We start from the raw sequence: 461373 nt of genomic DNA, 5'->3' as shown, positions 1-461373 counted from the left end.
ATTAGGAGATATTTTCTATCTTTTTTATTTTATACAGATATGATATAATTAAAGAAAACGAATGCAAACGGGAGGTAATTTTATGCCGAGAATAGTAGCAAAAGGGATAAAAAAAGATGATTTAAAAAAAATTAGCGGGGAGTTGTTTGATACAATTTCTAATATTATAGAAAGACCGCGTGAAGCTTTCACATTGGATTTAGTTGAAACTGTAGCAATTAGTGATGGTGAAGAATTAAGTCGTGTTAGAATTGAAATAAGTTGGGTAGCACGCCCGATTGAAGTTTGTGAAAAGGTTGCACAAGCTGTTAATAATCTGATTAAACCATTAAATTATGATAGAGTTATGGTTTCCTTTAATGATATTGATTTAAAAAAAGAATTTGATTTTGTTAAATAAATTTTAAAAGACTTTGGAGTCGTAGAATAATCTACGGCTCTTTTGTGTTATACATTGTATAAAAATAATTTAATTAAAAAATAGAATAAAAAATATATTTTCACTTGAAGTGTATGGCTATTTATGGTACACTAAAAATGAAATAAGTGTATGGCTATTTATGGTACACTATGAAAGGTGGGATTTTATGTTTAGTAATGGTAGCTTTTCTAACAAACCGCTTTATAAGCAAATAGTTGACGAAACAAAAGGGTTAATAGCGAAAGGAATGCTTAAGGAAAATGATAAGATGCCTTCGGTTAGAGAGTTTGCAAAAATAAAAAAAGTCAATATAAGTACCATTCAGAAGGCTTATCAACAGTTGGAAAATGAGAAGATAATTACAACAATAGTAGGGAAAGGAACATTTATAACAAATAATTTTGATAATATAAAACCAAACTATAAGTTAATTGACACATTGATTGAAGATTTAGTAAGAGAAGCAAAAGTTTTAGGGATAACTAAAGAAGAATTACTAAAAAAAATTAGCGATATGTTTGAAGAATAAGGCAGGGGATATTATGGATAAAAATGTAAACTTTAATAATGTTTTAAAAATAATTTTAGTAGAGTGGAAATTATTGGAATTATCAAAAGAAAAACTTTTTGAAAGAGTAGAGCAATTTTACGAAGGGGTGAATAAAAATGAAACTGAAAATAAAAAATTTGAGTAAAAATTTTGGTAAAAAGAAAGTGTTATCCAATATTAGCTTTTCGGTTGAAAATTCTGAAGTTGTTGCTGTTATAGGGAGAAATGGCAGTGGCAAAACTACACTTTTCAAGTTGATTGCGGGTATCTATGATTTGAAAGAAGGAGAGATGTTTATAGATGAAACTGATTTGCAGGATATAAAAAATGAAATAATTTATAGTCCTGACAAATTTAACTATTTTGAAAATGAGAAAATAAAAAATATAATACGCTACTATGAACTTTCATATCCGAAATTTTCTAAAGAATATTTTATAGCGGAGATTGAGAAAAACAAGATAGATTTAAGTACAAAGGTTTCTGAATTATCTAAAGGTCAAAGGGCTATTTTATCTGTTATTTTGAGCTTTTCTTGTAAAACTTGTTTTGTATTGTTAGACGAGCCGTTTGACGGTATAGATGTTTTAAATATTAATTTAATTATTGATTATATCATAGAAGCTCAAGAAAATGGTGTGGGGATTTTGATAAGCAGTCATCAGTTGGCATATGTTGAAAATATCAGTAACAAAATTATTTATTTAGATAATAAAGATTATTTAACGAAAGAGGTTAATCCAACCGATTATATAAAATATCAACTGGTTTATAAAGAAGAAATTCCACAAAGTATACTCCAAAATGAGAACATAGCCGTTATAAGTAATATCGGTAGAGTTTATACAGTTATAACTTATGGCGATAATGATAAGCTAATTAAAGACAGTGGAACTTTACAGTACGATAAGTTACCGGCTACGCTTGAGGATATATTTATATTACGAAATAGGGAGGGAAGATAATTATGTTCAATGATATTTTTAAAATAATTCAAATTTATGTAAAAAAATATTTTATTTTTATTTTAATATTGTTAGCGGGATTTGTTATTGTTTCCGGAATAACCACAGCAAACAGAATGAAAGAGTTAAAAGATGATATTGCCGGTTATGAGTTTGAGAAAAATATCGGTAATAATAAAAGAATAGAGAATAGTAAAATTATTAATGTAGATGAGCAAGAAAAAAACAGTTATAAACTAACAACTGAAAAAATAAAGTATATTGAAAATTTCAATGGAAAATTGTCAAAAAAAGAGCTAACGGAAATGCAGAATAGATTTGCTGTTGACGTTTATTTAGGAAGAATTTCAGAACAAAGTGAAAGGAACTTTTATCGTTCCGGCGATATAAATGTTGTTAAACAAAGAGAGCAATATTTTAAATATTTAAGCCAAGAAGAAAAAAATAATTTAAAAAAATACAATGAACTCAAAGCCAAAAGTTCTAATAATGGCAAGAATACAGGTAAAAATATAGAAATGTTAAAAATTTATCCGGAATATTTTGGGGATAATCCGATAAAAATAAAAATGTTTGTATTGGAAAATTTTGAGAAAAGTAAAACAGAAGTAAAAGAAACTTTGCATAACGAAAATACAAATATAATGTACATTATTTTAATGTTAGTTATTGTGGTTACTATTTTCGGATTTGAGTACCATACTAATTTTGGTAAATTTATAGCAAGTTTACCGTTTAAGAAGGAAAAAATATATTTTGCAAAGTTAATTCTTACGATAATCATTGTAGCGGTAGCGTATTTGTTGGTGGGTATTTCGAATGTTTTAGTAGTGAAAAATAGCGTTATATCGGAATTGTATTCTATTACAAATACCTTTACAGCCCATAGCAAGATCTTTATTTTAGGATTAGGTATAGTTATTTTAGGGGCAATAAGTTCCAGCTTTTGCGGAAGTATTATCAGCATTATAGCTATGTATGTTCCATTACTTACCCTGCATATCTATCCTATAATGATATTTTATATAATTTGGCTGGTTGTAGCAGGTAAAAAGTTAATAATCGAACATATAGTGATAAGTCCAAATTCTGTGCCGATAGCTTATTATGTAACTTATGTAGAATGGAAGTATATATTAATATGGCTCGGGGTAATGTTTATAATTTCTTTATTAATGAGTAAAGTTTACAAAAAACACAATATTGAAAGTGAAGGAAAATTTTTCACAATAAATATAATCGATAAATTACTGTACTTGTACGGAGTATTAGGAATAATAGCAGGAATGTATGCTATATTAGGATTAGCATTCTTTGTTAATAAGTATATAATTACAGTAATATCAGTAGTATTAATTCCGATAATTACATGGAAGTTGATGAATATTAAACTGAGAATATAAGAAATAATCAAAAGAAGAAAATCAATTTATATAATTACTTTGGTTTCGGTTTATTATTACGATTTTTGTGATAAGTAGGCTATAACTTTCTATAATAAAGAATATAATATTTTAAAATCAATGATATTTATGTAAATATTGTTGATTTTACTTTGTAGTAAGTGTTTTCTTAACTTTTTTATAGAAAAAGGGATAACAATCAAATTTTCTTAATTAACAATTATAGGTATTATTTGAAAATTCAAATATAATGTCAGTGTTTTTTTATAAGTTAATTTTAAGAAATTTAATTAAAATATAGATAGAACAATAATATTTATTTTAAGATATATTAAATATCTATGTATTGAGTGTAAAATTAGTATAATTATCTTTGTTAATTGCATGAAATAACGTTTTTGATTTAATAAGAAAAACTTTTAATTAAAAGCAGGAATTACAAGATATTTTCAGTAGAAAAATAAGAAATAATTATTCACATCTTAGTAGAAAAACTTTTTCAAGTATGATATAATATAAAAGAAAATTTATGAGAAAGGAATCTTCTATCAATAATGACAAATTTAGATGAAAATAAAGATGTATTAAACGATAATCTAACAGATAAGGGAAGTAAAACGGAAGGTTACTCAGATTTGTTAGAAAAAATAAGACAGCAGGTTGATAGCGAAAACAATTCAACTGTTCAAGAAAAATCTAATTTCACAAAAGACTTTTTAAGTGAATATAAAAAAGAAGATGTACAGGAAAATAAAGATGTACATAGTGAAACAGTTGTTTTAAATCGTGAAGATTTGCAAAAAGCATTTGAGCAGGAAAATGTTTCAAATGTTCCAAATGTTTCTGTAGAGGTAGGGAAAACTACGGAAAAAAAAGAACAAGGTGAAGTTGTTCTTGAAGTGTTGGGATTAAAAAAACGAATTGGTTTAAAAACCATAGTGGATGATATTACTTTTGAAATGAGAAAAGGTGAAATCATAGGGTTGCTTGGACCTAACGGCAGTGGTAAAACTACTATTATGAGAATGATGGTAGGGTTGACCAAAATTTCTAAGGGTGATGTTTACTGTTTTGAAAAACCTCTCGGTTTAGGGAAAACGAGAATGTTAAAAGAAATAGGTTCTATGATTGAAACACCTGAATTTTATAACTATATGTCAGGTTGGTCAAACTTGAAACAAATAGCAAGAACATGTGGAAAAAAAGTTAGCCGTTCAAGAATAAAAGAATTGGCTGAGTTTGTAGGGCTTAAAGATGTAATTCATAAGAAAGTTAAAACCTATTCTCTAGGAATGCGTCAACGTTTAGGCTTGGCGCAGGCTTTATTGAATGATCCTAAAATTTTAATATTGGATGAACCAGTTAACGGATTAGACCCACAAGGAGTTCAAGATTTCCGTAATAAGTTAAAAGAGATTGCAGCGACAGGGGTTTCAATCTTGATTTCTTCGCATTTATTGGATGAAATTGAAAGAGTTAGTGATAGAATTATCGTTATTGAAAAAGGTCACATTATAGCAGATGATAAATTGGCGAATTTGAAAGCTGATAATATCGTCAAAACGTTTGTTTCGACATATGATAACGAAAAAGCGGAAGCATTAATTGAGGAATTAGGTATTCGTTACAAAAAAGAAAATGCCGGATTTGTCTTTGAAAACTTATCAAGAGAGAATAAGGCTCAACTATTAACATACTTAGTAACGAACAATGTGGAATTGGATACTGTTAAGGTGCTAAGTACATCATTAGAGGATCGTTTCTTGGAAATTACCGGAAAGGAGAATAAATAATGAAATTGTTAATTAATGAATTTGTTAAAGATTATAAAAAGAAAACAACATGGTTGTATATATTATTAGTATTTTTAGTAATTATTGCCTATAATTTTTATTTATATAAAGCAGTAGGTGTTGACAGTTTTAATGCTGTTGGTTCTTTAGCAGGAATTACTGAAATTTCCGCCGGACTTGGCAGTATTTTGGTTTTAATTATGTTTGCCAATAATCTATCACAGGAATATTCAAAAGGAACGGTTAAATTTTTATACACAAAACCTAAGTCACGTTCTGCAATTTTAACTGCAAAAATAGTATTGGCTATTTTAAATTATTTTATTTTTGTTATAGTTGGAACAGTTTTTGAGTATATTATTAAAAACTATGTATTTTTTAAAGGTAAAATGGATTTAGGAAAACTTAATGAAACAATCGCAGAAGGTTATTTCGGACGAACAGTCTTGAATCAACTTATTATTTCTAATTTAGCGGGGCTTGCCGTTATGATATTTTATATATCTATGGTACTTTTGGTTTGCGTAGTATTCAAAACACAGATACTATCTCTTGTCCTTGTGATGTTTGCAGTTTTGGGCGGATCGATTATTCAAGGAATAACAGCACTGGCAGTTCAAAAATGGTCTTGGATAAAATATCATATGTTTGATGTGAATTTGTTCGGCAGTTTCTATAACCGTGAATCAAGTCGTAATCTTGTAAAATCAGTATATAAATTTGATGATGCCAATGCACTGGTGATTATGTTAGTAGCTTATACTGCGATATTTTTGATTATTTCGTATATAATTAACGCGCGTCGCGATATTACAATTGATTAATAATTTTAAAACTTTATAGATAACTAGGAGGTAAATATAGTGAGAAGTTCTTTGCAAAAAATAGAGCGAATTAAGGATATATTGGATTTAAACGGAAAAGTTTTGACTTATAAACACAGTGATGAAGAGATTACTTTGAATCTTGGAGAAGAGCAATTAAGTAGTATTTTCAGCAGATTTATAAAAAGAAATCTTTCAACAATTAAAAATGAATTAAATAATGGGAAACTCGTTAAATGTCAAAGTGGGTTGGGTATCTCTTGTCTGTTTATTCCGAGTGATAATGAAGAAGAATTTTACCTGTTAACTCCATTTTTAGAGTATCTTATTCCGACAAAATTATTCCACGAATCATTGACGAAATATGGTGCCAGTATTAGCGAATTGGTTTGTGATGTTTATTTTTCATTGCCAATCACCCCGAGAAAGAAATTTAATTATCTTGTAGAGCTTCTTATGGGTTCAGAAAATGTGGATTATTTAGATTCTATAGTTTTAATAGAAGACACAAGTGTAAAAAATGTAAGACGCAGTGCAGCTAAGAAAAATAATTATTTGAATAGTATTTTAGAAAGTGAAGTTAAATTTAAAAAGGAAATATTAGAAGCTGTAGTTGATGGTAACATTTCTAGGGTTAATATGTTGTTTGATTTAAGACATAAAATTCATGGTGTTGATGAAGAATCTGTAGAGCAAGGAATTAATGTAAGACGTAGAAAATCATATAATATGAACGACTTATTAAGATATGCTTTAGAACAACATAGCAATGATTATCTTGGAGTTGAGGAGTTATGGGTTAAAATAAAAAATAAACTTGATAACTATGATTTATCAGAAGATGTAATAAGAAGTTATTGCTTGTTGGTTGATAGAGAAAAATATAAAGATAAACAAGCTGTTGTAAGAAATTGTATAGCTTATATTAATGATCGTATTTCCGAAAAAATTAGTTTAGATAATGTTAGTGATTATTTAGGGGTAAATAAAAGTTATCTATCTTCAATTTTTAACAAAGATATGGGAATTAGTATTGTAGATTATATTCATGATAAGCGTGTATCAAATGCTTGTTATTTGCTAGAAAATACAGATTTCTCTATTTCGGAAATTGCGGATTATATAGGTTATTTTGATACAAGTTACTTTATTAGAATTTTTAAAACATTAATGAAAGTAACTCCATTAAAATATAGAGAATCCCTTTCAAAAAAATAAAGTATTCCCTATTTTGGAACTGTTCCCAAAACTTGTCTAAGTTTTGGGGACAGTTCCTTTTGTGGGGAATATTTTTGTAGCTAAAAATAAACTTAAATTATTTCAAAATCGTTACAACATTGAATTTATATTACAAATTAGAAATTTTATTGAATAGACTTTTGTAATAAATTATAATATAGTAGACGGTAAAGTTTAGAAATAAAAATGTAAGGAGTAACGAAAGATGAAGAAGAGTGGTTTAAAAGTAACTAGTAAAGTTATTGCCGGATTAGTTTTATTAACAGGAATTACGGTTATCCCGGCAAATGCGAACGAAGTTCAACCTGCTGCGGTAGACGTGAATGTTAAAGATGTAAAAGTAAGTGTTTATGAAAAAAATGGTCATTATTATGCGAAACTGACAACTACTAAAAATGTAACAAATGTAGTGGTGAGAGTAAGTGTAGATGGTAAATCAGAATTTATAATTAAAAAAGATGCGATTAAAGCTGGAGAAAATGTAGAGTATGAATTAAATATTAATGCTCCTGTTCCTGCTAAGGTGCTACCGAAAACAGCTGTGAAAAGAGAAACAATAAAAACTTCAACAACAGTTAAAGGTCATAAGTTTGATGTTACTGTAACTTATGATGTTGAAGCTAAAGAAGAACCTAAAAAACCTGAAGAACCTAAAAAGCCTGAAGATAAACCAAAACAAGAAACAGGTGAAAATAAAGGTAATGAGAAAAAAACTTCTGAAAAACCTAAAGAAGAAAAAACTCAACAAGCAACAAATTCAGCGGTAAAAGAGAAAACTCCGACTCCGAATAATGTAGTACCGGCGGAAAAACCGGCTTCAGAGGCTACTGTTGCTGTAAATAGAGCGGCAGCCGCACCGAGTGTATTACCATTAAATACTAGTAAACATACTAATTTTAAAACAAGTAGTACAGTTTTGAATACCCAAAAATCAAAACAAACTCAAACAACTAAGGCACAAACAACCAATCCGGCGGTAACAAAAACACAAACAACTACTTCAGTAGCTACCAGCCGTGAAGAACAAATTAGACAGGCGTATATCGCTAAAGTAAATCAATTACGTGCGATGAACGGTCTATCACAATTAAAACAAAATGCTGCTTTAAATATTGGAACTAAACAAAGAGCGACTGATGTATTGTCAAATCCTATTACATCTTCTATTCACGGGGTAAGAGGTTCATTAGAAAAATCGGCAGCTGCAGCGGCAGGATATGCTGATCCGCAACATATTTTATATAATGTAGCGGTAAGTTCTAATTATGGAACGCCGGAACAAGTAGCACAACGCTTATTGGATATTTTATATAAAGAAATCGGAAATGTTGTAACTCAATACCCTTATGGACATAGAAATACGTTACTTGACAAATCGGCAACCGAATTAGGTGTCGGTGTAACAATCGCCGGAGGTAGAGTAGCATTAGTTCAACACCAAGATCATCATGGAGCATTCCAAGGTAAAACTCCGATTCCCGGGGTATATCTTGACGGAAGCAGAAACTAGTATCGTATAGAATGTAATTAAAGAGAATACGCAAAGGTAAGGACTTTACTTTTTGGGTATTCTCTTTTTGTGTTTTAATATTAATCTTCAACAAAACTAAATAATTAAATAACTCTTTTAAAATTGCAAGTATGATAGTATAATAATATATATAGAGGAATGGGGGGTAGTGTATGTCTGAGAAGAAAAAATTAGATATGATAGTATGCGGAGGTTGAAACTCAAAAATAGGGCCGGGGGCTTTATCGAGTATATTAAGTGATCTGCCGAAAAAAGAAGATAAGAATTTAATAGTAGGGTATGAATCATCTGATGATGCTGCCGTTTATAAAATTTCAGATGATAAAGCCATTATTCAAACATTAGACTTTTTTACAACAATGATAAATGATCCGTATTTGTATGGACAAATTGCAGCTACAAATGCTTTAAGTGATGTTTATGCTATGGGTGGAGAAGTAATTTCCGCTTTAAATATTGTTGCATTTCCTGAGAGTATGGATTTAGAAATATTACATCAAATATTAAAAGGTGGTGCTGAAAAAGTTCATGAAGCCGGTGGAGTTTTAGCCGGTGGACATTCTATACATGATGCAACACCTAAGTATGGATTATCAGTTACAGGGGTAGTGCATCCGGATAAAATTTTGCAAAATAATAATTGTAAAGCCGGAGATAAGTTAATAATAACCAAGCCGCTTGGAGTAAGTATTATTAACACGGCATATATGATAAAAGGATGTTCTGATGAGGCATTTGCCCAAAGTGTAAAACAAATGACGACATTAAATAAATACTCGGCAGAGATAATGAGAGATTTCCCTGTAAATAGTTGTACTGATATTACAGGTTTCGGATTTTTGGGACATCTTGTAGAAATGTTGGATGGGAAATATTCAGCAGAAATTATTGCAAAGGATATTCCTTATATTGAAGAAGCATATGATTGTGCTAAAGAATTTATAATTACTTCAGGTGGGCAATTAAACAGAACATATGTGGAGCCTAATGTGGAATATAGAATAAAAGATTTTGCGTTAGAAGAAATAATGTATGATCCGCAAACTTCAGGAGGATTGTTAATAAGTGTACCGGCAAATGTAGTGGATGAACTTTTGGAGCGTTTAAATACACTTGATGTAAAAAGTGCGATAGTAGGAACGGTAATAGAAAAACAAGAAAAAGCAGTTATAGTGAAATAACTATAACATTAAAAAATAAATATTAATACTAAGGAGAAATTCAGCATGAAAAAACAACAATTAAATGCTAAAGGATTGGCTTGTCCTTTACCTGTTATTCAAACAAAAAAATTATTAGTGGAAAATGATGTAGTGGAAACAACGGTTGATAATTTTGTTGCAACTCAAAACTTGGAAAAATTAGCTACTCAGTTAGGATACAATTATTCTATGAAAGAAATATCTAATACAGAGTATATTGTAACAATAAAAAAAGATAAAGATTTAGAAGATGGTGTGGTTATTGATACTTTATTGGATAAATGCGTTGTTCCGGTTACCCAAGCAAAAAGAACATTAGAAGAAGAAACTAAAGTAATATTATTAGTAAAAGCACAAGAAAGTGTAGATAGCCTTGAGAAATTTGCTGCAAAAAATAATTATTCTTTTATAGTAAAAGAAGTAGAAAATGGATATAAAGTAATAATAGAGCGAGAAGAAAAAGAAAAACAACCGGAAATACCTGCGTTTAAAGATGATAGTTATATAGTTGTTATTAATAAAAGTATAATGGGGCATGGTAGTGAAGAATTAGGGAAACGACTAATAAAAGCATATCTTTACGGCTTGACAGAACAAGAAGTGTTACCGCAAAAAATAATATTTTACAATGGTGGAGCATTGTTGGTAGATAAAGAACGTAGTCATGTATTAAACGAACTTCGTGAATTAGATAATCGTGGTGTGGAAATAGTTTGCTGCGGGGCGTGTATAGATTATAATAAAATTGATTTAGCGGTCGGTAATCCGACAAATATGTATTTTATTGTAGAGGATATGAGAAAAGCTAATAAAATTATTCATCCGTAGGAGGCTCAATGGTAGAAGAAGGTTTAGTAGTATTTAACAATACTCATGATGCGATAAAGGCTGATGATATTTGTTTAAAAAAAGGAAATGGAGCTTCGCTTATTCCAACTCATCCCAGTATATCAGTAGGTTGTGGTTTTATGCTGAAAATAGCTTGGGAAAAATTTGATGAATTGGTAAAATTACTTCATGGCGAACAAATAGAATACAAGGGGCTGTATTATTCGAAAAAAATAGGAATTAAAAGAATGGTTGTTGAATTGAAAGATTATGAGTTAAAATAAATTTAAAAAGGAGTGGAACAAAGTAATATAGAGTTTTCTTATTAACTTTGTTCTGCTTTTAATAAAAATTGAGGCGGAAAATAGATGGAAAATAATGTAATAATTGGAACGGCAGGGCATATTGACCATGGGAAGACGACGCTTATAAGAGCATTGAGCGGAATAGAAACAGACACTACCATGGAAGAAAAAGAGCGTGGTATGTCAATAAATTTAGGATTTGCTTATTTTGACCTACCTAGCGGAAAACGCTGCGGTGTTGTTGATGTGCCGGGTCATGAAAAATTTATAAAAAATATGTTAGCAGGAGTAAGTGGCATTAACTTGGTATTGCTTTTGATTGATTCAAGAGAAGGTATTATGCCTCAAACAAAAGAACATATTGATATTTTAACGCTACTGAGTATAAAAAATTATATCATCGTTATGACAAAAATTGATCTTGTAGAAGAAGAATATAGAGAATTGGTAAAAGATGATATAGAAGAATTTATAAAAGGAACCGTGTTAGAAAATTCACCGATTGTAGAAGTTGATTCTATAAGTAAAAAAGGGTTGGATACTCTGTTGGAGATTATTGACAAAAAAACAGAAGATATAGAAGCGAAGAATATAGAAAAAAACGCACGCTTAAACGTCGATCGCTCATTTCAGGTAAAAGGATTTGGCACCGTTGTAACCGGAACTTTGACCGAAGGTGTAGTTGCTGTTGGTGATGAACTTACTATTTATCCCGGTGAAATTAAAGCTAAGGTTAGAAATATCCAAGTACATTCAAAAGATGTAGAAAAAGCCTTTGCCGGTCAAAGAACAGCTATAAATTTGGCGAATATAAAATTTGATGAGATAAGTCGTGGAGATACATTAGCAACAACCGGAAGTCTTACTAAAACGTATATGTTAGACAGCGAGATAACATTAATAGATGATTCGCGGGCTAATCTTGAACTTTGGGACAGGGTTCGACTTTATGTCGGAACTGTTGAAGTTATGGCAAGGATTGTGCCGTTAGGACAAGATGAGTTAAAACAAGGGGATAAAGGGTTTGCCCAGCTACGCCTAGAAGAAGAAGTCGCTGTGAAAAATTATGATAGATTTATCATAAGAACTTATTCACCGATGATAACAATCGGTGGTGGTGTAATTTTAGATGCCAACCCTAAAAAACATCGCCGTTTTAATGAAGAAATACTTAGAAAATTAAAAGTTCAATTAGAAGGAAATTCGAAAGAGTTGGTGGATAATTATTTGTTAACCCATATTCAGTACATTATCCCCAAAAAAGAAATTATTCAAGATTTGCAATTACCAAGTAACGAAATAGAGGAAGATTTATCATCATTATTGGAAGATAAAATAATTTATGAGACGAAATTAGGGTTTATTCACAGTAAAAAATATGAAGAATTGCTGGAAAGATTAAAAATCATTTTAAACGATTATCATAAACGCAATAGGTTAAAAGCAGGTATACCTAAAATCGAACTTATGTCCAAATTTAAGTTGGCACAAAAAGAAGTGCTTGAAATAATAAAGTTATTTATAAAAAATAATGAAGTACATTATATTGGTAATTTAGTTTCGGAAAAAGGTTTTGAAGTTAAATTAGACAATAAGCAAATAGCCGAAAAAAATCGTCTTGAAAAAGAATTGCTGAACGGTGGCTTTACACCGCCAACAATAAAAGATTTGACAAAAGGTATTAAATTCAGTTTGGAGATTTTAGAATCACTGGTGGATAATACTATTATTCGTTTAGATAGCGATTTAGTTTTGCATAAGGATATTCTTGAACAAGCGATAAATATGGTGGAAGATCATTTTAAAACAAATGAAAAACTTACATTGGCAGAGTTTCGTGATATGAGCGGATCAAGTAGAAAATACTCGATGGCTATTTTAGAATATATAGATAAACTTGGAATAACACGTCGTGTAGAAAACTATCGTGTTCTTAGCAAAAAAATAAAAAAGGGGGAAGTTTTAGGAAAATAATATAAAAAATTATTTTACCTAAACAAGAGAATATTATGAGTTATTATTTTGATTATGGTGCAACATCTTTAAAAAAACCAAAAGCTGTTGCTGATAAAGTATACGAAGTATTGTCTTCGGCACAATATGCAAATGCCTCTCGTGGTAGCTATCAGGAGGCTAATAATGCTTTTCGTGCCGTATTTGAAGCAAGAAAAGCAATTTCAGAATTTTTCGGTTTAAAAGATGAAAGTAGATTAGTATTTACAGGCAATTCGACAGAAAGTTTAAATATAGCAATTTTAGGATTACTTAATAAAGAAGATCATGTTATTACGACAACTATGGAACACAATTCTGTATTAAGACCGATTTATTTGGCACATGAAACTATCGGCTGTGAATATACAATTATAAAAGGGGATAAGACAGGACTTATATCTTATGAAGACTTGGAAAATGCGATTAAGCCCAATACAAAAATGATTGCCATTACTCACGGTTCTAATGTGACAGGTAATATTATAGATGTGAGAAAAGTATCGGAAATTTGTAAAAAACACAATCTTATTTTAGTGGTAGATGTTTCGCAAACAGCGGGAGTTATTCCTATTAATGTAGAAAAAGACGGCATTGATATCCTTTGCTTTACAGGACATAAAAGTTTATATGGGCCACAGGGAATTGGTGGTTTATGTGTAAATATGGAATCTCCGGAAATACGCCGTTATAAAGTTGGTGGCAGTGGTGTTCGTACCTTTGACAAAGTTCATCCGGGAGAATATCCGCTACGACTTGAAGCGGGAACTTTAAATACAGCAGGAATTTTGGGATTGTATGAAGGAATAAAATATATAAAAGAAAAAGGTATTGAGAATCTATATAAAAAACAAATGAGCTTTGCCAATAAGTTTTACAATTCTTTAAAAGGTTTGGACTGTCTTGAATTTTATGGAGATTTTTCTAAGAAAAAAACAGCGGTAGTATCACTAAACTTTAAAGGTGTACCGGCAGGAGATGTTGCTGATGTACTGGCAGAAGAGTATAATATCGCCATTCGAGCGGGCGCTCATTGTGCTCCGTTGATGCACGAGGTGCTTGGAACACGTGAGCAAGGTATAGTTAGGTTTTCTTTTTCGAGTATGAATACCGAAGAAGAAATTGATTATGCCATAAATGCAATAAAAAAAATAGCTGAAAATATTTAATTATAAATTTTATAAAGGAGAAGTATTATGCCAAATAAGTTGTTGTCGAAAATACCGGCAATAAATAAGATATTATTGTTGGATAGAATTAAAGAGTTAATAAACTCATATTCGGAAGTAGCGGTAAAATCTGCCATAAAAAGTTATATTGAAAATATAAAAAATAAAATTTTAAATGAAGAATTATATGAAGTACCCAGTTTAGAAAAAATAGTAGACGAAGTTAAAAAAATAGTAGAAAAAGAAGATGAAAATTCATTGCGTCGGGTAATAAATGCAACAGGAACTATTTTACATACAAACTTAGGGAGAAGTTTACTAAGTCAAAAAATAAAGGAAAATATTGAAAGTATAGCATTTAATTATTCAAACTTAGAATTTGATATTGATAATAAAAAACGTGGTAGTCGCTATGTTCACCTAATAGATATTATAAAAAAAATAACAGGAGCTGAAGATGTTCTTGTAGTTAACAATAACGCCGCAGCTGTATTGCTTACACTAAATACTTTGGTAAAGGATAAAGAAATAGTTGTATCACGTGGAGAATTGGTAGAGATTGGTGGAGCATTCAGAATACCTGAAATTATTAAACTAAGTGGCGGGATACCGATTGAAGTAGGAACAACCAATAAAACCCACTTAAAAGATTATGAAAATTCAATAAATGAAAACACCGGTGCATTGCTTAAAGTTCACACCAGCAACTATAAAATATTAGGCTTTACAAAAGAAGTTTCAAACGAAGAAATAGCATATTTAGCACGTGAAAATGAGTTGGTATCTATTAATGACCTAGGAAGCGGTCAGCTTGTTGATTTTTCAAAATATGGTTTACCTTATGAACCGACGGTAAAAGAAGTATTGGATAGCGGTATTGATATTGTAACTTTTAGCGGTGATAAACTCCTTGGTGGGCCACAGGCGGGAATTATCGTAGGTAAAAAAGAATATATAGATAAAATGAAAAAAAATCAACTTACTCGAGCATTACGTGTAGATAAGATGACTTTGGCTGCTTTAGAAGCAACGTTAAAACTTTATTTAGATGAAAAAGTTGCGCTAGAGCATATTCCGACACTGCATATGATCTCATTATCAAAAGAACGTTTATTCGGTAAGGCGGATGTATTAAAGACAAAATTAAGTGATTTAGATTTTATGATAACTATTGAGGAAGACAAGGCTGAAGTGGGCGGCGGAAGTTATCCGGCTAGTAGTTTAGAAAGTGTTGTAGTTAAGTTAGAACATAAAAATTTAAGTTCAACTGAAATAGAAAGAAGATTATTAGAAGTTGAAATACCAATAATTACCAGAATAAAAGATAATAGTATTATTTTAGATATGAGAACATTAAGAACAAGAGAATTTGATTTGGTAAAAAACTCATTGGAAAAAATTACAAAATAATATTATAAAAAGATTAATTTTCTAAATGTAAAGTATCGATAGATTAAAAGAAAAAATTTACCGGATAATTTTTGTAAAAAAATATTTTTTTTCTAAATATTCCTGACTAATTTTTCTGAACAATAACGCTAATCATTGACTTTTTTAAGCATTTACTATATAATTAATCAAGAGTTTTTTGTATTTTAAACGATAATACTTAAAAGTATTTTTGGAGGAAGAATAAATGTCACAAATTTTAAATAAAGAAGATGGAAAAGTAGTTATCTCTTTTTCAGCATCAAAAGAAGATTTTTCGAAAGGCTTAGATAGAGCATTTGCCAAAGTTGTTAAACGTGTCAATGCACCCGGCTTTAGAAAAGGTAAATTACCTAGACCGGTATTTAACAAAATGTATGGGGAAGAATCTTTATATCAAGATGCGATTGATGCTATTTTACCGGCTGCATATACTAAAGCGTTAGAAGAATTGGAAGTTACACCGTTAGCAGTGCCTGACATTGATGTTAAAGAAATCAGTAAAGAAAATGGCGTAACATTTGAAGCTGATGTAGTAGTTAAACCTGATGTGAAATTAGGTGTGTATAAAGAATTAAACATTGAAAAAGAAACTATTTCTATAACAGATGAAGATGTAGAAGCAAGAATTAAAACTATTTTAGGTCGTGAGGCTGAATGGCAAATAAAAGAAGGAGAATCTAAAAAAGGTGATATAGTAGTAATCGACTTTAAAGGATTCGTTGGCGATGAAGCATTTGAAGGCGGAGAAGCTAAAGGGTATGAATTGGAATTAGGTTCAGGTTCATTTATCCCGGGATTTGAAGAGCAATTAGAAGGAAAAGTTGCACCGGTAGATACGGAAGTGAATGTAACGTTCCCGGAAAATTATCAAGTAGCAGATTTAGCGGGAAAAGCCGCACGTTTTGAAGTGACTATTCACGATGTAAAAGAAAAAATTCTACCGGAATTAACAGATGAGTTTATAAAAGAATTTTCTAAAGAAGCGGCATCAACGGTTGCAGAATATAAAGATAAATTAAAAGGAGAACTTAAACTTGAAAAAGAAGAATTAACAGAAAAAACTCATTCTGATAAAATTATTACAACAGTTGTTGAAAATGCGACTGTCAATATACCCGGAAAATTAATAGAACAAGAGATTGAATCAATGTTTGAACAATTTACCGGTAATTTATCTCGCCAAGGGTTGTCGTTTGACCTATATGAGCAACTTACCGGAAAAGGTACCGATTCGGTAAAAGAAGAAATGAAATCAGAAGCGGAAAATAAAATTAAAACATCATTTGTTTTAGGTGAAATAGCTGAAACAGAAAATGTTGAAGTATCGGAAGAAGAGATTGATTTAGAAGTAAAACAACTGGCTGAAATGTATTCTATGACTGATGAAGGCATTAGAAGTCGTATTAGTGTAGAAAGTTTAGTTTCAGAACTAACAGCTAAAAAAGTTGTTGATTTCTTAAAAGAGAATAACTAACAATAATTAATACTTAAATTATTTTGTAATAGATCCCTAAAGTTAGATAAGAATATGTCTAGCATTAGGGATTTATTTATAGAGTTATTATATGGAGATAAAATAAAAATTTATAGATTAAACAAGGAGAAAGGCTTGCAAATTTGCAAGCCTATATTATGAAAAAAATATTATTAACTGATTATCATTATATAATATCAACTTAAACTATAATTAAAATAAAAGAGAAAATAAAAGTTTACTAATTATTGATTGCTAAATAGTTATAAATGTTGCTAGAGTGCTTATTCGTAATGATTCCTTAATTTGAAATTCTATTGACTATTAGTACATAAACATATAAAATTAAAGTAGAAACAAAAGTAATTTTTAGGAGGAACATTAAAATGGAAAAATGTCAATGTGAACATCACTGCCATTGCCATGATGCTGTAGAAAATTGTGAGTGTGGTAATTGTAAAGAAGGAACTTGTAATTGTGAAGAAAATTGCAAATGTGGTTGTCATAGTGCAAAAGAAGATTGCGAATGTGGTAACTGCAAAACAGGAGAATGTCACTGTAATGACCATGCGGCATAAGGAAAAAAAGAAGGCTGATTTTTGTCGGTCTTCTTTTTTTAATATATTAAACTATATTAGCATGAATAGGAAAGTGATAACGAATATATTGCTTTTTTCTATTTTTAATTTAATAAATTTTAAAAATGCAATATATTTGCTCAGATATTATCACAATTTTGTCACAATATATTTAGAAGAGCAAACAATATATTATTTTCGCCTAAGTAATAAAAGAAATTCACTAAAATGTAAGCGATTTATTGTAAATAATTTAGATACGAAATGAATTTAATATTAATAATATATATATATTAATATTAAAAAATGGAATATATCTTATAAGAGTAATAATTTATTTCTGTATTAATATGAGTATGCAACAGAGAATTTCTATATTATCACAGATTAAATTGAAAATAAAAGCGAATATAGTAAAATCCTAATAGCTGTTTATAAATGTTGAAAATCAGTGTTAAATAAAGGGGGTTTTTAAGGCAAAGCAAATATTATTATTTTATTTCAGTTTGAAAATTTGACAACCAATTTTAAAAGTTGTATATTAGTGGAGTAATATATGAATACATAATTTATATACATTTAATATATATTAACTTTGGAGGTTATTATGGTAAAAACATCAAAAGACTTAACTAAACAAGAGCATTTAGAAATGTATGAACTAATGCAACTTATAAGAGATTTTGATATGGAGTTAAGTAAACTATACTCACGTGGTTTAGTTCATGGTATGACTCACTATTCTGTAGGAGAGGAGGCAGCAAATGTCGGTGCAATCTACCCGTTAAAAAAAGAAGATTTAATGTATTCTAATCATCGTGGTCATGGACAAACAATCGCAAAAGGTATCGAAATTGATCGTATGATGGCGGAAATTCTTGGTAAAGCGACCGGACAATGTAAAGGACGTGGAGGGAGTATGCACGTTTATGATTTAGAGCATGGGAACATGGGTTGCAACGGTATTGTAGGTGGCGGACACGGATTAAGCACAGGAGCTGCCTTAGCACAAAAAATGAAAAAAACCGATAATATCGTTGTATGTTGTATGGGAGATGGTGCAACAAATGAAGGAAGTTTCCACGAATGTTTGAACATGGCATCTAACTGGGATTTACCACTTATTTTCTATGTAATTAATAATAAATATGGTATTTCAATGGCGCAAGAAAGATGTATGCGTGTTGAAAAAATTACCGAACGTGCTGCCGCTTATAGAATTAAAGGTATCCATGTAGAAGATGGTAACGATGTTCTAGCAGTGTATGATGCAATGCAAGAAGCTATTGAGCATACAAGAAGCGGTAAAGGGCCTGTGTTGGTTGAAGCTGTATCGTATCGTTGGTTCGGTCACTCTGCTTCTGATGCCGGAAAATATCGTAGTCGTGAAGAAGTAGCGGAATGGAAGAAAAAAGATCCTAACGTAAAATATAAAAAATTCTTATTAGAAAATAATATTGCGACAGAAGAAGAATTAAAAGAAATTGAAACTAGAGCAAATGCAACTATCAATGATGCGGTAGAATTTGCAAAAGAATCACCACTATCTGAACCGGAAGTTGCATTCCAAGATAACTACGCTGATTAATTTGCGTAATATTTAATAAATACCAGAATAATATTTATACATAGGAGATTGATAGTTATGACTAAAGAAACAAAAATTATGACAATTCGTGAAGCCATCAAAGAAGCGATGACTCATGAAATGCGTGAAGATGAAAATGTATTTTTAATGGGTGAAGATGTCGGTATCTTCGGAGGAGATTTCGGTACTACTGTCGGTATGCTGGAAGAATTTGGCGAAGAACGTATAATTGATACACCGATTAGTGAAGCGGCTATTAACGGAGCAGCGGCAGGAGCTGCTTCTGTAGGAATGCGTCCAATCGTTGATGTAACATTCATGGATTTCGTAACAATAGCAATGGATGCTATCGTCAACCAAGCGGCTCCGATGCGCTATATGTTAGGTGGAGATGTTCAAGTGCCGGTAGTATACCGTTGTGCTTCCGGTGCGGGAACAGGAGCTGCAGCACAACACACTAAAGCATTAGAAGCGTGGTTTTGTCATATTCCGGGCTTAAAAGTAGTAGCACCGGGAACGGCGGGTGATGTTTACTCTATTTTGAGAGCATCTGTAAGAGATAATAACCCTGTTATCTTTATTGAACCAAAGGCATTATTTGGTCGTAAAGGTGAGGTAGAAGTTGGGAAAATTGGTGTTATCGGCAAAGGGGACATTAAAGCTGAAGGTAGCGATATTACATTAGTTAGTTGGGGACGTATGCTGGAGCGTAGTTTAGAAGCTGCAAAAGAGCTGAAAGAAGAAGGCATTTCGGTAGAAGTAGTAGATCCGATTACTTTAGTACCGCTGGATACTGATATTATTGTGAAATCAGTTAAGAAAACAGGTAAATTAGTAGTATGCCACGATTCATTTAAAACCGGCGGTTTTGGGGGAGAAATTGTTGCGCGTATTGCAGAAAGTGATGCGTTTGATTTCTTGGATAGTCCTATATACCGTGTGGCAGGAGCTGATACAAATATTCCATCAGCTAAAAATTTAGAAAAATTAGTTGTTCCGGATGTAGAAGACATTAAAGAAACAATTAAAAAAGCGATAAATAAAAAATAATAATTTAGTTAGCGAAGGATGTGAAATACAAAATGGCAGTAGAGGTTATTATGCCAAAAGCCGGCAGTGAAATGGAAGAGGGCGAAATCGTACAATGGTTTAAAAAAGAAGGAGATCATGTAGAAGCAGGAGAAGTCCTATTAGAAATCGTCACTGATAAAGTAAATATGGAAGTAGAAGCTGACGCTAGCGGTACACTTTTAAAAATATTGGCACAAGCTGGGGATGTAGTCCCTGTGGTACAAACTATCGCATGGATAGGGGAAAAAGGAGAAGAAATTCCCGGAGCAAGTGCAACAGGAGAGGTAGCACCAGCGGAAACAATAGTAGAGAAAAAAGTTGATGTGACGCCGGTTAAGGAAATAGAAAAAATAGATTATTCAGGATTGCGTGCAACACCTGCGGCAAGAGCGTATGCACGTGAAAAAGGAATTGATTTAGCAAAAGTTAAAGGAACAGGTGCTAAAGGACGTATTCACAAAGAAGATGTACTTGAATATAAACTTAACAGCAAGGTGAAAATTTCTCCGTTAGCAGAACGTATTGCTGAAATTGAGGGAGTTAGTACAACAGGTATTGTCGGTACGGGACCAAACGGTAAGATTATGAAAGCAGATGTGCTTGCAGTGCTTCATGGTACACCGAAAGCGGCACCGGTGAAAAAAGAAGAGGTAGCACCGGCAAAAGCTAAAAAAGCGCCGCTTGCACCTAATGAAAATCAATGGGGCGTTGTTGAAACGGTACCTATGTCGCCGATGCGTAAAGTTATTTCTAAACGTATGAGTGAATCATATTTCAGCGCACCGACTTTTGTAGTTAATGTTGAAGTGGATATGACGGAACTATTAGCATTACGTAAAAAAGTTGTTGATACAATCATAGAAGAAACAGGTAAAAAAGCAACGGTAACTGACTTTATTTCATTAGCAGTTATTAAATCATTGATGAAACATCCGTATGTAAATGCTTCATTATCAAAAGATGAGAAAGAGATGTATCTACATCATTATGTAAACTTATCAATAGCTGTAGGTATGGACAGCGGATTAGTGGTACCGGTAATTAAAGGTGCAGATAAAATGAGTCTTAAAGAGTTAGTGGTAGCTTCTAAAGAAATTACAACAAAAGCTCTTAACGGAAAATTAAAACCGGACGAAATGGCTGATTCAACATTTACAATCAGTAATTTAGGTATGTACGGTGTTAAAAGTTTTGTACCTATTATAAACCAACCTAATACAGCAATTTTAGGTGTTAGTGCAACTGTACCGAAACCGGTTGTAATGAACGGCGAAATAGTTGTAAGACCGATTATGACTCTTACCTTAACAGCAGATCACCGTGTAGTAGACGGATTAGAGGGGGCTAAATTCATGAAGACATTGAAAGAAGCTATTGAAAATCCACTATCATTACTAATCTAATAATGATATAATGTTAAAGAGAAAATATATATAAACTAGTATTTAAGGAGTGAGAAAAACATGGCAGTAGAAGTTATTATGCCAAAAGCCGGTAGTGAAATGGAAGAAGGCGAAATCGTACAATGGTTTAAAAACGAAGGGGACGAAGTTAAAGAGGGTGAAGTCCTACTTGAAATTGTAACTGACAAAGTAAATATGGAAGTGGAAGCCGAAGCGAGCGGAACATTATTAAAAATCTTACATCCGGCAGGATCAACAGTGCCGGTAGTGCAAACAATCGCATGGATCGGACAACCCGGTGAAGAAATACCGAGTGCGGATGGAACGGTAGCGGAAGCTCAAGAAGTAGTAAAAGAAGTTGCAGCTGATGTCAAAGTTCCGGAAACTAAAAAAGAAAAAGTATTACCGAAACGTGAACGTCGTGGAGAATACGATGTTGCCGTTATCGGTGGTGGACCTGCCGGTTATGTTGCAGCTATTAAGGCGGCTCAATTAGGTGGAAAAGTAGCATTAGTTGAAAATCGTGAACTAGGTGGAACTTGCCTAAATCGTGGTTGTATCCCGACAAAAACATTCTTACACAATGCAGAAATTATTAACTATATTCACTCAGCAAAAGATCGTGGTATTAAACTTGTGAATGATGCCTTTACGGTGGATATGGAAAGAACCGTAGCGGTTAAAAATAAAGTTTCTAAAACATTATCAGGTGGAGTGGCAGGACTTCTTAAATCTTATGGTGTTAAAGTATTTAACGGTGTAGGTAGATTAACAGCCGATAAAAAAGTTGTTGTTGATGATAAAGAAACTATTGATGCTGATAACGTAATTTTAGCAGGTGGTTCTAAAGTTAGCAGAATTAATATTCCGGGAATGGATAGCGATAAAGTATTAACAAGTGATGAATTTTTAGATATTACGGAAGTACCGTCACGTTTAGCTGTTATTGGTGGTGGTGTAATCGGTTCTGAATTAGGACAGGCATTTGCAACATTCGGTTCTAAAGTGACTATTGTTGAAATGGCTGACAGATTAATCGCCAATATGGATAAAGATGCTTCTGTAGCATTAGAAAAACAATTTAGAAAACAAGGAATTAACGTTCTTACTTCAACTAAATTACTGGAAATTGTTGATAAAGGGCATGAAGTGGTAGTTAAAGTAGAAGGTAAAGCTGATATTGTAGCAGATAAAGTATTATTATCTATCGGACGTGTACCGGATAACACTTGTCTTGGAGAGCTAGCAGGTAAATTCGAAATGGAACGTGGACGTGTGAAAGTTGACGAGTATATGGAAACATCTGTAAAAGGTATTTATGCACCGGGAGATATTAACGGTACTAAGATGTTAGCACATGCAGCGTTCAAAATGGGAGAAGTTGCTGCTGAAAATGCAATGGGACATAGTAAAAAAGTTGACCTTAAGTCTACTCCGGCAGCAATTTATACACACCCGGAAGTTGCAATGGTAGGTTTAACAGAAGATCAGGCTCGTGAAAAACATGATGTAAAAGTTGGGCGTTTCAACTTTGCTGCTAATGGACGTTCATTAGCCTCTAACCAAGGTGAAGGGTTTGTTAAAGTAATTATGGATACTAAATATAGAGAAATTTTGGGTATTCATATTGTTGGACCTGTAGCGGCTGAAATTATTAACGAAGGATCAACGCTTATCCAAACAGAAATGACAATTGATGATGTGATGGATATTATTCATGGACACCCAACATATTCAGAAGCATTATATGAGGCTATGGCTGACTGTATTGATATGTGTATACATGCTCCTAAAAAGAAAAATAAATAATTAAAGAGAAAATATAAACCAACTCTCTAAAATTTGGATAAAAGTTTTAAGAGTTGGTTTTTTATTTGAGAAAATCTATAAATAAGGTTATCAGTAAAGAAATTTTTAAAAAATTTAGAATAATTAATTAAAAATATTTTCTTTTATTAATTTATATAATAATAATAATGATAGTATCTATAATTATAAGTCATGTTATGGAAATTTTTTTTAAATTTTAATTAATAAATTTTTATTATAGGATATTATTTTCTACCGCAATGCAGTATATCCTAATATTTTCTTTATGATATTATTAGTAAGATATAAAAAAATATGGTACAATCTATAGTGGGAAGTAAAAAAGATGATCTGGGGATTAATATTAAGGATAGGGTTTTAAATAACATATCTTTAAGTAATACAATAGGACATCTTTTTTATTTTTAATTTTTAGTGAGTTGTTATATATATCAAGGAGGAAAAATAATGAAAAAATTTAAAATAGAGAATTGAAATTTTATTAAAAGAATTTACTCACAGCATTATTTTAAAGAAAGGAATGTTATTAACTAATGTCAATACTAAAAAAGAAAAAATTTAAAAATATAGTTAAGTTGCTAGGTATAACTGTTATATTTTTAATAACAACTATAATGAACAGCTTTATAAACAATAAAGCTGCTTACTCGGAGAATATAAAAGGATATCCTAATGTTGCAACCGCAACCTCTCCTGATAATATCTATCACGCTAAGGATAAAGCGAACAGATTACAAATTTATACCTCTGACGGTAAGGTAGCTGAAGATTTTGCATTTTGTATAAATGAGGGTAAAGGAACTCCTACATATGACAATAACAGCGGTCATAGCTACGGTACATTTGAACGACTTAGCGGTTCGGATGCAACTACCCTAGTTAATGAGTATAAACGTAACCACGCTAATAACGGGTATCTTGGAGAAGTTACAATCCCGAATAATTTGAATGAACAACAATTTCATGAGCAAATTACCAAATTAATTTATATTTATCAGAAAGATAGAACTAATATTTTAGGTAGATCAGGGCTTGAGGCCTTAGGAGAAGCTCCTGCACGTAATGGGTTCTGGAATGTTATTCAAGACTGGGTATATTATTATACAGAAGGTGGAGGTAAGCACCCTACAAAATATGACTATCCGGCACAAAATGCTGCTTCTCAGATGGTAGGAGAATTGATAAAAAAACCTATTAAAGAAATAATTCCCGATGAAGATTTATTCGAATTAAGAGTCTATAAATCACAACCTATTGGAGGAATATGGACTAAAGGGGTTCAATCAATAGTTACAGGACGTATTACAACTAAACCTGCGGTATATTTCGGTAAACAAGCCTATAAAGAAGGGATTACCAATGAAGAAATAAAAGATATTTATACAAAAGAACAATGTTTAGCAGGTGCAAAATTTAAAATATTGGATGAAAACGGAAAACCGCTTGTGCTGGGCGATACAACAACAGAATTAAGTTGGGAAACAAACGGAAAACTTCAAGGTGTGCTATTAAATGCCGGAACATATTATTTAGTTGAGGAAAAAGCACCTGACGGTTATGAAAAAGAAGCCAATATTAAATTCCAAGTTGGGACAGACGGTAAAGTTAGCGTTCAGGAAAGTAGTACGGTAAAACTAGTCGATAATAATATTATTGTTTTAGATAAAAAAACAGAAACTAATAACTATAAGGTAAAAATTAAAAAAATTGGTGACGGTAATGTTATGATTTCCGGAGCTAATTTGGAACTGAAAAAAGATGACGGTAGTGTTGTAGGAACATGGACATCAGATAAAAACTTTGAAAAAGAGTTTAGCTTAAAAGAAGGAAAATATGTTTTAACAGAAAAATCTGCACCTAACGGTTACAAAAAAATTGATAAAGATATTGAATTTACAGTTGATAATCAAGGTAAAATTAAAGTTACAAGCGGAAATGAAGATGTTAATTTAACAGAACAGGATAAAACTTTAGAACTTAAAAATAAACAAGTTGAATTTATCGGAACTTATGCAACAACTAAGATAAATGATGTAGAAACCGGTAAAGAAGTAACAGTAAATAATAATACAACAGATAAAATAACTATTTTGGATCGCATTGATTATACAGGATTTTCATCAGGAAAATATGTTGCTTTTGCAAGTTTGATTAAAAATAATGATGAAAATAATGTTGTAGCAACAGCGAAAAAAGACTTTGAAGTCAAAAATAATGAAAGCAAAGGTTCAGTAACTGTTGATTTAAGTTTACAAACAGATAAACTAGATAAAGATAACAGTAATAAATTTACCGTTCTTGAAAAAGTATATAAAGCAGAAGGTGTTCAAAACGGTACTGTGCAGGCAGGGAAAAAACCTGTAGCAGAGCATGTCGTTAAAGACGATCAAAACCAAACGGTTACAATTAAATCTATAGAGCAAAGTTTTGTATTTAACTTCTGGAAAGTTGATGAAAATGATAAACCGTTAAAAGGTGCAAGACTTAGAATTCTTGATGAACAAGGTAATCAAGTTCCATACCAAATTTGGAATTCATTAGAGGATAAATTTACACCGATTACACTTAAAGCAGGTACTTACACTTTAAATGAGGTTGTAACACCGAACGGGTATTACACACTTACAGATAAAAAATTCACTGTTGATACTAAAGGACAACTTAAATTTGAAAATATGGACGGAATAAAAATCAAATCCGAAGCAGGTGTAGGTTTTGAAATTCGTGTTACTAATAAGAAAATTGTGTCAAGTTTACAAACAACAGTAGAAGTAAATGGACAAAGTTCAACTACAGGACAACCGGCAGAAGTAACAGAAAACAAAGACGGGGTGAATGTAGTAGATACAATAAAATATAAAGATTTAATTCCAAAACAAAAATATGAAGTAGTAGGTACTTTATACGAAGTTAAAGATGGGAAACTGGTAGATCCAAGTAAACCTATCACAATAAGTAACGGAGACGGCGAATATACAGTTTCAGATTCAGGTGAAGGTGAATGGAAATTAAACTTCGGAAAAGTGGACGGAGTGGAAGCCGGAAAATCATATGTAGTATATGAAACAGCAACTTCATTAGAAAAACTGGTAGATGAAGATGGTGACGGTAAACTGGATAAAAAACATGAAGTAGAACATAAAGATCCAAAAGATAAAGCACAAACATTTGTAGTAAAACCAAAAACACCTGAACAAAAAGAAGTACAATTCAGTAAAATAAATGTAGGTGGAAAAGAAATAGCCGGAGCAGAAATCCAAATAAAAGATGCTCAAGGAACAGTAGTGGAAAAATGGACTTCAAAAGAGAATGAAACTCATAAAGTAAAATTAACAGAAGGAACATATACATTCCACGAAGAAGCAGCACCAAATGGATATGTTAAAGTAACAGATATAACATTTACAGTAGATAAAGACGGAAATGTAAAAGTAACAAAAGAAAATGGAAATACTGTAAAAGCCGAAGGTAACAAACTAACAGTAACCGACCAAGAGGAACCTGTAACACCACAACCGAAGGAAGTACAAATCAGTAAAGTAGATTTAGGTGGAAAAGAACTGACAGGAGCGAAAATTAAAATCTTTAAAGATGGAAAACCTGTAGAGGAGTGGACATCAACAAATAAAGTACACAAAGTTAATTTAACAGAAGGAACATATACATTCCATGAAGAAGCAGCACCGGAAGGATACTTAGCGGTAACAGATATAACATTTACAGTAGATAAAGACGGAAAAGTCAAAGTAACAAATGTAAATGGAAATATTGTAAATGCACAAGGAAATAAACTAACAGTAACCGATAAAGATAAACCGCAACCGGAACAACCGAAAGAAGTGCAATTCAGTAAAGTAAACTTAGGTGGAAAAGAAATCGCCGGAGCAAAAATTCAAATCAAACAAGGAAATAAAGTAGTAGAAAGCTGGACATCAGCTGAAAACAACACATATAAATTAAAACTGGCAGCAGGAACATATACATTCCATGAAGAAGCAGCGCCGGAAGGATACTTAACGGTAACAGATATAACATTTACAGTAGATAAAAACGGAAACGTAAAAGTAACAAATGTAAATGGAAATATTGTAAATGCACAAGGAAATAAACTAACAGTAACCGATAAAGATAAACCGCAACCGGAACAACCGAAAGAAGTACAATTCAGTAAAGTAAACTTAGGTGGAAAAGAAATCGCCGGAGCAAAAATCCAAATTCTAAAAGATGGAAAAGTAATAGAAAGCTGGACATCAGTTGAAAACAAAACACATAAATTAAAACTGACAGCAGGAACATATACATTCCATGAAGAAGCAGCACCGGAAGGATACTTAGCGGTAACAGATATAACGTTTACAGTGGATAAAGACGGAAACGTAAAAATAACAAATGTAAATGGAAACACTGCAAAAGCAGAAGGAAATAAACTAACAGTTACCGATAAAGATAAACCAAAAGATCCGATACCGCAAAAACCAAAACCGAACTTACCTAAAACAGGATTAACAGGTAACGGTATGGCGGAAGTAATAGGAGGATTGTTACTAGTCGGAGCGGCATTAGCTTACTCAAGAAGAAGAAAAGGTTAATAACTAACCGAATAAAAACTGACCTAAAAAATTCTAATAGAATTTACCTATTAGCAGTCAGATTCAGTGGTTTATTAATTTGGGAATATATTAAAAGAGTTTTTTCCAAATCTAATAAAACTGTAGGGGTGACTTAACAAAATCAATTTTTAACGAAATCAGGATTTTCAAGTCGCTCCTTTTTTGTAGTATATCAATAAAAATTTTAAATATAACTTTATTATTGTCAAAAAAGGTTAAACTATGATACAATGTAGAAAAACACATTTAGGAGCGTAAATAATTATGGTAAATATTTATGATAAAGCAAACGAATTTGAAAGAGCATTAAGAAATAGTGATGAATATCAAGCATCAATAAAAGCTACAGAAGCATTATATGCAGATGAAGAAGCTAAAAAATTATATACTGAATTTGTATCAGTACAAAAAAAAATAATGGAAAAAGCAGATTCTGATAGTGAGCAATCAAAAGAAGAATTAAAAAACCTTGAAGAAATTCAACAAAAATTAATGGCTAATTCAAAATTTTTAGAGTTTATGCAAGTTCAACAAAAATTACAAATTCTTATTGAGGATTTGAATAAAATAATGTATAAACCGTTGGATGAATTATTTGAAAAATATGGAAATCAATAAAAATAATTTTTTATAAAATATGTAAATGAACAATATCCCATAAAACTCATTTGAGTTTTATGGGATATTTTATAATATTTAATTCTATATTGTGGAAAGATTATAGTTCTCCGTCAATATTTGCTTTATCAGTAATTTTAGCTACATCTGATTCAACAGTGGATTTTCCAGATTTTAAGTCTTCTACTGCTGTTTTAACTTTTGAAGCAATATCATCGCTTAAGTTAGGATTTTTCTCAGGAAGTCCAACACCATCTTCTTTGATTGTGAAGACTTTTGCTTTTCCGCCTTCAAATTTACCATCTTTAATTGCGTCTAATACTTGAGTTACAGCAACATCAATACGTTTAACTGCTGATGTTAAGATAACAGATTTTTCTACATCTTTATTATCTTTATCTTTAGCTTTGAAGATACCTTCTGAATATTGGTCTTTATCTACCCCAACGATCCAATGTTTAATTTCTCCGCTTTCTTTAACATCTTTAGTAGCTCTTTCTTGTGCTTCTTTAATAGATCCGCTACCTGTACCGCCGGCTGCTACGAAGATAACGTCTGCTCCTGCATCATACATTGTTGCTGCCAAAGTTTTACCTTTGTTTGTATCGTTGAATGATCCGCTGTAGTTATAAATGATTTTAATATCTTTATTAGCTGCTTTAGCACCTTGAACAAATCCTAAACCGAATTTCACTACTGCCGGAATTTTAGCACCACCGATAAATCCTACTTTACCGGTTTTAGATTGTAAAGCTGCTGCATATCCGGCTAAATATCCTGCTTCATGTTCAGCGAAGTTAATAGATTCTACATTTGGTTTTTCAACTACTCCATCAATAAAGATGAATTTTTTATCTCCAAATGAATCTGCTACTTTTGGTAATTCTTTTTCAAAGTAGAAACCTGCCAATGAAATAACATCAGATGCTTTCGCTGCATTTTGTAAGTTGGCAGCGATGTCACTTTGGTTTTTAGTTTCTATCGGATTAAGTGCTTTACCACCATTTTTTTCAACCCATGCTTTTACAGCTTCTACATTACTTTGGTTGAAACTTTTATCTTTTGCTCCGCCTTCATCAGTAACTACTCCGATTTTTAAATCAGATTTTGAAGATGAACCGCTATTATTAGACGATTTAGAAGAACATCCTACAATAATTAATGCTGCTGATAACACAACTGCAATTAGTGAAAAAACTTTTTTCATAAAAAATAATCTCCTTTATAATTGTATATATTAGTTATATTAAAATAATACCACAAAATAACTTAAATATCAATATTTTATTTATTTTAATACTACATATTTTTATAATGTTCGGGTTATAACGATTAAATACGTTTTCTTTTATATATAAAATCTTAATGTTCATTATTTATTTGTGCAATAGGCTAATACATATGAAAAATAAAGCATTTTCACAACTTTTTTTGACTTTGATTATCACTAAGATATTATTTTAATATATTAGTTTATAATTATCTAAATAATAATATTTATTTTATAAAAAATAAAAAATAAATCTGATTTTAAGTGTTATATTAGAATATTGTATATAAACTAGAAAATTTTTGTATGCAAGTAATTATTGCCTATTAAATCGAACGGATTACCGATAGAGATTTTGAAAAATAATGCTTAAATAAAAAAATCAGGATAAAATTTCATCCTGATTTTTTACTTTTTATAACTCGCCTTCAATATTAGTAGCTGTTCCTTTTTCTTTTAATTCAGAACCGGTACCGACTATTTCCACTTTACCTGATTTTAATTCTTCTACAGCTGCTTTAATTTTTTCCGTTGTAGTTTGATCTAAATTAGGATTTTCTTTCGGAATACCTACACCGTTTTCTTTAATTCCAAAGATATGATCGCCGTTTTTAAATTGATCTGCTTTTATATCGTTTAAAATTTTTGTAACGGCTACTTCAATATTTTTCACCGCTGAAGTTAAAACAGCTGATTTTTGATAGTCTTTTCCATCTTTATCTTTTCCTTTGAAGATTCCTTCTTCGTACTGATCTTTATCCACTCCGATAACCCAGTGTTTTATTTCTCCACTATCTTTCATATCAATAACGCCACGTTCTTTTGCTTCCGAGATGACACCGTTACCTGTGTTTCCTGCAGCTACGAAGATAACGTCCGCTCCTGAGTCGTACATTGTTGCTGCTAAGGTTTTACCTTTGTTTGTATCTGAGAATGTGCCACTATAGTTATACATAATTTTAACATCTTTGTTCGCTGCTTTAGCACCTTGGACAAAACCGATACCAAAACGCTCTACCGGTGGAATTTTTGTTCCCCCGATAAATCCTACTTTACCGGTTTTAGATTGTAAAGCTGCTATATATCCTGCTAGATAACCTGCTTCTTGCTCTTTGAATATAAGAGATGCAATATTCGGTTCATCAACAGAAGTATCTATATATAAGAATTTTTTATCTTTATTTTGTTGAGCAACTTTTGGAATTTCCTTTTCAAATTCATAACCTGCTACCGAAATTATATCAGATGCTTTTGTTGCGTTTTGTAAGTTTGCAGCTATATCTGATTGGTTTTTAGTTTCAATGACAGCCGGATCTTTTGAACCGTTAGCTTTTGTCCATGCTTGTATAGCCTCGACGTTAGCCTGATTAAAACTTTTATCTTTTGCTCCGCCTTCACCTGTTACTATACCGATTTTATAGTTTTTTCCATCGGTAGAGCCGGTTTCTTTTTTATCATTTTTTGATGAACAACCTAAAGTCACCAATGATAATGTTAATAAAATTGTTATAAGAGTGCGTATTTTTTTCATAATATCCTCCTTAGTTCGCTTTCTCTATAATATTTTATAAATACACAATAACACAAAATTTAAACGATTTCAACATGTTTTTTTAATTTTTTTACAGTAAATGAAAATTCTACTTTTTTTATTTGGTTTATGCTATAATATTTGTGATAAAGCATTTTCAGGAGGAATGAGGAATTATATGACTTACTATAATAATATTGTTGAAACGGCTAATTATATTATAAAATATTTTAATGCTAAGATAGATTATGCTGTAGTTCTTGGCAGTGGCATCACACTTGAATTAGAAAATCAACAAGAACTTGGCTATGAGGCTATCCCAAATTTTCCGGGAAATAATCGTGCTAATCATGTAAAAGGTCATGCTAATAAACTTACATTTGGGCAAATTGCCGGGAAAAATGTTCTGGTTCTTAATGGCAGACTTCATTACTATGAGGGACATAGTATGAAAGACGTTGCATTTATGACTTATGTTGTGAAATTTTTACAAGTAAAAGGGTTATTTATCACTAATGCTTGTGGAGCTGTTAATACCGATTTTTCTGAGGGGGAAATTGTTTGTCTTGATGATTTTATCTCATTGGTTAGTGATAATCCGTTAATAGGAGAAAATGATTTGCGTCTTGGAGAACGTTTTGTTGATATGACAACACCGTTCGATCCTTATTTAGTGGAAACACTAAAAAATTCTGCAAGGGAGTTGGATATTAATTTACCACAAGGTACTTACGGTTTTTTCCAAGGACCATACTTTGAAACCCGTGCCGAGATTCAGGCGTTTAAGACAATGGGATGTGACTTAGTCGGTATGTCTACCGTTCCCGAAGTTATTGCAGCAAATCACGCAGGGTTACCGGTGGCGGTTTTAGCTTGTGCTACTAATATGGCAACCGGTATTCAAGAGAAAAAGCATGATCATGAGCATGTTTTAAAAGTTGCAAAACAAATAAGTATTAATTTAAAACAATTACTTGTAAAAACTTTAGAAAATTTAAAATAGAGGTGTGTATTATGGAAAAAACAATTTTCGAAAAAATTATTGATGATGAAATTCCCAGTTACAAAATATATGAAGATGAACATGTGTATAGCTTTTTAGATGTTTTTCCAATTACTAAAGGTCATACTTTAGTAATCCCTAAAAAACATAGCCGTAATATTTTTGATTGTGACCCTGAAGTAGCAGCAAATATCGGTCGTGTTTTACCTAAAATTGCCAATGCGGTAAAAAATGCTTATGGTTGTGACGGTGTTAATATTTTTCAAAATAATGAAGAATACGCCGGGCAAAGTGTATTTCACCTGCATTTCCATATTGTTCCACGTTACAAAAATAAAGACGCTAACTTTGATAATTTGGAGATAAAATGGCCACCACAAAAAATTGAATCTGATGAATTTAAAGAAATTCAACAAACAATTATCAATAATATTAAGTAGTTTATAAGGAAAGTGCAAATAACATAGTAAACTTTTATAATTTATAAGTTTAGTTGTATAAAATTGTTAATTAATTCGGCGAAGTAATGACTTTTTTGGAGATTATTCTATAAAAGTCATTATTTTTTTGTAGTATGGTAATTTTAAAAAAGTTTTTATGCTATCCTTTGTGTATAATTTATTATGTTATTTAGTATTAAATAATAAAAAATTTGTTTTTAAATTATTGTTATAATTTTTAATTATTTCAAGAATAAATAATAACGTATACAATTCAGTTTACGACTGTAAAATAAAAAAGTACAAATAATAACAAATTAATAGTATAAAATTGTTTAAAATACTTTTCTAGTAAGAAAAAATATATTATAATATATAGGTAAGAAAATACAAAAGTGAGGTAAAGATATGTATGCTATAGAAATGCTGAACATTACTAAAAAGTTTGGCGACTTCTACGCTAATAAAGATATTACCATTCAGGTTAAGAAGAATGAAATTCATGCACTTCTTGGAGAAAATGGTGCTGGTAAATCTACGTTGATGTCGGTTCTTTTTGGGATGTATCATCAAGAAGAGGGTGTAATTAAACTTGATGGTAAAGAAGTTGACATCAAAGATCCGAAACATGCTAATAAATTGGGAATAGGAATGGTGCATCAACATTTTAAACTGATTAAAAATTTTACAGTTGCTGAAAACATTATCTTGGGAATGGAAGAAGTAAAAGGCGGTAAAATAGATTTAGAAACAGCTGCTGCGAAAATTTCAGAACTGTCAAAAAAATATGGACTTGAGGTAAATCCTAAAGCCTTGGTAGGAGATATTAGTGTCGGAATGCAGCAAAGGGTAGAAATACTTAAAATGTTGTATCGTGATGCTAACATTTTAATATTTGATGAGCCGACTGCAGTATTAACACCTGCGGAGATTGAAGAGTTTTTGGCAATTTTAAAAAATCTTCAAGCTGAAGGAAAAACAATACTCCTAATTACGCATAAATTAAACGAGATTATGGCAGTAGCCGATCGTTGTAGTATTATTCGTCGTGGGGAATACTTCGGTACTGTTGAGATATCTGAAACAACTAAAGAAAAATTAGCAAGTCTTATGATTGGTAAAGATTTGGAAATAATCAAATATGAGCGTTCACGAGATGGCGTGAAAAATATATTAGAAGTGGCAGGCGTTTATGCTGATACTACTGAAAAACAAAATATTTTACATGATTTCAACCTAGAAGTAAAAGAGAAAGAGATCCTTGGTATTGCCGGGGTTGATGGGAATGGCCAACAGCAATTTGTAGAGGTATTAAATGCTCTTTTAAAACAAACAAAAGGGAAAATTGTTTTTGAAGGGCAAGATATAACTACGCTATCAACATCAAAACGTAAAGAGTTAGGTCTTGAAATTATAGCAGAAGACAGACATAAAGATGGACTGGTTCTTGATTTTAGTATAGAAGAAAATGCGGTGTTGGAAAATTATTATACATCAAAATTTGCCGGTCGCGGTTTTTTGAAAAAACCTGTTATTTCTAAATTTGCAAAAGAATTATGTGAGAAGTATGATGTGCGAAAAGCAGGTGATGAAAAAATCTCTGCCCGTAGTATGAGTGGAGGGAATCAACAAAAACTTATTATCGGTCGTGCGTTAGAGTTAGATCCGAAATTATTAGTTACAACACAACCCACTCGTGGTCTTGATGTGGGAGCAATAAATGGTATTCACAGAATGTTGATAGATTATCGAGATAGAGGAAACAGTGTTCTTCTAATTTCGTTTGATTTAGATGAGATATTAACATTATCGGATAGAATAGCGGTTATTCATAACGGTAATATTATTGATGTTGTAGATAATGATGAAAATGTAACTAAAGAACAATTAGGTCTGCTTATGGCAGGGGTTAAGAAGTAGAGAGGAGAACGTATGTTAAAGAAAATTTTAACTAATGCGGTACTACCGATATTAGCTTCATTTATTATAGGTGCTATACTTATTTCAGCAATAGGAGCAACACCGGGTGATGTATTAAGTGTAGTAGGAGCTATTTTCTCAGATTCAAATAGTATAGCTGAGATTTTTGTATCAACTATTCCGTTAATTTGTACAGGGTTATCGGTAGCGTTCGCATTTAGAACAGGTTTATTCAATATAGGAGCAGAGGGCCAATTTATAATGGGTGGACTTTTTGCGGGGATTGTAGCTATTAAAATGCAGGGTATGAATTTTTACTTAGTATTGGTAGCTGCAATATTGGCTGGTATTATAGTTGGTGGTATTTGGGCAGGAATAGCCGGATATTTAAAAGCAAGATTTAATATTAGTGAAGTAGTTGTAACAATCATGCTTAATTATACGGCATTATATTTCGTTCAGTTTGCAGTTCCTAAGTTTATTCGTGGAACAAATGATATTATTTCTAAACCGATAGCTGATGATACCGGTGTTGGATATCTACATAATTCTCTGATTGAAGGAATTTTTAACAACTATCGTCTTGGTACGGATTTATTTTTAGCAATTATAGGTGTTATTATTTTCTATATCGTTATGGAAAAAACGGTATTTGGATATGAACTTCGTTCAGTAGGATTTAATCCGAATGCTTCTAAGTTTGTCGGTATGAAAGTTAATAGAAATACGGTTCTTTCAATGGCTATTTCCGGAGCTTTTGCAGGTTTGGGAGGAGCATTATACAATATGGGACCGGTAGGGCAGGTAGTAGCAGGTTCAACATTCCAAGGTTTTGGATATATGGGAATTGCGGTAGCCTTAATAGGTGCTAATACTGCATTAGGCTCATTATTAGGTGCGTTATTATTTGGATTCTTAGGTGTATTAACGCCACAACTATCATTTATCGGTATTCCAAAAGATATAGCTAATATTTTAATCGGCTTAATAGTATTATTTGTAGCAGCAAAAGCTATTTTTGATAATAAGTTACTTGATAAACTATTTAACAGTAAGAAACAGAAAGGAGAAAAATAGATGGATACAATATTATCACTATTAGACTCAATGTTACAATATACAGCACCTATTCTAATAGCAGCTATCGGTGGTTTCTATTCGGAAAAAAGTGGTGTTGTTAACATTGCCCTTGATGGTTTCGTAATTTTCGGTTCATTTATAGCTTCATTTATAGCGGTATCAGCATTTGACGGTTCGCCAACAATGACACAATTAATACTTTGCTTATTGATAGCAACACTTTGCGGTGGTTTAATGTCGCTTATTCACGCATTTATCAGTATTAATTTAAAAGCGGATCAGGTAATCTCCGGTACGGCGATAAACTTAATTACGCCGGCTATAGCATTATTTTTGGTCAACCATTTTAACGGAACATATGAATTACTTTTAGCTAACGGTTTTCCAAGATATACAATTGTCGGGAAATTTACGGTATATCCAACGGTTATGGTAGCAATATTGTTGGTAATTATTACCTATTATATTATTTATAAGCGTCCGTTCGGATTAAGACTTCGTTCTGTTGGGGAAAATCCGCAAGCCAGTGATTCATTGGGACTTAATGTTTTTAAATATCGTTATATCGGGGTATTTATATCAGGGTGTTTAGCAGGATTAGCCGGAGCGATTATTGCAACAACATTTAGCCAAGGCTTTAATGCAGCAATTACGGTATATGGATTTGGTTACTTGGCATTAGCAGCTTTAATTTTTGGTAAGTACAATCCAATAACAATAACTTTAGCATCATTATTCTTTGGTGGAACTAAGGTATTTGCGGAAAAAGTTTCAATTTTAGCACCGGATTTACCGATTCCGGTATCGTTTTGGAATATGTTTCCGTTCGTTGCAACGATTATTGCCTTAATTGTCTTTTCTAAGAAAACTTCTACTCCTGAGGCACTTGGAGTACCTTATGATAAGGGTATGAGATAAAATAGAGAGTAGTTAACGATTAAATAGATAAATATAAAAAACTTTATATTATATTGAAAAAAATTAAAGATGACTGTTTTTGGTATGTAAAAGCAGTCATCTTTTTTGGTAAGTAAATACCACACAACACGTGGTTATATATCTTTTCTTTTAAATTTCGTATTTATTGAAGAACATTTTTGGATTAGTAAATTATTTTCTGTGCTTCATTTATTATGCAGTCAAACTTTTAGGATTTTTTGTGTTGGAATATACTTATATTTCAAATTCCAGTTGTTTTTCATTTGAAGACAGTATTTTATACTTGCCATTGGTAATATCAGCAATCCAATTATTAAAATTTTCAATATCTTCCTGTATAACATATATTGTATAAATGATTTTATCAGTGTAATCTAAATGATTTACGATAAAATTAGTTTTTTGAATTTCATATTCTATTTTTCCATTAAGATTATAATCCAACTCTATTTTTATTTCAAAAGCATTTTTTCTTTCGACGAGAGTTGAATTTTTTAAAGCGTTGATAACACCACCACTATAGGCACGTACAAGACCGCCGGTTCCTAATTTTGTACCACCGTAATATCTAATAACAACAGCACAGACATTTTTAATATTATTTTTCACTAAAATATCAAGCATTGGAGTTCCGGCAGTACCGCTGGGTTCACCATCATCATTTGCACGTGTTATTTCGTTATTATCACCAATAACATAACAAGAGCAAACATGAGTTGCATTATAGTGTTTTTTTCTCATTTTTTGAATAAATGGTTTAGCATCTTCTTCGTTATTAATTCGTACTAAATGTGTTATAAAAGTAGATTTTTTTTCGATAAATTCATCATAAGAATTTTCCTTAATTGTAATAAATTGTTTTGACATAGGTTCTCCGATAAATAAGTTTTTTAGTATTAAATCAAGTTTTGTAATCATTATCTTACAATGTTTGAAAAAAGTCAATATTATAGAGTAGCAAAATAGGAGTAGATCTAAGATATTGATTTCAAGAAATCAGTTTTATAGATCCACTCCTGAAAAACTATACCGTTTGTGTGTTTGTAAATGATACAGTTTTATATGAGTAGTTAGCATTTTAAAAGTTTATCTTTAAGATTAGATAAAACTTATTTTTGTTGTTAATTATTTTTATCGATAGTCGGACGATTTTCGTTACTGATAGTAGGATCATTTTTCAAATCCGCTTCCGATAGTCTATCAGGAAGATTAACCAATAAATCTTCAGGTGCTAAAGAAGTAAGACTTATAGGTTGGTATCTTGAAGCGGGAAGTAGATTTTTTGTTCTATATTCCTTGCGTCCGATAGCAATTCTACCTTGGTAGTAGATATTAAGCAAATCTGTAGCATTAGGTAATGATAAATCCAAGTTATTTCTTAATGCCGAAGAAGCGTATAATAGAGAACTTGGTTTTGGATAATAGTAATAAACACCATTATACATTACATCATAGCCGGATATTCTGTGTGATACTATTTCAATATCATCGTTAATGAACATTTTAATTGCTGAAGATATTTGTGTAGTTTCCAAGTTGTGTTCAACATTATTACCGGCAATATTAATTACTTCGTTAATTTTTGTTAAAGCATTTAAACTTTTAGCTTTATCAATTAATGCGTGGATAGCTTGTAGTTGTCGTTGACCACGTTCGATATCACTATCATAGTAACGACTGCGTACAAAAGCGAGTGCTTGCGCGCCACTTAGCGTATGCCAACCTTTTTTAAGTTTTATAGTATTTGCCTCTCCATTAGCGTTTTGTTCATCCATATCAAACGGAACGTATAAATCAATTCCGCCAAAAGCATCAACGGTTTGCTCGAATGCTTTAAAGTTTATTAATACATAAAAGTTAATAGGTGTATTAAGTAAATTTTCTACTGCATTAACTGTACCTTGAACGCCGTTGTACGCATGAGCATGAGTTATTTTATCAAAGAAAAAAGCATTTTCCGTATTATTATCTTTCTTATCTCGCATTAAAGTAAGAGAATCCCTAGGGATACTAACCATATCCATACGTTTTTTATCTTTATTTACAGTAGCTAAAATCATAGAATCGGTTCTACTATCCTCTCTTGTTTGCCCTTGAGCTGCACGAGAGTCATTTTCATCAATTCCTAAAAATAATACCGAGAATTTTTTAAAATTTGGATCCACAGAAGAAAGGTAATCGGCTTTTTTATACCCCTTATTAGCGGAAGAATGGAAGTTAAACAGTGTATATCCTGCAAAAGCAATCGTTCCAAATAATAATAAACCTATAACAGAAAGTATTATTCTTTTTAAACCGAATTTATTTTTTTTCTTATTTTCATAGCGACGTCTAGTTCTATCTCGTCTTGACATATTTTCAGTCATTCTAAATTATCCCCTTTAAAAAACATTTAACTTTTTTATTATACTATATAATTATCTATTTATCTACAAAAAAGAGATAATTGCTCCAAATAATAAGTAGAAATCTTTTGATATTATTGTTCTAATGTTTTAAAATAGATGTATTGAAATAAAAAATTAAGGAGTTTCTTATGCCGGAATTACCAGAAGTTGAAAATATAAAATTTGGTTTAGAAAACAAATTAAAAGAAAAGAAAATTATTGAAGTAACTTTTTCCGAAGTTGTACAAAATGGTCATTCTACCGGTAAGCAAACAATAGTAAAGCAAGATTTATTGGAATTTAGAAAAAATATTGTAAAAAAAACTATTTATAACGTTGTACGCCGAGGGAAATATTTATATTTTATTTTAGATAAAGGGTATCTTATTATCCATTTCGGAATGACGGGAGCTTTTTTTGTAGTAAAGGACGTAAGGGAAATAGATAATAAGAATTATTATAAACATCGACATGTTATTTTTAATCTAAATACCGGAGAAAAGTTGGTGTTTAGTGATATTCGTCGTTTTGGAGAGTTAAGGTATATAGATGATATTACAACATTTAAACCTTTTAACAATCTAGCGCCGGAACCGTTTGATTTAGGAACTGAACAATATTTTATATCTAAATTGAATGAGAAAAAATATAAAGAACAATCGATAAAAGCACTGCTTCTTGACGGGAATGTTTTTTGCGGTTGTGGTAATATTTATGATTGTGAAGTGCTATATAGAAGAAAAATTCATCCGTTAACTACAGCTGATAAACTTAGTTTATCAGATAAGAAAGGATTATTTAGAGAATTAGTTAATATTTTAGCGTTTGCGATTAAAGAAGGTGGCTCAACAATTTCTGATTATGTTCATACTGACGGTGGAGAAGGAAATATGCAAAATTTTCATCAAATATATGGTAAAAAGAATTGTCCTATAGGTCATAATGTTGAGAAGATAGAAATAAAAGGTAGAGCGAGTTATTTTTGTCCGATTTGTCAGAAAAGAAAATAAGAAGGAGATTGGATATTGGAGAATGCAATAGATTTTATAAAAAAGTACATTAGTGTAATAGTAGGTTCGGTTATATTTGCAGCAGGCTTGGAATTTTTCTTAATACCGAATAATATTCTTGATGGTGGTGTTATAGGTATTTCGATTATTTTTAGACATTATTTACCTTTACCGCTCGGAGTGTTTATTTTCATTTTAAATATTCCGTTTTTATATTTGGGATATAAGCAGATTGGTAGAGGTTTTGCAATTGCATCTATATTTGGGATTACGGTTTTATCCGTTGCGACATCGGTGTTTCACCCATATAAACCGTTGGTAACGGATCCGTTTTTAGCATGTATCTTCGGTGGTATTATACTCGGTATAGGAGTTGGACTTGTCATTAGGAATGGCGGGACACTTGACGGTAGTGAAATGTTTTCGATATATGCAACGAAAAAACTGCCTATTTCCGTAGGGGAAATGGTACTTGGTATTAATATAGTTATCTTTATTATATCTGGGTTTGTCTTTACATGGGAAGCGGCACTATATTCAATGATTAGTTATTTTATCGCTTCGAAAGTAATGGATATTGTTATAGAAGGGCTTAATGACTCTAAATCTGTTATGATTATTTCCGCTAATTATCAAACCATCAGTCAAGAAATTCAAGATAGATTAGGGCGAGGGGTAACATTACTTCATGGGGAAGGTGGTTACTCAGGTCATGAAACAAAAATTGTTTTTTGTGTTATTACTCGAATAGAAGAGTCTAAACTTAAAAAAATTGTTTTCAAAAATGATAAAAATGCTTTTCTATCAATAGGAACGGTAAGTGAAGTAAGCGGTGGAAACTTCAAGAAAAAAGATATACATTAATACTAATAAAACCGAAAATTTAGAGGAATTTTGTTGATGTTAAGTTATAAGTATGTAGTTATTTTTTAGAAGAATAAAATTTTAAAATCATGATTAATCTTAAAAATTAATCATGATTTTTTGTTTAATAATGATTACTTAGGACAAAAAAGAGTAACTATGGTATAATAAGATATAAATTTTACTAAGGATAATAATAATGAAAATTAAAGAGATAATAGTAGTTGAGGGTCGTGATGATACCAATCGGGTAAAAGAAGCGGTTGATTGTGATACGTTTGAAACAAACGGCTCGGCACTTACAAAAAAAAAGATTGAGCGTTTAATATATTTAGAAAAAACACGAGGTATTATTGTTTTAACGGATCCGGATTATGCAGGTAAACGCATAAGAAGTATTATTACAAATAATATTCCAACAGCAAAGCACGCTTATATATCAAACAAAAGAGCGGTTGATAGCAAGGGGAAAATCGGTATTGAAGCTGCAAAAAAAGAAGATATTGTAGCGGCGTTGAAAAAACTATATACACCGTTAACCGAACCGATAAATGAAATTACAAATGAATTATTGATTGAATTAGGTCTGGTTGGGGGAATGACATCAAAAATACTGCGTGAACAATTATGTGAATGTTTAAATATTGAATACACAAACGCTAAGCAATTATTAAATAAATTAAATATGTATGGAATAGAAAAAGAACGATTAATAGAAGAAATGAACAGAATAAATAAAGGATAAAAAGATGATAGGTACACCTAAAAAAACATTTGAAATATTAAAAAAACATGGTTTTACTTTTAAAAAAAGTTTAGGGCAGAACTTTTTGGTGGATGCTAATATATTAAATCGTATAGTAGACGGTGCGGGGATAGATAGTAATGTTGGTGTCATTGAGATAGGTCCCGGTATCGGTTCATTAACGGAAGCATTAGCTAAAAAAGCTAAAAAAGTAATTTCGTTTGAAATTGACGCTCGTTTATTGCCAATTCTATCGGAAACGTTGGCTATGTATTCTAATGTTGAAATTATTAATAACGACATATTAAAAGTAGATGTTGATTCAATTATTACTGAAAAAATGGCAAATTGTAAACAGATCATGGTTGTAGCAAATTTACCATACTATATTACTACGCCGATTTTGACACACTTAATAGAAAATACAACTAAAATTGATGGATATGTTGTGATGATGCAACGTGAAGTTGCTAACAGATTAAGTGCCGAAGTAGGAACAAAAGATTATAATTCTTTAACAATTTTATTGAATTACTATACTGATGTAGAATATTTATTTACAGTGCCTAAGAAAGTTTTTGTGCCGGCACCGAATGTTGAAAGTGCCGTTGTAAAAATTATGACGAAAGAGAAAAATGAGTTTGAAATAGAGGATGATTTTTTTAAATTTGTTAGATCTTGTTTTGTTCAACGTCGTAAAACGTTATTGAATAATTTAATATCAGGTTACGGTAAAGACAAAAAATTAGAATTTCAAATCAGTTGTAGTAATATAAATATAGATAGCACAAGACGTAGCGAAACATTAACACTAAAAGAGTTTTATGAGTTGTATACAGAGTTGAAAAATAAAAAATTAATATAAATTAAGGGAGAATTGGCATGGAAGAATTAAAAGACATTATTACATTATTTAGAAAAAAACGTGGCTGGAATGATTACAACAGTGAGGCAAATTTTGCAAAAAGTATTTCAATAGAGGCGGCGGAATTATTAGAACATTTTCAATGGGATGAAAAAAATTTTGATAAAAAGGAAGTTCAGGACGAACTTGCCGATGTCCTTATATATTCATTAGCGATGTGTTATCATATGAAAGTGGAGCCGAAAGAAATAATCAAGGAAAAACTTATTGATGTGGCAAGACGTTATCCGGAGAAAAATTGCTAAAGTTATTAACTAAGGGTAATATTTAGAATGTAATTTTAATATTTATTAACCTTAAAAATAAAAAAACTGGCTCTGTGTCAAATACGGGGCATGAGAAAAAATAAGGATAAAATGCTAAGCAATGCAGTGTTGCTTGGCATTTTTCAAAACGCCCTTAAAAGAAATATTATTTTTATACTCAGAAACAAATAACCTAGAAACAACTAAAATGCGTAATCTAAAGTTATAAAAGCTATTATAACCATAAGAAACTCTCTTTAAAACCTTTATCTTATTATTAATACCCTCCAAAGAACCATTAGAGATAGAATACCTAACACTATTAAGCATATACTCTTTATGTTTTCTCATAGTATTAATAGCCTTACTAACACCATCAGATAAACCGATAGTAGATTTTTCAATTAATTCTTTAAACTCCAACTCATTTCTATACCTTATCGCATATCTAATATCCTGAACTCTCTCATAGCTAGCCTTAAATATACAATCTAATCCTAATAAATAATCTAAAATATCACGTCTAGTAACTAAACTCCTAAAACTCCTATTAAAGAAAAACCTACCATGAGTAACATTACTTTCATCTTCTAATATTAACTTCCAATTATTTTTTAAAAGAGTATAATTAATACCTTTTTGTTTTTTGTAAATATTCATTAGCTTAACTCTAGTTCTATTAAGTTCTCTATTAACATTTTGAATAAAGTTCTCTATTAACATTTTGAATAATATGAAACCTATCTATAACAATTTCAGCATTAGGAAACTTATTTCTAATCAACTTCATATAAGGAGTATAAATATCAATACAAATAGCCTTAACATTACTTCTAGCCTCTTTAGAAAATCTGGAAAAATAATTATTTAAAATATACTCAGTTCTACCATCAACTATATCAATAATCTCATGAGTTAAAGCATCTAAAAAAATAAAACTCATACCATTTTTACTATCTTTAGTAAACTTTAACTCATCAAAGCATAAATACTCAGGTAAGGTATTATAGTTAAGAATGTCTACATGGGATTTACATTTATAAAGAGTTCTTATAACAGTATTAACCGATACATTATTCATTTTGGCTATTTGTTTAAAAGATAAAGTATCAGCTAAATCACTCATTATAGAAAACTTAACATTTTTAGAAATACTACAGTATTTATCTACAAAAGAAGTAGTAGCTACAAATTTTTTATTACAAGTTTTACACTTGAAACGTTGCTTTCTTAGTTCCAAATAAGCAGGGATACCTGATATTTTTAATAGATTAATTCTAGTAAGTTCATTAAAGCCGTTTTTAACTACAGTATAACCTTTATTAAGACAACCACAGCATTCACACTTCTTGGGTTTATATGTTAAGGTACCTTTGAATACAAAGTACTTTTGATTATTTTTTATAGTTTCGTTATGTGTTTTCTCAATAGTTATATTTTTATCTTTTATTTGTAGTAGGTTTTTAATGAATTCTCCCTCTTTTATTTCTTTTGTTTTTGTGTTAAAATTATTGATGACAGATATCCTTTCATAGTTTATTTTTTTGCACTTTAATTATATTGGATATTTGTCTTTTTGTATATTAAAAAACAATACGAGGTATGGATTTTTCCCATGCCCCGTATTTATTATACAACCAAAAAACTCAGCCGATTAAGTTCGACTGAGTTTTCTTAGTTATCTACTTGTTTTAGTTTGTAGAACTTTTATATCTTTTGATTTGTAAAATAAAGCATATAATACTGTTACAAAGATAGTTAAGACGGCACATAAAATATAGATACCTCTATAAGAAAGTAAGCTGTGTACAGTACCTAGTGCGTACGGTCCGAATCCAAGACCGAGGTCAAGACCGATAAAGTAAGTAGAAAGGGCAATACCTACCTTAGTTGAATCAACCAATTTTAGACAAACGGCTTGACCATTTGACATAAATGTACCATATCCAAGTCCGATTAAAGCACCGGATAATAATAACATAAAACTACCATTTGTAAAACTTAGCATAATTAAACCAAGTGCAAGGAAAACAAAGCTGGGATACATTACGGCATTTTCTCCACGTGCATCAAAAATTCTTCCGGCAAAAGGACGAGTAGCTGTAATAATAAGTGCATAGACAACAAAGAAAAATGCACCTGCTGTACTTAGATGTAAATTATCTGCATAAATTGATAAGAAACCAAGTACACTGGAATACGCAAGTCCGATTAAAAATGCTACTAACGAGATAAATAATACTTTGTACTCAATAAATGTATTTAATGACCAACTATTAAGTAAAGATTTTTGCTCAGCAGACAGTTCAATATTTTGAACCGGAAAAAGAAAACAGAAAGCGGCAACGATTACTGATAATGCAATAGCTAATATAATAATTGCATTAAAACCAAGCATTGGTAACAGCAACATGCCTATAAATGGTCCTACAGCGGCAGCTAAACTGGTGCTAAGTCCATAGTAGTTAATACCTTCGCCGTTACGTGATTTTGGGATATATGCGGTAACAATAGCATTAGCGGCGGTAGAAATAGTACCGTAAGCAAACCCGTTTAAAAATCTAACGGTATCAAGTATGATAATATTATATGAAATAAGATAAGCAGCTGTTGTTATTAAGTAAATCAATGCACCGAAGCGCAAAATTTGTTTTCGACCGGCAATTTCCAATTTTTTACCCATATAAAGACGAGCGATAAGAGTACCTATAATATAAATACCGGCAGCGAAGCCTGCTTCAGCAGCACTGGAGTGAAGTTCGCCGGTAGCAAATTTAGCAGTAATAACCACAAAGCAATAGTAAATTAAAAATACAATAAAATTAATTGAAGTTATTGTGATAAAGCCTTTATTAAATAATTTTTCATTTTGAATAGTGTCACTAGAATGAGTGTCCATTAAAATCTCTCCTTGTAAAAAGTAATCTCTAATTTTTTCTTATATTAACTATAATACTCCTATGAAAATTAATTTTCAATAGGGAATTTTTTCATGAAATGATAAATATTCAATTTTCATCGTACAATAAAGGGAATAAGTTTAATATGTAAAAAACCCCTGAATATAACATTTTTTAATGAGTTTTATAAATAGAGAGATTTTTATTTGCTTAAAACAAAATAATGAAAACGAATTATTTCTAAAGTTTTCAAAAACTCTGTTAAAAGATGAAAACGAAATATTAAACGAAAATATATAACTTAAAATGCTCTTAATATATTTTTAATAATTTTTTAAAATAAGGATAGCTGATTATAATATTGTTTGATTCGGCATTCGGTAAAAGTTACAACGAAATAAAGAGTGTTGAAAGAAACGTTTTGGAAAAGCAGTTAAGTTAATTGCCCAAATAATTAATAAAATATTTAAAAGATGAGATTTTAATAAGAAAAAGTGTGATAAGAATATTAATGCTTATGGTGATTGTATTATTGTTATCGGCTGTATTAATTATACTTTATTAAAATTTGAAAGTAGTTTAAATATTAGTGATTTATAGAAGTAATTGTCAGATATTTTTAAAAAGTTTTAAAAAAGATATTGACAATTTTTAAAGTGTTTGTTAAAATAATGGCAAAGATAGAAAGAAGGAGAAAGAAATAAATGAGACTGTATCAAGTTGACGTATTACAACTGAATATTCGTTGGCAAAGCCACTAGATATGGAGTCGATCTTGTTTCTTAATCAAAAAGCATAGATACGACTCTCAACTGAGAAGTGAGTATCTATGTGGATTATTTGTGATACATGAACAAAGACCACATAGGAATATATCCGGGTGGTCTTTTATTATACTTTTGTTCATAGTAAGACTGTCGGGATAATGCCGGTGGTCTTTTTTTCGCATAGATACGCTTCGAAAATATATTAAAAATATTATTAACAAATTTAAAGGAGATATCAAAATGAAAATTAATAAAATTTTTGTAGCGTTCGCAGTATTATTAGCATGCGTATTAGGTTATGGGGTTTATACGCATAATAAGGGTGATGAAACTTCTAAGCAACAGGAAAACAAAGAGGTTAAGGTTGGTGTACTTCAGCTGCTAAGTCATCCGGCTTTAGATCAGATTTATAAAGGCTTGGAGGATGGACTTGCAAAAGAAGGATATATTGTCGGGAAAAATTTGAAAATTGATCTACAAAATGCTCAAGGGGATCAAAGTAATTTGGCGAGTATGGGGCAAAAATTAGTAAGTGATAACAATGATATTTTAGTCGGTATTACTACACCTGCAACCCTGTCATTATCAAATTCAACAAAAGAAAAAACTATTATTATGGCAGGTATTACATATCCGGTAGAGGCGGGATTGATTCAGGCAGAAGATAAACCGGGCAATAATATTACCGGAGTTAGTGACAGAACACCGATTAAACAGCAACTTGAAGTCATGAAAAAAGTTCTACCTAATATGAAAAGAGTCGGTATTCTTTATACAGCGAGTGAAGATAATGCGGTAAAACAAGCTCAGGAGGCGGAAAAATTGGCTAAAGAATTGGGGCTTGAAACAAAAACGGCAACGGTAGCAAATACAAATGATATACAACAAGTAACGGAAAATTTGGCATCACAAACAGATGCAATCTTTGTTCCGATTGATAATACAATAGCAAGTGCAATGGCAACAGTGGTGAAAGTAACGGATGCTAAAAAAAATTCCGGTCTTTCCGTCAGCTGATACTATGGTAGCGGACGGTGGAGTATTGGGACTTGGAGTTGATCAATATAAAATTGGGCTTGAAACTGCTAAAGTAGTTGCCAAAGTCTTGAAAGGTGAAGATACAAAAACAATGCCAATAGTGTTGGCAAATAAAGGAGTTATTTACTTAAATGAAGCAAAAGCTAAACAGTTAGGTATTGAAATTCCAAAAGATATTAAAGATAAAGCAAAAATAGTTGATAAAAAATAATGTATTACAACTAATGTGTATGTTGTTTGTGTAATATTGATAGTAGAGGTAAATTATATATGGATTTAATTATATCGGCAATAGCACAAGGTATGCTATGGGGGTTATTGTCATTAGGTTTATTTATCAGTTTTAGGGTATTAAATATTGCGGATATGACGACAGAAGGTGCATATCCGTTAGGTGCGGGTGTGTGTGTTATTTGTATTCATAACGGAATAAATCCTATTGTCGCAACATTAATAGCGATGTTTGCGGGAATGGTTGCTGGGATTATTACCGGTTTTCTTATTACGATATGCAAAATTCCCAGTTTGTTGGCAGGAATTTTAACTATGACAGCACTTCTTTCTGTAAATCTTCGTATTATGGGAAGACCTAATTTAAGTTTGTTAAATAAAGATACAATTTTCAGTAAATTATCACAGTTGGGTTTACCGACACATTATGATACTGTGTTAGTCGGTTGTTTGTTGTCAATATTAATTATCTTAGCGATGTCATTATTTTTTTCAACAGAATTAGGGCAAGCACTCATTGCTATCGGTGATAACAAAAAAATGGCAACTGCGTTGGGTATTTCAACAAAAAATATGACAATTTTAGGTTTAATGCTCGCTAATGGGATTATATCGTTAGCCGGTGCGATCTTAGCACAAAATAACGGGTATTCAGATGTTAATAGTGGCATTGGAGTGATTGTTGTAGCTTTGGCAGCTATTATTATTGGCGAAGTTATTTTTAAAGATGTAAGTTTTACACAACGTTTAGCCTGTATTATTTTTGGTGCTATTATCTACCGTTTGTTATTGGTTGGTGTTCTTAACCTAAATATTATTGCGGCAAATGATTTTAAATTAATCTCAGCGTTGGTGATTACATTATTCTTAACGTTATCGCAATTAAAGGTAAATAAAAGAGGCGGAAAGTAAAATGTCAAACATCGAAATAAAAAATATTAATAAAACATTTTTCCCTAATACCAATAGAGCACAACACGCTTTAATTGATGTTAATTTAACAATAAATAATGGAGACTTTATTACTATTTTGGGAGAAACGGAGCCGGAAAATCAACGTTTCTTAATGCTATTGCAGGTTCGTTTTTATTGGATAGCGGTGAAATTTTAGTGGACGGGAAAGATATTAGTAAAATTGTTGAATATAAACGTGCGGAGTTCATAAGTAGAGTTTTCCAAAATCCTTTAGATGGGACAGCGCCACGTATGACAGTTGCTCAAAACATGGCATTGGCACTTCGACGTGGTAAAATAAGGGGATTGAAAAAATCAATAACAAAAGAAGATAGGGTATTATTTAAACAGTTATTAAAAACTTTGGAGTTAGGACTGGAGGATAGGCTTGATAGTGAAATGGGACTTTTATCCGGAGGGCAAAGGCAGGCTATTGCACTGCTGATGGCTACGGTAAAGACGCCAAAATTATTACTTCTTGATGAGCATACTGCAGCACTTGATCCTAAAACTCAGAAAAAAATAATGGAATTAACACGAAAAAAAGTCGAAGAAAAAAAATTAACGGCATTGATGATAACGCACAATATTCAAGATGCGGTAAAATATGGAAATCGTATTATTATTTTACATCGTGGACGTTTAATTAAGGATATATGTAATGAAAAAAAAGAAAAGTTAGATTCGAAAGCAATTTTTGAGTTGTTATATAATTTAGAAGATACGGAATAATAAGAGAACCAGCTTAAAAATATTTTTAGGCTGGTTTTTATATTTGATTAGTAAAAATAATTGCAATGATAATAACTATCATCAGTTATTGTAAGTATATTATTTTTATTTTTATTTCCATAATATTAAAAATATATGGGTTGCAATATATAAAATACGAAGATTAGTTTTTAAATTTAATATTAACAACCAAAGAAGCTAAAGTAATTAAATAATAGAGTTTACTAATTATTAAATTATACTTTTTGTTTCAATTAATAAAAAAATATTTAAAACAGTAGAAAGAGAAAAGTTATTATAATTTATTAACAAAAAAATTATATTCAAGCATATAAAATGCTATAAATAGGAGTTTTCAAATGATAATATATATCATTTTCAAAATTAAAATAAATAAAAATATAATTTATAAAAATGAAAATAAAAAAATAGATAAACTGCACAATAAATTAAATAATAAAAAATAGCTGTATAACAAAAATGATAAAAAAATAACATTTCGCTATTTTTTTAAGAATATAAAATGTTGCGTTACTAAAAGAGGCTCTGTGTCAAATACGGGGCATGAGAAAAAATAAGGATAAAATGCTAAGCAATGCAGTGTTGCTTGGCATTTTTCAAAACGCCCTTAAAAGAAATATTATTTTTATACTCAGAAACAAATAACCTAGAAACAACTAAAATGCGTAATCTAAAGTTATAAAAGCTATTATAACCATAAGAAACTCTCTTTAAAACCTTTATCTTATTATTAATACCCTCCAAAGAACCATTAGAAATAGAATACCTAACACTATTAAGCATATACCCTTTATGTTTTCTCATAGTATTAATAGCCTTACTAACACCATCAGATAAATCGATAGTAGATTTTTCAATTAATTCTTTAAACTCCAACTCATTTCTATACCTTATTGCATATCTAATATCCTGAACTCTCTCATAGCTAGCCTTAAATATACAATCTAATCCTAATAAATAATCTAAAATATCACGTCTAGTAACTAAACTCCTAAAACTCCTATTAAAGAAAAACCTACCATGAGTAACATTACTTTCATCTTCTAATATTAACTTCCAATTATTTTTTAAAAGAGTATAATTAATACCTTTTTGTTTTTTGTAAATATTCATTAGCTTAACTCTAGTTCTATTAAGTTCTCTATTAACATTTTGAATAATATGAAACCTATCTATAACAATTTCAGCATTAGGAAACTTATTTCTAATCAACTTCATATAAGGAGTATAAATATCAATACAAATAGCCTTAACATTACTTCTAGCCTCTTTAGAAAATCTGGAAAAATAATTATTTAAAATATACTCAGTTCTACCATCAACTATATCAATAATCTCATGAGTTAAAGCATCTAAAAAAATAAAACTCATACCATTTTTACTATCTTTAGTAAACTTTAACTCATCAAAGCATAAATACTCAGGTAAGGTATTATAGTTAAGAATGTCTACATGGGATTTACATTTATAAAGAGTTCTTATAACAGTATTAACCGATACATTATTCATTTTGGCTATTTGTTTAAAAGATAAAGTATCAGCTAAATCACTCATTATAGAAAACTTAACATTTTTAGAAATACTACAGTATTTATCTACAAAAGAAGTAGTAGCTACAAATTTTTTATTACAAGTTTTACACTTGAAACGTTGCTTTCTTAGTTCCAAATAAGCAGGGATACCTGATATTTTTAATAGATTAATTCTAGTAAGTTCATTAAAGCCGTTTTTAACTACAGTATAACCTTTATTAAGACAACCACAGCATTCACACTTCTTGGGTTTATATGTTAAGGTACCTTTGAATACAAAGTACTTTTGATTATTTTTTATAGTTTCGTTATGTGTTTTCTCAATAGTTATATTTTTATCTTTTATTTGTAGTAGGTTTTTAATGAATTCTCCCTCTTTTATTTCTTTTGTTTTTGTGTTAAAATTATTCATGACAGATATCCTTTCATAGTTTATTTTTTTTTGCACTTTAATTATATTGGATATTTGTCTTTTTGTATATTAAAAAACAATACGGGGTATGGATTTTTTTTCATGCCCCGTATTTATTATACAACCCTAAAAGAACAGCTGTATAATAACAGTGAGAATTATAGAAGGGAGATTTAGAAAATGGAATATATTTTTCCGCTTAAGCAACATGTAGGCGCCCCGTCTGAAGTAATAGTAGAGAAAAACTCTACTGTAGCAAGAGGTGAAATGATAGCAAAAAAACCGGATGCCGCATTGGGTAGTAATATATTTTCAAGTGTCAGTGGAATAGTAACTGATGTAACAGAAGAAAAAATAGTCATTGAAGAAAAAGATACAGATTTCTCTACATACAAACCGTTAACCTCTACTACACCTGAAGATTTAATAGCAGAATCGGGTCTGGTAGGATTAGGCGGCGCAGGGTTTCCGACTGCCGTGAAACTTGGAATACGTTTTGAAAATGGAACCGGAACAGTAATTGTTAATGCAGCAGAATGTGAACCGATATTATCACATAATATCGCACGTATAGAAGATAAGCCGGAAAATCTTCTTAAAGGATTGCGTATCGTAATGAATATAGTTAATGCTAAAAAAGGAATTATAGCGTTAAAAGGTATTCATTCGGAAGCTGTGCAAATATTAAAATCAGCTGTTCAAGATGATGATATTACCATTTTTGAATTGGAAAATATTTATCCGATGGGAGAAGAGCGTGCTATTATTAGAGAAAGTTTAGGAGTGTTGTTAAAACCGGATAAATTACCGTCAGAAGCAGATGCTGTAGTAATTAATGTAGAAACGGTGTTGAAAGTAAGAGAGATAGTAGAAGAGAAAAAACCGTTGATTGATAAAGATTTAACAGTAGCAGGTAAACTGACGGATGCCGGTAGTATCCATGTGTTATTCGATGTTCCTTTAGGGTCATCGGTCGGCTCACTATTTGATAAATGTGGAGGTTTAGATAAAGAGTATGGTGAGTTGATTATGGGAGGACCTTTTACAGGGAAAAGAACATATGTTGAAGCGCCGATTGTAAAAACTACAGGTGGTTTAATTGCCGCAGAAAAATTCTTACCAAGTCCTGAAAAAATAGGAGTATTGGTTTGTGCGTGCGGTGCAAATGAAGAAAGACTTCGTGAACAAGCAGCTAGTATGAATAGTGAAGTAGTAGGTGTGGAGTTCTGTAAAAATGCTATGTTGATGAAAAATGGAACCAGAAAATGTTTAAATCCGGGAATTTGTCCGGGACAAGTACAAAAGGTAATGTCACTAAAAAAAGCAGGTGCGCAGGCTGTTTTAATCAGCAACTGTACAGACTGTACGAATACTGTAATGTCTTGTGCTCCACAATTAAAATTGCCGGTTTACCATTGTACTGACGGTGCATTAAGATCCGTTAACTATAAACTGATAAGAAAATTTAAAAACTAATACGAGAGGAGAAGATATGAATATGGAATTTCGCTGACATATTTAAAATTATAAAGTAATATACATAAAAATAATACATATTGGGAGGTAAAACAATGTCTATTACAGTAGAAACATTAGAAAAACACTTAAAAGATCCAGCGATTTTTTGTTGTAGAAGAGAGAAAGGTCAAGTGATCGGAGCTGCCGATTTAGAAGATCCGGGTCTATTCGAAGACATGATTGATGCGGGATTGCTAACATTAAGTCCTGACGGGCTTACTATAGAAGAAGTGTTAGGAAGTACATTATTGGAAGATGTAGAAGCTTTAACACCGATAAAAAAAGAGTACTTGGATAAAGTAAACGAAGTACAAAAAGATATTACAGAAGAAAAACAAGGAAACGTGGTTGAAGAAGTAAAAGATGCTAAATCATCGGTTTATACACAAACAACTCACGGAGGGAATGGAATGATTCATATAGAAATTGGTAAAGCCGAAAAATTTGAAGGATTGAAATTAGATGTTCCTGTAGTAGTGGGTGCCGGAAATGCTCCGGAAGTGGCAGAAGCACCTGAAAAAGAAGAAAAATCAGGTGAGAAAAAAGTAATCCGCACATTAACTAAAAAACATATCAAAATAACAGATGTAAAATTAGGAGACAAAACTTCTATCAAAGATGGTGTTATTACAATTGATAAAAAATTAGCAAAAGCTGCACTTGGTGAAGATGAATTATGTAAAAAATTAGAGTTAGATGTTATCTATCCTGATAAACGTCACATCTACACTGAAACAATTATGGACGTGTGTCCTATTGCAACAAAAGTAGAAGGAAAACTTGGTGAAGGTGTAACTAAAGTATTAGATGGTGTAGTATTCATGCTAACCGGTGTTGATGAAGACGGAGTTCAAGTGCATGAATTCGGTTCTTCAGAAGGATTCTTAGATGAAAAAATGTTCTATGGACATCCGGGCTGTGCAGATGAAAACGACATTATTATTCGTTGTCATGCAACAATCGAACGATTATCAGGTATGACAAGACCGGGACCTTTTGCAGCACATAAATGTCAAGACTTTATTGTACAAGCAATTCGTGAAGAATTAAAACATTATGACGGTGAAGTAGTAAGAGAAGAAATATGTGAAGATGTAAGAAGAAGCGGTAACCCACGTGTTGTATTGGTTAAAGAAATTATGGGACAAGGTGCTATGCACGATAATGTTATTTGTCCGACAGAACCATGTGGTATCATTGGAGGTCAAAAAAATGTTGACTGCGGTAACGTGCCGATTATTTTAACACCGAACCAAGTACGTGACGGTTCTATTCACGCTTTAACTTGTATCGGACCTGCAACAAAAGAAATGACTCGTCACTACATTCGTGAACCGCTTGTAGAAGGTTTAGCAGAAGATGCAGAACTTGATTTAATCGGGGTTATCTGTGTTGGTTCACCACAAGTAAATGATGAAAAATTATGGGTATCTGAACGTTTAGGATCTTTATTTGAATCATTAGACTTAGACGGTGTAGTTATCACAACAGAAGGATTTGGTAACAACCATATAGACTTTATCGAACATATCGGTCAAGCAGGGGTAAGAGATATTCCGGTAGTAGGGGTTTCATTCTGTGCTTATCAAGGTCAGTTAGTAGTGGGTAACAAATATGCTACTGCTATGGTAGAAGAAAATATCGATAAAGGCGGATTTGAAAATGATATAGCCGGATGTTCTTGTGTAACACCGTCAGTAGCAGCACGTGCAATTCAAATGTTGAAAAACAAAATGGCAGGCGTAGAAGTAAAACCGGCAGAGAAAAAATGGAATAATGACGTTATTAATGCTAATAACAAACTTTTAGGTCTTCCGGAAACAGTATTAGTAGACAGTAAAACATATCACTAATTTAGGAGTAATAATGGATTATATTATAAATCCGGTAATGATGGGCGGCATAATTAAGGAAGTAAAAGATGATAAAGTAAAAATTCATCTTCACGGTCGTTTAGGCGTGATTACTGTACCGACAAAACTAATTAAGACAGATAATATTTTAGAGATGGGACATGTATTAGAATTTTACTTTAGTTATATTCAAGTAATGGAAGACCCTTATGAATATGATAGTTCAGATATACTTTATGAGGAAATGCAACCATGTTTACTGGGAGGAAAAATTACTCAAGTAAATGATACTGCCATAGAAGTAGCAATAATGGACGGATTGGGTACTATAGCTGTACCAAGACGTTGGGCGTTTACAACTGTGGTGTTAGAAGAAAATCAAGATGTAGAATTTTATCTTAGTCACATGAGAGTGATAGGAAAAAAGGAAATTACATTAGCTAGAGCTTAAGGAGAAAATACAATGAAATTAACAACAAAACCAGGGATGCAATCAGAAATTTTCGTGCCTATTACACCTAAAGCAATATTTACAGAACTAAAAAAACCGTTAAGCGAATGTAAAGTTGCATTTATTACAGCAGGTGGAATACATATCAAATCACAAGAACCGTTTAATACATCAGGGGACTTTACATATCGTACAATTCCGTTTGATACACCATCTAGTGAATTAATGGTAACACATGGTGGTTTTGATAACTCTGATATTAATAAAGATCCAAACGCAATGTTACCGATTGATAGATTACATGAATTGGTAGCAGAAGGATTTATCGGATCATTATCAAAAGAAACATATACATTTATGGGTGGAGGCGGTAACGTCGAAAAATTCACCAATGAAACAGGACCGGAAATTGCTAGAAAATTAAAAGAACAAGGTGTAGATATTGTATTATGTACAGGTGGATGTGGTACATGTCACCGTTCAGCAACTATCGTAACACGTTGCTGTGAAGAACAAGGAATGAGTTGCTGTGTAATTGCTGCACTACCACCAATTGCTCGTCAACAAGGGGCACCACGTATTACTGCACCTCACGTACCAATCGGTTCAAATGCAGGGGAACCTAATAATATCCCTATGCAAACAGCAATTGTTAAAGAATCATTAGAATGGGTAAGAGATTGTCCAAGTTTTAATGAAACAAAAATATTACCTTATGAATACCGTCATAACGTGTAATATTGAATGTATATAGAAATGAAGAAGGGGGGTATCCTCCTTCTTTGTTTGGAAAGGAGTTGTAGCTATGGGGTTAGGACCGAGTATAAAAATGACAACGCTTCATCACTATCGATGCCCACTTGTAGAGGTGGCGACAAAAGATAATGATATTGAAATAGTTGGAATTATAGTAAGCGGTGTTTCTGAAAGTTATGATGACAAGGTTTATTCAGCTAAGAGAGTAGGTGATATAGCTAAGGCCTTGCAGGTAGACGGTGCTTTAGTAGCTATCGACGGTTGGGGAAATCACCATATTGATTTTGTTAATATAATTGAAAGTCTCGGGAAAAACGATATTTCAAGTATAGGTCTTAGTTTTATCGGTTTGCAGGGACGATTGGTATGTACAAATCAATATATAGATTGTATCATAGACATAAATAAGGGAACAACAGGCTATGAATCATGTATGGTAGGCGAGAATAACTTGACGGATTATGACGCTAAAAAAGCAGTGGCAATTTTGAAAAATAAGTTAAGTAAACAACAACGATTGAATAATATAAACAGCAATAAAGAGTTAAGAGTAGGGAAGTTAACCAAAAAAGTGTTTACTATTAACGAAGTAACGTTCGGTGAAAAAACGGAGCTGATTGATAATAAGCTAATTATCAGAAAAAATATAGCTAGGACATTTATCTCATTTGATAAGAGAATTAAACAAATAAAAGTAAACATTATAAAACCGCATGAACATAATATTTTTGTCAATTCTAACTTAGATTGCATGCCAATAGCGTGTAAATATTCCGGAGAATTAGGAGAAGGTGTAACGCATGAATTAGCTGGTGTTACAGTTATGGTAACCGGAGTAAAAATAGGAACGGGTTATCAACCGGCGAATATCGGATCATCAGAAGGTGTATTAAAGGATAGAGTATATTTCGATAGAGCAGGGACACCCGGTACATCTGATTATATAATTCATATTGATTTCTCGTTTTTTGACGGAGAAGGTCGAACAGCGGATGGAGTTATCGGTGCACATCGACTGGCGGATTTAATTGTTCAAGAAATTCGTGGTGTATTGGTAAAAGTAGATAATATTCCATATAAAAAGTATGAGTATTATGATGTAAGAAAACCTGATAAAGCTAAAGTGGTTATTGTGAAAATAGTATCCGGTTTGGGAAATATGTATGATACGGTATTATTTCCTTTAGAACCGGGTGGAATACTTGGGGGACGTAATATAAGAGATAGTAGAAATCTGCCTTATGTAATAAGTGTAAATCAATGTCGTGATGGTGTTATTCATTCCTTGTTGTAAAATTATAAAATAATTAAATATTTTTTGAAGAAATAAGTTAGAAAGCAATGATGTAAATTAGAATAAAATATATAGTAGTTTTTGATAAAGGTTTAATAAAAACACTTAATATTTAATTTTAAATAAGTGTTCTACTTGCTTATTTTTAAAAATTATAGTTAGATATGAAGTTTAGATTATTTGATTAAGAAAAATTTATAAGAAAGAGGATTATTGTTTAATTTGATTTAATTACCAAGTTAAATAATAATCCTTTTTTACGTTTAACCTAAATACTGTCCGATTAATATACCTATGTATGTTCCGATAATATAACCAAGGGTGCCGACCAACATTGCCGGAGCAACGAGTGAATTCCAACCTTTTGAAATAGCCATAGCGGCAGCTGTTGTAGGGCCACCTATATTGGCATTTGAGGCGATAATAGCCTCTTCAATAGAAAAACGAAATAATTTAGCCGCTCCAAAGGTTACAAGCATATTAACAATTATCATTATTGCACAAAATAGAAGTAATAATGGTGATTTTTCAACAATTGCTTGAATTGAAGCAGGAATTCCAATGACAACAAAGAAAATATAAATGAGAAAAGTTCCTATTTCATTAGCACCTTTAAATGATGTGAAGTATTTAGGAAAAAGTGATGCTAATAGTACGGTCAGCGTTGTTACTAATAGATATTTGTTAGAAATAAATGCTATCAGAGGCGATTTGCCTAGGGAAGCGAGGTAAGTAGATAAGCTAAAGCTAATAGCTACTATAATAACCGCAGTGGCAAAAGTAAATGCAATATCTCTAACTGCTACAGTCGTTTTGCTGCTATCGCTACTGTGTTGCTGTATATTCGTTTTATTATCGAATGTTGTGATAAAAAATTTTCTAAATATTGGAAGAGTAGGTATAACTATAAGTATGAAAAAGTACAACACCATTAGCAAATTATCACTAACCGTTGCAGCGGAAATCAAATCAGCGGGTACTTCAAAAGCACTCGCAACAGCAACAAAGTTAACTCCTCCACCAATATACGAACCGGTCATCACCCCGGCAATATGATTAAGTGCCGGTACGAGATTATGTAAAGCAAGATAACCGGAAACTGCACCTAATATTGTTCCAAGTGAGCTGATAAGAAAAATAATAACCATTCGTCCGCTTTCACGCCAAATTTTTCTTAAATCACATTGGAAGAGTAACATCGCCACTGCAAGCGGAACAACGTATGTCCAGATTGTATCATATACTGGAGATTCAAGCGGAATAACATGTAGGTTACTTAACGTTGCGGCAATAATAAGACCGATAATCGCCCCGCTAATTTTAGAGGCCCAACGATATTTTTCTTCTAAATAGATACTTAACGTTGCGATAGCTATAATAATTGCCCATAATGCCCATGTGTTTTCTGAATTTATCATGATATGTACACCCTTTCATTAAATAATTAATATTATTATACAATAAAATATTAAATAAAACTATTATAAAAAACTGCTTAAATAATGAGTTTCTTGTAGATATTCATATTATTGTTAAAAATTATTTAAAAGTTTGTAGGAATTATCTGAAAAAATATTTTATAGTTATATGGATTTTAATGTAATTGTTAAGGTTAGTATATGTAATCAATTATAAAAGTTCCCCATATATCCGATAAAAAGTTTTATAGATAATTATGGGGATATAGTTATTAACGGCGTCTATTATAATAAATATAGTAGACGGCAAATAATACTACAATACAGTACAATGTAAAGTTTGGATTATTAAGATAAAATAACATTGCACGATTGGATGAACGCATTAAAACACCTTGAATAATAGACGGTGCAAATAAAATTGCCAGTATATAGACGCTTTTTACACGTTGAGCTACCAGAAGAAGTACAACTAATAAACCAACTAATAAAAAAATTGCTAGATATTTATTGATTATAATATTAAACATTGCAGGGAACGTGAAAGGATTATAATAGACAATAAGTGCCAGTGTCATAATTATAATTGTAATAATGGTATTTTTAGTACGTTCATCTAGTTTTGATTTATTAGTGTATAAAAATATATAACTCAGATAAAAGCCGCCATAAACCAATAAAGCGACGGCAAATGCTTCGGCAATATTGAGAATAGCAAACGGGTTGACTAAGATAGGTCCAAGATAAAACAGCATATAAATGCCTGTAGATATTAGTAAATTTCGTTTTAATGTAGTCATAAAAATCTCCTGAAAATTAATTATTTTAACAAACCGGAAAGTCCATAAGCAAGAAAAGAAAAAATAATAATTATAATTATTAAAACAACGGCACTGGTGTTAAAAGTATATAATAGAGGAACTGCCAAGACTGAAGTAATAATTGGAATTAAAATATTTCTTTCTAAAAAGAACGAAATCATAAGATTAATCGCAAATGATGCAAAGGTAAAAAATAATATCAGTATAAGTCCCATTTTTGATAAGTTATTTTCTTTGGAAAAATGTAAAAATAAAAATGGAACAACATAGTAAAAAATACTCGTAATTAAAAAAGTAAGTAAAACATTTTTAGTTTTCATGACATCTCCTAGGTTTAAATATAAATATATACCTCTCTAATTTTAATAGTTTAATGTAAATAAGTCTAGTAATTTATGTTGAATAGTAGGAAAATATTTTTTGATAACGGTTGAAAATATTTCAGATTTAACTTGTTAAAAAAGTTTAATTAGAGTAAAATAAATATAACAATACTAAAAAGGAGAATTGAAATTATGTCAAAAGTTCATGTATTTGATCATCCATTAATCCAACATAAACTATCTTTTATCAGGGATAAGAGAACGGGTTCAAAAGACTTTAGACAACTTACTAACGAAGTAGGGTCTTTAATGGCTTATGAGATAACTCGTGATCTGCCGTTGGAAGAAGTAGAAGTTGAAACACCGATTCAAGTTACTACTTGTAAACGACTTTCCGGTAAAAAGATAGTTTTTGTTCCTATTTTGAGAGCAGGTTTAGGGATGGTAGACGGTTTAATGAATTTAATACCATCGGCAAGAGTAGGGCATGTCGGGTTATATCGTGACCCTGAAACTCTTCAACCACATGAGTATTTTGTAAAAATACCAAGCAAACCGGAAGAACGTTTATTTATTGTCGTTGATCCGATGTTAGCAACCGGTGGATCGGCCATAGCAGCCATAAATTCATTAAAACAACGTGGAGTAAGTGATATTAAATTTATGTGTTTAATAGCAGCTCCGGAAGGAGTAGAGGCATTACGTTTAGCGCATCCTGATGTGGATATTTTTATAGCAGGTTTAGATGAAAAATTAAATGATCATGGTTACATCGTACCCGGATTAGGCGATGCGGGGGATAGAATTTTCGGAACTAAATAATGAAAAAGTGATTTTTTCATAAAATTTTGTAAAATTTTAGAAATGGCTGGTAAATATTTTAAAATGGTATTATAATATTCAATAGGTATTTCTTGAATTTATCATACAACAGATTTAGAAATATAAGATACATAAGAAAAGAGGTGAGAGAAATATATGGAAGAGCATACATATCTTATTACCAAAATGTTTGGCTATGACATAACGGTCAATATTCCTAGTGTAATCACAACTTTAATTACACTGTTGCTTACTTTTATTTTTGTGATGTTTATTACTAGTAGAATAAAATTAAGACCTGATAGCAAACGACAAAATGCAGCTGAGTTACTTGCAGTTTTTGTTAGCGATAACGTTATCAAAGGTAATGTAAGCTGGAAGAAGTATGGTAAAGGATTGTGGGCAACGGCACTAACACTTATTTCCCTTATTGCTGTAGCTAATACTATTGGTGTTCTGATAGAAGTAAGTTATGATGAAGTAGTTTATGTAAATTCAGTAACAGCGGATCCGACATTTACTTTCTCTCTTGCGTTGTTAGTTATAATCTTTACTCACTATGCAGGAATTAAGTACAAAGGAACAAAACATTACTTTAGCACATATACATCTGCGGGTATAGGTATTACACCGTTTAAGGTATTAGAGGAGTTTACAAATCTTCTAACCTTATCAATGCGTTTATTCGGTAATATTTATGCCGGAGAAGTTTTATTAGCACTTTTAGCATCACTTGCAACAGTTGGTGTTTTCGGTGCAATAGCCGGTATAGCCGGGTTGGTAGTGTGGAAAGGATTCTCACTATTTATTGGTGTTATCCAAGCGTATATCTTTACGATATTAACATTTACATATTTATCACATAAAATTAGTGATGAGCATTAATTTGCATTTTATATAACAAACACAAAAAATGTGTAAAATTAATAATTAATAAAAATTTATTTATTATCCAAGGAGGAAAATATAATTATGGTAGGATTAATTGGAGCAGGATTGGCAGCAGGATTGGCAGCGATTGGTGCCGGTATTGGTAACGGATATTTATTCGGTAAATTTATGGAAGGTGTTTCTCGTCAACCTGAAATCGAACCTAAACTTAAATCTAATGCGTTTGTAATGTTTGCACTTGTTGAAGCGGTGCCTATCTTAGCTATCGTAGTAGCGTTTATTCTTTCATTCAAATAATAAGTATATCCGATTAAAAGAACAACAAGAAGAACAGGAGCAGTCAGCAAATGAAAAATTTAGTATTTTTAGCTACTGAACACTCTTCTCATCAAGGTTTTAACTTGGGGAATATGGCTATTAATATGGTAGCTGTATTAATCTTATTGGTATTACTGAAAAAATTTGCTTGGGATAAATTAATTGATATGTTGGATGAACGTCAGCAGTTGGTAAACAATCAACTGGATGATGCAGCCAAAAATCAAAAAGAAGCATTGGTTTTACTTGAAGAAAATCAAGAAAAATTAAAAAATGCCCAAAAAGAAATAAAGGCAATGATGGAAGACGCACGTGAACAATCTAAGATTGAAAAACAGGCAATTCTTGATGAAGCTCGAAAACAAGCGGAACAATTAAAAGTAAATGCTCAACAAGATATTGAAGATGAGAAGAAAAGGGCACTTGAAGAAATTAACAAACAAGTTGCTGAACTATCTGTATTAGTAGCTTCTAAAATTTTGGAAAAAGAACTTAGTGAGTCACATGGTGATTTCGTAGAAAAAGTTATAAAAGAGGTAGGGGTGAAATAATGAGTAAATCAGTGCTTGCTAATAAAATCGGAGATTCATTATTCGATGTTGCACGTGACAGTAGCTCATTAGAAGAAGTTCTTAATGATTTGAAAGAAGTTGCTTTAGCAATTACTTCAAATGACGATTTTATTACTTTGATGAACAACCCTAATATAGAAAAAAAACAGAAAATAGAATTAATAGATGCTGCATTTACCAATGTAAATCGAAATGTTGTTAATGTAGTCAAAATATTAGCAGGAAACTTGCAAATCAGCTTAATAAATTTTGTTCTGGAAGAATTTGAAGAACGTTTTAATAGATATTCGAAAAATATTCTTGTTAAAGTCGAGTCTGCTAGTCAACTTACACAAGAACAAATTTCAGAATTAAAAGAAAAACTTAAAGCTAAGTTGCAACTAGATAATGTAGAAGTTAGTAATGTAATTGATAAGAGTTTAATCGGTGGTTTGAAAATAACTTATAATAATAAAGTTATTGATGCCAGTATAAAAGCAAGATTAAATAGCATAAAAAAACAAATTTCTAATATCTAGTAGAAATTGAAACAAGGAGGGACATAAATGGCTATTAAAGCTGAAGAGATTAGTGCATTACTAAAATCGCAAATAGAAAATTATCAGTTTGAAGTTAAGTCAACGGATGTCGGAACAGTAATTGAAGTAGGGGACGGTATAGCACGTGTATATGGTCTTAACGAAATAATGAGTGGAGAGCTTGTTGAATTTACAAAAACCGGAGTTATGGGGCTTGCTCAAAACCTTGAAGATACTAATGTCGGGATTGTAATTTTAGGACCAACTACCGATATTAAAGAAGGTGATGAAGTAAGACGTACCGGACGTGTTATGGACGTTCCTGTTGGAGAAGAATTAATTGGACGTGTAGTAGATCCGTTGGGTCAACCGGTAGACGGGCGTGGTCCGGTAAATACAAATAAAAGAAGACCGATAGAATCGCCGGCTGTCGGAGTTATGGGGCGTAAATCTGTATCTGTTCCATTCCAGACAGGTATTAAAGCGATAGACTCATTGGTACCGATTGGGCGAGGACAACGTGAACTTATTATCGGTGATAGACAAACAGGTAAAACAGCTGTTGCAATAGATTCAATTTTGGCTCAAAAAGGTCAGGATGTTATTTGTATCTACGTTGCTATCGGTCAAAAAGAATCAACAGTTCGTAGTGTTGTTGAAACGTTAAAAGAACATGGGGCATTAGAATATACCATTGTTGTAACAGCAGCGGCTTCGCAACCGGCACCGTTACTATATATAGCACCGTATGCAGGGGTAGCTATGGCTGAAGAATTTATGTTTAATGGAAAAGATGTAGTAATAGTATATGATGATTTATCTAAACAAGCAGCAGCTTATCGTGAGTTATCATTACTACTTAAACGTCCACCGGGGCGTGAGGCATATCCGGGGGATGTATTCTATCTGCACAGCCGTTTATTAGAACGTGCGGCACGTGTTAACGAAGATTTTGGTGGTGGAAGTATTACAGCATTACCGTTTGTTGAAACCCAAGCCGGGGATATTTCTGCGTATATTCCAACTAATGTTATTTCTATTACAGACGGGCAAATTTTCTTACAATCAGACCTATTTTTCTCTGGTATCAGACCGGCAATTAATGCAGGATTGTCCGTATCTCGTGTAGGGGGATCTGCACAAATTAAAGCCATGAAAAAAGTATCAGGGACATTACGTCTTGACTTGGCATCATACAGAGAACTGGAAAGTTTTGCACAATTCGGTTCTGATTTAGATCCGGCAACTCGTGAAAAACTTGAACGAGGTAAACGTACGGTAGAGGTATTAAAACAAGATTTACATAAACCTATTCCTGTAGAAAAACAAGTAATGATTTTATATGCTCTAACACATGGTTATTTAGATGATGTTGAAGTGAAAGATATACATAGATTTGAACAAGAATTATATGCTTATCTTGATGCACATCCGACAGAAGCTATAAGATATATACAAGAAACAAAAGATTTACCTGAAGAAAAAGTTATGAATGAAGTTATTGAAACATTCAAAAAAACTTTTGCTTAGTGTAAATTATTCAGTAGAAAAAGGTGGTGAACTAATTGGCGTCACTAAGAGATATAAAAAATAAAATCAACTCGACGAAAAAAACTAGTCATATCACTAAAGCGATGGAGATGGTATCAACATCTAAATTACTAAAAGCACAGACCAATACTCAAAAATTTAATCCCTACATGAAAAAAATGCAGGAAGTAATGGCTACTATTTTTTCAAAAGAGGGTAGTATTAAACACCCAATGTTGGAAAAAAGAGAACTGAAAAAAACTCTTTATGTAGTTATTACCAGTGATAGCGGATTATGTGGAGGGTTTAACTCCAATATTATAAGAAATTTTGTTAATACTACAAAAGAGCGACATACAAGTCATGATGAATATGGTATAGTTGCAATAGGTAATTATGGTGCTGAATTTTTCAGGAAAAATGGTTATAGCATCGTTGAAAGTTACAGAGATATACCGGATGAGCCAAGTTTCACTCAGGTTAAGGAGATTACTAATAAAGTTGTGGGATATTTTACTGATAAAAAATATGATAAAATCTATCTCCACTACAATCACTTTGTTAGTATGATTCAACAAGTTGTAACGGAAGATCAAGTTCTTCCGATAGAAAATACAACACAGTTTAAAAATTCTAATAACCAAGTAACAGGTGCTTATGAATTTGAACCCGGGGAAGAAGCGGTATTAGATGTACTGTTACCACAATATGCAGAGAGTATGATTTATGGAAGTATATTGGACAGTAAGGCTAGTGAACATTCTGCAAGAAAAACAGCTATGAAAAATTCAACTGATAATGCAGGAAATATTATTGATACACTTACGATTAAATATAATCGTGCAAGACAAGCAGCAATCACACAGGAAATTACCGAAATTGTTAGTGGAGCGGCGGCTGCAAAATAGAAAGAAGAAAGGAGAAGCTATTAAGTTAGCAAACAACATATGAATAAAGGTTATATTCTCCAAGTTATGGGACCTGTAGTAGACGTTAAGTTCGAATCAGGGCATATGCCTAATCTATTGAATGCTCTTGAAGTATTTGTAGATAAAGGTGATGGAAATAAAGAAAAATTAGTTCTTGAAGTTTCTCTTGAAATTGGTGATAATGTCGTTAGAACTATAGCGATGTCGTCTACTGATGGATTAAATAGAGGAGCGGAAGTAGTAGATACAGGAGCACCAATTTCAGTGCCGGTTGGAAACTTTACTCTTGGGCGTGTATTTAACGTTTTAGGTGAAGCGGTGGATCATGGGGAAGAAGCTGATAGCAATGTAAGAAAAGATTCTATCCATAAAGAAGCGCCAACCTTTGAAGAATTATCTACTCATGTAGAAGTATTGGAAACAGGTATTAAAGTAATAGACTTACTTGCACCTTATATTAAAGGTGGGAAAATCGGATTATTCGGAGGTGCAGGTGTTGGTAAAACGGTTCTTATCCAAGAACTTATTAACAACGTTGCGCAACAACACGGTGGTCTTTCGGTATTTACCGGAGTAGGAGAACGTACTCGTGAAGGTAATGACTTGTATTATGAGATGAAAGATTCAGGTGTTATTAATAAAACTGCCATGGTATTCGGACAGATGAACGAGCCGCCCGGAGCACGTATGCGTGTTGCATTAACAGGATTGACAATGGCTGAATACTTCCGTGATGAAGAAGGACAGGACGTATTGTTATTTATTGATAATATTTTCCGTTTTACGCAAGCAGGATCTGAGGTGTCTGCATTACTTGGGCGTATGCCGTCTGCCGTTGGTTATCAACCGACACTTGCTACAGAGATGGGGCGTCTTCAAGAGCGTATTACATCGACGAAAAAAGGTTCTGTTACATCTATTCAGGCGATCTATGTTCCTGCCGATGATTATACCGACCCGGCACCGGCTACAACATTTGCTCACTTAGATGCAACAACTAACCTTGAACGTGCATTAACTGAAATGGGTATCTATCCGGCAGTTGATCCGCTGGCTTCTACATCACGTGCTTTAGCACCGGAGATTGTAGGAGAAGAGCACTACCAAGTTGCGACAAGAATTCAAAGAACACTTCAAAAATATCGTGAATTACAAGATATTATTGCTATCTTAGGTATGGACGAACTTAGTGATGAAGATAAGAAAACCGTTGATAGAGCAAGACGTGTTCAATTCTTCTTATCACAAAACTTCCATGTTGCTGAACAGTTTACAGGGCAACCGGGTTCTTATGTTCCGGTAGAAGAATCAGTAGAAGCATTTAAAGGAATTTTAGACGGTAAGTACGATCATATTCCGGAAGATTGCTTCCGTTTAGTAGGCGGTATAGAAGATGTATTAGAAAAAGCACGTAAATTGGGAGTTGAAGTATAATACAATAGGAGGGTAAATTATGAATACTTTAAATGTAAGTATTGTCACTCCTAATGGAGAAGTTTACAGCACAAAAAACGCTTCAATGGTTGTTCTTGGGACTACCAGCGGGCAACTGGGTATTATGGCAAACCATGTTCCAATGGTTGTATCATTAGCGATAGGACCGTTAAAAGTGGCGTTTCCTGACGGGAAAGAAGAACGTATAGCTGTAAGTGAAGGATTTGTGGAAACACATAAAAATGACATAACTGTGATTGTTCAGACGGCAGAGTGTGCTGATGATATTGATGTAGAACGTGCTAAAAGAGCAAAAGAAAGAGCGGAAAAACGTTTATCTGAAAGAAAAAGTACACTTGATGTAAGACGTGCAGAGTTGGCATTGGCTAGAGCATTGGCTCGTCTAAAAGTTACAGAAAAATAATTGATAAAAGAGATGCGATGTGCTTGTCGCATCTCTTTTTTACGTTTATAATAATTTAAGAGAAAATATAAAGAAGTGGTGAAATATGAATTTAGAAAAGTACGTTGGGACATGGAAAAAGCCGAATGATTTTGACGAATTTTGGAATAGAAAACTAGAAGAGATAAGACAAGTTTCCTTGGATTATAAAATAATAAAAAAAGAGTTTTCTAATTTTGAAAATATTGAGTATTATGATTTGTACTTTACAAGTTTTGACGGCGCTGTAATATATGCAAAATATATAAAATCAAAATTAAATAAACCTAGCCCTGTATTATTTTATTTTCACGGATATCCGGCATCCGGTAGAAATTGGTTAGAAAAAACAGCATATACTTCTCTCGGGTATTCGGTATTAGCTATAGATTTTCGTGGACAAGGTGGAAAGAGTGAAGATATAGGTGGAATTTACGGTTCAACCGTCTTCGGTCATATAACAATAGGTTTAGATGATATAATTGATAATTTGCTTTATGTGAAAAATATAATGGATATGTGCCTTTTAGTTAGAATAGCCGGTGAGTTGGATGGAGTGGATAAAAATAATTTTGTAACTTATGGTGCATCACAAGGAGGAGCTTTTTCCATTATGTGTGCAGCTTTAAATAAAAATATTAAAAAATGTATTTCGTTGTATCCGTTTTTATCTGATTATAAAATGGTTTATGATTTAGATAGAGATACCGGCGCTTATGGGGAACTCAGATTATATTCACGCTGGTTTAATAATGATGAAAAGCGAAATAAAGAAATTTTTGATAAACTGGCTTATATTGATACAAAAAATTTCTCCGGCAAAGTTAGAGCAAAGGTATTGTTTGGAATGAGTGGGGTGGATAGTGATTGTCCTTTGGAAACACAATATGCAGTATTCAACAATCTAATTTGTGAGAAAAAATTATGTTTTTATAAAAAATACGATCATGAAGCTATAGTTCCTTATAATAACGAAATATTCAAATTTTTATTGGAGAGATAATATGAAATTAATTAAAAATAGGAAATTTACTTATACAAAAGAAAAGATAAAATTTGAACACCTAAATGCGGATTATTTTAGTATAAAATTTTTAGCGGTGGATAATTCGAATATTTATGCAGATATGCTTGTTCCGAAAGGGAATATAAAAGGAGTTATAATCGAATTTCCGGAGTATGAAACACAAAATAAGGATTATTTAACTCTTAGTCGATATTTAATACTGGGATATGCAGTAGTAAGTATTCACGTTCGGGGACAGGCAGGAAAAAGTGAAAATAAACAACCGGGATCAATCTATTTTCCATATGTAGAAATTTTTAGCAATGAACCTTATTACAAATTTGTTTATCAAGATGCTCTTGATATAATTCAGATAGTAAAAAATGAATTTTCTAATATTGAGTTATTGTTGTTTGGAGTAGGGCAAGGGGCTGCACTTAGTGTAGTTTGTGCAGCTTTTAATAAAGATATTAAAAATTTATTTATCGCCGATATAGCTTTGTGTGATTTTAAAGAAATTTATAAAGAAAATAAAGATGAGGATTATTATTTGGCAATAAGAAAATTCTCAAGAAATTATCCTGAAAAAGAAGATTATTTATTAAAACAATTAGACGAAATAGATATACTGAACTATGCAGTCAGTGTGGGAAGCAAGGTGTATTATTGTTTTTCACAACTTGATGTAAAAACACCTAAAAATTGCCAAGAAAAATTTTTAGCATTATTAAAAAATAAAGAAGTAATTAATTATCGAAAATTGGAATATAAAGAAATTTTTCAGCATGCTTTTGACGATTTTATATTGAAAAAATTGTCAGAACGAAATTAATAACTTAACAGAATCTTTGTTAATAATTAACAACAGAGTAGCAAATATATACTGTTATTTTAAAATAGATTTAATGCTAATAAAATAATAGTTAGATTGCCGTAACATTTGAAAAAATAACATATATATAGTAAAATTATGAATAAGTTATATCAAGAAAGAGGTTAAATTAAACCGTTATGGATCTCAGTATCTTAATAAAAATTTTAATAATAATATTATTACTTATGGCTTCTGCTGTTTTTGTAATGTTTGAGTTTGCGTTGGTGAAACTTCGACCTACTCGTGTTAAAGAAATAGCGGAAGAAGGGAATAAAACAGCGAAGATATTGTTAGTTATGGTGGAACAGTTAGACCACTATTTATCAGCTACACAATTAGGAATTACAATCGTTTCGCTTGGGTTAGGTTGGTTGGGAGAATCAACGTTTCATGCGTTATTTAGACCGTTATTCGATTTGATGCACTTAAATGAGACTTTAACACATACTATTTCATTGGTAGTTTCATTTGCGTTTATGACATTACTGCATGTGGTATTGGGTGAGTTAGTTCCTAAAACAATAGCTATTCAAGCGGCAGAAAAAACTTGTTTTAAAGTCGCATGGCCAATGTATATGTTCGATAAAGTGATGAGACCTTTGGTTTGGTTGCTTAATTCATTAGCAAACATTGTTGCAAAATTATTTGGATTTGAACCTGCGGCAGAACATGATGATATTCACAGTGAACAAGAATTACGTACCATTATGAAATTATCTCGAGCACACGGACAAATTAATGATATAGAATATCGTTATGTGGAACGTGTATTTGAGTTTGATAATAAAATCGCAAAAGAGATTATGACACCGAGAACAGAAGTAGAGGCTATTGATATGAGCGATTCCCTTGCTGTCATAATGCGTCAACTCAAACAAGAAGAGTATACTCGTTATCCCGTTATAGAAGACGGAGACAAAGATCAAATTATCGGGATATTGAATGTTAAAAAATTGTTATTTACTGATAAAAAATTAGAAACTACAGAAGACTTGGAAGAATATATTACTCCTGCTATAAAGGTATTTGAACATACTCCAATTTCACAAGTATTAGCTACAATAAAGCAAAATCGTGAACACATGATTGTCATAACTGATGAATATGGTGGAACAAGCGGAATAGTTACCTTAGAGGATATAGTGGAAGAATTAACCGGTGAAATTCGTGATGAATTTGATGAAGATGAACAAAGTTTAATAAAAAAATTAAAAAATGGTCATTATTTAATCGACGGGTGGGTTCCTATTCAAGATGTGAATGCTTTGTTTCATGCCCAATTACCGCATGAAGAAGTCGATACAATCGGTGCATATGTTTATTTAGAAAAATATGAAGCGAAAGTTGGGGCAGAATACTCAATAGATACCTTAACTTTCATAGTAAGAAAAGTAGAAGAAAATCAAATACGAACCCTTGAGGTATGGAAGGATAATAAATAGGCTTCAGTCAAAGACTGTAGCCTATTTTATAGTGTATTAAAATGTTAAAGCGAATATTACAATAATTGAACACTTTAATTATGCGTTAAATATAAGATTTTACTTTACTAATACGAACAATAATGGTATTATATACATATAATATACGAATTAGGAGTATTACATGAAATTAAAAAGAAGCGAACGAATAGTGGTAATGACGGAATATTTATTGAATAATCCGAATAAATTAATTCCACTTACTTATTTTGTATCAAAATTTAATCAAGCAAAATCTTCGATAAGTGAAGACATTTATATTATAAAAAACGGTTTTAAAGAAGAAAAGATTGGAGAAGTAAAAACATATGCCGGAGTGAGCGGTGGTGTTATTTTTACTCCGACTTTAGTAGAAGAAGATGCGGTAAAAATACTTAATGAGTTTGTAGAAAAAATAAAAGAAGGGGATAGACTTCTTGCCGGCGGTTATATCTTTATGTCGGATATAATCGGTAATCCGAGTTTAATGAATAAGCTGGGACGCGTAATTGCCACAGTTTATAAAAATAAAGAAATTGATGCTGTTGTTACTGTTGCGACAAAAGGGATACCTGTTGCATATGCTATAGCCTCTATTTTAAATAAACCGGTAATTATTATTCGTCGTGATAATAAAGTAACTGAGGGAACGACTGTTGCGATTAATTATGTATCAGGTTCTACAAAAAAAATTGAAACAATGATTTTATCAAAACGCAGTTTAAAATCACAATCAAGAGTATTGTTAGTTGACGATTTTATGCGAGGTGGCGGTGTCCTTACCGGAATGGAAAGTCTTATTAGTGAATTCGATGCTGAGGTCATAGGGAAAGTAATTATTACTCAATGTTTTGACTCAGTAAGGGAACATGAGGAAGATTATTTATATTTATCAAAAATAAATAATATTGATGAATATAACGGAACATTTGATGTTAAATTAGGTAATGTTATAGAAAAATTAAGACAAGCGGAAAATGAGGAATTAAAAAATGAGTAATAGATATGCGGTGATATTAGCGGCAGGTAAAGGTACACGAATGAAGTCAAAACTATATAAAGTTTTGCATAAAGTTTGTGACAGAACTATGGTTGAGCTTGTGTTGGACAGTTTAAATGATTTGAAAATGGACGAGGTAATTACAGTAGTCGGTCACGGTGCCGAAAAAGTAAAAGAGGTACTTGGAGATAGAACGAAATTTGTTTTACAGGCAGAACAATTAGGAACGGCACATGCTGTAAAAGTAGCTAAGGATATGCTAAAGGACAAGAACGGAACAACTATCGTCATGTATGGAGATACACCTCTTATTCGACCGGAAACCATTAATAATATGTTGGATCATCATGAACAAACGAAGGCAAAAGCAACGGTGTTGACAGCATATGCAGATAACCCTTTCGCATACGGAAGAATTATTCGAGATACTAACGGTAAACTGGAAAAAATAGTAGAAGAAAAGGATGCTACCGAACCGGAAAAGCAAGTTAAGGAAATTAACTCAGGGATTTATTGCTTTGATAATAAATTATTGTTTGAAATGTTGGAAGAAGTAAAAAATGATAATAAACAAGGTGAGTATTATTTACCGGATGTCTTATATTTAATAAGAAATCGAGGGGAGATAATTGAAACTTATCTTTGTAATGATTTTGATGAAACATTTGGAGTAAATGACAGAGTAGCGTTGGCATATGCGGAAAATGTTATGAGAAATAGAATTAACACTAAACATATGTTAAATGGAGTTACTTTGGTTGATCCGGCTAATACTTATATCGCTCCAAATGCTATCATAGGAAGAGATACGACAATTTATCCGAATGTGACGATTAAATCAAATACCGTTATAGGAGAAGATTGTCAAATCAAGCCAAATTCATATTTAGAGAATTCTATAATTAAAAATGGTGTTAAGGTGTTATCATCAACTGTTACAGATTCTATTATCGGTGCCAATACGAGAATAGGTCCGTATTCTCATATTAGAAACAACTGTGTTCTTGGAGAAAATGTGAGAATTGGGAATTTTGTAGAACTTAAAAATACAAAATATGGAAACGGTTCTAAAACGGCACATTTAAGTTATTTAGGTGATACAACTGTAGGTAGCAACACCAATATAGGTTGTGGAACAATAACTGTAAACTATGATGGGAAGAATAAATATCGTACTACCATAGGAAGTGATACGTTTATCGGTTGTAATTCTAATTTAATTGCACCGGTAGAAATAGGAGATGGTGCTATTGTTGCGGCGGGAACAACGGTAACCAAAAATGTGCCGGATGATGCGTTGGTAATAGCTAGGGCAAAACAAGAAAATAAAATCGGTTATGCTAAAAAACTTCCTGCGGGAAGAAAATAGAAATATATTATACTTTAATTGAATTTAAAAGTGTTATACAAAAATATAGAAAATAAATTTTGGCAAAATTAGTTGCATTTTTTCAGAAAATAATTTATATTTCTGTATATGTAGGGAAATACTAACTGTATAGAAATTTTAAATAATCTATTTTACCGATTTAACTTATATTACAAGAGTGGAACAGAAGAAAATATATTCTGTTTCACTTTTTAATTTCTTGAAATAAGTACATAAAAAGTATATAATTGATAGTAAGCGGAAATGTATTAAATTTTTAACATTGTATTATAATAAAAAAAATAAGGAGTTATTATATTGAAATCAAAACATCAAAAAATATTAGAATATATAAAAAGTCTACCTATAGGAAGTAAAATTTCTGTAAGACAGGTGGCAAAAGAATTAAAAGTTAGTGAAGGAACAGCATACAGGGCTATAAAAGAGTCTGAAAATAGAGGGTTTGTATCATCTATCGAAAGAGTTGGAACTGTTCGTATTCAGAAAAAAGAACGTGATAATGTAGAAAAATTATCTTATTCAGAAATAGTAAATATTGTAAGTGGACAATTAATTGCCGGTCGCGGAGGTGTTCATGAAATTGTTCAAGATTTTGCGATAGGTGCGATGGATTCCGAACAAGTAGGACAGCATATTAGACAAGGAACACTATTGATTATCGGAAATCGTCCGAAAATCATAGAAATGTCATTAGATAAAGGATGTGCCATTTTAGTAACAGGTGGTTATATTCCTAATGAGAATATAAAAGCAATGGCGGATAAAAAAAATCTACCGCTTATAATTACACCGCATGATACTTTTTCCGTAACGCATTTAATTAACCGTGTTACGAATGACCAAATTATTAAACGTGATATTATTACAGTAGAAAGTATTTATATTAAAGTTGAAAAATTATATACCATTAATATGAATGATACCGTAAAAGATTGGTATGAACTTCAATTACAAGTAGGGCATACTCGTTATCCGGTTGTTAATGAATATGGAAAATTAGTCGGTATAGTTACCGCACGTGATGTATTTTTAAAAGATAAAGATTCTCTTATTAAGGAAGTAATGGAGAGAAAAGTAGAAACAACTACGCTTGATACACCAATATCTTCAGTAGCTAATACAATGCTTTCTGAAGGCTATGAATTGATGCCTGTAATTGATAACAAAAATACTCTTTTAGGTGTTGTAACACGAAAAATAGTTATAAACTCATTATTAACTAATAATCGTTTCCAAGAAGGGCATAATAATGATACCTTTGATGAAATTATGAGAAAAGGTATTGTGCCACGTGCTGACGGTTTGCAGGTAAAAGTAATACCGCAAATGTTAGACCAATTCGGTACTTTTTCCGGTTCAGCGTTACTAAGTATTATAGATGAATCAATTCATATAACCAGCTATAATTACAACAGAAGTGAAGTACTTATGCAAAACACGTCATTGTACTTTTTAAAATCAGTTCCATTAGATAGAACTATAACTACAAAGGTTACTATTTTAAGCATAGGTAGAAAAACTGCGAAGTTTGATGTTGAAGTATTTGATAAAACCGACTTGGTGGCTAAAGCAATGGTAACGTGTCAAGTATTCCAAAGAAATTAGTAGAAAGAAGAATTGTAATGAATAAAGATTATGAAACATTATATGAAGAAATCTTTCTTAAAATAAAAGAGAGTGATAAAATTATTATTCATCGCCATGAAAGACCCGATCCGGATGCTTATGGTTCACAAGGAGCAATGTATCAAATAATTAAAGCCAATTTTCCCGAAAAGAAAGTAATAACAGTAGGAAAAGATTCGCCATCATTATGTTTTTTATTTAAAAATAAAGAAGTAACGGAAGAAGATTACAAAGATGCGTTGGTAATTATAACCGATACTGCAAATTTCCCAAGAGTAGATGGTAAATTATTTACAAAAAATAACTTTCTAATAAAAATAGATCACCATCCGCCGTTGGATAATTATGCTGATATAAATTTGGTTGACACGGAAGTTTCGTCGTGTAGTGAGTTGATTTATAATTTCTACACTTATATAAATAAAAAATATGGTATAGTACTAAATGATGAAGCGGCAAAATTATTGTATTTAGGTATAGTAGGAGATACAGGAAGATTTTTATTCCCAAATACAAGTGCTGATACCTTAAGGGTTGCTTCAGAGCTTATTAAATATAATTTTAATATGAGTAAGTTATTGGATAAAATGGAAATTATTGATGATAATATTATGCGTTTTAGAGCGTTTATCTTTGATAATTATAATGTTTATCACGACGGGGTGGCATATTTAAAAATTACTAAAGAGGATATGGATAAATATAAGGTAGATCCGGGGGAGGTATCAACCGGTGTAAATTTGATTCGTAATCTAAAAGGACTGTATGCTTGGTGTTTCGCTATAGATGAAGGTAATAAGGTTCGCGTGAGATTGCGTTCTAAAGGGCCTATTATAAATACACTTGCAGAAAAATATGCAGGTGGTGGGCATCCTATGGCAAGTGGTGCAACCGTAAAAAACTGGGCTGAATTAGATGATTTACTTGATGATTTAGCAAAATTGGTATCTAACTATAGAAAAGAAAATGAAATTTTAGATTAAAACAAAAATAAGGTTGGGTAGATGATAATTTACTCGACCTTGTTGTTTGATTATAATAAGATATAGGAGGTGTGATATGCAGTTAGATCTATTAATTTCACCGAGCGGTTTTGGGAAGACCGATTTTATACTTAATGACATAGATAAAAATAGAAAAAATAGCAAGATAATAGTTTTAACGCCGGAGCAAAACAGTTATAATTTTGAAAAATTATTATGTGAGAAATTTGGCGGTACTTTTAACATTGATGTTATGAATTTTTCCAGTTTAACAAAAAAATTATATAAAAAACTAGGAATAGATACTTCAAATTCTTTAGGAGATGATATTAAACCATTTTATTTTTATAAAGCTGCCTTGAATTTAAAAAATAGTGATAATTTTTTAGTAAGAAGAATTTTGCAAGATAGCAGTTTTATTGAAGTGGTGCAAGATATTATAAGAGAATTAAAGCAATATAGAATAACTATTAATAGATTGGAAGATTATTTAGAAAATAATAAAAATCCGGAAGAAGCTCATAAAAATAAACTTGAAGCAGTTTTAGAAATTTATCTGGAATATACGAAATTGGTAAAAAAATCTTTCTTAATGGATAAAGAAGACTACATAGATGAGTTTTTACTTTATTCAAAGTATTTAGATTTAAGTAATTATATTTTTTATATAGATGCTTTTTACAATTTTTCTTTGCAAGAGTACAGTTATATAGAAAAACTAATTCAACTTTCTAAAAGAGTAGTATTTAGTGTAATAGCAGATGCAAACAGATATTTTAATGTAGACTTGAAGCAGGTGGCGGAAGGTTATGAAATAGAAAATATTAAATACAATAAATTTTACTTGGCGGATCTTCATGGTGACAATAAATATAAACTTGATATGTTTAGAAAATCTCATGAGGTAGTTGCTAATTTGAATGAAATACTTAGAAAAAATTCTAATATTGATTTTAATATCATTGCCATGGTAAAAAACAAAAATATAAATACGTTGTATTTTAAAATAAAGGAAGATACAGTTATAAATTCTAAAATTATAAACACTCATATCGGACGTTTTAAAGGTGTATCTAATGAATACTTAGCTAATAATTATTATAAAGCATTTAAGTCTTTAAAAGAATCGGACGACAGTATAAAAATAATTCGTGCTAAAAATAAAGAATTAGAAGTAAAGCAAGTAGCGAGAGAAATTTTGAAATTAAAATCGGAGAAAAATATTTTAGAAAATGATATAGCAATTTTGTATCGGGATAATACCTATGAGAATTATATTAATATTTTTAATGATTATGGTTTAGTCATTCACCTTGATAAAGATGAAAATGTAAGTCATCATCGATTAATAAAATTTTTAACATTGTCTTTAAACTTTGACCCCAAAAATTTTAAAGATAGTATAATAAAAATATTAAAAACACGTTTAACAAATATTGAAAAAATTTATAAGCAAAAAATGTTATCAGTTATTTTATTCAATGACAGTAAGCTAAGTAAAAGCGAGTTTGATAAAAGGGTGAAATTATTAGATAAAGAAAAGATAAGCGGTGTAATTATCAAGGATATTTCTATTTATGATATCGACAATATTTTAACAAGAAAATTAATAACAAAACTTGAAGATTTAAAAATAGATTACTTTACAGAACCTGTTTTTGATTTTAGTACAGAACAATTATTTGTGTTGGCAGAAGCCTTAACTGAACTAACAGAAAAAATACAAGCTATAATTAACGAAAAAAATAAAAAGATAACAGCTTATATAAAACAAATAGAACAGCTATTTAGTTATTGTGATATTAAAATGACTTTAGATAAAGAAGATGGTGAGTATGACAATATAGAAGAGTTGAAAATAGATAGTATTGATCGTCAAGTTTACAAAAAAACATTAACCTTATTAGATAATATAAATAATAATTTTAAAAACGAAGTATTAAGTTATAATAAATTTGTTGATTTATTAACTATAGGTTTATCAAAAATAAAATATCGCAGTATCCCCGAAATAAATAATTCGATAATAATGTCAACAATGGATCTTGCGAAAGTTGAAAATAAAAAAGTTGTTTTTGTTATTGGTTTTAATAAAGAAGTTCTTCCGAAATCTAAAAAAAGTGGTTTATTAGATGATAATGATAAAGAATATTTTATTACGAAAGAGTTATATATATCCCCGACCGTAAAAGCTTCATTGATAGATGAAGAGTTTGTTGCTTATATAGCATTAACAAGGGCAAAGGAATGTACATATATTAGTTATAGTAGCATTGATAAGAGTTTTAAAGAAAGTTTCGCCTCTACTTATCTAAATGTAGTAAAATCTATGCTGGTCAATATTTCAGAGAAAGAAACAGATAAAATATTGGAGTTTAATATTAATAATTATAGTTACTATTTGGAGAATATAAATGAAATCTACACAGCGCAGGAGTTTAATTACTTATTCGTAAAAATATACCGTCGTTATCAAGAGGTGAAAGGTAGCGAAACAAAAGAAGTTTCTCTATTATCACAATTAATAACGTTTTTTATAAATAACTATATTGGTTTGAGAGAACAGGAAACTAAGATAGAAACGGAAGTTTATTCAGAGTTGAATGATAGAATATATTTTTCTAATAATAATGTGGTGAGAAACTATCTACCTATGATTATAAAAGATTACAAATTTAAGTTATCGGAAGAAAATATTAGTAAGTTTTTAGAACTTCATGGAGATAAATTTTCAAATTTCAGTATTTCCAAAATTTCTGATTTTGAAAAAAACCCGTATTTATTTTTTATAAAAAGAATGTTGGGAGTTAAGGAAGATAGTAAAGTAGAACTTGACAATTTAGTAACGGGAAGATTTTTCCATGCGGTATTAGCTGATGAAAAAATTATAAATTTTATAAAAAACTCGGCAAATAAAGTAGATTTAGAATATTTGGAAGATATGGAAATTATAGAATTATTTAATATTCAAGAGAAGATAGAAAGTGTAGTTTACAATTCTACTAATAAAGATATACTGGAAACTCTACAATTTATTAAGATTTTAAATACATATAGTTATAATTTAAAAATATTAATTAGACGTTTAGTACTGGCTGTTGCAATAGAAATTAAGTATGTTGCTTTAACAAAATATGAGCCGAAATTTTTAGAGAAAAAATTCGAGTTAGTTATTTCTGAAGATAAAATTAGTTGTAAGGAGTTAGAAACAGGTAATGTTATAACCAAGAAATTAGAAAGAATATATAATGTTCCAACTTTGAAATTTACCGGAACAATAGATAGGATAGATGTTTTAAATAAGAATATTTTGGTTATAGACTATAAAAGTAGTGAAACGAATTTTAAATTGGATATGTTGGAGTTAGGATTTGTTTCACAGGTTTTAACCTATGCTCTGGCGAGTGAAATGCTTCTTAATAAAAAAAGTGATGATATTTTCGGTGTTTTTTACAGGGAAATAGCAAAAATTGGAAAAGAGCTAAGTAAATTTAGATTAAGAGGAATAGCTAACAGTGATTTAGTAAATCTTAGTGAATTTAAAGAAATTACAAGTGATATTATGTATCTTCGTATTACAAAAAAAGGAATACATGGTTCGGATATTCATAAAGCGTACAACAGTAGAGAACTTTCAATAATAACGGCTAAAAATTTAGATAACATAATGGTTGCTTTAGAAAAAATTTATACATTTGAGTATGTATTGGATGATTATGAAGTATCGGATAACTATATGTCAGAAAAACAAACTCTATATAACTATTCATCCAATACTGATACAAGGTTGGAATATAAACATAAAGTAGATATTAGTAAAAAGGAATTAAGAAAGAAAATTTTGGAAAGAAAATAATATTAAATTATCAGAAAATTCCACTCTTTTATCTTGACAATAATTTTTTATAGTGATATACTTTGAGTAATCTTAATAAAAACCAAAACTCAAATAAGTACAAAATGGCTATAATTAATAGAGAGTGTCGGTGGCTGAAAAGACATATTATAAAATTTTGGAAAATGGTTTGAGTGGTTAATGAAGTAAACATTATGTGAACTTTATTCGGGTATCCACGTTATAGGAAAGGCTATGTTGGTAGCTTAGAAAGTAAAAAATAAGGTGGTACCGCGGACGACGCCCTTATTCTGCATTTGCAGAGTAAGGGGGTCTTTTTTATTTATTACAATTTGAAAGGAGAAATATATGATTGAGTTAAAAAATGTTAACAAAATTTATAATAATAAGGTTCACGCCTTAAAAGATATTAATTTAAAAGTGGAAAAAGGTGATATATACGGGATAATAGGCTATTCCGGTGCAGGAAAATCAACGCTTGTCAGATTGTTAAACGGTTTGGAAGTTGCAACGAGCGGTGAAGTTATTATTGATGGTGAAGATTTTAATAAAATTAATGAAGAGCAACGTCGTCTAAAACGTCAAAAAATCGGAATGATTTTCCAACATTTTAACTTGTTGTGGAGTAGAACGGTTGCTGAGAATATTGCTTTTCCATTGGAAATTTTAGGTAAATCAAAATCTGAAATTAAACCAAGAGTAAGAGAACTTGCTAAATTAGTCGGTTTAGAAGATAGATTAAATTCTTACCCATCGCAACTATCAGGAGGTCAAAAGCAGCGTGTCGGTATTGCGCGTGCTTTAGCAGGAAACCCGACAATTCTTTTATGTGATGAGGCAACAAGTGCATTAGATCCCGAAACAACTGCGGAAGTACTTGATTTAATAAAAAAAATTCATGCTGAGACTAATATTACAGTGGTACTTATCACTCATGAAATGAATGTTATTAAAACAATCTGTACAAAAGTAGCTGTTATTGATAATGGAGGAATAGCGGAGAATGGTTTAGTTACTGATGTATTCTATCATCCGAAACAAGAGGTTTCAAAAAAATTCTTAAGTCAAACATCGTTTGCTTCGCAAACTGAGGAACAAGAAAATATTAAAGAATGGAAAGAAACATTTACTGATGGTGTTATAATTAAATTTACATTTAGTAACAGTACTTCGAAAAAACCGATTTTAAGCACATTAGTAAAAGAAATAGATTTCGATTTTACGATTATTAACGGACATCTTGATAAGACAGCAGATGCAAATATTGGAACTTTATTTGTTCAATTAATAGGAACAGACGAAAATATCCAAAAAGCAATTACAAAATTAAATGAATTAGGAATTTTAACGGAGGTGTTATAATGTTTGATTTTTCACGAATTAACTGGGATAAGGTACAAGGAAAGACAGTCGAAACATTAATAATGACTTTTGAGTCATTGATATTAGTTTTTATAATAGGGTTGTTTTTAGGGTTGTTATTGTATGTTACGTCAAATAGCAAAAGTACGTTCGGACGAGGATTTTATACCGTAATAACGGCAATCGTTAATATTTTTAGGGCAATACCTTTTATTATTTTGATTGTATTGTTATTACCGTTTACTAAAATTTTAGTTGGCAGTATTATAGGAGTGCAAGCGGCAATACCGGCGTTAGTTATTTCAGCCTCACCGTTTTATGCCCGTTTAGTAGAAATTGGTCTACGTGAAGTAGATAAAGGTGTTATTGAAGCGGCACGAGCAATGGGAGCAAAAAATTCAACAATTATTTTAAAAGTTCTTATACCGGAAAGTTTACCTGCGATTGTTTCAGGTATAACGGTAACAGCTATTGCCCTTGTCGGTTCGACTGCAATGGCAGGAATTATTGGAGCCGGCGGATTAGGGAATCTTGCTTATCTTGACGGTTTTCAACGTAATAATAATACCTTGACATTTGTAGCTACAATACTAATTTTAATTATAGTTTTCGCTCTACAATTTTTGGGAGATGCGGTTGTTAAGATAATAGATAAACGATAAAGTAGTTGAATAAAAAACAATAATTGGCACAGATGATTTTTAACTTTGAGTTGTTTTAAATAAAAATTTTTAAAGTTTGATAGATTTTGTAAGGTGGGATTGAAAGTAGATTTCTTTGAGATCATAATTTTCATCTCGCCTTTTAATTAATTTTTAATAACCTTTGTTAGAATTTGTAATATAATAGAATGATTATTTTTCAAGAGAGAGTTATTATGAAAAGCTATAAATTTTTAGAAAAAATAAGTGAATACGAAAAAAGCCTAAAGACAGCTTACATTAATAATATTTACAAAAATGCCAATCTTACTTATAAACAACTGCTGGAATATTCAGATAAACTTGCATATTATATACAAGAACGATTAGGTTACGATAAGACGCCAATAGTTGTCTATGGGCATAAACATCCGTTTATGTTGGTGTATTTTTTAGCGTGTGTGAAATCAGGAAGAGCTTTTTGTCCTGTTGACACTAATACTCCTAAAGAGCGAGTGGAAGAAATAGTAGATACAGTTAATACTAAATTGGTTTTAATTACAGAAGACATAAAATTGGAATGTGAAACTTTAAGTGTAGAATATGCAGAAAAAATTATTGCTACCGGTAAAAATAGAATAAATTCTAAATATTATGTTCAGGATGAAGATATATATTATATTATTTTTACATCAGGTAGTACGGGAAAACCTAAGGGTGTTTGTATTACTTACAATAATTTGAATAATTTCCTCAAGTGGTATACAGGGTATTATAAAGATAAAACAGAACTCACTTTTTTAGGACATCCGCCGTTTTCATTTGATTTGTCGGTTATGTCACTATGGCCTGCGTTATTTTTAGGTGCTACTCTTATTCAAATAGACAGAAAACATCAGGAAAATTTTAAAGATATGTTTATAGAACTATCTAGTTCTCAAGCTGATATTTGGATTTCAACACCGTCATTTATTGAAATGTGTTTTATGGATGAAAGGTTTAATTATAATTTACTTCCTAAAATAGAACAATTTATCTTTTGTGGAGAAAAACTTTTCAGTACAACGGTAGAGAAAATTCACAAGAAATTTCCTAATTCACAGGTTATTAATACTTATGGGCCAACCGAATCAACGGTTATGGTTACATGGATAGAAATAACAGAAGAGATAAATAAGAAGTATTCTACTAACCTGCCGGTAGGTGTGATAAAACCGAAAAGTCAGGTAGAAATAGTAAATCCGGATACTAACGGTAAAGGAGAAATTGTCATTATTGGGGATACGGTTGCTAAAGGATACTTTAAAAATGAAAAAATAACGAAAGAAAAATTTTCAACGAAAAAAATTAATAATACGGTACATCGTAGTTATCGAACCGGTGATATGGGTTATTTTGAAGACGGTTTTCTTTTTTGTGAAGGACGGATGGATTTTCAAGTTAAGTTACATGGGCATAGAATAGAGTTGGAGGATATTGATGCTAACCTATTAAAAAATAAGAAAATAAGGCAAGCAGCGACAATACCCAATTATAAAGATGAAAAAGTTCATAGTTTAACTACATATATAGTCTATGGTGAAAATATAGAACAACGCTTTGAAGTTATAAAAAAAATAAAATCGGAATTAAAAAAACTGGTTCCTGATTATATGATTCCTAAAAAAATAATTTTCCTAGATGAAATGCCACTTAATAATAACGGGAAAATAGATAAGAAAAAATTAAAGGGGATGTAAAATGAATTATTTTGAAGGTAATGAATTTTTCTTTTTTCTTATCATAGCGTTATTAGTTGGATTTATACTGAAATTATTTAGAAAAAATATAGAATATTATATATTGTTATTGTCAATTGTGTTTGCGGGTGTTATTTATGGTAAAAGTACATTAATGTTGTGCTATTTGGTAATTTTTATTGTATTTGAATATTTATTAGTATTTATTGCCCAACGTAACACAAATAATAAAAAGTTATTGAAATTATTAATATTTATTTCGATAGCACCGTTAGTATTAAACAAAATATTTACACTTGCAAGTATCCAACTTTTTACTTTTATCGGTATATCGTATATGTCGTTTAAAACAATTCAAATAATAGTTGAAATATACGATGGGGTGATAAAAGAAAAAATATTACCGGTAGAATATTTAAACTTCTTATTGTTTTTCCCAACAATTAGTTCAGGCCCGATAGATAGAAGTAGACGTTTTAAAGAGGATATAAAAAATGATTTATCAAAAAAGGAATATTTTGAGTTGGCAGGAGAAGGTGTATATCGTTTAATACTTGGTCTTTTGTACAAAGTTGTAATATCAACCTATTGTTATCATTACCTGATAACGTTAACAAATCATGGGGTTATTTCTTATTCAGTTAAATATATGTACTTATACACATTATATTTATTTTTTGATTTTGCCGGATACAGTTTAATGGCTGTAGGAAGTAGTAATATACTCGGTATACAGACACCGTTAAATTTTAATAAACCTTTTTTAAGTGTAGATATAAAAGATTTTTGGAATAGGTGGCATATCACATTATCAACATGGCTTAGGGATTTTGTATTTTCAAGAGTATTTATTTCAACCACTAAGAAAAAGATTTTTAAAACACGTCTTAATACAGCAATGTATGCTTATATGGTTAATATGATTTTAATGGGATTATGGCACGGATTGACCTTTAGTTATATTATATATGGTGTTTATCATGGAATATTAATGGCATGTTTTGAATATTATCAGAAAAAAGTAAAATTTTATAAAAGAAATAGGAATAAAAAATGGTATAAGGTAGTAAGTTGGGTTATTACGTTAAATTTAATCACATTCGGTTTATTTATTTTCTCAGGAGAAGCGGAGAAAGTAATACGTGTGATACTAAAAGTATAGGAGTAGAATAATGAGAGAAGAAATATTAGATATGTTGGAAGAAATCTGTGAAGATGAAATTGTAAAAGAAGATTTAAATGTTAATATGAAAGAAGAGGGGTTAATGGATTCATTAGCTTTTGTAGAAATGCTGGCGCATATTGAGGAAAATTTCGGTATTGTGATAGCACCGACAGAAGTAACATATGAAGAAATTGATACGCCGAATAAAGTTATTAGTTACTTGGAAAATAGAGTATAGTAATATGGCGAAATTAAAAGCATTTATTTTAGCTGTTGTATTAGTTGCACTGTCCTTAACGATGTTAAAATGTACTTATATAAAAAAAATAGAAAATTATTATAAAGTGGAGGATAATAGAGTTCGTTATAATATTTCAGCGGAAAAATATAAAAGTTATGATATATTAACAAAAAATATGACAAAAAATACCACCGTTTTATTAGGTTCATCGGAATTAACGGCAACGATTAATGAAAAGTATCATCCCAAAAATATTTTTAATTATAATGATTTTAATATAATGCAAATAGGTGTAGGAAATTCACAAAATATTATTCATGCGGCAACATTGGGTTCAATAGGAAATGCTATACCTAACAATAAGGTTGTTATGATTGAATCTATTCAGTGGTTTGATAATAAAAACGGTATTCAAAAAGATGCTTTTATCTCCAAAATTTCTGAAGAACACGTTTTTAATACTATGAATAATCCAAAAATAATGAAGAAAACAAAAGAAAAATTTATTAACCGTGTTATAGAATTAGCATCAAACAATAAGGAAATGGCTAAAAAATTTGAAAGTTATAAAAAATATTTTATAGATAACAAAGGTAGCGGTATTACTAGAAAATTTTTAGAATTAGATAATTATATTACCGGTTTTAAAACAAAATATAAGTTTTATAAAAATAACAGCATTGAAAATTATTCATTAAACGGAGCTGTAACACCGAAGTATAATTGGGAAGAACTTAAAGAACATTTTACAAATGAGGCTAAAAAACAAACAAGTAATAATGAATACGCTATAGAAAATAGTTATTATGATAAATATATCCGTAATAAGTACGAAAGTTTAAAAGATATTTCAAAAAATACGATGTATAATGATTCACCGGAGTATAAAGATTTAGATATATTTATCTCCATTGCCAAAGATTTAGGTATTGAATTACGTTTTGCACTTTTTCCATCAAATGGTAAATGGAATGATTATACAGGAATTACTAAAGAACGTCGAAAAGTTGCTTATGATAATATAAAAAGAATTGCTAAAGAAAATAATATAGAAATTTTTGATTATAGTAATAAAGAGTACGAAAAATATTTTTTATATGATACTATGCATTTAGGTTGGAGAGGATGGATAGACTTTGAACGAGATTTATACAATTTTGCAAAAAAAACTTAATGGTAAGTATAGCTTTTTATTGTGGACGATATTTTTCTATGCAGTTCTTATGATAATAATTATTTATTGTTTTATGACGGACTTTTCTAATGTAAAGGAGTTTGTTTACAGCAATTTTTAAAATAAAAGAACTAGAAGAAAACAATACATTGCATTGTTTAACTTCTAGTTTTCTTTTGTTTTTTAGTTTTTTTTCTAAGTTGTCCGATTAGAAAACCCACACCTTGACCGCAAAGGCTAAAGAAGATATATCCTAAACCATAAATTAAAATATCAAAATTCAATATAATTGTACATGATATTAAATAAAAAATTCCAATTATAAGTGAAAAGATATAGCTGAAATCAAGTTTGCTATACGCATATAAGAACGATATACAAAAACTTACAATAGGATATATAAAAATAAGTAATAAAATAATCATCCCGGATTTATTTGATATAAAATATGAACACAATGGTAAGATAATAAATAAAAAGAAAGAAAAAATCAAGTATGGTACTTTTTCTAAAAACTTCTGCATAATGCTCCTCCTAAATATAGACTTATTCTATCATATATTGAAATAAAAAACAAATGTAATCGGCTGTTTAATGGGAATAGACTGAGAATATCAATATATAAATTATGGATTATATAAGTTTATAGTATCTCTAATATAGAAATAGATATTTCATTATTAATAATTACAGTATATTAATAAAGTTAAAATTTCAGTTTGATTTTTAAAAGATAAATTTACCAATATAAAAAATAATATAATAATTTTATGATATTATTAAGGATTAGAAATAAAAAATATTATGCACAATAATAAGATTTGAAATAGCTTTCAACGTATGATAAGATATATAAGTAGTACATGAAAGGAGATAAAATAATGAAATTTTTTATAGATACTGCTAATGTAGATGATATTCGTCTGGCAAATGATTTAGGTGTAGTTTGTGGAGTAACTACCAATCCATCATTAATCGCAAAAGAGGGAAGAAACTTTGAAGACGTTATTAAAGAAATTACAGAAATAGTAGACGGTCCAATTAGTGGAGAAGTAAAAGCGACAACTGAACATTGGGAAGATATGGTAAAAGAAGCACGAGAAATTGCTAAAATTCATCCGAATATGGTTGTAAAAATTCCGATGACAGAAGACGGGCTACGTGCTGTAAAGATATTAAAATCAGAAGGTATAAAAACAAATGTAACTCTTATTTTCAGCGCCAATCAAGCATTATTAGCCGCACGAGCAGGGGCGACTTATGTTAGTCCGTTTTTAGGGCGTTTAGATGATATTTCACACAACGGTTTATTGTTAATTGAGGAAATTGTAGAAATTTTCGCCAATAATGACTTAGATACAGAAATTATTGCGGCTAGCGTTCGTAATCCGATTCATGTAGTCGAGTGTGCAAAACTTGGCTGTGATATTGCCACAGTACCATATAAAGTAATAAAACAGATGATTGCTCATCCATTAACAGAAATCGGTATAGAAAAATTCAAACAAGACTATAAAAAAGTATTTGGAGAATAGTGAATATTAGTTAAGTGATAACTAATAAATAAGGCAACTAGTTAAGCTTTATTAGATAGTAAGAAAAAATAAACCTTTAAAAAAACCGGCATATGCCCAGAAATTTGGGCATAGAGTATAAAACAAAAAGCCTTAAACGTTTATACTTTAAGGCTTTTCTAACTTTATTATTTAGTTTCTCTGTGTAAAGTCACTTTTTTTAATCTTGGACAGTATTTTTTAAGTTCAATACGATCCGGATTATTTCTTTTATTCTTTTTAGTAATGTAGTTTCTATCACCACATTCAGTACAAGCTAATGTTACATTTACGCGCATGAATATAACCTCCTATAAAATTTATCTTAACAACTTTTTCATACAACAGAAATTATTATACCACTACTTTAATCATTTTTCCAGCATAAAGTGTAATTTTTTAGAAAAACTTATCGTTTTATTTAAAATCATATTTGATTATTATAGTTATTAATTTATTTATATACCACTTTTAAAACAGTAAAACAAATTCTTTATTGTAATTTATAAATGTACAAACTTCATTTTTCAATATTAAGTTGTGATTATATCGTATTTAGTTTGTTGCTTAGTTGTATTTATGGTATAATATGTTGTGTTGCACAGGAGGTTATATGTTTGAATTTTTAAAGAAAAATAAACCTGAAATTAAAACAGAAAATGAAAAACTAAAAAAAATCCCAACACATGTTGCTATTATTATGGATGGAAATGGTCGTTGGGCTAAAAAAAGAAATATGCCACGTATCAAAGGGCATTATGAGGGTATGCAAACCGTAAAAAAAATTACTAAATATGCTTCAAAATTAGGAATAAAATATTTAACGTTATATGCGTTTTCTACGGAGAATTGGGCGAGGCCGAAAGAAGAAGTAAGTTATTTGATGGATCTACCGGAGAAAATGTTCAGTAGCTTTATGCCTGAATTAATGGAAAATAATGTTAAGATTAAAGTTATCGGTGTAGTTGAACAATTACCAGAAAATACTCAAAAAGCGGTGTTGAATGCTATTGAGCAGACAAAGGATAATACAGGACTGCATTTGATTTTTGCTTTAAATTACGGTTCTAAAGATGAAATAGTTTCGGCAGTAAAAAAAATAGCAAGTGATGTAAAAAATGAAAAGTGTGATATTAGTGATATTAATGCAGATATAATCAGTAATAATCTTTATACAAAAGGGACGCCGGATCCGGATTTATTAATAAGAACATCCGGGGAACAGCGTATTTCAAATTTTTTGTTATGGCAAATAGCGTATAGTGAATTTCTTTTTACCAAAGTTGCATGGCCGGATTTCACTGAAGCGGAGTTTTATAATGCACTATTGGTATATCAGAGTAGAGATAGACGATTTGGAGGTCTTAATGAAAACTAGAGTAAAAACGGCGATAGTTGCCTTAATTATTTTTGTACCATTATTATATCTGGGTAATTGGTATTTCAAATATACGACGTCAATACTTGGGATATTGGCTATGTATGAAATAAATAAAATGACATTTAAAAAAATAAACAATTCAGTATTATTAATTAGTGTGATAGCCGGAGCAATTATTTATACTAATTATCCCTTGCCGGCTGTTTATTTTTATAGTGTATTCTTTTTAATCGGCATAGCTTTTTTAATGACAGTAGTAATAAGTGGACATAAGATAAAACTCACTGAAATTGGTGTTATTATATTTCTAACTGCTTATGTTTTTGTTGGTTTTTATAGTCTATTTATGTTACGTGAGTTAGGCTTATCATATGTACTATATTTGTTGTTTACAATTTGGGTAACTGATAGTTTTGCTTATATAGGCGGAATGAAGTTCGGAAAAAATAAAATTTCACCAAATATTAGCCCGAATAAATCAATAGAAGGTTCTGTAATTGGTAGTCTATCATCAATTGTAGTAGCGTTATTATTTTACTTTATGACAACTATATTTACTAATATAGTTATGGCTGTTATAATCACATTGGTAATTAGCGCCATTGGACAGATAGGTGATTTAATAGAGTCAGCTTACAAACGTGAATGTGGTGTAAAAGATAGTAGTAATTTATTACCGGGGCATGGCGGAATTTTTGATCGTTTTGACTCCGTAATATTGGCAGCACCATGCTTAGCATTGTTGCTTAATTTAATAGCATAGTTTATAGAAGGGAGTATTAGATGCAAGGAATAATCGCATTTATATTAATATTTTTTGTTGTTGTAACAATACATGAGTTCGGTCATTTTATAGTTGCAAAACGTTCCGGTATTTTATGTCAAGAGTTTGCAATAGGAATGGGGCCGAAGATTTTCCATAAAAAAATAGGAGAAACAAACTTTACAATTCGTTTACTACCAATTGGCGGTTATGTTAAGATGCCCGATAATGTTTTTGATTTTAACAATGATGTATCACCATATGATTTAAAAAAAGGTATGCACGTTAGTTTAAAATTAGATAATAATGATAAAGTTGAGAAAATTATTCTTGATAAAACAAATGATGTTGACTTATTACCAATTGAATTAAACGATTTTGAATTAACTGAACAATTATTTATTGAAGGTTTTGTTGGGGAAGCTATTGAAAGATATAGTGTAAGAAAAGATGCTTGTGTAGTTTTTAATGGAATGGAAGAACAAATCGCACCCATTGAGCGTATGTTTTCATCACATTCATGGGGGAAAAAATTCTGGACACTATTTGCAGGCCCGTTAATGAACTTTGTTTTAGCACTGGCGATATTTTTAGGAATATCTTTGTATAGCGGCGTTCCAACTAACAGTACACGTCTGGGAGAATTAGCAACCAATTATCCCGCTGCTTCGGCAGGTTTAAAATCCGGTGATGTAGTTACTGAGGTTAATGGAGAAAAAGTATCAACATGGGCTGAAATGACAAGTAAAGTTATTGCTTCTAACGGTAGTGAATTAACACTAAAAGTAGTGTGTGACGGTCAAACACAAGAAATTAAAGTAACTCCGAAAGAAGATACAACGATAAAAAAAGGCAAAGAAGTAAAAACATACAAGTTAGGTATTAATCCTGCCTATGAGAGAGATTATCTAAGAGCTATCAAAAACGGCTTTTCTCAGACATTGTATTACGGAACGATGATTTTTACAGGTATTGTTAACTTATTTGTTTCAATATTTAGAGGGGGATTTAGTCTAAATCAACTAGGAGGGCCGGTGGCAATTTATGAAATGTCCAGCGCGGCTGCTCAGAGTGGGTTAATTACAACATTGCGTTGGACAGGAATACTAAGTGTAAACTTAGGACTTATGAATTTAATTCCGATACCGGTGTTGGATGGCGGTCGTATTGTTTTCGTTATTTACGAAGCAATATTTAAAAAACCGATTAATAAGAAGGCTCAATATTACATGACTGTTGCATTTGGTTTATTGTTAATGGCATTAATGTTGGCAGTTACATGGAATGATATTCAACGACTGTTTGGAAAATAAAGCAACTCCTCTTAGACAGTTGATTTTCAAAGTTAGATAAATATTTATACAAAGAATTTAGTTCTATACTGAACAGAACTAAATTCTTTTAGTTTTTTGTTATTACACAAAGTTTGGTACTAATTTCTATTATATTTTAGTTATTTGTGATAATATGGTAACTAATCAAATTACTTTATAAAGGATGAGTATTATGAATATTAGAAAAATTGTTAAAGAAAATAACCTTGAGGAATTGTTTAATGCTGTAAAAATTGGCATAGAAAAAGAAGGTCAACGAGTTCTGGAAAGTGGTGATATTTCTAAAACAGGTCATCCTAAAACATTCGGAATAAGACAAAAACATCCATATATTCAAACAGATTTTGCAGAATCTCAGATAGAGCTTATCACTTCACCTGAAAACTCTGAAAAAAATGTACTTCGTTATCTGGCGGCAATACATGAAGTTGTTTTAAAAAATCTTCCTAAAGATGAATTTATATGGCCGCTTAGTATTCCGGTAAAATTACCTAATGAAGAAGATATTAAGGTAGCGCAGTTTGAAGATAAATGGGATGTAGAATATAGAGAGTATTTAGTAAAAAAATACGGGAAATATAAACAAATGGTTTCGGGTATTCATTATAATTTTCAGTTATCTGATAATTTAATGAAGTCTATAGCTGATATTGAAAAAAAAGATATAGTAGATGTAAAAAATAATATTTATATGAAATTGGCTCGTCAATTTATTCGCTATCAGTGGCTACTTGTTTATTTATACGGTGCAAGTCCGTTAGTAGAGGATAAGTATTATTATAATAGTAATGATAAACCGAAAGATTATGTAAGAAGTATAAGAATGAGCCGTTTTGGTTATGTCAATGATGAAGATATTGTTGTATCTTATAACTCTTTAGAAGAGTATATTGATAATATAGTATCTTATGTAGAAACCGGAAAACTCATTGCAGAAAAAGAGTTCTACTCTAGCGTCCGTTTTAGAGGAGAAGATACTGTAAAAAAATTTTTAAATAACGGTATTAAGTATATAGAATTTAGACTATTCGACTTAAATCCGTATGCTCCTTTCGGAATTTTGGAAAAAGATATTCGTTTTATTCATTTATTTATTAAAACTTTAGTATGGTTAGATGAAAAAAATGCTGTTAAATCGGTAGAAATAGGAAAAGAGTACAGTGAGAAGATAGCTTTGGCGCACCCTTTGTCAAAACCTGAGTATTTAGAAGAAGGTTTGGAACTTTTGGATAATATGAAGGAAATGGTTAAAGAGCTAAAATTATCGGAAGCAGACTTAACTCTTATTGAAGAAAAAGAAAATGAATTAATAGATTCAACACTCACAATAGGCGGCAGATTGGTTAGAGATTATAAAAATACTTCACCGCTGGAGGTGGGAATGAAACTTGCAAAAAAATATAAAAAGCAAGCAACGGAAAATTATTATTCACTAAAGGCATTTGAAAATATGGAACTATCTACCCAAGCGTTAATAGAAGACGCAATAAGAAATGGAATTAAAGTTGATATTATTGATGAAAATGACCAATTTATACGTCTGGAGTGGAATAATCAGGTGGAGTATGTTAAAAACGGAAATATGACAAGTAGAGATAGTTATATTTCACCACTTATTATGGAAAATAAGATAGTTACGAAAAAAATTCTCGCTGAGCAAGGCTTTAGAGTACCTAAAGGGTATGAAGTATCAACTTTAGATGATGCTGTTATGGTATTTAATTATATAAAAAATAAACCTGTTGTCATTAAACCTAAAAGTACAAATTTTGGATTAGGAATTACCATTTTTAAGTATGGGATAAATGATATAGAAACCTATTCAGAAGCGATTAATTTAGCGCTAAAAGAAGATAAAGATGTAATAATTGAAGAATTTATCGAAGGAACGGAATATCGCTTTTTTGTAATCGAGGGTAAAACAAAGGCTGTTTTACTTAGAGTTCCGGCTAATGTTGTTGGTGATGGAGTTCATACAATAGAAGAGTTGGTAGAAATAAAAAATAACAGTTCATTACGTGGTGATGCCAAAAAAACACCTCTAAAAAAATTGGAGCTTGGCGAAATAGAACAGTTGCAATTAAAAGAGCAAGGGTTAACGATACATACAGTTTTGAAAAAAGGACAAGTAGCAAACTTAAGAGAAAATTCCAATATTAGTACCGGTGGTGATTCTATAGATATGACAGATGAAGTTCACAGCAGTTATAAAAAGTTAGCTGTAAAAATTTCGGATGCCATGTTAGCAAAAGTGTGTGGCGTGGATTTAATAATACCAGATATAAAATCGGAAGTAGATAACAATAATTATGGAGTGATAGAAGCAAACTTTAATCCTATGATGATGATGCATATTTATCCATATAAAGGTAAATCACGAAGATTATCACTTGATGTTTTGAGAATGCTTTTTCCGGATAAAAATATAATATAAAAATAGGGGTTTATCTAAAGTTAAAAATTTAATAGAATTTACTTATTAGCAGACAGATGCAGTAGTTCGTTAATTTTAAACTATTTAAAAAGTTTTTCAAAACTAACGAATTGTGTGGGAGCGACTTAATAAAATCAATTTCTAATGGAATTATGATTTTTGAGTTGCTCCTATTTCTATATTTTATATTATTATTGTTATGGGTATATATAAAGTAAAAATATATTTTTATCTACATATTGATGTAAAATATAAAAATAGTATATAGTGAAAAAATGAAAATAAAATTTTCTTAATGTATTTCTTATTTTAAATTTTGATAATTATAAACAAGATAATTTAGTTATTAACATGATGAAAAACAAATTATAACTAAGATTATTTAACATTTATAATGTAAAAATATTAATTAGTAAAAAAATAAACATTAGAAATCGTATTCAATGTTTGAAATGACTAAAATACAAACATTTACAAACGTTATGTAAAATGATATAATTTATGTTGTATACAAAGGTGTACACGTCATATTAAATTAATTTATAAATAAAGGAGGTACTAGGATGGTAGGAATTATCATCGCAAGTCACGGTGAATTTGCTGCTGGTATTAAGCAATCGGGAACTATGATTTTCGGAGAACAAGAAAAAGTAGAAACTGTTGTATTTATGCCAAACGAAGGCCCGGAAGACTTGCAAAGAAAACTTCAAGAAGCTACAAAAAAAGTAGATTCTGAAGAAATTCTTTTCCTTGTAGATTTATGGGGTGGAAGTCCATTTAATCAAGCGAATAAACTGTTTGAAGAAGCCCCGGAAAAAAGAGCTATCGTCGCAGGTCTTAACTTGCCAATGTTGATTGAAGCATATGCAAGTAGATTAACAATGACAACTGCACACGAGATAGCCAAAGCTATCGCTCCAACAGCGATTGACGGTGTGAAAGTTCGCCCTGAAGAACTTCAACCGAAACAAGAGCCGGTTAAACAACAATCGGTTGCACAAAGCACTATTCCGGAAGGGACGGTTTTGGGTGACGGCAAAATTAAATTTGTACTGGCACGTATTGATACACGTTTACTACACGGACAAGTAGCGACTAACTGGACAAAATCTACAAATCCTAACAGAATTATTATTGTATCAGATTCAGTATCAAAAGATGAATTGCGTAAAAAACTTATTGAGCAAGCAGCTCCTCCCGGAGTACGTGCTCACGTAATTCCATTAGATAAACTTGTTCAAGTGTATAATGATCCGCGTTTTGGAGATACTAAAGCGTTATTGTTATTTGAAACACCGCAAGACGCATTAACAGTTATTGAAAAAGGTGTAGAAATTCCTGAATTAAATATCGGTTCAATGGCACACTCTGTAGGAAAAGTTCAAATTAATAATGTTTTATCATTAGATCAAGATGATGTAGATGTCTATAAAAAACTTCGTGATTTAGGTGTCAAATTTGATGTTCGTAAAGTATTGAGCGATAGCCCGGTAGATTTATTCAAATTAATTGAAGCAAAATCAAACGAAGGTTTAAAATTATAATTTAATTATGTATTTATATTAGGAGGACACAATGGATTTTAATATTCTTTCAGTGATTTTAGTCCTTGTAGTTGCTTTTTTAGCAGGTATGGAAAGTATCTTAGATCAATTCCAATTCCATCAACCAATTATTGCATGTTCGCTAATCGGTTTGGCTACGGGACATTTAACAGAATGTATCATTTTAGGTGGTGCGTTACAATTACTAGCTTTGGGATGGGCAAATATCGGTGCAGCTGTTGCACCAGATGCAGCATTGGCATCAGTAGCATCAGCGATTATTTTTGTAAAAGCTGCTAATTTTTCTGCTGATGGACGTAACATTGCGATTGCAGCAGCTATCACATTAGCAACAGTAGGATTAGTATTAACAATGGCAGTTCGTACATTGGCGGTGGTAATAGTACACCGTGCTGATAGTGCGGCAGAAAACGGTAATTTTGCGGGAGTTCAATTCTGGCATTATGTAGCATTATGTATGCAAGGATTACGTGTAGCAATTCCGGCAGGTTTACTAATGTTTATTCCGTCAGAAGCGGTTAAAAGTGGTTTAGAGGCACTACCGGAATGGTTCTCAAAAGGTATGACTATCGGTGGTGGTATGGTAGTAGCAGTAGGTTTCGCTATGGTAATTAATCTAATGGCGACAAAAGAAGTATGGCCATTCTTCTTCTTAGGTTTTGCATTAGCACCGTTAAAAGAATTGACACTTATTGCGACAGGTATTATCGGATTATGTATCGCTATTGTTTACCTAAATCTTTCTAATAGAAAAGGTGGTGGCGGTGGATCTGCCTCATCAGGTGATCCATTAGGTGATATATTAAATGATTATTAGTAGGAGGAACGAATAATGGAGAGAAAAGTTACATTAAGTAAAAAAGATCGTCGTAGCGTTATGTTGCGTTCTCAGTTCCTTCAAGGATCATGGAACTATGAACGTATGCAAAATGGTGGTTGGGCATTCGCTCTAATCCCGGCACTTAAAAAATTATATCCGAATAAAGAAGATGCAACTCAAGCATTAAAACGTCATTTAGAATTTTTTAACACACACCCATATATTGCAGCACCTATCCTTGGGGTAACACTTGCTCTTGAGGAAGATCGTGCAAATGGTGCGGAAATTGATGATGCAGCTATCCAAGGTGTTAAGGTCGGAATGATGGGGCCGTTAGCCGGTATTGGAGATCCTGTATTTTGGTTTACAGTTCGACCAATTTTAGGAGCTATTGCAGCGTCACTAGCTTTAGGTGGTTCTATTTTAGGACCTTTGTTATTCTTTATCGCATGGAATGCTATACGTATAGGTTTCCTATGGTATACACAGGAATTTGGTTACAAAAAAGGTTCAGAAATTACTAGTGACCTTTCAGGCGGTATCTTACAAAAAGTTACAAAAGGTGCATCAATTCTTGGTATGTTCGTAATGGGTATTTTAGTTCAACGTTGGACTAATATCAGCTTCCCGTTAGTAGTATCAAAAGTACCGTTAGATGATAAGGCATTTATTCATTTCCCTGGAGAAAAAGAACATATTACAGGTGGTGTACTTCAAGATATTATTACAAAAGTGCAAAGTGGAGAATATTCTTTAACACCGGAAAAAGTAACAACATTGCAAGATAACTTAAACCAACTTATTCCGGGCTTTGCGGCATTACTATTAACATTCGTATGTATGTGGCTATTAAAACGTAAAGTAAGCCCAATCATAATAATCTTCGGATTGTTCGCATTAGGTATTTTAGCACATGTAGCCGGAGTAATGTAGAAATATTAAATATAGACCATTTATAATTAGAATTTCAAGTCTGATTATAAATGGTTTTATAAATTATAGCAGTCTATCATAAGAATAAATTAAAGATTTATAGGATATAAATTTTAAAAATATGACTGTTATCTCTTGCAAATAGTAAGAAAAATTGATATTATAACTAAATGTATATAGCACATATAAAGGCAAGAATACGGCTTGCAAGTTTCTACCATCTGACCTTAAATTAGATGACTATGGGCATTTTTTATATTATATTTTATTTAATAACTTTAAATTGAATATATTAAGAAACTAAAGAAAATTGCCTACTTTTATTTAAAGGGGCGATTTTTTATTTTAATATATTATTATTAAATTTTATAAAAAATTTTCATAAGGTATTATTTGTGTTACAAAAACTATAAGGAGATATTATTTTGAAAACATTTATTTTGAGTTTACAACACGTACTTGCTATGTATGCGGGAGCTGTTATTGTTCCCATTATTGTAGCAGCGGGGCTAGGACTTTCTTCTGAACAGACAACATATTTAGTTTCTGTTGATATATTTATGTGTGGAGTTGCAACTTTTCTACAAGTTTATAAAGGTAAATTTGTCGGTATTGGGTTACCGGTTGTTCTCGGTTGTACTTTTACAGCAGTAGCACCGATGATCTCTATTGGAAAAAATTTCGGGCTTGCTACAATGTATGGAGCAATTTTTATTTCAGGATTGGTTGTTGTTCTTATATCACCGTTTTTTGCTAAAGTGGCTAAGTTGTTTCCACCCGTAGTAACCGGTAGTGTAGTGACAATTATTGGAATTACTTTAGTTCCGGTAGCGATGAATTATATAGCCGGAGGGCAGGGATCAGCTGATTTTGGGAATCCTAAAAATATTCTATTGGCATTTGTAACATTGATTATTATTTTAATAATTTATAAATTTACAACAGGATTTATTCATTCAATAGCTATTTTATTAGGTCTTGTAATAGGGACAGTGTTGGCAAATTTTATGGGAATGGTAAGTTTTGCAGAAGTAGGTCAAGCCGGATGGTTTCAACATCCTACGCCGTTTAAATTTTCGGGATTTGAATTTAAGAGCAGTGCCATTTTAACCTTTGTTATTGTTGGAATAGTAAGCATGATAGAATCTACGGGGGTATATTATGCACTTGGAAATATTTGCGATAAAAAAATTGGAGAGCAAGATTTAAGAAGAGGATATTTAGCAGAAGGATTAGCAGTAATGTTAGGTTCAAGCGTCAACGCCTTTCCATATACTACATACTCTCAAAATGTCGGACTTGTTCAAATTTCCGGAGTAAAGAGCAAAAAAGTAATGTATGTTATGGTATTATTGTTACTAGTGTTTGGTTCAATACCGAAAATTGGGGCATTAGCAACCATAGTACCTCAGCCGGTTCTTGGTGGTGCGATGATTAGTATGTTTGGAATGGTACTCGCTTATGGGGTAAAAATGTTGGGGAGTACAGATTTTGCAAAGCAAGAAAATCTAATGATTATTGCCTGTTCGGTAGGATTAGGATTAGGAGTTACAACAGTACCGACAGCTTTTGCCAAACTACCGGAGTTTATAAGAGTATTTACGGATAGTGGAATAGTATTGGGAACGATTGTCGCAATTGTAATGAATTTAGTATTTAATAGAAAAAGTAAAGTTAAAAATAAATAGGAAAAATTTATAATTGAAGCAGGAATTATAAATTAATTATAGATTAGAAAAAGAAGTTTAGCTATTTTAAAAAAGTTATTTTTTGTATTGATAAATTTTATTTTAGGTTATAAAATATATTTAATAATTTACAGAGGTGGTAATAAAGCTATAAAAATACATATATTACATATCGGGAGAGTAATCGTTGATGAAGCATTGTCATTTTATAAAAAAGGAGAAAATAAAATAGCGTGGACGGGGATATTTCGCTCAAAAAAACAACAAATTTCTATTCTGGTTTCAATTTACTTGATAGAACACCCAAAAGGATTAATTCTAATTGATACAGGATGGCATATTAATAATAGAACACATCAAATAAAAAATTTGTTATTTCAATATCCGGTCATAGTAAGGGATTATGTGCAACAAAAGTTAAAAGTTTGAATGATGAACACTATGTATTATTGGCGTCGAATGCGGGTTATGCAGCACGTTCGTGGGAAGAAAACTTAACACCGGGTGTTGTCGAAAATAGAGAACAAGCACAAAAATCACTTGATTGGGTTAAAACTCATACAATAAATGAAAATTGTATTGAAGTATTAGCAAATCATGATGATAAAGTAGAACCGCATATTATACGGTTATAGAAGTATAATAGCACATAAAGATATTGCAAAATAACTAATTATTAATTATTTAACGAAAAGAGAATACTGTAAGTAAGATAATATTTTGAAGATAAAAAATAATATTGAAGATGAGATAGATTGGATAAAATTTATCTCATCTATTTTTTAATTTAAAATAATTTTTAAAAAAATCGTAGCTAATTTAATCGTTTAACATCCAATTTTCAAAAGAACAGATATTTTCATCATCAGAAATAAATGAAGTTAATTCTTGTTCAAACTCTTCAATCAGCTTTGAATTATTTACATTTGGATATGGGTTTCTAATAATATAGCAAATCCGAGGAGGCGGTGGGGTTGTTAATGTGAAAAAAGTCAGATTAGGATTAGAACGCATGGCGCCGTTGATTACGGACATTGGTGCAACTCCCCAACTGTCATCTTGAATGTATCGTTGAAGCATGGAACCGGTATTAATGCTTAAGGCAGGGTGGCAAGATGGGTTGAAATGAAGGTCGTGCCAACTTTTATAATCTAACCCCCAGTTCAGTAAAACTTCTTTTTCGGTAGGTAACTCACCACAGTCCATATCGTTATGATAAGGGCTGTTTTTGCTACAGATGAGATACATAAGTTCTCGATAAATAGGTTTACTAACAACATCAGGATAGTTAATTCTTGAAAAGACAAAACCTATGTCAGCAATGCGGTCTTCCACCAATGAATATATCTCAGAAGAATGGTGAGTTCTTATATTCAGACGAATATTTGGATGTGTGGACATGAATTTTTTAAAAAATGATACGAAAGTATAGTTGTTCACTGCATCCACACTGGCGATTGTTAAAGTTTGTATATTTTCAATATCTTTTAGATGTTGGGTGTCCTTCCAAAGAGAAGCCCATTGGCTTGCAATTGGAATGAATGAATGTCCATAATTTGTAAGTTCCACTCTCCTATGACCTTTGTTTCGTATTAAAAGTTGTACTCCTAATTCATTTTCAAGTTGTTGAAGTCTTGAAGAAACTGTTGATTGTGATACATACAAATACTTTGCAGCAGCTGAAATACTTCCGTAAGTAACAGTTGTTAAAAAAGTTTCTATTTGTTCATAAAACATTTTTATATTCTCCTTCGTTTTCACATTTATTTTCGTTTTATAAATAACGAATTTATTGATATTTTATATCAAAAATATCTGTTTTACAAGTAATATATTATATGATATATTAAAATCATAGAAAAACAAAACTCAGAATACAGTACTGAACCTTGAAAATTATTATTAAAACAAAGGAGTTACCATTATGGAACAAAAACAATTAATCGCAGCTATAAAAAAAGTGGATACAGCCAGTATTTCAGATGCAATGGATAAACTAGGGATTTCTTGTGGTTTACTAGGAATTCAAGCGGTTGCCGGTGGGAATAAAATCTGTGGAGAAGCATTTACGGTTCATTATATCCCCTGTGGACTAGAAAAAGGCAATGTAGGAGATTTTATTGATGATGTAGAACCTGGGCAGGTTGTGGTCATTGATAATGGCGAACGAACTTATTGCACAGTATGGGGAGATATTATGACCTATACAGCAAAAACAAAGGGAATTGAAGGAACGGTGATTGATGGTGTCTGTCGTGATGTTGACGGTATCAAAGAATTAGATTATGGAGTTTATACAAAGGGTAAATATATGGTTACAGGAAAGGAACGTGTAACGGTCGATGCGGTGAATATTCCGATTGCTATTTCCGGAGTTCAAGTTCGCCCGGGGGATATTATTCTTGGAGATGATTCGGGTGTATTAGTAATTCCAAAAGAACGAGCAGAAGAAGTTCTTGTAATTGCTAAACATATTGAAGAAGTAGAACAAAAGATTATTGCTGAAGTAAAAAATGGTAGTACTTTGAAAGTAGCACGTGAAAGATTCGGCTATCATAATCTACAATCTAAGAATAAATAAAAGGAGGGATTTTTATGGTAGCAACATCTCGTAAAAAAACGGCAGCAATTCTTTCGCTTTCTGCCATCATGTACACTGCATATGTTGGTCCGGGCTTTGCTTCAGGAACACAGACGGTTTCTTATTTTAACAATAAAGGATGGATTGGTATTTTTCTCGGCCCAGCATTAGCAGGTTTGTTATGCTTTGTTTTTAGTATTCTTCTCTTTGAAGTTAATCGAATTTATCAACCGGTGTCTTATAGAGATGCCTATAACACTATTTATCGACCTAAAAGATTGCAACTTTTTTTCGGAACTTTTAAAGAAATTCAGGTTATTTCAGTTGTTCTGATTGCCTTATCAGCACAAATTTCCACAACAGCAATTCTGTTAAATCAGATATTTGGCGTGCCAAGAATTATTGGAACTATTGGTTTTTGTATTCTAGTGTTGCTGTTTGCACTCTTAGGGGCTGGAGTTCTTCGTAAGATGGGAGCTATCTTTGGAATTGCCGTATTATTAGTTTGTGCAGGAGTAGCAATTATCTGTCTTAAAAATGCTATCCCTCTTGCTAATAATTATTTGGAAGAACATATTTCCTATACATCTTATGGGTTTTCAGCATCGCAAGCCTGGTTTTCGATGTTGACTATTGTTGTCTTTTTCATGAATGGTTATGATGCCTGTGTACCGGCATCACGAGGTGTTCTAAAAACGAGAAAAGATATTATCTTACAATCTACTGTAACTGCAGTGCTATGTGCAGGTTCTACTATGATTTTTACATATATCTTTTCTGCAGGAATGCCGGATATTATGAAAGAAGACATTCCAACACTTTGGGCAATTGACACACTTTCAAACTCCGGAAATTTTTCTAAAATTTTATATGCTATATTTGCCATTGGTGCTATGGTTTCAAGCTCGGTTGCCTTTATATTTACAGTTTGTAATCGTTTTGAGCCATTGCTTGCAAAGAAATGGAAAAACAGTAGTATTTCAGTACGAAAATTTTTAATTGCTATAATTTTTGTATTGATTTGTACATTTGGATCAAGCCTAGGTTTGATTAATATTATTAAATACGGTTATGGTGGATTTACAATGATAGTAGGACCTGTTATGTTGATACCATTAATCGTGAGCGTTCCATATAGACTATGGAAAGATAAAAAAGATGGAATTCTTGATGAAAATTACACATTGATTACAAAAACTTCAGAAAGGTAGGGAAAGTATGAATTTAACAGAGGAAGTAAGACAAAAATTATTAAAATTACCAACAGGAAATATTGCAGATAATAATAATTTAGTTCCCAATCAAGGAGTTATGGATACAGCGATTAAACCTGTAGATTTTAGAATGAAGATGGTTGGCAGAGCTTTTACGGCCAGATGTTTTCCAGGAGATAATTTAGCACTTCATCAGGCAATTTATGCCTCAAAACCGGGAGATGTTTTGATATTAGACCTTCATGGATATGTCAATGCAGGTCATTTTGGAGATATTATGGCAACAGCGTGCAAACTCCATGGGCTTGCCGGGATTGTTATTGATGGTAGCTGTCGAGATGCTGAAGATATAAAAAAACTTGGGTTTCCTGTCTTTTCAAGAGGATTTAACCCATCAGGTACGGTAAAAGAAAGTCTAGCTCAGTTGGATATACCGGTTCACTGTGGAGGTATTCAGATCAATCCAGGAGATATTATAGTTGGTGATTGTGACGGTGTTGTCGTCATTCCTAAAGAATATGAAGATAAAGTATTTGAAAAAGCTTTGGCTAAATTCGATCATGAGGTGGAAGTTATTAGGAAGTTGAAACAAGGAAAAACAACTTTGGAAATATATGGATTTGATAAAATTATTAAAGAAAAAAGTATCTTAAAGACTTTATAGTAAAAATTTGAGAAGAAATATTTTTCTCAGAGGTAAGTTCTTTGAAATTTTATTTTAGTAGAAAAAAACTCATCATAAATTTTTAAGAGGAACTTTGGTATATTTTGATTAATTAGGTAGTTGTTAATGGGGTCAAAGTAACAGTTTATTTTAAAATGGAAATGGTGACAAGGGTTTAAACTTAATAAAAACTAAGCAATCATTCAAAACACGAGTGATTGCTTTTTTACTTATATAATATATAATAATTGAGGTATTACACCTAAAAAGGAAAATAGCAAAATTTATGTTATAATAAAAATAATATAATAGAGGAGAACTGGTGATGAATTTAACGCAGTATAAGTATTTATTATTTGATTTAGATGATACATTATTAGATTTTAAAAAAGCGGAAAGAAGAGCATTTAAAAAATTATTGTTAAACCATAATATAGAATATAGTGATGATTTATTTGAAAAATATATTACAATAAATAAATCATTGTGGAGAAAACTTGAATTAGGAGAGCTTAGCAGTAAAGATGTAACTAAGGGGAGGTTTAAACGTTTTTTTAGTTTATTAAATAAAGAAGTTAATGATGAGAAGTATGATAAGGAGTATAGAATTTATCTGGCAGAAGGTAACCAAGTATTTAAAGGAGTACCGGAACTTTTAAAAAAATTAGCACAAACTCATAAACTTTATATCGCTACTAACGGCGTAGCGGCAACTCAACGCACCCGATTTAAAAATAATAAACTAGATGAATATTTTGATTATATATTTATTTCAGAAGAATTAGGGTATAAAAAACCTGATAAAGAATTTTTTGAAAAAGTATTTGAAATAATTGGAAGTAAAAATAAAAGTGAAGTATTGATGATAGGAGATAATCTGGTATCTGACATACTAGGTGGGAATAATTTTGGAATAGATACCTGTTGGATAAACGCAGAAGATATAGAGAACATCACAAATATAATTCCGACTTATAAAATAAGAAGTGTAATGGAGTTAATAAGATAAAAATTATTATTAAAAAATATAATTCAACAGAAAATATGAAAGGTACTTGATTGTACTCCTAATGATGTGTTTAGTTTTGATGATGATTATGAAAAGGAAGAAGATGAGCAAAATTAAGTTAAAAGACGAAAGTGCATTGAATGGACTTTATAATGAAATAAATATTATAGTTGCTTATTCAGGTAATTATATCGTGAGGATATAAATTAGAATTGTAGAGGTTAGGCATGAATAAAAAATTGGAAGAAATGAGTTTAAAAGAACTTTGGCAACTGTTTCCGATATTTCTAGTTGAACATAATAAAGAGTGGATAAAATGGTATGAAGAAGAAAGAAAATTGATATTATCAGCAGTGCCGAGTAAAAGTATAAAAAGAATATCTCATATCGGTAGCACAGCTATATTAGGAATATTGTCAAAAAATATTGTGGATATATTGGTTGAAGTAAACGACAAGGCGGATTTAGATTTTGTTAAAAATATTCTCATAAATAATAGTTGGCTTTGTATGAATATGACTGAAACCCGCATTACATTAAATAAAGGGTACACAGAACAAGGATTTGCAGAAAAAGTATTCCATCTTCATATTAGACTTGTTGGAGATAATGATGAACTGTATTTTAGAGATTATTTGAATGAGCATAAGGAAATAGGCAAAGAATATGAAATTTTAAAACTGTCACTTTGGAAAGAATTTGAACATGATAGGGATGGATATACCAAGGCAAAAACAGATTTTATAAAAAAATATACAAATTTAGCAAAAAGTTTATATGGAAAAAGATACTAACCAAATTAGAAGTTGTGGAGGCGTAAATGGATATAAAAATAAAAGAAGTTGTAGATAAACCGGAAAAGGAAGCAGTATCGAGAGAAGTATTATATGACCTTCCGGAATGGTTCGGCATGCCGGAAAGCACGGAAGATTATATTCGTGATTCACAGGACAAGCCTTTTCTCGCTTGTTATATGAATGATAAGCCCGTTGGTTTTGTTGTATTAAACGCAACCAGCAAGGATTGTGCAGATATTTTTGTAATGGGCATAAAAAAGAAATTCCATCGAATGGGTATCGGATCGGTACTTAATGAAGCATACGAAACTATGGCAAGGAAGTTGGGTTACACATACTCACAGGTAAAAACGGTACAGATGGGACATTACAAAGAATATGATATTACCAATAATTTTTATATAGCGATGGGATATAAAGAATTGGAATGTTTTCCGACTTTATGGGACGAATGGAATCCGTGTCAAATATATATTAAATATCTTGGAGTGTAACAAATCGGCCCTATGTCAAATACGGGGCATGAGAAAATAAGAAAAAAAAGCTAAGCAGTACAAAGTTGCTTAGCTTTTCTCTTTTTCGGCTTTGACAGTTGATATTATTTTAAATCCATCCCTCTTCAGTTGCCTTTTTTACAGCTTCCGTTCTATTTTTACAATTTAGTTTTGCTAAGATATTAGAAATATAATTTCTGGTAGTACCCTCCGATAAAAATAAATTGGTAGCAATTTCCTTATTTGATAAACCTTCTTTAATGTTTTTTAATAAAATAATTTCTTGATTTGATAATGGGTTATGATTTGAAAAAATATTTTCCATAAGTTCAGGAGAGTACTCTTTTTTACCTATTAGAACATTATGGATAGTTTGCATAAGTTCTTCTATAGAGCGATCTTTAAGAACATAGGCATCAACATTATTTTTAACGGCACGTTCAAAATAACCGCTACGTTTGAAGGTGGTTACTATAATAACTTTGGTGGGAATATTATTTTTTTTAATCCATTCCAACACGTCCAAACCTGTCATTTTCGGCATTTCAATATCTAAAATTGCAACATCAATATTGTTATTTTTTAAGTAGCTTAAAGCCTCTTTTCCGTCACCAGCTTGAACAACATTTTCTATGTCTTCTTCCATTAATAATAATTTTGTCATGGCATCTCTTAACATACTCTGATCTTCAGCAATAAGCAATTTCATAAAAAATCCCCCTATTATTTTATAATTTTTTCGGTATAATTACTTGAATTTTTGTTGGATTATTTTTTGATATAATCGTAATAGTTCCATTTACTATTTTAATTCTTTCATAAATAGATTTTAGTTCATTTCCGGTTATTTCTTTAAAACCGACTCCATTATCTGTTGAAATAATGGTTATATCATTTTGTTTTTCATTAAGAATTAATGAGCAGTTGTCAGCATTGCTATGTTTAATAATATTATTTATCAACTCTTTTAAAATCATAGTAGTGGTAGTAGTGGTCCAACTGCTAAGTTCTTTGGTATAAATATTATTTTCTATTTTACATTTAATCTCTGCCAACGAAGTAATATCTTCAATAATTTTTAATTCTTCGTTTATTGTTCGATATTTTAGATTGTTAATAATAGAACGAGTTTCGTGCATAGATTTCGTACTGATTTCTATAATTTCACGAAGTTCATTTTGTGCTTCTTCTAATTTATTTTTTATTAAAAGTTTTTCTGCAAGTTCGGCTTTAAGTTTTAGCATAACAAAAACATGGCCTATACTATCATGTAAATCACGACTTATTCTATTTCTTTCATTTTCTGCTAATAAAATATTAATATGTTCGTTGTGTTTTCTATGTTCTTCCTTAAGTTTTTTATCAAAATATGCTTTGCGTTGGAAAATAAAAGTGGCTAAGCATAAAACGTAAAAACAAGACATAATAAATTTTTCAGGAATGCGGTAGTTCCCAAAAAGAATAGCTATTATTAAAAAGTTCAATATAGTAAAGAAGCTCGTAATTCTATATGAACGAAATGAAATATCTTTAAAATGCCAGACTATCAGATTACTAAGATAAAATGAAAATAGCATATTCATAGGATGAATCCAAATTGTCATGTAGATAATATAACAGGATAGATAAAACCAAAGAATAAAACTAATATACTTGTTATTAGCATAAATCATGGAGATATAACAAATTATAGCTGGTAATGTAAGCAATAACGTATATTTTGGATAACTTCCATCTAATACATATGTAATAGGAAAGGCGAAAAATATTAACGAAATATAAAAAGGGAAATTAGCCAATTTTTTAATTAAGTTTTTCATAGAAAACTCCTTCTACTATATTTTGATGTTGATAAAGTGAATTTAAAAAACTTTATTTACATTTTAGCATAAAATATAAAGTGTGTGAATAAACTAGATAATTATTCACACACTTTAAACAATTATTTAATTTCCATTTTTCTTTTAATAACTAAAGTAAGAATAATAAAACCAACGCCATAGGTTAAGAGAATGCCAAGGGAATTAAAAGAAAAGGTACCTTCTTTTATATATTTATTGACAAAGTTTAATAAATGATAGGTTGGAGTTACTTTTGAAATATTTTGTAACCATTCCGGGAAAAGATAGGTAGGCCACCATAAACCGCCTAGCATTGCTAAACCTAAATATAAAATATTAGACAAAAGACTTAATTTTTCCGTAGATTGAATTAAACTAAGAATAAGACCTATTCCTAAGAAAGTTGTACTACCTATAACCATTAAAATTCCTGCCATTATCCACTCTTTAGCACTCATATTGACATCACGTAAGAAATGACCGACCGTAAAGACAACAATAACTGCTATGATAAAAGTTACTAAAAGACGGGTAAAACGAGCAAAATAGTATTCAACTAATTTAATTGGAGCATTATCAATAATACTTAGGTAACTATTGGTTTCATCTTCTCTAATAGATAGCGGTAAAGAAAATAAAGCGAAACTGATACTGCTAAATGCTGTCATAGAAATAAGCATATCTTTAATGACACGAGTTTGAACACTCGGATCATCGAATTGTTGCATTCCCGAAAACAGTATAAAGAATATAACCGGAAATCCAAGACCCATTGTGAAATTTGATATGTTTCGTTTAGTAAGAATAAATTCCATTTTTAATAATGTTAAAAAATTTTTCATAATAATAACTCCTTAATTTTCTTTAGTAGTAGTAAAAATACTATCTAACAAAGTTCTATTTTGTACTTCCAAATCTTTAAAAGTACAACCGTTTCTTTCTAATAATTTCCAGATGTTATCTGCATCTTTAGTAAGGAAACTGAAACTATCCAGTTTAACTTCTAGACTGTATATATTTTCACAATTTTTTAATAAGTCAAAATATTTAACAGGAAGGGTAAATAGTTTTTCCACATCTTCAGCGCGCATGGCGTGCGGTGTGGTATCACGTATTAGTTCTCCTTTATGAAGAACCAGTATTCTGTCTGCTGTATGTTCGACTTCTTCAATGTAATGGGAAGAGTAGATAATCGTTGCTCCTTGCTTTTTTAAGTCATTAACGATTTCCCAAAAACGAACACGTGTAGAAGTATCCATACCGGCTGTCGGTTCGTCTAGGAAAATTATTTTAGGTTTTCCGATTAAAGTTAATACAAAAGACAATAATCTTCTTTGCCCTCCAGATAATTTTGATGCGAGATTTTCTTTTTGGTTATCATCAAAGCAAAGAATTTTATCTATTTCTTCGATATTAAGATGTTCAGGATAAATACTTTGAACAAAGTTAATTAATTCTTTTACTTTTAATTTATTGGGAATTTTATTCTCTTGTCTTAGCGCATTAACATATCTTTTTAATTCCAAATTTGTAGGCTTTAGACCGTTAATTGTAATATTACCTGAATTGATAAATTTATTACCCAAAAGACAATTCATTAATGTGGTTTTACCCGCTCCGTTAGGTCCTATCAATGCTAGGTAATCACCTTCATAAACATCAAATGAAATATTTTTTAGAATATTATTAGATTTAATGGTTTTAGTTATATTTTTTACTGAAATAATTTTTTTATTATCCATTTTTATTACCTCTTGTTATTTTGTAGTTACATTATATCATAGAAAAAATATAATTTTTCAGTAGGAGAAGTCATATAAAAATATGACAAATGTAATATATCAATAGCTTAACTTTAAAATGTATGCCAAATTTTTATTAATAATCAATTTTTTAAGTTATCTAACGTCAAAAAAGTACAATTTAATTCCAGATTAGAAACGATTTTTCTAGCAATAGTTTCTACAGGGAGAGGATAAACATTTTTGAAGAATTTAATTCCTAAAGTTGAAAAAATTTTGATAGGTATGACATTTAGATAAGAAGATAATCGGTTTTTCCCATACATTAAACCGGGTTTTACGATAAGGTAATCCAATCCTGAATTAATAATAAGTTTTTCTGCTTCCAGTTTACTGTTTAAATAACTTTTAAATCCACCTTGAGCAGATATAAAAACTAATTTTTTAATATTGGATTTTTCACAAAGTTCAATAGATTTTTTAACACTTAATGTATTTATTTTGCTATACTGATTTTTATTTTTTATAGTACCTATAAGATGAATAGCAATATCAAAATTATAGTTTTTGAGATTAAGGGTATTGATGGAAAAAATATTGGCACATATCCAAGGAAGTTGAGTGTTATTTGCGGTACGTGAGAGATAAGAAACAAAATGATCATGTTTTATTAACTCATAACTTAGGGATTTTCCGACAAAACCGCTACCACCGATTAAAAGTATATTCATAAGCAAATACCTCGTGAAAATATTAATTATATTTCAAGTTCATTTTATAAAATAGTAACATAGTAGAAGATAAAAGTAAAAGATTGTGAAAGGTATGGAGGTTGTAGTTATGAAAATAGGATTAGTTTTAGAAGGTGGAGGTATGAGAGGTCTTTACACTGCAGGGGTGTTAGATGTATTTTTAGAGAGTAATATAAAAGTAACTGATGTTATTGGTGTTTCAGCAGGAACGTTGTTCGGTGTCAATTTTGTTTCAAAGCAAAAAGGACGAGCGTGGAGATATAATAAAAAATATGTTAATGATAAAAGATATATGAGTGTATTAAGCCTGCTGAAAACCGGAAATTTGATAAATAAAGATTTTACCTACTATAGAATTCCGTTTCAATTAGATGAATTTGATAATAGAGTTTTTAAAAATTCAGAAATTAATTTTTTTGCAACAGTTACCAATATAGAAACAGGAGAAGCGGAATATATTAAAATCACAGATGTTTTTAAACAAATGGAAATATTAAGGGCTACATCTGCATTACCATTTATTTCGGAGATAATAGAAGAAAATGGGAAAAAATATTTAGACGGAGGGATAGCTGACAGTATTCCGGTAGAATTTTTTAAAAAACAAAACTTTGATAAAATAATAGTTATTTTAACAAGATCAATAGATTATCGTAAGAAACAGAGTAACGGTTTATTGCACAGGTTGTTTTACGGTAAGTATCCAAGATTGGTAGATAAACTAGAAAATAGATATAAAAATTATAATAATACTGTAGAGAAGATAATAGAACTGGAAAAAAACAATGAAATATTTGTCATAAGACCGAGTGAAGCCATTACAATAAAGAGATTGGAAAAAGATATAGATAAACTTCAACATATTTATGAACTGGGTAAAAAAGACGGTCATGATATAATTAAAAAATTGAAAGAATATCTGGCAGAATAAATAGTATACTGCATATGGAAAATCTATAATAAAATTATAAAAATAATAAGAGGGTGAAAAGATGAGTAATATAAAAGAAATATATTTAGCAGGCGGTTGTTTTTGGGGAGTAGAAGAATATTTTTCAAGATTAGACGGTGTGGTAGAAACAACCGTTGGATATGCTAATGGAAATTCAGAAGTAGCAGAATATAAATTGTTAAAACAAACCAATCATGCTGAAACTATTTGTATTAAATATGATATTGATAAAATTAGTTTAAGAGAAATCTTATTACATTATTTTAGAATAATAGATCCGTTAAGTGTTAATAAACAAGGAAACGATGTAGGAACACAGTATCGTACAGGGATTTATTATACCGATGAAGAAGATTTAAAAGAAATAGAGAAGGTATATAAAGAAAAAGAAGACGAATATCATCAAGCATTGGCAGTAGAATTGGAAGTTTTAAAAAATTATATAAAAGCGGAAGAATATCATCAAGACTATTTGAAAAAAAATCCGAACGGTTATTGTCATATAAATCCGAACTTAGCATCTGAACCATTAATAGATAAAACTAAGTATAAGAAAAAAGAAAAAGAACTTTTGAAGAAAGAATTAACACAAGAACAATATGCCGTAACGATGGAAAATTCAACAGAAAGCCCTTATACAGGGGAATATTGTGATAAATTCGAAGAAGGAATTTATGTTGATATTACAACAGGAGAACCGCTTTTTTCTTCGGAAGATAAATTTCATTCCGGTTGTGGATGGCCAAGTTTTTCTAAGCCGTTTAGCGTAGATGTTGCAAAGTATTATAAAGATAATTCTCATCTAATGGAGAGAATAGAGGTTAGAAGCAGAATAGGAGATTCGCATTTGGGACATGTATTTACCGACGGACCGAAAGAATTGGGAGGATTGAGATATTGCATTAATAGTGCAGCATTAAAATTTATTAAAAAAGAAGATATGGAAGAAGAAGGATATGGAGATTTAATACCATATATTAATAGAAGATATTCTAAGTAATAACGATTATCATTTAGTGTAGAAGAGAATTTTATTTTAGATATTTTTCAGCTAAAAAAGGAATTGTTTTCGAGATTTTATCATTTAAAAAGTGAAACAGTATAATAACAGTTATAAAAAAATGATAAATTTTCAAGCAATGATTGTAATATTAATTTTTTACGTTTTCTTTACTATTTCATTTATTTTCTATTAAATTTCATAATATTTAATACAAATATTTTATCATATAACAGGTAAAATATTGTAACAGAGAAGTAGTGTAGTATAACTGGAGTTCACAGTTTATACACAATTTCAAAAAAAATAATGTTGTATTATCCATATAGTTGATGTAAACTAAAAGTGTAACAAATAGTTTAATTATAAATTTATTTATCACACATTTATTATAAAATTTTAAGGAGTGAAATATATATGACAACAATTGCAGAAAAAAAAGCTTTCGTTGGTGGTAAATGGCAAACAGAAATAGATTTAGTGGATTTTATTAAATCTAACTATACAGAATACAGAGGAGATGCTTCATTCTTAGCTGGGCCTACTGAAGCTACTAAAACTTTAGTAGAAAAATTCAATGATTTGATGCGTCAAGAACGTATTGCCGGTGGAACATTGGACATGGATACTAGTATTCCTTCAACAATCCTTTCACATGGACCTGGATATATAGAAAAAGATTTAGAAAAAATAGTAGGATTGCAAACTGATAAACCGTTAAAACGTGCTTTAATGACATTCGGTGGTATTAACATGGCAGTTAACAGCTGTAAAGCATATGGTTATGAAGTAGATAAAGAAGTTATTAAAATCTTTACTGACTACCGTAAAACACACAACCAAGGTGTATTTGATGCATATACTCCGGAAATGCGTTTAGTAAGAAAATCTGGTGTTATTACCGGACTTCCTGATGCTTACGGTCGTGGACGTATCATCGGTGACTATCGTCGTGTTGCTTTATATGGTGTTGATCAATTAATCGAATGGAAAAAAGAAGATTTAACAAAAATCGGTGCTGACGGAGTAATGACTGAACATGTTATCCGTGATCGTGAAGAAGTGAGTGATCAAATTCGTGCTTTAGGCGAATTAAAAGGATTAGCTAACATTTATGGATTTGATATTTCAAAACCGGCAACAAATGCTCAAGAAGCAGTTCAATGGTTATACTTCGGATATTTGGCAGCTATTAAACAACAAAACGGTGCTGCGATGAGTATCGGTAACATTGCTACATTCTTAGATATTTATATTGAAAGAGATTTACAAGACGGAACACTTACTGAAGAAGGTGCTCAAGAGTTAATTGACCACTTAGTTCTTAAATTACGTTGCGTTAAATTCGCTCGTACTCCGGAATACAACCAATTATTCTCTGGAGATCCAATCTGGGCTACTTTAATCGTAGGTGAAATGTTAGATGCTGAAAGATCATTAGTAACAAAAACTGACTTCCGTTTCATCCATACATTAGATAATATGGGTAACTCTCCGGAACCAAACTTGACTATTCTTTGGTCTAGTAAATTACCAACCGGATTTAAAGAATTCTGTGCTGAATCTTCAATCAACCACAGTGCTATTCAATATGAAAGTGATGAATTATTAGCGGACTTCCTAGGAACTTGTGATAAATCTATCGCTTGTTGTGTAAGTGGTATGACTACAGGTAAAGATATGCAATTCTTCGGTGCTCGTGCTAACTTAGCAAAAGCATTATTATACACAATCAACGGTGGTCGTGATGAAAAACTTGGAATCCAAGTAGGGCCAAAAACAGAACCGCTACGTGGTGTATTAAACTACGATGAAGTATGGGAAAAATTCGGTGGATTTATGGATTGGTTATGTAAATTATACATCAACACATTAAACGTAATTCACTACATGCATGATAAATATTCTTATGAAAGTTTAGAAATGGCATTACACGATACTAACGTTAGACGTTTCATGGCAACCGGTATTGCAGGATTCTCAGTAGCGGTAGACAGCTTATCAGCTATTAAATATGCTAAAGTAACTCCAATTGAAGATGAAACAGGATTAGCAGTTGATTACAAAATTGAAGGTGAATTCCCAACATTCGGTAACAACGATGATCGTGCTGATGGCATAGCGGTTGAGTTATTAAAAACATTTATGACTAAATTGAAAAAACACCCAACTTACCGTGCAGATGAAACTACAACATCTATCTTAACAATTACTTCTAACGTAGTTTACGGTAAAAAAACTGGTAACACTCCGGATGGACGTCGTGCAGGAGAACCGTTCTCACCAGGTGCTAACCCAATGAACGGACGTGACCAAAGTGGTGCGTTAGCTTGCTTAAGCTCAGTAGCTAAATTACCATATGAATACAGCCGTGATGGAATCAGCTTAACAGCGGCATTCACTCCAAATTCATTAGGTAAAACAAAACAAGATCAAATCAAAAACTTAACAGCAATGATGGACGGATACTTCAAAAAAGGTGGTTACCACTTAAATACTAACGTATTTAACAAAGAAACTTTACTTAAAGTTATTGAATCACCAGAAGATTATCCAAACTTCACAATTCGTGTATCAGGATACGCTGTACGTTTAATCAGTTTAACTCCGGAACAACAACGTGACGTATTAAGTCGTACAATGCACCAATTCATGTAATAAAAGTAAAAAAGACAGGAAAGGTAGGGGGCTTTTAGCCCCCACTTTTTTATGTTACAAATAAACAAATAGATTTACATATAATTATAAGATAATATATAATGATTATATGAATAAAATATTAGTAAAGGAGGAGGCAAACTATGAAATTGACAAATTTAGCACCAGTAGAAGAAACTAATGAGCTAACTGCTAATATACATTCTGTTGAGTCGTTCGGTAACGTTGATGGGCCGGGGATTAGATATGTAGTATTTTTCCAAGGTTGTATGTTAAGATGTAAATATTGCCATAATCCGGATACTTGGAGAATGCATAATCCAGATGCAAAAGTGGTTACAGTGAGCCAATTAACCAAAGAGATAGTAAAATATCGTGATTTCTTTGAAGCCAGTAATGGGGGCGGAGTAACCGTTAGTGGAGGAGAATCATTATTACAAATAGACTTTATATTGGAGTTATTTAGAAAATTAAAAGAGTTAGGTATTAATACTTGTGTTGATACCTGTGGCGGATTTTATGTAAATGCTCCAAGTATGAACAAAAAAGTCTTGGAACTAATATCTCTTACTGATTTATTTTTATTGGATATAAAGCATATTGATGATGAACATCATATAAAATTAACAAAAAGAACAAACAAAAATATACTTCAATTTGCTGAATTTCTTAGCGATAATGGAGCGAAAATGTGGATAAGACATGTTCTTGTACCTAAATGGACAGATGACGATTATTATTTACAAAAATTACGTGAATATATTGATACATTGCATGGTGTAGAACGTGTTGAGGTATTACCTTATCATGATATGGCGAAGTTTAAATATAAAGAACTTGGAATAAAATATGAATTAGATGATATTAATCCGCCAACCAAAGATAGAATAGAAAATGCTATAAACATTCTCGGAGCAAGAAATGATGTTAGTTAAAATTATTTTTCAATAATGGATATTATTTGACAAACATAATTAATTTTGATATACTGACGGAGCAATATAAATACTTATCAAGAGTGAGTGAGGGATGAGGCCCGATGAACTCCGGCAACCTAGTCGATTGATTAAGGTGCTTTCCTTAGCAAAGTTAACTTTGAACGATGAGATATGAAGACCCCTCGTTTCAAGGCGAGGGGTTATTTTTATTATAAGGATAAATGAGATAGTTTTATATTAGTATCAGAAATAAAATATTTAGGAGATAAAAAAATGAGTAAAACATATTTATTTACATCAGAATCAGTAACAGAGGGGCATCCGGATAAAATTGCAGATCAAATATCTGACGCAATTTTAGATGAGATTTTAAAACAAGATCCATACGGAAGAGTGGCGTGTGAAACTTGTGTTAACACCGGTTTAGCAGTTCTCGTTGGAGAAATATCAACAACGGCTAATATAGATTTTCAACAAATAGTAAGGAATACTATAAATGAAATAGGATATAATGATCCGAGAAATGGCTATTCAGGAGATCATATTTCGGTTCTTATAGGACTTGATAAACAATCACCCGATATTGCACTTGGAGTTGATAATTCTTTAGAAACTAAAGAATCATCTGAAGTAAAAGAGGTAGGTGCAGGAGATCAAGGTTTAATGTTCGGTTTTGCAACTAATGAAACAGATTCTTATATGCCATTACCTATTTATCTAAGTCATAAATTGTCAAAACAATTGGCAGATGTTAGAAAAGATGGAACTTTATCTTATCTAGGACCTGATGGAAAAGTTCAAGTTACAGTAGAATATGACATTAATCATAAAGTAAAAAGAATTGATACTATAGTAGTATCGGCTCAGCACGATAAAGAAATACCTCAAAAACAAATTCATGCTGATATTAAAAAATATGTAGTAGAACCATGTTTAGATAGAGAATTGTTAGATGAGAATACGAAATATTTTATTAATCCAACAGGTCGTTTTGTAATAGGAGGACCGGTAGGAGATGCCGGTTTAACAGGAAGAAAAATAATCGTTGATACATATGGCGGTTTTTCTCGACATGGTGGAGGTGCATTTAGCGGTAAAGATGCAACGAAAGTTGATCGTTCCGGAGCATATATGGCACGTTATATTGCTAAAAATATTGTAGCAAGTGGGGTCTGCGATAAAATTGAAGTTCAATTGGCATACGCTATTGGTGTTGCTAATCCGGTATCAATTTTCGTAGAAACATTCGGAACTTCAAAAGTTGATGAGGGAGAGATTGTTAAAACCATAAAAAAAGAATTCAAGTTGACACCAAACGGTATAATTGAAACATTAGATTTAAGAAGACCAATTTTCAAAAAAACTGCCGCTTATGGCCACTTTGGACGTGATGATGAGGACTTTACTTGGGAAAGATTGGACAGAGTAGAGGAATTTAAAAAATTATTAAAATAGAAATAAAAATTGGAGGCGACTTAAAAATCGATTTTGCAGAGTCGCCTCTGCACAGTTCATTAAATTTTGGAAAAGTATTTAAAGCGGATTGCCAAATTAATTAATACTGCGGACAACTACTAATAAACGAATTCTATTAAAGTTTTTAGCTTTTAAGATAACTCCGGTTCTTAATTTTACTTAAGTAGTTAATATTTGTAATAATATAGTTGCATATTGTTTGAAAAAACGGTTATTATGATGTTTAATATATATAAGGATATATTAAGAAAGTTGGAGATAGGCATGAATTTATACAATCAAATAGGAGAAAGAAATATTGACCTGTTAGTAAGTTATATGTATGATGATATTATTCCAAATGATGATAGAATTAATGTTTTATTTTCTAATGGTTTTGATAGAATAAAGGTAGAGCAAAAAAAATTTTTTAGGTTATTTCTTGGAGAACCGGGACATTCTATTTTTAATACACCAAATTTAAAGAAAAAGCATATAAATTTGCCAATCTCAATAAATGAAGCGAAGTATTGGTTTGAGGATTTTGAAATTGCATTGAATAGATTAGAGATAGATCCGGCAATAAAAAAATTTTTAAGTCAAAAAGTTAATGCACTTACAGTTCAGATGATAAATACTATAAAATAAAAAAACTGAAATTTAGAGGATTATTATGTTATAGATCTAAATTTCAGTTTTTTATTATGCAACATTTTCTTCTTCATCCACCTTAGTGAATATCTCTTTAAGCATTTCAGGACTGGCAGCCGTAATAAATTTAATAGAAGATTTTATATTGTATAAAAATGCTTCATCTTTATGGATTCTATGTGCTGAAATAGCACCTTGAATACTGGTGAAAAGCCATTCGCTAATAGGATTACATAATTCTTCTGCGATATTTTTATCAAAAAGAGCATCGGCAAGAAGCAATCTCCAATTTTCAAGTATGTCACTACATTTTTCAGCAATTACAGGTGAAAGTTCTGCAGTTTCTAATGCTAATAGCGTTAAAGAAAAACCACTTCGTTTACATGCCTTACCTTTTGAAATAAATAAATCAAAAATCGCAGTTAAATATTCTTCCAAAGTTTTCTCTTTTGGAGAAATAGTTTTAAATTCCTTTTTAACATTATAACTTATTTTATCCAAAGCTTCTAAGTAGATTTCATCCTTTCCTTTTGGGAAATAATAATATACGCTTCCTTTAGGGGCTTTTGCTTTTTTAATTATATCCTGAACACTTGTCAGAGAGTAGCCCTTAGTTCAAACGTTTTGGACAGTGGTTAATATAATGTTTTCTTTAACTTTATTATTAAGTGTCATGTCGTTTCCCTCCCTTATACACCAATCTGTATTCTTATTATACAATATTTATATACAAAAAATCAATAATATATAATAATTTATTTTAAAAATATAATTTAAAGAATTGCTAAATTAAAAGTGATGAGAACGGTTTACTTTTTAAAAAAATAAAAAATAAAATATAAAAAATAAAAAATAAATCACCACTAAAAAAGAAAATAGACTTAAATGTAATTTTTGTAAGTTACTAGGTAGATAACAGCCAAAATATTGAATAAATAGCGATTTTATAGTAAAATATAGAGTGATATTTGTAAGGAGATTGCCATGGTAAAAAAGAAGATATTTCAACTGTGTGTAGAGTTGACAAATGGAGAATTAAGCTCAAAGGCTTTAAAAAAATTGACAAAATCGAATTTAAGTAGATTAATGATACAACCTTTTGCGAAGGTATATGATATTGATACTGATGAAATTTTAGATGAATTAGATGATTTTAGAAATTTGAATGAATTTTTCATAAGAAAATTACACCCAAATGCCAGACCTATCGACAAAAAAGAAGATAGTTTCGTTAGTCCGACAGATGGTGTGATTTCAGAAGTAGGTCATATTTCTGAAAATAGTACATTTATTGTTAAAAATCAGGTATATAATGTAAAAACGCTGGTAGGTGATAAAGAATTCGCTGACAAGTATAAAGGTGGAACATATATAATTATTTATCTAAGTCCTAAGAATTATCATAGAATACATTTCCCGCTTAACAGCCAAGTAAAAGAGGCTTATAGTTTAGGAAAGTATTCATATCCGGTCAATAAGCTGGGATTAGAGTTAGGGGATAATATATTAAGTTACAATTATCGTCAGGTTTATAAATTATCAGGAAAAATTAATTATACACTGATACCTGTAGGTGCTCAAAATGTAAACTCAATTATTCCGACTTATGAAAGTATTTATGTTAAAAAAGGAGATGAGTTAGGGTATTTTGAATTTGGTTCTACGGTCGTGTTATTATTTGAAAAAGATAATATTCTATTAGAGGAAAATTTAGAAAACAAAGTAATTAAGATGGGAGAAAAAATAGCTACGGTATTGTAAGCTGTTGAGTGATATTAGTGATTTTAAGAAGATATTTTTTACCGGATGATTTTATAGAAAAATATGAGTTTATTGATGTTGAATATATGAATATGCACAATAAAAAAGTAATTATTTCCGATTTAGATAATACGCTTATTTCGTGGGATAGTAAAAAAGATACAAAAGAGTTGAATCGTTGGTTAAAACGAATGCGTAGAGCCGGATTTGATATTATTGTAGTATCTAATAACACAGAAGAACGTGTTGAAGAATTTTGTAAACAACTTAATTTACAGTACGTTGCAGGAGCTAAAAAGCCATTTACAACCGGTTTTAAAAAAGCTCTTCATAAGTTGAATAGAAAGCCGGAAGAAGCTATTATTTTAGGTGATCAAGTGTTAACGGATATATTGGGTGCTAAGAGTTTTGGCGTAATGAGTGTACTTGTTAAGCCAATTTCAAAAACAGATGCGTTTAAAACAAGAATTAACCGTTTTTTTGAAGGGATAATAATAACAATTCTAAAAAGAAAAAAAGTATTTCCACAGATGAAAGTATTAAAATATAAACTCACCAAAAAAAAGGTAAAGGGCAATAATGGAGGATATATTGGATAATAAATTATATTGTATAGGATGTGGAGCGGAAGTTCAATCAGAGAATCCTAAAAAGCAAGGGTATTTACCTAATAGCGTAATTGAGAAAAATAAAGATAAAGACTTAGTTTGTAAAAGATGCTTTCGTTTGAAAAATTATAATGAAGTATCTGATGTTGAATTGGGTGCGGAAGATTTTTACGCCTTAATAAAGACGTTATCCAAGAAAAAAAATGCTCTTATAGTTAAAGTGGTGGATATTTTTGATTTTTCCGGAAGCTGGATTGAGGATGTAGTAGATATAGTTGGTAATAATAAAGATATAGTTCTTGTTGCTAATAAAATAGATTTGTTGCCAAAATCAGTTAAAGAAAACAAGATAAAACAATGGCTCTTTAAAATGATGAAATCAAAAGGAATAAAAGTGAAAGATATTCTTTTGATTAGTGCTATTAAAAATTATGGAGTTGAAGAATTAGCATATAGACTGGATGAGTTAAGGGAAGATAAAGACATCTATATAATTGGAGCGACTAATGTCGGTAAGTCGACGCTTATCAATAAGTTAATAGAATTGACCAGTGGAGATAAAAATGTAATTACAACTTCACATTTTCCGGGAACAACTTTAGGTATGATAGAAATACCGCTAGATAAGGTAACCAGTATCTATGATACACCGGGGATTATTTTAGACTATGATATTGCACATTATTTGGATTCGAAAAGTTTAAAATTAGTAATGCCGAAAAAAGAAATAAAAGCACGTGTTTTTCAATTAAATTCGAAGCAAACGTTGTTTTTTGGTGGAATGGCAAGAATGGATTTTGTTTCAGGAGAACGCCAAAGTTTTACAATATATGCTTCAAATTTAGTAGAAGTTCATAGAACGAAATTGAGTAATGCCGAAACAATATTTGAAAAACATTTAGGAACAATGTTAAAACCGCCGTTTAAAGAGAATGTATCAATTTTTAGACAGCAGGTTAAGAGAAGTTTTAAAATAGATAATAAGAAGATGGATATAGTGATTTCAGGATTAGGGTGGATTACGGTAAATAGTGATAAAGGGTGTCTTATAGATATTTACACACCGAATGAAATAGAAGTATTTGTAAGAGAATCAATAATATAGAAAGAAACGAGAATATATGTTAAAAGGAAAACAAAAAAGACAATTAAGAGCTTTAGCACATCATCTAACTCCAATTTTTCAAATAGGAAAATCCGGAGTAACAAGCGATATGGTTAAAGGTGTAAGGGATGCTTTAGAGCGAAGAGAGTTGATAAAAGTCAGCATACTCCAAAATTGTGATGAAGATAAAAATGAATTAGCTACTCTGTTAGCGGAAAGAACGACTTCGGAATTGGTACAGTTAATCGGAAATACAATAGTTTTGTATAAACAAAGTTCAAAAGAAAAGTACAGAAAAATTGAGTTGGTGAAGTAGTATGAAAATAGCACTTTATGGGGGAAGTTTTGATCCTATCCATATAGGACATCTTATCACAGCAAGTTGTGCGTTAGATTTTTATAATTTAGAAAAAGTGATTTTTATTCCTTCGCATATAACACCGCTGAAGGAAAGAATTTTAAATGCCAGTGATAAAGATAGAGCTAAAATGGTAAGTTTAAGTATAGAGAGTAATAGAAAATTTGAATTAAGTGATTATGAAATAAGAAATTCTGCAATAAGTTATAGCTTTAATACGGTGAAATATTTTAAAGAATTTTATCCGGACGATAAGCTGTATTTTATAATTGGAACGGATAGGGTAAAAGATTTAAAAAAATGGTATAATATAATAGAGCTTTCAAAAATGGTGACTTTTATTTTTGTTGCAAGAGATGAAGAGAGTTTAAGAAACATTATTGAAAATGATGATTTTTATAAATCTATAAGCTATGAAATAATGCCGTCGCCAATTATTGAAATAAGTTCCAGTTTAATAAGAGATAATATAAAGAATAACAAAAATGTAGATTACATGATTACAAAAGAATGTAAAAATTACATAGAGGAGTTGAGTCTATATGGATTTTCAAGAAATTCAAAATAAAGTAAAAGAAATATTACCGGAAAAACGATATGAACATACATTAAGAGTAGTAGAAGTTGCTAAACATTTGGCACAAGTTTATGGAGTCAGTGAGCAAAGAGCAGCTCTTGCCGCTTTAGTACATGACGTTTGCAAACCGATGGACGAAGTGGAAATGAAAAAATATGTTATCTTACATAATTTAGATGTGAAGTTGCTTGATTATCCTGTAGCTGTATTACATGGGCCGGTGGGAAGTGCTTATATTGGAGAGAAGTTTGGTATTGAAGATGAAGAGGTAAAACTTGCAGTTGCTACCCATACATTCGGTAGAAAACATATGACTCTACTTGAGAAAATAATTTTTATTGCTGATTATATAGAACCGCAAAGAAAACATCCACACCTAAAAGAAGTAACAGAAATAGCCGAGTACGATTTAGATGAGGCGGTAAGACTTGCTGCAAAATATACATTAGTATATTTGATTGATAATGATGAGAGAATTTATCCGTCGTTGTTAGAATGTTATAATTATTATAATATAAAAAATTATCGAGTAGGTTTTAAAGAAAAAAATAAAGATAAAATTTTAGCGGACGAAAAAACGATAACTATAAGAAATAAAAGTGAAGCACACTTCAAAAAAGGAGATTTATTGGAGGCAACTACATATGAAGATCCGGATACAGTGTTTGCCACTTTGGAAGTAGATTTGGTAAAACCGGTAACCAGAGAAACATTGATTGAACGTTATGCTAAGTATTACGGTGTTACATTAGAAGAGCTGATAAATAAATTAGCGGAACGTTATCCGGATGATGATGTATTATATGTAGTGATGTTCCACATTATAAAAAAATAAAGAAAGAGGATACATAATGAAAGTGGAAAATTTATTAAAGATGGTAGTTGATGCTTGTGATGATAAGCATGGATACGACATCGTAGCTTATGATTTAACAGATGCAGGAGTATTGTATGATTATACCGTTATTTGTCATGCTCCAACATCAAGACAAGTAGAAGCTATAGCTAATGAAGTAAGAGAAAAAGTATTAAAAAGCGGTGTTGACATTTACAGTACGGAAGGTTTAAAAGAGGCTAGGTGGGTTCTTATGGATTTAGGTGATGTAATTGTCAATATTTTGACAAGGGATGACAGAGAATATTATGAATTAGATCTGTTATTTGAAAGATATCCACTAAAAGAGGTTTAAAATGTATAAAAATTTAAGTGTTGTTTATGATAAATTAATGGACGTTGATTACGATACTTATAAAGAGATAATACGAGAAGAATTAGGAGATAAAGAAGATCTTCTAATTCTTGATTTAGGTTGTGGGAGTGGTGTATTACTTACAGAACTGAAAAAATATGGCGGTGTTTTTGCAATAGATAATAGTGAGGAAATGCTTGCTTTAGCAAGTCAAAAAGAATCCGGTGTTAATTATTTTGTGATGAACTTGCTAGATATAGAGAAATTAAATCAAAGTTTTAATTTTATTGTAAGCGCATTTGATGTGTTTAATTATCTGGAAGATTTTCAACAATTTAAAACAGGATTAAAAGGTGTATATAATTCACTGGAAAAAGGTGGGAAATTTATTTTTGATATTCATACACCGAATAAAATTAATACTATGATAAAAAATAAAGTGTTTGCATACGATGATGATGAAATTAGCTATATATGGTTTACCTATAAAACGGAAAATAATTTAGAAGTGGAGAATGAGCTTACATTTTTCATTAAAGAAAAAAATAACCTATATAAGAAATTAGAAGAATATCAAAGGCAAAGAACGTATGATATATGTGAAGTGAAAAAAGAAATAAAAAATATAGGATTTAAAATTAAAGATTATTTTTGTGATTTTGACAGGGAAAATAAAAATTATAAAAATTCGGAAAGAATAATATTTGTTTTAGAGAAGTAATTGGCAGTTACTTCTTTTTTATTATTTATCATTGTAGTTATTTTAAGATTTCTTATTTTTGTATTTTTATAATTAAAATACATATTTTTTAAAAATAATTGTTGACGTTTGTAGACAAAGGGAATATAATAATATATAGGTTACAGTTGTAGACGGAAATCAATCAAAGGAGAATTAACGAATGGTGCTTAATATTTCTGAAGCAGAGTGGGAAGTAATGCGAGTAGTTTGGAGTAATATAGATACTACAAGTAAGATTGTTATTAATACGCTGAGTTTTAAGAAAGGGTGGTCAGTTTCTACAATCAAGACATTACTTTCAAGATTAGTTGAAAAAAATATGTTAAATACAAGAAAACAGGGTAATAAATTCATTTATAATGCGGTATATAGTGAAAATGATTGTCTTGAGAGTATTACAAGGGAATTTTTAAGTAAAATTTGTGCAAGGAAAACCGGTTTAATAATGGAAATCATAATAAATGAGGACAGACTAAATGTAGAAGATATAGATAATATTATTTCAAGATTAAAAGAAAAGAAAAAAACGGCTAAAAAAATAATAGAATGTAATTGTGTTAAAGGTCAATGTACCTGTCATAATAATGGTCAATGTATTTGTCATAGATAACAAATTTAGGAGGAGAGAAAAATGAAACAATTTAAAATAGATGGAATGGGTTGTATGCACTGTGTAAGGGTTATAGAGGAGACTGTTTGTGCTTTAGATAATGTGAAAAGTGTGAGTGTTGATTTTGAAAATAAAGTATTGACTGTTGAATATTCTGAAAGAGAAAAGGTTGATGAAGTAATAAAAGCAGTGGAAGAAATTGGTTATGAACTTACTGAAATTTAGGAGATGATAATATGAAAATAGAAGCATTCGATATAGAGGGGATGACTTGTGCGGCATGTGCAATGAGAATAGAAAAGGCTATTTCAAAACTAGATTCGGTAGATGTGGCTAATGTAAATCTTGCTGGTGAGAAATTAACAGTAAGATATAAAGATAATAAAACTACTGATGAAATAATAAATAAAGTTGAAAAGGTAGGATATAAAGCAAAATTGCAAGAGGAAAGTTCCTTTACAGAAAAAGAGAATAAAAAACAATTAGAATTAAGTAAAATAAAAAGTAGATTAATTGTTTCTATCATTTTTGCTTTACCGTTACTGTATATTTCCATGGCAGAAATGATAAATTTACCAAATATAATAGATATGAATACAAATTCAAAAACTTTTGTAATTATCCAATTTATTTTGGTTATTCCTATTTTATATATGGGAAGAAATTTCTTTATAAAAGGTTATCGAACATTATTTACAGGGTATCCTAATATGGATTCTTTAGTTGCTTTGGGAACAAGTGCAGCATTTATTTATAGCCTATATAACAGCATTAGGGTTTTAGATGGAAATATTCATGCTGTTCATCATCTTTATTATGAATCGGCAGGAGTTATATTAACATTAATAACACTTGGTAAATATTTTGAAAGTTTATCAAAAGGAAAAACAATGGAAGCTGTAAATAAATTAATTCAACTAACTCCTGAAAAGGCAACATTGATTAAAAATAATCAAGAGATAATTATTAAAGCTACAGAGTTATTAGTTGGAGATATAGTAGGGGTTAAAGCAGGAGAGAAAATTTCAGCTGATGGTGTTGTAGTTTCCGGAAATGCTGTTATTGATGAGGCTATGTTGACCGGTGAAAGTATGCCGGTAGAAAAAAAGAAGGATGATAAGGTTGTAGCAGGTACTATTAATACAAACGGTTATATTACTTTTAGAGTAACTGATGTAGGAAAAGATACTACTTTGTCAAAAATTATAAACTTAGTAGAAAATACCCAAAATAATAAAGGAGAACTATCTCGTTTGACAGATAAAGTAGCCGGAATTTTTGTTCCAACGATAATAGTGTTGGCATTAATCTCCGGTTTATATTGGTATTTTATTGCCGATAAGAACATAGAATTTTCACTAACTATTGCTATTTCTGTATTGGTAATCGCCTGCCCATGTGCGTTGGGATTAGCCACCCCTACGGCAATAATGGTCGGTGCAGGTAGAGGGGCGGAAAATGGAATTCTTATAAAAAACGGTGAAGTTTTAGAAATTATTTCAAAAGCCACAGCGGTTGTTTTGGATAAAACCGGTACAATAACAAAAGGTGCTCCTGAAGTAACTGATGTAAACGTAAAAAATTATGATAGAGAAAACTTTTTAATATTATTAAAAGCATTAGAAAAAAAATCAGAACACCCGTTAGCAAAAGCGGTTATTGACTATACTGATAATATTTCAGATATTCAAGTGGAAAATTTTGAGACGATAGTAGGAAAGGGAGTTAGAGCAAATTATAATAATAAAAAGCTACTTTTAGGTAATAAAAAACTCATGAATGAAAATAATATTGATATTTCTAAATTTGAAAACGAAATAAATGATTATAACAATGAATCTAAAACAGTAGTTTATTTAGCAGAGAATAATATGTTATTAGGTATTGTTGCTATTCGTGATGAAATTAAAGAAAGTAGCAGACTTGCAATTAAAAAAATGATAGATTCCAACTTGGAGGTTATTATGTTAACCGGTGATAACAGACAAACAGCAGAGAAAATTGCCGGTGAAGTTGGAATAAAAGAAGTAATAAGTGATGTTCTTCCTGATGAGAAATCTGCCGCTATAAAAAAATTACAAAATAAAGATAAAATAGTAATAATGGTTGGGGATGGTATTAACGATGCTCCGGCGTTAGTTCAAGCGGATATAGGTGTTGCAATAGGAACCGGAACAGATATAACATTAGATTCATCTGATATAATTTTATTAAAAAATGATTTGGCAGATGTAGTTAAAGCAATAAATTTAAGTAAAAAAACCGAAAAAAATATAAAAGAAAATTTATTTTGGGCATTTATTTATAACATTATTGGAATACCGATGGCAATGGGCGTATTTTACGCATTTGGCGGTATGCTTCTTAATCCGATGATGGCAAGCTTGGCAATGAGCTTAAGCTCTGTATCTGTTGTATTAAATGCCCTAAGACTAAAAAGAATAAAATTATAAAAAGGCTGTATAAACAGTCTTTTTTAGTATATATTATTTTACAAATATTTAAGCAATGGTTAGTAGTGGTATGGACGCCTACAACTAACCTAGGTTAATTCTAGAATTTTTAGGATATCATAATATAATTATTACAAATCAATAATTATATATAAAAACCTTTTAAAATATGATATACTGGTATTACTAATTATAAAAGAGGGTCAGTACTATGGGGAAAGATAAAAAAACGATTGTGATAACCGGAGCTTCTAGTGGAATAGGTAGGGAACTCGCTTATCAGTTTGCAGAAAAAGGAAATGTTCACTTAATATTAGTATCCAGAAGAAAAGAAGCTCTTGATAAAGTAGCCAAAAAATGCGAAACTTTTGATGATGTAACTACAAATACATATTCAGTTGATATTGGAGATAAGGAACAAGTAGATAAACTGATAGAAAAATTAGATAATATTAATATATTGATTAATGGTGCCGGCTTCGGAATTATGAAAGAGTTCAGTGAATTTAATGATTACGAAGTAGTTAAAATGTTTGATACAAATGTTATAGGAACGATACAACTAACTAATGAAATTGCTAGAAAAATGCGTGAGAAAAAATCAGGAACTATTGTAACTATAGCATCATTATCAGGGAAAATAGCAACTCAATATACATCAATTTATTCAGCAACAAAATTTGCGCTTATGGGTTATTGTAATTCTTTAAGATTAGAATTAAAAGAAGATAATGTTCATGTTATGACCGTAAATCCCGGTCCGGTTGCGACAAATTTCTTTAGTGCTTCGGACGAAAATAAGAAATATTTAAAAAAATTGGGTGATAAAACTATTACGCCAAAAAGTCTTTGTAGAAAAATAATAGTAGGTATAGAAAGAAAAAAACGTGAGGTGAATACACCGGTTAAATTGGCGTTAGGTGCAAAAATTAATATGATATTTCCAAAACTAGGAGATGAACTAATTTATAGTATATTTAAAAAGCGATAAAATATATAAGTTGAATTTTTATGGAATTATATTATAATTGAAGAAGAGAATAAAAAAGGAGATTATTTATAGTGTCTAATAGTATTTTAGAGGAATTAAAAACAAAATTTGAAGATTTTGCGAGCGAGTTGGAGAATATCGAACCTGAAAAGGTAGACTTATCACAAATTGATAGATTAATAGCTTTGGTAGAAGAATTAGATAATGAAATAAAAACTATAAAATAGAATACAAGGGGCTAAATGAAATCAAGTGATTTCTTTATTTAGCTCTTTTTATATGAGGATAAAATGGAAAAGAAAAATAACAGCAAGAAGATAAATATTTTATTAACGATAAAAAAAGTTGGAATTAATGGTGAGGGAATAGGGTATTATAAAAAGAAAATTACTTTTGTCAAAGGGGCATTACCCGATGAAGTGATTATTTGTGAAATAGTTGAAGAAACTCCAAAATATATTATAGGAAAATTAATAAAAATAAAAGAAGTTAGTCCATATCGTGTTGAAGTGAAAAAAGAATATGCAGAAAGCGGAGCATACCAATTACTTCATGTTGAGTACAAAAAACAATTAGAGTACAAGCGTTCGATATTAATAGACGCTTTTGATAAATATTATAAACTCCCTAAAACTGATAAATTAGTTTTGAAAACATTAGCTAGCCCGTTGACAGAACACTATCGTAACAAAAATCAATTTCCTGTTGCTGTACGTAACGGCAAGGTTATAGCCGGATTGTATAAAGAAGGGACAAATGAGTTGGTTGAAATAAAGAAAGACTTAGCCTTACACAATAATGGAAATAAGATTACTCAACTTGCTACAAAATGTTTAGAGAAATATAAAATAGTTATCTCAATGAATAAAAATCATTATGGAGTAAGATATATAGCCACACGAACATCATTTTATAACGGAGACGTTCAGCTTATTTTTGTTGCCAATACTGAGAAAATAAGAAATCTTGATAAAGTTATAAATGAGATTAAACATGAAAAAAATGTTAAAAGTATAGTGTTAAACATCACTAATGATAAAGACCACTTAGTAATGGGTGAAAAAAATATTACACTTTATGGTGATAATTGTATAATTGAAAAAATCGGAGATATTCAATATAAATTATCAGCAAATTCATTTTTCCAATTAACCCCGCTGCAAACAAAGAAACTTTATGATAAGATAGTAGAGTTTGCTGATTTAAAAGAGCATGATATAGTGTTGGATGCTTTTTGCGGTGTTGGGACGATAGGGCAATATGTAATAAAAAAATGTAAAGAAGTGTACGGTGTTGATATAGTAAAAGAAGCGATAGAAGATGCCAATAATAATGTTAAACTTAACAATTTGACAAATTGTACTTATGTAGCAGGTGATGTGAACAAAATAGTACCTAAGTGGATAAAAAAAGGTATTAACTTTGATGTTGTGATAGTTGACCCTCCACGTGCCGGGTTGGGACATCTAACCAGAAATCTTTTAAATATCGGAGCGAAAAAAATTATCTACGTTAGCTGTAATCCATCAACCCTTGCTCGTGATTTAAAGATATTAGCAAGAAAATATAAAATTCATCGTATTCAACCAATAGATATGTTTCCGGGGACACCGGCGATAGAAGCGGTAGTAGAGTTGGTAAGGAAGTAGAATAATAGCGATAATAAATGATAAATAAAATTATCTAAATTGTAGTAAGAAATTATAAATTTCAGTAAGGGGGGAATAATTTTGGATAATAAATTAGAATATCTAAAACAAGAGATTATGGGAGATGATGAAAATAGAAAATATACGGATAAAGGAATAGAACCACTATTTTCAGCTCCTAGTACGGCAAAAATTATGATAATAGGTCAAGCACCGGGGATAAAAGCACAAGAAAGTAAAATATTCTTTAATGATAAAAGTGGTATGAAACTGCGTGAATGGATGGGTATAAATGATGAAATATTTTATAACTCCGGTTTAATAGCCGTTGTACCGATGGATTTTTATTATCCGGGAAAAGGAAAAAGTGGAGATTTACCACCACGAAAAAATTTTGCTTCCAAATGGCATAATAAAGTATTGGAATTATTACCAAATATTAAACTAATTATTTTAGTAGGAAAATATGCTCAAGATTATTATTTATGTGATGTTAAAAAAGAAAATCTAACGGAAACTGTGCATCACTACAAGGAGTATTTACCACAATATTTCCCAATAGTGCATCCATCTCCATTAAATTTTCGTTGGCAAAGTAAAAATCCATGGTTTGAAAAAGATGTTGTACCGGTGTTAAAAGAAAAAGTAAGGGAAGTATTGGACAGTTAACTCAAACAACGTTCGGAAACAATATCGGAGGTAGTATGTTTTAGAATACTTAAAATTTACAGTTAACTCAAACAAGCAGCAGATTGAATTGTGCTAAAAATGGGTTTTAGAATACTCAAAATTTGCAAATAACTCAAAACTGACTATGAGAAGAAAATATTAAATTTTTTCCCATTAGTCAGTTTTTGTAATAAAACTTTTACCATTTTACTAATTTGTAGGACGTTTTATCGCCATAATATAACAACAATGATGAGATAATCCGTTCTATTATGTCTTTATAAGAGGTTTGTATTATAACTTCTGCTTTACCTGAAATAACGTTAAAGGCATTGCCACTTGAAATTGAGAGAATATCAATTTCGGGATATTTTGATATTTTTCTTACAAATTCACTTACTATAACAGTCGCATCTATTGTACTATGAGGTTCAGCACCATGACCGCCTTTTCCGATTATAGTTAGTTTCCATTTATTCATTGCTATTCTCCTTTAAATTTTGTATTACTTCGTCGGCGTTAAAGGCAAGATTTAGGAAAATACTTGCTGTATATTGCATAACACGTTCTTCAAAATCAAAATTCGGATGATGATGTGGATATTGAGCAAAAGTATTATTTCCTGCACCGATTAGGAAAAATGCACCGGGGATATTTTCTAAATAATAGGCAAAATCTTCCCCAATCATTAATGGTTCAACCTTTTGTAAATTCAGTTCGGGTAGAATATCTTTTGCTTTAACAAGAATTTCTTCCGTACCTTTTTTGTGATTAATCAATGGAGGATAACCACCATAATAAATAAATTCTATTGTTGTATCCGGATATTCACTTTCTAATGATTTACATAATCTGTTTAATTTATCTAGCACAGTTTTGTGAAGTTTTTTATTAAAATGACGGATAGTTCCTGTAATACTTGCACATGATTTGGTACTCTCGAATTTTCCCAAGGTAATAACAAGAGTTTCACGAGGTTTAGAAAAACGAGAAACAATTTGTTGTGTAAGACTGACAAACTCAGCACCTATAATATTTGCATACTTTTTAGAAGTAATTTTAACTTCAAATCTATCAGCTGCTGCACAAAGTTCTTTATAATTAAATCCTAGTATACCTAACGGAAGCGGTGTCCACAGGTGTGCACCAAAAATCGCATCTACATCAATAAGGCAACCGTCATCAATCATCGGTTTAGCACCACCCGGTGCTTGCTCTTCCCCATATTGAAAAATTGCGACAACATCACTGGTAAGTTTATCGATATTTTTCATAAGTATTTTGCAGGTAATCAGTAGTGCGGTAGTGTGACCATCATGACCGCAAGCGTGCATTACATTCGGAATAGCAGATTTATATTCAGTATTTTTAGCGTCATTAATAGGAAGAGCGTCAAAATCAGCACGAAAAGCTATAGTATTTTTACTATTTGGTACTTTAATGCGAGCAACGATTCCATTTAGTCCCACATGTGTACGAATATCGGTAATACCGATATTTTTTAAATATTGTTCAATAAATTGAGAAGTTTTTATTTCTTGGAATGATACTTCCGGATATTTATGTAAATACCTACGTAGTTTGATAATTTCAGGGAAATATTTTTTATTTCATTTTTTATTAATGTAGTAATCATAAAATCTCCTTAAAATGTTATATAAATTTTATTATAACATAAATAACAGATGAATATATTAAAAAATAATATTAGTGATAAAATTTTATCTGTGTTATTATTACAAAGAATAGAAATTAATCATCTAATGTGTTATAATTTTTCTATATAATGTTTTGTTATAAGGTGGAATTGTTATGGTAAGAAAAGTAAAAGTAATTGCAACATTAGGAAATAGTACAGAAAAAATTTTAGAAGACATAATAAAAAATGATGTTGATGCAATATTAATAGACAATTACTATGGAGAAGAAGAGGAAAATATTAGAAGAATAGAAGAGGTAAAAAAACTACGAGATAAAAACGATGTTAATACAGCTATTATATACGATTTAGCTCATATATATGCTCAAAGCAAATATAAATTAATTAGAATTGAAGAGAAAAATATAGAGTTTGCATGTAAGCAAGACGTTGATTTTATTTCTTGTCCTTTTGTTAGTAACTTAGATGAAATAAGAAAAGTAAAAGCAATTTTAAAAGAACATAATAAAGAAAATATAGGCTTGATCGTAAAAATAGATTGTAAGGAAGCCTATGAAAATATTGATGAAATAATAAGTTTTGCTGATTCTATTATGATTAATAGAGATGAACTTGGAATGGAAATGCCATACCAAAACCTTCCAAGTGTACAAAAAGAAATAGTTCAAAAAGCTAATAATTCTATGAAATCTGTGATTTTGACAACACAGATGTTGCATTCTATGATTTATAATCCACGTCCGACACGTGCTGAAGTATCAGATGTTGCTAATGCTATTATTGACGGAGTAGATGCTATAATGCTTATAGAAGAAACAGCAATAGGAAGTTATCCGAAAGAAGCGTTAGAAACAGTAGACAGAATTATTAATTATATAGAACAACAGGATATTTTTAAAGAAGATAATGAGTATAAAAATCATACAATGGGAATAGCTCATGCTATCGCAATTTCTATAAAACATCTATTGGATTCTATCGAAGTGAAAAATATTGTAACTTATACAAAATCCGGGCAAACAGCAAAATTTATTGCAAGATATAGACCTAAAGTTCCAATTTTAGCAGTAGTTTCAAATAAACAAAAAGCAAGGCAGTTGGCTTTAACAAGAGGTGTAGTTCCTTTTATAGAAGAAAAAACGCTAACTACAGAGCAAATGCTAAAATATGCAACAAGCTATTCTGAAAAAGCAGATTTGGCGCATAAGGGTGATTTTATTTTAATAACAGCGGGTCAACCGGATCTTGGGAAAAAAGATGTACCACCAACAGATTTTGTTAATATAAGAGAAGTATAAAAATCTAACAATTAAATATGGTGAATTAGCCTACAAAATTCAGGTTGTTATAATAAGTGCAGAGCATAAAAATTCCCCCAAAAGACTTATATAAGTTTTTTGGGGTATTTTGTTCTTTTATACTTATAGTAAATTTTAGTTAAAAACTATTTAATTGCTATTTTTTAAACTAAAATAACTTATAATAGAGCAGATAAGCATAATTATTGAAGTTATGTAAAATGGTGTAATAAACGGCTCTAAATGTAATTTTTCCGGTAGTTTGGTAAGTACTAGCGGTGTTAAAATAACTCCTATATTTCCACCGACTAACAGAACGCTCGTTGAAAAATTAATAAATTTATTTTCCAATTTTTTAGAAATATAAAAGAAATTAAATGACATTGTACCGACAAAACTGATTCCTATTAAAACCGCAGCAGCGTAGAATAGTAAGGTATTATTGGATACAGCAAAAATAAAGCTGCCAACAGTCATAAAACCGAGCATAATGGTTAAAGTTAAATTTTTAAAGTTTTTAACCAGTTTACCAAATAAAAATCCTGAGAAAATTCCGCTAATAGCTAAGACGGTTAGTAAATTTCTTGTTACATCCGGTGAATAAAAATATTTTCCTGCTAAAAGAGTAGGAATTTTTATAGTAGCACCCATATAACAAATTCCAACAAAGAATGTTAACAGAGTTAAAATAACAGTTTCTTTATGAAATTTCACACTTACTTTTTTGCTGATTTCGTTATCGGTATTAGGAACAAATATTAAAAACAAGAAAAATATAGGTAGTGCCAGTGAATATACCAGAAAAATATATTGCGTACCAAATATTAGTAAATACCCGGAAATAAATGTAGTGAGTGCTTTGCCTATATTTAAAAATGCTGTCCTCATACCAATCATTGTTCCTTTAGTTTCACCGTCAAAAAAATCACTGATCATACTTATAGATAGAGAATTGAATAATCCAATACCTGCGCCTAAAAGAAGTCTACTAATAAGAACTATTTTGAAATTTGTGGTAAAAATCGGTGTCAGACCCGCAAAGAAAATAATAATAAGTCCGAGAAGAACCGTATTTTTTTTACCAAGATATTTTATAACAATATTACTTATCAAAACAAAAATAGTAATCATCATCGCAGGAATAGTTGCTAAACTTTCAACGGAAGCTAGTCCAATATTAGAATTTTTTGTATGATATAAATTATACAAATTGGGAATAACCGGAGAAATGGCTAAATGCGACATAAGTAATATAGAAATGCTAAGTAGAGAAAACTTAGCGATATTATTTAATTTCATGTTAATCTCCTAAAGTTTTTTTATATATTTACCAATTATAAAAAAAATAAGAATTAAGGTCAAGAAAAAAGTATTAATTAAAGTTTGCTAATCCAATATCTTAAAGTAGTACGTTCATCTTCTTGTAGTTCATTTTCGAATATTCCATTATTTGCTTCTATAGTTTTCTTAGAGGCAATATTTTTCTTGTCACATGTAACAAGAATTTTTTCTAATCCAATTTCATTAAATAAAAATTCACAACCAAGTTTTAATGCTTCTTTTGCATAGCCTTTTTGACGCTCACTTTTTCTTATGCTATAACCAATATGTCCTCCATGTTTAAATAGATAATCATTTAAACCATGGCGGGTATTAATAATACCTACAAGATGATCGTCGTTCATAATAAGAAAGGTATGAGCTGTAACAAAATTTTTGGGGCAGGTTTCTTTATGTTTATAATTTTTTAAACTTTTAATAAAATCAGTTATATTCTCATATTTTTCAAGGTTTAATCCACCATGAATAATTTCATTATTATCAATAAATTCTTGTTTATATGATAGTATTTCGTCTTTAAGTTCAATAGTCGGTTCAATAAGTTTAATCATATTATCTCCTTTAGTATAGAGTTAAAAATTTAATATTATTATAGCATATATGAAGTTATGATGAAATTTTTAATAATTAACAGTTGTATTTTTATTAAATAAAAATTATAATGTTAAGGATATTGATTTTTAATAGTCTATTTGATAGAATAAATGTAAGTTTTAAAATAAAGATGCTTAAAAGGTGGAGGTAATAATGCGAATTTTATGTATAGGAGATAGTAATACTTGGGGCTTTGTACCCGGAGATGAAAATTTAAGAATGGAAAAACGCTGGACAAAAATTTTATCTGAAATTCGTTCAGAAGATGAAATAATAGAAGAAGGATTATGTGGCAGAACAATTACGGCAAAAGATACTATAGTACCTGTAAGATGTGGAGTGGATACATTACCGATTTTAATGCTTAGTCATGTTCCTGTTGATTTAGTTATTATAATGTTAGGGACTAATGATTTAAAAAAACAATTTAACCCTAGTGCAAAACATTTGGCACGAGGTATGGAAGAATTTATAAAATATATAAGAAATCCACATTTAGTGGAGGGATATAAAATACCGAAAATCTTAGTTGTTTCTCCGGTTTATTTACGTGATGAAATAGTAGAAAGACAAAGTTCTTTTGGAGAATTTGATGAAAATAGCTTAAAACAATCTAAATTTTTACCACAGACATTTAAAGAAATAAGCGATAAATACGAGGTAGATTTTTTAAATGCGGCAAGAGTAGCGGAAGCATCACCAATAGACTGTATTCATTTAGATGAAAAAAAACATGAGCAACTGGGTCGTTATATTGCCAGCAAAGTATCAGAAATATTAGATTATGAAGAAGCAAGATAGTGGGAAAGAACTAATTCTATAACTTAGGATTAGTTCTTTTTATGTTGAAAATAAAATAAGATAATAATATAAAAATAATAGTTAGAAGTATAACGATCAATGAATAATTTAGTATCATGCTCAGTAGTGAGCCAAGTAGAAAAATTAGAAAAATAGTTACAAAAAAATATTTAGAATATTTACAGCCTTTTTTGTTGTATTGATTTTGCAATAGATTACCGACTAAAAAGAAGAAAACTCCCATTATAAATAATAAAAATAATTTATTTTCGGTTAGTTTTGGAAGTGTAAAATTAATAATACATAATCCCAGTATAATAAAATAATTATGATATAGGTAACTGTTTCCTGATTGATTAATCAGGAAAAAATCTATAAAGCGTTCGATATTTATTTGATAAAATAGATACAATAAAGCAATAATAACAAATATAATAAACCAATTTTTTTGTTCGGTAGTAATAAAGTTATTTATAATAATAGAACTAAATAAACCTGTTGTAAAAATAAAGCAACGTTTAACAACATGAGAAAAAATAATGGTTTTAGCATGAAGTGAACGTGAGATAAAACTGGGAAGTAGCCAACTTGTAAAGAAACTAATCATAATAAATAATAATGAATATGGTTGAGGTAAAATAATACCCAAAAATAAACTGAAAGTACGACCGCTAAGAATATAAATAAAAGGCTCAGTTATCTTTTTTTCTATAAGATCGGTAACGATAAAATACTGAACAGTATGCTGAACACTAAGTATAAAAGATAATATAGTTAAATACAATATTAAATTTCTGTATAATATAGTCCAGTGATAAGTATCAATATTATTCAATGTTATTATTAAAATACAAATTTGAATAATCATAAAAACAATATTAAATAAAGAATTTTTTCCGTAACGATTAATATGGATCATCTCAATATTCCAAGTATTTACAAAAATAATAAATATAAAAAGAAAAGAAAGAAAAAAATTAAAACCTAATGAAGAGTTATAACTACCAAGAATTATATTAAAAATATTACAAAAAGCAAAAGAAAAAATAAAATCATATAATAATTCAGTTATACTAATTTCTTTTTTTAAAGTTTTATTCAAAGAATTATTCATAGCCGCTCCTTTAAAGTTTTATAGTTATATTGTATCAAAAATTTTTTAAAAATTGAACCCAAATAATATAGCCAAAAATATGAAAAGTAAAATTAATCAAATATTCAGTACAGTGGAGTAGTAAAGTAATTGAGATATATTTAACGGTGTTTTGTCTAAGATTATGAAATGTAATTTTTGTAATAAAAGGGTCAGAATTATCTACTAAAATTCCTAAAAAATATTTAATAATAAAAAGATTAATTTTAAATTAATTGATCTCAAAAAATTCAATTTTAAAATTAATCTCTTTACAATTATCTATTATTTTTTAAATTTCTTATGTATTTCTGTATAGAAAATCAAACCGACTAATGTTAATGCAACACCGCTTACTGCTAATGTGAATTGAGTTATAATAGCAGCAATGACAATATATGCTCCGCCGACAATAGCAATTATAGGTATAATTGAATATAATGGAACTTTATAAGGTCTTGGTAATTCAGGTTCTTTTTTTCTAAGAACAAATACAGCGAAAAATGTCAAAATAAAGAAAATCCATATTGTAAACAGCAAGAAGTCTGTTAATGTGTCAAACTCTCCTGTAAACATCATTGCAATAGTTAGTACAAGTGTAACAAGAGCAGATATATAAGGAATAGAAAAGCTGTTAAGTTTTATCCATATATTTTTAAACGGTATTTGATCTTTCATAGCCATAGCGTAAGGGACACGAATAGCGGTCATAGTGAAGCCGTTCATAGTACCGTAAACACTAATCATGATACCGATTGTGATTATCTTACCACCATAAGAACCGAATAATTTTGTTGCAACATCATTAGGAACATTACCATTTCCGGCGATTTGTTCCATTGGCATAGTCATTAAATAAGCAACATTGATAAGTAGATATATTGCGGTGATAACCAGTAAACCATATAAAATTGCTCTTGGTAAATCACGTTTTGGATCTTTCATTTCTCCGGCTACGGTACCAACATTAATCCAACCGTCATAACCATACATTGCCGCAAGCAAGGCTGCACCTACAGCTGATAAAGAAGCACCGCCTAGTGAGCTGTTACCGGAACCGGTAGGTAAAAATTCTATCGTTGTCGGATTAGGTTGCAATAAACCGAAAACTATAATTGCTATAATAGGTATTAATTTGCAAATAGTTGCTACCGTTTGAATACGACCGCTAGCCTTACTGCCTAATAAGTTTAAACAAGTAACAGTTGCTGCCCCACAAGCTCCCACAAGGATAGAATATTTTTTATCTATATGAAACAAATTGGTAAATTGTGTAGCAAAAATAGCTGATGCTGCCGCTATACTTGCCGGATAATAGATGACTGCCTGAGCCCAACCAAGCAGATAAGACATAGTTTTTCCATAAGCACGTTCCACCCAAACAATCATTCCGCCGGTTTCAGGAATAGCTGCAGCTAATTCCGCTGTGGTAAGTCCAGCGCAAATACTGATGATACCGGCTAAAATCCAAGCAAGTAAACCAAGGCTGACATTACCGGTGGTTTTATAAATAATTGCTGCCTTAAAAAACACTCCGGAACCAATTACGACTCCAACAACTGTAGAGAAAGCACCGAAGAAACCGATATCTTTTTTTAAATCATTCATAAATAAATCTCCTTCTATAAAAAAATAAAATACATATTCAAAAATTTAATGTGAAATAATTTCCATCATTAGCACAAAAATTTGAAAATGTTTTCTTGCAAGTATATTATATATTATTTTTGAAGACTAAACAATACTTAAAGTCAAATTTGTGTTAATTTATCTAACTTAAATCTGACATTATAACATTAAAAAATAAAATAAGTTAATTAAAAAAATTAATTAACTTATTTTTCAAGTTTAAAAACATGCTTAATAAAACTATATAAAACATATATAACAATAATAGTAGCTAATACTTCACTGAAATATACTCCTATTTTAAGAATGAGAGAATTATTTCCCGTATCATAATAGTAATTATAGGTTTTTTGAAAAGCCATTCCACAGATAACTAGTGGGAAAGTAAAAGCTGAATAACTAGGATAGAATTTTCTATTTAGTAGTAAAGGCAGTTGGATAAGAACAAACATATAAAATATAAAACAGAGAATTAATAAAATTTTTATAATCAGTTCTGATTTATTAGTAATTCCAATCATATAGCTTGCAAGGAGTAGTCCACCCGGTGCAGAAAAAATAGTTAAGGTGGGAAGTGCGGCAACATTTAACTTTTTATACACATATACCCTATACAATACAAAAGGTATTAAAATAATATAGTTAATAAACGAAAACCAAAAAAATATTTTGCCCAGCATTTCAAGATTATAAGAAATAGCTGTAACAGTTACAACTGCAGGCCCTACGAATGTAATAAACCATGTTGGAAAAATAAATTTAATATTTTGTTTTTTAATCAAAAAATTACTAACAACGAAACAAAGAACAAAAATATCCAATGCAATGCCGAATACCCAAATAATACTCATTGAATACCCAAGGTATTTCTTAAAGTATGTACTTAGTAAAATTATTGACATGGGAAAAGTAGAAAATACGGTAGCTATTAAGGGATTAGTAAATTCCGATTTTAATATTTTAGGAGTAATAGAAAATTTAATCGTCAATAATATAACGATAATTAGTGATATTAAACTAAAAAATAATTGTAATAAGGAGCTATATGTTGCTAAAAGATTTCCCAGTGCCACGCTCCCTAAAGCCAGACCGGCTATTGGTATGGGGATTTTATTAATAAATTTCATATTTTTGACCTTTACTTTATAATTTTAATGCCATTATAAACCAGAAAATAAAAAAATTCAATAAATATAATAATAAAGGGTAACAAAAAACGATTAAAATGTGTTATAATAGTGTTTATGTGGAAAAGATTAGATAAAAAAGAGCTAGAAAGGAACACAACATGACAGAAGAAATCAAAGTAAATGATGCACTTGAATTAAATGATCAAATGGTTGTGCGTCGCGAAAAAATGGATGCAATGCGTAAAAACGGTATAGATCCATTTGGTACAAAATTTGAAAGAACTCATTTATCAAGTGAACTTGTGAATGAGTATGATAAATACAGTAAAGAAGAACTTTCTGAAAAAAATATCTCTGTAACAATAGCAGGTCGTGTAATGACAAAACGTGGAAAAGGTAAAGCTGGGTTTGCTCACGTCCAAGATTTAGGAGGGCAAATTCAAATCTATGTACGTCAAGACAGAGTAGGAGATAGTTATGAGTATTTTAAAACATTAGATTTAGGGGATATTGTCGGGGTTAGCGGTGTACTATTTAAAACAAACGTGGGTGAATTATCGGTAAAAGCCGATAAATTTGAAATTTTGACAAAAGCATTACGCCCTTTACCGGACAAATTTCACGGTCTTAAAGATGTTGAAGAACGTTATAGAAGACGCTATGTTGATTTAATTATGAATAGCGAAAGTAAAGAAACTTTTATTCTTCGTTCAAAAATTATTCAAATTATGCGTAGTTATTTAAACGAACGTGGTTATTTAGAAGTTGAAACACCCATGATGCACAGTATCGCCGGAGGGGCTGCGGCAAAACCGTTTGTAACCCACCACAATGCGTTGGATATGCAGTTATTTATGCGTATAGCCTTAGAGTTACCGTTAAAACGACTTATTGTGGGTGGATTGGAGAAAGTATATGAAATAGGACGCGCATTTCGTAATGAAGGTGTATCAACACGACATAATCCGGAATTTACAATGATAGAGTTATACGAAGCATATGCGGACTTTAATGATATTATGGATTTGACAGAATCAATGATTGCCTATATTTGTGAACAAATTCACGGAACAACTAAAATTACCTACGGTGAAGATGAGATTGATTTGACACCAAAATGGCGTCGAGTGCATATGGTTGATATTATTAAAGAAGTAACAGGAATTGATTTCTGGGAAAAAATGACAGACGAAAAAGCTCATGATTTAGCTAAAGAACACAATGTGCCGGTAAGAAAAGATATGAAAGTTGGGCACATTATTAATGAATTTTTTGAAACGTTTGTTGAAGAAACATTAGTTCAGCCAACATTTGTCTATGGTCATCCTGTAGAAGTTTCTCCGTTAGCAAAAACTAATGTAGATGATCCGAGATTTACCGATAGATTTGAACTGTTTATTGTGCGTCGTGAACATGCTAATGCGTTTAGTGAGTTAAATGATCCGATTGATCAAAAACAACGTTTCTTAGATCAAATGGACGAAAAAGATGCAGGTAATGAGGAAGTTTATGAGATGGATGAAGATTTTGTAGAAGCATTAGAATATGGTATGCCACCGACCGGCGGGTTAGGAATCGGTATTGATAGACTTGTGATGTTACTTACAAATTCCACATCAATACGTGACGTATTGATGTTCCCATATATGAAAAATAAATAAGATAATAAATACCTAGAGGTTGATTAACAATCTCTAGGTATTTTTTGAGTAATTATTATTTGGTAACTATAGTAATTTTAATTTAAGTATATATTGTGTCATTTCACTTTGTTGCACTAATATGTGATCTATAGGTTTAGTATTTTGATTTTGTTTTAATTGAATCGACCACATTATTTAGCAAGTCCTTCAGAAATTTTATCTAAATTCCATTTCATCATATCGTAGTAGCTATCTCCTCTTTCACCTTTTTCAGCAACAGAATCTGTAAAGATTTTAGCATAAATAGGTATATTAGTATCTTTAGATACAGTTTTCATTGGGCGATCATCTACACTACTTTCAACAAATAATGACGGAGTTTTAGTTTTACGAAGTTTTTCCACAAGTGCTTTAATTTGCTCAGGTGTTCCTTCTTCTTCAGTGTTAATTTCCCAAATGTAAGCTGATGGTACATTATAAGCTTTAGAGAAATATTTGAAGCAACCTTCACTAGTTACAATCATTTTTTTCTCGGTAGGGATATTATTAAATTTATCTTTTGCTTCATTATCCAATTTTGTTAATTTTTCTAAGTAGTTTTTAAGATTTTGTTCATAAAAATCTTTATTTTTTGGATCTTTTTCTATTAATTGTTTAGCTATATTTTTTGCATATATCATTCCGTTTTCAAGATTTAACCATGCGTGAGGGTCTTCTTTACCTTTTTCATTTTTACCTTCTAAATAAATAACTTCAACACCGTCGCTTACTGCATAGTAATCTTTATTTTCAGTTTTATTAGCATTTTTTACAAGTTTTGTAAACCAAGCATTGCCACCTGTTTCAAGATTTATACCATTGTAAAATATTAAGTTAGCTTCTGAAGTTTTTTTCACATCATCAGGTAAAGGTTCATATTCGTGTGGATCCTGTCCGACCGGAACTATACTGTGTAAATCAATTTTATCACCGGCGATATTTTTAGTAATATCCGCAATAATAGAGTTGGTAGCGACGACTTTAAGTTTAGTAGTTTCGCTGGTATTTGAATTGTTCTTTTGACCTGCGGAACAGGCAAAAAGCCCGACAACTAATGCCAAAAGAAGAGAAATAAAACCTAATTTTTTAATATTTTTCATATTAATAGGTCCTCCTTTATTAAAATAATTTTTTATAAAAACATTAAATAATTTTATTTAATTTTTGAAAAAACGCTGTTTTGGTGCTATGAAGAAGCTGATAACAAATATAACGGCAGATGTTAATACAATACTGGAACCTGCAGCAATATTAAATGAATAACCTATAAATAATCCTAACACAGAAGATACAGCACCTATTGTTGAAGATAAAATTATCATAACTTTTAGGCTGTTTGCGTAAAGATAAGCTGTAGCAGCCGGTGTAATAAGCATAGCAACTATTAAAATAGTACCAACACTTTGCATAGCGGTAACAGAAACCAACGTTAATAAAATCATTAGAAGATAATGATAGAAGTTAACTTTCATACCCATAGCCTGCGCAAGTAATCCATCAAAAGAAGTTATCAGTAACTCTTTGAAAAATAACTTAATAATAAGTAGGACAAACATACCTACGCCGATGGTGATATACATATCAATATCTTGAACGGCAAGGATATTACCGAATAAGATGTGAAATAAATCTGTTGAACTGTTAGCAACTCCTATAAGAATAACCCCAAGTGCAAGAAATGAACTAAAGGTAATTCCAATAGCGGTATCACTTTTAATAATAGAGTTTCCTTTTATATAAGTAATAATAACAGATGCTAAAAGTCCAAAAATAATAGCTCCGATAAAGAAGTTAATACCTAGAATAAAAGATACTGCAACACCCGGTAAGACAGCATGAGAAATAGCATCTCCCATCAAGGACATACCGCGAAGAATAATAAAGCAACCAACTGCACCGGCTACAATACCAATAATAATAGCCGTAATTAGAGCGTTTTGTAAGAAGTGATAATTATATAAACCATCTATAAATTCTTTAATCATATTATTCCCCTCCTGTTACAAAAATATTAGAACCATAGGCTCTTTTAAGATTTTCTTTAGTAAAAGTATCATCAGTATTCCCGAAAGCTATAAGCTGTTTATTAAGAATAAGTATTTTATCAAAATAAGATTTTACCTTGCTCAAATCATGGTGAACGATAAGAATAGTTTTACCTTGTGCTTTTAATTCTCTTAAGGTATTCATTATAATATCTTCACTAACAGAATCAATTGCGACAAAAGGTTCATCTAAAAAAATATAGTCCGCTTCTTGAACTAAACATCTGGCTATTAGAACCCTTTGAAATTGTCCTCCGGATAATTCGCTAATTTGTCTGTCGGCAAATTCAGTTAAATTAACAATTTCTAATGCTTTTTTAACCTTCTTCCAATCCTCGGATTTCAAACCGTGAAATAGTTTTATTTTCGGATACAAACCTAAAGAAACACACTCTTTTACTTTAATTGGAAACGTATAATCTATATTTATTTTTTGTTCGACATAAGCAATATTTTTTAATGATAAATTTATATCTTTATTATCAATATTAACATTACCGGTAAAATTAATAATACCTAGCATAGCTTTTAATAAAGTAGATTTTCCGGCACCATTTGGTCCGATAATTCCGATTATATTGGATTTGGTTATATTTAACGATACATTATCAAGTGCCGGTACCAATTTATAAGTAACGGATAAATTTTTTATTTCAATCATAATTCCCACTTCCTATCTTTTACTTCTACACAATAGTTTACCCTAGGAAACATTATAAGTCAAGGAAAATTTTTGGAACTATAGTGAAAATGATAGGAAAATTAAAAAGACATGTTACTGAGTAAGGGGTTATAAAATAATTTTCTAAATATTCAATAAAAGTAAGAAACAATATATTTTACAATAGGAGTATATTATTTGCGGAAAAATATAAAATAAAAAAACCTACCTTACAAAAAATATTGTAAGGTAGAAATAAGGGAGTAAATATGAAAAGTCTTTATTATAAGCTAGGGAGACTTATAATAAAAGAACATTCGAAGTAATATAACAATTACTTCACTAATAATTATATCAGAAGTATATACAAAAAACAAGAGAAAAATAAATTCTTTTCCAAAAAGGGAGATAAATAATTTATTAAAATATTAATAGTGAAATTATTACATAAAAAGATTAATATTTTGAGAATTAGTTACTAATTATTTATATTATAAATATGGATAGTAGCTCTAGTTAGATAAAATTATAAATTATAATAAAAATATAAAATAAATTTTATAAAAAACATGTCTATTAATATAATATTTAGAAAAAAATTATATAAAAAAATGTACATAATATACAAAAATTTTTCTACTTGTGTAAATGAAAATGCTTAAATATATTTATTCTTAAAAAAAGAAAAATAAAGAGCGAATATAAAATATTTAGAAAAAATTAAAATATCATATTTAATATGATTTTAAAGTACAAAAATAAAATACGTCTCTATTTGAAAATAGAGATCGCATTTCAAAATTATCATTTAACTTCATATTTTTCTCTTACCAGTTTTGCCACTTGTTCACAGTACTTATCTGTTAATTCGTCAGTGCTGGCTTCCACCATTACGCGAATAAGATTTTCAGTTCCGGAAGCTCGAAGAAGAATTCTACCGTTATTTTCCAGTTCCTTTTCCACTTTTTTACATTCTAAAAGTATTTCTTCATCTTCCATTACTTCTTTTTTGTTGTTAACTTTTATATTTACTAACTTCTGCGGGTAGATATTTACTTCGTCGGCTAATTCTTTTAATGATTTACCGGAATTTTTTATAATACTAGCTAACTGAACGGCGGTTAAAATGCCGTCGCCGGTAGTGGCGTAATTCATCATAATAATATGCCCTGACTGTTCTCCACCAAGAGAATAATCATTTTTTCTCATTTCTTCAACTACATATCTATCCCCGACAGAAGTTTTTTTAGAGGATAACCCGTTTGCTTCTAGGGCTTTATAAAAACCGATATTACTCATTACAGTAGAAACGACCATGTTATCTTTTAATTCATTATTATCTTTTAGATGTTTAGCTAAAATAAACATAATTTTATCGCCATCTACAATATTTCCTTCATTATCGACTGCTAAAACTCTATCACCGTCACCATCAAAGGCAAAACCAACATCAACATTATGTTCTTTAACAAAATCTGCAAGAGTATGTATTTTGGTTGAACCTACATTATCGTTGATATTAATTCCGTTAGGTTTGCAACCGATAGTTTCTATATCTGCTTCTAAATCTCCAAATAGAAACGGAGCGACTTGGGTTGTAGCACCATTTGCGCAGTCAAGTGCAATACTTAATCCCAACAAATCATTATTAATTGATTGTTTAATGTGTTGAATATATTTTTGAGTTAGTTCGGTAGCAAGATATGTTTTTCCGATTTTATCAAATGAAGTATTTTTTATTTCATTTGAAGAATTAATTAGGTGTTCTATTTTCAGTTCTTCATCATCTGTTAATTTAAAACCATCCGGTCCAAATATTTTAATTCCATTATCCTGATAAGGATTATGTGATGCCGAAATCATAATCCCGCTGTCAGTTTCCATAGTTTTTGTTAAATAGGCAATAGCCGGAGTGGGGATAACGCCGATAGGCATAACATCAACACCGACACTTGTAAGGCCGGCGATAAGAGCGTACTCAATCATATCACAAGATATTCTGGTATCTCTTCCTATTATTACTTTTGGATGTTCTTTTTTATTCGTTAACAATGTTCCAAGTGCTTTACCAACTTTAAAACTCAAATCGGCTGTTAATGTTTTTCCTGCAACACCACGAATACCGTCTGTTCCAAAATAGTTTCTCATAAATATGACTCCTTGTTTAATAATCTATAAAAATATTACTATATAAAACAAAATAAGTCAAGATGTGAATGATTAAGAGTAGCTGAAAAAGGCTGTAGTTGAAGAGTTATTAACTAAAAAATCGACAATTAATGCCGATTTTAAATATTATTTATTTAGTTTTTTTATATCCTCTAAAACTTTTTTTGCTTCATCAGTATTATTTTTAGAGTAGATTTTTTTGTTAAAAATAATAGCATTAAGTGAAATCATGTGTGCCGATACCGGAGCTACTAAGAATAGAAAAAGTATAGCTAGCAAAAATTTGTATTCAAATACTTCCAAATATCTGTAGAAGTAAATAAAACCTGCTATTAAAATTAGTTCTACTGCGAATGAACCTGTAACACCTGCCGCATGAATTTTTGTTAATTCATCAGGAAGTCTTATGAAACCTATTATAGTTGCTATCATCGAAACTATTGCTACTAAAATAAGGAGTATAACAATAATGCTTAAAATATTATTTAGTATCATTTTTGAAAACCTCCTTTTTAGCCAAAAATCTAGCTGTAACCACAGTACCTACTAAACAGATAATAGCAATTATCAAAATTAGTGAAACATAAGAAAATGTTTTGTAATACATACTTACTAAGACTATTAGGCAAATAAGCGGCATAGCCAGTAAATCACTTGCAATCAGTTTATCAAAAATACCGGGTTTTTTGACGATATAAGTTAAAAGAAAGAGTATCATTGCAAGGGAGGTGAAAATACCTAATAATATTGTGTATTCAACTATTTTATCCATTTAAGTCAACCTCCAATATTGCTTTTTCAAAACTGTTTTTAATGCTCTCAATTTCTCCTTCAATATTATCTGTATCTAAACAGTGAACGAATAATGTTTTGTTATTGTATCCGACATTAACGGTTAAAGTCCCCGGTGTCAATGTAATCATATTAGCAAGTAATGTAATTTGCCAATTTTTTTTAATTGTAAGTTCATATTCAAAAATGACCGGATTGACATCTAAGTTTTTTCTAAACATCATTTTTAGAACATTTACACCTGCTTTTAGCAACTCTACAAGAAATATCACTATAAGTTTTAACCACTTGTAAGCATAAGTATAATAAAGTTGTTTGCCGATAGAAAATTTAAAGAAAATTTTTCTAAAGATAAAGAGTATAACCATACCCCAAAAATATCCGACAAAGAAATATTCCAAGTTATAATTACCAGAAAAGAACATCCAAAGAATACCGATAAAAATATTTATTAAAAATTGTATTGCCATGAATTATGCTCCTTTCTTTAAGACTAAGTCAATATAGTCTTTTGAATTTAAAATGGTAGAAATTCCACGTTCAAAAAATCCGTCTAATAAATTACTGCTTACTCCAATAATTAGTGCAATAGCAACCAATGTAACTAAAGGGATAAGAATACCTTTAGGAAGTGGTTTTAATACTAAATTCTTATTAATATTGTCGTAAAAAATATTAAGGAATATTCTAATTAGTGAGTAAAATACCACAAGTCCGGATAGTGTAACAACACCGGCTACAAAAATTTGGTGATCAATAACAAGACCTTTTACAATTAGGGCTTTACCGTAGAAACCGCTGAATGGTGGAACACCGGCAAGCGACAGAGTTACAATAAGAAATACCCAACCTAAAGTGGGATATTTATTTATAAGACCACATTTTTGTAGGAATTTAACACCGCTAGCGTAGATAATCAAACCTACAATAATAAATAAGGCTGCTTTAAGAAGAATATCATTTACGGCATAGAATAATGCCCCTTTAACGCCGAAAGAATTTAATGTGGCTGTTCCGGTTACCATAACGCCGAGTGATATGACTATGTTAAAGATAACTATTTGTTTTAAATTTTTTTGATATATTGCACCTACTGAGCCTGCAATAATTGATATAGTACCGAGAATAAGTAAGTAAGTTTTAATAAAACTTGATTCCGAATAGAATAATCCGTATGTTCTAATAATAGAGTAAAGTCCGACTTTGGTTAATAATGCCCCGAAAATAATTGAAATTGAAATCGGAGGTGCTGCATATGAACGATTCATCCAAGTAAATAGAGGAAACAATGCACCTTTCATACAAAAAACAAAAATCATTACAGCACCAACTAGGTAGATACCGCGTCTATCCTGCATATTTGCTATTGTTTGTGAGATGTGAGCCATATTCAAACTACCGACAATAGTATATAGATAACCAATGCTGATAACAAACAAACTTCCTGCGAAAACATTCATCAACACATAACTGATAGAAGATTTTAATTGTTCCTTATTAATTCCCACTAACAGCAATAAGTAAGAAGACATTAATAAAATTTCGTAGAAAACAAACAAATTAAATATATCTCCTGTTGTAAACGCTCCGTTGATACCAACCATAATCAGTAAAAATCCCGGGTAAAAGAAACTGAGTTCTCTTTTTTTATCAATAGTTTTAAAAGAATAAAACAGTGTTGCCAAAAACACAATGCCGGATGTAGTAACTAGAATACTGTTTAATCCATCTAATGTTAAGGTAATACCGAAAGGTGAAGCCCAATTTCCCATTTCTAATATTAGAATTTCATGTTTATTAACCATATAAATGTTAAGTATCGAAAATCCTAATGTTAGCAGTGTAGCTGTAAAAGCAAGTAATCTTTGCATCGCTACACGACGTCTGAACAGAATTGTAATAGCAGCAAATAGAAGAGGTATAAAAATCGGAATAACCGGCAAATTACTTAGCATAGTGAGTTTCCTCCTTTATATTTTCAACATCCTCTAATTCAATAACATTATCGCTGCCTTTTAGTTTATAGTTTGCTATATATATTGAAATAAGTAGACATGTTACAGCAAAACCGATAACGATAGCTGTTAAAATAAGTGCTGCCGGAATGGGGTCTACATAGTTTTTCCCAAGTTCTGAAATAATGGGAATGGCACCATCACCAAGACCACCGGAAATTAAAATTATTAAGTTTGCTGCATGACCGAAAAGCCCTACACCTATAATAATACGAATCATACTCTTAGAAAGCATTAGGTAAACACCAAAACCGACAAGAATACCGCATAAGATAATCATATAAAATTCCATTATTTACCGTCCTTTCCAAAAGCTAATATAACAGACATTAAAACTCCAACGACAATTAGGTAAACTCCAAGATCGAATATTGCTGCTGTGTGCAGCTCCATTTCTCCCATTAGCGGAACATGTATATGAGTAAAATGGTGTTTGAAGAAATTTTCACCGGTAACAATGCCGCTAAATGCCGTACCGACAGAAAATAAAAGTCCTATTGCGGTTACATATATATAGTTAATCGGTAGTAACTTAGTAACACGTTTAATACCATAGGTAAACATCGATAAAGCTAATGCCATTGTACAAAGAAGACCGCCGACAAAACCACCGCCCGGTAAGAAATGACCGCCAAAGTATAAACTTAGAGATAGTAAGAATATACAACTGGATATAATGGCTGATAGTGATTTTAAAATTAAATCATTAGTTTTCATCTTTATTACCTCCTCGTTTAATAATTTTAAACATTGCATAAATAATTAATGCAACCATAGTCATAACTGTAATTTCAAACAAAGTATCAAATCCCCTGAAGTCAACAATAATTACATTAACGATATTTCCACCGCCGGAACTTACCACATTATCAAAATAAAATTGGCTTATTGCTGACGGATTTTTATACGCATAAGAAACCAGACCGACAGTTATAAAACTTATACCGGTTAATCCTGCAATAATCGCATTGGTAAGTTTAAATTTTTGCTTTTCAACATGTTTGGTTTTATTTGTTAGCAAAATAAATGCGATTAAGAAAATAATTGTTGAAATTGATTCTATAACAAATTGAGTCATTGCAAGATCAGGGGCTCTGAATGTAACATAGAGTGCAGTCATCATAAAGCTGACACCTGAAGATAAAATAATCAACACTAAACGATTGTAACAGCGCGCCATAGCGATACAACAAATAACAATACAAATACCAATAATTATATTCATTATATGAACACTTGAGAAAGAATTGATAATAATCGGTTTTCCAACAGCAACATAACCAGCTAAAATAGTAATCGATAAGCTAAGAAAAATATAACTCATATTACGTTTTAGTTCATTTGTAATAAATTTATTATGAAGATAACCTGCACCGGCATGAAGCTTTGTACCTAAGCTATTGTATAAACGATGGATAGATATAATACTAGGATTATACTTGTAAATAATATTTTTGGCAGCAAATGTTTTATAAATAAATATTCCAATTAAAACAACTAAAATTGTAGTAATTAATTCTTTAGATAAAAAATTGTCATGGGAGATGTGAGAAATAATTTTATTATTTGTAACATCTCCGGCTAATGCTGCATTTTGTGCCGGTATAATGATGTAATCTTTAATAAAACTATTAATTATAACAAAAACAGCTAAAATAACAGGTGCGACAGTTATTTTTTTATCAGGTAAGTGTATTTTTGTTTCATTAGAGAAAGTTTTATTAAAAGTACCTAAAAAAGGTTTGAAGATTAAAATAAATGAATATATAAAAGTACCGAGCGACGCTATAACCACTAAAATAGCGATAATAATATATAAACTGCTTGTACTGATTAATCCATAAACACTTGTTAAGAAATACTCTTTAGAGAAAAATCCACTTAATGGTGGTATTCCTGCCATGGAAAATCCTGCAATAATACTTAAAATAAAACTTATCGGTAAATAAGCTCTAATTCCACGCAATTTGTTGACATCACGGGTGTGAAAGGTATGATCAATAATTCCGGTAATCATAAATAAACAAGCTTTAAATGCAGCGTGATTTATAATATGAAAACATACAGCATAAAATGCAAACGTGTAAATATAATGATTCTTGTCATATAATCCTAAGTTTGCAATACCGATCATTAACGTCATCATACCAAGTTGGCTTATAGTGGAGTATGCTAAAATTCCTTTTAAATCTTTAAGGAAAATTGCAGAAATCGAACCGATTAACATTGTTAAAGTACCGAAAATAATTAAAATATTTCCAAATGACGCACTGAATGAAAAGATAATTCCAACTCTCAGCAGTAAATATATGCCGGCTTTAACCATTGTTGCCGAGTGAAGATAACTACTAATCGGTGTTGGTGCTGCCATGGCATCAGGTAACCAGATATGGAACGGAAATTGTGCGGATTTGGTAAATGCTCCAAACAATATTAGAATCATTGCCGGTATATACTTAGAAGTATATTTATTATTCTGGCTGAAAGTTATTATTTCACTAATATTAAAACTACCTGTAACATTATTAAGAATAAAAATTCCAAGCAACATTAAAACGCCGCCAAACACAGTAATAATAAGTGACTTCAATGCACCTTTACGTGAAGCATCATTTTCATGCCAATAACTGATAAGTAAAAATGAAGAAACAGAAGTCAGTTCCCAAAACATATACATACTTAGCAGATTATCAGATAGTACAACCCCTAACATTGCCGACATAAAAATCAGTAGGAAAATATAAAATTTATGTAGCTTAGGATCATTTATATCCATATAATAACATGAGTATAAAATAACAAGAGTTCCGATTCCTGTTATAAGCAATGTGAATAGTAGAGATAGTCCGTCAAGTTTAAAATTTATATCTAGGCCTACATTAGTTGCAAACGCCAAAGACTTATATACTATACCACCTGAATAAATATTTTTTAGTTGTGAGAGAAAATATCCAAATAACACGAGCGGTACAATTACAACGACTTTTCCTAGGTGAATGGTTTTAAAGTTTTTTCTAATTGTTGGAATAAAAAACATAACAATCACCGGTAAAAATACAGTTAATTGTAACATAAGAAAACCTCTTTCTAATATTTTTTTGTTATAGCTTTAATTATATAATAAATTGTATGAAAATACTATTGAAATCGTTAAATGATAATGACAATATTTTACAGAAAATATTTAAAAGATTTATTTATTAATGAATTTTATAAAAAAGTGTAATAAAAGTTTTGATAAATATTTCTTTTATTAAATAACATTTTATTAAGTAAAAATCTTTCTTTAATTAACGGATAATAACAGAAATCTTTGTGTTTGATTGGTTTAAGCAAAGATAATTATTTTTTTAAATAAGTCTTGTTTAAGAGTTGGAAAAAAGGTATAATAATGTTATCAAACTAATAAATGGAGGGAACAACCAATGTCAAACAAACAAACACCACATATTAAACCGAATGGAGTTGAAATAGCAGAAACAGTGCTATTGCCGGGAGATCCATTAAGAGCGAAGTTTATTGCTGAAAACTTTTTGGAAGATGCCGTTTGCTTTAATGAGGTACGTGGTATGTTAGGATATACCGGAACATATAAAGGTAAAAAAGTTTCGGTTATGGGTACTGGAATGGGACCTGCCAGTATAGGAATTTATTCATATGAATTAATTCATGTATTCGGAGTAAAAAATTTAATTAGAATTGGAACGTGTGGAGCACTACAAAAAAATATAAAATTATATGATGTGATTTTAGGAATGGGTTCATCTACGAACTCAAATTATATGCATCAATACAATATTCCGGGAGAGTTAAGTTTAACTGCTTCGTTTGACTTGTTATTAAAAGCATACAACAAGGCACAAGAAATGGGGCAACCGGTACATGTCGGCAATATTTTATGCAGTGAAATTTTCTACAATTCTGACAAAAATGCTATGGAAAATTGGATTAAAATGGGAGTTCTGGCTGTGGAAATGGAAAGCACGGCACTTTATGCAAACGCAATAGCTGCAGGTGTTAATGCTTTGACTATTTTAACAGTAAGTGATTCATTAGTAACAGGAGAAGAAACTACTCCGGAAGAAAGACAAACAGCATTTACAAAAATGATGGAAATAGCATTAAACTTAGCATAAAAATAAAAAGTATTTTAGAGGTGAAGCATGAGTAACTATAAAGAATTATATGATAAATGGTTAAATAGTTCGGTATTAACCGATGAAGAAAGAAAGCAACTTGTTGATATTGCAAATAATGAAGAAGAAAAAGAAGATCGTTTCTACAAAGAATTGGAATTTGGGACTGCCGGATTACGTGGAAAAGTAGGAATGGGTTCTAATCGTATGAATCGTTTTATTATCGCTCGTGCAACAAAAGCATTAGCACAAACGATTATTGATAACGGTTTGCAAGATAAGGGGATAGCTATTGCCCATGATCCACGTTTATTTTCAAAAGAATTCGCAAAACTGGCAGCATTGGTAATGGCTAGCAACGGTGTAAAAGCATATCTTTTTGAAGATTTACGTCCAACACCGGAATTATCATTTACTATACGCTATTTAAAAACTGCAAGTGGTATTAATATTACAGCTAGTCACAACCCAAAAGAGTATAACGGTTATAAAGTATATTGGCAAGAGGGTTCACAAATTAAATCAAATATCAGCGACAAGGTGCTTGAATATATAAACTCAATGGACATTTTTGATAATTATGTAACCCTGACGGAAGAAGAAGCTATTAAAAAAGGATTGCTTATTTATATCGGTAAGGAAATAGATGAAAAATTCTATAAAGAATCATTAGATTGTGCTATTAATGATGATAATATTGATAAAGGCATTTCGGTAGTTTATACACCACTAAATGGTGCAGGGTATAAAGCAGTAACAACAGTGTTGGCGCACCGTGGTTTTAATAATGTTTATGTAGTAGAAGAGCAAAAAGATCCGGATGGAACATTCCCAACTATCGAATATCCAAATCCGGAAGATACGGCAGCTTTTGAATATGGGGAACGTCTTGCTAAAAAAGTTGATGCCGATATTCTTATTGCAACGGATCCTGATTGTGATAGACTTGCAGTTGAGGTAGTACACGATGGGGAAATAATATCCTTTAACGGTAACCAAACCGGTGCCGTTTTAGTGCAATATGTTATCGAAAACCTTGCAAAACAAGGAAAATTACCGAAAAATCCTGCATTAGTAAAATCAATCGTAACATCTAAAATGGTTGAACCGCTATGCAGTGAGTATGGAGTAGAAGTTATTGACGTTTTAACAGGGTTTAAAAATATTTGTGCATTACCGAATGAGTGGGATACAACCGCTGAAAAAAATTATGTAATGGGATATGAAGAAAGTATCGGTTATAATGTAGGGACATTCCTACGTGATAAAGATGGTGTTACAATAGCAATGCTATTGGTGGAAGCGGCAGCATTTTATAAAAAACAAGGTAAAACATTGGTTGATGTACTGGACGAATTTTATAAAAAATATGGATACTATTTAGATAAAACTATTTCGATCGTTTTAGAAGGGGCAAGTGGAGCTAAACGTATAAAACGTATGATGGAACAATATCGAGAAATCTTCGCACGTGAAATTGCGGGAAGTAAGGTAGCTGTAGTAACAGATTACTTAACTCAGAAGGAAAAAATAGTAGCAACGGGTGAAGAAAAAGATATAACAATTGAAAAAACAGATGCAGTAAAATTCAGTTATGATGATGAATCATGGTATACTCTTAGACCGAGTGGAACAGAACCGAAAATTAAATTATATATTTATGTTAAAGCTGATGATAAATCGGTAGCGGAAGAAAAACTGGTAAAATTTGAAGAAAAAGTATTAGAACTGCTTTACTCAATTAAGTAATTAAGGAAAAAGGTAAGGATAGTTATATTCTTGCCTTTTTCTTATTTCTTGTTTATTGAACAAAGGTGTAATAGTTATAGTAGAAAAAAGGAGTGATAATTAATAAAATGACAACAGTATTAAATTATAAAGATACAATGATAGAGAACTTTCATACAATATATCCCAACCATATGAATAGACATGATACGCTATTTGGAGGTCAAACATTATATTGGTTAGATGATGTTCAAGGTTTAGTAATTAGAAGATACACACATCTGCCATTCTTTACAGCAAGTATTGACACTTATCAATTTTTAGATGTTGTACATAGACACGAAGCATTGATAATAAGAAGTTATATTTCCAGAGTTGGAACTAGAAGTGTGGAGATTTTTGCTGAATTAAGTGCTTTTAATCATGAAACAAGAAAAACACGTTTGGTGGGAATTTGTTTTTCAACATTTGCGATAAATAGAGAAACAAAATTAGAAGAACCGTTACCGCAAGTTGAATATACGGATGAAATTTCTAAATTTGTAAGTAGCAGCTACTCAGATAGACAAAGTGGGAAATTAACAGCTAGAGAATTTTGCAAAGAATATTTAAAATATTATAATAGATAGGACTAAGGGTTAGTAGTGAACTAACTCTTTTTTGTGATAAAGAATTTTAATTTTTCAAATGTTACCCCCTTACATTTAGTAGAAAAGTATATTATAATATAAGTAAAGTAAATAGATGAGGTAAATAATAATGAAATATGAAACTATGTTGGAACGTTTTTTAGGTTATGTTAAGTTTAAATCAAGATCTGATTCCGGTAGTACGACAATACCGTCAACACCGGAACAAAAGGATTTTTTGCGTATGTTAAAAGGACAATTGGAAGAATTAAATTTAAGTGATATTGTTTTAAATGAAAAAAATTGGTTTTTGACCGCTACACTTCCGGCTAATACTGATAAACCATATGATACTATTGGGTTTATTTCTCATGTTGATACCGCTGATTTCAATGTAGAAGGAATTAGTCCACGTGTTATAGAAAACTATAGTGGCGAAGATATTGTTTTAAACAAAGAGAAAAATATTATTATGACGATGGCTGAATTTCCAAATCTTAAAAATTATAAAGATTTAACGTTGATTACAACAGACGGGACAACGCTACTAGGTGCTGATGATAAAGCAGGTATTACCGAGATAGTAGAGGCTGTTAAATATTTGAGTGAGCATCGTGAAATAGAACATGGGGATATTCGAATTGCTTTTGGACCGGATGAGGAAATAGGACGAGGTGCTGATCATTTTGATGCTAAAGGTTTTGCAACCGATTATGCTTATACTATGGATGGTAGTGTGTTAGGAGAACTTCAGTATGAAAGTTTTAATGCAGCACAGATAACATATAAAATTACCGGAGTGAGTGTTCATCCGGGGACAGCAAAAGGAAAAATGAAAAATGCTAATATGATTGCCGTAGAGTTGGCATCATTATTCCCGGAAAAAGAAGTACCGGAACATACAGAAGATTATGAAGGTTTCTATTTGTTACATAATATGCAAACAAGAATAGAAGAAGCGGAATTGGTGTATATTATTCGTGATCATGACAGAGAAAAATTTTTGGCACGAAAAGCCTTTTGTGAATCAGTTGCTGCAAAAATTAATGAAAAATATGGTAATGTAGTTGAATATGAATTATTTGACCAATATTATAATATGGGAGACGTAATTAAGGAAGATAAACGCTGTGTTGACGTTGCAGAACAAGCGATTAAAAATGTAGGGGTAGTTCCTATTATTATTCCAATACGTGGAGGAACAGACGGTTCTAAAATCTCATATATGGGAATACCGACGCCGAATATTTTTGTTGGTGGTGAGAATTTCCATGGCCAATATGAATTTAGCTGTTTAGAACATATGAAAAAAGCAGCTGACGTTATTGTAGAAATTGCTAAATTAGCAAAAAAGTAGAAAAAATAACACCATGGTGTGAACGATAAATAAAGAACTTTCTAAGTAGAAAAACAAGTATTTTCTTCTTAGGAAGTTTTTTAATGATTAAATTAAGTTGTAAAATAAAGTGAAAGATATATTTTAATGACGTTTACATATTAAAAAATAAAATTAATATTAAAATATATTCAATGAAAACGGTATAATGTAATAAAAAATATGATATAATGTTCTTAATTAAATATAAAAATACGCTATTAACAAATATCTTCAAAAGATAAAAATAATATATTGAGGGAGTAACAATAATTTATTATGAAAAATTTTAAAACATAGAAAAAACATAGAGAATCCAAACTTATAATAAATGAAATACAGGAGAAAATAACAATGAATGAAAATAAAGAATGGTTTTTAGGATTAGATATAGGGACTACCAGTGTGGGATGGGCAGCAACAGATACAAATTATAATCTGTTAAAATTAAAAGGTAAAAAATCATGGGGAGTACGCTTATTTGATGAAGCACAAACAGCAAAAGAAAGACGTGACTGTAGGTCAAAAAGACGTCGTTTAGCACGTAGAAAATGGCGTTTAGGGTTATTAGAGGAATTATTCGCTGAAGAAATTAATAAAATAGATCCGAACTTTTTTATGCGTCTTAGAGAAAGTAAATATAAAGTAGGTGATAAAACAGAAAATGTTCCTAGTATCTTGTTTAATGACAAAAATTATACGGATAAAGAGTATTATCGTGACTATAAAACAATATATCACCTACGTGCAGATTTAATCCATAAAAATAATCCGGATATAAGAGAATTGTTCCTTGCAATACATCATATACTAAAATATCGTGGGCATTTTTTATTTGCCGGACAACAATTTAAAGGCTCTGAAATAAAAGACAATATAAGAGAATTACTACAATATAATTCACTAAATATCAAAATAGATATAACTGATGAGCTTATTAATAATATAGCAGAAATATTGTTGAAAAAGAAAAACTCTACAGATAAGATAATAGAGTTTAAAAAATTATTTGCTGATGAAAAACAATTAATAGAGGCATTACGTTTAGCACTTGGTAATAAAACTCAACTGGCAAAATTATTTGATATAGAAGCATATAAAGAACTTGATATATCAATTAAAACGATTTCATTCAAAGAGAAAATATATGAAGATGTCCGTAGTAACTATGAAGAAATATTGGGAGAATACATTATAGTATTAGATACTGCAAAACTTATATATGACGCAATTATTTTATCTGAAATAAAAATCAAAAATATGACAATTTCAGAATCTAAAGTAATCAGCTATGAAAAACATGGAAAAGATTTAAAACAATTAAAACAGTTAATAAAAGAAGATAGCAAATTATCAAAAAAAGAAAAAAGACAATTATTTGAAAATATATTTGTTAAAGAAGATGAAAAAGAAGCGAATTACGTTAATTATATCGGGAAAAATAATGTGGGAAGTTCAAAATCATCTTGTTCTTATGAAGATTTTAAAAAATCTTTAATAAAAGAATTAAAGTATTGTGAAGAAAGTAAATTGAAGCAAGATATTCTTGCTGAGTTAGAATTAGAGACATTCCTTCCCAGACAGCGAACTAAAGATAATTCGGTTATTCCATATCAAATCCATAAAGAAGAATTAGAAAAAATATTAAATAATGCCGTACAATATCATCCATTTTTAAATAATACCGATGAATATGGTATTAGTATTAAAGAAAAAATAATACAATTACTTGAATTTAGAATACCGTATTATGTCGGTTCGCTAAATACATCGCACAAAGTTGGTAATGGAGGTTTTTCATGGTCAGTACGAAATAAAGGGTATGAACGTACAGCGGTTACTCCTTGGAACTTCAATAAGGTAATAAACAAAGAAGAAAGTGCTAAAAACTTTATTGAAAATTTAACCAATCAATGTACATATCTACTGTACGAAGATGTACTTCCTAAACATTCATTACTATATTCAGAGTTTACCCTACTCAATGAATTGAATTCAATAAATTATGGTGGTAAACGTTTAACTGTAGAACACCGTAATTTAATTATAGAGCGTTTCTTTAAACAATCTGCACCAAAGGCAACAGGAAAAGAATTAAAAAAATTTCTAATGTCAGAAGGAGTAATTGACGGAAAAGATGAATTATCAGGTTTTGATATTTCAATAAAAAATGATTTAAAATCATATCGTGATTTTAAAAAAATTTTAGGAGAAAAATTTGATTCTGAAAAAGTGGAGAAAATGATTCGCTGGATAACGTTATTTGGAGAATCTAAACAACTGCTGGTTGATAAAATAACAAAAGAATACGGAGATATTTACTCATCGGAGGAGATAAAAAAAATATCCGGTTTAACATATAAAGACTGGGGACGACTATCTGAAAAACTGTTAACAGAAATAGTAAGTAGCCAACTGTATGATGAAAGTACAGGAGAGTGTTTTAATATTATTAATGCAATGCGTAATAATACTCTACTTTTTATAGAATTATTAGGAACTAATTACGACTATTTTGAAAAAATTAATACATATAATGGAAAATTACGTAAAGAAATAACAGAAATCACACCTCATATACTGGATGATTTATATGTATCCCCTGCAGTAAAACGTTCTATATGGCAGGTAGTACGTATAGTGGAAGAACTAAAAAAAGTAATAGGTTCTGAACCGAAAAGAATATTCGTTGAAACAACACGTAGTAATAAAGAAAAAAAAGGTGATGACGGACGCAAAGATTCTCGGAAAAAAGCATTGTTGGAACTATATAAAAAAATAAAAACATCTGATATAGCTGAATTAGAAAAAGCTCTAGGGCATACAGTAGATTTTGATAAGAAAAAACAAGATTTAACTGATATTGATAATAATAAGTTAAAAGCAAGAAAATTATACTTATACTATACTCAATTAGGTCGTTGTTTATACACTGGAAAAGCAATAGACTTAAATAACTTATTTGGTAGCAATAGTGAATATGATATTGACCATATTTATCCACAAAGTAAAACAAAAGACGGTAGTTGGAATAATTTAGTATTAGTCAACAAAACAGAGAATTCAAAAAAATCTAATGGTTTAATAAGTGAAAGTATTCAAAGAAAAAATAAACATTTTTGGAGATTTTTAAAAGCAAAAAATCTTATTTCGGAAGAAAAATATAAACGATTAACAAGAACGGAAGATTTTACAGATGGTGAATTAAGCGGTTTTATCGCACGTCAATTAATAGAAACATCACAATCTGTAAAAGTAGTATCGAAAATCTTACAAAACTTAAATCCTACAACTGAACTTTGTTTTTCAAAAGCGGAAAATGTATCTGATTTTAGACAGGAATTCGGGAAAATAAAAGTAGGCAAAAGAAAAAATTTAACAGAAGAAGAACAGAAAAAAGCCAAAGAAGGGCAATTAATTAAAGTTCGTGATTTAAATGATTTACATCACGCAAAGGATGCCTACTTAAATATCGTTGTAGGTAATGTATACCATATAAAATTCACACGAAATCCTAAGAACTTTATTCGAAAAAATTTTAAAAATAGAGAATATACATTGAATACACTATTTTATAGTGATAAGGTTGAACGTAACGGAGAAGTAGCATGGGAAAAAGGAAAAACTGAAGAAATAGTTAGTTCAGTAATGTGTAATAATTTAATAAATGTAACACGAAGAACTTCTGAACAGAAAGGTGCATTGTACGAGGCGACAATCTATAAGGCAAATGCAGCGAAAGAAGGAAGTTATTATCCGGTAAAAACAAACAATAAAAATCTAAAAAATGTAACGAGATATGGCGGATTTACCAGTATAAAAATTGCATATTATTCAATCTTCAAGTACGATATTAGAAATAAAGATAAAGTTAAAGAAAATATCAAAATTATTCCAATTCCTATTTATATTTCACAAAATATAAAAACAGATTTAGATTTAATTAATTTTGCTGAAAAACAAATAAAACTTAAAAAAGGTGAAAATATAGAAAATTTACAACTTATATATAAAAAATTAAATATAGGCGCTTTAGTAAAAATAGATCATTATCCTTATTATATCGGAGGGAAAACAGATGATAATTTTTACGTTGATGGAGCTGTCCAAGTATTGCTCTCTTCTGATATTGAACGATATTTAAAAGAAGTGGTTAAATTTGTTAATTTTCAACGTGAAAATAAAGAAGCAAAAGTTTCAAAAGAACATATTTCATTAGAAGAAAATATAAAATTATATAATACGTTGGTATGTAAAATGGCAACAAAAATTTTTACACACAAAAAGAATAACAAATATAATGACTTGACACAAGATAAAGCAAAAAATACATTTAATAAGTTAAGTTTAGAAGAACAATGTAAAGTGTTATTGGAAATATTGAACTTATTAACAAATAAAAAAACAACATTTGATTTAAGTTTAATTAATGAAAAAACTTCCAGAGTAAAATGTGGATTTAATTTATTAAATCAAAAACAATTTTCAATAATTGAACAATCAGTAACCGGATTATATGAAAAAGAAATAAAAATAATAGAGGATTAATATGAGTTGGAGAACAATAGTAATTAGAGATAGGGCTAAATTAGATTATAGTTTAAATTTTATGACCGTACGCAAGGAAAATGAAACTAAAAAAATTTGTTTAAATGAAATATATATGCTTATTATAGAAAGTACTGCTGTGAGTATCACAGCGGTACTACTTAATGAATTAAATAAAAACAAAGTAAAGGTACTTTTTTGTGATGAAAAACGTAATCCAAGCTCAGAGTTAATTTCACTATATGGTAGCCATGATACAAGTTTAAAATATCGTAAACAGATGGAATGGTCAAATAAGATTAAAGCACATGTTTGGACACGAATAGTGTATGAGAAAATATACAATCAAATGCAATTTTTGAAAAAATTAGGAAAAAATGAGCATAAACTTCTTGAACTGTATTTATCAGAGTTGGGTTACAACGATGAAAGTAACAGAGAAGGTCATGCAGCCAAGGTATATTTTAATGCATTGTATGGTATGGATTTTAGTCGTAATAAAGAGTGCTTTGTTAATTCTTGTTTGGATTATGGATATGCAATAATTTTATCAGCTTTTAATAGAGAAATTGCGGCTAGTGGATATTGTACTCAATTAGGTATTTGTCACAGAAATATATTTAATAAATTTAATCTGGCAAGTGATTTTATGGAACCTTTCAGAATATTAATAGATGAAGAAGTTTATTCATATACAGAAACAGAATTTACAAAAGAACATAAAAACAGGTTAGTTAATATACTCAATCGAACTATTTGTATAGAAAATAAAAACCAAACGGTAGCCAATGTAATAAAAATATATTGTCAAAGCTTATTCAATGCATTAAATGATAGTGATTTAGAGTATATAAAAATGTATAAATATGAGTTATAGGTTTATGAGAATACTAGTAATGTTTGACCTGCCTACTGAGACATCGGAACAAAGAAAAAATTATAGAAAATTTAGAAAAAACCTAATAAAAACCGGTTTTATTATGATGCAAGAATCGGTCTATGTAAAATTATCAATGAATCAAAATAGTACCGACCTAGTAATTAAAAGCATTAGAAAATATTGCCCTGATGAGGGAATAGTACAAATTCTTACTGTAACAGAAAAACAATTTTCTAAAATGGAATTTTTGGTAGGAGAGTCGCAAAACGAATATGTAGATTCAGATGAGAGGTTTATTGAATTATGAAGATTGTTAATAGAGAATGGCAAAGAAGTATTGAATTAAAAGAAAATATAATTAATACTATAATATTGGAAAATAAACAATATTTTCGTGAATGTGTTCGTTCATTAAAATTACAACATCAAGGTGATGAGGGTTTATTTATATTTTCAGATGGATTAAAAGAGATATCACTAGCTAAGTATAGTTATCTAATTACAGATTTATTTAATTTAGATATTAATAATAAAAAAATACTGACTAAAATATATACAGAATTAATGAAATATGCAGTAGAGAACTATATAGAACTAAATACCATTCAAACTAACCTGCTAAATTATTATGAAAATCTTATTCATAGCTCTTCATTGGAATTAGAATATAGAGATGAATTAGATATAATGGGGATGTTAAAACTGGCAGATTTTAAGATAAATTTAATAAGTAATAACGATCTAGAAAAATTGATAAAATATTTAAAAGTATTAGTTGAATTATGTGGTATAAAGGTCATCTTTATTGTGGGATTACATATATACTATACAGAAAATGAAATTAAACAGTTATATAAAGAACTGTGTATAAACAAAATAAAAATTATTAATATAGAAAATCAACAATATAAAAATTTATCAACAGTCGATTATACGGAAAAAGTATATATATTCGATGAAGAAAATTGTGAAATATAACTTGATTTTTTATGGAAGCGGTTGTACAATATAGGTATACTCGAAATTTACAAAAGAGTTCAAATAAAAATTTATTTAAATTGCCGATAGGTCGCTCATTGTGAGCGATTTTTTTAAGAAGATATTCAAAATTATATATATATACCAAACTTCAATTTGAGGTTTGAGTTAACTGTAAATTTTGAGTATTCTAAAACAAAAGAATAGATTGGTTAGTTTATCAAAAGTTTGAGTTAACTGTAAATTTTGAGTATTCTAAAACTATTTTCCATGAATATAACTTCTTCAAAATGTTTGAGTTAACTGTAAATTTTGAGTATTCTAAAACAGGTCTGCTTGAAGAGTACCATAAATGGTGTTTGAGTTAACTGTAAATTTTGAGTATTCTAAAACACCGTCAGAAGCAGCGGCAGCAACTCGTCTGTTTGAGTTAACTGTAAATTTTGAGTATTCTAAAACGAAATCCCATGCCCCCTGAAAAATCATTTTGTTTGAGTTAACTGTATAGTTAAATACGGAATATAGGAGTATAATAGAAAAAATAAAGATAAAATAGTAATATGAGAAAAAACTCATTTTTACTATTAATTTTTTGGCTCTGTGTCAAATACGGGGCATGAGAAAAAATAAGGATAAAATGCTAAGCAATGCAGTGTTGCTTGGCATTTTTCAAAACGCCCTTAAAAGAAATATTATTTTTATACTCAGAAACAAATAACCTAGAAACAACTAAAATGCGTAATCTAAAGTTATAAAAGCTATTATAACCATAAGAAACTCTCTTTAAAACCTTTATCTTATTATTAATACCCTCCAAAGAACCATTAGAGATAGAATACCTAACACTATTAAGCATATACTCTTTATGTTTTCTCATAGTATTAATAGCCTTACTAACACCATCAGATAAACCGATAGTAGATTTTTCAATTAATTCTTTAAACTCCAACTCATTTCTATACCTTATCGCATATCTAATATCCTGAACTCTCTCATAGCTAGCCTTAAATATACAATCTAATCCTAATAAATAATCTAAAATATCACGTCTAGTAACTAAACTCCTAAAACTCCTATTAAAGAAAAACCTACCATGAGTAACATTACTTTCATCTTCTAATATTAACTTCCAATTATTTTTTAAAAGAGTATAATTAATACCTTTTTGTTTTTTGTAAATATTCATTAGCTTAACTCTAGTTCTATTAAGTTCTCTATTAACATTTTGAATAAAGTTCTCTATTAACATTTTGAATAATATGAAACCTATCTATAACAATTTCAGCATTAGGAAACTTATTTCTAATCAACTTCATATAAGGAGTATAAATATCAATACAAATAGCCTTAACATTACTTCTAGCCTCTTTAGAAAATCTGGAAAAATAATTATTTAAAATATACTCAGTTCTACCATCAACTATATCAATAATCTCATGAGTTAAAGCATCTAAAAAAATAAAACTCATACCATTTTTACTATCTTTAGTAAACTTTAACTCATCAAAGCATAAATACTCAGGTAAGGTATTATAGTTAAGAATGTCTACATGGGATTTACATTTATAAAGAGTTCTTATAACAGTATTAACCGATACATTATTCATTTTGGCTATTTGTTTAAAAGATAAAGTATCAGCTAAATCACTCATTATAGAAAACTTAACATTTTTAGAAATACTACAGTATTTATCTACAAAAGAAGTAGTAGCTACAAATTTTTTATTACAAGTTTTACACTTGAAACGTTGCTTTCTTAGTTCCAAATAAGCAGGGATACCTGATATTTTTAATAGATTAATTCTAGTAAGTTCATTAAAGCCGTTTTTAACTACAGTATAACCTTTATTAAGACAACCACAGCATTCACACTTCTTGGGTTTATATGTTAAGGTACCTTTGAATACAAAGTACTTTTGATTATTTTTTATAGTTTCGTTATGTGTTTTCTCAATAGTTATATTTTTATCTTTTATTTGTAGTAGGTTTTTAATGAATTCTCCCTGTAGTGTTACAATAGATGTGAGACATATAATAAAAAAAAGAAGAGTAAATCCTGTATAATGAAGTTACCTACAAATCAAAAAAAGGAATTTACTCTTATGAAAACTATTATAACAGAAAATATAGAAAAAACACAACGATATATACCTCATACTTTACAAACAAGAATAGCTGCAGTTAAAACTTATAGAAATGGTAACTCTATCCGCTTTATTTGTAGGCGCTATAAAATATCAAAAGCCTCTCTTTTGCGTTGGAATAAAAAATATGACGGTACTAAAGAGTCTCTTATAGATAAGTCTCATAGACCTCATTCCATTCACCCTAACGCCCATACAGTTGAAGAATTGTCTTGGATTAAAAATCTTATTAAACGTAATCCTAATATTTCTATGATTGAATTATATGCTAAACTTAAATTCAACAAAGGTTATAAAAGACATCCTTGTTCTTTATTTAGAGTGCTTAGAAAATTAGGTTTTTATAAAGATACTAAGAAAAAAGTAATTCCTTATAAACCTAAACCTTATGATACACCTACTGAAATTGGTAAAAAATGGCAACTTGATGTGAAATATGTTCCTAAACGTTGTTATGTAGGAGAAATTCCAGATAAATTTTATCAATATACTATCATTGATGAAGCTACTAGGGAAAGATTTATTTTCCCTTTTAAAGAACAATCATCATACTCTACTGTTCAATTTGTTAAAATGGCTATTGATTATTTTGGGTATAAACCCAAGATAATTCAAACTGATAATGGTTTTGAATTTACACATTTTAAAGATACTAAACGAATACACCCTTTTGATGTATTGTGTAATAATCTTGGCATTAAACATCAACTTATTAGACCTAGAACTCCTAGACATAACGGTAAGGTTGAACGTAGTCATAGAAATGATAATGAACGTTTTTACAGGCGTTTATCTTTCTTTTCGTATGATGATCTTATATCTCAGATGAAAAAGTATCTATATCGCTCTAACCGTCTTCCTATGCAGACTTTAAATTGGCTTTCTCCTGTTGAAAAAAGAAAAGAGTTACGGAAAGAGTCTATAAAAATATGCCGGCTTTAATTCCTTGTTAGATAATAGATTTCACAACTTATTTGTCAAGGACAAGGGCTACGCCTTTTTCAAATCCTTGACAAATAAGTTTTAGAAATCTGAAATGTTCTCTAAGGAATTAAAGCTGGCAAATCTAATCAAATAATGTAATTTACGTCGGGGGCTTCATACGGTTTACATAGAAGCTAGCTTCTATGTAATTCTATTATATCCGGTATTTATTTTTTACTTTTTTTGTCTCACATCATTTACAAATGTACAGTAGTAGGTTTTTAATGAATTCTCCCTCTTTTATTTCTTTTGTTTTTGTGTTAAAATTATTCATGACAGATATCCTTTCATAGTTTATTTTTTTTGCACTTTAATTATATTGGATATTTGTCTTTTTGTATATTAAAAAATAATACGAGGTATGGATTTTTTTTCATGCCCCGTATTTATTATACAACCAATTTTTTTGGCTCTATATTAAATACGGAGCATAAGAAAAAATAAAAGAATTTCATTAAAGAAAATAACAAGACGAATTAGAAGATAATATTATTATTGTGTGCTGTGTCTAATTTCTTTGTGTATTTTACAATATATTATTTATATTTATCATTAAAGTCAAAAAAAGTCAAAAAAATTTAAAAAAGGTATTGACTTTTTTTGACCTTAATGATATTATTGTATTATGTAATTAGCAGTCAAGTGATTAGAGTGCTAAAATACAATTTGAAGAATAGGTGATAAAAATGTTAATAGAAAGACAGGTACTCATTCTTCAATCTATAGTAGAAAATTTTATTACAACCAATCAACCGATCGGCTCTAAGCAATTAGCGGAAAATATAGATTTTAGTTCGGCAACGATACGAAACGATATGAGTAAGCTGGAAAAAGAAGGGTTGATAAGAAAGACGCATATTTCATCAGGACGAGTTCCATCAGAAAAAGGTTATCGTTACTATGTAGATTATATCAAAAAAGAATATGAACTATCTAATAGTGAAAATGAAAAACTAAAAGAACTTGATAATGATAAGTATGTTTCAGAAAATAACTATCTTGAAAAAAATGCAATTATTCTTTCTGATTTAACAGATTGTACGGCGGTTATTTTAGCACCGACTAAAACAGATAGGCGTATTAATAAGATAGAAGTTATTTTATTGAGCAGTCGCAGTATTCTTGTTATTTTAATAACAAGTATAGGAGAAGTATTCCAACAAAACTATAAATTAGATGCAGATTTTACCGCAGAAGACATAGCAGAAGTGAATAAACTCTTACAAAGTTATTTTTATGACGTAGATATGGCAACGGCACATGTGATTATTCATGGAGAACTTGAACAATATTTAAAAGATAAGGTGAATAATTACAATATGATAGTTGTAGCTTTAAATAGATTATTGCAAAATAAAATTAAAAAAACTATAGCATTAGGGGGTAAGTACAATTTACTTAAACAACCCGATATAGATAATGTAGATAAATTAAAAGAAGTAGTATCGCTCTTAGAAGATGATAAAATAGTCGAGTTGCTGGATAATAACAGTAATAGTGAGGAATTAACTTCTATAAAAATAGGAAAAGAACTCGCACTGGAGAATATAGATGATTTATCATTAGTTTCTAGCAAGTATAATACATCAAAAGGTCAAGGAATTATTGCAGTATTTGGACCAAAGAGAATGGACTATTCAAAGATTATGACACTTATTTCATGTGTGCGGGATAATCTTAACAATAATTTAAAATAAATAGGAGGTAGAGATGACTACTGAAGAACAAAAAGAAACTCTACAAGAAGAAGTAGCGGAAGAAGTCGTTGCTACTGAAAAAGTAGAAGAGGAAATAGCAGAAGAAAAAACTGCTGAAGAACTATTGCAAGAAGAAGTGGAGCAATTGAAAGAAGAAGTTAAAAATTCCGAAGATAAGTATTTAAGACTATATGCAGAATTTGAAAACTTTAAAAAACGCAAAAATCAAGAGATTGATACGATAAACACTTATAAAAGTCAAAAGATAATTACAGAAATCTTACCAAGTTTAGATAATTTAGAGCGTGCGTTGCAGTTGGAAACCGATAATGAAGAAGTTCAAACCGTATTAAAAGGTGTAGAGATGGTTTATGAGGGGTTGCAAGCAGCACTGAAATCAGAAGGCGTGGAATTAGTGGAAACTGAAAATGCTCAATTTGATCCGAATATTCATCATGCAGTAATGCAGGGAGAAGACAGCGACAAAGAAAGTGGAATGATATTGGATACATTCCAAAAAGGTTATAAATTAAAAGATAGAATAATAAGACCGGCAATGGTTAAAGTTAATTCATAAAATGCTTTATTAAAACTTTGAACATCTAAATAAAGATGTAAAATTATGTAATAAAAGGAGTATAGTGATATAAATTATTTTTATATGATTATACCAAACCACAAAAAATTGAAAAATAAAGAAAATATTAGGAGGACAATAATATGTCAAAAATTATAGGTATCGACTTAGGAACAACTAACTCATGTGTAGCGGTATTAGAGGGAGGAGAAGCAAAAGTAATTCCCAATCCGGAAGGGAACAGAACAACACCGTCTGTTGTAGCATTCAAAGGTGATGAAATTCAAGTCGGTGAGGTAGCAAAACGTCAAGCAATTACTAATCCAAATACAGTAATCTCAATTAAACGTCACATGGGTACAGATTACAAAGAAGATGTGAATGGTAAAAAATACTCTCCACAAGAAATTTCAGCGATGATTCTACAAAACTTAAAAGCAACAGCTGAAAGTTATCTTGGAGAAAAAGTAACTAAAGCGGTAATTACAGTACCGGCTTACTTTAACGATGCTCAACGACAAGCAACAAAAGATGCCGGTAAAATTGCAGGGTTAGAAGTAGAACGTATTATCAACGAGCCAACGGCAGCGGCTTTGGCTTATGGTTTAGAAAAAACTGATGTTGATCAAAAAGTATTGGTATTTGACCTTGGTGGTGGTACATTTGACGTTTCTATTTTAGAATTAGGTGATGGTGTATTTGAAGTATTAGCTACATCAGGAGATAATTTGCTAGGTGGAGATGACTTTGACCAAGCAATTATTGATTACTTAGTAGCAGAATTTAAAAAAGAACAGGGGATTGACCTTTCACAAGATAAAATGGCAATGCAACGTCTAAAAGATGCAGCTGAAAAAGCTAAAAAAGATTTATCAGGTGTAACTTCAACACAAATTTCACTACCGTTTATTTCGGCAGGTGCTAGTGGACCGGTTCACTTAGAAAATACATTAACAAGAGCAAAATTCGATGAATTGACTCACAGTTTAGTAGAGAGAACATTGGTTCCAACTCGTCAAGCACTTAAAGATGCTGAGTTAAATCCAAGTGAAATTGATCAAGTGATCTTGGTGGGTGGTTCTACTCGTATTCCGGCAGTGCAAGATGCTGTTAAAAAAGAAATGGGCAAAGAGCCTCATAAAGGTGTGAACCCTGACGAAGTAGTGGCAATGGGTGCAGCTATTCAAGGTGGAGTAATTACAGGAGATGTTAAAGATGTAGTATTATTAGATGTAACACCATTATCATTAGGTATCGAAACTATGGGAACAGTGATGACAGTGTTAATACCAAGAAATACTACAATTCCGACATCTAAATCTCAAGTATTCTCAACAGCAGCTGATAATCAACCGGCGGTAGATATTCACGTGCTTCAAGGTGAGCGTCCGATGGCGACCGATAACAAAACTCTTGGAAGATTCCAACTTTCAGATATACCTCCTGCACCGCGTGGAGTACCTCAAATCGAAGTTACATTTGATATTGATAAAAACGGTATTGTTAATGTTACTGCTAAAGATCTTGGTACTCAAAAACAACAAAAAATTACTATTGAATCTAGCAGTTCGTTAACTGATGAAGATATTGATAGAATGGTTAAAGAAGCCGAAGCTAACGCTGATGCTGACGCTAAACGTAAAGAAGAAGCAGATGTAAGAAATGAAGCAGATCAATTATCATTCCAAGCTGATAAAGCATTAGAAGAAGCAAAAGATAAAGTTGATCAAAGTTTATTAGATAATATTAAAACTAAAAATGATACGCTAAAAGAAGCAATTAAAAATAATAACTTAGAAGAAATTAAATCTGCAAAAGATGAGTTAAATAAAGCTGTTCAGGAGATGACAATGAAATTGTATGAACAAGCTAATGCTGCGGCAGGAGCACAAGGTACAGATGCCGGAGCAACAAACTCAAAAAATGATGATGATACAATTGATGCAGATTTTACAGAAAAAAAATAATTTAAGATAACAACAAACAGGAGCTAGGGGCGTAAAGCTCAATGCTCCTGTTACTATTATAGGAGAGATAAAGATGGCGAAAAGAGATTATTATGAAGTGCTTGGACTAAGTAAAGGTGCAAGTGCTGCTGAAATAAAAAAAGCGTATCGCAAGTTATCGAAACAATATCACCCGGATATTAATAAAGAACCTGGGGCAGAGGATAAATTTAAAGAAATAACAGAAGCCTATGAAGTGTTAAGTGATGATACTAAAAAAGCACAATATGATCAATTTGGTCATGCTGCGTTTGAAGGTGGCGGAGCAGGTCAAGGCGGTTTTGGAGGATTTGGAGGAGGATTCTCCGGATTTTCAGGTGAATTTGATGACTTAGGAGATATATTCTCAAGCTTCTTCGGTGGCGGTAGCGGCAGACGTAATCCGAATGCTCCACGTCAAGGAGAAGATTTGTTACATCGAATACGCATTTCATTTACTGATGCGGTGTTCGGTACTAAAAAAACTATAAAATTACGTAAAGACGTAGAATGTGACCATTGCCATGGAACCGGTGCGAAAGATCCGTCGTCGGTAACTGAATGCCATAGATGCCACGGAACAGGACAAGAAGCAGTAATTCAAGATACACCGTTTGGACGCATACAAAGTCAAAGAACATGTTCAGAATGTGGCGGACGTGGTAAGGTTATTAAAGACAAATGTTCACATTGTTTCGGAAAAGGATACAATAATCGTGAAGTAGAGTATGAAGTGGAAATTCCGGAAGGAATTAGTTCAGGACAACGTGTAAGACTACAAGGAAAAGGTGGTGTCGGTGTGAATGGAGGCCCCGCCGGAGACCTATTTATAGAAGTAATAGTAGCTGAAGATTCATATTTTCATAGAGAAGATGATGATATTTATACAGAATTGGAAATATCACCTGCCCAAGCAGCATTAGGTACTAAAATAGATGTTCGTACTCTAACCGGTGAAATTGAATTGACAGTTCCGGCGGGAACACAACACGGACGTAAATTCCGTCTATCCGGTAAAGGTGTGAAAAATGTAATGGGTTATGGACATGGTGATCACTATATTGTAGTTTCAATCAAAATTCCAAAAAATCTATCATCGAAAGAACGTGAATTATATTTGGAATTAGCAAAACTGAATGGTGAAAAAGTAGAAGAAGATGAAAGTTTCCTTGATAAAGTAAGCAGAAAAGCAAAAGATTTATTTGATTAATAACTCTTAAATTTATAAGTATTATAGGTATAAATAAGAAAATATTTTTGAGGAAATGTTTGTCAAAAAATTATATATTATTTTACAAACATTGCTATTAGGCTCATCGCCATTCTTAGTGGTGAATTTCTTAAGGTTGCCTTACCACTATATAGTTAGCAATAAAAAATATTTTGTATATAAATATATAATTTAATACAAAACAAACGACGAGTTCTTCTTAGGCTCTGTGTCAAATACGGGGCATGAGAAAAAATAAGGATAAAATGCTAAGCAATGCAGTGTTGCTTGGCATTTTTCAAAACGCCCTTAAAAGAAATATTATTTTTATACTCAGAAACAAATAACCTAGAAACAACTAAAATGCGTAATCTAAAGTTATAAAAGCTATTATAACCATAAGAAACTCTCTTTAAAACCTTTATCTTATTATTAATACCCTCCAAAGAACCATTAGAGATAGAATACCTAACACTATTAAGCATATACCCTTTATGTTTTCTCATAGTATTAATAGCCTTACTAACACCATCAGATAAATCGATAGTAGATTTTTCAATTAATTCTTTAAACTCCAACTCATTTCTATACCTTATTGCATATCTAATATCCTGAACTCTCTCATAGCTAGCCTTAAATATACAATCTAATCCTAATAAATAATCTAAAATATCACGTCTAGTAACTAAACTCCTAAAACTCCTATTAAAGAAAAACCTACCATGAGTAACATTACTTTCATCTTCTAATATTAACTTCCAATTATTTTTTTAAAAGAGTATAATTAATACCTTTTTGTTTTTTGTAAATATTCATTAGCTTAACTCTAGTTCTATTAAGTTCTCTATTAACATTTTGAATAATATGAAACCTATCTATAACAATTTCAGCATTAGGAAACTTATTTCTAATCAACTTCATATAAGGAGTATAAATATCAATACAAATAGCCTTAACATTACTTCTAGCCTCTTTAGAAAATCTGGAAAAATAATTATTTAAAATATACTCAGTTCTACCATCAACTATATCAATAATCTCATGAGTTAAAGCATCTAAAAAAATAAAACTCATACCATTTTTACTATCTTTAGTAAACTTTAACTCATCAAAGCATAAATACTCAGGTAAGGTATTATAGTTAAGAATGTCTACATGGGATTTACATTTATAAAGAGTTCTTATAACAGTATTAACCGATACATTATTCATTTTGGCTATTTGTTTAAAAGATAAAGTATCAGCTAAATCACTCATTATAGAAAACTTAACATTTTTAGAAATACTACAGTATTTATCTACAAAAGAAGTAGTAGCTACAAATTTTTTATTACAAGTTTTACACTTGAAACGTTGCTTTCTTAGTTCCAAATAAGCAGGGATACCTGATATTTTTAATAGATTAATTCTAGTAAGTTCATTAAAGCCGTTTTTAACTACAGTATAACCTTTATTAAGACAACCACAGCATTCACACTTCTTGGGTTTATATGTTAAGGTACCTTTGAATACAAAGTACTTTTGATTATTTTTTATAGTTTCGTTATGTGTTTTCTCAATAGTTATATTTTTATCTTTTATTTGTAGTAGGTTTTTAATGAATTCTCCCTCTTTTATTTCTTTTGTTTTTGTGTTAAAATTATTCATGACAGATATCCTTTCATAGTTTATTTTTTTTGCACTTTAATTATATTGGATATTTGTCTTTTTGTATATTAAAAAACAATACGAGGTATGGATTTTTTTCCATGCCCCGTATTTATTATACAACCAGTTCTTATACTCGCCGTTTGTTTTTATTTCTCATTTTTTCTGCGTGTCATTAATAATGATGTTGCTAATAATAATCCAACGCCAACGGTAGTCGTATCTGTAGCAATTCCTGTATTTGGTAATTTTCTTACATTATCTTTAGTAGGTTGTTTGCCTGAACCAAATTTTTTGTTTTCTTTGCTATGATCATTAGTTGGTGGAGTTTTGAGATCATCATCTTTACCTGGATTAACAGGTTCAGTTGATTTAACACCCGGAATAATACGAGAATATGGGAACGGATCTTTATATTGTAAAAACTGTTCGTTTGTTAATTGTTTTAAATATTCAACAACGATAGAATCCATGGTAGCACCACCTTCTTCACGTGCACCTCCCAACATAGTATAGCCGTCGCCACCTACGGCTAGAAAATCGTTGGTAGCCATGTAGTAAGTTTTTTGTAGATCAAGAGGTTCGAATTTTCCTGTTTGTTTATTTAATATTTCAATAGAATAAACTCTTTCACCGGGTTTTTTATGCGGATCAAAACCAACTTTAACAGAGCTGGATGATTGTAAGAAACCGCCGTTACTACCTAATTGCGGTTTTCCTTGAGCGTCCAGTATCTCTTTACCATCATTATCAGTATTTATTAGTGCACGAAGAGAGTGTTCGTACATTTTTTTCACATCAGTACCTTTTACTTGAATTTGGGTAAGTTGGTTACCGAAAGGCATTGCCTTAATAATATCACCCACAGTAATAGGAGAATCTTTTTTCAATGTAGTACGAATTCCTCCACCGTTAGTTACGGCGAAATCGGACTCATGTTTAAATACTTTAGCATTATAGAGTGCGTCTGCGATTAAGTTTCCAAGATTAGTTTCTTTTGTTCTGACATTTTCGCTTGTCCCTTCTAATGTATAGGGTGCTTTATCAATAACAACTACACTTCCTTTTTTATCAAATTCAGCTTGAGCAGCTTTAACAATTTTTTCAACGTCTGCATTAGGAATTAAGTTTTTAGCATAATCTCCGGAATAGGTTTAGTGAATGTTACTCCTTTAATTCCTACAGGATTGGTTTTTGTAGCTGTTTCCGGAGTAGTAACACCAACAATACCGATTTTAACACCTTTTTCTGTAATTATTGTAGACGGTTTAAATAATCGTTGTCCATTTTTATAAACATTTGTAGAAACAATAGGGAAGTTAAGCCATCCGCCATTATTAGTATTGTTTTTGTATTTTTCTACAGTATCAAGCCCGAAATCAAATTCATGATTACCGGCTGTCATTGCTTTATAACCGATTTTATTCATAGCTTTTGCCATATCTTCACCTTTTGATTGGTTGGAAATCGGAAGACCTTGAAAGGCATCGCCGGCATCAAGAGCGATAACTGTTCTTTCAGGATTATTTTGTTTTTCATTATCGATTAATGTTTTTTCACGGGCTGAACCGTAAGACGATGGTGTACCTTTATATTCTTCGTATGCTAAACGACCGTGCATATCGTTAGTATGAAAAATAGTAAATGGTACTTTATCGTTTATGTTATTTGCATTGTTTGCAAATGCAAACGAACCGGTAAATATCTGTGATATTAAAATAATAAATGTGAGTAGAAAGGTTACTATTTTAGATGATTTTAATTTCATCATGTGTCCTCCTGAATATAAAAATAAATTTTACGTTAAAATAACGCTTACTTAAATTATAACATAAATTTTCAATATAACTGTATAAAGTGATATAAAATATATAACTTTTTTTGTTAATGTTTTTATAGTATACTATTATATATTAATAAATCTCCTAATTTAATTACTGAAACAGCATATTAATAACATTAGTATTATAAATTGTATTAATATATAGATGGAAAATTTATAATTATTAACTATATATTTTAATAAAATAGTGTTTATTTACTATATAAATGTAATAATTCAATATATTGGAAGAAAAATTTTAAATAGGTTTGAATAAGATGCAAAGCAAAATACTTGGTTTTTGTTTTTTATAGTTGTAAAATACATTATTAAATATAAAAGTTAGGTGGAAGAGGTTGTGTTTGGTGATATAAAAAATATTATATTTGATTTGGATAATACACTTTATCATTTTAGTTCAATATGGAAAGAATCAAATGAGAGAACGTTTAATTATTTTGGTTATAATAATTTTATAAATTATGAAGATTTTTTTCTAAAGTATAAAGAAGTAAACAATGAATTGATTAAGAAAATTCGTAGCGGGGAATTAAGATTTAAAGAATTGCGTTTTGAAAGATTAATAACCACTTTTGAAAAATTTGAAATTTCTTTAACGAATGATGATTGTAAGGTGTATTACGAAAAGCAGTTTGAATTTATTAATGATTTAATTGTACCGGATATAGAGTTAATAGATAAAATAAAAGATTTGAAAAGACAATATAATTTGGTAATATTAACTAACGGTAAAGCACTTGAACAACGACAAAAAATAAAAAAACTGGGTTTGGAAAACTTATTTAAGTTATATATTTCAGAAGAAACGCATATTAGTAAACCGAAACCGGAAGCATTTATTAATATATTGGAAGAAAATGATTTTTTGCCGGAAGAAACTTTAATGATTGGTGATTCTATTTTTTATGATATAAAACCCGCAAAAAAATTAGGGTGTAGGACGTGTCTTATAGATAGAAGATGGCATTTTGATGATGAGGGTAAAAACTTAAATTATGACGGTTACAAAGCAGATGATGTAAAAATTGTATTAGATAACTTATTAAAAAAGATATAAGAAGGAAAAACAAAATAAAATAATTAAAAATTATATTTATAAATATAAAATATACATAAAAATATTTATTTTATATTAATAAGAAATAAGATTTCAAAAATATTTAATAATAAAATATTTTAAAGGGTTTTTATAATTTAAAAGAAGTTTTATTTTATAAATTTTAAAATATATAGTTTAAAAATTATTATTTTTTTAGTTAAAGTGATTGTATTGAAAATATAAATCTGTTATAATACTAATTGTAAATAAACCTTAGTGATTACTAAGTAATCAAAATATTAAAGGGGGAGGAAATTTACAATGAAAAAACATAAATTATTAGCTATATCAATGGCAACTTTATTATCATTTACATTAGCAGGATGTAGTAAATCTTCATCAAATCAAAGTTCAACAGATGGGAATGCGACTGTAAAAGATATGAAGGGGGAAGAATTGAATAAAATTGAAAAAGATGACAAAGAAAAAGAAAAATACCTTGTTATCGATGTAAGAGATGCTAAAGAATATAATGAAGGGCACGTGAAACATGCTATTAATATTCCGGTAGGGGATATTGAAAAAAATGTAGATCGTTTGAGTGCTTGGAAAGATAAAAAAGTAGTAACTGTATGTAATACAGGTAAAAAAAGCAAAGAAGCAGCTGAAAAACTTGTCAAAGCAGGATTTAAGGATGTAACTAATGCTCAAGGCGTTAAAGATTACAAAGATTACGAAATCAGTAAATTTACTACTTTATTAGCGGATGATTTCCAAAAAGCTATTGATGAGAAAAAAGGTCAATTTATAGATGCAAGAGATAGCAAAGATTATGATAAAAAACATATTGAAGGTGCTATTAATGTAGATTCTAAAAAATTAGATGACTTAGAAGCAAAATTACCGAAAGATAAAGAAGCACCGATTTATACATATTGTTATAGTGGAAATCGTTCATCAGTTGTAGCTAAAAAATTAACAGAATTGGGTTATAAAAATGTGTTCAATGCTTTTGACGGCGTTAAAGAACATGAATATAAATTTTAATAATTAGTAAAAAAGGAAGGAATAATTATTTAATGAAGAATAGCAAATTATTAGCTATATCAATGGCAACATTATTATCATTAACGTTGACGGGGTGTTCATCTACAAGTAAAGGAACGGATAACAACGGGACTACATCGGTAAAAGAGATAAAAGGTGAGGATCTTAACAAAATTGAGAAAGATGATAAAGAAAAAGAAAAATATCTTGTTATTGACGTAAGAGATGCTAAAAGCTATAAAGAAGGTCATGTAAAACATGCAATTAATATACCTGTAGAAGAAATCGACAAAAGCATAGAGGAATTAAGAACATGGAGAGAAAAATCTGTTGTTGTTTATAGTGATGATACTAAAAAAACAAAAGAAGCAGCTGAAAAACTTGTCAAACAAGGTTTTAAAGATGTTTCAAATGCACAGAACATTAAAGATTTTAATTATGATTTAGTTAAATACACCAGTTTAACAGGAGCAAAATTCCAAGATAAAATTTTAGCTAAAGAAGATGCAGTATTTCTTGATGCCAGAGATAAGAAAGATTTTGACGAAAAACATGTTGACGGTGCTAAAAATGTAGACTCTAAGAAATTAGATAATCTTCAAGATATTTTACCGGAAAATAAAGAAACTCCAATTTATACATATTGCTATAGTGGAAATCGTTCTTCTGTTATTGCCCAAAAATTGATAGATCTAGGGTATAAAAATATTTTTAATGCCTTAGATGGAACAAAGGAATATGATTATAAATTTGAAATGGCTGATTGTTGTAAGGAAGGTAACAAAGAAGGTCACGAAAATCACAACCATTCAAATCATAATAATTCAGAACAAAAACATGAAGGACACAGTCACTAAAATATTAGTAAGATGAAAGGCAGGGAAGACGACGTCTTCCCTTTTTCTATAAAGATGAAAGAAACAATTATATTATTTACACGTGTTCCTAAAGAAGGGACTACGAAAACAAGACTTTATGATTTTATAACACTAAAACAAGCGGTTGAGGTTCAAAAAAAACTATTAATAAAAAATTATAATACTCTAAAAAGTAGCGGTAGAAAAATAAAAATTTATCATGATGGAAATAAAGATGACGACAATAATATGGAAGATTTGTTATCAATCAAAGATTTTTATTATCAAAATGGAGAAACACTTGGTGATAAGATGTACAATGCGATTAATAATGAGTTAGTAAATGCTGACAAAGTATTGTTGATGGGATCGGATATTTTTAATCTTAATAATAACATGATAGAGCTTGCTTTTAAAAAATTAAATGAATATGATGTTGTCATTAATCCAAGTGAAGATGGTGGATATTTTTTAATAGGAATGAAAAAACCGATAAAAGAAGTTTTTGCATTACCTAGTTATGGTGATGCTAGTGTGCTGGAAAATCTGATAAGAGTTTGTAATAAAAATAAAATTAGTTATTTTTTAGGAGAAACAGCCCTAGACATTGATACTAGAGAGGATTTATTATCAGCGGAAACTGGATTTAAAGATATTGTTTTGCTAGGTGCCGGAGAGTATAATATCAATTTTACATTTACAGATAATAATAAAGATAAAAAGGTATTGCGTATTAATATGAAAAGTCAGATGAATTTAACCAATCAAATTGAATATGAATACGAAACTTTAAAATTATTAGAAAAAAGTAAGGTTACACCTAAAGTATATGACTTGGTAACTAAAACAAAATTATTACCGTACAAATACTTGACGATGGAATTTTTAAACGGAAGAGTATTAGATTATGATAAAGATATGAATATAGCAGCGTATTTACTTAGTTCAATTCATAATACAGCATTTGGAGAAAATAATTTAATTCATGCTGCTAATCCGTTTCAGTTAATGTATGATGAATGTAGTGCGATGGCAGAGGAGTATCTTAATTGGGAATATACAGATAGTGTTGTTGGTAGTTATATTCATTTATTTTTAGATAAGTGTAAAAAACTTATCCCTAAAAATTACATTATAGACAAACCGTGTATCATTAATACAGAACTTAACTCGGGTAATTTTTTAATTGGTGATACTAAAGAAAATAGTTATGTTATTGATTGGGAGAAAGCGTTAATTGGGGAATGTGAACAAGATTTAGCTCATTTTTTAGCTCCCACGACAACATTTTGGAAAACAGATAAAATATTAACAAAAAATGAAATTGATTTGTTTTTGTCCGAGTATAGTAAGTATCGTTCATATAATGAAGAACGTTTTGAACGTTATCTCATTTTTAATTGTTTACGTGGTGTAACGTGGTGCAGTATGGCGTTTAGACAGTATAGTGAAAAAGATAAAATGCTAATGGATGAGTTTACATTTAAAAAAATATCCGCATATGTTAGTATAGAATTTTTGGAAAAAATATCAAGGTATTTTAGTTAGGAGGAAAGTAATGACAGAATTTATTCAAAGTTTCGGTGTTGCTGCACCAATAATCTATGTATTGATGTTTACAATTTTGCCGGTATTTTTCTTTCCGGTACCGATATTAGCGGTAGCCGGAGGACTTGCTTTCGGTTTTGTAGAGGGAAGTTTATTAACTTTTGTCGGAGCTTCGATGAATTGCTATTTAATGTTTATAATTTCACGTCGTTTTGGACGAGAATGGGTTAGAAATTATTTAAAGAAAAAAATGTCACCAAAACAACATGATAGAATTTTTAATGTAAGTGATGATAAATTAATGATGAGCTTAGTAATTCTTAGACTAATACCACTGGTACCATACAATATGATAAATTACGGTTATGGGTTAACTAATATTTCAGTATCAAAATATATGATAGCAAGTGTTCTAGGAATTATACCGGGAACAATAGTTTTTCTAAACTTTGGAGCAACAAGTACTAATGTGTTTAGTAAAGAATTTTTGATAGCATCACTTCTTGTTATTTTATTAACAGTAGGTTCAATTTATTTGTCAAAAATAGTAGAAAAAAGAGAACAACAAAAAAATAATAATGAAATAAATAAAAAATAATAAAGAAAAAATTAATTTTATAGTATTGTTTTGTTGTATAATAATTAATGAAATAGATTATATTATAAATACAAGGCATAGAAAAGTGATATGTACCCCTTTTACCGGTTTGTCCGGGAAAAGGGGTATTATTCTTTATATATATAAGATTTCTACTTCAGCAAAAGTAGCACTACCTATTAAATTTAGTGAGATTTCGGATTCTTTTTGTAAATTTAGAGGGTAAGTGATTTCAGATATTGTAGAATTAATATTATTATTGATATTCCATTCTTTTGGAATAAATAATTTAACGGTTGAAAAAGTAGCTGAAATATCTAGAGTAAACTCTTTACTATAGTAAGTGTTTAACTTTTCAAAATAGATATTTGTTGTACTAAATGTGGATGTTGATGCAAAATAGTTTGTATCGTTAATATTAATATAAAAAGAATTATTTCCAAAAATAATATTAGAAGATTTCATATCTGAATATTCTTTTTTATATTTTTTAAATTCTTTATATTTTAGTTTTTTTGGTAAAAGTAGAGAAGCACCTATACTAAGAAGTAAAGCGGATATAAATATTTTTCCTGCTGAAATATCAAGAAAATAAAAATTTTTATTATATATATAGAATAATAATGCTAATGGAAAAATAGTTCCAAAGGAATCAAAATCTATAATATTTTTAATAATAATATATCCTAAAACTATGGTACTTATTATTAGGAAAATAATTCCTTTAGGAAATAAGATTGTATCTCCTAAAAAGATAATTAGAGCAGTTATTGCTAAGATAGCACCTAATAATTTTTTTTTCATATAAATTACCTCGTTTCTTTTAATTTTTCTTTTAAAATTTTATAGTAATGACGTGATATATGAGTTTTTTTGTTACTATTGATAAAAGAAGCAGAACTACTTCCTGAAAATGATTTTTCTAATGAAAGTATAAGTTTTAAGTTTATAATTGTAGATTTAGAAGCTCTAAAAAAATAATTAGGAATAATTTCTTCAAGTTCATATAATTTGAATTTAACTTCAAAGAAATCATTTTTCGTATGAGCATATACTTTGTTCATATCAGTATCAAAAAATAAAATTTCTTTTAAGGAAATGAAGTATTCTGTATTTTCTTTGTAGAAAGTTATATTAGGTGAGGAAGAAATTGCCTTCTCTATAGTATTTTTAATTTCTGTTATTTCCGATGAAAACTCAGGTGCTTTTATGTGTACTTCCATATTATCTAATGATGTATCTATTTCAATAATAACTTTCATAATATACTCCTTTCGTAGTTCTTATTTATATAATACTACATAATCAGTTGTTTGATAAGGGCTTTTAAGTAAGTGGTAAGATAAGAAAGGTAAGTGGTAAATTGTTTTTGATAAGATGAGTTTAATTTAGTTAAGAGCGAATTTAGGGATTTGTAGTTTATTTTATAAGTTATTGCTTTTTTTATTTTTTTATTGTATAATATCTCTTGTACGTGGGAGTGGATGAGTTCTGGTGTGCTCTCTAGTCTTCAAAACTAGTATGAGGGGTTAGGAGCCTCTTGGGTGGGTTCGATTCCCACACATTCCCGCCAAGTGTTTTTATAATGGATTATCGGTATAAAATTAGGAGTTCCTAACTTTATATCGTTTTTTTAGTTACCATAAAAATTAAATTTTTTAATAAAAAAAATGAAACAGTATATTTTTTATTTAGTTAAACGCTTTTAATTGAAGTGTTAGTATAAAAATGTACTGTTTTATTTTATAACAGATTAAAACAGTTATATCAAGGATTTTTAATTAAAAAACATGTATATAACACTTTACAATATGAAACAGAAGTTATATAATATATTTATACATAAATAATTATTGATAAATTAAATTTATTAATTTAATGGAGGGCAACAATGGCTAAAGAAATTTTTGATGAGCTGAAATTAAAATCTGGTGCAACACTGAAAAATAGAATATTTATGGCACCAATGACGACACAATCAGCTTTTTATGACGGCGGAATAACAGATGAAATTGTAAAATATTACGAACATAGAGCAGGCGAAGCCGGTGCAATAGTAGTAGAAAGTTGTTTTGTTGAAAAACATGGGCGAGGTTTTCCGGGAGCTATAGGTATTGATAGTGATGATAAAATATACGGTTTAACTAAATTAGCGACAGCTATTAAAAATTTAGGGTCAAAGGCACTTGTTCAATTATATCATGCAGGTAGAATGGCGTGGCCGGAATACAATGGCGGTGCTGAACCGATTGCTCCAAGTCCGGTAGCTGCACTCAGACCTAATGCACCTGTTCCGAGGGAAATGAGTGAAGAGCAAATATTAGCTATGATCCAAATGTTTGCTGATGGAGCAAAACGTGCGATAAAAGCCGGCTTTGACGGAGTGGAAATTCATGGAGCAAATACATTTATCGTTCAACAATTCTTCTCTCCACATTCAAATAGAAGAGAAGATCATTGGGGTGGTAATAGAGAGAATAGAGCAAGATTTGCTATTGAAGTTTTAGAAGCTATAAAAAAAGTTGTAAAAGAATCTAAGAAAGAGAATTTTATTATCGGATATAGATTTTCTCCTGAAGAATTAGAAATACCCGGTATTCGATTTGAAGATACAATGTATTTACTGAATGAACTTGCAAAACATGATTTAGATTATGTTCATTTTTCAATGGGAATATATACAAGAAGTTCTATAGTAGATACTGATGATCCGGAGGAATTGATTACACAATTTTTGGCACGTCGTTCACCTGAACTTGCTAAAATACCTGTCGTTGGTGTAGGTGGAATATTACAACGTAAAGATGCAGAAGAAGCATTAAAATTAGGGTATGATATAGTATCTGTAGGTAAAGGTTTTTTAATAGAGCCACGTTGGGTAAGTGCAATTAAGATGGATAAAGCTGTACCGGATTTTGCCGATAAAAATTTACAACATGAGTTATTAATACCGGCACCATTGTGGGACTTTATGTCATATATGGTTTCTGATCCGGAAATAGAAAAAGCAAAACATGAACGTATTAAAAAGCTACAACAAGTTAAATTAGAATTTAAAGAGGGAAGTTATGATGTAGAAGCTAGAGGGCATAATAATAGTCTTCCGATGAAAGTAACATTCTCTAAAGAAAAAATTGAAAAAATTGAAGTAGATAATAGTGAAGAATCTGAGGGATTATCAGAACAAGTATTTAAACGACTTCCAAAACAAATCATTGAAGGGCAAACATTAAATGTTGATGCCATCTCAGGAGCATCATCTTCAAGTAAAGGTTTAATAGAGGGTGTAGCAGAGGCTGTTAAATTAGCAGGTGCTGATCCGGAAGTGTTATATGTAAGACCTAAACCGGTGGTGAAATGGGTTAAAGAAGTAGTCGAAGAAGAAACAGATGTAATAATTATCGGTGGCGGAGCAGCAGGAATTGCCTCAGCATTAAGAGCTGATGAATTAGGATTAAGAGTTACTTTAATTGAAAAACAATCATTTATCGGAGGAGCTATTTCGATAAGTGGAGGTAATCAAGTAGTAATTGGTTCTAAGTTACAAAAAGAACTAGGAGTTACCGATGATACTCCTGAATTGATGTTTGAAGATTTTATGAAAAATGGAAACAATAAAAATGTTCCGGAGTTACTTAATCTGCTAGCAAATAACGTTGGACAAACAACAGATTGGTTAACCGATTATGTTGGTGTAGAATATGATCTTAAAGGAGGACTGCATGTTTTAGCAGAATACCGCAAAGATAGAGAGTTAGCTTATAATCATGGCGGTCACGGTTTTGCCGGAGCTGCCAGAAGCAAGATGGCTAATAGTAATGTGAGATTACTACTTCAAACTAAAGCAAAAGAGTTAATCTTAGATTACTACTTCAAACTAAAGCAAAAGAGTTAATCTTAGATAATAATGGAAATGTTACAGGATTAATAGCACGAGAAGAAACGGGTAGAAAACATATTATTTCTGCAAAAGCTGTTATTTTAACGACAGGTGGGTATGGTAACAATAAACAACTTCTAAGTAAAGAATTAGGAAAAGTATTATTCTACGGAACAAAAAGCTCAAATGGAGAAGGCTTGGTTATGGCTACAAAAGAAGGTGTTGATGCAGCAACTCGCCTAATGGAATATGGGAAAATTTATCCAAATGGGATTGAAGTATCAAAAGGGTATGCTAAATCTACAATCGGAGGTAATATCGCTGTACTTCGTGAAAACGGCTTGTTAGTAAATAAATTCGGCGTACGTGTCGTAAATGAAAGAGCAAGTAACCATGATATATTAGATGTATTAATGGAGCAAGAAGATCAAACTTTATATATGTTGTTGGATCAAGAGCACTTTGATATTTTTAAAGAAGCGGTAGCGGAAGGCGGAATTTCTGAACAGGATATTGAACGCTGGTTAGATAATAATGGTGAAACAACACCGCAATTCTTCCATGCGGATACCCTAGAAAAATTAGCCGAACTAGCACATATGCCACAAGAAAGTTTATCTCAAACAGTATCACGTTATAATAGTTTTGTTAAGAACGGAAAAGATGAAGATTTTAATAGAGAATTACGTTTCTTACAAAAAGAAGTTGGATCAGGCCCTTATTATCTGGTAGAACAAAAACCACGTTTTGCAACAACTATGGGTGGTTTAGTAGTTAATGACAGTTTAGAAGTAGTTAACAAAAAAGGTACAGTTATAAATGGATTGTACGCAGCCGGAGAAGTAGTCGGCGGTGTAATGGGAACAGATTCACCGTCAGGTGCCAATAACGCTTGGGCATTAACTTCAGGAAAACTGGCAGCAGAATCAATAAAAAGTAAATTTAAAAAGTAAAATAAAAAAGTTTTCTGTGCATAACTGTAATTGCACAGAAAACAACTTAATAATATAAAATTTATTTATCAAAATAATGACTACAAAAATCTTTAAAACGCAAAGCAGTCGGAGTTATAAAACCGTCTTTTCTCGTAGCAAGATATAGCCAACGTGGTTCATGTTTATCAAGAATTTCAAGAACTTTGACAGGATATGCCTGTATAGTAACGATATTCGGCATAATTGCTATACCGTGATTTTGAGAAACAAAGCCTAAGATGGTATGATCTTCATTCGCTTCAATGGCAATATTCGGTTCAAAGTTAACAGATTTCATCAGATTATCAAGATATGGGCGAAGACCGCTATTTTTATCGAAATATACGTAAGGATAATCGGCAGTATCTTTAAGATATACAGATGTTTTATTCGCCAATGGATGATCATTAGGAACTACCAAATAAACATTTTGTTCAATAAGTGGTTCAAAAACGATATTATCAATATCCTTAACAAATGATGTAATGGCAATATCTATTGTTTCATCTTCCAAACCTTTTAGCAGTTGGAATGAATTACCTTGGGTAAAAGAAAGTTTCACATTGTGATTTTCTTCTTGTTCAAGAAAGTTTCTGGTAAGGCTTGGTGCTATTTCAGAACCTGCTGTGTAGACAAAACCGAAGTTTATCGTTCCGGAATTAGGGTTGAGCTCTTCATTGATAATAGAAATAGCTTGGTTAAGTTTACCAAGTGCTACTACTACATGGTTATAAAAAATGTGACCGTATTTAGTAAGTTGGATATTACGTCCTACCTTTTTAAATAATGGTATACCGATTTCTTTTTCAAGTTCAGAGATAGTGTAGCTAAGATTTGGTTGAGAAGTATTAAGTTTTTTAGCAGTTTGAGTCATATGCTCCGTTTCTGCTAAAAGTACGAATGCTTCAAGTTGTGATATGTTCATATATGGACTCCTTATTTATTGATAAATATATTCTATCATTTATTTTAAAAAAATTCATTAATTTTATATAAAATATATTAAAATTGCAAATAACAACAATAAAAAATATACAAATACTCAAGGGGGAATAAACAATGAGTAAACAAGCACCTATAACGGTTAGTTCATGGACACTTGGAGATGAGTGTAAATTTGAAGATAGAGTAAAAGCAGCAAAAGAAGCGGGATTTGAAGGAATCGGTCTTCGCGCTGAAACATATGTTGATGCTTTAGCAGAAGGGTTACATGACGATGATATATTGAAAATATTAGAAAAATATAATATCAAAGTAACTGAAGTCGAATATATAGTTCAATGGGCGGAGAATAAACGTTCATATGAACAAAAATATAAAGAACAGTTATGCTTCCATATGTGTAAACTTTTTGGAGTAAATCATATTAATGTCGGTCTAATGGAAAATTATTCGGTAGAACATACAGCACAAAAATTAAAAGAACTTTGTCAACGTTCATATCCATATGTTATTGGAGTAGAGCCGATGCCTTATAGTGGAATTCCGGATTTTGATAAAGCGTATGCTGTAGTAAAAAAAGCCGGTGTAGAAAATGCAAAAATTATTTTAGATTCATGGCATTGGGTAAGAGCCGATCAATCATATCGCACATTAACAAAAGATGAAGCGGAACTGATTATTTCAATTCAAATTAATGATGCTTATGAACGACCATATGCAAAATCAATTTTACGTGATGAGAGTATGCATGATCGTTTAGCACCGGGAACAGGAGCTAAAGATACAGCAGGTTTTGTAAGGATGATTAAAGAATCCGGTATTAATCCAAAAGTAATTGGTGTTGAGGTGATTTCTGACAGCATTTTAGCAAAAGGGATAAAAGAAGCCGCTAAGTATAATTTTGATAATACAGTTAAAGTATTAGGTCAAGTGTGGAAAGAACAACTTCCGGAAAATAAATAAGGAAAAGAGGTAAAAAAAATGGATAAATGGTTAGGATTAGACGGAAAAGTAGTAGTAACAGGTGCTGTAGGTGGAATGGGTAGAACAATTTGTGAAGAGTTTGCAAAACAAAATGCAAAAATTGTACTGTTAGATTTATTTAAAGATAAAGCTGATGAATATGCTCAATACTTAACAGCTACTTACGATGTAGAAACATTGAGTTTAGCAGTAAATACAACAAAAGAAGATACAGTAGATCACGCAGTAGAAGCTGTTAAAGAAAAATTTGGACGTGTGGATATTTTGGTGAATACAGCAGCGATGTTAAGAGCATGCCCACTGGAAGATTTACCATTAGATGAATGGCGACAAACTATTGATGTTAATTTAACAGGTTACTTCTTAGTGTCACAACGTTTCGGACGTCTTATGATTGAGCAAAAATATGGTAATATGATTCATATTTCAACGATTGCATCAGTATTTCCTGAAACATATAGTGCAGCATACAGCCCAAGTAAAGCCGGGGTAAATATGTTGTCACGTCAAATTGCTGCAGAATGGGGAGAATTTGGAGTACGTAGTAACTGTATTCAACCATGCTTTGTTAAAACTCCATTATCAGAATCATTCTATGCCGATCCTGAAGTAGAAAAAGGTCGTAAAGCATTAACAGCAAACAAACGTATCGGGAACACAATGGACATTGCTAATGCGGTATTGTATTTAGCGAGTGATCGTTCTAATTATACAAACGGTCATGAATTAAGAGTAGAAGGTGGATTCGGCATTATGATGGGTGATCAGACACCGAAACCGGGCGGACGTCGTGAGTTTGCTGTGAAAGAACATGAAGCATATCTAAAAAGAATAAACAAAAAATAAGATATGTCACAAGATAGATAAGTATTGAAATTTTGAAAATAAAACAGTAATAATACTTATCTGTCTGTCATACTATAATTAGAAAATTTATGGAGATAGTGTATGGCGAGTAACAATAATAAAAATTATCTTCCACTTATAGCATTTTTACTAATAAATTATATATTTCAAGGAATGGATCAAATAATTATTTCTCAAAATATGTCAACATTCGAAGAATTTTGGAAGGTTGAGGAGAATAAAGTTGCTTTGGTAATAAGTGCATTAGGTGTTGGTAGAATTATTAGTATAAATTATGCAGGATATTTTTCAGATAGATACGGAAGAAAAAAAGGGGTTTATATAGGTCTAGCCTGTTATCTAATTTTTTACATAGGGCTGTTATTATTCCCAAGTTATATAGCAGCGTTTATCTTAACGATGATAGCGGGTATAGGGAATGCGTTTTTAGACACGGCAACTTATCCGGCTATATCAGATGCTTATAAAGAAGATAGTAGTTCGTTTAATGTCTTTGTTAAGGCAGGTATATCAGGTGGACAATTCATACTACCTTTAATGACGCAATTTGTCTTACTTAGAAATCTATATTTCGGATGGCCGTTTATAATTATTGCTATATGTATAGTATTTAACTTTGTAGTAATTTCCAGAATAAAATTTCCACCGATGTATAAAGAAATAGTAAAAGAAAAAGAGGATCTTGTGCAAAAACCTAAATCAAAAATAAGTATTGAGGGTGTTGCACTTCTAACATTCTCATTTATATCAGCATCATTATTTAATATTTTTATTATATGGATACCGAAATTTGCACAGCAAACTATAAATATTGGAAAATCTCAGAGTTTAACATTTGTAACTATTTATAGCGTTTGTTCAATAATATCAGTATTTGCAACATCATTTATGGTGAAAAAAGGGCTTAATGTTCCGATGTATATGGCATTTTGTTGTATAGTTACAGCATTGGCACAAATTAATATGTTGATAAACACTTCAATAACTTCGATAACTATAGTTAGCTTAGCGGTAGGTTTCTTCGCGGCAGGAGGGATATGGCAATTAGGTGTATCTCTTCTACTGGAATTTTTTCCGGATAATAAGGGGAAATTCACCGGTATGTATTCGCTATCAACATCTATTTCATTAATGGCAACACCTTATTTGACAGGATTAATCGCAAAACAATCAATAAAAACGGTTTTTGCTTATAATATGCTTTTAGGAATTATGGGGATGATTTTATTACTAATAGTAACATATCGCTATAATAAAGTTTTAAAACCGTTAAAAGTAAAATAAAATCTTAAAAAGAAAAAGAGGTAAAGAAAATGACAAAAATTACAGAACGTTTAACAGGACACACATTATTAATCAGTTTAATCGCAACACCAATTAGACACAGTATGTCACCAACAATGCACAACGAAAGTTTTAAAAAACTAGGTTTAGATTATGCTTATCTTGCATTTGAAGTAGGTAATAAAGAATTAAAAGATGCAGTTCAAGGTATTCGTGCTTTAGGTATTCGCGGTTCAAATGTATCAATGCCAAATAAACAAGCGATTATTCCTTATTTGGATGAATTATCTCCGGCAGCAAAATTGGTAGGGGCAGTTAATACGGTAGTTAATAAAGACGGTAAAGGACATTTAGTAGGTCATGTAACAGACGGAACCGGTGCTGTTCGTGCATTAGCGGAAGAAGGTGTGGATATTAAAGACCAAATTATTACTTTAACCGGTTGTGGTGGAGCCGGTACGGCAATAGCAATCCAAACAGCATTGGATGGAGCAAAAGAACTTCGTATCTTTAATATTAAAGATGCTACATTTACTAATGGGGAAGAAACTGTTAAAAAAATTAATGAACATACAAAATGTAAAGCAACACTGACAGATTTGGCAGATCAAACGGCATTTAAACAATCAATCGCAGAAAGCAGTATTTACATTGATGCAACCGGCGTTGGAATGAAACCGTTAGAAAATGAAAAATTAATTGATGATCCGGCGGTAATTCGTCCTGATTTAGTAGTATTTGATGTAGTTTATTCACCGAGAGAAACTAAATTATTAAAATTTGCTAAAGAACATGGGGCTAAAAAAGCGATTAACGGTCTTGGAATGATGATTTACCAAGGTGCAGAAGCATTTAAACTATTCACTGGAGAAGATATGCCTGTAGAACATGTTAAAAGTGTGTTATTCGATGAATAAAAATTAGTTGATAAAAATAATATTATACTTAATTTTTGGGCAATGTTTATAGCGGAGTAATTTAAAATAATTTATACATTTTATTTTTAGAAGTTTTTTCTTAAATCTTAGCTGAAAATATATAAAATCCACCTGTAATAAGAGATAGTGAAAATTTTTTCTCAGCTATGTAACATTGTTAAAAAATAAAAAAGATAAAATTTGTAAGTTATCAGTTTTGGAAATAAATTTTATAAGGAGAAAAATTATGGCTAAACTAACTGTTGGTGATGTAGTTTTTGGAGAAGGACGTCCGAAAATAATAGTGCCTATTGTTGGGAAAAATGAAGAGGAAATACTCGAAGCAGCAAGCAATATTAAAACTATTGATTGTGACTTGGTAGAGTGGCGAATAGATTTTTTTGATAAAGTGGAAGAACAAGGTGAAGTATCCGAACTATCGAAAAAGATAAGAAAAATAATTGACAGACCACTTTTAGTGACGTTTAGAACTAAAAAAGAAGGTGGGGTACTGGAATTATCAGATAATAAATATTTTGAAGTTTATAATGAAGTAGTAGAAAATGGTAATATAGATTTATTAGATGTTGAGTTATTTATGCCTGTTGAAGAAGTATCGGCACTAATAGAAAAAGCACATGTCAATGACGTAAAAATAGTTATGTGTAATCACGATTTTGATAAAACACCGGTGCGTGATGAAATTGTAAATCGTTTAACAGCAATGAGCAAAAAAGGCGCGGATATTTGCAAAATTGCGGTAATGCCAAATAGTAATAAGGACGTTATAACATTATTAGACGCAACACGTATTGCAAAAGAAAAAATTAATCAACCCCTAATTACAATGTCAATGGGGGCATTGGGGATGATTAGTCGTGTTTCAGGAGAAGTATTCGGCTCAACAGCAACATTTGGTGCTGCAAAACAATCATCAGCACCGGGGCAAGTGCCGGTAGCCCAGTTAAGAGAGATGTTGGATACATTAAAATTAAATTAAAGGAGAGAACAATGGTACAAAAAGCAAAAAAACCATTTATTCTTACAGCATTAGCACTGTATTTTACATATTTTATTCATGGTATAGGTGTATCAATTTTAGCACAGTATAAAAGTGATTTGGTAGCCGCATGGGGGAAAGTAACCTAGGGTTAGTAATTCGTGTCAGTGCCGCACTAGGGTTAGGGCGTCTTATTTCACTGCCGTTTTCAGGTGTTATTTCAGATAAATTTGGACGTAAAACATCGGGATTAATTGGTATAGCCTTTTATGTATTGTATTTTATCGGAGTAGCAACGTCAACTTCAATGTGGATCGCATATGCTTTTGCCGTTATGGGTGGTATTGCTAACTCGTTTTTAGATACATGCGTAACACCGTCAATTTTGGAAATTTTTAAAGAAAAAGGTGCAGTAGCAAATATGTTTACTAAATTCTCAATTTCTATTGGGCAATTAGTATTACCGTTTTGTATTGGGATAGTATCAGGTATGAGTTTGCCGTATACAACACTATTTTATTTGGCAGGTATTTTAATTGCATTGGACGGATTGCTAATTATTTTCTTAAAATTCCCGAAAATGAATGCTGATGCCGGAGAAAAAGCACAAGAAACAAAAATGAAATTTGATTCTACAGCAATCTCATTAATACTAATCGGTCTAACATGTACAGCAACATTCCAACTATGGTTAAATTGCAATCAAGAATTAGGGAAAATGTATGGCTTGGCTAATCCGAGAATGATTCAAACTATGTATGCAGCCGGAACTATCTGTGCGGTATTATTCACAGCGTTGGTAGTATTGAAGAAATTAAAACCTGTTGATGTTTTGGTATTATATCCAACTATTTCATTTATAATGTTGTTAGTTACATACTTCATTAAAACTCCAACTATTTGTTTAGTAGCAGGTTTTGTTATTGGATATGCAGGAGCGGGTGGAGTGTTACAACTTGCGGTATCGACAGCTAATGAATTATTCCCAACAAATAAAGGTAAAATTACCTCAATCGTAATGATTTCATCAAGTGTTGCCAATTATGTAATACTTGAAATTGCGGGGTATATTACAAAAGCAAGTCCGGCTAACGGTCCGGTAAATATTGTTTTATTTAATGCGGGTATAACGTTAATCGGGGTTTTATTGGCGTTGTATGTAAGAAAACAATTCAAATTAAAATTGGCATAATAAAAAGCACTTGGTATGACTTTTCATACTAAGTGCTTTTGCTATTATTTTATTTTTTTTGCTAGCAATGTAGCAAATCTTAGTTTATATCGATTTCCATTAGCATCTGTTTTATGTAGATGCCCAAAATCTTCATTATATTTGATAAGCTCCCAATCTTTATAAAAATCTTTTAATTCGTTTTCTCTAAATGTAAAAGGAAATGGCATAGGAGACGGGGCATCATCTGTAGACATAGCAGAAACGATTAAGTTGTAACCGCCAATATTTGTTTGTTTTTGCATATTATAAATAATACTTTGGATTCTCGTAGGATTAAGAAACATAAAAACAACAGTTGAATAAATAAAATCATACTTATCTCGAATATTAGCTGTATTAATATCGTAGTTAGCTACAATAATATTCAGATTTTCTTCCTGTGAAATATTAGCTAAGTATTGCAAATTTTCAAAGTTTGTGTCAAGGGCGGTTACGTTAAAACCTAGAGAAGACAAAAATAAAGCATTTCTTCCTTGACCAGAACCGAGATCAAGTGCTTTACATTTTGAAATAGTTTGAACAGCTTCTACTATTTCAGAATGTGCAGGATTAAGGTCATATCTATTAGAAAAGTAATCTTTAGGTTCACAATAAAGTTCGAAATAACATTCCAAGTTTTTAGACATCGGTGCTACTCTATACCAAACTTCAGGCTCAATAAAAGGAATATCAGTTTCAGGCGTAAAGATAAATTCTTCTATAATATCACCATGTTCAGTAAGAGAAACAAATTTTAATTTTCCTTTTAGAATAGTTAATTTAGCCCAGATACCGGTACGGGTGTTATGTTTTTCTCTAAACTCTTTAGGAATAGATAAAGCATTCCAGTTAGGTAGCCTTTTATAACAGACAAGATTTTTTTTCATAATTATCTCCTTTAATATAATTCTTTTCTATTATAACATGATACCAACTCAAATAAAATCAAAATTTTGAAATTGATCTTTATATTTATAATTGGTTAAGTGTGGTACTTTTGTTTACAATTCATTTGTAACTATATACATAATTTAAAGAAGGATAACAATAATATTTATTTTGATAAAGTGTATTTCCCGGTTTTATAGTCAATATTTACTCCTTTTTGAAAATTATAAATAAAGACGTTATATCTAATATCGGCACCATTATCTTCAACGGACATAGCTTCCATAATTACACCTTGTGCTACTAAATCATTATCTTTAAATACCGGTGTAACACGATAGCGAACATGTTTTTTTGTTTTTTTAACATATTCAGCGACCTGATTTTCAAAAGGAATCATATTATGATTCATAAATCTTGTTCCTGTCATAAGGTTTTTTTCATTTGCATTTTCTCCGGATAGTTGGAAAGCGATTAAGTGGGAGCGATCATAAACATGTGTGGTTTTGTTAGTTTGCCAGCCACTGGGACGAATATGAGAAATTTCTTCTCGTTTATTTGTAGGCATAAGATCAACACCGATAACAGCGTTGGCTTGTCCAACTCTACCCAGATTATCTAGGTTAGAATAATTTTCGAATGATTTAATAGATAGATCTTCTTTGCTAAAGTAGGGGGTATTGTTATTTAATATTTTATAGCTATTATTATTAGTTGCCTCACTCTCATCAGGTGCATTAAGAGAAGTCATAACTTCTTGGGGAATAGCTCCGGTAGCGGAAAAATCAGTATTTTGTGAGGAATGATTTGACTTATAAGTATGTTTAGCGATAAAAATCGCAATTAAAACAACAAGTATAATTGATATAATAGTAAATAGATTAGTTTTTCTTTTTTTTGCCATATATTCTCCTTTAAAAATAATTAAGAGTGGATGAGCCACTCTTAATAGTTATCGTTATTTTTTAAAATAGTTAATTCCCATCGCATCTTTTACTTCATCAAGTGTAGTTGCTGCCACACGTTCCGCTTTTTCACTACCGACTTTTAACATATTGTATAATTCAGCCTTATCTTTAGCAAATTCTTCACGACGTGAGCGAATAGGTAGTAAAAATTCTTGCATTACTTCATTTAACCTATTTTTCAACTTAACATCACCGAGACCTCCACGGCTGTAATGTTCTTTTAACTCAGCAATTTCATCTTTACGTGGATCAAAAATATCAAGATATTTAAAGACAACGTTTCCTTCTACTTGACCGGGGTCTTCAATGCGAATATGATTAGGATCAGTATACATCTTCATAATTTTTGCTTTAATATTTTTTTCACTATCTCCTAAATAAATACCGTTATTTAGTGATTTACTCATTTTGCCTTGTCCGTCAATTCCAACAAGACGGGCGTGATTTTTTGGAGGTAGCACTATTTCAGGTAAAACAAGTACTTCTTTGTTATATGTTCTATTAAAATCACGGACAATTTCACGGGTTTGTTCAATCATCGGTTTCTGATCTTCACCGACCGGTACATGTGTCGCTTTAAATGCTGTAATATCGGCTGCTTGGCTTACAGGGTAGGTGAAAAATCCTGCCGGAATACTCTCACCGAATTTTTTGTCGCTAATTTCCTGTTTAACAGTCGGATTGCGGTGCAATCTGGAAATAGTAACCAAGTTTAAGTAGTACATATTCAGTTCAGCAAGTTGCGGTATTTGTGATTGGATAAAAATCGTTGTTTTTGTCGGATCTATTCCAACAGCTAAATAATCCAGTGCGACTTCTGTAATGTTCTCAATAACCTTAGTGGGGTTATTGGCATTATCTGTTAAGGCTTGTTGATCTGCAATCATAATAAAAACATTTGTATCATTTTCAGCTTGTAATTTTACACGATTTTGAAGAGAGCCAACGAAGTGACCTAAATGTAACTTTCCGGTTGGTCTATCTCCGGTTAAAATAATTTTTGTCATAATAGCAAACTCCTTTTATTTAATTTATAAATTTCTAAAATAATGTCATAAAAAATATTATTTATAACTAATATCCTTTAAATTATATCATATAATTAAAGTTAAGTGGTTGAAATAAAGAAAAAAAGTGTAATTTTATTTTGAAAAACTCCTTTTTGTTGTATAATGTATAACGAGTAAATAATTTATGTTAGGAGAAAAAATATGATTTATATTGAGTCAAAAAGTAACGATCCACGTTACAATACAGCGTTGGAATTTTATGCTTTTAATGAACTTGCGAAAGAAGATGATGTATTCATGTTATGGATAAATGAACCTTGTATCGTTGTTGGGAAAAACCAAAATACGACGGAAGAAATTAATCAAAAATATTGTGATGAACATGGAATAAAAATAGTTCGCCGTGTAAGCGGTGGAGGTGCAGTGTATCATGATTTGAACAATTTAAACTACACTATTATTTCTAACGGAAGAAGTGGTGAAGAATTTGACTTTAAGTCATTTTCACAACCGGTTATAGATGCTCTGGCTTCAATGGGAGTAAAAGCAGAATTTACCGGACGTAACGATCTTGAAATAGATGGACGAAAGTTTTGTGGAAATGCACAATATATACGTTCCGGAAGAATTATGCACCATGGATGTCTATTATTTGATGTGGATACGACCGTTTTAGCAAATGCCCTTAAAGTATCAAAAGATAAAATTGAATCAAAAGGTATTAAATCTGTTCGTTCAAGAGTAACAAATATTAAAGAACATTTACCAAATCAAGAAATGGCAGTTCAGGATTTTGAAAAAGCGCTTAAGAATTATATGAATGAAAAATATGATATGGTAGATTTTATACCGACTGAAGAAGATGAGAAAGCAATAGCAAAAATTCAAGATGAAAAAAATAATTCTTGGGATTGGGTATATGGAAAAAATCCGGATTTTAATATTAAACGTAACAGAAGATTAAAAACAGGAAAAATAGAAGCTAATATAATGGTTGAACATGGTATCATCACCAGTATTAAGTTTTTTGGAGATTTTTTCGGTGTGATGGATGTAGAAGACATTGCTGAAAAATTGATAGGAATAAAATATAACAAGGAAGCTGTAAAAAAAGCACTGGAACAAGTAGATATTAATTCTTACTTTTTAGGTGCGACACTAGAAGAAGTAGTTGATATTTTAGTAGATTAAAAAGTATATATTATTTTACAAATATTCTAACATTGCCATTAGACTTGTTGCTGTTCTTAGTGGTGGAATACTGGCTTCACCTGAGATTATAAGCTCAGGTGAACCTTAAGAAATCCACTGCGTAGCAGTTAGTTCTTAAGGTTGCCACACCACTATAGAATCAGCAACAAATAATATTTTGTATATAAATATATACATTATTTTATCAATTTGATAAATCTAATGAGCAAAATAAAGTATATAACAAGAACATGAATTTCAAGAAATGTGATGATAATGAAATTCGCAATTATTAAAATATTATGTATAATTTTTAAACTATAAATAAGGAGGATTATAATCATGATTATAACAACAACACCTAATGTTCCGGGAATGGAGATAGTAGAATATAGAGGTTTCGCTACTGGGGAAGTAGTTGCAGGGATTAATTTTTTACGGGACATGGGAGCAGGCTTACGTAACTTTTTTGGCGGACGTAGTCAAGGTTATGAAGAAGAAATTATTCAAGCACGAAAAGAGGCATTGATAGAATTACAAGAACGTGCCGCTAATATGGGAGCAAATGCTGTGATTGGTATAAGAGTAGACTTTGACACACTTGGTCAAGGCGGGACTATGTTATTAGTTACTGCTACCGGTACAGCGGTGGTAGTTCGCTAAAATAATAGAAAAATAATAAAAAATAGTTTATAATATGTGTAACAAAACGTATATATAGTAAAATTTTTTATAAAAGAAAGGATTTAAATAATGAAAAAAGTATTTAACATTAAGAAGTTATTTGCTATCTTATTGTTAGTATTTACTTTAGTAGTCACAGCTGTAGTGGTGACCGAGTATAATAAAAAAAGCAACTCAAATTCTCCTTCATCAAATACAACAACTACAACTGCAGGGTATAAAGTAAGTCAAGAGGAAAAAGATTATTTAAATAAGCGTTTTTCAGAATTATCAAAAGTAAATAATGAAACAGTAGCATATATATATGCACCGGGAACTGAGTTAGATGAACCTGTTGTGCAAACAAATGATAATGAAACATATTTGAATAAAACATTTGAAGGTGGAAATGTACCATATTTAGGAACTGTGTTTATGGATATGGACAATAAAAAGGACTTTAGTGATAGGCTGACGTGGTTATTCGGACATGCTCGTGGTAGTAAAGTAGGGGATCATAGAATGTTTAATGATGTTAATTTTTACGACAAGCAAGATTATATGAATAAACATAAATATGTGGTTGTAGAAACACCGGAACGTAAGTATTACTACGAAGCGGCATTTTTAACTATTGTACCGGAAACAACGTCATTTTATCGTTTAGACTTTGAAAATGATAATGATTTTTTAAAGCAATTAACAGATGTTAAAAAAGATGCTAAGACTAAAAATGATAATGTGGTATTAAAAGGTAATGATAAGTATCTTGTATTATCAACGTGCCGTGAAGAAGATGAAACAATTCGTTCTAATCTTTACTTACGTTTAATTCCGGATGAAGAAATGAATGATTTCTTGGCAGAACATAAAGATGAATTAAAATATGTAGCGACAAGATAATAAATAATAAAAACAATCTATTGATGAAAATCGATAGGTTGTTTTTTTCTTGACTTAGATAATAGCGATTTATACAGAATGCAATATTAGAAATGAAAAATAGATTATATGTTATTATGTTTTATTCAAAAATTCAATTTGATAATATGACAATAGGACATATACAAACTGTATTGATAAATGATACACATATTTTAGCAACTGGAGTATATAATTTATTTTGGAGTTTGTTTTTAAATATATTACTGTTTGTTTCATATTTGGTTATACTATTTTAACTAACGTGAAGTTATTCCTTATCAGTATATTAATGCTTCCATTTTTAATAATTATATATTTGTTTATTGGAAAAAAATAGAAGCAATAACTAATTGTTTACAAGAAAATAAAGATGAAAGTACGATGTTGTTATATGAGAACTTTTCTACTTCAAGGATTTTAAAGGTAAATGATATGATGAAATTTAGATTTTTTAAAATTATAAATATATTAACTAAATCGTCAAAAAAACTAAATTCAGAATTAAGAGAAAGCAATAAATGTTTTACTATTATAGAAAGGGAGGTATTAAGTTGATAATGAAAAGAAAAACCTATATAACCATATAGATTGTTATAAAAAATTTAAGGAATTTACATAGTTTATTTCATGTGGTCAATTTTTTGTTAATACTAGGAGTTATATTTTATTAATAGTTACTTTTACTTTCTAAGTTAAGCGAATATTTAATAAATTCAATAAGAGCAACTCTAAAAATCATTTTTAAAAATCAATTTAAGGGCTGCTCTTATTAGGTTATTTTATACTTCTACTATATTATTTTTTGGCATCAATCTAAATTCTCTTATCAAGAAGAATACCGACACACTAAATGCACAAATATCAGTTATCGGTGTTGCATAGATAATTCCTTCAATGCCGAATGTATGAGACAGTATAAATAACATTGGTAGAAGAATAATTATTTGTTTAGTTAATGCTATAGTCACCCCGATTTTTGGTTTTCCGATAGCGGCAAAAAATGTTGAACTGGAAATTTGAATACCGTTAATAAAAGTAAATAGTAAGAAAAATCTCATATACTTAACGGCAAATTCAAAGTACAGTTCGTTACCGTTACCAAAAGCGGCAACAATTTGTTTAGGAAATATTTCAAATATTGCAAAGAACACTACAGAAATAATTATTGCATATTTCATCATATAATTCATTGTTTCCCTAACTCTGTCATATTTTTTAGCACCATAGTTAAACCCAAAAATAGGTTGAGCACCTTGAACAAGACCGATAACGATAGCGATAAAAATAATGTTAATTTTAGCGACAATACCGGCAACAGCGATAGGTATATCATTTCCATAAACAGATTCTTTACCATAAATATTTAGTAAATTATTTGTTACTATTTGAATAATCATATTAGATCCTTGGAAGACAAAAGAAGTCATTCCAAGTGAAATAGAAATTTTTAGCAATGATATTTGAGGAATGAAATCCTTTTTCTCAAATTTAACGCTCTTAAATCTAGGAAAGTAAAATATTAAAATCATAGCTGATAAAAATTGACTAATTACTGTTGCCCAAGCAGAACCGGCAATCCCCCACTTGAAACCGAAAATAAATATTGGGTTTAAAATGGTATTAAGGATAGCGCCGAAAACAATAGCAATCATTGAATATTTTGGACTGTTATCCGAACGAACAATAGGGTTTGTACTTATAGAAATAAGTAGAAACGGTATCCCAAGTGATGAAATACCGGCAAATGTTTTGGCATAACTAAGTATTTCATCTGTTGAACCAAATGCGTACATTAACGGTTCTAAAAAGATATGAACTAAAATAGTAAGTATTATCCCGATAATAAATAATGACATTACAGATGTCCCGACAACTGATTTTGCCTTGTCGGGATTTCCGCGTCCAAGTTCCAAATTGAAGTTAGCGGCAGCACCAATTCCAATCATAAGACCTACAGCAAGGCAAATAGTAGTAATAGGGAAGGCGACATTTGTAGCTGCGTTACCTAGATAGCCGACCCCTTGTCCTATAAAAATTTGATCAATAATGCTGTAAAGTGCGTTAATTATGTTAGCTGTAATTGCAGGCCATGCAAAAGATATGAGTAGTTTTTTTACCGGCTTTATTCCGAGCGGGTTTTGTGTCATAGATTGTGGCATAAAAATCTCCTTTTAAAATTCTAATTGTGGTAGTAATGTTTTACGCATCTGATGTTATTTTATTCATTAGTTTATACAATGTAGAAATTTCATCATTTGTTAAATTTTTTAGTGCATGTTGTTCACTTTTGATGATAATATTTTCATTATTAAGAATAAATTCCTTACCTTTATCTGTTAAGAATAATGTATAAGATCTGCGATCTACAATTCCTCGTTTACGTTCAACATAGTTTTTTTGTTCAAGAACATCAATGTGGCGTCCTATTACATTTCTATCTTTTTTATTAATTTGGGCAAGTTGTGCTTGAGTTGACCCTTCATTTTCAGCAATAAAAATAAGGGTGATAAAGTTACCGTAAGTAATACCAATCTCAGTTAGGAGATCTTTAGGATAGTTTCGAATAATTTCCAATGCACCTATAAACTGATGACTTAGCGTGTCTTTAAGTAGCATAATAATTCTCCTTAAAATAATATACTCTATATATTATATACCTGATATATCATTTGTCAATAGAAACATAATAAATCAAAAAGATAAAAAAGGAAATAATGCCAAAAATATGATTTTAAGAAATCAAATTTTGTTAATACCTCCTATCGTAAAATTTACCGGGTATTCAGAATAGTTTTGTAAAGTAAATTTGGACATTGAAAAATTACTAACCGAAATTAAATACGTATTTTTATTAAAAATTGAGATTTTAAGCGAGTTTTTTGGGTATTATTAACTTTCCCTACCGCCGGTTACAGAAATATCATCTTTTTTATAGTATTTTACAGCTGTTTTTATTATTGACACCAGTGATTTTACAATGGTATTCAGTTCCATAAATGGCATATCAGGTTTATCCGCTATTTGTTCTTTTATATAAGGAATGTGAACAAAACCGGCGGAAAAAGGGATATTTTCCTTTTCGGAAAAATACAAAGCATCGTACATAATATGATTGCAAACAAATGTTCCTGCCGTATTGGAAATATCAGCAGGGATATTCTCTTTTTTTAAATTTTCCACAATTACTTTTATCGGGAGAGTGGAGAAATAAGCGTTTTTTCCGTCATTACGAATGGGTGTATCAATGGGTGCGTAGCCATCGTTATCCGATATACGGGCATCATCAATATTAATGGCGATGCGTTCTAGTGAAATATTTTTTCTACCACCGGCTTGACCAACACAAATAACAATATGTGGTTTAAAATTTTCGATTTCCTTTTTTAATAATAAACTACTACGTTTAAACGCCGTAGGGAGTATGATTTTTTTAATTGTTATATTATTAATAGAATTGGGTAGAGATTGAACCGCAAGTTCGGACGGATTTATATTTTCGTTATCAAACGGTTCAAATCCTGTAATTAATACTTTCATAAAATTTTCTCCTAATAAAGTTTTTATTATCTATTATAAAATAATTTTTTCTTTTTGATAAGTTGTAAAATAAAGAATTCACATTTTTGATACATATATTTTTTTAGACTTTTCTTCATAAAAGATATTCCAAATATAAAAATTTAATACAAAAAGAGAGCCAGAATTTCTAACTCTCTTGTTTTTACAAAACATATATAAGTATTGTTATCAGACTTTACTGATATACAATGCAAGTATTATTTTGCTGCACTTGTTTTAGGTAAAAATTTAGCTAAAACAGGTTTTCCGTCTTTACCTACAACTACATTACTGTTTTTATCTAATTGGATTTTGTTGCCGTTTTTATCAATGACAACTTTGTTACCATTTTTATCTTTAGTAACTTTTCCGCCTTGAGCAACGATATCAGCTTCGATGCGTTGTGCGTTAGTACGGTTAGCTTCTTCCCCTGTTTCATCATAATAATTACCTTGAGCTTTTGCAGCTGCAATAAATCTTTCCTCAAATTGTTTGCGGTATTTGTTAGTTACATTTGTTAATACCTCAGCTTTAGCTTTAGCAAACTCGGCTTCTTTTTCAGAAACTGCTTTTTTTAATTTAGCTTTTTTGTCAGAAAAGTCATGTCCAGAGTAACCTGAATTGATAAATTTAGAAAGTTCAGCATTTGCATTATCTAATGCTTTTTTAGCAGGTAGAGTTGCTGCTAAAGCTTCAGCTTCTTCATTTATTTCCGCTTTATGTGCGGCAATTTGTTTTTCTGCTTCATCAGCTGCATCACGCCAAGAAACGTATTTTTTTTGAGTTAACTGATTAGAAGATTTAGGATTTTCTCCTTGAGCTAGTGCTACCGGAGCAACCGCTGTTACTACTAAACCAGCTGCTGTTAGAACTGTTAATAATTTTTTCATGATAATATCCTCCTTTCCTTAAAGACTATAATACATTATATATATATATATATATTGTCAAGTAGAAATATAAAGAAATAATTTTTTTCTCTTAAAAAAATAACGATTTAAAATTGTATTTCATCTAAAAAAGTGCTATTATATTTAAAATAGGGGTGAGAGAATGTCAAGAGAAGAAAAATTTAAAACAATTATTCAAACTATTGATACATCGGGCTATAGTAAAAGAAAAAAGGCTAATATAAACTCTTGTGAAATGAAGACATTCCGAGAAGCGAAAGATTTTTGGCTGGCTTCAAAATACTCTAAAAATAAATATGCGGATTACAAACCATTTCAATTTGTAGACGGTGAAGGTGTAAGGTGTTCAATATATCTTAGCGGTTGCTTGTTTGGTTGTAAAGAATGCTTTAACGAAAGTATTCAAAATTTTAATGCCGGAAAAGATTACACTATGGAGTTGGAAGATAGAATAATTTCCGATTTAAGACATCCCTATGTTCAGGGATTAACAATTTTAGGAGGAGAGCCGTTTTTAAATACTAAGGTTGCTTTATCATTAGCAAAAAGAGTAAGAATGGAATTTGGTAATACTAAAGATATTTGGGTGTATAGCGGTTATACATATGAGCAACTGTTAAAATCCAGCGATGATAAAAAGGAGTTATTGGCACTTTGTGACGTTCTTGTTGATGGACCTTTTATAATAGCATTAAAAGATTTAGGTCTTAGATTTCGTGGGAGTAGTAATCAAAGAATAATAGATTTACGTAAATCAACAGCGGAAAATATTGTTTTATATTTGGACTAAAAATCGATTTACTTAAAAGTTTTATTTTTTTATAAAAGTGTCTACATTATATTATGACGCAGTAGTTTACAGGTGCTTAAATTTACTACAAAAAGTTTTCAGAGCATTTAGTAAAGCTTGCGGGGGTGACTTTAAAAAATGATTTTTTTAAAAATCATAATTTTTTAGTTGCTCCCTTTAAAATTTTATATATTATTAGTAGAAAAGAGAGGAGTTTTTTATTTGAAAAACATATTTCAGATATTTAGAAATGATATTAAAGAAATATTCAGAAAGACAAGAACATGGTTAATTATAATAGGTCTTATGGTATTGCCTTCGATGTACGCATGGCCTAATATATTATCATCATGGGATCCATACGGACATACTAATCAGATAAAGGTTGCTGTTGTGAGTGAAGATAAAGGAGCAACAGTTGAAAATAATAAGATAAATCTTGGGAAAAATCTCATAGAGGGATTAAAAAATAATAAGAATCTTGATTGGCAATTTGTAGAAACAAAAGCACAGGCGGAAGATGGTGTTAAGATAGGTGATTATTATGCCAGTATAGTGATACCGGAAAATTTTACCAAAGATCTTACATCAATTACACGAGGTACACCGGAAAAAGCAACAATAGAATATACGGTAAATGAAAAAATAAATGCTATTAGTCCTAAAATAACAAATAGCGGGGCTTCTGCAATAGCGAATAACATTAGTAAATCTTTTGTTGAAACGGCAAATGGAATTATCTTTGAGAAACTTCATGAAGCCGGTATAAAATTTGAAGAAAATTTACCATCTATTGAGAAAACAAAAGAAGAAATACTAAAATTAAATGATAATTTTTCAAATTATGAAAGTGCTTTAAATGAATTAATTAACAAGGTAGAACGTGGGCAAAATATTATAAGTGCCATACATACAACTTTACCGGAAGTAGATAAGGTGGCTACCAATAGCATTATGTTGGCTGATAAAGCGGAGATAGCTATTAGTAATATAGAAGGTTTTAATGCGAAATTATTACCGAAGATAAGTGAACATTTATCAGAAGTTGAAAATATTTCTAAAGATGCACATGAAATAGCACTTGAATTTCAAAATAAACCAACTAAAAAGGATGAATTAAAAGCTAAAATGAAAACTTTAGATAGTAGATTTTCTACCGGTATTCAACGTTTAGAGCTTGTGAAGAATATTTTTTCTTATTTTAACAAACTGTCCGGTGAAAATTTATTTAACAATCAGTTGAATAGAGTAAATAATTTAATTGCTGATATTGAAAAAATAAGTGAATTAAATAAAAATTTTTACAATAATATTGATAAGTATGACGAAATAACTACAGAGGCTAAGGAACGTTTTGTAGAGGGAACACAGAGTATTAATGAAACAGCATATAATTTTAATCAAGGATTAAATGGTGAAGTAGCACCGTTGATAGAAAACGTATTATCAAAAGCAAAAGTAAATGCGGAAAAATTTTCAAATATTATTTATGAAGCACAAGGAGAACTTCCGATAATTTCTAATAAATTAAGTGAAGCGGAAATGAAAGTTAATATGGCTCATAATAAGTTGCTGACATTAAGTTCCGAAATGCCGACAATAAAAGAAAAAATTAAAAAATTGTCAGAAGAGATAAAAGAAGCGGAAGGTAAAGTTGATACAAATTCACTCTTTAATCTTTTAAAAGTAGATTATAAGAAACAGGCGGAATTTTTTGCCAATCCCGTAAATTTACAGGAAAATAAATTATATCATATTTCGAATTATGGTTCAGCTATGACGCCGTTTTATACGGTACTTTCAATTTGGGTAGGTTCACTATTAATATCTTCGTTATTAACAACGAAAGTTGAAGATAAAGATAAGAAATACAAGCCTTATGAAAAATATTTTGGGCGTTGGTTGTTGTTTATGATAATAGCACTATTTCAAAGTATGATAGTAACGCTTGGGGATATGTATGTCCTAGGAACACAGGCGGTATCACCATATCGTTTTGTAGTGTATGGTTTATTAATTGCTTTATTATTCTCATCAATCATATATACATTAGTTTATATTTTTGGAAATATTGGTAAAGCGCTGTGTATTATATTGTTGGTACTACAGCTTGGGAGTTCAGGAGGAACTTTTCCTATTCAAATGACTGCGAAATTTTTCCAAACTTTATATCCGAAAGTTCCATTTACATATTCAATAGGTTTATTGCGTGAAGCGGTAGGTGGAGTCTATATACCTGCTGTTGAGCGTGATATGAAAATATTATTAACTTACTTGGTAATAGTATTGGTGATAGGTGTTATTGCGGTAAGTCTTATAGCAAAATCTGAAAGGTTAAGTAGAGAACGAGGAAAATCAAAATTATTTTTATAATTAAAATAAGGAGAGATAAGAAACTTAGAGAGATTCATTATCTCTTTTCTTAATTTCCCAAAAAATAAATATAAGAATATTTTTTTCTTATATTTCAAAGGTTTTCTATAAAACACGTACTTTTTAGTAAATTATAAAATTAGAATTATATTTCGAGGTATATTTTTTATATAAATATAATTATCTAAAAAATTACATAGTAATTTTCCAATAAAATTAAAGGTTGCAAATATCTTACTTTTTTTGTTGCAATATAGCTATAAAATTTTGAAAGGGGATATTCATGGAGAAATATTCATTAAAAAATGACTTCCTTGGGGAAGCTATTGGTTCTTTTATTTTAGTTTTATTTGGAACGGGAGCTGTAGCAGCGGCTGTATTATATGATGCACATCAAAGTCTATTTCAAATAGGAACGCTATGGGCATTAGCTGTAACTTTTGGTATATATATGACAAGAAACTTAAGTAATGCACACTTTAATCCGGCTGTATCGGTTGCCATGGTTTTAACGGGGCGTATGAGTGCTAAGAGATTGCCAACTTACATTTTAGGACAGTTCGTTGGTGCATTTTTAGGAGCGCTAACGGTATATGGAGTATATGGTTCATCAATTTCTCAATACGAAGCTAAGAAAAATATTGTGCGCGGGACATTTGAATCGGTAACAACTGCTAAAATGTTCGGTGAGTATTATAATCAACCGGGCGGTTATTCGATTTCAATGCCATTGGCAATTTTTGTCGAAGCGTTGGGAACATTCTTATTGGTTCTTATGATTTTCTTATTTACAGAAGGAGCAAACGTAGGAAGACCGAATGATAATACGGCACCAATTCTAATAGGGTTAACAGTTGGTGCATTATTAGCATTATTAGCATCGATTACTCAAGCAGGTATGAATCCGACACGTGATTTTGCACCACGTCTGGTAGCGTGGATGTTCCGTTGGGGTAGTGCGGCATTTCCTGATGCAAGCGGTGGATTTTTCTGGGTATACATTCTTGCGCCGATTGTTGCAGGTATATTGGCTGGCTTCTTCTTTACTAAGGTATTAGAACCGGCATTAAAAAAACAAAAAGAGTTAAACAAATAAAAACTTTAATAATCAAAGGAGAATCCTAGTATGACTAATAAAACAGATTTAATTTTAGTAGGTGGCTTTTTAGGAGCAGGGAAAACCAGTCTTCTATGGGAAATAGCAAAACGTTTAAATAAAAAAGGGAAAAAAGTCGGTTTAATTACTAACGACCAAGCAAGTGAGCTGGTTGATACTTCGTTTTTAGAAACTAATAATGATATTGTTGAAGAAGTAAGTGGAAGTTGTTTTTGTTGTAACTTCGGCGGTTTTGCAGATGCAATCGCTCATTTACAAGAAGCGAACAACAGCGATATTATTTTAGCAGAACCTGTTGGTAGCTGTACTGACCTTTCAGCAACAATTATGCAACCTCTGAAAGAAAAATATAGTAATAGTGTAAATCTAAAACAATTAACAGCACTAGCTGATCCAGTACGTTTAAAAGCGGTATTAAAAGATCATTCCAATTCAGGTGATTACATTATTTATAAACAATTTGAAGAAGCTGATGTAATTTTAATCAACAAAATAGAATTATTATCAGATGATGAATTAAATGATTTAGTTGAAAAAACTAAAAAAGAATTTAATAACGAAAATGTTTTAACAGCCAGCGTTAAAACAGGTGAAGGTTTAGATGAGTGGTTTGATTATATTATCAATAGTAAAAAAGAAGTTGGACGTAGAATTGTAGAAGTTGATTATGATACATATGCCGACGGAGAAGCGTTATTCGGTTGGTTAAACGGTACATACAGTATCGAAAAAGAAGAAAACTTCGGGGAATTGGCTAAGAACTTTTTAGCTAATTTAGGAGAGCGTTTCGACTCACTTAACTTAAATGTAGGGCATGTGAAATTTTTATTACAAGGTGCTAATGAAGGTATTGTCGGTAATATTGTTGGTGAAAAAGAAACTGGTAGTTTAAGAATACTGGATAGCAAGAGTGATAAGATATTCTTAACAGTTAATGCACGTGTAGAAGTACATCCGGATAAACTGGTGGAAATAATTAAAGAAGAGGTTGACCGTGTGTTTGCTAAAGTAGGTTACAAACAAGAAAAACTAAACGCATTAATTCCGGGCAGACCAAATCCAACATTTAGATATAGAGAAATAGTTAAATTATAAGATTATATAAATAAATTTAGAAGCAGGCTGTTGCAAGAGTAATAGCCTGTTTTAGTGTTTTAAAGGTATGTTATTTAATCTTATAAATATGTTTATAGTTTATGATTTATATTTAACTAGATTTTAATTAATATTTGTATAATTAGGTTGCAATATAATTATAGTGAGGTGTGTAAGAAATGAGATTATTACTTGCTGAAGATGAAAGAGATTTATCAGATGCCTTAGAGGCGATGTTAAAACATAATAATTATTCAGTTGATACTGTTGATAATGGGCAAGATGCGTTGGATTATTTATTACTGGATGATTATGACGGAGCTATTTTAGATGTGATGATGCCTAAAATGGATGGAGTAACCGTCGTTCAGAAGTTAAGAGAAAGTAAGAAAAATACTCCTGTTTTACTATTAACAGCAAAATCAGAGGTTGAAGACAAAGTATACGGTCTTGATAGCGGAGCGGATGATTATTTGACAAAACCGTTTGTTATAAAAGAACTATTAGCACGTGTACGTTCGATGACAAGACGACAAGCTACATTTACAAGTAATGTTCTTGAACTCGGAAATGTAAGTCTGAGTAAGTATACTTTTGAATTATCTACTGAAAAAGATAAGGTAAGATTATCGAATAAGGAATATCAAATGATGGAAATGTTAATGCGTAACCCGGGGAATGTTATTCAGACAGAGCAATTTTTAGAGAGAATATGGGGTTATGACAGTGATTCTGAGATAAATGTTGTTTGGGTGAATATTTCATATCTTAGAAAAAAACTTAAAGCCTTAGATGCAAATATTCAAATCAAAGCAACAAGAAATGTTGGTTATACATTGGAGATAATAGATGTTCAAGAGTCTTAGAAGAAAATTTATAACCACTGCCGTTTTGAGTGTAACGGTAGTTATAGTTCTTATGGCAGGAACATTAAATTTTATCAATTATTATAAAATAGGACAACGTGTTGATGCAACATTGTATGAAGCGGCAAATTCTTCAACTTTAACAGCGGTGTTTAGTGAAGACGGTGATGATTTGGTTATTACCAAAAATGCTTCCAGTGCAACTACTTATAATGGTTTTTCCGTGGTTAAAGTTAATTCGGAGGGTAAGGTAATTCGCTCTTATAGAGATGATTCGCTTTTAGAAAATCATGAATCTGTACAAAAATTAACTAATGCAGCGATAGAAAGACCGTATAATAATGGGTACGTGGGTAGTTATAGGTTTCTTAAAATAAAAACAAGCGTTGGAGATTTAATTTTATTTCTTAATATTCAACGTGAATTAGATTCATATCATTCATTTGTAAGAAATACTGTTATTATATCAACAATAGTTATATTATCCGTATTTGTTTTAATAGTTTTAATGTCTAAAAAAGTTATTTTGCCAATTCAGCAAGGTTATCAAAAACAAAAGCAGTTTATTACAGATGCCAGTCATGAACTTAAAACTCCACTTGCTATAATACGTTCTAATACAGATGTTCTTGAACTCGAAAATGGAGATTCTAAATGGACAAAAAACATTCAAAATCAAGTCGATAGATTGACCAGCTTAGTTAACAGTTTGGTTGTCTTTAGTAGAATGGAAGAAAAAGATAATGTGGAGAAAGTTAAGTTTAATCTTTCAGAATGTCTAAAAACAAGAATAGAAGATTTTGAAGAACTTGCAAATTTTCAAAAAAAACATTTTCTTACTGATATAGATAATAATGTACATTATAGCGGAGAACAACAGGCAATAGTTCAGTTAATGGATATATTACTGGAAAATTCTATAAAATACGCTCCTAAGGATACGCAGATAAATGTATCCTTGAAGAAAAATCGTCGTCACGCAACGTTAAAAGTATCAAATGTGGCAAACGTTAAAAAAGGGGATCTAAGAAAAGTATTTGATCGTTTTTATCGCTTGGATGAATCGAGAAATAGTAATATTAAAGGGTATGGAATAGGTCTGTCGATGGCACAAGTAATTGCGGAAAAACATAAAGAAACAATTAAGGCTTATGCACCTGAAGATGGAATTTTTAAAATTGAAGTGCGTTTTACCCTTGATGAGCATAAATAGTGTAGAGTAAATAAGAAGATGTATTATCAAATACACCTTCTTATTTTGTTATAAAAAAATTCAAACAGGAAGTTATTAAAATTTCCCGTTTGAACTTTTTTTAATTGTTTTGTTCTTCTTGGAATTTTTTAGCGATAGTAGCTTCAAAATCTTCCGGTATTGAACGTTGTTTGATAATGATTACATCAGACTTAGCGTAACGCACAATACCTTCAGATACAGAACCCATTAGCATACGTTTGAATCCTGTTAAACCTGAAGAACCACAAACTACAAGGTCAATGCCTTTTTCGTCGACAATGTCTTCACTTAAAACAATTTTAGGAATACCTTGTTCAACAATGCCGAATACTTTTGTTAAGCCGTCTTTCTTAGCAGATTCCACATAGCTGTCAACTAATTCTTTTGTTCTTTTGTAGAATGAATTGAAAATATAAGGGTCTGATAATCCGGAAGTAGCGATTGTTGCATCTATAACAGAAGCTATATAAAGCTCAGCATCTTCGTTTCTTTTGGCAATAGCTACTGCGTTTTTAAAAGCCCATTCAGCTTGTTTAGAACCATCAACTGCAACTAATATTTTTGAGTATTTGTTTTCCATAGCGAGAACCTCCAAACCTTATTATCTTTACTTATATTATAACATATTTCGAAAGAAAGTAAAATTATTTTCAAAAAACTTACTTAAATTCTTTAGTGATAAAGCCATAAAACAATCAGATAATCGAGATATTAATCAATAGAAAGTTATATAATTTTTATTTTTTAGTTAACGATTACATTATAGTAGTTAAATTTATTTTTTATAGTTAATTATTTATCACTTAATTCTGAAATAATCTTCGCCGTATAATTTTCCGGAATAGAGTAATGCTTAATAACGATAACATCACAATTTGCATATCTTACTATTCCTTCTGAAACAGAACCGATTAAGACACGTTTGAGACCAGTAAGTCCGGAAGATCCGCAAACAACTAAATCAATATTATATTTTTCTAAAATATCTTCAGTAATAACGATTTTAGGGATACCGACTACAGCAATGCCTGTAGCAGCAATTCTGTGTTTTTTTGCTGCGGTTGCATAGCCGTTAACTAATTTTTCAGCAAATTCTAAGTGTTTAGCAGTATAATTATTTCCTAAACTATTTGTACTTGAGATTGTTTTATCAACAACAGAAACAATAAATAAGTGAGAACCATTATTTTTTTTAGCGATAGATACCGCATTTTCAAAAGCCCACTCAGCTAGATACGAACCATCAACAGCAACTAAAATATTTGAATAATTATTCTCCATATGTATAGCCTCCTTTGTAGTATATACATTTATATCATATCATATTACAGTTTAAAAATAAAACGTTTTCTTATATAGAAAATATAGCCGGTGTAGTGTTACAATAGATGTGAGACATATAATAAAAAAAAAGAAGAGTAAATCCTGTATGATGAAGTTACACCAAATCAAAAAAAGGAATTTACTCTTATGAAAACTATTATAACAGAAAATATAGAAAAAACACAACGATATATACCTCATACTTTACAAACAAGAATAGCTGCAGTTAAAACTTATAGAAACGGTAACTCTATTCGTTTTGTTTGTAGGCGCTATAAAATATCAAAAGCCTCTCTTTTGCGTTGGAATAAAAAATATGACGGTACTAAAGAGTCTCTTATAGATAAGTCTCATAGACCTCATTCCATTCACCCTAACGCCCATACAGTTGAAGAATTGTCTTGGATTAAAAATCTTATTAAACGTAATCCTAATATTTCTATGATTGAATTATATGCTAAACTTAAATTCAACAAAGGTTATAAAAGACATCCTTGTTCTTTATTTAGAGTACTTAGAAAATTAGGTTTTTATAAAGATACTAAGAAAAAAGTAATTCCTTATAAACCTAAACCCTATAACACACCTACTGAAATTGGTAAAAAATGGCAACTTGATGTGAAATATGTTCCTAAACGTTGTTATGTAGGAAAAATTCCTGATAAATTTTATCAATATACTATTATTGATGAAGCTACTAGGGAAAGATTTATTTTCCCTTTTAAAGAACAATCATCATATTCTACTGTTCAATTTGTTAAAATGGCTATTGATTATTTTGGGTATAAACCTAAGATAATTCAAACTGATAATGGTTTTGAATTTACGCATTTTAAAGATACTAAACGAATACACCCTTTTGATGTATTGTGTAATAATCTTGGCATTAAACATCAACTTATTAGACCTAGAACTCCTAGACATAACGGTAAGGTTGAACGTAGTCATAGAAATGATAATGAACGTTTTTACAGGCGTTTATCTTTCTTTTTGTATGATGATCTTGTATCTCAGATGAAAAAGTATCTATATCGCTCTAACCGTCTTCCTATGCAGACTTTAAATTGGCTTTCTCCTGTTGAAAAAAGAAAAGAGCTACGGAAAGAGTCTATAAAAATATGCAGGCTTTAATTCCTTGTTAGATAATAGATTTCACAACTTATTTGTCAAGGACAAGGGCTACGCCTTTTTCAAATCCTTGACAAATAAGTTTTAGAAATCTGAAATGTTCTCTAAGGAATTAAAGCTGGCAAATCTAATCAAATAATGTAATTTACGTCGGGGGCTTCATACGGTTTACATAGAAGCTAGCTTCTATGTAATTCTATTATATCTGGTATTTATTTTTTACTTTTTTGTCTCACATCATTTACAAATGTACATTTCTTATATAGAAAATATAGCCGGAAATAATATATTTATTATTTCCGACTATACGCTTTATTCAATTACGGTTATCAATCTGGTTCTTTTATGCTCTTTTCCATCAATATTTACTTTGTAAATAATTTCATAAGTTCCCGGTAAGTTTTTGTCAAAATTGCTTTCTATTATAAGTTTATCTAAATAAGACTGACCGGCTTTACGCGCAATAACATCGGTACTGTCTAAGGGTATTTCGGTTCCGATTTTCACCGTAATATTTTCAGGTACAATAAAATAAAATGTACGCTCAAGACGACGCTCAAGACGTTTTCTATATTTTTCTTCATCTTCGGCACTCATTCTATCTCTTAATTTTTCGTCAACGAGTGGCATAAGTTCTACTTCGGTATCAGCGATACAGATTCTGCTGTTTACTAAGGTAAAAGTTTGAGTTCTACCCGGACCGCAGTACGATTGACAGCCGATAATAAATTCAGCATTAGGAGCTTTTTTCTTTAATTTTGGAATAAGAGTTTTTAAGTTTACTCCAAGACAATCGTCACATAATCTGAAAGTAACTTTATCTTCTGTGATAATGTCTTTATTTTTATTTTCAGCCATTGTAGTATCCTTTCATCTATTTTTAATTATTGACCAACCAATTATAACATATATATACTTTAAATAAAATTTTTTACCTTGTTTTTAGAAAGTATTTTTTTAAAACACCATTAGCAACTATTAAACAGGTGAAGAAAATTAAAACATGAATAACAATTTTTGTAACGAGTGCTGTGAAGAATTCTTCAGGTACCATTTTAATTAAATTAGACTCATCCGGACTAAGAAGCCATAAATCATTTGAAAAAAGGATAGTGTGGAATTTTAACCAAAATGTATTGAAGTTAACGGAAATAACAATTCCAAGAATAGCAACTGCAAGTACAAAGGAAATTGACACTTTGTTAAAAATAGCAGTCAAGTAATTTAAAAATTTCCATTTTAATAAAAATAATAAAAGTATTGTCAAAAAAACAAAAATTATATAACCGCTAATCATAATATAATAACTTATATCATAAAGTTTTTTTACATCTATCATATGAAGAATATCTTTAGTAGAGTACCAAGCGGTGTTTAAAGCGGCATCTCCTTTTAAATAATTCAATAAATTATGAGTATTATTAATAAGTTCGGGATAAGTTGTGCCAATATTATTAGCTAAATTTTCTTTTTTATAGAAGTTTTCATAAAAGGAAAAATTGAAACAGTTATAAAAAATAATAGCTAGGATGGAACTGATTAATAAAGAAATAGTTTGAATAATGATAAGTAGATTAATTTTTATTTTGTTCATAGTATCCTCCATAATTTTATTATATCATAAATTGAAAGATTCAAAATGATGGTATTAAACTAAAAGTTAAAATTTTAATAGGAGTTACTTATTAGTAGTTAAACACAAGTAGTTTTACTAATTTGAAAATTTACTTTTAAAAATTTTTTTCAAATCTAATAAATTGTTCGAAGAAAACTCGAAAATTTTTTTAAACGAAATCATAATTTTTTAGTTGCTATCGGTTGAAAAAAAATTTTCTATCCTTTATAATAAATTATAACAAAGTTATAAAATTTTATAAAGGATAGAAAAAATGAAACAGTACATACCAATAGTCGATTTTATAGCGGAAATTCTTGGCGAAAAATGTGAAGTAGTTCTTCATGATTTACGTGGAGATTTGAATAAGAGTGTTATTTATATAAAGAACAGTTTATCGGGGAGAACAATAGGTTCACCTGCAACAGATTTATTAGTGGATATTCTCAATAAAAAAATATATAAGAGAAAAAATTATCTGACAAACTATAAAAGTCGTTCAGAAAATGGTAAAAAGTTTAAATCATCCAGTTTTTTTATAAAGAATAGTGATAATGAATTAATTGGAATGATTTGTGTTAATATAGATTATTCAGAAGAGTTAATGATGTTTAACAAATTAGAGGAATTTCTTGAGCAATTTTCTAAGGTTAATAATAAAGATTTTTACAACAAAGAACAAAGTGATGAAATTGAAAATTTATACGGAACGGTTGATAATATAATCGAAGATACTATTTATAAAGTAACAGGGCATTATAATTTGGACAATGTAAAATTAAAAAAAGATGATAGATTAAAAATAGTGAGCATTTTAAACGAACGTGGATTTTTCACCTTAAAAGAATCCATTTCACAGGTTGCTACTATATTTAATATGTCAGAGGTGAGTATTTATAAATATATTCAGGAAATAAAAAATAAGGAGGACGAATAAAATGAAAGGGGTAAATACAAATTTACTTCATGGTTATCCGGTAATAGATAATTATACGGGAGCGGCATCTATTCCTAAATATCAAACTTCTACTTTTGATCAAAAGGATTTTTATACTGATGGGAAAAAATATTGCTATAGCAGATTTGCCAATCCGACAATAGTTGCTTTGCAAAAAGCTATAGAAAAATTGGAAAATGCTAAATATGGCTTTGCTTTTTCTTCCGGAATGGCAGCTATAACAACTGCACTTATGACTTTGAAAACCGGAGAGCATATTATACTTCCGATAGAGGTTTATGGCGGTACTTATCAGTTTTGTTCAGAAATATTACCGAGGTATGGGATAGAAACTACGTTTACAGATTATAGTAATCTAAATAATGTTGAAAAACATATTAAAGATAATACAAAGATTATTTATATAGAAACGCCGTCAAACCCGTTATTAAAAATTTCAGATATAATAGAAATAGTTAAGTTAGCGAAAAAAAATAATATTAGAACTATTGCAGATAATACTTTTATGACACCGATATATCAAAAACCGCTTGAACTCGGTTGTGATATAGTTGTAGAAAGTATGACAAAATTTATTAACGGTCATAGTGATGTAGTAGCGGGAGCAATAGCTACAAATAATGAAGAGATTGCCAAAGAAATTTGTTTACTTCAGAAAAACTTTGGTGGTATAATGGGAGTAGAAGATGCGTGGCTAACTCTTCGTGGTATGAAAACTATGGGACTTAGAATGGAAAAATCAGTTACCAATGCACTAAGTTTAGCCGAATTTTTAGAAAAACAGGAAAAAATTAAAAAAGTCTACTACCCTGAACTTACCAGTTGTCAATATTTTGATATTCATTCTAAACAAGCCAGTTCGGGAGGAGCTGTCTTATCTTTCGATTTTTATTCTAAGGAAGATATGGATAGTTTTTTAGAAAAAATAACTATTCCGATTTTTGCGGTCAGTCTTGGCGGGGTTGAATCTATTATTTCACATCCTGCAACGATGTCGCACGCTTGTATGAGTAAGGAGGATAGATTGGCTCAAGGAGTTACGGATACTCTTTTAAGATTATCTTGTGGTGTAGAAGATTTAGAAGATTTGGTGGAAGATTTAGAACAGGCATTAAAATAAATAATTAATTAAGGAGATTTTAAGATGAAAATAGAAAAAGTAAACACTCAGAAAGCACCTAAAGCGGTTGGTCCATATGTTCAGGCGAATAAAGTAGGAAACTTAATTTTTTGTTCAGGACAATTAGGTATTAATCCGGAAATCGGAAAAATAGTAGAAGGTGGAGTGTTAGAAGAAGCAAAACAAGTATTTAAAAATATTGAAGCTGTATTAGAAGAAGCGGGAAGTTCAATGAATCACGTAGTAAAATCATTGGTACTTTTGAAAGACATTGCAGATTTTGTAGAAGTAAATAAAATTTATGCGGAACAATTTAACGATGTTCTTCCTGCACGTTCAGCGTTTCAAGTAGCAGCATTACCGTTGGGCGGAAATATAGAAATTGAAGTTATTGCTGTAGAAAAATAACATTATATTGGACAGAATAAAATTAAGATCGGGGTCAATGTTCTCCGGTCTTAATTTATTATTTTGTGGGCTACTATTGTATTATTAATTTTGTAAGAATAGTAAATAAATACGGCATAGATAAGAAAGTTGTTTATTATTACTTTTTTATGTAATTTTATTTTACAATATGACAAAATGAAAATTTGTAGAAAAATTAATTGAATATATATTTTAGTTCTTGACAACAACTGGAGTTTAGTATAATATATTTAAGTAAACAGTGACAAATGAGGTAAAAAGAAGTTTATTTTATATTCTTATAATTTAGAAGAGAATTTAATCCAGTGGCTGAAAGATTAGATAATAATAGGTAAAATAAAGAACGCTTTTTGCACAATTTAATAAGGAAATAAGGTATTAATTGTGATTAATTAGTACGAATTAGGGTGGCACCACGAGAAATAATATCGTCCCATATAAGCTGAGGCTTGTATGGGGTTTTTTATTTAAAAAGAAAGGAGAATATTATGGTTATAACAATGCCGAGAGGTACACAAGATATTTTGCCGGAAGAGAGCAAAAAGTGGCAATATATCGAAAATAAATTAAGAGAAATTAGTAATAACTTTTGTTATGAAGAGATAAGAACACCTATGTTTGAATCTACGGAATTATTTAGTAGAGGTGTTGGTGATACAACGGATATTGTTCAAAAAGAAATGTATACTTTTTTAGATAAAGGAAACCGTTCGATAACTTTAAGACCGGAGGGAACGGCAGGGACTGTTCGTTCTTATATCGAAAATAAATTATTTGCTAAAACAATTCAACCGCAAAAATTGTACTATGTTGGGCCAATGTTCAGATATGAAAGAAAACAAAAAGGACGTTACCGTCAATTTGTTCAATATGGTGTAGAAGTTATCGGAGACGAAAGTCCTAAAATTGATGCAGAAGTAATTAGTCTTGCATATAATATATATAAAATGTTTGGAATTGAAAATATAAAGGTCAGTATAAATTCATTAGGTAACCCGGAAGAAAGGCAAGCATATAATGAAGCATTGATTAAACATTTTGAACCGCGTATTCATGAATTTGATGAGGATTGTAACAATCGATTATATAAGAATCCGATGAGAATATTGGATTGTAAAGTAGATGCTAATCACGAATTAGTAAAAACAGCACCTAAGTTATTAGAATATTTGGGAGAAGAATCAAAACAATATTTTGCAGAAGTTCTCAAGCATTTGGATAACTTAGGAGTAAAATATGAAATTGACCACAATTTAGTAAGAGGCTTAGATTATTATACTCATACCGCATTTGAAATAATGATAGATAATCCGAATGTAGAATTAAAAACACTTTGTGGTGGTGGTCGTTATAATGGATTAATAAAATTATTGGAAGGACCTGAGGATAAAAAAGGAATAGGTTTTGCACTTAGTATTGAGCGATTATTATTAGCATTAGAGAGTGAAAATATACAATTACCTATTGATGAAACTATTGATATATTTGTAGTATCCATGGGAGAAAAAGCCGGGACTTATGGTGTGAAATTAACAAATGATTTACGTCTAGCAGGTTTTAAAGTTCAAAATGATTATTTTGATAAGAAAATGAAAGCACAGATGAAAATAGCCGATAGATATAATGCAAAATTTTCTATCATTGTAGGAGAAAGTGAACTTGAAACGGCGGAAGTGATTATTAAAAATATGGCAAACTTTGAGCAAGAAAACATAAAACAAGAGAATATAATATCATATTTAGAGATGAAATTGAGAGGAGAACAGTAATGAGTGCATACGGAAGAACAGAATATGCCGGTCATATAGATGAGAAATATATTGGGAAGAGAGTAACGATAAAAGGTTGGGTAAGTAAACGTCGTGATTTAGGAAGTCTTATTTTTATTGATGTGAGAGATAGAATGGGTATAGTACAATGTGTTTTCTCAGGGGAGAAAAATGCCGAAATACATTCACTAGCCGAAACATTAAGAAATGAGTTTGTTATTTCTATAGAAGGTGAAGTAGTACCTCGTAGTGAAAATACAATAAATGAAAAAATAGCATCAGGGAAAGTGGAGATTATTGCTGACAAATTGGAAATTTTATCAACGGCTAAAACTTTACCGTTTGTCTTAGACGATCCTTCTTTATCAAGCGAAGAATTAAGATTAAAATACCGTTATCTTGATCTAAGACGTAGTGAATTGGCAGAAGTTTTGCAACTGCGTTCAAAAATAACTAAGGCAACACGTGATTATTTAGATAGCCAGTTATTTATTGATGTTGAGACACCAATTTTAACAAAATCAACACCGGAAGGAGCACGTGACTATTTGGTACCAAGTAGAGTTCATCCCGGGGAATTTTATGCTTTACCACAATCGCCGCAATTATTTAAGCAACTATTAATGGTAGCAGGATTTGACAGATATTATCAAATTGCAAGATGTTTCAGAGATGAAGATTTACGTGCAGATAGACAACCCGATTTCACTCAAATAGATATGGAAATGAGCTTTATGTCACAAGATGAGATTATTTCTATAATTGAGGGATTAATTGCTCATGTTATGAAAGAAGTAAAAGGAGTAGATGTAGTTTTACCATTTCCACGCCTAGACTATGAAGAGGCAATGGAGAGATTTGGTAGTGATAAACCGGATACTCGTTTTGATATGGAATTGAAAGATGTCAGTGATTTAGTTAAAAACTTAGATTTTAAGGTGTTTTCTAATGCAGTAGAACAAGGCGGAGCTGTAAAATGTATTGTTGCTAAAAACTGTGCAGAAAAATACTCAAGAAAGGACATTGACGCATTAGGGAAATATGTGGCTAATTACGGTGCGAAAGGTTTAGCTTGGGTAAAAGTCACAGAAGATGGTTTTAACGGAGCTATTGCCAAGTTCTTTACAGATGAAGTGGCACAGGAAATAGTGGCTAGAGTAGATGCTGAAGTAGGGGATATTATTTTATTTGCGGCGGATAGTAAAAAAGTTTGTTATGCTTCTTTGGGAGCTTTACGACAAAAATTGGCAGCTGATTTAGATTTGATAGATAAAAATAAATATAATTATCTATGGGTAGTAAATTGGCCGTTGTTGGAATATGATGAAGAAAAAGGTCGTTATAGTGCAGCGCACCATCCGTTTACTATGCCGAAAATAGAAGATGTTGAATTGTTGGAAACAACACCTGAAAAAGCATATGCTCAGGCGTATGATATTGTTCTTAACGGATATGAATTAGGTGGTGGAAGTATTCGTATTTTTGATAGAGAAATACAATCTTCAATGTTTAGGGCATTAGGATTTACAGAAGAGCAAGCTCAAGATCAGTTCGGTTTCTTGTTAGATGCTTTTGAATATGGAGTACCACCGCACGGCGGGTGTGCGTTAGGATTGGATAGATTTGTTATGTTATTGGCAGGACGTGATAATTTACGTGATACAATAGCATTTCCTAAAACGGCGAATGCAGCTGATCCGATGACACAAGCACCATCGCCGGTAGATTTGGAGCAATTATTGGAGTTGAATATTTCATTACTAAGAAAATAATTATATAAAAACGCTGAAATCAGGATTATTTTGGCGTTTTTTCTTAATATAGAAAAATATTATGAAAACGTTTGTTGAATTTTTTTGATATAAGTAGTAAAATAATATTATCAATAAACAAAAAAGGAGACTATATAATGAAAAAGAGGACAATATCAGTTATTATGGCAACTACGGTGCTGTCAATAGGCACGATAGGTACTACTGTAAATATTAATACAGTAAAAGCTGTAGAAGATGCAAAAATAGTAGCAAATATTGGAGAGATTCAAGGTGAAGGGCATCAATCGGTATTAGCGGGGAAAAAAATAAAAGTTAGCAATGTAGTAGTTACGCATAAAGATAAAACAGGGTTTTATGTTCAAGATATAACTCCTGACAATAACAATAAAACTTCAGATGCTATTTATGTTGCAAGTAATGTTCAAGTAGAAGTTGGAGATAAGTTGACAATAGAGGGTACGGTTAAAGAAGGATATATGGAAGAATATAGTATTAAACCCGGTACAACTTTCAAAGCTCCAGCAGGCAGTCTTACCGTCACACAGTTAGTAGATGTTAAAGTTGAGAAAAACGGAACATCATCATTGCCGGAGGCAATAGATATTTCTAAAAAAATGCCGAAAGATATAGTGGATAACAATATTAACTCATATCAACCGGAAACTGAAGCATTAGATTATTGGGAAAGTTTAGAAGGGATGTTGACAACTGTTAAAAAACCGCGTGTTCTTGGCCCGCAGTATAAAGGAGATATTTACGTTTTACCGAGTGATTATAACGGATTAACGCTTAATAATATAGGTGGTGTAAATTTACGTCCTAATGTTCAAAATACAGAAACATTACCGATTATCGTGGGGAATAAATTTATAGCTAAAGCTAAAGACTATTTTAATGAAGATATTACAGGTGTAGTAACATATAAAAACAAAACATACAAAATAGATCCAAAAAACATTCCTACACTTCAAGACGGTGGATTAACTAGAGAAATTTCAAAAATATATCCTGCGGAAGATAAACTTACCATAGCTTCTTATAATATTGAGAATTTTTCAGCAAATACAAACGGTCAAGATGAAACGCCTGAAGAAAAAGTAAATAAAATAGCAAAATCATTTATTGATGAGATACATAGTCCTGATATTATTACATTAATAGAAGTTCAAGATAATAATGGGGGTATAAATGATGGAACTGTTGATGGAGTTAAAAGTGGCGAAAAATTAGCCAAACGTATAGCGGAATTAGGCGGTAAAGAATATAAATATACAGAAATAGCACCTGTTGACGGAAAAGATGGAGGGAAACCGGGAGCAAACATTCGAGTAGCATATTTATATAATCCAAAAAGAGTGACCTTAGTAGAAAAAGAAAAAGGTAGCAGTACGGAAGCTGCGGTATTTAAAAACGGTCATTTAGAAAAAAATCCGGCAAGAATAGATCCAATGAATCCATCATTTGACAAAGTAAGAAAATCGTTGGCAGCAGAATTTGATTTCAAAGGGGAAAGAGTTGTAGTTATAGCGAATCATTTGAAATCAAAATTGGGTGATGATGCAGTTTACGGTTCAACACAACCGGCAGTTCAAAATACTTTACCAAAAAGATTGGAAGAGGCAAAAATTTTAAACAATTTTATAAAAGAAGGCTTAAACCAAAATCCTGATTTAAAATTTGTTTTAACAGGAGATTTCAATGACTTTGATTTTTCGGAAACAGCACGTTTGATAGCCGGGAATGAACTGGTAAATCTGATGCTAAAACATCCGGCAAAAGATCGTTATTCTTATTTCTACCGTGGAAGTAATCAAAGTTTAGATAATATTTTTGTGTCTAAAAATATAGAAAATAAAGTGGTATTTTCACCGGTTCATATAAATGCCTCATTTATGGAAGAACATGGAAGAGCATCGGATCACGATCCTGTTATTGTTCAAATAGATTTCAGTAAAAAAATCGAAGAACAAGGAGGTGGCACAAAACCTGATGAAAAAGATAAAGGTGGTAATAATAAAGGCGGTAAAACACTACCCAAAACGGGATTAGTAGCTGAAACGTCACTAATAGGATTATTAACACTTGTGAGTGCATTATATTTGTTGCGAAAAAAAGTAAAATAATTTAATTATAAAAAATATATAAAATATGTAAAATATGGGCGATTACCAATCGTTCATATTTTTTTATAAAAAAGTATTGACAATAATAAACAAAGATGATAAACTAATACACGTCTTCGCACGAAGACGGAACAAATATTCAAATCAAATAAACTTTTTAAGAAAAGTAGAAAAAGACCTTGACATAATAAAAAGTAAATGATAGAATAATAAGGTCTTCAAGAAAGAAGACGAACAGTAAAAGATTTTAAAGTAGGAAAAGTTAAGGAAAAGAAAAAAACTTGACAAACCTGAAATAAAATGATAAGATAGAAAAGTTGCTAAAGCAACAAATTGAACATTGAAAACTAAACGAATTAAGTCAACGTAATTCCAAAAAAGGACAGTTCAAAAAGGAACTATAAAACTTTAAAAAGAGCTAAATCAAGCAAACAAATAAGAAAATATTTGGAGAGTTTGATCCTGGCTCAGGACGAACGCTGGCGGCGTGCCTAATACATGCAAGTCGAGCGAAGAATTATTGGTGCTTGCACCGATAATTCTTAGCGGCGAACGGGTGAGTAACACGTAAAGAACCTGCCTTATAGACCGGGATAACTATGGGAAACTGTAGCTAATACCGGATAACAGTATTTTCCGCATGGGAGATATTTAAAAGTCGGTCATGCTGACACTATAAGATGGCTTTGCGGAGCATTAGCTAGTTGGTGGGATAAAAGCCTACCAAGGCGACGATGCATAGCCGACCTGAGAGGGTGAACGGCCACATTGGGACTGAGACACGGCCCAAACTCCTACGGGAGGCAGCAGTAGGGAATCTTCCGCAATGGACGAAAGTCTGACGGAGCAACGCCGCGTGAGTGAAGAAGGATTTCGGTTCGTAAAGCTCTGTTGTTAGGGAAGAAAGGTTGTGTAGTAACTATACACAAAACAGACGGTACCTAACCAGAAAGCCACGGCTAACTACGTGCCAGCAGCCGCGGTAATACGTAGGTGGCAAGCGTTGTCCGGAATTATTGGGCGTAAAGCGCGCGCAGGTGGTTTAGAAAGTCTGATGTGAAAGCTCACGGCTCAACCGTGGAAGGTCATTGGAAACTGATAAACTTGAGTGCAGGAGAGAAAAGTGGAATTCCTAGTGTAGCGGTGAAATGCGTAGAGATTAGGAGGAACACCAGTGGCGAAGGCGGCTTTTTGGCCTGCAACTGACACTGAGGCGCGAAAGCGTGGGGAGCAAACAGGATTAGATACCCTGGTAGTCCACGCCGTAAACGATGAGTGCTAAGTGTTGGTCTCAAAAGAGATCAGTGCTGCAGCAAACGCATTAAGCACTCCGCCTGGGGAGTACGACCGCAAGGTTGAAACTCAAAGGAATTGACGGGGACCCGCACAAGCGGTGGAGCATGTGGTTTAATTCGAAGCAACGCGAAGAACCTTACCAAGTCTTGACATACTGTGAGGGCGTGAGAGATCACGTTGTTTGTCTCTTTGAGACAACACAGATACAGGTGGTGCATGGTTGTCGTCAGCTCGTGTCGTGAGATGTTGGGTTAAGTCCCGCAACGAGCGCAACCCTTATATCTAGTTGCCAGCAGTAAGATGGGGACTCTAGATAGACTGCCAGTGACAAACTGGAGGAAGGTGGGGATGACGTCAAATCATCATGCCCCTTATGACTTGGGCTACACACGTGCTACAATGGATAGGGACAAAGAGAAGCGAGCTTGTAAAAGTAAGCCAATCTCATAAAACTATTCTCAGTTCGGATTGTAGTCTGCAACTCGACTACATGAAGCTGGAATCGCTAGTAATCGCGAATCAGAATGTCGCGGTGAATACGTTCCCGGGTCTTGTACACACCGCCCGTCACACCACGAGAGTTTGTAACACCTGAAGACGGTGACCTAACCGAAAGGGAGGAGCCGGTCACGGTGGGACAGATGATTGGGGTGAAGTCGTAACAAGGTAGCCGTATCGGAAGGTGCGGCTGGATCACCTCCTTTCTAAGGAAAAAAGGATATGTTGGGGAATTCGTTTAGTTTTGAGTGTTCAAGTAATACTCAAGCACAATGAAAACTGAATACAAATATTAGATCAAAAAATTTCTAGAAAAGAAAACAGATTTACAAAACCGAGAAACAGAAGAATAAGGTAAGTAAGAAAAACTTATTCACAAAAAGAGTTCAAGGAAGAAAACGAAGCAAAAAGCTACACACGATTAAGTAGAAAAGAGCGCACGGAGGATGCCTTGGCACTAGGAGCCGAAGAAGGACGTGACAAACGACGAAACGCTACGGGGAGCAGTAAGTAAGCAAAGATCCGTAGATATCCGAATGGGGGAACCCACCGCAAATAAAAAGGCGGTACGCAAAAGCGAGGTAACGCAGGGAACGGAAACATCTAAGTACCTGCAGGAAGAGAAAGAAAAATCGATTTCCCAAGTAGCGGCGAGCGAAAAGGAAGAAGCCCAAACCGATATGCATGCATATAGGGGTAGAAGGACTCTCAAGAAATTGTATTACGAAGTATAGTAGAAGCACTTGGAAAAGTGAGCCGAAGAAGGTAAAAGACCTGTATACGAAATGCTAAGTAAGCAAGAGAGAGCACCTGAGTACGACGGAACACGAGGAATTCCGTCGGAAGCGACCAGGACCATCTGGTAAGGCTAAATACTACCTAGTGACCGATAGTGAACCAGTACCGTGAGGGAAAGGTGAAAAGAACCCCGGGAGGGGAGTGAAAAAGAACCTGAAACCGTGTGCTTACAAGTAGTCAGAGCCCTTAGGGGTGATGGCGTGCCTTTTGTAGAATGAACCGGCGAGTTACTATATCATGCAAGGTTAAGTGGAAGACACGGAGCCGAAGCGAAAGCGAGTCTTAATAGGGCGAGATAGTATGATGGAGTAGACCCGAAACCAAGTGATCTACCCATGTCCAGGTTGAAGTTTAGGTAACACTGAATGGAGGACCGAACCAGGACACGTTGAAAAGTGTTTGGATGAGGTGTGGGTAGCGGAGAAATTCCAATCGAACTTGGAAATAGCTGGTTCTCTCCGAAATAGCTTTAGGGCTAGCCTCGTTAAAGAGTTTACCGGAGGTAGAGCACTGTTTGGACTAGGGGCCCATCCCGGGTTACCGAATTCAGACAAACTCCGAATGCCGGATAAATATAAACGGGAGTCAGACTGCGGGTGATAAGGTTCGTAGTCGAAAGGGAAACAGCCCAGACCGCCAGCTAAGGTCCCAAATTGTATGTTAAGTGGAAAAGGATGTGATGATGCACAGACAACCAGGATGTTGGCTTAGAAGCAGCCACCATTTAAAGAGTGCGTAATAGCTCACTGGTCGAGTGACATCGCGCCGAAAATGTACCGGGGCTAAACATACAACCGAAGCTGCGGATATAACAGATGTTATATGGTAGGAGAGCGTTCTAACGTCGTAGAAGTTAAGCCGAGAGGCGAAGTGGAGAAGTTAGAAGTGAGAATGCCGGTGTAAGTAGCGAAAGATAGGTGAGAATCCTATCCACCGAAAGACTAAGGTTTCCAGAGGAAGGCTCGTCCGCTCTGGGTAAGTCGGGACCTAAGGTGAAGCCGACAGGTGAAGCCGATGGACAACAGGTAGAAATTCCTGTACCACCGAATATCGATTGAGAGAAGTGGGGACAGAGGAGGCTAATTGAGTGCCCTGATGGAATAGGGCGCCTAAGCGCAAAGGTTAAGTAGTAGGCAAAACCGCTACTTATAAGACTGAAGCGTGATGGGGAGCGAAAAAAAGTAGCGAAGTCAATGAAGCCAAACTCTCAAGAAAAGCCGCTATCGAGATAAGAGGTGCCCGTACCGCAAACCGACACAGGTAGTTGGGAAGAGAATTCTAAGGTGAGCGAGAGAACCATCGTTAAGGAACTCGGCAAAATGACCCCGTAACCTCGGGAGAAGGGGTGCCTACGAGAGTAGGCCGCAGTGAATAGGCCCAAGCGACTGTTTAACAAAAACACAGGTCTCTGCAAAACCGAAAGGTGAAGTATAGGGGCTGACGCCTGCCCGGTGCTGGAAGGTTAAGAGGATTGCTTAGCGCAAGCGAAGGTAAGAATTGAAGCCCCAGTAAACGGCGGCCGTAACTATAACGGTCCTAAGGTAGCGAAATTCCTTGTCGGGTAAGTTCCGACCCGCACGAAAGGCGTAACGATTTGGGCACTGTCTCAACGATGGACTCGGTGAAATCATAGTACCTGTGAAGATGCAGGTTACCCGCGACAGGACGGAAAGACCCCATGGAGCTTTACTGTAGCTTGATATTGAATTTTGATGCAGAATGTACAGGATAGGTAGGAGCCAAAGAGGCATGCACGCCAGTGTATGAGGAGGCGATGTTGGGATACTACCCTTTGTGTATTGGAATTCTAACCCACGGAATAGAAAACCGGGAGACAGTGTCAGGTGGGCAGTTTGACTGGGGCGGTCGCCTCCTAAAGAGTAACGGAGGCGTTCAAAGGTTCCCTCAGAATGGTTGGAAATCATTTGGAGAGTGTAAAGGCACAAGGGAGCTTGACTGTGAGAGAGACAACTCGAGCAGGTGCGAAAGCAGGACTTAGTGATCCGGTGGTACCGAATGGAAGGGCCATCGCTCAACGGATAAAAGCTACCCTGGGGATAACAGGCTTATCTCCCCCAAGAGTCCACATCGACGGGGAGGTTTGGCACCTCGATGTCGGCTCATCGCATCCTGGGGCTGAAGTCGGTCCCAAGGGTTGGGCTGTTCGCCCATTAAAGCGGTACGCGAGCTGGGTTCAGAACGTCGTGAGACAGTTCGGTCCCTATCCGTCGTGGGCGTAGGAAATTTGAGAGGAGCTGTCCTTAGTACGAGAGGACCGGGATGGACATAACAATGGTGTACCAGTTGTCACGCCAGTGGCATAGCTGGGTAGCTAAATATGGAAGGGATAAGAGCTGAAAGCATCTAAGCATGAAGCCCCCCTCGAGATGAGATTTCCCACAAAGGTAAGACCCCTTGAAGACGACAAGGAGAATAGGTTAGGAGTGTAAGTGTGGTAACACATTAAGCTGACTAAAACTAATAGGTCGAGGACTTAATCAGAGAGTAGAAGCAGAGAAGTAAAGAAGTTGACAAAAGGAGAGGAATTGATATAATATGAGTATAAAGTTTTCGTCTGGTGGCGATAGCAAAGAGGACACACCTGTACCCATACCGAACACAGAAGTTAAGCTCTTTAGCGTCGAGAGTAGTTGGGTTTACGCCCTGCGAGGCTAGATCGTTGCCAGGCTTTTGAAGTCTTTAGCAAATGCTTTAGGCTTATTATTCCACAGTAGCTCAGTTGGTAGTAGCATCTGACTGTTAATCAGAGGGTCGCAGGTTCGAGTCCTGCCTGTGGAGCCATTTTGGCCCGTTGGTCAAGCGGTTAAGACACCGCCCTTTCACGGCGGTAACACGGGTTCGAGTCCCGTACGGGTCACCATTTTTGGAGGAGGTTTAGCTCAGCTGGGAGAGCACTTGCCTTACAAGCAAGGGGTCAGCGGTTCGATCCCGTTAACCTCCACCATTTATTTTGTCATAAATAGGGGAGATAGCGAAGAGGCTAAACGCGACGGACTGTAAATCCGTTCCTTAGGGTTCAGTGGTTCGAATCCACTTCTCCCCACCATTCATTTATTATTGGGATATAGCCAAGCGGTAAGGCAACGGACTTTGACTCCGTCATTCCCCTGGTTCGAATCCAGGTATCCCAGCCATGAGCCATTAGCTCAGTTGGTAGAGCATTTGACTTTTAATCAAAGGGTCGAAGGTTCGAGTCCTTCATGGCTCATTAAATAAAAGGCTAATCAATTAGCATTAGCCTTTTTATATTTTTGGCCCGTTGGTCAAGCGGTTAAGACACCGCCCTTTCACGGCGGTAACACGGGTTCGAGTCCCGTACGGGTCATTTAAGATGTAGCATTTGCTACATCTTTTTTTCTACAAAATGAAATGTAGGAATGATGGGAAAAATTGTGAATTTCAAATCAGTTATGTGTAAAACATGGAGCAGGAGAAAAAATGTACTGATCCTAAAAGTAAGATTTTTTATATCTAATTTTTTAGGTTCAGTACATTAGTATATTTTTGGGTAATACATTGTTAAATGTATTTGAATAGTTAAATATTATTGTTTTAAATCTTTTGATGTAAAACTAAGTGGTAATACTTCTTCAAAAAAATTATAAACAGTGTAGTTATCCGGAGAATCACCTAGCAACATTTTGAAGTCTTTTTCTGCAAATTCTGCAATCACTTGGCGACAAACACCGCATGGCGGGCAGTAAGGATTTAAGTTGTCGCCTTTTTTACCGCCTACAATAGCAATTTTTTTAAAATTACGCACACCTTCACTGACAGCTTTAAATATTGCTGTTCTTTCAGCACAGTTGGTTGGTGAGTAACTGGCATTTTCTATATTACAACCGGTATAAATAACACCATTATCTGCCAATATTGCAGCACCGACTCTAAAGTTGGAATATGGAACATAAGCGTAGTCGGCAGCTCTTATTGCCTCTTTCATTAATAATTTATTTATATTATCCTCATTTAATATATTATTCTCCTTTTCCAGTATGGGAAAAATTGTTTCTGCGACACCTGCTTCAGTATTATCTTTGGTAGTAATATAGGTGGAAATATTTTTTAACTTGTCCATACCATTTATCATAGCAACACTGATATTTGATATTTCTAACATAGAAAGATCATTTAAATTATCTCCTATTGAAATTATATCTTTTAGTGAGATATTGTATTTATCGGAAATTTTTCTTAGTGCCTTACCTTTGGTGGCATTTTTATCCATAATTTCCAAATTATTGATTCCGGATGAAGTTACTGCAAGATTTTCATTGGCTGCTAAAAGTTGCTGTGCTTTTTTTAATTTTTCCGGATTGGCATCTAATCCAATTACCTTTATAGGAGGATTACTTGGTTGATTAAAATAGAATTCTATATTTTTCACTTCTGTAAGATAACCGTTTTCGACACGTTTGAAAGCATCTTTACGCAAATGTTCAATATTTGGTTCCTGACCGTTCGCACGAATAAGGTCAACATAAGCTTGAATATCAGTTTCTAAATTTTCTGTGAATACTGTGTTTTTTGTATATAATTGGTATTTTATATCTAAAGTTTTGAAAATTTCAACAGTATAGTATAAATCTTTTAGTGAGATAGGAATAATATCTAATATATCTCCTTTGCTATCATAAATTATACCCCCGTTAAAACTTATTATATCGCATTTTATGTTTTCTAATTTTAGTGCCGGTAGTGCTTCATAATATGGTCTGCCGGTTGCAACAACAAATTTTATATTATTTTGCTGAGCAATTTTTATAAGTTCAACATTTTTTTTAGGAATGATATGTTCAGAATTTAATAAAGTTCCGTCCATATCACAGGCTATTAATTTTATCATATATCAAATCATAAAGACTATTATTTTTGATCTTTATTCCTTTCGTAATAGTGTATTATGATTATAACATAATAATTAGTTTAAAATAAAGATAAATTTTAAAATTGTATAGGTAAAATAATAATAAATGCTCAATTATAATTTTCCATTTTATTAAGTAGTTAATTTCATTTTATAATATACTATCAAAAAATTTATAAAAAATTAAAATAATTACTTCTATATTGCTTGAATTATTATTTCAAATATGGTATTATAAGGAACGTATTTTAATTATAAAATATATGCGATGAGCCGATAAGTAAAAGTTCTTGCGTACCGTAGGATACAGAAAAGAGATCAGTGGTTGAGAGATTTCTCCTAGGCAAGACTTTGAAGTAGACGGTGAGCATTTAAAGTGAATGGTAGGTAGCTTTAAACGTGGAAAGAGCGTTAATCTTTAATAAGTGCTAAATTATTTAGAATAAAGGTGGTACCACGGAAACTTTCGTCCTTGTCATTAAGGAAGAGGGTTATTTTTTTTACCTAAGTAGAATTGAAACAACAGTATAGGAGGATATAGATATGACTGAAATGTCAACAAAATATAATCCAACAGAAGTAGAGAATAATCGCTACAGTTGGTGGTTAGAAAAAGAAGTATTTAAAGCAGATAACAAAAGTAAGAAAAATCCTTATACAATTGTTATTCCGCCACCAAATGTAACAGGTAAGTTACATATTGGTCACGCATGGGATACAACATTGCAGGATATGTTAACACGTTTTAAACGTCTAAAAGGGTATGATGTATTGTATTTGCCGGGAATGGATCATGCCGGTATTTCAACTCAGGCGAAAGTAGAAGCAAAAATACGCGAAGAAGGAATTTCACGTTATGATTTAGGGAGAGAAAAATTTTTAGAGCGTGCTTGGGAATGGAAAGAAGAATATGCGGGGTATATCCGTGAACAGTGGGCAAAACTGGGACTAGGTCTTGACTATACAAGAGAAAGATTTACTCTTGACGAGGGATTAAACAAAGCTGTTACAAAAATTTTTGTTGATCATTATAATAATGGGACTATTTATCGTGGTGAAAAAATTATCAATTGGGATCCTATACAACGTACAGCATTATCAAACATTGAGGTAATTCATAAAGATGTGGAAGGTGCATTTTATCACTTGAAATATTTTTTAGCGGATAATAGCGGAGAATATTTAGAAGTAGCAACAACACGCCCGGAAACATTGTTTGGAGATGTGGCGGTTGCGGTTCATCCGGAAGATGAGAGATATAAAAAATATATTGGAAAAACAGTATTATTACCGGTAATAAATAAGGAAATTCCTATAATTGCCGACAAATATGTAGAAAAAGATTTTGGAAGTGGGGTTGTAAAAATTACTCCGGCACATGATCCTAATGATTTTGAAGTAGGAGAACGTCATAATTTGGAAAGAATTATCGTTATGGACGAAGGTGCTGTAATGAATGAGTATGCTGATAAATATGCTGGAATGGATCGCTTTGAATGTCGTAAAGCATTAGTTGCGGATCTAAAAGAAACCGGTGTATGTTTCAAAATAGAAAAACATCTACACTCTGTTGGACATTCTGAACGTAGCGGTGCAGTAGTAGAACCTTATCTGTCAAAACAATGGTTTGTTGATATGAAACCATTAGCTGAAAAAGTGTTGAAAAATCAAAAAAATGATAAAGAAAAAGTAAATTTTTATCCACCTCGTTTTGCTCATACGTTGAATACTTGGATGGAAAATATTCAGGATTGGTGTATTTCTCGTCAATTATGGTGGGGGCATCGTATTCCGGCATGGTATCATAAAAAAACCGGTGAGATATATGTTGATGTTAATCCCCCAAAAGATATTGAAAATTATGTTCAAGATGAAGATGTACTTGATACATGGTATTCATCAGCATTATTCCCATTTTCTACATTAGGCTGGCCTGATTTGGAGAGTGAAGATTTTAAACGTTATTATCCAAATAGTTGTTTAGTAACCGGATATGATATTATATTCTTCTGGGTGGCACGTATGGTATTTCAAGGTTTAGAGTTTACCGGAGTACGTCCGTTTGAAGATTGTTTAATTCATGGTTTAGTTCGGGATGAACAAGGTCGTAAGATGAGTAAATCACTTGGCAATGGGGTAGACCCTATGGAGGTTATAGCAGAGTACGGAGCTGATAGTTTGCGTTACTTCTTAGCTACTAATTCAACGCCGGGGCAAGATCTTCGCTATTCAACAGAAAAAATAGAAGCAAGTTGGAATTATATCAATAAAATTTGGAATGCCTCTCGTTTTGTTATTATGAACTTGGAAGATTTCAAATACGAAGATATTGATTTGCGTGGAGAAAAAACATTAGCTGACAAATATATCTTAACTAAATTAGCGAAAACAATAGAAGATTTTGAACGGTTGTTTGAACGTTATGAGTTTGGAGAAGCGTCACGTATTCTTTATAATTTTGTGTGGGAAGAATTTTGTTCATGGTACATCGAAATTGCAAAAATTTCATTAAATGGAGAAGATGAAGAAGCTAAAAAAACAACTAAATCAGTATTAGTTCATGTACTTGATGCGTCATTAAAAATGTTACACCCATTTATGCCGTTTGTAACGGAAGAAATTTGGCAACATATTCCCCATATCGGCGATAGTATAGTAACATCAGAATTTGTTGAAGTTAACCCGGAACTGGTATTCGAGCGAGAAACTGAAAATATGCAATTTATTCAAGAAGTTATAATTGCTGTACGTAATATTCGTAGTGAAGTAAATGCTCCGATGTCACGAGAAATTCCGATTAAAATAAAATACACTCAAGATAGTGTAAAAGACATATTATTAAATGGAAGTGCTTATCTGGAAAAATTTGCTCGTCCTAGTGAGCTTATTGTGGAAAGAGATATAGCTGTAAGTGAAACGGATATTAGCAGAATTTTATCAGGTGCCGAAATTTATGTATCACTAAGTGATTTAATTGATATTGATAAAGAAAAAAAACGTCTAAACAAAGAATTGGAAAAATTAGCTAAAGAATTAGAGCGTGTTAATAAAAAGCTGTCAAATGAAAAATTTGTCGGTTCTGCTCCGGAAACGGTAGTAGCAAAAGAAAAAGAAAAACAAGTATTATATCAAGAGCAGTATGATAGTGTAAAAGAGCGTCTTGAGTCTTTGGATAATTTATAATAAATGATTAATAAAGAAGTGGGTTTATAAACTCATTTCTTTTTTTGTATTTACATGGAATATATAAAATTCCTTAAATTTTAATTTTAAAAAATATATTTATATAGAGGTTTGAAATTAAATAAAAAGTGAATAATTATTCACCCTAATACAAGATAATTATTGATTGTATTTATTTAATAAACTTATAAAAATTTTAAGTTTACATAAAATTAAATAAACACAAATATACTGTTAAATAAGGAAATAACAACTATTTTTTCACTATTAACAATATTAAAAAAACAATAAAAAACTAAATTTTAAGTATATTTATATTGAAAAATATTAAATTATATGTTATTATAAACAATGTTCTAGGGTTGGTATACCCTAATATAAAATTTAAGAAAACGAGGAATATAAAATGAAAAATAAAGAAAAATTTTCTATAAGAAAATATAAAATAGGAGTAGCTTCTGTTTTAGTCGGACTGGGAGTAGCAATAGGAGGAAGCGCAGTTGAAGCACATGCAGCGGACACTGCCGGTACAGCAACAACTCAATCTAAAGTACAGTCTAATAGCGAAAAACCAAGTAGCAAGAAATTAACAGGTGAAGAATTAAAAAAACAAAGAGATGCATTAAAAGATGAATTAAATAAAATGAATTTAAGCGAAAAGAGAAAAGAAGAATACAGAAAAAAATTGATAAGGAAGATATTTTTGATAAATTGTTAGAATTAAGTAACAACTTCCATGAAGAATCAAGATTAGAATCTTTAAAGAGTTTTAAAAATGATAAAGTTAAAAACTTCGCAAAAGGATTAATGGAAGAAATTAAATACCAAAAAGAAAAAATAAACAAAATGAAATCTCTAACAGAAGAAGAGAAAACAAACGCATTAGAAAATTTAGAAAAAATTGAAAAAGAAACAATAGAAAAACTTTCTTCATTAACAACTGATGCACAAATCAATAAAGTGCGATATGAGGTTATAAAAGAATTATCTAAACCAGTTGTACCATTTAAATTCTATGTAGAAAAAGAATTAAATGATTACGCTAATAAGAAATTAGAAACATTAGGAGAAGTACATAAACAAAACCTTTTAACAGGTGAAGAATCTTTTGAAGCGGATTATAATAATTTAGTGGAAAAATTGAAAAAAAATTAGATTACAAGCTTTTGATGGAATAGATAAAGCAGCTAAGAAAGATGAAATTTTAAAAATAAAAAAAGAAGCAGAAACGAAAATAGATAATGCCGTTGAAGCGTACCAAAATAACAAAAAGGTAGCTGTTAAGTAAAATAGAAAGGGGTTGACCTAAAAGGAAAGCCCAAAAAAGAAACAAGCAAGAAACTAATCTTGCTTGTTTTCATCGTTGTTATTGTTGTCTTTAATTTTTCTCCAAATGAGAAAAATTATAACAAGAATAATGATTACAATACCAATATAAACTCCGTAATTTTTAACTATTTCACCTGTTTGTGGTAGGGTGCTAGTAGATAATAGTTTCATATAATATACCTCTTATTTATTTATTATTATGTAGTACATCTGTTTGTACTTGTTCTTTAACATTTTCTAATGTTTCAATCGCATTCTTTTTAAATGCCTCTATTTTTCCTGTGTTTGAGAATCTGTTACCGTTTGTTTAATATTTTCTACTTGATCCTTAATAGAATTTAGAGTTGTTTGCATATGTTTTTTATAAGAATCTAATGCAGGTTGTGTTTTTTCGCTGATTTCTTTTGCAACAGCAACGTTTTCCTTCAATTCTTTTGAATATTCTTTTATGTCACATGCTTGTTCTTTAATTTGAGAAACATTCTCAGATAATTCTTTTCCATACTCAACGGCGTTATTATACCTTTTTTCCAGATTATTCTTAGTTTTATTTATAACGTTTTTAAAATCATTATACATATATTTAGTTGCATCTTCGATACCATTTTTTTTAGTATAGCTAATCATACACTTAGTATAACCATAATAATCTTTAGATTTTTTCTTAATAAATTCAGCATGCTCTTCTATTTTATTAGGATTTTTTGTATAATAATTTGCTACCGCAATACCGGTTCCAATAACAAAAAGTTTAGATAATTTTGACATAGAATAAGTCCTTTCTATAAATTTTTCAATACGTTACCCTACTAATTATATCATACACAGCTTTAAAAGAAAATAAAATTATATATATTTTGTGATAGAAAAAACTAGATATTAGTATAACATTATAACATTGAATTAAACGTGTTTTTATAGAAAAAAACTAGAAAGAAACACATTAAAGAATTATTATTACATATTAATTTTATTTTTTATTGAATTAATATGTAATATATTGTATAATTGTTAATGTAATATAAATAAAGGAGGAACAATGAAACTTACAGATAGACAAAAGGCGATAATAGAAATAGTGAAAAGTTTTGAACCGATTACTAGTGATGAGATTGCTGAAAAGCTATCTTTGGGGAAATCAACATTAAGAAATGATTTAGCCGTACTGGGAATGTTAGAAGTATTGGAAGCTAAACCTAATGTTGGTTATTACTACAATTACGACTTTTCACCGGGAGAAAAAAGGGAGGAATTTAAAAGTAAGTTAATAAAAGAAGTAATGGGAATTGCTATAACTGCCAGAAGCACAGCTAGTTACTCAGATGTATTATCAAAATTATTTATTTATGATGTAGGAACTATTTTTATTGTTGATGAAGATAATCATTTAGTTGGTGTAACATCACGAAAAGATATGCTTAAATTATCACGTAATGCAGAGGCTGATAAATTACCTATAGCACTTGCTATGACAAGGGTGCCTAATGTTGTTTATATTCACGAAGATGATTTGGTAAGTGATGCACTTAGAAAGATTATTTTACACGAAATTGACTGTTTGCCGGTAGTAAGGGAAGAATCAGGCGGCAGAATTATCGTGGGAAAAATTTCTAAAACTACATTAATAAAAATATTATTGGAGATATTGGAGGGGTAGTATGTTAACTGTGCATATTATATCGGATTCTATAGGAAATACTGCTAAAGATGTTGTAGATGCAGCGTTAGTTCAGTTTTCTTATTCTGATGTTAGTTATAAAATTTTAAAAAACTCCAATGTGGGAACAAAAGACAAAATTGAATCAATTTTAGCTAATATAGAAAAAGATGATATTATTGTTCAAACATTGGTAGATAAAGAACTGGCAAGTTATGTAAAAGAATTAGCTAAAATTAAAGGGATAGTAGTTATTGATTTACTAACTGATATATTAAATATTTTTGAAGAAAAATTAAAAGTTAAACCGGAAAATAATCCGGGGTTAATAAGAAAAATGGGAGCAGAATACTTTAAACGTGTAGATGCGTTGGAATTTGCCGTTAAGTATGATGATGGAAAAGATATTAACGGATTAAAAGAAGCGGATATAATTATTCTTGGCGTATCAAGAACATCTAAGACACCACTTAGTTTATATTTAGCTAATAGAAACATTAAGGTAATGAACGTACCTATTGTTCAGGATTTAATTTTACCGGAACAATTATACGAGGTTAAAAGAAAAATTATTGGTTTAACAAATTCTGTAGAACAGTTAAATAAATTGCGGGGAGAACGTTTAAAAGCGTTAGGTGTAGATCATGGAACAGATTATACCGATGAAGTTCAAATTTTTGAAGAATTGGAATACGCAATGAATATAATGGAGAAAATGGGTTGCCCTGTTATTGATGTTCAAAACAAGGCAATAGAGGAGACCGCGGAGCTTGTTATTAATATAATGAGAGAACGCGGATTAGAAATATAAAAAGTAAGTTTAAACAAAAATATGGGGGGGAAGACCATGACAAAAAAATATGTATATAATTTTAGCGAAGGTAATAAAGATATGCGTTCTTTATTAGGAGGAAAAGGTGCAAACCTTGCAGAGATGAAATCTCTTGGAATTAATGTACCGCCGGGGTTCACTATTACTACGGAAAGTTGTAATAGCTATTATGAAAATGGGGAACGTATTAAACCTGAAATTTTAAAACAAATTAATGAGCAATTAGAAATACTGGAAAAAGAAATCGGCAAAAAGTTAGGAAGCCTTGAAAATCCGCTATTAGTATCAGTAAGAAGTGGAGCAGTTTATTCAATGCCGGGTATGATGGATACAATTTTGAACCTTGGTTTAAATGATGAAACAACTATAGTATTAGCTAAGAAAAATAATAATTATCGTTTTGCATACGACAGCTATCGTCGCTTTATTCAAATGTTTTCTGACGTGGTAATGGGTGTAGAAAAGTATAAATTTGAAGAAGTGTTAACACGTGTAAAACAAGAAAATGGTTATGAACAAGATAGCGATATGAATGAAAAAGATTTGTTCAAAGTAGTAGAAGAGTTTAAAGCTATTTACAAAAAGGAAACCGGAAAAGAATTTCCGATGAGTGTAAAAGAACAACTAATGCTTGCGGTTGAAGCGGTATTTAAATCATGGAATAACAACCGTGCTAAAGTGTACAGACGTTTACACAGTATTAGCGATAAATTGGGAACAGCGGTTAATATTCAAGCTATGGTATTTGGTAACATGGGAGAAAATTGTGGTACTGGGGTATCATTTAGTAGAAATCCGGTAACCGGAGAAGATGAATTATTTGGTGAATATTTAATTAATGCTCAAGGTGAAGATGTTGTTGCAGGTATTAGAACACCGAAAAATATAAGTGTTCTTGAAGAAGATATGCCGAATTTATATAAGGAGTTTGTAGATATTTCTAAAAAATTAGAAAAACATTACAAAGATATGCAAGATATTGAGTTTACTATTGAGGATGGAAAACTTTATATTTTACAAACACGTAATGCTAAAAGAACACCGAACGCTGTAGTAGAAGTTGCTGTTTCATTGGTAGAAGAAGGCGTTATTACCAAAGAAGAGGCTATTTTACGAATAGGTTCTGATGAAGTAAATAAATTATTACATGCAACATTTGAAGAAAAATCTTTAAAAAATGCAAAACAATTAACGCAAGGATTAGCAGCTTCACCCGGTGCTGCTACAGGACATATTTATTTTTCAGCGGAAGAAGCTGTTGAAGCTGCGAAAAAATATCCGGTAATATTGGTAAGAGAAGAAACATCACCGGAAGATATTGAGGGAATGGTAAGTTCTCAAGCTATCGTTACATTACGTGGAGGTATGACATCACATGCTGCGGTAGTAGCTCGTGGTATGGGTAAATGTTGTGTCTGCGGTTGCCAAAATATGATTATAGATTATAAGGATAAAACACTACGAGTATCAGATGAAGTGTTGAATGAAGGTGATGTAATTTCGGTAGACGGAAGTAGCGGTAAAGTATATTCAGGCGAAGTAGAAAAAGTAGAAGCACAATTCAGTGAACGTTTCAAAAAATTATTAAGTTGGGCAGATGAAATTCGAGAAATGCGTGTATTTGCTAATGCTGATAATGAAACAGATGCAAAAGTTGCTTTTGATTTCGGAGCTGAAGGGGTTGGATTATGTAGAACCGAACATATGTTCTTTGAAGAAGATCGTATTAGTTTAGTAAGAAAAATGATTCTTGCTGCCGATACACAAGAACGTGTGAAATTCTTGGATCGTCTTCAACCAATTCAAAGTGAAGATTTTTACAAAATATTTAAAGCAGCAGACGGAAAATCAGTAAATATTCGTTTATTAGATCCACCGCTACATGAATTTTTACCAAAAGATGATAAAACAATAGAAGTTATTGCCGAAGAAATTGGGGTAACAGTAGCACAACTGAATGCAAAAATAAAAAGTATTGCAGAATTTAACCCGATGATGGGTCACCGTGGTTGTCGTTTAGGTATGACATATCCGGAAATATACTTAATGCAAGCAAAAGCAATTAGTGCAGCAGCAATTAGAGCAAGAAAAGACGGTCATGAAGTAACGGTTGAAATTATGATTCCGTTAGTAGGATTAGAAAAAGAAATTTCTGATTTACGTGAAAAAATTGTTGAGTTAGTGGAAAAAGAAATTCATTTATATGGTACAGATTTCAATTACAAAGTTGGAACAATGATTGAAATACCACGTGCTTGTTTAATTGCAGATAAAGTTGCAAAACATGCAGATTTCTTCAGTTTTGGTACAAATGACCTAACTCAATTAACATTTGGATATTCTCGTGATGACGCCGAGAAATTTATAGATATTTATAAAAAGAAAAATATCTTAGAATCTGATCCGTTCGTTCACTTAGATGAAAGCGGAGTTCTACAATTAATGGAAATTGCAGTAAACAAAGCAAGACAAACTAAACCTAATATCAAACTTGGTATTTGTGGTGAACACGGTGGAGATGAAAAATCAATTTTACTATGTTCAAAAATTGGGCTTGGTTATGTATCTTGCTCACCTTATCGTGTAATTATTGCGCGTATAGCGGCTGCTAAAGCTGCTATTGGTGCAGAAGAAAGTGCAACAACAAAATAATGATTGAATGACGGTAAAGAAACTCTCAATTAAAAAGTTGGGAGTTTCTTTATTGGCTGTATAATAAGGTTCTGTGTCAAATGTGTTGCATCTGACCTCAAAAAGTTAAACTTAGGATAGTGTAGTAGTTTTAATGACTGCTACGCTACTATTTTTTATTATACACCCCTTTTTTCAAGAACAACCCAATTATGGAAATAGAAGGATTAATAAATAGTTTTCAAACTTAAAAATTTCTTTTCTATTGACTTATAATGTGAATAGAAATCTTAATTTTTCTACTTATAAAACTAAAAAATAGAATTAGATTTATTCGTATTGGGTGTAACGGTAGCGAGTTTTATGTTATAACATCGGTGCTTGTATTTTTTGAGATTACATAGTATAATAAGTTATATAAATCATACAAGTTATACAAATCATACCAAAAAAGGAGATTAATTATCATGAAAGCACCAAAGGGAAAACATGCTTGGATAGCTACAGTTGGAGAAAAAGGTCAGATAGTAATACCTAAACAGGCACGGGAAGTATTTGATATAAAACCCGGTGATACAATTTTACTTCTTGGCGATGAAAAACGAGGTATTGCTATACCACCAAAAGGAGCGTTTGCACATTTGATGGAAGCAGCTTTTGAAGAGAAAGAGGGTGAATGATATGGAATATATTTTGGAAGTAAATGGACTTACAAAAATTTATTCAGCTTTTGAATTAAAACCTACCAGTTTTCGTATTGAAGCTGGTGAGGTTATGGGATTTATAGGTAGAAATGGCGCGGGGAAGACAACAGCACTTAAGTCTATTTTAAATCTTGTACATCCTAATGCAGGTAGCGTTCGTATTCTTGGAATGGACTATCTGGATAATGAGGATGAAATTAAACAACAGATCGGTTATGCAGTAGGTGGAATAGATTATTATAAAAGGAAAAAATTAAAAGATATTGTAGCCATTACTCGTATTTTCTATGATAATTGGGATGATGAGGCGTATCGTCATTATCTTACCGCATTTAAGCTTGACGAAAATAAGAAGATTATGGAACTTTCTGAGGGTATGAAAGTGAAATTTTACCTTACTTTGGCTCTTTCTCATCATGCTAAACTTTTGATTTTGGATGAGCCTACAAGCGGGCTTGATCCGGTATCCAGAGATGAAATGAATGAAATTTTTCGAAAGCTTGCCGCTAAAGGTGTAGCAATTTTATTTTCTACTCATATCACTAGTGATTTAGAAAAATGTGCGAATACTATTACCTATATTAAAAACGGAGAATTACTTTTATCAACGAAGAAAGAAGAATTTATTCGTCATTATACCGAGGAAATAGGTGGTACACCGACACTTGAAGATATTATGGCACATATTGAAAGAGAAGAGGTGAATTTGTGATGAAAAAACTTTTTTATAAAGAAATAAAGCTGGCAGCAAATCCTTTGAGTTATTGGTTTATCGTTTTTTCAGCTATGACAATGATTCCAAGATACCCTATTCTTGTTGGTACATTTTTTATCTGTCTTGGTATTTTTCATACTTACCAGCAGATTCGAGAATACGATGATATTACATATACGGTAATGTTACCGGTTAAGAAACAAGATGTGGTTACAGCTAAATATCTATTTGTTTTATTTATCGAATTTATAGCTTTTGTCCTATGCACACTACTAACGATTATTAGGATGAAAGTTTCAAGTAACGTTGCTCCTTATGCTATAAAAGAATTGATGAATGCAAATGTTGCTTATCTTGGATATGTAATAATTATATTTGCAATATTTAACAGTATTTTTCTCGCAGGCTTTTTTAAGACAGCTTACAAAATTTGGAAACCTTTTATAATATTCTGTATAGTTAGTTTTATTGTAGTAGTCATAGGGGAAGTGTTACATCATATCCCCGGTTTAGAAAGTTTGAATGAACCTTCAAATTTAAGTATACCTCAAGTTGTCATATTTGTAATTGGTGTCATTACATTTATATTGTGTACATGGTTTTCATATCAGAAAGCTATAAAGGATTTTGAAGAAATTGATTTGTAAGTTAAGATGTTGAAGGTAGTGATAGAACGTGATAGTATGGTTGCCATGTTCTATATACAAAAGTAAAATTTTAATAAAGTTGAGAAAAGATATTGAATTAAAGAACCGAACACAAAGAAACAGAGCTAATAATGTAAGATATAAAATCTTATATTGTTGGCTCTGTTTGTTATGAGAATTCCCGTGAATAAAATATATTACAAACCGATTTTACACGATGATTATTTAAGAGTGTGACACACCGCTATCTATACAAAAATATCTTCTGTATTTTTTTATTTTCATAAATAACATAATCAAGACACCAAGGCGCATAAATAGAGAGAATGCCGTTTTTATTAATAATAACAATAGTTCTTAATTTTCTTATAATTAATGTCGTTTTACATATACGAAGTAGTTGTTAATTTAACAAATCTAAATCGCATTTAACTAGATTTTAATATTTTTCTGTATAATAATTGACGTGAAATTTTTTAGGTAATATAATAGTAGTTGTCCATAATTATGAAAGGAGGAGAATAATGAAGTATAAGTTAATATTACCTTGTTTGGTATGTTTAGGATTTGCAAGTATAAATAGTGAAACAGTGCATGCTGATTTTTATACAGATTATAATACCAGTGTTTTAGATACTATGCTGAAAAAAAATATTTTTGATACTGATATATTTCAAAAAACTTTGAAATATTCTCCTCCTAAAATAAATACTAATATAACAACACAAATAACAGATGAGTTAGACTATACAGCAGAGTTATTAGATTATAATAAAAATTCGTACAATTATCTAATTTTTTATTCATCAGGTGATGAGAAAAATCCAACGGAATTATTTAGAATAGCAATCAATAAAACTGGAACCGGAAAAATAAAAGATCACAATTTACTAAATAAATTAAAGCCGAATACAAAATTTTTTCTTAAAGTAATGAGTTTTAATATTGATAATAATGGAAATATTGGAGAAGTAAAGTATTCTAAATCAAGTGATTATTACTATACAAAAAAAACTATACATTTAGCCGTTATGGAAGATGAAAAAACTGTAAAAAATAAAAATATAACTTTAATAAATCTACCAACCAAAGATGAGATACAGATAAATCCTTATGAATTGCAACAGCACTATAGAACGGACAAATATTATACTTACAACAATGCTAAGGTAGTAGTAGATGACAAAGAAACTATTTTGAACGGTAATATTTTGACTATTCCTTATAATGCTGAGAAGATAGTGATAAATTTGGTGAAAAATAAGGATAATTGGAGAAACGTAAAAGTAGAATTTCCAACAGAGTATAAAAATGAAAACAAAGAATATTCTGCTAAGAAAAATACACCGTTATCAGAGTTTTTTAAAAACAATAATTTAAAAAATAATTTTGAGAAAAATGGTAATTATACTTTTCGCGGTTATTATTTAGATGACAAAGAAGTCAATACTTCCAATGACGATGAAATAACGAATAATATTACTATAAAAGCAAAATTTAATACTAAGTTGATATTAGATAACGGAAAAAGCACTAAAGAACAAAACTTAGTTACCGGAGAAAAGTTGGAAAAAATAGATAATAGCTTTTTTTATAAGGAAAAGTATCATATTGTAAGCTATAGTTTATATAAAAAAAATGGTGAAAAAATAAAAGATATTACATCATTAGCTGATGAAACTGTTGATGAAAGTATAGTTATAAAGGCTAATTATGAGGAAAATACTAATATAGTAAGTGTAAGACAAGATGATTATAATAAACGTTTTGGAAAAGTGTCGGATGATATAAAAGATGCGGATATTAAATGGAGTCAAACAAAAAAAATAGGAGATCTTTTAAAGAAATTAAGAGAAAAGGTAAAACCGAATTCCGGTTATAAAGTAGTATTTAGAATAAATAAAAAAGTAGTCGACGAATCTTCATATATTGATAAAGATATTGTTTTAGAGATCTACTTTAAAAAAATAGAAGAAGAATGGGTTAATGTGAAATTTATCGGAAAAGGAATTGATAAATTCTTATCAGACGGGCAAGAAGTTCTTTATAATTCTCGAATAGACAGTGCAGTTAATCTTCCAACAGCAACAGGAGAAACTGAACGAGAATTTTTAGGTTGGCAAGCCAATAGAGATTATACTGTATTAGATGAAAATTCAAATAAAATTCAAGTGTCTAAAAATAAATTATTGCAGACTAATGAACTGGGAGCTGTAATAGCTGAAAAAGGGAAAAATCTTGAATTTACAGCAATTTATAGGAAAATATTCAATATAGAATTTTTAAAAACTCAAACCGGTTCAGTAGAATTATCAAAAGCAAATCAAAATATTTTAAAAGTAGATGAATTTGATAGTATAGGGATGGCAACAAAAGATAACAAAATCTTGGTATTACCTAAAAGCCATTATAATTTATCCTATTTTACAGCAAATAAAAATGTTAAAATTAGTACAGAAAGTGGTTATAAGGAAATTTTTGCCGGAGAAAAAATTGCCGAAAAAGAATTGTATAATATTGTCCCAACCTCCGATTTGAAAATTACTCCGATATTTGAATTTAGTCTGTTTTCAAAAACGGTAGATGATATAATAACAAGTTCTAAAATAAAAAGTATAGATGAAGCACTAATTCTTGAATTGGAATCTACAGAAAATATTAGAAGAATATTAGGACCGCTTTACTACTTAAGATAACACACTAGATAATGCTATAGGAATTTATCTAGTGTTTTGTTCTAAAATATTTATTTTAAAGATTTGATAGAAAATGAGAATTCACTTTAATAGAGAAAAAATTGAAAATATGGTAAAATTTTGTAGTTATGTAATGAAGTTTTAAGGAGTGTTATATGCAGTCAAAATTATTTATAAAAAATTTAGAAGTATTTGCTTATCACGGTTTATTTAATGAAGAAAATAAATTGGGACAAAAATTTATTTTTGATGTTGAATGTGATGTAAATTATACTAAGGCGTTATTCAGTGATGATATGAATGATAGTATAAGTTATGCAAGTATAGCGGATATAGTGATAAAGACAGCAACAGAAAATACATTTAATTTATTGGAACGATTGACAGGAGAAATTGTTAAAAATATTTTTAATAAATTTTCTGAAGTTACAGCGATCAAATTAGAAATAAATAAACCTAACGCTCCATTAAAGTATTCTTTTGATAAATGTGGTACTAAGTTAACTATAACACGTGTGGAGTTTGATAATTTATTATGATAATTTTAGCGTTGGGTACAAATTTGGAGCCGAGAGAACAGTATTTAATTTCGGCATTAGAAAAAATGGAAAAAATCGGTATAAAAATTAAAAAAAGTAGCAGCATTTATGAAACTTCTGCATGGGGTGGCGTTGCTACTAATAATTTTTTAAATATGTGTATCGTTGTTGAATATAAAAAATCAGCATATAAGTTGCTTGAAAATATTCAACAAATAGAACACAATCTTGGCAGAGTGAGAAAAGAACATTGGGGCGATAGAACGATAGACATAGATATTATAGAATTTAATGGAAAAGTTTTTAATGATGAAAAGTTAATAGTTCCACATAAGTATTTACACGAGAGAATCTTTGTTTTGTTACCAATTTTAGAAATATGCGGTGATATATTAATAAATAATAAGAGTGTAAAAAATTCTTTAGATAAACTTGATAGTCAGATTAAGGTGTATAAAAAATTGTAAGTGAAAGGATAACTGATGTTTAAAATAAGAGAAGTAGAAATACCGAACAGAGTGGTACTTGCTCCAATGGCAGGGGTATGTAATGCGGCATTCAGATTAACAGCAAAAGAGTTTGGTGCCGGATTAGTATGTGCTGAGATGGTGAGTGATAAAGCAATTTTATTTAATAATCAAAAAACAATGAATATGTTACATATTGATCCACGAGAACATCCGCTTAGCCTTCAAATTTTCGGCGGAGATATAGATAGTATGGTAGAAGCTGCAAAATATGTTGATAAAAATACTCAAGCCGATATTATTGATATAAATATGGGTTGTCCTGTTCCGAAGATAACAAAGTCGGATGCAGGAAGTAAATTATTATTAAATCCTGCTAAAGTTTATGAAGTGATTTCACGAATAGTAGATGCAGTGGAAAAACCCGTAACGGTAAAAATGCGTATGGGTTGGGACGATGAGCATATCTATGTGATGGATAATGCAAAAAATGCAGAACGTGCCGGAGCTTCTTCAATAGCAATTCATGGGAGAACAAAGGTACAAATGTATAGCGGGAAAGCAAATTGGGATGTTATTCGTGATGTGAAAAAAGAATTAACAGTTCCTGTTATCGGTAATGGAGATGTAACAAGTCCGGAACTTGCAAAAAAAATGCTTGATGAAACGGGTTGTGATGCAGTGATGATAGGACGAGCAGCATTGGGTAATCCATGGATGCTTTATAGAACGGTGAAGTATTTAGAAACGGGAGAATTAACACCTGAGCCAACCCCACGAGAAAAAATAGATGTTTGTTTACTACATCTAAGAAGACTTATGGAAATTAAACCGGAAAAAGTGGCAGTACATGAAATGAGAAAACATGCCTCTTATTATATGAAAGGTATTAAAGGTGGAACAAAGGTAAAAAAAGAACTTAACCATCTTAACACATATGAAGAGATGGAGCAATTATTTGAAAAATTTCTTGATTATATAGACAATAAAAATAAAATATCAGTATAAAACTAAAAAGAGTTATCGGAATTTAAAGTTAAATCGAGATAACTCTTTTTTTTTTTTAGATTTTGGCATTGTGACATAAATTCTGTAAGTTACTTTTTGTCAGCAGAAAGCAAAACGATTTATTATGTAGATTTTGTTTATGGAAAAAGTTAAATTTTTAATAAGAAGTTTTCAACTTCATTTTGAGTTTTTGCTATTTTTGAAACAAATCTAGCAACTTCTTTATTATTTTTATAAGCGACAAATGATGGAATTCCAAAAATATTCAGTGTTTGAATAATTTCCGGGAATTTATCTCTATCAATGTAGATAAATTTTATATCAGGAAATTTATTTATAGTTTCTTCAAAAAATTTATCCAATATTAGGCAATCCGGACACCAATTTGCAGAAAAAACAAAAACTACTTTTTCGTTATTTTCTTTAGCTGTCTTAAATTCTTCAATAGTTTTTAAATATTCTATATAGTCAAACATCATATCACCTCGCAGTATTATATAATTAAGATTATACTATTAAGTAATAACATTATCACGTAAAATGATTTAGCTAAATGATAGTAGAAAATAGATAGAAACCACTATTTTGAAAAAATACTTTGAAGAATTATGATTTTTCCCCTAAGCACTTCTATTGAAAAAAATATTTCAATAGTGCATAATATACTTACAGAAAGCATTAAGTATTAATTTTATAAGAAAGAGTGTAAAAAATATTATATATTTATATACAAAATATTATTTGTTGCTGATTCTATAGTGGTGTGGCAACCTTAAGAACTAACTGCTACGCAGTGGATTTCTTAAGGTTCACCTGAGCTTATAATCTCAGGTGAAGCCAGTATTCCACCACTAAAAACAGCAACAAGTCTAATAGCAATGTTTGTAAAATAATATATTGAAATTTTTACAAGGGGAAAATATATGGTAAAACACTATGATTATATTGCAATCGGTGGCGGAAGTGGAGGAATTGCTTCAATTAATCGTGCTGCAATGTATGGGGAAAAAACTTTGTTAATTGAACGAGGCGAATTGGGAGGGACATGTGTTAACGTCGGTTGCGTACCTAAAAAAGTGATGTGGCACGCTTCTCAAATATCAGAAAGTCTAAAATTATACGCAGCAGATTACGGTTTTACATTTGATAATTTAGAATTTAATTTTGAAAAATTAGTAGATAGCCGCAGTGCTTATATTGATAGAATACATGGTTCTTATGAACGTGGATTAAGCAATAATAATGTGGACGTAATTAAAGGATCTGCTAAATTTATAAACAAAAATACTGTAGAAGTGAACGGTGAACAATATTCAGCTAATCATATTCTAATTGCAACAGGAGGGAAACCGACTATTCCTAATATTGAGGGTGCGGAATATGGAATAACTTCGAATGAAGTATTTGCATTGAAACAATTACCGAAACGTATCGCTGTGGTCGGTGCAGGATATATTGCTGTAGAATTAGCCGGTGTATTTAATGGCCTAGGCGTTAACACACACTTATTTGTGAGAAAGCATTCACCGCTGAGAACATTTGATAAAGATATAGTTGATACATTGGTAAAAGTTATGGAAAAAGAGGGACCAACTCTGCATACTCATGCTATACCGAAAAAAGTAGTGAAAAATTCCGATAATAGTTTAACATTAATATTAGAAGATGATAGACAAACAACAGTAGACTTACTGGTGTGGGCTATTGGAAGAAGTCCGTTAACACAAGGCTTAAATTTAGAAGCGGCTGGAGTTGGGTTAAATGAACGTGGTTTTATTGAAACAGATAAATATCAAAATACGAATGTTGAAGGAATTTATGCAGTAGGTGATGTAACCGGACGCCTTGCACTTACTCCGGTAGCGGTAGCGGCGGGTCGACGTTTGTCAGAGCGACTATTTAACGGTAAAGTAAATGAATATTTAGATTATAACAATGTAGCAACGGTTATCTTTTCGCATCCTCCAATCGCCGCAATAGGTTATACAGAAGAAAAAGCATTAAAAGAATTTGGTAAACAAAATGTTAAAGTATATAAATCATCATTTACACCAATGTATTCAGCAGTTACGAATAATCGTCAACCAAGTACAATGAAACTTGTAACAGTTGGTGCAGAAGAAAAAATTGTCGGTCTGCATGGTATCGGTTTTGGTGTTGATGAAATGATTCAAGGCTTTGCTGTAGCTATAAAAATGGGAGCGACAAAAAAAGATTTTGATGATACAGTCGCAATTCATCCAACAGGTTCAGAAGAATTTGTAACTATGAGATAATATAGGAAAAGCATAATGTAACTGAATTTTGGCTTTTTTAAGTTTAAAAACCGGGAGTAGAGTGTTTATTTGTTAAAAGAAATATTTTTTCTGAAATTATATTGAGAATATGAAAATAATACTAATATTAGATTATTAACAGTATGAATAAAGGAATATAATAAATTCAACTTAACAAATAAAAACTAATAATTTATTTAAAACCGGAGAGCTAAATATAAAATTTAATTTAAAAATCGAAAGTAAAATTATAAAATCAATTTTTTTAAAATTTTGATTTATTTTACTTTCGATTTTGTTACAGTTTATCACCATTAATAAGAAAATTTTCTAATTTTTTTCTGTCTCTATCGCTCATACGAATATGACGATTTCTTAATTTGTTTTTATTATGTTTTTTAGAAAGGCGAGAAACATTTTGCTTACGTTCTTTTAAGTCTTTAATAAAACGATGGCAATCACGTAATATTGCACCGTAACCAAGCGTTGTATCACGTTCATCGTGGTCATCACTAACAACAATAATATCAACGAAATGCTCAATACGAAGTTCACGTGTTTTACGTTCTATCCATTGATCCGCCTTTTCACCGGTTTTAGTGTAGACGATATTAATTGGTGCTTCTTCTTTAATATATTCTTTGGAACGAGTTAAATATGCGTCAAAGATGCAGTAAACAATATAGTTATTGCCACTTGAATATTCTTTCAATATATCAATAAGTATATCACGTTCAGTAGGGAATGTAGAACTTTTTATTAAATCATATTCTTTCATGCGAAAAAGAAGATTATATCCATCAATAAATAAGTATTGTTTTTTCATGTTATCTCTCCTTTCTTAAAATAATAAAGTTGTTTAATAGCAATCCCAAGTATAAAGAATTTTAGAAAAATCCAGTTTTTTTAATTGTTTCTTGGTAATAAAGAAATTACCTATACCACAATCTCCCCACATAATTTCACATTCAGGACTATTATATGAATTAATTTGAAGCAATAAAATATTATAATCTTTAAATTCATCTTTAAAACGTGGATCCCATTGAGTAAATGAGGGGAAGCCGCCTATTTGAGCAGCAGAGAAATTTTCGTTAAATTGTTCTTCTATATAATCATAAAGTTCTTCATCATATACGTATAACCCTGTCCAATCTAACTCTATTTTAAAAGATGGAAATCTTTTGTTCCATTCTTTAACAAAATGAGCATCGAAGTGGTGATCTGTCGGTGTCATAGATTGTTTGTCTAATTCAAATGATAATGCAAAAGGAGAACCTTTCATCAGTGGAGTTAACGTAGTATTTCCGGTTTCTTCTTCAAAATTTTTTGGTTGATATAATGTAGTTATTTCATCTTCGCTATAATGCTCTGTAATATTCGGATAATAAAGTACCCGTTTATTAGTATTAGAATTAATGTTGTTATAGTCAACTTCAAAATCCGCACCTAAATCAGGACTTCCACCGTAAATCCAAAATTGCATAATACCATTTTTTGGATAAATATTATTTTTCGGTAATTCTTCACAATTTATTTGGGCAAGAAATGTTAACTGTTCACCTTTATTATTAGTGGGAATTTCTGCATTTTTTGGTAGGTAAAAAACACCGCCAAACTTACTGCTTGTAATCTTTGTTGGAGTATTGGGAATAGGTTTTATTTTAATAACTTCAGTTTCAGTTGTTTTTTTGAATTTTGTTAAAAAATTGTCTATATCGTTGTAATCAATAAAAAGTATCATAGTTTATCCTCCTAATTATCTTTTATTCTTTCATACATCACTATACCGGCGGCAACAGATGCATTAAGACTTTGTATTTTCCCAAGCATCGGTAAATGGTATAAGAAATCACATTCATCAGCAATTACCTTACTTATACCTGTACCCTCATTACCAATAACAATGGCTAGCGGTACATCTTTAGCAATTTTGGTATAATTTTCAGAACGTTCTGAAAGTGTTGTCCCTGCAATCCAAAAACCGACTTGTTTAAGTTTTTTAATTGTATCGGTTAGATTTGGTACACGTATTACCGGTATATACTCAATAGCACCGGCTGAGGCTTTAACAGCTGTTTGACTAATGACGGCAGCACGACGTTTCGGAATAATAACCGCCTTAACACCGCATGCTTCAGCGGAACGAATAATTGCACCGAGATTATGAGGGTCTTCAATGTGATCTAAGATTAGTAATGTAGTATTTTTATCAATATCCAAAGTGCTTATTACTTCGTCGAGTTCAAAATAATTATATGGTGCAACGTAAGCGATAACTCCCTGATGTCGTTCGGTAGTTGAATTATCAAGTTTACGCTTTGGAACTTCTTGACAAATGATTTTTTTTTCATTTGCAATAGTGAAAATAGATTTTAAACGTCCTTTTTCAATACCTTCTTGAAAAAGTATTTTATTAATTTCACGTCCCGATTTTATTGCTTCGAGTATTGCATTACGTCCAGCTATTACCTCTTTATCAATTTCAATGTCATCGTTTTGAAATTTGTATTGAGATTTATTTTTTTGACGTAATTCTTTATAGTGTTTATTGTTTTTTTTCATAAAATTTAATGATGTGATTAAACATCTCCTCCAATCTTTCAAAGTTTTTTTCTAAATACAAATAACCAAAAACAGCTTCTAAACCGGTGGCTAGTTTATATTCCATAATGCTTGCATTTTTTGCTTTAGAGTTATTTTTTTGATTTTTAGCACGATTGTAAATTTTTTTTTCTTCTTCCGTTAAAAAATTTTCTTCTAATAAATATATCATAAATCCGGCTTGTGCCCGAGCTGAAACGATGGTTGACACTGTATGATGAAGATCATTTATTTTACCAAGATGATATTTCATGATATACTCCCGACTTATAATATCATAAATACTATCACCGATATAAGCAAGGGTAAGTGCCTGCATTTGTTTTGGATTATCAAAGTTTTTTTCGGTAAATTTAAATGTTATTGCTTTTTCCATCTGACTCCTTGTTTTGTATCTTCTAATACAATTCCTTGTTTTTTTAAATCATCACGGATTTTATCCGCAAGTGAAAAATCTTTGTTTTTACGTGCCTGTTCACGCTGTTCAATTAGTTGTTCAATATAAACGCTGTTGATGTTGCTATTTTCTTTTACATTAATACCTAAAATGCTGCTATAAGTTTCAAAAGCGGCATTTATAAGTTCAAGCGTTTCTTTATTGACATTATCTTGTGCAGTATAAGAGTTGCTAATTCTTACAATTTCATACCACGATGATAGAGCATTTGCAGTGTTAAAATCGTCTTGCATATATATTTCAAATTGTTCAAGTTCATGATTTATAGCATTTATAACAGAATTATCCAGCTGTTCAATAGACATTTCATTGTTTAGTCTAAATTGTAAGTTATGATAAGCTGTTCTTAATTTTTCAAAATTAATTCGGGCTAACTCAATGTTTTCATTTGTGTAGTTAATTGGAGTACGATAGTGAACACTCAACATAAATAAACGCAGTACCATCGGATCAATTTCGGAAATAATGTCTTTAACAAGTCGGAAGTTACCAAGTGATTTACTCATTTTAACATTGTCTATATTAATAAAAGCATTATGCATCCAGTAATTAGCGAAAGGTGCATGATTATGGCACTCAGATTGAGCGATTTCATTTTCGTGATGAGGAAAAGTTAAATCCTGTCCTCCTGCATGAATATCAATGGTAGCTCCTAAAGTCTCTTTTGCCATAACAGAACATTCAATATGCCAACCGGGGCGTCCTTCACCAAATGGGCTCTCCCATTTTATTTCTCCGGGCTTTGCTTTTTTCCATAATGCGAAATCAAGAGGATCTTCTTTGTGTTCACCCACTTCAATTCTAGCACCGCTAATAAGGTCATCAATAGATTGTTTACTCAATTTTCCATAATCTTCTTTTTTACGTGTTCTAAAATAGACATCTCCCTTTGATTCATAGGCAAATCCCTCATCAACAAGTTGTTTAATAAAAGTGATAATTTCATTCATGTATTCAGTTACACGTGGATTTTTAGTAGCACGTTTACATCCTAAAGCGTCGTAATCTTTGAAAAAGGCTTTGATATACTTATCGGTTAGTTCAGTTGTTGAAATATTTTCCTCATGGCTTGCTTTAATAATTTTGTCATCAACATCAGTAAAGTTAGAAATGAAGTCAACAGTGTAACCACTATGTTCTAAATATTTTCTAACAACATCAAAAACAATAATAGGGCGGGCGTTACCGATGTGAATATAGTTGTAAACCGTAGGACCACAGACATACATTTTTATTTTCCCTTCTTCAATGGTATTTAGCATTTCTTTTTGTCTGGTTAAAGTGTTGTACAGCTTAATCATTATTGCTCTCCTTATTTACTATTAATACAATTTTATAAACTTATTACTCAAATTTTAACACAAAATTACAATAATTAAAATTGTAAATTTCTATTTTCGTATCTCTTGATTTTTTTTTATTTTGTATTACAATAAAAGAAGCTAAAAAATTAAAAATAAGGAATAGTTACTATGATGTTGTCGAATGTAATTTATGAAACAAATAAACATAAGAGTTTGAAAAATATTTTTCTTTTAATACTGGGAACATTTTTATTTTCAATTTATGCAGGGATACTTATACCGGCAAATAACATTGGTGCCGGAGGTGCATTGGGACTTAGTTTAGTTCTGAATAAATTAATAGGAATAAAAATAGGGACGGCACAATTTTTATTTAATTTACCGTTATTTTATATAGGGTATAAATATATTAGTAGAAGATTTATCTTACTCACAGGATTAGTAATTAGCGTTTCATCATTTTTAATAAATAATTTACCTCATTTTATCACACCGGTTTACTTGGGAGATTCTTTGGTAGCGGCAATATTTAGTGGAATTATCTCAGGGCTTGCAATGTGCTGTTTATTAGTCGGTGGTGCTTCAACCGGAGGGACGGATATAACAGGTAAGTTTTTATCAAGAAAAACAAAAGTCAACTTACCGACAGTCTTTCTAATACAAGATATTACAATTTATTTAATAGTTTGGATTTTCTTTGATATTAAATATGTAATGTATGCTTTGGTGATGAGCTTTGTAAGAAATCAAACGATGAAAGGTGTTCAAAAGTTATTTTCAGCTTATATTCAATGTACAATTATTTGTGATTGTCCGGAGAAAATGGTAGAGATTATTAATTATCAATTACATCGAGGTTCAACAGTTCTTGATGTTGAAGGGGGATATAGTCATATGAAAAAACGTATGATTATAGTCGTTATACAACAAAATGAAATGTATCAACTGAAAAAATTAGTAGCACGAAATTGCCCGAATGCTTTTATTACGGTAACGGCTGTTAATACAATTATGGGGAATTTCAAAGAACATTCGTATAGGTTATAAAAATATAGTTAGTGTAAGGAAACTATAATTTGTATCCAATATAAAGTTTTGATTAAGATAATGAAAAATGTATTATAATAAATATAAATATTCTTATTTTAGAAAGAAATACCTAAAAATATAAATTACCTCAAAAGTTATATTAAGAAAAGAATTAACTTTAGGGGTGTTTTATAATAAAAAATGGAATTAAACTTTTACAAAAGGATTTAGAGAAAATTATCAATAAACTTTTGAAATATAAATCAATTTATGGAATTTATTAAAAGTATGTTAAGAGGAATGTAAAAAATGAAGCATAAATTATTAAAAATAAAAAAATTAGCAGTAGTATTTGGAACTTTTGCCCCAATGCACACAGGACATGTAGATTTTATAACAAAGGCGAAACGGGAAAATGATGGTGTTTTGATTATTGTTTCGGGAACAAATACTGAAGAAGATCGCGGAACACGTGACGGTCTTCATCTTAATCGCCGTTTTCGTTATGTTCGAGAAGTTTTTCATGATGATGAACTTGTAGTAGATAAACTCGATGAAGAAGGTATGTTAGCTTATCCAAACGGCTGGGAACCTTGGCTTAAAACTCTTCATAAACTTATTAAAGATAATACGGATTATCAATTTGAAAAAATGACATTTTATATTGGAGAAGAAGATTACCAAAAACCTTTGCTTAGTTATTTTAAGAAAGTATTTGCTAATGAATATCGTGTTGATAGGGATCAAATTAATGATTTTGACGAAATTAGAGAAAAAGAAGTAGCAATTACAATTATTGATCGTACTTTAGTTCCGGTATCCGGAACTGAAATTCGAAAAAATCCCCTCGTATATTGGCGTTATATTACTAAGCCTTTTCGACGCCATTTTACAAAAAAAGTGCTGGTTGTAGGTTCTGCATCAGGTGGGAAAACAACACTTATAAAAGATCTTGGGCGTGTTTTTAATGCTCCAATCTCTCTTGAATATGCACGACATTATCAGGAAGTTTATAATGTTCGTGATGATGAATTGGATACCAATGATTATATTCGTCTTTTTGCTAATCAGAATGAACAGACTTCAAACGTTATTGATAGTGGTAGCCACTCAGGTATTGTATTTGTAGATACTAATGCTACCGTGACTATGGCTTATGTAGATTACTATCTTAAAGGTGTTATCTCGGAAGAAGAATATCAAGCACTTAAATTATCATATAAGGTAGCTATCTCAAAAGAAAAATGGGATCTTATTGTTCTTATTCCACCAAAATCAGCTTATGTTAATGACGGTTTTCGTGATATGACTATGGCAAGTCAAGATATTCGTGACGGTTTTACAAACCATCTTATTGAATTACTTGAGCAGGATGGGTTTAAAGATAAACTTTTAATTCTTGATAGCGATATAGATACTTTCTTTATAGATAACTACAAGAAAACCGTTAAAGCCATAAAAGATCGTCTTAATATTGAAATTTAAGCGAATATTAAATAGGAGATAAAATATATTAATTTTGATTATAACAAAATTCAATCATATCTTTTGCACTGTCGGTATTTTTATATTGTGGATATATAAATAATAGGAGCGTCTTGAGCAAAATCGCGATTTCGTAAAAAATCGATTTTATCAAGTCGCTCCTATACATTTTATTAATTTTTGGAAAGTCTTTTAAAGTGTATTTTAAATCAATGCGCCACTATATCTAACCACTAATAGTATTATAATTTTCGGCTTTTAGGACAGTATTGTTTCTTTTTACTATAATTTTATATTTTCCAAATTTTTCCAATAGCATTACGAATTTCATAATTATCCATAAAATATTCAATATTACCGTTAAAATTACGTTTGAATTGAAGTACGCTATAATCGGTTGCATCTTCAGAGTCAAAATCTTTAGAAGTACCATAGAAGTTAAAATACTTAAAATTTCTTTCGATAGCATATTTAATCATTTCATACATAATAGCATATGTACCGTTAAATTTAGATAATTCTTTTATCATACCACCGGAAAAGTATATAAAATCTTGATTTGATTCAATAAAACTTGCACAGGATAGATAAATTATATTTCCATAAATGTTTTTAAGGTCTGTTATTTTTGATATTTTATTATTATTAAAGACAATAGATTCTTCTAACTTTGCTATTTTGTTTAAAGTTTTATCTCTATTTATTTTTTTGCTATTTAACTTTTCTACTAAATTGCTTTTATCATTAGTAATAGATAAATTCTCTTTCTCTAGGTTAGAGATAAGTAAATCACAATCTAAATAAGAAACCATTAAATGAAGTTTGTCTTTTAAAATTTTTTTTAAGATTTTGAAGTGAGTACTATCTCTTACTTCGAAATTTATTCTTTTTTCAGTATTTTTATTTATATTATCAAATATTTTTGAATAATAGTTATCAAAAATATCAATTTCTTTAATAATAATATTTTCTTTAAGAGCTTTGTTAATTGAACGCTTAGCCATTGTAGAGATATTTTTTATAAGGTTATCTGTAGTTAAGTCTGAATTTAATTCAGTTGAGTAAAGGCAACGAGGTGCTAATGTCGGATTTGTAAATAAATCATCGTTAAGTGCTTTGTAATCAAAAGATGTTAGAATATTATCTGTAGAAATAGCTTCCTCATTATACTCAATAAATTTAACATCGTCATAAATTTTTTCGTTTAAAAATGGATTTACCCTAACACATAAAACTCTTAGATTTTTTGTATAATATTTTTTTAGTTGTTCAAAATAAAATTTAACCAATTTTGTATTAGAATAATCCATAATTGGTCCATGCTGTGCTGTAACTTTATAAAAATATTTTTTATATCGAAAATAGATAAATACTCCATAAGCAAGTATCTTATCATTATCTTTAACAGCTAATATTTTATAATTTTGTTTTTTAGTTCTTAATACATTAGCAAAGTCAAAGGATTGTGAAAATAAATAACGTTCGTTATTTTCTTGTTGAAAATTTTTTAATTCATCATTACTAATTTCGGTAAATATCATTAGAAAACTCCTTATGTAATTTTTTAAACATCTATACGATTATATAATAAATATGCTGAAAAAAAAAGAAATAACCATTTAGTAAATGAAGAAGAGGTAAATAAATGATATAATAAAATAAAAAAGGTATGGTGGATATGCTTATGAAAGAATATCAATTAAGAAATAGAAATTATAAAATTAGGTATAATGATTTTCCGGGGGAACAAACACCTATAATATTTATTCATGGTTTGGGTTGTGCCGGGTCATTTGATTATGTTGAGATAGCAGCAAATAAAAAATTTTTAGGGTATAGAAAGATTTTAATTGATTTATTGGGAGCCGGATATAGTGATAAACCACTGGATTTTGTATATAATGTGAAAAATCACGCACAATATTTAAGTGAATTTTTGGAAGATTTGAATTTAGACAAGGTTATACTTTTTGGGCATAGCTTGGGAGGAGCTATTTCAATAAAATTGTGTTCTTTGTGCCAAGAAAAAGTAGAAAAACTTATTTTAACAGAACATAATTTAGATCCTGCAAAAAAAGGGCGTAGTAGTTGGGCAGTAGCACAATATACAGAAGAAGATTACAAAAAAAGACTAAAAGGATTGATAGAGCTATGTGAAAGTGGTAGAAATACTATGTGGGCTGCGACCTTGCGTAACTGGTTACCGGAAGCAGCATATCAAATTTCAAAAGATGCAGTTAGTGATAGGGAAGTGTCTTGGCGAAAACTGTTTTATAGCTTTCCAATACCGAAATATTTTATTTTTGGAGAAAAAACATTGCCGAATGACGATTTAGAGGAGTTGCCGAAGAATGGGATTGTTGTTAAGACAGTTTCTAATGCAGGGCATTCTATGGCATGGGATAATCCGATTGGTTTAGTTGAAGTAATTAGCAGTTGCTTGGAGTAAAATTAAATCTGATAGGTATATTTTATTTTGTTCACACAGTTTGATTTTGTTTAATAAAAATTAAAAACTCAGATTAATTTCTGAGTTTAATTTTTAAATTATATTTTTTTAATTTTTATATTACTTACCATTAAATAAGAACCTAAAAGGGTAAGTATCAGCATTATAATACTAGGTAATCCGAACAATGATACAATAGCCAAAATAGTTCCGCACGTTGTAATAGGGACACCTTGATAAAATCCTTTTTTCATCGTAGTAACGTTGAATCTTGCTAGGCGATAAGCACCGCAGCATGCAAAAATCCCACAAATAACAGCGACAATAACCATTAAGGAAATAGAAGGTTTATCAGTTGTTACAAATTTTTCAAAAACAAGAACTGCCGGAGCAACACCAAAACTCACAACATCGCATAAAGAATCTAATTCTTTTCCAAGATCAGAAAAAACACCTAATTTTCTTGCAACGATACCATCGTATCTATCAGCAAGCATTGCTAAAAAAATAAAGACACTAGACCATATATAATACCCGTGAATAGTGGTTAGTATAGAAGTAAAACCACAAAATATATTTCCAAGGGTAAGATAGTTCGGTATGAAATTTTTATTCATGACTTATCCCTCCAATATTGATACATATAATTATAGTATAAAATGTTGAGAATGTCTAAAAAAATATAAGATTTTTTTGGGGAATTCAAAAATATTTTTTGAAGAATATTGTTTTTTAAAAAATATATTGATATAATTATGATGAGATTAATATTTTCGGGAGGTTGTTATGAAACAAGAAAAAAAGGTAGTTAATAAAAAAAGAATTGCAAAAGAATTATTTTTTATTATGCTCGGTTGTGCAGTGTATTCTTTTGCACTTTTACATTTTAATGTACCGAATCATCTTGCAGAAGGCGGTGGAGCTGGAATAGCATTATTTTTATGGTATGCCTTTGGATTTCCGGTATCATATGGGACTTTGCTGATAAATATTCCGTTATTAGTATTGGGGTATAAAATGTTGGATAAAAAAACAATGATTTATACGATTTATGGTATTATTATGTTGACACTTTGGATAAATATTTTCGAAAATTATCATGTTGTAATAGATATTGGCGGAGATAGATTGTTAGCTTCTGTTTTCGGTGGAATTATAGCAGGGGTTGGGTTAGGCACTGTTTTTGTTTTTGGTGGTACTACCGGTGGTGTTGATATTATAGCAAAAATTATTCAGTTACATTTTGGTGTTTCTGTGGGTAGAGTTATCCAAATAATAGATGGAGTAATTTTGCTTCTAAACTTTATGGCATTAAAAAGTTATCCTGCAATTCTATATACTTTAATTTATGTTTACATTAGCACTAAGTTAATTGATGTTTTTGTTGAAGGTGGAGTTCCGGGTAAAGGTGTTATGATAATGTCTAAGAAAATAGACGAAATAACAGAAAAAATTAATACAGATATGAAACGTGGTTTAACATTTTTAAAAGGGCAAGGCAGTTACTCACGTCAAGATATGAATATCGGTTATTGTGTTGTAGCAAGAACGGAAATAGGTAGATTAAAGTCATTGGTATATGAAATAGATCCAAACGCATTTCTAACTATTACTGAAGTTCACGATGTAATAGGGGAAGGATTTAGTTTTGATCAACCTAAGAAAATAAAATTAAAGAAAAGTAAGAAATAAAGAGTGATTTAAGTGGTTTAAAAGTGATAAAATAGAACACGTTAATAATATAATTTTAATCGACTTTTTAAAAAGTTTAATAGATTTTCAAAGGTGGAATAGAAAAATTGATTTATAAAATCAAAATTTTTTATTCCACTTTTTAGGTAGTTTGGTACAAAAATTAAAAAAGAAATATACAAGGTTTAGAAAATTTAATATTAATAGTGTGGAAAGGGGTATTGATTTTAATTGAAATTTTATATAAGAGTATTAATAATTGTCTTTTTGACAAGTGTAACTTGTTCATACTTCGGTCAAATATTATTATTTTTAATAGAATATGGAAAAAATTATTATCAATAATTAATCTGTTTAACTCCGGTTGTATTGATATTCACTAAACGTAGTAATAGATATTTTAAAACCGGTAATATAGGAATGAAATATTTAATTACCGGTATACAGACAAATATTAAAAAAATAAGCTGGTATTTTCCGATTTTATTGGTAATAAATACATTTTTTGCTCATTTAACAGGGGTAAGTGTAGGAAGAGAAGGTGTTGCGGTTCAACTAGGTGGAACAATTGGGAAAAATTTTGCAGATGAAAAATTTAGTGCCGATCAATGTAATTATTTAATTAGATTGGGTATGATTTGTGGATTTTCCGCATTATTTAAAACACCGTTGGCAGCATTATTTTTTATCTTAGAGATAACTGGAAGAAAAATAAAAATCACAAGAGAGTTTTTATATGAATTAATATCTTACGTAGTATTTTCTTTTACGGCTACAAAGGTGTCAAATTTATTAGGTTTAGAAAAGTTTTTTGTTTTTGTTGATTTTAGTTTTAAAAATATAACCTTGGAAATGTATTTAAAAATTGTAATAGCAAGTATATGTTTTATTTTAGTTGGAATGTTGTTTGTGATTGTTCAGAAATTTCTAAAAAAATAACAAAGATAAATAAAATTATTACTTGGATTTTGGTATTCTTATTTATAATTATTAGTTTTATTACCCAATTTAAGTATACGTCATTGGGTACAAATTTAATAAATTTTTCTTTTTTTTGATACCGGTCAAATAACAAGGTTTGATTTTATTTTGAAATTGTTGTTAACAGTAATATGCACAGCAGTTGGTTTTAGCGGTGGAGAGGTAACGCCATTATTTGCGATAGGTGCAAGTTTTGGTGTTGTATTATCCGGAGCATTAGGACTACCAATTTATATTTTAGCCGGTATAGGTTACTCATTAGTTTTTTCATCTGCTACAAAATCATTTTTAACACCGATTTTATTAGTATTAGAAGTGTTTGGAATTAAGCTAATGCTTTTAGCATCGCTTTCTGCGTTAATTATTTATTTTATTAATCGAAAATACAGTATTTATGAATAATAAAAGCGACTTAAAAATCGTGATTTTGCTGGAAATTGATTTTATAAGTCGCTCTTTGCACAGTTCATTAGATTTTGGAAAAACTCTTTAAAACGAATGTCAAAATCAATGAATTGCTATGGTCAATCACTAATAAGAAAATTGAATTTGTAGATTTTAGATTGAGCTTTTATAAGCCGAGAATATTTAAGATTTCTTTTTTGTATTGCAGTTTTTGTTCGTCTTTATCTTTAGTCTTGTCAAGATTAATAGTTAATTCAGAAACTATTTCTCCCGGTTTATTTTTAATGATATATATTCTGTTACTAAGCTCAATAGCCTCATCTATGTCATGGGTGATAAGTAGTGTGGTCAGGTTCAAAGTACGACTAATATCTAAAAACCAACTGTGAAGAGATATCTTGGTAATTGCATCTAAAGCACTAAACGGCTCATCCAGTAAAAATAACTTCTGTTTGAACATATAAGTTCTGAGAAGTGCAACACGTTGACGCATGCCGCCGCTGAGTTCACTGGGATATTTGTCTTTATATTCATAAAGATTAAAAAGTTTCAAATTTTCAATAGCTTCTTTTTCAGCCTCTTTTTTCTTAATTTTTTTTATTAGTAAAGGCAGAATAATATTGCCGATAACAGTTTTATGTTCAAGTAATAAATCTTTTTGTAGCATATAACTGACTTTACCTTTAAAGTTAGTGTTATTTTCTATTGCTATTTCACCTTGACTAAGTTCTATTATGCCGGCGATAAGATTAAACAAAGTTGTTTTACCTACACCGCTTCCTCCAAGGATAGAAACTATCTCTCCACTATTAACATGGATATTAATATTTTTTAATATATCATTATTTGGATAACTATAAGTTAAGTTTTTTATTGATAATACGGTCATTATTTTACAAAGTCATTGGTAAATCCTGTGTTATCTGCTAGAGGTTTTTCAACGATGTTATTTTTGTTTACCCAACGGTAAAACGCATTCCAACGTTCAGCATCAAATTCGCCCCATTTATTTTTATCGGTTGCATAACGTTCTGATAAATATTTTTGTGAATTAATGATAAAGTCACGTTTTTCTTTTAATTCCGGTGCATTTTTGATTAAAATATCAGCAGCTTCTTCAGGATGTTCCATTGCATAGATATATCCTTTCTTAATTGCTTGAATAACTTTTTTTGCTTCTTCTTTGTTCTCTTTTAAATAATCGTTATTAGCGATAATTACCGGAGAATAGTAGTCCAGTTCTTTAGCAAAATCTTTTAAGTAGAAGTAGTTAATATCTAAATTCATAGATTCAGCCAGCTTACCATCCCACGCATAATAAATCCATGCAGCATCAAACGCTCCATTTTCCATTGGAGTGACAGAATTAGTATCTGTATTAGGGGTAAGTTTTACCTTGCTAAAATCTCCACCTTGTTTTTCAACTAATGATTTAATCATGGCAAGTTCCACAGGATCATTCCATGTTCCATATTTTTTCCCTACTAAATCTTTAGGTTCTTTAATGTCACTTTTTTTCAATGAAATAACACCGGAAGTATTATGTTCTATTATTGCCGCAACAGCGGTGATACCTGCCCCTTTAGAAAGTTTATTAGCCATAGTGTCTTGGTAATAAATCCCAAATGGTGCTTTATTATTAATAATTAAATCAGAAGTACTATCCTCCGGTGCCGGTTTAATATCAAGATCAATACCTGCTTCAGCAAAATAGCCTTTTTCTTTTGCAACAAAAAGTCCGGTGTGATTTGTATTTATCGCCCAATCTAAAACGAAATCCACTTTTTTTAAATCTTTTTTTTGTTCTGTATTTTGTTTATTAGTACCGCAAGCTGTAAGCGTTACAGCAAGAACAATGGCAAATAAACTAATTATTATTTTTTTCATAATTGTCTCCTATATATTTCCATTTAATAATTTTCTTTTCACTTAGTTTTACTAATTGAATACTTAGCAAACTAATTATTGATACTAGAATAATAATCGCAAACATAGTATCATATTCAAATAATTTTTTAGCTTTAATCATATAAACACCAAGTCCTTCAAAACCGCCAAGCCATTCAGCAACCACCGCAGCGATAAAAGCATATGATACACTTACACGAAGCCCTGCATAAAAATATGAAAGGCTATTCGGGATTTTGACATGCCAGAGTATTTGTAGTTTGCCGGCATTCATAAGTTTGAGTAGAGTAATCATGTCCTTATCGCAGTTTCTAAAACCATCGAGAATACTGACAATAATCGGAAAAGTTGTGGTAAGTATTATTAATACTATTTTAGGTGTAAGACCGTAGCCTAACCATAAAACAAGTATAGGTGCTATAGCTATAGTCGGGATAGTTTGTGTTAAAACTAAAAGCGGATAAATGGCTTTATTAAAGGCAGGGATGCTATCCATTATTAAAGCTAAGAGCCAAGCTATTACAATTCCTAAAAATAACCCGATAATAGCCTCTATTAAAGTGATTTTACTATGAAAAATTAATGTTTTATAGTTTTTTATAAAAGCATGTATTATTTCCGTTGGAGTAGGAATTATATATTTTGGGAGTAGATTCAAATATCCTGCTCCTTGCCAAATAATAAGCAGAAAAATCATAGTAATAGCGCTGGTATATTTATTAATTAAATTTACTAATTTTTTCATCAATTGTTAAAATACTCCCGTAATTAATTTTTACATTGGCAAAAATATTATTGCAATTTTCCCCAGCGATAAGTAAACATTCTTTTAAAGTCGCCATTAAGTCATTAAAATCACCTTCAATTACCGTTTCAAACGGCGTAACGACGGCGGTGGAATGTTTTGATAAAATAAAGTTTATAACTTTATCAATAGTTTTTAATCTTCCAATATCATCTTTTTCTAATGGAAGAATTTGTAAAGCGATACTGCAATTTTGCAAAATAAAAAACCTCCTTATAAGTTTAAGGGGTCTAATTATGGTCTTTAAGATTAACTTTCCTACGCTGGCATTATCCAGATCAGGTTCGGTCGAAATTATAGAATTTCCTCTCAGACTGTTTACAGACTCCCGTATAAGTTATTATAACATATCATTAAAGAAAAACAATAAAAATGCTTAAAGTAAAGACCTACAATTTAAAAACATTGTAAAAATAAGTGAATGATATTAATCTATAATTTATAAATATATCACTTAATAATAAATATTGATAATTGTTAGAGAAAATTTTTCAGATGTGATATAATAAATCCACAGGAAAAAAGAAGTGAGGTTAGTAAAATGGATAATATTATTGATGTAAGTATTCCGGTAGCGGAGGTTGTAGATAAACATCCGGAGGTGTTGGATATTTTAGTAGACTTAGGTTTTAAACCGTTAGCCAATCCTATTATGAGAAATACTATAGGTAGAAAAACATCGTTAAAAATGGGTTCTAAGTTGGCAGGGATAGAGTTGGAAAAAATAATTTCTACATTAAAAGCAAATGGATACGAAGTGGTAGGACTGGATTAATGGCTACTAAACGTATAGAGGTCTTAAAATCTATTCTGTTGCGTTTGCATAATGGAGAGAGTGCAGAATCTGTTCAAGAAGAATTTGATAAGCATTTTACAGGAGTATCAGCGATAGAAATTAGCCTTATGGAACATGAACTTATGAATTCTAATTCGGGTGTTACGTTTGAAGACGTAATGAAATTATGTAATGTTCATGCCAATCTTTTCAAAGGAGCAATAAAAAATGTAGAAATTGCAGATACAGAACATCCGGGACACCCTGTTCAAATATTTAAGCAAGAAAATTTTGCCCTTAGAGCTGCTATTATGCGTGTAAGACGTATTTTAGCAAATTATGAAAAAATAACGGATGAAATGACTAAAAAAGAAGTATTAAAAGGACTTTTTCGTCAGTTAAATTTATTAGGTCAGTTTGATATACATTATCGTCGAAAAGAAGAATTGATGTTCCCTATTATGGAACGTTATGGTCATACCGCACCACCTAAAGTTATGTGGGGCGTGGATGATAAAATACGTAAATTATTTAATAAAGCCTTAAAAGATGCAGAAAAATTTCCCAACGTTGATATAGAGGAAGTTAAAGCAAGTTTTGAAGTTTTTGTTAAAGAATTTGAAGAAATGATTTTTAAGGAAGAATCCATATTACTTATGATTCTTATGGAAACATTTAATCAAGATGATTGGCTAAACATAGCTAAAGAGAGTGATGTGTATGGATATGCAATAATTAAACCGACAGAAAAATGGGTTCCACATAGGGAGCCATTTGGAAAAGAAATAGAAAATTCGAAACAAACACAAGAAATATCCAATGAAGAAAATAATTTAACACAAAAAGTTATAGATACTCCGGAAGGTGAATTTACCATCACTTTTAAACCCAAAGAAAATAAGAATAAGGTTATTGACAGAAATAGCGAACAATCTTTTGGTAATGGATATTTGTCAGTAGAACAGGCAAATTTAATACTTAATCACTTGCCGATGGAAATTACCTTTGTGAATAAAGATGATATATTTCAATATTATAATGATAATGTGCCAAGTGATGAGATGATCTTTAAACGTACTCCAAGTCAAATAGGACGTAATGTTGAACTTTGTCATCCTCCACAATATTTAGAAAAAGTACGTATAATTTTTAAAAATTTGCGTGATGGAAAAAAAGATAAATATGAAATGTGGTTTAAATCTAAATCACGTGATAAATTCGTTCATATAACTTATGCGGGAGTATATGATAATAACAATGAATTTCAAGGTGTTCTTGAATACGTTCAGGATATACAACCATATCGTGAAATAACAAGTGATTATTATCGTGATATAGAGTAAAAAAGAATTAGGTGGGGCAATCAATTTTTGGTTGTACAATGATACGGGCATGGGAAAAAATTTCCTTCCCGTATTATTTATTGCTTTGTGTCAAATACGTAGCATGGGGAAAAATATTTTATAGTATACAAAAAGACAAATATCCAAATATAATTAAAATAGTAAAAATAATAAATTACGGATGGATATTTGATATAAATAATTTTAATATAAACAAATAAAAAATAATAGTGTTTATATTAAAATTTTTATTTAGATAATTTTTACGATACACCCGGTTATGTGTAAAAATAAGATATTATTAAATAGGTATATGAGAGAGTAGAAAAAATTAAAAAAACTATTGACAATAAAAAAAAAAAATGTTATTATTTAGTACGTGAGTGTTTTGAACGCTCTGTGTAAAGCCACTAGGCTTAAAAAAATTGTAATTTTATGAACCACCTGGATATGTGATTCATAATAAAAATAAAATTTTTATGGAAAGGAGGAAACCAAAGAAATGCCAACTATTAATCAATTAGTTCGTAAACCTCGTAAATCAAAAGTATCGAAATCAGATTCACCGGCTCTTAACAAAGGGTATAACTCTCAAAGAAAGAAAGAAACTGATATTTCTTCTCCACAAAAAAGAGGAGTATGTACTCGTGTTGGGACTATGACACCTAAAAAACCTAACTCAGCTTTACGTAAATATGCGCGTGTTCGTTTATCAAATCAAATCGAAGTAACAGCATATATCCCGGGTATCGGACACAATCTTCAAGAACACAGTGTTGTACTTATTCGTGGAGGACGTGTAAAAGACTTACCGGGGGTACGTTACCACATTATCCGTGGAGCTTTAGATACTGCAGGAGTTAACGACCGTAAACAAGGACGTTCTCTATACGGTGCTAAAAAACCAAAAGAGAAAAAATAATAATTTGAAAATAATTTGATAAAAGAATTTCGTGAAAGGAGGCAACATTATGCCACGTAAAGGTCCGGTTGCAAAACGTGATGTTTTGCCAGATCCAATTTACAACTCAAAATTGGTTACAAAATTGATAAATAAATTAATGCTAGATGGTAAACGCGGTACAGCTCAAAGAATTCTGTATTCTTCATTTGATATAATCAAAGAAAAATCAGGTCGTGATGCTATGGAAGTGTTTGATGAAGCATTAAACAACATTATGCCTGTACTGGAAGTACGTGCTCGTCGTGTAGGTGGTTCTAACTACCAAGTACCGGTAGAAGTACGTGCTGAAAGAAGAATTACATTAGGATTGCGTTGGTTAGTTAACTACTCTCGTTTAAGAGGAGAAAAAACTATGGAACAACGTCTTGCTAATGAAATCCTAGATGCAGCAAACAATACAGGATCAGCAGTTAAAAAACGTGAGGATACTCACAAAATGGCTGAAGCTAATAAAGCGTTTGCTCATTATCGTTGGTAATAATAAGGTGAATATCAAGCTAGTTAATGTTAGCTTGAGTTTTTCACTATAAAATAGACATTGTCAAAAATATTTAAACATTATATGAAAGGAGAAAATTGACTCATGGCTAGAGCATTTTCTTTAAAAGATACTCGTAATATCGGTATCATGGCTCACATTGATGCAGGTAAAACTACTGCAACAGAGCGTATCTTGTTCTACACTGGGAAAATTCATAAAATAGGTGAAACACATGAAGGTGCTTCGCAAATGGACTGGATGGAACAAGAACAAGAACGTGGGATTACAATTACATCTGCTGCAACAACTGCCGAATGGAAAAATCACAGAATCAATATTATTGACACACCGGGACACGTAGACTTTACAGTGGAAGTTGAACGTTCATTACGTGTACTTGACGGTTCTGTTGCTGTTCTTGATGCTCAATCTGGTGTTGAACCACAAACTGAAACTGTTTGGCGTCAAGCAACAACTTATGGAGTTCCTCGTATTGTATTCGTTAATAAAATGGATAAAACAGGAGCTGACTTCCTATATTCAGTAGGAACAATTCATGACAGATTACAAGCAAATGCACATCCGATTCAATTAGCAATCGGTGCAGAAGACCAATTTGAAGGTGTTATTGATCTTGTAGAAATGAAAGCTATCTATAATGAAGGTAGCGTTGGTGAAAATCTTGTTGTTAAAGAAATTCCGGCGGAATACCAAGATCAAGCCGAAGAATACCGTGAAAAATTAATCGAAGCTGTAGCAGAATTTGATGAAGAATTTATGGAAAAATACTTAGGTGGAGAAGAAATTACCGTTGCAGATTTAAAAGCTGTAATTCGTAAAGCTACTTTATCAGTAGAATTCTTCCCGGTTGTGTGCGGTTCGGCGTTCAAATATAAAGGAGTACAACCAATGCTTGATGCAGTAGTAGACTACTTGCCATCACCATTAGATGTACCTGCTATTAAAGGAACAGATCCGGATACAGATGAAGAAGTAGAAAGACATTCTTCAGACGAAGAACCGTTTTCAGCATTAGCATTCAAAGTTATGACTGACCCATTTGTAGGGAAACTTACATTCTTCCGTGTGTATTCAGGTGTTTTATCATCTGGTTCATATGTTAAGAACTCAACAAAAGGTAAACGTGAACGTGTAGGGCGTATATTACAAATGCACGCTAATACTCGTAACGAAATTTCAGAAGTTTATGCAGGGGATATTGCAGCAGCAGTAGGTCTTAAAGATACTACTACCGGTGATACACTTTGTGATGAGAAAAATGAAGTTATTTTGGAATCAATGGAATTTCCGGAACCGGTTATTCAACTTTCAGTTGAACCGAAATCTAAAGCTGACCAAGATAAAATGGCTACAGCTTTACAGAAACTTCAAGAAGAAGACCCGACATTCCGTGCGGGTACAGATGAAGAAACCGGACAAGTTATCATTGCCGGTATGGGTGAATTACACTTAGATATTATTGTAGATCGTATGCGTCGTGAATTTAAAGTTGAATGTACAGTAGGTGCTCCTATGGTATCATACCGTGAAACATTCAAACAATCTGCACAAGTACAAGGTAAATTTACTCGTCAATCTGGTGGTCGTGGACAATATGGGGACGTATGGATTGAATTTACTCCAAACGAACCGGGAGCAGGATTTGAATTCGAAAACGCTATTGTCGGTGGGGTAGTTCCTCGTGAATATATTCCGGCGGTAGAAGCAGGACTTAAAGATTCTATGGCGAACGGTGTATTGGCAGGATACGAATTAATCGACGTTAAAGCTAAATTGTTTGATGGATCATATCATGACGTCGACTCATCTGAAATGGCGTTTAAAGTAGCAGCATCATTAGCGCTTAAAGAAGCGGCTAAAAAATGTAATCCTGTTATCTTAGAACCGATTATGAAAGTTGAAGTAGTTATGCCTGAAGAATATCTGGGAGATATTATGGGAGATATTACTTCACGTCGTGGTCGTGTAGAAGGTATGGAAGCTCGTGGTAATGCACAAGTAGTAGCTGCCCAAGTACCGCTATCAGAAATGTTCGGGTATGCAACATCTTTACGTTCTTCAACTCAAGGACGTGGTACTTACACAATGACATTTGATCACTATGAAGAAGTACCAAAATCAATTTCAGAAGAAATCATCAAAAAAATAAAGGGTAGTCAATAGTTACCCTTTATAGTTGCAATTTTTATTGTAACATTATAAAATATAGTTATCATAGAATGCTATGTGGCTAATGTATATTAAATTAACTTTAAGGAGAGATTTTATAAAATGGCAAAAGAAAAATTTGACCGTAGTAAAACACATGCTAACATTGGAACAATTGGTCACGTTGACCATGGTAAAACAACTTTAACAGCAGCTATTGCAACTGTTTTGGCTAAAACTTATGGAGGAGAAGCTAAAGACTACGCTTCTATCGATAATGCGCCTGAAGAAAGAGAACGTGGTATTACAATTAACACTTCTCATATCGAATATGAAACTCCAACACGTCACTATGCACACGTTGACTGTCCGGGACATGCTGACTATGTTAAAAACATGATCACAGGTGCTGCACAAATGGACGGAGCTATCCTAGTAATCGCTGCTACTGATGGTCCTATGGCTCAAACTCGTGAACACATCTTATTATCACGTAACGTTGGGGTACCTAAAATTGTAGTATTCTTAAACAAATGCGATATGGTAGATGATGAAGAGTTATTAGAACTAGTTGAAATGGAAGTTCGTGAACTATTATCTGAATACGGATACGATGGAGATGATCTACCTGTAATCAAAGGTTCTGCTCTTAAAGCTCTTGAAGGTGATCCTGAAGCAGAAAAAGCTATTATTGAACTTATGGAAGTTGTTGATACCTATATCCCAACTCCAGAACGTGATAATGCAAAACCATTCATGATGCCGGTTGAAGACGTGTTCTCAATTACAGGACGTGGTACAGTTGCTACAGGACGTGTTGAACGTGGACAAGTTAAAGTTGGTGATGTAGTAGAAATCGTTGGTTTAACTGATGAACCGGCTTCTACAACTGTAACCGGAGTAGAAATGTTCCGTAAATTATTAGATTACGCTGAAGCAGGGGATAACATCGGTGCTTTATTACGTGGTGTTGCTCGTGAAGATATTGAACGTGGACAAGTTTTAGCAGCTCCTAAAACAATTACTCCACATACTCAATTCGTAGCAGATGTGTATGTATTATCTAAAGAAGAAGGTGGTCGTCACACTCCATTCTTCAGTAACTACCGTCCACAATTCTACTTCCGTACAACTGACGTAACTGGAGTGGTTACATTACCTGAAGGTACAGAAATGGTAATGCCTGGTGACAACGTAGCTATCAATGTTGAACTTATTTCTCCAATCGCTATCGAAGAAGGAACTCGTTTCTCAATTCGTGAAGGTGGACGTACAGTAGGTTCAGGTGTTGTTACTTCAATCATTAAATAATTTAAGTAATATAATAAGAAATAAAGTCTTGATTTTTCAAGGCTTTATTTTTTGTTTAACATTGTTTTTTTTAATTGACTCAACGAAAAATCGGATTGATGAAAAACTCAAGTTCGATTTTTTTATAACAAATTTACTAAAAGATATAGAAAAAAATGTAAATATCCGTTATAATTTAATCGACTAATACTAAAAGAAAGGGAGTGATTAGCTATGGCTATAGTAATAAAAAAAGTACTGGCATCTACTTTAAAGAAAATGGCAGAGAAAAAATCATTATCTAAAATAACAATTAACGATTTGACACAAGCATGTGAAGTAAGTCGTCAGACATTTTATAGCAATTTTAAAGATATTTATGATTTAGTGGAGTGGATTTATCTTCGCGAAGTAGTAACTTCAATTGGTAGAGGTAAAACTTATGAAAAATGGCAAGATGCATTAACCTCAATTTTTCAATATATCTCTGTGAATCATGTTTTTGTCCTAAATACTTATCACTCTTTTGGAAAAGGTTTTTTAGAAAAAATTTTAAAAAAAGAGATTGAGTTGTTCTTAAGTCGACAAATATTTCAAAAAATCGAAGTTACTAATGAAGAGGCGAAACAAGTGGAGTTTTCTTATTCTTTTTATACTTATGCTTTAGTTGGTGTAGGATTAGATTGGATTGAAAAGCAAATGCCTGAAACTGTAGAAGAGCTTGTTGAAAGAATTGAAAAAGTTATGCTAGGTGAAATTATTTCCCTACTTTAATAAAGAAAAAATAGCTCCTTTACAATTCGAAAAATTTGTAAAATAGTTAGGCAAAAAGCGGAAATTGTAAATTGTTTTATTTATATGAAAAGTGTATATTAATGGTGATATTAATATACACTTTTTTAGGAGGGGTTTTTATGTATTATTCAAATGGAAATTATGAAGCTTTTGCTAAACCGAAAAAACCGGCAGGAGTTGATAAAAAATCAGCTTATTTAATTGGTTCTGGACTCGCATCTCTTTCTGCGGCAGCCTTTTTAATTCGAGATGGGCAAATGAAAGGGGATAGAATCCATATTCTTGAAGAACTTCCGATAGCAGGAGGTAGTTTGGATGGTATTATGAATCCAACACGTGGATTTATTATCCGTGGTGGTCGTGAGATGGAAGATCATTTTGAATGTCTTTGGGATCTTTTCCGTTCTATTCCGTCATTAGAGGAAGAAGATGCATCAGTTTTAGATGAGTTCTACTGGCTAAATAAAGAAGATCCTAACTATTCAAAATGTCGTGTTATTGAAAAACGTGGACAACAAATCCCTAACGATGGAAATTTTGCTTTACCTGATAAATCTAGTCAAGAAATGGTTAAATTATACTTAACTTCAGAATCAGAACTACAAGGTAAAAAAATTACAGATGTATTTAGTAAAGAATTTTTTGAAACAAATTTCTGGATTTATTGGTCAACCATGTTTGCTTTTGAAAAGTGGCATTCAGCTACAGAAATGCGCCGTTATATATTGAGATTTATTCATCATATTAATGGACTTCCAGATTTATCAGCACTTAAGTTCACTAAATATAATCAATGAAAGTCATGGGGTTACTTTTGAATATAATACTGTTGTTAAAGACATTAAAGTAGAAAAACATGGAAAAAATCTTATTGCTAAAAACTTAATTTTAGAAGTAGAAGGAGAATCGGTTGTTAGAGAATTAACAGAAGATGACCTTGTTTTTGTTACAAATGGTAGTATCACTGCTTCAACAACTTATGGCAATAATGATACATCAGCACCTGTCAATAAAGAACTTGGCGGAGCTTGGCAACTTTGGAAAAACTTAGCCAAACAAGATGAACGTTTTGGTCGACCGGAAGTATTTTGTGAAAATCTTCCGGATCAAAGCTGGTTTGTTTCTGCGACAGCAACTGTAAAGGATAAACGAATTGGAGAATATATCGAAAAAATTAGCAAGCGTGACCCTTATGCCGGTAAAGTAGTAACAGGCGGTATTGTAACAGCTCGTGATTCAAACTGGATGATGAGTTATACGCTTAACCGCCAACCACACTTTAAATCTCAGTCTAAAGATGAGCTAGTTGTTTGGATTTATGGTCTATATTCAAATATCCCGGGCAACTACGTTAAAAAACCAATAGAAGCTTGTACCGGTATTGAAATAGCAGAGGAATGGCTTTACCATATTGGCGTTCCTGAACAATTTATTCACGAATTTGCTAGCAAAGGATGTAGTACAGTTCCATGTTATATGCCGTATATAACTAGTTACTTTATGCCAAGATGCGATGGAGATCGTCCGTTAGTTATTCCGGAAGGTTCGAAAAACTTAGCATTTATAGGAAACTTCTCTGAGACAGCCCGTGATACTGTCTTCACTACTGAATACTCTGTTCGTACAGCGATGGAAGCTGTTTATACATTATTAGATATTGATCGCGGTGTGCCTGAAGTGTTTGCTTCTGCTTATGACTTACGAGTAATGACTAAATCTACGAGTCGTTTAATGGATGGTAAAAAACTAGAAGAAGTAAAACTCCCTCTACTTGTCAAAGTATTTAGTAAACGTGTATTGAAAAAAATTAAAGGAACATATATTGAAGAAATTCTAAAAGATGCCGGTTTAATTTAGTTATTAGATTTCTTATTCATACTTATAACAATAAAGTAATTAGTAAAGACGATAGCGAATGCTGTCGTCTTTTTTATAACTTACTATTGCACTTTATTGTAAAAATTATTAAAATTCAAATAGTCATTACAATTCATCATTGTTCTTTCAAATTAAATACATTATAATATTATTATAAACTTTTTAGCAAATTTATATGATGATTAGAAATAATTCGTAATTAAAATTAAAGAAAATAGTGTGAATAATTTATATTATGTATTAATAGTAATGAGTGGGTTATTATTGTTTTTTTGAAAATATATCGCGAAAATTATAATAAATAAGCGATATGTGAACTACCTTACAGAGAAAAGGAAACTACTTTTATGGTAAGAGAATATGGAAAATATTCTATATGGTTAAAAAATTTAATATTTTCAAAAAGAAAATTAGAGATTTAGGAATAACAATTATTAGCAAAAATACTGGCGAAGAAAAGCGGTTAGAAGAAATATTTCGCAGAACTGTGGTTCATGACGTTAATAGTTAAAGGTCAGAAATATATTCTTTTGATGCTTAAGAGGAAGAATACATTATTTCATATGCTGGAGATGAAAGGTTTCGAAAATACATGAGTATATCTATTCAAGTACGTAATGGAGAAAATGAAATCTATTAATTTAACTTTTAAAATTTTTAAGCAGGAGGAAAAGAGATACTTTTATTAGGTGTAGAAAAAGAAAATGGATGGTTATTTGCAGAATATAGATTAACCTATAGGGTTGGTTGGGAACATATTTGCAAAGCAGTTAATTTAGCTTATGATTACTATGATAATGTAGAAGTCCTTGTTGACGATAAAATCGTGAGTATTAATTCGAAAGAAGAAGTTTTGAAATTAGAAGAAGCGGGAAAAATGACAATACGTGGTATATCTAAAATAATAGGTGTACCGTTAATGATAACATTTTTTAATCAGCTTCAAGTTGTCAGATGTTCAGTTGGATGTCTGACAGAGGAGTTTCAAGTGGCTGAATATGAGAAGTTTAACAAGTCATTAGCTCAATATATGGATAGTTTAGAAATATCTATGTACAGATAAATCTAAGTATTAATAATATAAAAGGAGATTAAGATGGACTTGTTGGAAATAATGAATCGAAATACATCGTATGCAAGTGGGTATGAAAATACGCCTATGGAAAAACAATATTATGCAAAGGAATTATGTTGGGAATATAATCAAACCTTACCAAAAGAACAAGATAAACGTATTGAAATTTTAAAAAAATTATTTGGAACTTGTTCAGATTACGTGTTTATTGAACCAAGTTTTCGTTGTGATTATGGATTTAACATTCATATACATGGTTTTGCTTTTATTAACTATAACTGTGTAATTTTAGATAATTCGCCTGTTAATATAGGGAATGGTGCATTTATTGCACCGGGAGTGTGTATAGCTTGTTCAGGTCATGCGATACATCCTGAACAACGAGCAAAAGGTGTATCAACCTCGGCACCTATAACTTTAGAAGATAATGTTTGGATCGGAGCAAATTCAACAGTTTGTGGTGGTGTAACAATAGGAAAAGGTTCAATTATTGGTGCTGGAAGTGTTGTTAATAAAGATATTCCAGCTGGTGTTATTGCAGCCGGTTCACCATGTAAGGTGATTAGAAAGATAACAGAAGAAGATAAAATTAAGCCAGAAGATATTTTATATTAATCAACCTAAATCATAAGAAAATGATGCTGTTTTGGTAATCGTGTCAAGGAAAAGTTACTAATACTTGATAGCGATGCAAATACTTTCTTTATCGATAACTATGAAAAACTATTCAAGCCATAGAAGAAAGTCTTAACATAAGAATATAATAAGTCTATGTGTTGTATGTAAAGGAGAAGCGTAATGAAACAATATAATTCTAAAAAAGAGTTGATTAATGAAATTAACAAAGCATTTGAAAAATATATTACAGAATTTTTAACAATAAAGGAAGTAGATAAAAATCTACGAATAGACGGAGTAGATAGGACGCCGGCAGAAAATTTATCTTATCAATTAGGGTGGACGACTTTGTTATTACAATGGGAACGAGATGAGCTTATTGGAAAAATTGTTAAAACACCTCACCCCAACTTTAAATGGAATGAGCTTGGTAAATTATATTCTTGGTTTTATGAGCAATATTCTAAAATGACTTTAGAAGAATTAATTATTGCGCTAACAAATAACGTGAATGAAATAACCGTATGGTTAGAAAATATTTCTGATGAAGAATTATTTATGCCGCATAAAAGAAAATGGGCAGATAGTGCAACTAAAACAACAATATGGCCTATATGGAAATTTGTTCAAGTAAATACAGTTGCACCTTTTAAAACATTTAGAACAAAAATAAGAAAATGGAAAAAAGAAAGATAAATTATGAAATATTAAATAGAAAAAATATAAATTATGTTTTTATAACTTATTGATACATTATTTAAACTATGTGATATATTTTTTGTTAAGAATAATTCCTTTTTTGGTATAGTAACGTATATTTTAAAAAAATTTATTTTTTATTTTTTTAGTAATAAGTTTATTATATATTATAATTTATATTTATTGACAGAACGGTTGCTGAACAACTATAATAGTAAATTATATAGTTTTACGTAGAGGAGGTTAAGTGATATGAAAGTGATTGCAATTTCAACACGTAGTGAAGAATATAGATCAGATACCGGTATAAATAAACGGCGTTTATATACCAACGGCTATTTTTCGGAGATTGCAGCTGAAGTCGATTTTATTTTATTTCCGGTTTGTTCTGAGGTAGGGATTGAGAAGATTGCTTCCATGTGCTGTGGTCTAATAATAGCAGGAAGAGATAGAGATATTCATCCACGTTATTATGGAGAAGAACCAAAAAAAGGATTAGTGTATCAAGAAGATAATTATGAAGATTCATTAGATTTTAAATTAATAGAGGAATTTTCTAAGAGAAATAAACCGATTTTTGGAATTTGTAGCGGTTTGCAAAGTATAAATGTATATTTTGGTGGAACTCTTATTCAACATATCGATAATCATACTGATAAAGTGAAATTAATGAGACATGGTATTGCAGTAAAAAGAGGTTCTTTTGTTCATAAAATGTGTGGCGATAGAGCAAGTGTAAATTCAATCCATCATCAAGGTATTAAAGAAATAGCCAAAGGTTTTAATATTACTGCTGTGGCAGATGATGGTACTATAGAAGCAATTGAAAAGGGAAATTTAATCGGTGTACAATGGCATCCGGAGGTTGATATGGATATAAAAATGTTCGAACAATTTATATCTTTATGTAAATAAAAATTATTACTAGGTGTACATAATGAAAGAATATTTGTATGCTTAGTTTTTTTATTTTAATACATTGATAAAAAGGCTATTTTATGCTATTATAAAGTAGTTAGATTATAAAAAATTGGAGGATTATATGACAACTATTACAAAAGAGCAAGTAGAACATATTGCCCACCTTTCACGTTTGGAAATTCAGGTGAACGAAGTCGATGGAATTATTGAAAAATTGGAACAGGTTGTTGACCTATTTAATGAATTGAATAATGTAGATACTAATAATGTAAAACCTACCTACCATGTACTTGATTTGGTAAATGTTTTTAGAGAAGATATTGCAGAACAAGGAATAAACAGAGAAGAAGTATTGAAAAATTCCAAAGAAACGGAAGCGGGACAGTTTAAGGTGCCTACAATAATAGAATAATATTAGTAAGGAGATAATTTGATGAGTTTAATTCATGAATCAATAGAAAGTTTAGAAACTAAACTAAAAAATAAAGAAATTAAACCGAGTGACTTAGTACAAAGTTCGCTTAAAAGAATTAAAGAAACAGAAGATAAAGTCGGTTCTTTTATTACAATTACGGAAGAATTGGCTGTGGATAAAGCAAAGCAATTGGATAAAATGCAAGAAGCAGGAAATTACAATGGTAGATTATTTGGTATTCCAATGGGAATTAAAGATAATATTATCACCAAAGATATTCAGACAACGTGTGCTTCAAAAATATTAGAAGGTTTTAAACCGATTTATGATGCAACAGTAATAAATAAACTAAATGTAGAGAATCCTATATTAATGGGTAAACTTAATATGGACGAGTTTGCAATGGGGGGATCTACTGAAACATCATATTATAAATTAACGAAAAATCCACATGATTTGGATGCCGTTCCCGGCGGTTCAAGCGGAGGTAGTGCTACTTCTGTTGCAGCGGGACAAGTAAGTTTTTCACTAGGGAGTGACACCGGCGGTTCAGTGCGTCAGCCAGCCTCATATTGTGGAATTGTAGGTTTGAAACCAACTTATGGACGTGTATCACGTTTTGGTTTAGTAGCATTTGCTTCATCTTTAGATCAAATTGGACCTATGACACGTACTGTAAAAGATAATGCACGCATCTTAGAAATTATTTCGGGGGTTGATGAACACGATATGACAAGTGCACCCGTAAAAGATCCGGAATATAGCAAGATTATTACCGGAGATATAAAAGGTAAAAAAATTGCCTTACCGAAAGAATATTTCGGTGAAGGTATTGATGAAGATGTAAAAAAAGCTGTGCTTGATGGTGTAAAATATTTAGAAAGTCAAGGTGCTGTCGTAGAAGAAGTATCATTGCCAAATACAGGATATGCCATTTCTACATATTATATTATTGCTTCTGCGGAAGCAAGTTCTAATCTTTCACGTTTTGACGGTATTCGCTACGGGTTTAGAAGTCCAAATGCAAAAAATTTAGAAGAAATTTACAAAAAAACAAGAGGAGAAGGCTTTGGAGCAGAGGTTAAACGTCGTATTATGCTAGGGACATACGTATTATCTTCCGGATATTATGACGCTTATTATAAAAAAGCACAACAGGTTAGAACATTAATTAAACAAGATTTTGATAGAATATTTGAAAAGTATGATGTTGTTATAGGTCCGACAGCACCGACAGTGGCATTCAATGTTGGAGAAGAAATTGGCGATCCGGTTACAATGTATGCAAATGACATTTTAACAATTCCGGTAAATATGGCAGGATTACCGGGGTTAAGTATCCCATGTGGATTTAAAGGAAAACGCCCAATTGGTATGCAAATAATAGCAAAACCATTTGCCGAATCAACACTGTACGATGTTGCTTATAATTTTGAACAACACTATAATTTACATGATAAAAAAATAGAAATTTAATAGGAGAAGTACGATGCATTTTGAAACAGTAATTGGACTAGAAGTCCACGTAGAATTAAAAACAAATTCAAAAATATTCTCACCATCTCCGGCACATTTTGGAGCAGAGCCGAACACAAATACAAATGTAATCGACCTAGGGTATCCCGGTGTGCTACCGGTTGTTAATAAACGTGCAGTTGAATGGGGAATGAAAGCTGCTATGGCACTTAATATGACAGTGGCAAAAGAATCAAAATTTGATAGAAAAAATTATTTTTATCCGGATAATCCAAAAGCATATCAAATATCTCAGTTTGACCAACCGATTGGAGAACACGGCTGGATAGATATTGAAGTAAACGGAAAAACAAAACGTATTGGTATTACAAGAGCACACCTTGAAGAAGATGCAGGGAAATTAACACATAAAAATGGATATTCACTGGTTGACTTAAATAGACAAGGGACGCCGCTAATAGAAATCGTTTCTGAACCTGACATTAGAACACCGGAAGAGGCATATGCTTATTTAGAAAAATTACGTTCAATTATTCAATATATAGAAGTATCGGATGTGAAAATGGAAGAAGGCTCTATGCGTTGTGATGCAAATATTTCGATAAGACCTTACGGACAAGATAAATTCGGAACAAAAACAGAACTTAAGAATTTAAACTCTTTCACTTTTGTGAGAAAAGGTCTTGAATATGAAGAGAAAAGACAAGAACAGGTAATACTTTCCGGAGGAGAAATTAAGCAAGAAACACGCCGCTTTGATGAAACAACAGGGACAACAAAATTAATGCGTGTTAAAGAAGGGTCGGATGACTATCGATATTTTCCGGAGCCGGATATAGTACCTATAATTATTTCGGATGAATGGATGGAAGAAGTAAGAAAAACTATTCCCGAACTTCCGGATGCACGTCGTAAACGTTATCAAGAAAAACTTGGATTGCCTGCATATGATGCCCATGTTCTAACATTAACAAAAGAAATGTCAGATATGTTTGAAGAAACTGTAAAACTGGGAGCAGATCCGAAATTGGCATCAAATTATTTAATGGTTGATGTAAATGCGTACTTAAATAGGGTTCAAAAGGAATTAAAAGAAACATCTCTAACAGCCGAAGGGTTAGCCGGAATGATTAATTTAATTACGGATGGCACAATTTCAAGTAAGATAGCTAAAAAAGTATTTGCTGAATTAATTGAACACGGTGGTGATGCAAAACAAATTGTTAAAGAAAAAGGTTTGGTTCAAGTATCAGATACCGGTAAACTTATGGCTTGGGTAAATGAAGCGTTGGATAATAATCCGCAATCAATTGAAGATTACAAAAACGGTCGTGATCGTGCAATAGGTTTCTTAGTAGGACAAATTATGAAAGCATCAAAAGGACAGGCAAATCCGCAAATGATTAATAAAATGCTTTTAGAAGAAATAACGAAGAGATAAAAAGTATAAAAACTGGTACTGTTATAGAATGGTTGTATAATAAATACGGGGCATGGGAAAAATCCATACCTCGTATTGTTCTTTAATATACAAAAAGACAAATATCCAATATAATTAAAGTGCAAAAAAAATAAACTATGAAAGGATATCTGTCATGAATAATTTTAACACAAAAACAAAAGAAATAAAAGAGGGAGAATTCATTAAAAACCTACTACAAATAAAAGATAAAAATATAACTATTGAGAAAACACATAACGAAACTATAAAAAATAATCAAAAGTACTTTGTATTCAAAGGTACCTTAACATATAAACCCAAGAAGTGTGAATGCTGTGGTTGTCTTAATAAAGGTTATACTGTAGTTAAAAACGGCTTTAATGAACTTACTAGAATTAATCTATTAAAAATATCAGGTATCCCTGCTTATTTGGAACTAAGAAAGCAACGTTTCAAGTGTAAAACTTGTAATAAAAAGTTTGTAGCTACTACTTCTTTTGTAGATAAATACTGTAGTATTTCTAAAAATGTTAAGTTTTCTATAATGAGTGATTTAGCTGATACTTTATCTTTTAAACAAATAGCCAAAATGAATAATGTATCGGTTAATACTGTTATAAGAACTCTTTATAAATGTAAATCCCATGTAGACATTCTTAACTATAATACCTTACCTGAGTATTTATGCTTTGATGAGTTAAAGTTTACTAAAGATAGTAAAAATGGTATGAGTTTTATTTTTTTAGATGCTTTAACTCATGAGATTATTGATATAGTTGATGGTAGAACTGAGTATATTTTAAATAATTATTTTTCCAGATTTTCTAAAGAGGCTAGAAGTAATGTTAAGGCTATTTGTATTGATATTTATACTCCTTATATGAAGTTGATTAGAAATAAGTTTCCTAATGCTGAAATTGTTATAGATAGGTTTCATATTATTCAAAATGTTAATAGAGAACTTAATAGAACTAGAGTTAAGCTAATGAATATTTACAAAAAACAAAAAGGTATTAATTATACTCTTTTAAAAAATAATTGGAAGTTAATATTAGAAGATGAAAGTAATGTTACTCATGGTAGGTTTTTCTTTAATAGGAGTTTTAGGAGTTTAGTTACTAGACGTGATATTTTAGATTATTTATTAGGATTAGATTGTATATTTAAGGCTAGCTATGAGAGAGTTCAGGATATTAGATATGCAATAAGGTATAGAAATGAGTTGGAGTTTAAAGAATTAATTGAAAAATCTACTATCGATTTATCTGATGGTGTTAGTAAGGCTATTAATACTATGAGAAAAGATAAAGAGTATATGCTTAATAGTGTTAGGTATTCTATTTCTAATGGTTCTTTGGAGGGTATTAATAATAAGATAAAGGTTTTAAAGAGAGTTTCTTATGGTTATAATAGCTTTTATAACTTTAGATTACGCATTTTAGTTGTTTCTAGGTTATTTGTTTCTGAGTATAAAAATAATATTTCTTTTAAGGGCGTTTTGAAAAATGCCAAGCAACACTGCATTGCTTAGCATTTTATCCTTATTTTTTCTCATGCCCCGTATTTGACACAGAGCCTATAGAATTAAGTATCAGTTTTTATTATGTAGGATAAAGTTGTTAAAAATTAAAGAGTAATCGCTTTCTAAAATTAATTTTTAGCAGTATAATATAGATATAATTATTTTAAAGAGGTGAGATTATGAATGCTACTATAGAATTATTAAAAAATCACAGAACGCATAGGCATTTTATTAAAGGAAAACATATTCCGATAGAAGAACTTACGGCAATTGTAGATAGCGCTCGTCAAGCACCGAGTTGGATGAATGGACAACATTATAGCATTGTTGTTGTGGACGATGAAAAAATAAAAACTGAAATTGCTGAAGTTAGTGGTGTTAATAAAAATCATATATACAATAGTGGAGCATTTTTGATTTTTTATGCTGATTTTAATAATATTAAATTAGCGTGTGAATTAGAAGGAGTTAATTTTAATATAGAAAATAGTTATGAGGCATTAATTACAGCAACGACAGATGCGGCGTTAGCAATGCAAAATGCAGTTATTTCAGCTGAATCTTTAGGATATGGTACTGTCTGCTGTGGTGGCATACGTTTTGTTAGTAAAAAAATATCAAAAATACTTAATGTTCCGGAAAACTCATTTATGGTATGCGGATTAAGTATTGGTGTTGTAGATACAAAACTTAATGTAGAAAAAATTAAACCTCGTTTGCCAAAAGATGCAAATGTAGGATATAACGCATTTCCTACATCAAATAAAGAATTAATTGGTGAATATGTAAATACAATGATAAAATTTGCTGAAGCACGTGAAACTAAAACTTGGACAAAAAAATTTGCAGATTTTTACGGAGCAAAACCGTTAGAGATGGTGACGCAAGAAGTTTTGAAAGAACAAAAATTTATTAAATAATAAAATATAATAGACTACATAATTGATATGTACCCCTTTTACTGGACAAAGCAGTGAAAGGGGTATTATTATGCGTTATAGTTATGAATTTAAAATAATTTTTGGCAGCTGTTACCAAAAAATTACAGTTTTATTAAGTTTATAATACTTTATGTACATTTGTAAATGATGTGAGACAAAAAAGTAAAAAATAAATACTGGATATAATAGAATTACATAGAAGCTAGCTTCTATGTAAACCGTATGAAGCCCCCGACGTAAATTACATTATTTGATTAGATTTGCCAGCTTTAATTCCTTAGAGAACATTTCAGATTTCTAAAACTTATTTGTCAAGGATTTGAAAAAGGCGTAACCCTTGTCCTTGACAAATAAGTTGTGAAATCTATTATCTAACAAGGAATTATAAAGCCGGCATATTTTTATAGACTCTTTCCGTAGCTCTTTTCTTTTTTCAACAGGAGAAAGCCAATTTAAAGTCTGCATAGGAAGACGGTTAGAGCGATATAGATACTTTTTCATCTGAGATATAAGATCATCATACGAAAAGAAAGATAAATGCCTGTAAAAACGTTCATTATCATTTCTATGACTACGTTCAACCTTACCGTTATGTCTAGGAGTTCTAGGTCTAATAAGTTGATGTTTAATGCCAAGATTATTACACAATACATCAAAAGGGTGTATTCGTTTAGTATCTTTAAAATGCGTAAATTCAAAACCATTATCAGTTTGAATTATCTTAGGTTTATACCCAAAATAATCAATAGCCATTTTAACAAATTGAACAGTAGAATATGATGATTGTTCTTTAAAAGGGAAAATAAATCTTTCCCTAGTAGCTTCATCAATAATAGTATATTGATAAAATTTATCAGGAATTTTTCCTACATAACAACGTTTAGGAACATATTTCACATCAAGTTGCCATTTTTTACCAATTTCAGTAGGTGTGTCATAAGGTTTAGGTTTATAAGGAATTACTTTTTTCTTAGTATCTTTATAAAAGCCTAATTTTCTAAGCACTCTAAATAAAGAACAAGGATGTCTTTTATAACCTTTGTTGAATTTAAGTTTAGCATATAATTCAATCATAGAAATATTAGGATTACGTTTAATAAGATTTTTAATCCAAGACAATTCTTCAACTGTATGGGCGTTAGGGTGAATGGAATGAGGTCTATGAGACTTATCTATAAGAGACTCTTTAGTACCGTCATATTTTTTATTCCAACGCAAAAGAGAGGCTTTTGATATTTTATAGCGCCTACAAATAAAGCGGATAGAGTTACCATTTCTATAAGTTTTAACTGCAGCTATTCTTGTTTGTAAAGTATGAGGTATATATCGTTGTGTTTTTTCTATATTTTCTGTTATAATAGTTTTCATAAGAGTAAATTCCTTTTTTTGATTTGTAGGTAACTTCATTATACAGGATTTACTCTTCTTTTTTTATTATATGTCTCACATCTATTGTAACACTACAAGTTTTATTAAGTTTATAATACTTTAATAATGTACTTACAGTTTTAAATATGTTATAATAGCTAGGTTATATAAAAATAGGATTATGTAAAGAATGATAAAGGAGAATTAAATGACAACATTTGAAGAATTGGGAGTCAGTAAAGCAACAGTTAACTCATTAACAAATATGAATTTTACAACTCCTACAGGTATTCAAAAAGAAACCATTCCTTATGTTTTTTCAGGAATTGATGTACTTGCCCAAGCACAAACCGGTTCAGGTAAAACAGGAGCTTTCGGAATACCTATAGTGGATATTGTGAGAAAAACGGACGAATTGCAATCTTTAATATTGGCACCAACAAGAGAACTTGCTCAACAGGTGGGAGAGCAACTTAGATTTATGTCAAAAGACAAAGGGTTGAAAGTTAGTATAATTTTTGGTGGAACCAGTATTGAAAGACAAATACAAGAACTTAAACGACGACCGCAAATAGTTGTAGGAACGCCCGGTAGAATAATAGATCATATTAACAGAAGAACATTAAAATTAGAAAAGCTTAATCATTTAGTTTTAGATGAAGCAGATGAAATGCTTAATATGGGATTTATTGATGATGTGAGATATATTTTGTCAAAGATAACAACAAAACATCAAACGTTGTTATTTTCAGCAACAATGCCTAAAACAATAATGGAATTGTCCAAAGATTTTATGACAGAGTATAAGTTAATAAAAACTATGAGTGATGAAGACTTAAATCCTGATATTACAGAATTTGCAACAATTGCAAGAGAAAACGAAAAACTGGATGCATTGATAGGTTTTTTAGATGTTCAAAATCCAAACTTAGCAATTATTTTTGGAAGAACAAAACGTCGCGTTGATGAATTATCAAGTGCTTTAATAACAAAAGGTTATTTAGCGGAAGGGTTACATGGTGATATTACTCAATCTAAACGTTTAGAAATATTACGTAAATTTAAAAATAATTCATTGCAGATTTTAGTAGCTACTGATGTTGCTGCACGTGGGATAGATATTAGTGATGTAACGCATGTGTATAATTTTGATATTCCACAAGATGTAGAAAGTTATACTCATAGAATTGGGAGAACCGGAAGAGCCGGAAAATCCGGAGTTGCCATAACGTTTTTAAATCCGATAGAAATGCCTTATTTGAGAGATATTGAAAACGATCGTGGGCAGCGAATGAAAATGCTACGTCCTTATACAAACGATGAAGTAAAACATGCCAGATATAATAAAATGTTTGCAGAAGTAGTTTCAGAAATTGATAAAAATCATGTTGAGTTTAACAGTCTTGCCAATAAATTATTAGCACAGAGTAATGCGGAAAAAATAATAACTATTTTATTAAGTAAAATAATCAACGATAAAAAAGAAGTGGATATTGAGTTATCATTTGAAAAACCGTTACCACGAAAACAGGATAAGAAGAAAAAATATTCTTCAAGAAATAATAATAGAAGATCACGTTCAGACAGAAATAGAAAACCAAAAACTGAAAAGAATTATGATAAAAAATTCTTTGATAAAAAAGGTAGAAGAATGCAAAATAAATAATAAAAATAAAGATTGTACATGGTGCAGTCTTTATTTTTATTAGTCTTTGGTGTAAAATAAAAATAATAGTAAAATAGCAAGATATGAAAGGAGAAATTATGAGAGTAGAATTAGTTTCTGTAGGGACTGAAATATTACTTGGAGATATAGTAAATACCAATACGGCATATTTATCGAAAGAATTGGCAACGCTCGGAATAGATGTTTATCGTCAAACAACAGTAGGGGATAATCGTGATCGTTTATTACAAACATTAAGCACAGCCTTTTGTGAAAATGATACTGTAATTATAACGGGTGGTTTAGGTCCTACCGATGATGACATTACAAAGGAATGTGCCGCCGAGTATTTTAATCGTGATTTTTATTTTCATGAATATTCGTGGGCAAAAATATTAGAGCGACTTACACGCTCCGGTCGAAATTTAATTACCGATAATAATAAGAAACAAGCTATGATACCAAACGATGCAATAGTATTAGAAAATTTTTGCGGAACAGCCCCGGGAATTATTATAGAAGAAGGAAATAAACGAATTATTTTAATGCCGGGACCTCCACGTGAAATGAAAGATATGTTTAAAAAAAGCGTTCGACCATATTTAGAACGTTTCAGCTCTAAAAAATTTATTTCTAAATATATTAGATTTTACGGAATAGGTGAGTCGTTATTGGAAACGAAGATAAAACACTTAATGGATAATCAAACTAATCCAACACTAGCTTTATATGCAAAAACAGGAGAAGTTTTATTGCGTGTAACCGCAAGTGATGATACCGTTGAACTATGCGATAAATTAATCAATGATAAAATTTTAGAAATTGAAAAAATAGTTGGTGAATATATATATCTAATTGGTGATGATAATATTTCTGAGACACAAACAGAATTACATAATGTTGTTGCTAATTTATTAATAGAAAATAAATTGACTATCTCTGTAGCAGAATCATTAACAGGCGGTCAACTTTCATCTATGCTGGTAGAAAAAGGAGGAATTTCCGTTTCTTTACTGGAAGGAATAGTTTGCTACTCTAACAAATCTAAAATTCATGCTTTAGGAGTTAGGGAAGAAACATTAAATCAATTTGGGGCAGTTAGTGAACAAACCGCTAAAGAAATGGTAATAGGGGTTTCAAGAAGATTAAATAGTGATGTTGCTGTTGCTACTACGGGAATAGCGGGACCTAAGAGTGATGATACAAATAAACCTGTCGGATTGGTTTATATTGCTGTATATTATAAGGGTGAAGTAAAAGTCTTTGAAAAGATATTTACCGGTAGTAGAGAATTGATAAGAACAAGGTCAAGTATTGAGGCATTAAATGAAGTGAGAAAAATTATTTTGGAACATATTTAGTTTTAAGATAAAAATTATAGGAAAATTAACAAATTATTTTTAAAAGACTGTACATTTGTAAATGATGTGAGACAAAAAAAGTAAAAAATAAATACCGGATATAATAGAATTACATAGAAGCTAGCTTCTATGTAAACCGTATGAAGCCCCCGACGTAAATTACATTATTTGATTAGATTTGCCAGCTTTAATTCCTTAGAGAACATTTCAGATTTCTAAAACTTATTTGTCAAGGATTTGAAAAAGGCGTAGCCCTTGTCCTTGACAAATAAGTTGTGAAATCTATTATCTAACAAGGAATTAAAGCCGGCATATTTTTATAGACTCTTTCCGTAGCTCTTTTCTTTTTTCAACAGGAGAAAGCCAATTTAAAGTCTGCATAGGAAGACGGTTAGAGCGATATAGATACTTTTTCATCTGAGATATAAGATCATCATACGAAAAGAAAGATAAATGCCTGTAAAAACGTTCATTATCATTTCTATGACTACGTTCAACCTTACCGTTATGTCTAGGAGTTCTAGGTCTAATAAGTTGATGTTTAATGCCAAGATTATTACACAATACATCAAAAGGGTGTATTCGTTTAGTATCTTTAAAATGCGTAAATTCAAAACCATTATCAGTTTGAATTATCTTAGGTTTATACCCAAAATAATCAATAGCCATTTTAACAAATTGAACAGTAGAATATGATGATTGTTCTTTAAAAGGGAAAATAAATCTTTCCCTAGTAGCTTCATCAATGATAGTATATTGATAAAATTTATCTGGAACTTCTCCTACATAACAACGTTTAGGAACATATTTCACATCAAGTTGCCATTTTTTACCAATTTCAGTAGGTGTGTCATAAGGTTTAGGTTTATAAGGAATTACTTTTTTCTTAGTATCTTTATAAAAGCCTAATTTTCTAAGCACTCTAAATAAAGAACAAGGATGTCTTTTATAACCTTTGTTGAATTTAAGTTTAGCATATAATTCAATCATAGAAATATTAGGATTACGTTTAATAAGATTTTTAATCCAAGACAATTCTTCAACTGTATGGGCGTTAGGGTGAATGGAATGAGGTCTATGAGACTTATCTATAAGAGACTCTTTAGTACCGTCATATTTTTTATTCCAACGCAAAAGAGAGGCTTTTGATATTTTATAGCGCCTACAAATAAAGCGGATAGAGTTACCATTTCTATAAGTTTTAACTGCAGCTATTCTTGTTTGTAAAGTATGAGGTATATATCGTTGTGTTTTTTCTATATTTTCTGTTATAATAGTTTTCATAAGAGTAAATTCCTTTTTTTGATTTGGTGTAACTTCATTATACAGGATTTACTCTTCTTTTTTTTATTATATGTCTCACATCTATTGTAACACTACAAAATTAACAAATTATTTTTAAAAGACCACTTGAAAATAAAATTTTGTTGTGTTAGAATAAACTTATTAAATAAAAATATGCTTAGGACACGATATATAGAGAGCTTATTTCAGAGAGAGTATGGAGCTGTAAATACTCATGAGTTCTATATGTTACTACCTAAAGTGATGGTATAAGTGCTGTGAGCTTTAATCACAATTAATGAGGAAGTATATTGCTTCAAAATTGGGTGGTACCACGAAATTAGTTCGTCCCTTCTTAGTCTTGGACTAGGAAGGGATTTTTATTTTATACTAAGCAAAGAAAGTTATAAGGAGATACAACAATGGTTAAGTTAATTTTTCCGGATGGAAGCGAAAGAGAGTATGATAATAAAACACCGTTAGAAATAGCGGAAAGTATTAGTATAAGTTTAAAGAAAAAAGTTATCTCAGCAAAATTAGATGATGAATATATAGAAGTAAATGAACCTATTACGCATAGTGGACATATTAAGTTAATCGTTGCAGATGACGAAGATAAAGATAGTTTGTATGTACTTCGCCATTCAAGTGCTCATGTCCTTGCGCAAGCGTTGAGAAGATTATATGGTAAGGATGTACACTTTGGTGTTGGACCGGCTATTGATGGAGGTTTCTATTATGACTTTGATATTGATTATAAAGTAACGGAGGAAGATTTTAAAAATATTGAAAAAGAAGCTAAGAAAATTATTAGTGAAAACTTAGCAATTGAGGGACGTAAAGTAAGTCGTGATGAAGCGTTGAAAATTTTCAAAGAAGATCCGTATAAAGTTGAATTAATTAACGATTTACCTGAAGATGAAGTAATTACTGTATATACTCAAGGTGATTTTATTGATCTTTGCAGTGGAGGACATGTTAGTTCAACAGCCAAAATAAAAGAATTTAAATTGTTATCAGTAGCAGGGGCATATTGGAGAGGTAACAGTGATAACAAAATGTTACAACGTATCTATGGAACTGCGTACTTTACAAAAAAATATTTAGAACAACATTTAGTAAGACTACAAGAAGCACGTGAACGTGATCACAGAAAATTAGGAAAAGAATTAGGAATTTTTACAACAAGTCAAAAAGTTGGAGCAGGGTTGCCGCTATGGTTGCCAAACGGAGCAACTATACGCCGTACAATCGAACGTTACATTGTAGATAAAGAAGTGGAACTTGGTTATGATCACGTATATACTCCGATTATGGGTTCAAAAGAGTTATACATTACCAGTGGACACTGGGAGCATTATCAAGAGGATATGTTTCCACCGATGGAAATGGATCATGAAACAATGGTACTTCGCCCGATGAATTGCCCGCATCACATGATGGTGTATAAAAATGAAAAACATTCATACCGTGAATTGCCGATTCGTATTGCTGAATTGGGAATGATGCACCGTTATGAAGCCAGCGGTGCGGTAAGCGGGTTACAACGAGTTCGTGGTATGACTTTAAATGATGCTCATATTTTTGTTCGTCCGGATCAACTTAAAGATGAGTTTAAATTAACAGTGGGATTAATCGAAGAAGCATATAAAGATTTAGGTATTAAAAACTTTAGCTACCGTCTATCATATAGAGATCCTGAAAATACGGAGAAATATTTCAATGATGATGAAATGTGGAATAATGCTCAACAAATGTTAAAAGAAACTGCTGACGAACTTGGTTTAGAATATGTTGAAGCAGAAGGAGAAGCTGCATTTTACGGGCCAAAATTAGACGTTCAAGTAGAAACTGCAATTGGGAAACAAGAAACATTATCTACCATTCAGTTAGATTTCTTGTTGCCGGAACGTTTCGAATTGGAATATATCGGAGAAGATGGAAAAGCACATCGCCCGGTAGTGATCCATCGTGGAATTGTGTCAACTATGGAACGTATGGTTGCGTTCTTATTAGAAGAATACAAGGGAGATTTACCAACATGGTTGGCACCTAATCAGGTACGTATTATACCGGTAAATAATGATTACCATTATGACTATGCAAAAGAAATCATGTTAGAGCTTAAAAAATCAGGTGTTAAAGTTGCTATTGATGATAGAAACGAAAAACTGGGTTATAAAATTCGTGAAGCGGCAAGTAAAAAAATTCCGTATACTTTAGTTATAGGAGATAAAGAAGTAGAAAGTAAAGCGGTTAATGTAAGGATTTTCGGCTCTCAAAATCAAAAAGAAGAAAGTCTTGCAGACTTTAAAGAGAATATCTTAAAAGAAATTACTGAAAGATTAATTGAAAAAAACGCATAATATCAGAATAGATAATATAAAAAAGATGGAGGGAGAATATATTTCTCCTTTCACACTTATAAGGAGGAAATATATGTTACCACAATTAACAAAAGAAATACTAAACGGAGAAATTCAAGTAACAATAAAAACAACGCATGGAGATATGACATTTAAACTTTTTGAAAAAGATATACCTAAAACAGTAGAAAACTTTATAACTCATGCTAAAAATGGTTATTATAACGGAATTATTTTTCATCGTATTATTAAAGATTTTATGATTCAAGGTGGAGATCCTACCGGAACAGGAATGGGAGGAGAATCTATTTGGGGAGATAGTTTTGAAGACGAATTTTCTATGGACTATTTCCATTTCTATGGGGCGTTAAGCATGGCAAATGCCGGACCAAATACGAACGGAAGTCAATTTTTTATTGTTCAAAATAATCATTTGGATGCTAGAACACTAGATGCACTAGAAAAAGGTGGTTGGCCGGAAGAAGCTGTTAAAGGTTATGCCGAACTAGGTGGTACGCCTCACCTAGATCATCGACATACAGTATTCGGACATCTAATTGCAGGAGCAAAAACATTAGAAAAGATTGCTGCTGTAAAAACTGGAGCACAAGATAAACCAGTTGAAGAAGTTGTAATTCTTGATATAGAAGTTAAATAATAAAATATAAAAATCTATATAAATAAGCGGCATTACAAAATATTGAATTTTTTATAAATAAATTTTGTAATGTCGCTTTAATTAATGGCTTTAGCCAGTTGAGGAGGCGAAGTCTCCGAAACAATAAAACACCCGCTATGCGGGTGCGAGAAAAGAGTTAAACAATTGAAAAATCATCCTTTCTTGATAAAATAAGAGTAGTTTAAGCACTAAAATAAAGAAAGGATGATTTTAATTATGGCAAATAAACATAATAGTTTATCGCATACAAAGTGGATATGTAAATACCATATTGTATTTACCCCTAAGTATAGACGAAAAATAGAATTTAATCAATACAAACGAGATATAGTAGATATAATAAAAAGGTTATGTAAGTATAAAGGAGTGGAAATAATAGAAGGACATATAATGCCAGATCATATACATTTGCTGTTATCAATACCACCAAAATATAGTGTATCAAGTTTTATGGGATATTTGAAAGGAAAAAGTTCACTGATGATATTTGATATGCATGCAAACCTGAAGTATAAGTATGGGAATAGAAAGTTTTGGGCAGAAGGATACTATGTAAGTACTGTAGGTTTGAATGAAGGTACAATAAGAAAATACATCAAAGATCAAGAAGCGCATGATATTGCAATAGATAAACTGACAACAAAAGAATATACAAATCCATTTGGAAATAAGAAAAAATAGATAAACCCGTTTGACGGGTAGTGGGCGTAAAAATACAATAGGGCTTGAACGAATGTGAAAGCCAGCGCCTTGAGGTGCGTGTTAGTAACAAAGGGTTATACCCGAAGAGAAAACCACCCCTTTTCAGGGGTGGTCATTATTTATAAAATTGTTATTTTTATAATATTAGAGCCAGAATAATATATTTCTTTTAACATGCATAGATATAGCCAGTATATGTAGCTGATACCAAGTGTGAAAGAAATCCTAGTACATTTCCAAATGGTATAGAGCCTGAATATTGTAAATATCCTTTATATAATTTACCACCAATCCACTCTTGATGATAGTAATAATTAGGTAGTGACCACGGTGCCATTACAACCTGTTTGCTTCTGTACATAGAATATCCGCCACCACCATAGTCCCAGTTCATAGAAGAACGAAATGATATATTATTATCATTATTATTATCTTTTGCAAATGTAGCTGGTGTTATTGAAATAAATAGTAAACTTGTAATACTTAATATTTTGATAAATTTATTCATTGCTATTTCTCCTTTTCGTTATTCGTTAATCCTTTTATTAAAAAGTAGATTCCTAAACATGGAGATAATATTATACCTATAATTTCAAAAGTAGAAAAATTACTCATAATTATCACCTATGATCCCAGCTCTATCTAAATATATTGTATACTTTTTTGTAAACGTTGTCAACACTTAAGCGTAAGTACTTTATAGTATTTATAATATTAAATTGATATAATGAACTTAAATTATAATTGCAAAGAAAGTATAGTGAACATTAATAAGTAAATTCCCAAAGTAAATTCCGTGAACATTAATAGAAGAAAAAATTTAAAAAAACTCTTTTAATATATTTACACATGTGGTATAATTATGAAAGTTTGAGTATAAATATATATTCTTATATAAGGAGAAGAAAGATGACACAGCAATCAAGAGTAAGACCAATCTTAGATGTTCATGAGAAACCCAAATTAGCCTTGTGGATAACGCTCAGTTTACAACATTTGTTTGCAATGTTTGGAGCAACGGTTTTAGTACCTATCTTAACGGGATTACCTGCCAGTACGGCACTTACAACATCAGGTATTGGTACATTAACGTATTTATTCATTACACGTGGAAAAATTCCGGCATATTTAGGTTCATCATTTGCTTTTATTAATCCTATTATAGCGTTATCAACGACGCATAATATTGAAACAGCAATGTTGGGTGCATTTTTAGCCAGTTTAGTTTACGGAGTTGTAGCATTGTTTATCTATAAATTTGGAGTAGGGTGGTTGTTGAAATTGTTGCCACCGGTAGTAGTAGGACCTATTATTATTGTTATCGGTTTAGGAATATCACCTACGGCGGTTAATATGGCAATGTATAAAACAGTGAATGGTGCTAAAGTATATGATTTAAAATACTTTTTAGTAGCACTCGCTACATTAATAATTACAATTATTTGTGCAGTAGCATTAAAAGGTTTTGCTAAACAGATACCGGTATTATTAGGTATCGTTTTTGGATATATTGTGGCGGTATTTGCTGGATTGGTAGATTTTCAGCCGGTAATAGATGCACCGTGGTTTAGTTTACCAAAATTTACGGTACCCTTTATTACTTATACACCGGAGTGGAATGTTGCGGAACTTGCAATGGTTCCAATAGCAATAGTAACAATTAATGAACATATAGGACATCAAATGGTATTATCAGAAGTAGTTGGTAAAAACTTTTTAGAAGATCCGGGGTTACACCGTTCAATTTTAGCTGATGGAACGGCTATGATGTTTGCTTCGTTACTAGGTGGTCCGCCAAGTACGACATATGGAGAAAATATTGGAGTATTGGCTATTACAAGAATATTTTCAGTATTTGTTTTAGGTGGAGCTGCGATATTTGCTTTGATTTTAAGCTTTATTGGGAAGTTTTCTGCTTTGATTTCTACTATTCCATCACCGGTAATGGGTGGTGTATCGATACTATTGTTTGGTATTATCGCTTCAAGTGGGTTAAGAATGTTGGTTGATGAAAAAGTAGATTTAAGTATTAACAGAAACTTAGTAATTTCATCAGTAATTATTGTACTGGGTGTTGGTGGTGCAATGTTGAAATTTGAAAGTATTAATTTCGAATTACCGTCTATGGTATTAGCGGCGATTACAGGTGTACTTCTTAATGCGTGTTTACCAAAAAAAGATAAAGAGTAAGTGAAAAAATATATAGGTAAATCATGTTCAAAAAATTTTCGGTAAAGAAGTTTAAAAAGTACTGAAAAAAATTGTAATAGTTAAAGTAGTTATGCTTAAATATAGAGAATAATTATCTGAAAATAAATAAATTGTATTTTGCTGTAATTTTTAAAAAGGATAGCTGGCAACTTATCATAGAATAAGTCGTCAGCTATTTTCTATTTAATAATGATGTTATACATAAAATTCTCCTATTAAATTTTTAAAATTGGTTAATTTTCGTATATTTTTATTGAAAACCCAAAATAGAGTAACACCTAAAATTAAACTGGCAATAATTATAATAATTATATTTTTACTATATTGGGTGCTTAAAATTCCGGAAAAAATTGCACCAAGAGGAGTGAATGTTATAGATAATCCAATCATAGAAGACATAGCAATATCTAATTTATCTTTTTTTACAATACTTTGAATCATAGTTTGGGAGTATGTATTTAATATATCGATTAATATCCACCCAATTAAAAAAAGTAAAAAAATGAGTATCATATTTTTAATAGAATTATTTTTAATTATGCTTAAAATTCCCCAAGAAAGAGAAAGTCCTAATGTAAAGAAAATATATAGTGAACCTAGTTTTTGATGTTTTAATTTTTCTAAGTTGGAAAGTAATGCACCTATCAATGTTCCTAATCCAGAAGCACTAAGTAAAATTCCATAGAATATACTGCTTTCAGAAAACTCCGGAAGTAAAGTTAACAAAGAACTCGTAGAGAAATTTATAATTATAATACCTATAAGCAGAGGTTTTAATATCGGAGTGTTCCAAATCTTTATTCCAGAATATAGTTTAGAAAAATAGTTTTCATTCTCCTTAATAAGTGTAGTTTTTTTAGAAATTTTGTTTGATAAAAACATGAACAATATAGCATTTATAATGAACGTAAAACTATTTATAAAGAATGAAGATATGGTTCCTAAGACTGTAATAATAAAGCCTCCTATTGAATTAAACAATGCATCACTACCTTGATAAGCAATAGAAAATAGAGAGTTTGCCTTTATTAGATCTTTTTGTTTAACAATTTTGGGAAGAAGCGAAAGCTGGATAGGATATACAATCTGATTAGCAAGGCTAATAAATGCTATTATAGATATCAAAGTATATATGTAATTTGTTTATAAACATTAAATAAGGTATAAGCAGCAATATAATAGATTGAGAAAGCTGCGAACATATCAAAAATAATTTTATATTAATTTTACTTATTATAGGTGATATAAATATTTGTAATATTGCAGTAAAATAATGTTACTCCGGTATAAAAAGTAGAATTAGTCATTGTATACACTAAAGTTAAGGTTGCTATTGAATAAATGCTATCACCAAAGTTTGTGATAAATCTTCCTAAAAGTAAAAGAGAAAAATCTTTATTTTTAAACATAATATAAACTCCTTTCTGTAATAAATTATAATTTAACGATAAAATTCAATTTAACATCAAAATATAATCTAACGATTATTTTTTTTTTTTTTGACGGTTTATTTATTATATCAGTATCTTTCTTAGAGAAAAATTTATTTTCGAGCTGCTTTAATTCATACCAAAATTTTTCTTCGTTTTCTTTATCAATATTAAAGTTCAATGAGATATTGTTAAAGAAATCATTAAAAATATTTGGTGCTGGAATAAATGTATGAGTAGTTGGTAAATAGTATTTTTGAATTATTCCGTTGATAGAATCGGTATCAACAACTTCGATAAAATTAAATTCTTCTAATATATTAAGGTGATAATGAATTCTAGTTCTATTTATTTTTAATAGTTTAGCAAGTTGTTGAGAATTTTTTTTCTGTACCAAGAGCGGTAAGAATATTTATTCTCAATGGATCAGAAATTACCTTTAATTTTTCGATATCTGTTATGTAATGTATGTCTTTAATAATAATCACCCCTTTCTTTAATTTTAATTGTAATATACTCTCCTTATATTGTTAATATTTTTTTTTTTTTAAAACATTTTTTTGTTGCGGCAATTGAGTAATAAATAAAAGGTTTGACTACCTCTTTTATATCTGTTATAATTTACTAGGTGAAAATGATCTGTAATTAGTTTTACAGTGTAAGAATTAGAAAATTAGTTATAGAAAAATTAAAATTAAGGAGATTAAAATTGAAAAAATTATTTGCACTTTTATTAGGTTTTGCAGGTGTATTCGTATTGTCAGGGTGTTCTCCACAAGATAGAAGTGGTACGTTTTATGATACATTTGTCAAACCTATGGACATAGCCTTAAGCAAAATTCATGAATATACCGGAAGTTGGGGCTGGTCAATCGTAATTATTACTCTTATTATAAGATTATTAGTATTACCATTTATGTTAAATAATTACAAAATACAAAATAAAGCACGTAAAGGGCAAGAGTTGGCACGCCCTGAATTAGAAGTTATTCAAGCAAAACAAAAAGCTGCACGTGAAAAAGAAGCTCGTGCAATTTCTAATGAAGAAAAAATGCAAGCTCGCAGCGAATTGATGGAAATTCAAAAAGAACAGTTTGCCATTATGAAAAAATATGGAGCAAATCCAATGAGTTTAGGTGGATGTTTACCATTATTCATTCCTCTTCCATTCTTAACGGCGTTGTTTTATACATTATCTAATCCGTTGTATTCAGCAGGAATTATTGATTCAACATTTTTGGGTATTTTCAATCTTGGGACACGTTCATACACATTACCTGTAATTGCGTTTATTGTTTACGCTATTCAAACACGCTTATCAATGAAGATGATGCCACAGGTTACTCAACCCGGTCAAGAACAAATGCAACAACAGATGAAACTTATGCAATGGTTAAGCCCGGTAATGATTACAATATTCTCATTCTGGGTAGCCGGAGCGGTTGCGGTGTACTATATTGTGGGGGGACTATTTTTAATATTCCAAACTTATGTAGGACATGCACTATATCCACCATATGTTCCGGAAAAACAAAAGAAACAAACTTTTGATCCTAATAAGGTGACTTTAGTTTCTAATAAGAAAAAACGTAAATAAAATAGAATAGAAAGGTTTAGTAGTAATGCTGCTGAACCTTTTTTAAATCTTGATATTAATTCTAAATTGTAAAAATTATAGAGATAAAATAATAAAGAATGTAGTAAAATTTTGCTTTATGAATTTTTAACTTTACAATTTAGGACTTTAATAAAGTTTTGCATTATCATTTTATATTTTTTATTGACTAGCAGGTATATCTGTGGTAGAATTGTTAATGTTGAGTAGCTCCTAAATAGCTACTACAACCGCACGTGTAAGGTAATTAAGTGAGAAATCCACCTTATATGGCGAGTCTTAGTAAAAAATTTAAGGAGGTGCAGATATGTACGCAGTAATCGAAACAGGTGGAAAACAATTACGTGTTGAAGAAGGTCAAACTATTCTAGTTGAAAAATTAGCAGTAGAAGTTGATTCAACAGTAACTTTCGACAAAGTATTACTAGTAGGTGGGGAAAATGCTAAAATTGGTGCTCCATTAGTAGCGGGTGCAACGGTAACAGCTAAAGTTGTTTCTCAAGGTAAAGGTAAAAAAATAACAGTATTTAAATACAAACCTAAGAAAAACAATCACCGTAAATTAGGTCATCGTCAACCATTCACTAAATTAGTAGTTGAAAAAATTAACGCTTAATTATGATTAAAGTCGAAATAACAAAAGGGGTTAATAACATAAAACAAATCATTGTTGATGGTCATGCAAATTTTGCTGAAGAAGGTTCAGATATTGTTTGTGCGGGTGTTTCAGCGATTATTTTTGGATTGATTAATTCGATTGATGAACTTGATGATGAGGTAGTGTTTGATATTTCAGTTAGTGAAGATGAAACAGGACATTTAACTTATCGTTCATTAAAATCTACAATGACGGAACAACTTCTTTTACAAGCGATGTTGGTATCGCTAAAAACAATTGAAGCAAATTATGCAGATTATATAACTATTGAAACAAGAGAGGTGAATTAGAGATGATGTTAAAATTAAATTTACAATTCTTCGCATCTAAAAAAGGGGTAGGTTCTACTAAAAACGGACGTGATTCTGAATCTAAACGTTTAGGTGCAAAAAGAGCTGACGGTCAGTACGTAACTGCAGGTTCTATATTATACAGACAACGTGGTACAAAAATTTATCCTGGAACTAACGTAGGAAAAGGTGGAGATGATACACTATTTTCACTAGTTGACGGAGTTGTTCGTTTCGAAAGATACGGACGTAGTCGTAAAAAAGTTTCAGTATATCCACAAGCATAATATATATGAAGAGAATTTTTATTTATGGTTAATCTTAAATAAAAGTTCTCTTTTTTATTTTTTCAATTTTTAGAATATATAAAATTTTTAATTTTTACTCAATATAGTCTTTAATATTTCACAAAAATACATTATGAAAACACTTTATTTATGTAATAATATTTTAATACTTTTATTAGTTGTATTTTTAATTTATATATGTTAAACTCTATTTGTGCATTTGACAGTGTACAGATATATTTTCAGGAGGAAAAAAAGTGTCAACATTAGGACAAGAAATTTTATTTTCTTTTTTAGGTGGACTGGGTTTATTTTTATTTAGTATTAAATATATGGGAGATGGTCTACAACTAATAGCAGGGGACAAGATGCGTTATGTGTTAGATAAATATACTTCTAAACCATTGATGGCATTATTCGCCGGGGTGTTAGTTACAGTTCTTATTCAGTCAAGTACCGGAACAATCGTTATTACGGTTAGTTTGGTAGGTGCCGGTTTATTAAAGACAAAACAGGCAATTGCAATTGTAATGGGATCTAATATCGGTACAACATTAACATCATTCATTATAGGTTTCAATGTATCGCATTATTCATTACCGCTTATATTTTTGGGAGCAGCATTTTTATTTTTTACAAGAGCAAAACTCATTAATAATATAGGGCGTGTAATTTTCGGTTTTGGTGGAATATTCTATGCTTTAAAAATGATGTCAACGGCCATGGGACCACTAAAAACTATGGATTGGTTTCAAACGATTTTAACACATATTGATGATAGTGCTTGGGTAGGTGTCGGAGTTGGTACATTGTTAACGGTAATGATTCAATCTTCTGCTGCAACTATCGCTATCCTCCAAAATTTATATGCCGAACATGCACTTAATTTACATGGTGCTATCCCCGTTATTTTTGGTGATAATATAGGGACTGCAATAACAACGGCAGCGTTGGCTATTGTTGGAACTAATATTGCAGCGAAACGTGTAGCAATTTCACATATTATGTTTAATGTAATAGGGACGGTAATATGTTTAATACTTTTAGAGCCGTATATTATGTTTATTGGGTATATGGAAAATCTGCTGGGGTTAGAACCGAAAATGGCAATAGCTTTTGGGCATGGTACATTTAATATATTTAATACCGTTTTACAATTCCCATTCATTTGGCTATTGGTTAAAATTATTACTAAAGCTATTCCCGGTGAAGATGAACAAATTAAATATACTACACAATATCTTGATAAGTCGTTAATAACAAGTGCACCGGCAGTAGCACTTGGTCAAGTGGAAAAAGAATTTGTGGAAATGTTAAAACTATCTAAAAAAAGCTTAAAAAATTCGGTTGAATATTTTATGACACGAGAAGAGCAGTTCAATGAAAAAGCTGAAACATTAGAAGAAGCTATTAATAATTTTGATGAGGAAATGACAGACTACTTAACTTTATTATTTAGAGAAAAACTAAGTCCAAAAGAGGGGTTACACGCGTCAGTTCTTCTAGATGGGACACGTGATATTGAACGTGTTGGCGATCACGCTAGAGATATAGTAGGATCTGTAAACTATCAAATTAAAAAGAAATTAAAATTCTCAGATGATGCGAAAGCAGAAGTTCAAGAAATGTTTGAATTATCAAACGGTATAATTGAAAAAACAATTAAATCATTAGAAGAAAAAAACATTGCAATTGCCGGTGCGGCACTGGCTGCTTGTGGAAATATTTATGAACTTGAGAAAAAAGCTCGTAAAAAGCATACACAGCGTATGAAAGACGGTGAATGCGAAATTCCGGCAGGAGTTGTATATATGGATTTAATTCAGCATTTTACAAGAATTTGTGAACACTCTAGAAATATTTTGGAAAAAGAAATTCAAGGAAATATTTAGATATGACTAATAAACAAAAGATGTATTTTATATTATTTGTAATAATATTATTAATAGTATTAGTTTTATATAAATTATATCAAATTCAAATAAGTTAAAGTAAGAATAACTAAAAAACGAAAGTGAAATTCCACTTTCGTTTTTTAATTATTAATAACTTAATTCAGGTGAAAAGATAAAGTACAGGATAAAAATACTTGCTATATGAAAAAAGAGAACTATATATAATAAAAATTATTCTTTTTTTGGTAAAAAAATATGGAGGCACAAGTCCCATGTTATTATGAGTATTTTCTCTAAGTGTAAATAAAATAGTATTTAATTTATGTAAAAATAATTCAATAACCATAACAAAAGGTTTTTATAAACAGTATAACTGTGTTCAAACACAAAATCAGTTTAATTAAATGGATATAAAAATAGGATTTATTTTACAATAAAACTACAGTATGTTACAATATATTTTGGGGTAGGTTGTTAGTTTGCATTGCTAATATGAGTGTGTTTGTCTTGTCAGGTATGTTATAATATATATCATATTTAAGGTGTAAAATAAATCCTACTTAAAAATACAAAGAAAGGAAGTATTATTCATGAAAAAGAAGATTTTTATATGGATAACGACTGTGCTTTTAATATGTAGCACAATATTGACTACAGTTATAAGCTCAAATACAAATATTGCTAGGGCAGAAGGTGGAAAACAGGGAGAGAATTTAACTACAAGTACAAAAGTACAAAAAAATGCAGTTAAAAAAGAAACTCAAGGCAAGAATACCGAAGCTACAGAAAAAAAAGTTAGCGATAAAGTTGATAATACAGCAAAAACAAATAAAAAAGCTGACAATACTGCGGACTTAGGTGTTAGTGCTAAAGGGACTACAAATATTGTATCAGAGAAAAGAGGTGAAACCGAAAATATCTCTGATAATATAATAAAATCTCTGGCAAGAAATGCTGCAATACATAATGATGTAATTACTAAAATGTATATTAAAAGTTATGATGGAGGGACAATACCTAATAATACGGTCGAAATGTGGAGAACATTTAGGGTATATGCGGAGTTTTCTCTTCCTAATAATAAAGTGAAGAAAGATGATACAACCACAATAAAATTACCTGAACAACTAACATTTGGCGGGAGCGCAATAAAATTTGAAGTAAAAGATGCTGATGGTAATTTAGTAGCAAATGCTGTAATAGATCCTAATACTAAAACTATTACTTTAACATATACGGATTATCCAGAAAAACACTCAGATGTAAAAGGGGAACTATTCTTCTACGCAAGGGTTGATGAAACTAGGGTTAAAGAAGAAAAAAATATTGATCTTAAATTCACTATAAGTAATGATGTAACAATTTCTGCAGGAACATTACATTATAAAGGTCCTAACCCAAAATATCATTCTATAATAGAAAAAGTTGGTTGGCAAGATAAAGATAATAAGAGTCTTTTTCATTATAGTATAGCCATTAATGAAAGTGAAGAAGATTTGAAGGGGGTAAGGGTTCAAGATAGACTGGATGATAATACTTATGGTGTGAAAATGTTACAAGATACTGTTAGGATATACAAAGTTAAATGGTATTGGGACAATGGACATTGGAAACATAAAGATGATAAAGATGTTACTAATAATTATAAAGCTAAGATAAAATGGGATCCTGACCAAAAAGGTTTTTCTCTTGAATTAGGAGATATTGGGAAAGAGGGCTATTATATAAAATATGATATAAAAGCTGATTATACCCCATCAGATGGAGAAATATTTAAAAATAAAGCTACATTAAAATATAATGGAAAAATTAATACTGATGCAGAATTCACTTTAAACTATTTGGCAGCCGGAGGAAAAGCGGAAGGATATGTATACTCTATTAATTTACTTAAAAAAGATAAAGACGGAGGAAAAGCACTAAAAGGTGCCGAATTCCAAGTAACACGTGATGCAACCGGACAAGTAATAGGGAAGTTTACAACAGATGCTGACGGAAAAATATCAATTAAAGGATTGTTAAAAGATAACTATACTATAAAAGAAACCAAAGCACCTGACGGTTATAAATTGGATCCGACAGAAATAAAAATCGGTCCAAGTGACTTCGGTAGCGATAAATCAGTAACTAAAGAAGTCCTTAACGAAAAAGCTAAAATAAAAATCTGTGGAACAAAAACATGGGACGACAACAATAACCAAGATGGGAAACGACCAAGTAAAATCAAAGTAAAACTACTAGCAGACGGAAAAGAAGTAGATTCAAAAGAAGTAACGGAAAAAGATGGCTGGAAATACAGCTTTGATAACTTGGACAAATACAACAAAGACGGAAAAGAAATTAAATACACAGTAGATGAAGAAGTAGTAGAATTCTACGAAAAAACAGTAGACGGCTTTAATCTAACAAACAAACACGTTCCTGAAAAAACAAAAGTTGAAGGACTAAAAACATGGAACGACAATAACAACCAAGATGGAAAACGACCAACAAAAATCAAAGTAAAACTACTAGCAGATGGAAAAGAAGTAGCTTCAAAAGAAGTGACAGAAAAAGACGGCTGGAAATATAGCTTTGATAACTTGGATAAATACAAAGACGGAAAAGAAATCAAATACACAATAGATGAGGAAGTAGTAGCGGGATATACAAAAGAAATAAACGGGTACAACCTGAAAAATAATTACACACCGGAAATAGTAAATATAGCCGGAACAAAAACATGGGACGACAATAACAACCAAGATGGAAAACGTCCAAGCAAAATTAAAGTAATTCTAAACAAAACAGTGGATGGAAACACAAGTAAAGTTGCAGAAAAAGAAGTAACAAAAGACAACTGGAATTACGAATTTAAAAACTTACCAAAATATGAAAATGGGAAAGAAGTTAAATACACAATAGATGAAGAAGTAGTGGAATTTTACGAAAAAACAGTAGATGGTTTCAATCTAACAAACAAACACGTTCCTGAAAAAACAAAAGTTGAAGGACTAAAAACTTGGGATGATAATAATAACCAAGACGGAAAACGACCAACAAAAATCAAAGTAAAATTACTAGCAGACGGAAAAGAAGTAGCTTCAAAAGAAGTAGCGGAAAAAGATGGCTGGAAATACAGCTTTGATAACTTGGATAAATACAAAGACGGAAAAGAAATCAAATACACAATAGATGAAGAAGTAGTGGAATTTTACGAAAAAACAGTAGATGGTTTCAATCTAACAAACAAACACGTTCCTGAAAAAACAAAAGTTGAAGGACTAAAAACTTGGGATGATAATAATAACCAAGACGGAAAACGACCAACAAAAATCAAAGTAAAATTACTAGCAGACGGAAAAGAAGTAGCTTCAAAAGAAGTGACAGAAAAAGACGGCTGGAAATACAGCTTTGATAACTTGGATAAATACAAAGACGGAAAAGAAATCAAATACACAATAGATGAAGAAGTAGTGGAATTCTACGAAAAAACAGTAGATGGTTTCAATCTAACAAACAAACACGTTCCTGAAAAAACAAAAGTTGAAGGACTAAAAACTTGGGATGATAATAATAACCAAGACGGAAAACGACCAACAAAAATCAAAGTAAAATTACTAGCAGATGGAAAAGAAGTAGCTTCAAAAGAAGTGACAGAAAAAGACGGCTGGAAATACAGCTTTGATAACTTGGATAAATACAAAGACGGAAAAGAAATCAAATACACAATAGATGAAGAAGTAGTGGAATTCTACGAAAAAACAGTAGATGGTTTCAATCTAACAAACAAACACGTTCCTGAAAAAACAAAAGTTGAAGGACTAAAAACTTGGGATGATAATAATAACCAAGACGGAAAACGACCAACAAAAATCAAAGTAAAATTACTAGCAGATGGAAAAGAAGTAGCTTCAAAAGAAGTGACAGAAAAAGACGGCTGGAAATACAGCTTTGATAACTTGGATAAATACAAAGACGGAAAAGAAATCAAATACACAATAGATGAAGAAGTAGTGGAATTCTACGAAAAAACAGTAGATGGTTTCAATCTAACAAACAAACACGTTCCTGAAAAAACAAAAGTTGAAGGACTAAAAACTTGGGATGATAATAATAACCAAGACGGAAAACGACCAACAAAAATCAAAGTAAAATTACTAGCAGATGGAAAAGAAGTAGCTTCAAAAGAAGTGACAGAAAAAGACGGCTGGAAATACAGCTTTGATAACTTGGATAAATACAAAGACGGAAAAGAAATCAAATACACAATAGATGAAGAAGTAGTGGAATTCTACGAAAAAACAGTAGATGGTTTCAATCTAACAAACAAACACGTTCCTGAAAAAACAAAAGTTGAAGGACTAAAAACATGGAACGACAATAACAACCAAGATGGAAAACGACCAACAAAAATCAAAGTAAAACTACTAGCAGACGGAAAAGAAGTAGCTTCAAAAGAAGTGACAGAAAAAGACGGCTGGAAATACAGCTTTGATAACTTGGATAAATACAAAGACGGAAAAGAAATTAACTATACAATAGATGAAGAAGATGTAGCAGGATATACAAAAGAAATAAATGGTTATAATTTAACAAATAAATTATTACCACCGCCACCAACACCGCCACTACCAAAAACAGGACTAACAGACAGTGGATTAGGAAACTTAGGAATAGCATTGTTGGCAGCTGCGTTATTAATAGTAGGTAGAAAAAAATATCTACGATAATTAATATCTTTGTAATAAAGTTAATGGAATAAATTATACAATAAAATTTAGTATGTAAATTTTGGTTCTATGTCAAATACGGGGCATAAGAAAAAATAAAGGTGAAATGCTAAGCAACACAATGTTGCTTAGCATTTTTCAAATCGCCCTTAAAAGGAATATTATTTTTATACTCAGAAACAAATAACCTGGAAACAACTAAAATACGTAATCTAAAGTTATAAAAGCTATTTTATAACCATAAGAAACTCTCTTTAAAACCTTAATCTTATTATTAATACCCTCTAATGAACCGTTAGAAATAGAATGTCTAACACTATTAAGCATATACTCCTTATACTTTCGCATTGTATTAACAGCCTTACAAACACCAATAGATAATCCGGAAGTAGATTCATCTATCAAATAACTAAGTAAGGTATTATTCCTATACTTAATCGCATATCTAATATCCTGAACCCTCTCATAGCTAGCCTTAAATATACAATCTAATCCTAATAAATAATCCAAAATATCACGGCTAGTAACTAAACTCCTAAAACTCCTATTAAAGAAAAACTTACCATGAGTAACATTACTTTCATCTTCTAATATCAACTTCCAATTATTCTTCAAAAGAGTATAATTAATGCCTTTTTGACCCTTAAAACAATTCATTAACTTAACTGTCTTATTAAGCTCTCTATTAATATTTTGGATAATATGAAGCCTATCTATAACAATTTCAGCATTAGGAAACTTACTTTTAATTAACTTCATATACGGAGTATAAATATCAATACAAATAGCCTTAACATTATATCTAGCCTCCTTAGAAAATCTGGAAAAATAATTATTTAAAATATACTCGGTTCTACCATCGACTGTATCAATAATCTCACGAGTTAAAGCATTAGAAAAGATAAAGCTCATACCATTTTTACTATCTTTAGTAAACTTTAACTCATCAAAACATAAATACTCAGGTAAGAAGGAATAATTAGTTATATCAACATGAGATTTACAATCATAAAGAGTTCGTATAACAGTATTAACCGATACATTATTCATTTTAGCAATTTGTTTAAAAGAAAGAGTATCAGCTAAATCACTCATTATAGAAAACTTAACATTTTTAGAAATACTACAGTATTTATCTACAAAAGAAGTAGTAGCTACAAACTTTTTATTACAAGATTTACATTTAAAACGTTGTTTTTTTAATTCCAAATAAGCAGGAATACCAGATATTTTTAATAGATTAATTCTAGTAAGTTCATTAAAGCCGTTTTTAACTACAGTATAACCTTTATTAAGACAACCACAGCATTCACACTTATTAGGAGTATAGGATAAAGTACCTTTAAATACAAAGAGCTTTTGATTATTTTTTATAATTTCGTTATGTGTTTTCTCAATAGTTATGTTTTTATCTTTTATTTGTAGTAGGTTTTTAATGAATTCTCCCTCTTTTATTTCTTTTGATTTTGTGTTAAAATTATTCATGACAGATATCCTTTCGTAGTTTATTTTTTTGCACTTTAATTATATTGGATATTTGTCTTTGTTTTGTTGTATTATTAGTCTTTTCATCCCATTATCAGCACTGTTTGCTAAAATATCACTCTCCATTTTTAAACTTTTGATTTTCTTTTCTTAATCGTAGTAGTTTTTTTCTTTTTCTATTAAGTTATCTGCGTGTTTGAATGAACATGTTTTTTTGATTGTTTTATCCATCTAGCTAGTGTGCTTGAGGATAATTCATATTCTCTCATTATCTCGCTTTTTCTTTTTCCTGTCTTGTATAATTCTACTATTTGTTTTATAAATTCTTGGCTAAACACTCTTCGTTCTCTTCGGTTTGACTCTCCTTTTTTTATTATATCTTTCTTACTAATATCTGTCTAGTTTATTCTAGCCCAATCACTAATAAAAAATATAATTGGATATTTATTAATTATAATAAAGAATGAAAATTAAAAATATGTAGAAGAGAAATAATAAAATAGTATGAAGAATAAATAAAAAATAATTGTAGATAATCAAAATCTCTAACACAGTAAAATTATATGAAAATTAGTAATTATTAATATTAAAAATAACTATTTTGAAATTATTTTATATAAATTATTCAACAATTTAAGGTGAAAAAATAATAAGAAAACAAAAAAGTATTATAATGAAACTCAAGAATTATTTTACAATATAATTTTGATGTGTTATAATCTACCGCATAGTGGGAATACTAGTTTGCACTATTTTATTAGATTAAATTAATTTACTGGTGTTTTATAATATCGTAAAAAATGTGTAAAATAAATCCTACTTAAAAATATAAAGAAAGGAAGCATTATTCATGAAAAAGAAAATTTTTATATGGATAGCAACTATACTTTTAATATGTAGTACAATACTAACTACAATTATAAGTTCAAATTCAAATATTGCTAATGCAGTAGGGGGAGAGCAGGGAAGAAATAGTGCTGGTGTGCTAAAAAAAGAAGTTAAAGATAAAGATTCCAAAGAACCTACAGAAAAGAAATCTAATGATAGAGCACTGGAACAGTTAAGAAATATAAATAAAGGGATTGAAAATATAACACTGAAAAAAAGAGATGATGTTAAGAATATTTCAGATAATATAATTAATGATCTATCTAGAGATGTTATGGAGAGAGATAATGTCATAAAAACTTTTAATGTAACAGATTTAAATGGGAAACCACTTAGTGGTGAAGTTGAGAAGTGGCAAAATTTTAAAGTAACTGGAACATTTGAATTGCCTAATAATGTAGTTCGAAAAGGAGATACAACTACAATAAAGTTACCTGAACAATTAACCTTTGGTGGGGGATCACTAAATTTTAGTATAAAAGATTCTAAAAATAATGTTGTTGCTAATGCTTTAATAAATCCAAATACTAAAACTATTACCTTGACGTATACAGATTATCCGGAAAAATATTCAGATGTAAAGGGAGAATTTTACTTTTATGCAAGGGTAGATGAATCTAGAATTAAGCAGGAAATAGATATAGACCTTAATTTTACTATAAATAATAAAGTAATTATTTCTTCTGGAAAATTACATTATAAAGGACCTAAAAGATATAATACTACAATGGGAAAAAGTGGTTGGCAAGACAGAAAAGATAAGAGTTTGTTGCATTATGATATCTCTATTAATAGAAGTATGATAGATTTGAAAAGTGTTAAGATTAAAGATAGATTAGATGATAATGTTCAAAATGTAAAAGTATTGCCGAATACCATTAAGATATATAAGTTAGACTGGTATTGGGACAAGGTGCGATGGAAATATAAAAATTTGGAAGAAGTTACAGCTAATTTTAAGGATAAAATAAAAGTAGATAATGATCAAAAAGGTTTTACTATTGATTTAGGAGATATTGGAAAAAAAGGTTATAAAATAACCTATGATATAAGAGCCGGTTATACACCCGCTGATGGAGAGATAATTAAAAATAAAGCTACATTAAAATATAATGGAAAAATTAATACTGATGCAGAATTCACTTTAAACTATTTGGCAGCCGGAGGAAAAGCGGAAGGATATGTATACTCTATTAATTTACTTAAAAAAGATAAAGATGGAGGAAAAGCACTAAAAGGTGCCGAATTCCAAGTAACACGTGATGCAACCGGGCAAGTAATAGGGAAGTTTACAACAGATGCTGACGGAAAAATATCAATTAAAGGATTGTTAAAAGATAACTATACTATAAAAGAAACCAAAGCACCTGACGGTTATAAATTGGATCCGACAGAAATAAAAATCGGTCCAAGTGACTTCGGTAGCGATAAATCAGTAACTAAAGAAGTCCTTAACGAAAAAGCTAAAATAAAAATCTGTGGAACAAAAACATGGGACGACAACAATAACCAAGATGGGAAACGACCAAGTAAAATCAAAGTAAAACTACTAGCAGACGGAAAAGAAGTAGATTCAAAAGAAGTAACGGAAAAAGATGGCTGGAAATACAGCTTTGATAACTTGGACAAATACAACAAAGACGGAAAAGAAATTAAATACACAGTAGATGAAGAAGTAGTAGAATTCTACGAAAAAACAGTAGACGGCTTTAATCTAACAAACAAACACGTTCCTGAAAAAACAAAAGTTGAAGGACTAAAAACATGGAACGACAATAACAACCAAGATGGAAAACGACCAACAAAAATCAAAGTAAAACTACTAGCAGATGGAAAAGAAGTAGCTTCAAAAGAAGTGACAGAAAAAGACGGCTGGAAATATAGCTTTGATAACTTGGATAAATACAAAGACGGAAAAGAAATCAAATACACAATAGATGAAGAAGTAGTGGAATTCTACGAAAAAACAGTAGACGGCTTCAATCTAACAAACAAACACGTTCCTGAAAAAACAAAAGTTGAAGGACTAAAAACATGGAACGACAATAACAACCAAGATGGAAAACGACCAACAAAAATCAAAGTAAAACTACTAGCAGACGGAAAAGAAGTAGCTTCAAAAGAAGTGACAGAAAAAGACGGCTGGAAATACAGCTTTGATAACTTGGATAAATACAAAGACGGAAAAGAAATTAGCTATACAATAGATGAAGAAGATGTAGCAGGATATACAAAAGAAATAAATGGTTATAATTTAACAAATAAATTATTACCACCGCCACCAACACCGCCACTACCAAAAACAGGACTAACAGACAGTGGATTAGGAAACTTAGGAATAGCATTGTTGGCAGCTGCATTATTTATAGTAGGTAGAAAAAAAATCTACGATAATTAATATCTTTGTAGTAAAGTTAATGGAATAAATTATACAATAAAAACTTGATGTATGGATTTATATGTATAATAAATTTAAGGGTATGGATTTTTTTCCATACCCTATATTTATTATACAACCGAAAATTTTAAACATACTTAAAGAAAAATGTTACCGTCGTTACTTCTATTCTTTTTTTCTTTGTAAAAAAATGTATTCATGATATAATAAAATAGTCGATTTATATAAAGATTAGAAAAAATATTGAAAGGAAATAGAGATGTTTCAAGAGAAAAAAATTTATACAACTCAATGGGCAGGGAAACGATTAACTGTGGAGTTAGGTGAGATGGCGAAGCAAGCTAATGCAGCAGTAGTAGTTAAATATGGGGATACTGTTGTATTAACGACAGCGGTTGCTTCTAAAGAAGCAAAAGATGTAGATTTCTTTCCGTTAACAGTAAACTATGAAGAGAAAATGTATGCTGTCGGAAAAATTCCGGGCGGTTTTTTAAGACGTGAAGGACGTCCGGGGACAGAGGCGACGTTGGCGGCACGTTTGATTGATAGACCGATTAGACCATTGTTTGAAGATGGTTTTAGAAATGAAGTACAGGTTATTTCAACAGTCTTGTCAGTAGAGTATGATAGTGATCCGGTAATGGCAGCAATGTTAGGCAGCTCATTAGCATTATCAGTATCTAATATTCCGTTTAAAGGACCTATAGCCGGTGTTACTGTTGGATTTATAAATGGAGAATATATAATTAATCCAAGTGTTGAACAACTTGAAAAATCAGAAATAGATTTAAAAGTAGCCGGAACAATAGAAGCAATTAACATGGTTGAAGCCGGAGCAAAAGAGGTATCGGAAGAAGTAATGTTAAATGCTATTATGTTTGGACATGAAGAAATTAAACGTCTTATTACTTTCCAACAGAAAATTGTTAACGAAATTGGTCAAGAAAAAATGGAAATTGAGCTGAAAGTCATTGATGAAACTATTTATAATGAAGTGTTGGAACTTGCACTAACCGATATGAAAACTTCAATAGCAATAAAGGACAAACAAGAACGTGATGAAGCTATTAATTCTGTAAAAGAAAGAGTAACAGTGATATTTGAAGAACGTGTAAGCGATGAAGATGAACTAGATATAGTTAAAGAAGCAAAACTTTCATTAGATAAGATTGTAAAAGATGAAGTTCGTCGTGAAATAACTGAAGATAAAGTAAGACCTGACGGGCGAGCTTTAACGGAAATAAGACCACTGGCATCACGTATTGATGTATTACCGAGAACTCATGGATCAGCCTTATTTACTCGTGGACAAACGCAATCGTTAGGTGTCGTTACGCTAGGCAATATATCTGACGAACAAATAATTGACGATTTGACACAAGAAGAAAATAAACGTTTTATGCTTCATTATAATTTTCCGGCATTTTCTGTAGGTGAAGTAGGGTTCAGTCGTGCGCCTGGCCGTCGTGAGATAGGACATGGTGCATTAGGTGAACGTGCATTATCACAGGTTATACCGTCAAAAGAAGATTTTCCTTATACAATTCGTGTTGTATCGGAAATTTTGGAATCAAACGGTTCAAGTTCGCAAGCAACAATTTGTTCAGGGTCTATGGCACTTATGGCAGCAGGGGTTCCAATTAAATCACAAGTAGCCGGTATAGCCATGGGACTTGTAAAAAAAGATGAACATTATACTATTTTAACGGATATTCAAGGTATGGAAGATCATCTTGGAGATATGGACTTTAAAGTAGCCGGGACAGCAGAAGGTATAACAGCACTTCAAATGGATATAAAAATTGATGGGCTTAGTGAGCAAATATTAAAAGAATCTTTGGAGCAAGCCCGTATAGGAAGACTTCAAATTCTAGCACACATGAATGAAGTAATTTCTGAACCACGTCAAGATGTTTCAGTATATGCACCAAAAATTAAAATTATTAAAATTAAACCTGAAAAAATTAAAGATGTTATAGGTTCCGGCGGTAAGGTTATTAATGAAATTATTGAACAAACAGGTGTTAAAATTGATATTGAACAGACGGGAGAAGTATTTATTTCATCACCGGATTTGGAGCAAATTAATAAAGCAATAGATATTATTGAAAATATAGTAAGAGAAGCAGAAGTAGGGGAAATTTATTTAGCGGAAGTAAAACGTATTGAAAAATTCGGCGCTTTTGTTGAGTTATTCCCCGGTGTCGACGCCCTTGTACATATTTCGAAATTAGCTAAAGAACGTGTAAATAAAGTGGAAGATGTTGTAAAAATCGGTGATACTTTAAAAGTTAAAGTTATAAAAATTGACGAAAAAGGTCGTGTCGATGCCACTGCTAATTTCTAGGAGAACAAGTTATGGAATTATTTGAGAAAGAAAGACGTGGTATTTACGTTTATTTTAAAAGTTTTAAAGATTTAAACAAATTAGAGAAATATGGGAATTTTATTTCTTACTCTAGACGTGGGAGATATGCCTGTATTTATGTTGATGAAAGTAGAATAGAATCTATTATAGCAGATTTGAAAAAGAAAAAATTTGTGAAAAAAATAGAATTATCACAAATGTCAGATCTGCACCTTAGCTTTGAACATTTAGATAAAAATTTATCTTTATCACAAGGATAGAATAAAGGAGGATATTAACCTCCTTTTTGCAAAAATTACTAAATATTTGTGTGAGGAACAATGAGAGTAATAGCAGGAAAATATAAATCTATAAAATTAAATGCTGTTGAAGGGATGAACACCCGACCGACAACTGATAAAATAAAAGAAAATTTATTTAACATGATTGATTGTTATGATCTTAAAGTATTGGATCTTTTTGGTGGAACAGGAGGACTAGGTATAGAAAGTCTTAGCCGTGGAGCAAAACATGCTACATTTATTGATGGAAGTAGTAATGCTATAAAGACTATTCGTTCGAATGTGGAAAGATGTAAGATTGATAAAAAAAATTATGAAATTTATCGTAACGACTATAAGAGAGCTTTAAAAATTTTTTGGAAAAAAGAAGAAAAGTTTGATTTGATTTTTTTAGATCCTCCTTATAATAAAGGTCTTATTGACTGCAGCTTGCAAGCTATATTAGAAAATAATATATGTGCAAATAAGTGTTTAGTTGTTTGCGAAAAGAGTAATACGGAAAAAATTACAATAAAAGATAAAAAATTGGAGATTATAAAAGAAAAACAGTATGGCATAACAGACATAATAATCTTTGAGTATGGAGAATGAAAATGAAGAAAAAGATAGCAATCGTACCCGGAAGTTTTGATCCAATTACATATGGGCATATTGATATAATAAAAAGAAGCGTAGAATTGTTTGATGAGGTAATAGTGGCTATTTTGGTCAATCCTGACAAGAAGTACCTATTTACTCTTGAAGAACGTGTTGAAATGATAGAAAAATCAATAGAAAATATAAAAAATGTTAGAGTTGATTCGTTTTCAGGGTTATTAGTTAATTATGCGAAATCGGTAGGATCTAATGTAATCGTAAGAGGGCTAAGAGCCGTTTCAGATTTTGAATATGAAATGCAGCTGACTTTTATGAATAAGGCACTTGATGAAAATATCGAGACTTTTTATATGATGGCAAACAAACAATACTCATTTATAAGTTCCAGTATTGTAAAAGGTGTATCAGGATTTGGAGCGGATTTATCAAAATTTGTTCCAAAAAATGTGGAAGAAAAATTAGAAATGAAAATGAAAGAGAGAGAATAAAAGTGAATAAGGTTCTTTTCACAGGTGGTGGATCAGCGGGACATGTTTCCGTTAATGTAGCACTTATACCTGAATTTAAGAAAAATGGATATAAAATTTCTTATATTGGTAGTAAAAAAGGTATAGAAAAAGAAATGATTGAAAAAATTTCTGATGTAAAGTATTATGCTATTAGTTCAGGGAAATTAAGAAGATATTTTTCGTGGGAAAATTTTGTAGATCCATTTAAAGTTTTAAAGGGAATAATTGATGCAATCTTAATATTAAAAAAAGAGAAACCCGATTTTGTGTTTTCTAAAGGTGGATTTGTAAGTGTTCCGGTTTGTATAGCGGCGAAACTTTTAAAAATACCGGTTGTTTTGCATGAATCAGATTTAACACCGGGGTTGGCAAATAAAATTAATATTAAATTTTGCGATCATATTTTTACGACTTTTGAGGATACTATAAAATATTTACCAAACGGCAAAGCCAGTCTTATCGGAGCAATAGTAAGAGATGACATTTATAGCGGGAAAAAAGAAAAAGGTTATGAATTTACCGATTTTAATGAAGAAAAACCCATTATATTGGTGATGGGAGGCTCACTCGGTTCTAAAATATTAAACGATTATATTTGGAATAACATTTCAGAACTTGTTGAAAAATATCAAATTATTCATCTGGTAGGTAAAGGTCTAATAAATGATAATATTGTAGCACAAGGTTATAGACAGTATGAATTTTTATCAAAAGAGCTGTTTGATGTATTTCAAATAACCGATTTTACGATTTCAAGAGCCGGAGCAAATGCTTTATATGAGTTTTTAGCACTTGAAAAACCGGCTATTTTAGTACCGCTCGGTATTAATCAAAGTCGAGGAGATCAGATTGAAAATGCTAAATTTTTTGAAAAAAATAATTTTTCTAAAGTTATATTTGAGGAAGAATTTGTTGATTTAGATTTAACCGAAATTGGTGAATTTTATAATAATTTAGACCGATATAAAAAGTCTATGATTGAATATAAAAAAGAAAAGAAAGTTATTAATAATGTAACAGATTTTTACAAAAAAATATTAAATATAGTAGGAGTGAGAAAATAATATGAAAAATATAAAACTCTTAACTTATGTCAAAGTGGTGTGTTTTTTGCTATTATTGGTAGTTGCGATAAAATATCCGACAAATTCATTTGATAAAATTATAGCTGATTTAATTGAAATAAAATTATTAGGCTCATTAGCTAAAATAATCTCGCTAGTTTTTAATGATAAATTGTTGCTGGTCATTATGATTTTATTATCAGTATTTCTTGCATGGATAAAAGAGTTACCAAAAGCGGTGTTTATGTTTTTTACTGCAGGATTTGGCGGCTTATTATTAACTGTTGTTAAATATAGCGTTCAAAGAGTAAGACCGCTCCCAGATGTTCATGACGGTTTTAGTTTTCCTAGTGGCCATTCTACTTTTGTAATATTATTTTTCTTAGCATTAACTTTTATAATTAATAAGAAAAATTTGGTTCGTGTTATTGGAATTTTTGCGATAATTCTTGTACCTATATCAAGATTAATATTGGGAGCACATTTTTTAACGGATGTAGTGGCAGGGCTGTTACTGGGCAGTATAGTTGTAGATTTAATGAAAATATATTATATTGATATATATAATATACTAATGGGGGTAATAGGAAGAAGAAATGAATAGATTAAAGAATAAAGAGGGAGTAGTAGCAGTCGGGTTGGTTATAATCAACTTTGCTTTATGGTATTATTTCGCTTATATAAGATATAGTGACGTTGATGTAAAAGATTATAAATATATTTTAGGATTACCGGAATGGTTTTTTTACAGTTCAATAGTGGTTAGTGTTTTTATAATAATTCTTGTAATTATTTTTGCAAATCTATTATTTAATCGTGAAATAAAAGAGGAGGAAAAATAATGAAATATACAGTAGATTATAAAATATTAATTTTATTTACGGTAATATTTTTAACTATTATACTATTACCACTTATCTTAAACAGATTTAGTCATTCGGGACAACGACATATTGGTTTTTTTGAGAAATATTATTTAGCTGACAGAAAAGTAAGTGGGATAGTATTGGCGATAACGTTGATGTCAACATATGGTTCGGCTTCAACATTTTTAGGTGGACCGGGTGTAGCGTATAAGTTAGGTTATGGTTGGGTGCTTTTAGCGGTTATTCAGGTGGTAACCGGATATTTCGTACTTCTTGTTCTTGCTAAAAAGTTCAGAAAGGTAGCCAAAGAAATAAATGCTATTACCATTAGCGATTATTTAAAAAATAGATATAAATCAAATGTTGTTGCTTATTTATCATCATTGGCAATGATAGTATTCTTGATTGCGGCAATGTCGGCTCAATGGGTCGGCGGTGCAAAGTTACTGTCAGCTTTTATGGGGATAGAATATAAAACCGGGATATTTCTTATTTCTGTCATTATTATTTTTTGCGTTGTGTTCGGTGGGTTAAAAAATATTTTAATTACCGACATGATACAAGGGTTAATTATGGTGTTTTCAACAATTATTTTATTATATGCGGTTATTCACTACGGTGGAGGAGTTGAAAATATTACCAATAATTTATTATTAACAAATGAGAAAATACTATCACCATTTGGAGCGGATGGCAGTTTGACAGCAAAGTATGTTAGCTCGTTTTGGGTATTAGTCGGTGTAGGTGTTATAGGTATTCCGCAAATAGCTATTAATTCTATGTTATATAAAAATAAGCGTAGCTTAAAACAATCGATTATTGTTGGAAGTATAGTAATTTTTATAGTTATGTTTGGGGTACATTTAATCGGTGTTATGGCACGTGGAGTTTTTCCGGATATAAAAGATTATGATTCTGTAATTCCGATTATTACACTTAAAATATTGCCGTGGTATTTGGCAGCTTTAGTATTGGCTGCACCTATGGCGGCGATAATAACGACTGTTAATGCTCAATTTTTATTAATTTCATCTGCATTAATAAAAGATGTACTTTTCAATAATAAAGCAATAAAAGAAAAGATAACAGGAAAAAAAGTTCCGGTATTTGTGTATACAATTAATATCCTTGTTATAATTTTAATTATGTTTATCAGTATGCAACCGCCAAGTTTGATTGTTAATGTTAATCTTTTTGCATTTGGTGGTTTAGAGGCTACATTTTTATGGCCTATTTTACTGGGATTATATTGGAAGTATGCGGAGAAATATGGTGCAATTATGTCTATTGTATTCGGTTTAACAAGTTATATAATTTTTAAAAAAGTGTACATTGTGAAATCAATAGAGCCGGTAGTTATTTCATTAATAATATCTTTAGTTGTTTTTGTACTTATTTCATTAATTAACTCTAAGAAAACAATTGAAAAATAAATAATATTATAATAAAATAAAAATGTAAGTTAAGGAGGCATAAGCAATGATGAAAAAAGTTATAGTAAAACATACAGATGCGAAGAAATTTACAGTGAGTGATATGTTGACTGTTGGAAAAGAATACGAAGTTGTTAATGTTACGGAAGAATATATTTTTGTAATCGATAATAGCGGTAAAGTTGGCGGTTACTATCATGAATATTTTGAAGAAGTAAAATAGAGGTGTGGTGAACGCTATGAGCAAAAAATCTGTTAAAAATATGGTTTTAGTGGTAATGTTTGTTATTTTAGCACCGGTTATTCTTTTAGGTATGACAGTTTTAGGTAATTCGATAACAGGAAAATCAAAACAAAACCCGACCGTCCAAACTACAAATACTACACAGACGGCCAAGGTCCCGGAGGAAAACAAAGCTACTGATAGCAATATCCCAAAGGCCAATGAAGAAAAAGTGTCAAATAATGCTTCTAACAATACTTCGAATAACAACAACACGAATAATTCAACTGCAAATACATCAAAAAAAGCGATTGCAGGTCAGGAATATACTGTAAAAACAGGGGATACTTTATTCACTATAGCTGCGGCGGCATACGGAGAAAGTAATACTAAAGCGGGTGTTGAAAAAATAAAAGAAGCTAACAATATGCAAAATAATAACTTAAATGCCGGGCAAAAAATTCAAATACCAAAATTGTAATTTTGTAAAATAAAAAATTGTATTTCATATTGACAAGATTTTCTAAAATTGATATACTAAATGTCACAATAGATTACACAATGAAAAGAAAAGTAAAAGTGGAAAATTTATTTAGAGAGTCTTGGTAGCTGAAAAGAGATTAAATTAAAAACTTTGAAGATGGTCTTTTGGTGTTAGTAGTTGAATAATTAAATTACTACGGTAAAGCCCGTTATAGCTTACGGTATTTAGAATAAAAATTAATTCTTTGTACTTAGTGAGTTAATATTTGTAAAAATATTATAAAACAAGGTGGTAACACGCTAAGGCGTCCTTGCAGAGCAATTGTTCTGTGAGGATTTTTTTATTTTGTAATCAAAATATAGAAAAGAGAGGTATATAATTATGAAAAAAAATATGTTGAAGGTGTTTAGTTCAACGGTGGCACTGTCTTTAGTGTTGGCCGGGTGTTCGACTAGCCAGAATAAGAAAACGAGAGATGAAACGAAACCGGCGGTAGAATTTAAAACATCTGTAGATAACGGCGGTAATACAATTAATAATGGACATTTGAAAATCGGTATTTTGTCAGCTGATCCGTTAACAGGAATGTTTAACCCAATTTTCTTCTTGCAAGCGACAGATTATTATATAATGAGAGATACAATGTTATATACATTTGCGTTAGATAAAGATTATCGTTTAAAACAAGATGATGGTAATGCGCCGGCTAAGTTTCATTTAGATAAAGATAAAAAAGAAGCAACTGTAACTTTACGAAGTGATTTGAAATGGAATAATGGACAAGATGTAACAGCAGATGATATTGTGGCAACTTATCATTTAATGGGAAATCCTAAGTATGTTGAGAATATTAGATATTCTGAAGATTACGAAGTAATAGAAGGAATGAAAGAATATCATAACGGAAAAGTAGATAGTATTTCAGGTATTACAAAAAAAGATAATAAGACTGTTGTTATTAAATATACGGAAGTAAAACCGTCAATATTATGGGGAACAGGATTTTTAACGGTATTTTTAAATAAAGATCAAATAGCTGAAGCATCAAAAGATTTTGGAAAATTCTCGGGTGCGGAATTGAATACAAAACCATTATCTTATGGGCCGTATTATCTTGATAAACAAGTCAATGGAGAAAGTGTCTTAGCAAAACAAAATCCATATTATTATAATAAAGATAAAGTAAAAGTTAAAGAAATCGAATTTAAAGCTGTTTCTCCGGCACAAGCAGCCGCAGTTATAAAAAATGGTGATGTTGATTATATTCGTGCTTTAAGTCCTAATATTTGGGAAAATGTAAAAGATGCAAATAATGGTTCAATACTAGGGCAAACAGATCTTTACGTATCATATGTAGGATTTAAACTGGGAAAACTTGATAAAGAAAAAGGAAAAGTTGTAACAAATTCAAATGCAAAACTGGCTGATGTTAAAGTAAGACAAGCATTTGGATATGCTGTTGATTGGGATCAAATTAATGAAAAGTTATTTAAAGGGTTAAGATATACTCCAACAGGTTCCGGTTTTTTCCCTCCGCGTATAGAATTAGCAGAAAATCCTAATGGAAAAAAATACAAGAAAGATGTGGAAAAAGCTAAAAAATTATTAGATGAAGCCGGATTTAAAGATAAAGATAATGACGGTATTCGAGAAGATAAAAACGGAAACAAAGTATCATTTAACTTTGCTGTTCGTAATACAGGAAGTGATTTGGATCAAGCACTTGCAGATAATTTCATAAAATCTTGGAAAGAAGTTGGCTTAGATGTAAAATTAGTAGACGGTAAACTATTATCGGCAAAAGATTGGTCAACACGTGTTCAAGCGGATGATTCTGAGATAGATATTTTCCAAGGAGCATGGGGATTCTTTAACAATCCAAATCCGAATTACATAGCCGGAGAAACATCGAAATTAAATTTACCGCGCTATATTGATGATAAGCTGATAAAAGATTTAGAACAAATAGATTCTATAGATTCATTTGATGATGCTAAAATAAAAGAAGCATTTAATAAATTTGATGAAGATTTTGCTGCTGCTAGTCCGTGGTTGCCGTTGAGTTGGAATACCGATATTGTTTGGGTAAATAAACGTATAAAAAATCTTGACTTAAAAAAATATAACACTTTTGATCAGCAATTTTATGAATTGGAACTAACAGCAGATAAAGGTGTCAAAAACTAATTAAAAAATTAAGAATACTGTAGCATTATTAAAATAGTGTTACAGTGTTCTTTAATTATTATTTGTTTTCCTAAATATAATACAAAATTTAGATAAAAATTAAAATTAATATTTAAGATAATTAGCTGCGAATATTGTTAATAATAACTGGTTTGTGCCAATTGATAATAAATATTATTAAATGGAAAAATTTTCCTAAATATGTTAAAATAAAGTATTAAGAGATCAACGGATAAATTTCTAATGAAAGAGATTAAAGGAGATTATATGATAAATAAATTAGGATGGAAAATAGGTGGAGAACAAGGAGAAGGATTAGAAAGTACGGCGGAAATTTTCTCCACTGCTATAAATACACTTGGATACCACATGTATTCTACCAGAGATTTTGCTAGTAGAATTAAAGGTGGACATAGTAATAGTAAAATATGTATTTCAGAAGAAAGAATTAATGTAATAGATTATAAAACAGATATTTTAATAGCTTTTGACCAGGCGACACTTGATAATTATATTGCAGAGTTGGATGAGCATAGTATTATTATTGTTGACGAAAAAATTAAACCTGTTTTTTCAGAAGAGATTAAGAGTATAATCGCTGTATTTCCAATTACGGATTTGGCTAAAGAAATTTCTAATCCCATTATAAAAAATATTATAACACTTGGTATATGCTCAGCACTTTTGAATATAGAGGATAAGATATTTTATGAAATGATTGAAACAAAATTCTCAAGCAAAGGCGAAGAAATAGTAAATACGAATATTCAGGCATTCGATAAAGGATGTGAAATTATGACAACCTTTATGAATGAAAACAATATCGGTAATAAATACTATCTTAAAGAATTAGAGCCAAAGGAACAAAAAAATATGTGGCTTGTCGGTAATCATGCAGCAGGTTTTGGAGCGTTGGTTGCCGGATGTAGATTGTATTCAGGTTATCCAATTACACCGGCTACAGAAATAATGGAGTATTTATTTGATAAGTTACCAACTGTAAAAGGCGCTTATATTCAAACGGAAGATGAGATAGCCGCACTAGGTGTAGCTATTGGGGCTAATTTCGCCGGGGTTCGTGCCATGACGGCTACATCAGGTCCCGGTATTTCACTTATGACAGAGTTTCTAGGGATGGGCGTTATGGCGGAACAACCGGTAGTTATAGTAGACGTTCAGCGTGGCGGTCCATCGTCCGGACTTCCGACAAAAACTGAACAATCGGATATTTTTCATGCTGTTTATGGTGGGACAGGTGATGCTTCAAGGATAGTTCTTGCTCCTATTTCTGTAGAAGATTGTTTCTATATTATGATAGATGCATTTAATATGGCTGAAAGATATCAAACTCCTGTTATCGTATTAATGGATTTACAACTTGGAATGAATAAGGAAACTGTTCCGAATTTTGACTTTAGCAAAGTAAAAATAGACCGTGGTCAGTTATTAAAACAAGAAGATATTACAGAAGAAGATATTATTTATTTTAAGCGTTATGCTACTGATGTTCTTGTTTCTGACAGAACAATTCCGGGGCAAAAAGGAGGAATACACAATGCCAACAGTTATGAGCATTCTATTGTCGGACTTCCGTCAGAAGTAAAAAGAAATACAGTGCGTCAAAAAGAAAAACGTTCCAATAAAATTGAAAATGCTTTGTTGGATAAACCGTTTGTGTTACATGAATACAATGATGAAAAAGATATATTATTAGTGGGTGTAAATGCAACTTACGGTGTTCTTAATAAAGCTGCTAAACAATTAAAAGAACAAGGTATGAAGATAGATACTATGCAAATAAGACAAATCTATCCGGTAGCACAGGAAATTCGTGATACTTTTGATAAATATAGAAAAGTCTATATTGTAGAACATAATCATAACAAACAACTTCGTACTGTTATTGCAAGTAAATATCACAACTCACATAAATTGGGTAGTTTATTAAAATATGACGGTGATATTTATTATACTCACCAACTTATAGAACAAATATTGGAGGAGGAGAAATAATTTGAAAGTAACATTAAAAGATTATAAAAATGATGTTAAACCCGATTGGTGTGCCGGTTGTGGTGATTATTCAGTTCTTGCCGGAATTAATAGAGCTATTGTCAATTTAGGTATAAAGCCGGAAAATGTTGTTATTTCTGCCGGTATAGGTTGTTCCGGGAAAATTAGCGGTTACACAAAGGCATATGGCGTACAAGGGCTTCATGGACGTTCATTACCTGTTGCTCAAGGAATAAAATTAGCAAATCAAGATTTGACGGTTTTTGCAATGGGGGGAGATGGAGATGGTTATGCTATCGGTATAGGGCATGCGGTTCATGCAATGAAACGAAATATTAATATGACTTATGTGGTAATGGATAATCAACTTTATGCCTTAACTAAAGGGCAAATGTCACCGAAATCGGATGAAGGACTTATTACAACAACGACATTAGAAGGCGTAATGGAAAAACCTTTATCCGCTATGAAGATCGCTTTATCTTGTAAAGTAACTTTTTTAGCACAGGCATTTACCGGAGATATGAAACAAATGATGCAGATTTTTGAAGAAGCGGTACAACATGATGGGTTTTCATTAGTTAATGTATTTAGCCCATGTAAAACTTATAATTACAAAAACACACCGGCTTGGTATAAAGAAAACCTAACTAAATTGGATGACATAGAAGGTTATGATAATACAAATAAGTTAGAGGCATATCGTATATTGGAAGAATATAATGATTTGGTCACGGGTGTTATCTATAAAAATACGCAAAAAAAACATTATGAAGATATATTAAAAAATTATAAACGTGATGAACCCGTTGCACATCAAAATTTGAATTTTAGTGAAGATTTGTTTAATAAATTATGTGATGAATTTAGATAAGAGGTTTCGAATGAAAAAAAGAAAAATATTATTAGTATTAGGACTAGCGGCAGTTACCAATTATTATCTTTACAAAAAATACAATGAAATCATTGAAGATAATGAGCATATAGATAGATGCCGTAATAAATTAATAGCGAAAGGTTTCGAGGTTAATAATAGTTATTCATTAAATTTGAAAGAGAATAACTATCTGATGTTTTATTTTGATGAAAAAGAAAAAAGTTATGAGGTGAAATATAGTAAGGAAAATGAAGAAATAGAATATATAAAAGAGGTAGAATAAAATGAGCAGTGCATTAAAAAGATTTGAAGAGCTAACAATGTTAGACGGAACATCAGGATTTGAAAACGAAATTTCTAAATATTTAGAAGAGAATTTATCAAAATATGCTGATGAAATTAAATACGATAATTTAGGTGGAATTTATGCAATAAAAAAATCAAAAAAAGAAAATGCTAAAACTGTCATGATAGCAGCACATATGGATGAAGTCGGTTTTATTGTAACAAAAATTTTACCGAACGGGATGTTAAAATTTGAAACACTTGGCGGTTTTAGAGAAGATGTTTTGTTAGCACAAACTTATACTATAACTTCATATGAGGGTAAAAAATTTACCGGGGTAATAGGCTCTATACCGAAACATTTTACAGCAGGGATAGCACAAAATGTTAAAATAAACGATATGACGATAGATCTTGGAGCTGCTTCACGAGAAGAAGTTTTAGAAATGGGTATTAGAGAGGGTGCTTTTGTAACACCGAAAACCAATTTTGAACAACTTACAGAATATCGTTTTATGAGCAAAGCTATAGACAATAGATACGGTTGTGTAATTATTACTGAAATATTAGAACAGTTTGCTGATAAAGAGTTGGATATTAATTTGGTGGTTTGCGCCACTGTTCAAGAAGAAGTGGGATTACGTGGAGCAAGTGCGGCGGTTCATATGGTGAAGCCCGATGTTTGTTTTGTTGTTGATTGTAGCCCTGCTAATGATATGGACGGTTCTGCTACCAGTAACGGTCGTCTGGGAGAAGGATTTTTAGTAAGACTTGTTGATAGAACAATGGTACTCCGCCCAAATATGAGAGAAAAAATAGTGGAACTTGCAGAAAAAAATAATATAAAATATCAGTATTTCACATCACCCGGTGGAACGGATGGTGGAAATATTCATCAGGCATTAACGGGAGTACCGACTACCGTAATAGGGATTTGTGCCAGATATATTCACACACATAATTCAATTTTTGACATAAGAGATTATTATGCGGCAAAATCAATTTTAGAAAAATTAATAGAAACGATTGATGATAAATTTATTGAAGATATAAGAAAATAGAAAATTAGAAAAATCAGACTTGTTGAATGACAGTCTGATTTTTTTATAGAATAATTAAAAGATTAAATTGTTGTGTAAAATAATATATTGAATATATTTACTATACAATTTTAAGTTTGACCTCAGAAACTTTTTTGACCTCCGGAATTTTTTCTTTTATATTTTTTTCAATGGCATATTTCATAGTAATATGTGACAGCTCACAGGTTGCGCATTCACCCTTAAATCTTAATTTTAGAATCCCGTCTTTAAAGTTAATAAATTCTATATCGCCACCGTCTGCAATTAATTTTGGACGAATTTTGTCTAATTCAAGTTTTATTTTATTTATAGTATTAAAATATTCTGTATTCAAAATAACACCTCATCAGTAAAAATATATCATATAAAGTTATATATTTTAAAAATTATATAAAATTAAGACATTATACTATTATTTTACCAGAAAAACGGTTATAATAATAGTATAAAATAAAGTAAACGAGGGAAAATATTATGACTAACACAGTAGATCAAATAATAACTGTAACAGATATAGCTGTTAAAAAATTTCAAGAGTTACTGTTTGATGCTAATAAAAAGGACAGTTATTTGAAGATAGCTATAGTATTAGATGGGACACAAATGCAATATAGCATGGACATTAAAGACGAATTAATTGAAGGAGATAAGGTTTATACATTTAACGAGTTAAAAATGGTAGTAAACGAAGAAGATGAATTGCTTCTAAAAGGTCTTGAGATTGATTATGTACAAGACGAGTTTGGAAGTGAATTTACGTTGCATAATCCTAACATGATGGAAATTTATGATGATGAAGATGGAGGCTGCTGTGGTGGCTGCTGTTGTTGTGGGCATTAATAATTTAAGAAATATATAAATAAAAGGAGAAAATATCATGAAAAATGTAGTAATTTTAGGAGCGGGATACGCAGGTTTAACAACGCTGAAAGGCTTGAAAAAGGCTATTAAAGCAGGAGAAGTAAAAGTTACTTTAGTAAATAAAAATTCTTATCATTATGATACAGTCAATTTACATGAAGTTTCTTCAGGGAATATTCCTGCAAAAGATATTACAATCGAAATAAAAAATATTTTACCTGCCGGTGCGGATTTTATCCAAGATGAAGTTATCAAAATTGATACCGAGAAAAAAATAGTATTAACTAAAAAACATGAGCTTGATTATGATATATTGGTAATCGGTTTAGGCTTCCAATCAGAAACATTCGGTATCGAAGGAATGGCAGAATATGCGATGCCGATAACAAATGTCAAAGCAGCTGAAAAAATTTCTACAACTATTGAAGATAATTTTAGAAAATATGCGACATCTGAAGAAAAAGATGAAAAAGATATTTCCATTATAGTTGGAGGAGTAGGATTAGCCGGTACTGAGTTTCTTGCAGAGTTATTACATAGAAGAAAAGAATTGTGTTCTAAATATGGTATTGATGAAAAATTGGTGAAAATTCGTGCTTTTGATGCAGCACCAAAATTGTTGCCAATGTTTACTAAAGAATATAGCGATTATGCTAAGAAATTTTTAGAAGATCAAGGTATTGAGATTACTTTAGGAGCGGGTATTAAAGGTGCAACTAAAGATGGTTTCATCGTTGAAATAGACGGGGAAAGAAAAGAACCTAAAGCTAGCACATTAGTATGGACTGCCGGGGTACGAGGGAATAAACTTATGGATGAAACGTTCCCTGAATTGGCAAAACGTGGCCGATTAATAACAACTCAACAGTTAACGGTTCCCGGAATGGACGATGTATATGTAATTGGTGACTGTGCAGCATTTATAGAAACAGGTCAAGAAAGACCTTACCCTACAACAGCACAAATTTCTAACCAAATGGGACAATATGTAGGAGCAAGAATTAGCGGAAAACAAGTTGGAGATTTTAAATATATTAATCGCGGTGTAGTATGTTCATTAGGAGCTAAAAACGGAATAGCAGATGTAATGGGCGGTAAAAAATCAAAAGGATTTAAAGCGGCGAAATTGAAAAAAATAATAGAAGCAAAAGCAATTTATGAATTAACGGACTTTATGACCGCTCTTAAAAATCAACGTATATTATAATCTAATTATTAAGTATGATAGACAGCTGAGGAAACTCGGCTGTTTTTATTTTTTAATAAAAATATTATTTATCGAATAGTTGTAATAAACAGTTAAGTTTGAATATTTTATTGTTATGATAATTACATCAAAAAATATAGTACTAAAATTTTTTGTCAAATTAGAGATAATTATAAAATACCATGTTGCTGTAATTGAAAAATATTTGTAAGTGTGATAATATATAGGGTAGAGAAAATTCAACCAAAAACAGTTATGGGGAAAAATTATGATTTACAAAATAGCAAATACAATAGAAGAATACGAACAAATTTTCAAATTAAATTATGAAACTTTTGTTGATGAAATTCCTCAGCACGAAAAAAATGATACTGGAAAATTAAAAGATAAATTTCATGATAAAAATATTTATATTATTGCTAAAAAGGAACAAGAAGTAGTCGGAATGATTGCATTATCAGATACAAGACCATTCTCACTAGATTTAAAATTAAATGATATAGATAAATATTATGAAGGTAGCTATAAAAAACCAGTTGAAATAAGATTATTATCGATTAAACAACAATATAGAAAAACAAAAGTATTTACAGAATTAATTCAAAGAACATTTAATTATATTATTCAGAATGCTTATGATATTATTTTTATCTCAGGAACTACTCGCCAAGAGAAATTATATCGTCATTTGGGATTTGTTAAGTTTCATGAAAATGTCGGAACAAAAGATGCTGAGTATATGCCGATGTATTTAGATTTAACAAAAGATAACAGAATAATAGATAAATTATCAAAGGCACAAAGAATTAACTTTTTGCCGGGACCTGTTGATTTATCAGAAGAAGTTGTGAAAAAACTATCTAAAAAGTTATATTCACACAGAAGCAATGAGTTTGTCAGTTTGACAAAAGATACATTAGAAAAAATAGAAACTATTTTGGATGTTAGAGAGGCGACAATTTTACACGGTTCTGCAACATTGGCAAATGAAGCGATTATGGCACAATTAAAAGGTCGCAGTTTAACTAACGGTTTAGTGTTGGCAAATGGAGAATTTGGGAACAGATTAATAAAAGAAACAAAACGTCATGGTTTGAATATAGAAAGTTATAGTGTAGGTTTTGGAGAAAGTTTTGATTTGAAAGAAGTAGAAAGAAAACTTTCCTCTAAAAATTATGACTTTGTTTATTTAGTACACAATGAAACCAGTGTCGGAATTTTGAATGATTTAGAAGAAATCACTAAAATTGCTAAAAAATATGGTATTGTTTTAGCGGTGGATGCTGTTTCTGCCGTGGGTGCGGTGAAATATAGTTATAAAGATGTTGATTATGTTGCCTGTTCTTCAGGAAAAGCATTTTGCTCAGTGGCAGGTCTTGCAATAGTTGGGTCTAATTGTGACTTAGTAGAATTAAAAGATACACCATTATATTTAGATTTAGGTTATGCTCATAAAATGACCTCAATACCGTTTACTCAACCGTCAATATTAATGGAAGCATTAAATACAGCATTAGATGTATTTAAGACAGATAAAAGATATGGTGTGGTAAAAGAAAAGTATTCATATATGAAAAAAGGTTTAAAAGAATTAAATCTCCCAATTATGAAAATAAAAGAAAAAGAAATTTCACCGGTGATTATTACCGTGGAATTACCTAAAGAGATTTCTTCTTTGAACATTGGAGAATCATTTGCGATTAATAATATATTTATTCATTATAAAAGTTCATATCTCCAAGAGAGAAATATTATACAGTTCTCATTTATTAATGTAAATACAGATAAAAAAGAAATAGATTATACATTAAGTATATTAAAAGAAATGATAGGAGAAGAATAATGACAGTATTTAAAGTGTTTTATCAAGAAAACGCACAAGAAATCCCCGTAAGGGAAAATACTCAAGTATTGTATGTAGAAGCTGACGGGATACCGGAGGTTAGAAAATACTTGGATGACAGAAATTACAATATAGAACTTATTCAAGAATTAAGTGAAGCATATTTAGAGTTTGAAAAACAATCTGAAGACTTTAAATTGGAGAAAGTCTATGGATAAAATTATCAAAAAACACGAGGTAGGTATCGCTGCTATTGGCGGCTTAGGAGAAATCGGTAAAAATACCTATGCTATTCAATATCGTGATGAGATTATTATTATTGATGCCGGAGTAAAGTTTCCCGGTGATAATATATTGGGGATAGATTATGTTATTCCGGATTATTCATATATAGAGAAAAATGTAAATAAAATAAAAGCACTTATTATTACTCATGGGCATGAAGACCATATTGGCGGCTTACCATTCTTATTAAGAAAAGTCAGTTTGCCGATTTATGGTGGGCCACTAGCGATAGGGCTTATAAAATCAAAACTTGAAGAACATAATCTTCTTGGCAAAGCGGAGTTAAATATTATTGACGAAGATACTAAATTAAATTTTAAGTACTTAAAAATTTCATTTCATAGTACTTCTCATTCTATTCCGGATTCGTTCGGAGTTATTGTTAATACTCCCCAAGGAAATGTTGTCCACACAGGAGATTTCAAATTTGACTTTACTCCGGTAGGTCAAGGTTCTAATTTACATAGAATGGCTAAGGTTGGAGAAGAAGGAGTTCTTTGTCTATTATCAGATTCGACCAACTCTGAAAGAACGGAATTTACTCAAAGTGAAAAAGAAGTAGGAAAAACAATATCTAATATTTTACGTAAAGAAAAACATAGAGTTATTTTTGCGACTTTTGCCTCTAACGTCTATCGTGTAAAACAAGTAGTTGAAGCATGTATTGAACATAATAGAAAAATAGTAGTTTTTGGTCGTTCAATGGAGAAAGCGATAAAAATAGGGACAGAATTAGGATATATAAAAGCTCCGAAAGATACTTTTATCAACAGTAAATATTTAAACCAAGTAGATCCTAATAAATTACTTATTTTATGCACAGGTACTCAGGGTGAAGAACTTGCGGCTCTTAGCAGAATAGCAAACGGTACACATAAAAAAATTACGATAATGCCGACCGATACTGTAGTTTTTGCGAGTTCAGCCATTCCGGGGAACACATTATCTATTAATAAAAATATAGATTTGTTATCTAAGTTAGGTGCTAATGTTATTACATCAAGTGTAAATAATGTTCACACATCGGGGCATGGTTCTAAAGAAGAACAAAAATTAATGTTCAGACTAATAAAACCAAAATATTTTATGCCTATTCATGGAGAATATCGTATGCAGGTGATTCATGCAAAAACCGCAGCGGAGTGTGATATACCATTAGAGAACTCATTTATTTTAAAAAACGGTGATGTACTGGCATTAACAAAAGACAGTGCAAGAGTTGCGGGGAAATTCGACGCATCTGATGTCTACGTTGACGGTTTGGGTATTGGAGATATTGGAAATGTGGTTATTAAAGATAGAAGAGAGTTATCAGAAGAAGGGGTTGTTGTAGTTTCGGTAGCAATTGATTTCAAAACTAAAAAACTACTCAATAACCCGGATATTATCAGTAGAGGATTTGTTAACATTTCAGAATCAACAGAGCTGTTGAATGAATGCAAAAATGTTGTGAAAAATGAAATGCTTAATATTTTAAAAGAAGATAATATAACCGTCTACCAAGTAAGACAAAAATTAGTAGAAATTTTAGGGAAGTTCCTAAATAGTGAAATAGGAAGACAACCTGTAATATTACCAACTATTTTGGAGGTATAAATTATGAAGTATAGAAGTGTATTCGATATAATAGGACCTATCATGGTAGGTCCTTCAAGCTCTCATACAGCCGGAGCTGTTCGTATAGGCTTATTTACAAGACATATTTTCGGCAAAGAACCTGAGAAAGTAAGAATTACACTATACGGTTCTTTTAAAGAAACTTATAAAGGGCATGGTACTGATATAGCGTTAATAGGTGGATTATTAGGATATAATACATCTGATAAACGAATAAGAAACAGTATGGAAACTGCCAAAGAAAAAGGTATAGAATTTGAATTTATAGAAAGTGAAGTTGAGCATATTCATCCTAATACTGCAAAGATAGAGGTATCGGCAGAAAAAGACAATTTAGATTTAGTTGGGAAATCTATTGGTGGCGGAAAAATGGTTATATTTGAACTATTGGGTTTTGATGTCAATTTATCAGGAGATTTTTCAACCTATTTTATCTTTTATAGATTTAATCAAGATAATAAAGAGCAGTTAAGAAAAGGTATAGAAGATATAATCTCCGATAAGATAGTAACTGCAAATTATTCAAGCTCTATTTTAGAAGGAATAAATCTTTTAACTGTAGAATCTTTAGAGATATTGAGTGAAGAAAGTATAGATAAATTAAACAAACTACCATACGTAGTTGAGATAAAATTTGCAGATAGATTGTAGGGGGATAGGTTATGTTTACTAGTTTGGAAGACATAGTAAAAAAATCACAGTTAGAAAATAAACCGGTGTCGGAACTTATGATTGAGCAAGAAGTTGAGCTTAATGGAGTAAGTAGGACGGCAGTTGAAAAACTTATGAAAAAAAATTTAATGGTAATGATGCAGGCGGTAGAAGAAGGAATCGCAGGTGTTAGTTCAAAAACAGGTTTAACCGGTGGTGATGCAAAAAAAATAAAAAATTATATTGATAGTGGAAAATCTATAACCGGAGCGGACTTTTTAACAGGAGTAGCGGCTGCTGTTGCTACCAATGAAGTCAATGCTTCGCTGGGACTTATTTGTGCAACTCCAACGGCAGGTTCTGCCGGTGTGCTTCCCGGTTGTGTTCATGCTTTAAAAGAGAAGTTTAATATAGATGAAGAAACACAGTTGAGAATGTTATTTACAGCAGGGGCATTTGGTTTTGTCGTTGCTAACAACGCCTCTTGTGCCGGAGCGGAAGGCGGTTGTCAGGCAGAAATCGGTTCAGCAAGTGCTATGGCAGCGGCTGCTATTGTTGAAGCTATGGGAGGGGATGCTGCAATGAGTGCGCACGCCTTTGCTATCGCTATGAAAAATATGTTAGGTTTGGTCTGTGATCCTGTAGCAGGTCTTGTAGAGGTTCCTTGTGTTAAAAGAAATGCAGCAGGGGCTTCAATAGCTATGATGGCAGCGGATTTGGCATTAGCAGGTGTGGAAAGTCGTATCCCGGCAGATGAAGTGTTAGAAGCAATGTATAAGATAGGTTTAGAAATGTCAACGAAATTTAAAGAAACTGCCAAAGGTGGCTTGGCTATAACAGCAACCGGCGAGAGATATAGGAGTTTATTATTCGGTAATGATTAATATATTAGAAAAATCAGTAGGAACTGTAAAAGGTGTTGGAAACAAATATTTACAAACTTTAGCGGAGTTAGGTATATTTACTATCGGTGATGTTTTGTATAATATTCCATATAGACTATCAAGTTCCACTGATTTCTCTTTTTCTGTAAAAGATAATGATAAAGTTATAACTACGGGGAAAATAGAAACAAGAGTTACAACTCAATTTTACGGGAATAGGAAAAGTCGTTCATTTTTTTCCCTACTTACTTCGTCCGGAAGTGTTAAAATAATATTTTTTAATCAACATTATTTGAAGAAAAATATTATCGAAGGAAGAGAGATAGTAGTTAAGGGAACATATAATGCGGCAAATAATACTATAACAGCCTCCAGTATATCATTTAGTGTAGAAGAAAAAGAAAAGAGTGATAATGCCAATATACAAGTTTTTTATCACCTAAAGCAAGGGATTACCCAGAAAAAATTTGTTAATTTAGTTAAAGAGATATTTTCAATGGTAGATAATGAAAATGTTATTTTAGATTTAGTCCCTAAAAATTTTAAGGGGATTTGGGAACTTGATAAAATACTTTATACTTTGCATTTTCCAACAGATATTGAAAGCTTTGATAGAGCCAAAAAGATGTTCGCTTTTCACGAGTTATTTAATTATCAATTAAAACTTCAGTTGCAAAATATAAATAATAAAGTACCGAATAGTAGATATGCCGTTAATATAAAAAATGTTGATGTGGAAAAAATTAAAAACAGTTTACCATTTTCTTTAACTAATGCACAAAATAGAGTTATTTATGAAATGGTTCAGGACTTAAATTCTCCTTTTAGAACAGAACGACTATTACAAGGTGATGTAGGAAGCGGAAAAACTGCTGTTGCGGCTGTATGTATGTATGGAGTTATCAAAGCAGGTTATCAATGTGCTATAATGGCACCGACAGAAATACTTGCCAATCAACATTTTGAAACTTTTTTTGAATTTTTTAAAGAAATGGGTGTTTCAATGGCATTGCTGACCGGCAGTACCTCTAAGAAAGAAAGGAATACCATTTTAAGTTTACTTGAAGTAGGTGAGATAGAATTAATAATTGGAACACATTCTCTTATTCAAGAAGGTGTGAAGTTTAACAATTTGAAATTTGTTATAACTGATGAGCAACATCGCTTTGGTGTAAGACAACGTAATATGTTGAACAAAAAAGGCGATAGCGTTAATTCCGTAATGATGACTGCGACACCAATTCCGAGAAGTTTGGCTATTACACTTATAACTGATATAAAAATCTCTACAATTGATGAACTTCCAAAAGGTAGAAAAAAAGTTCAAACTTATAAAGCGAATAATAAGAGTTTTTATAAGGTTCTTGATAAGATTGTGGTAGAACTTGATAATGGAAGACAGGGATATGTGGTCTGTCCTTTAATAGAAGAATCGGAAAAAATGGATTTGCAAAATATCGAAGAAACTTATGAGAATATAAGAAATTATCTACCTGAACAGTATAAGGTAGCAATTCTTCACGGTAAGATGCCGAACAAAGAAAAAGATGAGATAATGAATAAGTTTTTAAAAAAAGAAATTCATATACTTATTTCTACAACGGTTATTGAAGTTGGAGTTAATGTCCCCAATGCCACGTTTATGATTATAGTTGATGCACATAGGTTTGGTCTTGCAACACTTCATCAGCTACGTGGAAGAGTAGGGCGAAGTAAGTTTCAATCATATTGTATTTTAATTACCGATTCTAAAAGTGAGAGAATTGATATAATGTGTTTAGAGAATGACGGTTTTAAAATAGCAGAATTTGACTTAAAACAACGAGGGCCCGGAGATTTTTTTGGTACGAAACAAAGTGGTATTCCCAGTTTTAAAGTTGCGAATTTGATAGAAGATGTTGATTTAATGTATCTTGCTAAGAAATTAGCCTTAAAGATAATAGAAGTTACAGATGATAAAGAAAGGCTATTTAGTTATATTGGATTTAATGATACAATAATATAGGAGGTTGTATAATGAGTAAGAAAACGAAAAATAGAATACTGAATGTGATAATAGCCTTGTTACTATTAACATCGGCAGTTTTAATATTTAAAAATCAAATTAGAGAGTATTTGACAGGAAATGTTAATGATAAAATAATAACAGCGTACAAAAATGGTAAAGGAGAGGTTGATATACCGTGGTGGCAAAAATTGTTTACAGATAATCAATCTAAAATCAAACTAACAGATTCAATGTTAGGAATTTTAAAAATTGATGATGTAAAAATAGAAGAGCCGATTTTCCAAGGGGTAACAGAAATAAATCTTATAAATGGTGTAGCAACAGCACAAGAACCATCTACATTAGATGCTCAGAATGTTGTTATAGCAGGGCATAGTGTTCAGGGGGTCGGAATTCGTTTTAATAATTTGAACAAAATTAAAATGGGTACTAAAATTCAAATTATTTCAAAAGATAAGTTAAGAACCTACGAGGTAAGTAAATTATATGATGTAGCACCGACGCAAGTTGAAATCTTAGATCAACATAATGATCAACCTAAAAAATTAACTATGTTTACTTGTGATAACTTTAATCCAAAAACTGGAGAATGGGATAGCCGATTTGTAGTTGAAGCGAAATTAATAGGAGAAGAAAGTGCATAACATGAAAATAGGAATAGATTTATTGGGTGTGGACGACACGCAAAAAATTATAAATTTTATAAACAGTTATCAGGATAATGAAGTAGAATTATTCGTTTACGGTAGAGAAGAAGAGTTGAAAAAAATTACAAATAGAGATAATATTATAAAAAATATCTGTACAGAAGTAGTTCTTATAGAAGATGATTCAGCACGTGTACATCGTAAGAAAAAAGATGCTACTATGATACGACTTTTAGAAGATTTAAAAAATAATGTTGTAGATGTCGCTATTTCCGGTGGAAGTACAGGAGCATATATGGCAAGTGCAATCTTTATGGTTGGAAGAATTGAAGGTATATCAAAACCGGGACTTGGAACAATGCTACCGACAAGATCTGAGCATAAATTTTTGCTAACAGACCTTGGAGCAAATGTTGAGGCAAAACCGGAAGATTTATTAAACTATGCAAAACTTGGACAACTATATGTTAAACATATCTATAATATAGATACTCCGGAGGTTGCACTTATAAATGTTGGTTCAGAAGAAACAAAAGGAAATAAGGTCTATAAAGAAGCACATAAATTGTTAAAAACAGAGATAGCAAATTTTAAAGGTAATATTGAAGCACGAGAAATATTAGAACATCAGTACGATGTCGTTATAGCAGATGGTTTTTCCGGGAATGTTCTGTTAAAAACAATAGAAGGTGTTGCTCAAACATTTGGAAAAATGATAAAAGCAATTTTTGTAAAAAATCTAATCACTAAAATAGGTGCAATTTTAGTAAAAGGCGGAATAACCGACTTTAAGAAAAAATTTGATTATAGTGAGTATGGCGGAGCGTTTTTGCTGGGATTGAAAAAACCAACTATAAAAGTTCATGGAGCAGCTGATGAAAAAGCATTATATTATGCAGTTCAACAAGCAAAAAAAATACATAAAACAAAACTTTATGATATAATGATAGAAACGATGGAACAAGGAGCAGAGTGATAATGGCAATTTTTGAAGAAGTAAAAGATATAATTGTTAAATATATAAAAATAGATAAAGATAAAATAACATTAGATTCAAAATTAAATGAAGATTTAGATGCTGATTCAATTGATATAGCTGATGTAGTAATGGATATTGAAGAAAAATATGGTTTTGAATTTTCGGATGAAGATGCAGAAAATATTACAGAAATCAAAGATTTAGTAAAAGTTATTGAAGAAAGAAAATAAAAATAGAGAAAAAACCACGAGATATTTAAAAATTTGGTAGGTTTCAAATTACTTAATACTCTTACTAATAAGGTCAAAGATTTATAAACTCAAGGCTTATATATACTAAAACTAAAATTCACTCAATGTTAAAAAATTGGGCTCTGTGTCAAATACGGGGCATGAGAAAAAATAAGGATAAAATGCTAAGCAATGCAGTGTTGCTTGGCATTTTTCAAAACGCCCTTAAAAGAAATATTATTTTTATACTCAGAAACAAATAACCTAGAAACAACTAAAATGCGTAATCTAAAGTTATAAAAGCTATTATAACCATAAGAAACTCTCTTTAAAACCTTTATCTTATTATTAATACCCTCCAAAGAACCATTAGAAATAGAATACCTAACACTATTAAGCATATACCCTTTATGTTTTCTCATAGTATTAATAGCCTTACTAACACCATCAGATAAATCGATAGTAGATTTTTCAATTAATTCTTTAAACTCCAACTCATTTCTATACCTTATTGCATATCTAATATCCTGAACTCTCTCATAGCTAGCCTTAAATATACAATCTAATCCTAATAAATAATCTAAAATATCACGTCTAGTAACTAAACTCCTAAAACTCCTATTAAAGAAAAACCTACCATGAGTAACATTACTTTCATCTTCTAATATTAACTTCCAATTATTTTTTAAAAGAGTATAATTAATACCTTTTTGTTTTTTGTAAATATTCATTAGCTTAACTCTAGTTCTATTAAGTTCTCTATTAACATTTTGAATAATATGAAACCTATCTATAACAATTTCAGCATTAGGAAACTTATTTCTAATCAACTTCATATAAGGAGTATAAATATCAATACAAATAGCCTTAACATTACTTCTAGCCTCTTTAGAAAATCTGGAAAAATAATTATTTAAAATATACTCAGTTCTACCATCAACTATATCAATAATCTCATGAGTTAAAGCATCTAAAAAAATAAAACTCATACCATTTTTACTATCTTTAGTAAACTTTAACTCATCAAAGCATAAATACTCAGGTAAGGTATTATAGTTAAGAATGTCTACATGGGATTTACATTTATAAAGAGTTCTTATAACAGTATTAACCGATACATTATTCATTTTGGCTATTTGTTTAAAAGATAAAGTATCAGCTAAATCACTCATTATAGAAAACTTAACATTTTTAGAAATACTACAGTATTTATCTACAAAAGAAGTAGTAGCTACAAATTTTTTATTACAAGTTTTACACTTGAAACGTTGCTTTCTTAGTTCCAAATAAGCAGGGATACCTGATATTTTTAATAGATTAATTCTAGTAAGTTCATTAAAGCCGTTTTTAACTACAGTATAACCTTTATTAAGACAACCACAGCATTCACACTTCTTGGGTTTATATGTTAAGGTACCTTTGAATACAAAGTACTTTTGATTATTTTTTATAGTTTCGTTATGTGTTTTCTCAATAGTTATATTTTTATCTTTTATTTGTAGTAGGTTTTTAATGAATTCTCCCTCTTTTATTTCTTTTGTTTTTGTGTTAAAATTATTCATGACAGATATCCTTTCATAGTTTATTTTTTTTGCACTTTAATTATATTGGATATTTGTCTTTTTGTATATTAAAAAACAATACGGGGTATGGATTTTTTTTCATGCCCCGTATTTATTATACAACCAAAAATTGAGTGAATTTTTCTATAAGCATAACCTATGCTAACAAGTTTCGCCACCTCAAGAAGAACCCGCCCCTGCGGTACATCCATAACAGTGGATACCTGTAACAATACGTCTGACACCTGTATGTTCTTTAGCAAGCTCATTTACATGTTTTATACGACCGGAAACATTTAGTTTTTCTATCAAATTAAAATCACAATCATATAAAGAACCGTCCGGTCCAACAGAAATCATATTGCGACACATAAGCCCCGGTAGAGTACCGGGATTATATGCTTTATATAACTTGTTCATGTAACCATCGTACAAACCTTCTCTATGTAAAAATTCTGAAAAACGACCAATAGGGTTATTAGTAATAACAAATAAATTATTAAACACTATTTCAAAGCTATCAAATAATTTTTTCTTATATGTTTTTTCAAGAGTTTCCTGTTTCGGTGGAAGATACGCTCCATTAGGATTATATACAAGATTAAGAACTAATTCTTTATCCTTTCCGTAACCTAATTCATTAAGCCTTTTTAATACTTCAATAGATTTAGGAAATACTCCTTTACCACGTTGTCGCTCCACAACTTTTTCATTATAGTAGGGTAGTGATGCTACCACTTGAACTTTTAAATCACGGTATAATTCAGGAATATCTCTGTAGGCAGGTACTGACAAAATAATAAGGTTGGTACGAACAATAATAGTTTCCGCAAAAGGTCGAATTTCTTTTAAAAACCATCTGAAATTCGGATTCATCTCCGGAGCACCACCGGTAATATCCATAGTCTTGTATTTACCGATTTTGAATGCTTCAATAATTTGTTCAAAAGTTTCTTTTACCATATTATTTTTTCGGGTAGGACCGCCGTTTACATGACAATGACTGCAAGTGATATTACATAAACTTCCAACATTAATCTGCATAATTTCGGGGTATTCTACCGTAAGCAAGTATTGTTTATCTTCTACTTGTTCAAAAAATGGGGGAATATTATTTTTTTCTGTCATAATGAATTAACGATTAGTTAGTTTATCAGACAATTCTTTACTTTGTAAACCATGAACAAGTGTAATACCGGCTTTCATAGCTGCAGCTACATGTATCGCTTCTGCTATTTGATCTTGGTCGCAGCCTTCTTCCAGACATGTATTTGTATATGCCTCAATACAATAAGGACAACCCTCAGAATGAGCAATAGCGATAGCGATAAGTGCCTTTTCACGAGAAGTCAATTCACCATCTTGCATTGTTGTACCGTAATAGGTCATAAAGTTTTTCCAAAGTTCCGGAGCATCTTCTCCAAATTTTCCTTCTCCAAATTCTATTAAATGTTTCTTTTTAAAATAATCTGCCATATTCGCTCTCCTTTTAATAGTTATTATAAATCTATTATAATGCAGAAAAAAAATATATTCAAACAAAAATGATTTAAAGAATATATTTTTATATAATTAAATATTATAGAGTATATTTTTTTTAAAAAAATTATTAGTAATAGTTGCGAAAAATAAGAATATTATAATTGTATAGGTTTAATTTCAAAGTTTGTCAAATAATTTTAAATTAAATATTTTTTAAATTAGAATTTTCCTTACTATTTAATTTTCAAGAAAAATTATATGTTATCTAACATCTTTGTATTGTTCAGCTATTTTTTCGACCGAAACTCCTTGACGATACATACGTTGAAATTTTTGCATTTGATACATTGTACGAAACTTCTTCCCTTTGTAGCGTCTGGCAGAAGTAGTGATGAAACTATTGATAACCGTTATTTTATAACCATGTGCAGTTAAATCTTCGGAAATACGATAATCTTCCATTATTGGCATATCTTTGTAACCGCCAATTTGTTCAAAAACAAACCGCTTCATAAATAGACCTTGATCACCAAATGCAATATTTGTTATACTGGCTCGAAGTTTTGAAACTAGGGAGTTAATTTTCATTGAAAAGCTGTTTGGGTAAAATCTAATTTTAAGGCAACCTACTTCAGTAGGGCAAGATAAAATTTTTGAAATAACGTCTTTTTGAAGAACACTGTCAGCGTGAACAAACCAAAGTATATCGCCTTTAGAAACACTCACTCCAAAATTCATTTGATTAGCACGTCCTTTTTTATCGGAAGTATAATAGTTATATCCAAAATAGCTGAGTTTTTTTAATATCAAAAGGGTGTTATCCTTGCTACCGCCGTCTACAAAAATAATTTCGTGTTGTTGGATATTATGTAATTGATAAAGGTTATAGATGAAATCTTGAATAGTTTTCTCTTCATTATATATCGGTACAATTATAGAAATCATAGTTACACTCCATATAAATTAATACTATTATTATATCATGATTTAAAAAAATAATAAAAATATTGACGAATAAACTGTGTCTATTGTATAATTACAGTAGATACAAAAAGAGGTGATGATGTGGATATAAAAATTTCAAATTTATCTGATGTTCCAATTTATCAGCAAATAGCATCTCAAATAAAAAAATATATATTAAATGGTATTATTAAGGAAAATGAGCAATTACCATCAATAAGAAATCTTGCTAAGGAATTAGAAGTAGGTATTATAACGATAAAAAAATCATATGAAGTGTTATTGGCTGAAAATTTAATATACAGCAAAGGTGCGGTTGGTTATTTTGTAAGTAATATTAACATTGAACAAATTTTATTAATAAAAAAAGAAGAATATCTAAATGAATTATCTATACTAATAGATAGAGCATTAAAAGATGGGTTGCAGATATTTGATATTAGAAATATTATTGATAATATTTTAGAGGAGAAAGATTATGTTAACAATAAATAATTTAACAGTGGTAAAAAACTCATTCAAACTGGGGCCGGTAAATTTAGATATTAAGAATGGGTATGTTTATGCAATTGCCGGTAATAGTGGAGCAGGAAAAACTGTATTTTTACAGAGCATATTAGGCGGTTTTGATATTAGAAAAGATATGGTTTATTATGATAAATTAAATTTTAATGATAATGAACTGGAAATAAAATTTCAATATTCATATATAGCAGATAAACCATTATTTTCGGATAAGTTACGTGTTGATGAATTAATAAGTAAGTTAAAAAAATTAGATGAACGTTTAAATATAGAGAAATGTTTTAAATTATTAAAAAAATATAAAGTATATCGTCAAAAAAAAAAATTTACGAATTATCGCAAGGTCAAATAAAAATTTTACTATTTTCGATTGGAATTAGTACTAAGTCAAATATTTTGGTATTGGATAATCCATTTTCAGGTGTAGGGCTTATAGAAAAACGAGAAATGTTAGCGTTACTTCGTGAATATATAACAGATGATAAGATAATTATTATTGTAACAGAAGAAATGAATGTTATTCAGCATTTTGCTGATTATATTATTGTTTTTGAAAATGGTAAGGTTATATTAAATGAAGATATAGTTTCATTACAGGAAAAATTTAGTAATACTAATGTTGAAGAAATACTAATAACAATTCTGCAAGGAGGAAAAGGAAATGAATAAAGAATATAGTAGTACGAAGATTGGAGCCTTAGTTAACTTGATTTCCGGTAGAAACTATGAAGAACCTATGATATATAAGTTTTTGTATTATTTGTATTATCTTGTTTTAATAATAATTTTTTCAGAAATTCTATTTGATAAAAGTTATATGATTTTGAGTGTATTAGGAGCATACATTTTTATTAACACCGGTAGAAACTATGAGGACAAAGAAAATCATATTATCCAATATTTACCTCTTAATTATAAAATAAAAATTCAATATATTTATTTTATTATGTATTTATCCCTAATAATAGTAACGGTATTGGACTTTATTACTCAATATTTTTACAATAAAAATTGTATAATAGAATATTTGTATATGTTTATTGTAATGTATATTTTATCAAATATTGCAGTTGTTCAAATGATTATGACAAAGTACTCGCCTATTTGGTTTTTTATAGTTGATACAATAGTATATGTGTTAATCATTATAGTTATGTGTGTAATATTATCCGGTAATACATTAAAACCATTTAATAATAATCAGTTTAATTCAGTTAAATTAATATTGCTTATAGTTTTAGCAATAATTGTACAATTTATCTGTTTACAAATAATAAAACGTGTTAGAAAATGATAGAACTTTAAATGGTTAGTATTATAAGTAGCAAAAAGGAGATTTGAATTTCAAATCTCCTTAAATTATGGTTGTATAATAAATACGGGGCATGAAAAAAAATCCATACCCCGTATTGTTTTTTAATATACAAAAAGACAAATATCCAATATAATTAAAGTGCAAAAAAAATAAACTATGAAAGGATATCTGTCATGAATAATTTTAACACAAAAACAAAAGAAATAAAAGAGGGAGAATTCATTAAAAACCTACTACAAATAAAAGATAAAAATATAACTATTGAGAAAACACATAACGAAACTATAAAAAATAATCAAAAGTACTTTGTATTCAAAGGTACCTTAACATATAAACCCAAGAAGTGTGAATGCTGTGGTTGTCTTAATAAAGGTTATACTGTAGTTAAAAACGGCTTTAATGAACTTACTAGAATTAATCTATTAAAAATATCAGGTATCCCTGCTTATTTGGAACTAAGAAAGCAACGTTTCAAGTGTAAAACTTGTAATAAAAAATTTGTAGCTACTACTTCTTTTGTAGATAAATACTGTAGTATTTCTAAAAATGTTAAGTTTTCTATAATGAGTGATTTAGCTGATACTTTATCTTTTAAACAAATAGCCAAAATGAATAATGTATCGGTTAATACTGTTATAAGAACTCTTTATAAATGTAAATCCCATGTAGACATTCTTAACTATAATACCTTACCTGAGTATTTATGCTTTGATGAGTTAAAGTTTACTAAAGATAGTAAAAATGGTATGAGTTTTATTTTTTTAGATGCTTTAACTCATGAGATTATTGATATAGTTGATGGTAGAACTGAGTATATTTTAAATAATTATTTTTCCAGATTTTCTAAAGAGGCTAGAAGTAATGTTAAGGCTATTTGTATTGATATTTATACTCCTTATATGAAGTTGATTAGAAATAAGTTTCCTAATGCTGAAATTGTTATAGATAGGTTTCATATTATTCAAAATGTTAATAGAGAACTTAATAGAACTAGAGTTAAGCTAATGAATATTTACAAAAAACAAATTTGTTTCTGAGTATAAAAATAATATTTCTTTTAAGGGCGTTTTGAAAAATGCCAAGCAACACTGCATTGCTTAGCATTTTATCCTTATTTTTTCTCATGCCCCGTATTTGACACAGAGCCTAAATTATTACTCTTATTTAAATTCAGCAGTACTAACTTTAACTCCCGGTCCCATAGTCGTAGTTACGGCTACAGATTTGAAGTAAGTACCTTTAGCAGCTGCCGGTTTAGCTTTAGTTAATGCTTCTTGAACAGCATTGAAATTTTCTACTAAATCTTCAGTTGAGAATGAAACTTTACCGATTAAAGTGTGAACAACACCGGCTTTTTCAGCACGATATTCTACTTTACCAGCTTTAATTTCGTTAACAGCTTTTGTAACGTCCATGGTTACTGTACCGGTTTTAGGGTTCGGCATTAGACCTTTAGGTCCTAAGACACGACCAATTTTACCAACTTCTCCCATCATATCCGGAGTAGCTACGATTACATCAAAATCAAACCAACCTTGTTGAATTTTAGTGATGTATTCACCTTGTCCAACGTAGTCAGCGCCTGCTGCTTCTGCCTCTGCCGCTTTATCTCCTTTAGCAAAAACTAAAACTTTAGCAGTTTTACCAGTTCCTTTAGGAAGAACTACGGCTCCACGAACCTGTTGATCGTTTTTACGAGTATCAATTCCTAAACGGAATGCAACTTCTACTGTTGCGTCAAAATTTACTGTACTTGTTTTTTTAGCTAATTCGATTGCTTCTACTACTGAGTAAAGTTTAGAAGAATCTACTAACTTAGCCGCTTCAAGATATTTTTTACCTTTTTTCGCCATTATAATTATCCTCCTATTCTCCTATCAAGATACCCATACTTCTAGCAGTACCTTCAATCATACGCATTGCCGCTTCAACAGATGCAGCATTCAAATCAGCCATTTTTAACTCAGCGATTTCTCTAACTTGAGCTTTTGAAACTGTTGCAACTTTGTCACGGTTTGGAACAGAAGATGCTTTTTCAATTTTAGCTGCTTTTTTAAGCAATACTGGAGCAGGTGGTGTTTTAGTAATGAAAGTAAATGAACGATCTTCATATACTGAGATTACTACCGGAATAATTAATCCTGCTTGGTCTTGTGTACGAGCATTAAATTCTTTACAGAATCCCATGATGTTAACACCGGCTTGACCTAACGCCGGACCAACCGGTGGAGCTGGGTTAGCTTTACCTGCTGGTACTTGTAATTTAACTACTTTTATAACTTTTTTAGCCACGATAAAACCTCCTATTTATTTTTCGTGATGTGGTCTTAGAACGTTTAAAATTTTCGTTCTCCCACTCAATCAAGTTGTGTATTTTTACATACTTGTCTATTCTAGCATATATAAATATATATTTCAAGTATTTTAATATAGTTTTTTCCTGATTATATCGTAAAAAATAGACCATTATTGTAGCCGATAAAAGAAAATTTTAGAGAGATAAAGCATTTTAAAAACAGCATTAAATAAGCCGCGGATAGCATTTTCATAAAGAAAGTGTCTATTGACTTTTTAATAGTTGTGGTGTAGAATGGTAGTTGTGAAATGTTTACCATAATGTTAAGAAAATTAATCTTACATGGGTAAATTATTCATAATAAAAAATTTTCTTTAATAAAGAGAGGTTGCAAAATGATTTATGGGATAATCAGTGTTGCAGCTTTACTTGTTGGACTTTTATTGGGATATATTATTTCGAAAAATTCTATTCAAAAAAGGCTAGAGTTATCAAAACAAGATGCGGAACATATAGTAGGCGAAGCACGAAAAGAAGCTCGCTATATAGTAGAGAAAGAAACTACTATTGCAAAAAAAGAAGCTGAAGAGATAATTAACATTGCTAGTAAAGAGGCGGAATTTAAAAAACAAGATATTCAAAGACAAGAAGACAGAATTCTTCAAAAGGAATCATCACTGGAACGTCAAACAGAACTTCTAAATAAAAAAGATGAATTAATAAGTTCCAGAGAATTGAAACTGGAAGAGAAATCACAGTTACTTGATGAAAAAAGTAGTGAAGTAAATCAACTGAAAATTCAACAAGAAACAGAGTTGCAACGTATTGCAAATCTAACTGAAGAACAAGCTCGTGAAGAGATAATGGCTACAGTGGAAACTGATATGGCTAAAGATATGGCGATTTATATAAGAAACAAAGAACTTGAAGCGAAGAACATCGCTGATAAGCGTGCGAAAGAACTTATCGTTCAATCATTACAGCGTTTTGCTTCGGATGTGGTGAGTGAAACTACGGTGTCAGTAGTTGATCTTCCGTCAGATGATATGAAAGGACGTATTATTGGGCGAGAGGGGAGAAATATTCGTACACTAGAAACATTAACTGGAGTAGATTTGATAATTGATGATACACCGGAAGCGGTAATATTATCAGGATATGATCCTATACGTCGTGAGATTGCCAAAACAGCTATTAAATCATTAATTGATGATGGGCGTATTCATCCGTCAAAAATTGAAGAAGCTGTTGATAAGGCACGTAAAAATATTGATCAAGTTATTCGAGATGCGGGAGAACAAGCAACATTTGATCTAGGTATTCATAATATGCATCCGGATTTAGTAAAAATAGTCGGTAAACTGAAATATAGAACAAGCTACGGACAAAATGGTCTACAACACTCAATGGAGGTAGCATATATTTCCGGTTTAATAGCTGCCGAATTGGACTTGGACGTTCAGTTGGCACGTCGAGCGGGATTATTACATGATATTGGTAAAGCACTTGATCATGAAGTAGAGGGTTCTCATGTTGAAATCGGTGTTGCATTAGCATTAAAATACAAAGAGAATGCTACGGTTGTTAATGCGATAGCATCTCACCATGGGGATACAGAACCAACTAATCCGATTTCTGTTATAGTAGCAACGGCTGATGCTTTATCAGCATCAAGACCGGGAGCAAGACGAGAATCATTGGAAAACTATATTAAACGTTTACAAAAACTTGAAGAAATAGCTAATGAGCATAAAGGTGTAGAAAAAACCTATGCCATTCAAGCGGGACGCGAGATTCGTGTAATTGTTAATCCGGAAGAAGTTGATGATACGAAAACTTATAAAATTGCCAAAGAAGTTAAAAATAAAATTGAAGAAACTATGCAATATCCAGGTAACATTAAAGTTAATGTTATCCGCGAAGTAAGAGCAGTGAAATTTGCAAGATAATATAGAAAAAGAGATTGGGTTTCAATCTCTTTTTTGTGTTTTAGTAATGGTTTAAATCATTTAAAACATGGGTATTGCGATTTGTATTTGAATAAATACTAAGTAATAAGTTGTTTAATACAAGATATCTCAGGTTATACAGATTCATTTTTTATTTATTAGATAATTTCTTTCTAGCAATTAGACCTAATGCGGATATTAAGCCTAATTCCAGTATAGTGTTTTGAGTTGAGGTTTGTCCTGTATTTGGTAATGTCTTACCTTGCATTAAATTTTTATTTGATAGTAACGATTGTGTTGAATTTCCAAATGTTTCTTTTATCTTTTTATAGTGATGAGTAGTTATACCATTTTTTTCTAAAGTTTCATCAAATGTATATCCTTTTATTTCTCCGGCATCTAATTTTCCGGCTTTCGTCGGTTTTAATTCTTTGCCATTTTCATTCACCCAACGGGTTACTTTTAATTGTGGTTTTTCGGTTATTAAGTCTTTTACATTATCTTTTGGTTTTGTTGTACCTAATTGTTTAGACATATTTGATTTGTCTATTGATTTATCAGGTGTTGATATACTCGGATTGTTATCTTTTATTTTTTTAAAGTGGTGGGTGGTAATACTATCTTCTTTTGTAGTTTTATCAAATGTATATCCTGTTATGTTTCCAGCTTGTAATTCTTCAGAAGATGTTGATTTTATCTCTTTATCATTTTCATCAACCCAACGGGTTACTTTTAACTGCGGTTTATCTGTTGATAAATTTTTCACACCGTCTTGAGGGATAGCTGACGCTTTAGGCGGAGTTGGAGTGTCCGGTTGTTTAGGTTTATTAGGAGTAGGAGTGCTTGGTTTATTATATTTTATTTTTTTAAAGTGGTGGGTGGTAATACCGTCTTCTTTTGTAGTTTTATCAAATGTATATTCTGTTATGTCGCCGGCTTTTAATTCATCAAAATATGTTGATTTTATCTCTTTACCATTTTCATCAACCCAACGAGTTACTTTTAACTGCGGTTTATCTGTTGATAAATTTTTCACACCGTCTTGAGGGATAGCTGACGCTTTAGGCGGAGTTGGAGTGTCTGGTTGTTTAGGTTTATTAGGAGTGCTTGGTTTATTATTCTTTATTTTTTTAAAGTAATGGGTGGTAATACCGTCTTCTTTTGTAGTTTTATCAAATGTATATCCTGTTATGTCGCCGGCTTTTAATTCATCAAAATATGTTGATTTTATCTCTTTACCATTTTCATCAACCCAACGAGTTACTTTTAACTGCGGTTTATCAGTTGATAAGTTTTTTTCACCATTTCGAGGGATAGCTGAACCTTTAGGTGGAGTGGGTGTGTTAGGTTGTTTAGGTTTATTAGGAGTAGGAGTGCTTGGTTTATTATCCTTTATTTTTTAAAAGTGGTGGGTGGTAATACCGTCTTCTTTTGTAGTTTTATCAAATGTATATCCATCTACCATACCTGCATGTAATTCACCTGAAGATGTTGATTTTATCTCTTTACCATTTTCATCAACCCAACGGGTTACTTTTAATTGCGGTTTATCTGTTGATAAATTTTTCACGCCGTCTTGAGGGATAGCTGAACCTTTAGGTGGAGTAGGTGTATTCGGTTGTTTAGGCTCTTTTGGAGTATCAGGTTTTTGTTCTTTATTATCTTCTTTTACTTTAATATTGGCTATATCTTTTTTACCTTGATCTACAACTTTATTTAATATGTCTGAATTTTCTGCTTTATTAATATTTTCAGTAACTTCTTCTGCCTTTTTTTCTAATTCAGCACTTGCTTTATTTTTGCTATCTTCTGTTGATTTCGATTTGTTAATCTCCGATTGTTTATTCGCTAATTCTAAGGTAATATCTGTTGTCGCTACAGTTTTTAATGCTTCCAGATATGTTTTGATTATCTCTTTTTGTGCTTTTTCTGCTTCTTCGGCTGTTTTTATACTTTCTCCTTTAGATGCAATATTATTTATTCTAGCTGTTAGTTCTTCCAATTCTTTTGATATTTTCACTTCTAATTGTGTTTTATCTGCTTCAGATAGATTTTTATTATCTTTAATTGCTTTTAATACTTTTGCTTTAGCATCTCCGATTTTGTTTAAATACAAATCAGCACCAATTGGATTTATTTTTGATAATGCTTTTGTAAATTCTTCTTTTATATTTTTTATACTATTATCTATATTTTTTCCAACTACTTTGTCTATCATTTCATCCGCTTTTTGAACTGCAAAGTCAACAAATTTAATAGCCGCTGTCAATTCTGTTTCTGTTAAGTTTTTATTATTTTTTAATTGCGTTTTTTTATCAGCCATTAATAATCCTATATTTATTTTTTGAATATCTTTAATAAATGTATTTTTAATATCTGTTATTTTTTTCTTAAAGTCTTCTGATTTTTCACCTTTGTTAAGAGCATCAATTTTACCGGTTGCTGATTTTACTTCTTCTTCTACACGTTCTTTAGCTGATTTTTTATCTTCGCTATTTAAACTTTCTTTTGTGTTAATTAATTGCTTTAATTTTTCGGCATCTTCATTAATTTTTTGTTTAGTTTCTTCTTTCAATTTATCTAACTCACCATTGACTTGTAAATCGTACGGTGGTGTCATCTTAGTAGTAGGGATATATGTTGACTGTGCAATAACTTCACCTCCACTAATTGCAATTCCCAGTCCGATTAGGACAGATGCTGCTCCTATTTTATATTTTCGTATTGAAAATTTTTCTTGTTTTTTCATTTTATAATCCTCTTTTTTCAAAAAATTTATAAGGGTATAATACCCTAGAACGTTCTTTATAATACCATATTATTCAATATAATTATACTTAAAATTTTATTTTTATGTTATTATTTAATGTTATATAATTATAAAATGTTTTTACTACAAATTAACTTAAAATCAAATTTAAAGCTGATTTAAAGTGTATTTATTTTAAAATGAAATTTATGTGAACTAATATATTTTTGAAAATTAATTAAATAAATACAAATAAATATTATTTTATATAGATGTGAATAAATATTCACTTTTATTTTTATGTTTATGTTATAATTTTTAAAAAATGTTGTAACTGTTTTCTTTTTTGTTTTCATTTATATTTTAAATTAGTACTGTTAATAATAAACACCCTTTATAAAAACTTAGATAAGCTTTTATAAAGGGGGTTAGGCATGAAAGATGTTCAGGTCATAAAATATAATTTTAAATTTGTTATAAGCAACAGGGGTTATTTTTTATAAAATAGATCTTACTGGATATAAATTATTTTGTGAAAACTAATGAATACCAATCATTTTCAGAAGTTTCCTCTACTAGTTTAAATCCTTTTGCAATCATTTTTTCTAATAATTCATCTTTTTTTTCTTGAATAATACCGGAAGTAATAAAGTAACCATTGTCTTCAAGGAGATTATAAGCATCATCAAGCATAAGTTCTATGATATGAGTAAGTATATTTGCAACTATGATATTATATTTATTGCTTTCTTCGGTAAGAAGGCTTACCTGTTCTACTTTAATACGTTTTTCAAGATTATTTAAAGTGAAATTTTCTTTGGCGACATCAACGGCAAGTTTATCAAGATCAACAGCTTTGATATTACCGTCGGTTAGATAGCTTGTAGCAATACTAAGTATTCCACTTCCTGTGCCGACGTCAATAACGTTATCATGTTTATTAACATATTTTTCAAGATTTTTAATACAAAGTGAAGTAGTTTCATGACTACCAGTTCCGAACGCCATACCGGGATCAATGTTTATTATATACTTATTTTCCGTATTTTTATATTCTTTCCATGTGGGAACAATAACAAATTTTTCTCCAATATTTAGTATATCGAAATAGTCCTTCCATGAATTTTCCCAATCGCTATCCTTGATAATAGCAGTTTCAATCTTAAAAAATTTACCGATATTGATGTTTTTACCAAGTTTAATTAATTCGCTTTTTAATTTATTAAAGTCCTTATTGTCGAAATTCAGTTCATTTATATAACCTCTAATAATAATACCAACATCAGGATAATCTGTTGGATTTAATTCGACAATAGTGCCGAAATCATCGTGTAAATTTTCTTCTAAAGTAGTGGGATCTTCAATAGCAACTCCGGTAGAACCATAATCTAACAAAATTGATTCAATTATTTCGCTTGCTTCATTAGTAGTGTGAATTGTAATTTCAACCCAATTTTTCATGTTGTACCTCTTTCAAGATTTATTACTTTAATCATCTTATAATATTTTTTTATAACATGCAATTAAAAAAGAAAAATCCTATTAAATCAGATGAAATAATAGAATTTATCGCATTATTTTCTTTTTAAATTATAATATCCTAAACTTAAAAAGTAAAAAAGTGCTTCGATACTTGCAATAAAAAAAGTTACCGGTAGGGAAGTGTAGTATGATAATGTTATACCGAGCCAAGTTCCACTTAGGGCGAAAATGATGGAGATAAATATCATTTTCCCAACTTTGTTAGTAACATATCTTGCTGCACTGGCGGGTACTGTAAGAAGAACAAACATCAATAATGCTCCGACTACAGGAACAGTAACACTAGTTGCAATTGATAAGAGAACTAAGAAGAAAATAGAAATAAATTTTCCATTAAGTCCTAGTGCGTTAGCACCAACGGCATCAAACGAATCAAATTTTATTATTCTGTAAAACAGTGATAATAGTATTATTACTGCAATAGCTAATGAAAAAATAAGTTTTACATCAGAGCGAGTAATTGAAACTACGCTACCGAACAGAATGCTGTTAACGTAACTGGTACTTTTGGGAGTTAATGATAAGAAAAGTAAACCTAAACCAAGAAAAATTCCAAGCATAACACTAACCGTCGCCTCACGTCGAAATGCTTTAACGCTGAGATGACCAACAAGATATGACATCGTAATTGTAAAGATAAGTAAGCCGTAGATAGGGTTTATACCTAAAAATACTGCAAAAGCCGCACCGGCAAATCCAACATGAGAAAGGGTATGTGAGATAAATGACATATTTCGAGCCATAACAAAAACACCGATATATCCCGCCATTATCGCAACAATCGTTCCGACAATAAAGGCATTTTGCATAAAATCGTAATTAAACATGGTTTTCGCCCCCTATATAATGTTTACATATTTTAAGTGAATGTTGTTCTTTATTATAATCTTTAATATTCATAAATTTGTAGCCTTCTTCAGAAAGATAAAGGATTTTATCAACATATCTTTCATCAATCAAAGAAAGTTCATGAGTAATACAAAGGGTTATAATATTTTCTTGTTTTGTAATATTTTTTACCAGTTCCATACACTCGATTTCACTTTGTTTATCCAAATTAGAAGTAAATTCATCAAGGAGTAATAAATTAGGTTTATTAATAAGAGCTTGTGCTAAGAAAACACGTTGTTTTTCGCCCCCGGATAATCTCCCTATAGAACTGTGCCTTTTTGAAAGTGAATTAGTTAAAGATAGTGCAGTTTCGATTTTTTTCTTTTCTTTATTGTTTAGCCATGGGAAAAGTTTTTGTTGTAAAGGAAGTGAAACAAAATCTTCAACAGAAAGGGGTAACTCCTCATCAATTTGTCTAAATTGCGGAACATAGCCTATTGTTGCATTTTCACCGACTAATTTTATATTGGTATCTTTGTTAAGTTTTTCTAAAATATTATTGAGAAGTGTAGTTTTTCCAACACCGTTTTTTCCGACAATAGCGACAACTTCACCGGAGCTACACTTAAAAGAAAGATTGTTTAAAATTTTTTTCTCTCCAATAGAGTAAGAGAGTTCATTAATATTAAGTTCTGCCATAAAACCTCCTATAATTTATTGTGTATTTTTTATTATATATTATTTTACAAATATTTCAGCAATGGTTAGTAGTGGTATGGACGCCTACAACTAACCTAGGTTAATTCTAGAATTTTTAGCATCTATGATGCGTAAAAATTCGTAGAAGTAAGGTATGCAAGGCTACTCTAATCTTTACGAACAAAGTGAGTAAAAGATTAGCTAGTAGCTACTGCCATGGGTCAGCAGTTGACACTAACGCATCATCTGCAACCTATGGTTTTGACGATACTAGTGTCTTTGCATACGTCACTTCTAATATTTATGATGTGCAGATAGCACTCATAAATAAAGAATTGACGCATAAAATTCTCCAAGTAAAATGCTTTTAGCATTTTACTATTACCACTACAAACATTGCTATTAGGTTCGTTGCTGTTCTTAGTGGTGGAATACTGGCTTCACCTGAGATTATAAGCTCAGGTGAACCTTAAGAAATCCACTGCGTACGTTAGCAGTGGGAACTAAGAATTTCCTCGTCACTACATTCCTTGAAATTCAAGTTCCTGTTGCATACTTTACTTCTAAGATTTATTCGTGCTAAAGGCACTCATAAACCTAAGAATTAAAGAGAGTTCTTAAGGTTGCCACACCACTATAGAATCAGCAACAAATAATATTTTGTATATAAATATATAAATTTATTTAAGAATAATTAATATTTATTTTTTGAAATTACATAAGTAAAAAAGAAGAGATACGATTTACAATCTCTTCTTTATATTATACTACATATCTAAACTTTGTGAATAATTAATTTTTCTTTTCATCTTTGTGGTCATCATCATGATCACTGTGATCGTGATGGTCATGATCATGTCCTTCATGAGAGTGACTATGACCTTCGTGGTTATGAGAGTGACCTTCTTCAGCACCTTCTATATGATATGCTTTTTCACCTTTACCTCCATTTAAAATTTCTTCAAGTTTATTATATTGATCTAACATCCACTCGATATAAGTTTTCCCGTCAGGTTGTGTTTCTGTCACATTAAGAATAGGAATATTATTTTCTTCTGCAAGATTGATTAATCCTTCAACAGTTTTGTTGGTAGTTTGGGTGTTATTAATAATTAAAGAAATCTTTTTAGATTTAATTTGTTCTTGGATAGCTTTCAAATCTTTTGGTGACGGATCGTTACCTTCTTCAGTAGCTTTGGCAAGTTTTTTAACTTCATCTGAAACTTTTAATCCCAAGCTATTAACAGAGTAATCGAATACCGGTTCTGTAGTTAAAACATATTTTCCATTCGCTTTTTCTTTTAAAGAATTGATTTTATCTGTTATTTTTGATAATTCTTTTTTGTAAGTGTCTCTATTTTTTTCATAGAAATCTTTATTTTTTGAATCTTTATCTACCAATATTTTTGTTAGTTCATCAGCAACTTTTGCCATTACTTCCGGATTGTACCAGATGTGTTCATTATCGCCGTCTTTAAGACCTAACAATTTTGCACCGTCGACTTTTTTTATATCTTTATTATTATCGGTAAGCTTTTCGAACCAAGAGTCATAACCACCACCATTAAGAATAGCAATTTTAGCATCAGCCACTTTTTTAGCGTCTTGTGCAGTTGGTTCAAAATCGTGTGGATCAACTGAAGCGGAACTGATAATAGAAGAAACTTCTGCTTTATCTCCTGCTATATTTTTAGCAATTTCTGCATAAAAGTTAACAGAAGTTACTATTTTTGTTTTTTCGCCGGAATTAGAACTGTTTGAATTAGTTTTATTAGCACATCCTACCAGTATAAGCGAGAATGCTGCTACAATAGAAAATAATTTTATTAATTTATTCATTTTTTAATACATCTCCTTTATTTCGTAATCATTACGTTCTAATAGATTATAATACAGAAAAATTAAAAAATCAACAGTTAAATCGAAATTATTTTGAAAAAGAAAATGACGAAAAAATGTGTATCATAAGATAAAGCCGAAAGATAAGACAATACTATAATAAAGAAAAACGCTCGATGATAAACGTAAAAAATTGATGTAACAAAGATTGAAAGACTATATGATATTTTATTATTTTTAATAATAATGTGCTATAGAATTTTTTAGGTGATTAAAGTACAATATAGAAATATAAATAATTTATTAGAATAAATGGATATATAGTTTATAGTATAATTACTTAATTTAGGATGTAGCAGGTAAAGAATAATTAATTACAGATTATAGGAGAAAGGTAAGCTGTTTTACAAATAAAGAAAATTTAATTAAAACAAAGAGGGTAGTTTATTTTACAGAAGTTGTTAAAAAACATAGTGCCAACTGTACGGTAAAAAAAGTTTTTTATTCCTGAATTATATATGGAAGATAATTGTATCATTATAGGTGCAGAATTATAAATATTTAGATTAAAAGCAAAGTAATTGACAGAGGTGCTGAGGTTGAAACTATAACAATTACCAATAAGTAGAATGTTTTTTTTAGTTTATCATGTAAAAAGTGTAATTTGTACATTTGTAAATGATGTGAGACAAAAAAGTAAAAAATAAATACCGGATATAATAGAATTACATAGAAGCTAGCTTCTATGTAAACCGTATGAAGCCCCCGACGTAAATTACATTATTTGATTAGATTTGCCAGCTTTAATTCCTTAGAGAACATTTCAGATTTCTAAAACTTATTTGTCAAGGATTTGAAAAAGGCGTAGCCCTTGTCCTTGACAAATAAGTTGTGAAATCTATTATCTAACAAGGAATTAAAGCCGGCATATTTTTATAGACTCTTTCCGTAGCTCTTTTCTTTTTTCAACAGGAGAAAGCCAATTTAAAGTCTGCATAGGAAGACGGTTAGAGCGATATAGATACTTTTTCATCTGAGATATAAGATCATCATACGAAAAGAAAGATAAATGCCTGTAAAAACGTTCATTATCATTTCTATGACTACGTTCAACCTTACCGTTATGTCTAGGAGTTCTAGGTCTAATAAGTTGATGTTTAATGCCAAGATTATTACACAATACATCAAAAGGGTGTATTCGTTTAGTATCTTTAAAATGCGTAAATTCAAAACCATTATCAGTTTGAATTATCTTGGGTTTATACCCAAAATAATCAATAGCCATTTTAACAAATTGAACAGTAGAGTATGATGATTGTTCTTTAAAAGGGAAAATAAATCTTTCCCTAGTAGCTTCATCAATGATAGTATATTGATAAAATTTATCAGGAATTTCTCCTACATAACAACGTTTAGGAACATATTTCACATCAAGTTGCCATTTTTTACCAATTTCAGTAGGTGTATTATAGGGTTTAGGTTTATAAGGAATTACTTTTTTCTTAGTATCTTTATAAAAACCTAATTTTCTAAGCACTCTAAATAAAGAACAAGGATGTCTTTTATAACCTTTGTTGAATTTAAGTTTAGCATATAATTCAATCATAGAAATATTAGGATTACGTTTAATAAGATTTTTAATCCAAGACAATTCTTCAACTGTATGGGCGTTAGGGTGAATGGAATGAGGTCTATGAGACTTATCTATAAGAGACTCTTTAGTACCGTCATATTTTTTATTCCAACGCAAAAGAGAGGCTTTTGATATTTTATAGCGCCTACAAATAAAGCGGATAGAGTTACCATTTCTATAAGTTTTAACTGCAGCTATTCTTGTTTGTAAAGTATGAGGTATATATCGTTGTGTTTTTTCTATATTTTCTGTTATAATAGTTTTCATAAGAGTAAATTCCTTTTTTTGATTTGTAGGTAACTTCATTATACAGGATTTACTCTTCTTTTTTTTATTATATGTCTCACATCTATTGTAACACTACAAGTTTATCATGTAAAAAGTGTAATTATGCTTGATTTTTAATTGACAATACTATATAATTAATAAAGTTGAGTAAAAATTCAACAAAAATAAAACACACGGTATTTGAGTAGCTGCTCGGTGCAGAGATGTTTGCAGTAAGCTTTGAGAATATCGGAGGAAAAACCAAGGAGGAAAATAACTTATGGCAGTTATTTCAATGAAACAATTATTAGAGGCTGGGGTACACTTCGGTCACCAAACAAGAAGATGGAATCCTAAAATGGATAAATACATTTTCACAGAAAGAAACGGTATCTACATTATCGACTTACAAAAAACAGTAAAAAAAGTTGATGAAGCATATGAATTTGTAAAATCAATTGCTGACCAAGGCGGTAAAATGCTATTTGTAGGTACTAAAAAACAAGCACAAGATGCGATTAAAGAAGAAGCTGAAAGAAGCGGACAATACTACATCAATCACCGTTGGTTAGGTGGAACTTTGACTAACTATAAAACAATTAAAGGACGTATTGATAGAATCGCTGAAATTGAAAAAATGGAAGCTGATGGAGTATTTGAAGTTCTTCCTAAAAAAGAAGTTATTGAATTAAGAAAAGAATATGATAAACTAAATAAATTCTTAGGCGGAATTAGAGAAATGAAAGGTATGCCTGATGCACTATTCGTTGTTGATCCTAAAAAAGAACACAACGCAATAGCGGAAGCTAAAAAATTAGGTATTCCTGTAGTCGGTATCGTTGATACAAACTGTGATCCGGATGATGTGGATTACGTAATTCCTGCAAACGATGATGCTATTCGTGCAGTTAAATTGTTAACTTCTAAAATGGCAGATGCTTTCGTAGCTTATAACGAAGGTAATATTGAAGAAACTGAAGAAGCATTCGTTGAAGTTGGAGAAGTAGAAGCAACAGAAGAATAATTTTAAGAATAAAATAATTAAAAAATAACGGAGGCGCTCATAAAAATGGCAACTATTACAGCTAGTTTAGTAAAAGAATTAAGAGAACGTACCGGTGCCGGTATGATGGATTGTAAAAAAGCATTACAGCAAACTGATGGTGATGTTGAAAAAGCAATTGACTATTTAAGAGAAAACGGTATTGCAAAAGCAGCTAAAAAAGCTGATCGTATCGCAGCAGAAGGACTTTCTTATATTGAAGTAAAAGGGAACAAAGCGGTTATTTTAGAAATCAATTCAGAAACTGACTTTGTTGCTAAAAATGAAAAATTTGTAGCATTAGTTAAAAATGTTGCAGATGCAATTTTGACAGCTGAACCAAAAAATTTGGAAGAGGCATTAAAGGTAGAAGCACAAGGTGGAACTGTAGAAGCGGTTATTAACGAAGGTATTGCAACAATTGGTGAGAAACTTTCATTAAGACGTTTTGAAGTGGTAACTAAAACTGATGCAGATGCGTTTGGAGCATATTCTCATATGGGAGGGAAAATCGGAGTTCTTACACTTGTTGAAGGTAGCACTGATGAAACGGCTGCTAAAGATGTAGCGATGCATATCGCCGCTTTGGCACCAAGATATTTAGACGAAAGTGAAGTGCCGGCGGATGTACTTGAACATGAGAAAAAAGTATTAACCGAACAAGCATTAAACGAAGGAAAACCGGCTAATATCGTTGAAAAAATGATTGCCGGTAGAATTAACAAATTCTTAGAAGAAATTACAGTTGTTAAGCAAAAATTCGTTAAAGATGATAGCTTTACTGTCGAAAAATTTGTAGCATCTAAAGGTGGTAAATTAACTAAATTTGTTCGTTATGAAGTAGGAGAAGGTATTGAGAAAAGAGAAGATAACTTTGCTGAAGAAGTAATGAGCCAAGTTAACGCTAGTAAATAAAAGTTCTCTTTAAATAGTTAATTATTAAAAGAGGTCAAGCACACACTGCTTGGTGTGTGCTTTTTTAAAAAGTTGTTAATAGTATTTAAAAATTAATATATTATCTGATGTTTTTAGGAGGATAAAAATGGCTACTAAATATAAAAGAGTTTTATTTAAACTTAGTGGTGAGGCATTAGCCGGCGGAAAAGGATTTGGAATAGATTCCGGTGTTGTAAATAAAATAACATCACAAATCGTAGAAGTTGTAAAACGTGGGGTAGAGGTTGCCATTGTTGTAGGTGGTGGAAATATTTGGCGTGGAAAAACCGGTGAAGAACTGGGAATGGAGCGTGCTACCGCTGATTCTATGGGAATGTTGGCAACTGTAATGAATTCTTTAGCATTACAAGATTCATTAGAACAAAAAGATGTTGATGTGCGTGTGTTAACATCTGTTGAAATGAAAGCGATGGCAGAACCTTATATAAGAAGAAGAGCAATAAGACATCTTGAAAAAGGAAGAGTTGTAATTTTTGCAGCCGGGATTGGAAATCCATATTTTTCAACAGATACAACTGCTGCACTAAGGGCAAAAGAAATCGGAGCAGAAGCTATTTTAATGGGTAAAAACGGTGTCGACGGAGTATATACTGCTGATCCTAAGATAGATAGTAGTGCGACCAAGTATGATAAATTGTCATATATTGATATTATACAAAAAGGGTTGACTATAATGGATTCGACTGCAATTTCATTTTGTATGGATAACCATTTACCAATTATAGTCTTTTCTATTGATGATGCAGATAATATTGTAAGAGTTGTTTCAGAGGATAATTTAGGAACAATAATTAAATAAGAATAGGAGTATACAAATTTATGCCTGAGCAAATTATGATTAACTTAGAAGAAAAAATGGGAAAAGCGATAGCTAGTTTAAGACGAGAATTAGCATCTATTAGAGCTGGAAAGGCTAGTGCATCTGTTTTAGATAGATTGAGTGTTGAGTATTATGGTGTACCGACCCCAATTAATCAAGTAGCAGGTATTTCAGTTCCGGAACCGAAGATGTTAGTAATTTCACCATATGAAAAAACATTATTAGGAGCAATTGAAAAAGCGATTCAAGCATCTGATTTGGGATTAAATCCGGCTAATGATGGTTCTGTTATTCGTATTGTCTTTCCGGCATTGACTGAAGAGCGACGTAAAGAACTTTCAAAACAAGTTGGGAAAGAATCGGAGGGAGCAAAAGTGGCTGTTCGTAATGTTCGACGTGATGCAATGGATGCAATGAAGAAACTGGAAAAAACATCTCAGATTACAGAAGATGATTTAAAAAGTTATTCAGATGATATTCAAAAACAAACTGATAAATTTGTTGCAGAAATTGACAAAATTACAAAAGAAAAACAAGATGAATTGATGAGTGTGTAATTATGGAAATGGAAGAAATTATTGCAAATATTAATTCACTTAATGTTATAAAAAAAGAACGAGAATTAACGGCTGATGAGCTAGAAGAACTTGCAAAATATAGACAGTTATATTTAAAAAATTTTAAAGCTAATATGAGAAATATATTAGATAATACAAGAGTTATAAATGAAAATGGAGAAGATATTACTCCGAAAAAGAAAGGAAAATAAGACATGAATACAACAACAATTATAATTTTAGTAGGGGCTGTATGTTTACTACTGGGTGTTGTAGGAGGTTTCTTCCTAGCAAGACGTAACTTTATGAATTACATGGAGAAAAATCCTCAAATTAATGAAGATATGGTGATGGCTATGATGAGCCAAATGGGTCAAAAACCATCACGTAAAAAAATAAATCAGGTAATGAGCAATATGCAAAAAGCTCAACAACAAGCTAGAAAACAAGGCAAAAAATAATAATTAAAAAAATAGATGCAGTATTAATATATTGACATCTATTTTTTTGTAGTTATATTAGTGTTATATATGATTTCAATATTATTTTCAATTTATAAAATCATTGGAATTAGAGTAGTTTCTTTAACATTAATTTTTGTTATTAGGTATAACAAATTTATTGTTAAAATGATTAGTTATACTGTAATAATCGATGTGATGATGTGGCTACTTTTTAAATTTTAACTGTTTATTATTTTCAGCTTATTAGTTTACAATTACTATTTTTTTAGTTAATATAATATAGTGAAATAGCAAGGAGGTAGTAATGGAACAAAAAAAGATAATTTATAATTCTGATAAGAGTGAACGTATTGATAAATTTTTACAGCAAGAATTAATTGATGTATCAAGAACAAATATTCAAAATTTGATAGTAGATGGATATATAAAGGTAGATGGTAAACCTACTAAAACAAATTTTAAATTAAAAAACGGTAATATAATTACAATTTATTATAAAGAACCTGAAGAGTTAAATGTAGTAAAACAAAATATTCCGGTAGATATTGTTTATGAAGATAATGATTTGATTATAGTAAATAAAGCTAAAGGTATGGTTGTTCACCCGTCACCTGGACATAAAGACGGAACATTAGTTAATGCTCTATTATTTCATAGTAAATTATCAAGTATTAACGGAACTGTAAGACCCGGAATTGTTCACAGAATTGATAAAGATACTTCAGGTTTGTTGGTAGTAGCCAAGAATGATAAAGCACATGTGAAATTATCAGAAATGATAGCTAATAAAGAGGTTAAAAGAAAATATTATGCTTTAGTTCATGGCAGTATTAAACATGATTATGGAACAATAGATGCTCCAATCGCAAGAAATCCAAAAGATCGTAAAGAAATGGCTGTTATAGATGAAGGTAAGCCATCAATAACACATTTTAAAGTAATTGACAGATTTGAAAATTATACACTCGTTGAATGTGAGTTGGAAACGGGTAGAACACATCAAATCAGAGTACATATGAAATATATTAATCATCCGTTAGTAGGTGACTTAGTATATGGACCACGTAAAACATTAAATACAAATGGGCAAGCGCTTCATTCTAAAAGTATTGAATTTAACCACCCTATTACAGATGAAAATCTTCATTTTGAGACGGAAATACCTAAATATTTACTAGATATTATGGATAAATTAGATAAATAGTACACATAATTGAAAAAACTTAGAGAAAAAAGGTTTATTTTTTTCTTAAATTGTAGTATGATATAAGAAGTAAGTAGTTATTCAAGGAGGAAAAATAACATGGTATTAGTACCGGCAAAAGATATGCTTGTGAAAGCGAGAAAAGAAGGATATGCAGTAGGACATTTTAATATTAATAATTTAGAATGGACTAAAGCTATTTTGTTAGCTTGTGAAGAAGCAAAAAGTCCAGTAATCTTGGGAGTGAGTGAAGGTGCTGCAAAATATATGACAGGTTTTAAAACAGTGGCAGCAATGGTTGATGCAATGGTTGAGGCATTAAATATTACCGTACCGGTGGCGTTACATCTTGACCATGGTTCATATGAAGGAACTAAGGCAGCTATTGAAGCTGGATTTAGTTCAGTAATGTTTGATGGATCTCACTATCCATTTGATGAAAATATTGAAAAATCTAAAGAAATGATTGCATTAGCACATGGTAAAGGTTTATCTATCGAATGCGAAGTTGGTTCAATCGGTGGAGAAGAAGATGGTGTTATCGGTGCCGGTGAATTAGCAGATCCACAAGAATGTAAAATAATGGCAGAGTTAGGAATAGATTTCTTAGCAGCCGGAATTGGTAATATTCATGGTAAATATCCGGAAAATTGGGCTGGTTTGAGTTTTGAAACATTGGAAAAAATTTCTAATGTAACCGGTGGTATTCCATTAGTATTACATGGTGGTTCAGGTATCCCAACTGATCAAATTCAAAAAGCAATTTCTTTAGGAGTAGCTAAAGTTAATGTTAATACTGAATGTCAATTGGCGTTTGCTGCAGCGACTAGAGAATATATTGAAGCCGGAAAAGACCTTGCAGGAAAAGGGTTTGATCCACGTAAATTATTAAATCCTGGATTTGAAGCAATCAAAGCTATGGTTCATGAAAAAATCGATATTTTCGGTTCAAGAAATAAAGCGTAAATAAAAAACGGGTTCTATAAAATTTAGGACTGATGATAGGAATTGTGGATTTTAAATCTACAATTCCTTTTTTATCAATGTTTTTAAAAAATAATGAGATTTTTTGTTGATATACAACCAAAAAATCTCATTAAAATTATTTATTATGAGGGCTAAATTTAATATTAACAATTTTTAAGGTATTGATCTAATTCCCAATCTGTAACTTGGGTTCTAAATGAATCCCATTCAATAGATTTAGCTTCAATAAAATTATAAAATATGTGATCACCTAATGCGACTTTCATGGTAGGAGATGAGTTTAGTTCTTTTAAAGCCGTATAAAGTGTAGAAGGTAACTCATTAATACCATTGCTAATTCTTTCATTACGAGTCATAGTGTAAATATTGCTTCTTACTTCATCAACCGGTAGTAAATTGTTTTCAATTCCATCAAGTCCTGCCGCAAGAATTGCAGTCATTGCCAAATAAGGATTAGCAGCCGGATCAACAGAACGAATCTCAATGCGAGTAGATTGTTCTCGTGAAGCCGGAACTCTTACTAACGGAGAACGATTAGAGGTAGACCAAGCGACATAACATGGGGCTTCATAACCCGGCACTAAACGTTTGTATGAATTAACAGTGGGGTTACAAATAGCTGTGAAACTGCGGGCGTGTTTAAGCACTCCGGCTATAAAATTATAGGCGATTTTTGATAAACCATTTTTGCTATCCTTATCGTAAAAGCTATTTTCTCCGTTGTTAAATAACGAAACATTGCAATGCATTCCGGAACCGTTAATGCCAAAAATGGGTTTTGGCATAAAAGTTGCATGTAATCCATGTTTTCTTGCTATTGTTTTTACAATGAGTTTAAATGTTTGAATATTATCACAAGCGGAAATTACATTATCATATTTAAAGTCAATTTCATGTTGCCCCGGTGCAACTTCATGATGGCTGGCTTCAATGTCAAATCCTAAACGTTCAAGTTCAAGAACTATGTCGCGACGAACATTTTCTCCAAGATCAATAGGTGCAAGATCGAAGTAACCACCGTTGTCATTTAGATCGATACTTGGTTCGCCATCTTCTTTTAATCTAAATAAGAAAAATTCCGGTTCAGGACCAAGATTTAAAGTATCGAACCCTAATTTTTTCATTTTAATCAATAGTTTTTTTAAATTACCTCGTGGGTCACCTGCAAAAGGTTTTCCGTCAACAGTATACACATCGCAAATAAATCTTGCTACTTTTCCATATTCACTATCCCATGAAAATACTAAAAAAGTATCAAGATCTGGGTATAGATACATATCGCTTTCTTCTATTCTAACAAAACCTTCTATAGAAGAACCGTCAAACATCATTTTATTATCTAATACTTTATTTATTTGACTAACAGGTACTTCTACATTTTTAATAGTTCCGGTAATATCCGTAAATTGAAGTCTAATGTATTTTACATTTTCTTCTTTTATTTTTTTTAGTATCTCATCTCTCGTCATTGTATTCTCCTTCTCGTTTTATGTAATAAAATTTAACGAAATTATTAAAATTTATTTTTTTTATTATTGTAGAATCTTGATAAATCACCACGACCGATAGAACGTTCTTCACGAGAAAGTCCGTTAGGACCTGCGAAAATATCATTGTGGATAATTTGACGAATTTTATTTGTTTGACTAGAGACTTCTTTTTCGTTAAGTATTTCATCAATAGCTTTTAAATTAAAGCCTTTTGTAAGCAAGTCTTTAATAGTCAGCAGCTTATCTATATCATTAAGCGAAAATAATCTAGTATTTCCTTCAGTTCGTTTAGGTGTAAATAATTTCTTTTCTTCATAATAGCGAATTTGTCTAGCGCTAAGTTGTGTTATTTTAGTTACAACACTAATGGAAAAAACTGGAAGATTTTTCTGAAATTCTTTAAAACCCACTAAGAACACCTCTCTTTTAATGTAGTGAAATATTTTTCTTACGTTATTAATATAACAGAAAACAATTAATAAAGAAAGTATATGTTATATTTTCTCACACAATTCAAGTGAGATATAAACTTTTGATGGCAACTTGTAATATTAAAAAGAGATAACACTCAATATTTGACTTTTTTTGACTTTTGATTTATGATATATGGTATAGTTTATTATAAAAATAAAATAAGTAATTAAAGGAGATTTATATGATTAAACCATTATTTGATAATGTATTATTGAAAAAAATTGAACAAGAACAAGAAACTACCAGTGGAATTGTTTTATCATCAACAGGTGCTGATGAATCAAATATTGGAGAAGTGGTAGCACTTGGGGAGAGTTGTTTATTATCAGCGGTTAATGAGGGTGAATTAACAACCGGAAGTGTTGTAGTTTTTTCAGATGTTTATAAGAAAATAACACATAAAAATGAAGTTTATTATATTGTAAATGAAGAAGAAATATTAGCAGTATTGGAAGACTAAGGAGGTATAAATATGACTAAAGAGATAAAATTTTCAGAAGATGCACGTCAGTCAATGAAACGTGGTGTTGACAAGTTAGCTAATGCAGTAAAAATAACATTAGGTCCTAAAGGGCGCAATGTTGTATTGGATAAAAAATTCGGTTCACCACTTATTACTAATGATGGAGTATCAATTGCAAAAGAAATTGAGTTAGAGGACCCATACGAAAATATGGGGGCAAAACTCGTGGCGGAAGTTGCTAATAAAACAAATGAAATTGCCGGTGATGGAACAACAACAGCGACAATTTTAGCGCAAGCTATGATTACGGAAGGACTTAAAAATGTAACCAGTGGAGCTAATCCTATTGGTATAAGAAAAGGTATGGAGCGTGCTGTTAAGGTTGCAGTGGAAAAATTAAAAGATATTAGTGTGACTGTTGATTCAAAAGATAAGATTGCACAAGTTGGTGCTATTTCAGCTGCTGATGTTGAGGTAGGTAAATTTATTTCAGAAGCTATGGAAAAAGTTGGTAATGACGGTGTAATTACAATAGAAGAATCGCAAGGTTTGGAAACAACGCTGGAAGTAGTAGAGGGAATGCAGTTTGATCGTGGGTATATATCTCCATATATGGTAAGTGATACGGAAAAAATGATTGCAGATTTAGATAATCCTTACATTTTGGTAACTGATAGAAAAATTCACGCAGTACAAGAAATATTACCGGTACTGGAAGAAGTAGTTTCGGCTGCTAAACCATTATTGATTATTGCAGATGATGTAGAGCAAGAAGCCAGTGCAACATTAGTAGTAAACAAGTTACGTGGAACATTTAATGTTGTTGCGGTGAAAGCACCGGGCTTTGGCGAAAGAAGAAAAGCTGTCTTAGAAGATATTGCCATTTTAACAGGGGCAACATTGATAACAGAAGACCTAGGTTTGGAATTAAAAGATGCTAACATTACAATGCTGGGTAGTGCAAATAAAGTAAGAGTGACAAAGGACAATACTGTTATTGTTGATGGTAAAGGTTCTAAAGAAAATATAGAAGCACGTATATTACAAATAAAAGCGTTATATAAAGAATCTACATCAGAGTTTGATCGTGAAAAATTACAAGAACGTTTGGCGAAATTATCAGGTGGAGTAGCTGTAATAAAAGTAGGAGCAGCTACTGAAACAGAATTAAAAGAACGCAAATTACGTATAGAAGATGCTTTAAATTCGACGCGTGCCGCAGTAGAAGAAGGAATAGTTTCCGGTGGTGGAACAGCTTTGGTACAAGTTATTTCCGAAGTAGAAAAATTAGATGCTGTTGGTGATGAATTAACAGGTATCAATATTATTAAAAAATCATTGGAAGCACCGGTTCGTCAAATAGCGGAAAATGCAGGACTTGAGGGTAGTGTTATAGTTGCAAAATTAAAAGAAGTGGAAATCGGAGTTGGATATAATGCTGCTATCGGTGAATGGGTAAATATGATTGAATCCGGAATAGTGGATCCAACGAAAGTTACACGTTCCGCCTTACAAAATGCGGCGAGTGTTTCAAGTTTATTCTTATCAACGGAGGCTGTTGTAGCGGATATAACAAAAGATGAACCACAAGCACCACAGATGCCGATGATGTAGAAAATTTTCAAAACAAAATAGTTGAATAACGTCAAATAATATTATAATATATACTCAATAATATAAAAGGAGATAGAAAACAATGAGAGAAATTACAGATAAAGAATTTTATGAATTATCAAAAACTGATAGTGTAAAACTATTTGATTTTTGGGCACCATGGTGTGGTCCATGTAAAATGTTAGCACCTGTATTAGAGGAAGTATCTAATGAACTAACTAATATTGAATTTTATAAACTTAATGTAGACGAAAATCAAGAAGCTGCTTCAGAATACGGTGTAATGTCAATTCCAACATTACTTATTATGAAAAATGGAGAAGTATTGGCAGAAAAATCTGGATATTTACCAAAAGAAGCATTAAAAGAGTTTCTATCAAAATATTAATATAAGTTAAAAAGGGTGAGCAAAATTGCTCACTCTTTTATATTATAGGGATAAATTCTATATTTATATCAATGGAAGATTTTAAAGTGTTATAAATAAATGAACGTTTTAAAGCATTATTACAAAATTCTATTAATTCGTCATCTTCTATATCAGCATATAAATAAATAATAATTTTACACTTATCTATTTTCGGTTCTTCATTATATCCTTTAACTCCTAAAAGTGTTAGGGGATTTTTTAATATAAAATGAATTTTTCCCTCAATTTCCTCAATTTCAAAATTTTCATGTTGACTTTGATTAACAATACTATGTATTATTCCACCTAAAGTGGCACTTGCAAAATAATTTAAGCTACTTTTATAATCTGCATTAATATCAAAATCTATTTCACTACTAACTTCTATGCAATCATTATTTGTGAAAAGTTTTAAAACTTTATTTTGAGACAAAACACCACGAAAAGAAACGTCATAATTATGAGATTCATAGATATTATTCATAGCGTGACCTTAAGTATTTACTAGCTTCACTTAGGCGTGCCAGTTTTTTATCAATAATATTGACAGTGCTGACCGGTCTGTTAGCGAATGTTGCAAAACCGCAATCAGGATTTAACCAAATTCTTTCTTTTGGAAGAAATTTTAACGCTTCTTCTGCTCTGGTAACAATAGATTCTAAAGATTCTATTTCATCTGTTCTTGGATTCATAACGCCTAATCCTAGTGTACAGTTTTCTTTGATTATTTTACTTTCAAGCAATGAGGATAATTCTCCTGCACGTGGTGTAGAAAATTCTAGTGTAAGTATATTAGGTAAAACTTTTTCAAATAATGGTAGTAGAGGTGTATATGGTCCGGTTAGCAAAATACTTTCATTGCGACTCCAGTTTCCACGACAAACATGTAAAGATACTAAAATTCCTTTTTCTTTTGCATAAGAAACAACATTTTTGATTAAATGGGTAGCAAATTCAAGTTCTTGAGTTGGATCTTTTTTTTCAGATAGTGCAGCACACATAAAAGAGCGTGTTTTTCCCTCGGTAAAAACTACTTCGGTTAATACGGGTTCATCAAATTGAACAATTTCGACACCTTGCAGCACAAGTTCATCAATTTCTTTTTTTAGAACATTTATAATATCTTCTCCCAGATGTTCTTTATTATTATAATGTTGTTTTGATAATGCCGGTAGCCACATAGAACGTGTTATTAAGTATGGTCCGGGGAGTGTTGCTTTTAATGGAGAGGTTGTGAATTTTCTTAAATATTTAATTTCATCAGCAACTAGCGGTTTGTTATAACTGACTTTTCCGGTACAAATAGCATTTTTAATACTAATAGCAGGAACATCAAGAGTTTCTAATATTTGCTCGAATGCTTGTTTGTCTTCAATATAGTCAAACATATCAGCCATACTCATCATTGTAACACCATTTAATTTATTTGCGATAAAGGATACATAGTTATCACGATCAAGTTCACCGCTGGTAATAATATCAATGTTATTTTTTTCTTGTAAATCCACAAAAAATTTAGTTTCTTCATCTAAAAGTTTTTTATAATCTTCTTGTGATAAATTACCTTTGAGAAATTTTCTTTTTGCGGTAAGCAGTTTTTTGCTACGGGGCATACTTCCCAGTAGCGAAGTTGTAAATGATTTAAAATTATTTTCCATGAAATTCACCTAAAAAATCTAAGTATTCATTTGCTTCCGTTAATTGTTTAAAACCGGTTATACGACCCGGAATCCATTCTTTTAAACCTTCCATATCCATCATTTCTTTATGTTTTGGGTTAGTGTAATCCATTTTGTGTAGAACTTCAAGGAATTTTTCAAAACGTACTTTATCCAGCTCCGGACGACCTGAGAAAATACAGTGATCAAAGAAATCTGTTTTATCTAAAATTACAAACTGGTTTTCATCAAGTGTTCCGTCAAGTGTCCATGCTTGATAATTAAAGTCAAGCATCCACGTGGCATCTACTTCACCATTTTTTAATGCAACTGCTGAATCTAATTCACCGCCGACATGATCCCCATGTAATCCTACACCAATATCAAAACGTTTTTCAATATAATCTTTTGAAAATTCCAAACCATTTTTATGTAGGTGATTTATTGGAATAAGACGTGCTTGTGGAGAATCAGTAGCACTAAAGCCTATGGTTTTACCTTTAAGATCTGCTAAACTATTTATACCGCTATCTTTTTTTACAACGATAAATGATTGTCTGTCACGATCAGTATCACGCATAGAACCGTCTAATGCTTTTCCTTTTGTGCGAAGGTGTGCATCTAACCAAGCAAGCGGGGAATTCCAAGCAACATCGATTTCTTCATTAATAAGTGCATCAACTTGTTCTTTGTAATTTTTAAAATAAATGGGTTCAATAGGAAAGTTTTCATCTTCAAAGAATTTAGCGATAATTTCCCAAATAACTGTTACTTTTGGAGCATAGATAACTGCTCCTATTTTTAATTTAGACATATAATTTACCTCATATTTTTATATTTATTTTTTAATCCTTAAGATAAAGATGATTAAAAGTAATTGATCTATTAATATAAATAACGGCGATTTATATAATGTTTGCTTAATCATGTTTTTTGATATTTTTATCAATATATTAATAGTATGCAAGGGAGTAAAAAGCTCTTTACTCCCTTATCTTTCATTTTAATTTTACGGTAATTGTTGACCGGTAATAGCTTTACCTAACCAAAGTGTGAGAACGTCAACACTTGGAGCCATAATGTGACTTGCAAATGAATCTCTTAAGTAACGTTCCATATTACCCATACGATTATAAGCTTTACCACCACCAACACGCATTCCAATTCTTGCCAGTTCAATAGATGCTTCACTAGCAAAAATACGTGCTGATAAAATTTTAGCAAGAGCATCTTCTTCTCCGGCTAGGAAACTACGTACAGCTTCATTTGTTCCTAGGACAGCAACGTTAGTTTGTGAATAGATTTTAGCAAGATGAATTTGAACAGTTTCAATATTGCTTAAAGACTTACCATCAGGATATTTTCTATTGGTAGTATGCTCAACAGCTTCATCTAAAATAGCTTGACAAAGTCCTGTATAAACGGCCGCTAATCCGGTAATAAAGTAAGTAGCAACGATGGTGAATACTTGTTCAACACCGCTACCGGCTTTACCAATACGCCAAGATTTATCCAGTTCCACATCATCAATAACCATTTGACATGATACGTTACCACGCATACCTAAGCCGTGCCAAGTATTAGGTTTAAAGTTTAATCCGTCAGTATTAAGCGGAATTATCCAGTTATCGATTTCTCCTTCTACATCAGATGGAGCAAGAACTAAGTAATAAGATGCTTGTAAAGCAGAGGTAACCATACTTTTAACACCATTGAAAACAACAGTGTTTTCTTTAAAATCAGTTTTTAAATCTGAGATATAGAAGTGAGTTCCGGTACCAAGTTCACTATAAGCTAATGCCAAAAATTTTTCATTTTCTACAACGTCTTTACAGATTTTAGCTTTTAAAGATTCATCAGCATAAGAAAGAATACAATTTAAAGCGACATTGTGCATCATATAACAAAGACCTACAGTAGCACTTGATTTTGCGAAAGCACGACAAGCATCGGCATGTTCCTGCATGTTTTTACCTAAACCGCCAAATTCCTCAGGAATCATTAGTTTAAAATAACCGGCTTTTCCCAGTTCTTCAAAAACTTCTTCAGGAAATCTTTCTTTTTCATCTATTTCTTTTGCAATAGGATCGATATATTTTTTAGCGAACTCTCTTGCCTTATTGTAAAATGTTGTCATATATTTAACCCTCCTAAAATTTGATTAGACAGTAGTGAATGTATATAGAAAATAATTAAAATAAAAGTCAACTATGTCTTATAGAAACCATTATATATAAAAAAAATAAGGTTGTAAACGATTAAATTTTTCTTTTTAAAATAAAGGTTTTAAAATAATTTTTTAATAAAAAAGTAGAGAAAATTAAAAATTAAATAAAATTATAAAAATTATGTTAACTAGATTTTAAATATTGTTATATAAAAATTATAATTTAAAACATAAAAATATTTCTTAATTGAGATTAATTATCAACTATAAAAGATTTGTCAACTTTGGTACAAAAAATAAATAGTAGTTAGAATTATCAGATTATTATTTTTTATTATCAGAGAAAATAAGTAGAAATACTTTACATATTGAATGAATAGTAGTATAATCTAGTACAAAATACGATATTATAAAGAGGGGAAGTGGTTGCATGACAAATCCAAAAATGGAAAGAAAATTGCAAGCAAGACACATTAGTATGATCGCCATAGGTGGTTGTATAGGAACTGGTCTATTTATGGCGAGTGGTGCGGTAGTCAGTAAAGCCGGATCTTACGGAGCGGTATTTACATATGCGTTAATTGGAGTAATTATTTATTTTTTAATGGCTTCAATAGGGGAATTAGCAACATTTTATCCGGTGTCAGGTTCATTTGGATCTTATGCGACTAGATTTATTGACCCGGGGCTTGGCTTTGGTATCGGTTGGCTGTACTGGATTTTATGGATTTTAGTGGCGAGTGTGGATATTATTACACTATCGAAAATTTTACATTATTGGGAATACTTTAGACAATTTTCTACATTTTCTATTTGTATCGTCTTTTTGTTATTACTATATATACTAAACTTAGTTAGTGTTAAAGTTTTTGGAGAAGTAGAATATTGGATAACGATTATAAAAGTAATAACTGTAGTAGTTTTCTTAATAGTCGGAGCAGCAATTATTTTTGGTATATCGGGTAATTCAGAAGCAGGGATTTCTACTTTTATTAAAAATGGAGAAAAAACTTCTTCAGCCGGACTTTTAGGATTATTTGGTGTGTTCTCTACAGCGGCGTTCTCATTTGGAGGAACAGAGGTTGTAGCGGTAACGGCGGGAGAATCTCCCAACCCGAAAGAAACTATGCCTAAAGCGGTTAAACAAGTATTTTGGAGAATTTTAATTTTTTATATTGCAACGATGTTTATTATATCATCAATTGTGTCGGCAGACGATGTTAGGCTGTTGGATACTAACAATGTAACGGCATCACCATTTACTATTGTGTTCCAAAATGTTGGACTATCGGTAGCGGCTGTAGTTATGAATATTGTTATTTTAACATCAGTGCTTTCGGCTGCTAATTCAGGAATGTATGTGTCAAGTAGGCAGTTATTTTCATTAAGTTCCAGCAATTATGGACCTAAAATGTTTAAACAATTAAATTCAAACTCAACACCATCAATAGCACTAACTTTTTCTGCTGTATTTATGATACTTTGTTTTGTGTTTGAACATTATAATCCAAGTGGATATTATATGCTATTGTCAATGGTTGGAATTATTGTTATGCTTATTTGGATTGTTTCTCTTGTTTCTCAAATAAGACTAAGAAAAGCTATTATAAAGCAGGGGAAAAAGGCTGAAGATGTTCTTCCTTATACAGCAAAAACAGGTGTGATAGGATCATATATTGCTCTAACTGTATTTATTTTAATAATAATATTACAATTAGTGGCGGATTATTTAACCGGCGGTTTTTTACAAATGTCATATAATTTGGTTTGCCCGGTTATTTGTCTATTACTTTATATTGGATTTAAACTTGTAACAAAAAGAAAATACGTTAAATTAGAAGAAATGGATATTAATCCATTTGGTGATGAAAAATAGATTTTAAATAATTATAAATATAGAGAAATTTGCTGGTTTGCAAAAAATGTTATAAGTATATGTAAAGAAGTTTAGTAAATTTTATGGGAGTAGGTTTAAAAGTAAATTGGTTAGCAATTATAATTTTTGTCCTACTCTCACTTTTTTATAGATATTAAATAATTAATGTGTTAAAATTATATTTAAGTTGTTTGAATTCTTATAAATGGAGATGATTTGTTTGAACGTAGGAGTTACAGGAAGTATTGCCTGTGGTAAAAGTGCAGTTTCAAATTATTTAAAAAAACTTGGATATATTGTTATTGATGCAGATAAAATCGGGCACGAAATGCTAAATAGTAAGGACGTAGTAGAAAAACTTGTTAAGATTTTTGGTGAGCAAATTTTAGATACTCATGGAGTGAATCGTTTAAAACTCGGCAGCTTAGTATTTGGTAATAGCAAGAACTTAGAGAAATTAAATGAAATAATACATCCTAAAATAAAAAATGAGATAAGAAAAATTGAAAAAAAATATTTTAAAGAAAAATTAGTTTTTGTTGATGTTGCATTACTTTTTGAAGCAAAATTTAGTGATTTAGTAGATAAAACAATAGTTGTTTATTGTGATGAAAAAACTCAGTTGGAACGATTAATGAAGAGAAATAATTTAACTAAACAAAATGCTTTAAGAAGAATAAGCAGTCAATTAAGTTCAAAAGAAAAAGCGAAACTGGGTGATTACGTAGTGAATAACAGTAATTCATTAGAATTTACTTATAAACAAGTAGATAATATTATAGAAGAATTGTTGAAAGGGGACGGGTAATTAATGATAAATATACTTGAGATAAAAAATTTGACAGGAGGTTATAATAGAAAGAAAGTAATAGAAAATATTAATATAGAAATTCCTAAAGGGAGTATAACAGCACTAATAGGTTTAAACGGTGCAGGTAAGAGTACAACTATAAAACATATATTAGGACTTCTTAATGCTATGGAAGGTGAGATAAAAGTAAATAATCTTACAATGGAAAATGATAATGAAAATTATAGAAAGAGCATTACCTATATTCCGGAATCTCCGGTATTGTACGATGAACTCACATTGGAAGAACATATTAACTTAACCGCTATGGCTTATGGGTTAGATATGAAGCATACTTGGGAAGTTGCTGATGAGTTATTGGAATTATTTAAGTTGAGTGATAAAATAAAGTTTTTCCCCGTTCATTTTTCAAAAGGGATGAAGCAAAAGGTAATGATTATTTGTGCCTTTTTAGTAGAACCTAGTCTTTATATTATAGATGAACCGTTTTTAGGTCTTGATCCGATTGCGATTAATGATTTAATTAATTTAATGTGTAAAAGGAAAAATGCAGGTGCCAGTATTTTGATGTCTACTCATATATTGGCAACAGCAGAAAAATATTGCGATAACTTCGTTATTATTCATGAGGGAAAAATATTGGCAAGTGGGAATCTTGATAAGTTAAGAGCGGAGTTTAAAATGGCAGGTGCGTCTTTAGATGAAATATACTTGGCTTTAACCGTAAGAGGCAATAATGACTAATATTACGACTATTTTCAATGATCGGAGAAAAAAAGAGCGAGAGAAAAGGGCATTATATAGTAAGTACATATTTAATTCGCACCTGATTATGTTTCTTATTATCGTGCTTGGGGCTGTAATGATAAATTACTCAAAATGGTTGGCTGTTGCTACTAAATTTGAGATGAAGGCAGTATTAATCGTAGTAATTTTACTTTTAAGCTATTTGATTACTTTCACGAAAGCTAAAACATTTATAAAAGAAGCGGACTCAGTTTTCTTACTTCCGCTCGAAAAATACTACGTTGAAGTATATAAAAATACTTTAACGATGGGTACAATAGGGCATTTGGTAATGACGGTGATATTTTATTTTGCGACTAAACCTATTATTGACAGAGTAGGAGAATTTCAAAATAAATTACAAATTATAAACATAGCAATTTTATTTTTAGTGATTATAGCTGTCAATGGAATGAAGTTGAGAGAAGCAGTTTATAACAAACCGCAAATAACTAGTTCTGTACTTCAGTATTTAATTTTGGTATTATCTTTATTAAGAGTGGTATTACATAAAAATTATTATGATTATATGGCAATAATAATTTTTATTATTATGGTTATGGTAATGATAAAAACAAATAAGGTTTATACTAATATAAATTGGTACGGAGCAGCGGATTATGATAAACAACGTAAGGAAAATTATTTAAAATTTGTAAATATGTTTGTAGATGTACCGATGGATAATATAAAAGTAGCCAGACGAAAATATTTTGATATATTATTGCCAAAATTAAAAGAAGATAATTTTTCTGTAGAAAATAGTTTTAAATACTATTATTATCGGGTATTTTTAAGACAAGAAAATACGGTATTTTTAGCATTAAGACTAATGTTGGTTGCAGTAATGTTTATTTACAGTTTTAAAAATAGTTATGTATCAATGGTAATAATCGTATCATATAGCTATTTGACAATAATCCAGTTAGTACCCTTATATAAAAAAATAAATAATAGTATTTGGAGTCATGTGCTTCCGGTAAAAGAAGAGATTAAAGTAAATAGTTTTAGACATTTGTTAACTGTTGTTATGTTATTGACTACATTATTACTGATATTAATATCAATATTATTAACCAATATTAACATGAATAATATAATAATAAATATAGTAGCTTTAATTTTGGCAAATTTAGTAGCAAGAATTTTTATAGTAAAGGTGAAATAAATTAGGAGAAATCATGAAGAATATAGCGATCATTGGGGGAGATTTATCCGGAGTAAGTTGTGCATACTTTCTTGATAAATTTTCAAACATTAATTCAAAAAAATATAATATTGATATTATTGAGAAAGATTTAGAATTTGCCAAAAATAGATTTGGAAAATTTCAATATGGGCAAGAGATCTATGATAATGGTTGGCATAATGCAATATATGGGCAAGGTATATTATTTTACTTAATGATTGAGCTTGGACTTCATAGATATTTAATAGAGAGCAGTAACACTAAAAAAGTTTTCTTTACAAAAGAGGGAGTAAAATATCTTCCTGAGAAAATGCTTTATGGTTATCCGTTGGAAAAAAGAGAATTGTTATTTTCAGATTTATTCGATTTTAAAGAAAAATTATCTATTGCTTATAATATGCACAAAACAATGGAAGAAGAAAATATAAAAAATATGACGGTAAAACGATTTTTTACTTCTAATATTAATTCTAAAATATATCATAATCTTATAGAGCCTTTATTAACAAGTCATTATGGAAGCGATGTTTCTAATCAGAATATGGTAAGTTTAATGCCGGAGCTTTCATTTTTAACTATTCAAAAAGAAGATATTAATGAAGTACTAGAAGATATGTATAACAAGAATGTTACTGATAATATTAGCATAGGAAATAAATATAGGTTAAAATTCACTTTAAAGTCTTTTGTAGAAACATTAGAGTCAAATTTTTCGGATAGAGTATTTTTAGAATTTAATAGGAAAATAGAAAAAATAGAGAAAATAGATAATAAATATTTAGTTCATTCCAATGGGAGAATTTATCAATATGATTATGTAGTATTAGCTTTAAATCATAACAATTTTTTGCCGTGGTTTAATGGAGATAAAATGGTAGAACAATTTTTTTCCACTATAAAGTATGTATCTAACATAGTAGTAACTTTTGTTTATAAGAGAGAGGATTTACACATAAATAGAGAAATAGGAGAGATAATTTTTCCGAAAAATACCGGTAATTACGTAACGAAGTTGGAGTATGTCAGTAACGAGTGGATAGATATAAAAATGAGTGGAATACAAATAGTAAGGGCTTATGTTAATCGGCAAAATAAAGTTAATGAATTATTTGAAAAAACAGATGAGCAGATAAAAGAATTAATAGAAAAAGAAATTCAAATGGTTCATGGTTTTGTAGGAATACCGGAAAGATATTATGTTAATAAAATAGAAGATAATTATAGATATTGTAATGGAAAGTATAATAAGAAAATTAACAGTTTTGTTGATTATATGAAAGAAAAATATCCGAACCTATATATAATAGGAACATCAAAAAAAGCCACTAATCTCGAAAATACAATATTGGAAGCAAAGGAAATTGCAAAAGAAATATTGGAAAAAATAAGATAAATGAAAGGAATATAAAAAATGAATATAGAAAAAATAAAATTTAATACAACCGATAAAAATGGGGTAAAAGTAACACCTATATTTGAGGATAAGGAATATAATAGTGAGTTATTACATTATACAAAAGAAAAAGAATTATTTTCAGGAAAATTAAATGAAATATTTAATAATTTGCCATATAACGAAGAAAAAGAAATTTTATTAGGTTTAGGAAAGTTCAAAGAAATAACTGAAGATGAAATAAGAGAAGTATTTTTTAAATTGGTAAAAAATTTATTAAAAGTAAAAGAATATGAAGTTAATATACAATTACCAAAAATAGATCATTTAACAGGTAGCTTTGTAGTAAAAGCTGCAGTTGAAGGAAGTTTGCATGCTATTTATAATTTTGATAAGTATAAGAGTGATAGGGAAGAATTACCGATATTAACGATAAATATTTCAACGGAAGAATTAATAAATACATTAGAAAAAGATATAAAAGAAGCACAAGATATTATGGAGGCGATATTTTTCTCAAGAGATTTAGTTAATGAAAGAGCGGAGTATTTATATCCGGAAACATTGGCAAATATAGTTGTTGAAAAATTAAAACCACTGGGAGTAACAGTAGAAGTATATGATGAAAAGCAATGTGAAGAACTAGGTTTGAAAGGACTTTTAGCTGTAGGTCGTGCTTCTGCTAGAAAACCTCGATTTATTGTGATGAAGTATTTAAACAATGCTGATAGCGATGAAGTAACGGGATTGGTAGGAAAAGGTGTAACTTACGATAGTGGAGGTTATTCGATAAAACCGACAGCTAATAGTATGGATATTATGCACTGTGATATGGGAGGAGCAGGAACCGTAATAGGAACAATGCACCTTATTGCAAAAAGAAAATTAAAAACAAATGTAATTGGAATAGTTGGGGCTTGCGAAAATATGATTTCCGAAAGTGCATATAAACCCGGCGATATTATTGAAACATTATCGGGAAAAACAATAGAGGTTCTTAATACAGATGCAGAGGGAAGAATAACTTTGGCAGATTCTGTATATTATGCAACTGAAAAACTAAAAGTAAATAAAGTAATAGATTTAGCAACATTAACCGGAGCTTGTTTAATAGCTCTAGGAGAATTTTATACCGGAGCGATTACCAATAACGAAAATTTCTTTAATGAATTAAAAATTGCTTCATTAAAAGCAGGAGAACGAGTATGGCAACTACCTGTAGATGACAGTTTTAGAAAATTAAATAAATCTTCGGTAGCTGATGTAAAAAATACCGGTGGTAGATTAGGAGGAACGATAACAGCAGGACTGTTTATAGAAAATTTTGTAGCAAATGATGTTCCGTGGATTCATTTAGATATAGCAGGAACAGCATACTTATCAAATTCTGAAAAGTATTTACCAAAAGGAGCAACAGGGGTTCATGTAAAAACGTTATTTAATTTACTAAATAAATAATGATAAAAAGATATAGTGATTTATAAGTGAGAATTTGTTAAAACATTTTTACTTATAAATCATTTATTTTTTTATAAATCGTAAAGTTTTCAAGTTATAAAACATAAGAATAAGTTGTGTTATAAAAATATAGAAAAAATGAAAATGTAAATAATATATTTTCCACATAATGTATAAAAATAATAAATTTTATGATAACAATAAATTAATATTTACATAAATTTTAAAGACAAAAAAATATGATGAGAATAAATCTCACATTGTAACTTATAAAAATCAAACATTATAAAATTTGTATATTAGGAATAAAATAATTATTAAAAAACATTATATCAATATTATAAAACATTATCAAAATATCTATTTTATGAAAACATAAAATCTGTTTTTCTGTATTCTTTTCTTAAAGAAAATAATCAAAAAAAGGCAAAAAATTCATTTGGAAAAATAAAATATAAATCCTATCACAACAGGAAAATAATAAAAAATTCAAATTATTGTAACACATCGGTATTTAAGGAAAATATTTACATAAAAACTTTCATATAAAAACGCTTTCATTTTGTATTTTTTTGTGATAAGATATAAATACAGAAAAAAAAATTAGGAGGTAAGGGAAATGATTATCGGAGTACCAACAGAAATAAAAAATAACGAAAGTAGAGTATCTGCAATTCCAGGAGTTGTTCATGAATTAGTATTAGATGGACACACTGTGTATGTAGAGAAAGGAGCAGGGGTAGCTTCAGGTATTTCAGATGAAGAGTATGAAAAAGTGGGGGCTGTTTTATTAGATAAAGCAGAAGATGTATGGAATAAATCAGACTTAATCTATAAAGTAAAAGAACCTATTCCTTCTGAATACAAATATTTCAGAAAAGGACTTATTATCTATACTTATTTACACTTAGCAGCAGATCCGGAGCTTACAAAAGCTATGGTAGATACCGGAACAATCGGTATTGCATTTGAAACTGTTAAAGTGGGACGTTCACTACCATTGTTAAGACCAATGAGTGAAATCGCAGGGAGAATGGCTGTTCAAGAAGGAACAAGATTCTTGTCTAAAGTACAAGGTGGAAAAGGTAAATTATTACAAGGTGTACCAGGGGTACAACCAGGACATGTAGTAGTAATTGGAGCAGGGGTAGCTGGAACAGCTGCAGCAACAGCGGCATCTGGACTTGGTGCACGTGTAACTATGTTAGATGTTAACTTAGATCGTTTAACAGAATTATCACATATCTTTGGCGGAAAAGTTGAAACTGTTTACTCTAACAAATTAAACATTGCTAATGCTATTAAATCAGCTGATTTAGTGGTAAGTACAGTATTAATCCCAGGAGCTAAAGCACCTAAACTTGTAACTAAAGAAATGATTAAAGATATGCCAGATGGTGGTGTAATCGTTGACGTAGCTATTGACCAAGGTGGTACAACAGAATATACTGAAGGACGTCCAACAAGCCATGATAACCCTATCTTTGTAGAAGAAGGAGTGCTACACTATTCAGTAGCAAATATTCCGGGAGCAGTAGCTGAAACAGCAACTTATGCATTATGTAATGCAACTGCTAAATATGTTAAACTAATTGCTAAATTAGGTGTTAAAGATGCAGTAGTTAAATTCCCAGAATTAGTACCTGGTATAAACGTAGCAAATGGAAAAGTTACTTTCAAAGCAGTAGCTGATGATTTAGGATACGAATATACTCCGGTAGAAGAAGCATTGTAAAAAATATTACAATAAAATAGTAAGTAGTTTAGGAAGTGGAAAAAAGAATACTTGTACCTTTTTTCCACTTCTTTTAAATAGGGTGGGAGCAAATATTTGTAGTAAATGATATATGACTGTGATATAATATAACGATATTATTTAAATGTAAATAATATTTGTTATATAATTTAAGGAGGAAATGATGAGTGTATTTAGGAAAAAATCAATTGATTCTATTTTAGCCGAATCTAAAAGTAAGACTTTAACCCCTACTATGAAAACATTGGATTTAGTTTTGTTCGGTATAGGTGCTATTATTGGATCCGGGATATTAGTATTAACCGGAAAAGCATCATCTGAAGCAGGACCTGCGGTAATATTCTCGTTTTTAATAGCGGGGCTTGCATGTTGTTTAGCTGCTTTATGTTACGCAGAGTTAGCTTCTACAATACCGTCAAGTGGAAGTACCTATACTTATTTATATGTTTCTGTTGGAGAGATAGTAGCATATGCAATAGGTTGGGTATTAATAGGAGGATATGTTCTTACATCTGCTACGGTAGCAAACGGATGGTCTAGTTACTTTTCACGTCTATTAGCAGGTTTAGGTGTTAACATGCCTAAAGAGTTTTACACATTACCATCAGCTGGTGGATATGGAAATATTCCTGCGGTAATTATTGTTTTATTAATAACATTTATTCTATCTAAAGGTACATCTAGCAGTAAAGTGGTAAATAATTTAATGGTTGCTGCTAAAGTGGGTATCGTAATATTATTTGTTATTGTTGGTTCATTTTATGTAGAACCTACTCATTGGACAGACAATTTTGCTCCAACAGGTTTTTCTGGGGTAATGTTAGCAGCAACAACAGTGTTTTTTGCTTATTTGGGATTTGATGCCATTTCTACTTCGGCAGAAGAAGCTATCCATCCTGAAAAATCTTTACCTAAAGCGATTATTATTACTATGATAGTATGTACAGCATTTTATATTTTGGTATGTTTAGTTTTAACCGGGGTAGTACCTTATACTGAATTAGGAACTGGGGATGCACTTGCCTTTGTTCTCGAAACTGTAGGTCAACATAAAGTAGCCGGTATAGTATCGTTAGGAGCTGTTATCGGACTTATGGCAGGTATTTTATCATTTATATATGCAGGTATTCGTATTACTTATACAATAGCACGTGATGGTTTACTACCTAAATCTTTGACAAAAGTTAATAAAAATAAAGTACCAAGTACTTTAACTTGGGGATTGGGAATATTAACAGCATTATTAGCAGGTTTCTTGCCTTTAGGACAATTAGCTGACTTAGCTAATGTTGCCTCTATTATTGCGTTTGCATTAGTAAGTTATACAACTATCGTGTTTTATAAAAAATATCCTGATTTAAAACGTGGTTTTAGAGTTCCGGGTATGCCAATTTTACCGGCAGTATCAATAATTCTGTTTGTAGCATTATTATATAGTGTAACATTAAAAACATGGATTATCTTTATAGTTTGGGTAATAATTGGAATGATAGTGTACTTTACTTTCTCATATAGAAATAGTAAGTTAAAAGAAGAATAGAAGTATCTTAGAAAAATCGGGCTGATAGTATTATCAGCTCGATTTTTATGTTTTCAGATAATTATTAGTTACTCCATAAATTTCGTTTATTACTTTTTGCAATATTTTGTGCTTTTTTAAATTTGTTTAAGTATCGTGTATCCGGTGCTTTTACATATTTTATTTCTGCCAGTCCTGATAATAGCAATTCTTCTTGAATTGATTTTCCATCTGCATAGACGTAACATAATGCACGATGGTATTTATCTTCTTTTTGATAAACATCAAATTCTATTTCTATATTTTGTGCATTTTTTAGTAATTTTTCATTTAATTCGCTGGCTTCAGGTCCGTATGGTTGAACAGCAACACCACGTTTTACAGTTTCAGGTGTATCTATAAGTAGATATCTTACTTTTAAATTTTTCTTATTAAATCGCACGACGATAGTATCACCGTCAATTTTTTCAACGAAGTTAACCTTATATTTAGTAGTATCTCCTTTTACTTCTACATCATTTATTATTTGTTTATTATATTTTTCTTGAAAATGAGTATTAAATATAAAGAATAATATTAAAAATATAGTCGAGAATATTCCGACACAGATAATAAAAATTTTTTGTTCATAGTTATCCCCCTCAATGTTATTGTATCACTTTTATATATAAAATCAATGTTATAATTGGAATAAAATGGTAAATATGATATTATAGAAGATGTTAGAAAAATGAATTTCTTTTTTCACAGAGTAATGGTGTTAGATATAATAAACTGATTAATTTTATCTTAATTTATAAAGAGTAAAAAATTATTTTATAAAATCTTCCCTGTAAAATGTTTTAGCACTTTACTCCTTTAACCATAAATATAGAAGTTAAGAATTTTTTGATTTAATGGTAGTGAAAAAAGATAGTATATTAAAATTTGTAAAAAACTTATTAAAGGACATATTATGTTGGAAATAACTATAAAAAATTTACATGATACGGAGCGTTTAGCACATATAGTGGCTGACAGCATAGATAATAAATTGTTACTTATGCTTAATGGGGATTTAGCTGCCGGAAAAACTACATTTACGAAATATTTAGCACAGAATTTAGGCGTAAAACAAGTCGTTAACTCACCAACGTTCAATATAATGAAAGAGTATAAATCAAATAAAGGAAATTTATATCATATTGATGCGTATCGACTGGAAAATAGTAGTGAAGACTTAGGGTTTGAGGAAATTTTTTACGAAGATAATATTTGTATTATCGAATGGGGGGAGTTTATTGAAGAATATCTTCCTATGGAGCGTTTAGTATTTAATATAACATTGCACGAAGATGAACGTGTTATTACTATTTTTAGTGACGATGAGTATCACAATCGTATAGTAGAAAGGATAAAAGAAGAATGGTTAGTTTAGTAGTGGAGGCATCAAATAGCTTTCTTTCGGTAGCATGTCTTAAAAATGATAAAGTGTTGGCAGAAAGAAATATATCATGCTCCAATAATTTATCATCAATTATTTTAACAGAAATAGACAGATGTTTAAATATGGCAGGTGTAACCAAAAAGGATTTAAAGGAAATAATATCAAGTAAAGGCCCGGGCTCTTACACAGCGATACGAGTTGTCGCTGCTGTTTGTAAGACATTTTCTTATGCACTAAAGATACCTATTAAAGTTATTTCCAGTTTGAAGTTACAAGCATTGATTGAATATGAAAGTGATAAGCTGATTGTACCTGTTATTGATGCAAGACGTGGAAGTGTTTTTGGAGCTGCATATAAACGAGAAGGTAATGATTTAGTAGAGGTATTGGAAGAAAGTTATTATACACTTGTTGAATTAAATGACTTTATTTTATCACAAAATATACCTACTATATACGTGGGAAAAGATGTAGAAAAATTATCAGATAAATTATTGGATAACACGTTGATATCAATTAATACTGATGCTATAAAAGCAGCAAATATATTAAAAATATATAATTATTTAGAAAAAAGTGATTGTTTTAATATGACACCGCAGTATTTAAGAAGAACAGAGGCAGAAAGGGAATTAAAAAATGATAAAAGTAAATAAAGTAGATATAAATAATTTAGATGTATTATCAAAAATAGATATTGATAATTTTGATGATGCGTGGACAAAAAGTATGTTCAAAACAGAGTTGGAACATGAAAATTCGGAGTATTTCGGTTTGTTTAATGATGACGAAATAATCGGTTTTTGTGGGGGATGGTTGGTTGCGGATGAGTATCAAATCAATAAAATTGTTATTGATAAACCACATAGAAATAAAAAATTAGGGCAAATCTTTTTTACATACGTAATGCAATTTATGAAATTAAAAGGTGTTAAGAAAGCCCTAGTAGAGGTAAGAGTTAGTAATATGCCTGCCATTACTGTTTATGAGAAAGCAGGTTTTCAGACGATTGATATGAGAAAAAATTACTATAAAAATAACGGTGAAAATGCTTATGTAATGGTAAGGGATTTTAGCAATGAAAGATATTAATATATTAGCGATAGAAACCAGTTGTGATGAAACAAGTGTTGCTGTTGTAAGAAATGGTAAAGAAGTTTTATCCAATATTGTAAGTTCTCAAATAGATACACATAAACAGTTTGGGGGTGTTGTCCCTGAAATTGCCAGTCGTCAGCATATAGAGGTTGTAATTCAAATAGTTGAGGAAGCATTAGATGAAGCGGAAGTAATTTTAGATGAAATAGATGCAATATGTGTAACACAAGGTCCGGGATTAATAGGTTCGCTTTTAGTCGGCGTTAATGTTGCTAAAACATTGAGTTATACTCTTGATAAACCGTTAATTGGAGCACATCATATTGCCGGGCATATTTATGCGAGTGATATTGATAATAATATTGTTTATCCGTCATTAGCACTTGTTGTTAGTGGTGGGCATACAGAACTTGTTTATTTAAAAGATGAACTTGATTTTGAAATTATCGGCTCCACTCATGATGATGCAGTTGGTGAAGCGTATGATAAGGTTGCTCGTCAATTAAATTTAGAATATCCGGGAGGGACAAAAGTAGATAAGTTGGCGAAATTTGGTGAAGATAAATATAAATTTCCACGGGCAATGATTGATAGTGACGATTACCATTTTAGTTTTTCGGGAATGAAATCTGCTGTAATAAACTTTGTTCATAATGCCAAACAACGTGGAGATAAGATAGTTTTTGCAGACTTGGCATGTAGTTTTCAAACGGCGGTAGTCGACGTCCTTATTACAAAAACAAGAAAAGCGATAGAAAATTTTGACGTAAAACAGTTAATACTTGCAGGAGGTGTCGCCGGCAATAGTGAATTACGCTTGCAAGTTTTAAACTTAGAGAAAGAATTAGGAATAGAAGTATTAATACCAAAAATGAGTTATTGCAGTGATAACGCAGCGATGATAGGAGCGGTAGGATATTACTATTACAAACATAAACTATTTGCAGATCCGTTGTCATTAAATGCAAGATCAACATTAGATTTGGAAGAGATAAGAAAGTAGAAAATAAATTTAGTTATATTTTATTAAAAGCCATTGTGATGATTATTTTTTTTGAAACTTTATTTCTAAAAAATAGAGAAATAAACTAAAAGTGATTTTGATTTTATTTGACCTTTATTTATGATACAATGGATTGAATAGATATTAGGAGGCGGATGTTATGGAGAATATATATTTAGACTATGCAGCTACATCAAAAAAACATTTTGATATAATAGAGAAAAATTTAAAATTATTAAAGGAAATTTATGCTAATCCCAGCAGTAGTCATACCTTAGGGAAAAAAAATGCAAAATTAAAGAAAGAAGCACAGCAAAAAATAGCATATTCAATCAACGCACAACCCGAGGAAATTATTTTTACTTCCGGAGGGACAGAAAGTAATAATACTGTATTTAATCATGTTTTTAACCGTTTTAAAAGTGGGGAGATTATTATTTCTGAAATAGAGCATCCATCGGTAAAAGCTAGTGCCAGACATTTAGAACATTTCGGTTTTACAGTAATTGAGTTGGCAGTCGGAAAAAATGGTATGGTTAGTTTAGAAGAACTGGAAGATAAAATAACGGATAATACGGTACTTATTTCTATTATGTTTGCAAATAATGAAACGGGTGTTTTAAATCCGATTAAAGAAATTTCAAAATTAATATCGGGTAAAAATATTTTATTACATAGTGATATTGTTCAAGCATTTGCTAAAATTGAAATTGATGTAAAAGATTTAGGGGTAGATTTTGCTTCGGTATCTGCACATAAAATAGGTGCATTAAATAATTTCGGTTTTTTATATGCTAAAAACGGTATAGTTGAGCCTTTTATTTTAGGCGGCGGTCAGGAAAACGGTTTACGCTCAGGAACCAGTGATGTTTTGGGGGCATTAACATTAGCCGACAGTATTGATGAAACTTTAAAGACCGTTCCATATTTAAGAGATTTAAAAAATTATTTTATTGAAAAATTAGAAAAAAATAATGTAGAGTTTGAAGTGAACGGGGCAATAGAATATTCATTACCAAATATATTAAATATTTACTTTAAAAATATTGAATCGCAGCGTTTGATTACTTATCTTGATGCTAATGAAGTATATATTTCCGGCGGTTCGGCGTGTAGTTCCGGTAATATTAAAGGTAGCAAAATAATTACACAGATGTATAATATAGAGCGTGCGGCTCATTCTGTCAGAATAAGTGTGGGCTTTGATGTTGATAAAAAAATGATAGACAATGTTATTAATAAAATAGTATATCTTGAACAAAAAATTAAAGAAAGGAATAAATGATGAACGGAAAAAAAGTAGTTGTTGGTATGAGTGGAGGTGTTGATTCATCAGTTACAGCATACCTTCTGAAACAACAAGGTTACGAAGTTACCGGAGTTTTTATGAAAAACTGGGAAGAAAAAGATAATCATGGTGTTTGTGTCGCAGAAAAAGATTATAAAGATGTAATAAAAGTATGTGAGCAATTAGAGATACCGTACTACTCAATAAATTTCGAAAAAGAATATTGGGATAAGGTGTTTACGTATTTTTTAGATGAATATAAAAAAGGACGTACCCCTAATCCTGATATTATGTGTAATAAAGAAATTAAGTTTAAGGTTTTTTTAGAATATGCTGAAGACTTAGGTGCTGATTATGTGGCAACCGGTCATTATGCCCGTCTACAAGATAAAAATGGTGAACGATTGTTACTTCGTGGTGTTGATAGTAACAAAGATCAAACTTATTTCTTATCGCAGTTAAAACAAGATCAAATAAAAAATATATTATTTCCTATAGGAGAGCTTGAAAAAAAAGAAGTTAGAAAAATTGCCGAAACAGCAGGACTTGCTACTGCGAAGAAAAAAGATTCAACCGGAATTTGTTTTATTGGTGAGAAGAATTTTAGAACATTTTTATCACAATATCTCCCGGCAAAAAGTGGAAAAATGATTGATCTTGATGGTAATATCCGTGGAGAACATGCAGGGCTTATGTATTATACTATAGGTCAACGTCATGGGTTAGGTATTGGTGGAACAAAAGATACAGATGGAGAAGCATGGTTTGCTTGTGGAAAAGATTTGGAAAATAATATACTATATGTTTGCCAAGGTTTTCATAATGAATATTTGTATTCAGATAGTCTGTTTGCTAGCGGGTTATCATTTACAACCAAAGAAGAACTACCGAAAAACTTTAGCTGTACGGCAAAATTTCGTTATCGTCAGCAAGATACCGCTGTTGATGTTGAAGTATTAGAAGAAGGAAAGGTTAAAGTAACATATAAAGAGCCTGTAAGAGCGGTAACACCGGGACAAGCTGTTGTCTTTTATAACGGAGATGTTTGTTTAGGTGGTGCAACAATTGATGAAGTATATAAAAACGGAAAAAGATTACAGGTGTAATGCAAAACAGAGAAAAGAATAATTTAATAAACTAGCCCCCCTAAATAGGTTTAGGAAGCTAGTTTTTCTATACATATTCTATCTTTTTGAGCAAATTTCTATATTTTTATATAGTTTCCTATACCAATTTTTGTTGCTTTTTTTATTATTGCTTCGGAGGTAGCTACATCTAAAACGGCACTACCTACAGATTTGAAGAGTGTGATTTCATCATTATTTTCTCTACCGCTAACTTTTTTTGAAATTAGTTCTCCTAACTCACCGGTAAAAGATGACTTATTGATCATTTTTTCTTTTAAAGCCAGTAAAATATCTCCGGCTTCACTTAATACTCCATTATTTGTATCAAAGAAAATTTTATCAGCTCGAGTTGTTATTTTCGGAGGAAGTTCAATCATTTCAGGGGTGTAAGAACCGATACCGTTTATATGGGTACCAAGTTTTATAAAGTCCGAATTAAAAGTAGGTGTAGTAGAGGTAGTTACTGTAGTTATAATATCAGCATCGATAATTGCAGTATTTGAATTTTCTAATGCAATTATTTTGGTATTAAAATGTTTGAAGTCATTATTAATTAATTCAACAAATTTTTTAGTTTTTTCAAAATTTCGACCGACAACACGAAGTTCATCCAGTTTTCTAATGGTAAGCATAGCATGTGCTTGTTCATATGCTTGTCCGCCTGTTCCGATTAATACAGCAATTCTACTATTTTTTTTAGCAAGTAAGTCTGTAGCGGCTCCTTGTAATGCAGCCGTACGTAGCTGTGTTAAGTAAGTGCCGTCTAAAAGACCGGAGATAATACCGGTTTTTGAATTAAAAACAAGCATTGTTGCAGGAACGGAAGGAAGATTATTTTTTACGTTATCAGGATAAACAGATACGATTTTTATACCGAGAGAATCGTTTTCACCACTAATACAGGCAGGCATAAAAAGTGCTTGTCCGTTATATTTATCAATGTTTAAATTTGTTCGTAACGGGACGATTGCATTTTTATTTGAATAATTTTTAAGTGCTTCTTTACTAATTTCAATTGCCTCTTTCATTGTTATACATTTTTTAATGTCTTCTTTTGTTAAAATAATCATATTAAAACTCCTAACTGAATTTTATATTTATATAAGTTAAATATATACTGAAATAACCTTTAGGTCAATAGTACAATTTTTATTTAGTAAAAATTTTATATTAAATACAATTTATTATAAACTGAAAAAATAATATAAATAAGTTTTTTTAAGTTTATGAAATGTATTTTAAATGAAATATAGGTATTTATACTTTAAATATAAAAAATAACTTAAAAAAACTTGCAAAAACTTAAAATTAATGATAATATATAAGTGTAAATAATTAATCAAGGAGATAAAATAATGATAAAACATTTGTTTTTAGATATGGATGGAACTTTATTAAATAGTGAAGGAATCATAAGTAATAGTACGGTAAAATTGTTAAAAAAATGCAAATACCACTTACGTTAGTATCGGCAAGGGCACCTATGGAAATGGAAGATACAATAAATAAATTGGATTTGAATTCAATTCATGTGGCATTTAATGGTGGATTGATTTATGAAGTGAATAATGGCAAAAAAATATTTTATATAAAAAATATTTACAATTTAGCGTTGCAAGAGAATTAGCACTTGTATTAAGAGAGCAGTTTCCAAAATTAAGTATTAGTGTTTATGATGAAGAAAATTGGAATACCGACATAATCGATGATGGAATACTTTACAAACAAAATATTACCAAAAAGGATTTTAATATAGTAAACTTTAAAGAGTATTTCAATAATTATCACGAAGTATTTAAGTTAATGTTAATAACTTTTGATGATAATGAAATGGAAAAAATAAATAATTTTTTAGCAAAATATAGCGACAAAAATATTAGTGTTTTACGTTCAGGCAAAAATCATTTGGAAATAACCCATTCGCTGGCAATGAAATCTACGGGAATAAAATTTATTCAATATTTAAAAAATATAACAAAAAAAGATTGTGTTGCCTTTGGTGATGGGCACAATGATATTCCAATGTTCGAATGTACTGAGTATAGGGTAGTGATGGATAATGCACTAGCAGATATAAAAAAATATGCAAATTTTGTTACAAAATCTAATGATAAAGATGGGGTCGTGTATGCTATAAAAAAATATGTAAAATATTTGTAAGGAGCAGAAAATGTATCAAGCACAACGTTTGGAAAAAATAATGGAATTACTAAGCAAAAAAGGTGTAGTATCAGCTAAAGAAGCGGTTGAATATTTAGGGGTATCGAGAGATACAATTCGTCGTGATTTTTTGATTTTAGGAGAGCGTGATGATGTGCAAAGGACACATGGTGGTCTTATAAAACAAAAAGAGAGTGCTCATGTAAGCTCATATAATGAAAGATTGAAAATGTTAACGCCGGGAAAAAAAGAAATAGCGTATAAAGCAAAAAAAATGATAAAAGAAGAAGGTGTATATTTTTTAGGTGCTTCTACAATAATAGAGAAGTTAGCACAATTGATAAAAGAAAAAATTATTGTTTATTCACATTCATTAGATGTAGCGATGGTTTTAGCTGGTAATGATAATATTAATTTTAATCTTATCGGCGGAAAATTTTTCAATAAAAATAGATTTTACTATTCACCGGAAAGTACGGAAATTTTAAAAAATATTAGTTTTGATATTGTATTTATTGGGGCAGCCGGGGTTAAAAATGGCGTTATAACCCTTGACGATTATGAAGATGTTGCAATAAAAAAATTGGTATTAAAAAATGCCAAAATAAAGGTACTTTTGGCAGAAATATCGAAATTTGAAAAAAGTGCTAATTTTATTTTGGGAGATATAACAGAGTTTGATTATTTAATAACAGATAAAGAGCCGAGTGCAGAACTTTTAAAACTATTAGGAGAAAAAGTACAAGTAATTTATTAAAAAACATTATGATATTTAATTGAAATTTTATAGATTAATTTATATGACGTGTATAATTTATAAAATATATTAATTATTAAGAGCCGGATTTAAGTTAAAAACTTTATCTGGTTTTCTTATATATTTGAATCACTCTCTTTTTTGATTCTGTGTTAAATATGGTGTATAAAAATACTGAGCAAATTTTTTCAAATTAGAAAAGTTTACTTCACAGAGATAGGTACAGTTAATATCCTATAAAATCTATATCTATATTACCACTGGTATTAGTTATATTAAGATTTTTTAAAGAAGAATTAGAATTGGTATTGTTTTTGTTATTTATATTTTTATTAAAATTTTCTTCTTTATCACTAATTTTAGTTTTAATATTACCGGATATATTTTTTAAAGAAAGTTTTTTATTAATTTTAATTTCATTTATAATAATATTACCGCTGGTTGATTCAGAAATAAAATTGTCTATAATATTGTTACTATTCGAAAATTCAATATTGCCGCTAGTTGTTTTAGAATCAATATTTTTGGAAACAATGTTGTCAAATATTATATTACCACTGGTAGTTGTAATATTGGTAGAACCGGAATTTATGATATCTTTTAGCAATACATTGCCGCTAAGGTTATAAATATCTAATTTATTATTTTCTGCTTTTATATTATTTAGCCGGATATTACCGCTTTTACTATTTAAGTTAATATTGTTTGTATTTAACTTTGATAAATTAATATCTCCACTAATATCGTTTATCTGAATATCCTTAAAATGTAGATCTTTAAGTGAAATATTACCGTTGATATTTTTTATAGAAAGATTGACAAGCAGTTCTTTTGGTATTTTTAATTTTATGTAATGATTATTAAAATTAAAGCCAAAATCAAATGAAAAATTAAACCATTTTTCTTTATAGGTATCTTTAATTAATAGAATATCAGCATTTTCTTCTATACTAAAGTAAAAATTTTTTCCCTCACGATATTCAACTTCTATTTTATCACTATTAGAAGGTTCGATATCAATATCTGATTTAGTAACATGAAATTTTAAATTTTTAAGATTTTTTGATTCGATGGCATGATATTTAGGCGGTTTTGTTTCGCCCGCAAGTGGTAATTTATTTCCATTTAAAATAAAAGCTAATAATATTAGTATTATTCCAAGACTGGAAAATATAATCGCTATTTTTAGTAATTTTCTCATAATTAATCAATCTCCTTTTTGAAAACTTTCTCAAATATATATTTAAAAGTCCAGCCATTATTCTTAAATAATTTTCTCAGTTTTATTAAACCGTAAATTATAAAAAGAGAAAAACCTATAGTTATAAAACCGATACCGGCAGTAAATAAGGCTGAGTAAATATTTTCTTCAGAAAAGTAAAATGGTATAGATATAATTATAAGAATTCCCCAGATAAAAAATCCAATAATACCAACTATAAAACCTAATATCATCATGATTAAACAGAAAAATAAACCAAAAGCTATCATTAATAGCGAAAACCAAATTGGAAAGCAAATAATTAATAAAATAATTTCCAATGCTGAAAAAGATTTATTAGGTAAAAATCTCCAAGTTTTATTTTTGGGAACAATTTTATGTTCAACTATTGTCTGGTTTATAATATCATCAATAGTTCCAAAATTACTTATTGCTTCTTCCTCGCTAAACCCATCTTCAACAGCATCATCAATCATTTCATTGAAGTAGTTAATACTTTTTTCAATATCCAATTTTGATAAATACTTTTTTAATTTTTTTCTAAGTAAATAATTAAAAGTTTCTTTGTTCATAACTTTCTTCTCCTAAAATAAATTCATAAGCCTTTTGTATTGCTTGCCAGCTAGTAAGAAAATCATCAATTTTTTTTAATCCTATATCGGTTATCTTATAATATTTTCTTAATCTACCATTATGCTCCACGCTGTAGGATAACACGGAATTATTATTTTCCAATCTTTTTAATATAGGATAAAGAGTAGATTCTGTTATTGGAATTATTAGAGAAACATCTTTTACTATTTTGTACCCATAAGATTCAGAATTTCGTAGTGATGCAAGAACACAAATATCAAGTATACCCCGTTTTAATTGTGTATTCATTGGAATATCTCCTTTCATAGAATATTATATGATACATAGTATTATGTTGTCAATAATATAGTCAAAATAATATAGATAATATACAATAATATTTATTTATATATATTTCAGTATTTTTTTATGATTACAGCTAGTAAAACAAAGAAATCGGTTTATATTTTTTGCGTATTTTTTATGTCAGGCATTAATGTTGAAATTTAATAATAATAATGAGATAATATAGTAACAAACAAAAACAAGGAGGAGAAACATTATGAAAGGATTTGCAATGAAAAAAATAGGAGAAATCGGATGGATAGAAAAAGAACGTCCTAAATGTGGACCAACGGATGCAATTATTCGTCCTTTAGCATTATCTCCATGTACTTCTGATGTTCATACAGTATGGGAAGGTGCAATCGGTGAAAGAGAAGATATGATCTTAGGACATGAAGGTTGCGGTGTTGTTGAAGAAGTTGGAGAAATGGTAAAAGATTTTAAACCGGGAGATAGAGTTATGGTGGCGGCTATTACGCCGGATTGGAATTCTTTAGAGGCTCAAGCCGGTTTTGCAATGCACTCTGGTGGAATGTTGGCAGGATGGAAATTCTCTAACTTCAAAGATGGTATGTTTGGGGATTATTTCCATGTTAATGATGCAGATGGTAATTTAGCACTTATTTCTGAAGGAGTAACTATAGAAGAAGCATGTATGCTTTCTGATATGGTTCCAACAGGTTTCCATGGTGTAGAATTAGCAGATGTACAATTTGGAGATACCGTTCTTGTGGTAGGTATAGGTCCTGTAGGGTTAATGGCAGTTGCCGGAGCAAATTTAAGAGGGGCATCAAGAATTATTGCTGTAGGAACAAGACCAATTTGTCGTGAAGTTGCTAAAAAATATGGTGCAACAGATTTTATAGGATATAAAGATGGAAGTATTGATGAACAAGTTCTAGCATTAACTAACGGACAAGGTGTTGATAAAGCTATTATAGCCGGTGGTGGTGTTGAAACTATGGAACCGGTAGTTAAATGCTTAAAACCGGGTGGTAAAATAGGAAATGTAAACTACCTAGGAAAAGGAACATATATTAATATACCTCGTGTAGAATGGGGCGTTGGTATGGGACATAAACAAATATTAGGCGGTTTGATGCCGGGAGGTAGATTGCGTTTAGAAAAATTAGCACGTTTAATTCAATGTGGAAAACTTGATGTAACTCATCTACTGACTCATAAGTTTTATGGTTTTGATAAAGTAGAAGATGCATTATTGCTGATGAAAGAAAAACCGAAAGATTTGATAAAACCGGTTGTAATATTAGAAAAAGAATAGTTGACAATAATAAGGGGCTGACCCAAAAGCTAAAAATTCTAATAGAATTTACTTATTAGTAGTTAGCCGTAGTGGTTCATTGATTTGGGAATATGCTTAAAAAAGATTTTATTAAATCAATGAACTATTAATGAACTGTATGGGCGACTTGGCAAAATTGATTTTTAACGAAATCATGATTTTAAGTCGCTCTTTTTTTATAAAAGTGGTGGTGAGAATATGAAGATTATTTTAGTTTCCGGTTTCTTAGGTGCCGGGAAAACAAGTTTTATAAAAGAATTAGTAAAACAAACTAAACAAAAATTTGTCATATTAGAAAATGAATTTGGTGAATTAAATCTTGATGCTAAAGAATTGAGAAATGAACTGGAAGTTGATGAGAATATGAAAGTTTGGGAATTAACTGAAGGGTGTATTTGTTGTTCTTTAAATTTAGATTTTACTCATTCTGTTTTAACAATAGCTAATACATTAAATCCTGATTATTTAATAATTGAACCTAGTGGAGTGGCAATGATTAGCAACCTCATAAGAAATTTCAAAAAAATAAGTTACGAGAGAATTGAACTTGGAGCACCTATAGTTATTATTGATGCACAAAATTACAAAAATACATTTAAAAAATATAAAACTTATTTAGATGATCAATTAAAATATTCCAGTGTTTGTGTTTTGAGTAAATCAGAAAACTTAAGTGAGGAAGATTTTTTAACAATAAAAAATGAATTGAAAATCAGAGATAATATAAAATATAATTTGAAACATTATAGTAAATGGGAAAAAGATTTTTGGTTTGAAATTTTGAATATAAAAACTTTAGCAAAAGAAAAAGATAATAAATTAGAGCTTGTTTTTAAAACAGTACAACATGTAAATGGTGCTGAAAAACTAGAGCAACTAAGTTTAGATAAGATAAATATTAATTCTTTAAATACATTATCTTTGATATTATTGCTGTTGATAAGTGGTAAATTTGGAGAAATAGAGAGAGTAAAAGGATATTTTTCAATAGGAGAAAATGGTTTTAAATTTGATGTAGTAGGAGAAAATTATATTATAACGGGTTGTGAAGAAAATTCCGATAGCAAAGTTGTCGTTATTGGAAAAAATCTTGAGAAAAAACAAATAGAAAATCTATTTAAAAATTTTTAATAAAGTAATTAATATATTAAGTGTGACCATTGTTACACTTTATTTTATAACTTTTCATATAAAAATAAAATTTATCTATCTGATGAATTGAAAAAAACAATCTATAGTTGATAATGGGAATATTATAAAAGTATAGGAAAAATTATTAAATTTAGTAAGTGATAAATAAGAAAAAAGTAAGAGAAAATTTTACATAAATAGCTTCTTATTATATCAATTATGGTGTAGATAGTAACGGAAGTAAAAAAATGTCTTGACATTAAATAATAAAAATTGTATAATATAAATTGTTCTGATTACGGCGGCTGTGGCGAAGTGGTTAACGCATCGGATTGTGGTTCCGACATTCGAGGGTTCGATTCCCTTCAGCCGCCCCATTAAAATTTGATAACTGAATAAGGCGGCTTAGCCAAGTGGTAAGGCATGGGTCTGCAAAACCCTGATCACCGGTTCAAATCCGGTAGCCGCCTCCAAGTATTAACATCTTTTTAGATGTTTTTTATTTTTTTCAAAATTATGAATACGTTTAACTTTTTTCTAGCTATCTTTATAGAAATGTGATAGAATAATTTTTGACTGATATAATATATCAAATAATTTTAAGGAGTAATAGTTATGAAACGATTATTGTTAACTATTTTTAGTGTAATATTTATTTTTAGTATTGTTGGTTGTTCAGCAAAACAGGAAAACAAGAAACAGGAAAATAAAGTTATTAAGATGGGGTTTGTTCCGCTTAAAAATAGTGAAAAATTAATTGAAGATGTACAACCTATAGCAGATTATCTGAGTGAAAAACTTGGAGTAAAAGTAGAGGCCTTTACTGCCAGCAGCTATATCGGTGTTGTAGAGGGAATCGGAAGTGGAAGTGTTGATTTTGGTATTATCCCGCCATTTTCTGCATTGTTGGCACAAAAACAAAGTAATGCTGTACCATTATTAACATCAAAAGGTGCAACAGGAAAACCGGGATATTATGCAGATTTATATGTAAGAAAAGATTCTGGAATTAAATCATTGCAAGATGTTAAAGGGAAAAAGGTAGCTTTTGTAGACCCGTCTTCGTCATCGGGTTATATCTACCCGGGTGCAATGTTGGTAGAAGCCGGGTTGGATCTTAGTAAAGATATTACTTATCAATTTAGTGGAGGACACGATAAAAGTTTACAACTTTTATTAAATAAAGATGTTGATGTTATTGGAACTTTTGATGGAGTACCTGAGAAATATGCGAAAGATTTCCCTAATGCGTTAACTGATATAGAAAAACTGAAATCAAGTGATTTGATACCGGGAATTATGGTCACGGCTTCTAGTAAAATGGATAATGAATTACAACAAAAATTGAAACAAGCATTGCAGGATATAGAAAAAGATCCTAAAATGAGTGAATTATTTAAAAAAATGTTTAATATTACAGGTTTTCAAGAAGTTGATAAGGATTCATATAAAAAAGTAGAAGACACAGCTAAAATAATGAATGTGGATTTAGATAAAGTAAAATAATAAATAAAAAGGTTATTTCAAAATAAGATGTTGGCTTAAAAGTTAAAAATTCTAATAAAATTTACTTATTAGTAGTTAGATGTGGTGGTTTGTTGATTTGGCAGTTCGCTTTAAAGAGTTTTTTTAAAATCTAATGAACTATGGATGCCCTGCAAAATTGATTTTCAATCATGATATTTGGGGAATTTATTTTATTTTGAAGTAATTCTTTTTTTGGCTCTTTATCAAATATGAAGTATGGAAAAAATTTCATTCCTATATTTGATAAAGAGCTTTTTCATTAACTAACTTTAAAGTAATAATTGTATAGTTACACAGAAAGTGAATTTTGAGTATCTTAGTAAGATAAAATGAAATATCACAATAATATGGAACAAAAATTTTACGTAATCTTAGGAAGATAATATAAAATAAAAAATTTTATTATTGATATATCATGAGTTTTGACAATGAGTGCAAGCAATGGTATTATAATAAGATAGATAGGAAATAATTTAGACTAACTTCAGGGGAAAAAAGTAGTGTTAGAATTTAATAATTATATAAAAAAAATAAACAAAAATACTTCTTTAGAGTTGGATTTTAAAATTGATAAAGGAGAAATTTTATCAATTATAAGTGATAGCTCGGAAGGTTTAAATATTATTAAAGAATCTTTTCAAAATAGAACAAAATATAAAGGAAATATTCTTTTTGATAGCAAAAAAATAGAAAAAGAAAAAATAATATTTATTGATGATTATGGTTTTTATGGAAATATAACTGTGCTAAAAAATCTGAAACAGATGTTGACTATTTTCAAAATAGGATATAATGCTGAAAAATTAAAAGAAAAATTACAGTTGTTAAGTATAGATGAAAATAAGAAATATAAAAATTTAGAAAAAAAAGAAAAAATAAAATTTCATATTTTATTTTCGCTGCTTATTAAACAAAAATTATTAGTAATAGAAGATATAGATAATTCTCTAACAAAAGAGGATAAAATTGTTATAAAAAATTTGTTGTTAACTGAAAAAAGTAGAAAAACAACAGTAGTTATTTTAGACATAATGTTAAATAAATTAACAGAATTGGCAAATACTGTCATCGTAATTTCTAATTGTGAAAAATCATATTATGGTTTACTGAAAGATTTGTTAATAATAAAAAAATTGGCAGCTGTCACAGTTTCTCATCAAGATGATTTAGAAATTATTCTGCAAGATTATCAATATACAATTTACAATGATGAAGAAATTGTTGTAAGGGAAGAAGTGCTGGAAGATATAGTTTATGAATTATTGAAAAATAATATTGAAGTATATCAGATTAGAAATCTTGGAGAAAAAATAAAATTATATGAAGAAGGTGATTAAAAATGTTACAAATAGAATTTGCAAAAATATTTAAACGAAAATTTAATTATCTTTTCGGGATAATCACCTTACTTATTGGTTCTTTTTTAAGTTATAGATTAAATAGTATCTCCCAGTTTTTTGAAATATCTGAGATTGAAACAATCTTCAATGTGATTATTAAAATTATCTTGGTGCTTGTTATTTTTATAATGGGAATAAACTATATTTATTCATATCGTGAGGATTATAAAACAAAAGTTGTAACTTTATTAGAAGTTAGAAAAGTAAAATCCGTTAGAGATTTTTTCGCAGTGTTTGCTAATTTAGTATATTTTTTTCTTTATAACGTTGTCGTTTTATTAGGAGTTTTTTCTGTTCTTTTCTTAAAGAAAAGGGATATTCTGGTAAAAATAGTACAAGATTTATTGACAAATGGGCATTTATTAGCATATATTGTTCAACTATTTATGTTGTTATTATTTGCTAATTTGATATTTTTATTGGCACTTTCGTTGTTTAATAATACAAATTTGGCAATTTCATTATCATTATTATACTTTATAGGTTCAGGGGTTCTTGTAAAAGTTCTAAGTGAAAGATTGTCTGAAACTTATAGTAATCTTTTAAATAACAGTATTTTTAATGTTTTTGATAAGGAATTTAATAGCTTAGACTATAATGTGACTTTTGAAATAAATACTTTCTTACCATTAGGGTTAAATATAATAGGATTAGTAATAGTAATATTTATAATAAAAATTTTTAAAAAAGTAATAGATTAAAGGAGAGTTTTAATGGATTCGCAGGTTTTAGTTCAATATGCAATTGTATTATTTAGTTTGATTATATTGGAAGGTTTGTTATCAGCTGATAATGCCATTGTTCTTGCGATAATGGTAAGGCATCTACCGCTAAAAGAACAAAAACATGCTTTAATGTACGGATTAGCTGGAGCGTTGTTTTTTAGGATAATTGCCATTTTTTTAATTACCATTTTAGCACAGTATTGGGAAATTCAGGTAATAGGTGGTGTGTATCTAATTTACATGGCTATTAGTCATATAAAGGAATTTTTTGATAAAAGAAAACGTCCGGAAGAACACCACCATGAAGAAAAAAAACCTAAAAAACAAAGTGGATTTTGGCTAACGGTACTAAAGGTTGAGTTAACGGATATCGCATTTGCTATTGACTCGATTTTAGCAGCAGTTGCCATAGCGATAACATTACCTCATATTTCCGAGACGGCAATAGGTGGAATTAATTTAGGGCAGTTTCTGGTAATGGTAATAGGTGGTTTTATTGGTGTTATTATTATGAGATATGCAGCTAATATTTTTATAAGGGTACTTGAAAAAAAACCGGGTTTAGAAATTGCAGCATTTCTTATTGTTGCGTGGGTAGGTATAAAACTATTTGTTATAGCAGCGGCTCATCCGGCATTAGCATTGATTCCTGAACATTTTCCTCATTCAACATTATGGACTATAATATTTTGGGCAGTATTATTAGGATTATTAATCTGGGGTGTATTAATATCGGATAAATTTGAAACAAAAAGAATTTAAAAATGAAAACTTAAGCGACAAAAATTGCTTGAGTTTTTTTGTGTGATTTTTTATAAACTACTTGATTTTCTTTTGAAAATATCGTATTATATATTTTGTGTTAACAATATTATTAAACTTGATGTTTAATAATAAAAAACTTTAATAACAATAAGTTTACTATTATAAAACTTTTATAAATATGAGTTTTATAATAGTAAAATTTATGGAAGGATTTAATATGTATTCAATTGGTGAAAGATTAAAAAGACTCAGAATTCAAAAAAATCTAACACAAGAAGAACTTGGGGAACGAACTGATCTTACAAAAGGTTATATTTCTCAGGTAGAAAGAGATTTAGCATCGCCATCTATGGAAACTTTTTTTAACATATTAAAAGTATTAGGATGTGCACCGAAAGATTTTTTCGATAAAGAAAGTGCAAGTCAAAAAGTATATTACTCATTAGATGACCAAACTAGTTATGCAGAAACTGATGAGGGGTACGAGCTTAAATGGTTAGTGCCGGAATCTAATGAAAAAGAAATGGAATCTTTAATACTGACTTTAGAGAGTGATAGCAGTTATAAAACTTTCGATCCGTCAGAATCAGAAACGTTGTGTTATGTTTTGAGAGGAAAATGTAAATTAATGCTTGGTGATGATGAATTTATAGCTAAAGCGAATGAATCATTTTATTTTTTGGCTACATCAGAACATCGATTATCAAATCCGTTTGATGAAAAATGTGAAATTCTTATAGTAGCGACAAATTCATATTTATAAAAGGAGAGAAAAATGACGAATATTGTGGAATTTAAAAATGTATCAATGGCTTTTGGGGATATGAAAGTACTAAAAAATATTGATTTAGAAATAGAAAAGGGTAAATTTTATACTTTGTTAGGCCCAAGTGGTTGTGGGAAGAGTACCATTTTGAAATTAATCGGAGGATTTCTTAGTCCGACAACAGGAGATGTTTTACTGGATAATAAAGTGGTTAACGATTTGCCTGCTAATAAGCGTCATGTAAATACTGTATTTCAAGATTATGCACTGTTTCCTCATATGAATGTATATGAAAACGTAGCTTTTGGTTTGAAAATAAAAAAGATAAATAAAGAGATTATAAAGAAAAAAGTAAAAAAAGCACTTAAACAAGTAAATTTATCAGGTTTTGAAAAGCGTGATATTAATGAAATGAGTGGCGGACAAAAACAACGTGTTGCTATTGCACGTGCTATTGTTAATGAGCCTGAAATTATATTGCTTGATGAATCCCTATCAGCACTTGATTTAAAGTTGCGACAAGAGATGCAGTATGAATTGCGTGAACTTCAACAACAAACAGGAATTACGTTTATTTATGTGACTCATGATCAGGAAGAGGCATTAGCGATGAGTGATTATATTTTTGTAATGAATCATGGGAAAATAGAACAAAGCGGGACACCGTTAGATATTTATGATGAACCCGTTAATCGTTTTGTAGCTGATTTTATTGGAGAGTCTAATATCGTTAATGCTGTTATGTTAGATGATTATTTGGTAGAAATTTACGGGAAAGAATACGAATGTGTTGATGCCGGTCTTGACAAAAATAAACGCGTTGAAGTTGTAATCCGACCGGAAGATTTAGAAATTACAGCGGAGGATAAAGGAAAAATCAAAGTACTTGTTGATACACAATTATTCCGTGGCGTACATTATGAAATTTGCTGTTTAGATGATCAATATAACGAATGGATTGTTCATTCGACAAAAGCTGCAAAACCGGGGAGTGCCGTAAGTTTAAATTTTGAACCGGAAGCAATACACATTATGGTACCCGGAGAAACTGAAGAAGAGTTTGATGCACGACTTGAGTCGTATGAAGAAGAGGAGGAATAAAAATGTTCAATAAAAAAACACGTTCATTTTTTATGATTCCTTATATAATGTGGCTACTATTATTTGTTGTTTTTCCTATCTTACTTATTGTATATTATTCATTTCATGATATAAGCGGTAATTTTACATTTAGTAACTATAGTATATTCTTTAGCAGCACTTATGTTTTAATGACGTTATATAGTTTTTGGTACGCATTTTTAATCACAATTATATGTCTTATTATAAGTTACCCACTCGCATTTATTATTAGTAAAAGTAAATATAGTGAATTGCTTTTACTATTTATCATAATGCCGACATGGATTAATATTTTACTAAAGACGTATGCTTTTTTAGGTTTATTCGGTGAATATGGGACTGTTAACAGTTTTTTAGAATATCTTGGGGTTGGTACGCAGAGTTTGTTGTTTAACTCATTTAGTTTTGTTTTTGTATCAAGCTATATTTATTTACCGTTTATGTTATTACCGATATATAATTCAGTAGTCGGTATTAATAAAAATTTAATTGAGGCATCATATGATCTTGGAGCAGATTTTAAAACAACATTTAGGAAAGTTATCTTTCCATTAAGTATTAATGGTGTAAAAACCGGTATTCAAGTAACATTTATACCGGCATTATCATTATTTATGATTACACGTTTAATAGCCGGTAATAAAATTATTAATCTTGGAACGGCGATTGAAGAACATTTTTTAGTAACTCAAAACTGGGGACTTGGTTCAACGATCGCAGTATTTTTAATAGTTGTAATGGGGATTATTATGATATTAACAAATACAAAAGATAAGACAAGTATAGGAGGTAGAAAATAATGAAATTAGGCTCTAAAATATATTTAGTAACTATTTTTGCTATTTTGTATATTCCGTTGATTTATTTAACATATTATTCATTTAATGCCGGAAAAACGATGATTAATTTTGATGGTTTTTCTCTGGTTCATTATACGGAGTTATTTAAAAACAGTCGTATGCTTATAATTGTTATTAATACAGTGGTAGTTGCATTGTTGTGTGGATTGTTTTCAGCAATTTTTGGAACATTGGGAGCGTTGGGAATTTATTCTTTAAAATCAAAAAAGAGACGTAACAGCTATCTTGTTGGAAATAATATTCTAATTATCAGTCCGGATGTGATTATTGGGTGTTCATTTTTATTAATGTTTACATTTATTTCAAAACAATTTGGTATTGATAATATCCAAGGTTTTTGGTCAGTATTATTATCACATATTGCTTTTAGTATTCCGATTGTTGTATTAATGGTACTACCAAAATTATATGAAATGCCACATTCTATAGTTAATGCGGCGATTGATCTCGGGGCAAATTATAAACAAGTATTAAGTCAAATAGTTATTCCATATATTACTCCGGGGATAATGGCAGGTTTTTTTATGGGGTTAACTTATTCACTTGATGATTTTGCTGTAACATTTTTTGTAACCGGAAATGGATTTCAAACATTATCAGTAGAAATTTATTCAATGGCACGTCAAGGCATAAGTCTTCAAATCAATGCTTTATCAACAGTATTATCAGTTTTTGTAGTTGTAGCGGTATTAATTTACTATATCTTGAATACAAGTAAATTAAAAAGGGAGGTAAAGTAGCATGAAAAAATTATTAATGACAGCTTTATCCATTTTGATAATTTGTATTGGTTTGTTATACAGTCGTTCATTTATTGACAGTTCAGGTGGTAGTGATAAACAAACATTGACAATTTTTAATTGGGGTGAGTATATTGATCCGGAACTTATTAAGGACTTTGAGAAAGAAACAGGAATAAAGGTTGTTTATGAAACTTTTGATTCAAATGAAGCGATGTTGACAAAAATCCAATCCGATTCAACGCCTTATGATATTGTTATACCATCAGATTATATGATTAAAAAGATGAAAAAATTAAATCTTCTTAATAAAATAGATAAAAATAAATTAGAGAATTTTGATACTCTTGATCCAAAATTACTTGATAAAAGTTTTGATTATAATAATGAATATTCAGTACCCTATTTTTGGGGTACGGTAGGTATTCTTTATAATAAAAACAAGGTGCCAAAAGATTTGAAATTTGATAAATGGAATGATCTTTGGGATAATAGATTACAAAATAATATTTTATTAATTGACGGGGCAAGAGAAATGATGGGTATTGCTTTGCAATCGGAAGGAAATTCTGTTAATGATACAAATGAGGTAAATTTGAATCTTGCTGAGAGAAAACTGGAATTAATGCACTCGAATATTAAAGCAATTAATGCTGATGAGAAAAAAATGTTAATGATAAATAATGAAGCGTGGGTGTCAGTAGTTTTTTCAGGAGATGCCTCAGCCATTATGTCGGAAAATGATGAATTGGAGTATTCTGTTCCTAAAGAAGGAACAAACTTATGGTTTGATAATATTGTTATTCCAAAAACTTCAAAAAATGAAGAGGCAGCATATAAATTTATTAATTTTATGTTAAAACCGGAAAATGCTGCAAAAAATGCTGAATTTATAGGTTATGCAACACCAAGTTTGGCTGCTAAGAAACTGTTACCGAAAGAAGTGACGGATGATGAAGAATTTTATCCAAACTTGGATACATTTGGAAAAGTTGAAGTATATGAAGATTTATCACCAAAAATGTTACAATTATATAATGATCTGTTTTTAAAATTTAAAATTAATAACAGGCAGTAGATGGCTGAGGCGATGTGCTTCAGCTTTTTATTATGATTTGAATTATATACAAAATATTATTTGTTGCTAATTCTATAATGGTGTGGCAACCTCAAGAATTCTCTTTAATTCTTAGGTTTATGAGTGCCTTTAGCACGAATAAATCTTAGAAGTAAAGTATGAAACAAGAACTTGAATTTCAAGGAATGTAGTGACGATGAAATTCTTAGTTCCTACTGCTAACGTACACAGTGGATTTCTTAAGGCTCACCTGAGCTTATAATCTCAGGTGAAGCCAGTATTTCACAGCAACAAGCCTAATAGCAATGTTTGTAAAATAATATATAAATAAGTTTCTTAGTCCTAACTATGTATTTGTGATATAATTATATAGTTGACTGTTTTCGAAGAAACTAAATTTTACGGTCGATAATAATTAGTATTCGAGGTAAACAATGCAAAGAAAAAATAAGATAATAATACAGGGTGCAAGAGAGAATAATTTAAAAAATATTGATTTAGAAATACCGAGAGATAAATTTGTTGTTATAACAGGGCTTAGTGGAAGTGGGAAAAGCTCGTTGGCATTTGATACAATTTATGCAGAAGGGCAACGTCGTTATGTTGAAAGCCTTAGTGCATATGCGCGACAATTTCTGGGAAATATTGAGAAACCGGATGTCGATTTGATTGAGGGCTTATCGCCGGCAATCTCAATTAATCAAAAAACAACATCAAAAAACCCACGTTCAACAGTTGCAACAGTTACAGAAATTTATGATTATCTTCGTTTATTATACGCACGTATAGGAGAAATTTATTGCCCGAATCATCATATTAAAATTGAAAGTAGTTCCATTAGTCAGATTGTTGATTCCGTTATGGCAATGCCGGAAAAAAGCAGAATACAAATAGTAGCACCTGTATTAAAAGAAAAAAAAGGGACGCATAAAAAATTAATAGAAAAGTTAGCTAAGGACGGGTATATACGTTTTAAAATAGATGGAGAAAACTATGAAGTAGATGAAATTCCTGAACTTGATAAAAATAAGAAACATTCCATTAGTGTAATTATTGATAGACTGGTAATAAAAGAAGGAATAGAAACTAGATTGGCAGATTCTCTTGAAACGTCATTAAATCTTTCTAATAATGATTTAGTAGAGATAGATGATGTAAGAGAAAATATAACACAACTTTATTCAACAAAGCATAGTTGTAAGTTCTGTGATTTTGCACTTGGAGAACTGGAACCGAGAATATTTTCATTTAATAATCCACAAGGTGCTTGCCCATCATGTGATGGTCTTGGAATACATGAAACTGTTGATGTAAATAAAGTTATTAAAAAAGATTTATCAATAGAAAATGGTGCAATAGTCGTTTATAATAATGCCACAAGTACATATTATCCGAGTCTGATACAATGTGTGTGTAATCATTTCGGAATTGATATGACTATTCCGTTTAACCGATTACCAAAAGAAAAACAAGATATTATTTTGTATGGAAATGACAAAGAAGAAATTACTCATACTTATATCAATGATGAAGGCGTTAAACGTTCTCGTATAATATATTATGAAGGTGTTGCCAATAATATATTTCGTCGTTACAAATCAGGTATGACAAAAGCAACACGAGAAGCAATGTCAAAATATATAAAAGAAGATTTGTGTACCAGTTGTAAAGGACAAAGATTGAAGCCGGAAATCTTATCAGTGTATGTCGCTAAAAAAAATATTGCTGAAATATGCGAAATGTCTATTAAAGAAAGTTATGAATTTTTTAATACTATTCAATTAAGTGAAAAAGATTATACTATTGCAAAATTGGTATTAAAAGAAATTAGGGCGCGACTGCAATTCCTTAATGACGTAGGATTGGATTATTTAACATTAAATCGTGCTTCCGGAACACTGTCCGGCGGAGAGGCACAACGTATTCGATTGGCAACTCAAATAGGTTCAAAATTAATGGGTGTTACTTATATTTTGGACGAGCCATCTATCGGACTGCATCAACGAGATAATGAAAAACTAATAAATACGATGTTATCAATGCGTGATTTAGGGAATACGGTTTTAGTAGTTGAACATGATGAAGATACTATGTTAGCGTGTGATTATATTGTTGATATTGGACCAAAAGCCGGTGAAAACGGTGGGGAAGTTGTAGCAGTAGGAACTCCACAAGAAGTAATGGCTAATTCAAAATCTATTACAGGTGCATATTTATCGGGGAGAAAGAAAATAGAAGTTCCGAAAAGAAGAAGAGAAGGGAATAATGAATTTATTACCGTCAAAAAAGCTAGAAAGAATAATTTAAAAGATGTATTTGTAAAATTTCCGCTGGGTAAATTTATCGGAGTAACTGGAGTTTCCGGGAGTGGTAAATCAACATTAGTTAATGAAATACTATTTAATTCTGTTAAAAGTATTTTAAATAAAGAAGAAATAGATACGACAGTGGTTGAATCAGTAGAAGGTGTTGAGAAAAACATAGATAAAATAATTGATATAGATCAAAGTCCGATTGGAAGAACACCAAGAAGTAATCCTGCCACTTATACCGGTGTTTTTGATGATATAAGGGATTTATATGCAAGTACCAATGAAGCGAAATTACGTGGATATAAAAAAGGACGTTTTAGTTTTAATGTTAAAGGTGGACGTTGTGAAGCGTGTACGGGTGATGGTATATTGAAAATAGAAATGCACTTTTTACCAGATGTTTATGTACCATGCGAAGTATGTAAGGGTAGCCGCTATAATAGAGAAACACTGGAGATAAAATATAAAGGTAAAAGTATAAGTGATGTATTGAATATGACAATAAAAGAGGCATATGAATTCTTTGAAAATATTCCTAAGATTAAAAATAAACTGGAAACACTTGTTAATGTCGGACTTGATTATATTCGCTTAGGGCAAAGTGCAACAACACTTTCAGGAGGTGAAGCTCAAAGGGTAAAATTAGCTAGTGAATTATACAAAAAATCTACAGGTAAAACTTTGTATATATTAGATGAGCCAACTACAGGATTACATATTGATGATATTAGCAGATTGATAAAAATTATTGATAAACTGGTTGATGGAGGTAATACTGTTATAGTTATTGAGCATAACCTTGATGTAATTAAGTGTTGTGATTATTTAATCGACTTGGGACCGGAAGGTGGTATTGGTGGGGGAACAATTCTTGCCGAATGTACACCGGAACAGTTAATTGAAAATAAACAAAGTTATACCGGTAAATTTCTGAAAAAAATGTTATAGCTATGGTTATGTTAATAAAAAAATTGAATATAAAATAAAAAATATTAAAAATATATTTTTCTTTAAAAAAAATTATGGAAACTTAGGTAATATGCTGTAACTTAATAAAAAAATGTGAAGAATTGAAAATATTTTGATATTGTCTTCTCAAGATACTTGTGGTAAAATATAAGTATACAACTGGAGTGCATGTATGACTCACTATACATTCGGGCCTAACACTTTTTAAAAGGGAATGAGAATCTTTTATCGGTATAAAACGCTTCCTTTAGTTGAAGACTTTAGAAGATAAAGCTATCGTACCCACCTGATTATATCAGGACCAATTTAGGTGATAATCTACGGTACTCTGGTTTTGTGACTGGTTTCGTTTTGTTTCCAGTCTTTTTTGTTAGGCGTAAGATAATAAATAAATGAGGTATAGAATGTTACATCAATTTTCTAGAAATGAGTTGGTAATAGGTGATGAGGGGTTAAAAATATTGAAAAATAGCAGAGTGGGAATTTTAGGCATAGGAGGGGTAGGCTCTTTTGCCGCTGAATCATTAGCACGCTCGGGAGTAGGGTCGTTAGTTATTATGGATAAAGATAATATTGATATTACCAATATTAATAGACAAATACACGCAACGACTAAAACGGTGGGAGCAAGTAAGGTAGAAGAAATGAAAAAACGTATTTTGGATATAAATCCGAAATGTGAAGTAATAGCAATTCGCGATTTTTATACAGAAGATACATATCATAAATTTTATGAAAGAAAGTTAGATTTTGTTATTGATGCTTGTGATACAGTAACTTTTAAATTGCATTTAATACAATACTGTTTAAAAAATAAAATACCGATGATAAGTGTCATGGGATCTGCTAATAAGATGGATCCGACGAAGTTTAAAATAGCTGACATTAGTAAAACAACAGTTTGTCCGTTAGCTAAGGTAATAAGAACAACACTAAAGAAAAAAGGAATAAAGGGGAAAATTCCTGTTGTATACTCTACAGAAAGCCCAACAATTGCTAATGAGGAATACTTAATAAAAATAGGAAAACAAGATTCAAATATAAGAAAATCAAAAATTCCACCAGCATCTAATGCGTTTTGTCCATCGGTGGCGGGATTAATAGCGGCAAATTATGTTTATACTAATTTGTTGAAAAATATAAAAATATTAACCGTTGAAAAACCGGAATAATTTGAAAGTAACGTTTCCATAAACGTTGCTTTTATTTTGATAAAAGGTTGACGTATTAAATTTATTGGCGTTTTTCTGAAAAAAACAAATGTAATTAAAACGAAAAAATTTTCATTATCATAAGAAAAAATATAAATAATTTATAATTTAATTTGATTTTTTATAGGGAAAAGAGTATAATGTTAATAGATGAGAAAGGAGGATTACTTTGAAGAATAACGGAACATTACTGGCACAAAATTTAAAGAAACTTCGAAAAATGAATAATTATTCTATGTCTGCTGTTGCACATAAGTTAGAGTTATCTTCTCATGGTGTTTATGCTAATTGGGAGTACGGTAGAAACGAACCTAATGTAGCTACTTTAGTATCTATTGCGAAATTGTATAATATTTCTATAGATGAATTGGTTGGCTATAAAACAGAAACAGAGGCTCGTTCGAAGTTAGCTGATACTCACTTTGAAGTAATTGATATGATAAAGGCATTAGACAATGAAGATTGTAAATTAGTAGAAGAGGTTTTAAGAAGATTTAGGGGTTACTCTTTTTCTAGGAACTTGAATCTGTAAAAAATTCAAATTACTTAGGCTATATGGAGTTATATGTAGTATATTAAATTAATAGTTTTTAGATATAGGCTAGGTGAACACTTAGCCTATATTTTCTTTTTCTTGTAAGTAAAGAAGAAGGTGATATATATCGATATTAAAGATAAAATGACAAAAATTATAGAGTATGCTATAAAAATAAAAGCCAGTGATATTCATATTTATCCACATGTATCAGGTAATTCTTTTATAAAACTTAGAATAAAAGGTGAACTAAGTAAATATGAAGAGTATACAAATGGGGAGTTAGAAGGGATAATTTCATTATTAAAATTTAATGCAAATATAGATATTTCAAAAAATAAAGAACCACAAAGTGGTAGGTTTGTTTATGAATTTGACGGCAAGAGTTATTACCTTAGGGTATCAACATTGCCTCTTAATGAATTAACGGAAGGTTGTGTAGTGAGAATTTTTATTAATGAAGTAGAAGATGTTGACTATAGTATTTTTGAGCCGGATAAAGATTTTATTACTGGTTTGGCGAAGAAAAACTACGGATTAATTCTTTTTTCGGGACCAACAGGAAGCGGGAAATCAACATCACTTTATAAATTAGCTAGCGAGATTGCAAAAGATAATAGACAAGTCATTACTGTAGAAGATCCTGTAGAAAAAAATATTCAAAGCTTGGTACAAATGCAAATTAATGATAAGGCAGGTATTAATTACGATAATGCTTTAAAATCTATTTTACGTTGTGATCCCGATGCGATTATAATAGGGGAAATACGTGATTACAAAACGGCGAGTGAAGTAGTAACATCGTCGTTTTCAGGGCATTTAGTAGCTAGTACCATTCATGCCGAAGATTCAATTGGTGTTATCAACAGATTAAAAGATTTGGGGTTATCGCTAGAGGACATTAGACAAACTGTACTTTGTATTATTTCGCAAAGGTTAGTGACTCTCACAACAGGTGAACGAGGACTTGTTACCGAAATATTGAAAAAAGAAGATATAAAAGATTATATCACTTATAATAAAATAAATAACCATACTTTACCCTATAAATTTAATTTAGCTTTAGAGAAAGGATTTATAACTTTTGAAGAAAAAGAAAAATGGGGATATTAAAAAATTATTAGATAAAGATAATAAAATCTATTTTATAAAAAGGTTATATGAACTTATAGAACATGGTTATATGTTAGAAGATTCATTGGAATTTTTACTAATTCAATATGAGGTTTCAAGCGACGAAATAAAAAAAATTAAAACTCAACTCTCAAATGGGAAAAAATTATCTGATATACTAAGGTATCTTGGATATTCACAGTTAATTGTAAGCAAAATGAAATTTGCTGAAAATTATGATCAAATAGAAAGTATGTTAATTGAGGTAACGACATATTTAGAAATACAAAAATTACAACAAGAAAAAGTAATAAAAACATTAAGGTATCCGCTATTTTTAACAATTTCTTTAATATTACTAATATTAGTATTTAATTCACTGGTAATTCCGCAGTTTGAAAATATTTATACTTCATCAAATATAAAAATGGATTTTCAAACTATTATTCTTATTAAATTTTTATATTATATTCCAAAAATTATTTCAGTTATTTTTATTATATTTCTTTTTATTTTAGGGTATTTGTATTATGCAATGAAATATAAACCTAAATTATTTTTAAGATCTTTATTGTATATTCCTAAAATTAGAGATTATTCAAAATTATATTTTTCATATAAATTTTCTTTAGAACTTAGTTTATTTTTAACTTCCGGTTTTTCTTTAAAAACGGCTTTAGAAGTTATGATTGAAGAAAATTATGATTATTATTTGACTTTGTTTTCAAAAAGTATTTTAGATGAGTTAAATAAGGGGATTAATTTTGAAATTGCGATTTCGAATGTAAAACACTTCGAAAAATCTATTGGAAAATTTGTTTCGCATGGTAAAAGTAACGGGTTAATAGATAAGGAGTTAAAGTTATTTAGTGACTTAATGTTAGATACATTTTTAGTATCGTTGGATAAAAGTTTAAAAAAAATTCAACCAATATTATTTACAATTTTAGCGGTTGTGATTATAGGGTTGTATATGGTAATTTTATTGCCGATATTTAATATGGCAAGTTCATTAAAATAAAGGGAGGAACTAATGAACAAGTTATTAATATTGAAAAATAGATTAAAAAAGAAAGAAGGTTTTACTCTTATAGAGATGCTTATGTAGTAGTTCTATTTAAAATTTATTTCTGTAATACCTAGTTCTATCAATGTTCTTGATTTGAATTTTTTAATTTTTGAACATTCATAATGTATTGATATTATAAATGTGTTAAGAAATTCTGCCCTTTCTTCATAATTTAAAACTTCCCATACTTTATTAAAATTCAATAGAATATTTTCAAATTTTATTTTATTATTTTTTCTTTTTATAGCATCTTCTTGTTGTTTTTTCATTTTATTAATATCATTTAAAGCATTATCTAACTCATTTTGATATTTTTCTAACTCATCATCTGAAATTAAATCATTTAACCAAGCACGTTGTATTTTAGAGCGTTTTTTAGTAATAATATCTAATTCTTTATCATAATTTATTACAATAGTCTTATTTTGATTTTTGTTTTCAACTCCAACATCAAACGAATAATTATTCAAGTAATCTATTAATTTATCCAACACCTTTTTTTCTGATATAGTAGGAGCAAATTTACCTGATCTTTTACAATATATACATCTATAATGATTTTTATATTCCCCTTTGATTTTTTGCCTTGATACAGCTAATCTTCTATGACACGTAGGGCATGATATAAGTCCTCTGAATAACGCATAATAGCTTTTATTTTTCCCTTTACTTTTATAGCAATTTCTTTCTTCGAGCATACTTACTATTTTGTCATGTTCCTCGTCAGTAATATAAGGCTCGTGAGTATTCTTGACTTCTATATTCATTAGCAAAGTGTGACCGCAATATACTTTTTGCCTAGCAATTTTATTAACCGTATTAAAATGCCAAAATGATTTTTTTAACTCACTATACTTATGAAATTCTAATATTTTTGCTATGTGACTAGTACTATATCCATCTAGTAATTTTTTGAAAATAAATTCAATACACTCTCTCGTTCTTTCGTCTTTCACCAATTTACCATTTACTTTTTTATAACCAAAAGGCGGGTGATTGATATAGTTACCATTTTTCACCGATTGAATTTTGCCTGCTATCATTCTATCCCGAATAGTGTCACGTTCTAGTTGGGCGAATGTTGATAACATACCAACAGTAGCCATTCCTATTGCTTGTGAAGTATCGAAATTTTCGCTAATACTAACTAAGTAAATATTATTCGGTTTAAACAAATCTTCAATCAATAGCATAGTATCTTTTATTGAGCGTGAAAGTCTGTCTAATTTATAAATTAATACTATATCTATTTTGTCTACATCTAATTTCAATCTGTCAAGTTCTGGACGGTTAAATTTAGCCCCTGAAACTCCAGCGTCGATATAAGTATCAACAATTTTATAATCGTGCAATTTAGCATAAGTCGTTAATTTTTCTATCTGAATATCAATAGAATTGCCATTATCGGCTTGCTCTTGAGTTGACACACGGGCGTAAATCGCTGCTCTTTTATTCATAATACACACCCTTTCTTGATTATTTTGGTCGTATATGGTATACTTAAAATAATCTTGTTTATATAACAATACACAATTATCTCAGGATATTTTAAATAATCCTATTGGTAAAAAAACTCTCTTACTCTTGGCGGGGCGGGGGAGTTTTTTCATTTATGCACCTAGTTGTGTTTTTATTTTTTTCTTTTCTTTTCTTCAAAATTGATGATTTTTATATTATATTCATCTAGTGCATCTTTATATTCGTCTTTTAAATCGTTATATCCATCAGGACTTACAATAATAGATAAGCTTTCGTTTCTTCCTAATAGTTTAAAAAAGAAAAGAGTACCTCTTTTGAGATACCCTTATATGATATTGATGCTGATGTTTCACAGCTAATAATGATATTGATGTGGGTGTTTCACCACTAATTTATATAATTAGTATCTCATTTTTCTTATTATTTGTCAAATGTAAAGTAGAATTTTTTTATCCTTTCTTCTATAACGTCCATAGATTCATTTGAAATTATAATATTTCCTGCACTTTCAAATTTAGAAAGAGGAATTAGTTTTCGTTTATCTATTGTTTGTATCATATTGATACAGGCAAAACTATCTTTATTTTTATATTTTTCATATTTTATAATTCCTTTATAATGTTTCTCTTGTGATTCTAGAAATTCTTCTTTACCTTTTTGTAATTTATATAAAGCTTGATTTATTAGTTCTTCAGAATAAAAATTAATTTTTTGCTGATTTTCTGGTGTTATAATTCCATTATTCTCTATTAATAATTTTTCTACATAATTTTTGAATTTATTACTGTAATATTCTCTATTTGTATCTAATTCAGATAAATACTGTTTTGAATCTACTTTCCACTTAGCAATTAAATTATCTATTTTATTAAGATGATATTGTGAATTTTTTATATAGATATTATCTATGAGGTGTAATTTTTGATAGTAGTTCTTATTTTTTGACGAAAGAGGGACTACAGTGATTGTGCTTTTAGTTTCTTTATCGTATTTATCTAATACTATAGCGAAATGATTACCACTTATTTCTGCACCTATATTTATTCCAAATTTTACATATACAACAGTTCCTCTTTTAAACTTAGGAAAGTATTTCGGAATACTTCCTTGTGCTTCATTATGTAGTTGATTTGCTTTGAATAGTGTTGACTGCGGAAGATATTTGAATTTATATAAATTATATTTCATTATCTTTTGAAATATATTATATACTTCTTTAAATTTGTCTTTCATTGAGTACCTCCTTAAAACTTTCTCTCTCCTTTAAAACTTTCTTCTTAGTTCAACTACTTTTCCTACTATCTTTACTGGTAAATTTTCTATTTCTTCATTTGAGTAAAAATAAGTAGGATAACTACTGTTATTAGGTATTAGCATTATTCCGTTAGTTTGACGTTGTAGTCTCTTACAAGTAGCGTCATCTCCATTAACAAGTGCAATTACTGTATCTCCGTTGTCAGCTGTCGATTGCTGCCGAACTATAACGATATCATTATCGGTAATATCCGGCAGCATACTATCTCCGCTTATTCTTAGACCGAAAAATTCACCTTGATTTTTCCATGAGTATGGAATTTCTTCATAATCTATTATATCTTCTATTGCTTCTATTGGTATTCCTGCGGGAACTACTCCGAGGACGGGTATTTTTATTCCCTTGGGGTGGGGTTTTGTTTTTTCTTCAATTAAGTCTTCATTATGACCTATAAGGTCGCTACGGTTAATTCTAAAGTATTTACAAATTTTATCGACCTTATCCATTCTAGGAGTGTTATATCCTTTTACGTAGTTGTTAATAGTAGTATTACTAACACCGATTGCTTTAGCCAAATCAAGTTGGGTTTTATTATTTTCTTTTAGCAATCTTTTAAGATTAGTTTGGAATATTTCTTTTATGCTATTCATATTAAAAACTCCTTTCTTATTACTTATTATAAACTTTAACTTGAAAATTTTCAAGTTAAAAAATAAAGAAATCAAGTTTTTTTGAAAAAAATACTTGACATCAAGTTAAAGTTGATTTATAATTAAGATACAAAGTTAAGAAAGAAGGTGAGAAAGTGACATTGAAACTCAGCTTAAAAGCGGCAAGGGTTAATGTGGGGTTAACTCAAAAAGAACTAGCAAAATTAATGGGAAAAAGTGAAAGTACCATTATTAATTGGGAAAAGGGCGATGGGAAAAATATTAATTTGTTTGATTTCCGAAAAATTTGTAAAATATTAAAAGTTAATCCTGATGATATATTTTTTTAAGAGTTAAATCAACTTTAACTTGATTTTAAAATCAAACCAATAACTCCCTTGAGCAATAAGGGAAGAAAGGAGGAGAAGATGGAGAAAAAAGAAAAACTTTTGAGGATACCAATTAATCAGTATGAAAAATTAGTAAAGATTTCTCAAAAGTTAGGAATTAGTATTAATGAATTTATCTTAATAGCGATAGCTGAAAGAATTAAGAGTTTTGCTCTTTTAGATACTGACGGATAATAAATTCAATTTCTTTGTTAAGTGAACGACCGTTTTCTTTGGCAATTTCTCTAAGTTTATCAATTAATTCTTTATCTATCTTAAGTGGGTATTGGTAAATTTCTGCCATAGTTATGCTCCTTTTAAAATGATATCAATATTATATCATAAATATATATTTTAAAAAAGATATCAAAAAGATATTGACAAGATATCCTTTTAAATATATAATATAGATATCTAACAGATATCCTAATGTGGAAGGGGGCGATAAGATGGAAAAATCAACACTTATATTAAGATTACCTATCGATTTAAAAGAACGGCTGGATAAGCTAGCTAAAGATAAGGGGATTTCACGCAATGCATTGATATTAAATATCCTTTGGGAATATCTAATAAAAGATTAAATAACTCCCTTGAGCAATAAGGGAAGAAAGGAGGAGAAGATGGAAATAGAAAAAATTTTTTTCTTAGATGATACATACTTTGAAAATTGCTTATTAAGTAATGATATTCCAAAAGAAATAGCCGAAGTATCCGATAGCTTTGTAAAAATAACTACTGATAAATCGACTATAAAATATGTAAATTTAGATTACATACAAATGATAATACCTAAGAATTTAAAAGTTATTTCTTCTTAGATGTTTTAGTTTGTGATAAAGCACTTCCTGCTACTGATTAAGAGAGTTAAATAGATTATTTTAGAAAGGAGTGATTTTATGTACGAGGTGTATGCTGTAATTGCCAATGTTTTAGCTTGTGTTTACGCACTTTTGATGGTAAGCATCTGGAGTGACTATCTTGATTTTTCATGGCTTTTTGGAAAATATTCAAAAATTCTTTCGCTGAGTTTGGGTACTTTATTATTTTTGATACTTCTTGTGCTTCTAGCAACAGTTCAATAATAATATAGTCAAATAGTTCGGATGCGGATTTTAAATGGTTGTAATAAAAATAATCATATTCTTCCCCCCAAAAAAATGGAATAGAGTTGGCTGAATGATATTTATATTTTGATACGTAAGAAATTAACTTTGGAGGAATTTTTTCCAAATTATTATTTAAGATTACACTCAAAAAATCAGGTTTTTTTCGTGAATATCTTGGATGAGCTATTAACCAATGATAATTTAAAAATTCTTCATTTAAAGCAGAGTTTAATTCTCTGAATAACTGTATGTAAAGCTCTTTATAAAGTTTCTCATTTTGAGAATGTTTGTATTCTTTATTAATTTTAAGCGTACCAAGCCAATGAGAAATGAAGATTGATAATACCGAAACTATGGGAGTAATAACCGTACTCCAATTTGTTTGCATATAATTCACCTCCTTTGAGGTAATTATAACATAAATTAAAGAAAGGAGGGAGAAGAAATGTGTATGGTAATAATACTAATTCCTTTAATTTTATTAATATTAGGAAATATATATCAATATATAATCATTAACAAAATTAAAGAGGATTTAAAAACAAATTATAGAGTTGCAAATAAAATAATAACCAAAGAAACTAATCGTTAAAAAAGCTGTTAATCATATTGTTTAAAGTTGCTTGGTCCTTATTATATAAAGTTTCTATAGTTTTATATAGCTTTAACATTAGGTTACTGTCAATAGCCATTGATTTGATATTTTTATATTTCCCATCTGTTAAAAATAATAAGCTGGGCGCATCTTTAAAAATATAAATACTTATGTTGTTATTCGCAGTAAAAAAACCAAGTATATTTTCACTGCTATTTTTAGTTTGAAGATTAAATACAAGAGATTTGTTTGATTTTTCTGACAGCATTTCAACAATTTCATTAGGGACATAAGTTAATTCATTCCAAGTTATTTTGTTGTGTATGGTTTTATTTATCAATTTTGCTACAAATTCATTGAATTGAGTCATATTGAACACTCCTTTTTAATTGAATTTTTAAGTTTGGTAAGTAATCTAATAGTTTCTTGGTTGTCTATATATTTTTTTTTAAAATATGATGAATATTCTTCATTAGCACACTTTAGTATTTCTCCGTGGGATGTTTCTATATCTACAAGAGTAGCATATATATCATTTTTCCATAATTGAAAGTCATTAGATTGTTCTTTAATGAGCTTTATATAGTTTTCAAGTGAAGATATTAATTCTTCTTTATCTTTTAGTAAAAGAAGTCTATTAGTATTCTTGTTAATTTGAATTTTAATATTTTTAGTATTTTTAAAAGTCCTGTAAGTCAAGTATATACTTACATAAGCTAATAGAATACTAAAATTTGCAACGTGTGGCCAGACATTTAATAACATAATTTTTACCTCCGTAATCTAATTATAGCACAAAACTTTAAACAATAAAAAGCAGGAAATATATAAATTATAATTCACCTCCTTTGAGGTAATTATAACATAAAAAAGAAAGGAGTGATTAAAATGATTGTGGTGACTGTAAAGAATTCTGATTTATCGAAATTAGCGATTGATAACTTGAATAAATTTTTTACTAAATTATTTAACAACAAGCCGGAATTGATAGAACAATTACAAAAGGAGACAAAAGATGAAACTACACAGAGGAACTAACAACGCTGTATATTTATCAATCATAACGACTAGCGTATTCGCATTGATGGCAAGCAATATAGAATGGGGGACTATTTTAGCAGTATCTCTATTCACTGCAATGGCATGGGCGTATATCTTTGATAAAAGAATTGATAATTTTTTCCCGGAGAGTGACGTTGAATAATGAATACTTATGAATTACACGATAAATTAATCGAACTTCAATCGCTGCAATGTGAAGTCGACGCCCATGTTGAAATATGGCGAAGGGAAAATATAACTACAGCTTTACACGAAGAGTTTCACGAATGGTATAACACGCTTGAATTATTCAAAGATTGGAAAAAGAATAGAGGAAAATCTAAAGAAGTACAATTAGAGGAATTAGCCGATTGCTTAGCATTTGCTTTATCGTTGTTAAATGATGATAAGCGAAATTTAAGCCTAATGAGATGTATTTTTATCACAAAAAGAATGGAGAATAATTCTCATCAAAAAGGAATGTTAAATGAGATAAGCAAAGGTTATTTGTTCGCTAAAAGAGTAATAAATACAGTATTTGTTCAAGAAAGCGAAATGGCAATTGAGTTAATTTTAGATATAGCAATGTTATATTATTCGCTTGAAGATCTATTTGAAGCGTACGAGCGAAAATCAAAAATAAATATCCAAAGACAGAAAGAGAATTATTAAAAACAGCCCTCTGAGAAAGGACTGTATAAATAACATATTATAAGTTAAAAATAACATATTTAGGAGGAAAAAGCAAGTAATGAGAGATAATGCTAACTTAAAAGCAGCTTATACATTACTTTCTTTTGCAGAAGAAATTTTAGAAGCTGAAAAATGGAATACTAAACATTTAAAAGTTTTAAAAGAAGATTTAGAAGGTTGTATTGAAAGTAAAAGTATAGCTGTTTATGACAAAATCAGAAAATTAAATAAAAATCAAGATATAGTATTGAAACAAATAAAAAAATATGATGATGAGTATATTATATCAACATTAATTAATTTTAGTGAAGAATATGAGTTAGATAAGGATGTAGAAAATAGTTACACTTTACTAAATGAGAGAGAAGAATTAGAAGTAATCGAAGAATATATAAAGTATTTAAAGGGGAAATTAAATGTTGACAAAAGAATTCGTAAATAAAGTTAAAGAATTAGGATACGAAATAGAATTTGAAAATGACTTTTCGCCAATAATTCGTATCAGTAATGGAATTGGCAGTTTAGGGACAGTATTTTGTGATACTAATTTAATTTGTAATTACAGCTTCACGCCTATAGAGTTAAAAAAAATAATGAGGGAATACGAGGATACTCCAATAGATGAGAGAGAAGAAAAAAACATTACTTTATTTGAAATACCACTATTTGGATTAAAAACTATCGATGGTTATCAACAATATCTTAGCTACGACGAAGAAAAAGATTGTTATTTTGTTAGTAGAGGACGTTCTACTTTAAAACAAACATTTACTGAAGATGAATTAGAAAAAATACCAAGCTATTATAGGGTGTTAGCAAAGGAGATAAAAGATGTTAACAACTAAAACATTTAAAAGAAAAAGGGGGGTAAAAATATAATGAAAAAATTATTACAAGCAAGAGTTTTGTTACAGAAAAAAAAGATTAAAAAGACAGGATATAATCCTTATACAAAATCAAATTATTTTGAATTATCTGATTTTTTACCTTATGCAAATGAAATATTTGAAAATTTAGGTTTGTATCCACATTTTACATTATATAAAGATAGTGCTAAATTAAGTTTTACCGATTTAGATACCGGAGATAAGTTACAATATGCAATACCTAGTCAATCTACTGTAGGTGCTAATATGCAAACTATAGGCGGTATTATTACTTATAGTAAACGTTATTTATATATGAACGCTTTAGAAATAGCGGAAAGTGATAATTTAGAGTTAAATCAACAATATTATAAACCAACGGCAAAAAGTATTGACATAGCTACCAAATTCAACAGAGAAGAAGCGTTAACAGCTATGAATAATAACAATGTTACTATTACTCAAATAAATGGTTGGTTAAAGAAAAAAGGATTAACAGCAACAAAATTAGAAGAAATACCCGATAAGGAGTTAGAAGAATTATGGAAGAACTTTTGTCAAAGTATAAAAAAATAAATGAACAAATTGATATGTTGAATATCGAAAAACAGGAATTGAGAGATCAAATAATAAATAAGATGAAAAAAGATGAAATAGAAAGTTTTGAAAGTGAAATAGGTAAGGTTAAATTTAAACCAGCTTATTTTAGAAAATCATTCAACAGTAAAGAATTTAAGGCGGATAATCCGTTCATGTATGAAAAATACATAAAAGAAACAGAGGTAAAAGAAAGTGTTGACATCAGATTACAACTTTAAGTTTGATGAATTAACACATACTTATTACTTAAACGATAAAGAAATATTATCGGTCACTCAATGCATTAAATTGTTGTTAGGGGAAATGTACGACAATATTCCCTACAGCATTTTGAAACAAGCTAGCGATTATGGAACTAGAATACATTTTTTAATAGAGAGCTTAGAAGATGGTATTGAATGGGAAACTAGAAACGTTTATGAAAAAAACGCAATAAGACAGTATGAAAAAATTAAAGACTTTGAAACATTAGAAAAAGAAAAGTTTGTATCTTATGAAAATGTATATTGCGGTAGAGTAGACGGTATAGGAAATAATATAATTTATGACATTAAGACTACTAGCAAAGTCAACGAAGAATATCTTAAATATCAGTTATCACTATATTTAATAGCTTATGATAAAACTAATTATGATAATTACAAAGGTTATGTATTGTGGTTACCCAAAAAAGGAACTGGTAAAAAGATAGAGATTAAATTATTTAGTAAAGATGAAATATTAGAGATTATAGAAAAAATAAAGGAGTTAACAATATATGATTAATAATGCAGTATTAACCGGGAGATTAACTAAATCCCCGGAATTAAAATACAGTGCTAATAACACAGCTTATGTTAACTTTACATTAGCCGTAAATAGAGCTTTTAAAGCTGAAAAAGATACAGACTTTATAACATGTAAAGTATTTAACAAGCAAGCTGAAAACCTAGCTAAATTTTGCGGTAAAGGCAGCTTAATAGGTGTTGTAGGAAGTATTCAAACTGGAAGTTATCAAAATAACCAAGGTAACACGGTATACACAACAAACGTTATGGTTAACAGTGTTCAATTTTTAGAAACAAAGCAACAACGAGAACAACAAGGTCAATTTAATCAAGGGTATAATCAGTCATTTAATAACAACGGATATAACCAACAGAATAATTTTAATCAAGGATATAACAGTCAAAATAACGGATATAATAATAAACAAGCACCTGACGCTTTAGAACACATCAGGCAAAATAACAATACTCAAATGGACTTTGGTTTTAATCCAATGATGGGAGTTAATAATACTAACACAGTATTTGACGATATACCAAATCCTTTTGCAGAAGATTAAAATATGGAAAGAGATATATTCAAACAAAATGGTAAAGTATTAGTAGTTAACTTAGAACTATTAGAAGTATTAGGGGGAGTAGGGTATCTGAACGAAGCTCTAGTCCTCCAACAGATTGATTATTGGTTAGAAATTAATAAGAAGAATAGCGAGAATTTTATAAACGGTTATTACTATATGTGGAGTTCTTTCGATGAAATGATAGAACGAGATTTTAAAAATTGTTTTACAAAAAGAACATTAATTAGAATTATATCTGCCTTAGAGAAAAATAAATATTTAATCACTTTGAGAAAAGGGAATAGAAAATATTATAGAATAAATTACAATAAAATAAATAATAAATATAACAAATATTTTAACATTAGCGGTGAACCTGAAAAGAAACCCGATGAACCTGTGAAGACGTTAATGTTAAGGCACAATGACAAAAAAATACAAAAAAACAATTGCCAAAATGGCAAGGGTGGATTGCCAAATTGGCAATTTGCGGATTGCCAAAATGGCAACTCCATAGAAGATATTAATAAAGATAATAATATATATATTAAATATAAGAACTTTATCAAAGATACTAGTAATACAAGTATAAGCTATAATAAGTCCTTTAGTAATACTAGTAATAGCTATAATAACATATCTAGTAATAATATATATAACCATAATAAAATATCAAACAATAAAAAAGAGTATAGTTATAACAAACGTATAAATGATAAAGCTGATAAAGATAATTTAAATACAAACAAAAAACAATACACTTTTTCTAGTAAAAAAATAAATAAAAATAACAAAAATCAAAAAAATAGTTCTAAGTTTGAAACAGAAATATCAAAATTAGACGATTTAAGATACCATTCAGACGTTTCGGAGAAAATTTGGAGTAATTATACCGAAAATGATTTTATCAAAGCGAGAGGGTATCAGAAACGTCAAATTGGTTTTATAAACTCACATGAGCAAGAAAAAGAGTTTATAAAAGATGTTGTAAAAGATGTTATGAATAGCAATAACAAGAGTTTTAGGATAAACGGCAAACGCGTAGAAATTGACGAAATTATAAATCAATTAAAAAAAATAAAAGATGAGCATATAGAATATTGTGCTAATAAAATCTTAAATAACAAAAAAATAAAACATAAAAAGAATTACATAATCACAAGTTTATACAATTCAATCAAATCTAAAGATAATAAAAATTCTGAAAGTTCTTTAGGTTATGATTGGTTAAAAGAATAAAAAGGAGAATAGAATGCGAGAAATTATAAAAATAGAATTAAACGAAAATCAAGAGCCGATAGTAAGTGGTAGAATACTACATGAGGTATTGGAAGTTAAGACACCTTATCATAAATGGATAGAAAGGATGTTTGAATACGGATTTGAAGAAAATAGAGATTATTTAGTTACGGACATTTTTGTCCACAACTCAAATGGTGGTAGACAAACGATGATAGACCACGTTATAAAATTTGATATGGCTAAAGAAATAGCAATGCTGCAAAGAACGGATAAAGGAAAAGAAGTAAGACAGTATTTTATTAAAGTTGAGAAAGAATTCAACAGCCCTGAAAGGATAATGGCAAGAGCGTTATTAATTGCAGATAAGAAAATTCAAACTTTGGAAACTGCGATAGAAGAACAAAAGCCAAAAGTTATATTTGCTGACGCTGTTAATTCTAGCCATACATCAATTTTAATTGGCGATTTAGCAAAAATATTAAAACAAAACGGAATTAGTATAGGGCAAAAAAGACTATTTGCCTGGTTAAGAGAAAAGGGATATTTAATCAAAAGAAAAGGCAATGATTGGAACATGCCTACTCAAAAGAGCATGGAGTTGAAATTATTTGAGATTAAAGAAAGCACGCATAACAACCCTGACGGCTCTATTAGAATAACTAAAACTCCGAAAGTAACAGGTAAAGGGCAAATATATTTTATTAATAAATTTGTAAGGGTAATTTAAGATGACTTTTAATTTTTTTACAAAAATAAAAAGCGAAGATTTTCCAAGGACTACAGCACAACAAAAGAAATTTTCGACCAAGACAAAAAGATTTTACGAAACATCGAAAACTAAACTAGCTAAAGGGCAACTTATTAAAGCGTTGTGCGGTAAGCAGCCTAATAAGCCGTTTGACACGCCTATAGAGCTTACAGTGATTTGGGTATTCCCTAAGGTTAAGCAAGCTAAGAATGGTCAAAGAAAAGGAACTAGACCTGATTTAGATAATTTACAAAAAACATTACAGGATACTTTAGCTAAATTAGGGTATTACAAAGACGATAGTTTAATTACTGATTTGATAGTTAAAAAACGTTGGCATGATTGTAGCGGTATTTACATCAAAATTAGAGAAGTTGAAAAGATTGACAATGAATTTAATGAATTTATCAAGGAGTTTGACTAATGGCAGTTTCAAAGAAAAAACACAAGAAAAAGAAAATAAAAAAGTCTAATGTGTTAAATAATGTTAGTGTGAAAGATTTAAAGAAATTTACTCAAATCAAAGTTAAAGAACAAATACAAAACGAAATAGAACGGAATAAGATTAAAGTTTTAGAAGCAACTTACGAGGATATATTTATTAATTTGTTAGGAGTTCCATTATTAGCACTTAGAAATAAAGGCTGGGGTGGTAAAAGGTTAAGGGAATTTTATCAAGAGATGATAACAATATTTAAAGATTATCACCAAGAGTGGTTAAGTAGTCAAGATATGGCGGAAGTAATATCAAAAGAAACTGGCTTTGATTTATTGAAAGAAAAGCAAGATTTTATAGAATGGTTAAGAAGTATTGATTTAGGAGGAAATCATGAATAAAGAAAAATTCTCGAATAGACTTAAATATTTAAGATTAAATAAAAATGTTAGCCTTAGAAAACTAAGTAAAGAGGTAAGGATACCTCACACAACGCTTAGTGGATATGAAAAAGGTCGTATTCCTGATAAAGAAAGACTAATAAAATTAGCAAATTACTTTAATGTTAGTATTGATTTTCTATCGGGAGAAAATGATAAGATAAAAATCAATAAAAATCTTGGAGTAATATTTGTATTAGTGTTTATTTTTATAGCAGTAATAACAATACTAGCTTCAGCGTTATAAAGAAAGGATATCGTTATGACACTAGATAAAATAAATAAAATATTAATTATGCTAGTAATTATGGCATTTACATTCGTCATTGGAATGTATGTGGGCGGGTATCACACGGGTAAAAATTTACAAAAAGTAGCAAATCAAAATTTAGAAGATAGATTGAAAAATTATCAGAGTAAGGAGATTAAATAAAATAGATTATGAGTAACAAAACAACAGTATTTACAACTTTAGCTGCGAGTAACCACTCAAAAAGGCAACGGGAACAAAATGATTATTACGCAACTGAGCCAAAAGCAATGCACTTATTGCTAGAAAAAGAAAACTTTAGTAATTTGATTTTAGAGCCTGCTTGTGGAGAGGGGCATTTGTCTAAGGTGCTTATGGAGTATGGATATGATGTTATTAGTGAAGATTTAATTGATAGAGGTTATGGTGGTGTTAGAGATTTTTTTGAAAGATCCGCTTGGTTAGGAGATATAATTACAAATCCGCCGTATAAAATAGCATTGGAATTTTTAAAACACGCACTAAATATAATACCCGCAGGTAATAAGGTAGCTATGTTTTTAAAAATTCAATTTTTAGAGGGAAAGTTACGAAAAAAATTTTTCGAAGCGAACCCACCTAAGGTAATATATGTGTCGAGTAGCAGACTAAATTGTGCGAAAAATGGTCGTTTTGATAAATATACGTCAAGTGCGGTATGCTATGCATGGTTTATATTTGAAAAAGGGCACGAAGGAAAAACAACTATTGAATGGATAAATTAAAAGGAGATGAATTATAATGCCAAATTGGTGCGAGGGCAATTTAAAAATTAGAGGTAAAAAGAAAGATTTAATTAGTTTTTTTGAACACGAAATAGTAATTGTAAAATTCGATGAAATTTTAAGTTCGCCTGAACAAATTCCAATTAAATTCGTCAATGATGATATGGAGTGCGTATTTTCGTTTTCGGAAAAAAACTTTTTGAGCGATTTATATTTAAAAAAATCATATCGTTTTTTTATAGAAAATGACGTAATTGAATTTTGGCATGACGGTGAGAAAAGCAAGATTTTATAGAATGGTTAAGAAGTATTAATTTAGGAGAAAAATAAATGTATACCAGAGAAGACGCTAGATTTTTTTTAGAAAATTATAATAATTTAAAATTAGAATGTGATGAATTCCTTTTGTATTCTTGGCAGCCAGGAAATAAAAGCGAGATAGCTTCCCAAAAAACAGGTAGGGAAAATGAACGAAATATTATTAAAAAATTGGATAATAAAACTTATCAAGAAAATAAATATATAATAAAATGTGTAGATACATTTTTAAAATCACTAGATCCCGAATCATATAGAATTGTGTATGCTAAATATTTTTATCGTATGAAAAATTATGATATTGCAACTAAATATTATATTCATATTTCAACCTTAAAACGTAAATTAAAGGTATTATTAGATGATTTTTTAAGAATTTTAAATAATTTTTAAAAAGTTGAGCCATTTGAGCCTTTTTTATGTGTTATAATGGTAATGTGGACATTTTAGGTAGAACTTAAAATTCATAACATACCTTTTTAATTTTATTTTTATTTAACTTAAGACAGTCGTTAGATTGTCTTTTTATTTTGTCATATAAAGGGGGGTGGAAAATTGGCAAAATTAACCTTAAAACAACAGCGTTTTGCTGATGAGTACATCATTAGTGGAAACGCAACTAAAGCAGCTATTAAAGCGGGTTATAGTGAGAAAACAGCTAATAGGATAGCTACTGAAAACCTGTCAAAACCTGTTATTAAAGCCTATATAGATGAACGACTAGATGAACTCAACTCTAAGAAAATAGCAAACCAACAAGAAGTACATGAATATTTAACATCAGTAATGCGTGGAGAACAAACTGAACAGATATTACGGTCAGTCGGGGATTATAAACAAGAAATAACAGATATAGCAGTAAGTGCTAAAGATAGATTAAAAGCTGCCGACTTATTAAACAAGATACACCAAGCTAGAGAAGATAAGAACGTTACTTCAACTGAAAAAATAGTTATTGTCGACAGGTGGCAAGATGAGTAAATTTGATGTTCAAGCTAATATTAATCCTCATTTTAAAGATGTGTGGCGTTCTAAAGTACCTTACAATGTTTTGAAAGGTGGTCGTAACAGCTTTAAGTCGTCTGTTATAGTTTTAAAATTAGTTCATGATATGGTTAAGTTTTTGATTGATAACAAAAAAGTTAATATTGTAGTTATCAGAAAAGTTGCGAATACAATAAGAGATAGTGTGTATAACAAAATACGTTGGGGGATAGATATGTATGGGTTAACTAATTCTTTTAAAGCAACTGTTTCCCCTTTTAAAATTACTCATATAACAACTGGATCTAGCTTTTATTTTTACGGCGCAGATGATTTTCAAAAACTAAAATCTAACGATATAAGTAATATAATAGCAGTGTGGTATGAAGAAGCAGCGGAGTTTGATGATAAAGAGGAATTTGACCAAACAAATATTACCTTTATGCGGCAGAAACACAAGGATATACTTTTTGTAAAATTCTATTGGAGTTATAACCCTCCTAGAAATCCTTATAACTGGATAAATGAGTGGAGTGAACAAATCAAAACAGATGATAATTATTTGGTGCATGAATCGACTTATCTAAACGATGAACTGGGATTTGTTACCGAACAAATGTTGGCTGATATTAATAGGATAAAGGAAAATGATTTTGATTATTATCGGTATATTTATTTAGGTGAAGCTGTAGGAATAGGCAATAACGTGTATAATATGAATTGTTTTCATGCTATAAAAGAGTTACCTTCTAATGATAGATTAATAGGTGTTTCTTTTGCGCTTGATACTGGGCACCAACAAAGTGCTACTGCTTGCGGCGCTTATGGTATTACTGCAAGAGGAAACGTAATTTTGCTTGATACATTTTATTATTCTCCCGCGGGTAGAAATATTAAAGCCGCGCCTAGTGATTTAACTGTTATGATTAATGAATTTATTAAATCAATACAAAATAAATATAATGTTAATGTAATTAGGTTAACTATTGATAGCGCGGAGGGCGCGCTAAGAAATCAATATTTCAAAGATTTTGGCGTGCGATGGAATCCAGTGGCTAAAAAGAAAAACCAAACCATGATTGATATGGTAACAAGTCTACTTGCTCAAGGTAGGTTTTTTTATTTAGAAAATGATAACAACAAAATATTTATAGAGGAACACAAAATGTATCGGTACGATGAAAAAACAATACGTACTGATGATCCGAAAGTTATTAAAGAAGATGATCATACTGTCGACGAGTTTAAATATTTTGTTTTAGATAATGCAAAATTGTTGGGATTAAAAGTATAGGAGATAAAATGGGACTTATACAGATTATTAAGAATTTTTTTAAAAGGAGTAAATATAGTATGCAGAGCAGCTTGACAAGCTTATTAGACCACCCGAAAATAGCGGTATCTGATGAGGAATATAATCGAATACAGAACAATTTGATATACTTTCAAAGTAGGTTTAATGATGTTACATTCTTGAATACGGATGGCGAACAGCGAACTAGAAAGTTTAATCATTTGCCCCTAGCGCGGACTTGCTGTAAGAAAGTAGCCGGGTTAGTTTATAATGAACAAGCGGAAATAACTATTGAAAATGAAGTTATTAATAAGTTTGTCAATGAAATATTGTTGAATGATAGATTTAATAAAAATTTCGAACGATATTTAGAAAGTTGTTTAGCCCTAGGCGGCATGGCAATGCGACCCTATTTTGATGGTAAAACTATAAAGATTGCTTTTATTCAAGCACCTGTGTTTCTTCCCTTACAAAGCAATACTCAAGATATTAGTAGTGCTGCTATTGTTACTAAGTCGGTTAAAAGCGAGGGCAGAATAAATACCTATTATACACTGATCGAATTTCATGAGTGGGTAAATGATGAATTGACAATCACTAATGAGCTTTATAAATCAAATAATGCGGACATAATAGGCAGCAGGGTATTACTTAGCGAATTGTATGATACTTTAGAAGAGAGTGTAGTTATAAAAGGGCTAAGCCGCCCGCTATTTACATATTTAAAAACTCCGGGTATGAATAATAAAGATATAAATAGTCCTCTGGGATTATCTATATTTGATAATGCTAAAACGACTATAGATTTTATTAATCGTACTTACGATGAATTTATGTGGGAAATTAAGATGGGGCAACGACGGGTGGCAGTACCAGACGGATTAACAAATATGACTTTTCAACAAGGGAAAGATGGTAGGCTTCAATCTAAGCGTCGATTTGAAGTAGAACAGAATGTTTTTGTTCAGATTGGCGGAGGTATTGATGATAATAAAATTATTGACTTGACTACTCCTATTCGTGCAGAAGACTACATAAAATCCATTAATAAAGGATTAGCAATATTTGAAATGCAGGTTGGAGTTAGCAGCGGTATGTTTAGTTTTGATGGCAAAACTATGAAAACCGCTACTGAGGTAGTGAGCGAAAATTCGGATACTTATCAGCTTCGAAATAGCATAGTTTCACAGGTGGAACACTCTATCAAAGAATTAATAGTGTCAATATGTGAATTAGGTAAGGCACATGGAATATATCGCGGAAAAATACCTAAGCTTGGTGAAATATCCATTAATCTTGATGATGGAGTATTCACTGACCGAAACGCAGAACTTGACTATTGGACTAAGGCGTTAGCTAGTGGGATAGTCAGTAAGCAATATGCTATTTCTAAAGTGTTAGGTGTTACTGATGAAGTAGCTGGTGAGATGTTAACTGAAATCAATGAAGAAAGTCAGCCGGATCTAGGAGATGAGGATAGATTAATCTATGGAGCTAAAGAATAATGACGGTAAATACTGGATAAAAGCTAAAGAAGTAGAAGAACTGTACCACGATTTGACACTTGAATTGATGAGTAATATAATTCGCAGATTAAAGGAACGCGGTACTGCTGATTTGATAGACAATCCTTATATATGGCAGCTTGAAAAATTAAACGATATGCACTTATTAACAGAGGATAACGTTAAAACTATAGCTAAGTATAGTGACATTTCAGAAGATGTATTCCGGGATGTAATAGCTAATGAGGGCTATAAGATATATAAGGATAGCCACGAGCAATTAAGACTGGCTTTAAAATCAAGCGCTAAACCCGATCCGAAAGTTCAAGATAGTTTGAATTCTCTGGCCAAACAGACAATGCGTGAGGTTAACAATTTAATCAATACAACTATGCCGAAAGCTCTACAAAATAATTATAAAAAAACTTTAGAGAGTGCGGTTGCTAGTGTAGTGTCTGGTACAAAGTCGCATAATAAAGCATTGTCAGAAGCGGTTTTAAAAATGTATGAGCGAGGATTTACAGCTTTTAGAGATAGAGGTGGGGAAACGTGGACTGTAGAGCGATACGCGCAAACGGTAATACGCACAACAACATTTAGGACTTATCGAGAAATGAGGGAACGCTCCGCAGATGAATTAGGAGTGGACACATTTTATTACAGCGCTAAAAGTAGTGCTAGAGAGTTATGTGCGCCGTTACAACACCAAATAGTAACTAAAGGCGTAGCACGGACTATAAACGGAGAAAGGGTGTTAAGTTTACCTGATTATGGGTACGGCACTCCTGGGGGTTGCCTTGGCATAAATTGTGGGCATTATCTTACACCTTTTGTAGTAGGCGTGAATTATAAACCTGATTTACCTGAGTATTTAAAGAATTTAACAGAAGAAGAAGCCATGCAGAACGCTTTTGATAAAGCAAGGTTAAAGGCTTTTGATAGAGAGATAAGGGTAGTTAGAGATAAGAGGCGACTGGTGAAAGAATTAGACGATAAGGAGCTGCTACAAAAGTTAGGATTAAGAGAAAAAACGCTGCTAGGAGGTAGAAAAAATCTTATTGAGAAAAATCCAACTGTGGTAGGGAAGTATCCGACCTCACCAAAAAGTACAACTAAGAAGATAATATCTAAAACTTTTTTAGGGGATAATATTTATAAATATTTAGAAAACGAGTTTGGAAATATAAATTCAGGACCTGTAACTCTACGAAAAGAGCGATTGGATCATATATTAAATAGACACCCTGATTTAGGAAATAATGCAGCGGATAGGATTGAAAATACCCTGCGAGATCCTACATATATTTTGAAAGATAATAAAAATTATAATACGGTTTTATTTATTTTGAAAGATGAAATAAATAACATGAATGTAGTGATAAAATTATCTACTGATGAAAAGGAAAATTCAGTTATTACTGCTTTCAGAGTATCTGATAAAAGGTTAAATAGAGTAGTGAAAAAAACAAAAATTCTTTACAATTCTTCACAAATAAGATATAATGACAGTAAGGAAGAATAATGAAGTAGAGATTTAGTGTTCCTACGCACCCTAGTGGTAAAAGAGATGGTGGGACAGACACACCGCCCATTATTCTGTATATTTTTATAAAAGCACTTAGTTAATAGCTAGGTGTTTTTATTATGAATTCGTCCTAGGCATGACGTTAAAAGGTTTATTTATTATGCCTTGCACGGTGTAACAGTGCGAAATTAGTCCATGTGACGTTAAAAGGAGGACTCAATATGAGTTTAAAAAGAGATATGTTAGTTGAAGCAGGAGTTACAGATAAAGACGCATTAGATAGAATTATGCAAGCGTACGGTGCAGGACTAGAAAATGCTAAAAATCAAATTAAAAGTGAACTCGGAGCTGAAAAAGAAACATTAAAGGATAGATTGAAAGCACAAGACGGAAAGTTAGAGGAGCTTACAAAAAGCGCTGAATTAAACGCCGAAACTAAAAAAGCATTTGAGGATTTGCAAGCAGAGTATTCTCAATACAAAGTAGAAAGTGAAAATAATCTAGCGAAAATCAACAAAACAAATGCTATTGCTTTAGCATTAAAAGATGTCAAAGCCTATGATAGTGATGTTTTGATGAAACTTATCGATATTGATAAGGTAGAATTAGGAGAAGACGGCAAACCTAAGTTAGATGATATGGTTAATTCATTGAAAGAGAGTAAGCCGTTTTTATTCGAACAAGAACAACCAAATTCACCACAAATCACGGTGGGGGGTAATCCTAACGGAAATGGCACAAATAATAATGATCCATTTCAAGCGGTGATAAATTCATATAAATAAGAAAGGAAATAAAACAATATGGGAAATAACCAAAATTTACCGGTGCGCCAATACGCACCTCAATATAGACAAATTTTAACAACAGTATTTGATGTTAAAAAAGCATTTGAAGGAGTGTTAGCACCTATTCAATCATTAGATGGTGTCCAATTTAATTCAAAAGCCTTTAGCGTAAAAACTAATGGGACTCCAGTGGTAGTAGGGACTTATAGCACAGACGCAAATACTGCTATGGGAACTGGAACAGGACAAGGAAGTAGATTCGGTCAACTTACCGAAGTTATTTATCAAGACACCGAAGTGCCTTACGATTATTCGTTGGCAATTCATGAGGGGATTGACCGTTATACAGTTAATAACGATTTAAATGCTGCCGTTGCAGACCGTTTTAAATTGCATGCAGAAGCACAAACTAGAGAAATGAATAAAAAGGTCGGTAAATTCTTATCGGCTAACGCTGGAAAAACTGAAGCGCTAGCAGACCTTACCGAAGAAAGTATTAAAAAGTTATTCAATGCCGTTAATACTTATGTAATTAATACCGAAATAAACGCTCCTATTAAAGCGTATATCCGCGCTGAAATTTATAACGCAATTATAGATTTAACATCTACCACAACTGCTAAAGGATCTAATATTAGTTTAGATAACAATGGATTGGCTAAATATAAAAATGTTACTTTAGTAGAAGTGCCTACTCAATATTTCGAAAATGAAGTGGTAGGTATTTTTGCACCTGATGGAATTGTTATTCCTTTTGTGGGTATTCAGACAGCGAGAACTGTAGAAGCGGAAGATTTTGACGGGGTTAAATTGCAAGCGGCTGCTAAAGGTGGAACCTATGTGCTAGATGATAATAAAAAAGCTATTATCAAAGTTACCGGTACTATTGCTTAGGAGGTAGTTTATGGCTAAATATACGGTTAATATTGAATATATTGATAAATATTCATATAATAAGGTAAAAGCAGGCTCAGTGGTTGAATTGGAAGATGGTAGATATAATGAGATAGTATCTATTTTAGGCGAAGAAGCACTAAAAACATTCGATGAAAAAGAAACTAAAGAAGAGGCTAAAACTGAAAAAAAGAAGAGGTTGAATAATTTAATCTCTTCTTTGATTTTTTGGGGGATCTAAAATGAATTATTTAACTTTAGAAGAATTTAAGGAACTAGGTTTTAAAGAAATATCAAATTTTGAAGAATTAAGGGTAAATGCAGAATTAAGCGTGGATTTATTTACAAATTATTTTTATCAAAATAATAACTTAGAAGAAGATTATCCTGTTAGAAAAAAAGCTGTGAAACGTGCTGTTGCATTTCAAATATACTATATGGATAATAGCGGAGTTTTTACAGCTGAGGATAAAAAATCTTTAGGTAGTATAAGTATAGGCCGTACCACTATAAATTATGGTAATTCTAACTCTAAGATTAATGAGGGGGCACAGTATAATTTATCGCAAGATGCTCTAAATTTATTGAGGAGCGTAGGATTTGGATATAGAGGTGTTTTATATGATAGATAAAAGACTTTTGACGGATACTATAAAAGTAAGTCTAGTAAACGAAAAAGATAAATGGGGGAAAGCTTCATATGCCCCCTTTTTCGAAGTAAAATACGTTAGATTTGATAGAAGCTCAATAGATAAGTCTACTAATACCCAGAACCTTACAAATATTACAAGGAATAAATCGGGAACGATATTTATATATCTTAAATTCGCCGATGTAAAAGTTGATGATAGTTGGCTACAAGCTAAAATCATTGATAAGCACGGGGAATACAAAGTAATTAGCTTTGAAGTTAATTATTTAGGAAAAAAAGTCTTTTCTTACGAATTATCGGTGATTTGATGAGTATTAAAGTATCATATGATTTTTCACCATTAGAAAAAAAATTCGGTGCTAATAGCGTGGAAAATGCCAAAACTTTGGTCGCTAATCAAATATTGATAGATAGTGATGAATTTGTACCCAGCGACGGCAGAGGGTATTTAAGGACTGGCGGGCACGCAACCAAAGGGTCTGCCATATGGAATACTGTTTACGCCAGAGCGCAGTTTTTCGGAACTAATGGCATTGTAACATTTAGAAAATATACAATAGCCGGGACAGGTAAGGAATGGACTGAAAAGGCGGCTGATAAGCATATGAAAGATTGGGAAGAAGTAGCTAAGAAAGGACTAGGGATAAGATGATAAATAACAACGATTTTCAAGAAATACTTTGTGATTTTGTAAATTCATTAAATTTACCACTAAAAGCTAGATTAGATTATTTTAATGAAACAGAAGATTTGGTAATTAATTTAATATCAGGTGGAAAAGTTGATAAATTATTTATGGACAGCACTCAAGAGATTAGCTTACCTTTTGAGATTGCGGTTAAAAGCCTAGAGAATCAAAAAGCTAATTCTATTATGTGGAGTATTCACGCAGCTTTATCCGAATTTGATTTGCAATTACCTAGTTTAAATGGATCTTATCAATTTTTAAGTCTTGAAGTTGGTAAGCCCGCCATAAATGGGAGAGATGAACAAGACTATTTTATTTACACATTGAACATAGTTTCAAAATTAGAAATTAAAGGAGATTAAAAATGGCAAGACAAAAGAATGCGTTAAGAAAACATTATGTAGCAGTATTTGATTCAAGTAATCCCACTACTGCCCCAGAAAAAACAGCATATAAATTGTTAGCGAAATACATCAAAACTGTTAACGATGAAACTGACGAAGATACAGATGATGTAGCTTGGTATGACGGTGACGGTACACCCGAAGAATCAGTAATTTCAGTGAAAGCTGGGTATTCATTTGAGGGTAACTATGATGTAGCTGATGAAGCACAAAAATTAATAGCGGGATTAAAATACAAAGTTGGAGATGACCGTAAGGTTTGGTTTAAAGTTGTATCGTCAGATAATAAAACTCAATGGGAAGCAGTGGCTATTGTTTCTGGAATAAAAGCCGGAGATGGAGACGCTAACGAGTACGAAAACTTTGAGTGTACTATTAAATGGACTACATTACCAAAAGAAACACCGGTAGCATAATTTAGGAGGAGATAAGCATGGTAGTAATTAAAAAATTTGAAAATACAATTCCAGTTGATTTTGGAGAGTTTGAATTAAGATTTGTGATTAGTGATGAAAATATCGCTAAATTAGCAGGACTAGAAAAAGAAATTAATGGAATTAAAGAACAATTAGACGGCTTGAAAGGCGATATAAAAGATTTAGAAATTATATATAATCTAGGTAAAGATTTATGGGTTAAATTATTTGACGATGAAGTTTTCGAAAAAGTATACGAAGCTTGTGATAAATCAGCTATATCTACTCTGGTGGCTATTATACAAACAATAAAAGGGCTAGGAGATGGAATCCAGGATAATTATTCTCAAGATAAATTTTTGAAATACTTAAATTAATCATGCTTAGTTTATCTTATAAATTAGAAGATGCATTAATTATTGGTAGCGAAGTTTATAATTTGAATTTAAGTTTTGATAATGTATTAAGGATATTTGATATGTTGCAATCTAATGATTTAGAAGTTTTTCAAAAGCCTTATTTTGCATTGTTTATGTTAACTGGGGAGACGTTTGAAAAATATTCTTTTGATGATGTGGCGGAATTTTTAGATTCTATACTAGAAGAGCATATAAAAAATAAAGAGTTTAATTCTCTTGAATACGACTTAGCGGGCAATCTTATGCCCGTACAAGAAGTTGAGAACGAGGAGCAACTATATAGTTTGAAATATGACGCAGACTATATTTTTGCTTCTTTTTTTCAGGCTTATAACATTGATTTAATAGAAATGCAAGGCAAATTACATTGGAAAAAATTTAATGCCTTATTAAATGGTCTCCCGGAGGATACAAAATTCATGGAGGTTGTAAAAATTCGCGCTTATAAGCCGTCTAAATATGACAGCCCTGAATACAAAGAGCAAATAAAAAAGTTACAACGCCAATATGAACTTCCTGTTGATGATTAATGATTTTAAAAGAAAGGGGGTAAAATATGGCAGAGGGTAAAGTTAAAATAGATGTCGATTTAAGCGAAAAGAAAGCGACCGCTGGGATAGGTAGACTTAAAAACGCATTAAACGGGCTTGAAAGTGCCGGGAATAAAGCAGGATCAGTATTCAAAAGCGTGCTAGGTGCAAATTTAATAAGTGCGGCAATAGGCAAAACGATAAATAGCATTACCACTAGTATTGGCAGCATGATCTCGGAATTGAATAGTTCATCAAAAGCGTGGAAAACTTTCGAAGGTAATATGTCTATGATAGGCAAATCATCCGAAGAAATTGCTCAAGCTAAATCAGTATTACAAGATTATGCAACTAAAACTATATATAGCGCTTCTGAAATGGCGAGCACATATAGTCAGTTAGCAGCGGTCGGGATTAAAGAAACTGATAAATTAGTAACTGGTTTCGGCGGACTTGCAGCAGCAGCCGAAAATCCAAAGCAAGCTATGAAGACATTAAGCGTGCAAGCAACGCAAATGGCAGCTAAACCTACCGTAGCGTGGCAAGACTTTAAGTTAATGATGGAGCAAACACCTGCGGGAATGGCGGCGGTTGCTAAAGAAATGGGGATGTCATTATCGGAACTAGTTAAAGGAGTTCAAGACGGAACTATTAAAACGGAAGACTTCTTTAATGCTATCAAAAAAGTAGGTAATAACGCTGATTTTTCTAAAATGGCAACTGAATTTAAAACTATTGACCAAGCGATAGACGGTGCGAGGGAAAGTTTAGCCAATAGGTTACAACCAGCTTTTGAAAAAGTTAATAAATTCGGAATAAAAGCAATAGTTGGTCTTACTGATGCATTAGAAAAAATAGATTTTAGCGGATTTGCTGAAAAACTCGGGCACTTCCTCGATGGAATAAATATAGAGGGCGTAATCAACGGTATTGCTACGTCAATAAAAAATGTAACCTCTGTAGCTAAAGAACTGTGGAGAGGTCTTAATGATAGCGGAGCAATTAGTGCTGTTGTAGAGGCTTTTAATCAAGTCCAAAAGGCAATTAGTAATGTGATTAAAACCCTAGCCGATAGCGGGGCTATTAGTACTTTTGCTCTAATATTTGGAGAACTCGTAAAAGTAATTGCGAAAGTTGTTACTGCTTGTGCAAAATTTATATCAGCTTTACCGCCCGGTGTTATTAAAGCTATTGCATATTCATTGTTAGCTGTGGCTACTTCTATAAAAGCTGTTAAATTAGCTACAAAAGGCTTAGATTTAATTAAAAACTTCAACCCGTTTAAAGCATTTAAAAAGAACGCTACGAGCACTTTAGAGAGCGCTGGAAAAGGAATTGAAAAGTCGCTTGAGGGAGTAGGCAAAGTTGTAGAAAAATCTTCTAAAGGAATAGGTGAGGGGCTACAACGTGGTCTTAGTGGCGCAGGTAAATTATTAGATAGATTAGGTCGAGGTATATCAAGTGCTGCAAAAGGTATAGGTACTGGAATTTCTACTGCGGCTCAAGGTATAGGAACTGGCTTAGCTACTGCATTTAGGGGGTTAGGTTCTGCTATCGCTATGGTTCCTCCTAGCACTTGGCTAGCATTAGGAGCTGCAATTCTTATTGTGTGTGCTGGGCTTGCTTTATTAGGTACTCAAGGTGATGGCGCGGCAAAAGTTCTAACCGCCTTAGGTAGCGCTATAACTCAAATAGTTGAAGCTATCGGAACCGGGTTAACCGCAGTTATTACTTCGTTAGGCAATGCTATTGTTAGCGTAGGTAATGGGATAAAAACCGCCCTAGAGGGAGTAGGTATAGTAATTCAAAGTGTAGGTTCTGCTATTAAAACAGTATTTGAAGGCGTGGGAGTTGTTATTCAATCCGTAGGTACTGCAATTAAATCAGTTCTTGAGGGGGTAGGCAGTGCTTTTACGGGATTTGGTAACGGTGTACGTTTAGCGTTGGAAGGTGTAGCGAATATAGTAACCTCAATAGGAACAGCTATTCAATCAGCATTACAAGGTGTTGCTAGTATTGTGGCTGCTGTCGGTAATGCTATTAAATCCGCCCTAGAGGGAGTAGGGACTGTGATTGAAAGCACTGGTACAGCGATTAAATCGGTTCTTGAGGGGTTAGGACAAGCGTTTGAAAAATTCGGCACTGCGGTAAAAACAGTGTGTGATGGAATTAAAGAAGTTGTTGATAGTATAGGTTCAGCCATAAGAAATGTGCTAGATGGAGTTGCTAATATTTTCGACAGCATAGGTAATGCTGCGGAAAAAGCAGGTAACGGATTTAGATTATTTGCAGAAGGAGTTAAAACACTCGTTGATTTAAGTTTTAGTGATTTGGTAGCGACTTTAGCTGCAGTTGCAACTGGAGTAGGTAAGATAACATCTCACGCAGGAGAGATGGTTACAGCAGGAGCAGGAATGCAAAGTATGGCGGTTGGTCTTTCAGCGTTAGGTGTAGCTGCAAATATCGCTCAAAGTGCACTTACTGCATTACCAACTTTAATATCTAATTTTACAACTTCGTTAAATACGCTACCTATATCATTAGCTATTGCAACCGCGTCTATGCAAACATTCAGTTCTAACGTGACTTCTTCTTTATCGGGAGCAAGTGGCGTTATTAATAATTTCATATCGCAGTTAGCAATTTTAACTACCGAATTTGGTTTAGTAAATGCCGGGGCTAGTATTTTAACGGGAGTAATCACATCGTTATCTAGTTCGTTAGCTCAAACGGGTAATGCTGCGGTTAGCGTTTCAAATCAAATTACTCAAATTGGAACATCTATTTCATCTGTTGGAGCTACTGTAACTGGAATGGCTTCTAGTGTAAGCTCAGCAATGTCTAATTTAGCTAGTTCAATATCTAACGCTATGAGTAGCGCACAAAGCAGCATTCAAAGCACTTGTCAACAGTTTGTATCAATATTACAACAAACTGCTACTCAAATGTCTCAAGAGGGGCGAAAAGCGGGGCAAGAAGCGGGTAAAAATATTGCTGAAGGTCTCAGAAGTAATGAAGGTAATATCCGTTCATCAATGGAGAGTATAAAAAATACTATCCAAAATGTGGGGCAAAGTATAGCGCCAGTAGCACAAAATATTGGCGCTCAAGTTAGTAATGGGGTAGCTAGAGGTATGTATTCCGCGTTAGGGTCTGTAATTTCTGCGGCTAATGCTATTGTAAATGAAGTTGATAGAGCATTGAGAGCCAAAGCGCAAATTCACTCACCTTCAAGGCTTACAACTAAGACAGGTGGTCACTTAACGGGCGGACTTGGTAAAGGTATGATAAGCAATATGGGAGTATTGGACAAAGCACTAAACCTGTATCAACGTAAATTAAATGATTTTAAACCTAAATTGAGTGCTGAAAGCATGCTAAGTTTTAGCGGCGGGGCGAGATATGCTACTGCTGGAGCAAATAATAATAGCGTTACTAACAATAATACTAGCAATTACGGCTCGTTGTTACACATCGATAATTTGAATACTAATTCTGAAGACGACGTAAGAAGATTATACGAACAAATAAAATTCTTTATTAGAGAGGAGAAGGATAGATTATGATAAGTAAATATATTACTTATAACGGATTGAATACAAAAAATCTCGGACTGAGGTTAGTTGATGATATAGAATTTGAATCACCTTCAAACTCTATGGAATTTATAGAAATAGACGGAGTAAATGGCTCTAAAATTAAAGATAAGAAAAGATTATCAGTAGTAAATAGAAATTTTCCCTTCAAGGTGCACAATCCTAAGGCTGATATCCATCATATTATAAATGAGCTTAACAAATATCTTATCAACACAAAAGTTGGTTGGCATGATTTTGAGTGTAGTTGGGATGGCAAGCATTTATATAAAGCTTCATTTTATGAAACTTTTAAGATTGAGGGGTCGTTAAATAGTAGAAAAAAATGTGTTTTGAATTTTAAACTACACCCGGTTAAATATTTAAAAAGTGGATTAGAAAAAATAACACTGAGTAATGACCAAATATTAATCAATCCAGAAAATAGAGAAGCTAAGCCTTTGATTAAGTTAAGAGGAACTGGAGACGTTACATTAACAATCAATACTCAAATTTTTAAGTTGCGAGGAGTTAGCGGGCACATTATCATTGATTGTGAGACACAATCCGCCCATTGGGATAATAAAGAACCTCAATATGATAAAGTCCACAGTTATCCATTCCCGCATTTAGAACCAGGAGATAATCGAATTAAATGGGATAACAATTCTTTTATTGTGGAAATCACACCTAGATGGGAGGCGGTTATTTAATGGTATACCCAATATTATATAAAGCAACAGAAACTAATTTTGAACATTTAGGGGTGTCAGTATTATCTGACGCCTTTGAATGTTATGCTTCAAAAGAACGCAACGGTATTTACACTCTTGAATTTGATTACCCGGTAAACGGGAAAGATGTTAGTAAAATCAAAGAGGGCATGAAAATAAAAACCGATACCGGATATAGAACTAAAAAACAAATATTTATTGTTTCAAAAATTACAAAGAATAAAGATAAATTTGAAATTTATTGTCAGCACATTTCGCAAGTAAAAACCGCAATGAACGCTATTTCTCCTGATATTAGTGTTGTTAACGCTAGCGCTAGCAGGGCGTTGGAAATCTGGAGGGCAAATCTATTAGATAGTAGAGATGAAATTTTCACGTGGTCAGATATTTCCACTTTAAACTCGACTGTTTGGAAAGTTGAGAATATAGAAACTGCAAGGGACGCACTAGGGGGAAAATCAGGTTCTATTCTTGATGTGTGGGGTGGAGAATATGAGTTTGACAATTTAAACATCAAATTACATAAAAGTATGGGTGTAGACAGCCCTACGGTAATAGCTTATGGGAAAAATCTAATAGATTTGGAACAAGAACAATCTATTTTAGAAACTTACACATCAGTTTTCCCTTTTAAAAAATATACTGACGATAAAAACAATGAGCAGCTAATAGTGCTCCCCGAAACGATTATTGACAGCCCACATGTTAACAGTTTTACCCATAGAAGAATATTAAAATTAGATTTATCAAGTGATGATAATGTTAAAAGTGTAGAACAACTTAGAAGTAAAGCAGAAGCTTATATTAAGAGTAATAACGTAGGGGTACCTAAGGTAAATTTAAAACTTAATTACCAAGATCTATCTAAAGTTGAAGGTATTTTTGATACTCCTGCATTAGAAGAAGTTGATTTGTGCGATAAATTAAAAGTATTTTATTCTGATTTAGGCATTATGAATGAAAGCGCTAAAGTAATAAAAGTAGTTTGGGACGTAATTTTAGAAGAGTATCACAAAATAGAAGTTGGGGATAGTAAAAGTAATTTTGGGGAAAGTACGTCAGTAAAATTAGAATCTTTACAAAATCAAAATGATAACTTGAATAATAGGTTAAATACTATATTAGCAGAACAAGAAGCCAGTTTTAATAAGTTTTTTAAAGGAAAAGCTAAAGATATTGAAGACGCAGTAAAAACCGGGATTGAAAAAGGTCAATTAAAAAGCGAAGAAAAGATAAAAAAATAAAAGATGACTTAGAAAGAGAAATTAATCAATTTAAAAACGACATTCAACGAGCAACTACTGAATTCAACAAAAATCTAAACGAAACTAAACACCAACTTGAAATATTAAAAACTGATAATCACAATAAAATAATCGAACTTGAAAGAGGAATAACTTCCGCCAAAGAAAAAGGCGAAACTGCATTTAATAAAGTAACAGAGCTAAACGGCGAAGTTACTAGAGAGTTTGAGAAGATAAAAAAAGATACCAACGATAGCATTAATGCTGTTAAATCAGAATTTAAAGTAACCGCTGATGGCTTATCGAACAAAATAGTCAAGTTAGAAGATTATGTAAATAAAGACGGTGAAAGAACTCAAACGATGAAGTCCTGGGTTGAAACTAACACTGTAGAAGCTTTAAAACGAGAAAGAACAGAAGTATTAAAAGTAATTGACGGTAAAGGATATGTAACAGCTCAAAATCTTACTAATAAGCTAGAAGAAACCAGCAAGGGCGTTACTAGGGAAATATCAAGCGCTATTGATAACATAAGCTATAGTAACCGTAACTTACTTTTAAATACGCATTTCCCAGACTCAAATTCAATAGAAAATACAAGTGCTACTTTAAAAATTAATCAAAATGATTATAACGGGCATAATTCTATTGAATGGCAAGTAACAGGAGCAACTAGTAACGGTTGGAAAGGTCTTAACGTTAAAAGTAGCATATCGTCAGTTAAAAAAGGCGATAAGTTAGTAATTAGATTACCAATCTATATTTTTAGTGATGTAAATGACGACGCAGGAGTTAAGTTAAGATTAAAAAATCATAAAAATAACTCTACTTTAAAATCTTTTAATTTATCCGATAATATGCCAAAAAATCAATGGGTAATTAAAGAGATTAAATTTATAGCAGAAAGCGATTTTGATTTCACGAAGAATAATTTCTTTTTCGTGGCAATTGATAAAAATGGGCATTGCAAAATAGCTGAACCTTATCTTGGATATGGAACAGTAATACCTAGTTCGTGGTCTCCAGCTCCTGAAGATAGTACTAACCAAATAAACGCATTAAATACTTGGAAGCAAACAGCAACTGAAACGTTAAATAAAGTTGGCAGCATTAATCCTAATGACTTAGTTAAATACTCACAGATGAGAATAACTGATGACGGTATTGATTTTGGGTCAGGAAGACAATTCAACGGTAAGTCGTTAGCTAGTATGCTAAGAATAAGTCCTGACAGTATTCAAGCGATAACTGATAAATTTATAATTACTCCAAGTAATGAGAATTTGGTTGAAGTTGATAAGCGAAATGAAATTGGATTAGAGCAACGTTCACTATGGCTAACCCCTAAAATAAAAGAAGATAACCTATTAAATAAAAATGAATTTAGAATAATAGGAGAATTTATCTGGCAAGGTAACTTAACTTATGACCTTAACTTTATAATTGAAATAAAGAAAAATGGACAAAATGCAGAATACTTTTTTTAAAAAATTGCTTCAAAAAATTCAACTTATATATCAAGTAAACGAGGAGTTGATTTAAGGGTTGACCCTGATATTTCAGATATTGAATATTACAGATTAGGAATATATCAAGAAGGAAATAACAACTTCCACAAAATAGCTTGTAAAAATTTAGAAATTCGCCAAAAAAGGTCAGCAGAGTTAATTGTTGACGGAACTATAAAATCTAAGCATATATCAACAGGGTCAATAGAAGCTGGGCATATATCCGCCGGATCAATACAAGCTATTCATATGACGGCTGAAAGCATTGCCGCTGACGCTTTAAAAGTTGATGAAGCAATGATTAATAAATTGTTAGTAAATAATCTATTGGTTAAAGAGTTGTTTGCCAATAGTGCATTTATCAATAAATTACAAGCCGTTGACATCAGTGCTACTCAAATTACCACTGGGTATTTAAGCGGAGATAGGATATATGGTGGAACTATTGAGGGGGTTACAATTACCGGGTCAACACTTACAGGTACTACTAAGATAAAAATAGGTGAGTATGGTTATATGCAACCAGTAGATAGAGGACTCCAAATTAACACTCCTGCTTCTTATAATGCTAATTATGGAACAGGGGTTCAGATTTTAGGTGATACATGGGGTAATTATCCTAAGGGGATATTTATTTACCACGACCCAGATTTTTCTGTCCCAGGACAAACTGTTTATCCTAACGTCGATAATACATTGTTGACAGTGCACGGTTATGCTGCAATTTGCAATAAATTTAATGGCAATCCTGTACAAGGACACGCTATAATCTCTAATAGATATAAAGACACTCCTGTTAATGGGATTTATAAAATTGCATTTATAGGTTGGGACGGACGTAGCGGTCAATTATATGTTGATGACGGAACGGGTTCATCAGGAACTTGGTGGTTCACGCCTGACTCTTCATCATCAGATAGAAGATTGAAATTAGGGATTGAGGATAGTAATTATAACGCAATAGAATTTATTGAAAAATTAAACTTCAAACAATTCGATTGGAAAAGGGATAAATTCGGGCATAAAAAAGACTACACTAAATGCGGATTGATTGCTCAGGACATTCAAGCGTTGGATAGCAGCTTGGTATTTTCTCAAGGTGATAAGTTAGTACTAGATGACTTTAGACTTGGTAATATAGGGCTTAAAGCAATTCAAGAGTTAAATATTAGATTAAAACGATTAGAAGAAAAAATAGGAGCATAAAGAATGGAATTAAAAATTCAGAATAAAGACTTGGAAATATTATTACAGACGGTATCAAATTTACCAATAAAAAAAATGAAAGCTAATAGGGGGCGTGCTAAGTTTCTTAAAAAACTACAGGAAAAATTAGAAACTTATATTGAAGATAGAACTGAACTAGCTAAGGTATACGTTGAATATGATAAAGATCAACCTAAAGTTGATAGTGACGGCAATTTAATCTATAAAGATAATGCTAATGTAGACGAGTTTATCAAAGAGTTAAATGAGTTAAATACTGAAAGTGTAATAATTCAAGGGGGTGAATATTCTGAACGTTACACTGACTTTTTTAATGATTTGTTAGAACTTGAAGTTGAGTTATCGGCATACGAAACAATACTAATTGATGATATTTTAGAACAATTTGAAAAAGGAGATAAAGAATAATGACTTTGGAAATTAAAAAAACAACAAAATTAGAGGGTAGATTTAAGGTAGGAGATGAAACAGTGAAGTTAGTAACTGTAGAAATTAACGATAAAGGAGTATCAGAAATTTACGAAAGTATGTATAACCGAGAATTGTACTCTAAAAATCGTGTAGAAATGCGTAAACACGAAAAAGAACTTAGGGAAAAAAGATACGAGATAGAGGATAAAATTTTAGAGGAATTGGAAAAAACTAAACAGGAGTAATTTAAATGGCATTAATAGAATTAAGATTTTCGGATTTAGTAATACATCTTAGGGAATTCTTTAATATTGCAATTTTATATATTGTTATGGCGTTAATAATATTTGATATATTATCTGGAATTGCAAAATCTTGGGTTACTCACGAGGTGAACTCAACACTAAGCAGGAAAGGGATTTTAAAGCACACAGCTATTATTATGTTTATCATAATATCATTTCCAATTTTAACAGCAATTGGATTTAAATCTGTGGCAACAACTATAGTTTTATATCTTATATATAGCTATTTAATTTCAGTTATTGAGAATTTAACAGTATTAGGAGTTCCTTTCCCAAAAGGAATATTAAAAAGACTTACTAAATTAAAAGATTTAATAGAAAACAAGGAGGAATAATAAGTGACAGAATTACAACAATTTATAAGTCCAGTGATAATGGCAATTTGCTTGCTAATAGGAAATAGCATTAAGACTAGCTTCCCTAAAATACCTAACAATTATATTCCTGCAATATTAGCAGTTGTAGGGGCAGTTTTAATTTGCATATTAGAGGGATATTCAGGACATAATATCGTGACAGGTATTGTTAGCGGATTAAGTGCAACTGGACTACATCAAATTCACAAAGGGATAAGAGAAGTTAAAAATAATTAACACACTTTGACAGTTGTTTATAGTGTTTGACAAAAAGTAGAATTTGTATTAAAATAAATTCAGAGATAAAAAGGAACCTATTCACCTCCTTTCAGTCTCGTTTTAACGTTAAAATTCGTAGTGATACGAAAGTGTAATAGAAGCACATTACACTGCTTGGCAGAGCTTAAGAACTGTTCCTTGGAGATAAGCCTAAGAAGCACAAAGAGGAGTTAGTCAACCAACAATTCGACTAATCGTAAGACCTGGTTAGAGTCTTTTCTAATCCGTGCTTAATTTTGTTTTATGGAGAGAAAATGGATAATGTTGATTTAAAAAAATTGTATGATGATTATAAAAAGAAATTTCATAATAATTCTTGTATGATAGAAACGAATTATAAAAAATTAAATGAATTTATAGTCAAATTCAATATTTTAGATTTACATCATTTATTTGGAATTCATAAACTTGAAAATATTAACGCTAGCAAAACTAAAGAATTTTTAGAGAAAAATGAATTAGATTTAAATAAGTATAGAAAATATAAGAACTTTAATGAAGTAGTTAATAGGATCAATAATTATAATTTTATATCGGAAATTTTTATTGATAAAAAATATAATTATTGCATATTAGCCAAAGATTTAAATAAAAATACTATGAAATTATCTGTTGTATTTTATAAAGAAAATGAGGATAAATATATAGTATTCGGATTGAGAAAAATTTATAAAAATGTTTTTGTACCTACTACATTACATGAAGGTAGAGGACAAGCAATTTATAAAAGTTATAGACAAACTAAAATTAAAAATATTAAGTGGTTAGACTGAGATTATTCTTGGTCTTTTTATTATGAAAAAATGGAGGATAAATAAATGGTTAAAACAATAGATATAGTAAATGAAGCAAAAAGAATAGCAAATTTAGGAATAGGGGTAGATCAAGACGGAGCATATGGTACTCAATGTGTAGACTTACCGAATTACTTAAGTGTATTATTCTTTGGTAAAGCATTAAGAGGTAATGCAATAGATTTATTAAATAGTGCTAAGTCATTAGGTTATACAGTTGAATATAATGTGGTAGGAGATGTAAATTCTAAGCCACGTGCGGGGGCGGTGTTTGTTATGGATACCACTTATATTGCTGGTCATTCTTACGGGCACACAGGATTAGTAATTGCTGATAGTGACGGGTATACAATGAGTACCATTGAACAAAATGTTGATGGTAACGCTGATAGTTTATATGTAGGCGGTCCTGCCCGATATAGAAATCGTGACTTTAGCGGCATTGTTGGGTGGTTCTACTTCCCAGTGAACGACACACCGGCTAATAACCCAGCTAATACCGATTTACAAGCATTAGATAAAGCTAGAACATTCAAGGTAACTGTTGATAAGTTAAATGTGCGTTCAGCTCCATCGTTAGATAGTGAAGTAGTAGCAACTTACGAAAATGGTGAAGAATTTAATTATATGGAATATTGCTACGCTAATGGTTACGAATGGTTATCTTACATCTCACACAGTGGAGAAAGACGTTATGTTGCAAGTATGGAGCTTGAAACTGGTAAAGAATATGGTGAATGGAGATATAGAGATTAATATTCCTTGTCAATTCCAAAGATATGTAGTATAATATAATTACTTTATTTTTATTCATTTTTATTCACACCCCTTATCATTTAGATAGGGGGTATTTTTTATTTCACTTGATTTAGTAGGTAAAATATGATACTGTTAATGCGTATAAAATAAAATTTAAGGAGGAAATAAAAATGAAAAAAGTAGTTAAGATTACTGCAAAAGTTTTGCTAAGTACTGCATTGTTATCATCAATTATAATTCCCACATCTAACCAAGCGAGAGCTGATTGGAAACAAGATGAAAACGGTTGGTGGTATGATGAGGGAAATGGGAGATATCTTGCTGATGGAAGCTGGTCGATTGGAGGAAAAGCTTATCGTTTTGATAAAAGAGGATATATGGTAACGGGCTGGTATTATGATAATGGTGATAAGCATGAGAGATTAAAAGGATGGTATTATTATGATCCAGTAAATGGGGATGAAAAAAGAGGTTGGCAAAAGATAGATGGAAAATGGTATTATTTTAATGCTATGGCACTTACAGGTTTACGGAATATAGATGAAAAAAAATATTATTTTGATCCTGTAAATGGGGATATGAAAACAGGGTGGATAAAGATTGAAGGGAAGTGGCACTATTTTGATCCTGAAAATGGTAATGAAAAATCAGGTTGGCAGAATATAGATGGGAAATGGTATTATTTTATTTCTGAAGCATTTACAGGTTTTAATTATATAAATGAAAAATTGTATTATTTTGATCCTGTAAACTGTGATATGAAAATAGGATGGACAAAAGTAAATGGAGTTCAATATTATATGGATCCTAATGATGGAGGAGCGGTAGCAAGAGATAAAGTCTTGCTTATGAATGGTGTTTATTACACTTTTAATGCGGGTGGTAAACTTATAAAAGTTGAGTTAGCTAATAAAAATTAGCTAATAAATAACGGGAAGAAATATTTTAACCCTTGCAGGAATGCGGGGGTTATTTTTGTTTGTGAAACAATTATTATGAAACATATTGTTTTCAACATACTTTTATAGTATGATTAAACTAACAGCAAGAGAGGTGAAAATATGAAGAAAGAAAAAATGTATTTAGCATTTAGATTTACAGGAAACAATGAAATTGGTATAGAAGAATTTATTAATTTTTTAAATAATATATCTAAGTATCTTTTAAGTGTAAAAAAAGATTTAGGAGAAGATTTCAAATTAAGCACTAATGTTACTGCCATAGAAAAGGGTAGCTTCATAGTACACATAGTACCTGTTATAAATGTTTTAGCTAGTATATTACCTCATGTAATAGAAAATACAGGTTCTTTTATAAAATTAGTTAGAGAAATATTAGAAGTAATTTCCTTTCTACGTGGAAAACCACCTAAAGAAATAACCGAGACACATATAACTAATTTTTATGGAGATCAAATAAATATTAATAATCCTATATTTCAAATTTTTTCTAAAGATAGTAATGATACTTTTGAAGCCGTTGAAAAGTTAGCGGAAGATATACCGTTAAAACGAGAGTTGGAAGTATATGAGAGTGTTAGCAATAGCAAAACAATTATTAATGATGAGAATAAAGAATATTTTAAAAGAAAAAAAATCACAGATACTGATGAAAAATTTATCATAAATACAATTAATAATCTAACTGTAGTAGTAAAAAAACCATCGCTAGATATGAGTTCTAAATGGACTGTTCATATTGATAGAACAGTTAATGTGGATATTCATGATAAAGAATTTGCTAAACTAGTAAAAGATGGGGAGATATCATTTTCTAATGGTACTAAGTTAGAAGTGGATATGGAAATAAAAAGTTATCCGAATAATGAAAAAATTAAACCTACTTATGTAATAACTAAAGTTCATTTAGATAAAGTAGGAGCTGTTCAACAAAAGTTAGATTTGTAAACCTCTCTTAAAAAGATAGAGGTTTATTTTTTTTAAAAAAGGGGTTGACTTTTTGTAGCAACTTAATATATAATTATAATTGTAGCGACAAAAGAAAGGAGAAAAGGTATGGTTGCTAAGAAAATAGGTAGACCCACGGAAAATAAAAAAGATACTATGTTAAGAGTGAGAATAGATAGTAATATAGTATTTAAACTTGAAGAAATATCAAAAAAAGAAAATATTTCCAAATCAGAAGTAGTAAGACGTGGTATAATCAATCAGTATAATGATATAAAAAAATAGAAGATTGCTAGACTCTCGCAAAGTTACAATCTTCTACCAGAAAGGAATAGTACTCCTAAATTTATTATACCATAGGAGTACATTCTTATCAAATTAAAATTTAAGGAGATAAAAATTTATAATTTACAAAAACAAAATAAAACTCTTGACTTTTAGCATTCAAAAATGCTATAATGTTTGTTGTTAGGAGGTGAACAGATGAAAACTCTGACAATAAGGTTAGAAGATGATTTACATAAAAAATTAAAATTATTAGTGATTGAGAAAGATACTACAATTCAGAAGCTAATTGTAGAATTAATTAATAGACAAATAATGGATAATGATAAAAGTAAATCAGCAAATAAAAAATAAAACTCTTGACTTTTAAGTGTGCATAAATTATAATTAATGTATGCTCACAAAAAAAGAAAAGAGGTGGAAAAATGGGAGCAAAAGTTGGAAGACCAAAACTGGATAATCCTATCAATATTCGAACAAGTGTTAGATTGGATAAAATAACTGATGAGAAATTAATTGAATATTGTCAAAGAAACAATATATCAAAAGGTGTAGCAGTTAGAAAAGGAATCCAGCTACTTTTGGGGCAACAAAAAAAAGATTAGAGATATAGGTTCTGAGGCTACAATCTCTAATCAAACACAAACCGTTATGATTTGATAAATCTATTATATCATATTATAAACGGTTAATAAATAAAAAGGAGCAAATTAATGCAAAATTTATTAATAAAAATAGATGAATATAATGGACGCCAAGTAACAACAAGTAGAAATGTTGCTGAAAATTTAGGAAAAAGACATAGTAATGTAGTTAGAGATTTAGAGGGAATTTTAGAAAACTCAAATTTGAGTTCTCTGATAATACCGGCGTTTTATGAGGTTGAAGGGCAAAAGAGAAAATATAAAGAATATTTACTAACAAAAGATGGATTCATATTATATATGTTCAATATCCAAGGTCATAACGATATGAAACTAGCTTATATAAATGAATTTAACAGAATGAAAGATTTATTGAAAACTCCCCAACAAAAACGCCTATACTACAAAAAAGTACCAGTAATGACAGTAGATATGTTAGCAAAAGAATTAAATATATCAACAGTAACTGTAAATAAAATGTTGTATAAATTAGATGACGGAAATGTGTTAACCGGCAATGAGTTAAAATATTTTAAAAAAGAAAACAGTTATAAGTCAAGTTGTAGCTTGCTTAGAATAATCTACCATCGTGTGGCTGATACAATAGCAAGAAATTTAGGTAAGCAATTAAGTGATTATTTTCTGTTTGATTGTGATAAATATAAACTACCCCTTGAGCAAATGCAAATAGCCTTAAAACAAGCAGACAACCTTGCTAGAATAGGTAAACAAATAAGCAATAAAGAAGATAAGGATTTTGTGTTAATGAAAGCCAGTGAGATATTAGTTAATATCGGATTATGGGATAATAAAGAAGATACTGATTACGATATAAATAGCCTCGATGGCTGGAACAAGAAATGTAAAATAGGTAATAATTTAGGCTACATAAATAGGTAGTTAAAATTATTGTAAAGCACTCCCCCTATAATTTAGGGGGTATTTTTTATTTCACTTGATTTAGTAAGGAAAATATGATACTGTTAATGCGTATAAAATAAAATTTAAGGAGGAAATAAAAATGAATAAAGTAGTTAAGATTACTGCAAAAGTTTTGCTAAGTACTGCATTGTTATCATCAATTATAATTCCCACATCTAACCAAGCGAGAGCTGATTGGAAACAAGATGAAAACGGTTGGTGGTATGATAGGGGAAGTGGACATTATTATAAAGATGGAGTATATGGCATTGGAGGAAAAGCTTATCGTTTTGATAAAAGAGGATATATGGTAACGGGCTGGTATTATGATAATGGTGATAAGTATTATAATAGAGTAAAAGGATGGTATTATTATGATCCTGTAAATGGGGATGAAAAATTAGGATGGCAAAAGATAGATGGGAAATGGTATTTTTTTAGTTATGGTAATGGTAATGCACTTACAGGTTTACAGTTTATAGATGATACAGAATATTATTTTGATCCTGTAAATGGGGATATGAAAACAGGGTGGATAAAGATTGAAGGGAAGTGGCGCTATTTTGATCCTGAAAGTGGAGCTCAAACAGAAAAAACTTGGAGATATATAAACGGGAAATGGTATTATTTTGACACAGTTCATCCAGTTACAGGTTTTTTTTATATAGGTGAAAAAAGATATTATTTTGACCCAGTAAACTGTGATATGAAAATAGGATGGACAAAAGTAAATGGAGTTCAATATTATATGGATCCTAATGATGGAGGAGCGGTAGCAAGAGATAAAGTCTTGCTTATGAATGGTGTTTATTACACTTTTGATTGGCTTGGCAAACTTATAAAAGTTGAGTTGGCTAATAAATAACGAAACTAATTATTTAATAAAGAATATATCTGCAAGATTTTTAATAAAGAAAGAACTAGCTTTTATTTTAAAGTTAGTTCTTTTGTTGTTTTAAAATATATTCTAGTGGCATTCCTTTGTCAATACCTCTAAATATCCTAAATGCTACTATTACATCTGCGTAGAAATGTTGATTGTACTATTTATAATAGCGATATTATTAATATTAATAATACCGAACATTACTAAAAATATTGACACAGCAAAAGATAAAAGTTCGCAAGCATATGAAAAAACTGTTCAATCTCAGGTAACGGCATATCAAATAAATGAAAAAGATAATGATGTAACATTTGAAAAATTGGTAGAAAAACATTATTTAGATGGCCCGGTAGATAAGGCCAGCACCGCACCTAATGGCAAAAAAATTATTATTTCAAATGGAAAAGCTACATTACAAAACTAAAGAAGCATATACTTTGGTAGAGATGCTTGCTGTTTTACTAATAGTTAGTATTATAGTAATTATGTTATCTGTTATTTCAATAGGAGATTATACTAAATATAAGGAAAGGTTAGCGGTGAATGAATTAATCTCCGATATTTATTTTATACAAACATCAAGTTTAAGAGAAGGTAATTCTCCGTATATTGATTTATTTTCCGGTGATAATGAATATTTAATGTATTATGATAAGCATTCAAGTTGGAAAAAATTATCTCAAAATGGAAAAATAGTTGCTAATGGTCCGACGATAAGACTTAGGTATAGAGAGGGGAACTTAATATCAAGAGCTAACACAATAGATGTAAAATTTGAACGCAGTTTGTATCGTATTATCGTTCATTTAGATAGTGGGTATATTACGGTAGATGAACTATAAAAGTGGTTTTACATTTGTTGAACTGATTATTGCTTTAGCAATTTGTTCCATGATATTCGGTTTTCTTATACCTAATTTAGTTCGTCAATATTCAACTATTGCAATGATAGAAAAACAACTTGAGATGAAAGAAATTCTTTATGAAGAAATTAGTAATCATTATAATGAAAAAAATTTCAGTGTTAGAAGAGAAAACTATGAAATAGTAGTTAGTCTTGAAAAGGCGGAAATAGTGGATATAAATACTAATGAAAAGGTCAGTTATGAGTAAAAGCAAAAAAGAGGGTTTTACACTATTAGAACTTACCATATCGTTATTTCTTTTGATTATAGTTACACTTTTGTTGATGCTTATACTTCAGACAACATTGAAAACTTCTAAAAATTTTTTAGATTTTACAAATTATGAATATGCTTTAGCACATAAAAAAATCTTTCAAATTTATAATTCCAGCGAAAAACTTGAGAGGGAAAGTAATTACATTATAATGAAAAATAAAGAAAAAAAGAAGAAGTAAGGTTAGTATTTCAAGGAAATAAAATTTATATGGAAAAACAAAAAAATACAAACTCTTATGCAGGATATATCCTTCTTCTTCAAAAATTAAAAGGTTACTCAATAGAGCAAAGTGACGACAGAATAAAAATTACCATCATTGATAGAGAAAATAAAAAGAGAATACTTTACCTTATGCTAAAAAATCAAAAAGATAATGATAAAGATGAAAAAAAAGAGGATGACGAAATTGAATAAGAAAAATCTTAAAAATGGTAGTGCAGTTATAACTTCACTTTTAGTAATGCTTTTTGTTATTGTTGTTATGTTTAGCATAATTGGAATTTATATAAACAAGATGTATAGTATAAAAAATCTAAATGATTATTATGATAAAAAAATAGTAGAACAGTTAACTAAAAATATTAGTAATAAAGAATAATTATATGAGATGGGAAAAGTTAAACTTCTGACGTTCCCATCTTTTTACTTTCTATAACCAATATAAATGTTGCGTTGTTTTGGTAAATAGTTTAAAATATTAGTATGAAATTTAAAAACAAATAATTTATTAAGGAGATAAAAATGAGTAAAAAAACAATATTAACTTTCGCTGTTGCAGGCTTAGGTGCGGTAGCATTATCTACATTAATTTCAAAAAAAGAAAGATTTAGTAAAGAAGAAAAAGAAACTATTGATAAATACAAAGAATATTTAGAGGAGAAAGACTACATTGTAGTTGATAAGAAAAATTATAAAAAACAAGTAGGAAATATTTTGTCATTGTCATCATTACCTTTATATTATAAAGCTGCTAAAAAAGTAGCTAAATTTGTGTTATAAAATGTTCATACCGGAGAAAAATTATTCCTTTTATGAGGAAAATCCTAAGGGAAAGTTAACTTTTAAAAAATTTGTAAAAGAGATGTATTATAGAATAATGTACGATGAAATATCAATTCTATCATCAAATTTGAGTTATTATTTCATTCTTTCGTTGTTCCCTATGCTTTTAGTCGCATTAGCGCTAACTCCATACTTCAAAATAGATCAACAGTTTTTATTAGAAAAAATACAAACCTTTGCTCCAGGAGATTTAGGAAATTATTTATTTAGCATAATCAGTGAAGTATTAAATAATAAAAGTAACAACACAATTCTAACATTTGGTATTATTTTTACTTTATGGTCTGCTTCTAACGGAATTTATGGTATTATTATAGCATTTAATAATGCTTTCAGAGTGAGAGATGAACGTGTTTGGATTGTTACCAAAATTATTAGTATAATATTTACAATATTATTTTTAGTAGGAATGTTTTTAGTATTAACTCTTGTTGTTTTTGGGAAACAATTAACATGGTTATTATTCCATAAGCTACATTTTGATGAGGGTTTTTCTAATTTATGGACATATCTTACATACAGCTTTCCTATGCTATTTACGTTTATAGTATTTGTGTTTATATATATATTAGGACCTAATGTTAAGGTAAGAGTTATTAGTATATTCCCCGGAGCAATATTCTCAACTATATCTTGGACACTGGTTAGTAGATTGTTCGGTTATTACATTGATCATTTTTCCAGTTATATAAAAACATATGGTACCATTGGTGGACTAATGGCATTTATTCTTTGGCTTTATATAACGGGATATATATTAATACTTGGTGCAGAGATAAATGCAATATTACATAATTATAAGGTAGAACATCGAGTTTTTGAAGAAACTCACACGAAAGCTAAATAAAATATAATAGTATATTTTAAAAAAATAATTATATCTTATAGTGTACAAAGAATATTTTTAAGAAAAATTAACGAAATTTTCAAAAAAATGTTTACTTTTATTTTATTCTATATTATTATAGTGTAATAATAATTTAAAAATAGGAGGATGTGTATGCAAAAACAACGTGTGAAAGATTTTCTTAATATTATTTTAAATGGAACAGCACTTGGGATAGTTGTGGGTTTAATACCTAATGCGGTATTGAGTACACTGTTTAAGTATTTAGGAGCACATTTTGCACCGAATGTGTTTACAACATTAACACAAGCAATGTATTTATTCCAATTTGGAGTTCCGGTATTGGTTGGAATGATTATCGGGCAAATGTTAAACTTTAAAGCAATAGAGTCAGCGGTATTGGGATCAACTGTTTTAGCAGCCAGCGGTTCATTAACTTTTAATGCTACGGCAAAGGCATGGACAGGTGTGCCGATGGGTGATTTATTTAATGTTATGTTAATTGCTGCGATCGGTGCATTGATTATTAAGTTAGTAAAAGATAAATTTGGTACATTGACAATTATTTTACTACCAATAGTAGGAGGATTAGTTGCCGCTTTTGGATTAGTTACATTACCATATATGAAAAGTCTAACAAATTTTCTAGCGACTATTGTTTTTAAATTTACAACTTTGCAACCTGTATTAATGTGTATATTGATTGCGATGGCGTTTTCATTTATGATTGTTACTCCGGTTTCAACTGTTGCTATGGGAATTATTTTATTTTCTAATGAAAACTTTATCGGTGCGGGAGCGGCGACACTTGGTGTATTATCTGCAGCAGCCGTTCTTTCAATCGGGACATTTAGAGCCAAAAATAAAGGTGTCAGTCTTGCAATTATTTTAGGAGCAATAAAATTAATGATGCCGAACTGTGCAAGGAAGCCACAATTATTTTTAACTATATTGACTACCTCCGCTATTACCGGCTTGGCAGGATATTTACTTAATATTTTAGGAAATAAAGATAGTGCAGGATTTGGTATTATCGGGTTAATTGGACCTACAAAAGCCAGTGAATTAGGGAGTACATTATTAGGGGTTATTTTAGCGTTTTTTGTAATTCCGTTTACAGTCGCATTTATAGCAGATAGATTATATTCAGATGTACTAAAATTATATAAAACTGATGCGTATAAAACAGATAATTTATAATGACTTATGACCTATAAGTTAAAAATTTAATAGAATTACTTATTGATAGTTGAACACAACGGCTATTGAGTAAAAATTAGCTTTAAAGAACTTTTTCAAATTTAATGAATTATGAGGGGGTGACTTAACAAAAATGATTTTTAATGAAATCATGATTTTTGAGTCGCTCCTCTTTTTACTAATTTTTCCACATTCTTAAACGTTTACAAAAGTTGACAAAACAGGAAGATAAAGTTAGAATTATAGAAAATAATAAATTATTAAGTAGAGGAGATATGGCTATGAAAATTTTATTTGCGGGTGCAGGGGCACTGGGAACAAGATTTGGATATATGTTATTTAAAAATGGAGAAGATGTTACATTTATTGATTCTTGGCAAGAACATATTGATACTATTAAAAAACATGGATTAAAAGTAATAATTGATGATAAAGAATTAGGTAACTGTGATATACCGATTTATAAACCGGAAGAAGCGAAGGGGAAATATGACGTTGTATTTGTTGCTACAAAATCTATGCAGTTGAAAAGTATGTTAAATAAGGTTAAACATTTAATACATGAAGATACAAAAATAATTTGTATATTAAATGGATTAGGGCATGTAGATACTTTAAAAGAATTTGTAAAAGAAGAAAATATTCTTATCGGTGTTACCGTCTGGACAAGCGGGTTAGGAGGACCGGGTATATTAAAAGCGTATGGAACCGGAAAAACAGAAATTAAGCAAGTGAAAGAAGATAATTTAGATAAGACGTTGAAACTAATTGAAAAATTAAATGAATCCGGATTGAATATGAATTATTCAGCAGATACATATCAATCTATTTGGCATAAAGCAGGGTTGAATTGTGTTTTGAATACATATTGTACTTTAATAGATTGCAATATTAATGAATATGGAAGTTACGAAAAGCATTTAGATTTAACGAGAGCGGTATTAAATGAGGTAACTGCAGTTGGGCGTGCAGAAGGAATAAATGTAAATCAAGAAGTTATTGAGAAAAATATAGAGAATTGTTTTGATCCTCGAACAGCAGGGCTTCATTATCCATCATTATATCAAGATATGAAGAATGGGAGATTAACTGAAATTGATTATTTAAATGGTGCAATTTCTAAACTTGGTAAAAAACATAATATTCCTACACCGGTATGTGATGTTATAACACTTATGATTCATTCAAAAGAGCATATCGGAGGAAATAAATAAGATTTCTATAAATATTAGTATAAATAAGAAAATTTTATTTTATTAATCTATAAAATTTTGAATATAAAATAATTATATAAAATTGTTTTAACAAAGGGGTTAGCTAAGGTCACTGAAATAGAAATTGTCAATGTTTTACTTGTATTTTTTTTACAAAAAAGGTATAATAACTCTTATGTTTCAATTTGTCTATTTTTGATAGGAGGAAAAGAATATGTCAATAGAAATTAATAATGAATTGGGAGCTGTATCGATTAGCGATGATGTTGTTTCATCAGTAGCAGGTGGGACAGCTGTGAGTTGTTACGGTATTATTGGTATGGCTAGTAAAAACCAAGTAAAAGATGGAATTATTGAAATTTTAGGAAAAGAAAACTATTCAAAAGGAATAGTGGTAAAAAGAGAAGATGAAAAATTAGTAATCGACTTATATATTATTGTAATGTATGGAACAAAAATTTCAGAAATAGCAAGTAATGTTCAATCATCAGTAAAATACCAAATAGAAAAAACACTAGGTGTCAAAGTAGATTCAGTAAATATCTATATTCAAGGCATTAAGGTTAATAAATAGGAGGATTAACAGTGGAAAAAATCAATGGTCTTATTTTTGCTAAAATGATTGATTTGGGTTCAAGAAATTTGGCAAAAAATGCGGAAAGAATTAATTCATTAAATGTATTTCCGGTACCGGATGGAGATACAGGAACCAATATGAATCTTTCTATGTCATCGGGAGCAAAAGAAACGGCTTCTAATGTTGTGGAAAATATTGGAGAACTTGGAAAATCTTTTTCAAAGGGCTTACTAATGGGGGCTCGTGGTAATTCCGGTGTTATTCTTTCTCAATTATTTAGAGGTATGTCACAATATATTGCAGATAAGGCTGAGATTGATGCTAAAGAATTTGCTAATGCCATTCAAAATGGAGTAAGTATTGCATATAAAGCAATTATTAAACCGGTGGAAGGTACTATTTTAACAGTTGCACGTGAGGCGGCTGCGGTAGGAATGAAGACTGCAGAATCAACAGATTCAGTAATAGAAGTAATGGAAGCAATTTATAAAGAGGCTCAAGAATCATTAAAAAGAACACCGGAGTTATTACCGATATTAAAAGAAGTTGGTGTTGTAGACTCAGGCGGACAAGGTCTTGTTTGTGTATATCAAGGCTTTGTTGCAGCCTTAAAGAACGAAGAAATTGACGGACTTGATGAAGTTGAAATAAATATTGTTGATATGCAATTTGAAGATAATCATGATATGGACTTTATGAGTCCTGAAGATATTGTATATGGTTTTTGCACAGAATTTACAGTGCGTCTTGATAAGAACAAAAAAGAATTTAATGAAGAAAAATTTAGAGAAGATATGAGCAAGTTTGGTGATTCATTACTTGTAATTTCGGACAATGAATATGTTAAAATTCATGTTCATACAGAAACTCCCGGTGATGTGTTTAATTATGGTCAACAGTATGGTGAATTAATCAAAATTAAATCAGATAATATGCGTGAACAACACAGAGAGGTGTTAAGAAAACAAGAAGAGAAACAAGAAACACCTAAGGAAAGAAAAAATCAAGCGATGATTTCTGTTTCCATGGGAGCGGGATTAAGTAAAGTGTTATCTTCTATGGGCGTTGATTATATTGTAGAAGGTGGGCAAACAATGAACCCGTCTACTGAGGATATTATGAAAGCCATAAGAGAAGTAAATGCGGATAATATTTATATCTTCCCTAATAATAAGAATATTCAGTTAGCTGCTAAACAAGCGGCTGAATTGGCGGAAGAAAATGTCTTTGTAATTGAAAGTAAAACCGCCCCACAAGGTGTAGCTGCTGTAATGGCATTTAATTCGGTATTATCACCGGAGGAAAATTATGCAAATATGCAAAATGTTTTAACAACTGTAAAAACTTTAGAAGTAACTTATGCTGTTAGAGATACAAATATAGAAGGTATAGAAATTAAAAAAGGCGAATATATGGGTATTAAAAATGGTAAAATTGTTGTTTCAGATTTGTCATTAAATGCAGCATTAGCAAAACTATTGGAGATGTCAATTGATGAAGATAGCGAGATAGTAACACTATACTTAGGAGAAGAAAGTACGGAAGAATGTACGGATTTCTTAGAACAACTTCTCGAAGAAAAATATCCTGATGTTGAGATAGAATTAGTTGAATCCGGTCAACCGGTATATCCATATATTATCGGTGTTGAATAGAAATAAAAAGTAGCATATATCTAAATCAGGTTATGCTACTTTTAAAGTTAGTCGTATATAATAAAACAAAAATAGTATGAAAGGATGTTTTTATGGTTGATATAATAGTAGGGTTATTATTAGTAGCTGGACTTTATATGGGATATAAGCGTGGTCTTATTGTTCAACTATTTTATTTAGGGACTATAGTAATAGGGTATATTGTTTCAATGTTTTTTAGCCCCCGTTTAGCATTTTTATTTACAGATCTAATTCCTATACCAACAGATGTTACTCAAGGGCTGGAAGGTGTATATAAAGGATTAAATATACCGTCAGCATACTACAGAATAGTTTCATTTATTGTGATATTTATATTAATTAAAATAATTATACAAATATTGGCTTCGATTTTAGGGGTAATAAGAAAATTACCTTTAATCAAAACAACAGATAGATTATTAGGAGCAATATTGGGATTTTTAGAAATTTATTTGGTAGTTTTCTTAATATTATATCTTGTAACTGTTTTACCGACACCGGAATGGAAAACAGCAATATTTACAAATTCAACATTACCTGAATATATATTAGAAAATACACCAATATTATCAAAAAGTTTAATTAGTTTATTCTTTAACAAATAATATTAAAACGGCAATAATCATAAATGGTTATTGCTTTTTTAATATAAAATATATAAAACAGTAAAAAGTATGATATAATATTTTTATTGAATTATTGGGGAAAATGTGATGATGGAACTTTCTAAAACATTACTTCAAGATAAAGTATAGGGATAGTTGAAAATAGTTACTTGTTGGTTTAAAGTGTTTAGAAAGAATTTATACTAAATATTTTTAATGAAATACATTATTTCAAAAATATTTACAGAAACTACATCTTAAAATAATAATATTTAAGTGAAAAGGTAACAACTTTAAATTTTATGGAATAGAAATATTATAGATTTTTTTAAAAAAAGGGAGGTATATAAAAATTTCAGATGGAAAGATTCAAAATAGAAATAAAAGAAGTAAGTGTTAGAGAAATTGATGTGATTGCGGATAATACAGTATAAAAATGAAAATATAGTGTTAGAGAGTTAAGATTATATCTATACAGAATTTATTGTTAATAGTACGAAATGTTAAGGAGTGTGTAGTAATTTGAATAAGAACACAAAACGCAAACTAAACTTGGATTTAGTATTGCAAGATATTGATAAATACTGTTATTCAGAAATGTCATTAGAAAAAATACAGCAATTAGAATATATATCAGATTATAACAAGTTAGTAGAAGTTCATAAAGAGAACGAAGAGGCTTATGATTTGTTACGTAAGTATCCTAACGAATTCAGATTGAAAATTTATAATTATACGAACAGTATAAAAAAAGCAAAGATTGACAGTATTTTATCGGAAAAAGAATTATTTTATATATTAAGAAATATAATAGTGTATGATAGATTTACTAAACGTTTTCTATTTATCAAAGAACAAGAACGTAAACAATATGGTAGTTTAATGAAATACATAGAAAAAATGGATAATTTTGAAGATACTGAACGTTATTTAGATCGAATAATTGATGAAGACGGTTATATAAAACCTGACGCCTCATTGGAGTTGAAAAATATTAAAGTTAACATAATGCGCTTAAAAAATAAAAGTGATCAAGTGTTGAAAAATATTATTCGTTCTAATGGAAAAAAACTTACAGAAGCTATTGTAACAAAACGTAATGATAGGGATGTTATTTTAGTAAAACCGGAGCATAAAAACGACTTTGGCGGTATTATTCACGATGAATCTGCATCGGGAAATACTTTTTACGTAGAACCTCGTGAAAATGTAGAAATTAATAATGAAATAGGAATTTTGCATCGAAAGGAAAAAGAAGAGATACTACGTATTTTAAAAGAAGCGACTGAAATAATTAAATCAAGAGCAAATGAATTAACTAATTCATTATGGAATTTTTCACAAGTTGAATTTATTTTTTCAAAAATGAATTTTTGTGTTAAAAAAGGATTTAACAAACAAAATATTGTAAAGAATCAAGAAATAATTTTAAAAAAAGCGTATAACCCATTAATAGACGCTAATAATGTGGTGAAAAATGATGTAATAATGGATAATAGCGGGAACTCACTAATAATTACCGGACCAAATACCGGAGGGAAAACGGTAATCTTAAAAACGGTAGGTTTATGTATTTACTTATCACATTTAGGTTTTTATATTCCGGCTTTAGAAGAATCAACTGTTGGTTTTTTTGAACATTTATTTGTTGATATTGGAGATGAGCAATCTATAGAAAATAATTTATCAACATTTTCTTCGCATATGACTAATATTATTAGCATACTGGAAAACACAAACAGTAAAACAGTGGTGCTTCTTGATGAATTATGTTCAGGAACAGATCCCAGTGAGGGTGCCGTTTTATCCATTGCATTACTAGATAAATTTAAAACATTAAGAGCAACCTTGTTATGTACGACACACTATCCGGAAATAAAAAATTATTGTTTTGAGTCAGAATATTATAAAAATTCATCTATGGAATTTGATTTTGAAAAACTAAAACCGACATATAGATTTATTATCGGATTACCGGGGAAATCAAACGCTATTAATATTTCTGCTAAGCTGGGTTTAGATACGAAAGTGATAGAGAAAGCGACAACTTTATTGGAAGAAAATACAAAAGAAAATAATTTATTTATTGATAAACTTTCAGAAAGCATAAGAGAATATGATTATAAGTTAGAATATATTAATAAAACTGTCAAAGAAATAGATGAAATAAAGAATATACTTAGTGAAAATTTAGAGAAATATAATGAATATAAGGAAAGTTTATATAATGAATTAAGTATTGAATTAAACAAAGAAATTGATAAGAAAAAAGAAAAGATTCTTGAAATTTATAAACAGTTTAAAGATAATACTGATATAAGGCAACATGAAGTAAATGATGTATTGCATAATATGGACGATTCTAAAAACAATATTAAACTTCAAAAACAATTGGTAGATAAACCGCAGTTTAATAATAGTGAAATTCAGGTAGGAGATGACGTGCTTGTTCTTGGTTATAATCAACGTGCCACTGTTCTTGGAATAAATGGTAATATTTTACAAATTAAAATGGGATCAATGAAACTTAATATTAAGAGAAAAGAAGTCAGAAAAATTGATAGTGAACCGGAGGAAGTAAGACGATATGTCAGTACAAGTAATGTTAGTTCGAAAAAAGTCGGTATAGAGATTAATGTTATTGGGAAAAATACCGAAGAGGCTATACGTGAAATTGAAGATTATATGGATAAAGTTATACTTCAAGGATATGATACTTTTACGATTATCCATGGATTAGGTTCCGGTATTCTTAGAAAAAATATAGCAGAATATTTAAAAAATAATCGATATGTAGAAAGTTTTAGAAGCGGCGGACAAAACGAGGGCGGTTTGGGTGCAACTATCGTAGACATGAAATAAATACAATATTGAAGAAAATAGTGAGATATACAGTAAATCGTATATTTTACTATTTTCTTTAATAAACCATTGACATTGATAATGATTATTGATATTATATATTTAATTAGATTGCAGTATTAGGAAAGGAGGATGTTATGACAAAATTAAATCCATTAACGCTTGTTATTTTAAATTTAATATTTCCGGTTATTATATTTCTAGGAAAGGGTTTACTTTACGAAGGAATCTGTTTAGGACTTGCAGTATTTGTTTTACTTATTTATCGCCGCTATAAACAAGCTTTAAAATTTTTAATTGCTTATATTATATTTTCTGTGTTAGCATATCTTATTGCTATTAGTAATATGGCATTACTTGCTAATTTGTTCGGAACGCTGG

Annotated in this window: 452 protein-coding genes, 10 tRNA genes, 3 rRNA genes, 1 other RNA gene, 6 pseudogenes, 1 CRISPR repeat array, 3 riboswitches and 2 other annotated features (1 of these 478 only partly in view); of the genes and pseudogenes, 360 read left to right on the top strand and 112 right to left on the bottom strand. The window is 30.7% G+C overall.

The genetic code is table 11. The features are described from left to right. The first annotated feature begins 82 nt into the window (after positions 1 to 82). The 23 genes from AXE85_RS07730 (at position 83) to AXE85_RS07625 (ending at position 28825) form a co-directional block, all read left to right on the top strand. Positions 83 to 400 carry a DUF1904 family protein gene (locus AXE85_RS07730; protein WP_062174481.1) on the top strand — a complete coding sequence of 106 codons (318 nt, stop codon included), beginning with the start codon at positions 83 to 85 and terminating at the stop codon, positions 398 to 400. 187 nt (positions 401 to 587) lie between these two features. After that, entirely contained in the window at positions 588 to 950 is a 363-nt protein-coding gene (locus AXE85_RS07725; RefSeq protein ID WP_062174479.1) for a GntR family transcriptional regulator, read from the top strand. 13 nt (positions 951 to 963) lie between these two features. Continuing rightward, positions 964 to 1116 (top strand): hypothetical protein, encoded by a 153-nt coding sequence (locus tag AXE85_RS08425; protein WP_156439988.1) that lies wholly within the window; start codon positions 964 to 966, stop codon positions 1114 to 1116. Next, positions 1088 to 1936, top strand: coding sequence for an ATP-binding cassette domain-containing protein (locus AXE85_RS07720; RefSeq protein WP_062174477.1), 849 nt, complete (start codon positions 1088 to 1090; stop codon positions 1934 to 1936). The genes AXE85_RS08425 and AXE85_RS07720 overlap by 29 nt, the downstream gene beginning before the upstream one ends. A 2-nt stretch (positions 1937 to 1938) precedes the next feature. After that, positions 1939 to 3339: an ABC-2 family transporter permease gene (locus tag AXE85_RS07715; RefSeq protein WP_062174475.1), complete on the top strand. Its 1401-nt coding sequence runs from the start codon at positions 1939 to 1941 to the stop codon at positions 3337 to 3339. Between the two features lie 554 nt (positions 3340 to 3893). Continuing rightward, entirely contained in the window at positions 3894 to 5132 is a 1239-nt protein-coding gene (locus AXE85_RS07710) for an ABC transporter ATP-binding protein (RefSeq protein ID WP_062174473.1), read from the top strand. Beyond that, a complete protein-coding gene (locus tag AXE85_RS07705; RefSeq protein ID WP_062174471.1) occupies positions 5132 to 5956 on the top strand; it encodes an ABC transporter permease in 825 nt (274 codons plus the stop codon). The genes AXE85_RS07710 and AXE85_RS07705 overlap by 1 nt, the downstream gene beginning before the upstream one ends. A 39-nt stretch (positions 5957 to 5995) precedes the next feature. Then, entirely contained in the window at positions 5996 to 7174 is a 1179-nt protein-coding gene (locus tag AXE85_RS07700; RefSeq protein ID WP_062174469.1) for a helix-turn-helix transcriptional regulator, read from the top strand. Positions 7175 to 7400: 226 nt separating this feature from the next. Continuing rightward, positions 7401 to 8705: a CAP domain-containing protein gene (locus AXE85_RS07695; RefSeq protein WP_062174467.1), complete on the top strand. Its 1305-nt coding sequence runs from the start codon at positions 7401 to 7403 to the stop codon at positions 8703 to 8705. 173 nt (positions 8706 to 8878) lie between these two features. After that, entirely contained in the window at positions 8879 to 9907 is a 1029-nt protein-coding gene (gene selD / locus AXE85_RS07690) for a selenide, water dikinase SelD (protein WP_082729140.1), read from the top strand. A gap of 45 nt (positions 9908 to 9952) precedes the next feature. Next, on the top strand, positions 9953 to 10756 hold the full coding sequence (gene yedF, locus AXE85_RS07685) for a sulfurtransferase-like selenium metabolism protein YedF (RefSeq protein ID WP_062174462.1): 804 nt from the start codon (positions 9953 to 9955) through the stop codon (positions 10754 to 10756). Positions 10757 to 10764: 8 nt separating this feature from the next. After that, positions 10765 to 11040: a putative Se/S carrier protein gene (locus AXE85_RS07680; protein ID WP_062174460.1), complete on the top strand. Its 276-nt coding sequence runs from the start codon at positions 10765 to 10767 to the stop codon at positions 11038 to 11040. Positions 11041 to 11124: 84 nt separating this feature from the next. Further along, on the top strand, positions 11125 to 13035 hold the full coding sequence (selB, locus tag AXE85_RS07675; protein ID WP_062174458.1) for a selenocysteine-specific translation elongation factor: 1911 nt from the start codon (positions 11125 to 11127) through the stop codon (positions 13033 to 13035). Positions 13036 to 13070: 35 nt separating this feature from the next. Further along, entirely contained in the window at positions 13071 to 14222 is a 1152-nt protein-coding gene (locus tag AXE85_RS07670) for an aminotransferase class V-fold PLP-dependent enzyme (protein WP_062174456.1), read from the top strand. Between the two features lie 27 nt (positions 14223 to 14249). Next, a complete protein-coding gene (selA, locus tag AXE85_RS07665) occupies positions 14250 to 15632 on the top strand; it encodes an L-seryl-tRNA(Sec) selenium transferase (protein WP_062174454.1) in 1383 nt (460 codons plus the stop codon). Positions 15633 to 15858: 226 nt separating this feature from the next. Beyond that, positions 15859 to 17127, top strand: coding sequence for a trigger factor (gene tig / locus AXE85_RS07660; RefSeq protein ID WP_062174452.1), 1269 nt, complete (start codon positions 15859 to 15861; stop codon positions 17125 to 17127). Between the two features lie 386 nt (positions 17128 to 17513). Further along, positions 17514 to 17705 (top strand): hypothetical protein, encoded by a 192-nt coding sequence (locus AXE85_RS07655; RefSeq protein WP_021753629.1) that lies wholly within the window; start codon positions 17514 to 17516, stop codon positions 17703 to 17705. A 607-nt stretch (positions 17706 to 18312) separates the two neighbouring features. Next, positions 18313 to 19293, top strand: coding sequence for a thiamine pyrophosphate-dependent dehydrogenase E1 component subunit alpha (locus tag AXE85_RS07650; protein ID WP_062174450.1), 981 nt, complete (start codon positions 18313 to 18315; stop codon positions 19291 to 19293). 57 nt (positions 19294 to 19350) lie between these two features. Then, positions 19351 to 20343: an alpha-ketoacid dehydrogenase subunit beta gene (locus tag AXE85_RS07645; RefSeq protein ID WP_062174448.1), complete on the top strand. Its 993-nt coding sequence runs from the start codon at positions 19351 to 19353 to the stop codon at positions 20341 to 20343. Between the two features lie 32 nt (positions 20344 to 20375). Continuing rightward, entirely contained in the window at positions 20376 to 21767 is a 1392-nt protein-coding gene (locus AXE85_RS07640) for a dihydrolipoamide acetyltransferase (protein WP_062174447.1), read from the top strand. A gap of 60 nt (positions 21768 to 21827) precedes the next feature. Next, positions 21828 to 23576 (top strand): dihydrolipoyl dehydrogenase, encoded by a 1749-nt coding sequence (lpdA, locus tag AXE85_RS07635; RefSeq protein ID WP_062174445.1) that lies wholly within the window; start codon positions 21828 to 21830, stop codon positions 23574 to 23576. A 554-nt stretch (positions 23577 to 24130) separates the two neighbouring features. Further along, entirely contained in the window at positions 24131 to 28186 is a 4056-nt protein-coding gene (locus tag AXE85_RS07630; RefSeq protein WP_062174442.1) for a SpaA isopeptide-forming pilin-related protein, read from the top strand. A 285-nt stretch (positions 28187 to 28471) separates the two neighbouring features. Further along, positions 28472 to 28825, top strand: coding sequence for a YlbF family regulator (locus AXE85_RS07625; protein ID WP_062174440.1), 354 nt, complete (start codon positions 28472 to 28474; stop codon positions 28823 to 28825). A 100-nt stretch (positions 28826 to 28925) separates the two neighbouring features. Here AXE85_RS07625 and AXE85_RS07620 read toward each other — a convergent pair whose 3' ends face one another. Together AXE85_RS07620 and AXE85_RS07615 are read right to left on the bottom strand one after the other, a co-directional pair. After that, positions 28926 to 30032, bottom strand: a complete 1107-nt coding sequence (locus AXE85_RS07620) for a BMP family lipoprotein (protein WP_062174438.1) — start codon at positions 30030 to 30032, stop codon at positions 28926 to 28928. Positions 30033 to 30510: 478 nt separating this feature from the next. Then, positions 30511 to 31626: a BMP family lipoprotein gene (locus AXE85_RS07615; protein ID WP_062174436.1), complete on the bottom strand. Its 1116-nt coding sequence runs from the start codon at positions 31624 to 31626 to the stop codon at positions 30511 to 30513. A gap of 178 nt (positions 31627 to 31804) precedes the next feature. Here AXE85_RS07615 and AXE85_RS07610 point away from each other — a divergent pair, with 178 nt between their 5' ends. The 5 genes from AXE85_RS07610 (at position 31805) to AXE85_RS07590 (ending at position 36987) form a co-directional block, all read left to right on the top strand. Continuing rightward, the gene (locus AXE85_RS07610) at positions 31805 to 32629 is read left to right on the top strand and encodes a purine-nucleoside phosphorylase (RefSeq protein WP_062174434.1); all 825 of its coding nucleotides are present in this window, start codon (positions 31805 to 31807) and stop codon (positions 32627 to 32629) included. Between the two features lie 11 nt (positions 32630 to 32640). After that, positions 32641 to 33069, top strand: coding sequence for an HIT family protein (locus AXE85_RS07605; protein WP_062174432.1), 429 nt, complete (start codon positions 32641 to 32643; stop codon positions 33067 to 33069). 408 nt (positions 33070 to 33477) lie between these two features. After that, positions 33478 to 34989 carry an ABC transporter ATP-binding protein gene (locus AXE85_RS07600; protein WP_062174430.1) on the top strand — a complete coding sequence of 504 codons (1512 nt, stop codon included), beginning with the start codon at positions 33478 to 33480 and terminating at the stop codon, positions 34987 to 34989. 12 nt (positions 34990 to 35001) lie between these two features. Then, entirely contained in the window at positions 35002 to 36066 is a 1065-nt protein-coding gene (locus tag AXE85_RS07595; protein WP_062174428.1) for an ABC transporter permease, read from the top strand. Continuing rightward, the gene (locus AXE85_RS07590) at positions 36067 to 36987 is read left to right on the top strand and encodes an ABC transporter permease (RefSeq protein WP_062174427.1); all 921 of its coding nucleotides are present in this window, start codon (positions 36067 to 36069) and stop codon (positions 36985 to 36987) included. It abuts the gene before it with no gap. 255 nt (positions 36988 to 37242) lie between these two features. Here the strand turns inward: AXE85_RS07590 and AXE85_RS07585 are convergent, their stop codons facing one another. Together AXE85_RS07585 and AXE85_RS07580 are read right to left on the bottom strand one after the other, a co-directional pair. After that, the gene (locus tag AXE85_RS07585; protein ID WP_062174425.1) at positions 37243 to 37875 is read right to left on the bottom strand and encodes a YigZ family protein; all 633 of its coding nucleotides are present in this window, start codon (positions 37873 to 37875) and stop codon (positions 37243 to 37245) included. 254 nt (positions 37876 to 38129) lie between these two features. Continuing rightward, complete coding sequence (locus AXE85_RS07580) at positions 38130 to 39374, bottom strand: LCP family protein (RefSeq protein ID WP_062174423.1); 1245 nt, start codon at positions 39372 to 39374, stop codon at positions 38130 to 38132. Positions 39375 to 39544: 170 nt separating this feature from the next. Here AXE85_RS07580 and mutM point away from each other — a divergent pair, with 170 nt between their 5' ends. The 5 genes from mutM (at position 39545) to AXE85_RS07555 (ending at position 43184) form a co-directional block, all read left to right on the top strand. Beyond that, positions 39545 to 40405: a bifunctional DNA-formamidopyrimidine glycosylase/DNA-(apurinic or apyrimidinic site) lyase gene (gene mutM, locus AXE85_RS07575; protein WP_062174421.1), complete on the top strand. Its 861-nt coding sequence runs from the start codon at positions 39545 to 39547 to the stop codon at positions 40403 to 40405. 15 nt (positions 40406 to 40420) lie between these two features. Next, a complete protein-coding gene (locus AXE85_RS07570) occupies positions 40421 to 41269 on the top strand; it encodes a YitT family protein (RefSeq protein WP_062174419.1) in 849 nt (282 codons plus the stop codon). Between the two features lie 199 nt (positions 41270 to 41468). Then, complete coding sequence (rnmV, locus tag AXE85_RS07565) at positions 41469 to 42014, top strand: ribonuclease M5 (RefSeq protein ID WP_062174417.1); 546 nt, start codon at positions 41469 to 41471, stop codon at positions 42012 to 42014. A gap of 4 nt (positions 42015 to 42018) precedes the next feature. Then, complete coding sequence (gene rsmA / locus AXE85_RS07560; RefSeq protein ID WP_062174414.1) at positions 42019 to 42879, top strand: 16S rRNA (adenine(1518)-N(6)/adenine(1519)-N(6))-dimethyltransferase RsmA; 861 nt, start codon at positions 42019 to 42021, stop codon at positions 42877 to 42879. A 17-nt stretch (positions 42880 to 42896) separates the two neighbouring features. After that, positions 42897 to 43184, top strand: coding sequence for a nucleotide pyrophosphohydrolase (locus AXE85_RS07555; RefSeq protein WP_021753522.1), 288 nt, complete (start codon positions 42897 to 42899; stop codon positions 43182 to 43184). 114 nt (positions 43185 to 43298) lie between these two features. Here the strand turns inward: AXE85_RS07555 and AXE85_RS08800 are convergent, their stop codons facing one another. From AXE85_RS08800 to AXE85_RS07540, 3 genes are all read right to left on the bottom strand, one after another. Continuing rightward, positions 43299 to 43907 carry a transposase gene (locus AXE85_RS08800; RefSeq protein WP_234971553.1) on the bottom strand — a complete coding sequence of 203 codons (609 nt, stop codon included), beginning with the start codon at positions 43905 to 43907 and terminating at the stop codon, positions 43299 to 43301. Then, complete coding sequence (locus AXE85_RS08795; RefSeq protein ID WP_231723815.1) at positions 43876 to 44589, bottom strand: ISL3 family transposase; 714 nt, start codon at positions 44587 to 44589, stop codon at positions 43876 to 43878. The genes AXE85_RS08800 and AXE85_RS08795 overlap by 32 nt, the downstream gene beginning before the upstream one ends. 273 nt (positions 44590 to 44862) lie before the next feature. Beyond that, positions 44863 to 46083: an MFS transporter gene (locus AXE85_RS07540; RefSeq protein WP_062174411.1), complete on the bottom strand. Its 1221-nt coding sequence runs from the start codon at positions 46081 to 46083 to the stop codon at positions 44863 to 44865. Between the two features lie 1008 nt (positions 46084 to 47091). On the opposite strand from AXE85_RS07540, the gene AXE85_RS07535 reads away from it, so the two are divergent. From AXE85_RS07535 to AXE85_RS07525, 5 genes are read left to right on the top strand one after another with little or no spacing between them, the layout of a single operon-like run. Next, a complete protein-coding gene (locus AXE85_RS07535; RefSeq protein WP_231723781.1) occupies positions 47092 to 47868 on the top strand; it encodes an ABC transporter substrate-binding protein in 777 nt (258 codons plus the stop codon). Then, positions 47834 to 48100 (top strand): ABC transporter substrate binding protein, encoded by a 267-nt coding sequence (locus AXE85_RS08715; RefSeq protein WP_231723780.1) that lies wholly within the window; start codon positions 47834 to 47836, stop codon positions 48098 to 48100. The genes AXE85_RS07535 and AXE85_RS08715 overlap by 35 nt, the downstream gene beginning before the upstream one ends. A gap of 59 nt (positions 48101 to 48159) precedes the next feature. Then, entirely contained in the window at positions 48160 to 49032 is an 873-nt protein-coding gene (locus tag AXE85_RS07530) for an ABC transporter permease (protein ID WP_062174409.1), read from the top strand. 1 nt (position 49033) lies between these two features. After that, the gene (locus AXE85_RS08710; RefSeq protein ID WP_231723779.1) at positions 49034 to 49231 is read left to right on the top strand and encodes a hypothetical protein; all 198 of its coding nucleotides are present in this window, start codon (positions 49034 to 49036) and stop codon (positions 49229 to 49231) included. Further along, positions 49210 to 49806 carry an ABC transporter ATP-binding protein gene (locus AXE85_RS07525; RefSeq protein ID WP_231723778.1) on the top strand — a complete coding sequence of 199 codons (597 nt, stop codon included), beginning with the start codon at positions 49210 to 49212 and terminating at the stop codon, positions 49804 to 49806. Before AXE85_RS08710 ends, AXE85_RS07525 begins: the two co-directional genes overlap by 22 nt. Before the next feature lie 588 nt (positions 49807 to 50394). Here the strand turns inward: AXE85_RS07525 and AXE85_RS07520 are convergent. After that, positions 50395 to 51771 carry an ISL3 family transposase gene (locus AXE85_RS07520; protein WP_062173096.1) on the bottom strand — a complete coding sequence of 459 codons (1377 nt, stop codon included), beginning with the start codon at positions 51769 to 51771 and terminating at the stop codon, positions 50395 to 50397. A 180-nt stretch (positions 51772 to 51951) separates the two neighbouring features. Between AXE85_RS07520 and prdC the strand changes: the two genes are divergently transcribed. The 5 genes from prdC (at position 51952) to AXE85_RS07495 (ending at position 57643) form a co-directional block, all read left to right on the top strand. Beyond that, positions 51952 to 53247 (top strand): proline reductase-associated electron transfer protein PrdC, encoded by a 1296-nt coding sequence (prdC, locus tag AXE85_RS07515; protein WP_062174407.1) that lies wholly within the window; start codon positions 51952 to 51954, stop codon positions 53245 to 53247. 95 nt (positions 53248 to 53342) lie between these two features. Further along, the gene (gene prdA, locus AXE85_RS07510) at positions 53343 to 55142 is read left to right on the top strand and encodes a D-proline reductase (dithiol) proprotein PrdA (RefSeq protein WP_062174405.1); all 1800 of its coding nucleotides are present in this window, start codon (positions 53343 to 53345) and stop codon (positions 55140 to 55142) included. 13 nt (positions 55143 to 55155) lie between these two features. Further along, positions 55156 to 55593: a CBO2463/CBO2479 domain-containing protein gene (locus tag AXE85_RS07505; RefSeq protein WP_062174403.1), complete on the top strand. Its 438-nt coding sequence runs from the start codon at positions 55156 to 55158 to the stop codon at positions 55591 to 55593. A gap of 12 nt (positions 55594 to 55605) precedes the next feature. Then, positions 55606 to 56331 (top strand): D-proline reductase (dithiol) protein PrdB, encoded by a 726-nt coding sequence (prdB, locus tag AXE85_RS07500; protein ID WP_062174401.1) that lies wholly within the window; start codon positions 55606 to 55608, stop codon positions 56329 to 56331. A 67-nt stretch (positions 56332 to 56398) separates the two neighbouring features. Beyond that, complete coding sequence (locus AXE85_RS07495) at positions 56399 to 57643, top strand: glycine/sarcosine/betaine reductase component B subunit (RefSeq protein ID WP_062174399.1); 1245 nt, start codon at positions 56399 to 56401, stop codon at positions 57641 to 57643. Positions 57644 to 57906: 263 nt separating this feature from the next. Here the strand turns inward: AXE85_RS07495 and AXE85_RS07490 are convergent, their stop codons facing one another. From AXE85_RS07490 to AXE85_RS07480, 3 genes are all read right to left on the bottom strand, one after another. Next, entirely contained in the window at positions 57907 to 59061 is a 1155-nt protein-coding gene (locus tag AXE85_RS07490; protein WP_062174397.1) for a DUF819 family protein, read from the bottom strand. 272 nt (positions 59062 to 59333) lie between these two features. Then, positions 59334 to 59861 (bottom strand): hypothetical protein, encoded by a 528-nt coding sequence (locus AXE85_RS07485; protein ID WP_062174395.1) that lies wholly within the window; start codon positions 59859 to 59861, stop codon positions 59334 to 59336. 20 nt (positions 59862 to 59881) lie between these two features. Further along, a complete protein-coding gene (locus tag AXE85_RS07480; protein WP_062174393.1) occupies positions 59882 to 60202 on the bottom strand; it encodes a hypothetical protein in 321 nt (106 codons plus the stop codon). 195 nt (positions 60203 to 60397) lie between these two features. Between AXE85_RS07480 and upp the strand changes: the two genes are divergently transcribed. The 23 genes from upp to dltD all read left to right on the top strand — a co-directional run bounded on the left by upp (position 60398) and on the right by dltD (position 86178). Then, on the top strand, positions 60398 to 61027 hold the full coding sequence (gene upp, locus AXE85_RS07475) for a uracil phosphoribosyltransferase (RefSeq protein ID WP_062174391.1): 630 nt from the start codon (positions 60398 to 60400) through the stop codon (positions 61025 to 61027). Positions 61028 to 61183: 156 nt separating this feature from the next. Then, positions 61184 to 61912 (top strand): F0F1 ATP synthase subunit A, encoded by a 729-nt coding sequence (atpB, locus tag AXE85_RS07470; RefSeq protein WP_062174389.1) that lies wholly within the window; start codon positions 61184 to 61186, stop codon positions 61910 to 61912. 87 nt (positions 61913 to 61999) lie between these two features. After that, a complete protein-coding gene (gene atpE / locus AXE85_RS07465) occupies positions 62000 to 62215 on the top strand; it encodes a F0F1 ATP synthase subunit C (RefSeq protein ID WP_021753375.1) in 216 nt (71 codons plus the stop codon). 50 nt (positions 62216 to 62265) lie between these two features. Further along, positions 62266 to 62787, top strand: coding sequence for a F0F1 ATP synthase subunit B (atpF, locus tag AXE85_RS07460; protein ID WP_062174387.1), 522 nt, complete (start codon positions 62266 to 62268; stop codon positions 62785 to 62787). Next, positions 62787 to 63326, top strand: coding sequence for an ATP synthase F1 subunit delta (gene atpH, locus AXE85_RS07455; protein ID WP_062174385.1), 540 nt, complete (start codon positions 62787 to 62789; stop codon positions 63324 to 63326). Before atpF ends, atpH begins: the two co-directional genes overlap by 1 nt. A 27-nt stretch (positions 63327 to 63353) precedes the next feature. Then, the gene (atpA, locus tag AXE85_RS07450) at positions 63354 to 64856 is read left to right on the top strand and encodes a F0F1 ATP synthase subunit alpha (protein WP_062174383.1); all 1503 of its coding nucleotides are present in this window, start codon (positions 63354 to 63356) and stop codon (positions 64854 to 64856) included. 35 nt (positions 64857 to 64891) lie between these two features. After that, positions 64892 to 65764: an ATP synthase F1 subunit gamma gene (atpG, locus tag AXE85_RS07445; protein ID WP_062174381.1), complete on the top strand. Its 873-nt coding sequence runs from the start codon at positions 64892 to 64894 to the stop codon at positions 65762 to 65764. 39 nt (positions 65765 to 65803) lie between these two features. Next, complete coding sequence (atpD, locus tag AXE85_RS07440) at positions 65804 to 67219, top strand: F0F1 ATP synthase subunit beta (RefSeq protein ID WP_021753370.1); 1416 nt, start codon at positions 65804 to 65806, stop codon at positions 67217 to 67219. A 19-nt stretch (positions 67220 to 67238) separates the two neighbouring features. Continuing rightward, positions 67239 to 67643, top strand: a complete 405-nt coding sequence (locus AXE85_RS07435; RefSeq protein ID WP_062174379.1) for a F0F1 ATP synthase subunit epsilon — start codon at positions 67239 to 67241, stop codon at positions 67641 to 67643. A gap of 85 nt (positions 67644 to 67728) precedes the next feature. Beyond that, the gene (locus AXE85_RS07430) at positions 67729 to 68664 is read left to right on the top strand and encodes an acetylxylan esterase (RefSeq protein ID WP_062174377.1); all 936 of its coding nucleotides are present in this window, start codon (positions 67729 to 67731) and stop codon (positions 68662 to 68664) included. A 1-nt stretch (position 68665) separates the two neighbouring features. After that, on the top strand, positions 68666 to 69499 hold the full coding sequence (locus AXE85_RS07425) for an acetylxylan esterase (RefSeq protein ID WP_062174374.1): 834 nt from the start codon (positions 68666 to 68668) through the stop codon (positions 69497 to 69499). A gap of 179 nt (positions 69500 to 69678) precedes the next feature. After that, positions 69679 to 70983 (top strand): hemolysin family protein, encoded by a 1305-nt coding sequence (locus AXE85_RS07420; protein ID WP_062174373.1) that lies wholly within the window; start codon positions 69679 to 69681, stop codon positions 70981 to 70983. 163 nt (positions 70984 to 71146) lie between these two features. Then, positions 71147 to 72001 carry a pur operon repressor gene (gene purR / locus AXE85_RS07415; RefSeq protein ID WP_062174370.1) on the top strand — a complete coding sequence of 285 codons (855 nt, stop codon included), beginning with the start codon at positions 71147 to 71149 and terminating at the stop codon, positions 71999 to 72001. Beyond that, positions 71994 to 73370 carry a bifunctional UDP-N-acetylglucosamine diphosphorylase/glucosamine-1-phosphate N-acetyltransferase GlmU gene (gene glmU, locus AXE85_RS07410; RefSeq protein ID WP_062174368.1) on the top strand — a complete coding sequence of 459 codons (1377 nt, stop codon included), beginning with the start codon at positions 71994 to 71996 and terminating at the stop codon, positions 73368 to 73370. The genes purR and glmU overlap by 8 nt, the downstream gene beginning before the upstream one ends. A gap of 318 nt (positions 73371 to 73688) precedes the next feature. Beyond that, entirely contained in the window at positions 73689 to 74996 is a 1308-nt protein-coding gene (locus AXE85_RS07405) for a DRTGG domain-containing protein (RefSeq protein WP_062174366.1), read from the top strand. A 17-nt stretch (positions 74997 to 75013) separates the two neighbouring features. After that, positions 75014 to 76000 (top strand): DHH family phosphoesterase, encoded by a 987-nt coding sequence (locus tag AXE85_RS07400; protein ID WP_062174365.1) that lies wholly within the window; start codon positions 75014 to 75016, stop codon positions 75998 to 76000. A 76-nt stretch (positions 76001 to 76076) separates the two neighbouring features. Then, the gene (locus AXE85_RS07395) at positions 76077 to 79856 is read left to right on the top strand and encodes a PD-(D/E)XK nuclease family protein (protein ID WP_062174363.1); all 3780 of its coding nucleotides are present in this window, start codon (positions 76077 to 76079) and stop codon (positions 79854 to 79856) included. Positions 79857 to 80204: 348 nt separating this feature from the next. Further along, positions 80205 to 81218: a methionine ABC transporter ATP-binding protein gene (locus AXE85_RS07390; RefSeq protein ID WP_062174361.1), complete on the top strand. Its 1014-nt coding sequence runs from the start codon at positions 80205 to 80207 to the stop codon at positions 81216 to 81218. Beyond that, positions 81218 to 81880, top strand: coding sequence for a methionine ABC transporter permease (locus AXE85_RS07385; RefSeq protein ID WP_062174359.1), 663 nt, complete (start codon positions 81218 to 81220; stop codon positions 81878 to 81880). The genes AXE85_RS07390 and AXE85_RS07385 overlap by 1 nt, the downstream gene beginning before the upstream one ends. Before the next feature lie 215 nt (positions 81881 to 82095). After that, positions 82096 to 83598, top strand: a complete 1503-nt coding sequence (dltA, locus tag AXE85_RS07380; RefSeq protein WP_062174357.1) for a D-alanine--poly(phosphoribitol) ligase subunit DltA — start codon at positions 82096 to 82098, stop codon at positions 83596 to 83598. A 1-nt stretch (position 83599) separates the two neighbouring features. After that, entirely contained in the window at positions 83600 to 84760 is a 1161-nt protein-coding gene (gene dltB / locus AXE85_RS07375; protein ID WP_062174355.1) for a D-alanyl-lipoteichoic acid biosynthesis protein DltB, read from the top strand. A gap of 10 nt (positions 84761 to 84770) precedes the next feature. Further along, a complete protein-coding gene (dltC, locus tag AXE85_RS07370; RefSeq protein WP_174222366.1) occupies positions 84771 to 85001 on the top strand; it encodes a D-alanine--poly(phosphoribitol) ligase subunit DltC in 231 nt (76 codons plus the stop codon). 4 nt (positions 85002 to 85005) lie between these two features. Beyond that, complete coding sequence (gene dltD, locus AXE85_RS07365; RefSeq protein WP_062174351.1) at positions 85006 to 86178, top strand: D-alanyl-lipoteichoic acid biosynthesis protein DltD; 1173 nt, start codon at positions 85006 to 85008, stop codon at positions 86176 to 86178. 158 nt (positions 86179 to 86336) lie between these two features. Here the strand turns inward: dltD and AXE85_RS07360 are convergent, their stop codons facing one another. After that, positions 86337 to 86702 carry a hypothetical protein gene (locus AXE85_RS07360; protein WP_062174349.1) on the bottom strand — a complete coding sequence of 122 codons (366 nt, stop codon included), beginning with the start codon at positions 86700 to 86702 and terminating at the stop codon, positions 86337 to 86339. A gap of 357 nt (positions 86703 to 87059) precedes the next feature. Here AXE85_RS07360 and fsa point away from each other — a divergent pair, with 357 nt between their 5' ends. Continuing rightward, the gene (gene fsa, locus AXE85_RS07355; protein ID WP_062174347.1) at positions 87060 to 87713 is read left to right on the top strand and encodes a fructose-6-phosphate aldolase; all 654 of its coding nucleotides are present in this window, start codon (positions 87060 to 87062) and stop codon (positions 87711 to 87713) included. 167 nt (positions 87714 to 87880) lie between these two features. Here fsa and rpmG read toward each other — a convergent pair whose 3' ends face one another. Continuing rightward, on the bottom strand, positions 87881 to 88030 hold the full coding sequence (gene rpmG / locus AXE85_RS07350; RefSeq protein ID WP_003145675.1) for a 50S ribosomal protein L33: 150 nt from the start codon (positions 88028 to 88030) through the stop codon (positions 87881 to 87883). A 314-nt stretch (positions 88031 to 88344) separates the two neighbouring features. Between rpmG and AXE85_RS07345 the strand changes: the two genes are divergently transcribed. The 10 genes from AXE85_RS07345 to AXE85_RS08700 all read left to right on the top strand — a co-directional run bounded on the left by AXE85_RS07345 (position 88345) and on the right by AXE85_RS08700 (position 99284). Further along, complete coding sequence (locus AXE85_RS07345; RefSeq protein ID WP_062174345.1) at positions 88345 to 89109, top strand: undecaprenyl pyrophosphate synthase; 765 nt, start codon at positions 88345 to 88347, stop codon at positions 89107 to 89109. Next, a complete protein-coding gene (locus AXE85_RS07340; protein ID WP_062174343.1) occupies positions 89099 to 89875 on the top strand; it encodes a phosphatidate cytidylyltransferase in 777 nt (258 codons plus the stop codon). The genes AXE85_RS07345 and AXE85_RS07340 overlap by 11 nt, the downstream gene beginning before the upstream one ends. A gap of 20 nt (positions 89876 to 89895) precedes the next feature. Beyond that, the gene (rseP, locus tag AXE85_RS07335; protein WP_062174341.1) at positions 89896 to 91188 is read left to right on the top strand and encodes an RIP metalloprotease RseP; all 1293 of its coding nucleotides are present in this window, start codon (positions 89896 to 89898) and stop codon (positions 91186 to 91188) included. Positions 91189 to 91381: 193 nt separating this feature from the next. Next, positions 91382 to 93643 (top strand): bifunctional glutamate--cysteine ligase GshA/glutathione synthetase GshB, encoded by a 2262-nt coding sequence (gene gshAB / locus AXE85_RS07330; RefSeq protein WP_062174338.1) that lies wholly within the window; start codon positions 91382 to 91384, stop codon positions 93641 to 93643. A gap of 563 nt (positions 93644 to 94206) precedes the next feature. After that, entirely contained in the window at positions 94207 to 95187 is a 981-nt protein-coding gene (locus tag AXE85_RS07325) for a mannose/fructose/sorbose PTS transporter subunit IIA (RefSeq protein ID WP_062174336.1), read from the top strand. A 31-nt stretch (positions 95188 to 95218) separates the two neighbouring features. Further along, positions 95219 to 96025, top strand: coding sequence for a PTS mannose/fructose/sorbose transporter subunit IIC (locus AXE85_RS07320; RefSeq protein WP_062174334.1), 807 nt, complete (start codon positions 95219 to 95221; stop codon positions 96023 to 96025). A 15-nt stretch (positions 96026 to 96040) separates the two neighbouring features. Further along, entirely contained in the window at positions 96041 to 96961 is a 921-nt protein-coding gene (locus AXE85_RS07315; protein ID WP_174222365.1) for a PTS system mannose/fructose/sorbose family transporter subunit IID, read from the top strand. A gap of 161 nt (positions 96962 to 97122) precedes the next feature. Continuing rightward, positions 97123 to 97224: riboswitch (purine riboswitch) on the top strand. A gap of 162 nt (positions 97225 to 97386) precedes the next feature. Next, positions 97387 to 98649, top strand: coding sequence for a nucleobase:cation symporter-2 family protein (locus AXE85_RS07310; RefSeq protein WP_072520215.1), 1263 nt, complete (start codon positions 97387 to 97389; stop codon positions 98647 to 98649). An 87-nt stretch (positions 98650 to 98736) separates the two neighbouring features. Further along, positions 98737 to 99078 carry an MBL fold metallo-hydrolase gene (locus tag AXE85_RS08705; protein WP_062174330.1) on the top strand — a complete coding sequence of 114 codons (342 nt, stop codon included), beginning with the start codon at positions 98737 to 98739 and terminating at the stop codon, positions 99076 to 99078. Between the two features lie 20 nt (positions 99079 to 99098). Then, positions 99099 to 99284 carry a hypothetical protein gene (locus tag AXE85_RS08700; protein ID WP_231723777.1) on the top strand — a complete coding sequence of 62 codons (186 nt, stop codon included), beginning with the start codon at positions 99099 to 99101 and terminating at the stop codon, positions 99282 to 99284. Between the two features lie 184 nt (positions 99285 to 99468). Here AXE85_RS08700 and AXE85_RS07295 read toward each other — a convergent pair whose 3' ends face one another. Beyond that, a complete protein-coding gene (locus AXE85_RS07295) occupies positions 99469 to 100410 on the bottom strand; it encodes a LysR family transcriptional regulator (protein ID WP_156439987.1) in 942 nt (313 codons plus the stop codon). Between the two features lie 163 nt (positions 100411 to 100573). On the opposite strand from AXE85_RS07295, the gene AXE85_RS07290 reads away from it, so the two are divergent. From AXE85_RS07290 to AXE85_RS07265, 6 genes are all read left to right on the top strand, one after another. Then, the gene (locus tag AXE85_RS07290) at positions 100574 to 101230 is read left to right on the top strand and encodes an RraA family protein (RefSeq protein WP_062174324.1); all 657 of its coding nucleotides are present in this window, start codon (positions 100574 to 100576) and stop codon (positions 101228 to 101230) included. Between the two features lie 14 nt (positions 101231 to 101244). Further along, positions 101245 to 102441 carry a hypothetical protein gene (locus AXE85_RS07285; protein ID WP_062174322.1) on the top strand — a complete coding sequence of 399 codons (1197 nt, stop codon included), beginning with the start codon at positions 101245 to 101247 and terminating at the stop codon, positions 102439 to 102441. Between the two features lie 7 nt (positions 102442 to 102448). After that, positions 102449 to 103108, top strand: coding sequence for an RraA family protein (locus AXE85_RS07280; protein ID WP_062174320.1), 660 nt, complete (start codon positions 102449 to 102451; stop codon positions 103106 to 103108). 325 nt (positions 103109 to 103433) lie between these two features. Further along, positions 103434 to 104117, top strand: coding sequence for a YjjG family noncanonical pyrimidine nucleotidase (locus AXE85_RS07275; RefSeq protein WP_062174318.1), 684 nt, complete (start codon positions 103434 to 103436; stop codon positions 104115 to 104117). 227 nt (positions 104118 to 104344) lie between these two features. Beyond that, positions 104345 to 104911 (top strand): GrpB family protein, encoded by a 567-nt coding sequence (locus tag AXE85_RS07270; protein WP_062174316.1) that lies wholly within the window; start codon positions 104345 to 104347, stop codon positions 104909 to 104911. A gap of 26 nt (positions 104912 to 104937) precedes the next feature. Next, on the top strand, positions 104938 to 105408 hold the full coding sequence (locus AXE85_RS07265; protein ID WP_062174314.1) for a GNAT family N-acetyltransferase: 471 nt from the start codon (positions 104938 to 104940) through the stop codon (positions 105406 to 105408). Positions 105409 to 105517: 109 nt separating this feature from the next. On the opposite strand, the gene AXE85_RS07260 is transcribed toward AXE85_RS07265, so the two are convergent. The 5 genes from AXE85_RS07260 to AXE85_RS07240 form a co-directional block, all read right to left on the bottom strand. Next, complete coding sequence (locus AXE85_RS07260; RefSeq protein WP_062174312.1) at positions 105518 to 106117, bottom strand: response regulator transcription factor; 600 nt, start codon at positions 106115 to 106117, stop codon at positions 105518 to 105520. 19 nt (positions 106118 to 106136) lie between these two features. Further along, positions 106137 to 107228, bottom strand: a complete 1092-nt coding sequence (locus tag AXE85_RS07255; protein ID WP_062174310.1) for a sensor histidine kinase — start codon at positions 107226 to 107228, stop codon at positions 106137 to 106139. A gap of 122 nt (positions 107229 to 107350) precedes the next feature. After that, positions 107351 to 108091 (bottom strand): ABC transporter permease, encoded by a 741-nt coding sequence (locus tag AXE85_RS07250; RefSeq protein WP_062174308.1) that lies wholly within the window; start codon positions 108089 to 108091, stop codon positions 107351 to 107353. A 12-nt stretch (positions 108092 to 108103) separates the two neighbouring features. Then, the gene (locus tag AXE85_RS07245; RefSeq protein ID WP_062174306.1) at positions 108104 to 108991 is read right to left on the bottom strand and encodes an ABC transporter ATP-binding protein; all 888 of its coding nucleotides are present in this window, start codon (positions 108989 to 108991) and stop codon (positions 108104 to 108106) included. 143 nt (positions 108992 to 109134) lie between these two features. Then, positions 109135 to 109722 carry an NAD(P)H-binding protein gene (locus AXE85_RS07240; RefSeq protein ID WP_062174304.1) on the bottom strand — a complete coding sequence of 196 codons (588 nt, stop codon included), beginning with the start codon at positions 109720 to 109722 and terminating at the stop codon, positions 109135 to 109137. A 109-nt stretch (positions 109723 to 109831) separates the two neighbouring features. On the opposite strand from AXE85_RS07240, the gene AXE85_RS07235 reads away from it, so the two are divergent. From AXE85_RS07235 to AXE85_RS07210, 6 genes are all read left to right on the top strand, one after another. Beyond that, complete coding sequence (locus AXE85_RS07235) at positions 109832 to 110674, top strand: patatin-like phospholipase family protein (protein WP_062174302.1); 843 nt, start codon at positions 109832 to 109834, stop codon at positions 110672 to 110674. 61 nt (positions 110675 to 110735) lie between these two features. Further along, a complete protein-coding gene (msrB, locus tag AXE85_RS08695) occupies positions 110736 to 111695 on the top strand; it encodes a peptide-methionine (R)-S-oxide reductase MsrB (RefSeq protein ID WP_082729138.1) in 960 nt (319 codons plus the stop codon). 417 nt (positions 111696 to 112112) lie between these two features. Then, on the top strand, positions 112113 to 114353 hold the full coding sequence (gene pflB, locus AXE85_RS07225; RefSeq protein ID WP_062174300.1) for a formate C-acetyltransferase: 2241 nt from the start codon (positions 112113 to 112115) through the stop codon (positions 114351 to 114353). 143 nt (positions 114354 to 114496) lie between these two features. Then, positions 114497 to 115288: a pyruvate formate-lyase-activating protein gene (gene pflA, locus AXE85_RS07220; protein WP_021753651.1), complete on the top strand. Its 792-nt coding sequence runs from the start codon at positions 114497 to 114499 to the stop codon at positions 115286 to 115288. A 71-nt stretch (positions 115289 to 115359) separates the two neighbouring features. Continuing rightward, positions 115360 to 115462: riboswitch (SAM riboswitch) on the top strand. 102 nt (positions 115463 to 115564) lie between these two features. Further along, entirely contained in the window at positions 115565 to 116746 is a 1182-nt protein-coding gene (gene metK / locus AXE85_RS07215) for a methionine adenosyltransferase (protein ID WP_062174297.1), read from the top strand. A gap of 285 nt (positions 116747 to 117031) precedes the next feature. Continuing rightward, positions 117032 to 117394, top strand: a complete 363-nt coding sequence (locus AXE85_RS07210; RefSeq protein ID WP_062174295.1) for a globin domain-containing protein — start codon at positions 117032 to 117034, stop codon at positions 117392 to 117394. Positions 117395 to 117448: 54 nt separating this feature from the next. On the opposite strand, the gene AXE85_RS07205 is transcribed toward AXE85_RS07210, so the two are convergent. Then, positions 117449 to 117835: an LmrA/YxaF family transcription factor gene (locus AXE85_RS07205; RefSeq protein WP_231723776.1), complete on the bottom strand. Its 387-nt coding sequence runs from the start codon at positions 117833 to 117835 to the stop codon at positions 117449 to 117451. A gap of 546 nt (positions 117836 to 118381) precedes the next feature. On the opposite strand from AXE85_RS07205, the gene AXE85_RS07200 reads away from it, so the two are divergent. From AXE85_RS07200 to AXE85_RS07135, 15 genes are all read left to right on the top strand, one after another. Beyond that, entirely contained in the window at positions 118382 to 119158 is a 777-nt protein-coding gene (locus AXE85_RS07200) for a phosphatidylserine decarboxylase (RefSeq protein ID WP_062174294.1), read from the top strand. 17 nt (positions 119159 to 119175) lie between these two features. After that, on the top strand, positions 119176 to 119757 hold the full coding sequence (locus AXE85_RS07195) for a YqeG family HAD IIIA-type phosphatase (RefSeq protein ID WP_062174764.1): 582 nt from the start codon (positions 119176 to 119178) through the stop codon (positions 119755 to 119757). Continuing rightward, a complete protein-coding gene (gene yqeH / locus AXE85_RS07190) occupies positions 119750 to 120871 on the top strand; it encodes a ribosome biogenesis GTPase YqeH (protein ID WP_062174292.1) in 1122 nt (373 codons plus the stop codon). Before AXE85_RS07195 ends, yqeH begins: the two co-directional genes overlap by 8 nt. 16 nt (positions 120872 to 120887) lie before the next feature. Then, entirely contained in the window at positions 120888 to 121187 is a 300-nt protein-coding gene (yhbY, locus tag AXE85_RS07185) for a ribosome assembly RNA-binding protein YhbY (protein WP_062174290.1), read from the top strand. A 1-nt stretch (position 121188) separates the two neighbouring features. Beyond that, a complete protein-coding gene (gene nadD / locus AXE85_RS07180; RefSeq protein WP_062174288.1) occupies positions 121189 to 121797 on the top strand; it encodes a nicotinate (nicotinamide) nucleotide adenylyltransferase in 609 nt (202 codons plus the stop codon). Further along, the gene (yqeK, locus tag AXE85_RS07175; RefSeq protein ID WP_062174286.1) at positions 121772 to 122641 is read left to right on the top strand and encodes a bis(5'-nucleosyl)-tetraphosphatase (symmetrical) YqeK; all 870 of its coding nucleotides are present in this window, start codon (positions 121772 to 121774) and stop codon (positions 122639 to 122641) included. The genes nadD and yqeK overlap by 26 nt, the downstream gene beginning before the upstream one ends. A 16-nt stretch (positions 122642 to 122657) precedes the next feature. After that, complete coding sequence (gene rsfS / locus AXE85_RS07170; protein WP_062174284.1) at positions 122658 to 122996, top strand: ribosome silencing factor; 339 nt, start codon at positions 122658 to 122660, stop codon at positions 122994 to 122996. Between the two features lies 1 nt (position 122997). Further along, positions 122998 to 123717, top strand: coding sequence for a class I SAM-dependent DNA methyltransferase (locus tag AXE85_RS07165; protein ID WP_062174283.1), 720 nt, complete (start codon positions 122998 to 123000; stop codon positions 123715 to 123717). A gap of 181 nt (positions 123718 to 123898) precedes the next feature. Further along, on the top strand, positions 123899 to 124348 hold the full coding sequence (locus AXE85_RS07160) for a CopY/TcrY family copper transport repressor (RefSeq protein WP_062174280.1): 450 nt from the start codon (positions 123899 to 123901) through the stop codon (positions 124346 to 124348). Positions 124349 to 124369: 21 nt separating this feature from the next. Further along, positions 124370 to 124573 carry a heavy-metal-associated domain-containing protein gene (locus AXE85_RS08690; RefSeq protein WP_072520212.1) on the top strand — a complete coding sequence of 68 codons (204 nt, stop codon included), beginning with the start codon at positions 124370 to 124372 and terminating at the stop codon, positions 124571 to 124573. A gap of 11 nt (positions 124574 to 124584) precedes the next feature. Then, a complete protein-coding gene (locus tag AXE85_RS07155) occupies positions 124585 to 126801 on the top strand; it encodes a heavy metal translocating P-type ATPase (protein ID WP_231723775.1) in 2217 nt (738 codons plus the stop codon). A 211-nt stretch (positions 126802 to 127012) separates the two neighbouring features. Next, positions 127013 to 127792, top strand: a complete 780-nt coding sequence (locus AXE85_RS07150; RefSeq protein WP_062174279.1) for an SDR family NAD(P)-dependent oxidoreductase — start codon at positions 127013 to 127015, stop codon at positions 127790 to 127792. Positions 127793 to 127863: 71 nt separating this feature from the next. Further along, positions 127864 to 128019, top strand: a complete 156-nt coding sequence (locus tag AXE85_RS08495; RefSeq protein ID WP_021753667.1) for an SE1561 family protein — start codon at positions 127864 to 127866, stop codon at positions 128017 to 128019. A gap of 63 nt (positions 128020 to 128082) precedes the next feature. Beyond that, entirely contained in the window at positions 128083 to 129441 is a 1359-nt protein-coding gene (rlmD, locus tag AXE85_RS07140; RefSeq protein WP_062174277.1) for a 23S rRNA (uracil(1939)-C(5))-methyltransferase RlmD, read from the top strand. An 81-nt stretch (positions 129442 to 129522) separates the two neighbouring features. Next, on the top strand, positions 129523 to 130110 hold the full coding sequence (locus tag AXE85_RS07135) for a uracil-DNA glycosylase family protein (protein ID WP_231723774.1): 588 nt from the start codon (positions 129523 to 129525) through the stop codon (positions 130108 to 130110). Positions 130111 to 130309: 199 nt separating this feature from the next. Here AXE85_RS07135 and AXE85_RS07130 read toward each other — a convergent pair whose 3' ends face one another. Then, a complete protein-coding gene (locus AXE85_RS07130; RefSeq protein WP_062174274.1) occupies positions 130310 to 130591 on the bottom strand; it encodes a peptidase dimerization domain-containing protein in 282 nt (93 codons plus the stop codon). Then, the gene (locus tag AXE85_RS07125) at positions 130584 to 131645 is read right to left on the bottom strand and encodes a M20 metallopeptidase family protein (RefSeq protein WP_371524243.1); all 1062 of its coding nucleotides are present in this window, start codon (positions 131643 to 131645) and stop codon (positions 130584 to 130586) included. The genes AXE85_RS07130 and AXE85_RS07125 overlap by 8 nt, the downstream gene beginning before the upstream one ends. Before the next feature lie 277 nt (positions 131646 to 131922). Here AXE85_RS07125 and AXE85_RS07120 point away from each other — a divergent pair, with 277 nt between their 5' ends. Continuing rightward, positions 131923 to 133068, top strand: coding sequence for a pyruvate kinase (locus tag AXE85_RS07120; protein ID WP_062174273.1), 1146 nt, complete (start codon positions 131923 to 131925; stop codon positions 133066 to 133068). Between the two features lie 150 nt (positions 133069 to 133218). Here AXE85_RS07120 and AXE85_RS07115 read toward each other — a convergent pair whose 3' ends face one another. Beyond that, positions 133219 to 134367, bottom strand: a complete 1149-nt coding sequence (locus AXE85_RS07115; RefSeq protein WP_062174271.1) for an MFS transporter — start codon at positions 134365 to 134367, stop codon at positions 133219 to 133221. Between the two features lie 77 nt (positions 134368 to 134444). Continuing rightward, the gene (locus AXE85_RS07110) at positions 134445 to 134960 is read right to left on the bottom strand and encodes a GNAT family N-acetyltransferase (RefSeq protein WP_062174269.1); all 516 of its coding nucleotides are present in this window, start codon (positions 134958 to 134960) and stop codon (positions 134445 to 134447) included. Between the two features lie 196 nt (positions 134961 to 135156). On the opposite strand from AXE85_RS07110, the gene AXE85_RS07105 reads away from it, so the two are divergent. Continuing rightward, positions 135157 to 135804 carry a GDSL-type esterase/lipase family protein gene (locus AXE85_RS07105; RefSeq protein ID WP_062174267.1) on the top strand — a complete coding sequence of 216 codons (648 nt, stop codon included), beginning with the start codon at positions 135157 to 135159 and terminating at the stop codon, positions 135802 to 135804. 16 nt (positions 135805 to 135820) lie between these two features. Here the strand turns inward: AXE85_RS07105 and AXE85_RS07100 are convergent, their stop codons facing one another. The 3 genes from AXE85_RS07100 to AXE85_RS07090 all read right to left on the bottom strand — a co-directional run bounded on the left by AXE85_RS07100 (position 135821) and on the right by AXE85_RS07090 (position 139692). Further along, the gene (locus AXE85_RS07100) at positions 135821 to 136918 is read right to left on the bottom strand and encodes a low temperature requirement protein A (RefSeq protein ID WP_062174265.1); all 1098 of its coding nucleotides are present in this window, start codon (positions 136916 to 136918) and stop codon (positions 135821 to 135823) included. A 303-nt stretch (positions 136919 to 137221) separates the two neighbouring features. Beyond that, a complete protein-coding gene (locus tag AXE85_RS07095) occupies positions 137222 to 138544 on the bottom strand; it encodes an APC family permease (RefSeq protein ID WP_062174262.1) in 1323 nt (440 codons plus the stop codon). Between the two features lie 227 nt (positions 138545 to 138771). Continuing rightward, positions 138772 to 139692, bottom strand: a complete 921-nt coding sequence (locus tag AXE85_RS07090) for a TDT family transporter (RefSeq protein ID WP_062174260.1) — start codon at positions 139690 to 139692, stop codon at positions 138772 to 138774. Between the two features lie 161 nt (positions 139693 to 139853). On the opposite strand from AXE85_RS07090, the gene lysS reads away from it, so the two are divergent. Continuing rightward, positions 139854 to 141356: a lysine--tRNA ligase gene (gene lysS, locus AXE85_RS07085; protein WP_062174258.1), complete on the top strand. Its 1503-nt coding sequence runs from the start codon at positions 139854 to 139856 to the stop codon at positions 141354 to 141356. A gap of 173 nt (positions 141357 to 141529) precedes the next feature. Here the strand turns inward: lysS and AXE85_RS07080 are convergent, their stop codons facing one another. The 11 genes from AXE85_RS07080 to mbhE form a co-directional block, all read right to left on the bottom strand. Next, positions 141530 to 142468 (bottom strand): metal ABC transporter substrate-binding protein, encoded by a 939-nt coding sequence (locus AXE85_RS07080; protein ID WP_040461226.1) that lies wholly within the window; start codon positions 142466 to 142468, stop codon positions 141530 to 141532. 66 nt (positions 142469 to 142534) lie between these two features. Further along, positions 142535 to 143362 (bottom strand): metal ABC transporter permease, encoded by an 828-nt coding sequence (locus AXE85_RS07075; protein ID WP_062174257.1) that lies wholly within the window; start codon positions 143360 to 143362, stop codon positions 142535 to 142537. A gap of 1 nt (position 143363) precedes the next feature. Beyond that, entirely contained in the window at positions 143364 to 144083 is a 720-nt protein-coding gene (locus AXE85_RS07070; protein WP_062174255.1) for a metal ABC transporter ATP-binding protein, read from the bottom strand. 804 nt (positions 144084 to 144887) lie between these two features. Then, positions 144888 to 146231 carry a phosphoglucosamine mutase gene (glmM, locus tag AXE85_RS07065; protein ID WP_062174253.1) on the bottom strand — a complete coding sequence of 448 codons (1344 nt, stop codon included), beginning with the start codon at positions 146229 to 146231 and terminating at the stop codon, positions 144888 to 144890. Between the two features lie 147 nt (positions 146232 to 146378). Continuing rightward, positions 146379 to 146747, bottom strand: coding sequence for a cation:proton antiporter (locus AXE85_RS07060; protein WP_062174251.1), 369 nt, complete (start codon positions 146745 to 146747; stop codon positions 146379 to 146381). Further along, positions 146734 to 147024 (bottom strand): MrpF/PhaF family protein, encoded by a 291-nt coding sequence (locus AXE85_RS07055; protein WP_062174249.1) that lies wholly within the window; start codon positions 147022 to 147024, stop codon positions 146734 to 146736. The genes AXE85_RS07060 and AXE85_RS07055 overlap by 14 nt, the downstream gene beginning before the upstream one ends. Continuing rightward, positions 147017 to 147514 carry a Na+/H+ antiporter subunit E gene (locus tag AXE85_RS07050; protein WP_062174247.1) on the bottom strand — a complete coding sequence of 166 codons (498 nt, stop codon included), beginning with the start codon at positions 147512 to 147514 and terminating at the stop codon, positions 147017 to 147019. The genes AXE85_RS07055 and AXE85_RS07050 overlap by 8 nt, the downstream gene beginning before the upstream one ends. A gap of 3 nt (positions 147515 to 147517) precedes the next feature. Continuing rightward, entirely contained in the window at positions 147518 to 148999 is a 1482-nt protein-coding gene (locus tag AXE85_RS07045) for a proton-conducting transporter transmembrane domain-containing protein (protein ID WP_062174245.1), read from the bottom strand. Continuing rightward, positions 148989 to 149351, bottom strand: coding sequence for a sodium:proton antiporter (locus AXE85_RS07040; RefSeq protein WP_062174243.1), 363 nt, complete (start codon positions 149349 to 149351; stop codon positions 148989 to 148991). Before AXE85_RS07040 ends, AXE85_RS07045 begins: the two co-directional genes overlap by 11 nt. Beyond that, positions 149351 to 149776 carry an MnhB domain-containing protein gene (locus tag AXE85_RS07035; RefSeq protein WP_062174242.1) on the bottom strand — a complete coding sequence of 142 codons (426 nt, stop codon included), beginning with the start codon at positions 149774 to 149776 and terminating at the stop codon, positions 149351 to 149353. The genes AXE85_RS07040 and AXE85_RS07035 overlap by 1 nt, the downstream gene beginning before the upstream one ends. Continuing rightward, positions 149766 to 152132, bottom strand: a complete 2367-nt coding sequence (gene mbhE, locus AXE85_RS07030; protein ID WP_062174240.1) for a hydrogen gas-evolving membrane-bound hydrogenase subunit E — start codon at positions 152130 to 152132, stop codon at positions 149766 to 149768. Before mbhE ends, AXE85_RS07035 begins: the two co-directional genes overlap by 11 nt. A 352-nt stretch (positions 152133 to 152484) precedes the next feature. Between mbhE and deoD the strand changes: the two genes are divergently transcribed. From deoD to csn2, 8 genes are all read left to right on the top strand, one after another. Beyond that, positions 152485 to 153195, top strand: a complete 711-nt coding sequence (gene deoD, locus AXE85_RS07025) for a purine-nucleoside phosphorylase (protein ID WP_062174237.1) — start codon at positions 152485 to 152487, stop codon at positions 153193 to 153195. A gap of 27 nt (positions 153196 to 153222) precedes the next feature. After that, positions 153223 to 154944, top strand: coding sequence for a phospho-sugar mutase (locus tag AXE85_RS07020; RefSeq protein ID WP_062174235.1), 1722 nt, complete (start codon positions 153223 to 153225; stop codon positions 154942 to 154944). A gap of 107 nt (positions 154945 to 155051) precedes the next feature. Further along, positions 155052 to 155552, top strand: coding sequence for an acyl-CoA thioesterase (locus tag AXE85_RS07015; protein WP_021752439.1), 501 nt, complete (start codon positions 155052 to 155054; stop codon positions 155550 to 155552). Between the two features lie 130 nt (positions 155553 to 155682). Continuing rightward, positions 155683 to 156909, top strand: a complete 1227-nt coding sequence (gene pepT / locus AXE85_RS07010; protein WP_062174233.1) for a peptidase T — start codon at positions 155683 to 155685, stop codon at positions 156907 to 156909. Between the two features lie 372 nt (positions 156910 to 157281). Next, complete coding sequence (cas9, locus tag AXE85_RS07005; protein ID WP_082729137.1) at positions 157282 to 161475, top strand: type II CRISPR RNA-guided endonuclease Cas9; 4194 nt, start codon at positions 157282 to 157284, stop codon at positions 161473 to 161475. Between the two features lies 1 nt (position 161476). Next, positions 161477 to 162352, top strand: coding sequence for a type II CRISPR-associated endonuclease Cas1 (gene cas1, locus AXE85_RS07000; protein WP_062174232.1), 876 nt, complete (start codon positions 161477 to 161479; stop codon positions 162350 to 162352). 4 nt (positions 162353 to 162356) lie between these two features. After that, a complete protein-coding gene (cas2, locus tag AXE85_RS06995) occupies positions 162357 to 162662 on the top strand; it encodes a CRISPR-associated endonuclease Cas2 (RefSeq protein WP_062174230.1) in 306 nt (101 codons plus the stop codon). Further along, on the top strand, positions 162659 to 163333 hold the full coding sequence (csn2, locus tag AXE85_RS06990; RefSeq protein ID WP_062174228.1) for a type II-A CRISPR-associated protein Csn2: 675 nt from the start codon (positions 162659 to 162661) through the stop codon (positions 163331 to 163333). Before cas2 ends, csn2 begins: the two co-directional genes overlap by 4 nt. Positions 163334 to 163494: 161 nt before the next feature. Then, a CRISPR array of direct repeats spans positions 163495 to 163792; the repeat unit is 36 nt; unit sequence GTTTGAGTTAACTGTAAATTTTGAGTATTCTAAAAC. A gap of 181 nt (positions 163793 to 163973) precedes the next feature. On the opposite strand, the gene AXE85_RS08790 is transcribed toward csn2, so the two are convergent. Then, positions 163974 to 164582, bottom strand: a complete 609-nt coding sequence (locus AXE85_RS08790; protein WP_234971553.1) for a transposase — start codon at positions 164580 to 164582, stop codon at positions 163974 to 163976. Next, positions 164551 to 165264 carry an ISL3 family transposase gene (locus tag AXE85_RS08785; RefSeq protein WP_231723815.1) on the bottom strand — a complete coding sequence of 238 codons (714 nt, stop codon included), beginning with the start codon at positions 165262 to 165264 and terminating at the stop codon, positions 164551 to 164553. Before AXE85_RS08785 ends, AXE85_RS08790 begins: the two co-directional genes overlap by 32 nt. Positions 165265 to 165435: 171 nt before the next feature. Between AXE85_RS08785 and AXE85_RS06975 the strand changes: the two genes are divergently transcribed. The 5 genes from AXE85_RS06975 (at position 165436) to dnaJ (ending at position 171930) form a co-directional block, all read left to right on the top strand. Continuing rightward, on the top strand, positions 165436 to 166419 hold the full coding sequence (locus AXE85_RS06975; protein ID WP_062174648.1) for a DDE-type integrase/transposase/recombinase: 984 nt from the start codon (positions 165436 to 165438) through the stop codon (positions 166417 to 166419). A 728-nt stretch (positions 166420 to 167147) separates the two neighbouring features. Beyond that, the gene (gene hrcA / locus AXE85_RS06970) at positions 167148 to 168158 is read left to right on the top strand and encodes a heat-inducible transcriptional repressor HrcA (protein ID WP_231723773.1); all 1011 of its coding nucleotides are present in this window, start codon (positions 167148 to 167150) and stop codon (positions 168156 to 168158) included. Between the two features lie 13 nt (positions 168159 to 168171). Further along, positions 168172 to 168735 (top strand): nucleotide exchange factor GrpE, encoded by a 564-nt coding sequence (gene grpE, locus AXE85_RS06965; protein WP_062174226.1) that lies wholly within the window; start codon positions 168172 to 168174, stop codon positions 168733 to 168735. 143 nt (positions 168736 to 168878) lie between these two features. Next, on the top strand, positions 168879 to 170702 hold the full coding sequence (gene dnaK / locus AXE85_RS06960) for a molecular chaperone DnaK (protein ID WP_062174224.1): 1824 nt from the start codon (positions 168879 to 168881) through the stop codon (positions 170700 to 170702). 73 nt (positions 170703 to 170775) lie between these two features. Next, positions 170776 to 171930 carry a molecular chaperone DnaJ gene (dnaJ, locus tag AXE85_RS06955; RefSeq protein WP_062174221.1) on the top strand — a complete coding sequence of 385 codons (1155 nt, stop codon included), beginning with the start codon at positions 170776 to 170778 and terminating at the stop codon, positions 171928 to 171930. Positions 171931 to 172199: 269 nt separating this feature from the next. Here dnaJ and AXE85_RS08780 read toward each other — a convergent pair whose 3' ends face one another. The 4 genes from AXE85_RS08780 to AXE85_RS06935 form a co-directional block, all read right to left on the bottom strand. Beyond that, a complete protein-coding gene (locus AXE85_RS08780; RefSeq protein ID WP_250636706.1) occupies positions 172200 to 172538 on the bottom strand; it encodes a transposase in 339 nt (112 codons plus the stop codon). Positions 172539 to 172692: 154 nt separating this feature from the next. Beyond that, positions 172693 to 173577 (bottom strand): ISL3 family transposase, encoded by an 885-nt coding sequence (locus tag AXE85_RS08775; protein WP_062174219.1) that lies wholly within the window; start codon positions 173575 to 173577, stop codon positions 172693 to 172695. Positions 173578 to 173726: 149 nt separating this feature from the next. After that, the gene (locus AXE85_RS06940; protein WP_231723821.1) at positions 173727 to 174551 is read right to left on the bottom strand and encodes a 5'-nucleotidase C-terminal domain-containing protein; all 825 of its coding nucleotides are present in this window, start codon (positions 174549 to 174551) and stop codon (positions 173727 to 173729) included. A 149-nt stretch (positions 174552 to 174700) separates the two neighbouring features. Beyond that, on the bottom strand, positions 174701 to 175345 hold the full coding sequence (locus AXE85_RS06935) for a metallophosphoesterase (protein ID WP_062174215.1): 645 nt from the start codon (positions 175343 to 175345) through the stop codon (positions 174701 to 174703). A gap of 412 nt (positions 175346 to 175757) precedes the next feature. On the opposite strand from AXE85_RS06935, the gene AXE85_RS06930 reads away from it, so the two are divergent. The 5 genes from AXE85_RS06930 (at position 175758) to AXE85_RS06910 (ending at position 180509) form a co-directional block, all read left to right on the top strand. Beyond that, positions 175758 to 176477, top strand: a complete 720-nt coding sequence (locus AXE85_RS06930; RefSeq protein ID WP_062174214.1) for an HAD family hydrolase — start codon at positions 175758 to 175760, stop codon at positions 176475 to 176477. A gap of 303 nt (positions 176478 to 176780) precedes the next feature. Beyond that, positions 176781 to 177506: a rhodanese-like domain-containing protein gene (locus AXE85_RS06925; RefSeq protein ID WP_062174212.1), complete on the top strand. Its 726-nt coding sequence runs from the start codon at positions 176781 to 176783 to the stop codon at positions 177504 to 177506. 32 nt (positions 177507 to 177538) lie between these two features. Next, a complete protein-coding gene (locus AXE85_RS06920) occupies positions 177539 to 178363 on the top strand; it encodes a rhodanese-like domain-containing protein (RefSeq protein WP_062174210.1) in 825 nt (274 codons plus the stop codon). 12 nt (positions 178364 to 178375) lie between these two features. Next, the gene (locus tag AXE85_RS06915; RefSeq protein ID WP_231723772.1) at positions 178376 to 179911 is read left to right on the top strand and encodes a TIGR04282 family arsenosugar biosynthesis glycosyltransferase; all 1536 of its coding nucleotides are present in this window, start codon (positions 178376 to 178378) and stop codon (positions 179909 to 179911) included. A gap of 10 nt (positions 179912 to 179921) precedes the next feature. Beyond that, positions 179922 to 180509 (top strand): TVP38/TMEM64 family protein, encoded by a 588-nt coding sequence (locus tag AXE85_RS06910; RefSeq protein WP_062174206.1) that lies wholly within the window; start codon positions 179922 to 179924, stop codon positions 180507 to 180509. Positions 180510 to 180644: 135 nt separating this feature from the next. Here AXE85_RS06910 and AXE85_RS06905 read toward each other — a convergent pair whose 3' ends face one another. Next, positions 180645 to 181313, bottom strand: a complete 669-nt coding sequence (locus tag AXE85_RS06905) for a hypothetical protein (RefSeq protein WP_062174204.1) — start codon at positions 181311 to 181313, stop codon at positions 180645 to 180647. 5 nt (positions 181314 to 181318) lie between these two features. Beyond that, positions 181319 to 181771 carry a LytTR family DNA-binding domain-containing protein gene (locus tag AXE85_RS06900; RefSeq protein WP_062174202.1) on the bottom strand — a complete coding sequence of 151 codons (453 nt, stop codon included), beginning with the start codon at positions 181769 to 181771 and terminating at the stop codon, positions 181319 to 181321. A 214-nt stretch (positions 181772 to 181985) separates the two neighbouring features. On the opposite strand from AXE85_RS06900, the gene AXE85_RS06895 reads away from it, so the two are divergent. From AXE85_RS06895 to AXE85_RS08485, 4 genes and pseudogenes are all read left to right on the top strand, one after another. Then, positions 181986 to 182082, top strand: a tRNA-Sec gene (locus AXE85_RS06895). 318 nt (positions 182083 to 182400) lie between these two features. Then, positions 182401 to 183393 (top strand): annotated as a pseudogene (locus AXE85_RS08890) (NADH-dependent flavin oxidoreductase); the annotation flags it as partial. A gap of 9 nt (positions 183394 to 183402) precedes the next feature. Continuing rightward, positions 183403 to 184404 carry an FMN-binding protein gene (locus AXE85_RS08885; protein WP_442899687.1) on the top strand — a complete coding sequence of 334 codons (1002 nt, stop codon included), beginning with the start codon at positions 183403 to 183405 and terminating at the stop codon, positions 184402 to 184404. Further along, positions 184404 to 185342, top strand: coding sequence for an FAD-dependent oxidoreductase (locus tag AXE85_RS08485; protein ID WP_197415973.1), 939 nt, complete (start codon positions 184404 to 184406; stop codon positions 185340 to 185342). Before AXE85_RS08885 ends, AXE85_RS08485 begins: the two co-directional genes overlap by 1 nt. A gap of 61 nt (positions 185343 to 185403) precedes the next feature. On the opposite strand, the gene AXE85_RS06885 is transcribed toward AXE85_RS08485, so the two are convergent. Continuing rightward, positions 185404 to 186288, bottom strand: a complete 885-nt coding sequence (locus AXE85_RS06885) for a LysR family transcriptional regulator (RefSeq protein WP_062174200.1) — start codon at positions 186286 to 186288, stop codon at positions 185404 to 185406. 134 nt (positions 186289 to 186422) lie between these two features. Here AXE85_RS06885 and AXE85_RS06880 point away from each other — a divergent pair, with 134 nt between their 5' ends. The 6 genes and pseudogenes from AXE85_RS06880 (at position 186423) to AXE85_RS06855 (ending at position 192549) form a co-directional block, all read left to right on the top strand. After that, positions 186423 to 187268 carry a sugar phosphate isomerase/epimerase family protein gene (locus AXE85_RS06880; RefSeq protein WP_062174198.1) on the top strand — a complete coding sequence of 282 codons (846 nt, stop codon included), beginning with the start codon at positions 186423 to 186425 and terminating at the stop codon, positions 187266 to 187268. An 18-nt stretch (positions 187269 to 187286) separates the two neighbouring features. Then, positions 187287 to 188135: an SDR family NAD(P)-dependent oxidoreductase gene (locus tag AXE85_RS06875; protein WP_062174196.1), complete on the top strand. Its 849-nt coding sequence runs from the start codon at positions 187287 to 187289 to the stop codon at positions 188133 to 188135. A 102-nt stretch (positions 188136 to 188237) separates the two neighbouring features. After that, positions 188238 to 189440 (top strand): MFS transporter, encoded by a 1203-nt coding sequence (locus tag AXE85_RS06870; protein ID WP_062174194.1) that lies wholly within the window; start codon positions 188238 to 188240, stop codon positions 189438 to 189440. Between the two features lie 29 nt (positions 189441 to 189469). Beyond that, positions 189470 to 190357, top strand: coding sequence for a shikimate dehydrogenase (locus AXE85_RS06865; protein WP_197415950.1), 888 nt, complete (start codon positions 189470 to 189472; stop codon positions 190355 to 190357). A 247-nt stretch (positions 190358 to 190604) separates the two neighbouring features. Further along, positions 190605 to 191357, top strand: coding sequence for a type I 3-dehydroquinate dehydratase (gene aroD / locus AXE85_RS06860; RefSeq protein WP_062174192.1), 753 nt, complete (start codon positions 190605 to 190607; stop codon positions 191355 to 191357). Positions 191358 to 191368: 11 nt separating this feature from the next. Next, positions 191369 to 192549, top strand: a pseudogene (locus AXE85_RS06855) (MFS transporter). 44 nt (positions 192550 to 192593) lie between these two features. On the opposite strand, the gene tehB reads toward AXE85_RS06855, so the two are convergent. The 3 genes from tehB to trpS form a co-directional block, all read right to left on the bottom strand. Then, positions 192594 to 193457, bottom strand: coding sequence for an SAM-dependent methyltransferase TehB (gene tehB / locus AXE85_RS06850; RefSeq protein WP_062174190.1), 864 nt, complete (start codon positions 193455 to 193457; stop codon positions 192594 to 192596). A 167-nt stretch (positions 193458 to 193624) separates the two neighbouring features. After that, positions 193625 to 194362: a DNA/RNA non-specific endonuclease gene (locus AXE85_RS06845; RefSeq protein WP_062174188.1), complete on the bottom strand. Its 738-nt coding sequence runs from the start codon at positions 194360 to 194362 to the stop codon at positions 193625 to 193627. A gap of 54 nt (positions 194363 to 194416) precedes the next feature. Beyond that, positions 194417 to 195433 (bottom strand): tryptophan--tRNA ligase, encoded by a 1017-nt coding sequence (gene trpS / locus AXE85_RS06840; RefSeq protein WP_062174187.1) that lies wholly within the window; start codon positions 195431 to 195433, stop codon positions 194417 to 194419. 204 nt (positions 195434 to 195637) lie between these two features. On the opposite strand from trpS, the gene AXE85_RS06835 reads away from it, so the two are divergent. The 3 genes from AXE85_RS06835 to srtB all read left to right on the top strand — a co-directional run bounded on the left by AXE85_RS06835 (position 195638) and on the right by srtB (position 198193). Continuing rightward, a complete protein-coding gene (locus AXE85_RS06835; RefSeq protein ID WP_062174185.1) occupies positions 195638 to 196627 on the top strand; it encodes a lipoate--protein ligase in 990 nt (329 codons plus the stop codon). A 342-nt stretch (positions 196628 to 196969) separates the two neighbouring features. Beyond that, the gene (locus AXE85_RS06830) at positions 196970 to 197290 is read left to right on the top strand and encodes a heavy metal-binding domain-containing protein (RefSeq protein WP_062174183.1); all 321 of its coding nucleotides are present in this window, start codon (positions 196970 to 196972) and stop codon (positions 197288 to 197290) included. 90 nt (positions 197291 to 197380) lie between these two features. Then, positions 197381 to 198193, top strand: a complete 813-nt coding sequence (srtB, locus tag AXE85_RS06825) for a class B sortase, LPKTxAVK-specific (RefSeq protein WP_062174180.1) — start codon at positions 197381 to 197383, stop codon at positions 198191 to 198193. Between the two features lie 800 nt (positions 198194 to 198993). Here the strand turns inward: srtB and AXE85_RS06820 are convergent. From AXE85_RS06820 to AXE85_RS06805, 4 genes are all read right to left on the bottom strand, one after another. Then, positions 198994 to 200373 (bottom strand): MATE family efflux transporter, encoded by a 1380-nt coding sequence (locus AXE85_RS06820; protein WP_062174179.1) that lies wholly within the window; start codon positions 200371 to 200373, stop codon positions 198994 to 198996. Positions 200374 to 200413: 40 nt separating this feature from the next. Further along, positions 200414 to 200830: a MarR family winged helix-turn-helix transcriptional regulator gene (locus AXE85_RS06815; RefSeq protein WP_062174176.1), complete on the bottom strand. Its 417-nt coding sequence runs from the start codon at positions 200828 to 200830 to the stop codon at positions 200414 to 200416. A gap of 273 nt (positions 200831 to 201103) precedes the next feature. After that, positions 201104 to 201751: a pyroglutamyl-peptidase I gene (gene pcp, locus AXE85_RS06810; protein ID WP_062174173.1), complete on the bottom strand. Its 648-nt coding sequence runs from the start codon at positions 201749 to 201751 to the stop codon at positions 201104 to 201106. Positions 201752 to 201990: 239 nt separating this feature from the next. After that, on the bottom strand, positions 201991 to 202662 hold the full coding sequence (locus AXE85_RS06805; protein ID WP_062174172.1) for a hypothetical protein: 672 nt from the start codon (positions 202660 to 202662) through the stop codon (positions 201991 to 201993). Positions 202663 to 202918: 256 nt separating this feature from the next. Here AXE85_RS06805 and nrdG point away from each other — a divergent pair, with 256 nt between their 5' ends. The 6 genes from nrdG to AXE85_RS06775 all read left to right on the top strand — a co-directional run bounded on the left by nrdG (position 202919) and on the right by AXE85_RS06775 (position 210137). Further along, positions 202919 to 203473, top strand: a complete 555-nt coding sequence (gene nrdG / locus AXE85_RS06800) for an anaerobic ribonucleoside-triphosphate reductase activating protein (protein ID WP_231723820.1) — start codon at positions 202919 to 202921, stop codon at positions 203471 to 203473. A 222-nt stretch (positions 203474 to 203695) separates the two neighbouring features. Continuing rightward, positions 203696 to 205846: a YhgE/Pip domain-containing protein gene (locus AXE85_RS06795; RefSeq protein ID WP_062174168.1), complete on the top strand. Its 2151-nt coding sequence runs from the start codon at positions 203696 to 203698 to the stop codon at positions 205844 to 205846. 283 nt (positions 205847 to 206129) lie between these two features. Then, positions 206130 to 206942 carry an MIP/aquaporin family protein gene (locus AXE85_RS06790; protein WP_062174166.1) on the top strand — a complete coding sequence of 271 codons (813 nt, stop codon included), beginning with the start codon at positions 206130 to 206132 and terminating at the stop codon, positions 206940 to 206942. Positions 206943 to 206972: 30 nt separating this feature from the next. Then, positions 206973 to 208058 (top strand): GTP-binding protein, encoded by a 1086-nt coding sequence (locus tag AXE85_RS06785; protein ID WP_062174164.1) that lies wholly within the window; start codon positions 206973 to 206975, stop codon positions 208056 to 208058. A gap of 179 nt (positions 208059 to 208237) precedes the next feature. Beyond that, positions 208238 to 208924: a response regulator transcription factor gene (locus AXE85_RS06780; protein ID WP_021752481.1), complete on the top strand. Its 687-nt coding sequence runs from the start codon at positions 208238 to 208240 to the stop codon at positions 208922 to 208924. Beyond that, positions 208908 to 210137 carry a sensor histidine kinase gene (locus AXE85_RS06775; protein WP_062174162.1) on the top strand — a complete coding sequence of 410 codons (1230 nt, stop codon included), beginning with the start codon at positions 208908 to 208910 and terminating at the stop codon, positions 210135 to 210137. Before AXE85_RS06780 ends, AXE85_RS06775 begins: the two co-directional genes overlap by 17 nt. Positions 210138 to 210237: 100 nt before the next feature. On the opposite strand, the gene AXE85_RS06770 is transcribed toward AXE85_RS06775, so the two are convergent. Together AXE85_RS06770 and AXE85_RS06765 are read right to left on the bottom strand one after the other, a co-directional pair. After that, positions 210238 to 210738: a universal stress protein gene (locus tag AXE85_RS06770; RefSeq protein WP_062174160.1), complete on the bottom strand. Its 501-nt coding sequence runs from the start codon at positions 210736 to 210738 to the stop codon at positions 210238 to 210240. A gap of 212 nt (positions 210739 to 210950) precedes the next feature. Continuing rightward, a complete protein-coding gene (locus AXE85_RS06765; RefSeq protein ID WP_062174159.1) occupies positions 210951 to 211439 on the bottom strand; it encodes a universal stress protein in 489 nt (162 codons plus the stop codon). Positions 211440 to 211628: 189 nt separating this feature from the next. Here AXE85_RS06765 and AXE85_RS06760 point away from each other — a divergent pair, with 189 nt between their 5' ends. Then, positions 211629 to 212612, top strand: coding sequence for a DDE-type integrase/transposase/recombinase (locus tag AXE85_RS06760; RefSeq protein ID WP_062174156.1), 984 nt, complete (start codon positions 211629 to 211631; stop codon positions 212610 to 212612). A gap of 537 nt (positions 212613 to 213149) precedes the next feature. On the opposite strand, the pseudogene AXE85_RS08880 reads toward AXE85_RS06760, so the two are convergent. Both AXE85_RS08880 and AXE85_RS06750 read right to left on the bottom strand, forming a co-directional pair. Next, a pseudogene (locus AXE85_RS08880) lies at positions 213150 to 213467 on the bottom strand (immunoglobulin-like domain-containing protein); the annotation flags it as partial. Positions 213468 to 213540: 73 nt separating this feature from the next. After that, a complete protein-coding gene (locus tag AXE85_RS06750) occupies positions 213541 to 214203 on the bottom strand; it encodes a TIGR01906 family membrane protein (protein ID WP_062174153.1) in 663 nt (220 codons plus the stop codon). Between the two features lie 295 nt (positions 214204 to 214498). Here AXE85_RS06750 and AXE85_RS06745 point away from each other — a divergent pair, with 295 nt between their 5' ends. From AXE85_RS06745 to AXE85_RS06670, 16 genes are all read left to right on the top strand, one after another. Then, entirely contained in the window at positions 214499 to 215161 is a 663-nt protein-coding gene (locus tag AXE85_RS06745) for a helix-turn-helix transcriptional regulator (RefSeq protein WP_062174151.1), read from the top strand. A 1-nt stretch (position 215162) separates the two neighbouring features. Next, positions 215163 to 216302 (top strand): trans-sulfuration enzyme family protein, encoded by a 1140-nt coding sequence (locus AXE85_RS06740; RefSeq protein WP_062174149.1) that lies wholly within the window; start codon positions 215163 to 215165, stop codon positions 216300 to 216302. 24 nt (positions 216303 to 216326) lie between these two features. Further along, positions 216327 to 216710 carry a Rid family detoxifying hydrolase gene (locus tag AXE85_RS06735; protein ID WP_062174147.1) on the top strand — a complete coding sequence of 128 codons (384 nt, stop codon included), beginning with the start codon at positions 216327 to 216329 and terminating at the stop codon, positions 216708 to 216710. Positions 216711 to 217219: 509 nt separating this feature from the next. After that, positions 217220 to 218500: a histidine--tRNA ligase gene (hisS, locus tag AXE85_RS06730; RefSeq protein WP_062174145.1), complete on the top strand. Its 1281-nt coding sequence runs from the start codon at positions 217220 to 217222 to the stop codon at positions 218498 to 218500. Beyond that, entirely contained in the window at positions 218500 to 220272 is a 1773-nt protein-coding gene (gene aspS, locus AXE85_RS06725) for an aspartate--tRNA ligase (RefSeq protein ID WP_062174143.1), read from the top strand. Before hisS ends, aspS begins: the two co-directional genes overlap by 1 nt. A 137-nt stretch (positions 220273 to 220409) precedes the next feature. Beyond that, complete coding sequence (locus AXE85_RS06720; RefSeq protein ID WP_062174141.1) at positions 220410 to 222398, top strand: endonuclease/exonuclease/phosphatase family protein; 1989 nt, start codon at positions 220410 to 220412, stop codon at positions 222396 to 222398. A 444-nt stretch (positions 222399 to 222842) separates the two neighbouring features. After that, positions 222843 to 224398 (top strand): 16S ribosomal RNA (locus AXE85_RS06715). 213 nt (positions 224399 to 224611) lie between these two features. After that, a 23S ribosomal RNA gene (locus AXE85_RS06710) occupies positions 224612 to 227492 on the top strand. A gap of 72 nt (positions 227493 to 227564) precedes the next feature. Next, positions 227565 to 227679 (top strand): 5S ribosomal RNA (rrf, locus tag AXE85_RS06705). The 16S, 23S and 5S rRNA genes sit together here with 7 tRNA genes alongside, the layout of an rRNA operon. 36 nt (positions 227680 to 227715) lie before the next feature. Further along, positions 227716 to 227792, top strand: a tRNA-Asn gene (locus tag AXE85_RS06700). A gap of 4 nt (positions 227793 to 227796) precedes the next feature. Next, positions 227797 to 227871 (top strand) — tRNA-Glu (locus AXE85_RS06695). A gap of 8 nt (positions 227872 to 227879) precedes the next feature. Further along, positions 227880 to 227955: transfer RNA gene (locus AXE85_RS06690), tRNA-Val, on the top strand. Between the two features lie 18 nt (positions 227956 to 227973). Continuing rightward, positions 227974 to 228057 (top strand) — tRNA-Tyr (locus AXE85_RS06685). Between the two features lie 12 nt (positions 228058 to 228069). After that, a tRNA-Gln gene (locus AXE85_RS06680) sits at positions 228070 to 228145 on the top strand. 1 nt (position 228146) lies between these two features. Further along, positions 228147 to 228219, top strand: a tRNA-Lys gene (locus AXE85_RS06675). A 45-nt stretch (positions 228220 to 228264) separates the two neighbouring features. Further along, positions 228265 to 228336: transfer RNA gene (locus AXE85_RS06670), tRNA-Glu, on the top strand. 219 nt (positions 228337 to 228555) lie between these two features. On the opposite strand, the gene AXE85_RS06665 is transcribed toward AXE85_RS06670, so the two are convergent. Beyond that, positions 228556 to 229857 (bottom strand): cytidine deaminase, encoded by a 1302-nt coding sequence (locus tag AXE85_RS06665; RefSeq protein WP_062174139.1) that lies wholly within the window; start codon positions 229855 to 229857, stop codon positions 228556 to 228558. 280 nt (positions 229858 to 230137) lie between these two features. Next, positions 230138 to 230355, top strand: a binding site (T-box leader). Positions 230356 to 230415: 60 nt separating this feature from the next. On the opposite strand from AXE85_RS06665, the gene AXE85_RS06660 reads away from it, so the two are divergent. From AXE85_RS06660 to AXE85_RS06650, 3 genes are all read left to right on the top strand, one after another. Next, the gene (locus tag AXE85_RS06660) at positions 230416 to 233061 is read left to right on the top strand and encodes a valine--tRNA ligase (RefSeq protein WP_174222377.1); all 2646 of its coding nucleotides are present in this window, start codon (positions 230416 to 230418) and stop codon (positions 233059 to 233061) included. A gap of 406 nt (positions 233062 to 233467) precedes the next feature. Further along, the gene (locus AXE85_RS06655) at positions 233468 to 233779 is read left to right on the top strand and encodes a YSIRK-type signal peptide-containing protein (RefSeq protein ID WP_062174135.1); all 312 of its coding nucleotides are present in this window, start codon (positions 233468 to 233470) and stop codon (positions 233777 to 233779) included. Next, the gene (locus AXE85_RS06650) at positions 233773 to 234216 is read left to right on the top strand and encodes a DUF1542 domain-containing protein (RefSeq protein WP_062174133.1); all 444 of its coding nucleotides are present in this window, start codon (positions 233773 to 233775) and stop codon (positions 234214 to 234216) included. The genes AXE85_RS06655 and AXE85_RS06650 overlap by 7 nt, the downstream gene beginning before the upstream one ends. Positions 234217 to 234402: 186 nt before the next feature. Here AXE85_RS06650 and AXE85_RS06645 read toward each other — a convergent pair whose 3' ends face one another. Next, positions 234403 to 234561: an LPXTG cell wall anchor domain-containing protein gene (locus AXE85_RS06645; RefSeq protein WP_062174131.1), complete on the bottom strand. Its 159-nt coding sequence runs from the start codon at positions 234559 to 234561 to the stop codon at positions 234403 to 234405. 99 nt (positions 234562 to 234660) lie between these two features. Beyond that, positions 234661 to 235158, bottom strand: coding sequence for a hypothetical protein (locus AXE85_RS06640; protein ID WP_231723769.1), 498 nt, complete (start codon positions 235156 to 235158; stop codon positions 234661 to 234663). A 271-nt stretch (positions 235159 to 235429) separates the two neighbouring features. Between AXE85_RS06640 and AXE85_RS06635 the strand changes: the two genes are divergently transcribed. The 10 genes from AXE85_RS06635 (at position 235430) to dusB (ending at position 246286) form a co-directional block, all read left to right on the top strand. Further along, entirely contained in the window at positions 235430 to 236047 is a 618-nt protein-coding gene (locus AXE85_RS06635) for a helix-turn-helix transcriptional regulator (protein WP_021753345.1), read from the top strand. A 1-nt stretch (position 236048) separates the two neighbouring features. After that, on the top strand, positions 236049 to 236858 hold the full coding sequence (locus AXE85_RS06630) for a pyruvate, water dikinase regulatory protein (protein ID WP_062174129.1): 810 nt from the start codon (positions 236049 to 236051) through the stop codon (positions 236856 to 236858). 36 nt (positions 236859 to 236894) lie between these two features. Continuing rightward, a complete protein-coding gene (ppdK, locus tag AXE85_RS06625; RefSeq protein WP_062174127.1) occupies positions 236895 to 239531 on the top strand; it encodes a pyruvate, phosphate dikinase in 2637 nt (878 codons plus the stop codon). 446 nt (positions 239532 to 239977) lie between these two features. Beyond that, positions 239978 to 240190: an AbrB/MazE/SpoVT family DNA-binding domain-containing protein gene (locus tag AXE85_RS06620; RefSeq protein ID WP_062174124.1), complete on the top strand. Its 213-nt coding sequence runs from the start codon at positions 239978 to 239980 to the stop codon at positions 240188 to 240190. Position 240191: 1 nt separating this feature from the next. Next, positions 240192 to 240926, top strand: coding sequence for an ABC transporter ATP-binding protein (locus AXE85_RS06615; RefSeq protein ID WP_062174122.1), 735 nt, complete (start codon positions 240192 to 240194; stop codon positions 240924 to 240926). Beyond that, positions 240926 to 241576, top strand: coding sequence for an ABC-2 transporter permease (locus AXE85_RS06610; protein WP_062174120.1), 651 nt, complete (start codon positions 240926 to 240928; stop codon positions 241574 to 241576). Before AXE85_RS06615 ends, AXE85_RS06610 begins: the two co-directional genes overlap by 1 nt. Positions 241577 to 242100: 524 nt before the next feature. Then, the gene (locus tag AXE85_RS06605) at positions 242101 to 244272 is read left to right on the top strand and encodes a hypothetical protein (RefSeq protein ID WP_062174118.1); all 2172 of its coding nucleotides are present in this window, start codon (positions 242101 to 242103) and stop codon (positions 244270 to 244272) included. A 155-nt stretch (positions 244273 to 244427) separates the two neighbouring features. Then, on the top strand, positions 244428 to 244811 hold the full coding sequence (gene folB, locus AXE85_RS06600; RefSeq protein ID WP_062174115.1) for a dihydroneopterin aldolase: 384 nt from the start codon (positions 244428 to 244430) through the stop codon (positions 244809 to 244811). Further along, on the top strand, positions 244808 to 245278 hold the full coding sequence (gene folK, locus AXE85_RS06595) for a 2-amino-4-hydroxy-6-hydroxymethyldihydropteridine diphosphokinase (protein WP_062174113.1): 471 nt from the start codon (positions 244808 to 244810) through the stop codon (positions 245276 to 245278). Before folB ends, folK begins: the two co-directional genes overlap by 4 nt. A 15-nt stretch (positions 245279 to 245293) precedes the next feature. Beyond that, entirely contained in the window at positions 245294 to 246286 is a 993-nt protein-coding gene (gene dusB / locus AXE85_RS06590) for a tRNA dihydrouridine synthase DusB (protein WP_062174111.1), read from the top strand. Positions 246287 to 246435: 149 nt separating this feature from the next. Here the strand turns inward: dusB and AXE85_RS06585 are convergent, their stop codons facing one another. After that, positions 246436 to 246762 carry a thioredoxin family protein gene (locus AXE85_RS06585; protein WP_062174109.1) on the bottom strand — a complete coding sequence of 109 codons (327 nt, stop codon included), beginning with the start codon at positions 246760 to 246762 and terminating at the stop codon, positions 246436 to 246438. Between the two features lie 447 nt (positions 246763 to 247209). Here AXE85_RS06585 and gorA point away from each other — a divergent pair, with 447 nt between their 5' ends. Next, positions 247210 to 248562, top strand: a complete 1353-nt coding sequence (gene gorA, locus AXE85_RS06580; RefSeq protein WP_062174107.1) for a glutathione-disulfide reductase — start codon at positions 247210 to 247212, stop codon at positions 248560 to 248562. 298 nt (positions 248563 to 248860) lie between these two features. Here the strand turns inward: gorA and AXE85_RS06575 are convergent, their stop codons facing one another. The 5 genes from AXE85_RS06575 to cysS are packed head-to-tail and all read right to left on the bottom strand — an operon-like array spanning position 248861 to position 252924. Then, complete coding sequence (locus AXE85_RS06575) at positions 248861 to 249388, bottom strand: NYN domain-containing protein (protein WP_062174105.1); 528 nt, start codon at positions 249386 to 249388, stop codon at positions 248861 to 248863. A 33-nt stretch (positions 249389 to 249421) separates the two neighbouring features. Continuing rightward, positions 249422 to 250306: a YwqG family protein gene (locus AXE85_RS06570; RefSeq protein ID WP_062174102.1), complete on the bottom strand. Its 885-nt coding sequence runs from the start codon at positions 250304 to 250306 to the stop codon at positions 249422 to 249424. Positions 250307 to 250317: 11 nt separating this feature from the next. Beyond that, positions 250318 to 251127, bottom strand: coding sequence for a 23S rRNA (guanosine(2251)-2'-O)-methyltransferase RlmB (rlmB, locus tag AXE85_RS06565; RefSeq protein ID WP_062174100.1), 810 nt, complete (start codon positions 251125 to 251127; stop codon positions 250318 to 250320). Continuing rightward, entirely contained in the window at positions 251111 to 251542 is a 432-nt protein-coding gene (locus AXE85_RS06560) for a Mini-ribonuclease 3 (protein ID WP_062174098.1), read from the bottom strand. Before AXE85_RS06560 ends, rlmB begins: the two co-directional genes overlap by 17 nt. Then, entirely contained in the window at positions 251527 to 252924 is a 1398-nt protein-coding gene (gene cysS, locus AXE85_RS06555) for a cysteine--tRNA ligase (protein WP_062174096.1), read from the bottom strand. Before cysS ends, AXE85_RS06560 begins: the two co-directional genes overlap by 16 nt. Before the next feature lie 174 nt (positions 252925 to 253098). Between cysS and AXE85_RS06550 the strand changes: the two genes are divergently transcribed. Both AXE85_RS06550 and AXE85_RS06545 read left to right on the top strand, forming a co-directional pair. After that, positions 253099 to 253974 carry a YitT family protein gene (locus AXE85_RS06550; RefSeq protein ID WP_231723768.1) on the top strand — a complete coding sequence of 292 codons (876 nt, stop codon included), beginning with the start codon at positions 253099 to 253101 and terminating at the stop codon, positions 253972 to 253974. Positions 253975 to 254265: 291 nt separating this feature from the next. Further along, entirely contained in the window at positions 254266 to 255441 is a 1176-nt protein-coding gene (locus AXE85_RS06545) for an AAA family ATPase (protein ID WP_062174092.1), read from the top strand. A 290-nt stretch (positions 255442 to 255731) separates the two neighbouring features. Here the strand turns inward: AXE85_RS06545 and AXE85_RS06540 are convergent, their stop codons facing one another. Further along, positions 255732 to 256982: a peptidoglycan bridge formation glycyltransferase FemA/FemB family protein gene (locus AXE85_RS06540; protein WP_062174090.1), complete on the bottom strand. Its 1251-nt coding sequence runs from the start codon at positions 256980 to 256982 to the stop codon at positions 255732 to 255734. Positions 256983 to 257125: 143 nt separating this feature from the next. Between AXE85_RS06540 and AXE85_RS06535 the strand changes: the two genes are divergently transcribed. Then, a complete protein-coding gene (locus AXE85_RS06535) occupies positions 257126 to 257890 on the top strand; it encodes an alpha/beta fold hydrolase (RefSeq protein WP_062174088.1) in 765 nt (254 codons plus the stop codon). Positions 257891 to 257988: 98 nt separating this feature from the next. Here AXE85_RS06535 and pssA read toward each other — a convergent pair whose 3' ends face one another. Beyond that, positions 257989 to 258507 (bottom strand): CDP-diacylglycerol--serine O-phosphatidyltransferase, encoded by a 519-nt coding sequence (gene pssA / locus AXE85_RS06530; protein ID WP_062174085.1) that lies wholly within the window; start codon positions 258505 to 258507, stop codon positions 257989 to 257991. A gap of 169 nt (positions 258508 to 258676) precedes the next feature. Here pssA and AXE85_RS06525 point away from each other — a divergent pair, with 169 nt between their 5' ends. The 3 genes from AXE85_RS06525 to AXE85_RS08675 all read left to right on the top strand — a co-directional run bounded on the left by AXE85_RS06525 (position 258677) and on the right by AXE85_RS08675 (position 260965). Continuing rightward, positions 258677 to 259582: a YitT family protein gene (locus tag AXE85_RS06525; RefSeq protein ID WP_062174083.1), complete on the top strand. Its 906-nt coding sequence runs from the start codon at positions 258677 to 258679 to the stop codon at positions 259580 to 259582. Positions 259583 to 260002: 420 nt separating this feature from the next. Beyond that, complete coding sequence (locus tag AXE85_RS08680) at positions 260003 to 260521, top strand: chloride channel protein (RefSeq protein WP_231723767.1); 519 nt, start codon at positions 260003 to 260005, stop codon at positions 260519 to 260521. Between the two features lie 150 nt (positions 260522 to 260671). After that, positions 260672 to 260965, top strand: coding sequence for a chloride channel protein (locus tag AXE85_RS08675; protein WP_231723766.1), 294 nt, complete (start codon positions 260672 to 260674; stop codon positions 260963 to 260965). A 169-nt stretch (positions 260966 to 261134) separates the two neighbouring features. On the opposite strand, the gene AXE85_RS06515 is transcribed toward AXE85_RS08675, so the two are convergent. The 4 genes from AXE85_RS06515 to AXE85_RS06500 are packed head-to-tail and all read right to left on the bottom strand — an operon-like array spanning position 261135 to position 263880. Beyond that, the gene (locus tag AXE85_RS06515) at positions 261135 to 261857 is read right to left on the bottom strand and encodes an ATP-binding cassette domain-containing protein (protein ID WP_062174080.1); all 723 of its coding nucleotides are present in this window, start codon (positions 261855 to 261857) and stop codon (positions 261135 to 261137) included. Continuing rightward, positions 261857 to 262855, bottom strand: coding sequence for an ABC transporter substrate-binding protein (locus tag AXE85_RS06510; RefSeq protein WP_062174078.1), 999 nt, complete (start codon positions 262853 to 262855; stop codon positions 261857 to 261859). Before AXE85_RS06510 ends, AXE85_RS06515 begins: the two co-directional genes overlap by 1 nt. After that, complete coding sequence (locus AXE85_RS06505; RefSeq protein WP_062174076.1) at positions 262836 to 263621, bottom strand: ABC transporter permease; 786 nt, start codon at positions 263619 to 263621, stop codon at positions 262836 to 262838. The genes AXE85_RS06510 and AXE85_RS06505 overlap by 20 nt, the downstream gene beginning before the upstream one ends. Next, a complete protein-coding gene (locus AXE85_RS06500; RefSeq protein ID WP_021753315.1) occupies positions 263596 to 263880 on the bottom strand; it encodes a thiamine-binding protein in 285 nt (94 codons plus the stop codon). The genes AXE85_RS06505 and AXE85_RS06500 overlap by 26 nt, the downstream gene beginning before the upstream one ends. Before the next feature lie 38 nt (positions 263881 to 263918). After that, positions 263919 to 264023: riboswitch (TPP riboswitch) on the bottom strand. A 199-nt stretch (positions 264024 to 264222) separates the two neighbouring features. Between AXE85_RS06500 and AXE85_RS06495 the strand changes: the two genes are divergently transcribed. The 17 genes and pseudogenes from AXE85_RS06495 to AXE85_RS06405 all read left to right on the top strand — a co-directional run bounded on the left by AXE85_RS06495 (position 264223) and on the right by AXE85_RS06405 (position 282463). Beyond that, positions 264223 to 264456 carry a DUF1858 domain-containing protein gene (locus AXE85_RS06495; protein ID WP_021753314.1) on the top strand — a complete coding sequence of 78 codons (234 nt, stop codon included), beginning with the start codon at positions 264223 to 264225 and terminating at the stop codon, positions 264454 to 264456. Continuing rightward, positions 264456 to 265799: a DUF438 domain-containing protein gene (locus AXE85_RS06490; RefSeq protein WP_062174073.1), complete on the top strand. Its 1344-nt coding sequence runs from the start codon at positions 264456 to 264458 to the stop codon at positions 265797 to 265799. Before AXE85_RS06495 ends, AXE85_RS06490 begins: the two co-directional genes overlap by 1 nt. A 502-nt stretch (positions 265800 to 266301) precedes the next feature. Continuing rightward, positions 266302 to 266721, top strand: a complete 420-nt coding sequence (rpsL, locus tag AXE85_RS06480; RefSeq protein WP_021753312.1) for a 30S ribosomal protein S12 — start codon at positions 266302 to 266304, stop codon at positions 266719 to 266721. Between the two features lie 49 nt (positions 266722 to 266770). Further along, positions 266771 to 267241, top strand: coding sequence for a 30S ribosomal protein S7 (gene rpsG / locus AXE85_RS06475; RefSeq protein ID WP_040461137.1), 471 nt, complete (start codon positions 266771 to 266773; stop codon positions 267239 to 267241). A gap of 105 nt (positions 267242 to 267346) precedes the next feature. Further along, a complete protein-coding gene (fusA, locus tag AXE85_RS06470; RefSeq protein ID WP_062174069.1) occupies positions 267347 to 269428 on the top strand; it encodes an elongation factor G in 2082 nt (693 codons plus the stop codon). A 108-nt stretch (positions 269429 to 269536) separates the two neighbouring features. Next, positions 269537 to 270724 (top strand): elongation factor Tu, encoded by a 1188-nt coding sequence (gene tuf, locus AXE85_RS06465; RefSeq protein WP_021753309.1) that lies wholly within the window; start codon positions 269537 to 269539, stop codon positions 270722 to 270724. A 213-nt stretch (positions 270725 to 270937) separates the two neighbouring features. Then, positions 270938 to 271477: a TetR/AcrR family transcriptional regulator gene (locus AXE85_RS06455; protein WP_062174065.1), complete on the top strand. Its 540-nt coding sequence runs from the start codon at positions 270938 to 270940 to the stop codon at positions 271475 to 271477. Positions 271478 to 271617: 140 nt separating this feature from the next. After that, positions 271618 to 273355 (top strand): annotated as a pseudogene (locus AXE85_RS06450) (oleate hydratase). Between the two features lie 847 nt (positions 273356 to 274202). Then, on the top strand, positions 274203 to 274439 hold the full coding sequence (locus AXE85_RS08670) for a hypothetical protein (RefSeq protein ID WP_231723765.1): 237 nt from the start codon (positions 274203 to 274205) through the stop codon (positions 274437 to 274439). 33 nt (positions 274440 to 274472) lie between these two features. Continuing rightward, a complete protein-coding gene (locus AXE85_RS06440) occupies positions 274473 to 275066 on the top strand; it encodes a sugar O-acetyltransferase (protein ID WP_062174061.1) in 594 nt (197 codons plus the stop codon). Positions 275067 to 275249: 183 nt separating this feature from the next. Continuing rightward, complete coding sequence (locus AXE85_RS06435; protein ID WP_062174059.1) at positions 275250 to 275765, top strand: ClbS/DfsB family four-helix bundle protein; 516 nt, start codon at positions 275250 to 275252, stop codon at positions 275763 to 275765. 255 nt (positions 275766 to 276020) lie between these two features. After that, a complete protein-coding gene (locus AXE85_RS06430) occupies positions 276021 to 276683 on the top strand; it encodes a gamma-glutamyl-gamma-aminobutyrate hydrolase family protein (protein WP_062174056.1) in 663 nt (220 codons plus the stop codon). 127 nt (positions 276684 to 276810) lie between these two features. Next, positions 276811 to 277101: an Asp-tRNA(Asn)/Glu-tRNA(Gln) amidotransferase subunit GatC gene (gene gatC / locus AXE85_RS06425; RefSeq protein WP_062174055.1), complete on the top strand. Its 291-nt coding sequence runs from the start codon at positions 276811 to 276813 to the stop codon at positions 277099 to 277101. Positions 277102 to 277122: 21 nt separating this feature from the next. Further along, on the top strand, positions 277123 to 278580 hold the full coding sequence (gatA, locus tag AXE85_RS06420; RefSeq protein ID WP_062174053.1) for an Asp-tRNA(Asn)/Glu-tRNA(Gln) amidotransferase subunit GatA: 1458 nt from the start codon (positions 277123 to 277125) through the stop codon (positions 278578 to 278580). Positions 278581 to 278593: 13 nt separating this feature from the next. After that, positions 278594 to 280021, top strand: coding sequence for an Asp-tRNA(Asn)/Glu-tRNA(Gln) amidotransferase subunit GatB (gene gatB / locus AXE85_RS06415; RefSeq protein WP_062174051.1), 1428 nt, complete (start codon positions 278594 to 278596; stop codon positions 280019 to 280021). Between the two features lie 154 nt (positions 280022 to 280175). Further along, positions 280176 to 281552 carry an ISL3 family transposase gene (locus AXE85_RS06410; RefSeq protein ID WP_062171995.1) on the top strand — a complete coding sequence of 459 codons (1377 nt, stop codon included), beginning with the start codon at positions 280176 to 280178 and terminating at the stop codon, positions 281550 to 281552. 170 nt (positions 281553 to 281722) lie between these two features. Then, entirely contained in the window at positions 281723 to 282463 is a 741-nt protein-coding gene (locus AXE85_RS06405) for a nitroreductase family protein (protein ID WP_062174049.1), read from the top strand. A 438-nt stretch (positions 282464 to 282901) separates the two neighbouring features. On the opposite strand, the pseudogene AXE85_RS08300 reads toward AXE85_RS06405, so the two are convergent. Then, a pseudogene (locus AXE85_RS08300) lies at positions 282902 to 283852 on the bottom strand (DDE-type integrase/transposase/recombinase); the annotation flags it as partial. 208 nt (positions 283853 to 284060) lie between these two features. Here AXE85_RS08300 and AXE85_RS06395 point away from each other — a divergent pair. Continuing rightward, entirely contained in the window at positions 284061 to 285518 is a 1458-nt protein-coding gene (locus AXE85_RS06395; RefSeq protein WP_062174047.1) for a DEAD/DEAH box helicase, read from the top strand. A gap of 98 nt (positions 285519 to 285616) precedes the next feature. Next, on the top strand, positions 285617 to 286879 hold the full coding sequence (locus tag AXE85_RS06390; RefSeq protein ID WP_062174045.1) for a competence/damage-inducible protein A: 1263 nt from the start codon (positions 285617 to 285619) through the stop codon (positions 286877 to 286879). 300 nt (positions 286880 to 287179) lie between these two features. Here AXE85_RS06390 and AXE85_RS06385 read toward each other — a convergent pair whose 3' ends face one another. Continuing rightward, positions 287180 to 288163: a DDE-type integrase/transposase/recombinase gene (locus AXE85_RS06385; RefSeq protein WP_062174043.1), complete on the bottom strand. Its 984-nt coding sequence runs from the start codon at positions 288161 to 288163 to the stop codon at positions 287180 to 287182. Positions 288164 to 288585: 422 nt separating this feature from the next. Here AXE85_RS06385 and thrS point away from each other — a divergent pair, with 422 nt between their 5' ends. The 3 genes from thrS (at position 288586) to tnpA (ending at position 291889) form a co-directional block, all read left to right on the top strand. Continuing rightward, a complete protein-coding gene (thrS, locus tag AXE85_RS06380; RefSeq protein ID WP_062174041.1) occupies positions 288586 to 290529 on the top strand; it encodes a threonine--tRNA ligase in 1944 nt (647 codons plus the stop codon). 73 nt (positions 290530 to 290602) lie between these two features. Further along, positions 290603 to 291187, top strand: a complete 585-nt coding sequence (locus AXE85_RS06375; protein ID WP_062174039.1) for a peptidylprolyl isomerase — start codon at positions 290603 to 290605, stop codon at positions 291185 to 291187. Between the two features lie 237 nt (positions 291188 to 291424). Continuing rightward, on the top strand, positions 291425 to 291889 hold the full coding sequence (gene tnpA / locus AXE85_RS06370) for an IS200/IS605 family transposase (protein WP_062174037.1): 465 nt from the start codon (positions 291425 to 291427) through the stop codon (positions 291887 to 291889). Positions 291890 to 292079: 190 nt separating this feature from the next. On the opposite strand, the gene AXE85_RS06365 is transcribed toward tnpA, so the two are convergent. Next, positions 292080 to 292418 carry a hypothetical protein gene (locus AXE85_RS06365; RefSeq protein WP_062174035.1) on the bottom strand — a complete coding sequence of 113 codons (339 nt, stop codon included), beginning with the start codon at positions 292416 to 292418 and terminating at the stop codon, positions 292080 to 292082. Between the two features lie 401 nt (positions 292419 to 292819). Between AXE85_RS06365 and AXE85_RS06360 the strand changes: the two genes are divergently transcribed. Then, positions 292820 to 294100 (top strand): solute carrier family 23 protein, encoded by a 1281-nt coding sequence (locus tag AXE85_RS06360; protein WP_062174034.1) that lies wholly within the window; start codon positions 292820 to 292822, stop codon positions 294098 to 294100. 216 nt (positions 294101 to 294316) lie between these two features. Here the strand turns inward: AXE85_RS06360 and AXE85_RS06355 are convergent, their stop codons facing one another. Next, entirely contained in the window at positions 294317 to 295246 is a 930-nt protein-coding gene (locus AXE85_RS06355) for an MFS transporter (protein ID WP_231723764.1), read from the bottom strand. Positions 295247 to 295555: 309 nt separating this feature from the next. Then, positions 295556 to 295948, bottom strand: coding sequence for an ArsR/SmtB family transcription factor (locus AXE85_RS06350; protein WP_231723763.1), 393 nt, complete (start codon positions 295946 to 295948; stop codon positions 295556 to 295558). A gap of 312 nt (positions 295949 to 296260) precedes the next feature. On the opposite strand from AXE85_RS06350, the gene yidC reads away from it, so the two are divergent. The 6 genes from yidC to AXE85_RS06320 all read left to right on the top strand — a co-directional run bounded on the left by yidC (position 296261) and on the right by AXE85_RS06320 (position 305008). After that, positions 296261 to 297148, top strand: coding sequence for a membrane protein insertase YidC (gene yidC / locus AXE85_RS06345; RefSeq protein WP_021752407.1), 888 nt, complete (start codon positions 296261 to 296263; stop codon positions 297146 to 297148). 236 nt (positions 297149 to 297384) lie between these two features. Then, positions 297385 to 297456 (top strand) — a sequence feature (ribosomal protein L21 leader region). A gap of 17 nt (positions 297457 to 297473) precedes the next feature. After that, a complete protein-coding gene (rplU, locus tag AXE85_RS06340; protein WP_021752406.1) occupies positions 297474 to 297782 on the top strand; it encodes a 50S ribosomal protein L21 in 309 nt (102 codons plus the stop codon). Positions 297783 to 297784: 2 nt separating this feature from the next. Continuing rightward, positions 297785 to 298114, top strand: coding sequence for a ribosomal-processing cysteine protease Prp (locus tag AXE85_RS06335; protein ID WP_021752405.1), 330 nt, complete (start codon positions 297785 to 297787; stop codon positions 298112 to 298114). A gap of 5 nt (positions 298115 to 298119) precedes the next feature. Further along, entirely contained in the window at positions 298120 to 298401 is a 282-nt protein-coding gene (gene rpmA, locus AXE85_RS06330) for a 50S ribosomal protein L27 (protein WP_027130209.1), read from the top strand. A gap of 257 nt (positions 298402 to 298658) precedes the next feature. After that, on the top strand, positions 298659 to 300293 hold the full coding sequence (locus AXE85_RS06325; RefSeq protein WP_062174032.1) for a Na/Pi cotransporter family protein: 1635 nt from the start codon (positions 298659 to 298661) through the stop codon (positions 300291 to 300293). A gap of 593 nt (positions 300294 to 300886) precedes the next feature. Next, a complete protein-coding gene (locus AXE85_RS06320; RefSeq protein ID WP_062174030.1) occupies positions 300887 to 305008 on the top strand; it encodes a Cna B-type domain-containing protein in 4122 nt (1373 codons plus the stop codon). Positions 305009 to 305206: 198 nt separating this feature from the next. Here the strand turns inward: AXE85_RS06320 and AXE85_RS06315 are convergent, their stop codons facing one another. Together AXE85_RS06315 and AXE85_RS08875 are read right to left on the bottom strand one after the other, a co-directional pair. Continuing rightward, complete coding sequence (locus tag AXE85_RS06315) at positions 305207 to 306493, bottom strand: ISL3 family transposase (RefSeq protein WP_062174028.1); 1287 nt, start codon at positions 306491 to 306493, stop codon at positions 305207 to 305209. 179 nt (positions 306494 to 306672) lie between these two features. Then, positions 306673 to 306831 carry a transposase gene (locus AXE85_RS08875; protein ID WP_021752421.1) on the bottom strand — a complete coding sequence of 53 codons (159 nt, stop codon included), beginning with the start codon at positions 306829 to 306831 and terminating at the stop codon, positions 306673 to 306675. A gap of 512 nt (positions 306832 to 307343) precedes the next feature. Here AXE85_RS08875 and AXE85_RS06305 point away from each other — a divergent pair. From AXE85_RS06305 to AXE85_RS06235, 16 genes are all read left to right on the top strand, one after another. Next, positions 307344 to 309779 (top strand): Cna B-type domain-containing protein, encoded by a 2436-nt coding sequence (locus tag AXE85_RS06305; protein WP_062174026.1) that lies wholly within the window; start codon positions 307344 to 307346, stop codon positions 309777 to 309779. Between the two features lie 259 nt (positions 309780 to 310038). Beyond that, positions 310039 to 312126: a polyribonucleotide nucleotidyltransferase gene (pnp, locus tag AXE85_RS06300; protein ID WP_062174024.1), complete on the top strand. Its 2088-nt coding sequence runs from the start codon at positions 310039 to 310041 to the stop codon at positions 312124 to 312126. Positions 312127 to 312137: 11 nt separating this feature from the next. Next, positions 312138 to 312407 (top strand): DUF2129 domain-containing protein, encoded by a 270-nt coding sequence (locus AXE85_RS06295; protein WP_062174023.1) that lies wholly within the window; start codon positions 312138 to 312140, stop codon positions 312405 to 312407. A 60-nt stretch (positions 312408 to 312467) separates the two neighbouring features. Then, on the top strand, positions 312468 to 313019 hold the full coding sequence (rsmD, locus tag AXE85_RS06290; protein WP_062174021.1) for a 16S rRNA (guanine(966)-N(2))-methyltransferase RsmD: 552 nt from the start codon (positions 312468 to 312470) through the stop codon (positions 313017 to 313019). Positions 313020 to 313021: 2 nt separating this feature from the next. Further along, positions 313022 to 313513, top strand: coding sequence for a pantetheine-phosphate adenylyltransferase (coaD, locus tag AXE85_RS06285; RefSeq protein WP_062174019.1), 492 nt, complete (start codon positions 313022 to 313024; stop codon positions 313511 to 313513). A gap of 2 nt (positions 313514 to 313515) precedes the next feature. Then, positions 313516 to 314598: an undecaprenyldiphospho-muramoylpentapeptide beta-N-acetylglucosaminyltransferase gene (locus AXE85_RS06280; protein WP_062174017.1), complete on the top strand. Its 1083-nt coding sequence runs from the start codon at positions 313516 to 313518 to the stop codon at positions 314596 to 314598. A 1-nt stretch (position 314599) separates the two neighbouring features. After that, on the top strand, positions 314600 to 315202 hold the full coding sequence (locus AXE85_RS06275) for a phosphatase PAP2 family protein (protein ID WP_062174014.1): 603 nt from the start codon (positions 314600 to 314602) through the stop codon (positions 315200 to 315202). After that, positions 315195 to 315440, top strand: coding sequence for a YhdT family protein (locus tag AXE85_RS06270; RefSeq protein WP_062174011.1), 246 nt, complete (start codon positions 315195 to 315197; stop codon positions 315438 to 315440). The genes AXE85_RS06275 and AXE85_RS06270 overlap by 8 nt, the downstream gene beginning before the upstream one ends. Further along, entirely contained in the window at positions 315440 to 316897 is a 1458-nt protein-coding gene (gene panF, locus AXE85_RS06265; protein ID WP_062174009.1) for a sodium/pantothenate symporter, read from the top strand. Before AXE85_RS06270 ends, panF begins: the two co-directional genes overlap by 1 nt. Positions 316898 to 316943: 46 nt before the next feature. Beyond that, positions 316944 to 317120, top strand: a complete 177-nt coding sequence (locus AXE85_RS08480; RefSeq protein ID WP_169721097.1) for a DUF6501 family protein — start codon at positions 316944 to 316946, stop codon at positions 317118 to 317120. 16 nt (positions 317121 to 317136) lie between these two features. After that, positions 317137 to 317601, top strand: coding sequence for a LysM peptidoglycan-binding domain-containing protein (locus AXE85_RS06260; RefSeq protein WP_062174007.1), 465 nt, complete (start codon positions 317137 to 317139; stop codon positions 317599 to 317601). Positions 317602 to 317985: 384 nt separating this feature from the next. Next, the gene (locus tag AXE85_RS06255; protein ID WP_062174006.1) at positions 317986 to 319791 is read left to right on the top strand and encodes an ABC transporter substrate-binding protein; all 1806 of its coding nucleotides are present in this window, start codon (positions 317986 to 317988) and stop codon (positions 319789 to 319791) included. A 267-nt stretch (positions 319792 to 320058) separates the two neighbouring features. Next, entirely contained in the window at positions 320059 to 321804 is a 1746-nt protein-coding gene (locus AXE85_RS06250) for a 2-oxoacid:acceptor oxidoreductase subunit alpha (protein WP_062174004.1), read from the top strand. 1 nt (position 321805) lies between these two features. Further along, positions 321806 to 322678 carry a 2-oxoacid:ferredoxin oxidoreductase subunit beta gene (locus tag AXE85_RS06245; RefSeq protein ID WP_062174002.1) on the top strand — a complete coding sequence of 291 codons (873 nt, stop codon included), beginning with the start codon at positions 321806 to 321808 and terminating at the stop codon, positions 322676 to 322678. A 10-nt stretch (positions 322679 to 322688) separates the two neighbouring features. Then, positions 322689 to 322964 carry a hypothetical protein gene (locus tag AXE85_RS06240; protein ID WP_021752928.1) on the top strand — a complete coding sequence of 92 codons (276 nt, stop codon included), beginning with the start codon at positions 322689 to 322691 and terminating at the stop codon, positions 322962 to 322964. A gap of 1 nt (position 322965) precedes the next feature. Beyond that, positions 322966 to 324027: a M42 family metallopeptidase gene (locus AXE85_RS06235; protein WP_062174000.1), complete on the top strand. Its 1062-nt coding sequence runs from the start codon at positions 322966 to 322968 to the stop codon at positions 324025 to 324027. A gap of 100 nt (positions 324028 to 324127) precedes the next feature. Here the strand turns inward: AXE85_RS06235 and AXE85_RS06230 are convergent, their stop codons facing one another. Next, complete coding sequence (locus AXE85_RS06230) at positions 324128 to 324382, bottom strand: NifU family protein (RefSeq protein WP_062173998.1); 255 nt, start codon at positions 324380 to 324382, stop codon at positions 324128 to 324130. A gap of 140 nt (positions 324383 to 324522) precedes the next feature. Between AXE85_RS06230 and AXE85_RS06225 the strand changes: the two genes are divergently transcribed. From AXE85_RS06225 to AXE85_RS06175, 11 genes are all read left to right on the top strand, one after another. Next, the gene (locus tag AXE85_RS06225) at positions 324523 to 324888 is read left to right on the top strand and encodes a HesB/IscA family protein (RefSeq protein WP_062173996.1); all 366 of its coding nucleotides are present in this window, start codon (positions 324523 to 324525) and stop codon (positions 324886 to 324888) included. 37 nt (positions 324889 to 324925) lie between these two features. Next, a complete protein-coding gene (locus tag AXE85_RS06220; protein ID WP_062173994.1) occupies positions 324926 to 326116 on the top strand; it encodes an NAD(P)/FAD-dependent oxidoreductase in 1191 nt (396 codons plus the stop codon). 268 nt (positions 326117 to 326384) lie between these two features. Continuing rightward, the gene (locus tag AXE85_RS06215) at positions 326385 to 327959 is read left to right on the top strand and encodes an aminotransferase class V-fold PLP-dependent enzyme (RefSeq protein ID WP_062173993.1); all 1575 of its coding nucleotides are present in this window, start codon (positions 326385 to 326387) and stop codon (positions 327957 to 327959) included. After that, entirely contained in the window at positions 327959 to 328177 is a 219-nt protein-coding gene (locus AXE85_RS06210) for a DNA-dependent RNA polymerase subunit epsilon (RefSeq protein WP_062173990.1), read from the top strand. Before AXE85_RS06215 ends, AXE85_RS06210 begins: the two co-directional genes overlap by 1 nt. Beyond that, positions 328170 to 329840 (top strand): ribonuclease J1, encoded by a 1671-nt coding sequence (gene rnjA, locus AXE85_RS06205; RefSeq protein WP_062173987.1) that lies wholly within the window; start codon positions 328170 to 328172, stop codon positions 329838 to 329840. The genes AXE85_RS06210 and rnjA overlap by 8 nt, the downstream gene beginning before the upstream one ends. Positions 329841 to 329843: 3 nt before the next feature. Next, positions 329844 to 330512 carry an L-serine ammonia-lyase, iron-sulfur-dependent subunit beta gene (gene sdaAB / locus AXE85_RS06200; protein WP_062173985.1) on the top strand — a complete coding sequence of 223 codons (669 nt, stop codon included), beginning with the start codon at positions 329844 to 329846 and terminating at the stop codon, positions 330510 to 330512. An 11-nt stretch (positions 330513 to 330523) separates the two neighbouring features. Further along, complete coding sequence (gene sdaAA, locus AXE85_RS06195) at positions 330524 to 331396, top strand: L-serine ammonia-lyase, iron-sulfur-dependent, subunit alpha (protein ID WP_021752937.1); 873 nt, start codon at positions 330524 to 330526, stop codon at positions 331394 to 331396. Continuing rightward, positions 331389 to 333401 (top strand): ATP-dependent DNA helicase RecG, encoded by a 2013-nt coding sequence (gene recG, locus AXE85_RS06190; protein WP_062173983.1) that lies wholly within the window; start codon positions 331389 to 331391, stop codon positions 333399 to 333401. Before sdaAA ends, recG begins: the two co-directional genes overlap by 8 nt. Positions 333402 to 333412: 11 nt before the next feature. Further along, complete coding sequence (locus AXE85_RS06185) at positions 333413 to 334048, top strand: sortase (protein ID WP_062173981.1); 636 nt, start codon at positions 333413 to 333415, stop codon at positions 334046 to 334048. Between the two features lies 1 nt (position 334049). After that, positions 334050 to 335027: a phosphate acyltransferase PlsX gene (gene plsX, locus AXE85_RS06180; RefSeq protein WP_072520322.1), complete on the top strand. Its 978-nt coding sequence runs from the start codon at positions 334050 to 334052 to the stop codon at positions 335025 to 335027. 2 nt (positions 335028 to 335029) lie between these two features. Then, on the top strand, positions 335030 to 335260 hold the full coding sequence (locus tag AXE85_RS06175) for an acyl carrier protein (RefSeq protein ID WP_062173976.1): 231 nt from the start codon (positions 335030 to 335032) through the stop codon (positions 335258 to 335260). Between the two features lie 185 nt (positions 335261 to 335445). On the opposite strand, the gene AXE85_RS06170 is transcribed toward AXE85_RS06175, so the two are convergent. The 4 genes from AXE85_RS06170 to AXE85_RS06155 all read right to left on the bottom strand — a co-directional run bounded on the left by AXE85_RS06170 (position 335446) and on the right by AXE85_RS06155 (position 339249). After that, on the bottom strand, positions 335446 to 336822 hold the full coding sequence (locus tag AXE85_RS06170; protein WP_062173096.1) for an ISL3 family transposase: 1377 nt from the start codon (positions 336820 to 336822) through the stop codon (positions 335446 to 335448). Positions 336823 to 337002: 180 nt separating this feature from the next. Continuing rightward, positions 337003 to 337950: an arsenosugar biosynthesis radical SAM (seleno)protein ArsS gene (gene arsS / locus AXE85_RS06165; protein ID WP_062173974.1), complete on the bottom strand. Its 948-nt coding sequence runs from the start codon at positions 337948 to 337950 to the stop codon at positions 337003 to 337005. A gap of 6 nt (positions 337951 to 337956) precedes the next feature. Beyond that, positions 337957 to 338298: an arsenosugar biosynthesis-associated peroxidase-like protein gene (locus AXE85_RS06160; protein WP_021752943.1), complete on the bottom strand. Its 342-nt coding sequence runs from the start codon at positions 338296 to 338298 to the stop codon at positions 337957 to 337959. A 267-nt stretch (positions 338299 to 338565) separates the two neighbouring features. Further along, a complete protein-coding gene (locus AXE85_RS06155; RefSeq protein ID WP_062173972.1) occupies positions 338566 to 339249 on the bottom strand; it encodes a TIGR04283 family arsenosugar biosynthesis glycosyltransferase in 684 nt (227 codons plus the stop codon). A gap of 120 nt (positions 339250 to 339369) precedes the next feature. On the opposite strand from AXE85_RS06155, the gene AXE85_RS06150 reads away from it, so the two are divergent. From AXE85_RS06150 to AXE85_RS06135, 5 genes are all read left to right on the top strand, one after another. Next, positions 339370 to 339762, top strand: a complete 393-nt coding sequence (locus AXE85_RS06150) for a GntR family transcriptional regulator (RefSeq protein ID WP_062173970.1) — start codon at positions 339370 to 339372, stop codon at positions 339760 to 339762. Beyond that, positions 339746 to 340144 (top strand): ATP-binding cassette domain-containing protein, encoded by a 399-nt coding sequence (locus AXE85_RS08665; RefSeq protein ID WP_231723762.1) that lies wholly within the window; start codon positions 339746 to 339748, stop codon positions 340142 to 340144. The genes AXE85_RS06150 and AXE85_RS08665 overlap by 17 nt, the downstream gene beginning before the upstream one ends. A 44-nt stretch (positions 340145 to 340188) precedes the next feature. Continuing rightward, positions 340189 to 340461: a P-loop NTPase family protein gene (locus AXE85_RS08660; RefSeq protein ID WP_231723761.1), complete on the top strand. Its 273-nt coding sequence runs from the start codon at positions 340189 to 340191 to the stop codon at positions 340459 to 340461. Next, positions 340454 to 341086, top strand: coding sequence for a hypothetical protein (locus AXE85_RS06140; RefSeq protein ID WP_062173968.1), 633 nt, complete (start codon positions 340454 to 340456; stop codon positions 341084 to 341086). Before AXE85_RS08660 ends, AXE85_RS06140 begins: the two co-directional genes overlap by 8 nt. A 194-nt stretch (positions 341087 to 341280) precedes the next feature. Continuing rightward, complete coding sequence (locus tag AXE85_RS06135; RefSeq protein ID WP_062173967.1) at positions 341281 to 342144, top strand: ISL3 family transposase; 864 nt, start codon at positions 341281 to 341283, stop codon at positions 342142 to 342144. 123 nt (positions 342145 to 342267) lie between these two features. Here AXE85_RS06135 and rplA read toward each other — a convergent pair whose 3' ends face one another. Both rplA and rplK read right to left on the bottom strand, forming a co-directional pair. Continuing rightward, a complete protein-coding gene (rplA, locus tag AXE85_RS06130) occupies positions 342268 to 342960 on the bottom strand; it encodes a 50S ribosomal protein L1 (RefSeq protein WP_062173966.1) in 693 nt (230 codons plus the stop codon). 13 nt (positions 342961 to 342973) lie between these two features. After that, positions 342974 to 343399, bottom strand: a complete 426-nt coding sequence (gene rplK, locus AXE85_RS06125) for a 50S ribosomal protein L11 (protein ID WP_062173965.1) — start codon at positions 343397 to 343399, stop codon at positions 342974 to 342976. A 399-nt stretch (positions 343400 to 343798) separates the two neighbouring features. On the opposite strand from rplK, the gene rny reads away from it, so the two are divergent. Continuing rightward, positions 343799 to 345352, top strand: a complete 1554-nt coding sequence (gene rny, locus AXE85_RS06120; RefSeq protein WP_021752950.1) for a ribonuclease Y — start codon at positions 343799 to 343801, stop codon at positions 345350 to 345352. A 151-nt stretch (positions 345353 to 345503) separates the two neighbouring features. On the opposite strand, the gene AXE85_RS06115 is transcribed toward rny, so the two are convergent. Next, on the bottom strand, positions 345504 to 346583 hold the full coding sequence (locus tag AXE85_RS06115) for an LPXTG cell wall anchor domain-containing protein (protein ID WP_371524259.1): 1080 nt from the start codon (positions 346581 to 346583) through the stop codon (positions 345504 to 345506). Between AXE85_RS06115 and AXE85_RS08655 the strand changes: the two genes are divergently transcribed. Continuing rightward, positions 346495 to 346755, top strand: coding sequence for a hypothetical protein (locus AXE85_RS08655; RefSeq protein WP_062173962.1), 261 nt, complete (start codon positions 346495 to 346497; stop codon positions 346753 to 346755). The genes AXE85_RS06115 and AXE85_RS08655 overlap by 89 nt on opposite strands. Here the strand turns inward: AXE85_RS08655 and AXE85_RS06105 are convergent. The 6 genes from AXE85_RS06105 to AXE85_RS06080 form a co-directional block, all read right to left on the bottom strand. After that, complete coding sequence (locus tag AXE85_RS06105; RefSeq protein WP_062173960.1) at positions 346752 to 348101, bottom strand: YSIRK-type signal peptide-containing protein; 1350 nt, start codon at positions 348099 to 348101, stop codon at positions 346752 to 346754. The genes AXE85_RS08655 and AXE85_RS06105 overlap by 4 nt on opposite strands. A 525-nt stretch (positions 348102 to 348626) precedes the next feature. Beyond that, a complete protein-coding gene (gene prmA / locus AXE85_RS06100; RefSeq protein WP_062173958.1) occupies positions 348627 to 349562 on the bottom strand; it encodes a 50S ribosomal protein L11 methyltransferase in 936 nt (311 codons plus the stop codon). A gap of 113 nt (positions 349563 to 349675) precedes the next feature. Next, on the bottom strand, positions 349676 to 350470 hold the full coding sequence (locus AXE85_RS06095; protein WP_062173956.1) for a metal ABC transporter permease: 795 nt from the start codon (positions 350468 to 350470) through the stop codon (positions 349676 to 349678). After that, the gene (locus AXE85_RS06090; protein ID WP_062173954.1) at positions 350463 to 351173 is read right to left on the bottom strand and encodes a metal ABC transporter ATP-binding protein; all 711 of its coding nucleotides are present in this window, start codon (positions 351171 to 351173) and stop codon (positions 350463 to 350465) included. Before AXE85_RS06090 ends, AXE85_RS06095 begins: the two co-directional genes overlap by 8 nt. Positions 351174 to 351965: 792 nt before the next feature. Beyond that, entirely contained in the window at positions 351966 to 353012 is a 1047-nt protein-coding gene (locus tag AXE85_RS06085) for a metal ABC transporter solute-binding protein, Zn/Mn family (RefSeq protein WP_062173951.1), read from the bottom strand. A 916-nt stretch (positions 353013 to 353928) separates the two neighbouring features. Beyond that, complete coding sequence (locus tag AXE85_RS06080) at positions 353929 to 354912, bottom strand: DDE-type integrase/transposase/recombinase (protein WP_062174751.1); 984 nt, start codon at positions 354910 to 354912, stop codon at positions 353929 to 353931. 280 nt (positions 354913 to 355192) lie between these two features. On the opposite strand from AXE85_RS06080, the gene rpsB reads away from it, so the two are divergent. The 8 genes from rpsB (at position 355193) to fba (ending at position 360922) form a co-directional block, all read left to right on the top strand. After that, positions 355193 to 355936 (top strand): 30S ribosomal protein S2, encoded by a 744-nt coding sequence (rpsB, locus tag AXE85_RS06075; protein WP_062173949.1) that lies wholly within the window; start codon positions 355193 to 355195, stop codon positions 355934 to 355936. A 45-nt stretch (positions 355937 to 355981) separates the two neighbouring features. After that, the gene (gene tsf, locus AXE85_RS06070; protein ID WP_062173947.1) at positions 355982 to 356869 is read left to right on the top strand and encodes a translation elongation factor Ts; all 888 of its coding nucleotides are present in this window, start codon (positions 355982 to 355984) and stop codon (positions 356867 to 356869) included. A gap of 127 nt (positions 356870 to 356996) precedes the next feature. Continuing rightward, positions 356997 to 357710, top strand: a complete 714-nt coding sequence (pyrH, locus tag AXE85_RS06065; RefSeq protein ID WP_062173945.1) for a UMP kinase — start codon at positions 356997 to 356999, stop codon at positions 357708 to 357710. A 20-nt stretch (positions 357711 to 357730) separates the two neighbouring features. Further along, positions 357731 to 358288, top strand: a complete 558-nt coding sequence (gene frr, locus AXE85_RS06060) for a ribosome recycling factor (protein ID WP_062173943.1) — start codon at positions 357731 to 357733, stop codon at positions 358286 to 358288. A 2-nt stretch (positions 358289 to 358290) separates the two neighbouring features. After that, positions 358291 to 358500, top strand: coding sequence for a DUF896 domain-containing protein (locus AXE85_RS06055; RefSeq protein ID WP_062173941.1), 210 nt, complete (start codon positions 358291 to 358293; stop codon positions 358498 to 358500). Positions 358501 to 358503: 3 nt separating this feature from the next. Continuing rightward, complete coding sequence (locus tag AXE85_RS06050; RefSeq protein WP_062173939.1) at positions 358504 to 358749, top strand: YneF family protein; 246 nt, start codon at positions 358504 to 358506, stop codon at positions 358747 to 358749. Between the two features lie 307 nt (positions 358750 to 359056). Further along, positions 359057 to 359956 carry an RluA family pseudouridine synthase gene (locus AXE85_RS06045; RefSeq protein ID WP_062173937.1) on the top strand — a complete coding sequence of 300 codons (900 nt, stop codon included), beginning with the start codon at positions 359057 to 359059 and terminating at the stop codon, positions 359954 to 359956. A 99-nt stretch (positions 359957 to 360055) separates the two neighbouring features. Beyond that, complete coding sequence (gene fba / locus AXE85_RS06040) at positions 360056 to 360922, top strand: class II fructose-1,6-bisphosphate aldolase (protein ID WP_021752663.1); 867 nt, start codon at positions 360056 to 360058, stop codon at positions 360920 to 360922. A 164-nt stretch (positions 360923 to 361086) separates the two neighbouring features. Here fba and glnA read toward each other — a convergent pair whose 3' ends face one another. Beyond that, positions 361087 to 362412, bottom strand: a complete 1326-nt coding sequence (gene glnA / locus AXE85_RS06035; RefSeq protein ID WP_062173935.1) for a type I glutamate--ammonia ligase — start codon at positions 362410 to 362412, stop codon at positions 361087 to 361089. A 44-nt stretch (positions 362413 to 362456) separates the two neighbouring features. Continuing rightward, positions 362457 to 362843, bottom strand: coding sequence for a MerR family transcriptional regulator (locus AXE85_RS06030; protein ID WP_021752661.1), 387 nt, complete (start codon positions 362841 to 362843; stop codon positions 362457 to 362459). A 245-nt stretch (positions 362844 to 363088) separates the two neighbouring features. Between AXE85_RS06030 and AXE85_RS06025 the strand changes: the two genes are divergently transcribed. The 3 genes from AXE85_RS06025 (at position 363089) to trxA (ending at position 365372) form a co-directional block, all read left to right on the top strand. Continuing rightward, on the top strand, positions 363089 to 363367 hold the full coding sequence (locus AXE85_RS06025; RefSeq protein WP_062173933.1) for a GroES family chaperonin: 279 nt from the start codon (positions 363089 to 363091) through the stop codon (positions 363365 to 363367). A gap of 12 nt (positions 363368 to 363379) precedes the next feature. After that, positions 363380 to 364984 (top strand): chaperonin GroEL, encoded by a 1605-nt coding sequence (gene groL / locus AXE85_RS06020; protein ID WP_062173931.1) that lies wholly within the window; start codon positions 363380 to 363382, stop codon positions 364982 to 364984. 82 nt (positions 364985 to 365066) lie between these two features. Next, positions 365067 to 365372 (top strand): thioredoxin, encoded by a 306-nt coding sequence (trxA, locus tag AXE85_RS06015; protein ID WP_062173929.1) that lies wholly within the window; start codon positions 365067 to 365069, stop codon positions 365370 to 365372. Between the two features lie 37 nt (positions 365373 to 365409). Here trxA and AXE85_RS06010 read toward each other — a convergent pair whose 3' ends face one another. The 4 genes from AXE85_RS06010 to AXE85_RS05995 form a co-directional block, all read right to left on the bottom strand. Continuing rightward, complete coding sequence (locus AXE85_RS06010) at positions 365410 to 365877, bottom strand: OsmC family protein (protein ID WP_062173927.1); 468 nt, start codon at positions 365875 to 365877, stop codon at positions 365410 to 365412. Next, entirely contained in the window at positions 365870 to 367051 is a 1182-nt protein-coding gene (locus AXE85_RS06005; RefSeq protein WP_062173925.1) for a cobalamin-independent methionine synthase II family protein, read from the bottom strand. Before AXE85_RS06005 ends, AXE85_RS06010 begins: the two co-directional genes overlap by 8 nt. Beyond that, positions 367041 to 367865, bottom strand: a complete 825-nt coding sequence (locus AXE85_RS06000) for a phosphate/phosphite/phosphonate ABC transporter substrate-binding protein (protein ID WP_062173923.1) — start codon at positions 367863 to 367865, stop codon at positions 367041 to 367043. The genes AXE85_RS06005 and AXE85_RS06000 overlap by 11 nt, the downstream gene beginning before the upstream one ends. 195 nt (positions 367866 to 368060) lie before the next feature. Then, a complete protein-coding gene (locus AXE85_RS05995; RefSeq protein ID WP_062173921.1) occupies positions 368061 to 369188 on the bottom strand; it encodes an acyl-CoA dehydrogenase family protein in 1128 nt (375 codons plus the stop codon). Between the two features lie 460 nt (positions 369189 to 369648). Here AXE85_RS05995 and AXE85_RS05990 point away from each other — a divergent pair, with 460 nt between their 5' ends. From AXE85_RS05990 to AXE85_RS05955, 8 genes are all read left to right on the top strand, one after another. After that, a complete protein-coding gene (locus AXE85_RS05990) occupies positions 369649 to 371094 on the top strand; it encodes an amino acid permease (RefSeq protein ID WP_062173918.1) in 1446 nt (481 codons plus the stop codon). Positions 371095 to 371305: 211 nt separating this feature from the next. Beyond that, positions 371306 to 371902: a dephospho-CoA kinase gene (coaE, locus tag AXE85_RS05985; RefSeq protein WP_231723760.1), complete on the top strand. Its 597-nt coding sequence runs from the start codon at positions 371306 to 371308 to the stop codon at positions 371900 to 371902. Positions 371903 to 371905: 3 nt separating this feature from the next. After that, positions 371906 to 372649, top strand: a complete 744-nt coding sequence (locus tag AXE85_RS05980; RefSeq protein ID WP_062173914.1) for an ABC transporter ATP-binding protein — start codon at positions 371906 to 371908, stop codon at positions 372647 to 372649. Continuing rightward, positions 372642 to 373859 carry an ABC transporter permease gene (locus AXE85_RS05975; RefSeq protein WP_062173913.1) on the top strand — a complete coding sequence of 406 codons (1218 nt, stop codon included), beginning with the start codon at positions 372642 to 372644 and terminating at the stop codon, positions 373857 to 373859. The genes AXE85_RS05980 and AXE85_RS05975 overlap by 8 nt, the downstream gene beginning before the upstream one ends. Before the next feature lie 13 nt (positions 373860 to 373872). Further along, positions 373873 to 375273, top strand: a complete 1401-nt coding sequence (locus AXE85_RS05970; RefSeq protein ID WP_062173911.1) for a protoporphyrinogen/coproporphyrinogen oxidase — start codon at positions 373873 to 373875, stop codon at positions 375271 to 375273. A gap of 18 nt (positions 375274 to 375291) precedes the next feature. Then, on the top strand, positions 375292 to 376731 hold the full coding sequence (locus tag AXE85_RS05965) for a leucyl aminopeptidase (RefSeq protein WP_062173909.1): 1440 nt from the start codon (positions 375292 to 375294) through the stop codon (positions 376729 to 376731). A gap of 619 nt (positions 376732 to 377350) precedes the next feature. Continuing rightward, a complete protein-coding gene (ald, locus tag AXE85_RS05960) occupies positions 377351 to 378466 on the top strand; it encodes an alanine dehydrogenase (RefSeq protein WP_062173907.1) in 1116 nt (371 codons plus the stop codon). Between the two features lie 184 nt (positions 378467 to 378650). Beyond that, positions 378651 to 380027: an amino acid permease gene (locus AXE85_RS05955; protein ID WP_082729133.1), complete on the top strand. Its 1377-nt coding sequence runs from the start codon at positions 378651 to 378653 to the stop codon at positions 380025 to 380027. 64 nt (positions 380028 to 380091) lie between these two features. Here AXE85_RS05955 and AXE85_RS08650 read toward each other — a convergent pair whose 3' ends face one another. Further along, positions 380092 to 380448 (bottom strand): thermonuclease family protein, encoded by a 357-nt coding sequence (locus AXE85_RS08650; protein WP_231723759.1) that lies wholly within the window; start codon positions 380446 to 380448, stop codon positions 380092 to 380094. Positions 380449 to 380961: 513 nt separating this feature from the next. Here AXE85_RS08650 and tsaE point away from each other — a divergent pair. From tsaE to mnmA, 6 genes are all read left to right on the top strand, one after another. Further along, positions 380962 to 381423 carry a tRNA (adenosine(37)-N6)-threonylcarbamoyltransferase complex ATPase subunit type 1 TsaE gene (gene tsaE, locus AXE85_RS05945; protein ID WP_062173901.1) on the top strand — a complete coding sequence of 154 codons (462 nt, stop codon included), beginning with the start codon at positions 380962 to 380964 and terminating at the stop codon, positions 381421 to 381423. Then, a complete protein-coding gene (gene tsaB / locus AXE85_RS05940) occupies positions 381411 to 382088 on the top strand; it encodes a tRNA (adenosine(37)-N6)-threonylcarbamoyltransferase complex dimerization subunit type 1 TsaB (protein WP_062173899.1) in 678 nt (225 codons plus the stop codon). Before tsaE ends, tsaB begins: the two co-directional genes overlap by 13 nt. Beyond that, positions 382072 to 382524, top strand: coding sequence for a ribosomal protein S18-alanine N-acetyltransferase (rimI, locus tag AXE85_RS05935; protein ID WP_062173897.1), 453 nt, complete (start codon positions 382072 to 382074; stop codon positions 382522 to 382524). Before tsaB ends, rimI begins: the two co-directional genes overlap by 17 nt. Continuing rightward, positions 382511 to 383533 carry a tRNA (adenosine(37)-N6)-threonylcarbamoyltransferase complex transferase subunit TsaD gene (tsaD, locus tag AXE85_RS05930; RefSeq protein ID WP_062173895.1) on the top strand — a complete coding sequence of 341 codons (1023 nt, stop codon included), beginning with the start codon at positions 382511 to 382513 and terminating at the stop codon, positions 383531 to 383533. Before rimI ends, tsaD begins: the two co-directional genes overlap by 14 nt. A 160-nt stretch (positions 383534 to 383693) precedes the next feature. After that, complete coding sequence (locus AXE85_RS05925; RefSeq protein ID WP_062173894.1) at positions 383694 to 384818, top strand: cysteine desulfurase family protein; 1125 nt, start codon at positions 383694 to 383696, stop codon at positions 384816 to 384818. After that, on the top strand, positions 384815 to 385927 hold the full coding sequence (mnmA, locus tag AXE85_RS05920) for a tRNA 2-thiouridine(34) synthase MnmA (protein WP_062173891.1): 1113 nt from the start codon (positions 384815 to 384817) through the stop codon (positions 385925 to 385927). Before AXE85_RS05925 ends, mnmA begins: the two co-directional genes overlap by 4 nt. Before the next feature lie 98 nt (positions 385928 to 386025). Here mnmA and AXE85_RS05915 read toward each other — a convergent pair whose 3' ends face one another. Beyond that, the gene (locus AXE85_RS05915) at positions 386026 to 387018 is read right to left on the bottom strand and encodes an ornithine cyclodeaminase (RefSeq protein WP_062173889.1); all 993 of its coding nucleotides are present in this window, start codon (positions 387016 to 387018) and stop codon (positions 386026 to 386028) included. Positions 387019 to 387303: 285 nt separating this feature from the next. Between AXE85_RS05915 and AXE85_RS08410 the strand changes: the two are divergent. From AXE85_RS08410 to AXE85_RS05905, 3 genes and pseudogenes are all read left to right on the top strand, one after another. Beyond that, positions 387304 to 387575: pseudogene (locus tag AXE85_RS08410) on the top strand (HAD hydrolase family protein). Further along, positions 387530 to 388108 (top strand): HAD-IIB family hydrolase, encoded by a 579-nt coding sequence (locus AXE85_RS08290; protein ID WP_082729132.1) that lies wholly within the window; start codon positions 387530 to 387532, stop codon positions 388106 to 388108. The pseudogene AXE85_RS08410 and the gene AXE85_RS08290 overlap by 46 nt, the downstream one beginning before the upstream one ends. Before the next feature lie 10 nt (positions 388109 to 388118). Beyond that, complete coding sequence (locus tag AXE85_RS05905; RefSeq protein ID WP_062173885.1) at positions 388119 to 388865, top strand: DeoR/GlpR family DNA-binding transcription regulator; 747 nt, start codon at positions 388119 to 388121, stop codon at positions 388863 to 388865. A gap of 226 nt (positions 388866 to 389091) precedes the next feature. Here AXE85_RS05905 and AXE85_RS05900 read toward each other — a convergent pair whose 3' ends face one another. The 3 genes from AXE85_RS05900 to AXE85_RS05890 are packed head-to-tail and all read right to left on the bottom strand — an operon-like array spanning position 389092 to position 390969. After that, positions 389092 to 390066, bottom strand: coding sequence for a DUF4097 family beta strand repeat-containing protein (locus AXE85_RS05900; protein WP_062173883.1), 975 nt, complete (start codon positions 390064 to 390066; stop codon positions 389092 to 389094). A 2-nt stretch (positions 390067 to 390068) separates the two neighbouring features. Continuing rightward, positions 390069 to 390659 (bottom strand): DUF1700 domain-containing protein, encoded by a 591-nt coding sequence (locus tag AXE85_RS05895; protein WP_062173882.1) that lies wholly within the window; start codon positions 390657 to 390659, stop codon positions 390069 to 390071. Beyond that, positions 390640 to 390969: a PadR family transcriptional regulator gene (locus AXE85_RS05890; RefSeq protein WP_062173880.1), complete on the bottom strand. Its 330-nt coding sequence runs from the start codon at positions 390967 to 390969 to the stop codon at positions 390640 to 390642. The genes AXE85_RS05895 and AXE85_RS05890 overlap by 20 nt, the downstream gene beginning before the upstream one ends. Before the next feature lie 253 nt (positions 390970 to 391222). Here AXE85_RS05890 and AXE85_RS05885 point away from each other — a divergent pair, with 253 nt between their 5' ends. The 19 genes from AXE85_RS05885 (at position 391223) to comGB (ending at position 409583) form a co-directional block, all read left to right on the top strand. Continuing rightward, positions 391223 to 392287, top strand: a complete 1065-nt coding sequence (locus tag AXE85_RS05885) for an NAD(P)-dependent alcohol dehydrogenase (RefSeq protein ID WP_062173878.1) — start codon at positions 391223 to 391225, stop codon at positions 392285 to 392287. 219 nt (positions 392288 to 392506) lie between these two features. Then, complete coding sequence (locus AXE85_RS05880; protein WP_062173876.1) at positions 392507 to 393439, top strand: CobW family GTP-binding protein; 933 nt, start codon at positions 392507 to 392509, stop codon at positions 393437 to 393439. A gap of 301 nt (positions 393440 to 393740) precedes the next feature. Then, positions 393741 to 393816: transfer RNA gene (locus tag AXE85_RS05875), tRNA-His, on the top strand. 22 nt (positions 393817 to 393838) lie between these two features. Beyond that, positions 393839 to 393912 (top strand) — tRNA-Cys (locus AXE85_RS05870). A gap of 142 nt (positions 393913 to 394054) precedes the next feature. Further along, positions 394055 to 394945 (top strand): phosphate/phosphite/phosphonate ABC transporter substrate-binding protein, encoded by an 891-nt coding sequence (locus AXE85_RS05865; protein ID WP_062173874.1) that lies wholly within the window; start codon positions 394055 to 394057, stop codon positions 394943 to 394945. A gap of 521 nt (positions 394946 to 395466) precedes the next feature. Further along, positions 395467 to 396303: a hypothetical protein gene (locus AXE85_RS05860; RefSeq protein ID WP_062173872.1), complete on the top strand. Its 837-nt coding sequence runs from the start codon at positions 395467 to 395469 to the stop codon at positions 396301 to 396303. A gap of 2 nt (positions 396304 to 396305) precedes the next feature. Then, the gene (locus tag AXE85_RS05855) at positions 396306 to 397067 is read left to right on the top strand and encodes an iron ABC transporter permease (RefSeq protein ID WP_062173870.1); all 762 of its coding nucleotides are present in this window, start codon (positions 396306 to 396308) and stop codon (positions 397065 to 397067) included. A 12-nt stretch (positions 397068 to 397079) separates the two neighbouring features. After that, complete coding sequence (locus AXE85_RS05850) at positions 397080 to 397853, top strand: TerC family protein (RefSeq protein WP_062173868.1); 774 nt, start codon at positions 397080 to 397082, stop codon at positions 397851 to 397853. 220 nt (positions 397854 to 398073) lie between these two features. Then, positions 398074 to 398619 carry a helix-turn-helix domain-containing protein gene (locus AXE85_RS05845; RefSeq protein WP_062173866.1) on the top strand — a complete coding sequence of 182 codons (546 nt, stop codon included), beginning with the start codon at positions 398074 to 398076 and terminating at the stop codon, positions 398617 to 398619. Between the two features lie 12 nt (positions 398620 to 398631). After that, positions 398632 to 399723, top strand: coding sequence for an ABC transporter ATP-binding protein (locus tag AXE85_RS05840; RefSeq protein ID WP_062173864.1), 1092 nt, complete (start codon positions 398632 to 398634; stop codon positions 399721 to 399723). Positions 399724 to 399725: 2 nt separating this feature from the next. Then, positions 399726 to 400544, top strand: a complete 819-nt coding sequence (locus AXE85_RS05835) for an ABC transporter permease (protein WP_062173862.1) — start codon at positions 399726 to 399728, stop codon at positions 400542 to 400544. Beyond that, positions 400544 to 401344 (top strand): ABC transporter permease, encoded by an 801-nt coding sequence (locus AXE85_RS05830; RefSeq protein ID WP_062173860.1) that lies wholly within the window; start codon positions 400544 to 400546, stop codon positions 401342 to 401344. Before AXE85_RS05835 ends, AXE85_RS05830 begins: the two co-directional genes overlap by 1 nt. A gap of 1 nt (position 401345) precedes the next feature. Further along, positions 401346 to 402422: an ABC transporter substrate-binding protein gene (locus AXE85_RS05825; RefSeq protein WP_062173858.1), complete on the top strand. Its 1077-nt coding sequence runs from the start codon at positions 401346 to 401348 to the stop codon at positions 402420 to 402422. Positions 402423 to 402856: 434 nt separating this feature from the next. Beyond that, on the top strand, positions 402857 to 405682 hold the full coding sequence (gene uvrA, locus AXE85_RS05820; protein WP_062173856.1) for an excinuclease ABC subunit UvrA: 2826 nt from the start codon (positions 402857 to 402859) through the stop codon (positions 405680 to 405682). A gap of 174 nt (positions 405683 to 405856) precedes the next feature. Continuing rightward, positions 405857 to 406042, top strand: a non-coding RNA gene (gene ssrS, locus AXE85_RS05815) — 6S RNA. A 65-nt stretch (positions 406043 to 406107) separates the two neighbouring features. Beyond that, positions 406108 to 406875, top strand: a complete 768-nt coding sequence (locus tag AXE85_RS05810) for a tRNA threonylcarbamoyladenosine dehydratase (protein WP_062173854.1) — start codon at positions 406108 to 406110, stop codon at positions 406873 to 406875. Between the two features lie 208 nt (positions 406876 to 407083). Further along, complete coding sequence (locus tag AXE85_RS05805; protein ID WP_021753619.1) at positions 407084 to 407446, top strand: helix-turn-helix domain-containing protein; 363 nt, start codon at positions 407084 to 407086, stop codon at positions 407444 to 407446. Positions 407447 to 407593: 147 nt separating this feature from the next. Then, positions 407594 to 408562: a competence type IV pilus ATPase ComGA gene (gene comGA / locus AXE85_RS05800; RefSeq protein ID WP_231723758.1), complete on the top strand. Its 969-nt coding sequence runs from the start codon at positions 407594 to 407596 to the stop codon at positions 408560 to 408562. Next, a complete protein-coding gene (comGB, locus tag AXE85_RS05795; protein ID WP_062173850.1) occupies positions 408534 to 409583 on the top strand; it encodes a competence type IV pilus assembly protein ComGB in 1050 nt (349 codons plus the stop codon). The genes comGA and comGB overlap by 29 nt, the downstream gene beginning before the upstream one ends. A gap of 92 nt (positions 409584 to 409675) precedes the next feature. Here the strand turns inward: comGB and AXE85_RS05790 are convergent, their stop codons facing one another. From AXE85_RS05790 to AXE85_RS05780, 3 genes are all read right to left on the bottom strand, one after another. Then, positions 409676 to 411088 carry a recombinase family protein gene (locus tag AXE85_RS05790; protein ID WP_062173848.1) on the bottom strand — a complete coding sequence of 471 codons (1413 nt, stop codon included), beginning with the start codon at positions 411086 to 411088 and terminating at the stop codon, positions 409676 to 409678. A gap of 442 nt (positions 411089 to 411530) precedes the next feature. Beyond that, on the bottom strand, positions 411531 to 412343 hold the full coding sequence (locus tag AXE85_RS05785) for a type II toxin-antitoxin system PemK/MazF family toxin (RefSeq protein ID WP_062173845.1): 813 nt from the start codon (positions 412341 to 412343) through the stop codon (positions 411531 to 411533). Between the two features lie 30 nt (positions 412344 to 412373). Next, positions 412374 to 413015, bottom strand: a complete 642-nt coding sequence (locus AXE85_RS05780) for a LexA family protein (protein WP_040461279.1) — start codon at positions 413013 to 413015, stop codon at positions 412374 to 412376. Between the two features lie 155 nt (positions 413016 to 413170). Here AXE85_RS05780 and AXE85_RS05775 point away from each other — a divergent pair, with 155 nt between their 5' ends. Next, entirely contained in the window at positions 413171 to 413365 is a 195-nt protein-coding gene (locus tag AXE85_RS05775) for a helix-turn-helix transcriptional regulator (RefSeq protein WP_040461276.1), read from the top strand. Between the two features lie 78 nt (positions 413366 to 413443). Further along, positions 413444 to 413599: a hypothetical protein gene (locus tag AXE85_RS08400; RefSeq protein ID WP_156439986.1), complete on the top strand. Its 156-nt coding sequence runs from the start codon at positions 413444 to 413446 to the stop codon at positions 413597 to 413599. Here the strand turns inward: AXE85_RS08400 and AXE85_RS08285 are convergent. After that, positions 413565 to 413708 carry a type II toxin-antitoxin system antitoxin gene (locus AXE85_RS08285; protein WP_082729131.1) on the bottom strand — a complete coding sequence of 48 codons (144 nt, stop codon included), beginning with the start codon at positions 413706 to 413708 and terminating at the stop codon, positions 413565 to 413567. The genes AXE85_RS08400 and AXE85_RS08285 overlap by 35 nt on opposite strands. Positions 413709 to 413853: 145 nt before the next feature. On the opposite strand from AXE85_RS08285, the gene AXE85_RS08280 reads away from it, so the two are divergent. Then, a complete protein-coding gene (locus AXE85_RS08280; protein WP_082729130.1) occupies positions 413854 to 413988 on the top strand; it encodes a ribbon-helix-helix protein, CopG family in 135 nt (44 codons plus the stop codon). 39 nt (positions 413989 to 414027) lie between these two features. After that, positions 414028 to 414225 carry a hypothetical protein gene (locus tag AXE85_RS05770; protein WP_062173843.1) on the top strand — a complete coding sequence of 66 codons (198 nt, stop codon included), beginning with the start codon at positions 414028 to 414030 and terminating at the stop codon, positions 414223 to 414225. 76 nt (positions 414226 to 414301) lie between these two features. Here AXE85_RS05770 and AXE85_RS05765 read toward each other — a convergent pair whose 3' ends face one another. From AXE85_RS05765 to AXE85_RS05755, 3 genes are all read right to left on the bottom strand, one after another. Further along, the gene (locus AXE85_RS05765) at positions 414302 to 414901 is read right to left on the bottom strand and encodes a hypothetical protein (RefSeq protein ID WP_062173841.1); all 600 of its coding nucleotides are present in this window, start codon (positions 414899 to 414901) and stop codon (positions 414302 to 414304) included. Between the two features lie 193 nt (positions 414902 to 415094). Next, positions 415095 to 415478, bottom strand: coding sequence for a hypothetical protein (locus AXE85_RS05760; protein ID WP_062173839.1), 384 nt, complete (start codon positions 415476 to 415478; stop codon positions 415095 to 415097). Then, positions 415475 to 415873, bottom strand: coding sequence for a hypothetical protein (locus tag AXE85_RS05755; RefSeq protein WP_062173837.1), 399 nt, complete (start codon positions 415871 to 415873; stop codon positions 415475 to 415477). Before AXE85_RS05755 ends, AXE85_RS05760 begins: the two co-directional genes overlap by 4 nt. 123 nt (positions 415874 to 415996) lie before the next feature. Between AXE85_RS05755 and AXE85_RS08470 the strand changes: the two genes are divergently transcribed. The 65 genes from AXE85_RS08470 to AXE85_RS05445 form a co-directional block, all read left to right on the top strand. Beyond that, positions 415997 to 416146 (top strand): hypothetical protein, encoded by a 150-nt coding sequence (locus tag AXE85_RS08470; RefSeq protein ID WP_162790691.1) that lies wholly within the window; start codon positions 415997 to 415999, stop codon positions 416144 to 416146. Then, a complete protein-coding gene (locus tag AXE85_RS05750; RefSeq protein ID WP_062173835.1) occupies positions 416124 to 416312 on the top strand; it encodes a hypothetical protein in 189 nt (62 codons plus the stop codon). Before AXE85_RS08470 ends, AXE85_RS05750 begins: the two co-directional genes overlap by 23 nt. Continuing rightward, entirely contained in the window at positions 416312 to 416821 is a 510-nt protein-coding gene (locus tag AXE85_RS05745; protein ID WP_062173833.1) for a dUTP diphosphatase, read from the top strand. Before AXE85_RS05750 ends, AXE85_RS05745 begins: the two co-directional genes overlap by 1 nt. A gap of 79 nt (positions 416822 to 416900) precedes the next feature. Then, complete coding sequence (locus tag AXE85_RS05740) at positions 416901 to 417284, top strand: hypothetical protein (protein ID WP_062173831.1); 384 nt, start codon at positions 416901 to 416903, stop codon at positions 417282 to 417284. After that, the gene (locus tag AXE85_RS05735) at positions 417259 to 417687 is read left to right on the top strand and encodes a hypothetical protein (RefSeq protein WP_062173829.1); all 429 of its coding nucleotides are present in this window, start codon (positions 417259 to 417261) and stop codon (positions 417685 to 417687) included. The genes AXE85_RS05740 and AXE85_RS05735 overlap by 26 nt, the downstream gene beginning before the upstream one ends. A 33-nt stretch (positions 417688 to 417720) precedes the next feature. Then, the gene (locus AXE85_RS05730; RefSeq protein WP_062173827.1) at positions 417721 to 418284 is read left to right on the top strand and encodes an ERF family protein; all 564 of its coding nucleotides are present in this window, start codon (positions 417721 to 417723) and stop codon (positions 418282 to 418284) included. Further along, the gene (locus tag AXE85_RS05725) at positions 418251 to 418526 is read left to right on the top strand and encodes a hypothetical protein (protein ID WP_062173825.1); all 276 of its coding nucleotides are present in this window, start codon (positions 418251 to 418253) and stop codon (positions 418524 to 418526) included. Before AXE85_RS05730 ends, AXE85_RS05725 begins: the two co-directional genes overlap by 34 nt. Then, positions 418501 to 419073, top strand: a complete 573-nt coding sequence (locus AXE85_RS05720; protein ID WP_062173824.1) for a Dna2/Cas4 domain-containing protein — start codon at positions 418501 to 418503, stop codon at positions 419071 to 419073. Before AXE85_RS05725 ends, AXE85_RS05720 begins: the two co-directional genes overlap by 26 nt. Next, a complete protein-coding gene (locus AXE85_RS05715) occupies positions 419066 to 419635 on the top strand; it encodes a single-stranded DNA-binding protein (protein ID WP_062173822.1) in 570 nt (189 codons plus the stop codon). The genes AXE85_RS05720 and AXE85_RS05715 overlap by 8 nt, the downstream gene beginning before the upstream one ends. Before the next feature lie 198 nt (positions 419636 to 419833). Further along, positions 419834 to 420874 (top strand): hypothetical protein, encoded by a 1041-nt coding sequence (locus AXE85_RS05710; RefSeq protein ID WP_197415947.1) that lies wholly within the window; start codon positions 419834 to 419836, stop codon positions 420872 to 420874. A 13-nt stretch (positions 420875 to 420887) separates the two neighbouring features. Beyond that, complete coding sequence (locus AXE85_RS05705; RefSeq protein WP_062173818.1) at positions 420888 to 421604, top strand: phage antirepressor KilAC domain-containing protein; 717 nt, start codon at positions 420888 to 420890, stop codon at positions 421602 to 421604. Between the two features lies 1 nt (position 421605). Continuing rightward, complete coding sequence (locus AXE85_RS05700) at positions 421606 to 422049, top strand: RusA family crossover junction endodeoxyribonuclease (protein WP_062173816.1); 444 nt, start codon at positions 421606 to 421608, stop codon at positions 422047 to 422049. Continuing rightward, positions 422049 to 422462, top strand: a complete 414-nt coding sequence (locus AXE85_RS05695; RefSeq protein ID WP_062173814.1) for a hypothetical protein — start codon at positions 422049 to 422051, stop codon at positions 422460 to 422462. Before AXE85_RS05700 ends, AXE85_RS05695 begins: the two co-directional genes overlap by 1 nt. Further along, positions 422455 to 422748 (top strand): helix-turn-helix domain-containing protein, encoded by a 294-nt coding sequence (locus tag AXE85_RS05690; RefSeq protein WP_062173813.1) that lies wholly within the window; start codon positions 422455 to 422457, stop codon positions 422746 to 422748. The genes AXE85_RS05695 and AXE85_RS05690 overlap by 8 nt, the downstream gene beginning before the upstream one ends. 15 nt (positions 422749 to 422763) lie before the next feature. Then, positions 422764 to 422934 carry a hypothetical protein gene (locus AXE85_RS08395; protein WP_156439985.1) on the top strand — a complete coding sequence of 57 codons (171 nt, stop codon included), beginning with the start codon at positions 422764 to 422766 and terminating at the stop codon, positions 422932 to 422934. An 8-nt stretch (positions 422935 to 422942) separates the two neighbouring features. After that, positions 422943 to 423515 carry a hypothetical protein gene (locus AXE85_RS05685; RefSeq protein ID WP_062173811.1) on the top strand — a complete coding sequence of 191 codons (573 nt, stop codon included), beginning with the start codon at positions 422943 to 422945 and terminating at the stop codon, positions 423513 to 423515. A 16-nt stretch (positions 423516 to 423531) separates the two neighbouring features. Then, a complete protein-coding gene (locus tag AXE85_RS05680; RefSeq protein ID WP_062173809.1) occupies positions 423532 to 423810 on the top strand; it encodes a hypothetical protein in 279 nt (92 codons plus the stop codon). Between the two features lie 35 nt (positions 423811 to 423845). Next, positions 423846 to 424226, top strand: coding sequence for a hypothetical protein (locus tag AXE85_RS05675; RefSeq protein ID WP_062173808.1), 381 nt, complete (start codon positions 423846 to 423848; stop codon positions 424224 to 424226). Positions 424227 to 424388: 162 nt separating this feature from the next. Continuing rightward, positions 424389 to 424814 (top strand): terminase small subunit, encoded by a 426-nt coding sequence (locus AXE85_RS05670; RefSeq protein WP_082729129.1) that lies wholly within the window; start codon positions 424389 to 424391, stop codon positions 424812 to 424814. After that, a complete protein-coding gene (locus AXE85_RS05665) occupies positions 424807 to 426111 on the top strand; it encodes a PBSX family phage terminase large subunit (protein ID WP_062173804.1) in 1305 nt (434 codons plus the stop codon). Before AXE85_RS05670 ends, AXE85_RS05665 begins: the two co-directional genes overlap by 8 nt. A gap of 59 nt (positions 426112 to 426170) precedes the next feature. After that, positions 426171 to 427616, top strand: coding sequence for a phage portal protein (locus AXE85_RS05660; RefSeq protein WP_231723757.1), 1446 nt, complete (start codon positions 426171 to 426173; stop codon positions 427614 to 427616). Continuing rightward, the gene (locus AXE85_RS05655; RefSeq protein ID WP_062173800.1) at positions 427600 to 429138 is read left to right on the top strand and encodes a phage minor capsid protein; all 1539 of its coding nucleotides are present in this window, start codon (positions 427600 to 427602) and stop codon (positions 429136 to 429138) included. Before AXE85_RS05660 ends, AXE85_RS05655 begins: the two co-directional genes overlap by 17 nt. 224 nt (positions 429139 to 429362) lie before the next feature. After that, positions 429363 to 429926, top strand: coding sequence for a phage scaffolding protein (locus AXE85_RS05650; protein ID WP_062173798.1), 564 nt, complete (start codon positions 429363 to 429365; stop codon positions 429924 to 429926). Positions 429927 to 429944: 18 nt separating this feature from the next. Next, complete coding sequence (locus AXE85_RS05645) at positions 429945 to 430823, top strand: hypothetical protein (RefSeq protein ID WP_062173796.1); 879 nt, start codon at positions 429945 to 429947, stop codon at positions 430821 to 430823. A 10-nt stretch (positions 430824 to 430833) separates the two neighbouring features. Then, positions 430834 to 431064 (top strand): hypothetical protein, encoded by a 231-nt coding sequence (locus AXE85_RS05640; RefSeq protein ID WP_062173795.1) that lies wholly within the window; start codon positions 430834 to 430836, stop codon positions 431062 to 431064. A gap of 1 nt (position 431065) precedes the next feature. Continuing rightward, entirely contained in the window at positions 431066 to 431455 is a 390-nt protein-coding gene (locus AXE85_RS05635) for a hypothetical protein (RefSeq protein WP_062173792.1), read from the top strand. Further along, entirely contained in the window at positions 431445 to 431783 is a 339-nt protein-coding gene (locus AXE85_RS05630) for a putative minor capsid protein (RefSeq protein ID WP_062173790.1), read from the top strand. Before AXE85_RS05635 ends, AXE85_RS05630 begins: the two co-directional genes overlap by 11 nt. Next, entirely contained in the window at positions 431783 to 432127 is a 345-nt protein-coding gene (locus AXE85_RS05625) for a minor capsid protein (protein ID WP_062173788.1), read from the top strand. Before AXE85_RS05630 ends, AXE85_RS05625 begins: the two co-directional genes overlap by 1 nt. Then, positions 432124 to 432525, top strand: a complete 402-nt coding sequence (locus AXE85_RS05620; RefSeq protein ID WP_062173786.1) for a minor capsid protein — start codon at positions 432124 to 432126, stop codon at positions 432523 to 432525. Before AXE85_RS05625 ends, AXE85_RS05620 begins: the two co-directional genes overlap by 4 nt. Before the next feature lie 2 nt (positions 432526 to 432527). Then, entirely contained in the window at positions 432528 to 432983 is a 456-nt protein-coding gene (locus AXE85_RS05615; protein WP_062173784.1) for a phage tail tube protein, read from the top strand. A 17-nt stretch (positions 432984 to 433000) separates the two neighbouring features. Further along, the gene (locus AXE85_RS05610; RefSeq protein WP_062173782.1) at positions 433001 to 433360 is read left to right on the top strand and encodes a hypothetical protein; all 360 of its coding nucleotides are present in this window, start codon (positions 433001 to 433003) and stop codon (positions 433358 to 433360) included. Between the two features lie 2 nt (positions 433361 to 433362). Next, positions 433363 to 433932 carry a Gp15 family bacteriophage protein gene (locus AXE85_RS05605; protein ID WP_062173780.1) on the top strand — a complete coding sequence of 190 codons (570 nt, stop codon included), beginning with the start codon at positions 433363 to 433365 and terminating at the stop codon, positions 433930 to 433932. Between the two features lie 26 nt (positions 433933 to 433958). Beyond that, positions 433959 to 437498, top strand: a complete 3540-nt coding sequence (locus AXE85_RS05600) for a tape measure protein (RefSeq protein WP_062173778.1) — start codon at positions 433959 to 433961, stop codon at positions 437496 to 437498. Continuing rightward, positions 437495 to 438220, top strand: a complete 726-nt coding sequence (locus AXE85_RS05595; protein WP_062173776.1) for a phage tail family protein — start codon at positions 437495 to 437497, stop codon at positions 438218 to 438220. The genes AXE85_RS05600 and AXE85_RS05595 overlap by 4 nt, the downstream gene beginning before the upstream one ends. Next, the gene (locus AXE85_RS05590; protein ID WP_062173774.1) at positions 438220 to 439485 is read left to right on the top strand and encodes a phage tail spike protein; all 1266 of its coding nucleotides are present in this window, start codon (positions 438220 to 438222) and stop codon (positions 439483 to 439485) included. The genes AXE85_RS05595 and AXE85_RS05590 overlap by 1 nt, the downstream gene beginning before the upstream one ends. 362 nt (positions 439486 to 439847) lie before the next feature. After that, complete coding sequence (locus tag AXE85_RS05585; protein ID WP_062173772.1) at positions 439848 to 440972, top strand: hypothetical protein; 1125 nt, start codon at positions 439848 to 439850, stop codon at positions 440970 to 440972. A gap of 270 nt (positions 440973 to 441242) precedes the next feature. Continuing rightward, positions 441243 to 442199 (top strand): tail fiber domain-containing protein, encoded by a 957-nt coding sequence (locus tag AXE85_RS05580; RefSeq protein ID WP_062173770.1) that lies wholly within the window; start codon positions 441243 to 441245, stop codon positions 442197 to 442199. Positions 442200 to 442202: 3 nt separating this feature from the next. After that, positions 442203 to 442628, top strand: coding sequence for a DUF1617 family protein (locus AXE85_RS05575; protein WP_062173768.1), 426 nt, complete (start codon positions 442203 to 442205; stop codon positions 442626 to 442628). Further along, the gene (locus tag AXE85_RS05570; protein ID WP_062173766.1) at positions 442628 to 442876 is read left to right on the top strand and encodes a hypothetical protein; all 249 of its coding nucleotides are present in this window, start codon (positions 442628 to 442630) and stop codon (positions 442874 to 442876) included. The genes AXE85_RS05575 and AXE85_RS05570 overlap by 1 nt, the downstream gene beginning before the upstream one ends. Positions 442877 to 442881: 5 nt before the next feature. Then, positions 442882 to 443271: a phage holin family protein gene (locus AXE85_RS05565; protein WP_021753573.1), complete on the top strand. Its 390-nt coding sequence runs from the start codon at positions 442882 to 442884 to the stop codon at positions 443269 to 443271. A gap of 3 nt (positions 443272 to 443274) precedes the next feature. Continuing rightward, positions 443275 to 443529 carry a phage holin family protein gene (locus AXE85_RS05560; protein ID WP_197415946.1) on the top strand — a complete coding sequence of 85 codons (255 nt, stop codon included), beginning with the start codon at positions 443275 to 443277 and terminating at the stop codon, positions 443527 to 443529. 296 nt (positions 443530 to 443825) lie between these two features. After that, positions 443826 to 444344 (top strand): PBECR4 domain-containing protein, encoded by a 519-nt coding sequence (locus tag AXE85_RS05555; RefSeq protein ID WP_021753571.1) that lies wholly within the window; start codon positions 443826 to 443828, stop codon positions 444342 to 444344. Positions 444345 to 444389: 45 nt separating this feature from the next. Next, complete coding sequence (locus AXE85_RS05550; protein ID WP_062173763.1) at positions 444390 to 445121, top strand: CHAP domain-containing protein; 732 nt, start codon at positions 444390 to 444392, stop codon at positions 445119 to 445121. 173 nt (positions 445122 to 445294) lie between these two features. Further along, complete coding sequence (locus tag AXE85_RS05545; RefSeq protein WP_062173761.1) at positions 445295 to 446044, top strand: N-acetylmuramoyl-L-alanine amidase family protein; 750 nt, start codon at positions 445295 to 445297, stop codon at positions 446042 to 446044. 141 nt (positions 446045 to 446185) lie between these two features. After that, positions 446186 to 447031, top strand: a complete 846-nt coding sequence (locus tag AXE85_RS05540) for an LAPAL motif-containing putative phage structural protein (RefSeq protein ID WP_021753567.1) — start codon at positions 446186 to 446188, stop codon at positions 447029 to 447031. A gap of 108 nt (positions 447032 to 447139) precedes the next feature. Further along, complete coding sequence (locus AXE85_RS05535) at positions 447140 to 447316, top strand: ribbon-helix-helix domain-containing protein (RefSeq protein WP_062173759.1); 177 nt, start codon at positions 447140 to 447142, stop codon at positions 447314 to 447316. Between the two features lie 198 nt (positions 447317 to 447514). Beyond that, positions 447515 to 447670, top strand: a complete 156-nt coding sequence (locus AXE85_RS08390) for a hypothetical protein (RefSeq protein WP_156439984.1) — start codon at positions 447515 to 447517, stop codon at positions 447668 to 447670. A gap of 71 nt (positions 447671 to 447741) precedes the next feature. After that, a complete protein-coding gene (locus tag AXE85_RS05530) occupies positions 447742 to 447921 on the top strand; it encodes a CopG family transcriptional regulator (RefSeq protein WP_062173757.1) in 180 nt (59 codons plus the stop codon). A gap of 108 nt (positions 447922 to 448029) precedes the next feature. After that, positions 448030 to 448860 (top strand): Rha family transcriptional regulator, encoded by an 831-nt coding sequence (locus tag AXE85_RS05525; protein ID WP_062173755.1) that lies wholly within the window; start codon positions 448030 to 448032, stop codon positions 448858 to 448860. A gap of 121 nt (positions 448861 to 448981) precedes the next feature. Continuing rightward, a complete protein-coding gene (locus tag AXE85_RS05520) occupies positions 448982 to 449746 on the top strand; it encodes an N-acetylmuramoyl-L-alanine amidase family protein (protein ID WP_062173753.1) in 765 nt (254 codons plus the stop codon). A gap of 166 nt (positions 449747 to 449912) precedes the next feature. Further along, the gene (locus AXE85_RS05515; RefSeq protein ID WP_040460736.1) at positions 449913 to 450191 is read left to right on the top strand and encodes a hypothetical protein; all 279 of its coding nucleotides are present in this window, start codon (positions 449913 to 449915) and stop codon (positions 450189 to 450191) included. Next, positions 450142 to 450609, top strand: a complete 468-nt coding sequence (locus AXE85_RS05510) for a type II secretion system protein (RefSeq protein ID WP_231723756.1) — start codon at positions 450142 to 450144, stop codon at positions 450607 to 450609. The genes AXE85_RS05515 and AXE85_RS05510 overlap by 50 nt, the downstream gene beginning before the upstream one ends. Next, positions 450599 to 450880: a competence type IV pilus minor pilin ComGE gene (gene comGE, locus AXE85_RS05505; RefSeq protein ID WP_062173751.1), complete on the top strand. Its 282-nt coding sequence runs from the start codon at positions 450599 to 450601 to the stop codon at positions 450878 to 450880. Before AXE85_RS05510 ends, comGE begins: the two co-directional genes overlap by 11 nt. After that, complete coding sequence (locus AXE85_RS08645) at positions 450873 to 451127, top strand: type II secretion system protein (RefSeq protein ID WP_062173749.1); 255 nt, start codon at positions 450873 to 450875, stop codon at positions 451125 to 451127. Before comGE ends, AXE85_RS08645 begins: the two co-directional genes overlap by 8 nt. Before the next feature lie 29 nt (positions 451128 to 451156). After that, a complete protein-coding gene (locus tag AXE85_RS08640; RefSeq protein ID WP_062173747.1) occupies positions 451157 to 451363 on the top strand; it encodes a hypothetical protein in 207 nt (68 codons plus the stop codon). Then, on the top strand, positions 451356 to 451547 hold the full coding sequence (locus tag AXE85_RS05490; protein WP_231723755.1) for a hypothetical protein: 192 nt from the start codon (positions 451356 to 451358) through the stop codon (positions 451545 to 451547). The genes AXE85_RS08640 and AXE85_RS05490 overlap by 8 nt, the downstream gene beginning before the upstream one ends. 143 nt (positions 451548 to 451690) lie before the next feature. After that, entirely contained in the window at positions 451691 to 451948 is a 258-nt protein-coding gene (locus AXE85_RS05485) for a hypothetical protein (protein WP_062173742.1), read from the top strand. 97 nt (positions 451949 to 452045) lie between these two features. Beyond that, positions 452046 to 452858, top strand: coding sequence for a YihY/virulence factor BrkB family protein (locus tag AXE85_RS05480; protein WP_231723754.1), 813 nt, complete (start codon positions 452046 to 452048; stop codon positions 452856 to 452858). A gap of 153 nt (positions 452859 to 453011) precedes the next feature. Beyond that, positions 453012 to 454058 (top strand): PTS sugar transporter subunit IIC, encoded by a 1047-nt coding sequence (locus tag AXE85_RS05475; RefSeq protein ID WP_062173739.1) that lies wholly within the window; start codon positions 453012 to 453014, stop codon positions 454056 to 454058. Between the two features lie 281 nt (positions 454059 to 454339). Continuing rightward, on the top strand, positions 454340 to 455272 hold the full coding sequence (locus tag AXE85_RS05470) for a ketopantoate reductase family protein (RefSeq protein WP_062173738.1): 933 nt from the start codon (positions 454340 to 454342) through the stop codon (positions 455270 to 455272). Positions 455273 to 455486: 214 nt separating this feature from the next. Beyond that, positions 455487 to 455846 carry an Asp23/Gls24 family envelope stress response protein gene (locus AXE85_RS05465; protein ID WP_062173736.1) on the top strand — a complete coding sequence of 120 codons (360 nt, stop codon included), beginning with the start codon at positions 455487 to 455489 and terminating at the stop codon, positions 455844 to 455846. Between the two features lie 11 nt (positions 455847 to 455857). After that, positions 455858 to 457504 carry a DAK2 domain-containing protein gene (locus tag AXE85_RS05460; protein ID WP_062173734.1) on the top strand — a complete coding sequence of 549 codons (1647 nt, stop codon included), beginning with the start codon at positions 455858 to 455860 and terminating at the stop codon, positions 457502 to 457504. Between the two features lie 92 nt (positions 457505 to 457596). Beyond that, a complete protein-coding gene (locus tag AXE85_RS05455) occupies positions 457597 to 458130 on the top strand; it encodes a CvpA family protein (protein WP_062173732.1) in 534 nt (177 codons plus the stop codon). A gap of 522 nt (positions 458131 to 458652) precedes the next feature. Then, positions 458653 to 460992 carry an endonuclease MutS2 gene (locus tag AXE85_RS05450; protein WP_062173730.1) on the top strand — a complete coding sequence of 780 codons (2340 nt, stop codon included), beginning with the start codon at positions 458653 to 458655 and terminating at the stop codon, positions 460990 to 460992. A 137-nt stretch (positions 460993 to 461129) separates the two neighbouring features. After that, positions 461130 to 461373: the 5' portion of an energy-coupling factor transporter transmembrane component T gene (locus tag AXE85_RS05445; RefSeq protein WP_062173728.1), read on the top strand. It continues 446 nt past the right edge of the window; the window shows 244 of its 690 coding nt (coding positions 1–244); it begins with the start codon at positions 461130 to 461132; the stop codon falls past the right edge of the window.

The sequence above is a fragment of the Gemella sp. oral taxon 928 genome (genome assembly GCF_001553915.1).
Classification (GTDB): Bacteria; Bacillota; Bacilli; order Staphylococcales; family Gemellaceae; genus Gemella; species Gemella massiliensis.
Note: the sequence above shows the minus strand (reverse complement) of the source record. Positions and strands in the feature narration are given on the sequence as shown.

Bases quoted from the DNA above. Each gene is read 5' to 3' on its own strand.
- AXE85_RS07730 (WP_062174481.1), top strand. From the start codon at position 83: ATGCCGAGAATAGTAGCAAAAGGGATAAAAAAAGATGATTTAAAAAAA.
- AXE85_RS07725 (WP_062174479.1), top strand. From the start codon at position 588: ATGTTTAGTAATGGTAGCTTTTCTAACAAACCGCTTTATAAGCAAATA.
- AXE85_RS08425 (WP_156439988.1), top strand. From the start codon at position 964: ATGGATAAAAATGTAAACTTTAATAATGTTTTAAAAATAATTTTAGTA.
- AXE85_RS07720 (WP_062174477.1), top strand. From the start codon at position 1,088: ATGAAACTGAAAATAAAAAATTTGAGTAAAAATTTTGGTAAAAAGAAA.
- AXE85_RS07715 (WP_062174475.1), top strand. From the start codon at position 1,939: ATGTTCAATGATATTTTTAAAATAATTCAAATTTATGTAAAAAAATAT.
- AXE85_RS07710 (WP_062174473.1), top strand. From the start codon at position 3,894: ATGACAAATTTAGATGAAAATAAAGATGTATTAAACGATAATCTAACA.
- AXE85_RS07705 (WP_062174471.1), top strand. From the start codon at position 5,132: ATGAAATTGTTAATTAATGAATTTGTTAAAGATTATAAAAAGAAAACA.
- AXE85_RS07695 (WP_062174467.1), top strand. From the start codon at position 7,401: ATGAAGAAGAGTGGTTTAAAAGTAACTAGTAAAGTTATTGCCGGATTA.
- yedF (WP_062174462.1), top strand. From the start codon at position 9,953: ATGAAAAAACAACAATTAAATGCTAAAGGATTGGCTTGTCCTTTACCT.
- AXE85_RS07680 (WP_062174460.1), top strand. From the start codon at position 10,765: ATGGTAGAAGAAGGTTTAGTAGTATTTAACAATACTCATGATGCGATA.
- selB (WP_062174458.1), top strand. From the start codon at position 11,125: ATGGAAAATAATGTAATAATTGGAACGGCAGGGCATATTGACCATGGG.
- AXE85_RS07670 (WP_062174456.1), top strand. From the start codon at position 13,071: ATGAGTTATTATTTTGATTATGGTGCAACATCTTTAAAAAAACCAAAA.
- selA (WP_062174454.1), top strand. From the start codon at position 14,250: ATGCCAAATAAGTTGTTGTCGAAAATACCGGCAATAAATAAGATATTA.
- tig (WP_062174452.1), top strand. From the start codon at position 15,859: ATGTCACAAATTTTAAATAAAGAAGATGGAAAAGTAGTTATCTCTTTT.
- AXE85_RS07655 (WP_021753629.1), top strand. From the start codon at position 17,514: ATGGAAAAATGTCAATGTGAACATCACTGCCATTGCCATGATGCTGTA.
- AXE85_RS07650 (WP_062174450.1), top strand. From the start codon at position 18,313: ATGGTAAAAACATCAAAAGACTTAACTAAACAAGAGCATTTAGAAATG.
- AXE85_RS07645 (WP_062174448.1), top strand. From the start codon at position 19,351: ATGACTAAAGAAACAAAAATTATGACAATTCGTGAAGCCATCAAAGAA.
- AXE85_RS07640 (WP_062174447.1), top strand. From the start codon at position 20,376: ATGGCAGTAGAGGTTATTATGCCAAAAGCCGGCAGTGAAATGGAAGAG.
- lpdA (WP_062174445.1), top strand. From the start codon at position 21,828: ATGGCAGTAGAAGTTATTATGCCAAAAGCCGGTAGTGAAATGGAAGAA.
- AXE85_RS07630 (WP_062174442.1), top strand. From the start codon at position 24,131: ATGTCAATACTAAAAAAGAAAAAATTTAAAAATATAGTTAAGTTGCTA.
- AXE85_RS07625 (WP_062174440.1), top strand. From the start codon at position 28,472: ATGGTAAATATTTATGATAAAGCAAACGAATTTGAAAGAGCATTAAGA.
- AXE85_RS07620 (WP_062174438.1), bottom strand. From the start codon at position 30,032: ATGAAAAAAGTTTTTTCACTAATTGCAGTTGTGTTATCAGCAGCATTA.
- AXE85_RS07615 (WP_062174436.1), bottom strand. From the start codon at position 31,626: ATGAAAAAAATACGCACTCTTATAACAATTTTATTAACATTATCATTG.
- AXE85_RS07610 (WP_062174434.1), top strand. From the start codon at position 31,805: ATGACTTACTATAATAATATTGTTGAAACGGCTAATTATATTATAAAA.
- AXE85_RS07605 (WP_062174432.1), top strand. From the start codon at position 32,641: ATGGAAAAAACAATTTTCGAAAAAATTATTGATGATGAAATTCCCAGT.
- AXE85_RS07600 (WP_062174430.1), top strand. From the start codon at position 33,478: ATGTATGCTATAGAAATGCTGAACATTACTAAAAAGTTTGGCGACTTC.
- AXE85_RS07595 (WP_062174428.1), top strand. From the start codon at position 35,002: ATGTTAAAGAAAATTTTAACTAATGCGGTACTACCGATATTAGCTTCA.
- AXE85_RS07590 (WP_062174427.1), top strand. From the start codon at position 36,067: ATGGATACAATATTATCACTATTAGACTCAATGTTACAATATACAGCA.
- AXE85_RS07585 (WP_062174425.1), bottom strand. From the start codon at position 37,875: ATGTCAAAACAATTTATTACAATTAAGGAAAATTCTTATGATGAATTT.
- AXE85_RS07580 (WP_062174423.1), bottom strand. From the start codon at position 39,374: ATGACTGAAAATATGTCAAGACGAGATAGAACTAGACGTCGCTATGAA.
- mutM (WP_062174421.1), top strand. From the start codon at position 39,545: ATGCCGGAATTACCAGAAGTTGAAAATATAAAATTTGGTTTAGAAAAC.
- rnmV (WP_062174417.1), top strand. From the start codon at position 41,469: ATGAAAATTAAAGAGATAATAGTAGTTGAGGGTCGTGATGATACCAAT.
- rsmA (WP_062174414.1), top strand. From the start codon at position 42,019: ATGATAGGTACACCTAAAAAAACATTTGAAATATTAAAAAAACATGGT.
- AXE85_RS07555 (WP_021753522.1), top strand. From the start codon at position 42,897: ATGGAAGAATTAAAAGACATTATTACATTATTTAGAAAAAAACGTGGC.
- AXE85_RS08800 (WP_234971553.1), bottom strand. From the start codon at position 43,907: ATGTTAATAGAGAACTTTATTCAAAATGTTAATAGAGAACTTAATAGA.
- AXE85_RS07540 (WP_062174411.1), bottom strand. From the start codon at position 46,083: ATGGACACTCATTCTAGTGACACTATTCAAAATGAAAAATTATTTAAT.
- AXE85_RS07535 (WP_231723781.1), top strand. From the start codon at position 47,092: ATGAAAATTAATAAAATTTTTGTAGCGTTCGCAGTATTATTAGCATGC.
- AXE85_RS08715 (WP_231723780.1), top strand. From the start codon at position 47,834: ATGCTAAAAAAAATTCCGGTCTTTCCGTCAGCTGATACTATGGTAGCG.
- AXE85_RS07530 (WP_062174409.1), top strand. From the start codon at position 48,160: ATGGATTTAATTATATCGGCAATAGCACAAGGTATGCTATGGGGGTTA.
- AXE85_RS08710 (WP_231723779.1), top strand. From the start codon at position 49,034: ATGTCAAACATCGAAATAAAAAATATTAATAAAACATTTTTCCCTAAT.
- AXE85_RS07520 (WP_062173096.1), bottom strand. From the start codon at position 51,771: ATGAATAATTTTAACACAAAAACAAAAGAAATAAAAGAGGGAGAATTC.
- prdC (WP_062174407.1), top strand. From the start codon at position 51,952: ATGGAATATATTTTTCCGCTTAAGCAACATGTAGGCGCCCCGTCTGAA.
- prdA (WP_062174405.1), top strand. From the start codon at position 53,343: ATGTCTATTACAGTAGAAACATTAGAAAAACACTTAAAAGATCCAGCG.
- AXE85_RS07505 (WP_062174403.1), top strand. From the start codon at position 55,156: ATGGATTATATTATAAATCCGGTAATGATGGGCGGCATAATTAAGGAA.
- prdB (WP_062174401.1), top strand. From the start codon at position 55,606: ATGAAATTAACAACAAAACCAGGGATGCAATCAGAAATTTTCGTGCCT.
- AXE85_RS07495 (WP_062174399.1), top strand. From the start codon at position 56,399: ATGGGGTTAGGACCGAGTATAAAAATGACAACGCTTCATCACTATCGA.
- AXE85_RS07490 (WP_062174397.1), bottom strand. From the start codon at position 59,061: ATGATAAATTCAGAAAACACATGGGCATTATGGGCAATTATTATAGCT.
- AXE85_RS07485 (WP_062174395.1), bottom strand. From the start codon at position 59,861: ATGACTACATTAAAACGAAATTTACTAATATCTACAGGCATTTATATG.
- AXE85_RS07480 (WP_062174393.1), bottom strand. From the start codon at position 60,202: ATGAAAACTAAAAATGTTTTACTTACTTTTTTAATTACGAGTATTTTT.
- upp (WP_062174391.1), top strand. From the start codon at position 60,398: ATGTCAAAAGTTCATGTATTTGATCATCCATTAATCCAACATAAACTA.
- atpB (WP_062174389.1), top strand. From the start codon at position 61,184: ATGGAAGAGCATACATATCTTATTACCAAAATGTTTGGCTATGACATA.
- atpE (WP_021753375.1), top strand. From the start codon at position 62,000: ATGGTAGGATTAATTGGAGCAGGATTGGCAGCAGGATTGGCAGCGATT.
- atpF (WP_062174387.1), top strand. From the start codon at position 62,266: ATGAAAAATTTAGTATTTTTAGCTACTGAACACTCTTCTCATCAAGGT.
- atpH (WP_062174385.1), top strand. From the start codon at position 62,787: ATGAGTAAATCAGTGCTTGCTAATAAAATCGGAGATTCATTATTCGAT.
- atpA (WP_062174383.1), top strand. From the start codon at position 63,354: ATGGCTATTAAAGCTGAAGAGATTAGTGCATTACTAAAATCGCAAATA.
- atpD (WP_021753370.1), top strand. From the start codon at position 65,804: ATGAATAAAGGTTATATTCTCCAAGTTATGGGACCTGTAGTAGACGTT.
- AXE85_RS07435 (WP_062174379.1), top strand. From the start codon at position 67,239: ATGAATACTTTAAATGTAAGTATTGTCACTCCTAATGGAGAAGTTTAC.
- AXE85_RS07430 (WP_062174377.1), top strand. From the start codon at position 67,729: ATGAATTTAGAAAAGTACGTTGGGACATGGAAAAAGCCGAATGATTTT.
- AXE85_RS07425 (WP_062174374.1), top strand. From the start codon at position 68,666: ATGAAATTAATTAAAAATAGGAAATTTACTTATACAAAAGAAAAGATA.
- AXE85_RS07420 (WP_062174373.1), top strand. From the start codon at position 69,679: ATGGATCTCAGTATCTTAATAAAAATTTTAATAATAATATTATTACTT.
- purR (WP_062174370.1), top strand. From the start codon at position 71,147: ATGAAATTAAAAAGAAGCGAACGAATAGTGGTAATGACGGAATATTTA.
- glmU (WP_062174368.1), top strand. From the start codon at position 71,994: ATGAGTAATAGATATGCGGTGATATTAGCGGCAGGTAAAGGTACACGA.
- AXE85_RS07400 (WP_062174365.1), top strand. From the start codon at position 75,014: ATGAATAAAGATTATGAAACATTATATGAAGAAATCTTTCTTAAAATA.
- AXE85_RS07395 (WP_062174363.1), top strand. From the start codon at position 76,077: ATGCAGTTAGATCTATTAATTTCACCGAGCGGTTTTGGGAAGACCGAT.
- AXE85_RS07390 (WP_062174361.1), top strand. From the start codon at position 80,205: ATGATTGAGTTAAAAAATGTTAACAAAATTTATAATAATAAGGTTCAC.
- AXE85_RS07385 (WP_062174359.1), top strand. From the start codon at position 81,218: ATGTTTGATTTTTCACGAATTAACTGGGATAAGGTACAAGGAAAGACA.
- dltA (WP_062174357.1), top strand. From the start codon at position 82,096: ATGAAAAGCTATAAATTTTTAGAAAAAATAAGTGAATACGAAAAAAGC.
- dltB (WP_062174355.1), top strand. From the start codon at position 83,600: ATGAATTATTTTGAAGGTAATGAATTTTTCTTTTTTCTTATCATAGCG.
- dltC (WP_174222366.1), top strand. From the start codon at position 84,771: ATGAGAGAAGAAATATTAGATATGTTGGAAGAAATCTGTGAAGATGAA.
- dltD (WP_062174351.1), top strand. From the start codon at position 85,006: ATGGCGAAATTAAAAGCATTTATTTTAGCTGTTGTATTAGTTGCACTG.
- AXE85_RS07360 (WP_062174349.1), bottom strand. From the start codon at position 86,702: ATGCAGAAGTTTTTAGAAAAAGTACCATACTTGATTTTTTCTTTCTTT.
- fsa (WP_062174347.1), top strand. From the start codon at position 87,060: ATGAAATTTTTTATAGATACTGCTAATGTAGATGATATTCGTCTGGCA.
- rpmG (WP_003145675.1), bottom strand. From the start codon at position 88,030: ATGCGCGTAAATGTAACATTAGCTTGTACTGAATGTGGTGATAGAAAC.
- AXE85_RS07345 (WP_062174345.1), top strand. From the start codon at position 88,345: ATGTTTGAATTTTTAAAGAAAAATAAACCTGAAATTAAAACAGAAAAT.
- AXE85_RS07340 (WP_062174343.1), top strand. From the start codon at position 89,099: ATGAAAACTAGAGTAAAAACGGCGATAGTTGCCTTAATTATTTTTGTA.
- rseP (WP_062174341.1), top strand. From the start codon at position 89,896: ATGCAAGGAATAATCGCATTTATATTAATATTTTTTGTTGTTGTAACA.
- gshAB (WP_062174338.1), top strand. From the start codon at position 91,382: ATGAATATTAGAAAAATTGTTAAAGAAAATAACCTTGAGGAATTGTTT.
- AXE85_RS07325 (WP_062174336.1), top strand. From the start codon at position 94,207: ATGGTAGGAATTATCATCGCAAGTCACGGTGAATTTGCTGCTGGTATT.
- AXE85_RS07320 (WP_062174334.1), top strand. From the start codon at position 95,219: ATGGATTTTAATATTCTTTCAGTGATTTTAGTCCTTGTAGTTGCTTTT.
- AXE85_RS07315 (WP_174222365.1), top strand. From the start codon at position 96,041: ATGGAGAGAAAAGTTACATTAAGTAAAAAAGATCGTCGTAGCGTTATG.
- AXE85_RS07290 (WP_062174324.1), top strand. From the start codon at position 100,574: ATGGAACAAAAACAATTAATCGCAGCTATAAAAAAAGTGGATACAGCC.
- AXE85_RS07285 (WP_062174322.1), top strand. From the start codon at position 101,245: ATGGTAGCAACATCTCGTAAAAAAACGGCAGCAATTCTTTCGCTTTCT.
- AXE85_RS07280 (WP_062174320.1), top strand. From the start codon at position 102,449: ATGAATTTAACAGAGGAAGTAAGACAAAAATTATTAAAATTACCAACA.
- AXE85_RS07275 (WP_062174318.1), top strand. From the start codon at position 103,434: ATGAATTTAACGCAGTATAAGTATTTATTATTTGATTTAGATGATACA.
- AXE85_RS07270 (WP_062174316.1), top strand. From the start codon at position 104,345: ATGAATAAAAAATTGGAAGAAATGAGTTTAAAAGAACTTTGGCAACTG.
- AXE85_RS07265 (WP_062174314.1), top strand. From the start codon at position 104,938: ATGGATATAAAAATAAAAGAAGTTGTAGATAAACCGGAAAAGGAAGCA.
- AXE85_RS07260 (WP_062174312.1), bottom strand. From the start codon at position 106,117: ATGAAATTGCTTATTGCTGAAGATCAGAGTATGTTAAGAGATGCCATG.
- AXE85_RS07255 (WP_062174310.1), bottom strand. From the start codon at position 107,228: ATGAAAAACTTAATTAAAAAATTGGCTAATTTCCCTTTTTATATTTCG.
- AXE85_RS07250 (WP_062174308.1), bottom strand. From the start codon at position 108,091: ATGAAAAATTTTTTAACATTATTAAAAATGGAATTTATTCTTACTAAA.
- AXE85_RS07245 (WP_062174306.1), bottom strand. From the start codon at position 108,991: ATGGATAATAAAAAAATTATTTCAGTAAAAAATATAACTAAAACCATT.
- AXE85_RS07240 (WP_062174304.1), bottom strand. From the start codon at position 109,722: ATGAATATACTTTTAATCGGTGGTAGCGGTTTTGTCGGAAAATCCCTA.
- AXE85_RS07235 (WP_062174302.1), top strand. From the start codon at position 109,832: ATGAAAATAGGATTAGTTTTAGAAGGTGGAGGTATGAGAGGTCTTTAC.
- msrB (WP_082729138.1), top strand. From the start codon at position 110,736: ATGAGTAATATAAAAGAAATATATTTAGCAGGCGGTTGTTTTTGGGGA.
- pflB (WP_062174300.1), top strand. From the start codon at position 112,113: ATGACAACAATTGCAGAAAAAAAAGCTTTCGTTGGTGGTAAATGGCAA.
- pflA (WP_021753651.1), top strand. From the start codon at position 114,497: ATGAAATTGACAAATTTAGCACCAGTAGAAGAAACTAATGAGCTAACT.
- metK (WP_062174297.1), top strand. From the start codon at position 115,565: ATGAGTAAAACATATTTATTTACATCAGAATCAGTAACAGAGGGGCAT.
- AXE85_RS07210 (WP_062174295.1), top strand. From the start codon at position 117,032: ATGAATTTATACAATCAAATAGGAGAAAGAAATATTGACCTGTTAGTA.
- AXE85_RS07200 (WP_062174294.1), top strand. From the start codon at position 118,382: ATGGTAAAAAAGAAGATATTTCAACTGTGTGTAGAGTTGACAAATGGA.
- yhbY (WP_062174290.1), top strand. From the start codon at position 120,888: ATGTTAAAAGGAAAACAAAAAAGACAATTAAGAGCTTTAGCACATCAT.
- nadD (WP_062174288.1), top strand. From the start codon at position 121,189: ATGAAAATAGCACTTTATGGGGGAAGTTTTGATCCTATCCATATAGGA.
- yqeK (WP_062174286.1), top strand. From the start codon at position 121,772: ATGGATTTTCAAGAAATTCAAAATAAAGTAAAAGAAATATTACCGGAA.
- rsfS (WP_062174284.1), top strand. From the start codon at position 122,658: ATGAAAGTGGAAAATTTATTAAAGATGGTAGTTGATGCTTGTGATGAT.
- AXE85_RS07165 (WP_062174283.1), top strand. From the start codon at position 122,998: ATGTATAAAAATTTAAGTGTTGTTTATGATAAATTAATGGACGTTGAT.
- AXE85_RS07160 (WP_062174280.1), top strand. From the start codon at position 123,899: ATGGTGCTTAATATTTCTGAAGCAGAGTGGGAAGTAATGCGAGTAGTT.
- AXE85_RS08690 (WP_072520212.1), top strand. From the start codon at position 124,370: ATGAAACAATTTAAAATAGATGGAATGGGTTGTATGCACTGTGTAAGG.
- AXE85_RS07155 (WP_231723775.1), top strand. From the start codon at position 124,585: ATGAAAATAGAAGCATTCGATATAGAGGGGATGACTTGTGCGGCATGT.
- AXE85_RS07150 (WP_062174279.1), top strand. From the start codon at position 127,013: ATGGGGAAAGATAAAAAAACGATTGTGATAACCGGAGCTTCTAGTGGA.
- rlmD (WP_062174277.1), top strand. From the start codon at position 128,083: ATGGAAAAGAAAAATAACAGCAAGAAGATAAATATTTTATTAACGATA.
- AXE85_RS07130 (WP_062174274.1), bottom strand. From the start codon at position 130,591: ATGAATAAATGGAAACTAACTATAATCGGAAAAGGCGGTCATGGTGCT.
- AXE85_RS07120 (WP_062174273.1), top strand. From the start codon at position 131,923: ATGGTAAGAAAAGTAAAAGTAATTGCAACATTAGGAAATAGTACAGAA.
- AXE85_RS07115 (WP_062174271.1), bottom strand. From the start codon at position 134,367: ATGAAATTAAATAATATCGCTAAGTTTTCTCTACTTAGCATTTCTATA.
- AXE85_RS07110 (WP_062174269.1), bottom strand. From the start codon at position 134,960: ATGATTAAACTTATTGAACCGACTATTGAACTTAAAGACGAAATACTA.
- AXE85_RS07105 (WP_062174267.1), top strand. From the start codon at position 135,157: ATGCGAATTTTATGTATAGGAGATAGTAATACTTGGGGCTTTGTACCC.
- AXE85_RS07100 (WP_062174265.1), bottom strand. From the start codon at position 136,918: ATGAATAATTCTTTGAATAAAACTTTAAAAAAAGAAATTAGTATAACT.
- AXE85_RS07095 (WP_062174262.1), bottom strand. From the start codon at position 138,544: ATGAATGATTTAAAAAAAGATATCGGTTTCTTCGGTGCTTTCTCTACA.
- AXE85_RS07090 (WP_062174260.1), bottom strand. From the start codon at position 139,692: ATGAAATTTATTAATAAAATCCCCATACCAATAGCCGGTCTGGCTTTA.
- lysS (WP_062174258.1), top strand. From the start codon at position 139,854: ATGACAGAAGAAATCAAAGTAAATGATGCACTTGAATTAAATGATCAA.
- AXE85_RS07075 (WP_062174257.1), bottom strand. From the start codon at position 143,362: ATGATTAAAGAATTTATAGATGGTTTATATAATTATCACTTCTTACAA.
- AXE85_RS07070 (WP_062174255.1), bottom strand. From the start codon at position 144,083: ATGATTGAAATAAAAAATTTATCCGTTACTTATAAATTGGTACCGGCA.
- glmM (WP_062174253.1), bottom strand. From the start codon at position 146,231: ATGAGAAACTATTTTGGAACAGACGGTATTCGTGGTGTTGCAGGAAAA.
- AXE85_RS07060 (WP_062174251.1), bottom strand. From the start codon at position 146,747: ATGATACTAAATAATATTTTAAGCATTATTGTTATACTCCTTATTTTA.
- AXE85_RS07055 (WP_062174249.1), bottom strand. From the start codon at position 147,024: ATGGATAAAATAGTTGAATACACAATATTATTAGGTATTTTCACCTCC.
- AXE85_RS07050 (WP_062174247.1), bottom strand. From the start codon at position 147,514: ATGGCAATACAATTTTTAATAAATATTTTTATCGGTATTCTTTGGATG.
- AXE85_RS07045 (WP_062174245.1), bottom strand. From the start codon at position 148,999: ATGCTAAGTAATTTGCCGGTTATTCCGATTTTTATACCTCTTCTATTT.
- AXE85_RS07040 (WP_062174243.1), bottom strand. From the start codon at position 149,351: ATGGAATTTTATATGATTATCTTATGCGGTATTCTTGTCGGTTTTGGT.
- AXE85_RS07035 (WP_062174242.1), bottom strand. From the start codon at position 149,776: ATGAAAACTAATGATTTAATTTTAAAATCACTATCAGCCATTATATCC.
- mbhE (WP_062174240.1), bottom strand. From the start codon at position 152,132: ATGTTACAATTAACTGTATTTTTACCGGTGATTGTTATGTTTTTTATT.
- deoD (WP_062174237.1), top strand. From the start codon at position 152,485: ATGTCAAACAAACAAACACCACATATTAAACCGAATGGAGTTGAAATA.
- AXE85_RS07020 (WP_062174235.1), top strand. From the start codon at position 153,223: ATGAGTAACTATAAAGAATTATATGATAAATGGTTAAATAGTTCGGTA.
- AXE85_RS07015 (WP_021752439.1), top strand. From the start codon at position 155,052: ATGACAACAGTATTAAATTATAAAGATACAATGATAGAGAACTTTCAT.
- pepT (WP_062174233.1), top strand. From the start codon at position 155,683: ATGAAATATGAAACTATGTTGGAACGTTTTTTAGGTTATGTTAAGTTT.
- cas9 (WP_082729137.1), top strand. From the start codon at position 157,282: ATGAATGAAAATAAAGAATGGTTTTTAGGATTAGATATAGGGACTACC.
- cas1 (WP_062174232.1), top strand. From the start codon at position 161,477: ATGAGTTGGAGAACAATAGTAATTAGAGATAGGGCTAAATTAGATTAT.
- cas2 (WP_062174230.1), top strand. From the start codon at position 162,357: ATGAGAATACTAGTAATGTTTGACCTGCCTACTGAGACATCGGAACAA.
- csn2 (WP_062174228.1), top strand. From the start codon at position 162,659: ATGAAGATTGTTAATAGAGAATGGCAAAGAAGTATTGAATTAAAAGAA.
- AXE85_RS08790 (WP_234971553.1), bottom strand. From the start codon at position 164,582: ATGTTAATAGAGAACTTTATTCAAAATGTTAATAGAGAACTTAATAGA.
- AXE85_RS06975 (WP_062174648.1), top strand. From the start codon at position 165,436: ATGAAAACTATTATAACAGAAAATATAGAAAAAACACAACGATATATA.
- hrcA (WP_231723773.1), top strand. From the start codon at position 167,148: ATGTTAATAGAAAGACAGGTACTCATTCTTCAATCTATAGTAGAAAAT.
- grpE (WP_062174226.1), top strand. From the start codon at position 168,172: ATGACTACTGAAGAACAAAAAGAAACTCTACAAGAAGAAGTAGCGGAA.
- dnaK (WP_062174224.1), top strand. From the start codon at position 168,879: ATGTCAAAAATTATAGGTATCGACTTAGGAACAACTAACTCATGTGTA.
- dnaJ (WP_062174221.1), top strand. From the start codon at position 170,776: ATGGCGAAAAGAGATTATTATGAAGTGCTTGGACTAAGTAAAGGTGCA.
- AXE85_RS08775 (WP_062174219.1), bottom strand. From the start codon at position 173,577: ATGAATAATTTTAACACAAAAACAAAAGAAATAAAAGAGGGAGAATTC.
- AXE85_RS06935 (WP_062174215.1), bottom strand. From the start codon at position 175,345: ATGAAATTAAAATCATCTAAAATAGTAACCTTTCTACTCACATTTATT.
- AXE85_RS06925 (WP_062174212.1), top strand. From the start codon at position 176,781: ATGAAAAAACATAAATTATTAGCTATATCAATGGCAACTTTATTATCA.
- AXE85_RS06920 (WP_062174210.1), top strand. From the start codon at position 177,539: ATGAAGAATAGCAAATTATTAGCTATATCAATGGCAACATTATTATCA.
- AXE85_RS06915 (WP_231723772.1), top strand. From the start codon at position 178,376: ATGAAAGGCAGGGAAGACGACGTCTTCCCTTTTTCTATAAAGATGAAA.
- AXE85_RS06910 (WP_062174206.1), top strand. From the start codon at position 179,922: ATGACAGAATTTATTCAAAGTTTCGGTGTTGCTGCACCAATAATCTAT.
- AXE85_RS06905 (WP_062174204.1), bottom strand. From the start codon at position 181,313: ATGAAAAAAAAATTATTAGGTGCTATCTTAGCAATAACTGCTCTAATT.
- AXE85_RS06900 (WP_062174202.1), bottom strand. From the start codon at position 181,771: ATGAAAGTTATTATTGAAATAGATACATCATTAGATAATATGGAAGTA.
- AXE85_RS08885 (WP_442899687.1), top strand. From the start codon at position 183,403: ATGGATAAAGCTGTACCGGATTTTGCCGATAAAAATTTACAACATGAG.
- AXE85_RS06885 (WP_062174200.1), bottom strand. From the start codon at position 186,288: ATGAACATATCACAACTTGAAGCATTCGTACTTTTAGCAGAAACGGAG.
- AXE85_RS06880 (WP_062174198.1), top strand. From the start codon at position 186,423: ATGAGTAAACAAGCACCTATAACGGTTAGTTCATGGACACTTGGAGAT.
- AXE85_RS06875 (WP_062174196.1), top strand. From the start codon at position 187,287: ATGGATAAATGGTTAGGATTAGACGGAAAAGTAGTAGTAACAGGTGCT.
- AXE85_RS06870 (WP_062174194.1), top strand. From the start codon at position 188,238: ATGGCGAGTAACAATAATAAAAATTATCTTCCACTTATAGCATTTTTA.
- AXE85_RS06865 (WP_197415950.1), top strand. From the start codon at position 189,470: ATGACAAAAATTACAGAACGTTTAACAGGACACACATTATTAATCAGT.
- aroD (WP_062174192.1), top strand. From the start codon at position 190,605: ATGGCTAAACTAACTGTTGGTGATGTAGTTTTTGGAGAAGGACGTCCG.
- tehB (WP_062174190.1), bottom strand. From the start codon at position 193,457: ATGAAAAAAAATCTTGTCTGTTATAAAAGGCTACCTAACTGGAATGCT.
- AXE85_RS06845 (WP_062174188.1), bottom strand. From the start codon at position 194,362: ATGGCAAAAAAAAGAAAAACTAATCTATTTACTATTATATCAATTATA.
- trpS (WP_062174187.1), bottom strand. From the start codon at position 195,433: ATGACAAAAATTATTTTAACCGGAGATAGACCAACCGGAAAGTTACAT.
- AXE85_RS06835 (WP_062174185.1), top strand. From the start codon at position 195,638: ATGATTTATATTGAGTCAAAAAGTAACGATCCACGTTACAATACAGCG.
- AXE85_RS06830 (WP_062174183.1), top strand. From the start codon at position 196,970: ATGATTATAACAACAACACCTAATGTTCCGGGAATGGAGATAGTAGAA.
- srtB (WP_062174180.1), top strand. From the start codon at position 197,381: ATGAAAAAAGTATTTAACATTAAGAAGTTATTTGCTATCTTATTGTTA.
- AXE85_RS06820 (WP_062174179.1), bottom strand. From the start codon at position 200,373: ATGCCACAATCTATGACACAAAACCCGCTCGGAATAAAGCCGGTAAAA.
- AXE85_RS06815 (WP_062174176.1), bottom strand. From the start codon at position 200,830: ATGCTACTTAAAGACACGCTAAGTCATCAGTTTATAGGTGCATTGGAA.
- pcp (WP_062174173.1), bottom strand. From the start codon at position 201,751: ATGAAAGTATTAATTACAGGATTTGAACCGTTTGATAACGAAAATATA.
- AXE85_RS06805 (WP_062174172.1), bottom strand. From the start codon at position 202,662: ATGAAAAAATTATTAACAGTTCTAACAGCAGCTGGTTTAGTAGTAACA.
- nrdG (WP_231723820.1), top strand. From the start codon at position 202,919: ATGAAGACATTCCGAGAAGCGAAAGATTTTTGGCTGGCTTCAAAATAC.
- AXE85_RS06790 (WP_062174166.1), top strand. From the start codon at position 206,130: ATGGAGAAATATTCATTAAAAAATGACTTCCTTGGGGAAGCTATTGGT.
- AXE85_RS06785 (WP_062174164.1), top strand. From the start codon at position 206,973: ATGACTAATAAAACAGATTTAATTTTAGTAGGTGGCTTTTTAGGAGCA.
- AXE85_RS06780 (WP_021752481.1), top strand. From the start codon at position 208,238: ATGAGATTATTACTTGCTGAAGATGAAAGAGATTTATCAGATGCCTTA.
- AXE85_RS06775 (WP_062174162.1), top strand. From the start codon at position 208,908: ATGTTCAAGAGTCTTAGAAGAAAATTTATAACCACTGCCGTTTTGAGT.
- AXE85_RS06770 (WP_062174160.1), bottom strand. From the start codon at position 210,738: ATGGAAAACAAATACTCAAAAATATTAGTTGCAGTTGATGGTTCTAAA.
- AXE85_RS06765 (WP_062174159.1), bottom strand. From the start codon at position 211,439: ATGGAGAATAATTATTCAAATATTTTAGTTGCTGTTGATGGTTCGTAT.
- AXE85_RS06760 (WP_062174156.1), top strand. From the start codon at position 211,629: ATGAAAACTATTATAACAGAAAATATAGAAAAAACACAACGATATATA.
- AXE85_RS06750 (WP_062174153.1), bottom strand. From the start codon at position 214,203: ATGAACAAAATAAAAATTAATCTACTTATCATTATTCAAACTATTTCT.
- AXE85_RS06745 (WP_062174151.1), top strand. From the start codon at position 214,499: ATGAAACAGTACATACCAATAGTCGATTTTATAGCGGAAATTCTTGGC.
- AXE85_RS06740 (WP_062174149.1), top strand. From the start codon at position 215,163: ATGAAAGGGGTAAATACAAATTTACTTCATGGTTATCCGGTAATAGAT.
- AXE85_RS06735 (WP_062174147.1), top strand. From the start codon at position 216,327: ATGAAAATAGAAAAAGTAAACACTCAGAAAGCACCTAAAGCGGTTGGT.
- hisS (WP_062174145.1), top strand. From the start codon at position 217,220: ATGGTTATAACAATGCCGAGAGGTACACAAGATATTTTGCCGGAAGAG.
- aspS (WP_062174143.1), top strand. From the start codon at position 218,500: ATGAGTGCATACGGAAGAACAGAATATGCCGGTCATATAGATGAGAAA.
- AXE85_RS06720 (WP_062174141.1), top strand. From the start codon at position 220,410: ATGAAAAAGAGGACAATATCAGTTATTATGGCAACTACGGTGCTGTCA.
- AXE85_RS06665 (WP_062174139.1), bottom strand. From the start codon at position 229,857: ATGATAAAATTAATAGCCTGTGATATGGACGGAACTTTATTAAATTCT.
- AXE85_RS06655 (WP_062174135.1), top strand. From the start codon at position 233,468: ATGAAAAATAAAGAAAAATTTTCTATAAGAAAATATAAAATAGGAGTA.
- AXE85_RS06645 (WP_062174131.1), bottom strand. From the start codon at position 234,561: ATGAAACTATTATCTACTAGCACCCTACCACAAACAGGTGAAATAGTT.
- AXE85_RS06640 (WP_231723769.1), bottom strand. From the start codon at position 235,158: ATGTCAAAATTATCTAAACTTTTTGTTATTGGAACCGGTATTGCGGTA.
- AXE85_RS06635 (WP_021753345.1), top strand. From the start codon at position 235,430: ATGAAACTTACAGATAGACAAAAGGCGATAATAGAAATAGTGAAAAGT.
- AXE85_RS06630 (WP_062174129.1), top strand. From the start codon at position 236,049: ATGTTAACTGTGCATATTATATCGGATTCTATAGGAAATACTGCTAAA.
- ppdK (WP_062174127.1), top strand. From the start codon at position 236,895: ATGACAAAAAAATATGTATATAATTTTAGCGAAGGTAATAAAGATATG.
- AXE85_RS06620 (WP_062174124.1), top strand. From the start codon at position 239,978: ATGAAAGCACCAAAGGGAAAACATGCTTGGATAGCTACAGTTGGAGAA.
- AXE85_RS06615 (WP_062174122.1), top strand. From the start codon at position 240,192: ATGGAATATATTTTGGAAGTAAATGGACTTACAAAAATTTATTCAGCT.
- AXE85_RS06610 (WP_062174120.1), top strand. From the start codon at position 240,926: ATGAAAAAACTTTTTTATAAAGAAATAAAGCTGGCAGCAAATCCTTTG.
- AXE85_RS06605 (WP_062174118.1), top strand. From the start codon at position 242,101: ATGAAGTATAAGTTAATATTACCTTGTTTGGTATGTTTAGGATTTGCA.
- folB (WP_062174115.1), top strand. From the start codon at position 244,428: ATGCAGTCAAAATTATTTATAAAAAATTTAGAAGTATTTGCTTATCAC.
- folK (WP_062174113.1), top strand. From the start codon at position 244,808: ATGATAATTTTAGCGTTGGGTACAAATTTGGAGCCGAGAGAACAGTAT.
- dusB (WP_062174111.1), top strand. From the start codon at position 245,294: ATGTTTAAAATAAGAGAAGTAGAAATACCGAACAGAGTGGTACTTGCT.
- AXE85_RS06585 (WP_062174109.1), bottom strand. From the start codon at position 246,762: ATGTTTGACTATATAGAATATTTAAAAACTATTGAAGAATTTAAGACA.
- gorA (WP_062174107.1), top strand. From the start codon at position 247,210: ATGGTAAAACACTATGATTATATTGCAATCGGTGGCGGAAGTGGAGGA.
- AXE85_RS06575 (WP_062174105.1), bottom strand. From the start codon at position 249,388: ATGAAAAAACAATACTTATTTATTGATGGATATAATCTTCTTTTTCGC.
- AXE85_RS06570 (WP_062174102.1), bottom strand. From the start codon at position 250,306: ATGATACTTTTTATTGATTACAACGATATAGACAATTTTTTAACAAAA.
- rlmB (WP_062174100.1), bottom strand. From the start codon at position 251,127: ATGAAAAAAAACAATAAACACTATAAAGAATTACGTCAAAAAAATAAA.
- AXE85_RS06560 (WP_062174098.1), bottom strand. From the start codon at position 251,542: ATGGAAAAAGCAATAACATTTAAATTTACCGAAAAAAACTTTGATAAT.
- cysS (WP_062174096.1), bottom strand. From the start codon at position 252,924: ATGATTAAGCTGTACAACACTTTAACCAGACAAAAAGAAATGCTAAAT.
- AXE85_RS06550 (WP_231723768.1), top strand. From the start codon at position 253,099: ATGTTGTCGAATGTAATTTATGAAACAAATAAACATAAGAGTTTGAAA.
- AXE85_RS06545 (WP_062174092.1), top strand. From the start codon at position 254,266: ATGAAGCATAAATTATTAAAAATAAAAAAATTAGCAGTAGTATTTGGA.
- AXE85_RS06540 (WP_062174090.1), bottom strand. From the start codon at position 256,982: ATGATATTTACCGAAATTAGTAATGATGAATTAAAAAATTTTCAACAA.
- AXE85_RS06535 (WP_062174088.1), top strand. From the start codon at position 257,126: ATGAAAGAATATCAATTAAGAAATAGAAATTATAAAATTAGGTATAAT.
- pssA (WP_062174085.1), bottom strand. From the start codon at position 258,507: ATGAATAAAAATTTCATACCGAACTATCTTACCCTTGGAAATATATTT.
- AXE85_RS06525 (WP_062174083.1), top strand. From the start codon at position 258,677: ATGAAACAAGAAAAAAAGGTAGTTAATAAAAAAAGAATTGCAAAAGAA.
- AXE85_RS08680 (WP_231723767.1), top strand. From the start codon at position 260,003: ATGAAATATTTAATTACCGGTATACAGACAAATATTAAAAAAATAAGC.
- AXE85_RS06515 (WP_062174080.1), bottom strand. From the start codon at position 261,857: ATGACCGTATTATCAATAAAAAACTTAACTTATAGTTATCCAAATAAT.
- AXE85_RS06510 (WP_062174078.1), bottom strand. From the start codon at position 262,855: ATGAAAAAAATAATAATTAGTTTATTTGCCATTGTTCTTGCTGTAACG.
- AXE85_RS06505 (WP_062174076.1), bottom strand. From the start codon at position 263,621: ATGAAAAAATTAGTAAATTTAATTAATAAATATACCAGCGCTATTACT.
- AXE85_RS06495 (WP_021753314.1), top strand. From the start codon at position 264,223: ATGGATAATATTATTGATGTAAGTATTCCGGTAGCGGAGGTTGTAGAT.
- AXE85_RS06490 (WP_062174073.1), top strand. From the start codon at position 264,456: ATGGCTACTAAACGTATAGAGGTCTTAAAATCTATTCTGTTGCGTTTG.
- rpsL (WP_021753312.1), top strand. From the start codon at position 266,302: ATGCCAACTATTAATCAATTAGTTCGTAAACCTCGTAAATCAAAAGTA.
- rpsG (WP_040461137.1), top strand. From the start codon at position 266,771: ATGCCACGTAAAGGTCCGGTTGCAAAACGTGATGTTTTGCCAGATCCA.
- fusA (WP_062174069.1), top strand. From the start codon at position 267,347: ATGGCTAGAGCATTTTCTTTAAAAGATACTCGTAATATCGGTATCATG.
- tuf (WP_021753309.1), top strand. From the start codon at position 269,537: ATGGCAAAAGAAAAATTTGACCGTAGTAAAACACATGCTAACATTGGA.
- AXE85_RS06455 (WP_062174065.1), top strand. From the start codon at position 270,938: ATGGCTATAGTAATAAAAAAAGTACTGGCATCTACTTTAAAGAAAATG.
- AXE85_RS06440 (WP_062174061.1), top strand. From the start codon at position 274,473: ATGGACTTGTTGGAAATAATGAATCGAAATACATCGTATGCAAGTGGG.
- AXE85_RS06435 (WP_062174059.1), top strand. From the start codon at position 275,250: ATGAAACAATATAATTCTAAAAAAGAGTTGATTAATGAAATTAACAAA.
- AXE85_RS06430 (WP_062174056.1), top strand. From the start codon at position 276,021: ATGAAAGTGATTGCAATTTCAACACGTAGTGAAGAATATAGATCAGAT.
- gatC (WP_062174055.1), top strand. From the start codon at position 276,811: ATGACAACTATTACAAAAGAGCAAGTAGAACATATTGCCCACCTTTCA.
- gatA (WP_062174053.1), top strand. From the start codon at position 277,123: ATGAGTTTAATTCATGAATCAATAGAAAGTTTAGAAACTAAACTAAAA.
- gatB (WP_062174051.1), top strand. From the start codon at position 278,594: ATGCATTTTGAAACAGTAATTGGACTAGAAGTCCACGTAGAATTAAAA.
- AXE85_RS06410 (WP_062171995.1), top strand. From the start codon at position 280,176: ATGAATAATTTTAACACAAAAACAAAAGAAATAAAAGAGGGAGAATTC.
- AXE85_RS06405 (WP_062174049.1), top strand. From the start codon at position 281,723: ATGAATGCTACTATAGAATTATTAAAAAATCACAGAACGCATAGGCAT.
- AXE85_RS06395 (WP_062174047.1), top strand. From the start codon at position 284,061: ATGACAACATTTGAAGAATTGGGAGTCAGTAAAGCAACAGTTAACTCA.
- AXE85_RS06390 (WP_062174045.1), top strand. From the start codon at position 285,617: ATGAGAGTAGAATTAGTTTCTGTAGGGACTGAAATATTACTTGGAGAT.
- AXE85_RS06385 (WP_062174043.1), bottom strand. From the start codon at position 288,163: ATGAAAACTATTATAACAGAAAATATAGAAAAAACACAACGATATATA.
- thrS (WP_062174041.1), top strand. From the start codon at position 288,586: ATGGTTAAGTTAATTTTTCCGGATGGAAGCGAAAGAGAGTATGATAAT.
- AXE85_RS06375 (WP_062174039.1), top strand. From the start codon at position 290,603: ATGTTACCACAATTAACAAAAGAAATACTAAACGGAGAAATTCAAGTA.
- tnpA (WP_062174037.1), top strand. From the start codon at position 291,425: ATGGCAAATAAACATAATAGTTTATCGCATACAAAGTGGATATGTAAA.
- AXE85_RS06365 (WP_062174035.1), bottom strand. From the start codon at position 292,418: ATGAATAAATTTATCAAAATATTAAGTATTACAAGTTTACTATTTATT.
- AXE85_RS06360 (WP_062174034.1), top strand. From the start codon at position 292,820: ATGACACAGCAATCAAGAGTAAGACCAATCTTAGATGTTCATGAGAAA.
- rplU (WP_021752406.1), top strand. From the start codon at position 297,474: ATGTACGCAGTAATCGAAACAGGTGGAAAACAATTACGTGTTGAAGAA.
- AXE85_RS06335 (WP_021752405.1), top strand. From the start codon at position 297,785: ATGATTAAAGTCGAAATAACAAAAGGGGTTAATAACATAAAACAAATC.
- rpmA (WP_027130209.1), top strand. From the start codon at position 298,120: ATGTTAAAATTAAATTTACAATTCTTCGCATCTAAAAAAGGGGTAGGT.
- AXE85_RS06320 (WP_062174030.1), top strand. From the start codon at position 300,887: ATGAAAAAGAAGATTTTTATATGGATAACGACTGTGCTTTTAATATGT.
- AXE85_RS06315 (WP_062174028.1), bottom strand. From the start codon at position 306,493: ATGAATAATTTTAACACAAAATCAAAAGAAATAAAAGAGGGAGAATTC.
- AXE85_RS06305 (WP_062174026.1), top strand. From the start codon at position 307,344: ATGAAAAAGAAAATTTTTATATGGATAGCAACTATACTTTTAATATGT.
- pnp (WP_062174024.1), top strand. From the start codon at position 310,039: ATGTTTCAAGAGAAAAAAATTTATACAACTCAATGGGCAGGGAAACGA.
- AXE85_RS06295 (WP_062174023.1), top strand. From the start codon at position 312,138: ATGGAATTATTTGAGAAAGAAAGACGTGGTATTTACGTTTATTTTAAA.
- rsmD (WP_062174021.1), top strand. From the start codon at position 312,468: ATGAGAGTAATAGCAGGAAAATATAAATCTATAAAATTAAATGCTGTT.
- coaD (WP_062174019.1), top strand. From the start codon at position 313,022: ATGAAGAAAAAGATAGCAATCGTACCCGGAAGTTTTGATCCAATTACA.
- AXE85_RS06275 (WP_062174014.1), top strand. From the start codon at position 314,600: ATGAAAAATATAAAACTCTTAACTTATGTCAAAGTGGTGTGTTTTTTG.
- AXE85_RS06270 (WP_062174011.1), top strand. From the start codon at position 315,195: ATGAATAGATTAAAGAATAAAGAGGGAGTAGTAGCAGTCGGGTTGGTT.
- panF (WP_062174009.1), top strand. From the start codon at position 315,440: ATGAAATATACAGTAGATTATAAAATATTAATTTTATTTACGGTAATA.
- AXE85_RS08480 (WP_169721097.1), top strand. From the start codon at position 316,944: ATGATGAAAAAAGTTATAGTAAAACATACAGATGCGAAGAAATTTACA.
- AXE85_RS06260 (WP_062174007.1), top strand. From the start codon at position 317,137: ATGAGCAAAAAATCTGTTAAAAATATGGTTTTAGTGGTAATGTTTGTT.
- AXE85_RS06255 (WP_062174006.1), top strand. From the start codon at position 317,986: ATGAAAAAAAATATGTTGAAGGTGTTTAGTTCAACGGTGGCACTGTCT.
- AXE85_RS06250 (WP_062174004.1), top strand. From the start codon at position 320,059: ATGATAAATAAATTAGGATGGAAAATAGGTGGAGAACAAGGAGAAGGA.
- AXE85_RS06240 (WP_021752928.1), top strand. From the start codon at position 322,689: ATGAAAAAAAGAAAAATATTATTAGTATTAGGACTAGCGGCAGTTACC.
- AXE85_RS06235 (WP_062174000.1), top strand. From the start codon at position 322,966: ATGAGCAGTGCATTAAAAAGATTTGAAGAGCTAACAATGTTAGACGGA.
- AXE85_RS06225 (WP_062173996.1), top strand. From the start codon at position 324,523: ATGACTAACACAGTAGATCAAATAATAACTGTAACAGATATAGCTGTT.
- AXE85_RS06220 (WP_062173994.1), top strand. From the start codon at position 324,926: ATGAAAAATGTAGTAATTTTAGGAGCGGGATACGCAGGTTTAACAACG.
- AXE85_RS06215 (WP_062173993.1), top strand. From the start codon at position 326,385: ATGATTTACAAAATAGCAAATACAATAGAAGAATACGAACAAATTTTC.
- AXE85_RS06210 (WP_062173990.1), top strand. From the start codon at position 327,959: ATGACAGTATTTAAAGTGTTTTATCAAGAAAACGCACAAGAAATCCCC.
- rnjA (WP_062173987.1), top strand. From the start codon at position 328,170: ATGGATAAAATTATCAAAAAACACGAGGTAGGTATCGCTGCTATTGGC.
- sdaAB (WP_062173985.1), top strand. From the start codon at position 329,844: ATGAAGTATAGAAGTGTATTCGATATAATAGGACCTATCATGGTAGGT.
- sdaAA (WP_021752937.1), top strand. From the start codon at position 330,524: ATGTTTACTAGTTTGGAAGACATAGTAAAAAAATCACAGTTAGAAAAT.
- recG (WP_062173983.1), top strand. From the start codon at position 331,389: ATGATTAATATATTAGAAAAATCAGTAGGAACTGTAAAAGGTGTTGGA.
- AXE85_RS06185 (WP_062173981.1), top strand. From the start codon at position 333,413: ATGAGTAAGAAAACGAAAAATAGAATACTGAATGTGATAATAGCCTTG.
- plsX (WP_072520322.1), top strand. From the start codon at position 334,050: ATGAAAATAGGAATAGATTTATTGGGTGTGGACGACACGCAAAAAATT.
- AXE85_RS06175 (WP_062173976.1), top strand. From the start codon at position 335,030: ATGGCAATTTTTGAAGAAGTAAAAGATATAATTGTTAAATATATAAAA.
- AXE85_RS06170 (WP_062173096.1), bottom strand. From the start codon at position 336,822: ATGAATAATTTTAACACAAAAACAAAAGAAATAAAAGAGGGAGAATTC.
- arsS (WP_062173974.1), bottom strand. From the start codon at position 337,950: ATGACAGAAAAAAATAATATTCCCCCATTTTTTGAACAAGTAGAAGAT.
- AXE85_RS06160 (WP_021752943.1), bottom strand. From the start codon at position 338,298: ATGGCAGATTATTTTAAAAAGAAACATTTAATAGAATTTGGAGAAGGA.
- AXE85_RS06155 (WP_062173972.1), bottom strand. From the start codon at position 339,249: ATGATTTCTATAATTGTACCGATATATAATGAAGAGAAAACTATTCAA.
- AXE85_RS08665 (WP_231723762.1), top strand. From the start codon at position 339,746: ATGTTAACAATAAATAATTTAACAGTGGTAAAAAACTCATTCAAACTG.
- AXE85_RS06140 (WP_062173968.1), top strand. From the start codon at position 340,454: ATGAATAAAGAATATAGTAGTACGAAGATTGGAGCCTTAGTTAACTTG.
- AXE85_RS06135 (WP_062173967.1), top strand. From the start codon at position 341,281: ATGAATAATTTTAACACAAAAACAAAAGAAATAAAAGAGGGAGAATTC.
- rplA (WP_062173966.1), bottom strand. From the start codon at position 342,960: ATGGCGAAAAAAGGTAAAAAATATCTTGAAGCGGCTAAGTTAGTAGAT.
- rny (WP_021752950.1), top strand. From the start codon at position 343,799: ATGATTTATGGGATAATCAGTGTTGCAGCTTTACTTGTTGGACTTTTA.
- AXE85_RS06105 (WP_062173960.1), bottom strand. From the start codon at position 348,101: ATGAAAAAACAAGAAAAATTTTCAATACGAAAATATAAAATAGGAGCA.
- prmA (WP_062173958.1), bottom strand. From the start codon at position 349,562: ATGAAAAATTGGGTTGAAATTACAATTCACACTACTAATGAAGCAAGC.
- AXE85_RS06095 (WP_062173956.1), bottom strand. From the start codon at position 350,470: ATGTTTAATTACGATTTTATGCAAAATGCCTTTATTGTCGGAACGATT.
- AXE85_RS06090 (WP_062173954.1), bottom strand. From the start codon at position 351,173: ATGGCAGAACTTAATATTAATGAACTCTCTTACTCTATTGGAGAGAAA.
- AXE85_RS06085 (WP_062173951.1), bottom strand. From the start codon at position 353,012: ATGAATAAATTAATAAAATTATTTTCTATTGTAGCAGCATTCTCGCTT.
- AXE85_RS06080 (WP_062174751.1), bottom strand. From the start codon at position 354,912: ATGAAAACTATTATAACAGAAAATATAGAAAAAACACAACGATATATA.
- rpsB (WP_062173949.1), top strand. From the start codon at position 355,193: ATGGCAGTTATTTCAATGAAACAATTATTAGAGGCTGGGGTACACTTC.
- tsf (WP_062173947.1), top strand. From the start codon at position 355,982: ATGGCAACTATTACAGCTAGTTTAGTAAAAGAATTAAGAGAACGTACC.
- pyrH (WP_062173945.1), top strand. From the start codon at position 356,997: ATGGCTACTAAATATAAAAGAGTTTTATTTAAACTTAGTGGTGAGGCA.
- frr (WP_062173943.1), top strand. From the start codon at position 357,731: ATGCCTGAGCAAATTATGATTAACTTAGAAGAAAAAATGGGAAAAGCG.
- AXE85_RS06055 (WP_062173941.1), top strand. From the start codon at position 358,291: ATGGAAATGGAAGAAATTATTGCAAATATTAATTCACTTAATGTTATA.
- AXE85_RS06050 (WP_062173939.1), top strand. From the start codon at position 358,504: ATGAATACAACAACAATTATAATTTTAGTAGGGGCTGTATGTTTACTA.
- AXE85_RS06045 (WP_062173937.1), top strand. From the start codon at position 359,057: ATGGAACAAAAAAAGATAATTTATAATTCTGATAAGAGTGAACGTATT.
- fba (WP_021752663.1), top strand. From the start codon at position 360,056: ATGGTATTAGTACCGGCAAAAGATATGCTTGTGAAAGCGAGAAAAGAA.
- glnA (WP_062173935.1), bottom strand. From the start codon at position 362,412: ATGACGAGAGATGAGATACTAAAAAAAATAAAAGAAGAAAATGTAAAA.
- AXE85_RS06025 (WP_062173933.1), top strand. From the start codon at position 363,089: ATGATTAAACCATTATTTGATAATGTATTATTGAAAAAAATTGAACAA.
- groL (WP_062173931.1), top strand. From the start codon at position 363,380: ATGACTAAAGAGATAAAATTTTCAGAAGATGCACGTCAGTCAATGAAA.
- trxA (WP_062173929.1), top strand. From the start codon at position 365,067: ATGAGAGAAATTACAGATAAAGAATTTTATGAATTATCAAAAACTGAT.
- AXE85_RS06010 (WP_062173927.1), bottom strand. From the start codon at position 365,877: ATGAATAATATCTATGAATCTCATAATTATGACGTTTCTTTTCGTGGT.
- AXE85_RS06005 (WP_062173925.1), bottom strand. From the start codon at position 367,051: ATGGAAAATAATTTTAAATCATTTACAACTTCGCTACTGGGAAGTATG.
- AXE85_RS06000 (WP_062173923.1), bottom strand. From the start codon at position 367,865: ATGTCTAAATTAAAAATAGGAGCAGTTATCTATGCTCCAAAAGTAACA.
- AXE85_RS05995 (WP_062173921.1), bottom strand. From the start codon at position 369,188: ATGACAACATTTTACAATAAGGCAAGAGAGTTCGCTAAAAAATATATC.
- AXE85_RS05990 (WP_062173918.1), top strand. From the start codon at position 369,649: ATGACAAATCCAAAAATGGAAAGAAAATTGCAAGCAAGACACATTAGT.
- coaE (WP_231723760.1), top strand. From the start codon at position 371,306: ATGATTTGTTTGAACGTAGGAGTTACAGGAAGTATTGCCTGTGGTAAA.
- AXE85_RS05980 (WP_062173914.1), top strand. From the start codon at position 371,906: ATGATAAATATACTTGAGATAAAAAATTTGACAGGAGGTTATAATAGA.
- AXE85_RS05975 (WP_062173913.1), top strand. From the start codon at position 372,642: ATGACTAATATTACGACTATTTTCAATGATCGGAGAAAAAAAGAGCGA.
- AXE85_RS05970 (WP_062173911.1), top strand. From the start codon at position 373,873: ATGAAGAATATAGCGATCATTGGGGGAGATTTATCCGGAGTAAGTTGT.
- AXE85_RS05965 (WP_062173909.1), top strand. From the start codon at position 375,292: ATGAATATAGAAAAAATAAAATTTAATACAACCGATAAAAATGGGGTA.
- ald (WP_062173907.1), top strand. From the start codon at position 377,351: ATGATTATCGGAGTACCAACAGAAATAAAAAATAACGAAAGTAGAGTA.
- AXE85_RS05955 (WP_082729133.1), top strand. From the start codon at position 378,651: ATGAGTGTATTTAGGAAAAAATCAATTGATTCTATTTTAGCCGAATCT.
- tsaE (WP_062173901.1), top strand. From the start codon at position 380,962: ATGTTGGAAATAACTATAAAAAATTTACATGATACGGAGCGTTTAGCA.
- tsaB (WP_062173899.1), top strand. From the start codon at position 381,411: ATGGTTAGTTTAGTAGTGGAGGCATCAAATAGCTTTCTTTCGGTAGCA.
- rimI (WP_062173897.1), top strand. From the start codon at position 382,072: ATGATAAAAGTAAATAAAGTAGATATAAATAATTTAGATGTATTATCA.
- tsaD (WP_062173895.1), top strand. From the start codon at position 382,511: ATGAAAGATATTAATATATTAGCGATAGAAACCAGTTGTGATGAAACA.
- AXE85_RS05925 (WP_062173894.1), top strand. From the start codon at position 383,694: ATGGAGAATATATATTTAGACTATGCAGCTACATCAAAAAAACATTTT.
- mnmA (WP_062173891.1), top strand. From the start codon at position 384,815: ATGATGAACGGAAAAAAAGTAGTTGTTGGTATGAGTGGAGGTGTTGAT.
- AXE85_RS05915 (WP_062173889.1), bottom strand. From the start codon at position 387,018: ATGATTATTTTAACAAAAGAAGACATTAAAAAATGTATAACAATGAAA.
- AXE85_RS05905 (WP_062173885.1), top strand. From the start codon at position 388,119: ATGTATCAAGCACAACGTTTGGAAAAAATAATGGAATTACTAAGCAAA.
- AXE85_RS05900 (WP_062173883.1), bottom strand. From the start codon at position 390,066: ATGAGAAAATTACTAAAAATAGCGATTATATTTTCCAGTCTTGGAATA.
- AXE85_RS05895 (WP_062173882.1), bottom strand. From the start codon at position 390,659: ATGAACAAAGAAACTTTTAATTATTTACTTAGAAAAAAATTAAAAAAG.
- AXE85_RS05890 (WP_062173880.1), bottom strand. From the start codon at position 390,969: ATGAATACACAATTAAAACGGGGTATACTTGATATTTGTGTTCTTGCA.
- AXE85_RS05885 (WP_062173878.1), top strand. From the start codon at position 391,223: ATGAAAGGATTTGCAATGAAAAAAATAGGAGAAATCGGATGGATAGAA.
- AXE85_RS05880 (WP_062173876.1), top strand. From the start codon at position 392,507: ATGAAGATTATTTTAGTTTCCGGTTTCTTAGGTGCCGGGAAAACAAGT.
- AXE85_RS05865 (WP_062173874.1), top strand. From the start codon at position 394,055: ATGAAACGATTATTGTTAACTATTTTTAGTGTAATATTTATTTTTAGT.
- AXE85_RS05855 (WP_062173870.1), top strand. From the start codon at position 396,306: ATGTTACAAATAGAATTTGCAAAAATATTTAAACGAAAATTTAATTAT.
- AXE85_RS05850 (WP_062173868.1), top strand. From the start codon at position 397,080: ATGGATTCGCAGGTTTTAGTTCAATATGCAATTGTATTATTTAGTTTG.
- AXE85_RS05845 (WP_062173866.1), top strand. From the start codon at position 398,074: ATGTATTCAATTGGTGAAAGATTAAAAAGACTCAGAATTCAAAAAAAT.
- AXE85_RS05840 (WP_062173864.1), top strand. From the start codon at position 398,632: ATGACGAATATTGTGGAATTTAAAAATGTATCAATGGCTTTTGGGGAT.
- AXE85_RS05835 (WP_062173862.1), top strand. From the start codon at position 399,726: ATGTTCAATAAAAAAACACGTTCATTTTTTATGATTCCTTATATAATG.
- AXE85_RS05830 (WP_062173860.1), top strand. From the start codon at position 400,544: ATGAAATTAGGCTCTAAAATATATTTAGTAACTATTTTTGCTATTTTG.
- AXE85_RS05825 (WP_062173858.1), top strand. From the start codon at position 401,346: ATGAAAAAATTATTAATGACAGCTTTATCCATTTTGATAATTTGTATT.
- uvrA (WP_062173856.1), top strand. From the start codon at position 402,857: ATGCAAAGAAAAAATAAGATAATAATACAGGGTGCAAGAGAGAATAAT.
- AXE85_RS05810 (WP_062173854.1), top strand. From the start codon at position 406,108: ATGTTACATCAATTTTCTAGAAATGAGTTGGTAATAGGTGATGAGGGG.
- comGA (WP_231723758.1), top strand. From the start codon at position 407,594: ATGACAAAAATTATAGAGTATGCTATAAAAATAAAAGCCAGTGATATT.
- AXE85_RS05790 (WP_062173848.1), bottom strand. From the start codon at position 411,088: ATGAATAAAAGAGCAGCGATTTACGCCCGTGTGTCAACTCAAGAGCAA.
- AXE85_RS05785 (WP_062173845.1), bottom strand. From the start codon at position 412,343: ATGAAAGACAAATTTAAAGAAGTATATAATATATTTCAAAAGATAATG.
- AXE85_RS05780 (WP_040461279.1), bottom strand. From the start codon at position 413,015: ATGAATAGCATAAAAGAAATATTCCAAACTAATCTTAAAAGATTGCTA.
- AXE85_RS08400 (WP_156439986.1), top strand. From the start codon at position 413,444: ATGGAGAAAAAAGAAAAACTTTTGAGGATACCAATTAATCAGTATGAA.
- AXE85_RS08285 (WP_082729131.1), bottom strand. From the start codon at position 413,708: ATGGCAGAAATTTACCAATACCCACTTAAGATAGATAAAGAATTAATT.
- AXE85_RS08280 (WP_082729130.1), top strand. From the start codon at position 413,854: ATGGAAAAATCAACACTTATATTAAGATTACCTATCGATTTAAAAGAA.
- AXE85_RS05770 (WP_062173843.1), top strand. From the start codon at position 414,028: ATGGAAATAGAAAAAATTTTTTTCTTAGATGATACATACTTTGAAAAT.
- AXE85_RS05765 (WP_062173841.1), bottom strand. From the start codon at position 414,901: ATGCAAACAAATTGGAGTACGGTTATTACTCCCATAGTTTCGGTATTA.
- AXE85_RS05760 (WP_062173839.1), bottom strand. From the start codon at position 415,478: ATGACTCAATTCAATGAATTTGTAGCAAAATTGATAAATAAAACCATA.
- AXE85_RS05755 (WP_062173837.1), bottom strand. From the start codon at position 415,873: ATGTTATTAAATGTCTGGCCACACGTTGCAAATTTTAGTATTCTATTA.
- AXE85_RS08470 (WP_162790691.1), top strand. From the start codon at position 415,997: ATGATTGTGGTGACTGTAAAGAATTCTGATTTATCGAAATTAGCGATT.
- AXE85_RS05750 (WP_062173835.1), top strand. From the start codon at position 416,124: ATGAAACTACACAGAGGAACTAACAACGCTGTATATTTATCAATCATA.
- AXE85_RS05745 (WP_062173833.1), top strand. From the start codon at position 416,312: ATGAATACTTATGAATTACACGATAAATTAATCGAACTTCAATCGCTG.
- AXE85_RS05740 (WP_062173831.1), top strand. From the start codon at position 416,901: ATGAGAGATAATGCTAACTTAAAAGCAGCTTATACATTACTTTCTTTT.
- AXE85_RS05735 (WP_062173829.1), top strand. From the start codon at position 417,259: ATGTTGACAAAAGAATTCGTAAATAAAGTTAAAGAATTAGGATACGAA.
- AXE85_RS05730 (WP_062173827.1), top strand. From the start codon at position 417,721: ATGAAAAAATTATTACAAGCAAGAGTTTTGTTACAGAAAAAAAAGATT.
- AXE85_RS05725 (WP_062173825.1), top strand. From the start codon at position 418,251: ATGGAAGAACTTTTGTCAAAGTATAAAAAAATAAATGAACAAATTGAT.
- AXE85_RS05715 (WP_062173822.1), top strand. From the start codon at position 419,066: ATGATTAATAATGCAGTATTAACCGGGAGATTAACTAAATCCCCGGAA.
- AXE85_RS05710 (WP_197415947.1), top strand. From the start codon at position 419,834: ATGATAGAACGAGATTTTAAAAATTGTTTTACAAAAAGAACATTAATT.
- AXE85_RS05705 (WP_062173818.1), top strand. From the start codon at position 420,888: ATGCGAGAAATTATAAAAATAGAATTAAACGAAAATCAAGAGCCGATA.
- AXE85_RS05700 (WP_062173816.1), top strand. From the start codon at position 421,606: ATGACTTTTAATTTTTTTACAAAAATAAAAAGCGAAGATTTTCCAAGG.
- AXE85_RS05695 (WP_062173814.1), top strand. From the start codon at position 422,049: ATGGCAGTTTCAAAGAAAAAACACAAGAAAAAGAAAATAAAAAAGTCT.
- AXE85_RS05690 (WP_062173813.1), top strand. From the start codon at position 422,455: ATGAATAAAGAAAAATTCTCGAATAGACTTAAATATTTAAGATTAAAT.
- AXE85_RS08395 (WP_156439985.1), top strand. From the start codon at position 422,764: ATGACACTAGATAAAATAAATAAAATATTAATTATGCTAGTAATTATG.
- AXE85_RS05685 (WP_062173811.1), top strand. From the start codon at position 422,943: ATGAGTAACAAAACAACAGTATTTACAACTTTAGCTGCGAGTAACCAC.
- AXE85_RS05680 (WP_062173809.1), top strand. From the start codon at position 423,532: ATGCCAAATTGGTGCGAGGGCAATTTAAAAATTAGAGGTAAAAAGAAA.
- AXE85_RS05675 (WP_062173808.1), top strand. From the start codon at position 423,846: ATGTATACCAGAGAAGACGCTAGATTTTTTTTAGAAAATTATAATAAT.
- AXE85_RS05665 (WP_062173804.1), top strand. From the start codon at position 424,807: ATGAGTAAATTTGATGTTCAAGCTAATATTAATCCTCATTTTAAAGAT.
- AXE85_RS05660 (WP_231723757.1), top strand. From the start codon at position 426,171: ATGCAGAGCAGCTTGACAAGCTTATTAGACCACCCGAAAATAGCGGTA.
- AXE85_RS05655 (WP_062173800.1), top strand. From the start codon at position 427,600: ATGGAGCTAAAGAATAATGACGGTAAATACTGGATAAAAGCTAAAGAA.
- AXE85_RS05650 (WP_062173798.1), top strand. From the start codon at position 429,363: ATGAGTTTAAAAAGAGATATGTTAGTTGAAGCAGGAGTTACAGATAAA.
- AXE85_RS05645 (WP_062173796.1), top strand. From the start codon at position 429,945: ATGGGAAATAACCAAAATTTACCGGTGCGCCAATACGCACCTCAATAT.
- AXE85_RS05640 (WP_062173795.1), top strand. From the start codon at position 430,834: ATGGCTAAATATACGGTTAATATTGAATATATTGATAAATATTCATAT.
- AXE85_RS05635 (WP_062173792.1), top strand. From the start codon at position 431,066: ATGAATTATTTAACTTTAGAAGAATTTAAGGAACTAGGTTTTAAAGAA.
- AXE85_RS05630 (WP_062173790.1), top strand. From the start codon at position 431,445: ATGATAGATAAAAGACTTTTGACGGATACTATAAAAGTAAGTCTAGTA.
- AXE85_RS05625 (WP_062173788.1), top strand. From the start codon at position 431,783: ATGAGTATTAAAGTATCATATGATTTTTCACCATTAGAAAAAAAATTC.
- AXE85_RS05620 (WP_062173786.1), top strand. From the start codon at position 432,124: ATGATAAATAACAACGATTTTCAAGAAATACTTTGTGATTTTGTAAAT.
- AXE85_RS05615 (WP_062173784.1), top strand. From the start codon at position 432,528: ATGGCAAGACAAAAGAATGCGTTAAGAAAACATTATGTAGCAGTATTT.
- AXE85_RS05610 (WP_062173782.1), top strand. From the start codon at position 433,001: ATGGTAGTAATTAAAAAATTTGAAAATACAATTCCAGTTGATTTTGGA.
- AXE85_RS05605 (WP_062173780.1), top strand. From the start codon at position 433,363: ATGCTTAGTTTATCTTATAAATTAGAAGATGCATTAATTATTGGTAGC.
- AXE85_RS05600 (WP_062173778.1), top strand. From the start codon at position 433,959: ATGGCAGAGGGTAAAGTTAAAATAGATGTCGATTTAAGCGAAAAGAAA.
- AXE85_RS05595 (WP_062173776.1), top strand. From the start codon at position 437,495: ATGATAAGTAAATATATTACTTATAACGGATTGAATACAAAAAATCTC.
- AXE85_RS05590 (WP_062173774.1), top strand. From the start codon at position 438,220: ATGGTATACCCAATATTATATAAAGCAACAGAAACTAATTTTGAACAT.
- AXE85_RS05585 (WP_062173772.1), top strand. From the start codon at position 439,848: ATGAAGTCCTGGGTTGAAACTAACACTGTAGAAGCTTTAAAACGAGAA.
- AXE85_RS05580 (WP_062173770.1), top strand. From the start codon at position 441,243: ATGACGGCTGAAAGCATTGCCGCTGACGCTTTAAAAGTTGATGAAGCA.
- AXE85_RS05575 (WP_062173768.1), top strand. From the start codon at position 442,203: ATGGAATTAAAAATTCAGAATAAAGACTTGGAAATATTATTACAGACG.
- AXE85_RS05570 (WP_062173766.1), top strand. From the start codon at position 442,628: ATGACTTTGGAAATTAAAAAAACAACAAAATTAGAGGGTAGATTTAAG.
- AXE85_RS05565 (WP_021753573.1), top strand. From the start codon at position 442,882: ATGGCATTAATAGAATTAAGATTTTCGGATTTAGTAATACATCTTAGG.
- AXE85_RS05555 (WP_021753571.1), top strand. From the start codon at position 443,826: ATGGATAATGTTGATTTAAAAAAATTGTATGATGATTATAAAAAGAAA.
- AXE85_RS05550 (WP_062173763.1), top strand. From the start codon at position 444,390: ATGGTTAAAACAATAGATATAGTAAATGAAGCAAAAAGAATAGCAAAT.
- AXE85_RS05545 (WP_062173761.1), top strand. From the start codon at position 445,295: ATGAAAAAAGTAGTTAAGATTACTGCAAAAGTTTTGCTAAGTACTGCA.
- AXE85_RS05540 (WP_021753567.1), top strand. From the start codon at position 446,186: ATGAAGAAAGAAAAAATGTATTTAGCATTTAGATTTACAGGAAACAAT.
- AXE85_RS05535 (WP_062173759.1), top strand. From the start codon at position 447,140: ATGGTTGCTAAGAAAATAGGTAGACCCACGGAAAATAAAAAAGATACT.
- AXE85_RS08390 (WP_156439984.1), top strand. From the start codon at position 447,515: ATGAAAACTCTGACAATAAGGTTAGAAGATGATTTACATAAAAAATTA.
- AXE85_RS05530 (WP_062173757.1), top strand. From the start codon at position 447,742: ATGGGAGCAAAAGTTGGAAGACCAAAACTGGATAATCCTATCAATATT.
- AXE85_RS05525 (WP_062173755.1), top strand. From the start codon at position 448,030: ATGCAAAATTTATTAATAAAAATAGATGAATATAATGGACGCCAAGTA.
- AXE85_RS05520 (WP_062173753.1), top strand. From the start codon at position 448,982: ATGAATAAAGTAGTTAAGATTACTGCAAAAGTTTTGCTAAGTACTGCA.
- AXE85_RS05515 (WP_040460736.1), top strand. From the start codon at position 449,913: ATGTTGATTGTACTATTTATAATAGCGATATTATTAATATTAATAATA.
- AXE85_RS05510 (WP_231723756.1), top strand. From the start codon at position 450,142: ATGGCAAAAAAATTATTATTTCAAATGGAAAAGCTACATTACAAAACT.
- comGE (WP_062173751.1), top strand. From the start codon at position 450,599: ATGAACTATAAAAGTGGTTTTACATTTGTTGAACTGATTATTGCTTTA.
- AXE85_RS08645 (WP_062173749.1), top strand. From the start codon at position 450,873: ATGAGTAAAAGCAAAAAAGAGGGTTTTACACTATTAGAACTTACCATA.
- AXE85_RS08640 (WP_062173747.1), top strand. From the start codon at position 451,157: ATGGAAAAACAAAAAAATACAAACTCTTATGCAGGATATATCCTTCTT.
- AXE85_RS05485 (WP_062173742.1), top strand. From the start codon at position 451,691: ATGAGTAAAAAAACAATATTAACTTTCGCTGTTGCAGGCTTAGGTGCG.
- AXE85_RS05480 (WP_231723754.1), top strand. From the start codon at position 452,046: ATGTACGATGAAATATCAATTCTATCATCAAATTTGAGTTATTATTTC.
- AXE85_RS05475 (WP_062173739.1), top strand. From the start codon at position 453,012: ATGCAAAAACAACGTGTGAAAGATTTTCTTAATATTATTTTAAATGGA.
- AXE85_RS05470 (WP_062173738.1), top strand. From the start codon at position 454,340: ATGAAAATTTTATTTGCGGGTGCAGGGGCACTGGGAACAAGATTTGGA.
- AXE85_RS05465 (WP_062173736.1), top strand. From the start codon at position 455,487: ATGTCAATAGAAATTAATAATGAATTGGGAGCTGTATCGATTAGCGAT.
- AXE85_RS05455 (WP_062173732.1), top strand. From the start codon at position 457,597: ATGGTTGATATAATAGTAGGGTTATTATTAGTAGCTGGACTTTATATG.